The organism is Pantoea phosphatilytica (assembly GCF_051025615.1).
Lineage (GTDB): Bacteria > Pseudomonadota > Gammaproteobacteria > Enterobacterales > Enterobacteriaceae > Pantoea.
This window is the reverse complement of the sequence record NZ_JBPFDF010000001.1, coordinates 672,414-1,133,786: the sequence shown is the minus strand read 5'-3', so window position 1 is coordinate 1,133,786 and position 461,373 is coordinate 672,414. Positions and strand designations below refer to the sequence as shown.

Below are 461,373 nucleotides of genomic sequence, written 5' to 3'. Positions count from 1 at the left end.
CGGTCAGGTGGAAGGGGGCTTTGTGCAGGGGCTGGGCTGGCTCACCTGCGAAGAGCTGGTGTGGAATGATAAAGGGCAGCTGCTGACCGATGGTCCGGCGAGCTACAAAATTCCGGCCATCAGCGATGTGCCGGCCGATCTGCGGGTCACGCTGGTAGAGAATCGCAAAAATCCAAAGGAGACGGTGTTTCACTCCAAGGCCGTCGGGGAGCCGCCCTTTATGCTGGGTATCGCGGCCTGGTGCGCCCTGCAGGATGCGGTAGCCAGCGTCGCGGACTACCGGCAGCACCCGCTGCTGGATGCGCCCGCCACGCCCGAACGGATCTTCCGGGGCGTGCAGCGCCTGACAGGAGCCACTGATGATCTACCATGACTGGATCGGCGTGCTGCACCAGCTGCGGGAGAAGCGTCAGAGCTGCGTCCTGATCACCGTGCTCAGTGAACAGGGGTCGGTGCCGCGTGACAGCGGCAGCAAGATGATTGTTTCACAGCAGGAGACGTGGCTGACTATCGGCGGCGGGCATCTGGAGTTTCAGTGCATCGCCCAGGCCAGGGCGATGCTGGAGAGCGGTACCCGCGCCCCGCACACGGAAGCCTTCAGCCTGGGCGCGCGGCTCGGCCAGTGCTGCGGCGGCAGGACTACGCTGCTGTTTGAGCCGCTGCTGCAGGCGCAGCCGGAGATCTGGCTGTTCGGGGCCGGACATGTCGGTCAGGCGCTGGTGAATCTGCTGTCAACGTTACCCTGTCACATAAACTGGGTCGACAGTCGCGCGGCGCAGTTCTGCCATGTGCCGCCCGGCGTCGTGACACATCAGCCGGAGGATCCGCTCGACTGCGTGGCGCAGGCCCCGGCAGGCAGCTACTTCATCATCATGACGCACCATCATCCGCTCGACTTTGCCCTGTGCGAGGCGGTGCTCCGGCGCGGTGATTTTCGCTATGCCGGGGTGATCGGCTCAGCAACCAAGAATCAGCGTTTCCGCTACCGGCTGGCGGGCAAGGGAGTGGAGAGCGACACGCTGGCCCGCCTGCGCTGTCCGATTGGCCTGCCGGATGTGAAAGGCAAGCTGCCCGCCGAGATTGCGGTGGCGATTGCCGGTGAGATCATCAGCGTTTATCAGCAGACGATCGGCTGAGTTGTCGCGCTGGCGGCAACCTGTCAGGATAAGCCTTTGCGATGCCCATCAGGAGCGAACCATGAACGCCCGTCAGAATCCCTTCTTTAGCGTCAGCACACTGCCTTACCAGGCGCCTCCTTTTGATCAGATCGAGGAGCAGGATTTCCTGCCCGCACTGCAGGCAGGTATTGAGGCGAAGCGTCAGGAAATCGCCGCAATCGCCGGGAACAGCGAGGCGCCCACCTTTCTCAACACCCTCGAGGCGCTGGAGAAGAGCGGACAGCTGCTGAACCGGGTTAACCTGGTCTTCAGCGCCATGACGTCTGCACATACCAGCCCTTATCTGCAGCAGGTCGATGAGGAGATTGCGCCGCAGCTCACCGCGCTGAACGATGAGATCATGCTTAACCGGCCGCTGTTCTCACGACTTGATGCGGTCTATCTGGATCGCGCAACGCTGGATAGCGAATCGAAACGGCTGGTCGAGGTGATCTGGCAGCGCTTCCAGCTGGCGGGGGCCAACCTGCCGGAGGCGCAGAAACAGCAGCTTAAGGCGCTGAATCAGGAGGCGGCGCGCCTCAGCACCCGCTTTACCAACCGGCTGCTGGCGGCCACCAAAGCGTGCGGGCTGGTGGTCAGCGATCGGCAGCAGCTGGCGGGACTGTCCGCCGCCGATCTCGCGGTGGCTCAGGCGGAAGCGCGGGCGCGCGGCCTGGAGGATCGCTGGCTGCTGGTGCTGCAGAACACCACACAGCAACCGGCGCTGCAGAGCCTCACCGACCGTGCCACCCGTGAGGCGCTCTTTACGGCTGGCGTCACGCGTACCGAAAAAGGGGATGAAAACGACACCCGCGAGCTTATTCTGCGGCTGGCGCAGGTCAGGGCGGAGCAGGCCAGGCTGCTGGGCTTTGCCAGCTACGCGGCGTGGAAGCTGCAGGATCAGATGGCGAAAACGCCCGATGCGGCGCTGGCCTTTATGCGCAACATCGTGCCTGCCGCCCGCGCCCGCGCCGGACGGGAAGCGGCGGCGATTCAGCAGATCATCGACGAGCAGCAGGGCGGTTTTACCCTGGAAGCCTGGGACTGGCGCTTCTATGCCGAACAGGTGCGGCGCGCCCGCTACGACCTGGATGAGAGTCAGATCAAACCCTACTTCGAACTCAACTCGGTGCTGCATAACGGCGTCTTCCGGGCGGCCACGCAGCTCTACGGCATCCGGTTTGCGCAGCGTCAGGATCTGCCGGTTTACCATCCCGACGTTCAGGTCTATGAGATTTTCGACGCGGATGACACCCCGCTGGCGCTCTTCTATACCGACTTCTTTAAGCGCGACAGCAAAGGCGGCGGAGCCTGGATGAGTAACTTCGTTAACCAGTCAACGCTGCTGGAGAGCCGGCCGGTGATCTACAACGTCTGCAACTACACCCGGCCGCCAGCCGGTGAGCCTGCGCTGCTGAGCTGGGACGACGTCATTACCCTGTTCCATGAGTTTGGTCATACGCTGCACGGGTTGTTCGCCAGCCAGCGCTATCCAAGCCTCTCCGGCACGGAAACCCCGCGCGACTTTGTTGAGTTTCCATCGCAGATCAACGAGCACTGGGCCAGCGAGCCGGAGGTGTTCCGGCACTACGCCCGCCACTATCAGACGCAGGAGCCGATGCCTGCCGCGCTATATGAGAAGATGGTGCAGGCCGCACAGTTCAACAAAGGCTATGAGATGAGCGAACTGCTGGCGGCTGCGCTGCTCGATCTGCACTGGCACAGTCTGAAGGCCGACGCCGCGCCGCACAGCGTCGGCGATTTTGAGCAGCAGGCGCTGGAGAGCGATAATCTGGCGCTGACGGCGGTGCCGCCGCGCTATCGCTCCAGCTATTTCCAGCACATCTGGGGCGGCGGCTATGCGGCGGGCTACTACGCCTATATCTGGACGCAGATGCTTGCCGACGATGGCTATCAGTGGTTTTCAGAGCGGGGCGGACTGACGCGGGAAAACGGCGATCTTTTCCGGCAGAAGATTCTGTCCCGGGGCAACAGCAGCGATCTGAAAACGCTCTATGAGAGCTGGCGGGGCGCAGCGCCAGAGCTGGCGCCGATGCTGAAAAATCGCGGTCTCACGGACGACTGACACCGGCAGCGGGCCGTCATGCAGACGGCCCGCGCTTTACCGCTAGCCCAGCGGGCCGCCTTCGATGGTTTCGCACATACCGGCCAGCACGCGCTCGCCGGTTTCGTTTTTCAGGGAGTCATACCACGCCGCCGTGACGGCCGGGTCGCGCGCATGGGTCACGTCGCAGCGTTTACGCGCTTTCAGCACCAGATCTCTGACCCGCTCAACCCGCCGGGTCTGATAGCGCAGCAGCGCATCCTCAATGCCCAGCGAATGGGACGCCAGAGCAGAGGCCAGCACCACCGCATCCTCCATCGCCGCGCAGCCGCCCTGACCAATATCGGGCGTGGTACTGTGGGCGGCGTCGCCCAGCAGGGCGATGCGACCCTTAACGAACCGGCTGAACGGCTCGATATCGTGGATCTCTACCCGGTTGGTGGTTTCAGGATTGATGGCCGCAATCAGCCGCTGCACCGGCGCCGCCCAGCCCCGGAAGTAGCCGGTTAAATCCGCTTTTACCGTGGATCGATCCTGTGGCAACCCTTTTGGCAGCGGCACATCAAAGAAGAAGTAGAAGCGATTGCCGCTGATCGGCATCAGTGACACCCGCTTGCCATCGCCGACAAAGGTGGTCCACTGGTCGGCGGGCGCGATCCCTTCATCGATGGTAACGAGGCCGTTCCAGTTAACGTAACCGGCATAGCGCCGCTCCAGCTTCTGCTCCAGCACATAGTCGCGGATCACCGAGTGGGTACCGTCTGCGGCAATCAGAAAATCACCGTGGGCCTGGCTGTTGTCCGAGAAGGTGGCGATAACCCCCTGTTCGGTCTGCCTGACCTGGATCACCCGCTTGCCAAACTGCACCCGATCGCGGCCGAAGGTGTCGATCAGCATCGCCTGCAGTTCGGCCCGCGCAACCGGGCAGGGATATTCGCCGACCTGCTGCACCAGCGGCGCCATGCTGAAGCGGGTCAGGGCGGCTCCGCTGGTGCCGTCGTGATAGGCCATATAAGCCATATTCCCGCCCAGCTTACGCAGCGCAGCTTTCATGCCCAGCGCGTTCAGGCATTTCACGCCGTTGGGCCAGATCGAAATTGCCGCGCCAACCGGCTTCATCTCCCTGACGGCTTCAAAGACGTCGACCTCAAATCCGGCTTTTTCCAGCGCGATGGCGCTGCTCATGCCGCCGATCCCGCCACCAATCACGATTGCTTTCATAATGCTCTCCTGTCTGCTTGCCTTACATCCTGCAACTTTTGTACCAGGCAGGCGTGCGCCGCAGAAAAGAGCAGCGGCGGCAGTAAAATCAAGGCATTAAGGCCCGAGCAGGCCAGCGATTCCGCCGCGACTGGCGATGCCGTTGCACTACCATGTTGCAGCGTGACGTTTCATCAGGGTGCAGACCCGGCGATGCTGTATCGATCGTTTCATCGCCCGATCTGGCGCGGGGCGCGATCAGCCCATCTCATCCGCCGGGCAGGTGCGTTTCTGGCGGTGTCCTGAAGTCAGTTAAGAAATAATTAACGATAAGGCGGGCAGGAAGCGCTAAATAGCCCGAAAAATAATTAAACAATTAATTAACAATCGGCCCGGTTAATCGCGGTCAGGCCAGGTGTTTATTCTCCCGTAAAGGCTGGTAAACCAACCGGATAGTGCCATAAATAGCGTTTGTTTATTCACAATCAGAAACAACTGTGATGATTTTGTTGCCAGATTAAAGCATAAGGAAAATCGTACAAACCGCGCCACAACAGGCTTTTAGGATATTGCCTGGACGCGGATTCTGGCGTGGCATGATATAGATCACGCCAATGACAAGGACTCCGGAAGGCAATCATGAAAATTGGAATCACAAATAACCAGTATCCCGAGCAGCGCAATATTTTAGTTAATCCGGATAATGAATATATCAATCTGAAGAAAAGCAATCTGTTCTATTTTATTAATCCGTTACGCACCCGATTGCTTAAAAAAAATAAAATCTTTGTTTTCCAGCCGGTGCCGTTTTCCGGGGCTTCGCGGGTGGACATCCTGCATCTGTTTAATGAAGTCGCGATTACCCGCCAGAAGTGGGTGGCAAGCTTTGAAACCGAGCTGCCGCGCGTGTTACCGGTGGCGGGCGTCGCCAAGCAGGATAACCCGGAGTTGCAGCGCCTGATCCCGCACCTGTTGAAAGATAACTGTCTGGGGCTGATTGCGATCTCCGATGCCACGCTGAATATTCAGATGAAGCTGTTCAGACCTGATATTGCGCAGCAGATCCGCCGGAAAACCCTGGTGCTGCATCCGCCACAAAAGCTGTTTGTGCAGCAGAAGGCACCACGCCAGCCCGGCATACTCAGGCTGACGTTCGCCGGTAATGAGTTCTACCGTAAAGGCGGCGCGGAAGTGGTGCTGGCCATCAGTGAACTGCTTGAAGAGCGCCGCATGGAAGAGTCGCAGCTGGATGTGCAGCTGATTGGCGAGCTGTCCAAGCGCCACAACGTGGCGCATCGCCAGTTCCAGGATGATGAGGCGTTCTGTCGCGGCATTGAGAACCGGATTAAACGCTATCGTTGCTTTACCCACCACGCCCGGATGGAGAATGGCGCACTGATGCAGCTGTTCCGCCAGAGTGATGCCGGACTCCTGCCGACCTGGCAGGAGACTTATGGCTTCTCGGTACTGGAGATGCAGGCCAACGGCTGCCCGGTGATCACCAGTAACGTGCGGGCGCTGCCGGAGATCAATCCCGCCAGCGCGGGCTGGGTGCTGACCAGTCCACTGAACGCTGACCGCGAATACAGCATTACCTCGCCGGATGAGAAAGCCGCACTGCGCCGCTCGCTGGTGGAGGGCCTCAAGTCGACGCTGCTGGCCATTATTGAGCGTCCTGAAATATTGCAGGAGAAGGGCGAGGCGGCCATTCAGCGTATCCGGGAGCAGCATGACACCCAGCGTTACATTGCCCGACTCAACGAAATCTACAGCCGTGGCGTGATGAATGCCACTCAACACCCTCCTGTTGTCTCAATTTAGTGAGATTTCCCTGACGGGACGCGCCAGACTGGTCATACTCAGGGAAGCGTCCCACAGGAGAACTCTTATGAAACTGCTCGTCACTCTGCTGCTGTCCGGTTTACTGGGCAGCAGCGCCTTCGCTCAGCCCGCTCCGCTTTTTCCAGCCCGCGCCCCCGTGGTTAAGCTGACGCCCGCTGCGGCCCGTTGCGATCTCTCTGCCTGCCAGTCCAACTGCTACGTTGAACAGTCTCACTGCAATACCCGTGACAACGGATCCTGCAGCACCGAGGCGCAGATGTGTGTGCAGGCCTGTGCCAGTCAATGTAAGTAATCTCTTTCAGTAAAGAACGTCTGGTTGCCGATGAAAAAGTCTGTGTTGTACGTTGTGTTGCTCGCTCTTTCTGCCCGCTGTGTTGCCGCCGATCTCTCCTCACAGCAGGTCACTTCTCTGGTCAAAGCCACGATCGAACCGCTGATGGCGCAGCAGTCGATCCCCGGCATGTCGGTGGCGGTGCTCTGCAAAGGCCGGTCGCAGTTCGTGAACTTCGGTGTGGCCGATCTCGACTCGCGCCGCCGGGTCACGGAAAACACCCTGTTTGAACTCGGTTCCGTCAGTAAAACCTTTACCGGCACGCTGGCCGGGGTGCAGATCCGCAACGGCGACATCCGCCTCAGCGATCCGGTGCATAAGTACTGGCCGCAGCTGACCGGTGCGCAGTGGCGGCCGGTGCGGATGCTCCATCTGGCCACCTACACGGCGGGCGGCCTGCCGCTGCAGCTGCCGGATCAGGTGACCGATCAGGCGTCGCTGCTGCGCTTCTATCAGGACTGGCAGCCCGGGGCCGCGCCAGGCACGCTGCGTCAGTACTCTAACGCCAGCATCGGCCTGTTTGGCGCGCTGATGGTGAAGGGGGACTATGAGCAGGCGATGGAACGGAATGTGTTTCAGCCCCTGCGCCTGACGCGCACCTATATCACTGTGCCGCCCTCCATGATGCTTAACTACGCCTGGGGCTATAAAGAGGGTCAGCCGGTGCGGGTGTCGCCAGGGATGCTGGATGCTGAAGCTTACGGCATTAAATCGACCGCGCGTGACATGCTCACGTTTATGCAGGCGAACATCGATCCTAATCGCCTTTCCGCTGGCAATGCGGTGTTGCGGAATGCCATACGCACCGCGCAGTCGCGCTATTTCAGCGTCGGGAAGCTCTATCAGGGGCTGGGCTGGGAGATGTACGACTGGCCGGTTTCTGCCGACACCCTGATCGGCGATAGCGATAACAGTGTGGCGCTGAAAGCCCGTCCGGCGACGCAACTGACGCCCGTCGGGCCGTCGCAGCCCGCCAGCTGGGTACATAAAACCGGCGCGACCAACGGATTCGGGGCCTACATTGCGTTTATTCCCGCCGCGAACTGCGGCATCGTGATGCTGGCGAATAAAAACTATCCGAACCCGCTGCGCGTCCGGGCGGCCTGGCAGATCCTGCAGGCCCTGCAGCAGGAGAGAACGGAGTAACCGGGCCCGCAGCAGGGCCCGGTTACTCAGGGCGGCGCTTCGGCTTCCGACAGCGCCTGCGCCGCGCAGATCAGGGCCAGATGGCTCAGCCCCTGCGGCATATTGCCGCGCCAGCTCTGGGTGCGCACATCATACATCTCATTGAAAATATCGACGTTGCCGTGACCCTCCAGCGTCGTCAGGATCTCCTGCATCGCCTGGTTTGCCTGCGCCGTTTCGCCCAGCTTTGCCCAGGCCTCCACCAGCCAGAAAGCGCAGGCGAGAAAGGTACTCTCTTCCTCCCGGACGCCGCTGTAGCGGTAGAGCATGGCGCTGCCATCGCCCAGTTCCCTGCGGATAGCGTGACAGGTGGCGAGCATCCGCTGCCGGTTCACCGCGTTGCCATAGTGGTGAACCAGCGCCAGCGAGGCGTCGAGCCGATCCTCGCTGCCCGCATAAAAGAGATAAGCCTGCTGCTGTTCAGACCAGCAGTGGGACTCAATCCAGTCGCGGATACGGTCGCGCTCCCGCTGCCAGCGCCCCAGCCAGGTCGGTTCAATATGCTGGCTCTCGGCCAGGGCCACCGCACGATCCAGCGCCATCCAGCAGGCCATTTTCGAATGGGTGTAGTGCTGCAGTTCAGGCAGCTCCCAGATCCCGCAATCTTTCTGCCGCCAGTGGTCGGCACAGCAGTTCGCCAGCTCGCCCAGCATGCGTGAGGTGGTGATATCCAGCACATGTCCCGCCTCAATAAAGTGCTGCGCAGTGACCAGCATGTCGCCATACATGCTGAGCTGCAGCTGATCGCGCGCGTTATTGCCGACCCGGACTGGCCGGGAATGGCGATAGCCCGCAAGCAGAGGATAACGCTCGGCGGGCACCTCATCGCCGTTCAGGGCATAACAGGCGCGCAGCCTGACGCCGTGGCGCATGATGGTCTGAGAGAGCCAGGAGAACGCCGCCTTACAATCCTCCAGCGCGCCGATATAGACGAAGGCTTTGATAATCAGGCAGGCGTCGCGCACCCAGGCGTAGCGGTAATCGTAATTTTTTTCGCCGCCAATCCCCTCCGGCAGTGAGGTGGTCGCCGCCGCCGCCAGCGCGCCGGTCGGCGAGTACCAGAGAAACTTCAGCGACAGGGCAGAGCGTTTTACCAGTGCCGGATAGTGTCCGTTGTAGCTCAGGTTCTCCACCCAGCTGCGCCAGCCGGTGTGGCTGATTTCGATGCGCTGGTCGATCGCCTCCAGCGGCGGCACCGCCAGTGGCTCGCTCTCGGTCACCAGCAGCGCACAGAGGGAACGGGAACCCGGCGTGGTGCGCAGTGTGGCGCAGATCTCTTCGTCGCAAAGATGGGTGATGCAGATATCGTCACTGGCACGGAACATCGTCATGATGTCGGCGATGTGAAACACCTTGCCTTTCTCATTTTCGGCCACCCACGGCGAACGGGTTTCAGCCGCGGTGCCAAAGCGCAGGGTAATGGCTAACGCCACTTCACCGCTGACGCCTTCGATACGGCGGGCCAGTTCGCACCAGGGCAGCCGACCCGCCAGCGTACTGTTAATCGATTCAGTCAGCAGCACCGTACCGCTTCCGGTCTCGAAGCGGGTCTCCAGCACGTTACTGTTGTCCCGGTAGCGACGTGACACCTGATAAGGCGCGGCCGGCACGATCTGAAAGTAGCCGCCCAGTCCGGCATCCAGCAGGCGGTCAAACAGCGGTTTCGCGTCGAGATTGGGCGCACACCACCAGTCGATTGAACCATCCGGCGCGATCAGCGCGACCGAACGGCCTTCGCCGATGGCGGCATAGTCGCCCAGCCCCGCAAAGCCATCCTCTCTGACGGGCGAATGAAAGATCGGGTTCTCCATGCGCGTTTTCCTCTGTTCTCGATAGCGGGGGATAGGCGGGATAAAAGCCGGACAAAAAAAGGGCCGCACCAGGCGGCCACTTTGGGGATTACAGGGTGCCGGTGCCGCCATCGGAGCACCAGACCTGACCGGAGGAGTAACTGCTCTCGGTCGACGCCAGGGTCACATAGAGTGGGGCGATCTCAACCGGCTGGCCCGGACGGCCCAGCGGCGCATCGGCACCAAACTGTTTAACTTTCTCCATCGGCTGACCACCGCTGGACTGCAGCGGGGTCCAGTATGGGCCAGGCGCGACCGCATTGACGCGGATACCGTCACCGCCCAGCTGCTTAGCCAGCGATTTGGTAAAGGCCACAATGCACGCTTTTGTCTGTGCATAGTCGAGCAGAATATCGCTGGGTTTAAATGCCTGCACGGACGAAGTATTAATGATGGACGCGCCGCGAGGCAGATATTCCAGTGCCGCTTTAGTGATCCAGAACATAGCATAAACGTTAGTTTTAAACGTCGCGTCGAAATCTTCTGTACTCAACGTCCGGATGGACTCATTAAATTGCTGACGACCGGCGTTATTTACCAGAATATCCAGACCGCCTAATTTATCCGCAGCCTCTTTAACCAGCTGCTGACAGAATTCTTCAGAGCGAATGTCGCCGGGAATAGCGAAAACGTTACGGCCTTCCGCTTCGATTAATTTCACCACTTCATCGGCATCCGGCTGTTCTTCCGGCAGATAGTTAATGACCACATCTGCGCCTTCACGGGCATAGGCAATCGCCACGGCGCGGCCGATACCGGAGTCACCACCGGTGATCAATGCCTTGCGGCCAGCCAGACGGCCTGTCCCGCGATAGCTGGTTTCACCGTGGTCCGGAACCGGGATCATTTTGCTGGCCAGGCCTGGCGCCTGCTGCGGCTGATCCTCAAAAGGAGGTTTTGGGAAGTCATTCACATCGAGCGTATTATTCGTTGGTGTTGTCATTGTTTGCTCCTTGAACAGAGTGATCTGAGACAGTAAGCCTGGCACAAATGTGATATTTGTCACATCTGACTGCTGATTCATTGAGCAGATAAAACCAGAATGAATTAATAATGCAGATAAAGCGTAGACAGGAAATCGCAATTGTGGGTTGCCGTGGTCCACTATTTTTCAATGCAGGCCACTATTATTTAAAGCGAAGCGTAAAACCGGCGGGAAATTATTTCAGCGCGGTAACGTGCCGGTGAAAAATAAAAAGAAGGGCGCCTATGCGCCCCGGACAGAACCGCGCCAGACAACATCGACCGGATATATTCTTCGCTCCTGATGCTGTTCGCTTTTCGGTATCAGTGCGTCCGGCTGTGCTTCCGTTTCCACCAGCCAGCGGATGGCGTCACGGGCAAACTGCTCGACCGGCTGCGCAAAAGTGGTGAGGTTGTAGGAGGCCCAGCCCGACTGGGGAATATTGTCGTGTCCGATGATGCAGAGGTCCTGCGGGATACGCAGCGCGAAGCGGTGCCGCGCCTCATCCATAAACCCGCAGGCGAGCAGGTCGGTGGCGCAGTAAACCGCGTCCGGGCGCACGTTGCGCGTCAGCAGACGCTGCGCCAGAATCTGTCCGCTCTCATAGGAGGTCGAGCCGAACCGCTCCACATGAACGGTTACGTCTGCGCGCTGCGCGGCCGCCAGGAAATCCGCTTCACGTTTCTGCAGGCTCGGGGTGCCCGCCAGCGAATTAACAAAGGCGATGCGGCTGCACCCGGCGCGCACAAAGGCATTGACGGCCATCTCTGCGGCCGGGCGGGAGTCGAGATTGATGTTCAGCGTGCCGGGCAGGGACTCATCGCGGTTGATCAGCACCAGATGCTGGCCGTGCTTATAGCAGAGGCGGGTGATGGCGCTGTCCGGCATCCCGGAGAGAATGACAGAGGCGTCGGCGCGAAAATTAATCGCCTGCTGCAACGCCGCCGAAACCCGCGCATCTGAACGGTCGGTGTTGATCAGCATCGCCACCTTTCCCGCCTCCTGCAGATACTGCGTCATCCAGCGCACCAGGCTGGCACGATAGGGGGTATCTACTTCGGAGGCGATTAAGCAGACAATGCCGCTGCGATGACTGACCAGGCCGCGCGCCAGATGATTAACGTGATAACCCAGCTCTTCTGCCGCCTTCATCACCCGCTGACGGGTGGTTTCCGACACGCTGGCGCCCGGTGTAAAGGTGCGTGACACCGCGGATCGGGAGACACCCGCCCGCTCCGCCACATCCTGGGCGCTGACGACCGTCTTCAGCTGCTGCATCTTCTTCTCCTTATCCCGTGAGGGCCCGCAGTGAGTCTGCCTGAAATTGCAAAGCTGTGCAAAAGATAACGATGCGCTGAATGTTTCAAATTTGTGACAGAAGCTGACAATTGCGGGATAACTGAATTGACAGCCAGGCAGGGAGGCCGTACTAATTGCACACATGTGCAAAGGGTGGCGACTCTGCGTCATCCGGCCCCTCAGGAGAACATCATGCGTTATTCCTCTCTGCTTGCTGCTGTTATTGTCAGTTGCCCGGCCGTGCCCTTTGCCGCTGCGGCAGCGGGCAATCTGAATATGATCTGTTCTGCGGATGTGGTGGTATGCGAACAGATGACGACGCTGTTCAGCCAGTCTCATCCCGATATCAGAGTCAGCATGGTGCGACTCTCCGCCGGTGAGGCTTATGCCCGTATCCGCAGCGAAGCGCGGAATCCCCGCACCGATATCTGGTGGGCCGGTACCGGCGACCCGCATATGCAGGCCGCAGAAGAGGGCCTGACGCAGGCTTACCACTCGCCACTGCTCGACCAGCAGCAGCCCTGGTCGCAGAAGGTGGCAGAGATCTCCGGCTATCGCACCGTCGGCGTCTATGCCGGCGCGCTGGGCTGGGGCTACAACACGAAACTGCTGGCGGAGAAAAAGCAGAAGGTACCGGCCTGCTGGGCGGACCTGCTCGATCCCGCTTTCAAAGGCGAAATTCAGATCGCCAATCCGAACTCCTCCGGCACGGCTTACAACACCCTGGCAACGCTGGTTCAGATTATGGGCGAAGACCAGGCCTTTGACTTTCTGAAGAAGCTGAATGCCAACATCTCCCAGTACACCAAGTCCGGCTCGGCACCTGTCAAAGCCGCCGCGCGCGGCGAAACCACCATCGGCATCGTTTTTATGCACGATGCCGTCGCCATGCAGGTGGATGGCTTCCCGATTAAGCCCGTTGCCCCCTGCGAGGGCACCGGCTATGAGATTGGCTCGATGTCGATCATCAAAGGGGCCCGCAACCTGACCAACGCCAGAAGCTGGTATGACTGGGCATTGAGTGCTGAGGCGCAGTCGCACATGAAAGAGGCGAAATCGTTCCAGCTGCCCTCCAACCGCCAGGCGGCGATCTCTGAATACGCGCCGCGCTTCGAGAACATCAAGCTGATCGATTATGACTTCAAAACCTACGGTGACGCGGCAAAACGCAAGGCGCTGCTGGGTCGCTGGGATAAAGAGATCGGTGCCCGCGCGCAGTAACGGTGGTGTGCGCCTGGCTGCCTGAGCCGGGCCTGTACCAGACCGCGGTGGCGCAAGCCTGATGTCCGCTTCCTGAACGAGGTGATTTATGAATGCGCACAATCGTCGCTTAACCGGTGTGCTGCTGGCGGGAGTCGTCGCGCTGACGCTGCTGCCCTGGTACAGTCTGGAGCAGGGCTTTTTCAGCGTTGACGGGATCTTCAGCCTGTGGCGCGATGAGAACAGCACCCCTGCGCTGGGCCAGCTTGCGTTACGCCCCTGGCTCAGCGTCGTCGTGGCGCTCTGGCTGCTCGCGGCGGCCTGCCGCTTTCTGCCCTTCGGCCGAACCCGCAGTACGCTGCTTCTGTTGTTCAGCCTCACGGGCATCCTGTTTCTGGTGCTGGAAGGGCATGCCATCGGCTTCAGCGGCTGGAACTGGCTCTGGCTGGATCAGCTTGCGGGGCCGCTGGCGCAGGGGCAACAGGCGATGGGGGCAGGCGCACTGCTGCTGCTGACCCTGTTTCTGCTGATCTTCGCCTTTGCACTGGCCGAGCGCGGCGTGCTGAAAGGCGATGCCTTTGTGGTGGCGTCGATTGTACTGCTGGTGGCGCTGGTCACCACCTTTGTGATCTATCCGGTTCTGAGTCTGTTTGTCGCCTCAGTGCAGGATGTTGATGGCAGCTTTAAGCCTGACGGACTGCTGGCGAATCTGCAGGATCCGGCCATCTGGAGCCTTGGCTGCTTCACCGGCGGCAGTTGCGGCACCGCCTGGCGTACGCTGGGACTGGCCCTGATGACGGCCAGCGGATCCACTCTGCTGGGGCTGGCATTTGCGCTGGCGGCTACCCGCACGCCGCTGCCGTGCAAAAAGGCGCTGCGGATGCTGACCATTCTGCCGATTATCACGCCGCCGTTTGTCATCGGGCTGGCGCTGATCCTGCTGTTTGGCCGCTCCGGCGTGGTGACGGAATCGCTGGCGACGCTGTTCGGCATCGAGCCGGGCCGCTGGCTCTATGGCATGACCGGCATCTGGATCGCCCAGGTGCTCTCTTTTACGCCCGTTGCGTTTCTGGTGCTGATTGGTGTGGTGGAGGGGATCTCGCCTTCGCTGGAAGAGGCGTCACAGACTCTGCGCGCCAGCCGCTGGCGTACCTTCTCCCGCATCTCGCTGCCGCTGATGGCACCCGGTCTGGCCAACGCCTTTCTCATCAGTTTTATCGAAAGCATGGCCGATTTTGGTAACCCGATGGTGCTGGGCGGCAGTCACGGCGTACTCTCGACAGAGATCTTCTTTTCGGTGGTCGGCGCTCAGAACGATCCCAGCCGCGCCGCGGTGCTGGCGATGATCCTGCTGACTTTCACGCTGTTCGCCTTCCTGGTACAGCGCGTCTGGCTTTCCGGCAAGAGTTTTGCCACCGTGACCGGGAAAGGTGACGGCGGCCGTCACGCCCGGCTGCCACGTCCGGTGCGCTACGGCGTCTACGGCATGGTGATCCCCTGGGGCCTCTTCACGCTGGTGATCTACGGCATGATTATGGTCGGCGGCTTTGTGCAGTCCTGGGGGCTGAATAATGCGCTGACGCTGGATCACTATATCCGGGCCTTCAGCGTCACTATTGAGCAGGGCACGCTGGTCTGGCGCGGCGTCGCCTGGAATTCATTCTGGACCACGCTGGAGATTGCGCTGATCGCCGCGCCGCTGACGGCTATCGTGGGCCTGCTGACCGCCTGGCTGATTGTACGGCAGAAGTTTGCCGGTCGTCAGACCTTTGAATTTATGCTGATGCTGAGCTTTGCCATTCCCGGCACGGTAATTGGCGTGAGTTATGTGATGGCCTATAACCTGCCGCCGCTGGAGATCACCGGCACGGCGACTATCCTGATCGCCTGCTTTGTCTTCCGCAACATGCCGGTGGGTGTCCGTGGCGGCATCGCAGCCATGAGCCAGCTCGATAAAAGCCTGGATGAAGCCTCCCTGACGCTGGGCGCAGACAGTTTCCGCACGCTGCGCAAAGTGGTGCTGCCGCTGCTGAAACCGGCCATCAGTGCGGCGCTGGTTTATGCCTTTGTGCGGGCCATCACCTCGATCAGCGCGGTGATCTTCCTGGTCAGCGCGCAGTACAACATGGCGACCTCTTATATCGTCGGCCTGGTGGAGAACGGAGAGTATGGCGTGGCGATTGCCTACTCCTCTGTCCTGATCGTGGTAATGCTTCTGATCATCGGCCTCTTCCAGCTTCTGGTGGGCGAACGCCGCCTGCGCCGCGCAACCCGACCGGCGGTCATCACTGCCGCACCCTCTGCATCCACCCTGACTCAGGAGAGAGCCGTATGACGACCATTCAAGCTGGTTCGGTGGTTTTTGAGCATGTGACCAAACATTTTGACGGCTTCACGGCGCTGCCGGATCTGTCGCTCAGCGTGGAGCCGGGTACGCTGGTGACGCTGCTCGGCCCCTCCGGCTGCGGCAAAACCACCACGCTACGGCTGCTGGCCGGGCTGGAACATCCCACCTCGGGCCGGATCCTGATAGGCGGCAAAGATGTCACCCATCTGCCCGCCAACCAGCGTGACGTGGCGATGGTCTTCCAGTCCTATGCGCTGTTTCCGCACATGAACGCCCTCGACAATATTCTCTATGGCCTGCTGTCGTCGGGCATGAACAAACGTGAAGCGCAGGAAAGGGCGCACGAAGGGCTGAAGCTGGTGGGACTCGACAGCCAGGGGCAGCGGCTGCCGTCGGAACTCTCCGGTGGACAGCAGCAGCGTATTGCGGTAGCGCGTGCGCTGGTGCTGGAGCCGCAGGTGCTGCTGCTCGATGAGCCGCTGTCGAACCTGGATGAGCGTCTGCGCCGTCGGGTGCGCACCGATATTCGCGATTTGCAGCAGCGGATCGGCTTTACCGCCGTCTATGTCACCCACGATCAGGAGGAGGCGCTGGCCGTCTCCGATAAGATTATTGTCATGAAAGAGGGGGATATTGCTCAGCAGGGCGCGCCGGAGACGCTTTATCACGCACCTGACTCGGTCTTTATCGCTGACTTTATGGGGGAGGCCAACATTCTGCCCTGTGAAGTGGTGCAGGCCGATACAGAGGAGGCACTGATTCGCCTCGGCACTCAGCAATTTCGGGTACAGAGCTCCTCTGCCCGGACCGGGCTTGCGCAGCTGGCCGTGCGACCGCAGTTTATCACGCTGTCGGAGGCGGGCCACGGCGCATTGCAGGGGGATGTGATCCACAGCACCTGGCTGGGCGACCACATCGAATATGAGGTGGCGACCGAGCTGGGCGCACTGTTCATTATCGATCCGCTGATGGCGCAGCGTCTGCCGCTCGCGGCCCGGGTCGGTATCCACTTCAAGCCTCAGGGCCTTGCCCTGATTGCCCGTTAATCTGATGAAATCCGGGAGTTCGTATGCAAACGCACGAAATCATGACGCGACTGGCCCTGGCTGAAGCCGTGGCGCGCGAAGGGGGCGCGACTGCCTTATCCTGGTTTCACCGCCGGGAGACGCTGGTGGTGGAGACCAAATATGATCTGCAGGATGTTGTCTCAATTGCTGACCGTGACGTGGAGCAGCTGATCGCCAGCCGCATCCGTGACGCCTTTCCCGACGATGGCTTTCTGGGTGAAGAGTCGGGCCTGCAGCCGGGACAATCTGACTATACCTGGGTGGTTGACCCGATCGATGGCACCAGCCCGTTTCTCAACGGGATGCCGAGCTGGTGTGTGTCGGTTGCAGTGCTGCGCGGCGATGAACCGGTTATCGGCGTGATCTTCGCGCCCACCTATCAGGAGTGCTATGTGGCGGCGCTGGGGCAGGGAGCAACCCTTAACGGACGCCCGCTGGCCGTCGATCCCTCACGGACGCTGCAGAATCATGTCACCGGGTTTGGTGCCAACAGCCATGTGACGCCGCAGCAGGTGGGCGAAATAGTGGCGGCGCTGCTGACGGCGGGCGGTAACTTTATCCGTATCGGATCGGGTGCGCTGATGCTCGCCTGGGTGGCTGCAGGCCGCGTAGTCGGTTATTACGAACCTTACATGCACGCCTGGGATTGTCTGGCGGGGTACTGCCTGGTAAAAGAGGCGGGCGGCTGGGTTCATCCGTTTAACACTGAGGGTGACCGCCTCACCCGAGGGGCGCAGGTGCTGGCCGTAGCACCGGGTGCCGAGGCCGATCTGCGCCATATTGCGGGCCTCTGACCTACGGTGACGCTGTCACGCTGGCGTTCTGCCCGTCAGCGTGATCCAGCGTTTTTATCAGGTAATGGCGCTGCATCCCCTCATGCGGAAAGTCGGGCAGTGACATCTGTAACGCATAACCCTGTTTCTGATAGAACGGCAGGGCCTGAAAACTGAAGGTATCGACCAGCGCAAACCGTGACCCCATTCTGACCGCTTCCTGTTCTGCCGCATTTATCAGCGCGCTGCCTGTGCCGTGACGCCGCTGCGTTTCGTCTACCCAGAGATAATCGATACAGAGCCAGTTGCCTTTCCGTGACGCTATGAGGCCTCCGCGCAGCGTTCCCTGCGGATCATGGCAGGCAACCGACAGCGGCCCCCAGTTATCTCGCTGGATAAACGTCTGGTTATACGCGCCCAGACCGATCAGCAGGGCTTCCCGGTCGTCATCGTTCATCTCGTGGGTAAGGGTCAATGTCTGCATCCTGCTCCTCTTTAATCCGTTAGTAAATCCCGGAATATCCGCTATAAGGGATAAATCGCCCGTTATCCCCGGAAGGGTATAAAATTGTATTTATCCTCTTGTGGGGATAAAGTGTCATTTATACCCTGTCAGGGATAAGACGACTGCGCTATGCTTGTCGTCTGCTTTCCGGAGGAGCGCCCAATGATATACAGCCCGCTTCAGCTGGCAAACCGGCTGAAACTGATCCGCCAGCGCAATGGCTGGACCCAGAGTGAACTGGCAAAAAAGGTCGGCCTGAAACAGGCCACCATTTCCCACTTTGAAAATGCGCCTGACAACACCTCACTGGCCACGCTGTTTAAACTGTTGCAGTCGCTGGAACTGAGTCTGGATGTGCAGGAAAAAGCGGCGGCGGCAACGCCACAGATTGATGATGAGGATGCGTGGTAATGCAGAGGCTGATAGCGTGGATGAACGGCGAGCGGGTGGGTGTACTGACCCGACAGCGCAACGGCGCGCATGAGTTTCAGTATGATACCGGCTGGCTGAGTAATCCGCTCTCCAGGCCGCTGTCACTCTCGCTGCCACTGCAGGTCCGGGCGATCACTTCCCCTGCGGTCATCAATTTTTTCGATAACCTGCTGCCGGACAGTCCGCTGATTCGCGACAGAATCGTAGCGCGTTATCAGATAAAATCGCGTCAGCCGTTCGATCTGCTGCAGGAGATCGGCCGCGACAGCGTTGGCGCAACCATGCTGCTGCCGCCCGATATGCCGCTGCCCGCGCTGCACGCCCGCTACGAAGTGCTGGATGAAACCCGCCTCGAAAGCGTCCTGTCGGCCTATCAGTCAGATATCCCGCTGGGGATGCTGCGGGAAGAGACCGATTTCCGTATCTCGGTGGCGGGTGCGCAGGAAAAGACCGCGCTGCTGCTGACCGATGAGGGCTGGAGCATTCCAGCCGGCGCCACGCCTACCTCCCACATTATCAAGCTGCCGATTGGGGAGATTAAACAGCCTGCCGCCACGCTCGATATGCGCGAAAGCGTAGAGAATGAGTATCTCTGTCTGGCACTGGCCCGCGCACTCGGTATCGATGTGCCGCAGGCCACAATAATCCAGGCCGGCAGGATGCGCGCCCTGGCCGTCGAACGTTTCGATCGCCGCTGGTCACGCGATAAAACCCGTCTGATTCGCCTGCCGCAGGAGGATTTCTGTCAGGCGCTGGGGCTGCCATCCTCGACCAAATATGAGTCGGACGGCGGGCCGGGGATTACGGAGATCATGCAGATACTGATGGGGTCGAGTAACGCTATTGAGGATCGCTACCGGTTTATGCAGTTTCAGGTGTTTCAGTGGCTGACAGGCGCAACCGATGGCCACGCCAAGAACTTCTCCCTGTTTATTGAGCGCGGCGGCAGCTACCGCCTGACCCCCTTCTATGATCTCATCTCCGCCTATCCGGTAATGGGTGGCACGGGTCTGAACAGGCGCGCCCTGAAACTGGCGATGGGGCTGCGCGCCAGCCGGGGCCGGAAAACGGAGATCGACAAAATCTTCCCGCGTCATTTTATCAATACGGCCAGAAGCGTCAGTTTCGATACGGACAGTCTGCAGCAGATTTTTGATTTCTTTGTCCGGGCCTTTCCTCAGGCCGTTGTGGCGGTGCGCGATACACTGCCGTCCGGTTTCCCGCAGCATATCGCCGACGCCATTTTCAGCCACTCCCTGATTATGCTGGAGCGGCTGCGGCATCAGGCGTAGTCTCAGGCATCACCGGCAATATGGGCCCATTCTGAAAGCACTGTCCGGGTGCCCGTGGCTCAGCCGCTGTCGTCTATGCTTAGCAGACAGGGTCAACAAGGGAGTCAGCTATGAAATGTCCGGGATGTGAAGGAGAGGCGTTCGTTTACGCCACGCGTGATGTCAGCCTGAATACGGGCAATCCGGCAGATGTGGTACCGGATGTGAAGGGCGATCACTGCATCCGCTGCGGGGCGGTGATTATGACCGCCGGGACAGCCGGGCAGTATCCCGAAAAGGCTGAAGCACTGGAGAATGGTGGCATTCCCGTCAGATAACAGCGTAAGCCCGCCGATTGCGGGCTTTTTTACGATCCCGTCCGCCAGCTCAGGTTTTGTGTCACTATTTCAGAAAAAAAAAGCCTGCACGAGGCAGGCAAAATCGTATCGCAGGTAAGTCATCTTTTGTGCACACCCACGCAGTTGCAGTGTGCGGGTGGCAGCATACGCGACCAACCTTAAGATTAGCCTGGGAACAGACGCACACACAGAATCTGAAGGGGAAAGAAGGGGGATTGTTTGCCGTTCGCAGGCCGTTCAGGAAGCTGTTCACCGCAGGATAAAAAGGCGTTATTAGGCTGGTAATAATTTGTAAAATTTAACTGAGAGTAAAACGCTGGCGCTTCTGTCAGGATACGCGCCTCAGAAAGCTCCTGGCTGCCCTCATTCGATGAAATGGTTTACCAAAAACGCGGTTTTGTTTGCCTGCAAAACCTCCCTTGCCGCGTTTATCGCACTCTCTGTCGCACTGATCCTGAACTTTGAAAAACCGGCCTGGGCGCTGACGACCGTCTTTGTCACCTCGCAGCTTTATGCCGCCTCGACCATCTCAAAATCGCTGTTTCGGCTGCTGGGCACGCTGCTGGGCGGCACCTTTATTCTGCTGATCTATCCCGAAACGGTGCAGTCACCGGTGCTGTTCAGCCTGTGCGTCTCACTGTGGGTGACGGTTTGCCTCTGGCTCTCGCTGCATGACCGCACACCGAAGAGCTATATCTTTATGCTGGCGGGTTACAGCGCGGCGATTATGGGCTTTCCCGATGTTGATACGCCGTCAGCGATTATTAATACGGTGATTTCACGGATCGAAGAGATCACGCTGGGGATCCTCTGCAGTACGCTGATTCACCGGCTGCTGTTCCCGGTTTCCATGCACCATCTGCTGGGGCAGAGCGTCAATCACTGGTTCCTGAACGCCCGCAGACTGTGTGACGAACTGATTAGCGGGATGGCGAAGAACAAATCGCTGGAGCGGGAAGATATCCTGATTCAGATGGCTGGCTATCCGCTTAACGTCGAAACGCTGCTGACGCACTGCGTCTATGAGGGCGAGGCCGCCCGAAACGTCATTCGTCTGGTCAGCGTGCAGTATCAGCATCTGACCTATCTGCTGCCAACCCTGACCGCCATTGAGTCACGGCTGGGCGTACTGGCTGAACTGAACATCCGCTTTCCGCCGTGCGTCACCGATGTCTTTCAGCAGTTTCTGTTGTGGCTGCATCATGACCGGGTTAACGATATTAACGGACTGCGGGAAGCGATTGCGGCCACTCAGGAGACGCTGGAGCAGGCCTGGCGGGCAGGGGAGCTGGCAACCGAAGAGAGTCTGCTGCTGATAGGGCTGCTGGAACGGATGGCAAACTTTGTGCGTATTGCCGATGCCTATGAGAACGTCAGCGCGCGCGCCGGGGATCTCTACAGTCACGGCGACGGATCCGCGATCCGCAATATCCGGGAGCACCGGCATATCGACAAAGGGCTGCTGCGATTGTCGGCGCTGACCGCTTTTCTCGCGACCTTTCTCTCCAGCCTGTTCTGGATTGGCAGTGGCTGGGCGGATGGCGCGAATGCGCCGCTAATGGCGGCGATTATCAGCTCCTTTTTCGCGGGCGTCGATTCTCCGGTAACGCCGATGAAGCTGTTCGTCAAAGGGGTGATGATTGCGCTGGTGGTCAGTCTGTTTTATATCGCGTTTCTGATCCCGCAGGCCAACACGCTGCAGGCGCTGATGATCTGTCTGCTGCCGGGTCTGATGCTGCTGAGTCTGCTTATCGCCAATCCGGCGACCAATCTGATCGGGCTGAGTGTCGCGATTCAGATCCCGGGCTTTATCGGGCTGAGCCATCACTACGTGCCGAACCTGATCGTGACGCTCAACGCGGCCATCTCTTCAATGACAGGGATTCTGTTTGCGGTCGTGCTGACGGCGTTGATCCGCAATAAACGGCCGTCATGGATTGCCCGACGCGCGGTGCAGCGGGGGCTGCGTGATTTGCTGGGCTTTACCAAACTGGTGGAGCGCAATTCCGCGACGCTGCTTTCCCGGCAGCAATTTATTGCGCGGATGCTCGACAGGGTAAACATCATTCTGCCGCGAAAACGGCTCGATCCGGTGCCCGATATCGTGGTGGGAGGGTATCTGATTACCGAAACCTGGCTGGGCGCAAACTGTTATGACTATTATGCGCGTTACCGTGAGGTTCTGGAGAGGCACGGTATTGAAAGTGGACAGATGTTTCATGAGCTGGCGCTCTATCTGAAGCGCAAAATGAAGTCGCTACAGCTCGCGCCGCATCAGGATCTGCTGGAGGAGCTGGACCTGCTGCTGCTTCGGCTGGAGCGCATCGCCCGGCAAGAGAGTGAGGCCGTTGCACCGCTGATCCATCTGTTTAATATCCGGGTGTCACTGTTTCCGCATCAGCGCTGGCCGGAGTAAGGGCTGGTGGGCATATAGCAAAGGCTGGTAGTATAAAGAATAGACTATTTTAGTTACATCATACATTAAATCTTATTTGATAAACCTGTCTGACATCGTGCCTGCCTGATCGGGTTTGGCAGCGAAAAGGGTGGCCAAAAGTGAAAAGCTGGAGATGCATTATAGCTGCTTAAAAATCAGTAGCTTGCGCTATTTATAACGTCCTGAACCGATGAGGCGCTACCCGCCATAAAACCCGAAGGGCGCGCGCGCTTTGTTACGGAAACATCGATCAGGCGCTCGCCGGCGGCTGGAGCTGATAAACCCAGGCGGTCAGCTGCTGGTTTTTCTCCGTCTGCACGCGAACTTTTACGCGATCATAGCCATCTTCGAAGGCGTCCAGCATCGGCCAGTGGGCTTCCAGCTGGTCGGAGATAAAGAGGTAACCCGGCACGTCCGGGCCGTTTTCGTCCAGGATGATGCCGGGAAAGTCAGCCGCCGCGCCCCAGCCACGCGGGTAATAAGTGCCATTCACCGAACCGGCCAGCCATTCGCCGCCAATCTTTTCCAGGATATGGGCGTTCTCGCGGCCCGGACAGAGCGTGCCATAGACAAATAAGCGCTTCATTTTCTCTCATCAAGCAAACCGTCAGAGCCAGCAACTTTAGCGTGCCTGAAATCGGATGTCATGCAGCGGCCATAATTTTCCGGTGTGGTCAGATAACGGGGCCAGAAAATGGCGCGTTCTGATAAATTCCGGGGCCAGCGGGCCACACAACAGCCTCAGAATTCACGTAGCGTTGCCATTTTTCGGATGTACGCGGCAACATCCAGAGCAGGATCCGGCTTTGTCGCGGTCGGGCAGCGCGCGGAACCGAAACTGGCGGACATAGAATCCGCAGCAGCAACGAGACGGATAAGGCGTGCTAGCAGGTCAGCGCCTCAGACTCAGCGTGGTAAAACCTGTGGGGCTGCATGACAGCGGATATCGGCAAAGACGCATAAGTGGGAAGACGTCAGCGCATTTTGTTGCTTCGTCCACGGAAAATACGGAAACCGAAATTGTGCGTGCAGCCGCGGAGAAGCGGAGGCCGTTACACAATGTGCGCCGTTGAAAGCGCCAGTCAGTGAATCAGTACTGCAGCAGCGAAGGCCGTTACAGAATGCGCGTAGTGAATCAGTGCGTGCGGCACAGCAGACGTGGCTGATGGCAAATATGTCAGAGCCGTGGCGGCGGACTGGCAGAGTGCGTAAAACAGAAAGTCAGAGGCTCAACAGATGAACCGGGATAAACTGAGAAGCCATCATCGAAAATGGGCCGGAGCGAGGATCGGATCGACAGTCAGGGTCAAAAGGCCGTTTTCATCGAAATTCAGGATTTCAGCGATGCCCAGACATCATAAGCATTAAAAGCGCATAATGTATATTATGTTAAATAAGGTATGCGGTACGCCATCGGCTAACGGGATTCTCCTGCTCTGCTGTTCCCTGCCGTGTCGTTCGCTCGCTTTCATCCTTTGAGCCGATAACGGCGTCGGCAGCCCTGACACTGAATTCACCCTCTCTTTAATCCGTTGCTGGCAATTAACGAACGCTGCCCGACCAATACATAAAAATCCCCGCGACAAACACCTGCGGGGATTTCAACTCAGACTTTTGCTGCGCGTCTTTTCCGTAACCAGAACGCGATCAGAATCAGCGCAACCACCGCTGCACCCATGCCGATACGCGCCAGGAGTTTCAGCGGCGACGTGTCACCGCCAGCGCGCAGCGCGCTGACTCTCTCCGGCGTGATTTGCACCTGACTGTGACCCATATCCTGCATCACGTAGTTGGTCACGGCCGCGATTTGCTCGTCGTCCAGTGAACCGGCAAACCCGATCATGCCCTGACCTTTTTCCGGCCAGACGCCATCCAGAATGGCCATCGCCACGTTATCCGCCACAGGCTTATTCAGCACGGGATGATTCTGCAGTGCCGGCAGCCCGTTCTGTCCCTGGCCCGATAAGTTATGGCAGGACGCGCAGTTATCCCGATAGATCTGTTCACCCTGGCTGATCGTCGCCAGCGTCGGCGGCAGATCGTCACCGGTGACCGGCCGCAATCCCGTGACGTCCGGGGTTTTCGGGATGACAGCGTCGGCGGGCAGCAGATATGTGGCGATCGCCTGACGATCCTCATCCGTCATGCGCGAGAAGCTTTTGTCGATCGCTTCCCGCATCGGGCCGCCTGCCGTGGCGCCGTTGGCCGCATGACCGGTCAACAGATACTCAGCCAGCATCTGCTGCGTCCAGTGTGGGTTCGCCTGCAGGGCCGGTGCCGTAATATCCGGCGCGTACCAGGTGCCGAGCGACGCTCCCTTCAGCAACTTATGCTGCTGTTCCGCCATCAGCAGATTGCGCGGCGTATGACAGGTGCTGCAGTGCGCCAGCCCCTGAACCAGATAGGCACCGCGGTTCCAGGCCGCACTCTGCGTGGGATCGGGCTGATAAACCTTATCACCGGCGAACAGCAGATCCCAGGCCGCCATACTGATGCGCAGATTAAACGGGAATGGCAGCGCCGTCTGCGGCGGCCGCTCATCCACCGGTTTTACGCCCTGCATAAAGTAGGCGTAGAGCGCCAGGATATCCTCATCGTTAAGCCTGGCGTAGGCGGTGTAAGGCATCGCGGGATAGAGACGGCTGCCGTCGGCCCGAATCCCTTTCCGCAGCGCCGCCGCGAACTCTGCTTCCGTATAATGACCAATACCGGCCTGTTTCGACGGCGTGATATTGGTGCTGAAGATGGTGCCGAGCGGGCTGACAATGGCGTGACCGCCGCTGAAAGGCGCTTTGCCCTCCTCTGTATGGCAGGCGCCGCAGTCGCCCGCTATCGCCAGATACTCACCGCGCCGGATCAACTCACTCTGATCGGCCGACTGCGCCTGGGCCGGGGCGACCAGTAAGGTGCCTGCGGTCAGTAAAGCGTGCCAGAACTTAACCATGTTGCGTCTCCTGCAGGATTTTGTCTGCCGTGCGCAGCGCCAGTGCCATCGCCGTCAGCGTGACATTGCAGGTGCCGACCGTCGGCATCACGCCGGTGCCGACCATAAACAGATTCTGATGGTCGTGCGCCCGCCCCCATTCATCGGTCACGCTGGTCGCCGGGTCCCGGCCCATCGAGAGCGTGCCGGTAATATGCTGACGGTTGGAGAATTTGCCGCTCTTGCTGTGCCGGATATTGGTCGCACCCAGCCGTTTCGCGATGGCGTCGTAACACTCCCGCGTTCTGGCCGTGCCTCTGACCACGTAATCATCGATATTCCAGTAAAGCGACGGCGTCGGCAGACCCAGCGCATCTTTATTGCCGCTCAGGGTGACGCGGTTATCGGGATCGGGTAACTGCTCCAGCGCATTTTTAATGCTGAGACGCCGGGCGGCGCGGAAGCGGATTTCATCCTGCAGTTTTTTACCGAAGTAGCCCTCTGCCAGTACCTCCTTAGTTACCGCAGCGACCTGCGACGCGTTAGAGATATCGATGCGGAACGGCGAGTGCTCGCGCCGGAAATCGCCATCGCGGAACTGGCCTATCGAGCACGGGCTGACCGGCCCACGGCCCGGCCAGATCTCCTCATCCACATCGAAAGTGACGCTTATCGCCGGGTGATCGCAGAGGTTGCGGCCCACGTTGTCACGGGCGTTGGCGATACCCTGCGGGAATGTGTCGCTGGCGGACATCAGCAGCAGCTTCGGGGTTTCGATCGCGTTGGCGGCCAGCACAAAGGTCTCTGCCGTCACCCGATGGCTGACTTTGTTCCAGTCGTAATAGCGGGCAGCCGTGATCCGCCCCTGCGCATCATGCTCCAGCTGATAAACCACGGCTTCGGTGATGACCTGCACCCCGCTGTTTTCAGCCTGCTGAGCCGCAAGTCCGCCGTGATACTGGGCGTCGATCGGACAAACCGGCATACAATTATTGTTGCCGCAGCAGGCGGGACGGCCGTCGAAGCTTCGGCTGTTTCGCCCGGTGCAGTCATCCAGCACCGTAAATTCGGGGGCCAGACGCGCCGTCACCCGCTGCTGCAGCCAGGAAGCCGGAACGCGCTCCATCGGAAACGGCTTGCTGCGGGGCGAACCGTTGTCCGGTGAGCCGCCCACACCCGCGATCGCCTCGGCCTGGTAGTAGTACTCTTCCAGATCCTGATAGCCGATCGGCCAGTCTTTGCCGACGCCATACAGGCTGTGCTGACGGAAATCGTTGGGCACGAAGCGCCAGAGCTGCGCCGCCCAGTGCCAGCTTGTGCCACCAAAGATGCGGATATATTGCGCGGCAAACGGATGCGGGCCCGCCTGATGCAGATAATCATTGGGCACTGGCGTGTAACGTGGCTGCGGGGCCAGCGGTGAAAACGGATACGGCGACATAAAGTCCGACTTGAACGCGGAGGCGCGAAACCGTTCAACCAGCTCGTCGCGGCCGACTCTGGGGCCGGACTCCAGTAACAGTACGCGCTTACCGGCTTTAGCCAGTCGCGTGGCCAGCAGCGAACCGTTGACGCCCGCGCCAATCACGACCACGTCGGGAGAAGTTTGTTTATTCATGGATGGCAGAACTCTCTTCGTCAGGGCTGTTTCGCCCAGCTTCCTACAGGACCGTATGCAAAACCGGGCGGTACAACTTTGTCACTGACCAGCTGGCTGGAAAGCGTGTTCACATAGGTGACATACAGGGCAGCCTTGCCCTTGCCGACAACGCCGGTGTACCAGCCGCTGAGAATGGCCTTCGCCAGCGATTCGCTGGCGGCATCTTCAGGTGCAAACGTCAGGCGATCCTGCTGCAGCAGGCCGGGCTGATTCTGCAGCAGCGCGTTCAGCGTCATGAGATCGCGGGCAATGTCATTGTAAGTCTGGGTCAGCGCCAGCATCAGCGCATGTGCCAGGGCCGGGCTGAGATCGTTCTGCTGGGTCAGCAGTCGGGAGACATGGATGAAATCATCCAGTCCGGTTAGCGGTGCCTGGGGCTGGGCCGCACTGAGCCGTGGCAGTGGCAGCAGATGACCGGAGGCCGTTGCGACAGCGACCAGCCCGATCATCTTCAGCGCGCGACGGCGGGAATAGTGATTCATAGTGTTGTCCAGTCAATCGTCGCTCGCGCTTCTGCGAGCAACAAAGTCAATCGAATGCGCCTGCGGCTGCCAGCAATAAAAGAACAAGCCCTGTCGGTTATATAAAGCCGCGACAGAGAGACAATGCTGGCTGATTATTTAATTGCGCACCGTTATTGAATTAAAACGATCTTCACTCTGCGCGCGGCGAGTATATTAAATCGTTCTTAAACAGCAGCTATACCGTCCCGCAGCGTTGCCAACCCCCTCTTCTTTCCCCCGTCAGCCGGGGGTCGGGACGTTTGTTCAGCGCCGTACGGTGTTATTCCGGGTATCAGGAGATTATTGGTCCGCTTTACTGCGTGGCGTAAAAACAGAGGCTGAAACAAGTGGAAAAATGGAATGGTTATTCACCGGAAATAGCACGAAAACGTTATTAACGTCAGTTCTGACGAAAGATGGCTTTATTTCATTGCGAGTCAATCAGTCATGCATTCGGACGGCCGGTGGGGATTAAATGAGGATGCCGGAAGGCAGCGACTCTTCCTTCCGGCCGGGTTCACTGACAGCGATGCCGCCGCCCCGCGATGAGGGTTAGCGGGCCTGACCCTGCGCCTTATTCAGCGCATCCTGCAGCATCGATTCCGTCGCGCCGCCCGGAAAGACCGTGACATTTTCTGCGGTTGCGCCCGAGACAGGCATCACGACGATGCCCGGCGTGCCCTGAAAACCGAGATTTTTTGCCAGCTCATCCGTACCGGACAACGTCTCCAGCATCGCCTGACTTCTGGCTTTGATTTTCGCCGCCCCGGCGACGGATGCCGCTCTGGCAATGTCCTTCTGCGTCAGTGCGCCCTCGATATGGCCGGTAGTAAAAAGCGCATCATGGTATTTCAGATAGGCATCGGCCCCCTTCTGTTGCCAGATAGTCAGGCCCGTTTCGGCTGCCTGAAAAGAGGGTTTCCAGCGGTAGCCAAAGATGGGCCACTCTTTGAAAATAAACCGGATCTGTGGATGACTTTTCATCAGCGACTGAATAATCGGTGCCTGACGGGCGCAGACGCTGCACTGATAATCAAAAAATTCAATTACCGCAACGCTGGCGTCTGCGGGGCCGATGGCCGGGATAGTCTGGTCGTTCAGCAGCGCGTTCTGATGCCGGATGGCGGCAGCGGTCATCGCCTTTATCTGATTGTCGTACTGCATTTTTTGCAGCTTCTGATCTATTTCGATTAGCAGTTGCGGATGCTGAAGCAGATAAGCTTTTGCCACCTCGCCAATACGCGCTTCCTGCGCAGGCGTAAAGGGTGCTGCGGTAACCGATGGCGTCGGGGCGCTGGCTGAGGGAGTATCAGCGTCAGCGGTGGCCGGCGGCGTTTCGGGTTTTTCTGTGGCAGAGGACGCCACCGCCGCCGGCGCAGCCGAGTCTGACGCCCTGCTCTCCGTTTGTGACGGGAGAGCCGCAGCGTCCGCGGCTTTCTGCGGTGCGGAGCCGGATGATTGGGTAGCAGCAATACCGGATGCCTCTGCGTTCTGCACAGCAGGCGCCACGCCGTTGCCGGAAGGCGGCGCGGCCGTTACCGATGTGGAGATAACCGGCGTCGTCTCCGGAGATGGCGAAGAGGATTGTGCCGCCGGAGCGGCGGAGACGACAGGCACATCAGCCGGGTGTGATGCCGTCTGACGCTGCGCCCCGCTATCCGGCGATGAAATCGCGGCAGGGCCGCTCTGCGTAACGGTCTGTGCCGCTGGATCGCCCGCCTGCTCTGCTGCCACAGCGCCGGTCGCGCCAGCCAGTAACATCATGGTCAGCGCCAGTTTATTCATTCTCATGCTTGTCGTCCTGAAGAGTGAGTTGTTTGCGTGACAGGGCCAGCCGCGCCTGCCCGTCTGCCTGCCTTAACGATCTGGCAGCCTCAGCAGGAAAAGAGCCGCTGCGCTGGCGTAGCCGTGCGGGTTGACTATATTCATCAGTCCGGTTCGTAACTTGTTGACGTAAATCATATAAATCAGTGTTAACATCTGGCCGCCCCGCTTTTTCTGGCACTATTGAGCGGCGGTTTATTTCATTGAATAGCCTTTACCGCACTATGCCGGATTAAGCGTAAAGGAAGGCTTTATGTATGATGTAACTAAAATGCCTGTCGCCTTCATTTCTCAGAAATTTCACATTTCCCGCCAATAAATGTCGCTTTGCCGTCAGCGATCATACCCTTTCCTCACAGTCACCCAACGAGTCAATAAAGGAAACATTGATGAAAACGTCATATGCTCTGATTGCTACACTACTGATGACCTCTGCTGCATCAGCTATCGCAGCGCAGCCTGCCACCGCTAAAAATCCCCTGAGCGTCCACGTTCTGAACCTGCAGACCGGCCAGCCTACGGCGGGAATCGAGGTCGAGCTGGATCAAAAGCAGCAGGATAACTGGGTGAAACTGGCTTCAGGCGTCACGGATAATAACGGTCGCATCAGCGCCCTCTTCCCGCAGGAAAAAATGGCCGCCGCAGGCAGCTACCGGGTCGTATTCAAAACCGGTGACTTCTACAAAAAGAGCAACCAGAAAACCTTCTTCCCGGAAATCCCGGTTGAGTTCAACATGGACGCCAGCGGTGAGCACTACCACATTCCGTTACTGCTGAGCCCCTTTGGTTACTCCACCTACCGCGGTAACTGATCCCGGAAAATCCGGCACTCCGGTGCCGGACTCACCCTCTCCTGCGACCTTCGCCGGAAAACAGGCCACCAGCCAGTCGATAAATACCCTCAGCCGCTGAGTGACATGCCGGTTTTGCGGATAGACCAGATGAAACGGATAGCCCGCCGGACGCCACGCCTGCAGGATCTCCACCATCCGGCCCTGCTGCAGAAACGGCATCAGGCAGTAACTGAACGTCTGAATAATCCCCAGCCCGGCCAGTCCGGCCGCCAGATGGCCATTACTCTCATTTACCCCGATGCGATGCGGCGTGACGATCTCCGTTTTTTCCCCCTGCAGTTCAAACCGAAACGGAAATGGCCTGCCGGTCTGTGGCGAAAGATAGCTCACCAGCCGGTGTCCGTTACGCAGCTCATCAGGATAAGCCGGGACGCCGTTCGCTTTCAGATAGGCAGGCGTTGCGCAGGTGACAAGCGTAGCCTGTCCAATCAGACGGGCAATCAGTGATGAATCGGCCAGAGGACCGCCCCGGATCACGCAGTCAACGTTTTCCCTAATCATATCCACCGGCCGGTCAGATACACCGAGGTCCAGAGTAATATCAGGATATCGGGCAAAGAAATCGGGCAGCAGCGGGATCAGCACATCTCTGGCCGTCGATCCTCCGACATCGATGCGCAGATGCCCTCGCGGCTTCTGACGAAGGGCATTAAAACAGGCATCGATATCTTCCAGGTCATGCAGAATGCGCGGGGCTTTTTCGTAATATTCATGCCCTTCTGCCGTCACGGTGACGCGCCGGGTGGTGCGCTGCAGCAGCCGTACTGAGAGATGCGCTTCCAGCTCCTGCACCAGCTTACTCAGGGTCGCTTTAGGCATGTTCAGGGAATCCGCTGCACGGGTGAAACTGCCGCTCTCCACGACCCGCGAAAAAGCTTTAATTGCCAGTAACTGATCCATTCTTTCCCCTTTATTATCCATCCCCGTGAATAGTCATTTTCATTTTAGCGGATTTATCTGCTAATCCGGCTCCCATAGAGTGGCAATCAGACCGGCAGCGGCGCTGACCGGGAAACGTTACCTTATGAGCAGGAGAAAACCGATGAGCACATTACTCGCAGGAAAAGTGGCATTAGTGACAGGCGGCACCAGCGGAATCGGACTGGCAACAGCCAGCGAGCTGGCACAACAGGGCGCACAGGTATTTATTACCGGCCGCCGTCAGAGGGAGCTGGATAACGCCGTCATCCACCTGGGCAAAAACGTCACGGGAATTCGGGCCGATGCCGCTCAACTGCACGATCTTGATGAAGTGTATTCGCGTATCGCGGCACAGGCGGGACATCTGGATATTCTGTTTGCCAATGCCGGGGGCGGTGACATGCTGCCGATGGGAGCGATTACCGAAGCGCATTTTGACCGTATCTTTGATACTAACGTGCGCGGAGTGCTGTTTACGGTTCAGAAAGCACTGCCGCTGCTGGTTGAAGGCGCCTCGGTGATCCTGACCGGATCTACTGCCGGCGTTCAGGGTACCGCCGCCTTTAGCGTCTACAGCGCCAGTAAAGCGGCAGTGCGTAATTTTGCCCGTTCATGGGCGCTGGATCTGAAAGATCGCGGTATCCGGGTCAACGTTGTCAGCCCTGGCCCCATTCGCACGCCGGGTCTGGGCGAACTGGTGAATGAAGAGCAGCGACAGGGATTGTTTGATGCGCTGTCAGCCCGGATCCCGCTTGGCCGCCTGGGGGAAGCGCAGGAGGTCGCTAAAACCGTGGCGTTCCTTGCGTCCGATGCCGCCAGCTTTATTAATGCGACAGAGCTCTTTGTCGACGGCGGCATGGCGCAGATCTGACTGGCCTTTTTTGCTGCCCGTCGCCTCTGGCGGGCAGGTTCCGCCGTTTTCTGACGCAACCGCAGAAAGCGCACCGTCATAAAATGTCACGTTGCATTCCCCCCGACTCTGCCAATCCCCCGCTATAGTTATTGCCTGTCACGTCAGTCATAACACCATGGAGATAACATGAGCCAACTTTTTTCCACTGTCTCGCTGGGCGAACTTACGCTGGATAACCGCATCGTCATTGCGCCGATGTGCCAGTACTCCGCCGAAGCGGGTAATGCGACCGCCTGGCACCGGATCCATCTTGGCCAGCTCTCCTTTTCCGGCGCGGGCCTGATGATCATCGAAGCCACGGCCGTCGAGGACATTGGCCGCATCTCTCCCGGCGATCTCGGTCTGTGGAATGATGACAACGAAGCCGCGCTGAAGACGGTGCTGGAAGATGTGCGTCGCTACTCCTCAATTCCGATCGGTATTCAGCTGGGTCATGCGGGACGCAAAGCGTCCTGTGCGGTGCCGTGGGAAGGCGGTAAGCAGATTGCCCCGGATGCGGGCGGCTGGCAGACTATCGCGCCTTCGGCGCTGAGCTACAGCGCAGATGAGATCAAACCGGTTGCCATGAGCCGTGACGACCTGGCGCGGGTTACCCAGGCATTTGTTGATACCGCCCTGCGCGCCGTGCGTCTGGGCTTCCAGCTCATCGAGGTTCACGCCGCGCATGGCTATCTGCTGCATCAGTTCCTGTCGCCGCTGTCGAATCAGCGCAGTGATGAGTATGGCGGCTCGCTGGAGAACCGTATGCGCTTCCCGCTGGAAATCTTCAAAGCCGTACGTGACGCCGTTCCCGCTTCGGTGCCGGTGGGCGTGCGGATTTCTGCCACAGACTGGGTCGAGGGTGGCTGGGAGATTAACCAGTCGATCGCCTTCTCGCGTGAACTGGAAGCCCTGCAGTGCGCCTATATCCATGTCTCCAGCGGCGGCCTGTCGGAAGATCAGAAAATTGATGTCGGCCCGAATTATCAGGTGCCGTTTGCCCGGGATATTCGTGAGCAGGTGTCGGTTCCGGTGATCGCGGTGGGCCTGATCACCGAGCCACAGCAGGCTGAAGATGTGCTGCAACAGGGCGAAGCGGACCTGGTCGCCCTGGCGCGCGGTATTCTCTACGATCCGCGCTGGCCGTGGCACGCCGCCGCCGCGCTGGATGGCAAAGTTCAGGTGCCGCCGCAGTATCTGCGTTCTGAACCGCACGATGTAAAAGGCATTCTGACGCAGGATCAGTAAGCCAGGACGGGCGGGCCGCCTGCATAGCGGTCTGCCCGGTAAAGCGAACTTATAAAATGCCTTTCAGACGCAGATGCTGCAGCAGCATAATGGTTTTGGCATCCACAATCTCCCCCTGATCGATCGCCTGTAACGCCTGGTCGAAATCCAGCTCCAGTACTTCGATATCTTCGCCCTCCTCCTCGATACCGCCGCCCTCGCCGCTGCGCTGCCTGTCATCATATTCAGCAATAAAGAAGTAGAGCTTTTCGGTGACGGAACCGGGGCTCATAAAGGCCTCAAACACTTTCTCTACCCGGGTGACGCGAAAACCGGTCTCCTCTTCCGCCTCAGCCACGATACGGGCCTCTGGTGAGGCGTTATCCAGCAGGCCGGCAGCCGCTTCAATCAGGAAACCGTTATGCCCGTTCAGAAAGACGGGAAAACGGAACTGGCGGGTCACGACCACGCGGCGGGTCTCACGGTTGTAAAGCAGGATCACTGCACCATTACCGCGATCGTAGGCTTCGCGGCTCTGCTCCTGCCAGCGACCATCGCGGCGCAGCAGCGAGAAGGTATATTTCTTCAGGGTATACCAGTTATCGGACAGTAACTGCTCATGGATAAGGCGCACACGGGACGCGTTCGGCTGCATGGTATTCTCCGGGATAAGTAGACAGCCTTCACGCTATCATGCAGAATCGTGCAAACTCAAGAAAAAACATGCAGGCCCGTTTTATGCTCTCCAGCCAACGTAAACAGACCATTCTCGCCCTGCTCGCGCAGGAAAAACAGGTGCAGTCGCGCGATCTCAGTCAGCGATTCGGCCTTTCCGAGGACACCATCCGCCGCGATCTGCGTGAACTGGCAGCCGAAGGATTGCTGCAGCGGGTTCACGGCGGCGCACTGCCGGTCTCTGCCGCACTGGGCACCTTAGAAACACGCAAAAGCGTGCAGACCGCCTCGAAGCGGGTTATCGCGCAGAAGGCGGTGACGCTGATTCAGCCCGGGCAGATTGTGCTGATCGATGGCGGCACCACCAGCGCAGAACTGGTGCAGCAGTTGCCCGATACGCTGAGCTTTACGGCCGTCACCCACAGCCCCAGCGTGGCGCTGGCGTTAGCTGAACATCCACAGGTGGAGATCATCCTGCTGGGCGGCCAGCTCTACCGCCACTCTGTTGTCACCGTGGGCGCCGCGATGCTGGAGTCACTCAGCCGCATCAACGCCGATCTCTTTTTTATGGGCGTGACCGGGGTACATCCGGCGGCGGGCCTGACGACAGGTAATTTCGAGGAGGCAACGGTCAAGCGGGCCCTGGCAGGCCGCGCTGCAGAGACCGTAGTGCTGGCATCGGCGGAGAAGCTTAACGCCGCCTCCGCGTTTGCCATTGGCGATCTGTCGCTGGCGAGTATGCTGGTTACTGAGACCGCGCCGGATGAGGCGCTGGATCGGGCATTGCATCAGCAGGGGGTGACGATCATCTGAGATCGTAGCAGGCCTGCAGCGCCAGAAACGGTGCGGTGAGCGGACGCTGCGCAGCAGGAAACTGCTGTGCGACCGGCGTCATTGAGCTTTGTGCCAGTGCTACCGCAACGGCCCCCTGCTGATAAGCCTGCTCCGCCGCCGCGGCAAGCAGGGAGAAATAGCGGGTGATCTCCCCTGCCTTAAACGCGGTCCAGGCATCCTCCACCAGCACAACGTCGACCTGGCCGCCGGGCTGACAGAAGAGCGTCCGTGTCGCCGCCAGGGTGGATTCGGCAGCGCAGAGCGCCACCGTGCGTCCTGCATGACGCTGCAGCGCGCTGGCCAGCATAGCGTCCGTGCGCATGACGCGATCCTGCGGGCAGAAATCCTCAGCGACCGGGCCCAGCGTTGAACAGGTAATCAGGATCGCATCAAACGACGGCAGCAGCGAGGCGATCAGCTGTGCGAGCCGGCGGCGCAACGGTGTCGTCATCCCGCCGGTGCGCTCCGCCTCCGCCAGCAGTTCAGGCATCACCAGATGACTGAGCGGCGTCGCGTTCTGCGCCAGGGTCGTTGCGGCGGCATCAAATATCGCGATATTACTGGCCGCTGTATGCAGGCAGAGAATGTTCAAAGTCTGCTCCGGTTTATCAGAGAGGTTGAGGGGGCCAGGCTGCGTGCTGGATCACGACACGATAACCGTCCTGGTCACTGAATGTCACGCCCTGCCGATCCCAGTAAGGATTAAACGCAGGCACCCGCCGGAAGCCAGCCTCATCCATGCGGGCACAACGATCGCGCCACGCCGCGTGACAGGGAAGGTAGAGCACCAGCAGATCGTCCTCTGTAGGCGCAGGCAGAAGCGGATGGCCCGGACAATGGGTAAATTCCAGATGCCAGCCCAGCCCGTCCGCCCCCAGCATAACACCGCTGAATCCCTGATGGCCGGTAAACCCGCCGATGTTCTGCAGTCCCAGCCCGTGACACCAGACATGGCTGCTGAGCGCCAGATCCGTCACCGGCCGGGCGATACGCAGATGCTGAATCGTCATGCTAACCCTCTTCGCTAAAAGAGAAATTTTTATCACACGCCGTTCCGCGCCCTGTGTCACCGGGTGCGGTAACGGCCGCCGCGCCGGCGCGCTTTTTTGCAAGCGGATGTGACTGTCATTCACCCGGCTATCAACATCGTGATCCCGCCGCAGCCGGGCTGCCGCTGCGTTCTGTACGCCCTGCCCGCACATCGGCTCCGGCAGTTTACCGCTCGTCACGCTAAACGCATTCCCGCCAGGGTCATCTACACTTTGCGGTATTCAAACGGCGATGCTCCTTGCATCGCCCGGCTACAGAAGGAAGAGACGATGACTGAACAAGCAACGCAGAATCACGCCTGGTTACTCGCTTCACGCCCTCAGGGTGAACCGACCAAAGAGAATTTCCGCTATGTGGCGCAGCCTGTGCCGGAAATCAAAGAGGGTGAAGTGCTGCTGAAGACCATTTACCTGTCACTGGACCCCTATATGCGTGGCCGGATGGATGAGGGTAAATCCTACGCTGCGCCCGCCGAGCTGGATCAGCCAATGGTCGGCGGCACCGTCTGTCAGGTCGCGGCCTCTAAGCACAGCGACTTTAAGATCGGAGACTGGGTGCTGTCACAGAGCGGCTGGCAGGAGTATGCCGTCTCCGATGGCAAAGAGATCGCGAAGCTGGGCAACGATCTGCCCCACCCCTCCTGGGCGCTGGGTATTCTGGGAATGCCAGGCTTTACCGCCTATATGGGCCTGATGGATATCGGTCAGCCTCAGGCCGGTGAAACCCTGGTCGTGGCCGCCGCAACCGGCCCGGTCGGTGCTACGGTCGGTCAGCTGGGTAAACAGAAAGGTTGTCGCGTCGTCGGTGTGGCGGGCGGTGAAGAGAAATGCCGTTATGCGGTCGATACGCTGGGCTTTGATGCCTGTATTGACCACCACAGCGCCGATTTCGAAGAGCAGCTGAAAAATGCCTGCCCGGATGGTATCGATATCTACTTCGAAAACGTGGGCGGCAAAGTGTTTGACGCGGTGTTCCCGCTGCTTAACACCGCTGCGCGTGTACCGGTCTGCGGGCTGGTCTCCGCTTACAGCCAGCGTGAGCTGCCGGAAGGCCCGGACAGAACGTCACTGATCATGGCGGGTATTCTGAAGCGTCGTATCCGTATGCAGGGCTTTATCATCTTCCAGGATTACGGCGACCGCTATCCTGAGTTCCTGAAGGCGATGACGCCGCTGGTGGAGAGCAAAAAAATCCACTATCGCGAGCACATGATCGAAGGCTTAGAGAATGCGCCGCAGGCGTTTATCGATATGCTGAATGGCAAAAACTTCGGTAAAACCGTGGTGAATGTCGGCGCCTGATAAGAGGAGCGTGCCGCGTCGGTGACGTGGCACGCTCGCGCCTTTACTGCAGCGGCCGGGAGACGTGATCGGCAGCCGCACGATTCGCGTCACTGACCGCCTCCGCCAGCGTTGCGCCACGGCTCAGGCGCTGGCACAACACTCCGACAAAACAGTCCCCCGCGCCGTGAGTACTGACCAGCGTGACCTTCTCTGCCGCCAGCGTCCGCGTCTCTCCTGATTCACTGTACGCCACCCCATGTTCGCCGGCGGTGACCACCACGCGGGCAAACCGGCTGGCCAGCGCGTCCGCCGCCGCATACGCCGACGTCAGATCCTGTACGCTAACCCCGCACATGTCGCGCGCCTCAATGGCGTTCACCACCAGCAGATCGATGCAGGCTGCAAAGTCCGCCGACAGTGCACGAGCGGGCGCGGCATTCACGCAGACGATAATCCCCCGCTGCCGGGCGGCCCTGGCGGCGCAGAGATTGACCGCCTCCGGCACCTCATTCTGCAGCACCAGCAGCGAAACGTCCTGCCAGAAGTCGGGCTGCGCAAAGGTGGTCAGCGGGATCTGCTGATTGGCATTGGAAACCACTACCGCGCCGTAATCCCCTTCGGCGTCGGTAATGGCGACGCTCATCCCGGAGGGCGATGCGGGGATGACGCTGACCGCCGTGATCTCCACGCCCGCCTGCTGCAGATGATCCCGCAGGAACTGCCCCTGCGCGTCATCACCCACGGCACCGGCGAAACGGACCGAAGCCCCCGCGTGCGCGGCAGCGACCGCCTGATTACCGCCCTTGCCGCCAGACTTATAGCGACAGGCGCTGCCCATCACCGTTTCGCCTTTTTCAGGGCGATGAGGCGCATCCAGCATAATGTCGTAATGAAGACTGCCGGTGACTGCAATTTTGCTCATAGTTAGAATTCCCGCAGATCCTGAACCGCATGCTGGGTTTTCATCAGGTTCTTCTCCGCCCGCTTCAGATCTTTCTTGGCGATAGCGACAAACAGCGCATCCAGAATATTCAGCTGGGCGATGCGTGACGCGGCGTTTTCACCCAGCAGATGCGATCCCTGAGAGGTTGAATTGAGGACCACATGGGCGTTCTGCGCGATCGGGGATTCGGCGTAGTTGGTAATGGCGATGACTTTCGCACCATTCTTTCCCGCCAGCCTGACCGGATCGTTCACCGCACGTGTGGCGCCCGAATGACTGATGGCGATAACCACATCGTCGTCAGATAACACGGCGGCGGACATCAGCATGATATGGGCGTCGTCATAGACGGTCGTTTTGATGCCGATCTTCAGCATCTTGTGCGACAGATCCCGCGCCACAGCGGCAGAACCGCCCACGGCGTAGAGATCGATATGACGCGCTTTAAAGATGATGTCTGCCGCACGATTGAATTCAGAGACATCCAGAATCGATAAGGTCTCTTCGATCGCCTGGATTGAGGTTCTGAACACTTTGGTCAGCAACTGCTCCGACGAATCATCCGGCTCAATTTCCGCATGCAGTCCCGCCACCTCAGACTGGTTGTAGTAAATCAGACCACTTCTGAAATGCCTGAAGCCGGTGAAGTTAAGCTTTTTGGTTATCTTCACAATCATCGCTTCAGAGACATTATTCTCCTGCGCAATCTCCTTTAACGAAGACTGCTCGGTAATGTCGGTGCGGGCCATGATCGCCTCAGCGACCCGCCGTTCTAACGGCGTCAGCTGGGGCAAACGCATGCGAATCTGAGCGCCAATGGCTCGCGGATCTTGCTTCATTACTTGCCTCGGGTCGCCCGGTCAATCAACATCGCTATGATAATAATAAGGCCGGTAGCGAGCAATTGGTAAAAGGCCTGAATATTCAGTAAGGTCAGACCGTTACGTAATACGCCCAGGATGACCACACCGATCAGCGTGCCGAAGATGCTGCCCTTGCCGCCCATCAGCGAGGCCCCGCCGATGGCCGCCGCCGCGATAGCGTCCAGCTCCCAGAGGTTACCGATGGTCGGCTCCGCCGCGCCGAGACGACCGATCAGGATCAGCGACGCGAGCGATGCCAGCAGACCGGACAGCACATAGACGGTAACCTTGGTCCGCTTCACCGGCACCCCGGCAACCCGCGCCGCCTCTTCGTTGCCGCCGATGGCCAGAATATACTCCCCCAGCGGGGTCTTATTCATCACCGTCCAGAGCAGCAGTGCAATCACTGCCACAATCACAATCGGTGTCGGGATCCCCAGGAGGTCGCTGTTAATCAGGCTGCGAAACGTCAGCGGGATCCCGAAGATGGGATTGCCGCCGGTGTAAATCAGCGCAATGGCCCGGAACAGCGAGAGGCCGCCCAGCGTCACGATAAACGGCTGCAGTCCGGCATAGGCAATCAGCGTGCCGCTGAAGAGTCCGCACAGCGCGCCGACCCCCAGCGTCGCGAGGATCGCCAGCGGCACCGGCACGCCCGACGCCATCAGCGTTGCGCCCAGCACCGCCGAGAGCGCCGCCGCCGGACCGACCGAGAGGTCAATCCCGCCTGAGATGATGACCATCGTCATCCCCAGCGCAATCAGGGCGTTAATGGAGGACTGCTGCAGGATGTTCAGCAGATTGGGCACGGTAAAAAAGACCGGCGACAGAAACGAAAATGTCACCATGATAATAAACAGGCCAATCAGGGTGCCCGCATCGCGCAGATTAAACTTAAGCCGCAGTGCAGGTCGGGTGCCTGGCCCGGTGGAGGTCTGGGTCGTCATAATTATCACCTTAATAAGTGTCAGGACAGCGGTCAGGCGCCTGGATCGATATCTTTAATGGCATAACGGGCGATGTTCTCTTCGGTGATCGCGCTGCCGGTTAACTCTTTGGTTATCCGTCCCTCGCGCATCACCAGCACCCGATCCGAGATGCGGATGATCTCCGTCATCTCCGACGACACCACCACAATCGCTTTGCCCGCCTGGGCCAGTTTTTCAATCAGATGATAGATCTCCGACTTGGCCCCGATGTCGATGCCACGCGTCGGCTCATCAAACAGGAACACCTCCGCATCCGCGGCTACCCAGCGGCCGATGATCACCTTCTGCTGGTTGCCGCCGCTCAGCGTGCCGATGGGCTTTTCGATGTCGAGCGGCCGCAGGCGCAAATCGCCCATCACCCGCAGCGCCTCGCGGCCCAGCCGGGACTGACTGATGAGACCCGCCGCCGTGAAGCGATGCATCGACGGCAGCGCCATGTTCATCTTCACCGCCCGCTCTTTGATGATGCCCTCTTTTTTACGATCTTCGGGCACCAGGCCGATGCCGGCCTGAATCGCGGCGCGCACGCTGTGATTCCTGACCGCCCTGCCGTTAACGCTCACGGTGCCGCGGGTTCGTCTGTCGATACCGGCGATCAGTTTCAGCAGTTCGGTGCGGCCCGCGCCGACCAGTCCGGCCACGCCCAGCACCTCGCCCGCCCGCACGCTGAAGCTGGCGGAAACCACCTCGCTGCCGCGCGTCAGATCCTCGACCCGCAGCACTTCGCGGTCGCTGACGAACGCCTGATGGTCGAGCTTGTCGATCTTCCGTCCGACCATTCTGGCGACGATGCTCTCCTCATCCTCATCGCTGATGTTGACCACGCCGACCTGCCTGCCGTCACGCATAATGGTGGCGCGGTCGCAGACCCGGAAAATCTCATTCATCTTGTGCGACACGTAGATCAGCGAAACCCCGGTCGCTTTGAGATCGCCGATCAGTTCCGCCAGGCGATCAAACTCGCGCGGCGTCAGGCTGGAGGTCGGTTCGTCCATGGCGATGATGCGGGCGTTATCCAGCAGCGCCCGGGCAATCTCCACGATCTGCTGCTGCGACACCTTGAGGTTTCTGATTGGCGTGTCGGGATCGATGGTCGGATCCAGCGTCTTCAGAATCAGGGTGGCGCGCGCCAGCTGCGCTTTTTTATCGACCCACATCCCCCCGGCGCGGGTCAGCGGTCGGCCCAGAAACATGTTCTGCGCCACAGAAAGCTCAGGCACATGCTGCAGCTCCTGGTGGATCATCGCGATCCCGGCCTGCCGTGCGCTGAGCGGCGAGCGGATCTGAACCGGACTGCCGTTGACGCTGATCTCACCGCTGTCCGCACCGCGCACGCCGGAGAGAATATTCAGCAGGGTGGATTTCCCCGCGCCGTTTTCCCCAATCAGCGCATGCACCTCACCGGGCCGCACCGAGAAATCGACATCCTGCAGCGCGGCGGCGTTACCGTAACTTTTGCTGATGCCGCGCATCGTTAAGCGAAACTCTTCCATACCCGCTCCCGCTGACTTACTGCTGCGCCAGCAACTGACGCAGCCGGTTGTTGTCTTTGGTGGAGAACGCATCGACGTTCTCTTTGGTGATCAGCGCCTGCGGTGTGGATACCACGCGCGACAGCTTCTGACCGTTGATCAGACGGATCATCACGTCCATCGCCACTTCGCCGGTCAGCACCGGGAAACTGTCCACCGTGCCGGTGAGTTCACCGCGCTTGATGGAGGCGTAGGCATCGGAGATGCCGTCAGTGCCGAAGATGGCAACCTGTGACGCTTTGTTCTGTGCGCGCACCGCTTCCACCACGCCCAGCGCCATGGTGTCGTTGTTGGCGTAGAAGCCGATCAGGTCGGGATGCTGCTGAAGAATGGTCGAGGCGGCGTTAAAGGCCTGCTCGCGGCTCCAGTTGGCTGGCACGCTGGCAACAATCGTGAACTTACCGGCCGTCGCCAGCGTCTCTTTGAAGCCACGGGTACGCTGTCCGGCGGCATAAACGCCCGGCTGCCCCTCAATTACCGCCACCTTGCCACCCTGCGGATGGTGCTGGATAAACCACTTCGCCACCCGCACGCCGTTATCTTTCTGAACGTTACCCACGTAGTAACGCGCATTCGGCATCACCGCATCATTCACGTTCACCACCGGGATCTTTTTGCTGCTGGCACTCTCCAGCGCAGGCTCCAGGTTGATGTCGGTCTGAGGCGACACCAGCAGGCCGTTGAAGCCCTGCGAGATCAGCGTTTCGGCAATCGACAGCTGGCCAAGCTGGTCATCTTCATTGGCCGCCGCCTGATAGGCCACGGTGAAGCCATACTTCTTCGCGACGTTCTGGTAGCCCTCGCCGAGCGAACGCCAGTATTCATTGGTCAGGGTCTTGGAGACGCCGCCAATCTTCAGCGATTTATCGACTTTCGGCAGTGCGCCATATTTGCTGTCGAGCTGGGTCCAGTCGGTGCGATCCGGTTCGGTGTCGGACTGCAGCGGTGCCAGCTCGGCCGCATAGACGGTGCTGCAGAGCAGTGAGGAGGCGATAACAGCGAGCAGGAGTTTTTTCATTTTTATATTCTCAGCATGTTGGGTAGGGTTTTTTATGTTATCGGCTGGATCAGCCGTTATCGCGCCAGCAGAATGTCATTGACGATCTGCTGGGAGGCGACCGCATCCTGGCGCTCAATGGCCGCCAGTAATGCCGTGTTGCCGTGCAGCTGATCGCACAGCCGCAGCAGCCGGGTCACGGTCGCGATGTTGCTTTCTGCTTCCCGGATGGGGTCCAGCCCGCTGGCGTCCGGGAAGGTGTCGAAGTAGTAGGCCCCACGATAGCCGTCACGCTGCATCTGCCAGAGAAACTCCAGCGTGGCGCGCGGGTTGACGGAGCCGACCATCAGGCCGTCGTCGCGCTTGCCCCAGCCATCGTTCAGGTCCAGCCCCAGCAGCCGTGAACGCCGTGCCACCATCGCGGCGGCATAGGCCGGCACCTCGTTGGCAAACAGTACGTGCGCAAAGTCGAGCGTGATCCCCAGGTTGGGGCAGCCCGCCTCTTCCACCGCCAGCAGGCAGGTGGTGGCGTTAGGGAAGATGCTATAGGCGCGCGGCTCGTTGGGTTTGTATTCGATGCTGACATCGACATCCGGCGCATACTCCGCCACTTCCCGCACGGCGCTGACCGCATCCTCCCAGATCTTCTTATAGTCCGCCTGGAAGCAGTAGTCGAAACCATCCTGCCCCATCCACAGCGTCATCAGCCGTGAACCGAACTCCCGACCCGCATCGATGCCGCGTTTGGTCAGCTCGATCGCCTCGCGACGCACTTTTGCATCCGGATGGGTAAAGGCACCGATTTTGAACTGCGGGGCGTCCCAGCGCATCTGCATGCCGTTGACGGCCAGGCCTGCATCCTCAATCGCCTGACGCAGCGTGGGAATATCGCTGGTGAGGTGCTGCGGAAAATTGAGATCGAGATGCGTTAAACCCTTTACCTTACCGGCACGGGCCACCATCTGCAGGACAGAGGGCTTGCCCTGCTGATCGGGCCAGTAGAGGTGCGCGCCCGAGGCGAATGAGTTGAGACGGGTTGCAAATTTCAGTTCCGACATAGGGGTCAATCCTTCAGAGAGCGTATTGTGAAGTACTTTTCATATTCACGATTAATTGTGAAGTTATGTATTAATCTACGCCTCGCGACTGAATGCGCAAGCCTGCCGCGCGGAGCAAATCACCAAACTGCGAGAGCTGTCACGAAATAGTTTCAGGGCGTGATTAAGCCAGCCGCGCGGCAGACTGGAGAGATCGGTTGTGAATACAGCAGGTTGCGGCAGAAAAGCGGAGGGAAGAGAGGCTGGCGGCGATGACGAAAAAAGCTGAGCGCCGGGCGGCGCTCAGCGGATCAGGATTATTTCAGCCGGAAAGCGACCACGCTGTCGCCTGCCGTGGTGCCCAGTGAGCCGTGACCGCCTGCGGCAATCACCACATACTGTTTGCCATCTTTACCCATAAAGGTGGAGGGCGTGGCCTGAGCACCGGCGCTCAGCTCGGTCTGCCACAGCAGTTCGCCGGTGGTGCTGTCGTAAGCACGGAAATAGTTGTCTGCCGTGGCCCCGTGGAACACCAGATCACCGGCCGTCAGCAGCGGGCCGCCGTGCGCGACCATTCCCATCGGGAAGCCGAGCGGGAAACGGCCAGGCAGGAAGCTGGTCTTCAGGTTGCGGGTCGTCCCCACGCGGCGCAGCCATCTGGTTTTGCCGGTCGTCAGATCCACACCGACCATCCGGCCCCACGGTGGCGCGATGCAGGGGATCCCCAGGCCCGACGCCATCTGCTGGATGTGGATCGCATACTCACCGTGGAAGTTTTCGTTCCAGTACGGCGTGCCATCTTTGGTGAAGGTGCGCTGGGTTTCGGTTTCCGGGGTGCGTTTGATCAGGTTGTACTTGTAAGCCAGGCGCACCGGCGCGGCAATCAGCATCTGACGCTGCGGATCGACCGCCACCGAACCCCAGTTAAAGACACCGATATTGCCCGGGAAGATCAGCGAGCCGGCTTCCGTTGGCGGCGTCCACGGGTTACCGTCATAGCGCAGTTTGCGGAAGGTGGTGCGACAGGCCATCTGATCAAATGGCGTGATGCCCCACATGGATTTCTCCGTCAGCGGCGCCGGAATAAAGTTCAGGCTGGAGACCGGCTGGGTCGGCGCATACTGCTCGCCTTTGATGCCATCCACGGAAACCTTGACCTGCTCTACCGGGTAGACCGGCTGCCCGGTCAGGCGGTTCAGCACAAAGAGGTTGCCGGTTTTAGTCGGCAGGATCACCACCGGTTGCGGCGTGCCCTGGTAGCTGATATCCACCAGCGACGGCTGTGACGGGTTGTCACGGTCCCAGAGGTCGTGGTTCGAACTCTGATAACGCCACCTGAATGCACCGGTTTTCAGATCCAGCGCCACCAGCGCATCACGGAATTTTTCGGTATTGCTGGCAGGGTCACGATCAAAACCCAGCTCATCCGGCGACGCATTCCCAAAGGGCACATAAACCAGACCATTCTTCAGGTCGGCGCTCAGGGTTGCCCAGGCCACCGGGGTATCCTGTGGATAGGTCGCGCCCTGGGCGATCGGGGCGCTATTTTCCGGGTTAGCCGGATCAAAGTTCCAGACCAGACGCCCGCTGACGGCATCATAGGCGCGGATGACGCCCGACGGGCTGCCGCTGTGGAAGCCGTTATCCATCACCGAGCCGCCGACGATCACCAGATTACCGGCCACCAGCGGCGCGGCGGTCTGCATCAGCGCGTGCGGGCGCAACTCGCCCATGCCAGCGCGCAGGTTGACCACACCCTTGTCACCGAAGTCCGCACAGGGTTTACCGGTGTCTGCATCCAGCGCCAGCAGGCGGGCATCGGTGGTGGCGTTGAAGATACGCCTGCGGCAGAGCGCCGGCGCGGCATCTGACTGTGTCTGCGCCTCTCCGGCGTCGTAGTAGCTCACGCCACGGCAGGTCTGGTGCTGCTGCAGATAGGAGCGGTTTTTATCCGGCGCGGTTTTCCACTTCACCGCCCCGGTTTCCGGGTCAAGCGCGTGGACTTCGTTGTGCGGCGTACAGAAGTAGAGCATGCCGTTGGCTTTCAGCGGCGTCGCTTCGAAGGTGTATTCGGTGGCATCGTCATCCTGGCGCAGATCGCCGGTGTGGTAGGTCCAGGCCACCTCAAGATCTTTTACGTTATCACGGGTGATCTGCTTCAGCGCCGAGAAGCGCTGCCCGTCGGTGGTTCCGCCATAGGCGCGCCACTCGTCAGCAGCGCCGCCGGTGGCGGCACTCTGGCGCGGCGTGGTAATAGTGCCCTGCTGCGGCAGCGGATCGTAAAAGCAAAGGCCGATAACCAGCAGCACCATCAGCCCGACCGTTCCGCCAAGCAGAGGATGAAAGCGTCGCTGCCCCTGATAGAGCGGACGCACCACCCACGGCAGAGCCAGCCAGAGACCCAGCAGACCAAACAGATCGCCACGCGGGATCCACTGCCATTTATCGAAGCCCACTTCCCGGATAATCCAGAACAGGGTTATCCACATCAGCAGCGCATAGAGCGTCAGCGCACTGCGTCTGTTCAGCAGCAGCAGAATCGCGCTGAGCAGGACCCCCACGCCCATGGCGGCGTAAAACGCGCTGCCGCCGGCTGACAGCAGTTCTCCCCCCATGTATATCAGGGCAATAGCAAATATCACCATGATTACACTGGTTAATTTATTTATCATGATCCTTCCTCGGGTCATTCACGCTAAGCACAAAATTAATTTGCATACAAAATTTCAACGAGATCTTAACTTATGTATCAAATATGTAAAAACATGCCGAAGTGTAAATGGTTAGAAATATTTATTATAAATCCGCCCCTCTGGCGGGTTGCGGCGGGGTTTTTTCACGCCTGAAGGGCTTAAATCGCGATATTCATCACAATAAATTAACCATAGGCGGCGCATAACCGCATCTTTTGTTCATCGGCGATGAAATATCAGACAAGCTGCGCTTCAGTAACCCGCGCTTAAGTCCGCGCGCAGAGCGGGAATAAGTGTCAAATAATCGTAATGGTTTGTTTATTCTGTCGGGCTGAAACTCTTATTGCTGAAAGCGGCAAAAGAAAAAAGACGCTGGTATTGACGACGAAACTCTCAGGCCCGGTGCGGTGTCAATCCTTTTTCCCTTATTAAAAATGGCAGTTGACTTTGCGCTTTCTGAATTTATTTAACGTTATTTCCCGCAGGGAATAGATTAATAACGCGTGAGCTTCATCCACTGAAAACGATTTAAGATATTCCGCAGCGGGACGCGGCATTTATCTGTGTTATCGTCCATTCCTATTTTAATTATTTATCCGGCCGTCAGGCGGGATTTTCTCTGGCAGCAATACACCAGGCAGGTAAACTATGTCCGCACTTCATGCGATATATCGCAAGTTCCGCTTTCCGTTTAAGTTCATTCATGCCGCTATTCGCTATCCTGCGGCGCAGTCCCGTGTTAAACGTTATTCCGTGATGTCGATTGAGGAAACTATCGATCGGTTATTACGCGATCCCACGTTATCGCTGGCCCGATATGGCGACGGCGAACTGGAAATGACACGCTATAAAAATATCGGTTTCCAGCCCTTTAATCCGGAACTGTCAGAGCGGCTGAAAGCGGTGCTGCAGCAGGGTGCCACGGCCAGCCCGAACTGCCTGATCTGTCTGCCGGATGCCTTCCGCACTACCCGTAATATGCGCAATGGTTCGGCCCTGTTCTGGTTCTTTCATAAATCTTTTTACTTTACTCATTATGAGTCTCTGCTGAATAAACAGTACCACTATGGAAATACGTCTGTTACGCGCCCTTATCACGATTATAAAGGCAAAGAACTTTCCGGCAGAATATTTGACAAGTTTAAACTGCTTTACCGCAACCGGCGGGTATTAATTGTAGAAGGGAGTGGAACCCGACTCGGATTAGGCAACGATTTACTGGACGGTGCCAGCGAGGTGAAAAGAATTACGACGCTGAACCGTAATGCCTTTTCCGTTTATGACGCGCTGTTTCATGCTGTACTTACTCATGCCGTTAATTTCGATCTGGTCCTGATTTCATTAGGGCCGACCGCCACGGTGCTGGCGCATGATTTAAGTCAGCACGGGATACGCTGTATTGATAGCGGCCACGTCGATATTGAATATGAGTGGATGCTGGCCAGTGCCACCCACAAAATAAAGGTGGAAGGCAAAAACGTTAATGAAGCGGGCGTCCTGTTAGGCGAACAGAGCTGCGTGGCGGATGTCACCTATCAGCAGCAGATCCTGCAGCATGTGGACGATGCCTCTGCGTCCTCCGTGCCAGCGCCTGAGGTGTCAGCGGAGGTGGCGATCGTTCCCCTGCCGCATCCTGGCCGCACCCAGCATCACGCCGCCTGAGGATCACCACCAGCAGGCAGAGCCTGCACCGCATTGATGCGCAGGCAAATAATTAGCGGGATCAGCGCCCGCCGTGACGCGCGAGCCAGGCGGCCCGCCACCCCGCCAGCCGGGCCTCTTCTGGCAACAGCACCGTTCCGGCACTGAATTTGCTTTAACTCTCCTGACCCCTTTTATCAGGAGATGTGAAATGAAACCGAGCCGTTACCGTTACACCCTGTTTTCACTGCTGTTCCTGATCGCGCTGATCAACTACATCGATCGCGGCGCCCTCTCCTTTGCTGCTAATGCGATTGCGGCAGAGTATCACTTCAGTAAAGTCCAGCTCGGCGCCGTGCTGGGCTATTTCGGCTTTGGTTATCTGCTGGGTTCGCTGTGCGGCGGCTTTCTTGCCGACCGCATCGGCACCAAAAAGGTCTGGCTGCTGGCGGGCGTGCTCTGGTCGCTGCTGGAGATCGCCACCGCCTGGGCCGGTGAGCTGGGCATGGCGCTGTTTGGCGGATCGGCCATTATGGGCTTTGCGGCGCTGCGCATCCTGTTTGGTTTTGCCGAAGGTCCCGCCTATGCGCTGATGAACAAGACCATTGCGCACTGGGCACCGGACAACGAGCGCGGGTTCGCGCTGGGGATCGGCCTGCTCTCAACTCAGGTTGGCGCACTGCTGACCGCCCCGATCGCGGTGGGTCTGCTGCTGCTGACCCACGACTGGCGCATGATGTTTATCCTGCTGGGGATCTTCTCCCTGCTGGCGATGCTGCTGTTTGCCCGCACCTTCAGCGACAGCCCGGACCGGAGCCGCTTCACCAACGCCGCCGAGCGCGCGCTGATCCGGGACGGTCAGCGTCGCAGCGCGGGCGACAGCGTGCCTCTGCCCTGGTGGCGCTTCTTTACCAGCCGGACGCTGGTCTGCAACGCGCTGGGCTATTTCTCCTTCCTCTACATCACCTTCACGCTGGTGACCTGGATGCCGAAGTACCTGCAGGATAATTTCCATTACGACCTGCACTCGCTATGGTACGTGGCGATGATCCCCTGGAGCGGCGCCTGCATCACGGTGCTGCTGGGCGGCCGTATCGCCGATACCCTGCTGGCCCGGTTCCGTAATCTGCGACTGGCGCGCAATCTGTTCGCTGCCGTCACGCTGTGTGGCACCGCCTGCTGCTTTATGGCCATTCCCTGGATGGGATCTGCCGCCGGGATCATCGCCCTGATGACGCTGGGTAATGCGCTGAATGCGCTGGTAAACAATGTCTACTGGTCGGTGGTGATCGATGTGACCCCTAAAGCCTCAGTTGGCACCTACAGCGGCATGACGCTGGCGATTGCCAACCTGGCCGCGATCATCTCGCCAATGCTCTGCGGCTGGCTGGCGGAATATCACGGCTATAACGCCATGTTTACGGTGACGGCGCTCATCGCGTTTGGCAGCATGCTGGCGATGACGCTGCTGCAGCCGGAAAAGCCATTGGTGGCCGAAACGCAGCCCGCCACGGCGGAGGTGACGACCGCCTGAACGCGTCTGCTGAGCGTTATCGTGAGAAACCTGAGCCGCCCACCGGGCGGCTTTTTGCGCTACAGGGCGCGGCTGTTCTGTTCGGGTCTGCCCCGGCGATCCCAGCGGCTGGCAACGAACCATAACAGCGCCGTCACCAGCCAGCCCACGATCCATGAGACATCGTTTCCGGCAAAAATCCAGGTCAGCGAGCCATGATGCAGCGGATTATCGATAAAGGGTAACTGCACCATCACCCCCAGAACGTAGACGGCGATGCCCGCGACGTTCCAGCGGCCATAGCGGCCGTCGGGATCGGCCAGCGCCGGAACGTCCACCCGGCCGCGGGTGATCAGATAGAAATCGGTCAGGCTGATGGCGCTCCACGGCACAAAAAAGGCCAGCAGGAACAGCAGGAAGTGGGTAAAGGATTTCAGGAAGGCCGGTTCACTGAGCAGGGCTATCAGGCAGGCCACGGAGACCATGAGGATGACAAACAGAATGCGCCCGCCCTGGCTCAGCGTCGTCTGCCGGCGAAAGCCGGAGACGATGGTGGTCAGGGACATAAAACTTCCGTAGGCGTTGAGCGTGGTAAAGGTAATCTTCCCGAAGCAGATGGCAAAGTAGATCACCATCGCCATGCCTGCGGTACTGCCCAGACCAACGATGTAACCCACCTCATTACCGGCGAAGGCACTTCCGGCCAGCGCGGCGGCAATCACCCCCAGCGTCATCGAGGCCTGGGTGCCGAGTACGGTTCCGGCAAACACCGAACCGAACAGTTTCTTCGCGGAGACGTCTGCAGGCAGATAGCGCGAGTAGTCGGAAACATAGGGGCAAAAGGCGATCTGCCAGGATGACGAGAGCGACACCGCCAGCAGGAAATTTGCCGGGGTAAAGTGGCGATTCTGCCAGACGGCCGCCAGGTCGTGCGTGGCAAAGAGCGTGATAAAGAGATACGCGAAGGCCAGCACGCCAATCACGCTCGCCAGCTTGCCCAGCTGATGGATCACGCGATATCCCATCACCGCAATCACCACGATCAGGGCGCTGAACACGATCATCCCGGTGGCATTGCTGACAGAGATCAGTTTCGCCAGCGCCTGTCCGGCCAGTACCGTGCCGCTGGCGGAGAATCCCACATACATGATGCAGACCAGCACCAGGGGGATGACCGCACCGTAAACGCCGAACTGCATGCGGCTGGTTATCATCTGGGGTAAGCCCAGGCGCGGGCCCTGCAGCGCATGCAAAGACATGATCGCGGCGCCGATCATCTGCCCCACCAGTAAGCCGACAAGCGACCAGACAACATCGCCGCCCAGTACGACAGCCAGCGCCCCGGTAACAATGGCGGTGATTTGCAGGTTGCCACCAAACCAGAGCGTGAACTGGCTGAAGGGATGCCCATGACGTTCGCGCAGCGGAATGTAATCGATGGAGCGGGTTTCTGACAGGCGCGGTTGTGCCGCGTCCGGATACGCTGTAGCAGATGATTTGACCGACATAGATCCCTCGCTGATGCAGTGAGTCAGAGAAAACGAACAGGGCCGGATGACCGGTTGAGATGACATGTCTATACAATCAGGGAGAGTGTCACGCGCGGCAGGAAGTTACAAGACAGGCGGTCATTGGAAAATGTGATGACACCGACAGACCGGCACGCACGATCGGCAATGCGGGCGGCCGGGTCTTTTCCGCAGGGTAAAGGGCGGCGTCAGAACGCCAGGGGTTATCCCTTCGCCACCACCCGCTGACGATGGCAGTCGGCGGGTTCGAGCTTCTGACCCTGCGCCGAGTAAACCTCCAGACGCGGCAGCGGCCTGCCTTCCGCATTATCCAGCAGCACCGAGTGGGTCTCGCCCTGCTCAAACAGATAGCGCTCACCCCACTGCCGCATCGCCACCACCACCGGAAAGAGCGCACGGCCTCTTTCGGTCAGGAGATACTCGCGGTAGGCGCTGCCATCGGAAGCGGGCGCAATTTCCAGCACGCCGATCCCGACCAGCTGCTTCAGTCGCGACGCCAGAATATTTTTCGCCAGTCCCAGGTTGCGCTGGAAATCACCAAACCGGCGGACGTCATCAAAGGCTTCACGCACGATCATCATGCACCAGCGCTCACCTATCGACTCCAGGGTGCGGGCAACCGGACACTCGCTGGTTCTCAGGGATTCCTGCTTCGCCATCTCTTCTCTCACTTTCTCCGTTAACCGTGCCAGCTTAGCCCCTCCGAAAAGAAGTTGCAAAAAAAAACCATCCCGGTTAATGATATGGCCAATCCAGTTTCAAATAAAAACCCGAAGGCCAGACGATGATCTCAACGACCTCCAGGCGCGGGGATGCCGGACCACCGGCCCCCGCAACGCCGGTGCTTTCACCCCGGATGATTTTTCTCTTCTCGCTTACTGCGGCGCTGGCGGTCGCCAACGTGTACTCGGCGCAGCCGTTGCTGGCGTCCATCGCCGTCAGCCTGCGGATCCCGTCCGGCATCGCTGGCGCGGTGGTGACGGCCACGCAGATCGGTTATGCCCTGGGGTTGCTCCTTCTGGTGCCGCTGGGTGACTGCGTGAACCGCAAAAAACTGGTGGTTGCCCAGCTGCTGCTTTCCGCGCTGGCGCTGACCGCAGCGGCCTGCGCCTCCGGCCTGTTCACGCTGCTCGCAGCGATGCTGCTGGTGGGGTTAATGGCGGTGGTCACGCAACTGATGGTCGCCTGGGCCGCGATGCTGGCGTCACCGGCGCAGCGTGGCCAGGTGGTCGGCAGCGTCACCAGCGGGATCGTCATCGGGATCCTGCTGGCGCGGTTTGTTTCGGGGGCAATCGCGGATCTGGCAGGCTGGCGCGCGGTCTACTTTACGGCCGCCTGTCTGTTACTGCTGATCGCCGGGGTCCTGGCGAAGGTGCTGCCCGCCTCCGCCGGTCAGGCGCAGCGACCGGCCTGGCCGCAGCGCCTGCTGTCGGTTCTCCTGCTTTTTCGCACAGAACCCCGCCTGCGCAGCCGGGGGATCCTCGCTCTGCTGATCTTTGCCGCCTTCAGCATGCTCTGGTCTTCCATGGCGCTGCCGCTGACAACGATGGCGCTGTCGCAGACTCAGATCGGCCTGTTTGGCCTGGCAGGGCTGGCCGGTGCGCTGGCGGCCGCCAGCGCGGGCGCCTGGGCTGACCAGGGACGGGGCCAGCGCGCCACCGGCTTTGCACTGGCGCTGCTGACCTTCGCCTGGCTGCCCGTTGCCGCGCTGCCGCATTCGCTGCTGCTGATGGTGGTCGGGGTGATCCTGCTCGACTTCGCGATCCAGACGGTTCATGTCATCAACCAGAGCCTGATCGTGGCGGCCCGGCCGGATGCGGCGAGCCGGCTGGTCGGTGCCTACATGTGCTTTTACTCCCTCGGCAGTGCGCTGGGTGCCTTTGCCGCCACCCAGCTGTATGCACACTGCGGATGGTATGGTGTCTGCGCTGGCGGGGCCGCCGTCAGTGCTGCCGCCTTTCTCTACTGGTCAGGAACCCGTCACGCATGAAACTCTCTCATCTGCTGCTCGCCGTGCTCATCACGGCCATCTGGGGCGTGAACTTCTCGGTGATTAAGCTGGGGCTGCACGCGGTCGATCCCTTTCTGCTGGCTGGGATCCGCTTCACGCTCTGCGCTCTGCCCGCGATACTCTTTATCAAAAAACCGGACGTGCCGTGGCGCTACCTGATCGGCTATGGGCTGGTGTTCGGGATCGGCCTCTGGGGGCTGGTGAACCTGGGGATTCAGGCCGGGCTGTCGGCGGGCATCGCTTCACTGCTGTTGCAGTTCAGTGCCTTCTTTACCCTGCTGCTCGGCAGCCTGGTTTTTCGCGAGCGACTGAGCCGCTATCAGATCGCCGGTGGGCTCATCGCCTGCGCCGGACTGCTGTCGATATTTTTCATCACCGATGGCTCGGTGACGATCTCCGGCGTGCTGCTGGTGCTGGCGGGAGCGATAGCCTGGAGCGCGGCCAACATCATCAGCAAGAGAGCCGGCACCCGGCAGGTGTTTGCGTTTCTGGTCTGGTCATCCGCCTTTGCGCCCCTGCCACTCTTTCTGCTGGATGGAGTGGTCAACGGCATGGCGGGCTATCGGGCGCTGTACAGCCACGCCGACAGCCTCGCCCTGCTCTCTATTCTGTTCCAGGCCTATCCCAATACCCTGCTGGGCTACTGGGTGTGGAACGGCTTGCTGAAGCGCTACCCGGTCTCCACGGTTGCGCCCCTGTCGCTGCTGGTGCCCGTTTTTGGCATTCTGGGTTCGGTGGCGATCTTTGGCGAAACGCTTTCCACGCAGAAAATCGCTGCACTGTTGCTGATCGTGACCGGACTGGCCGTGGGGCTCTATGGGCCGCGACTGGCGCGCCGCATCGGCCTGCGCGTCTGATGACGCCTCAGGGGCTATACCGCGTGCCGCTGGCAGAACGCCTCAATGTCGCCGTGCTGAAAGTCGGCCAGGTTTGCCATCAGCTTCTCCAGCGGCCAGTTCCACCAGGCGATACGCTGCAGACGGGCGGCAATGGCGGGCGAAAACCGCATCCGCAGCGGCCGGGCCGGGACGCCGCCCACCACGCTGTAGGGCGCGACGTCGCGGGTCACCACCGCGCCTGCGGCCAGCACCGCCCCATCACCGACGGTGACGCCAGGCAGCACGATCACGCCATGCCCGATCCAGACGTCATGACCGATGATCACCCGATCGGCCCGGCGGGCCGCAAAGAAGGGCCGATCGCGGCGGGCGTCGGGATGGTAATACTCCGGGCAGTAGGTGAAGCGATGCTGAGAGGCGCGATCCATCGGATGGTTCGGCGCGCCAAGGCGCACCTGGTTGGCGATAGCGCAGAAGCGCCCTACCTGGGTGTCGGCCAGGCAGCAGTGCTCGCCGACATAGGAGAAGTCGCCCAGCTCGCTGTATTCCAGCAGGCTGTGCGCCAGGATTTCACACTGCTGACCCACGGTGGTTTCCCGCATCCGCACACTCTCGTCGATCCTGGTGTGGGCTAAGGGGGCAGGCATAACGGCAACAATGGACATAGCATTCCCAATCCGGATAAGCACATCCCCTGCGACGTGCTTTTGCCGCACCACCTTATCCGCTTCTGATGACAGAGAATTGACAAAGAAAAAAGGCGGAGTGGTTAGCTCCGCCTTGTTTCAAGTTCCGGTTAACCTGCCTGACCGGTCAGTTGCATAAGGGCAACGATGATCTGCAAGATGACCCGGATCAGATCCAGAATCAGCTTAGTCAGTTCCATCACTTTCCTTCTCCTTTTTCAGGAGCGCGCTTTTCGGCAACCAGGGCTTTGACTCTACCCGCCGGGCGCCTGAGCACATCTTGTGGAGAGGGCTGAGCGGCACTCATGGTTAAAGCCACAGGCCAGCACCACCTGATGCCTGCCGGGATTTTAAAAAACCTGCCCCTGGGAGCGGCCAGTCGACCACGAGGCGATACCCAACGCCCAACACCTGTATAAACATACAGCATTATGGCGAAACTTGAAATCCTTAGCCGCACATTTTACAATCTCTTTTGTGGAGAGTGCTGAGCACCTCGTCTGCAGCGCGGTTACCAGCCGGGCTGGCGGACAAAAAAATAAAGGATTTGGCAACGCGCCAAATCCTTTTTTTATGCCTGCTTTTCAGCTCTCCGGGCAGAGGCTAGTTGGCGGCGCTGATACGCCACACGGTATTGCCCGCATCGTCTGCGATCAGGACCCCGCCCTGTTTATCGCTGGCCAGGCCGACCGGCAGGCCCCGCACCTGTTTTTCGTCATCCGTCAGGAAGCCAGAGACCACCGTCTGCGGCTCACCCACCGGCTTACCGTTTTCAAATTTCACCCAGATAACCTTGTAGCCATTCAGCGGCGTACGGTTCCAGCTGCCATGCTCGCTGATAAACGCGCCGCCTTTGTACTGCGGCATGTTATCCGCCCCATAGAACAGCAGACCCAGCGGCGCAACGTGCGAACTCAGCGCATAGTCAGGCTTGATCGCTTTTTCCACCAGATCGGGACGCTGCGGTTCCGCGCGGGTATCGACATGCTGACCAAAGTAGCTGTAGGGCCAGCCGTAGAAGCCTTTCTCCTCTACCGAGGTCATATAGTCGGGCACCAGGTCGGAGCCGATCTCATCGCGCTCGTTGACCACCGCCCAGAGCTTACCGCTCTGCGGTTCCCACTGTAAGCCGGTAGGATTGCGCAACCCGCTGGCGTAGATCCGGCTGGCGCCGCTGGCCGCGTCTACTTCCAGCACCGCAGCACGGCGATACTCTGCGCCGATGCCGTTCTCGGTCACGTTACTGTTGGAACCGACCCCGACATAGAGCTTGCTGCCATCGGGGCTGGCTAGCAGCGCCTTGGTCCAGTGGTGGTTAATGGGCCCGCCCGGCAGTTCCGTCACCTCTTCCGGCGCGGTGCGGATCTCTGTGTCGCCTTCGCGATAGGGGAATTTCACCAGGCTGTCAGCATTCGCCACATAGAGCGTGTTGCCAATCAGCTGCATCCCGAACGGCGAGTGGAGATTCTCAATAAAGCGATGCTGTTCCCATTTGCCGTCCACGTTGCGCAGCAGCGTGATGCGGTTACCGCCCGCGCCGCCCTTGCCGGAGGCTTTCTGCACGATCCCCATGATCAGCTGTTTCGGCCGGGTAGTCGGCTTGGGCGGGCCATTCGATTCCGCCACCAGCACATCATTATTTGGCAGCACGTAAACCTGACGCGGATGCTGCAGATTCTCTGCGATCTTCTCGATTTTCAGCCCCTGCGCCACTTTCGGCATTTCGCCCGCTTTCCAGGGTGTGCCTTCCGGCACCTGCATCGGCGGCATAAAGAAATTGCGCGCCTGCGGCAGTTCGGGATTGGCACCCGTCTGTTTCTGTGGATCGACCTGCGCGCCCTGATCGCAGCCTGCCAGCAGGGCCGTCACAGACAGCGCCAGCAGCGTTTTATGCGTTCTTTTCATGATGGCTCCTCCTTAAGCGCTACGGTGGCGTAACGCAAGTTGCACATTCGCCAGCAGCAGCAGCGCCACCACCAGCGTCGAAAGCGTAACGCCCAGCGGAATGACCGCGGCCGCATCACGGCTATGAATAAACGCATTGACGATGGCGATGACAATCGCGACCAGCCAGAGCCAGAAATGGCCCTTTTCTGCGCTGTCGCTGCCGCGAAACAGATAGACCAGGGCGATGATGCGCGGCACGATAGCCAGTATCAGCCCCAGCGCAATCAGCCAGCCTGCGGCATCGGTCCAGAACAGCACAAAGGTCTGCATGTAGAGAATATCGAACAGCCAGGCCGCGACAAAAAAGCCCAGCGGCACCGGCTCCAGCAGAGCGTAAAGCGTCACGGCAAACGCCGATCTTCCCAGGGTATTGCGCATGTTTCTCTCCATTTTTTACGTGAATGCGGACCAGGTCAGACGTCGCGCTGCTGACAGCAACCGACCCCGCGCCTTTAAAAGATTAGTAAATCTGAAGAGAAACAGAGGGTTTATTCAGGAGGAATTGCAAAACAGGCGGATGACGTCCCTGTCATCCCGCGCTGTCAGGACTTGTCGGCGGGCAGCGTGACCCAGTATCCTGGCTGATAAGGCAGCGGCAGGAACTTCTCGTGGAACTCACGGAAGGTGGCATCCGGATCGAGATCGGCAAACAGATCGGGATGGAGCCACTTCGCCAGCGCCTGGATCGCGACAAACTGATAAGGGCTGTCGTAGAACTGGTGCCAGATGGCATGGACATGGCCGTTATGCGCCACCGGCAGGGTTTTGAACGCATCGCGCGTCATCAGTGCTTTAAGACGCGCCGTGGCTTCGGTGACATTCGCCCCCGGGCCGACGCCGACCCATTTGCCCACGGTATTGTAGTTCTTCCAGTTCGCACCGGTCACGACCACCACATCCGGCTGGCTGGCGATGATCTGCTCCGGGTTCAGGGTGCCGAAGGTGCCTGGGATCACGCCTTTCGCAATGTTACGCCCGCCTGCTATCTCCACCATCTGCCCGAAGTTCTCACTGCCAAAGGACATGCAGCACTCATCGCTGTAGCCGCCCGCACGATCAATCATCACTTTCGGGCGATAGCCGGTGAAGTTTTTCAGTCGTGAAGTGACCCGCTCGATCTGCTGCTGGCGGAAGGTGATGATCTCCTGGGCACGCGCTGGCTTATTCACCAGTTCGCCCATAATGCGGATGCTTTTCTCTGCGTTCACAAACGGGGCTTCGCGGAAGTCGATGAATACCACCGGCACGCCTACGGCCTGCAGTTTTTCAATCAGCTTGCCCTCATCCGTGGCGGCCTTTGACTCCAGGTTCATCAGCACCAGATCGGGCTTCAGGGTTAACGCCTGCTCAACGTTGAAGGTGCCATCTTTTGCGCCGCCAAAGGTCGGTAATTTTTTAATTTGCGGATAGCGTTTTTCATAGGCCTGATAACCATCCCAGTCCGCTTTCGGCAGGTCGTCACGCCAGCCGATCACCCGGCTGAACGGCGCGTCTGTATCAAATGCAGCCAGCAGATAGATTTGACGGCCCTCACCCAGAATGATGCGTTTTGCTTCCTGTGGCACGTCAACCTGACGGCCTGCGACGTCAGTGATTACTTTGGCCGAAGCCGTCCCTGCCAGCGCGAGCATCCCCAACGCTAAAAACCATTTTTTCATCGTCAAACCCACATAAATGATAATGAGAATTATTAATGTAAAGCGGCGTTACTATTACCTAAAATGGCAGTCAGGGGAAGTCATTCGGTGAAATGTTTTTCACGGCTCCGGCGGGAAGCAGACGGGCGGGTTATAGCCGGTAAAGAGGTGATGACAGGCGGAAAGAGAGTAAAAGGCCGGTCGCACCGGCCTCCGCTCGGGGCCGTCGTCAGTGCGTCAGCTGACGCACAAAGGCGATGATCTCCTGATTTTTCCCCTGCTCAGACAGGCACTGCTGAAAACGCGGGCCGCTGACGGCGGTTCGCACCAGCTCAGGATCGAGGGCGCGCAGGGTGTCGAGATAGTTCTCTTTCAGCATGGCGGCTTTGACCTGGTTCAGCAGACCGGCATTACGCACCTGCGGCTCTTTGCGCTCTGGCGGATAGCCGTGTCCTTTTTCCCCAGTGAAGGCTTTTTCAAAAATAAAGCGCAGGTTAAGTTCTGCGCCCCAGCCAAAGCCTTTGGCGAAAGGCAGAGAGAGCGCGTTACCGTTGTTGATTTGCGCAAACAGGTACGCATCCGCCGGATCGATGCAGTAGCCGCACACCACGCCCGGATGAAGGTTCAGCGACATCAGCGCACCCTGTCCGGTCCCGCACCCTGCGACCACAAAATCCACGGCCTGACTGTTCAGCAGCACGCTGGCCTGAATGCCAAGATGAATATAGGTGAGCGCGTGATCCTGCTCGTCGCTCATCCCGACGTTGAAGACCTGATGGCCCAGCGGCTGTGCGACGCCTTCCAGCTCTTTCAGCACAATGGCATTTTTAGCGGCCTGGCTGTTTTCCATCATTAATGCGATTTTCATGACCTGCCCTCATAAATTAATTGAAACACTGTTTCATTTTAATGAAAAGTGAGTAAAGTGCATGGACTAATTGGGCTGCGGGCTGTGAGTGCCATCACAAATTGGCGACCGCACGTCGGGTCATCAACGGAGGTTAACCATGTTTATCTTTCATAACGCGCAGCCAGTCGAGGACCTCGGCCAGGGGGTAACGCGCCGGATACTGGCGCACGGCGGCAGCCTGATGGCGGTCGAAGTCACCTTTGAAACCGGGGCGATCGGACCGCTGCATCATCATCCTCATGAGCAGCTGACTTACGTACTGCGCGGTCGCTTCGCCTTCACTATTGATGGCGAAACGCGTGAAGTCGGCGCCGGAGACACGCTCTATAAGGCGCCGGATGTGGTGCATGGCTGTGTCTGTCTGGAAGCGGGCGTGCTGCTGGATACCTTCACACCGCAGCGGGAAGCGTTCCTGTCCGCAAAATAGGAGGGGCGGCTCATCGGGCCGCCGTTTTCCTCTCCCGCCAGCATCTGCTTTTTCCCGCCGCCTCGTCTGACCGGACTGCAAAAAATTTTATGAATGGCGCCTCCACGGTAACTGAATGATAAGCAGGGATTTACCTCCAGCCCGCGCTGCGCTTCGCGTCAGCCCGAAAATCAGTCCGGCACATTTCTGTACAAATCCGGGATCGTTGTATAAGTTTAATAGCAACACCAGTACGTTTTTTAACCCAGAAAAGGATAAAAATATGCCAATGCAGAACACCCTTACCTTGCCGGCGAATCACATCGTCCCGGTGAAAAATGAGTTCGGCTCCTCCTTCGCGGCGTCTGAGCAGGAGAAACTGAATTTTCTGATCGAAGAGTTACTGGAAGCGGGTAAGGAAAAAAGCTGCATGGAGCTGCTGCGCTATCTGGCCTCTGCGGACAGCGCCGAAGAAGAAGCCTGCTGCCGGGAACTGCTGACGATGCTGATGGCAAAAAAATGAGTGCTTTCTCTCTTTGGCAGCAGTGTACCGCCCCGATGTCTTTATGGATTCTCGCTCTTCACGTCTGAACCCTCTGCTGTTCAGACGTGTCACTCTCCTTATCCTGCCTGTGAAGTAACCCCGGCTCTGAAACCACGCGTTTTCGGTTATCCTGACTTTGTGCGCCGGAGAGCGGTAGCAGCGGATCGATCCGCCGATCAGCTTCCCTTCTGTGCGTAACACGCTTATGAATTCTGTCACATTTCCGCAAACTCACATCAGCACGGTTCACAAACATGAGGCAGACGGCCTCTGTTTCAACCTGCTGAATCCTAAACCTTTTCGGTAGTACCGCCCGGCAATCATGCGTCAGGCTCATCAATCTATGCGCTTTTTGCACTTATTTAGCTGCGGACGCTGATCCACTCTTCTGCAACAGGCGCGGCTAAAAGCGTCATACCTTACTGGAGTTACTGATGCAGACGACCTCACCCATGACCCACCGCGCCAGGATTGGCGCTATTTTCCGTGTAACCTCGGGCAATTTTCTCGAACAGTTCGATTTCTTCCTGTTCGGTTTCTATGCCACCTATATCGCACATACCTTCTTCCCGGCCAGCAGTGAGTTCGCGTCACTGATGATGACCTTTGCCGTGTTCGGGGCGGGCTTCCTGATGCGGCCGATTGGCGCCGTGGTGCTGGGGGCCTATATCGATAAAGTCGGCCGTCGCAAGGGGCTGATTGTCACGCTCTCTATTATGGCGGCGGGCACCTTTATGATCGTGCTGATCCCCTCTTACCAGAGCATCGGCCTGTGGGCTCCGCTGCTGGTGCTGATCGGCCGTTTACTGCAGGGCTTCTCTGCCGGTGCAGAGCTGGGCGGCGTATCCGTCTATCTGGCCGAGATCGCCACGCCCGGCCGGAAGGGCTTTTACACCAGCTGGCAGTCGGGCAGTCAGCAGGTCGCGATCATGGTGGCAGCGGCGATGGGCTTTATCCTCAACGCCGTGCTGGCAGAAAGTGCCATCCGCGAATGGGGCTGGCGTATTCCGTTCCTGTTTGGCTGCCTGATCGTGCCCTTTATTTTTGTACTGCGTCGCAAGCTGGAAGAGACCCAGGAGTTTAACAATCGCCGCAGCCATCCTGAGGTGCGTCAGGTCTTCCGCATCCTGCTGAACAACTGGCAGGTGGTAATTGCCGGGATGCTGATGGTGGCGATGACCACCACCGCGTTCTATCTGATTACGGTGTACGCCCCTACCTTTGGTAAGAAGGTGCTGCTGCTCAGTGCCTCTGACAGCCTGCTGGTCACGCTGCTGGTGGCAATCTCGAACTTTATCTGGCTGCCGATTGGTGGTGCACTCTCCGACCGTTTTGGCCGTAAACCGGTTCTGGTCGCTATGACCCTGCTGGCGATGGCGACCAGCTATCCGGCGCTGAGCCTGCTGGCGGCAGCACCGGGCTTCTCGATGATGCTGGGCGTGCTGCTGTGGCTGTCGATGATCTACGGTCTCTACAACGGCGCGATGATCCCGGCGCTGACCGAAATCATGCCGGCGGAAGTGCGTGTTGCCGGATTCTCGCTGGCCTACAGTCTGGCAACGGCACTGTTTGGCGGCTTTACGCCGGTAATGTCGACCGGACTGATTGAGCTGACCGGCGACAAAGCCTCGCCGGGCTACTGGATGAGCTTCGCGGCTGTCTGTGCGCTGGGGGCCACACTCTATCTCTATCGTCGTACCCGCAGTGTCGTATCACCTGCCCATGAAACGGTTAGCTAAGGAATGAAGATGAAACTGAAAAAAATCGCGTTGTACGCCGCCCTGCTGTCCAGCGTGACAGGCAGTGCCACGGCGCAGGCCAGAGAGCTGACGGTGATGATCTCCGGCGGGTTTAAAGCGGCGTGGGATACCCTGTCGCCCCGCTTTGCCAGGCAGGAAGGGATCACCATCAATACGGTGGCCGGGCCGTCGATGGGCAGGACGCCACAGGCGATCCCGGCGCGACTGGCGCGCGGTGAACCGGCCGATGTGGTGATCATGGTCGGCGATGCGCTGGGCGAGCTGCAAAAGCAGGGAAAGACGCTGCCAGGCTCACGGGTTGAACTCGCCGACTCCCGCATCGGTGCCGTCATTAAAAAGGGCGCGACGCCGGTGAAGATCGGCACGGAAAGCGAGCTGCGCACGACCCTGCTGAACGCGCAGTCTATCGCCTATTCCGACAGCGCCAGCGGCAGGTATGTCAGCAGCCAGCTGTTTACGCGGCTGGGAATTGAGGATCAGGTCAAGGCGAAGGCGGTGAAGGTGGAGCGTATTCCGGTAGCCTCGGAGGTCGCCGCCGGGAAATATGCCATCGGCTTCCAGCAGGTGAGCGAGCTGCTGCCGGTCCAGGGCGTCACCTTTATTGGTGAATTGCCGGACAAGGTGCAGTACACCACCCGTTTCGCCGGTGCCGTGGTGCGCCAGTCCGCCCAGCCGGACGAGGCAGCGAAGCTGTTACACTGGCTCGCCTCACCCGACGCACAGCAGGCGGTTCATGACAGCGGCCTGCACAGCGTGAAAGCGGCCGCCCCGGTTAAAGCCGCTGATACTGTTCAATAATCAGGTTTTCCAGCTCGCTGGCGATATGGGACAGCGTCCGGCCATTTTTACGCAACAGACCCACGGTGCGTTTCACCTGGGGGTCGGTTAGCGGCACGGCCATCAGCAGGGCGTGATCGTATTCCGGCATCGACATGGCGGGGACAGCAGCAATGCCCAGCCCCGCCTCAACCATCCCCAGCATGGTCGTGACGTGCCGGGTTTCACAGACACAGGGCTTCTCTGGCATGATCGCCTGCAACGCCTGATCCAGCAGGTTGCGGTTGCCGGAGGTTTTATCCAGCCCGATCCACTCAGACTGATAGAACTCCCGCCAGCTCAGACTCTTTTTATTTGCGATCGGATGATCGCGGCGACAGGCAGCCACATAGGGGTCATCCATCAGCGGCTGAAAGTGAACATCCGGCTGCGAGCGGCCGGAAAAACTGATGCCGAAGTCAGCCTGCCCGCCGATCACCGCGTCGTAGACATTGGCTGCGCTGCTGTCGATCAGTTTGACCCGCACTCTGGGATAGCGCGTCTGAAACAGCCGGATGATGCTGGGCATGAAGTAGTAGGCGGCGGACGGCACGCAGGCTACGGTGATCAGGCCCGTACGGGCTAAACTCACCTCACTGAGATCGGCCATCACCTCTTCAAAATCGGCCAGCAGCTTGTCCGACCGCTGCGCAAACGCATGCCCTTTCAGCGTCAGCGTGACGCGACGGGTCGTTCGTTCAAACAGTTTGATGCCCAGCGCGGTTTCCAGCTTATCTATCCGGCGGCTCAGGGCCGACTGGGAAAGGCAGATCGACTCCGCCGCCAGGCGAAAATTGCCAAACTCCACCAGCGCGCGAAACGCGTAGAGGTCGTTGAGATCGAAATTAACCGGCATACCCCTTCTGTCCTTAGTCTGTCAGCCCGGTTTCTGCCCTGTCACTGCGATGCCATGACGCGCCGGAATTAAGCAATAACGTTAAGGATATCATTGATTTCAGCTCAGCTCATGGCCGCCTGTCACAGATCAGTGCGGCGACGAAACCTCATGCAGAAATCGCTCAGGATAATCGGGTGTGATGGCGTGCTGGCTGCTGTAGCGGCCGAACAGTTTATAGCGGTTCAGGGCAATGCGGTCATAGGCAAAATTGCTGATGGCATCCGGAAAGTGCCGCAGCACCGCCAGAGCACGCCAGGGTGCCGGCAGATGCTGCATAATACGAAACACCGCCTGCGCCCGCAGCCAGTGCTGATTATCGGCAATATAGACAATGGTGCTGACGTTTTCTTCCGGCAGTCCGGCCCAGCGCAGCAGCGCCTTGCCCTGCTCGCTCTGCACCGAGGCAAAACGAACCTGCCGCGCCAGATGGTGGCGCAGCAGGAACTGAACCCAGCCATTGCAGAGCTTACAGACGCCGTCATAAAGCACGACGCTTTCACCGGTTTGCAGACAGGGGGGTGACGACATCCTGCAACGCCTCACTTTTCAGATGATGAGCTGAAGTGTAGCGGGTTCTGCTGAGTTGCTGCTGTAACCACTGGAAAACGGCCGCATGATCCTGCGCGCAGGCGTTGACCTCACAGAGCGGCCCCAGCGCCATGGGCCGCGCCCGTTGCGCCAGCTGGTGCAGCTCCGGCAGATACTCCGCCCCCGGATGACCGGGCTGCCGCTGCGAGAGCCGCGCCTGATAGCGCGCCACCGCCACGTCTGGATCGATCTTCAGCCACAGCTCCAGCACCTCGCCGACACCCGCCTGTTTCAGTCCCTGCTCCAGCAGCGCACGCGGCTGGAAGCCAAACCAGGCGTCGATGAGCCAGACAGGCGTAGCCGGTGACTGCCCGACAATGTTCCAGATCGCCTGATAGGCAGCGCAGCCCAGCTGCCGGTTACGCTGGCGGTCCACCGGCGCAAAGCAGGCCATAAAGGGCTCCTTCAGGCTGTCGAGCGTCAGCACCGGCCAGCCAAAGTGGTGCGACAGCGCGTGCGTCAGGGTGCTTTTGCCAGACGCCGGAATGCCGTTCACCAGCACCACACGTTTAGGGGGAGTTTTCAGCGTCATAGGATGTCGATGACCTCCGCGACGCTCGCGGCCTGACGGAGTCTGACCAGCGTCTGCTCATCCTCCAGCAGCGACACAATCGCCCGGATCCCCTCTTCGATATGGGCATTACTGTCGCGGGCGCCAAACATGATCACAATGTCCGCCTTGTCGCTGCCCTCAAACGAGATCGGCTCATTCAGCAGGATCATGCTGAAACAGTCGCGGATGACCCCGGCTTCCGGTCGCGCATGGGGGATCGCGATCCCCTCTTCAAAAACATAATAGGCGCCATGCGTCAGCGTATTGGCGATCACGGCGTCAGGATAGGAGGCCGACAGATATCCCCCTCTCACCAGCGGGGCCGCGGCCAGCGCGATAACCTGACGCCAGTCCGTGGCGTCAATCCCGATCTGGATGGCATTGGCCTCTTGCAATAACTGCTTAATCGTCATCACCACTCCTTAAACCGACTGGCGAACCACGTTGCGCAGTTCATCGATTTTCACAAACAGCCCATCAATTTCATTGCGGTAGCGGCGGCTTCTGGCAAATAAACTCAATGCCCGGTTATATTCCAGCATCAACGCCTTCTGCGTTTCGCCGTGCCGTGGATTCCTCGCCAGCTGCTCTTCCAGTTGCGTGATTTTCTCGCGACTGATCTCTGCCAGATGATCCTGCTGCTGCTCGTCAGCGGTGTCCGGTGCCGCTGACTTTTTTAAAAATCCGAACATAGGCTCTCCTGTCCCCGGCTCTGTCGGGGTCACTCAGCGTAAAGGGATGATAAAAATAACCGGACTCAGGCGGCTCTGCGCTTACCGGAATAACTGCATCTTCTCGACCAGCACATCGGTGACGGCATCGTTGGCGGGAACCAGGAAATTCCGCACGCTGTCATTGACCTTGCCTTTCTCAAAGGTCGATTTGCAGCGCGCCACCCACTGAACGTTCATCTCGGTGCCGACGTTCACCTTCTCGATCCCGCTGCTGACGGCCAGCCGCATATCTTCGTCACTGACCCCGGTGCCGCCGTGCAGCACCAGCGGGGTGTGGGTTGCTGCGGTGATATCCGCCAGCCGCTGGTGCTGAATGTGGGCTTTACCGGTATAAAGCCCATGCACGGTGCCGATAGAGATCGCCAGCATATCGACGCCGGTCTCTTCGACGAAGCGGCGCGCATCGTCCACCGGCGTAAAAGCGATAGCGTCCATTTCCACGCACAGACCATCTTCCGAGCCACCAATCGCCCCCAGTTCGGCTTCCACCGAGACATTGTGCGGGCGCGCCATATCGATCACCCGGCGGGTATTGGCAATATTCTCCTCAATCGGCAGATGTGACCCGTCATACATCACGGAGCTGAATCCGGCATCGATTGCCGTCTGAATCGCCGCTAAATCGGAACAGTGGTCGAGATGCAGACAGGCTGGCACATTCATACTTTCCGACAGCGATTTAATGGCATCCACCAGCAGCTTATGGCCGAGATATTTCGCGGTGCCGGTGGAGATCTGGATCATTAACGGGCTGTTGGTTTTCTCTGCTGCTTTAAAATAGGCGGGCAGCATCTCAAGACAGTGAAGGTTAAACGAACCGACGGCTTTGAAGTCACGCTGTTTAGCCAGCTTCAACAGCTCGGCGAAATTATAAAGTTTCATGGATTTTTTCCTCCTGAGGGTGGGTGGATTTACCGTTAACGAACCAGGCGATGGCGGTAACAAAGGCGATAAACAGCGCCACGAACAGCCAGTTATTCTGGAAGGCGTGGCCGAGCACCAGACCGGTACTGATAACGTCGGAGTCACTGAAGGTCACACCGGTGAAGCCGTAGCTCTCCAGCATTGGCACCAGAATGGCGGGCAGAATGGTGATAAAGAGGCCGTGTACAAAGCCGCCGATCATCGCGCCGCGACGGCCGCCCATGGCATTGCCGAAGACGCCAGCGGTGCCACCGGCAAAGAAGTTAGTCAGCAGTCCAGGCAGGATCATCGCCAGGCCGAACATCGGGAAAACCAGCATGCCGACGATGGAGCCGAGCGTGGTGGCGAGAAAGCCCACAATCACCGCGTTTGGCGCATAGGGAAACATCACCGGGCAATCCAGCGCCGGTTTTGCGTCCGGCACCACACGCATTGCGATGCCGCGGAAAGCGGGAACCAGTTCGTTCAGCAGCAGACGCACCCCGCTGTAGAGCACGAATACCCCGGCCACAAACTGAATCGACTGCATAAAGGCGTACATCAGGTAGTTCATGCCGTTGCTGTACTGTGCAATGAACGCCGGACCGGCCGCCACGGCGGGGATCAGGTACATCGGCACCATCACCAGCGCCATCGACAGATAGGTATCCTGCAGGAACTTAAAGTTATCGGGCAGCTTCAGATCTTCAGTGGAGCGCGATCCTTTGCCGACGACTTTTGCCACCGCCGCCGTGACCAGATAGCCGATGGTGCAGAAGTGCCCCAGCGCCACATCGTCCGAGTCGGTGATACGGCGCACTACCGGCTGCGCCAGCGCAGGCATGACAACGGCCATGATCCCACCGAAGAGCCCGCCGGTCAGGATCAGCGGCAGACCTGTAAGTCCGGCTTTGTAGCCGATGACGGCTCCAATCGTCGCCATCCAGAGCAGCGCCTGCCCGGTGAGGAAGATGTACTTAAAGGGTGTCAGCCGCGCGATAACGATATTCACGATGAAAATCACCAGCAGCGTCAGCGCCACCTCCGATCCCAGCTCACGGTTGGCCAGCCCGGCGATGGCGGCAACATCGGTGATGTAGCCGCGCATACCAAAGCCGTGAGTAAATATCGTATTCAGGAAGGTCAGCGTACCAACGATAATATTGATACCCGCCATCATAATTAAGAAGCCGAGCAGGGTTTTAAAGGTGCCTTCCATCACCTTGCCGGCCGATTTTTTTTGCAGCAGCAGCCCGATCAACGCAATAAAGGCGATCAGAATGGAGGCCTGCCCCAGCAGATCTTTTACCAGGAAGTCGATTACACTATTCATGAGCCGCGACCTTGAGATTATGTTCTTTTAAAAACGCCAGTATCTTCTGCTCAATTTCCGCTTTATCGGTGAGCCGGTTAAGAATAATGACCCGTTTAATCTGTTCCGGACTGGCGTCGGCATTTAATACATCGGCAAAGGCTTTCTGTGTCAGAATCATGTCTGATTTAAACGCATTTGCTTCTGAAATAGTGGTGTGATCGATATCCGCCTCGATTTCCAGCTTTTTTAATACGGCCTTCGCGCTCATTTCAATCGCGAAACTGGAACCTAATCCACAACCACAGACACATAATATTTTCAGCATGGTCTTTTTCCTCACAATATATTGAGTTGTTTAGCGAGTTTGTATTGGTGCCCGTCAATATCGACCAGGCGTTTCTGCATGCTTTTTAAATCAATCGGAATGGGTTTATTGCTGCCATTAATAATGACCGCTTTATTCCGCATTCCTGACTGAATACATCGCACCACTTCACTGGCCATAATGGTGCCCTGATAGATCTCTTCGCAGGTGGGGTCGCCATTACGCAGTCCGTAGCCCAGGATCGTTTTGCGGATGCGCACGCCAGTCAGTGGCTCCAGCTGTTTGATCAGGGTGTCAATTGCGCCCTGGAAACCGGGCGAATATTCCCGGGTGTAACCTTCCGAACAGAGGATAATGACGCTGTTCTGCTGCGCCAGCCGCTGTGTGATACGCTGCGCCAGCTGAGGCACGGGGATCTGACACTCCGGGATCAGCGCAATATCGGCGTTCGATTTAATGGCAGACTGCAGCGTTAACTCCCCGCAATAACCGCCGAGTAATTCCAGCATAAAGACCCGGCCCGGTAAGGCGCGTCCGGTATTACGGAGTTTCGCGACCTCTTTTAAAACCTGTTCGCAGGCGGTGGAGAAACCCAGGGTGTAATCACTGCCAAAAACATCGTTGTCGATGGTCATGCCGACGCCAAAACAATTTACGCCCCACTCCGACAGCGTATGCAGAAATTGCAGCGAGCCGTCGCCACCCGCCATCACTAATACATCGATCCGGGCGCTTTTTAACTGGCGCGCAATAGCGTCATATTCGCTGCGTACCAGTTTTTTCTGGGTGCGGCCTGACTGCATCACAGGAATTGAGGCGATGGAAAAATCGAGCAGATCGCGTTCGCTGATATCACGGTGGTTATTTGCCAGCAGCCCGGGAATGCCGCCGTCAAATATCACCATCTCTGCCTGCGCCAGATGCGCTAACCGGAAAACAAAATTATTTATACCGGTTACATCGCCGCCGCTGATCACCATTCCAATTCGCATTTTCCCGCTCCTCACTGGCCTCATCTGCTGAAGGTCATTCTTCCGGGAAGCGGGTCGGCTATTTGCAGGTGAGATCACAGTTACGTGCGGTATTTTCCGGGCAGGCGGGTTGACAGCGGCAATACCAGGCCGTTATTTGTGAGCGGAATCACATAACCCGATCGGACAGAGAGGTTTTCAAAATGATGTAAATCAGGGAGTTAACGCAAAGCGCCTGCGCAGTAATGCGGGCCGTGGCGAGCCGATAAACGGGAGAGGATGTGATGTTGCAAAATTGTGATTTTCGCCTCATTTTTCCCGGTTCGGCGGCCGGACAGGGTGTAAAAAAAGCGGAACGTAAGGTGACTGGGGGTTGCGGGGTCGTCTGAGGATGAGGATTTAAAACCGGGGCACCACGGTTAACCGCAGCGCCCCGACTGATTACTTCGCGTAGGCTTCGGTAGAGAGCGTCAGCGTCACGTCGTCGCTGACCGCAGGCACATATTTGTCCAGCTTGAAGTCTGAACGCCTGATGGTGCCGGTGGCGTCAAAACCAATCGCCTGCTTTTTCACCATCGGATGCTCGCCCTGCTTGTTCAGCGTAGCGTGCAGGGTAACCGGCTTCGTGATCCCTTTCAGGGTCAGGTTACCTTCAACGTCAAACTTGTTGTCACCCTTCGCCACCACTTTGGTGCTGTGGAAGGTCGCGGTCGGGTATTTCGCGGTGTCGAAATACTCAGCGCCTTTAAACTCTTTGGTCAGCGCCGCAACGTGGCTGTCGATTTTGCTGACCGGCAGGGTCACATCAACGCGTGAGGCTTCCGGATGATCTTTGTCAAACACCAGCGTACCGGTTGCATCCGGGATATCCGCAGTAGGATTTGAGAAGCCAAAATGGTTCCAGGCCACCACTACCGACGTATGCTCGGGGTTCAGCTGATAGTGCATCGCCTCAGCCTGGGACAACGGGGCATAGAGCGCGGCAACGGCTGACAGGGGCAGTGCAATACGTTTAACGTTCTTCACAATAAATTCCTTATGCGGACAAAAGTTAACTGAGTGTGGTTCACTCTGGCACGAATAGACAGTGAAGAGATTTGTCGTTAATTTTCAAATAAATTCAGCAACTCTGCCCCGCCGCTACGCGACCGGGCCGCCGGTGAAGAGAACGCGCCAGCGACGGCGGTCCTGAATCAGCGTGCGATGCAGCTGCTGCAGATCCGCCTGGCTCAGCGCCTCAATCTGCGCCGCGTCCGGCTCCGCCAGACCGTTTTCATGCCGCAGCCGCGCCAGCGGCTGATCCGCCTGCTCGCTCAGCAGCCGCGTTTTGATCGCATCCAGATCTGCATCCGCCAGGGTTTCCGTCAGGGAACGCAGAAACGTGCGGCAGTAGCGCAGCAGCGACAGCGGGCTGTAATCGGGCGACTGCAGCGCAAACATCACGCCATCCTGATCGGCACAGCGAAGATAACGGCTGCTGACCACGTAACCCACAGGCTGCTCAACCCGATAACGCTGGAAAAAACGCGGCTCGTAAATCAGCGCCAGCGCACGCAGCGCCGTCAGCTGCTCCGCCCGGTGCAGCGGGATAAACAGCAGCAGCGCATTGTCTGTGCTGCTGTGCGGCAGATGGGTCATGCCGGTGCGGGAGGTCATGCGCGTCGGGGGCGAGGCGGGATTGACGGGCAGCGACAGCGCGCTCAGTCGCCGGGCAATCCGCGAGTGCAGCGCCGCGCCGCCGCCTTTCAGCGCCGCCCGCCAGCATGGCGGGTTCATGTTCGCCGCTAACTGGCCGGGCAACTGCCGCAGCAGCGCACGGATGGCGATCGTTTCGGGTGCAGGAGGCTGACCGTGCGCGGCGGGCTGTGTCATTACCGTGACGATCTGGCTCAGTACCCGGTCAGCGGCCTCTTCATCCGGCGGCAGCTGAAGCGTCAGTTGCCAGACGCCCTCCACCTCCTGCCAGCTGCCGTGCCCGCCCTGATGACGCAGCATGGCAAACAGTGGACGCAGCCGCCGCGCCAGATCGTCACCTGCCTCGGGGGAAAATGTTGACCAGAACTCGGGCCGCAGGATCAGGGTCGCCGCTGCCTCATCAGGCTGATGATGAGGCAGCGCCACCGCCTGCTCAGGCAGCCGTCCGGTGGCAACGGCGCCGTCGAGCGGATAGAAAAAGAACGCTGCCGAAGGCAGCGTTTCAGGCGCTGAGGGCTCCCAGGGACTCAGCGCCAGGCTGAAGCCCTGGGTGAGCTGACTGCCTTCCACTGCCTCTGGCGTGCAGCGCAGCAGCGTGCCCGGCGCGGTGGTGAGTCTCTCCGCCAGCGACAGCAGTGCAGGCAGGTTTTCGTCCGGCGCAAAGCCGAGCGCGCGCTGGCGCAGCTGCTCCACAGGTGACAGTGTCACGAACTGACTCTGCGCCAGCTGATGATAGTGCTGATGCTGCTGTTGGTTCGTCTGGCTAAGCGCCGCCAGATAGCTGTCGATCAGGCCATTGACCGCTTCCGGGTGAGCGGTGTCGATGCCCAGCGCCAGCCAGATCGCGCTGTCTGCCTGATAGAGAATTTTCAGCTCCAGCGTCTCCGCCAGCTCCTGTTTACGCAGGGTAGCCAGCAGCGAACCAGGCGCCTCATCCAGCAGAAACGCGCGCCACAACGTGACACCGTCACTGTTTTCCAAAAGCCAGCTGCGCCACAGCGCGGCCGGTGTGCCACCAAGCTGCCAGTGGGTTCCTTCTGACAGTTGCGGCACGGGGATGTCGCGCCGGGATGAGCCAGGCGGCAGCGCCGCGACAAACTCACGCGCCAGCGCCTCCAGTGCATCCAGCGGCTGAGGGCCCTGCAGCCAGAGACGCATATTCCCGGCGACATAGTAACGCTGATGGAACTGACGCAGCGCCCGCTGGAGCGCGGGCAGCTCATCGCCAAAGTGGACGCGGCTGCCAACATGGAACTGCCGGAACGCCGGGGGAGAGTCGGCAGCATGAAGCAGCGCGGCCTCGATACGGGATGGCTGATGCTGCTGCAGCAGCTGATACTCCGCCTCGATCACCGCCACTTCCTGGCCGATCGCCCGGTTATCAAGCAGTGGATGGGCGATCATATCCTGCAGACGAGCCAGCCCGTCCGCCAGCTGCGACGGTGCGACCTCAAAAAAGAAGGCGCTGTGGCGCGCCAGGGTAGTGGCGTTAACCCGCCCGCCCTGCGCCTGGATCCACGGCATCAGCCGCCCCTCATCAGGCCAGCCGGTGCTGCCGGTAAACAGCAGATGCTCCAGCAGATGCGCCAGGCCCGGCCAGCGCGTCGGCTCGTCGTGACTGCCTGCGCCCACCTGAATCAGCGCCGCGGCCTGGCGGGCATCGGCCTGCTGAACCAGCTCAACGTTCAGCCCCTCGATCACCAGACCGCGCGTCTTCATCAGAGATTCCGGGTTTTATAAATCAGCTGTGAGTTGGTGCGGTTACGGAACTGCAGCTGACCAATTTTAATGTCGCTGCAATCCGCTTCGCGGCGGGCTTCCAGGATTTTACCGTGATGCGGCGATTTGCTGCAGACCGGATCGGTGTTGTCGGCATCCCCCGTCAGCAGGAACGCCTGACAGCGGCAGCCGCCAAAATCCTTCTCTTTCTCGTCACAGGAGCGGCACGGCTCCGGCATCCAGTCAAAACCACGATAGCGATTAAAACCAAAGGAGTTGTACCAGATATCCTCCAGGCTCTGAGTCAGCACCGAAGGAAACTCGACGGGCAGCTGACGCGCACTGTGGCACGGCAGCGCAGTGCCCTCCGGCGTGACGCTGAGAAAAATCGATCCCCAGCCGCCCATGCAGGGTTTTGGCCGCTCTTCATAGTAGTCAGGCGTCACGAACAGCAGATTCGTCAGGTTGCCGCTGCCGCTCATCTGCTCACGATAGCGGCCGACCACCGCTTCTGCGCGGGCGATCTGCTCACGCGTTGGCAGCAGCCCTTCGCGGTTGAGCTGCGCCCAGCCGTAGAACTGACAGGTCGCCAGCTCCACATCATCCGCTTCCAGCTCGATGCAGAGATCAATGATTTTGTCGATCTGATCGATGTTGTGGCGATGCAGCACGAAGTTAAGCACCATCGGATAGCCGTGCGCCTTGACCGCTTTCGCCATCTCCAGCTTCTGCTGAAACGCTTTTTTCGATCCAGCCAGCGCCGCATTCAGGGTTTCATCGCTCGCCTGGAAACTGATCTGAATATGATCCAGACCCGCTTCACTGAACGCCTCCAGCTTGTTCGCGGTCAGGCCGATACCGGAGGTGATCAGGTTAGTGTAGAAGCCAAGGTCGCGTGCCGCTTTAATCAGTTCGGGCAGATCTTTGCGGGTCAGCGGCTCGCCGCCGGAAAAACCGAGCTGCACGCTGCCCATCGCGCGCGCCTGACGGAAGACCTCAATCCACTGCTCCGTAGTCAGCTCCTTCTCCTGCTGCGCGAAGTCGAGCGGATTGGAGCAGTAAGGGCACTGCAGCGGACAGCGATAGGTCAGCTCGGCCAGCAGCCAGAGCGGCGGATTCACGCCAGATTTATGCGGGGTCACGGAACTGTATCCACTTCTGTTCATAAGCTGACTGCAGGAATTCGGTGACATCCGGCCCGACGCCGCCCGCTTCCGGGAAGCGGCTGTCCAGCGTGGCGATAATCGCGGCAACGTCCTGCTTACCATCCACCAGTTCAAGAATGGCGGCGGCGGTTTCATTCAGTTTTGCCATCCCTTCGGGATAGAGCACCACATGCGTATCCTGCGCGGCTTCCCACTGCAGGCGATAGCCGCGACGGAACGCGACAATAGAGTTTTCGTTCATCTGTTATACCAGTCGGGTGGTGTGCCACGCCGCCTTGTCGGTGACGGTGTGATAAGGCGGACGCTTCAGCTCGTAGGCCATCGTCATCGCGTCCAGCATGCTCCATAGAATATCGAGCTTAAACTGCAGAATTTCCAGCATACGATTCTGCGTCTCCGCCGTGGTAAAGGTTTCCAGCGCCAGCGCCAGTCCATGTTCCACGTCGCGGTTCGCCTGACCTAAGCGGCTGCGGAAGTAGAAATAGCCCTCTTCTTTGATCCACGGATAGTGCTGCGGCCAGCTGTCGAGCCGTGACTGGTGGATCTGCGGCGCGAAGAGTTCCGTCAGCGAGCTGCAGGCCGCCTCATGCCAGCTGGCGCGGCGGGCAAAGTTAAGGTAAGCATCCACCGCAAAGCGCACGCCCGGCAGCACATGCTGCTCTGACAGTAACGCTTCGCGGGTGAGACCCACCGCCTCGCCCAGCCGCAGCCAGGCCTCAATGCCGCCCTCTTCGCCGTTGCTGCCGTCGTGGTCGAGGATGCGCTGCACCCATTTACGCCGGGTGGCCGGATCGGGGCAGTTGGCCATGATCGCGGCATCTTTCAGCGGAATGGTGGTCTGGTAGTAAAAGCGGTTCGCCACCCAGCCCTGGATCTGTTCGCGCGTGGCCTGACCGGTATGCATCGCGATGTGATAGGGATGATGAATATGGTAGTAAGCGCCTTTGTCGCGCAGCGCCTGTTCAAAAGCCTGCGGGGAGAGCGTTTGCGTGATCTGCATGATTTAGCCCTGAAGGTGAATCGCCATTCCGTCCCAGCTCACCTCTATTCCCTGCGCCGTCAGGAACTGACGCTGCGGTGACTGCTCGTTGAGGATCGGATTGGTGTTGTTAATGTGGATCAGAATCTTACGTTTTGCCGGCAGCGACGCCAGCAGCGCCATCAGTCCCTGCTCTTCCGCCAGCGCCAGGTGGCCCATCGCCTTTCCGGTGTTGTGACCCACACCGGTGGTCAGCAGCTCATCATCCTGCCAGACGGTGCCATCAATCAGCAGGCAGTCCGCTTTCTGCAGCCACGGCAGGATCACTTCATCAGGCTCGCCCAGACCCGGCGCATAGAGCAGCGTCTGGCCATTCGCCTGGTTTTCGATAAACAGCGCCACGTTGTGGCCTGGCAGCGGCCGGTCGCGATAGGGCGAGTAAGGCGGCGCATTGCTGATGATGGGGATCGCGGTGAAACGCAGATTGCTACACACATCCACGCTGAACGGCGTCAGTGGCGCGACAGGCCGGTGCTGCAGACCACCGTTCCAGTGAGAGAGCATCGGGAAAATCGGGAAGCCGCTGCTGAGGTCGGCATGCACTTCCGGTGTACACCACACCTGATGCGGGCAGCCTTCGCGCAGGCTCAGCAGTCCGGTGGTATGGTCGATCTGACTGTCGGTCAGGATAATCCCGCCGATCGCCGTGCCGCGCAGCACGCCCTGGCGTGTCAGCTCTGGCGTATGCAGGATCTGCTGGCTGATATCGGGCGAGGCGTTGCACAACACCCAGTCCGTGCCGTTATCGCTGAGGATGATTGACGACTGTGTGCGCGGGCGGGCCTGAATCGTGCCGTTACGCACACCGTGGCAGTTGGCGCAGTTGCAGTTCCACTGCGGGAACCCGCCACCCGCGGCTGAACCGAGGATTTTGATAAACATAGAGGAAAACCAGAAGTTGAAAAAAAATGCCCGCTCAGAGGGCGGGCAGAACGATTAACGGTTGGAGATGTAGAGAGTCACTTCCAGACCGAGACGCATATCAACGAAAGTTGGTTTTTTCCACATGAGTTATTTCCTCTTTATTAACAGTATAGTAGCTGCCTGAAATCAGCGTTACCGGCGTTAAATGAGACCGCCATCACAAATTCCAGGCAGATGGTGCGCCAATGGCGCGTCAGGATCAAGCCCGGAACGTAAGGAAATTGTTATCACAGCCCGGTCAGTCGTAAAACCCGCTGCCAGTTTCCCCATGCCAGTTTCTCTGTCAGTGTCTGATCATAGCCCGCTTCCTGGAAAGCGGCGAGCAATCGCGGCATTCCGCTGATATCGCCCAGCGCAGCCGGGGGGGTAATGCCGTCAAAATCAGAGCCAAAGGCGACATGGTCGCTGCCCATTATCGTCAACAGGTGATCATAATGCTTAACAATTTCTGTTAATGGCGTGTCAGCGTCGCGTTTGCCATCGGCGCGCAGAAACGCATTGCCAAAATTGATGCCAACCAGACCGCCGCTGTCGCGGATCGCCCGCAGCTGATCGTCGGTCAGGTTGCGCGGCTGCGGACAGAGGGCATGCGCGTTAGAGTGGCTGGCAACCAGCGGTCCGCGGAAGAGCCGGGCAGTATCGGTGAACGCCTGCAGGTTCATGTGCGACACATCGATCATCATCTTCAGCTGGCCTGCCTGCTGAATCAGCCGTTCACCGGCGGCGGTCAGGCCCGGGCCGGTATCAGGTGAGCCGGGAAAGGTTCCGCTGACGCCCTGACCAAAGCGGTTAGGCAGATTCCAGAACGGCCCGATGCTGCGCACGCCCGCCTGCCAGAAGGCTTGCAGCTGTTCGCCCTCCTCATCCAGCGCATCCGCCCCCTCGATGTGGGCCACCATTGCCAGCACGCCAGCGGCGCGACAGGCGGCGATCTCATCCACGCTGCGGCAGAGGCGTGCCCGGCCGCCCGACTCATCAGCCAGCTGCTGCAGGATCTGCAACTGCTGCCACATAATGGTCAGCGGTTCATAAGGCTCACCGGCGCGGGCGGGCGCGGTCTGCGCAATGTACGCCTGCGGCGGCACAAAAATCGCAAACAGCCCGCCGCCCAGGCCACCCTGCCGGATACGCGGAAAATCGAGATGCCCCCGCTCAATCCCCTGATAAAACGCACGCGCGGGCGCATCGCGATGATGCAGCCAGAGGTTGAGCAGCAGATCGTTGTGACCGTCAAAAATCAGCATAAAAGTCCACCCGGATAAACAGCCGACCATGCTAACCCTGCCCGGCGGATTCATCAAACGTCCCCGCACGCCGCGTGTTGTTCTGTATGCTTCTGTGCGCATTGAGGTCGCCCGATACTGGATCTGCGAATAATTCTGGTGATGTTTAAACCCGCACGAGAGAGAGTTGTCCTGCACGGCTCTATTCATAAAGCAGGTATTGAGATGAAGGAATTAAAGTCCGAAGGTAATTTATTTCCGGACCTGAAACTGATCTCAGTCCGTACCATAGAACTTTATATTTGCCTTTGCGTAACGATGTAAAATTATTTATCTTTGTTTCAGGTTCTGGCTTATCAGAATCCATCCTTTTGGCACTAAAACTGATGGAGCACGGAAGCATGTCGCGTAACTTAGCCCCAGGATATTGTATAGTGCAAACAGCGGGTAGTCTGGAATATCAGGCAAGAGAACTCTTCAGGGATGTCCGTTCCCCAGCCGCCAGTCTCTTTATGAAACTCAATGCGGACACTCCTTATCTGAAACCCGGGCAAATTCTGATTGTTGCTGACACGGAGACGCCAGCCCCTCTGACAATAAAGATACTGACGACACTCCGACAGGCAAAAAACAAGACCAATGCGGCTTTTACAGGCATCAACAGCGATGACGCCAGTTTCATGCAAAAACATTATGGAACGATTGCTGCGTTGACGGGTGCAGGGGACAAGATTTTCAGCACTGCAGGTGATGCCGGTGAAAAGTATTTTAATGCTATTGAGCAGACACTAAAAAAATTGAAGTCAGCTATCAGAATCAATTTCGTACCCAGGGTACGTTGATCGGCCAGCAGTTCTTTGTGGAGCGCAAAGAGCTGTTACATCAGTTAAAATAATTAGTTAACAAACCGCTATTAAAATCCCTCAGTCGGAATATCGTCAAATTCCAGAATTATGAGAACATGAAACGGGCGTTAAACCTCTCGAGCCGTTCGATTGTTCATGAGTGGTCCACTGCGGGGATAAGCGGTATTCCGGGCTATTCCTATTATGTCGGTAATGCGGCCAGGGCGGCTCGATTCCTGAAGGCTCGAGGATATATCGGTATTGGATTTGCTTTTGCCGGAACAAGTAACGATGTCGTTAATGCCTGTTTAAAAGGACGTGAAAATGAGTGTGGTAAAATTGCGGTAAGAGACTACACAAAGTTTGCTGTTGGTACGGGTAGTGCGATGTTTATCGGAGCATGGGGCGGTTCTGCCGGTCTATTGGGCTGTGCAGCAATAGGCATAGCCACCGCAGGTGCAGGAGGCGTAGCGTGTGCAGCTGTAGGCTCCATGGTCGGCGGTTATATCGGTAGTACAGCCGGCGAAAAAACGGTGAATTATTTACTGGGGTTTACAGGTGACTGAATTTTACATTTCAAGAATGGGTTTAATCTTTGCCCTTTCAGGTAGTGCAATAATTTTGATTTCTTTCTTTTTTTTATGCTTATCACAAAAAAGAATATGAAAAACTAATTTCACTGTTTCTGGAGCGATATCAATTCCCCCCGCCCTATTCTTTTTATCACATGGTTGGTTTTTTTGGTGTCTACCAGGTATGCAGATTTTTTATTAATTTAAACAAAAAAAAGCAAATTCGCTTTTTTAGCTATCCTAATCCTGCTTATTCTTTTTTCAGTGATAACAACCTGACAGTAAGCAACTGGATGATAATTTTCTCACGTTTGTGGATGTCCGCTGGCCTTTGCTACCTTATAACGGCATTAACTGTTTTAATTTTGAGCATTATACGGTGACATCTGAAAGGCTCGCGATCCCATAATAAGCCCACAAAGTGGGCGTATTACTTGAACGATACTCACAATCTCCAGCCCCCGATCTGACATCCAGGTGCTGGCCTGAGCACCTCCCCGGCCATATGAGCTTTCGTAAAAATACCTGTTAAACGCGTGACAGGAGCGAAAACTTTACGATAATGCCAGGGTTCGCTGGCACCGTGCGGATAATCGTGCGCCAGCGGCACCAGCGGACGCGACTGAAACGCAATGGGTTGCTGGCTCATTGCGCCCCAAGGTAGCGGTAGATCACCGCCAGATCCTCTTCACCGTGTCCGGCCTCCACCGCCTGCTCCCAGAGCCGGGCAATGTTGTCCAGCGCCGGCAGCGGGGTCTCTGCCGCATCCAGCGCCAGCCGCGCATCCTTCAGCGCCCAGACCAGATGCATCTGCGGCGTGTAGTCGTCGCTGGCAATCATGCCGAGCTTCATTTTCGCATAAGGCGCCGCCAGCGGTCCGCCCTCCAGCACCTGCCAGAGATCGTCGGTGGAGAAGCCAAACTGATCCGCCAGCCGGGTACTCTCTGCCAGACTCTGCATCAGGCCAATCAGCCAGCTGTTGATCACCAGCTTCATCCGGGTGCTTTTACCCGCTTCGCCCAGCCACTTCGTGCCTTTACTGATGGCGGCGAACACCGTTTCTGCCGCCTGCGCCCGGCTCTGATCACCGCTGGCCAGCACCAGGATCTGCGCGTTCTCCGCAGGCGCTTTGGTGCCGGAAACCGGGGCGTCGATGAGCAGCAGGTCCGGGCGCTGTTCGGCGAAAAAGGCGATCAGCGCGTCGGTTTTTTCAACCCCTATGGTACCCATCTGGCACAGGGTTGCCCCCTGTTTAAAGGCCGCTTTCGCCTGATGCAGCACCTGCTCTGTGGTGTCGCCGTCGGCAAGCATGGCGATCACCACATCCGCATCACGCACCGCCTCTTCCGGCGAATCAGCCAGCGTTAAACCAGCCTCCAGCAGATCCTCGCCGCGTGCGCGGGTGCGGTTCCAGCCGTTAACGCGAAAGCCTTTTTTCAGCAGGTTGGCAGCAAATGCGTGCCCCATTGCGCCTAATCCCAGAACCGCGACTTCAGGTTGTTTCATGCTGACTCCCGTAAGTTGTCTCTCTGCATCCGGGCAAATCGGACGCGTGATTACTGCAAACGATGGATTCCAGCCTGGCGGTAAACGGTAAAAAAATCCAGCCCGAAACGGTATACCCCGGCGCATCAAACCCTTACCATACGCGGCGATTGTTCCGGCTGGTTCATTACCGCTCTCTTTTTCAGGCCATTCATAATGAAAATAATTTCTCTGCGACGGGCAACGCTGCTGATGCTGCCCGCACTCTTACCGCTGTCGCTGCAGGCGGCGGATGACAACAATACCCTGGTCGTCACGGCTGCCCCGCCGGAAAACGGGCTTAACGAACTCGACACCCCGGCGGCCCTGAGCGTGGTCAGCGGCGAGGATATGCGTCAGGCTGCACCACGCGTCAACCTGTCGGAAAACCTCAGCGGTGTGCCGGGCCTGCAGATACAGAACCGGCAGAACTATGCGCAGGATCTGCAACTGTCGATGCGCGGCTTTGGCTCGCGTTCAACCTATGGCGTGCGCGGTTTACGCATCTACGTTGATGGCATCCCGGCCACCATGCCGGATGGTCAGGCGCAGACCTCCAATATCGACATCGGCTCAATCGATCACGTTGAAGTCCTGCGCGGCCCCTTCTCTGCGCTCTATGGCAACGCCTCAGGCGGCGTCATCAACGTGACGACTCAGCAGGGTCAGCAGCCCCCCACACTCGAATACAGCAGCTGGTACGGCAGCTATGGCAGCTGGCGCAACAGCATCAAAGCCAGCGGCGCGACGGGCGATGGCAGCCACGCCGGCGATGTGAACTACACTGTGTCGGCTTCACGCTTTACCACGCACGGCTATCGGGACCACAGCGCGGCGCAGAAGAACCTCGGCAATGCCCGGCTCGGCGTGCGGATCGATGATGTCAGCACCCTGACGCTACTGTTTAACAGCGTTCACATCGACGCGCAGGATCCGGGCGGATTAACCGAGGCGCAGTGGCGGGACAACCCGCGCCAGGTGGTCAGTAACGTTTCGCTCTACAACACCCGCAAGACGGTGGATCAGACCCAGGGCGGCCTGCGTTATCAGCGCCAGATGAGTGAGAACGACGACCTCAGCGTGATGCTCTACGCGGGGATGCGGGAAACCACGCAGTTCCAGTCGATTCCCGCCGCGGTTCAGCGCAATCCTGCGCATCCCGGAGGCGTGATCGCCCTGACCCGTCACTATCAGGGTGTCGATAGCCGCTGGACCCATCGCGATACGCTGCTGTCGATTCCGGTGGCACTGACCGCAGGGCTCGATTACGAAACCATGAGCGAACGGCGTAAAGGCTATGAAAACTTTACCGTCAGCAACGGAGTGACGCAGTTGGGCGAACAGGGCAACCTGCGCCGCAACGAGCGCAACCTGATGTGGACGCTGGACCCCTATCTCCAGACCGGCTGGCAGCTGACGGACAAACTATCGCTGGATGCCGGCGTGCGTTTCAGTACCGTGAACTTTGACTCCAATGACTTCTATATCCGGCCCGGAAACGGCGACGACAGCGGCGAGGCGCGCTACCACAAGTGGCTGCCCGCTGCGGCGCTAAAGTACGCCTTTGATCCCAGCTGGAATGCGTGGATCTCCGCCGGACGCGGCTTTGAGACCCCGACCATCAACGAGCTCTCTTACCGCTCAGACAACGCCACAGGCCTGAATCTGGGTCTGAAACCCGCCACCAGCGACACGCTGGAAATGGGCAGCAAGAAACGTATCGGCAACGGGCTGATCAGTGCGGCGCTGTTCCAGACCGACACCCGCGATGAGATTGTGTCGGATGCCAGCAGCGGCGGACGGACGACCTATAAGAATGCCGGTCAGACCCGCCGTCGCGGCCTGGAGCTAAGCCTGGATCAGCAGTTTGCCTGGGACTGGCGACTGAAGATGGCCTACACCCTGCTGGATGCGCGTTATCGCAGCAACGCCTGCGGCAGCGAGAGCTGTGACGGCAACCGGATCCCCGGCATCGCCCGCAACATGGTTTACGCCGGACTGGGTTATCTGCCGGAAACGGGTTTTTACGCGGGCAGCGAGGTGCGTTATCTGAGCCAGATTGCCGCGGAAGATCAGAACCGGGTCAATACCCCCTCCTATACCGTTGCCGCACTGAACAGTGGTTACAAATGGCAGGTTGAGAACTGGACGCTGGATCTGTATGGACGGGTCGATAACCTGTTTGACCGGCACTATGCAGGTTCTGTGATTGTGAATGAAAGTAATGGTCGCTACTTCGAATCCGCGCCTGGCCGCAATTACAGCCTGGGTGCGACATTAGGTTACGCGTTCCGTTAATAAATGAGCGGGTTAATCTTAACCCGCCTCATTTAATTTCTGATAGTACCGCTCAGGCCCGAAGACTATTTACTCTAAACATCATTCCCGGAATACCCCCTGTTTTAACGTCGCAACGCATTCAATTAACTACCCCTTCAAATTCACTCTCTTTTTGGAATAAAAAGAGAGCAAGGCCGCGCTTAAAGTCGCAGGCGCTGGCTTTTTTCCTGATAAATTATCGTCAATTTAAACCCCCGGTTCAGGCTTAACAAAACAAACCTGAACAGCATCATTACTGACGAAAAATATAAACAGGGAAGAATAAAAATGAAAAAACCAGCCTTAATAAAAAGATATCATTTAACGCCACTGGCTCTCGTTACAGGTTTAATTATCAGCGGGTCGACAATGGGAGAAAATATTGGCAGCCAGTATGGCACTGATATCAGGATGAATGACGGTGATACGCTGACGGGCGATGAACGCTATTCCGGCGGTTTGTATGGAATAATTAACCCCTATCCGGACACTGGCGTTATCGAACTGGGAAAAAATTCAGTAATAAATGTCACAGATGAAGAAAATTATGCGCGCGGCATCATGATCTGGGGAAGAAAAAGCGTGCTGAACGCAGATGGTCTCACCCTGAATGTGCTGGGTAATAAGGCGAGCGGTCTGGCTCTCACGGGCAGCAGCGTGACGGCTGATCTGGGCAGCGGGAGCCAAATCACTGTGACCGGGATTGAGTCTGAATATCCGGCAGCCTACGGAATCAGCCTGCGAGAGGGTTCTTCACTTCAGGCAAACGCGCTTTCGGTGACTACCCACGGAGGAAACGGAGCAGCCCTCTCGATTTCCAACCCCGGAACCCATGCTGATTTGGGCAGTAACAGCATCCTCTCTACCTACGGCGATCGCAGCGGTGGTATTAATATCGATTCATTAAACGGCACACCCTCTGACAATCCCACCTGGCTCAGGGCTAATAAACTGACGGTTACCACCCGGGGCGATTTCTCGTACGGCCTCGAACTTCAGGCGAAAACAGACGTCGACTTAGGTTCAGGGACGCAGATTACTACGTCTGGCGAGAGCTCAACCGGCATCTGGAGTTTTGGTAATCTCACCGCAGATAATCTGACGCTCACCACATCGGGAAAGGAGGCTATCGCTCTGGAAGTCCGGGGGGATGGCGTCACCAATATTGGCGCTGACAGCCACGTCAGTTCTGCACTTGCCGGAGGCGTTGTTGCCAGTGGCACTCATGCCGTCATTAACTTTAAGGGGACAGCGGATAAACGGAATACTATTTCGTCGGGTGGTTCATATGCCGCTTCAGCCCAGACTGTCTCTTCTTTTGTGAATCTGGATGAGACCGATATCTCCGCAAAAAATGTGGGACTCTGGTCCCTGCTCGGTGGCCACATTACGGGCAATAATCTTTCTATCAGCAGCCAATCAACCATAGGGGCTGTATTTGCACAGGCCGATGGCACCGTCGACCTGACCGGTAATCTGACGATTAAAATGCCTTCAGCCAGTTCGTTTGCTCTGACGACGAAATACAATCCGGGCTATGCACCCGGCCATATAAATGTTAACGCCCGAACAGAGATGACTGGCTCTGTTAATTCGAATGGCGGCCAGATTGACCTCTATTTACAGCCAGGTTCTCTCTGGGAAGGCGCGGCGTTTAGCGACAATATTAACGGGGGTTATTTAAATGCAACCCTGGATAACAGTGTCTGGTATGTCAGTGACAATTCAAATCTGGACGCTTTAACACTGAACAACAGCAACGTTGATTTTACGCGGGCGGCCTCTTCCCCGGGCTATACAACGTTGAGCGTGGCCGATTTGCAGGGTAGTGGTCATTTTAACATGCGCGTTAATCTGGTTGGTGAGGGTGCGGGAGTCAATAATAACGGCGACAAACTGATCGTGACGAAAAGTAGCGCCGGTGACTATACCCTCTCTTTTCTGAATCAGGGTTCGCTGGCCACCACCGGTGATGAACAGTTAACTGTTGTCGAGACAGCCGACGGTGTCGCGAATTTTTCTTCCGATTCTGATGTCGAGTTAGGCGGCTATCTTTATTCCGTGCGTAAATCGGGGACAGACTGGGTTCTCGCATCTTCCGGCTCAGCGCCTGTGCCTGCGCCAGAACCAGCCCCAGAGCCTGCGCCGGAACCTGCCCCAGAGCCTGCACCAGCACCTCAGCCTGCGCCAGAGCCTGCGCCAGAACCAGCGCCTCAGCCTGCGCCTGAAATAAATAAACCGGACAAAACCCTGACAACTACCGCCGACGCGGGGGGTAACTTCCTGCATATCGGCTATCTGCTGAATTATGTCGAAACACAGACACTGCTTCAGCGTCTGGGGGATATTCGCCAGAACAATGCCCACGGTAATGTCTGGTTGCGCGGCACAGGCGGGAAGCTGGACGCCTTCTCTGGCGGAAGACTCAGCGGTTTTGCCATAAGTTATAACGGGTTTCAGTTTGGGGTCGATAAAAACCTGACCGAAGATGAAAACCTGCGGGTCGGTGCGTTTATGGGCGTCACCCATGCTTCACCACACTATCGGGGTGGTGAGGGTACAACCCGATCTGAAAGCGTTGGGGGATATCTCACCTGGGCAACCGATGAGGGTTTCTACATCGATCAGGTTGTGAAAATCAATCGCCTGAGCAATCAGTTTAATGTCAAAGACAGCCAGCAGAATCGTGTTTCCGCCCAGGCAAAATCCACCGGTATCAGCGCGTCTGTCGAAGCCGGGAAACGCTTTACCTTCTCCCCGGATCGTCAGGGTTTCTATCTGGAACCTCAGGCACAGGTTACGGCAGGTCGTCAGAAAGGCGCCCAGACACGGGCAAACAATGGTCTGGTTATCGCTTACAAAGATACTCACTCCGTGATGGGACGCGTCAGTGTACTGGCTGGATTCAGCCAGCAGCACCAGGGGGTTAATTACAATCTGTATGCCAAAACCGGTATGGTGCGCGAGTTCTCCGGCAGCATGAACTACACCCTGAATGGCTCCAAAGAGAAGAGTGATTTTGGCGGCAACGGATGGAACAACGGATTAGGCATCAGTGCCAGCCTGCACAATACCCATAACTTTTATCTGGAGGCCGACCTGACAACCGGCCAGCGGTTCAATCAGCGTCAGATCAATGCCGGTTATCGTTTCAGCTTCTGAAACCGGTGACTGAAGTCAGCTCTGTCTGTCCTGCCATGATGAATGGCAGGACAGTTTTTTTGCAGCGCAGATCGCGCAGACGTTAAGCCGTTTGCAGGCGCGCCACAATCTCTTCACTGCTGCCGGTTTCACCCAGGCGCGGGAAGATCAGGCTGATGCTGTTGTGGTGGGTATCGGCGTTGAGATCGGTCATCGCATCGGTGGCAAGCGTGACGTTGTAACCTAATTCATAGGCCTGACGGGCAGTAGACTCTACGCCTATGCTGGTCGCAATTCCGCAAATCACTACCTGCGTGACGCCCCGCGCCTGCAGCTCATCATGCAACGACGTGCCGTGAAACGCACCCCAGGTTCTCTTCGTCACGGTCAGATCGGCCTGCTGAGGCGTCATTGCCGGAACCAGTGTAGCCCAGTCGGCTGGCAGTTCGCCGCTGTGGCCTCCCTGCTCAGTGCGACCTGGTGCCGCACCGGCCACGTTCACAAGCACCACCGGCAACTGATGCGCGCGGAAGGCCTCTGCCAGTGCGGCACAACGTTCGATTACCGGCTCGGGTGCATGCACCAGCGGCAGCGCCACGATGCCATGTTGCAGGTCGATAACAATCAGTGCAGTTTTTGCATCAAGTGTGGTTACAGCCATCTTGGATCCTCAGGGTTAATCGTCAGCGAGTCGTTGCAGCAGAGGGAGAATGTCGATCAGTTGCTGCTGTTCTGGCGGACTCAGCCGGGCCTCCAGCCTCCGCACCAGCCAGTCTTCACGCATCGCCCGGCTCGACGTAATGACCGCAAGGCTTGCAGGCGTAGGAAAATAACAGGTCTTGCGGCCATCATGGGGATCGGGCTCGCCTGTCACCAGGCCCGCCGCCAGTAAACCGGCTACGGTCGCGCCCATTGACTGGGTCCGCACGCCCTCAGCCGCCGCCAGTTGCGTCACTGTCATGGCTCCGTCGCGCACCAGATGGCCCAGCACCGCCACCTGTGACCAGGTCAGCTCACCGGGCGGTGCCGACTCGCGCAGGCGGCGCGCCAGCTTACCTGTCAGCATACGCAGCGTGGCAGCAGAATCCGTCAGATCGCTCATTGTCCCTCTCTGTTAATCAGCAAAAGTATAGAGATACGAAGGTAAACTGTGTAGTTTGCGCCCGTATCAATTTGTAACGTCGGGGCGGTAGGGATAGTGAATCAGGCTGTGAAAGCGCAGCGGCGTACTGAGCGGATTGCGGTAGCTGTGCGGCACATCGGCTCCGAAGCGGAACGCTTCACCTGCGAGCAGACGTCGCCAGACCTCCCCAACCGCCAGCAGCAGTTCGCCCTCAATGACCACCACCTGCTCCACGCAGCCCGCTTCATGGGGCGACGAGTGGCTCTGCGCACCCGCAGCCAACTCCACCGCCAGCAGTTCAAACCGGAGCTGTGGATCGTAGGGCAGCAAGGGCCGCACAGCCATCCCGGCGTCAGGCTGACTGAACCCTGGCGCGGTGCCAGAGGCCGTCACCCGGGAGTCGATAAAAAACGAAAAAGGAACGTTAAATCCGGTGGCGATCTTCCAGAGCGTGGCAATGGTAGGACTCGACTCACCGCGCTCAATCTGCCCCAGCATCGCCTTACTGACGCCGGTCCGCTCCGCCGTGAGCGTCAGACTCCAGCCGTTGGCCTGACGCAACTGCCTGAGCGCCTCGCTCAGGTGTTGCTGAAAATCCGCCATTCTGACTCCTGTTTGCCAGCGTTGTAAAAGAGAGGCTGGCAGTGTAACACTTGTGCGTTATAGCGCACCATGCCATCATGTGCGTTATAGCGTACAACCTGCTGAGAGGGCATGTATGAGAACGGATCAGGCCCCTTTTACCCTGCCGATGCTGGTTTCCGGCTTTGTTGCGGTGCTGGTCGGCTACAGCAGTAGCGGCGCAATTATCTACCAGATGTTTCAGGCGGCAGGGGCTACACCCGCGCAGATCGGCGGCTGGCTGTCAGTGCTTGGACTCGCGCAGGGGATCGTCTCTCTGGGTCTGTCGCTGCGCTACCGCATGCCGGTGCTCGCTGCCTGGTCAACGCCAGGAGCCGCACTGCTGGCGACCAGTTTTCACGGCGTTACGCTGAATGAGGCGGTCGGGGTCTTTGTCTTCGCCAACCTGCTAATCGTCTTCTGCGGCGTAACCGGCCTCTTTGCCCGTCTGATGAACCATATCCCCGCCTCGCTGGCGGCGGCAATGCTGGCAGGTATCCTGCTGCGCTTCGGGCTGCAGACCTTTGCCGACCTACAGAGCAACTTCCTCTTATGCGGCAGCATGTGCCTGGCCTGGCTGCTGGCCCGCCGCTGGCTGGCCCGCTACGCCATCCTGGTGACGCTGCTGGCAGGCATTGTGGTCGCCCTGGCGCAACAGGCCATCCACTTTCCGCCGCACGCGGTCAGGCTGGCGCTGCCGGAGCCGATCATGCCGCACTTTACGCTCCCCCTGCTGCTGGGCACGGCTCTGCCCTATTTTCTGGTGACGATGGCGTCGCAGAATGCCCCCGGCATTGCGACCCTGCAGGCGTACGGCTATCGTCCGCCTGTCTCTGCCCTGATGACCCGGACCGGGCTCACTGCGCTGCTGCTGTCGCCATTTGGCGGGTTTTCAGTCTGTGTCGCTGCGATCACCGCCGCCATCTGCATGAGCGAGGAAGTGGACCCCGACCCACAGAAACGCTGGCGGGCGGCAGCACTGGCCGGAGCGTTTTATCTGCTGGCCGGGGCGTCAGGCGCGCTGATCGCCGTGCTGTTCAGCGCCCTGCCTGCGGTGCTGATCGAGGCACTCGCCGGTCTGGCTCTGCTGGCTACCCTGGGCGGCAGCCTGCAGCGGGCGCTGGAACAGCCAGCCGAGCGCGACAGCGCGCTGATCACCTTTCTGATCACCGCGTCGGGCGTGTCGCTGCTGGGCATCGGACCCGCTTTCTGGGGGCTGACGGGAGGTGCTCTCGCTCACCTGCTGCTGGTGCGCAAAACGGGCTGAAGATCGCATTGTGACTGAAATTTCGATTATTTTTACGCCAGCCCGTGAAAAAAACAGTGGATTTAGCCCCTTTTCTGCCGTTTGATTTGTCATTGCCCGGCGTAAAATCAATTTAATCGTCGATAACACGCGATTTTCTGCCTCAGACAACGACCGATAAGGGCCCAACAGGTGGCAAAAACTTTTCTGCGCAGCGGTAAACTGGATGCTGTTCTGGCGCTAGGTGAAAACGGCCAGCCGGTCTACGCCTCAGCACTGCAAATTCGTGAAACGCTGCGTCTGCGCCGTCAGAGCGCACTGGCAGATTGCCTGGCGATCCCGCAGGCCAATGAACGGGGCGACCGCCTCGACTGGTACGCCCCTTTCAGCGGCCGGGTGAAATCCTGGCTGGGCGCGAGCGATCATGAACGTCGGGCAGCCCTGCAACAGCTCACCGCCTGCCAGCAGGATATGCAGGATCTCAGCACGCGCGCGCGCGCGGCAGAGAACCCCTCCATGCGGCTGTTTGGTGCGCTGCTGAGCAAAACCCTGCAGTTTCCCGATCAGCAATATGTCTATCTGGTGGATGGCAAACCGGTTATCACCTTCTGGGGCTTTGTCGATGCCCAGGCACGCAGCCGCGATGATGCGCTGGCCTGCCTGCGCGACACGCTGGAGGAAAATCTGCCGGTCGCGCTGGTTGAGCCGCTGCCTGAGCAGCCTGCCGCGCCCGTGGTCGCTGAACCCGTCCTGATAGCGGAACCGGCACCTGAAGAAGTGGCGGAACCGCAGCCGGTGGTGCTGACCCCTGAACCGGTGCAGAACGTACCCGCTCCGGCCCGCCGCCGTTTCCGTATCTGGTATCTGCTGCCACCGGTGGCGATTGCGGCCGCCGTCACGGTAGCGGTGCTGCTGCATCGTCCCGCGTCCGAAACGCCGGCTGACAGTGCGACAGTCAGTGCGAAACCCACGGCGACTCCGGCTTCTGCGTCAGCACCGGCTTCTGCGCCAGCACCGGTCGCCTCCACGCCCGCTGTCGCCCCGCCTGCCGTGATGGCCGCTGCGGAAAAACTTCCCGAAACGCTGCCGCAGAAACCGGCCAGCGTCACAGCGGCTGAAGCCGCACCGGCCGCCTCATCTGCTACCCTTGCCAGTGTGGTCACGCCTGCGGTTCCGGCCCGGCCTGATGATCTGGTCGTCACACCGGATGCGGTGCGCGAAGGTCAGGTGCAGGTCATTGATGGACGCTGGCGCGTCACGATCGACCAGATGCCGACGCCAACCGGTAAACCGCCAGTGATGCGTTTCCAGTTTAAAAATGGCAAAGGCAGCGTGCAGGTCACCCAGGGCAACACCAGCTGCAAAGCGGATGTCAGCGCGGCCATGACCAGCGCCGGCAATCTGGTGATCGAAAGCCGCTACACGGCGAAGTGCCAGAACAGTTCGCGCTACCGTATGCCGCTGCTGGTCTGCCACGCGAGTATCGGTGCCGCAGTGTGTGAAGCGCAGTATGCAGAAGACCGGATCTTCCCGATGACGATTAAGCGTGAGAGTAAATAACGATGCTGGCTCCCCTGATCGATGACAAACAAAAAATTACGCTGATTGAAAACAGCGGCGTACAGTTTCTGGATTTCGGCCTGCAACTCTCCGCCACCCCGGCGCGCCGTCAGTTTGTGCGCCAGACAGCCAATGGCCCGCTGCTGCGCCTGCATGTTGACGGCAACAGCGGTAAGTTCCTGCTTTACCCGGAGGATGGTGGTGCAGCAGAAGTGGTGCGCCCGGAGTCCGATATCGCGCTGGCCGACTCGCTCACTCTCCTGTCCGCCTGCTGGCTGCCGCTGCCCATGCTGCGCTGTGCCAGCGGACGCCGTTTCATCGGCGGCCCTGAAAACTGGGCGCGGATGCGTCTGGTCGCCCTGCCCACGCCTGATGCGGCAGGCAACACCCATCGCGTCAGCCTGGCGTTCGACACCCGCTGTGTCGCGGAGCAGGATGGCGGTGAACAGCTCGGTCTGACTTCCGCCGACGCGCAGAATGGCGTGACCTTTGCGCTCGCCTGGCACAACTACGAACTGGGTGACTTTCTCGATCTCACCTGGGTTGACGGCTGGCTGCGGGAAACCTTTACCGATCGCGTCTCCGACCGCCGTGAACAGGCAATCAATCAGGCGCTTCGCGAGTTTGAATATCAGGCACACTATCTGAACCTGCTGGAGTTGCTGGGCGAGCAGCTCGACCTCAGCGAAATCTACATTCAGGCCGCCACGCTGCAGACCCCGGCCGTCAACGTCGACATCATTCTCGATGTCGGTAACTCCCATACCTGCGGCATCCTGGTAGAAGATCATCCCGAAGAGAGCAACGGGCTGAAGCAGACCTATGAACTGCAACTGCGCGATCTCTCCCAGCCGCATCAGGTTTACAACGAGCTGTTCGACAGCCGTCTGGAGTTTGCTGAAGCCCGCTTTGGCAAGGCGAACTTCTCGCTGGAGAGCGGGCGCGAGCAGGCCTTTATGTGGCCCTCTCTGACCCGCGTCGGACGTGAAGCAAGCCGTCTGGCGCTGCAGCGCGTGGGCCTGGAAGGCAGCACCGGCCTCTCCAGCCCGCGCCGCTATCTCTGGGATGAGGCGCGCTATCAGCCAGGCTGGCGCTTTAATACGCCGGGCGAACAGAGTGAGCCGCTGGCCTATGCCGCACCTTTTACTACTCTGCTCAACGACGAAGGCCAGCCGCTTTCGACGCTGTCGCCGGACGAGCGCCTGCCGGTCTTTTCACCCCACTACAGCCGCAGCTCACTGATGACTTTTATGCTGTGCGAACTGCTGGCGCAGGCGCTGATGCAGATGAACAGTGCTGCTCAGCGTCAGCGGATGCCGCAGAGCCACGCGCCGCGTCAGCTGCGCCATGTCATCCTGACGCTGCCTTCGGCGATGCCGAAACCGGAGCGCGAAATCTTCCGCCGCAGAATGCAGGAGGCGCTGGCGCTGGTCTGGAAAGCCGAAGGCTGGCTGACCGAAGAGGACGAGCTGGCCCCGGCACTGCCGCGTCAGAGCCCGAAACCGCTGCCGGATGTACAGATGGAGTGGGATGAGGCAACCTGCGGCCAGATGGTCTGGCTGTTTAACGAAACCCAGGTCAATTTTGCCGGTCGCGCCGAAGACTTTTTCAGCAGCATGGCACGCCCGGATCGCCCGCGCGAGGCGGACGAACTGCCAGGCAAAAGCCTGCGCATCGCTTCGATCGATATCGGCGGCGGCACCACCGATCTGGCAATTACCCAGTATCGTCTGGATGATGGTCAGGGCAACAACGTAAAAATCACGCCGCGACTGCTGTTCCGTGAAGGATTTAAGGTAGCGGGCGACGATATCCTGCTGGATGTGATTCAGCTGTGGATCCTCCCGGCGCTGCAGCAGCATCTGCAGAAAGCGGGCCTGACCCTGACCGATCCGCTGATGAACAAACTTTTTGGTCACGACAGCCGTATGGATGGTCAGGCTACGCTGCGCCAGCAGGTGACGTTACAGCTCTTTATTCCGCTGGCGCAGGCTGTGCTGGAGCGCTACGAGAACTGGGACCCGCTGGAGAGCCACGCCGAAATCAACGCGCTGTTTGGCGAGCTGGTCGGACAGGCGCCGGGCGACGCGGTCCTCGCCTTTGTCAACGGCGAGATCCAGCGCGAGCTGGGCGGTCACAGCCGCTTCGACCTGCTGCAGGTGCCGCTGGTAGTCAGCCTGTCGCAGCTGCACGGCGAATTTATGCAGCACCGCATGGCGATCATTCCGGCCCTGCGCTCAATGTGTGAAGTGGTTTCACTCTATCAGTGTGACGTGCTGCTGCTGACCGGGCGGCCGTCGCGCTTCCCCGGCATTCAGGCGCTGGTGCGTCATCTGCAGCCGCTGCCTGGCAGCCGTATTCTGTCACTGGAGGGCTATCACACCAGCGACTGGTATCCGTTTAACAAACATGGCCGCATCGATAACCCGAAATCGACCGCAGCGGTGGGCGCGATGCTCTGCCTGCTGGCGCTGGATCTGCGCCTCAGCAGCTTCTGGTTCCGCGCGGGCGACTTTGAGCCCTATTCGACGATCCGCTACCTGGGCATGCTCGACGAAAACCAGGCGCTGAGCGATGAGAATCTCTGCTACAGCGAAATTGACCTCGACGATCCGGGCTATGCGCTGGATAAAAAAAGCAGTTTCCGTATCCGCGGCAACGTCTGCCTGGGCTTCCGCCAGCTCGATAACGACCGCTGGCCCGCTTCGCCGCTCTACAGCCTGACGCTGAACGACGCCGCCCTGGCGCGTAAAGTGGCCGGGGAGAGCGTGCTGCGTATCCGTCTGGCGGTGAAAGCTGGCCCTGGCGCGACCGGCCCGGAAAACCTGGTGCTGAGCGATGCGCGTCTGGATGATGGCACCCGCGTGCCGCTGGAGCAGTTAAGTCTGAAGCTGAATACCCTGTCGGCCACCGGCAATGCCAATGCGCAATACTGGATTGACAGCGGGAGCGTATGTAAACGATGAAAGCCCTGAAACCCCGCCAGCCGCAGACGCTGGCAAAACGCCTTAACCTGCTGCAGGATGCCCTGAATCAGAGCCTGACCTGGATTGAAGAGAGCCGTGAGCAGTCGCCGCGTCTGGCGCTGGAAGCGGAAACCCTGACGCTGCAACTGCGTCAGGCGCGTGTGCAGACCCAGGCGCTGGCGCAGCAGGTGGCCCGTCCGGTAACGCTGGCGCTGTTTGGTCAGTCGCAGGCCGGGAAAGCCTGGCTGCTGAATGAGATGGTGGCTGATGCTCAGGGCCAGCTGATGACCCGTATGGGCGACAAGCAGCTGAGCTGGTTTCAGCATATCAATCCCGGCAACCTGGATTTTGCGACCGCGACCCGCTTCAGCCATCAGCGCGAGCCGCTATCCGGCGAGTGGCCGGTTGAACTGGCGCTGCTGAATGAGGCGGAGATCGTTCGGCTGATGGTCGCCTGTGCCGGTGAGAACGCGCCCGACACCGCGCAGATTGACAGCACGCTGCAGCGCCTGCAGCGCCATCGTCTGGCGACGCCGCTGGCGGGTCTGGAGGGCGATGCGCTGGTGACGCTCTGGTCATGGTGCCGTCGCCGTCCGCACTACGATGCCCGCCTTGACCGCCACTTCTGGCCGCAGGCGGTTGAACTGGCGCCCTGGCTGAGCGTGGACGATCGCGTCCAGCTCTTTTCGCTGCTCTGGCCTGCACAACCGGCCCTGAGCGAGATGCTGCGCAGCCTGCTGCATCTGCGTCATCAGCTGCGCAACAGCAGCCGTCTGCTCGCGCCTCTCAGCCTGCTCACCGATGCCTCACTGCTGCCGGCTGAGCAGCTGATCGTGCCTGCCAGTGAGCAGGATCCGCAGCAGCTGGTGGAAGTCTGCCCGCTGAACGGCAACCGCATCGGCAAGGCGCAGAATGTGCCGCTGGGCCTGCTGGCTCTGCTGACGCTGGAAGTGCTGGCACCGCTCTGCTCCACGCCGCGCACCGCGCTCTACGATGATGCCGACATGCTGGATCTGCCCGCGCCCGGCCAGCCCGCGGACGCGACCGTGCTGGACGACCGGCAGCGCCTGCGTCAGCAGGATCCGCTGCGGGCGCAGCTGCTGGAGCAGAAACGCGCGCTGCTGCCCGGCTTCTACGCCACCCGTCAGGCGATCGATCTGCTGCTGGTCTGCACCGCGGCCAGCCAGCGTCAGGATGCCAGCCTGGTGAGCGAGTCGCTGCGTGAATGGCAGCGTCAGCAGCCCGCGCAGGAGTCCGCCGGGAAACCGCGCCTGATCTGGGCCATCACCCCTTTCGATGCCCGTCATCAGCAGGTTAACGTGGATGAAGCCGTGCAGCGTCAGATGGGACAGCCCGGTCAGCACTGGGGATCGATGCTGGCGCTGGATCGCGCGGGTGTTGACCGCATGGCGAGCTGGTTACTGGATGAGATGCAGCCGGAAGCCCGCCGTGAGATGCTGCTGGCACAGCTGGCACAGATCCAGCATACCGTGGTTGAGCGCCGCTTACTGCCGTGGACCGAAGCGGAAGCCACGCCGGAACAGGCAGCCCGCAAACAGAATATCGCCGACACGCTGCTGAAGTGTCTGCAGCATCGTACCGGCCTGCATGGTGAGCTGCTGGAACGTCTGCAGCCGCCCCGCGAGGCACTGCGCCAGCTGTGGCTGAATCAGTCGGCCCTGCCTGGCAGCAAACCGGCCAATCTGCAGGCGCCGGAGAATCAGTTCGGAATCGGGTTTGAATTTGACCTGTTCAGCGAAAGCCCGGCCGAAGCACCGGCTCAGCCGCGTCAGAGTCTGCCGGGCGCGCAGCAGTTTCCGCGCCAGGTGATGCTGCTGTGGCTCGATCATCTGCGTCAGCTGCCGGAGAACCGCAGCCTGCTGGCGTTGCTGAATGTGGATAAAGCGACGATGGAGTGGCTGGTTGAGGAGCTGATCACGGCCGGATTCCGCACCGATATCGCGCAAAAACTGCAGCAGGCGCTGCATGAGCCTGACACGCAGAGCGTCAGTCATGAATCCCGTGCCGACCGTCAGGTGACGCGGGCGATGACGGTGCTGGGGGATTTCGTCGCCTGGCTCGGCTTTTTACAGCGCCCTGAAACTGAACGGCCCGCCAGCCGGGTGAATCGTGGTCAGGTGATCTTCTCACGTCCGCCTGCGCCCAGCGTCAGCTTCGGAGCCGGTCAGCGTCTGACCCGCCTCCCAGCCGCCCCGGCCAACCACACCGCCTACTACATTTACGACTGGCTGGTCGGGCTGAATCAGGTGATCATCGAGAACAACGGCTACACCGGCGGCGGCGACCTGCCGCGCACGGCGCGTGACGCGCTGGTTGCCCTGCTTAAGCCGCTGCGCGCCTAGTCGATAATCAGGCGCAGTTCGCCCTCCAGCGACTGCGCCGCCTCCTCCAGCAGCGCCAGCACCGGCGCTAAATCGGGCTGCTGCGCGTCAGCGTGCTGAAGCCGCAGCGTGGCAGGCAGCGCCATTCCGCCGGTCAGCCAGTCCCACAGCGCATCCAGATTATGACCAAAGGTCTCCGGGCAGCCGCTCTGCTCAGCAAACTGCTGATAAAAGGCGGCGCGTGTGGTGAGCTGACGCAGGTCGAAGGTCAGGCTGAGCATAATCAGGGTACCTGTCTGAAACTGCGGTAGTGGTCGGTCGAGAGAAACACCAGGCCATCGGAGGAGTAGACCAGCCGATCGGCATCGCGATGACCACAGCGATAGTTCACATCTGCCTCATACCACTGACGTCCGGCCCGCGTGGGCAGCCGTTTTTCACGGTTCGCAAAACGATCGCCGCCGATGGCTTTGCCGGGCAACACGTCACACAGGTTGCCTTTCTCCGGCTTCCAGCCACGCTTACGCGCGTCGTTTTTCGTCAGGTAGTAGTCCGGTAAATGCTGATGCTGCAGTACCCAGCGCGCGACCGTGCGGGCATCGGTCAGGGTAGCGATATCGGGCTGAGCGGGTGCTGAAACACGATTCAGCCAGGGTTTGAGGCCGTAGAAACAGACCGCGAGGACAAGGAAAAGTCCAATCCAGAGTTTTTTTGACATAATGGCATCCGTGACGACAGGATGCAGATGATACCAGTTTTACACGCAGAGAAAAGCGCGGGCCAGACAGGCTGGCCCTGGCGAGGTTATGCGGCGTGCGAGTCCCCGCTGTGTCGACGCCATGCACCGGGTGCGACACCATACTGACGTTTAAAGCTGCGATTAAAGGATTGCTGGGAGTCGAAGCCCAGGGAGATCGCTACGTTCAGGATCGGTTCGTCGGTGCTGGTCAGGCGGTCGGCTGATTTCTTCAGCTTTTTCACGCGGATGTACTCACCCAGTGGATAGCCCGTGTGCTCTTTGAACATGCGCTGCAGGTGCCACTTGGAGTAACCGGCGCGCTCTGAAACGGTATCCAGATCCAGACGTGCTTCGATGTTGTTATCAATCCAGTCGATTAAATCGTGAATAAAGGCGTCACTCATCATTCCAGTCTCTCCTGTTCGCCGTGGCGAAAAGTATTAGTATCAGTTGCAGTTACACTTAAGGGTGGCTGACTATGCCATTTAATGCAAGTTTTATTAGTACATTAAATGCCGCACTTTTTATGGGGATTTAACGCACACTGCTCAGGCTTTCATCGCCCCGCCGCGAACCGCACATAAAGTGTATCTCTTATTCTTGCAGTTGCCAGTCACGCCAGCCTACACTCACCGCGATTAATTGCAATATTAAAAGTTGCAAATATTGACCAGCTGGTCACCTGTTACCATTTATCGCGGAATGACAATAATGATTACGAACCGGGTTCGTCAGGGCTTGACCCTCTTTGGGATGATACTGCTCATCACGCAGCTCAGCGGCTGCGACAGGGGGGTTGCGCAAAACGCCCCGCCACCCCCGCCTGAAGTCAGCGCCGCACCGGTGCTGATTAAGCCGGTCAGCCAGTGGGACAACTTCAATGGCCGGGTGGAGGCAGTGCAGAGCGTGCAGCTGCGTCCGCGCGTTTCCGGCTACATTGAGTCGGTCAACTATCGCGAAGGCGATGAGGTTCGCAAAGGTCAGGTGCTGTTTACCATCGACGACCGGAGCTACCGCGCGGCGCTGGAGCAGGCCAAAGCGGAACTGGCCCGGGCGCGCAGCCAGGCAAATCTGGCCCGCAGCGAATCGGGTCGCAGCGAGAAGCTGATCGGCACCCAGGCGATCTCCCGCGAAGCCTGGGAACAGCGGCGCGCGGCGGCCAGTCAGGCGCAGGCGGATGTGCTGGCCGCCGAGGCGGCGGTCGATATGGCCCAGCTGAACCTGGACTTTACCCGCGTTACCGCCCCTATCGATGGCCGCGCCAGCCGCGCGATGATCACCCCCGGTAACCTGGTAACCGCAGGCGACAGCGCCAGTGTCCTGACCACGCTGGTGTCGCAGCAGCAGATGTATGTCTATTTCGATGTCGATGAGAACACCTTCCTGCACTATCAGGCGATGGCGCGTCAGGGCCAGCAGCGCCAGGCCCTGCCGGTTGAGATCGCGCTGGCCAGCGATCAGGGCTTCCCGCATCAGGGGAAAGTCGATTTCCTGGATAACCAGCTGACCGCCAGCACCGGCACTATCCGGATGCGCGCCCTGCTCGACAACCCGCAGCGTCAGTTTACGCCTGGCCTGTTTGCCCGTGTACGACTGCCCGGCAGCGCGCAGTTCGACGCGATGCTGGTTGATGACAAGGCGATCCTGACCGATCAGGATCGCAGGTATGTCTACGTGGTGGATGGCGAAGGCAAAGCGCAGCGGCGCGATATTCAGCCCGGCGCAATGGTGGAGGGTCTGCGCATCGTGAAATCGGGTCTGCAAGCCGGAGACCGGGTTATTGTCGCCGGTCTGCAGAAAGTTTTCATGCCGGGCATGCCCGTTACCGCTCAGCAGGTCGCCATGCGCGCGACAGCCGCTCACTAATCCGAGGCCGCTATGGACTTTTCCCGCTTTTTTATCGATCGGCCCATTTTTGCCGCGGTGCTGTCGATTCTGATCTTCGTCACCGGGATGATCGCCATCCCGCTGCTGCCGATCAGTGAGTATCCCGACGTTGTCCCGCCCAGCGTGCAGGTGCGTGCCGAGTACCCCGGCGCGAACCCGAAAGTGATCGCAGATTCTGTGGCGACGCCACTGGAAGAGGCAATCAACGGCGTCGAAAACATGATGTATATGAAGTCTGTCGCCGGTTCGGATGGCGTGCTGGTCACCACGGTGACTTTCCGTCCGGGCACCGATCCCGATCAGGCCCAGGTGCAGGTGCAGAACCGTGTTGCGCAGGCGGAAGCCCGCCTGCCGGAGGATGTGCGCCGGCTGGGGATCACGACCCAGAAGATGTCCCCGACGCTGACGCTGGTCGTTCACCTCTTCTCACCGGACAATACCTACGATTCGCTCTACCTGCGTAACTACGCCACGCTCAAGGTCAAAGATGAGCTGGCGCGCCTGCCGGGTGTGGGCCAGATCCAGATTTTCGGCGCGGGTGAGTATGCAATGCGCGTCTGGCTCGATCCCAATAAAGTGGCGGCGCGCGGCCTGACCGCCTCTGACGTGATTACCGCGATGCAGGAGCAGAACGTGCAGGTGTCTGCCGGTCAGCTGGGTGCGGAACCGCTGAAGAAACAGAGTGATTTTCTGCTGTCGATCAACACTCAGGGACGGCTGGAGAACGAGCAGCAGTTTGGCGACATCATCCTGAAAACCTCTGACGATGGTTCGCTGGTGCGACTGCGCGATGTGGCGCGCATTGAGATGGGTTCGGGCAGTTACGCCCTGCGCTCTCAGCTCAACAACAAAGATGCGGTCGGCATTGGTATCTTCCAGGCGCCCGGCGCGAATGCCATCGATCTCTCCAATGCGGTGCGCGCCAAAATGGATGAGCTGGCGACCCGCTTCCCCAGCGATGTGAAATGGGCCGCACCTTACGATCCGACGGTGTTTGTGCGCGACTCCATCAAGGCCGTGGTGCAGACCCTGCTGGAAGCGGTGATCCTGGTGGTGCTGGTCGTGATTCTTTTCCTGCAGACCTGGCGTGCCTCCATCATTCCGCTGCTGGCGGTGCCGGTGTCGGTGGTCGGGACCTTCAGCGTGCTCTATCTGCTCGGTTTCTCACTTAATACCCTGAGCCTGTTCGGGCTGGTGCTGGCCATCGGGATCGTGGTGGATGACGCCATTGTGGTGGTGGAGAACGTCGAACGTAACATTGAGATGGGGCTGTCACCGCGTGCCGCTGCGCATCAGGCAATGCGCGAAGTTTCCGGCCCCATCATCGCCATTGCGCTGGTGCTCTGCGCGGTGTTTGTGCCGATGGCGTTTCTGTCGGGCGTCACCGGGCAGTTCTATAAACAGTTCGCCACCACCATCGCGATCTCCACCGTGATTTCTGCGATTAACTCGCTGACGCTCTCGCCTGCGCTGGCGGCGATGCTGCTGAAAGGCCATGACGCGCCGAAAGATCGCCTGACGCGGATTATCGATGCGCTGTTCGGCTGGCTGTTCCGGCCGTTTAACCGCTTTTTCCAGCGCAGTGCGCATGGGTATGAATCGCTGGTTGGCCGCACGCTGCGTCGTCGCGGCGCGGTGTTCGCCGTCTATCTGCTGCTGCTGGCCGGGGCCGGGTTTATGTTCCATACCGTGCCGGGCGGCTTTATTCCGACGCAGGATAAGCTCTATCTGATTGGCGGCGTGAAGATGCCGGAAGGCTCCTCGCTGGCGCGCACCGATGAGGTGATTCGCAAGATGAGCGAAATCGGTATGCAGACCGACGGCGTCGCCTATGCGGTCGCCTTCCCCGGTCTGAATGCGCTGCAGTTTACCAATACGCCAAACAGCGGCACGGTCTTCTTTGGTCTGAAGCCCTTCAACGAGCGTAAACATACGGCGGCCGAGATTAACGCGGAGATCAATGCAAAGATTGCGCAAATCCAGCAGGGCTTTGGCTTCTCCATTATGCCACCGCCCATTCTGGGGCTGGGTCAGGGCTCGGGCTATTCGCTCTATGTGCAGGATCGGGCCGGTCTGGGCTATGGCGCATTGCAGACGGCGATCAATACGCTGTCGGGCAGTATCATGCAGACGCCGGGGATGCACTTCCCTATCTCCTCTTATCAGGCCAACGTTCCGCAGCTGGATGTTCAGGTCGATCGGGATAAAGCCAAAGCGCAGGGCGTGTCGCTGACCGCGCTGTTCAGCACGCTGCAGACCTATCTCGGCTCCTCATACGTAAATGACTTTAACCGCTTTGGCCGCACCTGGCGGGTGATGGCGCAGGCGGATGGGGAGTTCCGCGACAGCGTTGAGGATATCGCTAACCTGCGAACCCGCAATGACCGCGGCGAGATGGTGCCGATTGGCAGCATGGTCAACATCACCACCACCTACGGCCCCGATCCGGTGATCCGCTACAACGGCTACCCGGCGGCGGACCTGATCGGTGATGCCGACCCGCGCATCCTCTCCTCCGCGCAGGCGATGAGCCAGCTGGAAGCGATGTCCGGTCAGCTCCTGCCCAACGGCATGAACATCGAGTGGACCGACCTGAGTTATCAGCAGTCAACCCAGGGCAACACGGCGCTGATCGTCTTCCCGATGGCAGTGCTGCTGGCCTTCCTGGTGCTGGCTGCGCTCTATGAGAGCTGGACGCTGCCGCTGGCGGTGATCCTGATTGTGCCGATGACGCTGCTCTCTGCGCTGTTTGGCGTCTGGCTGACCGGCGGGGACAACAACGTCTTCGTGCAGGTCGGACTGGTGGTGCTGATGGGGCTGGCGTGTAAGAACGCGATTCTGATCGTCGAGTTCGCGCGGGAGCTGGAGATGCAGGGCAAAGGGATTGTGGACGCGGCGCTGGAAGCGTGTCGCCTGCGTCTGCGGCCCATCGTGATGACCTCCATCGCCTTTATCGCCGGCACGGTGCCGCTGATTCTGGGTGAAGGTGCGGGCGCCGAAGTACGTGGCGTGACCGGCATTACGGTCTTCTCCGGGATGCTCGGCGTGACGCTCTTCGGCCTGTTCCTGACGCCGGTGTTCTATGTCGCGCTGCGCAAGCTGGTGACGCGCCGGTCACGACAGGCGGAGTCAGCTGCGGCGTAAGCCGTCAGTGTTTAAAAAAGGCGATCGCAGGATCGCCCTTTTTTTGTCTGAGACACGCCTGACCGCCCTCCCGCGTGAAAGCGGTTCATCAGATGAGAATCTCAACCCGGGCTTTACGGCCCAGCTGCGCCAGCGCCAGTTCAACTTTTTCAACTTTTGACGAGTGCTCTACGTCAAGCAGTCGATCAACCTGTGGTCCATTTACACCCAGCTGGCGTGCCAGATCTGCCTTGCGGGTACCGGTTTCAATCATAGCGTTATACAGTGCCGCTTTCATCGCTACCAGGACAGGCACAGAAACGATGTACTCCCCCTGCTGCGCATCACTCGCTAACGGGATGGGACGACGGGCATCCATTTCCAGAGAGATAGCGGCTACCAGTCCATCTGCTGCCTCGGCCAGCGCTTCCTCAACGGTGTCGCCAACTGAATGCAGTAAGGGTAAATCGCGACATGACACCTCCCAGCTATCGGTTTTCAGGTCATGCGTTAATCTGACGGCATAGTTAAACATAGGGTGACCTCACTGATCAGGCTTACAGGCCCGGATCTTTTAGAATTTTCTTGCGCGTCCCTTCCGGCATTTCTTTCGCGCCATGATCCGGAAAGACAGACTGCCTGTCGCCTGAGAAGACTTTGAAATGGCTGCTTCCACTGCGGTGCTTAACCAGAATAGCGCCTTGCTGAATGAGCCAGCGCCTGAATTCACTGTACTTCATCGCGTTACCTCGCTCTGTCTAAAGCAAGATTAACACTAGTGATGCTTAAGGCAACATATATGTTTCATTTTATTGAGAGCAGGAGAGCAAGCAGGAAGGGTCCAAAGGCAGCGTGCAGCATGAATCCACGCCCATAAAAAAAGCCGCTCATCAGCGGCTTTTTTTGCAGAGCTCTTCACTCTCTTCGGGTTCAGGCTCCGGCACGGCGGTGCAGTTGCTGGTGTCGCGCTTTTTCAGCTCGTTCAGCGCGTCGGCCACGGTGCGTTTTGCCAGCACGTCCAGCGATGCCTGCTCGGCTTCGTCGGCGATCGATTTGAAGTACCAGCAGAGGTTGGCGCTGACCAGACAGCGTGGCGCCACATCGGGGCGCGCAGCCCAGATCTTTTTATCTTCAATCACCGAGACATAGATATCCCGCAGGGTTATTTCCGCTGCAGGCCGTCCCAGATGAATGGAACCGGTGCGGCCCAGCGTCGAGACGATGATGCCGTCACGGGTCAGCGGGACCATGAGTTTTCGTATGAAACTGGGATTCGCTTCCAGCCCGTAGGCCAGAATCGCGCTGGTAGAGCGTTTACCCATCTGCTCCGCCATCGCTACGCTCAGAACCATTTGCAAAGCTGTCGGGAAGCGGTAATCAAGCATTTCTTTATCCTGAGTTGCGGTGCATCTTATTGTTTTATTGCCGCATAAGTGAACAATCAATGAGCAATAAATATAACAAACACAGTTGCTTTTTTGAAGCAAACCCACGCTGACAAGGCACGTATTCACCAAAGGCAGAAGCCCGACCGCACAAGGTGCTTAGCCTGCTCACGCCCCCTTTTAATGCCTGGCGGGCGCGCAAAACGCTTAAACGGCCGGGACCGGGGCCACCGGTAATCGCCTCTTCAGCGCCATCACCAGCATCACGTTAATGATTGCTAAAGCGCAAAGCAACCATAGCGTGGCGGATGCGCCCATCTTTTCAAAGACATATCCGCCGATCAGCGGCGTCAGCGCCTGCCCCATCAGCGCCGGGCGGGCCATTTTACCCATCACGATGGCATAGGACTCTGGTTTGACCATCACCAGCGGTAACGTTCCGCGCACGATGGCGCGCAGGCCATTCCCGGCGCCGTAGAGTAACATGCTCAGCAGCGCCATCTGGGGCATCACCGCCAGCAACAGCAGCCCCAGCGCCACCAGTCCGACAGAAAAGAAGGTGGTGCGGATGGGATGGCTGCGTTTAAAGGCGATATCAACGAGACGGGACGCGACCTGGCACGGACCAAGCACCGCGCTGATCGCCAGCGCCGACGTCAGCGTATGGCCGCTCGCCTGCAGCAAGGTGATGAGCTGCACGGAGATCGCGGTCATGATCACCGAAGCCAGCGTGAAAATGGCGCACAGCAGCCAGAAGAGCACCGGCGCAAGCTCAGCCGAGGCGGGCGCAGTGTTGCGCCGTTTTACCGGCCGCTGAGCGTGGCTCGCCGGTAAGGCAAACAAAGTTGCAGGCAGGACGCAGACGACCATCATGCCTGCGATGATCAGCGATGCGCCCCGCCAGCCAAATCCGTGAATGAGCAAGGCCGTTCCCGGCCAGACCAGCGTGGTGCAGAAACCCGATATCAGCGTGATCCCCGTGATGGCGGACCGCGCCTGCGCGCCGTAGCAGGTGCCGAGCGTGGCAAACAGCGCGTCATAGAGGCCCATCGCCATCCCGACCCCAATCACGACCCAGGCAAACAGAAACTGCGGCAGCGCATGACTGCAGGCCATGATGACCAGCCCCACCGCCATCACTATCCCGCTCAGCGCCAGCATCATACGGCCTCCGGTGCAGGCGATAATCCTGCCTGCAAGCGGCGATAACAGCCCCGACACCAGAATCCCGGTGGAGAGCGCGCCATAAATCCACTGCTGTGACCAGCCGGTCTCCTCCGCGATTGGCGACGCCATCACCGCCATCAGATAGAAGGATCCGCCCCAGGAGAGGATCTGTATCCAGCCCAGGGTGATGATGGCGGCGACGCCGGGTTTGTTCGTCAGATTCACAGGCAATCTCATGGTTAGCAGGCGAACCGTTTTATAACATGTTCTGCGGTAAGCCAGAATGCGCGATCGCCTTTAACTGCCTCGCCAGGCAGGCCGCACGTTTTACTGATCAGCCCTACAGTATGTTGTAACTATAAAGGGCTTGCATCGCCGGCAGCCTTCTGCCACATTGTGGACGTTGTAACTATGGAGGTTAACATGACCCGCTACGACTTAGTGGCTGATATGCATCAGTGTGTCAACGACCTGGAACTGGCGCTGGGCGAACTGCGCCAGCAGATTGAAGCGCAGCCGCTGCTCATCGCCCGCGTGTTCAGCCTGCCGCCGGTGGTGAAAGGCCGTGAACATGAGGCAATTACCCGGATTGCCGTCGAACAGCATCTCGGCGAGCGCGCGCTGACGATGGCGCTGGACCACTACTGCCGCCTGTTTATGCAGCATCAGTCTGAACAGCTGAGCACCAAGGCCGCCGTACGCTTGCCGGGCGCCCTCTGCATCGAGTGCGACGCGGCGCAGGAAGCGGAGATCGGTGCGCTGGTAACGGTCATTAATCAGCTGAAAGCGCGGCTGGAGCAGCTGATTACGGTGGAGTCGGGCCTGCCGAGTGAAGCGCGCTTTGAGTTCGTCCACCAGCATCTGCGCGGGTTAATCACGCTGAACGCCTACCGCACCATCACCCTGCTCAGCGCACCGGACAGCCTGCGCTTCGGCTGGGCGAATAAACACATTATCAAGAATCTTAAACGCGAAGAGGTGATCGCCCAGCTGGAAAAAAGCCTGAAAGCGGGACGCGCTCAGGCCCCCTGGTCACGCGAACAGTGGGCAGAAAAAGTGCAGGAGGAGCTGGCCAGCGTGCGCGCCCTGCCCGACTCGGCACGGCTCAAAATCAAACGTCCGGTGAAAGTCCAGCCGGTAGCGCGCGTCTGGCGTGCCGATGAGCAAAAACAGACGCAGCTGGCGTGCCCGTCACCCATTCTGGTGATCTGCCGCGACCGCAGTCAGGTGCCGGTGCTCGGCGAGTTGCTAAATTATGATGCGGATAACATCACCCATCGTCACAAGCCCGCCGCTGAACCGCTGAATCTGCTGATCCCCAGACTGCATCTGTGGGTGGACTGCCCGATATAATGCAGAGGCCAGACTCCGCTGGCCTCTGACGTCGCTTACGACTTCATGCTGCCGACCATCTCTTCCGGCCGGACCCAGGCATCAAACTCCTCTTCGGTCAGGTAGCCCAGCTTCAGCGCCGAGCCTTTCAGCGTCAGCCCCTCTTTGTGCGCCTTTTTGGCAATTTCTGCGGCTTTGTCATAGCCAATATGGGTATTCAGCGCCGTCACCAGCATCAGCGACTCATTCAGCAGCTGATCGATACGCTCGCGCACCGGCTCAATGCCGACCGCGCAGTGATGGTTGAAGCTGTCCATGCCATCTGCCAGCAGGCGCACCGACTGCAGGAAGTTATGGATGATCATCGGACGGAAGACGTTAAGCTCGAAGTTACCGGACGCGCCGCCCATGTTGATCGCCACATCATTTCCCATTACCTGACAGCAGAGCATGGTCATCGCTTCACACTGGGTCGGGTTCACTTTGCCTGGCATGATCGAGCTGCCGGGTTCATTTTCCGGGATGGCGATTTCGCCGATGCCGCAACGCGGGCCGGACGAGAGCCAGCGCACATCGTTAGCGATCTTCATCAGCGAGGCGGCCAGCCCTTTCAGTGCGCCATGCGCATGGACCAGCGCATCGCAGGTCGCCAGTGCCTCGAACTTGTTCGGTGCCGTGACGAACGGCTGTTTTGTCAGATCGGCCAGCGCCGCCGCTACCCGCACCGCATATTCCGGATGGGTGTTCAGGCCGGTGCCAACGGCGGTGCCGCCCAGCGCCAGCTCCGCTACGTGCGGAATGCTCTGCTCGATATGCTTCAGGTTATGCTCCAGCATCGCCACCCAGCCGGAGATCTCCTGCCCCAGCGTCAGCGGCGTGGCATCCTGCAGATGGGTACGGCCAATCTTGACGATATCTTTAAAGGCGTCGGACTTCTGGCTCAGGGTCTGTTTCAGCACCTGAATCTGCGGGATCAGCTGTTCGCGCAGGGCGATGACGGCAGCCACATGCATGGCGGTCGGGAAGACGTCGTTGGAGCTCTGGCTCTTGTTCACATCGTCGTTGGGATGAACCAGCCGCGACATGCCGCGCTCGCCGCCCAGCAGTTCACTGGCGCGGTTAGCCAGCACTTCATTCATATTCATGTTGGTCTGCGTACCGGAACCGGTCTGCCAGACCGCCAGCGGAAATTCATCCGCATGCTGGTCAGCCAGCACCTCATCCGCCGCGCGGACAATCGCATCGGCACGCTCAGCGGGCAGCAGGCCCAGATCGCGGTTGACGCTGGCCGCCGCCCGTTTGGTCAGCGCCAGGGCATGCACCAGCGCGGTCGGCATTTTTTCGGTTGAGATGCGGAAGTGCTCCAGTGAGCGCTGCGTCTGCGCGCCCCACAGTTTGTCTGCCGGTACGTTGATGGGGCCCATTGAATCTTTCTCAATGCGGTTGGCTGCCATGAATACATCTCCTTCACCTTATATTTAAAAGAATGTGCACCTGGTCTGGCGATCGTCCAGGGTACACCGGATCGCAATACACAATAATTTAACATTATCAGAGCTTAGCGCCGTTTGGGACCGGGTCGCTATTTTTAACGACAGTTTCTGCTTTAATAACGACCATAATTTTCGTGACCCGGGAGTTCGTGATGCACAAAATGAACAACTCGCTGCAAAATTATGCCTGGGGCAGCCAGACGGCGTTAACCCGGCTCTATGGCATTGCCAACCCGCAGGGCCTGCCGATGGCGGAACTCTGGATGGGGGCGCACCCGAAAAGCCCTTCTACCGTCTCTGATCGGGGTCGTCAGCGGTCGCTGCGTGAGGTCATCGCGGCCGATCCTGTCGCCATGCTGGGTGAAAGCGTTGCCCGGCGTTTTGGTGAACTGCCCTTTCTCTTCAAAGTCCTCTCTGCCGATCGGCCTCTCTCCATTCAGGTTCATCCCAGCAAACCCGCAGCCGAGGCCGGCTTTGCCCGTGAAAATGCGGCAGGGATCCCCCCCGGCGCCCCGGAGCGCAACTATAAGGATGATAACCATAAGCCGGAGCTGCTCTACGCGCTGACCCCTTTTCAGGCGATGAACGGTTTCCGGACGCTGACGGAGATGGTGTCGCTACTGGAGCCGGTCGCAGGTGCGCATCCGCAGATTGCCCATTTTCTGCAACACCCCGATCTTAAGACGCTGGCCGTGCTCTTCCCTGCTCTGCTCTCGCTGGAGGGTGAGGCGAAATCGCGGGCACTGGGCGTCCTGAAATCGGTGCTGAGTGTGCAGCAGAGTGAGCCGTGGCGGACTATCCGCGCCATCGCGGCAGACTATCCGGACGACTGTGGCCTTTTTTCACCGCTATTACTGAATGTGAGGACGCTGCAACCGGGCGAGGCGATGTTCCTCCGGGCGGAAACGCCGCATGCCTATCTGAAAGGCGTGGCGCTGGAGGTGATGGCCAACTCCGATAACGTGCTGCGGGCCGGGTTAACCCCGAAATATATTGATGTCGATGAGCTGATGGCGAACCTGACGTTCGCAGAGAAACCCGCCAGCGAGTTACTGATTGCACCGACGCAACAGAGCCACGCTCTGCGCTATCCGGTTCCGGTAGAGGATTTTGCCTTTGCCATTCACACGCTCAGCGCCGCACCCCAATCGCTGGCGCAGCAGAGCGCCGCCGTGCTGTTCTGCATTGAGGGGCAGGCGATGATTATCAGAGGTCATGAGCAGCTGTCGCTGAAGCCCGGTGAGTCCTGCTTTATTCCCGCCTGTGAATCGCCGGTGTCGGTGGCCGGAACGGGCCGTCTGGCACGGGTCTTTAACGACTTAGGGTGAACCGGCTGACGAAGGGCCGGTTAACTGCTATTATTTCAACCTATTAGCGTTTCAGCGCCTGCGGGCGTTTTTCTTCGGTCGTCAGGGCAAACCTGCGGCGTAAGCGGACTCAAGGATAAGGACGAATCAGCAATGAAAAAGACCAATGTTGCCGTAGGTGTCATCATCGCACTGGGTGTAATCTGGACTGGCGCGGCATGGTTCACGGGCAAACAGATTGAAAGCCACAGGGATCAGCTGGTCCAGAATGCCAACGCGCAGCTCAATGCTTATGCCCCCAACAGCCGACTGAAGATCAGCTATCAGGATTACCAGCGCGGCGTGTTCAGCAGTAAAGTGAATCTGGTGATTCAGGCCAGCTCACAGACGGAAGATAATCCGCTGCTCAAGCCTGGCCAGAGCCTCATTCTGAATGAAACCATCGACCACGGCCCCTTCCCGTTTGCTCAGCTGAAGCATTTCAATCTTATCCCGAGCATGGCCTCGGTCCATACCGAACTGGCCAACACCGATGCGGTGAAGAAGCTGTTTGAGCTGACCGGAAATAAATCCCTGATCAACGCGGATACCCGCATTGGTTACAGCGGTGCGACCGATACGGCGCTGCGCATCCTGCCCATCGATTATCAGAACGCACAAAGCGGCGAACGCCTGGCGACCAATGGCGGGACCTTCAACGTCAGCGCGGACAACAAAGGCGACAAAGTGTCGCTCGACAGCGATGTCGATAGCCTGGCGCTGACCAGTAAAAATGAGATGGGCCAGCCGGTGCTGTTCACCCTTAACGGTCTGAAGCTGAGCGGTAAGACCCATCTCAGCCCGGAAGGCGTGCGGATTGGCGATCAGTCGGTGAATATTGAGAAGGTCAATGCCAGCATCAATGGTCAGGACGCCCTGACGCTGCACAACATGAAAGGCACCTCCTCGTTCGATAACAGCGCGGGTAAGATTGGCGGCAATATCGACTATCAGGTGGAAAGCGTTCAGCTGCAGAAGCAGGACTTTGGCCAGGCGGCGCTGAAGATGAAACTGTCTCAGTTTGACGCCCAGGCGGTAAAAGCCTTCTCCGATCGCTACAACGCGCAGATGCAGGCGCTGCAGAATCAGCCAGGCCTGGCAGACGACCCGATCCGCTATCAGGCGGGCGTGCATGAGATCCTGATGAACAACCTGCCGATGCTGCTGAAAGGTTCGCCCTCACTCAGCATTGCGCCGCTGAGCTGGAAGAACGATAAAGGGGAAAGCACCTTTAACCTGACCGCTAACTTCAACGATCCTTCACTGGTGACCGGCGAAGCGCAGAGCCTGAGCGCCATGGTGGATCGGGTTCTGAAGTCGCTGGACAGCAAGCTGACAATCAATATGCCGATGGCGACCGAAACCATGCATAAAGTGGGTCTGGCCGAGGGCTATCAGGCGGACGACGCACAGAAACTGGCCGACCAGCAGGTGAAAGGTCTGGCGGCGATGGGTCAGATGTTCCGCCTGACGCAGCAGCAGGATAACAACATCGTCACCAACCTGCAGTACGCCAATGGTCAGGTCAATATGAATGGCGACAAGATGACGCTGGAGCAGTTTTTGTCCCGCTACATGCTGGGTATGCCGACCAGCGAAGGAATGCCGCAGTAACAGGTTTTATCGCATCAGGGCGGCCTTCGGGCCGCCTTTTTTATCGCCGGAACGGCCGGATCGGGTATTTCATCCGGGTTATGGGTAATTATGCAGCATCCGGCGACGCCGTTTGCGCAAATAACTGGCGCTGTTGCGCATGATATTTTTATAATGCTCTGCACTTCACTGACAACTGAGCGAGTGCACCATGATCGATTCTGAAATTCCCCTGACTGATATTCATCGCCACCTTGATGGCAACATCCGTGCACAGACCATCCTTGAATTAGGCCGCCAGTTTAACCTTGACCTGCCCGCTTCCACGCTGGAAACGCTGCGTCCGCACGTTCAGGTGGGCCAGAACGAACCTGACCTCGTGAGCTTTCTGCAGAAGCTCGACTGGGGCGTAAAAGTGCTGGGCGATCTTGATGCCTGCCGCCGCATCGCGCGTGAGAATGTCGAAGATGCCGCCCGCGCTGGCATTCACTACGCTGAACTCCGTTTTTCCCCCGGTTATATGGCGATGACCCACAATCTGCCGATCGCCGGTGTGGTGGAAGCGGTGATCGACGGTGTGCGTGCCGGTCGTCAGCAGCACGATATCGACGTGCGCCTGATCGGGATCATGAGCCGTACCTTCGGTGAAGAGGCCTGCCTCAACGAGCTGGAGGGATTACTGGCGCATCGCGATCACATTACCGCAGTCGATCTGGCGGGTGACGAGCTGGGCTTCCCCGGCAGTGAATTCCTGAGCCACTTCACGCGGGCGCGCGACGCGGGCTTCCGCGTGACCGTGCATGCGGGCGAAGCCGCCGGCCCGGAGAGCATCTGGCAGGCGATTCGTGAACTGGGTGCGGAACGTATCGGTCACGGCGTCAAAGCGATTGAGGATCGGGCGCTGATGGACTTCCTGGCGGAGCATCGCATTGGCATCGAATCCTGCCTGACCTCCAACATCCAGACCAGCACCGTGCCGTCGCTGGCGCAGCATCCGCTGAAGAGCTTCCTTGAGCACGGCATTCTGGCAACCATCAACACCGACGATCCGGCGGTTCAGGGCATTGAGCTGGCCCATGAGTATCATCACGCCGCGCCAGCGGCGGGCCTGAGCGCCGCGCAGATCCGGCAGGCGCAGGAAAATGGCCTGACCATCGCCTTCCTCAGCGAAGCAGAGAAAGCGGCGATTCGCGCCCGCGTCCGGTAATCCCCGCGCGCAAAAAAAACGGGCCGGATAGCCGGCCCGTTCTGCTTTCTGTCTTTTCCCGACGATCAGACGCGCTTCAGCGACATCGTCTGGCGCTTCCCGGCGGATTGCAGACCCAGTTCGATCAGCTCCATCACCTGAATCGCCTCTTCCGCCGTAACCGGGTTGTTGCCCCGTCCGGCGATCGCCTCCCGCACCGCCGCGTAGTAAGCCGGATAGTTACCTGGCTGCGTCAGCTGCGTGGTTTCTTTCAGGTCATCGCCCTCAACCAGCGTCAGGATGCCATCGCGCATGTCGTAGCCCCAGTCCGCCTGCGGCGGGAAGTCACCCGACTTCAGGCGATCTTCCTGCGGGTCCAGCCCATATTTGATGTAGCTGCCGCGCGTGCCGTGCACCGTATAGCGGGCAGACTCCGCCGCCACCAGCATACTGGCATGCAGCACCACACGGCGCTGTGGATAGGTCAGCGTGGCGTGGAAATAGTCCGTAGTCTGCGCGCCCGGCCGCATCTCGGCCAGATCGACATTGATGGCAACCGGCGGGCCAAACAGCTGCAGCGCCTGGTCCAGCAGATGCGGCCCCAGGTCATACCAGATGCCACTGCCCGCGCCCTTCATCTCACGCCAGCGATTGCGGACCTCCGGACGGAAGCGGTCAAAGTGCGACTCAAAATAGCGCACCTCGCCCAGCGTACCCGCCTCCAGCAGCGATTTCAGGGTCAGGAAGTCGCTGTCCCAGCGGCGGTTATGAAACACGGAAAGCAGCAGCCCATTCGCTTTTGCCAGCGCATCCAGCTCGCGAGCCTGTGACAACGTCACGGTGAACGGCTTATCGACAACCACATGCTTCCCGGCATTCAGTGCCGCTTTAGCCAGCGGGAAGTGCGTATCATTGGGGGTAGGAATCACAATCAGCTGCAGCGTCGGGTCATCCAGCAGCGCCTGGGGATCGGCCACCACCTGAACGCCAGGCCAGTCGGCGTGGACTTTGCTGGCGTCGCTACTGGAAATCGCGGCCAGCTCCACGTCCGGCGTTCCCGCAATCAGCGGGGCATGAAACGTTTTACTGGCAAAACCGTAGCCGATCAGACCAACACGTAATTTATCGCTCATTTTGCTTCCTCTCAGAGCCAGGCCCATCTGGTGAAATGATGACAGCCAGTCCGGGCACAGGCAGTGCACGCCCTGCACCGACAGATGTCCGTGACGAGGAAGCGTACTGCGCGGTTTCGGACTGGCGTCGGGACCTACCAGAGGGATCAGGTATTTAGTCGCTATTGATTTAAGACGATCAACCCGGTGCGGACAAGGAGGAATTTCCCGAAAAAACTAAGAGATAGCACTCCGCGCTAAAGGCCAGGCGGTCTGCGCCGCGAGGCTGTCATGGGCATCCTGATTACGGCGGCGGAAGTCACTGGGGCTGACGCCGACCCGCTTACGGAACACCCGTGAAAAGTAGAGCTGGTCGTCGTAGCCCACTTCACGTCCGACCGAAGCAATCGGTTCCTGGGTGGTCTGCAGCAGCAGTTTGGCACGGATCACCCGCTGATCTTCCCGCCAGCGCAGCAGGTTAACCCCCATCTGCTCGCGGAAGAGGTGCGCCAGCCGTGACGGTGACAGACAGACGTGGCGCGCCACCTCCTCGATTCTGACCTCGCTGGCGAGATGATTGGTGACATACTGACAGGCTTCGATGACGCGGGGATCGCGGATCAGCTGATGACTGCGCGGATCTTCCTCAACGGCGCGCAGCAGCAGCCGTTCCAGCAGGTTCATCGCCAGCTCTTCCGCGAAGCGGCGGCCCGAGTTATGGGTCTGTTCGATACTGGCAAACAGGCGATCAAATTCGCCGCGCAGCGACTCCGGCAGCAGCAGGCGTCCGACGCCCTCCTGCTCATCCTGCCAGCGCAGCCAGTCCTGCCAGTAGGCACGCGGACGGAAATAGACCCAGCGGTGAAACCACTGCGGGCTGTCCGGCGCGCGGCCATAGTAATGGGCGGTTTTTGGCTGGAACAGCAGCAGTTCACCCGGTTCACAGTCGAATGCCCGCTCACCGTCGAATACCCGCCCCTTACCTTTAATGGTGAGATTCAGAATGTAACCTTTCATGCCGTGCGGGCGATCGATAAAGAAATCGAGCGGACCATCGGCGGTAATCGGGGTCAGCCCCGCCACCAGCCAGGCATTAAATGAATAGCCCGGCAACAAGGGGTTTTGCTGTTCGGCCGGTAATTCACGGTGATACATAGCACCCTCACTCAGTCTGTTATTGTCCGGATAGCCCGCAGAGACGGCTGCATCTGCGGGCCAACGACTCGCGCAATCAGGCTTTTTTCTGTTTGTAACGGTCAAATATCACCGCAGCTAACAGTATCAGACCGCGCACCACATACTGTGAGAATGGCGAGATATTCAATAAATTCATCGCATTCTCAACTGTACCCAGGATCAGTACCCCGGCCACAACATAGGAGATTTTGCCGATCCCCCCCTTCAGCGACACGCCGCCCAGCACGCAGGCTGAGATCACCACCAGCTCATAACCGATGGAGGTCATCGGCTGGCCGCTGGTCATGCGTGACGCCAGGATGATGCCCGCCGCCGCCGACACCAGACCGGAGAGAATGAAGATGATGATGCGGGTACGCACCACCGGCACGCCCGCCAGCCGCGCCGCCTCTTCATTGCCGCCGATCGCCAGCGTATTGCGGCCAAAGGTGGTTTTGTTGAGCAGGAAACCGAAGATCAGCATCGTCGCCAGGGTCAGCCAGATCGGCGCCGGTACGCCCAGCCAGTTAGCGAAGCCCAGCGCAAAAAAGCGCTCATCTTCGATGCCGACCGCTTTACCGTCGGAGAAGATATAAGCCAGACCGCGTACGATCTGCATGGTCGCCAGCGTGGTGATCAGGGCGTTGATCTTCAGCCGGGCAATCACGAAGCCGTTGATAAAGCCCGTGATCATCCCCAGCACCAGACCGGCCGCGACGCCGATCCACAGGCTTTCGGTCATGTTGATCACCACGGCGGTGACCACGCCCGCGCAGGCGATGACCGAGGCAACCGACAGGTCAAAATCCCCGGACGCCAGGCAGAAGAGCATGCCGCAGGCGACCATGCCGGACATCGACATCGCCAGCCCCAGGCCTTTCATATTGATAAAGGAGCCGAAGTTCGGCACAAAGATCGCACAGACAATAAACAGCAGCGCAAAAACGACCAGCATGCCGAAGTTGTCCCAGATGCGACCTAACTGCAGTCCGCCGCGTGATGCAGGCTGCGGCGTATTTGAGGTCGTGGATGAAGCCATGATGCTCTCCTGTCAGGCCACGGCGGCCGCTTGAGTGGTTTTAGGCATCGCCAGGCTCAGCGTCTGCTGCTCCGTGGCGTCGTCGTGCAGCAGTTCACCGGCGATGGCGCCTTCGCGCATCACCACGATGCGATCGGCCAAGCCCATCACCTCCGGTAAATCGCTGGAGGCGAACAGCACCGCGATGCCCCGGTTCGCCAGCTGATAAATCAGGTTATAGATCTCATGTTTGGCACCGACATCGATGCCGCGCGTCGGCTCATCCAGCAGGATCACCTTCATCTCCTCCGACAGCCAGCGTCCCAGAATCGCTTTCTGCTGATTACCGCCGGAGAGGTTCATGATCAGCTGATCGGCGCTGGGCGTCTTGATGTTCAGCGAACGGATGTGGCTGTCGGCGTTTTTGTTTTCCCAGCCGTTTTTGATCAGGCAGCCTGCGGTCAGGTTGTGACGCCGGGCGCTGATATTGATGTTATCGCGCACCGAATGCACCGGAATGATCCCCTCGGCTTTGCGATCTTCCGGGCAGAGCATAATGCCCGCACGAATGGCATCGATCGGCTCGCGCAGCGGCAGCGGCTTGCCATCCAGGATCACCTGACCGCCACGCAGACGGGTGCCGCCAAACAGCCCTTTCAGCAGTTCACTGCGTCCGGCACCCACCAGACCAAACAGCCCGACGATTTCACCGGCATGGACCTTCAGCGAAATCGGCGTACGGACGCCCTTCGCTTCGACCTTATCCAGCTCCAGCCGCACCGCGCCTTTCGCCCGCGGCGTGTAGCCATAAATATCACCGAGATTACGGCCGACCATCGCCTGCACCAGATCGTCGTGATGGGTGTTCGCCATATCGGTGAAGGTGCGCACATAGCGGCCATCCTTGAAGACGGTGATGGCATCGCTGAGGGCAAAGATCTCTTCCATACGATGTGAAACGTAGAGCACCACCCGGCCCTCCTCACGGAGCTGGCGGATGACGCGAAACAGGTTGTCGATCTCACGCGCCGACAGGGAGCTGGTCGGCTCATCGAAAGCGATGATGCGCGCGTTACGCGCCAGCGCCTTGGCAATCTCCACCATCTGCCACTGTCCCAGCGACAGATATTTCAGCGGCATATCGGGGTCGATATCCATACCGAGGTTTTTCAGTTGCAGTCCCGCCTCATAACGCATCAGCTTACGGTTCACCAGCCCGTGTTTATGGGGGATCTGACCGAGGTAGATATTCTCCGCCACGCTCATCTCCGGCACCAGATGCAGCTCCTGGTAGATAATGGCCACGCCCGCGTCCAGCGCATCTGTGGTGCGCTGAAAGCTCATGGGCTGCCCTTTAATACGAATCTCACCGCCGCTCGGCTGATAACTGCCGCTGAGTATTTTTAACAGCGTCGATTTGCCCGCACCGTTTTCGCCCATCAGCGCATGGACCTCACCGCCGCGGCAGTCGAAAGAGATATCCTGCAGCGCTTTCACGCCAGGAAAGGTTTTACTGATGCCATGAAACGACAGAAATGCTGAATCAGTGTTCATGTGGATCCTCACTCTTCCGCGCCGCCAGCCGGTTGGGGCTGGCGACGCGAAATCGGCTACGCAGGATGCCAGGCGACAATGCGCCTGACAGGCTCAGGGTTACATCAGTCCTTTTTTCGCCAGTTCAGTTTTGAAGTTGTCACGGGTGATTAGCACCACATCGGTAACTTCGGTGAATTTCGCCGGTTCTTCACCCTTGCTGACCCAGTTGTAGAGCATCTGGCTGCTTTTATAGCCGTGAATATCCGGGCTGGGCAGCAGCGAACCGTAGAAGCCGGTCGCTTTGTCTTTCGACAGTTCGCTGACCGCATCCACGCCGTTGATGCCGATGCCGATGACGTCAGCCGCCTTAAAGCCCTGACCTTCTGTGGCGCGCACGCCACCCAGCACGGTGTTGTCGTTCATGCCGACAATCAGCCAGTGTTTGATTTCAGGATGCTGAACCAGCAGGGAGTTACCGGCGTCAAACGCGCCAGGGATATCGTTGGATTTGGTCGGCACCTGATAGATCTGTCCGGCCGGGAAACCGGCTGCCTTCAGCGCGTCCATAGAGCCGCCGGTACGACGACGGGCGGTATCGAGCTCGTTGGCCGTAATCGCCATCACGCCGGTGGTTTTCACATCCCAGCCGCGCTTCTGCATCTCTTTATAGAGTTCCTGACCCTGACGCTCACCAATTTTGGTCGCCGCCATCATCACCAGCGGCACGGTGTCCATCGGTTTGCCTTTGGCCGTCACGAACTGATCGTCAACCGCGATGACCTTCAGGCCGTAGCCGCGCGCTTTCGCCATAATGGCCGAGCCGAGTTTCGGATCGGGCGTACAGATCACAAAACCTTTTGCACCGTTGGCCGCAAGGCTGTCGATGGCATTCAGGGTCTTTTCCCCATCCGGCACGGCAATTTTGATGACGTCAAAGCCAAGATCTTTGCCCGCCTTATCGGCGAATTTCCATTCCGTCTGGAACCAGGGTTCTTCTGGTTGCTTGACTAAAAAACCCAGCTTCATGGTCTCGGCGATAGCGGATTGTGACATAACCGCTGCCAGGCCGATGGCCGCGAATGCTTTAGTGAATTTATGCATGATGCTCTCCGGTACCAGGTTATTTTTCGCTGCTAATAACGAATTGGTGTAAACGCTACCAGTTAGTTTTGTTTTGTGGGTACAGCCATAAATCAGTGCGTTAGGCTGCTATGTGCAGTCAGCCTGTGCAGACGCTGGGCTAGTTTTAGCGGGATTAGCGAAGAAAAATGTAGAGCGGTATCACATCTTAAAATCACGACAAAATGATCCATATATTCAGCAAATTTAACCGGACCTTAACTTTTGCAATGGATCACAAAATCACTGCCGATGACAGAAAAGTGCATATTGTCAGCCAGCCAGGACTAACTGTTCCAGCGCGCCGAACCCAGGATACAGGAGTTAACTCATCACAGGAGATTCCAATGCGTGCTGGAGCCATCACCCTTGGGCTGGATTTTGGTAGTGATTCGGTGCGTGCGCTGGCCGTGGATTGTCACAGCGGCAAAGAGCTGCAAAGCGCGGTGTCCAACTATCCGCGCTGGCAACAGGGCTTATACAGCGATCCACACACCAACCGTTTTCGTCACCATCCGCAGGATTATATTGATGCTATGGAGCAGGCACTGCTCGGCGTGCTGAATGCGCTGAGTGACGAGCAGCGCCGCGCCGTGGTCGGTATTGGCGTGGACAGTACCGGCTCTACCCCTGCGCCGATTGACCGCGAGGGGCATGTGCTGGCGCTCCGTCCGGAGTTCGCCGACAACCCTAATGCGATGTTCGTCCTGTGGAAAGATCACACCGCCATAGAAGAAGCCGAAGAGATCAATCAGCTCTGTCACAGCGGCCGCTTCCAGGATTACAGCCGCTACATCGGCGGTATCTACTCCTCCGAATGGTTCTGGGCCAAGATTCTGCACGTCTCGCGTGAAGATGCCGCCGTGCGTGAGGCGGCGGTCTCCTGGGTCGAGCTGTGCGACTGGGTGCCCGCCCTGCTGAGCGGCACGACGGCACCGGATAAACTGCGCCGCGGCCGCTGTGCAGCCGGACATAAAGCACTGTGGCACGGCGACTGGAACGGTCTGCCCGATGCCGACTTCCTCAATGCGCTCGATCCGCTGTTAACGCAGCAGCTCGACGCCCCGCTCTTTACTGACACCTGGACGGCCGATCTGCCGGTCGGCACGCTCAGCGCGGAATGGGCTCAGCGGCTGGGCCTGACGCAGACCGTCACGATCTCCGGTGGCGCGTTTGACTGCCATATGGGAGCCGTGGGTGGCGGCGCGAAGCCCTATACGCTGGTGAAAGTCATCGGCACCTCAACCTGCGACATCCTGATTGCTGACGCAGAGCAGGTTGGCGATCGCGATATCAAAGGCATCTGTGGCCAGGTCGATGGCAGCGTCATGCCCGGTGCTATCGGGCTGGAGGCGGGTCAGTCTGCGTTTGGCGATATCTACGCCTGGTTCAGCCGTTTACTGGGCTGGCCGCTGCAGCTGGCGGCGCAGCAGCATCCCGCGCTTAAGCCGCAGCTGGCGGAGATGCAGAAGAGCCTGATCAAAGATCTGACCGAGGCCTGGGCAGCAAATCCGCAGCTCGATCATCTGCCGGTGGTGCTCGACTGGTTCAACGGTCGCCGCACGCCGAATGCCAACCAGCGACTGAAAGGGGTCATCACGGATCTCAATCTGGGCACCGATGCACCGGCGCTGTTTGGCGGACTGGTCGCAGCCACCGCCTTTGGTGCGCGCGCCATCATGGAGTGCTTTGAACAGCAGCAGATCCCGGTGGAGAGCATCCTGACGCTGGGCGGCATCGCCCGCAAATCGCCTGCCATCATGCAGGCCTGTTGCGACGTGATGAACCGGCCGCTGGATATCGTCGCCTCAGACGAATGCTGTGCGCTGGGTGCGGCGATCTTTGCCGCCGTTGCCGCAGGTGTATATGCCAGCGTCCCGGACGCGCAGCAGGTTATGGCCAGCCCGATCGCCGTCACCCTGCAGCCCGACCCGGCGCGCGTCGCCCGCTATCAACAACTTTATCAACGCTATCAACAATGGTGCGTGACGGCTGAACCGCAATACGCCGCCCGCCCCGCTTCCGCTACGAGCCTATCCCGGCAGGCGTAATTGTTGCAGGCAATCTGCTCCCGGACAGCGCGTAACAGGCAGGCGTTCAGGTTGCTGAAGCAGCCTGTGTGCGCACTGCCCGGGTTCAGACAGACAAATTAAACAGCCTACCGGGGTAGGCGCAAAGTAAAGGAGTGATTTATGGAACAGTTAAATAGCTACAGCGTGTGGTTCGTCATCGGCACACAGCACCTCTACGGCGCGGAAACCTTACGCCAGGTTGAACAAAATGCCCGTCAGGTCGTTGAAGGTCTTAATCAGACCGGCTTACCACTGCGCCTGGAGCTGAAACCGCTGGTGAAATCACCGGATGAAGCGCTGGCCCTGTGCCGCGACGCCAGTTTCGACCAGCAGTGCGTCGGTATTATTACCTGGCTGCACACCTTCTCGCCGGCCAAAATGTGGATCGGTGGCCTGAGCGTACTCAATAAGCCGCTATTGCAGTTCCATACCCAGTTCAATTCGGAGATCCCGTGGGACAGCATGGACATGGACTTTATGAACCTGAACCAGACGGCGCACGGCGGCCGCGAGTTCGGCTTCATTGGCGCGCGTATGGGCCTGCAACACAGCGTGATCACAGGTCACTGGCAGGACAGCGCCAGTCAGCAGCGTCTGGGGAACTGGATGCGTGCAGCTCTGGCGAAACAGGAGAGCCAGCAGCTGAAAGTGGCCCGTTTTGGCGACAACATGCGTGAAGTGGCCGTCACCGAAGGCGATAAAGTAGCCGCACAGATCCAGTTTGGTTATGCGGTGAATGGCTGGGGCGTCGGCGATCTGGTTGAGGTCATCAACGGCGTCAGCGATGGCGACGTCAATGCGCTGATCGACGAATATGAGAGCCTCTATCGCTTTACCGATGTCGCTGCGTCGGGCGGTGAAAAGCGTCAGAACGTGCTGGATGCGGCGCGTATTGAACTCGGTCTGACTCGTTTTCTGGAAGCGGAAGGCTGCCACGCCTTTACCACCAACTTCCAGACGCTGCACGGCATGACGCAGCTGCCTGGACTGGCGGTTCAGCGCCTGATGGCGAAGGGGTACGGGTTTGCCGGCGAAGGTGACTGGAAAACCGCTGCCCTGCTGCGCATTTTCAAAGTTATGGCTGGCGATCGTAAAGGCGGTACCTCCTTCATGGAGGATTACACCTATCACTTCTCACCTGGCAACGATCTGGTGCTCGGTTCGCACATGCTGGAAGTCTGCCCGTCGATTGCCATCGAAGAGAAGCCCTTAATTGATGTCCAGTTCCTCGGCATCGGCAATAAAGCCGATCCGGCGCGCATGATTTTCTCGACCCCGGCTGGCCGGGCAATCAACGCCAGCGTGATCGACATGGGCGATCGTTTCCGTCTGCTGGTAAACGTGGTCGATGCGATCGAACAGCCGAAACCGCTGCCGAAGCTGCCGGTTGCGCGTGCGCTGTGGAAAGCCCAGCCGTCACTGGCGACCGCCTCCGAAGCGTGGATTCTGGGCGGTGGCGCGCACCATACGGTGTTCAGCCAGGCGCTGACGCTGGAGGATATGTATCTGTATGGTGAGATGAACGACATCGAAGTGCTGGTAATTGATGAGCACACCCGGTTGCCAGCCTTTAAAAATGCGCTGCGCTGGAATGAGGCCTACTACCGTCTGAAACGTTAATCAGGGCTTTCTGGCGCCTTTCGTCTCTGCGATAAGCGAAATGCAGGGGCTTAAAGGCGCCCTATATTAAATCTCCGTGTTATGCGGTGCGGAACGGCGGCGTGCCGTAATGTCGCCGTTGATCCCCTCCTCAGGCTCACCCCCTCACGTTCAGTAACGCCATCTCAGCCCTTAAAGCAGCACTAAAGCACGAACGGGAAGGAGACGCGTGCCTGAAGAGCAAAACGTCCGCGCCAGGGATAGCGCGGCCGATCCGCAGGGATGCGGGGATTCTTTGCGTTCAGGCTCGCCTTTCCTGACCTGGCGCCCCAGCCATCAGCGATGCGTTGTTTTCTGACACCCCGCATACAGACTCAGTAACGCCATCTCAGCCCTTAAAGCAGCACCAGAGCCCGAACGGGAAGGAAACGCGTGCCTGAAGAGCAAAGCGTCCGCGCCAGGGATGGCGTGGCCGATCCGCAGGGATGCGGGGATCCTTTGCGGTCAGGCACGCCTTTCCTGACCTGGCACCTCAGCCATCAGCCATCAGCCATGATTTTTTTTGCCACCCTAAGCTCCTCCCGGAAATGAACAGCGCGCCGAAACAAGGAATAGGCTATATCTGGCGCAAAAAAAGGCGGCTCCTGAGAGCCGCCTCTTATCCTGACATTGAATAATCAGGAAGTGAGTCGCTTAACCGGCGCGTTCTGCTGACGATCCCAAATCACCGTCAGTAACCGCTGCAGGGCGATAAACGCAAACAGCAGAATCCCGATAGCGATCTTGGTCCACCAGGAGCTCAGCGTGCCGTCGAAATTGATCCAGGTCTGAATCAGCCCCTGAATCAGCACACCAAACAGCGTCCCCAGCACCGTCCCGACCCCGCCCGACAGCAGCGTACCGCCGATCACCACCGAGGCAATCGCATCCAGCTCCACACCCAGCCCGGCCAGCGCATAACCTGCCGAGGTATAGATCGAAAAGACAATTCCGGCCAGCGTCGCCAGCGTGGTAGAGAGCATATAGATCTTAATGGTGGTGGCGCGGGTCGACACCCCCATCAGCTGCGCCGAGGTCAGATTGCCGCCGATGGCGTAAACCCGGTTACCAAAACGGGTACGGTGCGCCAGAATAATCCCGCCCACGACCACCACCAGCATAATCACCGCCAGCAGGCTGAGGCGACCACCGCCCGGCACTTTCCACGCCAGCCCGGAAAGCATTGTATAGAACGGATGATCGATGGGAATCGAGTTTTCCGACACCAGATAGCTGCAGCCGCGCAGGAAAAACATCCCCGCCAGCGTAATAATAAAGGCCGGGATCTTCAGTGCATCAATCAGCCAGCCCATCATGGCCCCGAACAGCGCCCCCATCGACAGAATCAGCGCAAACGCCAGCAGCGGATCGAGATGGAAATCGCCAATCGCCCGCGCCAGGAACACGCCGGTAAACGCGATCACTGCACCAACCGACAAATCGATCCCGCCGGACAAAATCACAAAGGTCATGCCAACAGCGATAATGCCGAGGAAAGCATTGTCAGTCAGAATATTGCAGATCACCCGCGTAGAGGCGAAGCCCGGGAACTGGCTCAGACAGAACAGATAACCCGCCACAAACACCAGTAGCGTAATCATCAGCGGAAGATGACGTTTAATCATGTCGGACGTCTCCGTTTCAGCATCGCAATAAACCGCGGTGACTGCAGTAACAGCACGCACATCACCACCACCGCTTTCACCACCTGATTCAGCTCCGGCGGGAAGCCGGAGAGCAAAATCCCGGTATTCATCGACTGGATAATCAGTGCTCCAATCAGCGACAGCACCAGATTAAAACGACCGCCCATCAGCGACGCACCGCCAATCACCACGGCCAGAATCGCATCCAGCTCCAGCCACAGACCGGCGTTATTGGCGTCCGCACCGCGAATATCCGCCGCAACGATCAGACCAGCAACGGCAGCACAGACGCCGCTGATCGCATAGGTAGACATCACCACCAGCCAGCCGGTCACACCCGCATTGCGGGCCGCACGCAGGTTAATCCCCACCGCTTCGATAAACAGCCCCAGCGCAGTCTTGCGCGTCAGCAGCCAGACCGCCAGCGCCACCACCAGCGTAATCCAGACCGGCACCGGCAACATCCACAGCGAGCCATTACCAAACCAGCCGAGACTGTCGCTGTCGAAGGTCACAATCTGTCCCTGCGTGATCAGCTGCGCGATACCCCGCCCGGCCACCATCAGAATCAGCGTGGCCACAAACGGCTGGATCCGCAGCAGCGCCACCAGCACCCCATTCCACAACCCACAGAGCAGGCCGGTGCCCAGCGTGGCGAGGATAATAAAAGGCACGCCGTGACCCGCCACGGTCAGCGTGGCAGCGGTGGCACCTGCGATGGCCATCACCGCACCTACGGAGAGATCGATACCGCCCGTGGCGATCACCAGCGTCATCCCAATCGCCAGCAGCGCCACCGGTGCCGCACGGTTAAGAATATCGATCGGGCTTCCGAACAGACGCCCATCCTGCAGATGCACGGCAAAAAAGTTACTGGCGACCAGACTGTCTATCAACAGCACCAGCAGCAGCGCAGCAATCTGTGGCATCCCGGATGGGAACTTCAGCTTACGACGTGGCGTTTTTTCAGATGACATAGGCGACTCAAGCATGTTGTACCCCTCCGTCCGCGATAGCATTGACGATCGACGCCACCGAAAGCTGCTCCAGTGGAATCTCTGCCACCTGCTTCAGATCGCGCATGATCAACACCCGATCGGCATAACCCACCAGCTCTTCGAGTTCAGAGGAGATCACCAGCAGCGCCAGACCATCAGCGCACAGGGATTCAATCAGACGAATAATCTCGGCGTGCGCGCCCACATCAATGCCGCGCGTAGGTTCGTCGAGGATCAGAAACTGCGGTTTTGTGACCAGCCAGCGCGACAGCAACACCTTCTGCTGATTGCCGCCCGATAACAGCTCCACCGGCTGCTCAGCGTGCGGTGTACGAATGCCCAGACTCTTGATAAAACGGTCGGCAATCGCCTGCTGCTCGCGCCGCTTAATCGGCCGTAACCAGCCACGCTGCGCCTGCAGTGCGAGAATGATATTTTCCCGAACCGACGCCGCGCCAATAATCCCGTCAGTCTTGCGATCTTCCGGACAAAAGCCCATTCCCAGCTGCGAGGCTTTCGCCGGGTTGGTGATGCGCTGCACTTTGCCCTTGATCTTCGCGGTTCCGCGATCGGCCCGACGAATACCAAACAGCACCTCAGCGGTTTCGGTACGGCCCGACCCCAGCAGTCCCGCCAGACCCACAACTTCGCCGGGACGCACCGCCAGATTAAACGGCTCGATGGTACCTTTCCGGCCATAATCTTCAAACGACACCACCGGCTGATTGCTGCGCAGGGTGCTGCCCTGCCGCTGCAGCGCCGTCTCCAGCAGTTCACGCCCCAGCATCAGCTTAATCAGCTCGATCTGCGGCAGCGTGGCGGTGTCGTGGGTGGCGATATACTGCCCGTTACGAAGCACGGTAATCCGATCGGTAATCCTGTACACCTGGTCAAGAAAGTGGGTCACAAAAATCAGGCTCATCCCGCGGGCTTTTAACTGCGCCATCAGGGTAAACAGCATCTCTACTTCGCTGGCATCGAGGCTGGCGGTCGGCTCATCAAGAATCAACACCTGCGCCGACAGATCCACCGCACGGCAGATGGCAATAATCTGCTGCATTGCCACCGAGTAGTGGCCCAGCGGACGGGTCACATCGAGGGAAAAGCCATAATTCCGCATCAGGGCATCGGCATCCCGCACCATTCTGCGCCGGTCAATCAGGCCAAAGCGACGCGGCTCACGGCCAATGTAAAGGTTATCCGCCACCGACATGTTCGGCAGCATATTCACTTCCTGATAGACGGTGCCGATGCCCATCTCCTGCGCCTGCGCCGTATTATGCGGTGTGATTGGCTTACCGTTCAGGGTAATGGTGCCGGCATCGCGGCTGTAAACGCCGGTCAGCACTTTAATCAGGGTGGATTTGCCGGCACCGTTTTCACCCAGCAGCGCCATAATCTCCCCTTTGCGAATATCAAAGGAGACATTATTCAGGGCCTTAACGCCGGGAAAACCTTTGCTGATGCCGTGGATGGATAACAGCGGTGTTTCACTTTGCGTGGTCATTCTGCTCACTCCGCCTTACGTCAGGAAAAACCGCCCCATAGGGCGGTCTGCGGCTGGTCTGAGGCTGCGGGTGAATCAGTAACCCATGCCTTTTTTGGTTTCCAGCTCCTTCTGCGCGTCAGCAGGCAGGAACAGCTTCGATTCGGTCTTGATCACTTTAGGCGGCAGCGTGCCATCCTTCTTAAACTTCTCCAGCGCATCAAATGCCGGACCTGCCATATTCGGCGTCAGCTCCACGTTGGCGTTAGCCTCACCGGCCAGCATCGCTTTATAGATATCCGGCACCCCATCAATTGAGCCGGTCAGAATATCCTTGCCTGGTTTCAGGCCCGCTTCTTTAATCGCCTGAATGGCACCGATCGCCATATCATCGTTGTGCGCGTAAACCATACAGATGTTTTTGCCGTTGTTCTCGGCCTTGATAAAGCTCTCCATCACCTCTTTACCCTTACTGCGGGTAAAGTCACCCGACTGCGAACGGATCACTTTGATATTCGGGTGGTTGCTGATGGCTTCCGCAAAGCCCTTCTTACGATCGATGGCTACGCTGGCACCCACGGTGCCCTGCAGTTCCACCACGTTACACTGCTTGTCGCCCACCGTTTTGACCAGCCAGTCGCCGATCAGCTTGCCTTCCAGGACGTTGTCCGCCGTGACCACCGCCTGGTAGAGCGATTTGTCTTTCACTACAATCGCGCGGTCCAGCAGGTAGACCGGGATTTTGGCATCTTTAGCTTCTTCCAGAACTGGTTCCCAGCCGGTCTGCACCACCGGAGCGATAAAAATGGCATCCACGCCCTGGGCGATAAAGGAGCGGACAGCCTTGATCTGGTTCTCCTGTTTCTGCTGACCATCGGCGATTTTCAGGGTAATGCCCCGTTTTTTGGCTTCGCTTTTCGCGACGTTGGTTTCCGCCGAGCGCCAGCCAGATTCAGAACCCACCTGCGAGAAGCCCACCGTCATATCTGCAGCGAGCACCGGGCCGGTTAACGCAGCGCTGACCAGCGTGGTCAGAAGTAAACGTTTCCACATAGTTTTTTATCCTCTGAAAGGCGATTGCTGTTTAGGGTAGAGAGCCTGCTTAGACTGGACTAAAAAAGGGTGCATAATGGCGACATACTTCACAAAACAGAGCAATTTAAAGGAGTTACGTGCAGATGGGCGGCTTCGCCGAGGAGATAGCTATGGATAAAACGGCTGAATATCGCCAGCATGGCCGTTAAATAATTGTAATAAACAGAGGCGCTTATGCTTCCACCCTCTGGAAACGATTACAGAGAGGCGTACAAAATGAGTTACGCCGCGGGTCGTTAACAAAAAATGGGTTTTGTGACTGGCCGCACACTCCCCGTCAGACCCGCCTCTGGCGCGAAACGTTTCTCTGACGACAGCGATTGTCAGACCCTTTGTTCCGGCCTTAAAAAGTAAAAAAGCGGGCGCTGATTTACGGAAGAGTGTGAAATAATCAAAAAGAGTATTTTACATCACATTTTATCGCTTCGTTTATCTGATATGCTTCCCGATCATTTTTTACAGCCTCAGGTTCAGACAACGGCTCAACGCCCTCCAGCCAGATAAAACCGCCGGATAGCGCCGTTTGCTGACGAATAAAGTGCTTTTATCTGATTTTCACCTTTTTCACGCCTGCGATCTGGACAGCTTAAGCCTGCCCCCTATACTGAGCGCTCCTTTGTTACTTCTATCTGTTATGGCAATGATGACTGCGCACGATTACCTGCTTAAATTTCGCAAAGTAAATAATTCAGACAGTCTGGAAAAACTTTTTGATCACCTGAACTACTCCCTGACGAATGATATGGACATCATTAATATGTACCGGGCTGCGGATCATCGACGCGCTGAACTTGCCTCAGGCGGACGGTTGTACGATCTGGGCTGTGTCCCAAAAACGGTGTGGCGCTACGTGGTGTGATTACTGGCTGATTTTTCGCTGTTTTACCCTCTGTTCCTGTCCGGATGGGCGCGCCTCTCTGAACATGTTATTCTGCTGCGCTTCGACTCTCCGAGACAGGAATAACTACGATGACTGAACAGGTTGCTGCGCCGCGTATTGGTGGCTTGCTTCTGCTGCCGCTGGCCTGGCTGATAATGACCCTGTTAACCACCGTTCTGGTGCTGGCGATGTATCTGACCCCCCTGTTTAACCCGGAATGGCGTGTGGCGCTCTTTTCCCACGGCAGCACGCTGCTCTCTTACTGGGCCATTTCTCTGCTCACCGCCGTCGCCGTCTGGGCGTACAGCCTCTGGATCAGCTGGCTGTTCTTCAAACGCTCGCGTCGTCTGCCGCGCCACTATCTGCTCTGGCTGCTGATTACCGTCCTGCTGGCGCTGAAAACCTTTGCCTTTACGCCGGTGGCCGATGGCCGCGCCCTCCAGACATTGCTGCTGTCACTGCTCGCCGCGGCGGTGTTTGCGCCCTATTTCAGGCGTTCTGTAAGGGTAAAAGCGACCTTTATTGCGCCCTAACGCCGTGAGTTATGTCAGGAATTTAATTCTGAGTGCGGTCTGCCGCTCTGCGGAGGGCGCGGGTGTTGAGATACGCCGCGCTATCCACGATAATAAGCCGCTTTCTGGCTCCCAGGCGAAAAAATGACCGATTATCTGCTTCTCTTTATAGGCACCGTGCTGGTGAATAACTTCGTATTAGTGAAGTTTCTCGGCCTGTGTCCTTTTATGGGCGTTTCCAAAAAACTGGAAACGGCGATTGGCATGGGCCTCGCCACGACATTTGTGATTACGCTGGCCTCCATCTGTGCCTGGCTGGTCAATCATCTGATCCTGCTGCCACTGGACCTGGTCTATCTGCGCACCATGGCCTATATCCTGGTCATCGCCGTCGTCGTGCAGTTTACTGAGATGGTGGTGCGTAAAACCAGCCCGTCGCTCTATCGCCTGCTGGGTATCTTTCTGCCGCTGATCACCACCAACTGTGCGGTGCTGGGCGTGCCCCTGCTGAGCGTTAACCTGAACCACACGTTCCTCCAGGCGGCCCTCTATGGTTTTAGTGCCTCCATTGGCTTTTCGCTGGTGATGGTGCTGTTCGCCGGTATGCGCGAGCGTCTGGTACTGGCTAATGTGCCCGCGCCGTTTAGAGGCAACTCCATCGCCCTGATTACTGCTGGTCTGATGGCGCTGGCGTTTATGGGCTTCAGCGGGCTGGTGAAATTCTGATGACCGCGATCTGGATTGCTGTTGCCGTATTAAGTGCGCTGAGCCTGGTGTTCGGTGCCCTGCTGGGTTACGCCTCACGCCGCTTCGAGGTGGAAGAAGATCCTATCGTCGAGCAGATTGATGCCATTCTGCCGCAAAGCCAGTGCGGCCAGTGCGGCTATCCGGGCTGCCGCCCCTATGCGGATGCCGTAGGCAACAACGGTGAGGCGATCAATAAATGCGCGCCAGGCGGAGAGCAGACCATGCTCAAGCTGGCTGCGCTGCTCAACGTTGAGCCGCAGCCGATTGACGGCGATGAGGCAGCGAAAGAGCCGGTACGCACCGTGGCCTTTATCGACGAAGCCAACTGTATCGGCTGCACCAAATGTATTCAGGCCTGCCCGGTGGATGCGATTGTCGGCGCTACCCGCGCCATGCACACCGTGCTGAGCGACGTCTGCACTGGCTGCGATCTCTGCGTTGCCCCCTGCCCGACCGACTGTATTGAAATGCGTCCGGTTGCCACCACGCCAGCCAACTGGAAGTGGGATTTGAATACCATTCCTGTACGGGTGATCCCGGTAGAAACTCATGCTTAATCTGTTTAACTTCCTGAAAAAAGAGAAGGTCTGGGATTTTGAGGGCGGCATTCATCCGCCCGAAATGAAAACCCAGTCTAACGGAACGCCGCTCAGCGAACTGCCTCTGCCGCACCGTTTTATTATTCCACTTAAACAGCATATCGGACACGAAGGCGAGATCTGTGTGGCTCCCGGCGACAGGGTGCTGCGCGGCCAGCCGCTGACCTTTGGCACGGGCCGTATGCTGCCCGTCCATGCGCCCACGTCCGGCGTCATTGAGGCGATCGGTCAGCATATGACCGCTCATCCCTCCGGTCTGTCAGAACTCTGCGTTTTCCTGACGCCCGATGGCGAGGATCGCTGGATGCCGCTCGATCCCCTGCCTGATTACCGGCAGCATCCGCGCGCCGACATCGTGCAGCGTATTCACGATGCGGGCGTGGCGGGCCTGGGCGGTGCGGGCTTCCCGACTGCCACTAAGCTGAAAGGCGGCCTGCGCGGCGTTAACACACTGATTATCAACGCAGCGGAGTGCGAACCCTATATCACCGCTGACGATCGCCTGATGCAGGATTACGCGGCTGAGGTGCTGGAGGGCAGCCGCATTCTTGCCTGGGTCCTGCAGGCTGAGCGGGTGTTAATCGGCATTGAGGATAATAAACCGGAAGCGATCGCCGCGCTGAAGCAGGCGCTGGGCAGCGATCGCGACCTGCAGATTCGGGTCATTCCGACCAAATATCCCTCCGGTGGTGCCAAACAGCTGACCCGCATCCTGACCGGCAAAGAAGTGCCGCACGGCGGGCGCTCGACCGATATCGGCGTGCTGATGCAGAACGTCGGCACGGCCTGGGCCGTCAAGCGCGCGATCGTCAACGGCGAACCCATCACCGAACGCGTGGTGACGCTGACCGGCGAGGCGATCGCCCAGCCGCGGAACGTCTGGAGCCGACTGGGCACACCGATCAGTCATCTGCTGCACCATGTCGGTTTTACCCCGGCACCCCGTCAGATGGTGATCATGGGCGGCCCGCTGATGGGCTTTACCCTGCCGTCGCTGGATGTGCCGGTGGTGAAGATCACCAACTGTATCCTTGCCCCATCCGCCACGGAGATGGGGAACAACGACGAAGAGCAGTCCTGCATCCGCTGTTCGGCCTGTGCGGACGCCTGCCCGGCCAAACTGCTGCCACAGCAGCTCTACTGGTACAGCCAGGGCGGCGATCACGATAAAGCCCGTGCGCACCATATCGATGACTGCATCGAATGTGGTGCCTGCGCCTATGTCTGCCCGAGTAACATTCCGCTGGTACAGTATTACCGTCAGGAAAAGGCCGAACTGCGCGCCATCGACCTGGAAGCGAAACGTACGCTGGAAGCGAAAGCACGCTTTGAAGCCCGTCAGGCACGACTGGAGCGCGAAAAACAGGCGCGCGAAGCGCGTCATGAAGAGGCGAAACAGCGGGTTGCCCGTGCCGACAACGGTGAACTGGCTGCTGCAAAAGCGCGGGTGAAAGCCCGTCAGGTGACCGAGCCGGATGAAGCCACGCTGGAAGCGCAGCGCGAGGCTCGTCATGCCCAGGCGCGTCTGCGTCAGGCAGAGGCGCAGGCTGAAACCCAGCCGGTGACCCGTCAGTCGGTCGATCCGCGTAAGGCCGCCGTTGAAGCCGCTATTGCCCGCGCAAAAGCGAAAAAAACGGCAGAGAAGCCGGCAGAAGCCGTGCCGGATGCGGCGACAGCACCGGATACCGCTGCCGATCCGCGTAAAGCCGCCGTCGAAGCCGCCATCGCCCGCGCGAAAGCGAAGAAGGCTGCGCAGGCGGAAGGCGCTGAGGCTACACCAGCCGCTGACAGCACTGCTGCACCGGAAGCCGCTGCCGATCCGCGTAAGGCCGCCGTCGAAGCCGCTATCGCCCGCGCCAGAGCGAAGAAGGCTGCGCAGGCGGAAGGCACTGAGGCGGCTCCGGCCGCTGACAGCACTGCTGCACCGGATGACGCTGCCGATCCGCGTAAGGCCGCCGTCGAAGCCGCCATCGCCCGTGCGAAAGCGAAGAAGGCTGCGCAGGCCGAGGGCGCTGAGGCTACACCAGCCGCTCACAGCACTGCTGCACCGGATGACGCTGCCGATCCGCGTAAGGCCGCCGTCGAAGCCGCTATCGCCCGCGCCAGAGCGAAGAAAGCCGCTCAGGCCGAGGGCGCTGATGCCGCACCAGCCGTTGACAGCACTTCCGCACCGGATGCCGCTCCCGACCCGCGTAAGGCCGCCATTGAAGCCGCTATCGCCCGTGCCAAAGCGAAAAAGGCTGCGCAGGCGGAAAGTGACGCGGATGCCGCCTCACGCGATGCCGCAGCCCTGGCGACCGCCGCGCATTTTGCGGTGGAAAACGCAGAACAGGCTCAGGAGCAGGCCAACAACGCGAATGCTGAACCGGAACAGGCACCTGAACTGAATCAACCCGACGATGCGCGTAAAGCTGCAATTGCTGCCGCCATCGCCCGTGCCAAAGCGCGTAAAGCGCAGTCGTCTACGACGCTTGAGGATTAAATGGCTTTTCGTATCGCAAGTTCTCCCTATACCCATAACCGCCGCAGCACCGGCAATATCATGCTGCTGGTGGTATTGGCTGCGGTGCCGGGTTTCGCTGCACAGTGTTATTTCTTTGGCTACGGCACCTTTATCCAGGTCATCCTGGCAACGCTGACCGCCTGGCTGACAGAAGCGGCCATTCTGCGACTGCGCAAAGCACCCGTTGCCTCTGCGCTGGCGGACAATTCGGCCCTGCTGACGGCCGTCCTGATCGGGATCAGCCTGCCGCCGCTGGCCCCCTGGTGGCTGGTCGTCGTCGGTACCCTGTTTGCGGTAGTGATTGCGAAACAGCTCTATGGCGGACTCGGCCAGAACCCGTTTAATCCGGCGATGGTCGGCTATGTGGTGCTGTTGATCTCCTTCCCGGTGCAGATGACCAGCTGGCTCCCGCCTGACTCACTGCAGGCCATCCGGCCCAGCCTGATGGATACGCTGAGCATGGTGTTCCACGGCCACACGCTGGCGGGTGACACCATGCAGCAGCTGCAGCTGGGCGTCGATGGCGTCAGCCAGGCCACCCCGCTTGATACCTTTAAAACCGGCCTGCGCGCCGGACACAGCGCCGGGCATCTGCTGGCGCAGCCGATCTACAGCGGTGTGCTGGCAGGTCTGGGCTGGCAGTGGGTCAACGTGGGCTATCTGGCTGGCGGCCTGTTCCTGCTGTGGAAAAAGGCGATTCGCTGGCATATTCCTGTGGCTATGCTGCTGTCGCTGGCCTGCTGTGCCGTGCTGGGCTGGCTCTTCTCTCCCGGCTCGCTCAACAGCCCGCTGATTCACCTTTTCTCAGGCGCAACCATGCTGGGGGCGTTCTTCATCGCCACCGATCCGGTGACCGCCTCGACCACGAATCGCGGGCGTCTGCTCTATGGCGCGCTGATTGGCCTGCTGGTCTGGCTGATCCGCAGCTTTGGTGGCTATCCCGATGGCGTCGCCTTTGCCGTGCTGCTGGCAAACATCTGCGTGCCGCTGATTGACTACTACACCCAGCCGCGCGTTTACGGCCATCAGAAGGATTAAGCGATGCTGGAGACGATCCGTAAAAATGGGGTAACGCTGGCGGTTTTCGCGGCGATCACCACTGCCGCCACCGCCGTGGTGAACACGGTGACGAAACCGACCGTGGAACATCAGACTCTGCTGCAGCAAAAAAACCTGCTGGATCAGGTCGTGCCCACCGATATGTATGATAACAACATTCAGCAGGATTGTTACGTTGTCACGGATAGTGCACTGGGTAACGGCGCCCCGCACCATCTTTTCGTGGCGCGTAAAGGCAACCAGCCGGTCGCAGCGGCGCTGGAGACGACCGCACCCGACGGCTATTCGGGTGCGATACAGATGCTGGTCGGCGCCGATTTTCAGGGTAAAGTGCTGGGCGTGCGGGTCATCGAGCACCATGAAACACCGGGCCTGGGTGACAAGATCGAATTGCGCATCTCCGACTGGATCAACAGTTTCAACGGAAAAGTGGTTCAGGGCCCGGCAGACAAGGCTTTTGCCGTTAAAAAAGATGGTGGCGAATTTGACCAGTTTACCGGTGCTACTATTACCCCACGCGCGGTGGTCAATGCGACGAAACGCACCGCGCTGTTGATGAAAACCCTCCCGGAGAGACTCTCTTCGTTACCGGCCTGTGGAGATGCAAATGAGTGAAGCAAAAAGTCTGCTGGTGGGCGGATTGTGGAAAAATAACTCTGCGCTGGTGCAGTTACTGGGCCTCTGCCCGCTGCTGGCGGTCACCGCCACTGCCACCAACGCATTGGGTTTAGGCCTGGCGACCACGCTGGTGCTGACCCTGACCAACAGTTTTATCTCCGCTTCCCGGCGCTGGGTGCCCTCGGAAATCCGTATCCCGATCTACGTGATGATCATCGCCTCGGTGGTGAGCTGCGTACAGATGCTGATCAACGCTTACGCCTACGGTCTCTATCAGTCGCTGGGGATCTTTATCCCGCTGATCGTCACCAACTGTATCGTGGTGGGCCGCGCGGAAGCCGTCGCCTCGAAAAGCTCGATTCCGCTGGCGGCGCTGGATGGCTTCGCCATCGGAATGGGCGCGACCTGCGCCATGGTGGTGCTTGGCTCGCTGCGTGAGATTATCGGCAGCGGCACCCTGTTTAACGGGGCCGATCAGCTGCTTGGCCCGTGGGCGAAATCGCTGCGTATTGAAGTGGTGCATTTCGATTCGCCGATGCTGCTGGCCATGCTGCCGCCGGGGGCTTTTATCGGACTCGGCATGATGCTGGCGGGTAAATACCTGATCGATCAGAAGATGAAACAGCGTGCCGCCCTGCGTGCTCAGACGACTGACAGCACTGCGCCACAGAACGCCGTCGGGAAAGCCGTGTGAATCAGACCAAACGCACTGAGATCCTTCGCCGGCTGCAGCAGAACAACCCGCATCCGACCACCGAGCTCTCTTTCAGCTCACCTTTTGAGTTGCTGATCGCGGTGCTGCTTTCGGCGCAGGCAACCGATGTCAGCGTCAACAAGGCCACCGCGAAACTCTATCCGGTGGCGAATACCCCCGCCGCGATGCTGGCGCTGGGCGTGGAGGGCGTTAAGTCCTATATCAAAACCATCGGCCTGTTTAACAGCAAAGCGGAGAATGTCATCAAAACCTGCCGCATCCTGCTTGAGCAGCACAACGGTGAGGTGCCGGAAGATCGCGCCGCGCTGGAGGCCCTGCCGGGCGTGGGCCGCAAGACCGCTAACGTGGTGCTCAATACCGCCTTTGGCTGGCCGACGATTGCCGTCGATACCCATATCTTCCGGGTCAGTAACCGGACGAAGTTTGCGCCGGGCAGAAATGTCGAAGAGGTGGAGCAGAAACTGCTGAAGGTGGTGCCTGCGGCTTACAAGGTCGACTGTCACCACTGGCTGATCCTGCACGGTCGCTATACCTGTGTGGCGCGTAAGCCCCGCTGTGGCTCATGCCTGATTGAAGATCTCTGCGAGTATCCTGAGAAAACCGAGTAACTGCACCGCTTCCTGACCCGCTTCGGCGGGTTTTTGCTTTTCTGCCCCGCCTCTGCCCCTGCCGGTTCGCCCCGGTGTCACCCCAGTCTGAAAGACAACACAGTTTATCGGGTTGTTACATGCGTGTTGATGATGGAAAATCGCCGCCCCTGATCATAAGAAAAAGTTATGCCACAGTGAGTAATGTCATGAATACACGCCCCTCTGCCGGGAAGCACGCACTGCGCCTGTTTCTGGCGCGACTCTGGCCGCATCCGCTGGCGGTGAGTAAAAAGCATATCGTTATCGCCGGACTGGGCGCCGGTACAGGACTCATGCTCACCAGCCTGCTGAGCCACTGGATGCTGGGCGAACTGAACCTGTGGTTTGTCGCGCCGGTTGGCGCTTCGGCCGTGCTGCTGTTTGGTGTACCGGCCAGCCCGCTGGCGCAGCCGTGGGCAATCGTCGGCGGTAACAGCCTCTCTGCGCTGACAGGCGTTGTCGTCTGTCAGCTCATTCCCGATCCCGCCATCGCCTGCGGCGTCGCGGCCTGCGTCGCCATACTTCTGATGTTTCAGCTTCGCTGTCTGCATCCGCCCGGTGGCGCGGTGGCACTGACCGCCATCCTGGGCGGCCCCTCGGTGCAGCAACTGGGCTATCACTTTGTGCTGACGCCTGTTCTGCTCAACTCCCTGATCCTGGCGCTGCTGGCGCTGCTGTTTAACAATCTGGCAGGCCGTCGCTATCCGCATCCGCTGGCGCCCGAAGAGGTGAAGCCAGAGCCGGTCGCGATGCCGGTTCCGCTGACGCGAGACGATCTGCATCAGGCGCTGCAGGGCGGTGAACTGCTGGATATTGATGAAGATGATTTGCAGGCGCTGCTGCTGCGTGCGGAAGAGATTGCCCAGCGCCGTCAGTTCGGCTGAAGAAGCGGCTGACAGGCTGTCAGCCGTTCTGTGACGCATCGCCATCATGTGACGGTGTCACTTAATACGATACCCCGCCCTTAGTGCTGCGCCAGCGCGGCCTGCATCCAGGCCACCACCAGCGGTGAAAGTTTTTGCTGCAGCGCCGCCCGTTCCGACTGGAACAGCGTTGCCACAAAATAGGGATGATCCAGCAACTCCACGCCGCGGACGTCACCCGCTTCATCCCAGGCCGTTGTTCGCAGCGTTTTCTCGCCCAGCGCCGCGCTGAACGCCGGGTTAACGCCAAAGTTGCAGTGATAGCCCTCATTGCTCTCCAGCGCGCCGTAGGCAGTGGCGATACGTGAGCCCGGCTCGAATCTGACCGCACCGCGCTGCTCCATCAGCGAACAGCTCAACGGCGCGATGACGCTGCGTCCGCCGGTGTCGGTTTCGGCATGGCTGGCATCCTGCCAGCCCAGAACATTACGGGCATATTCGATCACCGCATACTGAAACCCGCCACAGGAGCCCAGGAAAGGCTTACCGCTCTCCCGCGCCCAGCGGATAGCATCATAGACGCCGCTGTCATTGTGCCAGGGACTGCCCGGCACCACCCAGAGCGCGTCGCACGCTGTCAGGTCGGTCTCATCGAGTCGTTCGGTGGCGACCCAGGTGGTTTCAGCGTTGATATTCAGGCTGCGGGCAGCAAGTTCGATTGCAGGGGGGATGGCCTGATGAGCAACCGCGCTGGCGCGGTAGTCTCCCACCAGAAAGAGACGCAGGAATGACATGGGCAGATCCTTTTCAGGGAAAGCAGAAGGTTACAGGAATGTTAATCTTTTGTCATTAATTGCCTGTTTCTCGCCTGTGCGCTGGCAAAGCGGCGGAGGGTTCTGCAGCGTCGGCTGCCCGCAGATTCGGTTGCTGTCCGGACAATTTACCGTCTGCGCGTCAATTACGCGGTTTTCTGCCCAACCGGCGTGACGCAATCGGTTTCTTGTTTTGCGTGCTGAATTAAATCCTCAGAGTGTGGGATCGATCGCGCATCGTGCATTTTTTCCGCAACCCGGGCCGCATAACGGTTACTGTTTATTCAAATCGCGGGAAAAAAGGGCTGCGACTGACCGTCTGTGCTGGCGATTCTCGTTCCTGTGAACGATTCATCCACAAATCATTCTGTTAGCAGTTAATATCAATTTCATCCAGCACCGCGCCAGGATTCAGTCAGATCGCACTGACCTGCCCCTGCTCATCAAAATTAAAATCTAATCAACAGCTTATTCCACGGTTTTTAACGCTACATTATCAGCTCAGCGTGGTTGTCAGAAAATTCTTGCCCTGTCGCCCGTAATCAGCCAAATTAGTCGCCCCTTTTCCCTTCTAATAACAATCCTGCGCGTGGAAAACTCACATGACGCGGACTTAATTGCTGTCCCGAAACAGGGTATGAAAAAACTGAGGTACATGTGTCAACTGCAAACAAACACACTGATGAGGCTGTCAGTCTCAATGCGTTTAAACAGCCAAAGGCGTTTTACTTAATCTTCTCGATTGAGTTATGGGAACGTTTTGGCTTCTATGGCCTGCAGGCCATCATGGCGGTTTACCTGGTGAAGCAGCTGGGATTGTCTGAATCAGACTCAATCACCCTCTTCTCTTCATTCAGTGCGCTGGTCTATGGGCTGGTCGCCATCGGCGGCTGGTTGGGCGATAAGGTGCTGGGCACCAAGCGCGTGATCGTGCTGGGTGTGCTGGTTCTGGCGCTGGGGTATGCGCTGGTGGCCTTCTCCGGCCATAACGTCAGCATTGTCTACATAGGTATGGCGACGATCGCCGTAGGCAGCGGTCTGTTCAAGGCGAACCCCTCTTCGCTGCTCTCCACCTGCTACGAAAAAGATGACCCGCGTATCGACGGTGCCTTCACCATGTTCTATATGTCGATCAACATCGGTTCGCTCTTCTCGATGATGCTGACACCGTGGCTGGCGGCAAAATATGGCTACAGCGTCGCCTTCTCACTCTGCGTCATCGGCCTGGTCATCACCCTGTTTAACTTCCTGTTCTGCAAGCGCATGGTAAAGGATTATGGCTCTAAGCCAGACTTCGCTCCGCTGCAGGTCGGCAAACTGCTGATGACCCTGGTCGGCGTGGTCGTGCTGATCGCCCTGGCAAACTGGATGCTGCATCATCAGGCTATCGCACGTCTGGTGCTGGCGGTGATTGCGCTGGGCATCCTGCTGATCTTCGCTAAAGAAGCCTTTGCGCTGCAGGGCGCGGCGCGCCGGAAGATGATCGTGGCCTTCCTGCTGATGGTCGAAGCGATCCTGTTCTTCGTGCTCTATATGCAGATGCCAACCTCACTCAACTTCTTTGCTATCCGCAACGTTGAGCACACCATTTTCGGCATTACGTTTGCGCCCGAGCAGTTCCAGGCGCTGAACCCGTTCTGGATCATGCTGGCCAGTCCGCTGCTGGCGGCGCTCTACAATAAGCTGGGCGATAAGCTGCCGATGCCACATAAGTTTGCCCTCGGTATGGTGCTCTGCTCCGGTGCCTTCCTGGTGCTGCCGGTAGGGGCAAAATTTGCCAGCGACGCCGGTATCGTTTCTGTTAACTGGCTGATCCTGAGCTATGCGCTGCAGAGTATCGGTGAGCTGATGATCTCGGGTCTTGGCCTGGCGATGGTGGCGCAGCTGGTTCCCCAGCGTCTGATGGGCTTTATCATGGGCTCCTGGTTCCTGACCACCGCTGGCGCGGCGGTGATTGCCGGTAAAGTGGCTAACCTGATGGCGGTGCCGGAGAACGTGACCGATCCGCTGATCTCCCTGGCGACCTACAGCCGTGTGTTCCAGCAGATTGGTATCGTTACGGCGGTTATCGCCCTGCTGATGCTGATTACAGCACCGCTGCTGAACCGGATGACTCAGGACCCTGACGCGAAAAAATAGCGTACAGCCCTGATCCCCACGTCACGACTCAGCCGGGCTCTGCCCGGCTTTTTTGTGGCCGAACGCCTCCCCGCGCAGATCCCTGATCCTTATCACTGGTAATTCCAGCCTGAGTCTTTACTATGCTGTGATCCCATTGCAACAAGGAGTACATGGTCATGAAACTGTTTTGCAAAGCAGGAGCCTGCTCTCTCTCTCCCCACATTGTTATGCGCGAATGCGGGCTCGACTTCACTCAGGTGAGCGTCGACCTGGCCACCAAACTCACCGAACAGGGCGATGACTTTCGCCAGATCAATCCCAAAGGCCAGGTGCCTGCGCTGCAGTTCAGCGACGGCAGCGTACTGACCGAAGGCGTGGCGATTGTGCAGTATCTGGCGGATCTCAAGCCCGATCGCCATCTGCTGGCGCCGGTCGGCAGCCTGACCCGCTATCACACCGTGGCGTGGCTCAGCTACATCGGCAGCGAGCTGCACAAAAGCTTCGGCCCGCTGTTCCGTCCCGGCTACACCGATGAGGTGAAGGCGCAGACCCGCAGCCAGCTGGAAGCGAAGTTTCGCTATGTGGATGAGTCATTGCGTGACAGACAGTGGCTGATGGGGCTGCATTTCAGCGTGGCGGATGCCTATCTGTTTGTCGTGACGCGCTGGGCAAAGGCGCTGGGTCTGGATTTGTCTGGCCTGACGGCGCTGGAGGCCTGGTTTGAACGCGTGGCGGAACGGCCTGCGGTACAGGCGGCGCTGAAAGCGGAAGGTTTAGCCTGAGAGAACAGGGCCGGTTAACCGGCCCTGATGCATTACAGTTTTTCTGCCGCGAAGTGGTGCACCGGCGAGGCAATGGCATCCTGCGCCGCGACCAGCTGCAGCTCATACTCGCCCATCTGATGGGTTTTCAGCATCACCTCATAAACCGCCGCCGTAACGTGCTCCAGCGCATCCTGCAGTGATTTGCCGTGCAGCAGATTTACCAGCAGCAGGCCGCTGGTGAGATCGCCGACGCCGACCGGCTGACGCACACCGAAATCGACCAGCGGACGGCTGATATGCCAGGCGTCATCCGCCGTCACCAGCAGCATCTCAAAGCGATCGCTGCGGCGACCGGCGCGCGCAAGGTGCTTCACCAGCACGACGCGTGGCCCCTGGGCAATCAGTGCCCGTGCCGCCTCCACCGCCGCGTCAACATCCGTGACGGTGCGTTCGCTCAGCATCTCCAGTTCCAGCAGGTTCGGCGCAATGATGTCGCTGGCAGGCATCGCCATTTTGCAGTGAAACTCTGCCACGCCTGGTGCCACAATGCAGCCTTTCTCAGGATGGCCCATAACCGGATCGCAGAAGTACCAGGCGTTGGGATTCGCTGCCTTCACCTGGCGGACAATCTGCAGAATCTGTTCGCCCTGCTCCGCCGAGCCCAGATAACCGCTCAGCACCGCGTCACAGGTCTTCAGGCGGTCGATGTCAGCAATGCCTTTCACAATGTCGGTCAGATGCGTTGCCGGCATTACCGTGCCGGTCCAGTGGCCATATTGCGTATGGTTGGAAAACTGCACGGTATTCAGCGGCCAGACGTTGGCACCCATGCGGCGCATCGGAAACTCAGCCGCCGCGTTACCGGCATGACCAAAAACAACATGCGACTGAATCGCTAAAATATTTTTCACTTGTTTGCCCTGTCTGCCTTGCCATAAAAAAGGGCCGGAAACCGGCCCTGAAAGCTTACTGCCAGTTAATCAGGCAGTAGTGTTTCTTGCCGCGACGCAGCAGCGTATAGCGGTTGAACAGTTTGTCGCTGTCGCTGAAGCGGTACTCCGCATCAGACTGCTTTTCACCGTTCAGAGAGACGGCATTTGAGCCGATCATGGTACGCGCCTGACCACGGGATGGCACCAGCTCGGCTTTCACCAGCGCCTGCTGCAGATCGTCTTCTGCACTCAGCACGATGGTTGGCATACCATCCTGCGCCAGCTGCTCGAAGTCCGCTTCGGTCATGTCGCTGACGGAGCCGGAGAAGAGGCTGGCCGTGATACGTTTTGCCGCCGACAGGCCCGCTTCGCCATGCACCAGACGCGTTACCTGCTCTGCCAGCACATATTGAGCCCGTGGCGCGGTGCCGCTGTTTTTGTCCTCTTCTTCCAGCGCATTGATCTCTTCAATGCTCATAAAGGTGAAGAATTTCAGGAAGCGATAGACATCCGCATCGGCAGTGTTGATCCAGAACTGATAAAACTTGTACGGACTGGTTTTCTTCGCATCCAGCCAGACTGCGCCGCCTTCGGTTTTACCAAATTTGGTACCGTCAGACTTGGTGATCAGCGGAACGGTCAGGCCGAAGACCTGGTTCTGATGCAGACGACGGGTCAGATCGATACCGGAGGTGATGTTGCCCCACTGGTCAGAGCCGCCGATCTGCAGGGAAACGCCGTGGCGCTCGTTCAGGCAGGCAAAGTCATAACCCTGCAGCAGATTGTAGGAGAACTCGGTAAAGGAGATACCCTGATCGTCACGGTTCAGACGCTGCTTCACCGCTTCTTTATTGATCATCTGGTTAACGGAGAAGTGCTTGCCGATATCACGCAGGAAGGTCAGCACGTTCATGCTGCCAAACCAGTCGTAGTTGTTCGCGGCGATGGCGCTGTTGCTGCCACAATCGAAGTCGAGGAACGGGGCCACCTGCTGGCGGATCTTTTCAACCCATTCACCAACGGTTTCGCTGGTATTAAGTTTACGCTCTGCGGCTTTGAAGCTCGGGTCGCCAATCAGGCCGGTTGCGCCCCCGACCAGTGCCACCGGCTTATGACCGGCATCCTGAAAACGCTTCAGGCAGAGCAGCGGTACCAGATGGCCCAAATGCAAGCTGTCAGCAGTGGGGTCAAAGCCGCAATAGAGCGAAATTGGCCCCTGCGCCAGTTTCTCTGTTAACGCGTCTTCGTCCGTCACCTGGGCGATAAGGCCCCTCTCCTGCAATTGTTGTATCAGGTTACTGCTGGTCATTACTGACTCCAAATTGATCAGACTGCACCTATGCTGGTACACAGCTTTCCGCTGAGTTGCGGAACCAAAAAAATGAGGGCTATAGCATAAAGCGCCGACGCTCTCTGTGCCAGCGCTGATAGGGGAAAACCGTGCAGATTCAGGGTGCCAGACGGTCGATTGTCCAGCCGTCGTGGTCACGCTGATAGATGAAGCGATCGTGAAGGCGATGTTCGCCGCCCTGCCAGAACTCCATCGTATGAAATTTCACCCGGTAGCCGCCCCAGAAGCTCGGCAGCGGCACATCACCCTGCTGGAACTTCTGTTTAAGCTCAAGGAATTTTCCTTCCAGGATCCCGCGCGCCGAAATCCGGCTCGACTGCTTCGACACCCAGGCACCGATCTGACTGTCGCGCGGACGGCTGTGGAAATATTTCAGCACCTCCAGCGGTGACAGTTTTTCCACTTCGCCCAGCACCATGACCTGACGCTCCAGAAAGTGCCAGGGGAAGTGCAGGCAGATGCGCGGGTTCTGTGCCAGCTGCAGCGCTTTGCGGCTGCCGAGGTTGGTGTAAAACACCATGCCCTGGGCATCGAAATGTTTCAGCAGCACAATACGCTGCCAGGGCTGCCCCGTTTCATCCACGGTAGCCACGGTCATGGCAGTAGGATCGGGCAGTTTTGCCTCACAGGCCTGGCCCAGCCACTGTTCAAACAGCGCGAGAGGATTATCCGGCAGATCCTTACGACGCAGTCCGCCGCGGGTATATTCACGCCGCAGATGGGCAATGGTGTGTAGCGTTTCGCTGTCACTCATAATGCTCGCCTATTCAGATAAAAAGTCAGCTGGCGGGTTGCAGCTCACAATCATTGACGACAACTTTATCGTTACGTTCGATAAACGCGCCGTTACCTTTGGACCAGAAAACATAGGTGCCGTCGCTATAGCGGGCGCCGGAAGCCGATACCGTCTGCTTCAGCGTCAGCGGCTGGCCATCCATGATGAAACGGACCTCCTCCTTCGCCTCGTCCAGCGTCACGGTCAGCGGCAGCGTTCCGCAACGATAGTGCAGGGTCTGTGCTGCCGGTGGCTGTTTGTGCATCAGGCTACAGCCCGACAGCAGCAGCACCGCAGCGACAGTTAATCCTTTCAACATAAGCGGGTCTCCTTCACGAGTGAAGCTGGCATTATAAGAAGGATTCAGCGCGAAGTAAGTGAGAATTGACGCCAATCGGGCTGATGGGATCGGCCAGCATGAATTATTCCGCATTTTCAGGTGGTTGTCCGAATGCACAGCCACTATTCTCAGGCTACGCTCTATACATCTTAAGCAAGGGGGAAAGAGAGATGAAATTTGATAACGAAGATGCCTTTAAGCTGGCCGTGGCGTTTATGAACCATAAAGAGAATGCCACTGTCGCCAGCAGCTACTTTAAAACCTTTATCGACACCTACCAGAAATTTGACCGCTGGCTGAGCGCATCCGACCCGGTCAGCGCGATGAAAGCGGAAAAAGCGGCCGCCAGAGCGGGCGAAGACTCTCTGCTCTGATGCGATTGCCCGGGCCGACGCCCGTCGTTTCCGGGCAGCCTGCGGACCGTGCGGAGACGGCCTCTTATCCGGCGGCGACGCCAGCCCGCCGCCGGAACAGGCCTTTGGGGCGATCGGTTTATTTTCCATCTTTGCGCTTTCGTCTATTCCGGCACGCTGCCCTGCCCGCAGCGCCCTTGTTAATCGCATACAGGTTTGCAATAAATGCGGTTTTCTTTTGTTACGCCTGCTAATTTCCACTGCAGACACTATTTTTGTTTAAAAAACCGCCACCGAAGCGTGACGGGATCAGCAAACCCGATAAAGCCGTCTATGCTGTAAATGTCTGGATAGAATTCACGGAGTTGAAAAAAATGAAAATGAAATCCCTGTCAGCTATTGCTTTGCTGGTTCTTTCTTTAGGTACGCTGGCGGGTTGCGCCTCGAATCAATCGATTAAGACCACTGACGGCCGCACGATTGTTACTGATGGAAAACCCCAGATTGATTCAGATACGGGGCTGGTTTCTTATCGCGATGCTCAGACCGGAAAAACCGAGCAAATTAATCGCAATGAGATTAGTAATATGAGTGAACTCGACAACTAATATAAGGTGAATAAGATGAAAAAAGCGCTGATTCTGCCTCTCGCCGCGTTGATCGGTATGACCGTATTAACCGGCTGCACCCGTACCAGTTATGCGATTCAGACCAATGATGGCCGGACCATCATCAGTGATGGCAAGCCTTCTGAGTCTGATGCTGGCCTGCTGGCCTACACCGATGCCAACGGTGTTAAGCAACAGATTAATAAAGCAGATGTTAAAGCCGTTTCTGAAGTTCCCCACAAATAAACACGCTGCTGTCGTCTGACGAACAAAGCCGCCCTCGGGCGGCTTTATTTTTGCCTGCAATTGCGGCGAATCGCGCACAGCGCAGATTTCATCAGGCCGCCCTTTTCATCCGGCGTCTCTGTCGCCTGCTGCGCTTAATTTGACAAAAGTAAAGAATCCCCACTTTTTGCTTATCTGAATTTCAGGCTACCTTCTTTTTTTTAACCAGCATAATTGTTCAGCTTTTGTCAGCCAGCCAATCAGCGTTTGATTTTATGCTGTGCTATTAGCTGTTTATCGTTACGCTTAAAGGTTCCCTTTATTTTTCAGCTATCCAGCTCTCCCTGCGCAATTTTACAGGGCTTTTAGTCCTGCGCTTCGTTAACTAAACTATCCGTATCGCTATTTAATCAGGAGGTAGCAGATGATTTATCACGAAAAACAGGTCGGCCATATTATTCTTGGGGAAGCCACCATTAATCTGGCTTTTGAAGAGCAGGAAATTACTCTGGCGTCGCTGATTCGGCAGCTGGGTGTCATGGCGGAGAACGAACAGAGCGATGAGCGCGTTGCGCAGATTGCCGACGCACGAAACTGGTTAAAAAGTTTTGTTGAAGCCTCTTCGCGTGACCGTGCTGAACTTAACTGGCTGGTCGAAACCGGTCAGGCACCCGCCTTCCTCAAAGATTATCGTTAACGTTTCGCGGGTCAGGCAGCCGTTGATATCCGGGTGCTCGCCCGGCTTCTGACGCGCCTGCGTCACGTTTCGCTTGCCGATTTTGCCGTTTTGCTGACCCGGCAGGCGGATATGAATAAAAATCATCCTGACATCGCTGAAATAACTGTACAGACCAATGTTTTTTGTATAACTTCGCGCCTGACTGAACGTTTTTACATCACCTCTCAGGAAAAAAATTCATGTACCCGAACCAGAGACTGCCGCGGACGGCAGACGATATTGCCCGTTATTTTAATGCGGCAAGCCTGCCTTCACAGCAAGAGACGCTGGGACAGGTGGTGGTTGAAATTCTGCATGCCGGACTGAATGTGAATCGCAAATCGATCTGCACCAAACTTCTGCTTCGGCTTGAAACCGCGTCGACAGAAGAGGAAGAGCGCCATTATCGCACGCTTATCAGCCTGCTGTTCGGGCGTTAAGCGACCGCTTTTCTGCTCTGCCGGCTCCGTTTTTCGTCACCAGCCTCACATCATTTTGCGTGGACTACCTCATGCGGCCTGACGGGTCATCAGCCTGCAGGCGGATCAGGCTGATCGGAAGCATTTCGACCTGTTGTAAGGCACGGATGCGGTGTGGAAGCTGGCGAAGAAGCCCGTTGCGAAAGTGACGGGCCGCAGATCATGGCGCGCTATTCTGCCTGAGCGCAGCATGATTATCCCAGTACTTTCAGTGCCAGTGCCAGTGTCTCCTGCTCATTCGTGACATCACTGACCTTACCTGCCACCCGCATACCAAAGGCGATGCAGAGGATCAGACCGGCTGCCGCTTCCCTGTCCAGTGTGTTATCGATGGAACCATCTTTCTGACCCAGCGCCAGCAGCGTGACCAGGAAGCGCTGGTTACGCTGAACTACATCGTTGATACGCTGTGCCAGTTCCGCATCCAGGGTCTGCAGCGCAATCGCGCTGGAAACGACGAGGCAGCCGCACCGTCCTTCTGTCGCACGAGCGGAGTCCAGATAAAACTGCAAGAGTTCAGTAACTTTTTCCCGCCCGCTGACGCAGGGTGCCAGACGACGATGCAGATCGGCGTTGCGCAGCGCCAGGTAGCGCTCGAACACCAGCAGGAATAGCGAACGTTTATCTTTAAAGGCTTTGTAGATGCTGCCTGCGGAGAGGTTCATCGCCTCACCCAGATCGGTTATCGAGGCCGCGTGATACCCTTTTTGCCGGAAAACGGTCATGGCGTGATCCAGAGCCTGTTCAATATCGAACTCTCTGGGACGTCCTCGCTCTCTGTTTTTATGCGCTGTGGCTGTCGTGATCATCGTTACCGGTCTGAGATCGTGCATTCCTGTCAAAATCGACAGCGATTCTATCTCAGGCATGGGCAACAAGTATAGATGGTCAGCGCGACAGCACGTCATCTGCCGCCGACGCGCCACAGGCCGCACTGCCTGCAAGACCCCTGTCAGCCGGTGCTGAGCGACGCCCGGCACCATCAGAGGCGAAGGCCAGACACTGCTTATTCAGATAATAACGATATCTTTACGCACGCTTTGTCCTCTTGCAGGGCGCGCTGAGCGGCATTGAATTTCATCAGCCAGAAGGTGAACTGCTTAATTAACAGGCTGGCATGATTTTCATCCTCCGCCTGGCATAAAAAAAGCCGGGTTTTTACCGTACTGCTATCGTCAATCGCGTAGATCTCATGGTCATTGTGATGGCGGGACAGGATAATCGTAGTAAAAGAGATAGCGGGCCATTGCTTTATTCTGGCTTCAAATTGCGTGAAATTCATTATATCTGCCTGGTCATGAACCTTAACAACCCGATGAAAAACCACTCATCGGACCAGGAGAAGCATAACCTCTGGCGCTATTCCGCGCGTGATAAAAAAAGCTTTTAGCGGACATGGCTACGTCAGCAACAGAGGAGGCCGGACACGCACCGGCCTAACTGCCGCCACCGGCAAATCCGCTATCCGTGTGGCACAAGGTGACAGCATCTCGTGCTTCCTCGCCAGGCCTTATTGATCCCCCTGCCCGGCAAACCAGCGTTTTCCGCTGCCGGTTTCGTTAATTTTATCCATCAGCTGCATCAGACGATGAGCGATGCATTCCTCAATATCAAAACGCTGCCAGCATGGCTTTGCTGATCGAAACAGGCAGTCAGGTGGCGTGGTTTTAAGCGCGCATTGGCCGGTCCTCAGATCGGCCTGGCAAAAATCAGGCACGATCTGATTCTGAAAATCAGGCGCGTTTTTCCATCTTTGTCCAAAACACCGCGATGCTCAGCAGCAGACAGATAATCCCACCGACGCTGAACAGCAAATCAATAGCCAGATTCAGGCTGGCATGATCCACCACCGCACCTAACAGCACGGGCACCCAGTTAGCGATATAGGCAATGACATAGAACAATGAAATCAGTTTTGCGTGACTGGCTGCAGGAGAGATCATATTTAGCAGGGTCGCACTTCCCACAAAGATGGCGCCATAGGAATATCCAGCCACAAGCAGTCCTGTGCATGCCCATACTAAAGAGTGGGTGCTGATAGCCCAGGTAAAAAACACAATCGAAATGGCCTGAGTAAAACAGCCGGCAGCGAGAGACGTGCGAGCGCTAATCCGGCGGCTCAAAATCTGACTGATACCGGCCACCATTAAGTACACCGCAATCACGTAGCCATAAACGCCCTGACTATGAATGCCGAGCAGATGCTCCGATACCGACGGTCCAATGGACAAAATACTGGCGGCAAACGCCCAACTCATAAACAGAGCGCCCGCACACAGGAAAAAACGTATGCCAGTCGCTTTCAGTCCGGCTTTAAGTGTCGTATCCGCTGAAAGAACAGATGAGGATGGCGCAACCCTGGCTTGATCATGATGATGCGCTGGCCAGCTAAAACGTAATCCGATAAGGGCAATTGCAGCCGTGCTCATAATCAGCAGAAACGGCAACGTCTGGCTGTGGAAATTGGTCTGAATCGCCACGCCGCTAAAAACGGGCCCCAGAGCCAGACCGGTGGTGAAAGAAAGCGTGGCGAGCAGAGCCGCAGCTTTACCGCCATCTTTAGGGCCAAAACGCAAAAGGGCAATATTCGCTGCACCGGTTAATGCCCCGGTTCCTACGCCCGCCAGCAGGCGTGCCATAAACAGACAGGCAAATGAATCGGCGAGTGAAAACAGCAAGGCTCCCGCGAAGACGGCCAGTAGCGCAGGCATCATCAGGCTGCGCAGGTCGGCAACTTTCCCTGCAAGATTTCCTACGCTGAATAACGCAATCAAGACACCGGCCGCATACGCGCCATAAATCATTGTCAGGCTGACGGCGGTTAAACCTAGCTGCTGTTGATAGAGGGGATAAAGCGGCGTTGGTGCACTGCTATTCAATAAAGCAGCAACCAGCGCCAGTGCAAGAAAGAATAAAACGCTCTTTTTGGAAGCAGAATTATTTTTGTCTGTCGGACGACTATCGATAGTTAACACTTCTGACATTTTTATTTCCCGAACTGTAGATAAATCAACTCTGTGCAGCTAATGCTGATTTCACAGAGCAGCAAACACATTCATGATAAAGCCTGCTTGCTCCCCATAGCAGAGGCAAGATTGCATCACAGGCATTCATTTATGCAGCTTGATAATCCGTACTCAATGTGTCGTGTTACCCTGGATACGGTTTATAACGTTACAACTCGCCAATAAGGCCAGGCCATAAACAAAATGATTAATCAGAGCTGCTGTTAATAATTCATAACTCCCGTTTTTCAACCCGCATAACCCCAACCCGACCGAAGGATAGATAACCAGTAGTGTAATCGATGAACATATCAGCCCATAAAGAGCACTTTTCAGGATCGATAGGTGAGTAAAAAACCTCACCTTCAGGAATAGCCAGCAATAAGGAAAAGCCAATGCAACGCCTGCAAAATAATGAAATAAATAGCCTGCCAGCAATCCATATTTGCTGACTGTAACTTCACCAGGATGAGAAAAAACAAAATCCCCTTGCAACCATTGCGATAACAAATTACCAATAAAATTAATATTTAATGGGGGAGTGACATTGATGATGGAGGTAAGCCTGTTTACGACATCCATACTTAGCGTAGACGTTACTCCACTCAAAAGAGTGAAAAAAATAATGGCTTTAAGATTGTTGCATATTTGCATCTTCAATTGGAATTTTACCCCCTGGCGATGGATGTTTCTTTATTGATACAAGGATACCGGACAGTGCTATACATAGCATGCCTCCTGCAGCGATTATTGATATTTTTTCGCCAAAAAAATAATAACCAATAAATGCCGTGAAAATAATTGTACTATAGGAAATAACACTCACCGTGGTTGTTTCTCCAATACTATATGCTCGCGTCATGGCTAATTGCCCAATAGTACCAAATCCACCAACTGCGATGAGAGCAATAAGTTGATTTGCCGTCGGAAAAGTGATACCAGAAACCAGACATACACCGAACCCTATAACCGCACCTGGCAATGAAAACCAGAATACAACTCTCAGGATTGGTTCCCCACATCGGGTCAATTTACTGACATTATAATAGGCAAGAGCAGTAAGCAGTCCCGAAAAAAGCCCAGCCATGATAAAAATATGGCTACTGACAGGAATGTCAGGGTGCAATAAAATCACTACCCCTAAAAAACCAAGTAAAATTGACATCAATATGCGGCGGGATGCATTTCCTTTTTGGATTAATATCATAATTAACCCTTGAAACATGGGGTTGGTATAACTTAATGTCGTGGCCATTGCCACAGGCAGGTGCATAAGAGAATAGAAACCACAATACATTGCTCCATTACCCAATGATGCACGTTTAAAATGCAATAGTGGCTCACCAGGCTTAAAAGAGATGCCTTTAAAAGACATTATTGCAGCCATGATAAGCACACTAATAAAACAGCGAAAGAAAATTATCTCAAAAAAACTCACTTCTGTTGACAGCACCTTGATTTCTGCGTTCATTAATGAAAAGAAAACACAGGCTAGCAGCATCCATAAAATAGCCATAAGCGTACTGCATCTCCAGTTAATCAGGATTTTTATCGTTTGCAATTTGAGTTGTAAGCAGTGTATTTTTTGAACATGCAAAAAAGACCAACATGCCTGCTCCCTCACGGCCAGAAACCCCCTCATGAACTGAGTTCACCGTGTCACTAAAAGTCTCGCCTTCAGAGAAGGTCATTTTTTTTCCTGAGTTCTTCATAGTGAGTGTTACATTCCCATGCGTCATATAGACTGTACTTATACACGCATGGTAGTGCCATGGAAGAACATGTTCAGGAGCAACTTCCACTTTCAAAACGGTGATTTCAGGCGTACCGCCAGGGTAAGCATGATAGACATCACCATTCCATGATCGCTCGGTTTTCAATAGTATGTTTTTTTCAACGCCCTCTTTCGCTATTGCTATATTGATACTGAGTATGGCGGCAAGTGTAATTATTGAACTTCGGAAATTAAACATAATGATTCCCCAACTATTTTATTCCTGCGGTAACGCAGAAACCGCCTGCGCCGCGATTCGTGCTTCATAAGCCGTTACGCTTTGTGAGTAGTAACGATTCGGCGTGCTATGATTACCGACAACAATTTCGATCAGGAAAGGTCCGGGATGTTCCTTCGCTGCGTTTACGGCTGTGCTTAATTCTGCCAGGTGTTTAACGCAAGTGGCTGTAACACCCAGGCTTGTCGCAAAGCCGACCCAGTCATGAGTGGGAAGCCGGGTAAAGTCCGCAGAAATACCGCGTTGATGCAATGTATCAATGTGCATAGCGCCGTGGGCCTGGTTGTTTATCACCACAAACAGCGTTTTAATACCGTAACGTGCAGCCGTCTGAATTTCTATACCGTGCATCAGCATGCAGCCATCACCAGTCACCACCATACAAGGCCGCTCTGGCTGGGCAAGTTTAATACCGATACCCGCGCAGATAGCCCAACCCATGGGGGCAAGCTCGCTGGAAGTATGATAGTCACCAATGCCGGTAGCGGACCAGTAGTGGGCCATAAAGATTCTATGTGCACCTGAATCAACAACAACATTAGTATCTTCAGGCATAAGATTGCGTAAATAGTGGACGACATCACCAGCAAATAAGTGTTTATCCTCTTCGTCCTGTTTGGTAAACAGCGAGGTTTTAGAAACCGTTAATGATAATTTACGAACATCAGATATCCAGCGCGAACGCTTCTGTTTAGCCGCTAACAAAAGCGTGTTTCTCCCTATCCTGCTACTGACAAGGTAATCCAGGGTTTTGCTAAGATTAGAGAATATATGAATATCAGGTTGATAATGTGAGCAGTTTTTTTGGAAATCATCATCAATAAATATTAACGTTTTATTACCGTGCAGTTCAGGGCACCAGTTAAGGCTATCTCGCTGTGTTAAATCACTGCCTAAAACAATTAAAACATCTACAGCAGGATCGTTGATAGTTTTTATCGCGCGTGTATGTCCAGCGAAACCATACAGACCAAGGGCTAAAGGATGTTTTTCAGGAAAAGCCCCTTTACCTGAAAGTGTAGTCGCTACCGGAATGGAAAATTTTTCGGCTACGTTTTTTAGTAAGGTCGCATCATGGCAATTGTTAACACCACTACCTGCCAGTATGGCGACATTAAAGTCGCGGCAAAGATAATCGTGAATAAGCACATCCAACGCGCAAGTATCAATAGCAAATCCATGCCGAATACTTTTTATCTTTACTGAATGATCTTGTTGAGGTTCTTTTTGAATGTTTACGGGTATATTTAAATAGGCGCAACCTTTCCTCTGAACATTAAGCTGGTCGAAGGTTCGTCGCATTTCATGATTAAAAACACAAGGCGTCTTTATTTCAATAGCACTGTTAACTAAAGGTTTCACAACAGATAACTCATCAAGTCCGCCATTACTACCATCCTGAAAGGCGCCCTGTGCTTCGTGATAAGTCGCTACGCCGCCAGTAATATAGAGCACAGGTATTCTGTCAGCCCGAGCCGCTGCCATCGCCGGTAAGAAATTCATTGTACCAGGCCCTGAGATACCTAAACAAACACCAAATCTTCGGCTACCTCGGGCATAACCGTCAGCCATAAACCCGCAGGCAGTTTCATGTGCCCCCATAATCCCGACAATCGATGTTTTTTCCAGCGCCTTAACAATTGGATAAATCAACTTACCAGGCACTAAAAAAATGTGACTAATTTGCTTATTCTGTATTTCAGCAATAAGGACCTCAGCACAATTCAAAGCAACATCTGTTCGGCTATTTTTTCTTTCAACAACTTTATCTGAATTAAACGTCGGGCAGGTAGTGTTAAAAAAATCATCTTCAAATAATTTCATTTTCTAAATCCATTAGAATAAAAATAAAGACAATCAGCATTAATGAGGAAAAAATGTGCGTTATATGGGAGGCTTCACATAACAAAACGCATCGCACCTATATCCAAAAAACGGCCCATCATAGTCACAATTTGAAATTTTTAAAGTTGCATTAATGCTTCACAATAATGCAAAAATACTTATAATTTCATAGTGCTTTTTATGATATGACTTATGATTTCTGATGCTTTTTTGATCAATCTGAAGATGTGCGTTTAGTTATAAATAACATGGAGCAGTAGATGAACTGGGATGATGTTCGTTTTTTCCTCGCATTAGCGAGACAAAAAACGTTGCGGGGTGCCTCAAAATCGTTAAACGTCGATCAGGCAACAGTCGGACGCCGTATCGCAGCGTTCGAAAGCGCGCTCAGTTCCCGGTTATTTATACGTACGCCTCGCGCTTTCACGCTGAGCGAGTTTGGCGAGCAGGTGATGGCAGAAGCCAGTGCGATGGAAAGTGCCATGCAGGCGATGAGCCGCAAAGCCGCCTGCAGCGATAGCATCCCTGCAGGTAACGTGCGCATCGCCAGCACAGACACACTCGCCACCATGTTTGTCATACCTGCCATTCAGCGCCTGCGTGAACAATACCCGGACATCACCGTAACCTTACTGACCGGAATAGGTTTCTCCGATATCTCGTACCGCAGTGCGGATATCGCTATTCGTGGTGCCCGACCTGATTCTGAAGAGTTAATCGTTAAACGACTAGCGACCATTGCTATGGGGCTTTATGCCAGCCAGCGCTATTTTGAGCGGCTCGGAGAACCGCAGCAAGAAAGCGGATTAACGGGTCATCAACTGGTTATGTTTCCGGCTGACATGGTGCCACGTCATCGACAAAACCTGTGTGGCTTTGCAGTAAACAGCCAGCAAGTCGTGCTGGAATGTAATACACAACTGCTGATGCAGTCCGCAATTAAACGCGGGATTGGCATCGGCCTGCTCTCGACATTTTTAGCTGACTGCGATCCGCAATTAATCCCGGTATTTCCCGAAAAACGTGACCCGGTGGATATCTGGCTGGTGCTCCATCCGGATCTACAAAAAGTTGCACGCATCAGGGCCGTGATTACGGCGCTGGAGCAGTGCTTTGCGGAAGAAACCCGGGCAAGAGACATTTAGCAGACCTCGCGGTTTCAGTAGCCGGGAAAATGATCCGGCCTACTTAACCGCAACTACCGGCAAATCCGCTATCCGTGTAGTGTAAGCAGGTGACAGCATCTCACGCTTCATTGCCCAGGCCTTATTGATCCCCTGCCCGGCAAACCAGAGTTTTCCGCTGCCAGTTTTGTTAATTTTATCCATCAGCTGCATCAGCTCCTGGCTGTTGCGGCGTGGCTGATGCTCATCAAACAGATCAAGCTGGGCCACGCCCTGACTGAAAAAATCCCCCAGCACAATGCCCGCCTTGATATAGCGATATCCCTTAATCCAGATGTTATCCAGACACGCTAGTGCAACGTTGATGATGTCGCGGGTGTCCTGCGTCGGGATCAGTAGCTTCTCTATAGACTGATTGCCATAAAAGGGTTCGTCAGTCGCGTGCGGGCTGGTGCGCAGAAATACCCCTATCTGACGACAATACTGGTTCTCGCGACGCAGTTTCTCTGCCGCGCGCTCCGCATAGGCACAGACGGCTTCGCGCATCTGGTCATAATCGGAGATGCGGCTGCCAAACGAACGTGAACACATGATTTGCTGCTTATCCGGTGTCACTGATTCCAGTTCCAGGCAGGATTCGCCACGCAGTTCTCTGACGGTGCGCTCCATCACCACGCTGAACTGTTTGCGAATGGATTCGGTGCTTTGATCGGCCAGATCTTTCGCCGTCATGACGCCCATGGCGTTGAGTCGTTTGCCGATTCGGTGCCCCACGCCCCAGACGTCAGCCACATCGACCAGTGCCAGCAGCTTTTTCTGTCGTTCGGGGTCCGATAAATCGACAATGCCGCCGGTTTTACTCCACTTTTTGGCCGCAAAATTCGCCAGTTTTGCCAGCGTTTTGGTCTGTGCAATGCCGACGCCGACGGTCAGATGGGTCTCTTTGCGGATCCGTTCTTTGACCTGTCGGCCAAAGGTCTCCAGCGCTATGCAGTTCTGCACGCCGGTGAGATCCATAAACGCCTCGTCGATCGAGTAGATTTCTACCGAGGGGGCCATCTCTTCGAGGATGGTCATCACCCGATGGCTCATGTCGGCATAGAGCGCGTAATTTGAGCTGAAGACCTGTACCGCGTGACGCGTCAGCTCTTCGCGCATTTTAAAATAGGGTGCACCCATTTTAATGCCAGCTTTCTTTGCCTCGGCGCTGCGCGCAATCACACAGCCGTCATTGTTCGACAGCACCACCACCGGTTTGCCTTTCAGATCGGGCCGGAAAACGGTTTCGCATGATGCATAGAAGCAGTTCACATCGACCAGCGCGAACATGGTCAGTGCGTCGCTTTAATCACAAAGGTAACAACACCAAACACTTCCAGCACATCTTCGGTCTGAATAGCGATCGGTTTGAATTTAGTATTCATCGGCATCAGTTGCAGGCAGGGATGAAGCTGAAGACGCTTAACGGTAAATTCGCCGTCGACGGCGGCGACCACGATATCGCCATGGGCGGCGGTAAGGGAACTGTCGACCACCAGCATATCGCCATCGTTGATGCCCGCCTCAATCATCGACTCGCCGCTGACGCGGACAAAATAGGTGGCGCTGGGATGCTGGACCATCAGCGCATTCAGGTCGATGCGCTGTTCAACATAATCCTGCGCCGGTGAGGGAAAGCCGCACGGGACACGTTCGATATAGAGCGGCAGCGGCAGGATAGCGAGCATGTCCGCAGGTTTAATGAATTCCACAATGTTACTCCTTTTTCCATGTTACTGTATATAAATACAGTAATAGCTATTTCCCCCTTTAATCAAGTGCTCTGGCCCTTTTTTAAGTAAAACACCTGATGACCCGACACTTTTTTTTAATCGCTGTTTTTTCAGTGCCGGGATAGTAAACAAAATCGGGTTACTTTCAGCGCAGCGGCAACATATTGCTCTGCCTTGCTCACAGTAACGCCTCTTATAAATTACGCCGTGAATTATTCTGACTTAAGGAAAATCTGACATCTGCTTTCCGGTTCAGACAGACGTTTGAATATAGAGGGTGAGAGGGTTATTCTGCCTTTTTTCAGGCATGGAGGAGTTATGGCAGACGACGATCGCATCAGAAAGCTGGAAGAGACCGTTGCACAGCTAACAGTTGAGACCACAGTATTAAAAGCGATACTGGGCCAGCAAATAGCGCTGAATAATCTCAATTACAAAGGGAAATTTGACGATGTGCTGGCGGCGCTGGCGAAGGAATATGCCGAACGCGGACTGGAGGACGGTAATAATCGGGCCATCCATGATGCCCTGAGACAATATATTAAGTATGAGCCGCCAGGCATGGAATAGACGCCCCTCCGGCAGCGTCTGCCTGCCGGATGTTACCGGCGCGGCTGAACGCTGCTCCGGCCCAGCGTAAATACGTCAGGCGCACCTCCCGGATTTACACTCCGCTGTCACTCTCCAGCGCATCCTGAATCGCATCAGCCAGATTCGCTATTTCATTCGCCACAGCCTGCAGATCCCAGGAGGTCTTCGAGCCGGTTGCAGACGTTGAGGCGCTGACGGACTCTTTTGCTACAGAGAGCGCAGCCGCAACAGCGATCGCGCGTTTATGTTGTTCCTGGGTGATACCTGCCGGAGGGAGTGCAAAATAGTCGTGGACCATGATCGTTTCCTTGCAATGGATAAGGGGGTCAACCTTAGCGGTCTGAACCGGAGGTGTGAAGCGAATTATGCTGCGCCGCGTACCGGATGGACAGGAATGCGACAGCCGGACGCGATCCTGCACATTTTCCGCCCTGAAACCTGTACAGGTTTTGCTGCAATCCGCCGTCAGCAAGAGTGTTCAGCATCCCGTTATAACGATTAAAAAACTTCACTATCGTTAACGCAACATTGTCACTCTGACGAAAATTAATTTTAAGTAATTGTATTTTAATAACTAAACCAGGGTTTCTCACGTACGCTTTTAAAGTTGCATTCTGAATACACCACCGACCAGAAAAAATTTTTTCAAATTTTATTGTACAACTTTGCCTTTCTTGTATAACTTTACGTCGTGATGTTAAATCACTTGTAACGAAAGGTGCATTGCACCGCATCTGAAGGTGTTGTGGATTTCCACCTTCAGATGCAATTTTTTTTGCAACGCCGTTTAGCGGATCGCAATCAACCTGTCTCCCCCAATTTTTTATGAGGCCTGACCATGCAAACAACGATGAATACAGAGTCTCAGATTTCAGATTACTTCATGAACTCTGGTACCGCGCTGAGCACCGAACAGCAGGTGATTACTGCCGTCCATGCCGAACTCGCTCGCGCAAAAGCCCACGTCTCCGATAAAGATATCGTGCTGGGCCTGATTCACCACCTGGAGAGCGAACGTGATGTGATGAAGCAGGATATTTACCGTCAGGCGCTTGAACACGTTCTTCAGCGCGCGTCGGTGACCAGCAACAGCTGATAACCTGTGTCTGTTATGAGGGAACGCGAATTAGCATGGATGCATTTCCCGACCGGAATCGGCCCCATTTTTTGGGGCTTTTTTATTTCCGCCCTTTGCAGCGCCTGCCCCCTTCCCGGCACCAATCTGACACCGCACGTATAACCTTATATCGCTCCGCTTAAAGGCTATTTTGCCGATTATTTCACCATTAATCCCGGTTAATTGCTCTCGTTCCGCTTTATTTATCCGTTATCTGTGTCCAGGCTTTTTCTGCATTCACTGCAAACACAGACGAGGAAAATAATCATGTTTCATCATTCATCAAAACTTCAATTTCCGGTTCGTGTGGAAAAGCCCGACCCTGAGTTTGCCATGCTGCTCCAGCAGGCCATCGGTGGCGTCGAGGGTGAGATTCGTGTAGCGATGCAATATTTTTTCCAGGCAATGGGCGCACGGGGTGATGTCCGGATCCGCGATCTGCTGATCTCGACCGCGACGGAAGAGCTGAGCCATATCGAAATGCTGGGCTACGCCGTGGCACTCAACCTTGAAGGCGCCCCGCTCTCTTATCAGGAAGCGTCGGCGAAAGATCCGGTGGTCAACGCCATTCTGGGCGGCATGAATCCGCGCCATATCCTCTCCTCGGGACTGGCGGCGATGCCGGTGAACGCCAACGGCATGCCGTTTGATATGAGCCATATCTACGCCTCCGGCAACGTGGCCGCCGACATGCTGGCGAACGTTACCGCAGAAGCGACGGGCCGCGTGCTGGCGACCCGGCTCTACAATATGACCGAAGATAAGGGCATGAAGGATTTCCTCTCCTTCCTGATCGCCCGTGACACCCTGCACCAGCAGCAGTGGCTGGCCGTCATCGAAGAGATGGGTGGCCTGAACGCCTCGCTGCCGATCCCGAACAGCTTCCCGCAGGAGCATGAGGCGCAGGAGCACGCCTATTATTGCCTGAACACCTCGCTGGATAAGCCGCTGCCGGAAGGCCGCTGGAGCAGCGGCCCGGCTTACGATGGCCGGGGTCACTTCAGCGCGAAACAGCAGCCCGATATTCTGGGCGACGAGCCGCTGCTGGGTAATGCCCGTCCCGGCTCCGGCGCTCAGTCCGAGCAGATTGACGGCATCACCCCGCCGAAACCCTGATCGCTCTCCGGTCCGGGCCTGATGCCCGGACCGGATTACCCTGTCTTTTATGGAGGAAACGTCATGTCATCTACTCAGCGTCCACAGCCCCCTTTCGCAGAGCAGCAGCAGAGCTGGCCTGGCAGCACGGCCGCGATGCAGCCTCAGCCCGACCACGGTGAAGAGAGCTATCAGGGTTCAGGCCGGCTGGCGGGTAAAAAAGCGATTATTACCGGCGGCGACTCCGGCATCGGCCGGGCGGTCGCCATTGCGTTTGCCCGCGAGGGTGCCGATGTGCTGATCTCTTATCTTGATGAGCATGAGGATGCGCAGGATACTGCCCGGCTGGTGGAGGCGGCGGGCCGGAAGGCGCTGCTGGTGCCTGGCGACATTACCGAGGCGTCACACTGCAACGCGCTGGTTGACCAGGCCGTCGAGGCGTTTGGCGAAATCCATATTCTGGTGAACAACGCGGCCTATCAGATGACGCGCGAATCGCTGGATGCAATCAGCGATGATGAGTTCGATCGGACGATGAAGACCAACCTCTATGCGATGTTCTACCTCAGTAAAGCGGCCACGCGGCATATGCCAGCAGGCGGCTCGATCATTAATACCGCCTCAATCAATGCCGACCAGCCGAAACCAAAGCTGCTCGCCTACTCCGCCACCAAAGCCGCGATTGTAAACTTCTCCGGCGGCCTGGCGGCCCTGCTGGCTGAAAAAGGTATCCGGGCCAATGCGGTCGCGCCTGGCCCGATCTGGACGCCGCTGATCCCGTCAACCATGCCGGTTGAACAGGTGAAAAATTTCGGCAGCGAAGTGCCGCTGCAGCGTGCCGGTCAGCCTGCGGAACTGGCACCCACCTATGTGATGCTGGCCAGCGATGAGGCCAGCTACATTTCAGGGGCCACCATCGCCGTGACGGGCGGCGTTGCCATTATTTAACCGGCTGTTCCCCGGCCGATTCCGCCTGCGGATCGGCCACCAGCTGCTGCGCTATTCCCCACTGGTAGAGCGGCTCCCGCGCCAGATTCTTCATTTTCACTTCACACATGATGTCGAAATCCCGGAACGACAGCGCCCACGCATTCAGCGTCGGATTAAAGAAATAGTCGGAGTGCGCCCGCAGTTTGCTTTTGCTCACCCCCAGCTGCTGCTGATCGGGCCAGCCCTGCGCCGGAATAATCCCCTCCTGCGAAATCGAATAGTGCAGCACCGGCCGGACGCCGCGCCAGGAGTCGATGACGCTCGCCACACGCGCATCATCGGGCTGGATAAATTCGCTCTCTTTTACCCAGTGGTGATGGATATCCAGCACTACCGGACAGAGCGGGGCCGCCTGCAGCACATCATCCAGCGAGCAGGAGATTTCATCGTTTTCCACCGTCAGCATCAGCCGCGCTTCCGGGCTGAGCCGGTTAAACGACTGCTTAAAGCCGTCGAAGCCCGCCTTGCCATTCATATGGATGTTAATTTTAAAATCCTGGAAGGTTTTACCGTAGCCCATCAGGCAGGCGCAGAGAGTGTGATACTCCACATCCTCCAGCGCCCGCGTCACCACATCAGGGTTGTCGGAGGCCAGCACGGTATACTGCCCCGGATGGAATGAGAGCCGGATCTGGTGCGCCCGCGCCAGCTCGCCACAGCGGGCAAACTGCGAATAGAGCGCCGGCAGAAATTCAGCAAACAGCGGTGCGGCTTCGGGCACCGTGTAGAGGGGCAGCAGGTCGCTGCCGATACGCATCATCCTGAGTGACGGCGGCAACGTCGCCAGCTGCTCCAGCGTCAGGAAGAGATGATTGAGATTGGTTACGGCGATCTCATACAGCAGCTGGTAGCGTTCGTCGTGCGATAAACTCAGAAAGCGTTTACGGGTGGTCGCGCGAAACGGAAAAAACTGTTTCCCCTCGGGGTTAAGATACTTACATGCAAAGCCTAATTTCATGTCTGCTCCTGATTTATGCTTATCAGAAGTGTAACAGGCCGCTGGCGACCAGCCAGTCGTGAGCCACGGCGTTGAGCGGAATAGCCGCAGGAGGCGTACTTATACAGGGTGAGACGTGCCGGCGCGGCGCGGGCGAAGCGGCTGCCCGCCCCAGTGTGCGGCAATCGCGTCGGGCCGGACCCTCCGGTCTGGAAAGTGTGTGGAAACCTTTCTGACGGCTGACCGGGCCGCAAAGCGTACCCGATCAGGATCGTGAGAAAGCCGCGCCCGGCCACGCTTAACCCGCCGTGTTGCACGGATTGGTCGGGCCGCTGCCCTGCTCAGTGATGCAGCATCTCCTCCACGACCTGCGCATTGGTCATCTGATAAGGGTACCAGGTCGGCCAGTTCTCCATCTCCGTCAGCAGAGCCTGCTGCGACACGTTGCCCATAAAGATATGGAAATGCGCAGACTTGCGCGGGCCGATGGTGTGGTCGCTGAACTGCACATATCTGGGCGCTTTGCTGTCCGCATCCTGGCACTCAAACAGGTAACGCACCCCTTTTTTGCCTGACGTATAGGTCAGAATTTTATGGCCCGCGTAGCGGTAGTGACAGGCGCTGACCTGCTCCCCGACGTGAAACTCCATGACACCGTTTTCGATGCCGATCGTCGTAACGTTAGTGGCGTAGCCTTTGCGGTAATAGGCTTTAATCTCCTCTGCCGTTTTACCGAGCGTCTGCTGCGCTTTCTTCTGCCAGACCGGGTCCAGCTCTCCGCTCTGCAGCAGCGGATAGACCGACTGCCACAGTCCGTCCCAGTCAGAGAGCGGACGATCTTTCACATCGCTGTCAGCAAAAACGCCTTCTGCCGCCTTCTGCTCCATCGCAGAGAGCGGTTTTCCATGCGTATGCGTGCCGTGCGCCAGCGCCTGCTGGCTGATTAACAGCGCCCCGATGACCCCAATCCACTGACCTGTCAGATTTGCCACAACCCCATCCTCACTCATCGTTACAATTGCGCAAAATGTTATGATATAACATTTCCAAACTCAACGAAAAGTTTCCGGCTGTGACGTTAATTTTGTTTAACCATTTCCAGCCCTTTCCGGCCTCTGCGCTGACCTGCTGGCGGACAACGCCGGAACGTCAGCAGACCGGATTATTCGTATGGCGGGCGCGGCCTGACCCGCCGCTAAGCCAGACGGTTCGGGCATCGATAAGCGTAGCGACAGGAGAGGTGCAGAGATAAGCGGCGGTTTCTGTCCGGATAAAAAAGGAACGTGTGCGGCGGTTAAATGGCCGGTTAACCCTCACGATTGTTCAGGTTGTTCTATATTTAGTGTCGTTGAAAGTTAAATAACCGCTGGAGCATGGATTAATGTCGAAAGATACAGAGAAGAAACCCCTGAGCGAACGTGCGCCCACCACCGGTCCCGAATCCTCAGAGCCGGGTCTGGGATCGCTGGCACCCAAAGATGGTTCACATCAGCCACCCGCTGAACCGACACCGCCCGGCAAACAGCCTACCGCACCAGGCAGCCTGAAAGCTCCGCAGACACACAACGCCAAACTCGACCAGCTTGAAGCCAGCCGTAAAAACGGCACCCATCAGGCCCTGACCACCAATCAGGGTACGCGCATCGCCAACGATCAGAACTCCCTGACCGCCGGGTCGCGCGGTCCGACGCTGCTGGAAGACTTTATTCTGCGCGAGAAAATCACGCACTTTGACCACGAGCGTATCCCCGAGCGTATCGTCCACGCCCGCGGATCGGCCGCCCATGGCTATTTCCAGCCTTACCGCTCACTGAAAGATCTGACCAAAGCGCAGTTCCTCAGCGACCCGGAGCAGATTACCCCCGTGTTTGTCCGTTTCTCCACGGTTCAGGGCGGTGCCGGTTCCGCGGATACCGTGCGTGATATTCGCGGTTTTGCCGCCAAGTTCTACACCGAAGAGGGCGTTTTCGATCTGGTCGGCAACAACACGCCGGTCTTCTTTATTCAGGATGCGCATAAATTCCCTGACTTCGTGCATGCCGTTAAGCCGGAACCGCACAACGAGATCCCACAGGGCCAGAGCGCCCATGACACCTTCTGGGACTACGTCTCTCTGCAGCCGGAAACCATGCACAACGTGATCTGGGCGATGTCTGACCGTGGCATCCCGCGCAGCTACCGCACCATGGAAGGCTTTGGTATTCACACCTTCCGTCTGATCAACGCCGAAGGCAAAGCTACCTTTGTCCGCTTCCACTGGAAGCCGGTGGCCGGTAAAGCCTCGCTGCTGTGGGATGAGTCGCAGAAACTCACCGGTCGCGATCCCGATTTCCACCGTCGCGACCTCTGGGAAGCGATCGAAGCCGGTGATTTCCCGGAATATGAGCTGGGCCTGCAGCTGATCCCGGAAGAGGATGAGTTCAAATATGACTTCGATATTCTCGATGCTACCAAGCTGATCCCGGAAGCGCTGGTGCCGGTAGAGATCGTTGGCAGGATGGTGCTTAACCGCAACCCGGACAACTTCTTTGCGGAAACCGAGCAGGTGGCGTTCCATCCGGGCCATATCGTGCCCGGTCTGGACTTCTCCAACGATCCGCTGCTGCAGGGTCGTCTCTTCTCTTACACCGACACGCAGATCAGCCGCCTGGGCGGGCCGAACTTCCATGAGATCCCGATCAACCGTCCAACCTGCCCTTACCACAACTTCCAGCGTCAGGGGATGCATCGTCAGGATATCGATACCAATCCGGCGAACTACGAGCCGAACTCCATCAACGATAACTGGCCGCGTGAAACCCCACCGGCGGCGAAAGGCGGCGGCTTCGAGAGCTATCAGGAGCGTGTGGAAGGCCATAAGGTGCGTGAGCGCAGCCCGTCGTTCGGTGAATACTACGCCCAGCCGCGCCTGTTCTGGAACAGCCAGACGGCGTTCGAGCAGCAGCACATCATCGGGGCCTACTCGTTTGAGTTAAGTAAAGTGGGCCGAGCCTATATTCGCGAGCGTGTCGTGGACCATCTGGCGCGCATCGACCTGAAACTGGCGCAGGGCGTGGCGGATAACCTGGGTATCGCGCTGACCGACGAGCAGCGCAACATTCAGCCGCCTGCGGCGGTGAACGGCCTGACTCAGGATGAGAGCCTGAGTCTCTACGCCGTGCCGGGCGGAGAGATCAAAGGCCGCCAGGTGGCGCTGCTGCTCAGCGACGGCGTGAAAGCCGCAGATGTGCTGGCCATCCTGCAGGCGCTGAAGGCGGAAGGCGTCCACGCTAAGCTGCTGGCGCCGCACATGGGTCAGGTGCGGGCCGATGATGGGTCAGTGCTGCCGGTGGATGCAACCTTCGCCGGTCTGCCGTCACTGACCTTTGATGCCGCGATCGTGCCGGATGGCAATATCGACGCCCTGCTGTTAAGCGGCGATGCCCGTTACTTCCTGCTGGAAGCCTACAAGCATCTCAAGGTGATCGGCCTGGTGGGCGACGCACGCCGCTTTAAAGCGCAGTTCGGCCTCAACGATGGCGATCAGGAAGAGGGGATCGTGGAAGGTGATTCGGCAGAGCGCGCGCTGATGTCTGCGTTTACGCAGGCGATGAAGGCGCACCGCGTCTGGTCACGCAGCCAGAAGGCGCAGTCGGTTCCGGCCTGACAGATTGCGTTAAAGAAAAACCGCCCTCCGGGGCGGTTTTTTTATGCCATCGCGGGATCTCCGCCGTTGTCAGAAGCTCTGCCAGTTATCATTGTCCGTCACGGCGACAGGCTGACGGGCTGGCACGACCAGCGCCTTCGCCACCGGCGCGGCGGAGAACGCTGCCCGCAGGCTGCTGGTTTTAAAGACTGAGACCGTTTTGCGCAGCGTGCTGGCCTGATCCTCCAGCGAGGCGGCGGCCGTGGCGGACTCTTCCACCAGCGCGGCATTCTGCTGCGTTACCCCATCCATTTCCGAGACCGCAATGCAGACCTGCTCAATGCCGCGGGTCTGCTCTGTGGAGGACGCCGCGATCTCTTCGATCAGCTGCGTTACCCGGCTGACCGACTTCACGATGCTCTCCATCGCCACGCCCGCCTGAGAAGCATGACCGGCGCCGGTTTTGATGCGCTCGGCGGAGCGCTCGATCAGCCCACGGATCTCCTGCGCCGCACTGGCGCTGCGTCCGGCCAGCGAGCGGACTTCCCCCGCCACTACCGCAAATCCCCGGCCCTGCTCACCGGCGCGCGCGGCTTCCACGGCGGCGTTCAGCGCCAGAATATTGGTCTGGAAGGCAATGCTGTCGATAATGGCGGTAATCCCGGCGATCTGGCTGGAACTTTCGCTAATCTGATCCATGTTTGCGATAACCCGGGCAACGGTTTCGCCCCCCTTCTGCGCCGTGGCTGACGCCTCTTTGGATACCGTGGTGGCCTGCTGCGCATTGTCCGCGTTGAGTTTCACCGTAGACGTGAGCTGCTCCATGCTTGCGGCGGTCTGTTCCAGCGCGGCCGCCTGCTGCTCGGTACGGGAGGAGAGATCGGTGCTGCCGGCTGAAATTTCCGCCGCGCCGGTAAAGATAGAGCGGGTCGCCTCATCGACTGAAGTGATGGTCACCACCAGTGCGTCACGCATCTGCTGCAGCTCCTGCGTCAGCAGCCCCATTTCGTTACGGCCTTCCGGCTGGATCGTCGCAGTGAGATCGCCCGCAGAGATGGCGCGCATATGGCCGGTCAGCCTGGCCAGCGGGCCAATCAGCAGTTTCTGCAGTCCGATCCAGACCGCCACGCCGATCACCGCGGTGATGAGGCCGATAGTCAGCAGCGCCCAGAGCGCATCCGTCAGGCTGCGCTGGTTATGCAGAGAGGTATCTTTCATCAGCTGGATGTTCACCGCCCGCCAGGCTTCATAGGCGCTGTCGAGCTGATCCTGCGCCGCCTGCGCCTCGAGGTTACCGTAGGCCGGATAGTTGCCCTGCTTCAGGAAGGTAACAGAGGCCAGCATGGTGTCACGCATCTGCCTATAGGCGGTTTCAACCTGCGCCGACTGCGCCTCACCCTGCCCGGCTCTGCGCGGCATCGCCTGCCACGCGCTGAAATCCGCATTGGCCCTTTCCGCTGACTGTTGTGCCTGCTCCAGCAGCGCCGCCATCGCCGCCAGCGATTTAGGGTCCTGCTGATTTTTCAGGAAACGGATCGCCACGCGGTTGATGGTGACGCGGGTTTTGATCAGGGTTTTAACCGCATCGCTCAGATGCTGCTGCTGCAGCGTCAGCTGTTCGGCCGCCACAAAGTTTTTATCGGCCTTCGCGACGCCGTTATAAAACAGAAAACCGGTCAGGGTGAGTAACGTAATAAAAATGGCCAGTACGGCCAGAATGCCGTGTGTAATTTTAAGATTTTTTAGCATGTCGGGAGGCTCATGTCAGAGGAGATAAGATCGTTATCGGCCAGTGCGCCATTTATCTGAGCATCGGCGTGCAGACGATGCCGCACGCATCGCCAGCGACAGAAAAAAGCGCGGCGGCAGAACCTGAGCGCATTCGGCGCTTAACAACCGCCCCCCCGCTGTGGTTGAATTCGCCCCTCCTCTTTTTCGTACGTGGTTATCATGCATTACATTCAGAGTCTGACGAATTTTATCGAGGGAAACCGGGTGCTGTCGATCAGCTTCAGCCTGCTGCTGCTGGTGATGGCGGGCATGATCACGCACCTGATCTGCAAATTCTTCATCGTCAAAGTGATCAGGAAGGTCTTTTTCAGCAGTCATAAAAAGGGCGTGCCGCTGGATAAAGACATCCGCCTCTCTCAGAAACTGTCAAACTTTGTGCCGGTGATTGTGGTCTACAATTTTCTGCAGTTTATGCCGGGCCTGCCTGAAAATCTGAAAGTGGCCATTCAGACCATCTGCGGCATCCTGTTCTTTATCTATCTCTCGATCTTCTTTAATGAAGTGCTGGAGATCGTTAACAACTCCTATTCGCGCAAGTCCAAACGCAAAAATCACTCGATCAAAGGCTATATCCAGATTGGTAAAATCCTGGTGCACATCATTGCCGCGATCATGATTCTGGCGATCATGTCCAACAAGTCACCGGCGATTATTATCTCCTCGCTGGGTGCGGTGGCCGCCGTGCTGATGCTGATCTTTCAGCATACGCTGCTGTCGCTGGTGGCCAATATTCAGCTCTCCTCCAACGACGTGCTGCAGCTGGGCGACTGGATCGAGATGCCGGACAGAAACATCAGCGGCGAGGTGATCGATATTGCGTTGCACACCATCACTATCCGCAACTGGGACAACACCCTGTCGCGCATTCCGACCAAAAATTTCCTGACCGAGACCTACACCAACTGGCAGGCGATGTTCTCTTCAGGCGCACGCCGCATCATGCGCAGCTTCTGGCTCGATCAGAAGTCGATTACCTTTGTGAATCAGGAGATGCTGCAGGCGATGAGTCAGATCCGTCTGGCCGGTGAAGCGATAACGGAGCTGCTGGATGGACGCGATATCAGCGCCGTCGGCGACCGCTGGTTTATCGAAAACAACATCACTAACCTGATGGTGTTCCGTAAATTCCTGACCGCCTGGCTGGCGCAGCGTGATGATATTCAGAAAGAGATGTATATCGTGGTACGGCCGCTGAAGCCGTCGCCGGAGGGGTTGCCGGTGGAGGTCTACTGCTTTACCTCGTCAATTTACTGGGCTGACTATGAGAATACCCAGGCTGCGATTTTTGAGTACATCACGGCGATGACCCGTTTCTTTTCGCTGCAGATCTATCAGCATCCGGCAGGCTCCGATTTTGCCCGACTGGCGCAGCCGCGCGCCGACAGCCGGGAGACGCAGCAAAACGGCGGATGCTAGCCGGTGATGCCGGTGGCATAAGACGCCACCGGGCAGCGCCACAGCCGGGCCGGTTAACTTTTGCTCAGCGCATAATTCAGTACCCTGTCATTTTTCATCTGGACGGTCAGCGTCTGCCCCTCGGTGGTATTCAGGGTGCGCGCCTCGCTGTAGGTCCACTTCAGCAGCCGCTGCCCGTCGGTGTAAGGCGTTTCACTGTCTGGCTGACCAAACAGCGCGATCAGCTGCGCCCGGCTGGTCTGACCGGCATGAATATGCTGCAGATTACCGCTGTCCAGCCGGTGTCCGACCCGGTTAGAACAGGCGGAGAGCAGCAGCAGCGCAGCGAACAGAACGCATTTCCTCACGTCATTTCCTTTTCAATGTTCAGCGGCGCCGATCCTGCGATGTGACTGGCGCCATCAGGTTTAAGCGTAGAGCGAATCCGCCCCATCCGGCAGGATTTTCTGCGCCTGCCGATGCGCCTCTGCGGCCGGTGGCGGTTATTTCACTGCAATTAACACAAATTCATGCCGCGCCACGCACCGCCGCCCTGCGACTGCAACATCTTAGTCTATGATTACTGTCTGTATACCCTGTGAAAACGGTCTCATCGCTGGCTTCCTGCGGTATCACGCTGAATACCAGTCCAGCTTCCTGGCTGAAGAGACGCGCCAGCCCATCTGGCATTCTGGTCTCGCTGATAGCTTTACGGTTTTTTAACGCTTGTGTCATCAACACCCTTTTCGTGCGATGGCTGCCATCGCGCATTTCCAGGCTAAATGAGGCAACTGAATGGAATCCAAATCTTTTTTTAAAAGCTGGGGCGCAGAACGGGTTGCCAGCGACGAGGTGCGTTTCCGCCTCTGGGCAACCGGTCAGCCGCGCGTCACGCTGCGGCTTTCAGGTCAGGATATTGAGATGACACCAGAGGGTGATGGCTGGTTTGAAACCCGGGTCGCCGGAGTCGCCGCCAATACCGAATATGATTTTGTGCTGGCAGATGGCACCGCCGTGCCCGATCCCGCCGCCCGTGCGCAGAAAGACAGCGTCAACGGCCCGTCGCTGGTGATCGACCCGGCAGCCTATCGCTGGCAGAACAGTCAGTGGCAGGGACGGCCGTGGGAGGAGTCGGTGGTGTATGAACTGCACATCGGCACCTTTACCGCCGAGGGAACGTTCCGGGCGGCCATCGATAAACTGCCGATGCTGGCCGACACCGGCATCACCATGATCGAAGTGCTGCCGGTGTCGCAGTTTGGCGGTAACCGCGGCTGGGGCTACGATGGCGTACTGCTCTATGCGCCACATGCCGCCTATGGCACGCCCGACGATTTCAAAGCCTTTATCGATGCCGCGCATGGTTATGGGCTGTCGGTGGTGCTGGATATTGTCCTGAACCACTTCGGGCCGGAGGGCAACTATCTGCCGCTGCTCTCGCCCGACTTCTTCCACAAGGAGCGCCAGACGCCCTGGGGTGCCGGGATCGCCTACGACGTCGATGCGGTGCGCCGCTACATCGTGGAAGCCCCGCTCTACTGGCTTCAGGAGTACCACCTCGATGGCCTGCGTTTCGATGCGATTGATCAGATCGACGATCCCAGCGAAAAGCATGTGCTGGTGGAAATTGCCGAGCGCATCCGTGCCGACATTACCGACCGTCCTGTCCATCTCACCACCGAAGATTGCCGCAACGTGACCTTCCTGCATCCGCGCGATGAAAACGGCCATGCGCCGCTGTTCACGGGCGAATGGAACGATGACTTCCATAATGCTGTGCACGTACTGGCTACCGGGGAAGATCACGCCTACTACCAGGATTTCGCCGACAGGCCCGAACAGCGGGTGGCGCGCGCGCTGGCCGAAGGGTTTGTCTATCAGGGCGAAGTGTCGCAGCAGTCGGGCGAACCGCGCGGCGTGAAGAGCAGCAGCCAGCCGCCGGTGGCCTTCGTCGACTTCATTCAGAACCATGACCAGACCGGGAACCGCGCGCAGGGCGATCGTCTGATCACGCTGGCCGGTGCAGAGCGCACCCAGGTCCTGCTGGCGACGCTGCTGGTGTCGCCCCATATTCCACTGCTGTTTATGGGTGAAGAGTATGGCGAAACCCGGCCATTCCTCTTCTTTACCGATTTCCACGGCGATCTGGCGAAAGCGGTGCGGGAAGGTCGCGCCAGGGAGTTTGAGGGCCATGCGGGTCACGGCGAGAGCGTGCCGGATCCCAACGATGTCACCACCTTTGAGCACTCAAAACTGAACTGGGCGCATACCGACACGCCGGAAGGTCAGCAGTGGCTGACGCTGACGCGTCAGCTGCTGGCTCTGCGTCAGCAACACATCGTGCCGCTGCTGCGCGACGCGGGCGGCGATGCCGGTCAGGTGGTGAGCACGGCAGAGGGCTTCCTGGCGGTGCGCTGGGACTTCCCGCAAGGCACGCTGTCCCTGGCGCTGAACGTCGGCAGCCACGCGCAGCCGATCCCGGATCTGCCGGGCGAAACCCTGTTTGCCTGGCCACAGGCCGATACCGAACTGACCCCCAACGCTATCGTAGTGCGTCTGGCTAAGAGAGAAGCAGAATGAATATCCCAACCGCAACCTACCGCATTCAGTTTCGTAACGGCATGACGTTTGACCGCGCGGCGGCGCTGGTACCCTACCTGAAAATGCTGGGGATCAGCCATCTCTATGCCTCGCCGATCTTCAGTGCGACCGCAGAGTCAACTCACGGCTATGACGTGACCGACGTTAATCAGATCGAGCCGTCGATCGGCGGCCGTGAAGGTTTTGATCGCATGGCCGCCGCCCTGAAGGCCGCCGGGCTGGGGCTGATCCTGGATATTGTGCCTAACCATATGGCCGCTTCGCTGGAGAATCCCTGGTGGCGCGATGTGATCGAGCATGGCGAACAGAGCCGTTACGCGCACTATTTCGATATCGACTGGTCACGCCGCCTGACGCTGCCGTTCCTCGGCGACACCTTTGAGGCGGAGCTGGAAAAGGGTGACATCCGCGTGCAGCGCGATCCGCAGACGGGAAAACCGGCGCTGGCCTACTTCGACAATTTCTATCCGCTGGCACCGCACACCTGGCAGGATCGTGAGGAGGCAGTGCTGGCCCTGGACGCCGCCGGCATCGCGGAACTGCATGACCATCAGCCGTGGCGGCTGATGTCATGGCGTGATGCCCCCAGCGACCTCTCCTACCGCCGCTTCTTTGAAGTGACCGGCCTGGTCGGCGTGCGCGTGGAAGATCCCGCCGTCTTTGATGCCGCCCACCAGCTGATCCTCGAACTGGTTCACAGCGGCGCGGTGCAGGGATTGCGTGTGGACCATGTGGATGGTCTGGCCGATCCGCACGGTTATCTGGAGCAGTTACGCCAGGCGGCAGGCCCCGACTGCTATCTCACCGTAGAGAAGATCCTGGGCGACGATGAGCAGCTGCCTGATGCGTGGCCGGTGTCCGGCACCACCGGCTATGAGTTTATGGCCGCCCTCGCCAACCTGCTGGTCGACAGTGAACGACTGAGCGGACTGCGCAAGGCGTATCAGGCAGTGATCGGTAAAACCGTGGATATGAAAGCGGAGCTGCGCGCGGCCAAGCTGCTGATGGCGAACCGCAATTTTGCCGGGGAGTTTAACCGCCTGCTGCAGCTGGCCCTGAAGATTGCCGAAGCCAGCGGTACGCCCCAGCCGGAAGCGCCCCTGAAAAACGCCCTGCGCGAACTGCTGGTGGCGTTCCCGGTCTACCGCACCTACGGCACGCCGGAGGGGCTGACGCCTGCCGACACTGCGCTGCTGGAGCAGGTGGTCAGTCAGGTCAAAGCCAGCGCGCATGCGCCCGACAGCCAGGCGCTCGACTTCCTCACCGCGATTCTGCGGGCGGAAACCGCCCCTTCAACCCGCGATGATGCCAGTGAGTTTCGTACCCGCTTCCAGCAGCTGACCGGACCGCTGATGGCAAAGTCGGTGGAAGATACCCTCTTCTTCCGTCAGCACATGGCGCTGGCGCTGAATGAGGTCGGCGCTGAGCCGCTGGCGCGTCACTTCTCGCTGGATCAGTTTCATGCCGAAATGCAGAAGCGACGCGACCATCAGCCCGACGCGCTGTCCGGCACCTCAACCCATGACACCAAGCGTGGTGAGGATGCCCGTGCGCGACTCTATACCCTGACCGAAGCCCCACAGCGCTGGGCCGACTGTGTGAGCCGCTGGCGCGCGATGAACGAGGACAAGGTCGTGCGCCTGAAAGATGGCCCGGCGCCCGAACCCGCCGTGCAGTGGATGCTGTATGAGGCGCTGGCCGGAGTCTGGCCGACTGACCTGCAGCCGCAGGATGCGGACGGTCTGGCGGCGCTGGAAGCACGCTTTGTCGTCTATGTGGAGAAAGCGCTGCGTGAAGCCAAACTGCGCACCGACTGGGCTGACAACAACGACGCCTACGAAGAAGCGGTGCTGGAGTATGCACGCCACCTGCTCGCGCCAGCCAACAGCGCCTTCCTGGAGGACTTCTGTGCATCGCTGCAGCCCTTTATGCGGGCCGGACTGGTCAACAGCCTGACGCAGACGGTGGTGAAACTCACCGCGCCGGGCGTGCCCGATATCTATCAGGGCAGCGAGGCGCTGGACTTCAGTCTGGTCGATCCCGACAACCGTCGCGAACCCGATTTCGAGGCGCTGGCGGCGATGCTGGCGTCACCTCAGCACGATGACAGCGAAGCACACTGGCTGCGCGGTCAGGTGAATCAGCAGGCGATCGTCAGACTGCTGACGCTGCGTCAGGAGCAGCCGGAGCTGTTCCGCCGTGGCGACTATCTGCCGCTCTCCGCAGAGGGCGCGCAGCAGGATAAGGTGCTCGCCTTTGCCCGCACCAGCCAGCAACAGGCGGTGATCGTCATCGTCTCGCGCCGGGTCTTTGACCTGCTGCCGGACAATCTCGATCAGCCGCCGGCCGGACGCTGGGCCGGGACGCATATCGCCCTGCCTGCCGCCCTGAGCCAGCGTACCTATCGGGACCGGCTGACCGGCAAAACCCTCGCCGTCGCGGAGCAGTTACCGCTTTCGGCGCTGGCGTCGCAGTGGTGCGCCGTGCTGGTGGCGGAGTAAATCCGGCCTCTGTTCCTTTATTACGCGTCACTCTGTTCACTGAATAACGAGGCATCAATGTCAAACAGTCAGCGTTTTGAAATTACGGCGGGTTACAGCCATTTGCTGGGGGCCAACTTTGACGGTCAGGGCGTGAACTTCGCCCTGTTCAGCGCCCACGCCGAGCGGGTTGAACTCTGTCTGTACGATCCCAGCGGCACGACGGAAATTGCCCGTCTGACGTTGCCGGAATATACCCATGAAGTCTGGCACGGCTATGTGCCGGGTCTGAAGCCCGGTGCGCTTTATGGCTACCGGGTTTACGGCCCTTACGATCCGGAAAATGGTCATCGCTTTAACCCTAACAAACTCCTGCTCGACCCTTATGCCCGCGAACTGGCGGGCGACATTGCGTGGAACGAGGCGCACTTCGCCTACGATCTCTACCATGACGATAAAGATCTGACGTTCGACAGCCGCGACAGCGCGCCGTTTACACCTAAGTGCCGGGTTATCGACCCGAATGCGTTCGACTGGCAGGACAATAACCGTCCAGGCGTGCCCTGGCCGAAAACGGTGATTTATGAAACCCACGTCAAGGGCTTTACCCAGCTCAATCCTGCGCTGCCACCCGAACTGCGCGGCACCTTTGACGGCATGGGCCACAAAGCGAGCGTCGATTACATCAAAAGCTTAGGGATCACCTCGGTCGAACTGCTGCCGGTGCACTGGTTCCCGGACGATCAGCACCTGCTGGATAAGGGGCTGAAGAACTTCTGGGGCTACAACACGCTGGGCTTCTTTGCGCCTGCCACCCGCTATTTCGGACCGCGCGGCATTCAGGGCTTCCGCGACATGGTGCGCGCCTTCCACGACGCCGGGATCGAGGTGATCCTCGACGTGGTCTACAACCACACCGCCGAGGGAAATGAGCTGGGCCCGACGCTGTCGTTTAAGGGCATCGATAACTTCTCCTATTACCGTACGATGCCCGATCAGCACCGTTACTACATCAACGACACCGGCACCGGCAACACCGTTAACACGTCGCATCCGCGCGTGCTGCAGATGGTGCTCGATTCGCTGCGCTACTGGTCTGAGTCGATGCATATCGACGGTTTCCGTTTCGACCTCGGCACTATTCTTGGCCGCGAGCCGGATGGTTTTGACCCGCGCGGCGGCTTTTTCGATGCCGTGATGCAGGACCCGATCCTGTCGCAGAAGAAGCTGATTGGCGAACCCTGGGATATCGGACCGGGCGGTTATCAGGTGGGCAGCTTCCCGCCCGGCTGGGCAGAGTGGAACGATCAGTATCGCGACACCGTGCGTGACTACTGGAAAGGCAACAACGTCTCAACAGACTTTGCGGCCCGCCTGCTCGGCTCCGGCGATCTCTACGACCAGCACGGCCGTCGCCCCTGGGCAAGCGTCAACTTCATCACCGCGCACGACGGCTTTACCCTCAACGACCTGGTCTCCTACAACGACAAGCACAACGCGGAGAATGGTGAAGATAACAACGACGGGCACAACGACAACCGCTCGTATAACTACGGTGCCGAAGGCCCAACCGACGACGAAGCCATCAACGCGGTGCGCGAACGTCAGAAGCGCAACTTCCTTGCCACGCTGATCTTCTCTCACGGCACGCCGATGCTGCTGGCAGGCGATGAGTTTGGCCGCAGCCAGATGGGTAACAACAACGGCTACTGCCAGGACAGCGAGATCTCCTGGGTGCACTGGGAGAACCTGCCGGAGTCCGCCGAGGCGCTGCGCGAGTTTACCCGCCAGATCCTGCGGTTACGTGCGGAGCAGCCGCTACTGCGGCGTGAAAACTGGCGCGACGGCATGGAGATCAAATGGTTCAACGCCGGGGGCGGGTTCCAGCAGAGCGAGCAGTGGGATGAGGGCTCCACGCTGGGCGTCTATATCGGGCGGCCGGACCTGCAGACTGAAGAGGGTATCTGGCATGACGTCCTGATGCTGCTCAATCCGTTTGAAGGCAATGTGCCCTTCCGCATCCCGCAGTTTGGCGAAGGCGGCTGGGTGCTGGAGCTGACCACCAGCGACGTGGCGAAACGGGGTCTGGTGATCACTAAAGAGAAGGATTTCGAACTGGAAGGCCGCAGTTTTGCCCTGTTCAGACGCCCGTAAAGGCTGAATCGGGTTAAAAACCGCGCATCAGGCGCAGCCTGTTCTGCGCTGCGCTTGAATTTCTGGCGATCGTTGCCAGGCTTAACCGGTTGTTAATCGTGAAAATTGATGCTGATAAGGAGGCATAATGTCCAGATTTACGCAGAAAGTTGTGGTTGTGACAGGTGCCGGATCCGGCATTGGTGAGGCCAGCGCGAAGCGTTTCGCTGAAGAGGGAGCCTCCGTGGTGCTGGTGGGCCGCACCGCGCAGAAACTGGAAGAGACGCTGGCGGGAATGACGGCGGGCGATCATCTGGTGGCGGCCTGCGATGTCTCAGACGCGGAGCAGGTTAAACAGCTGTCAGAAAAGGTGCTGGAGAAGTATGGCCGTGTTGATGTGCTGGTCAACAACGCCGGGGTGATCGTGCAGGGCCGCGTGCATGAAGTCGGACTCGACGCGTGGAAAACCCTGATGAAAACCGACCTGGATGGCGTGTTCTACGGCGTGCACTACTTCATGCCTGCCCTGCTGAAGAGCAAAGGCAACGTGGTTAACATCTCCTCCGTGTCAGGCCTGGGCGGCGACTGGGGCATGAGCATCTACAATGCGGCGAAAGGGGCGATTACCAACTTCACCCGCGCACTGGCGATGGACTACGGCGCGGATGGTGTGCGCGTCAACGCGATCTGCCCCGGCTTTACCTTCACCGATCTGACCGAAGAGGCCAAAAACGATCAGGCGCTGCTGGAGCGTTTCTACGATCGCATCCCGCTGCGGCGTGCGGGTGAAGCGGACGATATCGCCCGTGCCATTCTGTTTATTGCCAGCGAGGAAGCCAGTTATATCACCGGCGTCAATCTTCCGGTCGATGGCGGCCTGACCGCCTCAAATGGCCAGCCTAAACAGGCATAGTTTTTCAGGCAGCGTTTGTACGCTGCCTTTTTTATTCTGAACCACCCGCCTGCTTATTTCTTCTGTTCCCGCCTTGCCGCCGACAGATTATTCCGACCAACTAATGACGGGGAGTATGACGGGTAGGCGTTGCCGCGCGCGCCGGTTTAATTGTCGTGCTGCTGCTGGTCGGACAAATAAAAGTGCTCAGGCAGGCATTACATAATATGGCATTCGCGTGGTGTATTTTCGCCACCGTCAGCGCCTGCTGCCGGGTATAAAGCGAACCAATAAAAACACGCCTGTCGTTCTTAGACAGATTAACGCAACCTTCTTTGTGTAAAATCCATCCACCCATGGGACGCGGGCACAGATAATAATAGCTGGCTTTGAGCATGGCAGTTCATCCTGATAGTTGCTGTATGTGTCGTAAAAAACAGACCAAAATTGGTAAGAGTTTTTTTTGTAATCTGAAGCATTATTAAACTAACTGAGAATTATCCTTAAAACCACTTTATTAGATACCCGAAACCGACTTTGAGAATATGCCCTTTTCCGCCCCCGTTATCGCTTCAGACAATCAACGCCCTGCATTTCTGCGATTCACTTCACCACCCCGATTTCATTTACCCCGCTAATCGATCAATTAACAGACCGAAATTTGTTTTTCCCATCAAAAACAATACGATAAAAAAATAATCGACGATGCACTTCTGCGATCACGCTCACATTTCATTAGCGAGCATGGCGGGAAAAAGCGCATCCGCAGGGGTATTTATGAGGATTGATAAACTGAAGCTGAAAATCGCAAAACTGGTCTGCCTGGCCCTGCTCAGCGCAGCACGAAAGCGGGTTACGTCAGCGGCTTATTAAATCAGGCGGGCGCAATTCGACGCGGCTGGCTTGAAAAGCAAACCGTTCGGTTCGCTTTCCGGCAATGAAAAAGGAGGAGACAGCCTGCAGGCCGCCGGGCGGCTCGCCTGTCCCCACGGCCTGCACGTCACCCGTAGCGATCCACTCTGGCGTGCAGCGAACGTCTCAACGCGAACGCTTACCCTTACTTCAACGCTCACGAAGCCCCGAGCCGAATATGCCGCGCAGAACGGCGGGCTGGCATCACAGACGCTGCCCTTGTGCACCAGTCTGCTGTTTGAGGGTACGATTATCACGATGCTGATCATCGTGCCTGCTGCTGACAGGGGCGCACGCGTCAGGGCTGAAGAGCCGGCGACGGGTGTTGGCCTGTTTCTGTTCAGGCTGGCAGTCTCGGGTAGCGGAGTCGCGACTGTTCGATCAGCGCCCGGTTGTGGCGGTAATTGTTCCGGCCCCGGAGAGCGGTGCGCCGGAGAAATAACCCGGTGGAAATACAGAGCTTAGTGCTGCGCAGCGGGGCGATGGATCAAGACAGATTCAGTTCGCCTGGCCGCATCAGATATAACTGTCCGACGATGGAAGAGATGTAATGCAGGTGCGGTCTCTGTCCCGCTGAATAGAGAGAGGACGTGAATCAGATCGCACGGATATTTTTAACCCGCGGATTCACTTTCTGCTGAAGGAGATCTTCATCGGGGCCCAGATAATAAGGCACCGCACACTGCCGGCCATCTTTGGTAAATATGATCTGATTATCATGCAGGAATAACGCCGTGAAATGACCGAGCACAACGCCATTTAATTCAAAGCAATGATTTCTGGCCGCACGCAGCCCCTGCTGACTATTCAGAAAATCAACGAATCGCAACACGCTGCGCCTCCTTATAATATATTCGCCTTACCGGAACCGCAGAGATAATAGCCGCAACCCGGACCGGAATCATCCGGCGGGCGCGGTTTTCAGAATAGGCTTATCGCGGATTCATTCATGCTGTTTATTCCGCCCGACGGTGTCCCGTCGCCGTTCAGACCGCCTGCCGGGGATCGTGGCTGTCATAAAAAGGCCCCGGCCTGTCATATTTGTATTGCGTCCTCCGCCCGCCCGCTATAACGTTGCTTTTCAACCCTGTGCAGCGTGTCGGAACCCCATACAAACGTGGAAATTTTTGATGCAGAGCCTCGTCACATCGCAGCGATTCAGCAGATCTATGCCTGGCATGTTCTGAACGGTACCGGCTCTTTTGAGACCGTCCCGCCCGACGTCACCGAAATCGGTGAGCGGATGCAAAGGATTCAGCAGGCGGGCCTGCCCTGGTTTATCGCCGTCAGCCACGGCCTGGTATGCGGCTTCTGCTATCTGGCACCCTACCGTCCCCGCCACGCCTACCGGCATACGCTGGAAGACTCGATCTATATCGATCCCGGCTTTCAGCAGCGCGGCGTCGGTTCAGGCCTGCTGAAGCACGCTATCCGGTGGGCTGAGCAGGCCGGATATCGCCAGCTGATTGCCAATGTCGGTGACAGCACGAATCACGGTTCGATCGCCCTGCACCGTGCCGCCGGCTTTGAGACCACCGGCATCCTGCGCGCGGTGGGGTTCAAACAGGGACGCTGGCTGGATACCGTTTTTATGCAGCGGGCGCTGGGATTAGGTGATTCCGCGCTGCCAACAGGCAGCGAAACATCGCTGTAACAGAAAAGGCGCACCGGACCTCGTTCTCCGCAGGAGAACCTTCTGGTAAGGTGTGTTAACAAAAAATAAAAAATCCCGGAAACCGTTATGTTGTCGACAATCATCTATCGCAGCCACATTACCGACCATGTGCCGCTTGATACCCTGGCTGATCTGGCGCGTAAAGCGAACAAAATCAATCGCTCATCAAGCGTCACGGGTATCTTACTGTTCAATGGCACGCATTTCTTCCAGCTGCTGGAAGGCCCGGAAGCAGCAGTCAAAGCGGTTTACAGCCGGATTTGCCGGGATCCGCGCCACCATAATCTGGTTGAGCTGCTGCGCGATTACGCGCCGTCGCGCCGCTTTGGTCACGTCGGCATGGAGCTGTTCGATCTGCGGCAGCATGACAAAGCGCGGGTGCTGGAAGCGGTTCTGGAAAAATGTACCAGTAAGTTTCAGATGATCTATACCGATCGGGCGCTGCAGTTCCTGCGTACCTTTGTCGAGGCACGGGAAAAAGAGAACTATTTTGAGATCCCCGCCGCCAGCAACTGGCAATTTATTCGTGATGAGTCAGAGCAGCGTGCAGGTGACGTGTCGCTGGTGGCCGCGGATGAGATCACTTTCGCGTTCCAGCCCATCGTGGATCCCCTCGCCTGCGAAATTGTTTCGCTGGAGGCGCTGCTGCGCGGTCCCCGGGGGGAATCCCCGCTCGACTATTTTGCCCGGCTGCCCCGCGAGGAGCTCTATCAGATCGATCTGAGGTCGAAAAAGAACGCCTTCGCCCAGGCGAAACAGCTGGGGATTGAGGGAATGACCCTGTCGATCAACCTGCTGCCGATGACGCTGGTCACCGTGCCCGACGCCGTCCCCTATTTACTGAATGAGATTGCGGCGCACGGCCTGGTGCCGGAGCAGGTCATGGTGGAGTTCACCGAAAACGAAATTATCTCCCAGCCTGAAGCCTTTGAAGCCGCTATCAGGCAGCTGAAGGCCGCCGGTATCAGCCTGGCGCTGGATGATTTTGGTGCCGGTTTTGCCGGGCTGTCGCTGCTGACCCGCATCCAGCCAGACAAGATCAAGATCGACCGCGCCATTATCTCGGATGTGCATAAAAGCGGTCCCAAGCAGGCGATCATTCACGCCATTCTGAAATGCTGCGCCTCACTGGAAATCGGCGTTATCGCCGAAGGCATTGAGCAGCCGGAAGAGTGGATGTGGCTGGAGGCAGCCGGCGTGACGCAGTTCCAGGGATTTCTGTTCTCAAAACCTGAACTGAACGGCATCGGCGCCGTGGCCTGGCCGGAGCTGAACTAACCCCCTGCGATTTGGATGAATTTGTCCTCACCCGCCTTGCTGGATCATCCGGCCGCTGCTAAATAATTAACAGCGCCGGAAGATCATTTTTCTGTCATCTTCTCGCGGCAGAGTCAGTTATTACCCCATCAGTGATTAAATGTTTAGCAGTCAGATGTTCAGTGTTTAGGCCAGCGCAACGCGCCATGCGTGCGACGTGACTCCAGGGACAGCATTTGAGGAACTGAATGAAGCAGATTATCCGTGGTGATAAAGAACCCGCCCATATCCTGGCAGCGACCCGTGCGCTTGAAGCGCACTACTCCCGCTACGGGGAAGGAAACAAGTACCATCCCATTATCTACTCCATTGCCTACCGCAGCCGCTTCTATCAGGTTGAGGTGATCACCCGCCGGGAAACCATGGTTGCCACGGTTATTACCGGCGTGCGCAAACTTTCGCACCTCTCTGGTGCCGCCTGACGGATCTTACCTGCCGGGGGCGGACAGCCCCCTTTCTCCACCTATCGCCGGTAGAGTGAATTAGCCGGATAGATGGCCCCAATCACGCTTTTCTCCCGTGCGCCGGTCACGGCGGGCAGATTGCCCGGCAACCCGGAAAGCGTGCGGAAGGCCAGCCAGGCAAACGCCAGCGCCTCCATGTCATCACCACTCACGCCCGCGCTGTCGGTGGTCGTCACCTCGGTTCCCGGAAGATGCGCCGCCAGTCGCGCCATCAGCAGCGGGTTGCGGCTGCCGCCACCACATACCAGCAGACGATCGCAGCCATCATGGAGTAAAACCTGATGGGTAATGGTGATGGCTGTCAGTTCCACCAGCGTGGCCTGCACATCCTGCGGCGCCAGCCCCGGGAAGTAGCGCAGATGCTGTTCCAGCCAGCCCAGATTAAAGTGTTCACGGCCGGTGCTCTTCGGCGGTGGCAGCGCGAACCAGGGCTCCCGCAACAGCGCCTCAAGCAGGGCCGGGATCACCGTCCCGCTGCGGGCCCACTGCGCATCCCGGTCATAGGGCAGCGCCTGATTTCGCCAGATCCAGGCGTCGAGCAGCATATTGCCGGGGCCGGTATCAAAACCGCGCACCGGCTGCCCCGGGATCAGCAGCGAGAGATTAGCGATGCCGCCAATATTCAGCACCATGCGGCGTTCGGTGGCATCCATCAGCAGCGCCTGATGGAAAACGGGCACCAGCGGCGCGCCCTGCCCGCCCAGCGCCATGTCGCGACGGCGGAAGTCGCCTACGACCGTAACGCCGGTCGCCGCGACAATCTGATTCGCATCCCCAATCTGCAGCGTGTTGGGGGCCTCGCTCTGAGGTTCATGCCAGACGGTCTGACCGTGGCAGCCAATCGCCGTGATATCGCTGGCTTCCAGCGACTCGCGCTTCATCAGTGTCACCACCGCCTCAGCAAACAGCTGACCGAGGCGGGTATCGAGCTGGCCGAGCTGCGACAGCGTCAGAGACTGCCCCTGGCAGATCGCCAGAATCGCCTGACGCAGCGCGGGGGGCATCGGATGGCAGTAGCTCGCCTGTTGCGCCACCATATTCTCGTCGATGGCGGCCAGCACCACATCCACTCCATCCAGGCTGGTGCCTGACATTACCCCGATATAGCGTCCTGATTTCATAGCCATTCCTTACTCCCGGCGCGATGTGCAATTCGTCTGCGGCTAGCCTGACAAATAATGATCGCTAATTCTATGATTAATTTATTTTAATCCAAACGTGCTAACCGATAACGCAACGCCATCTTTTTTCATTCCCGATTGAATTATTGTTGTTCCTGCATAGTCTATGCTTCGTCCAACCGCGTTTTGTTCGGACAGGGATTAATTTGCCAGGTTTGTGTCTTATACTGAGAGCAGGATACAGCGATAAACGTGGCGCCCTCTCGACTAAAGGAGTTTCAAATGATTAAGCGTGTAATTGTGGTCGCTCTGACCGGTATGATGCTGGCAGGTTGTAGCAATACCAGTACGCTGTCGGGTGATACCTACAGTGCCAGCGAAGCCAAGCAGGTGCAGAGCGTTTCATACGGTACGTTAGTCTCTGTTCGTCCGGTGAAGATTCAGGGCGGCAGTGACAGCAACGTTATTGGTGCTATCGGCGGTGCCGTGCTGGGTGGCTTCCTGGGCAACACCATTGGTGGTGGTGCCGGTCGCAGCCTGGCGACAGCCGGTGGTGCGGTGCTGGGTGGCGTAGCCGGTCAGGGCGTTCAGGGCGCAATCAATAAAACTGATGGCGTCGAGCTGGAAATCCGTAAGGATGATGGCAACACCATCATGGTTGTGCAGAAACAGGATGCGTCCCGTTACTCCGTGGGTCAGCGTGTTGTGATGGCGTCTAACGGAAGCCAGGTGACCGTTTCACCTCGCTAACAGCGTCAGACAAAAAACCGACGCCCGGGCGTCGGTTTTTTTATTTCTCTTTATGCTGAAGTTCGAGAATGTTTTTCTCCAGCCGGGCGATCAGCGTCACCATCTGTCCGATCTCCTCCTGACTGATCCCGGAAAGAATGTCGTCGCGCGTCGCATCAATGACGCTCTCAACCTGTTCAATAATCGGTTCCGCCTGCTGCGTCAGCTTAATACGCTTGGCACGACGATCGTTGGCGCAGGTCGAACGGGTGATTAACCCCTTCTCCTCCAGCTGATCCAGCGTACGCACCAGAGACGGCTGTTCAATCCCGATCGCCTTGGCTAACTGGATCTGTGACTGCTCAGGCGGCAGTTGATGAATATTGTGCAACGTCACCCAGTGAGTCTGAGTCAGCTCAAGCGGTTTCAGCCGCTGATCAATCAACGCGCGCCAGATGCGCACCAAACGAGATAAATCCGTTCCGAGTGGCGTATCCATTTCATCTCCTTATAATTAGCTTGCTAGCTATCAAGCCAGATTTTACACTATTCTGCGAGTTTACAGGACAAATTACAAATCCCGGACCTGACCCCGAAAACGCAGCTGCGCCCGGAGTCTGCCGTCTGGGTTAACGAAGGATGTTATTACGTGCTCACTCCTGCGCTTTCAGGGGCGAAACCGCTGACCGATCTGGTCGTGGGTGCCTCACTCTTTTTCCCGCCGATGTTCAAAGCGGTGATCCTCGGCTTCTTTTTCTGGCTGCTGATCCACCCGCTGGTACGTGGCTGGATCTACTCCGGCGATGTCTGGCATCCCACCCTGTTTGATCTCTCCCTGTTTGTGCTGTGCGTCACCGCCGCACTCTGGCTCATCGGTCATGGATAATTGAGATGAAATTTAATGCGGTAAAGTATTTCTCCACGCTGATCGTCTTTGCGCTGGCGCTGCTGGCTGGCGGCTGGCTGTGGAACTACTACATGCAGTCGCCCTGGACTCGCGACGGCAAAGTCCGGGCGGAGCTGGTGGATATCACGCCTGAGGTTTCGGGCCGCATCACCCAGCTTCGCGTCAGGGACAATCAGTTTGTGCATCGCGGCGATCCCCTGCTGACGCTGGATCCGGTGCCGTGGCAGATTGCGCTCGACAATGCCGCCGCCCAGCTCAGCAAAGCGCAGGCCGACCTGGCCAAAGCGCAGCATGAATTTAACCGCCGCAGCGGCCTGCCGCGCAATGTCATTTCCACCGAAGATCTTGATGCGGCACGCCTGAGCGCCGGAGCCGCGGCCGCCAGTGCCAAAGCGGCACAGGCAGAATGGGAACGGGCGCGCTGGAATCTGCAGCAGACGACGCTGACCGCCCCGGTGGATGGCTGGGTTACTAACCTGACGCTGCGACCGGGCAACTATGCCACGGCGGGCACGCCGCTGTTCGCTCTGGTGGATGGACACTCCTGGTATGTGATGGGCTATTTTGAAGAGACCAAACTGCGCCATATTCAGGCCGGTGCGGCTGCACAGGTGGTGCTCTACAGCAACGGGATGCAGCTGCAGGGCAAAGTCGACAGCATTGGCCGCGCCATCTATGACCAGAGTATCGGAACCGACAGCGGGCTGGTGCCCGATATCAAGCCCAACGTGCCCTGGGTCCGGCTGGCGCAGCGCGTGCCGGTGCGCATTCGCCTCAACCCGTTACCCGCCAGCGCCGACCTGGTCGCAGGCACCAGCTGTACGATCACGATTCAGCCATGAATATTCAGTGGCTGGCCTGGGATCAGCTGCCGTGGATTAAGGCCAGCGGCGGACAGTGGCGCTATGCGTTGCGCAACGCTATCGCCATGTGTCTGGCGCTCAGCATCGCCTATGGACTGGATCTTGACGAACCCTACTGGGCGATGACCTCTGCCGCCGTCATCAGTTTTCCCACTGTCGGCGGTGCGATAAGCAAAAGTCTCGGCCGCATCGTCGGCAGCCTGCTGGGGGCCAGCGCCGCGCTGCTGATCGCCGGGCACACCCTGAATGAGCCCTGGCTGTTTACTTTTGCCATTGCCGGCTGGCTGGCGCTCTGCACCGGGATCGCCAGTCACTATCAGAATAATGTCGCCTACGCCTTTTCGCTGGCGGGCTATACCGCAGCCATTATTGCGTTCAGCAGCGTCAATATTACGGATATCACCACGCTCTGGACCATCGCTCAGGCCCGCGTCTGCGAGGTCATCTCCGGCATTCTGTGTGCCGGGCTGATGATGATGGTGCTGCCAAGCACCTCGGATGGAGAGACGCTGATTACGTCACTGAAGCAGATGCACGACCGCCTGCTGGAGCACGCCGTGCTGCTGCTGCAGCCCACGGCCAGCGACACTATCCGTATCGCGCATGAAAACGTAATCAGCCAGATCCTGACCATGAATCTGCTGCGGATCCAGGCGTTCTGGAGTCACTATCGCTTTCGCCGCCAGAACAACGTGCTGAACTATGTGCTGCATCAGCAGCTGCGGCTGACCAGCGTGCTGTCCAGCCTGCGCCGCATGTTGCTGAACTGGCCGGATGCGCCAGAGACGCTGTTCACGGCGCTGCAGCAACTGCTGGCGGAGCTGGCGAAACCGGCGTGCGACAAGTACCGGCTGGCGCAGATCCTGCGCAGCGTGACGCCCGCAGCGGATGGCGACTACCGGCAGCGCGCCTTCTGCCAGCGGCTGCGCTACTTCTGCTGGATGTACCTTAACGTGCTGCGCTGGATACGCCTGCTGGAACGCGCCGATGCGGACACCCGCTTTCAGCCGCCGCCGGTGCCGGCGCTGGCCCGCGACAGTGACAGCGCCGAAGCGGGCTGGAGCGCCCTGCGCACCTTCTCCGTCATCGTGCTCGGCTGCGCGTTCTGGATTAACACGCAATGGTCTTCCGGCGCCGCTGCGCTGACCTTAACGGCCATCGCCTGCGTGCTCTACGCCTCATCACCCTCACCCGGCGGCAGCGTCACCCTGCTGCTGAAGACCCTGCTCTGGCTGTTTGCCTTTAGTTTTGTGATGAAGTTTGGCCTGATGGTGCAGATCAGTCAGCTGTGGCCCTTTCTGCTGCTGCTCTTTCCGCTGCTGGTAACGCTGCAGCTCTTTAAACTGCAGCAGAAACAGCGAGCCGGGATGTGGGGACAATTTATCGTCTTTATGGGCTCGTTTATCGCGGTGACCAATCCACCAGACTGGGATTATCAGGCATTCTTCAACGACAACATCGCCAAGGTCTGCGGCGTGCTGCTGGCCTGGCTGGCGTTTCAGATCCTGCGGCCCAGCTCCGACGCACGGCGCAGCCGTCGCCATATCCGCGCACTGCGGCTGGCGTTTCTCGATCAGCTGCGACAGCGTCCCCGTCTCAGCGAGAGCCGCTTTGAGTCGCAGATCTATCACCGTATCAGTCAGCTCAGCCACAGCCGGGATGAACAGGCGCGTGTCTGGCTTCTGCGCTGGGGCGTGGTGCTGCTGAACTGTTCGCACATTGTCTGGCAGCTGCGGGAGTGGCGCGCCGGTTCGGCGACGTTGATGGCGTTTCGTGAGGAGAGTCTGCGTCATCTGCAGCAGATTATGAGCAGTCGGGGCGTACAGCATAGCTCGCTGGATCGGACGCTGGCGGAACTGGAGGCAACCATCGCTACTTTACTGGCGCTGGAAAGCAACGATGCCAGCGAACTGGCGGGTATTATCTGGCGTTTACGCTGTTCGCTGGCGCAGCTTAAACAGGCGGTGCCTGCCTGATCACTGGCAATATTGCTGCTGCTGGCGGTTAAAGTCCTCCTGCAGCTGTTGCAATGTTTTGTGGCCTTCGAAGCGGGTTTTATCCATCTCGGTCATCGGCTCGATCACCAGCGCCTTCTCATCCGGTGAGAAGATAAACCGGCGCGTCAGTTCACTGCCGGTAAAACTCTGACCGCGGATCCCGCCACAGACCATCGTCATGGTGTGACGATAGATGGTGGTTTCGGTGAAATTGGTTTCGGTGGCGCTGCGAAAGACCTGGTCGCACCCCTGTTTCTCCAGCTGACGCACCATGTTGCGGCTCAGCCATTCACGCCCTCTGGCGATTTTTTCGCAGTTGACACGCATCGGGCTGGTGTCGATGGTGCGCTGAAGCTCGCGACCGGTTTCAGTCACCAGTTGCGTATCATTGGGTTTATCGCATCCCACCAGCAGCAGACACAGCAGTAATGCGCCCTTGACTCTCATTTTTCCCGCTCCTTCCCCGTCACGCTTTCGTACCTGAATCAATATCATAGGGGGGAAATGGCGGGGATGGTACAACAATTACTAAACAGGGGGTGAAAAGCGAGCGGCTGGCGTCGGCCGCCCGCTAAAGTCAGATGACGCCGCAGGCATAGCGCGCCCCGCCACCGCCCAGCGGTTTGGGCTGATCGGCGTGATTATCCCCGCCAGCATGCACCATCAGCGCCTTGCCCTTGATTTCCTGCAGCGACTTCAGGCGTGGAGCCAGCACCGGATAGGTTGCCTTGCCAGCGTCGTCCACATAGATCGCAGGCAAGTCGCCCAGGTGTCCTTCACCATAGGGCCCCAGATGTTTGCCCGTGTTAGCCGGATCGAGGTGCCCCCCTGCGGCACCGGCAGCAACAACCTTGCCTTCCGATTCGCCCGGTTCACAGCTCCCTTTCGCATGCACATGGAAGCCGTGAATGCCCGGTTTCAGCCCCTGCAGTTCAGGCGTGAACTGCAGGCCATACTGCGTCTCGTCGATCCTGACAGTGCCCAGCGACTGACCAACCCCTTCGGCGGTAACCTGATGGATACTGACCTCTTCGCTGGCAGCCTGAGCCGAGCCGCAGGCGATCAAAGCACATAGCGCAACTGCTTTCAGTTTCATGGTAACTCCGTTTGCAGACCAGGGTGTGCGATAAGTCTGGCCGCTGTTGCGCTGTTTTGCCGGAAATTGACGCAGCTTTACGCTTCAGGGCACATCATAGCCCAGGGCGGCCTTACGAATGCGGAACCACTGCTGACGCGTCAGGGTCAGATCAAGCGAACGCGCGACCTCACTCACCCGCGCCGCTTTACCTGAGCCAATAATCGGCAGCGGTCGCGAAGGCAGCATCACTATCCAGGCGTAGACCACCTGCTCCAGGCTGGTTGCGCCGGTTTCCTGCCGGACCGCTTCCAGCTCATCACGCAACGGCTGGAAATGGGGATCGTTAAACAGGCGGCCGCCGCCCAGACAGGACCAGGCCATCGGCCGGATGCGCAGCTGCTGACACTGATCCAGCGATCCATCCAGCAGGACGCTTTGCTGCACCGGGGAGATCTCCAGCTGATTAGTGACCAGCGAAAACGGCAGGCGGGATTGCAGCAGGGAGAACTGGGCAGGCGTGAAATTGGAGACGCCAAAGTGCAGCACCTTGCCGCTTTGATGCAGGGCCATAAAGGCGTCAGCAACCTCGTCCGCCTCCATCAGTGGATCGGGCCGATGGATCAGCAACAGGTCAAGCCGATCGGTATGGAAATGGCGCAGCGAGTTTTCCGCGCTCTGCAGGATATGCGCTTTATCGGTAATGTAGTGACCGATCCGGTTTTCGGGTCGGGCGCGGGTGGCGATACCGCATTTGGTCACAATCTGCAGCCGATCGCGCAGGCCGGGCGCCAGCTTCAGCGCCTCACCGAATGCGGCTTCACACTGGTAATCGCCGTAGATGTCGGCATGGTCGACGGTGGTGATCCCCAGGTTCAGATGGTGCTCAATAAACGCGACCCGCTCCTGAGGCGACATGCCCCACTCCATCAGACGCCAGTACCCCATAACCAGCGGTGAAAATTCGGGGCCCTGTAAGGCGATGGCCTGCGGTTGTAACATGACATTCTCCCTGTTGCGCATTGGCTGAAATTAGCGTTCCAGAGAGTATAACGGAAAGCCGAGCGGGGATAGTCGTCAGAACAACTCTGGCTGCTGAGGATCGGGTGGCTCTTCGCCTTTCTGCTGCCGTTGCATGCGCAGACGACGCTGCTGGCACAGGCGAATGACCTCACGCTTTTGCGCATCACTGAAGCGCAGCCAGTTGAACCGCTCATCGCGGCTGCGTAAACATCCCAGACAGTAGCCGCGTGCATCCGTCTGGCAGATACCGCGACAGGGGCTGGGAACCGGGAAAAACTCAAGCTGCTCGGCCACCACGCCTCCGGTTTCACAGAATAAACAGTCAATAAAAGCGTAGCCTGGTCAGGCAGAAAGTCCGCCCCGCGCGGCCAGAATTATCCTGATCCTGGCCGGTCAGGTGAACACTCTGTGCGGAATGCACCCTGAGACGTTGCATTAGACCGACTGGTCTACTAACCTCACTGCCATGAATAAGATGCTACAGCGTAATGCAACCCGCGAACACCTGCTTCAGACAGGTGAACAGCTCTGTCTGCAACGCGGCTTTACCGGAATGGGCCTGAGCGAACTGCTGACCCAGGCGGCGGTGCCGAAAGGCTCCTTCTACTACTATTTCCGTTCTAAAGAGGCGTTTGGCGTGGCACTGCTGGAGCGCTACTTTGCGCGTTACCTGCAGGATGTGACGCTTCAGCTCAATCAGACCGAGGGCACGCCGACGGAGCGTCTGCTTAATCACTTCCGTGCCGCCGTTGAACTGTTTGTGCAACAGGGGCATATCGTGGGCTGTCTGGGCGTCAAAGTCTCAGCCGAAGTGTGCGACCTCTCTGAACCGATGCGCGCGGCCCTGCAACAGGGGGCGGCGAAGATCACGGCCCTGTATGCCCGGACGCTGACTGCCGCAGCCGAGCAGGAGTCTCTTCACCTTCCGCAGCCTCCGGCGCAGATGGCGGAATTGCTGTCGCTGTTGTGGCTCGGCGCCAGCCTGCAGAGCAAAATTTCCCGCGAGGCGCAGCCACTGCGTCTGGCATTGAGCACCCTCGAACAGTGGCTCGAACGCCGCTGATTTTTAAAAAACGTGTTTGTAGACGACTGGTCTACTAATCAGGAGCTATTATGGCGAGTACCCAGCTGTTTCGTCCGCTGAAAGTCGGCGCAATTACCGTCCCGAACCGCGTATTTATGGCACCGCTGACCCGCCTGCGCAGCATCGAACCCGGCGACATCCCGACACCGATGATGGCGGAATATTACCGTCAGCGCGCCAGCGCCGGTCTGATCATCACCGAAGCGACCCAGATCTCCTTCCAGGCGAAAGGTTATGCCGGTGCGCCTGGCCTGCACACCCAGCCGCAGATCGCGGCGTGGAAAGAGATCAACGACGGCGTGCACCAGGCGGGCGGTCACACGGCCGTACAGTTATGGCACACCGGCCGTATCTCGCATAACAGTGTGCAGCCGGAAGGCAAAGCCCCTGTTGCGCCTTCGGCCCTGCCTGCAGGCACCCGTACCTCTCTGCGTGCGGAAGATGGCAGCGTCTATCGCGAAGAGACCTCTCTGCCGCGCGAACTGACGGTGCCGGAAATTCAGCAGATCGTAGCCGATTTTGGTCAGGCTGCGGCTAACGCGCGTGAAGCGGACTTTGACCTGCTTGAGCTGCACTCGGCGCACGGCTACCTGATCCACCAGTTCCTGGCCCCCGATTCAAACCAGCGCACCGATGAGTATGGCGGCAGCATCGAAAAACGCGGTCGCTTTGCGCTGGAAGTCGTTGATGCGGTGATCGCCAACTGGTCTGCCGACCGCATCGGCATCCGCGTCTCGCCTGTCGGCAGTTTCCAGAATCTGGACAACGGCCCGGACGAAGAAGAGGCGGCGCTGTGGTACATCGGTGAGCTGGCGAAACGCAACATCGCTTATCTGCACCTCTCTGAGCCAGACTGGGCGGGCGGAAAGCCTTACACCGAGGCTTTCCGTCAGAAAGTGCGCGATCTCTTCCCGGGTGCCATCATCGGTGCCGGTGCCTACACCGTAGAAAAAGCGGACGACCTGATTTCACGCGGTCTGATCGATGCGGTCGCCTTTGGGCGTGATTACATCGCAAACCCGGATCTGGTGGAACGTCTGCAGCAGGATGCCCCACTTAACCCACAGCGCCCGGAAAGCTTCTACGGCGGTGGCGCTGAAGGGTATATCGATTACCCGACGCTGTAAGCGGGTCAGGCTGCTGTCCGGGACGATGACGGCAGCCATTATTCACAGGCGATTTTCATCGCTATACTTAGCGCTGGGTCATCCGGCGATGGCGTTTCTATTTCAAAGAGGATGTTATGCGTTTACTTCATACCATGCTGCGCGTTGGCGATCTGCAACGTTCAATCGATTTCTACACCCGTGTACTGGGCATGCGCGTGCTGCGTCAGAGCGAAAATACCGAATATAAATACACCCTGGCGTTTGTGGGTTACACCGACGAAAGCGAAGGTGCCGTGATCGAACTGACCTATAACTGGGGCGTGGACAAATATGATCTGGGCAATGCCTATGGTCACATCGCACTGGGCGTGGATGACGCGGCAGCAGCCTGCGAACGTATCCGCAAAGATGGCGGTAACGTCACGCGTGAAGCCGGTCCGGTTAAAGGCGGCTCCACCATTATCGCCTTTGTCGAAGATCCCGATGGTTACAAAATCGAGCTGATCGAAAACAAAGATGCCGGTAAAGGTCTCGGCAACTAAACCTGCCTGTCAGCCTGCCCGTCCGGGCGGGCTGAATCCCCTTCCCTGCGCTTCATCTGCTGCACCCGGCCCCGTTTTTTGCCATAATGCGCGCTGCCCTTTTTCTGCAGCGAGATCCTGATGTCTGAATCGAATTCCCCTAATGCACTCAATCAACGTTTCCGTGGCTTCTACCCGGTGGTGATCGACGTCGAAACCGCGGGTTTCAATGCGCAGACCGATGCGTTACTGGAAATTGCCGCTATCACGCTGAAAATGGATGAAGAGGGGTGGATTGAGATTGATCAGACGCTGCATTTCAACGTCGAACCCTTTGCCGGATCGCTGCTGCATCCTGAGGCCCTGGCCTTTACCGGTATTGACCCCAGCAATCCCCTGCGGGGCGCGGTCAGCGAGTATGAAGCGCTGCACGCGATCTTCAAAATGGTCCGCAAAGGCATTAAGGACAGCGGCTGTAACCGCGCCATTATGGTGGCGCACAACGCCACATTTGACCTGAACTTTATGTCCGCCGCAGCTGAACGCGCCAGCCTGAAGCGCAATCCATTTCATCCGTTCGCCACCTTTGACACCGCAGCCCTGAGTGGACTGGTGCTGGGTCAGACCGTGCTGGCGAAAGCTTGTATTGCGGCGGGGATGGAGTTTGACAGTACGCAGGCGCACTCCGCGCTCTATGACACTCAGCAGACGGCGACTCTGTTCTGCGAGCTGGTTAACCGCTGGAAACGCCTGGGTGGCTGGCCTCTGCCCTTTGCCGGTGAGGCTGCTGACGCCGGAGAATCTGCGTAATCCTGCACAATGAAAAAGGCCGACGTGATGTCGGCCTTTTCTTTATTCTGCTTCTTTAAATTTTTCTGCGGTCTCTTTGATCAGCGACTGCAGTTCACCGCGCTGCAGCATCTCAACAATGATGTCGCATCCGCCGACCAGTTCGCCATCCACCCAGAGCTGCGGGAAGGTTGGCCAGTTAGCGTATTTCGGCAGCTCGGCACGAATGTCCGGGTTCTGCAGAATATCCACGTAAGCAAAACGCTCACCACAGGCTGACAGCGCCTGCACCGCCTGCGCAGAGAAACCGCAGCTTGGCAGTTTCGGGGAACCTTTCATGTACAGCAGGATCGGATTTTCTGCGATCTGGCGCTGAATTTTTTCTACAGTACTCATAATTGCCTTCCTTAATTCGCGACTTCGTGTTTGTTTATTGTAGCGACTTCACAGCGTGACTGAAAACGAGATTTTGCCTGCTGCCCGCCTGAATAGCCATCATGGTTAAGTTATGCCGCAATGCGTTACGTTTCCTGATGATTAACAGCGGGTAACAGATTAATAATTCGTAATAAATTTGCTGATATAAGATGCTGAAAATGTTCATTTTCAGCGCAATTTCAGCGGTTACAAAGATTAATAATAAAAGACCTTACAGTTTTTAAAAGAACTGGACTAGAATGGCCTGGGCGCTGATCCTCGATCAGATTAATCTCAACTTTGTCACGGTGCGTAGTGGCCATGACAACTTAACTAACTTACGGACTATGCGTTTAATCATTACGCTTTTCATGCTGGCCTTTGCGCAACTGTTTTTCAACACCGCCGCCGCGTCGCCTCACACGCCGGTGAACGTCAGTTCGCATAAAGCAGAGAAAAAGAGTGCGCGCGACGATGAGCGTCGTAAGCGCCGCCCGGTCAAAACGGTCACGAAAAAACCGCGTGTCACGCCTGTTCAGAAACTCAAAACTAAAAAACAGAAAAAAGCTGAACTCACCGCGACACAGACACCCGCTAAGAAGACCTCGCTTAAAACCGCCCGCATCAGCAAGAATCACGAAAAGAAACGCTATGGTCATCAGCGTGGGCTGAAAACCGCCGACGCGGATACCCGCGAAACCGGCACCATTAAAATGAGCAAATCTCACCGCCAGCGTTACCAGAAGGCGCGTGAAACGGCGATGACCAAGCTGATGGGTCAGCTGGGAAAACCCTATCAGTGGGGCGGAACGTCTCCGCACACCGGTTTCGACTGCAGCGGTCTGGTCTGGTACGCCTATAAGGATCTGGTGAAGTTTAAGATCCCGCGTACCGCCAATGAGATGTACCACCTGCGTGACGCCGCGCCGATCAAGCGTGAGTCGCTGGAGAAAGGCGATCTGGTCTTCTTCCGCATCAATGGCCGCGGCACCGCCGATCATGTCGGAGTTTACCTGGGTGACGGCAAGTTTATTCAATCGCCCCGCACCGGCAAAGATATCCAGATCAGCGCATTAGGGGAAGATTACTGGCAGCGCCACTACATCGGCGCCCGCCGGGTGATGACGCCGAAAACGATCCGCTGAACAGCAGCAGAGTCAGAAAAAAAGCCGGGAAAATCCCGGCTTTTTTTATCAGTGCAGAATGGCGGTAAAACTAAAGGCCACAATCATCAGCAGACAGCCAACGGTGGTCATTAATGCCAGTTTGAGGTCGGTACTCACGGCTTGCTCCTTAGTCACACAGTTCACAGGGTTATTTCATTTTCCCACACGACCCGGTAAAAATCTCGTGTTATCCGTCCAGCCTTGTTAGAATCCCGCCTTTGTTGCGCAACGCGCGCAACGCTGATTCCGTTTGCACCTTTTTTCAGGCGTGATTTCCGTCGCCCGCGGTCAGATTACCGGCCAGCAACGCTGCATTTTTGCGAAAAAAACCCTGAGCAGACGCAAACGTTTAACACTACGCTTATCAGAGAGTTAGATAAGCACCGGAGTCTGATTTACATGGCAACAATAAAAGATGTGGCAAAACGCGCTGGCGTCTCCACGACCACCGTTTCGCACGTCATTAATAAAACCCGCTTTGTCGCTGAAGAGACGCGCGAAGCGGTCTGGCAGGCGATCAAGGAACTGCACTACTCACCGAGCGCCGTGGCACGCAGCCTGAAAGTGAACCACACCCGCACGCTGGGGCTGCTGGCCACCTCCAGCGAAGCGCCCTACTTCGCTGAAATTATCGAAGCCGTCGAGAATCACTGCTTCGATAAGGGCTATACGCTGATCCTGGGGAATGCCCACAACGATCTGCAAAAGCAGCGCGCCTATCTCAGCATGATGGCGCAGAAGCGCGTGGATGGCCTGCTGGTGATGTGCTCCGAATACCCGGACGACCTGCTGCAGATGCTTGAAGAGAATCGCAACATCCCGATGGTGGTGATGGACTGGGGCGAATCCCGCGCCGACTTCACTGACACAGTGCTGGACAACGCCTTCCAGGGCGGTTATCTGGCCGGCCGCTATCTGATTGAGCGCGGGCACCGTGATATTGGCGCCATTCCCGGCCAGATGGAGCGCAATACCGGGGGTGGCCGTCATGCCGGTTTCCTGAAGGCGCTGGAAGAGGCAAATATCCAGCCGCGCGCCGAGTGGATCGTTCAGGGCGACTTCGAGCCGGAGTCTGGCTATCAGGCCATGCAGCAGATTCTGTCGCAGAAGCAGCGCCCTACGGCGGTATTCTGTGGCGGTGACATCATGGCAATGGGGGCGATTTGCGCCGCCGACGAGATGGGATTACGCGTTCCTCAGGATATTTCGGTGATCGGGTATGACAATGTGCGCAACGCGCGCTATTTCGCGCCAGCCCTGACTACCGTCCATCAGCCGAAAGCCCAGCTGGGCGAAAAGGCGCTGGATATGCTGCTGGACCGCATTACCAGCAAGCGTGAAGTGTCGCAGACCATCGAGGTTCACCCGACGCTGATCGAACGTCGTTCCGTCGCCGATGGCCCGTTCCGCGACTACCGGCGTTAATCCTCGCTTAACCACTCCTGATTAAGCGTCTGCGCATCACCCAGATAGCTGAGCAACCAGCCTGTCGCCGGTGATGCACGATCTTCTGCCCAGCTGACGCAGCACGGACTGTCCGGAAACGGAACCGGCAGCGTCAGCTCGGCCAGATCGCCACTGTCGAGCAGCGGTCTGGCCAGATGGCCGGGCACCATCGCCACACACAATCCCGCCTGCACACACTCCAGCCCGGTCTGCCACTCCGGCACCACCAGCCTGCGCTGATTGTCCAGCGTCCACGTCATCCGGCGCGGCAGCGCCCGCGAGGTATCTTCCAGCACCAGCGACGGCCAGCTGCGCAGCGTGTCATCATCTATCTGGCTCGCCTGCGTCAGGGGATGATCGGGCGCGACCACGCAGCGCCAGTTCAGGGTGCCCATATCGCGAAAGGCAAAACGCCCGCCTACCGGAATCGCCTGAGTGGCGCCAATCGCGATCTCCACCCGCCCATCGGCCAGCGCATCCCAGACGCCATTGAACACTTCATAACTGATGCTCAGCTCCATATCCGGGAAGTGGCGATAGAAATCTTTGACCAGCTGTCGGGTACGCTGCGGTTTAGCGATGCGATCGACGGCGATGCTCAGCTGACCACGCCAGCCATTCGCCAGCTGCTGACACTGTCGGCGGGTAGCGAGCATTTTTTTGATAACGCTGCGCCCTTCCCGCACAAAATGTTCGCCTGCCGGGGTCAGCACCACTTCCCGATGCTGACGTTCGAACAGCGGGACCGCCAGCCAGGTCTCAAGCTGACGCACGGTGTAGCTGATGGCAGAGGGCACCCGATGTAGCTCCTGTGCTGCTGCGCTGAAGCTGCCGCCGCGGGCCACCGCGTCAACCACCTCTAATGCATATTCCGACCACATAATCTGCCTTCAAAATTTTTAACAGCAATCGGCAAATATTAGCGTTTCACAGCGGCAAACGCACCTTTTACACTCTGCCGCGTTCATTCTGCAAAAATGAGAATCAGATGTTATCGAATAAAGGATTTATGCCCTATCTTGCCCTGCTGAGTATGCTGGGCTTTCTGGCTACGGATATGTACCTGCCCGCCTTCGGTGCGATGCAGCAGAGCTTTAACACCTCGCCCGGCCTGATCAGCGCCAGTATGAGTCTCTTTCTGGCGGGCTTCGCCTGTGGCCAGCTCTTCTGGGGGCCGCTGTCGGACCGGATTGGCCGCAAGCCGGTACTGCTGGCCGGTCTGACGCTGTTTGCCGTCGGCTGCGCCGGGATGCTGTGGGTCAGCGACATTTCCCTGATGCTGACACTGCGATTTGTTCAGGCAATTGGCGTCTGTGCCGCTGCCGTAAGCTGGCAGGCGCTGGTGGTGGACCGCTATCCTGCCGCACGCGCCAGCAAAGTTTTCGCCACCATCATGCCGCTGGTCGCCCTCTCACCGGCGCTGGCTCCGTTGCTGGGCGCCTGGCTGATCGGTCACTTCCACTGGCGTTCAATTTTCCTGGTGCTGACGCTGATTGCGGTGGCGCTCATCCTCGTGACCCTGCGTCTGCCCGCCGTGCGCAAGGCGGCGGCGGAGAAAGGATCGCAGCCCGGCTTCTTTACGTTGCTGAAATCACGTATCTACAGCGGCAATGTGCTGATCTACTCTGCCTGCTCTGCCAGCTTTTTCGCGTGGCTGACCGGTTCCCCCTTTATCCTGGCGGATCTGGGCCTTTCACCCGCCGATATCGGTCTGAGCTATGTGCCGCAGACGCTCGCCTTCCTGATTGGCGGATTTGGCTGTCGTGCCCTGCTTAACCGTTTTAATGGCGCACAGATCCTGCCCGCGCTGCTGGGGATTTACAGCCTGAGCATTCTGGCGCTGTTCGCCGTGGCGCTTTCAGGCAGCAGCACCCTGGCCGGTCTGATGGTGCCATTCTGCGGCATGGCGCTGGCAAATGGCGCGATCTATCCGATTGTGGTCGCCAGCGCGCTGATGCCGTTCCCGCACGCGACCGGGAAAGCGGCCGCGCTACAGAATACGCTGCAGCTGGGACTCTGCTTCGTCGCCAGCCTGGCCGTGTCGGCCGGATTAACCCAGCCTCTGTTTACCACCACCCTGATCATGACGGTAACGATTCTGCTCGCGCTAATCGGTTACATCATGCAGCGTGCCGCAAGCGCACAAACGGTTGTTGCCTCCTCTCAGCCTGCCTGCCAGGATAATCAGTAACGCACAGGCTTTTTAGTTAGCCTGCTGACAATAAGCCATTGAACATTGACCCGCGTGAGAATATACTCATCCGGGTCAAATAATCTTCGACAAATCAAAAAGATAATAACGTAGTAACTTGATTGGCAGCCTGTTGCCGGGACGGTATCTGCACGCGTTATTCTTACCTTTTCCGCCCTGTCACAGGCTACTCCAGTCCTCTGTACCACACAGATAATCGGTGTGCGGAGTCATCCGTTGCGTTTCTCAATGCCTGACAAATTGGCTACTCTTTGTGCAGGCTCAGACTGGACAGGTGGTGGAAAAGCTATGAGTTCATCTTATGCAGAAGCAGTAAGCCCGGAAGAGAATCCCTGGTATCGCATCATTCACGAGCTGCTGGAAAAAGCGGATATCGAAATTAATGGTTCACGCCCCTGGGATATCCAGGTCACGCATCCCGGATTCTTTAAGCGTGTCCTGCAGGAGGGGTCACTCGGGCTCGGTGAGAGCTATATGGATGGCTGGTGGGGGTGCGATCGGCTGGATATGTTCTTCCATCGCGTGCTTAAACACAGGCTGGATCAGCAGCTTCCGCACCACTTCAAAGACACGCTGCGCATTGCCGCCGCACGTTTAACCAATCTGCAGTCTAAAAAACGGGCCTGGATTGTCGGTAAAGAGCATTACGACCTGGGTAACGATCTCTTCTCCCTGATGCTCGACCCCTATATGCAATACTCCTGCGGCTACTGGAAAGAGGCCACAACGCTGGCGGCCGCTCAGGAGGCCAAGCTGGATATGATCTGCCGTAAGCTGGCGCTGAAACCGGGGATGTCGCTGCTGGATATCGGCTGTGGCTGGGGCGGGCTGGCGGCGTTTGCCGCACGGCACTATGGCGTCAGCGTGCAGGGCGTGACCATCTCCGCCGAACAGCAGAAGCTGGCGCAGCAGCGCTGTAATGGCTTAGACGTCACGATTCTGTTGCAGGATTATCGCGATCTCAACGCGCAGTTTGACCGCATCGTGTCGGTGGGGATGTTCGAGCATGTCGGCCCGAAAAACTACGCCACCTACTTTGATGTGGTCGATCGCAATCTGAAACCGGACGGGCTTTTTCTGCTGCACACCATCGGCGCGATCAAAACAGATATGCGCGTCGATCCCTGGATCGACAAATATATTTTCCCCAACGGCTGCCTGCCTTCGGTGCGTCACGTTGCTGAGGCCAGCGAACCCCATTTCATTCTGGAAGACTGGCACAACTTCGGGGCCGATTATGATAGAACCCTGATGGCCTGGCATGAGCGTTTTTTGCAGGCCTGGCCGGAGCTGGCCGACAGCTACGGTGAACGGTTTAAACGGATGTTCACCTACTATCTTAACGCCTGTGCCGGTGCCTTCCGGGCGCGTGATATTCAGCTGTGGCAGATCGTCTTCAGTCGCGGCGTGGAGGGGGGATTGCGGGTCGCGCGGTAGTCAACGCGGCTGACGCTTACCGCAGCCGCAGGCAGCAGGATCACAAGAGGAAACGGGCCCGGCGATGGCCTTACCTCAGGGATGAGGGGCGTCATCGCGCGGGCCAGTATCTGCTGCTGTGGGTCTGATCGCCTCACCCGCTCTTGAGGCGCTGACGCGCCTTCGATCAGCTCTCGTCGGCAGGCTGGCCGGTCAGCACTTTCATCGCCGCTTCGGCATCGCGCTGGGCTAAGACGCGCTCAACGGTCTCCACTATCGCCTGGGTGTGCGGATCGATCTCAATATTCACCCGCTGACCAAAGGTTTTCGCGCCCAGCGTGGTGCGTTCCAGCGTTTCCGGGATCAGATAAACACAGAATCTGGTTCTGGTGACGTCGCCGACCGTCAGGCTGATGCCATCAATGCCGACAAACCCTTTGTGCAGGATATATTTCATCTGCAGCGGATCCTGGATTTTAAACCAGACTTCGCGGTTATGTTCTGACTGAATAATCTTGCAGATTTCAGCCGTGGTCATAATATGACCCGACATCAGATGGCCGCCGATTTCATCACCGAACTTCGCGGCACGCTCAATGTTGACCACGTCGCCCTGACGCAGATCGCCAAGGTTAGTGACCCGCAGCGTCTCTTTAATCAGATCGAAACTGACAAGGTCGCCATCGATGGCCGTCACGGTCAGGCAACAGCCGTTATGCGCCACGGAGGCGCCCAGCGCCAGCCCCGGCAGGAGTTCTTCCGGCAGGCGGACAGTATGGGTACGAAACAGCTCTTTCTCTTCAATGGACACAATTTCAGCGGTGCCCTGTACAATACCGGTAAACATAGTCTTTGCCTCTGCGAAGTTTGGGCCAGTTTATCACAGCTCAGCTCCGCTGTTAGATTTCAGCCCGTGTGCACCCGCCCTCACCGGGGAGAAAACGCATCCTGTGACAAAGATTGGCGAATACGGTTGCGCCAGTTACACTTACTCGCGCAATTCTCCGGGCATCTCTGCCCTTTTTACTTTATTTAACTCGTCAGGTGTAAACGTGCAGAAGTATTTAACAGAAGCGCGTCAATTGCTGGCCCTTGCGATTCCTGTCATCCTGGCTCAGGTGGCTCAGACCGCGATGGGCTTTGTGGATACCATTATGGCCGGCGCAGTCAGCGCCACGGATATGGCCGCCGTTGCTGTCGGCACCTCTGTCTGGCTCCCGGCCATCCTGTTTGGTCATGGTCTTCTGCTTGCATTGACGCCCACCGTTGCGCAACTCAACGGCTCAGGCCGCCGCGAACGCATCGCTGAACAGATCCGCCAGGGTTACTGGCTGGCCTTTTTCGTCTCCCTGCTGACGATGCTGCTGCTGTGGCACGCCGGATATCTGATCCGGGCGATGCATGATATCGATCCGCAGCTGGCGCTGAAGGCCGAAGGCTATCTGCATGCCCTGCTGTTCGGTGCGCCGGGTTACCTCTTCTTTCAGGTGCTGCGTAATCAGTGCGAAGGGCTGTCGAAAACCAAGCCCGGTATGGTGCTGGGTTTCCTGGGGCTGATGTTCAACATCCCGCTGAACTATATCTTTATCTATGGCCATTTCGGGATGCCTGCGCTGGGTGGCGTCGGCTGCGGTGTCGCAACCGCCTCGGTCTACTGGGTGATGTTTATCTGTATGCGATTCTGGATGCGCCGGATGGGCAGTATGCGCGACATTCGTATGGCGAGCCGCTGGTCGCCGCCGTCCCGGGTGATCCTGAGCCGCCTGGTCGCGCTGGGATTGCCGGTGGCGCTGGCGCTCTTTTTCGAAGTCACGCTGTTTGCGGTCGTCGCCCTGCTGGTTTCACCGCTGGGCATCGTGAACGTGGCGGGCCACCAGATTGCACTGAACTTCAGTTCGCTGATGTTTGTCCTGCCGCTGTCGCTGGGTGTCGCGACCACCATTCGCGTGGGCTATCGTCTGGGCCAGGGCTCCACCGAGCAGGCGCGGGTGGCGGCCTGGACCGCGCAGGGCGTGGGGATCAGCATGGCGGCGCTGACGGCCCTGTTTACCGTGACGTTCCGCCATCAGATTGCCCTGCTCTACAACGACAATCCGGAAGTGGTGACGCTGGCCGCTCAGCTGATGCTGCTGGCAGCCATTTATCAGTTCTCCGATTCGATACAGGTGATCGGCAGCGGCATCCTGCGCGGTTATAAAGATACGCGGTCGATCTTCTTTATTACCTTTATCGCTTACTGGCTGCTGGGGCTGCCCGCGGGCTACCTGCTGGCGCTGACCGACTGGCTGGTGCCGCGCATGGGACCTGCGGGCTTCTGGTGCGGCTTTATTATCGGTCTGACCTCGGCTGCGGTGATGATGCTCTGGCGCATCAGACGGTTACAGCAGTCGCCTGCCGAGGTTATCCTTGCGCGTGCGGCGCGATAATCGTCAGAATGCGGGCCAGCACTGGCCCGCAATGCCCAAAAAACCGACGGTTAGCACAGTTGCTGCGCAGTCGTGGCGAAAATGCGATTTTCCCCTTGCCAGCCTTACACGCTGCCGTTAATATTCGTCCCCGCTGTCGCCCTGACAGCATGTTGCGCTCTTAGCTCAGTTGGTTAGAGCACCACCTTGACATGGTGGGGGTCGATGGTTCGAGTCCATTAGAGCGCACCAAGTGCGTCCGTAGCTCAGTTGGTTAGAGCACCACCTTGACATGGTGGGGGTCGGTGGTTCGAGTCCACTCGGACGCACCAATATTCAGAATGCGCTCTTAGCTCAGTTGGTTAGAGCACCACCTTGACATGGTGGGGGTCGATGGTTCGAGTCCATTAGAGCGCACCACTTTCAGACATTCCTCAGCTTGCGCAACGTCCCTTTTATTGATCTGCATCGTTTACCTCCTCTGCTTTTTGATTGGTTTTCGCATACTTAGCGTCTATACTGTCCCGCGTTGCTTACTTGAAAGGTTTCAGCGATCACGTGCTTACTGCGATAACTCAAATGATTTGCGCAACAACAGCGTGGTGGTTACCAACCGTAACCGCACAACTTCCCTGCACGCCTGGCCTTCGTCACCTATTCTTACTCAGTACTGCCCATTTCAGTCTCAATCAGAATTTTCACTTCGATGCGCTGCCATCGGATTCCGCCCTTATTCATCCATCACAACTTACAGATAATCCGTCATGAAAAAGACTAAAATCGTTTGTACAATCGGCCCGAAAACCGAATCCGAAGAGATGCTGACTCAGCTGCTTGAAGCTGGCATGAACGTTATGCGTCTTAACTTCTCTCACGGTGACTATGCTGAGCATGGCCAGCGCATTTCAAATATGCGTGCCGTGATGCAGAAAACCGGCCGTCAGGCCGCGATTCTGCTGGATACCAAAGGTCCTGAAATCCGCACCATGAAACTGGAAGGCGGCAACGATGCGTCTCTGAAAGCGGGTCAGACCTTCACCTTTACCACCGACCAGAGCGTGATTGGTAACAACGAGCGCGTTGCTGTCACCTACCCGGGCTTCACCGCTGACCTGAAAATCGGTAACACCGTGCTGGTCGACGATGGCCTGATCGGCATGGAAGTGACCGAAGTCACCGAGAATACCGTGGTCTGTAAAGTCCTGAACAATGGCGATCTGGGCGAAAACAAAGGCGTCAACCTGCCAGGCGTCTCTATCCAGCTGCCTGCGCTGGCAGAAAAAGATAAGCGCGACCTGATTTTCGGTTGCGAGCAGGGCGTGGACTTCGTCGCCGCCTCCTTTATCCGTAAACGTTCAGACGTACTGGAAATCCGCGAACACCTGAAACAGCACGGTGGCGAGCACATCCAGATCATCTCTAAAATCGAAAACCAGGAAGGCCTGAACAACTTCGACGAAATCCTCGAAGCCTCAGACGGCATCATGGTTGCGCGTGGCGACCTGGGTGTTGAGATCCCGGTTGAAGAAGTCATCTTCGCGCAGAAGATGATGATTAAAAAATGTAATAAAGCCCGCAAAGTGGTCATCACGGCCACTCAGATGCTGGACTCCATGATCAAAAACCCGCGCCCTACCCGTGCAGAAGCCGGTGACGTAGCCAACGCCATCCTCGACGGAACCGATGCGGTTATGCTGTCAGGCGAGAGCGCCAAAGGCCGTTATCCGCTGGAGTCGGTCACCATCATGGCGACCATCTGTGAACGTACCGACCGCGTGATGAAGTCCCGCATCGACAGTGAGAACGACACCCGCAAACTGCGTATTACCGAAGCCGTCTGCCGTGGTGCCGTGGAAACCGCTGAAAAACTGGAAGCGCCGCTGATTGTGGTCGCAACCGAAGGTGGCAAGTCTGCGAAGGCTGTACGTAAATATTTCCCGAACGCCACCATCCTGGCGCTGACCACTAACCAGACTACGGCGCGTCAGCTGATCCTGAGCAAAGGGATCGAAACCCGCCTGGTGACTGAAATCGCCTCTACCGATGATTTCTATCGTCTGGGTAAAGAAGCGGCGCTGGAAAGCGGCTACGGTCAGAAAGGTGACGTCGTGGTACTGGTTTCAGGTGCATTAGTACCAAGCGGAACTACCAACACCGCCTCAGTACACGTCCTGTAAATCCTGACTTAGTTTTTATTTTGAAGCGCCTTAAACGGGCGCTTTTTTTATTTCTTCTTAAACCAGATGCCGGAAAATTCCAATAGAAAATAACTATTCAAATACTCTTAATATTAAGGTTAACCCGATTAAATCTCTCTGTTTTCGCTAAATTTTTTTATCATGTTCTGGGATTCGCTGCTTCTTTGAGCGAACGATCAAATTTAAGCATGTTCTCATCAAAAATTTATTCTCAACCTAAAAAACTTTGTGTAATACTTGTAACGCTACATGGAGATTAACTCAATCTAGAGGGTATAAATAATGAATCGTACTAAACTGGTACTGGGCGCGGTAGTTCTGGCTTCAACTATGCTGGCTGGTTGCTCAAGCAACGCTAAAATCGACCAGCTGTCTTCAGACGTTCAGACTCTGAACGCTAAAGTTGACCAGCTGAGCAACGACGTGAACGCAGTGCGTTCAGACGTTCAGGCTGCTAAAGACGACGCAGCTCGCGCTAACCAGCGTCTGGACAACCAGGCTCACTCTTACCGTAAGTAAGAGTTCTGGTTTAAAAATGGCGCCTTTATGGCGCCATTTTTTTTGCCCTGAATGTCGTGCCCTCGCGGGCACGCCTCGTGTCAGGGCTGAGCTGTTTTCGCGTCTGTCTCTGAAACCGGCTTCTCCGCCTCTTGTGCGGCATCCTGCAGGCTCGCAGGCGGCACGGTATCACTCTCTACCGGCTCACCGCTGCTGACCAGCACCGGCATTCCTGAGCGTCTTGCCAGACTGGCTTTAATCAGCGCGCTGTCACTCTTATCGCTTTTCATAAACCGCTTCATGTCAGCACTGAGCGCAAGTGGCATGGTCTGCGGATCGTCTTTGTCATTGCGTGAGAGTGGCTGATGCACTTCCACGTAGCGTTTGCCATCCGGCTCTACCGCATACTTCACCGGCTGATTGATGATCTGTACTCGGGTTCCTTTCGGCACGGCATTAAACAGCGCCTCAATATCCTCTGAACGCAGGCGGATGCAGCCTGAGCTGACGCGCATCCCGATACCAAACTTCGCATTGGTGCCGTGGATCAGATACTGCCCGGTGCCACGCGCCAGACGCATCGCAAACTGCCCCATCGGGTTATCCGGGCCGGCCGGGACGACGCCAGGCAGGGTAATGCCCTCTTTCGCGTAACGCTTGCGGATATTAGCCGTAGGCGTCCAGGTCGGGTTGGGGATCTTCTGACTGATCTGTGTCACCATCACGGGTGTAGCCGCACCCAGCTGACCAATCCCGATCGGATAGACGATGACCTTGTCTTCGCCTTTGGGGTAGTAGTAGAGACGCAGCTCGGCCAGATTCACCACGATGCCCTCACGCGGCGTATCCGGCAGGATCATCTGGAGCGGCACCGTCAACTGCGTGCCCGCTCTGGGCAACCAGGGATCGGTGCCCGGATTGGCCTCCAGCATCCCCAGCAGGCCGACCTGATAGCGTGCGGCAATGGCTTCCAGGGGTTGTTTGTCATCGGGAACCTGGGTCAGGACGTTTTCGCCAATCAGGCGACTGTCAGGCGGCGGCAGCGGATATTCCGTGGCAAAGGCGGGTGCAGAGAGCCCAAAACAGGTCAGCAGCAATGCACCGGCTAAACGTAAAGCAGGTTTCATGCAATGTTCTCGTCAGATAAAAAAACAGACGCCGGATGGCGTCTGTGGAGTGTAACTTAGCTAAGGTTCTGAGCGGTATGGCGAATAGACCGAATCATCGCCTCCAGCCCCTGCGACCGGGTGGGCGTCAGGTGCTGCATCAGCGCCAGTTCGCCAAACCAGTGGCGGACATCCAGCGCCAGAATCTCGGCGGGCGGCAGGTTCTGATAGAGACTGAAAACGATAGCAATCAGTCCCTTAACGATAGCGGCATCGCTGTCGCCTTCAAACGCGATGGAACCATCCGCCTGCGGCGTCATGCGGATCCACACCTGACTCTGACAGCCTGAAATCACATTCTCCGGCTGGTGTAAGGTTTCAGACGATTCCGGGAGCTTCGAGCCCAGCTCAATGATGTAGAGATACTTCTCTTCCCAGTTGGCGCAACGATTAAAGTTACGAACCAGTTTCTCTTTGTCAGGCAAATTCGCCATCGGTTACTCCGTTAAAACTGTTCAGCCGCCCAGCAGACGATGAATGCGCGTCAGACCGGCAGCCAGACGATCCACTTCTTCTTCACTGTTGTAGAAGGTGAAGGAGGCACGACACATGGCTGGCACGTTGTAATGCTGCATCAGCGGCATCGCGCAGTGGTGTCCGGTGCGGATGGCGATGCCATACTGGTCCAGAAAACTGCCGACATCATAGGCGTGATGTTTGCCAAGGTTAAAGGCGATGACGCCTGCGCGTGACTGAGGACCGTAGATCTGAATATCCGGGACCGTGCCCAGCTTATCCAGCGCATAGTTCATCAATGCGGTTTCACGCTGATGGATCGTATCCAGTCCCAGTGCCTGCACATAGGCCATCGCCGCGCCAAAGCCGATAATGCCGCCGGTGTTGGGCGTGCCCGCTTCAAAACGCCACGGTGCGCTGTTCCAGCTGGTGCCGGTTGGCAGCATGACGCGATCGATCATCGAGCCGCCCCCTTCCCACGGTGGCATCTCATCCAGCAGCGCCTTGCGGCCGTAAAGAATGCCGACCCCATTCGGGCCATAGAGCTTGTGGCTGGAGAAGACGTAGAAGTCGCAGCCGATATCCTGCACATCCACCCGGTCGTGCATCACCGCCTGTGCGCCATCCACCAGCGTGACCACGCCAGCGGCTTTTGCCTGCGCGACGATCGCTTTGACCGGGTTAACGGTGCCCAGCACGTTAGAAACATGCGTCACGGCCAGTAACCGGGTGCGGCTGTCGATCAGCCCCGCCAGCTGCTCCAGCGCCAGTTCACCGTTGTTGTTCAGCGGCAGGACACGCACCTCGGCACCGTTGCGCGCCGCCAGCATCTGCCACGGCACGATGTTGGCGTGATGCTCCATCTCAGTGATGATCAGGTTATCGCCCGCCTGGAGGTTGCTGCTGCCCCAGGTGTTCGCCACCAGATTGATACCTTCGGTGGTGCCCTTGACGAAAACAATCTCTTCCTGCGAGGCGGCATTGATAAAACGGGCAGCCTGATCGCGCACGTTCTCCATGTCGCTGGTCGCCTGCTGGCTCAGCGTATGGATACCACGATGCACGGCCGCGTAGCCGTGCTGATAGAAATGACTCTCGGCGTTTATCACGGCGAGTGGACGCTGTGCGCTGGCCGCACTGTCAAGATAGGCCAGCGGATGACCGTTGACCTCACGCTTCAGGATAGGAAAATCAGCCCTGATGCGTTCGAGATCGAAGTTCATCATACGTCGCCTCCGGGAAAACGTTGCGCGATACGCTGCAGCACGGCCTGACGGATCACCTCATCTTCCAGGGTTTCGGTCAGCTCCGCGGCAAACGCGTGGATAATCATGGTCTGCGCCGCATCCTGCTCAATTCCGCGTGAACGCAGGTAGAACATCTGCTCGTCGTCAATACGACCGATGGTGGCACCGTGACTGCACTTCACGTCATCCGCGTAGATTTCCAGCTGCGGTTTGGTGTCCACTTCAGAAAGCTTGCCCAGCAACAGGTTGTTGTTGGTCATCTGTCCGTCGGTCTTCAGCGCATGCTGTGCCACTTTGATATGGCCGTTGAACACCGCACGCCCTTTGTCGCGCACGATGGTTTTGTGCATCTGACGGCTGACACAGTGGCCTTTGTTGTGCTCCAGGTAGGTACGGGTATCCGCCACTTCCTGTTTCACCGGCAGCACCAGGCTATTGATAGCCAGCGTGCTGTTTTCGCCGTTCAGTTGTGTGCTGCTGTTGTGACGTGACAGACCGGCACCCAGCAGGAAGCTGGTGCTGCTGACCTGACCGTCGTTGCCAATCACCAGATCGTTGTGCGCGAAGTGATAGCTGCTGCTGCCTTCGAAGGCCAGCTTGGTGTGCGTCAGCTTCGCATTGTCGCCCACCGCAAAGGTGAAGCGTGCCCCGGTGAAGTGAGCATGTTCACCCAGCGACACATAGTGCTCGATCACTTCCGCTTCGGCGCTCTCTTCCAGCTGCAGATGATGGCGATAGTGCACCGTGTTCATGCTGTCCGGCTTGCCGCTGGTGATATGCAGCAGGTAGAGCGGACGTGCCGCGGATTTGCCGCGCGCCAGGCGCAGGGTCGTGACCTCTTCCGCCAGGCTCTCGGTCAGATGCAGGAACACTTCAGGCTGAACCGCAGCAGGCAGCGGATGGCGCGCCGCCGCAGCACTGTGCTGGATCTCAAACAGTTCGCTGTCGCGGCTGCTGAAGTCGGGCTGGAACTGGCCATCCACGAAGACCAGTCGGATCGCGTCCAGCGGCAACGCCAGCGCGTCAACCTGTTCCGCGCTCAGGGTCTGCGGCGCATCAGGCAGTACAAACTGCTGAGACAGCAGCGTATCCAGCGGCGTGTATTTCCAGTTTTCATGCTTGCGGGTCGGCAGACCCACGCGCATCAGTTGCTGCCAGTGCTGCTGAGCCTGCAGAGAGCGTTTGTCGCCGCGCGACTCAAACAGGTGATGCCACTGTTGCAGCGCAGAATCACTCTTCGTCGGTAAGCCAGCCATAACCTTGCTCCTCCAGCTGTTTCACCAGCGAGAAGTCGCCAGATTTCACGATTTTGCCCTGATACAGAACATGAACGAAGTCTGGCTTGATGTAGTCCAGAATACGCTGGTAGTGGGTCACGATGATGAAGGCACGCTTCTCGTCACGCAGGCTGTTGACGCCGTTGGCAACGATTTTCAGCGCATCGATATCCAGACCGGAGTCAGTTTCATCCAGGATGCAGAGATCCGGCTCCAGCGCCGCCATCTGCAGAATGTCGTTACGCTTCTTCTCACCGCCGGAGAAGCCGACGTTGACGGAGCGGGTCAGCAGATCTTCCGGCATCTTCAGCAGCTGAATTTTCTCTTCGATGAAGTCCTGGAAATCAAAGCGATCCAGCTCATCCTGCTGACGATATTTACGCACCGCATTGACGGAGGTCTGCAGGAAGAACTGATTGCTGACGCCCGGAATTTCGACCGGATACTGGAAGGCCATAAAGACCCCTTCACCGGCACGCTCTTCAGGTGCCAGCTCCAGCAGATCTTTGCCCTTGAACGTCACGGAGCCGCCAGTGATTTCATAATCTTCACGGCCGGCCAGCGTCGCGGAGAGCGTACTCTTACCTGAACCGTTCGGACCCATGATGGCATGGACTTCGCCCGGTTTAATTTCGAGATTCAGGCCACGCAGAATGGCTTTATCTTCAACACTGACCTGTAAATCTTTAATGCTTAACATACTTATTCCTTCACATTGCTTCCGGCAAGGCGTGTGACGGCATCAGCCCACACTGTGCTCAAGGCTGATAGCTAACAATTTCTGGGCTTCCACGGCAAATTCCAGTGGCAGTTCCGAGAAGACGTCTTTACAGAAGCCGTTCACGATCATCGAGATCGCATCTTCTTCACTGATACCGCGTTGCAGACAGTAGAACATCTGATCTTCGCCGATACGGGATGTCGTGGCTTCGTGCTCAAGCTGGGCGGTATTATTGCGGGTCTCCACATACGGGAAGGTATGGGCGCCGCAATCGGGACCGATCAGCATCGAGTCACACTGCGTAAAGTTACGGGCGTTGGTGGCGCTCGGCATGATTTTTACCAGACCACGATAGGTGTTCTGGCTTTTACCCGCCGAGATCCCTTTGGAGATGATGGTCGAACGGGTATTTTTCCCGATGTGGATCATCTTGGTGCCGGTATCAGCCTGCTGACGACCGCTGGTCAGCGCCACGGAGTAGAATTCGCCAACCGAATGATCGCCGCGCAGAATACAGCTCGGGTATTTCCAGGTGATGGCGGAGCCGGTTTCAGACTGCGTCCAGGACATCTTGCTGTGGTCACCTTCACACAGCGCGCGCTTGGTCACGAAGTTAAGGATACCGCCCTCGCCTTCGCCGCCCGGGAACCAGTTCTGAACGGTCGAATATTTCACTTCGGCATTTTTGTGGATGATCACTTCCACCACGGCGGCGTGCAGCTGATAGGAGTCACGCACCGGGGCTGAACAGCCTTCGATGTAGCTGACGTAGCTGTCTTCATCGGCGATCAGGATGGTACGCTCGAACTGACCGGTTTTCGCCGCGTTGATGCGGAAATAGGTCGACAGCTCCATCGGGCAACGCACCCCTTTCGGGATGTAGACGAAGGTGCCGTCAGAGGCCACCGCCGAGTTCAGCGCCGCGAAGAAGTTATCGTTGGCCGGGACGACCGTGCCGAGATACTGCTTCACCAGCTCAGGATGCTCCTGAATCGCCTCGCCAAATGAACAGAAGATGATCCCCTGCTCCGCCAGCTTGCCGCGATAGGTGGTGGCGACCGAAACGGAGTCGAAGATGGCGTCAACAGCCACTTCTCGCCCTTCACGAACCGGGACACCCAGCTGGTTAAAGGCGTTTTCCACTTCCTGCGTCAGATAGTCGCTGGCGGGCGCACTGCCGGAGGCCTGGGTGACACCCGGCTCGGAGGCGCAGGTGTCATCACAGTTGCCGCAGGAAGGCGCGGAGTAGTAACTGTAATCCTGGTAGTCGAGTTTTTCGTAGTGCGCTTTCAGCCAGTGTGGCTCTTCCATTTCCAGCCAGGCATGAAACGCCTTAAGACGAAACTCCAGCATCCACTCTGGCTCGTTACGCTTGGCCGAGATCGCCCGCACCACATCTTCATTGATGCCGTTGGCAAATTCTTCGGTCTGCAGTTGGGTGAAGAAGCCCTCTTTGTAGTTGAGCTTGCCTTCCCAGATTTGTACATCGTCAGATGCTTCGCTGTGTCGTGACATATTTCACTTACTCGACGCCAAAGCTCTCACCGCACCCGCAGGCGTGCTGAGCTTTAGGGTTATTGAATTTAAAAATCTGATTCAGGCCTTCGCGAACGTAGTCCAGCTCGGTGCCATCAACGAATGGCATCGCCTGAAGCGGCACAAACAGCGTTGCGCCGTGGTATGAGAACTGCAGATCGTCTTCGACGGGTTCTTTCACTAAATCCATCACGTAGCCAAAGCCGGCACAGCCGGATTGTTTTACGCTCAGCCGCAGACCCTTGACATCAGGGTCCTGAGCCGCCAGATTGAGAATTTGTTGCGCTGCGGTTTCAGTCAGCGTCAGCCCTTTCCAGACAAAGTCGTCGGGTGAGAAAGAGTCTGTATTAACGGATGCCATGTTGATACCTCTTGAGTCAGGACCTTTTCAGGCTATCCCCCTATGGTAGTGATCTGACCAATCACTTCAACCTCTTGTTTTGCAGGGATAATCATCTTGTGCTGTTTTATTCGCCTGAATATTAAGCATAGCTGCTTCCGCCCACCCTGTGGCAGGAGAATCAGCCGCAATAAGCCAGTGCTAACCTGTTAATAAATCACTCTTTTTAAAAAAAACACTTTTGCAAAAAATCCTTATTGATAGGTTACGCCTTTCTGCGATGTAAATAGATTGTTATTCCCGATTATACCGACAGGCAGGATAAATCGATAAATTTTTCTCGGTGCCAATTGCAATCGTGGCCCGGATGAATATGATAATTATTATCATTAACATTCAGGGCGACATCACTATGCTTTCTGTCTCCGCCTGGCTGCACCATCAGATCGAGGAATATCACTTCTCGCTGCGGGATATCTCCGTCGACTTTTATATGGCGCAGGCAAAGCTTGATCGGGCCGACTGCTCAATCCATCAGCTGCGTCAGTTTAACGATGCCTGTCAGGATATGGCAGAACTCTGCCAGTTGAACGGTGACGATCAGAGCTACCTGCACACGCTGGGTAAACTGCATCATCGTCTGGTTCAGGAGATAGGAAACCCGGGGCGCGATCGCCTGTTTCGCCTTCAGGCCTGGCAACTGGCGCGACTCTCCCTGACCCGCCTCTGCCATCAGCTGGCGCTCACCGGCGAGTGGCACAAAGCGACCGAGCTTCAGAGTGACTTTGTCCGTCACGCAGGCGGAACATTCTAATCCAGCCACTGCGTGACGTCGCGCACAATTTTTTTACATCAGCGCCAACAGGGCCTGAAGCGGATGGCGCATGCCGTTGCCTTCCACGCGGCTGACCTGACTGCGGCAGGAGTAACCGGTGGCCAGACAGCGCTGGCGGGGCAGGCGCTGAAGCTGCGGATGCCACGAAAGCGCATAGATGCCCAGCGAGTTTTCCAGGTTCTCTGTTTCGTGACCGTAGGTGCCGGCCATACCGCAGCAACCCACGTTGATATTTTCCAGCTTCGCGCCAAAGCGGGCGAAGATGGCCTGCCACTGATCGGGCGTCGACGGCAATGCAGTGACCTCGGTACAGTGGGCAAACAGATACCAGGGCTCGCCGCTGGTCGTCTGCACCTCGCGGTCGGCCAGCGCACGCTGCAGCCATTCATGCACCAGCAGCACCGTAAAATCGCCGCGCGCCTCACCCAGCGTCTGGCGATACTCATCGCGATAGCAGAGCACGGTGGCCGGATCGACGCCAACCATCGGCAGCCCCAGTTTAGCCACCCGGTTAAGAAAATCGGCGGTGCGGGTCGCGGTGCGGGCAAACCGTTGCAGGAAGCCCTTCACATGTTGCGCCTTGCCGTTGGGTGAAAACGGCAGCAGGACCGGACGGTAGCCGAGCTTTTCAATCAGCCGGACAAAATCGTTCACCAGCTGCGCCTCATAGAAGCTGGTGAAGGGATCCTGCACCACCAGCACATAACCGGCCCGTTCGCCCGCTGGCATCGCCTCCAGCTGCTCCAGCGTCATGTTCATGGCGGGATGGCCACTCAGCTGCTGCTTCAGGTTCGGCGCAGAGAGCAGCGGCAGATCGACCATGCCGATATGCGTCTTACTCAACTCTTTGAGCCACGGCTGGCGCAGGAAGAAGTTAAACACCCCCGGCGCTTTCGCCATCAGGGGCGCATAGCTCTCTACGGCGGCGACCAGGTGATCGCTGGCCGGTCGCAGGTAGCGGGTGTGATAGAGCTGTAAGAAGCGCGAGCGGAACGCAGGCACGTCAATCTTAATCGGGCACTGGGTTGAACAGGCTTTGCAGGCCAGGCAGCCCGACATCGCCTCTTTTACCTCGTGAGAGAAATCATATTCCCCTTTTCTGGCGTGCCAGCTGTTGCGGGTCCGGGCGATGAGTGCGCGCAGGGAGAGCCGACTTTCCGGCAACTGCTTCTCCAGCAGCAGCGGATCGACACCCTGCCCGGCCAGCAGCCGCAGCCACTCGCGCATCAGCGTTGCCCGGCCTTTCGGCGAGTGAATGCGATTGCGGGTAATCTTCATGGAGGGGCACATCGGACTACGGGCATCGAAGTTAAAGCACAAGCCGTTGCCGTTACACTCCATCGCGCCGCGCCACTCATCCCGCACCGTTAACGGGATCTGCCGATCATAGCTTCCGCGCGTCACCGCATCGACCTGCATCATTTCGTCATGGCTCTCAATCGGCGTGCAGATTTTGCCCGGATTGAGGCGATTAAGTGGATCGAAGGCGGCTTTAATGCGCCGCAGCTCGTTAAACAGCGTCTCGCCAAAGAAGGCCGGACTGTACTGGGCCCGGAACCCTTTGCCATGTTCGCCCCAGAGCAGACCGCCGTAACGCGCGGTCAGCGCCACCACCTCATCGGAGATCTGCTTCATCATCATCTCCTGCTGCGGGTCGCACATATCCAGCGCCGGACGCACATGCAGAACCCCGGCATCGACATGGCCGAACATACCATAGCTCAGGCCGTGGCTGTCGAGCAGTGCGCGAAACTCCACGATGTAGTCCGCCAGCTTCTCCGGCGGCACCGCCGTATCCTCTACAAACGGAATCGGCTTCGCCCGGCCTCGGGCGTTCCCCAGCAGACCCACCGCTTTTTTCCGCATGTTATAGATGCGTTCAATGCCCGTCAGATCGTTGCAGAGCTGATAGCCAATCACGCCGCCCTGCTGCTGCGCCATCAACGTATCCAGACGGGTACAGAGCCTGTCGATCTGCTGATCGATCAGCGCAGCGTTATCACCGGCGAACTCCACGATGTTCAGGCCCAGCATCTCTTTATCGGGCACGTCGGCGATCAGTTCGCGTACCGAATGCCAGACGATATCTTCACGCGCCAGGTTCAGCACTTTCGAGTCGACGGTTTCAACCGACAGCGCCTGTGCCTCCACCATGAAAGGGGCATTGCGCAGCGCAGAGTCAAACGAGTCATACTTGATGTTGACCAGTCGCCGCACCTTCGGCAACGGGGTGATATCAAGCCGCGCTTCCGTCACAAACGCCAGGGTTCCCTCTGCCCCACACAGCAGGCGGGTCAGGTCAAAGGTCTGCATATCATCGCTGAAGACGTGACGCAGGTCATAGCCGGTAAGGAACCGATTCAGCCTGGGAAACTTTTCCAGAATCAGCGCGCGCTGTTCGCGGCAGCGCGTCAGAACCTGCTGGTAAATCCGCCCTTCGGGCGTGGCCGTCTGCGCCAGGGTTTCAGCCAGGGCGGTCGCCATCGGCCGGGTATCGAGAATGTCCCCCCCCAGCAGCACGGCGCGCAGACCCAGTACATGATCCGAGGTTTTGCCGTAGACCAGCGATCCCTGACCCGACGCATCAGTGTTGATCATGCCGCCCAGTGTCGCCCGGTTACTGGTCGATAGCTCTGGTGAAAAGAAGAAGCCGAAAGGCTTCAGCCAGGCATTCAGCTGATCTTTGACTACACCGGCCTCGACCCGCACCCAGCCTTCATCGGTGTTGATCTCCAGGATGCGGTTCATGTAACGCGACATGTCCACCACAATGCCCTGATTCAGCGACTGGCCGTTGGTGCCGGTGCCACCGCCACGCGGCGTAAACACCAGGCTGGCAAAACGGGCTTCGCCAGCCACACGGGCCAGCAGCGCCACATCCGCCGTTGAGCGTGGGAACAGGGCTGCATCGGGCAGCAACTGGTAGATACTGTTATCGGTGGAGAGTGAGAGACGATCGGCATAGCTGGTCGCCATGTCGCCGGTGAAACCCTGCTCTTTCAGCGACTCAAGGAACGTCAGCACCAGTTGAACGAGGCCCGGTGCCTGCGAAATCTGTGGGATCATGATTGTCTGACCGAAGGTGTTGTAAACGTTTGCGTTTATGCGTTAGCGATTTCCCGTTTTATCATATTTTTTCTGCCTCTGCCGTTTTTTCAGAAAAGCCAAAAACCTTTTCCGCGATGCTGTTTAATCCCCGGTAAATAGATCATGATAAAAACAGGTATCCGAATGCCTGAAAATGAAGGATTAAGACGAGGTTATGAGTCAATGATGAAAAGCCAGTACCGGGATATGGATTTACCGCAAATACTCTTCACTCTGATGTTTATTCTGCTGCTGATTGTCGCCTGTTTATGGGTGGTACAGCCCTTTATTCTGGGCTTTGCGTGGGCCAGTATGGTGGTGATTGCCACCTGGCCGCTGATGTTAAAATTTCAGCGACTGCTATGGGGCCGCCGCTCCCTGGCGGTCATTGTGATGACGCTGCTGTTACTGCTGCTGTTTATTATTCCTATCGCCCTGCTGGTCAGCAGTCTGATCGACAACAGCGCGCCGGTGATTGCCTGGGTGACGCAGGGGCATACGATGCCGCAGCTGCTGTGGCTTAACGATGTGCCGATGGTCGGTGAGAAGCTCTACGCCAGTTATGACAAGCTGGTGGCGAGCGGTGGTGCGGGCGTGATGGCCAAGATTCAGCCCTATATCGGCCGCACGACCGGCTTCTTTGTCGCACAGGCTGGCCATTTCGGGCGGTTTATGATCCATCTGGGCGTGATGCTGCTGTTCAGTGTGCTGCTCTACTGGCGTGGCGAGCAGGCGGCTCAGGGTATCCGTCACTTTGCTTTCCGCATGGCGGGACGACGCGGTGATGCCGCCGTACTGCTGGCAGCACAGTCCATTCGCGCCGTGGCGCTGGGCGTGGTGGTAACGGCACTGGTGCAGGGCGTGCTGGGAGGGATCGGTCTGGCGCTCTCCGGCATCCCCTACGCTACGCTGCTGACGGTGCTGATGATCCTGTGCTGCCTGGTGCAGATCGGGCCGCTGCTGGTGCTGGTTCCGGCCATCATCTACCTCTACTGGAGCGGTGATACCACCTGGGGAACGGTGCTGCTGGTCTGGAGCTGCGTCGTCGGCACGCTGGATAATGTCCTGCGCCCGATGCTGATCCGGATGGGAGCCGACCTGCCGATGATCCTGATCCTCTCTGGGGTAATTGGTGGACTCTTTGCATTTGGCATGATTGGCCTGTTTATCGGACCGGTCGTCCTGGCGGTCTCCTACCGTCTGGTTTCGGTCTGGGTGCATGAGGCCCCGGCACCGGATAACGACCCGCAGGCGGTGGCGGAAGCCCTGGCCGATCATGAAGGAACCCCGCCCGCCGTGTGATCCGTTGCGCTTACCCGCCATAACATCCCTGCCCGATGTAATGATTAGTGCGGTTAATGATGATTAGCCGCACTGCATCCCGCCTGTCTGATAAAGGATGATTTTCATTAGCGATTTTTAAGAAAAAAGCCATTCCTGAGCTGAAATCGACCATTTCAGGCCAAAAAAGATTATTTTCTGCACTGTTTCTTAAGCCAAATGGCGCAGTAAAGGTGACAAAAGATTATTGGCTTTAAACTAATAAGAGGATTCTTAAAGACTCCAGCCAGCGGTATGAATAACATGCTTCCTATGTTCTGAATCAAACTATTGATTTCCAGACCACCCTATTCCCCCTGAGTAGAGTAAAGAATTGCTGTGTGTAGTCTTTGCCCATCCCCTGTGATGGGCTTTTTTTTGTCTGAAACTGACCCGCCATAAATAAAAAAAGGCCCGCATTGCGGGCCTTTTACGATCGTGCAGCCGGGGTCAGGAGGGGGTCATCTGCGCCAGGCTCACCCAGGTTTCTACCACGGTATCCGGGTTCAGCGACAGGCTATCGATTCCCTCTTTCATCAGCCATGCCGCAAAGTCCTGATGGTCCGACGGTCCCTGCCCGCAGATGCCGACATATTTGCCCTGCTGTTTCGCCGCCCGGATTGCCATAGACAGCAGCGCTTTCACCGCCTCGTTGCGCTCATCAAACAGCGCGGAGACGACGCCGGAGTCGCGATCCAGCCCCAGCGTCAGCTGAGTCATATCGTTAGAACCGATAGAGAAGCCATCAAAGTGCTGCAGGAATTGATCCGCCAGCAGCGCATTCGACGGAATTTCGCACATCATGATGATCTTCAGCCCGTTTTCGCCCCGTTTCAGGCCCTGACGCGCCAGCTCTTCCACCACGGCCTGCGCCTGTTCGACGGTACGCACAAACGGCACCATGATCTCAACGTTGGTCAGGCCCATCTCGTTACGAACACGTTTTACCGCCTCGCACTCCAGTGCGAAGCAGTCGCGGAAGCTGTCCGCGACATAACGTCCTGCGCCACGGAATCCCAGCATCGGGTTCTCCTCTTCCGGCTCGTAGCGTTCGCCGCCCACCAGGTTGGCATATTCATTCGTCTTGAAGTCGGAAAGTCGGACAATTACGCGTTTCGGTGCAAATGCTGCGCCAAGTGTGGCAATTCCCTCGGTCAGACGCGCGATGTAGAACTCCACTGGATTATCAAATCCTTTCATCATTTTGCGGATCTGCTGCTGCAGTTCCGGCGTCTGCTGATCAAACTCCAGCAGGGCTTTAGGATGGACGCCAATCATGCGGTTGATGATAAATTCCAGCCGCGCCAGCCCCACGCCTTCATTAGGCAGACAGGCAAAATCAAAAGCGCGATCGGGGTTGCCGACGTTCATCATGATCTTCAGCGGCAGCTCAGGCAGCGAATCGACCTGCGAACTGGTGACGTCGAAATCGAGCAGCTGATCGTAGACATAGCCGGTGTCCCCTTCGGCGCAGGAGACGGTCACCTGATGTCCCTCTTTCAGCCGATCGGTGGCGTCGCCGCAGCCGACGACTGCCGGAATGCCCAGCTCGCGCGCGATGATTGCCGCATGGCAGGTGCGTCCGCCACGGTTGGTGACGATCGCTGAGGCTTTTTTCATGATCGGCTCCCAGTCCGGGTCGGTCATGTCGGTAACCAGCACATCCCCTTTCTCAATCCGGTTCATTTCGCTGATATCGTGGATCACCTTCACCGTGCCAGCCCCAATACGGTGACCGATGGCTCGCCCTTCCGCCACGACGCTGCCCTGCCCCTGTAACGTGTAACGCTCCATCACCTGACCATTTGAGCGAACGGTTTCCGGCCGCGCCTGCACAATAAATAGCTTGCCCGTGTGGCCATCTTTGGCCCACTCGATGTCCATCGGCCGCTGGTAGTGCTGCTCAATCAGCACCGCCTGTTTCGCCAGCGCCTGGACTTCCTCATCACTCAGGCAGAAGCGGTCGCGTTCAGCCTCCGGCACATCCTCAATCCGCACCTGCTCGCCGTGCGCCTGCGAGTCGGCATAGACCATGCGGACCTTTTTCGAGCCCATATTGCGGCGCACAATCGACGGACGGCTGGCGGCCAGCGTCGGCTTATGCACGTAGAATTCATCCGGGTTCACCGCGCCCTGCACCACCATTTCGCCCAGTCCCAGCGCTGCGGTAATAAAGACCACCTGATCGAAGCCGGACTCGGTATCGATGGTGAACATCACGCCCGACGCAGCGAGATCCGATCGCACCATGCGCTGGATACCGGCCGAGAGCGCCACGCCGCGATGATCATAGCCCTGATGCACGCGGTAAGAGATAGCGCGGTCGTTGAACAGCGAGGCAAAGACATGCTTGACCGCGACCATCACGGCGTCGATGCCCTGCACATTCAGAAAGGTCTCCTGCTGTCCGGCAAAGGAGGCGTCGGGCATATCTTCGGCGGTAGCCGAGGAGCGGACAGCAAAAGAGGCGTCCGCGTCATCTGCCGAAAGCTGCTGATACGCGTCCAGAATGGCGGACTCCAGCGCCGGCAGGAAAGGCGTCTCAACAACCCACTGCCGGATCTGCCGGCCCGCTTTTGCCAGCGCATCCACATCATCAATATCGGTCTCATCCAGCAGCGCATAGATGCGCTGGTTCAGCCCACTCTGATCGAGGAACAGGTTAAACGCGTACGATGTCGTTGCAAAACCATTGGGAACGGAGACACCCAGCGACGACAGATTAGTAATCATTTCACCCAGAGAGGCATTTTTACCTCCCACCCGGTCAACATCATGCATGCCAAGCTGGTTATACCAGAGCACAAGTGGCTGTTCGCCTGTAGTGGACATTGATCTTATCCTTTATCAGTTATCGATGAAGTGAGACAGGGAGTAATCGGTTTTCAGCCTGGCATATCGCCTCACCGATAACGATCTGTTGAATCGTTAAAGCAGAATTTCAGCCGCAGTTTCGGAATTGTAAGCGCTTTATTTTGCTGTTGCGCAAAGCCGCCATTTTTTCCTAAGCAACTGATAAATCTGTAATACGTGTTTTTCAGGCTTCCTTATCCCCCTGTTTTGTTGCGCAACAAAGGCGCGGGCCTTTCCGGCTGATAAAGGACAAAGCACGCGGCGGACGAGTGACTATTCCTTTGCAACAGAGAAAACCTCCGTCCGTAAATTCCGATAAACCTTCCAGAAATTTACATCCGGGATGATTTATTTTCCGGCATAGCTCATGCTGACGGTTCACTCATGTCCAGGGCAGATAGTTATGACAACTGACAGAAGCGTTTTTTATATTTCTGATGGCACCGCCATTACGGCAGAAGTATTGGGTCATGCGGTGCTGTCGCAGTTTCCGGTCAACATCACCAGCCTGACGCTGCCGTTCGTTGAGAATGTTCAGCGGGCGCTGGCGGTGAAAGCCCAGATAAACGCGCTCTATCAGCAGAGCGGCGTCCGGCCGCTGGTGTTTTTCTCGATCGTGACGCCGGAAGTGCGTGACATCATCGTTCAGAGTGAAGGCTTCTGTCAGGACATTGTGCAGGCGCTGGTCGCCCCGCTGCAGCAGGAGCTGGGCTTGTCGCCCGCGCCGGTGGCGCACCGTACCCACGGGCTGGATGCCAGTAATCTGGGGAAATATGATGCCCGTATTGCAGCGATCGACTACGCCCTGGCCCACGACGACGGCATCTCGCTGCGCGGTCTGGAGGATGCCCAGGTGATCCTGGTGGGCGTCTCACGCTGCGGCAAAACGCCCACCAGCCTCTATCTGGCGATGCAGTTCGGCATCCGCGCCGCCAACTACCCTTTTATTGCTGATGATATGGATAACCTGAAGCTGCCGCCCGCCCTGCGCGCCCATCAGAACAAACTCTTCGGGCTGACCATCGATCCGGAACGGCTGGCGGCAATACGTCAGGAGCGGGCAGAAAATACCCGCTACGCCTCGATGCGCCAGTGCCGGCTGGAGGTGGGCGAAGTCGAAGCGCTGTTCCGCACCCACCAGATCCGCTATCTCAACAGCACCAACTACTCGGTGGAGGAGATCGCCACCAAAATTCTCGACATCATGGGTCTGACCCGCCGCATGTATTAGCGCTCTTATGGCGCAGAGGCTGTAACGTGGCGTGGCCGTCTGTTTTGATTTGAATATTCATTATCGGGTTGAATTCGCAGGCTAATGGTTTATTGTGACCCTCATCACTTCCCGGTATTTCACCGCTGCGAAGAACCGTTTTTTGAGATACTCATGAATAAAACCGATGAACTGCGTACTGCACGCATTGATAACCTGATTACGCCTGCCAGCCTGGCAGAGGCACACCCTGTTTCCGCCGCCATTGCTGATAATGTCACGGCGGCCCGCACCCGTATTGCGCGGATCCTGACCGGTGAAGATCCCCGCCTGCTGGTGGTCATCGGCCCCTGCTCGCTGCACGATCCCAAAGCGGCGCTGGAATATGCGGAGCGCCTGAACGTCCTGCGTGACCGCTATGCGGATCGGCTGGAGATAGTGATGCGTGCTTACTTTGAGAAGCCACGCACCGTGGTGGGCTGGAAAGGGCTGATTTCCGATCCGGACCTGGATGGCAGCTTTGATGTGAACCGTGGCATCGGCATCGCCCGCCAGCTGCTGATCGATATCAACACGCTGGGCCTGCCCACCGCCACCGAGTTCCTGGATATGGTGATCGGCCAGTTTATTGCGGATCTGATTAGCTGGGGAGCCATTGGCGCACGTACCACGGAAAGCCAGATCCACCGCGAAATGGCGTCGGCCCTCTCCTGCCCGGTCGGCTTTAAAAATGGTACCGATGGCAACGTCCAGATCGCCGTGGATGCCATCCGCGCCGCGCGCGCCAGTCATATGTTCCTCTCGCCCGATAAGCGGGGCCAGATGACCATCTATCAGACCAGCGGTAATCCCCACGGTCATGTGATCCTGCGCGGCGGCAAACAGCCCAACTATCATGCCAGCGATGTGGCGGCGGCGGCAGAGAGCCTGGCGGCCTTTAACCTGCCACCACAGCTGGTGATCGACTTCAGTCACGGCAACTGCCTGAAGCAGCATCGTCGTCAGATGGATGTCGCGGCCGATGTCGCAGAGCAGATCACATCAGGCTCGCGCGCCGTGGCGGGCGTAATGATTGAAAGCTTCCTGCAGGAGGGCAATCAGAAAGTGGTCAGCGGTCAGCCGCTGGTCTATGGCCAGTCGATTACCGACCCCTGCCTCGGCTGGCAGGAGAGCGAAAGCGTGCTCGAACTGCTCGCCGGGGCCGTTTCTCATCGTCTCTGAAGCAGCATCAGCTGGAGCAGCTCACCGCTAAGGTTTTGCCCCACTCCGGCGGCCGCTGACGATATTCAGTGGCCGTCCGATCGCTGAAGGGGTGCTGCAGCGCCTGGTGCAGCCGTGCCAGCGCGCCCTGCTCACCCCGTTCGGCCTCTTCAATCGCCTGCTGGGCCAGATAGTTGCGCAGGATCACCGCCGGGTTCGCGGCTTTCATGACCGCCTGCCGTTCCGCATCGCTGACCTGCTCGTCCAGCAGGCGGCGGCGATACCCCTCATACCAGCGGTCAAACGCCTCACGATCGATAAACTCATCACGCAGCGGTGAGCGGCTTTCCCCCTGCTGCGTCTCGCTCAGCAGCCGGAACGTCAGCGTGTAGTCGCTGTGCTCCTGGGTCATCAGCGCCAGCAGATCGGTCAGAATCTGATTGTCACTGCTCTGCGGCGTCAGTAAACCGAGCTTCGCCCGCATCCGTTCGCCCCAGACCCGCATCAGTTCAGGTTCATAGGCGCTCAGTGCCGCTCGCAGCTGGTCGGTAGTCAGCAGACCCGATAACGCATGCGCCAGACGGTTAAGATTCCACAGGCCGATCATCGGCTGATTTTCAAAACTGTAGCGGCCCTGATAGTCGCTGTGATTGCAGATGAAGTCGGGCTGATAATCATCCAGAAAACCAAAGGGGCCATAGTCGAGGGTCAGGCCGAGGATAGACATGTTGTCGGTGTTCATGACTCCATGCGCGAAACCGACGCTCTGCCACAACGCGATGAGCCGCGCGGTGCGCAGCACGATGTCGGTAAACCACTGCTGATAGCGATCGGCTTCCTCTGTCAGATGCGGCCAGTGATGGCGAATGGCATAGTCGGCCAGCTGCTGCACTTTCTCCGGCTGCTGACCGTAAAAGAAGTGTTCGAAATGGCCGAAACGCAGATGGCTCGGAGAGATGCGCATCAGCATCGCCCCGCGTTCGGTGGTTTCGCGGTAGACCGGCTCGTCGCCGATCGAGAGCGTGAGTGCGCGGGTGGTCGGAATGCCCAGGTGGTGCAGCGCTTCCGATGCCAGAAACTCGCGCACGCTGGAGCGGATGACCGCCCGGCCGTCGCCCATCCGGGAGTAAGGCGTCAGGCCCGCGCCCTTGAGATGCCAGTCCAGTTTACTGCCATCTTCGAGACGCTGCTCGCCCAGCAGAATGCCGCGCCCGTCGCCAAGCTGCCCTGCCCAGACGCCAAACTGATGACCGCTGTAAACCTGCGCCAGCGGCTGCATGCCCGGCAGCAGATCCGCGCCATGCCAGACGTTGTGGCCCTGGCCCGCGAACAGCGCGCTGTCCAGGCCCATCTCAGCAGCGAGCGGCGCATTGTGATAGAGCAGGCGTCCACCGGCCAGCGGCGTGGGGTTGAGTGCGGTGTAATTCCCGGCAAGCTCACGGAACCAGGTGTTGTCAAAGGTGACCTTGCGTGAGGACATTGTTTCTCCCATGCGATGCTCAGCGTTACTCAGGTTAGTCCCTTAGTGTAACGCCGATAGCGGGGATTAACAGGTTCTGTCAGCCGGGGTGGCGTGAAGAAGGCTGCCGATCGTCGGCGCAGAGCAGCGAATGCAGGGCATCCGATTTGACGACCGGGAAGAGCGCCCCCTGGAAAACGGCGCCGCTCAGCTGGCTGACTTTATCCAGCAGCACCTCGTCGTCAACGCCACAAATAATCAGCTGATCGCAATGGGCGCGGAAATTATCGATAATGCTCTGAATAAACGGCACGAATGAGGCACGTTTGGCCAGCGAATGAATAAATTCCTTATCCAGGCAGATACAGCTGAATAAATTATCGTAGACCGCATTGGAAGGACTCTTGCCCGCACCGAAATGAGAAAGTGCCAAATTAAACTCAGCCGCAAGGCTCGCCAGCAACGCATTATTTTTGCCAAGCCGGAGTTGCGGAAACGCTTCAGTGATATTCAGCAGAATGAAGGGCAGCTGTTTTAATTTGCGCATCACCAGCTCGCTGGCCAGCAGCGTACGGGCCAGGTTTTCATCAATGCGTATAAATGCGGAAACCGAATGCGCTTCGAATACGCCGCGATACTGCTCCAGCAATCCGATCTGACTTTGCAGCAGACGCAGCTGCTGCGACTCATCGAGCTGCGGCAACAGCAGCTCCTGCGGCAGGGTGATGGGTGCACTCTCATGCACAAACTGCGTAACCAGCTCGACAGCGGTCAACCGTCCGTCAACGTCACAGACAGGATAGAACCAGATTTCCGACTGATAGTCGGCCGAGAGATGAATTTTCATTTTAATGCCAGAATATGCGGCGATGGAGATATCGTATAGGAATGGTCAGTTGCAGGCAATAGTGCCAAATCATTGAAGAGATGAACTTCTTTAGCCTTCCATTGCCGTTTGCCGGTTCGCTGTAACGCTTAAGCCAAATAGTAAGGCTAAAAGTGTACTTATTAACGGAATTAACGCCGCCCTTATTATGCTTAATAAAACTCAGGTTCAATAACTGTCATTTAAAATAAAACTTATGACCGCTGTTTTACCTCTATTTAAAATTGGACTTAAGTCTGATTCGGCAGTACTGGTTTATATGCGACGCGCCTGCCAGAACACTTTCCGCCAGTAAACATTGTCCAGTGAGGATCGGGTCACACCCTGACTGGTTGAGGCGTGAATAAACGCATTGTCACTGTCATAGATCCCCACATGCAGGCCATTCTCACCGCGTCCGGTTTTAAAAAAGACCAGATCGCCGGGCAGCAGCTCATCTTTGCTGATGCGCGTGCCGATGTCACTTTGGGCGGAGGTAGTGCGCGGCAGCTGCAGCGCAAACCTGTCGCGGAACGTCAGATAGACAAACCCGGAGCAGTCGACACCCTGGCGGCTCATGCCGCCATAGCGGTATGGCGTGCCGTGCCAGTTCCCGAGCTGATCGTTCAGTTCTGCAATCACGGTTATCGAATCGGAAAGACGGCCATTCACTGGCGGGGCGTGATGAGTGCACCCCGTCAGCAGCAGCACTAAAATCAGCAAACCCAGGCGCATCGCCAAATATCCTTATCAGAAATCGCAACCGGCTTAATGTAGCGGTAAAGCCCGCGGTGTAGCAAGTGTCAGGGCAACACGGTCAGCACGGTTCGCCCTTCCAGCTCAAGTTGCCGGAAAGTGATCTGATAGAGCGGTGTCAGGCGCTGTGGCGTCAGAACCGCTGCCGGTTCGCCCTGCGCAATCAGCTGCCCCCGATCCATCAGCCAGACCCGATCGGCCCGTTGCAGGCTGTGGTTAAGATCGTGGCTGCTGGCCACCACGCTGATGCCCGCCGCGCATAACTCTGCTATCAGATCGTCCACGGCTTTTTGCTGACCGATGTCCAGCGCGGTCATCGGCTCGTCAAGTATCAACAGCCGTCCCTGCGGATTGATCCGGGGATCGATCTGCAGGCAGACCGCCGCCAGCCTGACGCGCTGCCATTCACCACCGGAGAGCCGTGTCAGGGAACGGGAGAGTTTATCCTGCAGCTGAAGCCGTTGCAGCAGCGCGCCGAGCCGGGCATCGGCCTGCGGCCCTGCCTGTTTAAGATGCAGACGTAAATAGTGCCAGACCGGCATCTGGCTCAGCGGAACCTGCTGCTGGGGCAACCAGCCACGAACGCTGGCCAGCGCCGCACCCTGCCACTCCGCCAGCGGCCGGTCATCCAGCACGACCGAACCGGCGGCAGGTTGCAGTCCCGCTAACACACTCAGCAGCGTGCTCTTGCCTGCACCGTTAGGGCCTGCGACGTGCAGCAGCTGGCCCGCGGCGATTTCACCGCTCAGTGACAGCAGCCTTCCAGGAACAGCCGCCTGGTGCAGGCGCAGCAGCATCTACTTCGCCAGAGCCTGCTTAATGGTTTCCAGAATGATCGGATCTTCCGGCGTCATGTCCGGCGCAAAGCGCTGGATGACGCTGCCGTCCCGGCCAATCAGAAACTTTTCGAAGTTCCACAGGATGTCGCCTGGCGCTTTTGGCGCACGCCCTTTGCTTTCCATCCGCTCGTAAAAGCCGCTGCCTTCCGGACGGACCGCCTCTGGCCGCGCGGCAATCAGCTGAGCAAAGAGCGGATGACGCTCCGGGCCGTTGACCTCGGTCTTAGCAAACAGCGGAAAGGTCACACCATAGGTGGTGCTGCAGAACGTTTTGATCTCTTCGCTGCTGCCGGGCTCCTGCTCAAGAAACTGATTGCAGGGAAAGCCGAGCACGCTGAAGCCGTGATCCTGCCAGGCTTTCTGCAGATTCTCCAGCTCTTCATATTGCGGTGTCAGGCCACATTTCGATGCCACATTAACCACCAGCAGCACTTTGCCCTGCCATTGGGCCAGCGTGGTTTTTTCTCCATCGATCGTAACCAGTTCAGTCTGATAAATGTTCATATAAGTTCCTTGGATTCAGTTGTGGATGCAGAGTCGCCAGCCGGAACTAGCGAGAAGATTTCACCAGTAAAAGAATAAACAGCGGAGCGCCCAGCGTGGCGGTAACCACCCCTATCGGCAGCTCCGCCGAGGTCAGCGCCAGCCGCGCCACAATATCGGCGGCCAGCAGCACGCCCGCCCCCGCCAGCGCGGAGGCGGGCAGCAGATAGCGGTGGTCGCTGAGGCCACTCAGACGCAGCAGATGCGGAATAACCAGCCCGACAAAGCCAATGGCCCCTGCCATCGCCACGCTGATCCCCGTCAGCCAGCCCATCGCCAGCACCAGCAGATTACGCCAGCCGAACAGCGAGAGCCCGAGCTGACGGGCGGAGGTTTCCCCCAGGGCCAGCAGATTGAGAGCCGGGCCGGTTGCGCTCAGGGCCAGCATCACCGGCAACAGCGCCAGCATCATCCAGCCATAGCGCCAGTCAACCCCGCTGAATCCCCCCATCATCCAGTACATCAGCTGACGCAGATCGAGACTGGTGCTGAAGTAGACCGCCCAGGTCATGATAGCGCTGCAGATAATCCCCAGCGCCACGCCGGTGAGTAACAGCCGCGTCGTCGAAAGCTGGCGATGCGCAAAATGCAGCAGGATCAGCGTAATGACCAGCGCCCCGGCAATTGCGGCAAGCGCGAGGCTCCACAATGACCCGCTACCCAGCAGCACGCCGAGCACCAGGCCAATACCGGCCCCATTCGAGACGCCCAGCAGGCCAGGCTCGGCCAGCGGGTTGGTAAACAGCGCCTGCATCACCACGCCGCACATCGCCAGCGAGGCGCCAACCAGCACCACCGCCAGGCTGCGGGGCAACCGTAACTCCCAGACAAAGAGCCGGCTACTTTCGGTAAGCCAGTGTGAAGGCACAATCCAGCTGTCTCCTGCGCAGAGGCTGAGACAGAGCAGTGCAGAGAGCATCAGGGCTAGCGCCATCAGCCATTTCTGGCCGCGCCGGTCGGCCTGACGCGCGAGCTGGTCGAGCAGAGACATAAGCGGGATACGCTGAGAAAACAGAGATTTGATTGTAGAGGGATTGCAGAAAAAAGAAAGGTGGGTGCGCCGGAAGGCTGTCAGGATGGCGGGCGCGGCATGATGGCGGATAACCATGAAAAAAGGCCGCTTGCGCGGCCTTTTTGAAACGCTGAAATTCAGTCAGTCTCTTTGGGTGTAGCGTTCTCTACGCGGCTTTTCAGCTTCTGCCCTGGGCGGAACGTTACTACGCGACGCGCAGTAATCGGAATATCTTCACCCGTTTTCGGGTTTCTGCCAGGACGCTGGTTCTTGTCACGCAGGTCGAAATTACCAAACCCAGACAGTTTAACCTGTTCTCCGTTCTCCAAAGCGCGACGTACCTCTTCGAAAAACAGCTCTACTAACTCTTTGGCATCGCGTTTGCTCAGCCCGAGTTTCTCAAACAGGTACTCTGACATCTCAGCTTTTGTAAGCGCCATAGGTTCAATCCCTCAAGGTTGCCTGGAATCGCTCTTTTAATGCCGCAACGCATTTGCCAACGGTCGCGGCAATCTCCTCTTCTTCGAGTGTCCGGCTGGTATCCTGCAAAATCAGGCTGATTGCGAGGCTCTTGTAGCCCTCAGAAACGCCCTTACCGCGGTACACGTCAAACAAGTTTACGCCAACTACCTGATTTACGCCAACTTTCTTACACTCCGCAATGATATCTGCTGCTGGCACGTTTTCGGCCACTACAACCGCAATATCACGACGGTTCGCCGGGAAGCGAGAAATCTCGCGCGCGTCAGGCAGGACGCGGTCTGCGACCTTATTCCAAAGCAGTTCAAAGACTAAGGTGCGGCCGTTGAGATCAAGCTTACGTTCCAGCTCAGGATGAACCACGCCGATAAATCCGATTTTTTCATCGTGCAGATAAATCGCCGCGCTCTGGCCTGGATGCAGGGCCGGATTCACTTCAGCGCGGAAGCTGATTTCATCCAGTTTGCCGGTTAAATCGAGCAGCGACTCTAAATCGCCTTTTAAATCATAGAAGTCAACTGTCTGACGCGCCAGATCCCAGTGCTCTTCCACACGGTTACCGCTGATGACACCAGCCAGCATAAGATCCTGACGGATGCCTAAATCAGCCTGTGTATCCGGCACAAAGCGCAGACCGCTCTCAAACAGACGCACGCGGCTCTGCTGGCGATTCTGGTTATAGACCACCGCGCTGAGCAGGCCGGTCCAGAGCGAGAGGCGCATGGTCGACATATCGCTGGAGATCGGGCTGGGCAGCAGCAGCGCCTCTTCGCCCGGATGCAGCAGCTGCTGAATTTTTGGATCCACGAAGCTATAGGTAATCGCTTCCTGATAGCCTTTATCCACCAGCAGGTTTTTAGCGCGTTTCAGTGACAGGTTCGCTTCGCGATGACGGGTCATTACCAGGCCCGCCTGCACCGGCACATCCGGAATGTTGTTGTAGCCGTAGACACGGGCCACCTCTTCAACCAGATCTTCCTCGATCGCCATGTCGAAACGCCAGCTCGGTGCCACAGCCTGCCACTCGCCCTGGCCCACGGTGACCTCGCAGCCGAGACGCGTCAGGATGTCGGTGACCTGCTCATCGGCGATGACATGACCAATCAGACGATCCAGTTTTTCGCGGCGCAGCGTAATAGTCGCCGGAACCGGGAGTGCGGCCTGGTGAGTCTGATCGATGATCGGACCCGCTTCACCGCCGCAGATCGACAGCAGCAGCGCGGTGGCACGCTCAATTGCCCTATGCTGCAGCGCCGGATCAACGCCACGCTCATAGCGGTGTGACGCATCGGTATGCAGACCGTGACGGCGGGCGCGGCCGGTAATGGAGAGCGGATCGAAGTAAGCGCACTCAAACAGGATGTTACGGGTTTCGCCGTTCACACCGGAATGTTCACCGCCGAAGATACCGGCCATCGCCAGCGCCTGCTGATGATCGGCGATCACCAGCGTATCTGCCTGCAGGCTGGCTTCGGTGCCATCCAGCAGCGTCAGCTTCTCACCCTCTTTCGCCATCCGCACCACGATGCCGCCGTTGATGCGGTCGAGGTCGAAAGCGTGCATCGGCTGACCCAGCTCCAGCAGAACATAGTTGGTGATATCGACGACCGGATCGATCGAGCGAATGCCACAGCGGCGCAGCTTCTCTTTCATCCAGAGTGGCGTGGCCGCCGCGACGTTAATTCCTTTGACAACACGGCCCAGGTAGCGCGGACAGGCGTCTGTCGCCTCGACCTGAATCGGGAAGGTGTCGTTCAGGGTGGCCGCAACCGGCTGCATTTCAGGCACGTTCAGCGGTAAACCATTAAGTACCGCAACGTCACGGGCAATCCCGATCAGACCCAGGCAGTCGGCGCGGTTAGGCGTGACGCTGATCTCGATGGTGTTGTCATCCAGCTGCAGGTATTCACGGATGTCGGTGCCAATCGGCGCATCAGCTGGCAGTTCGATGATGCCATTATGGTCGTCGGAAATACCCAGCTCGGAGAAGGAGCAGAGCATCCCCTCAGAGGGTTCGCCACGCAGTTTGGCCGCTTTGATTTTAAAATCACCCGGCAGCACCGCACCCACGGTCGCCACGGCGACTTTCAGTCCCTGGCGGCAGTTCGGCGCACCACAGACGATGTCCAGCAGGCGATCGCCGCCCACGTTGATTTTGGTGACACGCAGTTTGTCGGCATTCGGGTGCTGACCGCACTCCACCACTTCACCGACCACGACGCCGTGGAACGCACCGGCAACACCCTCTACACCGTCCACTTCCAGACCGGCCATGGTGATTTGTTCAGACAGCGCGGCGCTGTCCAGGGCTGGATTTACCCATTCGCGTAACCAGAGTTCACTGAATTTCATTGGATAACCTGCCCTTACTTAAATTGTTTGAGGAAACGTAAATCATTTTCGAAGAAGGCGCGCAGATCGGTCACGCCATAGCGCAACATGGTCAGACGCTCCATGCCCATTCCAAAGGCGAAGCCGGAATAAACTTCCGGGTCGATACCAACATTGCGCAGTACATTAGGATGGACCATGCCGCAACCCAGCACTTCCAGCCACTTGCCGTTTTTACCCATCACGTCCACCTCAGCGGAGGGTTCGGTAAACGGGAAATAGGAAGGACGGAAACGAATCTGCAAATCTTCTTCAAAGAAGTTATTCAGGAAATCGTGCAGCGTGCCTTTGAGGTTGGTGAAGCTGATATTTTTATCAACAATCAGCCCTTCCATCTGATGGAACATCGGCGTGTGGGTCTGATCGTAGTCGTTACGGTAGACGCGGCCCGGCGCAATGATGCGAATGGGTGGCTGCTGAGCCTGCATAGTACGGATCTGCACGCCAGAGGTCTGCGTGCGCAGCAGTCGGGTAGCATCGAACCAGAAGGTGTCATGATCGGCGCGCGCCGGATGGTGAGCAGGAATGTTCAGCGCATCAAAGTTATGGTAGTCATCTTCGATCTCTGGCCCGGTCATAACAGCAAAACCCAGCTCGCCAAAGAAGGTCTCAATGCGGTCCATGGTGCGGGTCACCGGATGCAGGCCACCGTTCTCAATACGACGCCCTGGCAGGGAAACATCAATGGTCTCCTGCGCCAGACGGGCATTCAGTACGTCGGCTTCGAGTGCCTCTTTGCGGGCATTCAGGCGATCGGTCACCTGCTGTTTGGCTTCGTTGATGACCGCACCCGCTGCAGGACGCTCCTCTGCTGGCAGCTCGCGTAATGTGGTCATCTGCAGTGTCAGATGGCCTTTCTTACCCAGATATTCGACGCGCACCGCGTCAAGGGCGGCGATATCTGTCGCCCCGTCGATGGCCGCCGTGGCGCTGGCCACCAGTTCTGCGAGTTGAGACATAATTTCCTCTTTTTCCAGTCAGGCTGGTCAGTTCTCGTTGGGACCTGCCGGTCCAATATGCTAGCGCCAGAAACAAAAAAGCCTCCACGAGGGAGGCTTTCAGCGCGATTTTTCGTTTCTTCTCTTATGCGCAAAAGCCCCCGGATATCAGGCGCTAAAGTAAAAAAAGAAACGGAAAATAGCAGCATTCATGCTTGCAGTTACCTTGTCATGCTCATACCGGGACACTATTGAAATGCGCAGCGGCGAAAATGTCAATCTTTTGCGTAGGTTACAGGCAATAAAAAAGGGAGCAAGCTCCCTTTTCTATCTGACTTACGCCAGAGCTGATTTCGCTTTTTCGACCAGTGCAGTGAATGCCACTTTGTCGAATACAGCGATGTCGGCCAGGATCTTACGGTCGATCTCAATGGCTGCTTTTTTCAGACCATTGATGAAACGGCTGTAAGACATACCGTTCTGACGTGCCGCTGCGTTGATACGCGCGATCCACAGCTGACGGAACTGACGCTTACGCTGACGACGGTCACGGTAAGCATACTGACCAGCTTTGATAACAGCCTGGAAAGCAACACGGTAAACACGTGAACGTGCACCGTAATAGCCTTTAGCTTGTTTTAAGATTTTTTTGTGACGTGCGCGAGCAACTACACCACGTTTTACACGAGCCATTTAGCTCTCCTGTTTAATATTCTGAATTAATGAAAAAAATTTACTTATGCGTACGGCAGGCAGGCAATAACCAGACCCAGATCGCCTTTTGACACCATGCCTTTAGGGCGCAGGTGACGTTTACGCTTAGTAGATTTCTTCGTCAGAATATGACGCAGGTTTGCGTGTTTACGCTTGAAGCCGCCAGAAGCGGTCTTCTTGAAGCGCTTAGCCGCGCCACGTACAGTTTTAATCTTTGGCATTTTAAAAATATCCACTTCGCATTGTTGATAACATGACCCAGACAGGCGAACACATCACCGCACAGCGCGAACGCTGCACGGCAATGGCTACTTGAAAGCCTACTGTTTCTTCTTAGGAGCGAGCACCATGATCATCTGGCGGCCTTCGATCTTCGAAGGGAAGGATTCGACAATGGCCAAATCCAGATCTTCACACAGGTCTTTACGGACGCGGTTAAGCACTTCCATACCGATCTGCTGGTGCGCCATCTCACGACCGCGGAAGCGGAGCGTGATTTTGGCTTTATCGCCATCTTCCAGAAAGCGAATCAGGTTGCGTAGTTTGACCTGATAGTCGCCATCATCGGTTCCAGGACGGAATTTAATTTCCTTAACCTGAATAACTTTTTGCTTCTTCTTCTGTTCCTTAGAAGATTTGCTTTTTTCATAGAGGAACTTGCCGTAATCCATGATGCGGCAAACCGGCGGTTCGGCATTCGGACTGATCTCGACGAGATCGGCACCCGATTCCTCGGCTTTTTCCAATGCTTCGCGTAATGTGACAATGCCAATCGGCTCGCCATCCATGCCCGTTAAGCGCACTTCTGTTGCGCGGATTTCACTGTTAATTTTGTTCGGACGCGTCGGTAGTACTCGTTTTCCGCCTTTAATACTTTATTCCTCCAATTGGTGAAGATTGCGGCTGCGAATCTCTTGTTGCAGCTTCTCAACAAACAGATCAACATCCAGCGACCCCAGGTCTTTACCACGGCGGGTGCGAACGGCAACTTTGCCAGCTTCCACCTCTTTATCACCGCAGACCAGCATATAAGGGACGCGACGTAATGTGTGCTCGCGGATTTTAAAGCCTATCTTCTCATTTCTCAAGTCTGCCTTCACACGAATGCCAGCATTCTGCAACTTACGTGTCAAAGACTCAACATATTCTGCCTGTCCGTCGGTAATATTCATCACCACGACCTGCAGCGGTGCCAGCCAGGTTGGGAAGAAACCGGCGAACTCTTCGGTCAGAATCCCGATGAAGCGCTCCATCGACCCCAGAATCGCACGGTGAATCATCACTGGCGTCTGACGATCGTTGTTTTCACCCACATAGGTTGCTTCAAGGCGTTTTGGCAGGGAGAAGTCTAGCTGAACTGTGCCGCACTGCCAGGCGCGATCGAGACAATCGTACAACGTGAACTCAATTTTAGGGCCGTAGAACGCGCCCTCACCCGGCTGATACTCAAACTCAATGTTGTTTTCGTTCAGGGCCGCCGCCAGGTCTTCCTCGGCACGATCCCACATCTCGTCAGTGCCGATACGCTTCTCAGGACGGGTAGAAAGTTTCACCACAATCTTTTCAAAGCCGAAGGTGCTGTACATGTCATAAACCATGCGGATACAGCTGTTCACTTCGTCACGCACCTGTTCTTCTGTACAGAAGACGTGTGCATCATCCTGAGTGAAGCCACGAACGCGCATCAGACCGTGCAGCGCACCCGATGGCTCGTTACGGTGACAGCTACCGAACTCCGCCATACGCAGCGGCAGATCGCGGTACGATTTCAGACCCTGATTAAAGATCTGAACGTGACCCGGACAGTTCATCGGTTTAATGCAATATTCACGGTTCTCTGAAGAGGTGGTGAACATCGCCTCTTTGTAGTTTTCCCAGTGGCCGGTTTTTTCCCACAGGACGCGGTCCATCATGAACGGACCTTTTACTTCCTGATACTGGTACTCTTTCAGCTTACTGCGGACAAACACTTCCAGCTCGCGGAAGATGGTCCAGCCGTCGTTGTGCCAGAAGACCATGCCCGGGGCTTCTTCCTGCATATGGTAGAGATCCAGCTGCTTACCAATCTTGCGATGGTCACGCTTCGCCGCCTCTTCCAGACGCTGCAGATAGGCCGCGAGCTGCTTTTTGTCTGCCCATGCGGTGCCATAAATACGCTGCAGCATTTTATTGCTGCTGTCGCCGCGCCAGTAGGCACCGGAGATTTTCTGCAGTTTAAAATGGTGACAGAACCGCATGTTCGGCACGTGCGGACCGCGGCACATGTCGATATATTCTTCGTGATGATAGAGGCCAGGCTTGTCGTCGTGGCTGATGTTTTCATCAAGAATGGTGGTTTTATAGATTTCGCCACGCGCCGCAAAGACATCACGCGCTTCCTGCCAGCTGACTTTTTTCTTCACCACATCGTAGTTGGTCTCAGCCAGCTGATGCATGCGTTTTTCCAGCAGGTCGATATCTTCCTGAGTCAGCGTGCGGTCGATGTCGACATCATAATAGAAGCCGTTATCGATAACCGGGCCAATCGCCATTTTGGTATCGGGCCACAGCTGCTTGATCGCATGCCCTAACAGGTGCGCACAGGAGTGGCGGATGATTTCCAGACCCGCTTCGTCTTTAGCGGTAATGATCGCAACGGCGGCGTCTTCGGTAATGGGATCGACAGCATCAACCAGTTCTCCGTTGACCCGACCCGCGATACAGGCCTTTGCCAGACCGGGACCGATATCCAGTGCAATATCCATCACACTGACAGGGCGGTCAAACACGCGCTGGCTGCCATCAGGAAGCGTAATTACAGGCATTTCATATCCTTATTTGCAGTGGTAAGCCACACGAAAGCCTACATGCAATGTCATGAGAGGTTTGACCTGGCGTAATATCAGACCCACATTGTCGGAATATCGCCAGGCTCACAGTGCAGGCAGATAATAGCAGTTTTCCCCGGCGAGAAAAACCATCCCCTTTTTGCTAAGCCGTGGAGCGAACAAAAAAAAGCGGCCTGACACAATGTCAGGCCGCCGGGGATCCTGCCGCAAAAATGCGCTTACATCGCGTAAGAGAGCATGATTGAGGTTTTGGTATCGGTACGATCTGGCGCAGACTCCGCCGGATTGTTGTTCCAGGTGACGTTGTAGGCCAGCTTCAGCGCGAAGTGGCTGTTGATGGCAACCTGCAGACCGGTTTCGGAGTTAACCGTCGTATCTTCGCCGAAGCTGCTCAGTACGGAGACACCCTGAATAAATTTGGTGGTGTCGGTCAGCTGCCACTGGTAGCTGACTGCGCCGTAGCCCAGCGCTTTGGTCTGATGGCCACCCGCATGGTAATCGTCATAACGCACACCCGGACCGAATTCCGCACGCAGCGAGTGCACCGGGCCGTTCAGGATCTGACGACCGTAACCGGCGGTCAGGACATCGCGTGAGTCATAACCGTTGAAACGGTCGCTCAGCCAGCTCGCCTGACCAAACAGGTAGTCATAGGCGCTGACGTTGTAACGTGAACGACCGCCGATGTTGTAGGTCTCAGAAGAGCGCTCATCGTTGGACGAGGTGTTGGCTGCGTTACCCCACAAGCTGTACGCCATCGATGACTGATACCAGGTCATGTTGGTCTGGGCAGTCAGGGAAGAGCTGGTGGTGTTACCGGTTTGCGCCAGATAGCCCGCTGAAGCAGAACCTTCAAACGGCTTTTTCGCCGTGGAAGGGTCATCCATTGAGGTGAAGACGGCGTTATCGGCCAGTGCCTGATGACAAAAAGCTCCAGCGGAGAGCAAAAGAACAGCAGACAGCTTGTTATAGGCTTTCATTAAATATGATCCGAGCGACTGTTTAAAAAACGGAGAGTCTGAAGCGTTTTGCCAGCCATTCAATGCAATTTACGGTAAGTTTTGTAAAAAATTATTAACTTACAAAAAACGCCGATAATGCCCCTGGCAACCCGTGTTAATTGGGACTCATCTGATTAACGTCGCGCATTATAGTGCCGCCCGACCGAAAAGATAGCCGTTACGGCAGAAGATTTTTCAGCCTGCCTGGCGCACCGCTGACAGACCTTTACGCTGAGCGTCATCTCAGATGCGCGCCCTCGCCGCTGCCGTTCGCCTGTTTTTTCACCATGGTCTACGCTCAGTTCAGTTTCCTTTTCCCGGAGGTGCCTTATGAGCAACAGTGATCTGACCCGCTATATCGTAACCTTTCATTATCAGGAGTCGGGATTGAGTGACATCCTGGAGCTGACCAGCGCAATGACCGCCGCCGGGTTCAGCACCACGCTGATGGATGAAGAGGGCCATCCTCATGAACTGGGCACCAACAGTTATGGCATTGTCACGACCCTGACGGAAGAGGATCTGCGACAGCAGGTTACGGCAGCCGGTGAAAGTGTGCTGGGTCAGAAGCCTGACGTGACCCTGATGACCCTTGAGGCCTATCTGCACGACACCCCGCAGTAATGTTTTGTGACCCGGGCGCAGAATAAGGGGTGCCATCGCGCCGGTTTTGGTGAATATTCAGGCATACCATCGTACTTACGCAGCGAATAAAGAGGACAACCCTATGTGGTCAGCCATTAGTCGTCTGTTAAGCGAGCAGTTAGGCAACGCCGAAATCACGCAACGTCACGCCCTTGCGGGCGGCGATATCCATCCCACCTGGCATATCCGCTACGGTGATCACGACGTCTTTGTCAAAAGTAACAGCCGCGAGATGCTCTCACTCTTTACGTGGGAGGCCGATCAGCTGGCGTTGCTGGCGCGCACCGGCACGGTCCGGGTGCCGCAGGTCTATGGCGTGGGACATCACCGCGAAGAGAGCTTTCTGCTGATGGAGTATATCCGGCCGCAGCCGCTGGATGAGCAGAGTGCCTGGCAGCTGGGTCAGCAGCTGGCGCATCTTCATCAGTGGAGCGAACAGACCCAGTTTGGCCTCGATTTCGACAATAACATTACGACGACGCCGCAGCCCAACAGCTGGCTGCGGCGCTGGTCAGTGTTCTTTGCCGAGCAGCGTATCGGCTGGCAGCTGCAGCTAGCGGCGGAAAAAGGGCTTCACTACGGTGACACCGAACGGATCATCGCCTCGGTTCAGCGGGTGCTGGCGTCACATCATCCGCAGCCGTCGCTGCTGCATGGCGATCTCTGGCCGGCCAACTGCGCGAACAGCGCCAGCGGGCCCTGGCTGTTTGATCCCGCCTGCTACTGGGGCGACCGTGAGTGTGACCTGGCCATGCTGAGCTGGTTTCCCGACCTGCCCCGCCAGATTTACGAGGGCTATCAGGCGGTGTGGCCGCTGCCGGACGGTTTTTCGCAGCGTCTGCCGGTCTACCAGCTCTACTATCTGCTGAACCGGGCCAACGTGTTTGGCGGGCACTGGCCTGACGACGCACAGTTCGCCATTGACCAGTTGCTGGAAGAAGAGGCGTACAGCCTCCGTCAGGCCAAACCGGCCTGACGGCAACCGCAGTCAGATAAAGCCCAGCAGCGACAGCACAAAATATCCGGCTATCGCAATCACCACAGGCAGAACGTAAAGCGGGAAAATCTGCAGGAAGATGGTGTGACGGGGAACGCGCACCTTCTCTTCCAGCTGCTGGCGGCTGCGCCCTTCGCTGCCTTTGGCCTGCTCCAGAATCATCTGGTCCTCAATGCCCTCTTTCACATGACGCGCCTGGCGCCCCATCCGCGCACCGGAGGACTCCAGCGCCAGCCCGACAAAAATCAGGATGTAGATCAGCCAGAAGCCCAGGTTCATCTGTCCGTTAAATTCCGGCACCGGCGAGTTATGCCAGAAGACGTTCAGGAACGGCGTATTGAAGCGCAGCATATCGACGATGACATGCACAAAATCGAGCATCACCGCATCGATGCCCGGTTGCTTCTCACTGTGCTTAAACATAAAGCTTAAAACAGAAATAATGGTCGACAGCAGCGCCACTAAAAACAGCACCCAGCCCGCCACACGCTTGAGGATGGCGATGCGGCCAGCCTGTTGATAGGTCATATTCTCTCCTTTAGCCGGAATCCGGTTTGGCGTAAGTCTACCTGCCAATGGCGAAATTTCCCAAAAAAAGCGTGGCTGACCGGGTAGCGCGTGCGTCACCGGCGAAAGATGCTAAGGTAACGCCGACTTTATAAGGAGATGCCGATGCCCTATCACCGCCCTGTGCTCGCCGCCCTGTTTGATATGGATGGCTTACTGATCGACTCTGAACCGCTGTGGGATCAGGCCGAACTGGATATCTTTTCAACGCTGGATGTCGACCTGTCACGTCGCAGTGAACTGCCCGATACGCTGGGTCTGCGCATCGATCAGACTGTGCGGATGTGGTACGAAACGCTGCCGTGGCAGGGGCCTTCGCAGCAGGAAGTAACGGAACGAATTATTGCGCGCGCCATGACGCTGGTGGCGCAGACCCGGCCGCTGCTGCCGGGCGTGGAGACGGCCCTGCAGCTCTGTCGCGACCAGGGGCTGAAGATCGGCCTGGCCTCCGCCTCACCGCTCAGGATGCTGGAGCAGGTGCTGGAGATGTTTAATCTGCGGCACTATTTTGACGTGCTCTCTTCAGCTGAAGCCCTGCCATACAGCAAGCCGCATCCGCAGGTCTATCTCAACGCCGCTGACCGGCTGGCAATCGATCCGCTCAACTGCGTGACGCTGGAAGATTCGTTTAACGGCATGATCGCGACTAAAGCCGCGCGTATGCGGTCAATCGTGGTGCCCGCCGCGGAACATCGCGACGATCCCCGCTGGGCGCTGGCCGATGTGCGGCTGGCGAGCCTCAGCGAACTGACCCTGCACCATCTGCAGGGATAATCATCTGCCCGCCTGTGCGGGCTTTTTTTTGCCTGCTCTCCTCGCTTCATGATCCACGCCTCAAAAAAAAATAAAACATCGTTTCATTTTTATTGAATTACCTTCTCACTCTTCCTAAGATGCACCTGTTCCCCCTTCGGGGCATCGACACCCTGACCTGCAGAGAGGCCTGAGATGGAGATTCGACAAAGCATTCACAGCGATCACGCCAGACAGCTCGACACCGGGGCGCTGCGGCGTGCGTTCCTGATTGAGAAAATATTTAGCGCGGATGATTACACCCTGACCTACAGCCATATCGACCGCATCATCATTGGTGGCGTAATGCCGGTGAACAGGCCGGTCACGATAGGGGATGAGATGGGAAAACAGCTGGGCGTCAGCTATTTCCTCGAACGCCGCGAGCTGGGCGTGATTAATATCGGCGGGCCGGGTCAGGCAGAGGTTGACGGTAAAATATGGGAGATCGGGCACGAAGAGGCACTCTATATCGGCAAAGGCGCGCGCACTCTGCAGTTCCGCAGCCTGGATCCGGCCCGACCCGCCCGCTTTTATTACAACAGCGCGCCCGCGCACTGCACTTACCCGGACAGAAAGATCACGTTGTCTGAGGCGGCCAGCACCACACTGGGCGCTGCCGCGACCGCTAATCGTCGTACCATCCACAGGTTTATCGTGCCGGATGTCCTGCCCACCTGCCAGCTCACTATGGGTCTTACCAGACTGGAGGAGGGCAGCCTGTGGAACACCATGCCCTGTCACACCCATGAACGCCGTATGGAAGTCTATTTCTATTTCGATCTGCCTGAGGAGAGCGCGGTTTTCCACATGATGGGGGAGCCGCAGCAGACCCGTCATCTGCTGGTGCATAACGAACAGGCGGTGATCTCACCCAGCTGGTCCATCCATGCCGGAGTTGGCACGCAGTGTTACGCCTTCATCTGGGGCATGGTGGGCGAGAATCAGGTCTTTGAGGACATGGACCCCGTCAACATCAGCGCACTGCGCTGAGCAGAGGAGAATCATCTATGGTACTAAACAGCTTTGATTTAGCAGGTAAAGTGGCCATCGTGACCGGCTGTAACACCGGCCTGGGCCAGGGCATGGCGCGGGGGCTGGCGCAGGCTGGCTGCGACATTGTGGGCGTCAACCGCGCGGCGGCGGATGAAACGCAGCGTCAGGTTGAAGCGCTGGGCCGCCGTTTCTGGCCGGTGACGGCCGACCTGGTGCGCAGCGAGGTGGCCACGCAGGTCGTGGAACAGGCTGTCGCCGCCGCAGGCCGGATCGACATTCTGGTGAACAATGCTGGCATTATCCGCCGCGAAGATGCGCTTAATTTCAGCGTACAGGACTGGGATGATGTGATGAACATCAACAGCAAGTCCGTGTTTTTTCTGGCACAGCAGGCCGCACGCCGCTTTATCGCGCAGGGGGGCGGCGGCAAGATTATCAATATCGCATCAATGCTGTCGTTTCAGGGCGGCATCCGCGTGCCCTCCTATACCGCCTCGAAAAGCGCGGTGATGGGGCTGACCCGCCTGATGGCAAACGAATGGGCGAAGCATGGCATCAATGTCAACGCCATCGCACCGGGTTACATGGCGACCGACAACACTGAACAGCTGCGTAACGATGCGGCGCGCAGTGAAGAGATTCTGGGGCGCATTCCGGCGGGCCGCTGGGGCGTGCCTGAAGATATGATGGGCCCGGTGGTGTTTCTGGCCTCCTCCGCCTCGGATTACGTTAACGGCTATACCCTGGCGGTCGATGGCGGCTGGCTGGCGCGTTAATCATTTGCGCGGGCAGTGTTTCATCACTGTCCGCGATGTTAAAAATATTCATGCTTCGTTACAGCGTCACATGTTCTCATTTACTGGACAAATCCCTATACTGGATGCATCGACAGTTTTCTTTGCAACCAGGTTCTATCATGACGGGCGAAGGCCACATCATTTTTGCCATTGCCAGCGCTATTTTCGCAAAGCGTGCTGAGCTGACACCCGTTCTGGCGCAGGCCGACTGGTGGCATCTTGTTCCCTCAGCGCTGCTGACCTGTCTGCTGCCTGACATCGACCACCCTAAATCTCTGCTGGGACAGCGACTGCGCTGGCTCTCGCATCCGATTGCGCGGGCGTTCGGGCACCGGGGCTTTACCCATAGTCTGCTGGCGGTAGCCGCCGGATTGTGGCTTTTTCAGATAAACCTTCCCCAGTCGTCGCCAATACCGCCGGACGTGCTGCAGGGGCTGACGCTGGGCTATCTCAGCCATATCGTGGCCGACATGCTGACGCCCGCCGGGGTGCCGCTGCTGTGGCCCTGCCGCTGGCGCTTCCGCCTGCCGATTCTGCGCAGTCAGAAAGGAAATCAGCTGGAGCGGGCGCTGTGCCTGGGCCTGGTGGGCTATGCACTCTGGTTTCCGGTGGGGATGCCATCTTTTGGTGCAAACGGCTGGCCGACCCAGCTGTTTGATACGCTGCAGAATGGCGTCGGTCGGTTAATCTCCGCGCATCATGCGCAATAAATCAGCGTAAAACACCATTCAGTTATAAACCATACCATTTGGATATAAGGCACCCTCTTCGCCTGCTGTTACCATTCCTGCTGTCTTAATTCGTGATTAACATTATGCGGCCTTCCTGACCCGGAAGGCCGCATTACTCTGGAGTTTCAGTATGGACCTTCCTCTTACGCTTAATATCGTGGCCTTTGTGGTGCTGCTGGTATTGCTCTCCCGCTTCAGCCGTCAGAACTGGAGCCTGTCGAAAAAGGTGCTGACCGGTCTGGTGATCGGCGTGCTGTTCGGCCTGGTGTTACAGCTGATCTACGGCGAAAACAGCGCAGTGGTAAAAGCGTCAATCAGCTGGTTCAACATCGTCGGAAATGGCTATGTTCAGCTACTGCAGATGGTCGTGATGCCACTGGTGTTCGTCTCTATCCTCAGTGCGGTCGCCCGTCTGCATAACGCTTCGTCGCTGGGAAAAATCAGCGTACTGACGATCGGCGTTCTGCTGTTTACCACTGCCATCTCGGCGCTGGTGGGCGTCTTCGTCACCGGCCTGTTTGGGCTGAGCGCGGAAGGTCTGGTTCAGGGTGCGCAGGAAACGGCGCGTCTCAGTGCGATCCAGAGTAACTACGTGGGTAAAGTCGCCGATCTGACGGTGCCACAGCTGGTGCTCTCCTTTATCCCGAAAAATCCGTTCGCGGATCTGACCGGCGCGAATCCAACCTCGATCATCAGCGTCGTTATTTTTGCTGCCTTCCTGGGTGTGGCTGCTCTGCAGTTGCTCAAAGATGATGAGGTTAAAGGCCAGCGTGTGCTGGTGGCTATCGACACCCTGCAGTCGTGGGTTATGAAGCTGGTCCGTTTAGTGATGAAGCTGACCCCTTACGGCGTGCTGGCGCTGATGACCAAAGTGGTCGCCGGTTCTAACCTCCAGGACATTATCAAGCTGGGCAGCTTTGTGCTTGCCTCTTACCTTGGCCTGGCCATCATGTTTGGTGTCCATGCGCTGCTGCTGTCGGTCAACGGTATCAACCCGCTGCGCTTCTTCCGCAAAGTATGGCCGGTGATCACCTTCGCCTTTACCAGTCGCTCCAGTGCGGCCACGATTCCGCTGAGTGTTGAAACCCAGACCCGTCGTCTCGGCGTGCCTGAATCGATTGCCAGCTTCTCGGCCTCATTCGGTGCCACTATCGGTCAGAACGGCTGTGCCGGTCTCTATCCGACCATGCTGGCGGTGATGGTCGCGCCGACGGTGGGCATCAACCCGTTTGACCCGCTGTGGATTGCCACCCTGGTCGGCATGGTCACGCTGAGTTCAGCGGGCGTAGCGGGTGTCGGCGGCGGCGCCACCTTTGCGGCCCTGATTGTACTGCCTGCAATGGGCCTGCCGGTGACGCTGGTGGCACTGCTGATCTCCATCGAGCCGCTGATCGATATGGGCCGCACGGCGCTGAACGTCAATGGCTCCATGACCGCCGGCTCCCTGACCAGCCGCTGGCTGGGTCTGACCGACAAGCGCGTACTGGAAAGCGACGACAACGCGGAACTGGCGCACCGCTGATGGCTTTACACCTGGCGCGCCCGCGCCAGGTTCTCTTCTCTTCTCCATAATCTTCCCCGTTAATGGCGACGCCGTTAAGAAAGCGTTAAGCGTGGTAAAGAGGCGAAAATTTGCCGCTTTATTGCTTGTCTTTGCCCGTGAAAAAGCGAATTCTGCCTCCAGTTTTATGAGGAGAACACCCGATGAAAAAAATTATCGCCTCGCTTCTGACGCTGACGCTGCTTACGCCTGCGCTGGCGCTGGCTCACCCCGGTGACTGGGGCCCGCCGGGCGGCTGGGGACGGCATGGCGGACCCGGCCCGCACTGGGGCGGTCCCGGCCCCCACTGGGGTGGACCGCTGCGCTTCTTACCCGACGCCGCCACGGCGGTGCTGATCGGCGGGCTCACCTACTACCTGCTGAATGGCAGCTATTATCAGCGTCACGGCGATGAATATGTGGTGGTCGAGCCGCCGGAGGAGTCGCGGGTCAGCAATGAGATGCGGGTGCTCGATTTTAATGGCAAACGCTTTTACGTGCAGGCAGGCCACTACTATCAGCGGCAGATCGATGGTGACTATGTTGAGGTGCCGCGTCCGGCCGGATTGTAACGCGTCCCCAACGAAAAACGGCCCGTCATCATGACGGGCCGTTTGCTATTCAGTGAGACGCTTACTGCTGAGCCTGCGGGTCAGTGTCATACTCCGCACAGCTCTGGAAACCGTAGTTCATCACACGGCCGGTATCGTTGTAGCTGACGAAGTAAGTCTGCGCTTTACCGTCACGCTGGCCCAGAACGTAGGTCTGGCAGGTGCCACGCGCGTGAACCATGGTGATTTCAGTCGATGGCGCACCGGCGATCTGACGAACCTGATCGCGGGTCATGCCCTTTTTAACATCCTTTACCACTGGCTTAGTCACGTAGCTTTCCGCACGATCGTAAGTCGTACAACCAGACAGTGCAGCCAGTGTCAGCGCCGCAGCGATACATCCCATCACTTTATTCATCTTGTTGTTCCTCATTGATTGTCCATGTGGAAACAAGCCTGGAACAGAAATGCTGATATATCAAGTTTATGAAGAACAATTCGTGGCACACTGACTGTCAGGATTCCGTAAAGAAGGCTGTGTTACTGTCAGCGCGCACGTATACTTCCCGGCCATCGGGGCAGCCGCCAGCGACCCTTTATGCGCGGCTGCACGCCTCTCTTTCAGCAGGCTGCAACCTGCCTCCGCTTTGCTGGCCTGCCCGATTTCTGTTTACGCCATCGCTGACAACGCTGAGGATAAATGACTCCTGTACACGCAAACCGTCTGACCTATGCCATCACACTTGGTCTGCTGGCCGCACTGGGCCCGCTCTGTATCGACCTCTATCTGCCAGCACTGCCGCAGCTGGCGCAGGATCTCCACACCGAAACCGCGACCGCGCAGCTGAGCCTGACCGCCGGTCTGCTGGGGCTGGGATTCGGCCAGTTACTGTTTGGCCCGATGAGCGATAAGGCGGGCCGTCTGCGTCCGCTGACACTGTCACTGAGCCTGCTGTTTATCGCCTCGCTGGGCTGTGCGCTGGCGCAGGATATCCACCAGCTGCTGCTGGCGCGCCTGTTTCAGGGATTAGCGGGCGCAGGCGGCGCGGTGCTCTCAAGGGCGATTGCCCGCGATATGTACAGCGGCCACGAACTGACGCGCTTCTTCGCGTTGCTGATGCTGGTCAATGGCCTGGCCCCGATCGGTGCGCCGGTGCTCGGCGGCGCGCTGATGACGATCCTGGACTGGCGAGGCATCTTTATGGTGCTGGGCGGCATTGCCATCCTGTTGATCCTGCTGGCGCGCTGGAAACTGCATGAAACGCTGCCTGAGACACGACGCAGTCAGGGATCGATCCTGTCCGCCTACGCGGCACTCGGTCAGGTGGTGACCCACCGCCCCTTTATGGGCTTCTGCCTGACCCAGGGCTTTATGATGTCCGGCATGTTCGCCTATATCGGCGCCTCGCCCTTTGTGCTGCAACAGCTCTATGGTCTCTCGCCGCAGGCATTCAGCTTCTGCTTTGCGGCAAACGGCCTGGGCCTGATCATTGCCTCCCAGACCAGTGCCCGCCTCTGCCCGCTCTGGGGCGAATATCGGGTGCTGAAAGGCGGACTCACGCTGGCCTTTGTGGCCTCCGGCCTGCTGCTGCTGGCCGCGCTGTATCAGGCGCCGCTGCCCCTGCTGCTGGTGGCGCTGTTCTTTTCCATCGCCAGCAACGGGGTGATCGCCACCACCGCTTCCTCCCTGGCGATGCAGAGTCAGGGGCATCGGGCGGGCAGCGCGTCCGCCGTGATCGGCGTAACGATGTTCACGCTGGGGGCGATCACCGTGCCGATCACCGGCATCGGCGGTACCTCGGTCATGAGCATGTGCGCCACCATTTTTGGCTGCTTTATGATGGCGATCCTGATGTTCAGCGTGCTGGCAAAAAAACCGTCACAGCCGCTGAAAACTCACTGATTTCGCAACGATTAGCCAAAATCCGTTGCCGCTTTGGCTTGTTGTTTTCGCCAAGGCACGTTAGCTTTAATAACACGTTCGCATCGAGCCGACAGGCCACTGACCTGAGGAGAAGTTCATGTCACTGCAGCAGGAAATTATTGAAGCACTGGGTGTGAAGCCCACGATCGACGCCAGCCAGGAAGTGCGTGTCAGCGTCGATTTCCTTAAAGCCTATCTGAAACGTCACAGCGGGCTGAAGACGCTGGTGCTGGGGATCAGCGGCGGTCAGGATTCCACCCTGGCGGGCAAGCTGGCGCAGACGGCGATCGCGGAACTGCGCCAGGAGAGCGGCGACAACGACTACACCTTTATTGCAGTGCGTCTGCCCTATGGCGTCCAGGCCGATGAGCAGGATTGCCAGGATGCTCTGGCCTTTATCCAGCCCGACCGTTCGCTGGTGGTCAACATTAAAGAGTCCGTGCTGGCCAGCGAGCGCGCCCTGAAAGAGGCGGGCATCACCCTGTCCGATTTCGTTCGCGGCAATGAAAAAGCGCGTGAGCGGATGAAAGCGCAATACAGCATCGCGGGCATGACCCGGGGTGTGGTGGTCGGCACCGACCACGCCGCCGAGGCGGTCACCGGCTTCTTCACCAAGTATGGCGATGGCGGCACCGACATCAATCCCCTGTTCCGCCTGAACAAGCGTCAGGGCAAGCTGCTGCTGAAACATCTGGGCTGCCCGGAACATCTCTACCTGAAGAAACCCACTGCTGACCTGGAAGATGATCGTCCCGGCCTGCAGGACGAGGTGGCGCTGGGCGTGACCTACGAGATGATCGATGACTACCTGGAAGGTAAAAGCATCGACCCGGAGAATGCCCGGATCATCGAAGGCTGGTATCTGAAAACCGAGCACAAACGTCGCCCGCCGATCACGGTATTCGACGACTTCTGGAAGTAATACGCCGCCTCCTTTGCTCCGGCAAAGGAGGTTCCCTCTACTGATCCTGTTGATGCCCCCATGTCTGCCACCGTTTCGCGCGCGACCCTTGTCGGTCTTGTTGCCATACTGCTCTGGAGTACCACTGTGGGCCTGCTGCGCAGCGTCAGCGAAGCCTTTGGTGCTACCGGCGGCGCGGCACTGATCTACAGCACCACGGCGCTACTGCTCTGTCTGACCCGCGGTCTGCCGCGACCTGGTGCGCTGCCCGCGATCTACCTGTGGCTGGGCGGCGCGCTGTTTGTCGGCTATGAAATCTGTCTGGCGCTGGCGATCGGTCTGGCCAGCGATCGCAGCCAGTCGCTGGAGCTGGGGATGATTAACTATCTCTGGCCCTGCCTGACTATCGTGCTGGCGATCCCCTTTAGTCAGCAGCGTTTCCGACCCTGGCTCTGGCCGGGGCTGCTGCTGTCGCTGCTGGGGATTGTCTGGGTGATGAAAGGCAGCGGCAGCGGCTCGCCCTCTCTGCTGTGGCAGAATATGCAGCGCAATCCTACGGCCTACAGCCTCGCCTTTGTCGCCGCCCTGACGTGGGCGACCTACAACAACCTTACCCGGCGCTTTGCCCGCGGGTCGAACGGCGTCACCCTCTTTTTTGTCCTGACCGCACTGGCGCTGTGGCTGAAGTTTGCCCTCAGCCCCCCACAGCCGATGACCTTTGCCCCAATCCCGCTGCTGGAGGTGGGGTTTGTCGGGCTCTCTACCGCCGTCGCCTATTCCGCCTGGAATCACGGCATCCAGCAGGGAAACCTGACGCTGCTGGCTACCGCCTCCTACTTTACGCCCGTGCTGTCGGCGCTGCTGGGATCGCTGTGGCTTGGCCTGACACCGCCGCTGTCCTTCTGGCAGGGTGTCGCGATGATCACGCTGGGGTCGCTGATCTGCTGGCTGGCGACCCGCGGACGGTAATCAGACCACTGGCGATCATTTCACCAGGCTGTTATGCTGTATGGACAACCAGTAAATGGAGTCCATTTTGGTCAGACGTGCTGCTATGCTTCGCCCCGAACCCGATGCGAATGCAATTTATCAATATCCCGAACACCTGCGTGAATGGCTGGAAGGTCTGCCGAATCGTCCCGGCGTCTACACCTTCCACGGAGAAAGCGAGTCGCTGCCGCTCTATATCGGCAAAAGCGTGAATCTGCGTTCACGGGTCATGTCCCATTTCCGCACCCCTGATGAGGCGAAGATGCTGCGCCAGTCGCGGCGTGTCAGCTGGATCCCGACCGCCGGCGATCTGGGCGCGCTGCTGCTGGAAGCGCAGATGATCAAGACCCAGCAGCCGCTGTTCAATAAGCGATTACGCAAGAACCGGCAGCTCTGCTCGTTGCAGATCACTGACACGAAGCCGCAGGTGGTTTACGCAAAGGATCTCGATTTCAGTCAGTCGCCTAATCTGTTCGGGCTTTACCGCAGCCGCTTTGCTGCCATTGAACGGCTCAAGCAGCTCGCGGATGAGTATCAGCTCTGTCATGGCCTGCTGGGGCTGGAAACACTGAGTGCGGGCCGGGGCTGCTTCCGTTCAGCACTGCGCCGCTGCGCCGGAGCCTGCTGCGGCAAAGAGACGGTCAGCGATCATCAGGATCGGCTGCTTGAAGCGCTGGAAAACGTGCGGGTCTTCTGCTGGCCGTGGCAGGGCGCGGTGGGTCTGGTCGAAGAGGGAAAAGAGATGACCCAGATCCATGTTATCGATCACTGGTTCTATCTCGGCTCCGTTGACAGCATGGAGGAAGCGCGAAAACTGCAGCGGCCCAAAGGCGGTTTTGATCACGACGGCTATAAAATCCTCTGCCGCCCGATTCTCTCAGGTGCCTACCCTATTCTGCCGCTATAAAAAAACCGCCGACGCTGCCCACTCACCTTCAGTGGACAGCGCCGGCGGTCTCAGACCGTTAGCTTAGCAGGGCTTATTCAGCCGGTTCGGCTGACGGTGCCATCTGGCCTTCACGCGGGCCTTTCTCCGTCAGACGCTTTTCAAAGTCAGCGTTGTACTGTTTCTTCTGCTCCGGTGTCAGCACGTTATAGAACTTGTTCTGGGTTTCCAGCATCTTCAGCGCATGCTCTTTCGCATCAGCAGACATCTTCTCTGCCTGCGCCTCTGCTTTGCTCTTATCGAAGCTGTCAGACGCGATAATGCTGTGGGCCGCACGACGCTCGTCCAGTGACGGACGTTTCATCTCTTTACGGCTCTCTTTCAGGATGTCGCGCATCTGAGTCTGCTGCGCTTCGGTCAGTTTCAGCCCTCTGAACATCCGATCCATGCCGTGGTGCATTGGCGGTTTATGCATCGCTTTTTCGCTGCCTGCTGGTGGTGGAGTCAGGTTGTCAGCAGCAGCATGGACGGCGCTGGCTGCACCAAACGCCAGCGAAGAAGCCAGTAAAAGGGAAGTCAGTTTGCGCATAATAGTGTCCTTATATTTCATGATAATGACGACAGCACTCTGTCGCGTCTTCGGAAACAAGCATACGACGCTGAACGTCAACTACTCAGAGCCTGAGTAAAGCCGTGAAAGCATAGAAGACAAAAATCGGGCAATCATGAAGAGAATAAGAAGAAAGGCGTGAGGAATTGAAAAAGAGTATGAATTTCCAGTGAATTTCGCAGAAATCGTGGAGGAGTGTAAGGGTTCTGACAGGAAAGCGGAAGCGGTTCTGCCGCTTTCCTGCCGGTTTTTTCAGGCTGATCCACCCGACCGGGGCGATCCGGCCTCAGAGCGGCAGTGCCTGAGTCTGTTCGCCCTCCTCTATCAGCATAAGCCCGGCGCGCAGTCCGGCAGCCACGCTGGGATTCGGGAACAGCACATACTCCCGCGCCTGCTGCACGTAGTACCGTTTATCGCCATCCTCTGCCAGCAGGGTTCCCTGCGGGAAGGCGGTGAAGTTCAGCGTTTCCGGCGACATGTGCAGCCTGAAATGTTCGCTTAAGCGGGTAATCTGCTGCACCACCCGGTAGTGGCGCGGGCTGGCCGACACGGCAGGCATCGGCTCGCCATAAAGCAGTGCCGCCAGCGCCTGCTCTGCCGCGCGGAACTGACTGAGATCGTTTTCACCGAACGGCAGTGCTTTACCCAGCTCCAGCGTGCAGCTGGCGGCACCAAAATGCTCGCAGCTGAAATGGGTAAAGGTGCCGCCTGGCGCGCGGTGAAACACCAGGGCTTCCAGACCGGCCGCCGCCAGCCAGCTAAGAAATTCGGGCGGCCAGGGCCGTTCGCTGTGCGGCATCACGCCAAACTGCGTGTGCCAGGAGCCGCGAATCGCCGTGTGCATATCAAGATGCCAGCGCGTCTCATCACACGCGCCCTGCTGCCAGAACGTCTCCAGCGTCTGCTCCAGCCGCAGCACGCGCCGCGCCTCATCGCAGTCATCGATCTGCTGCCAGCGCCCGCCAAAGAGCCGGTTAATGTCATAACGCACATAGCGTTTACCGGTGCGCAGCGCAGAGGGATTTCCCAGAATCACCAGCAGGCGTTGCCGCAGTGGCTTTTCGCCCCGCAGCAGCGCATTAACCAGCCTGCTGACGATTTCAACCGGTGCGGTCTCGTTACCATGAATACCGGCGGAGAGCACCAGTGCCTGATTCACCGGTTCGATCGGCTCCAGAATCAGGATGCCGTGATACAACCACTGCCAGCGAAGATGCGCCGTTTCACCCCTGCGCTGATGCGGCGCTTCGCCGGAGAGCGTCTGCTGTAAAAAGTCCTGCATCGTTCCTCCTGTTCACGATGAGCAGGTGGCGGCCGCTGCCGCCACCGCCTTCACTGCTGAAATGCATACACATTTCCTAAGTCTAGCAGCTTCGTCAGCTCATCCAGCGCGTCGCGTCCCTCGCGCAGCAGCTGCGGGTCAATCAGGTCGGCCTGCGTCAGACGATCGCGATAGTGGCGATCCACCCACTCATTCAGCGTGGTGAAAAGCCGATCGTTCATCAGCACCGCCGGATTCACCGCCTGCCGCTCCTCGGGCGTCAGCACGACGCGCAGTCGCAGGCAGGCCGGGCCACCGCCGTTGTACATGCTTTCCCGCAGGTCAAAGACCTTCAGGGCGCTGAGTGGCGTATCCCCTTCGACCTGTTCACACAGGTAGCGCCAGACGCCCTCATGCTGGCGTGACTCTTCCGGCAGCACCAGCATCATGCTGCCGTCGGGATGGGTCAGGAGCTGACTGTTAAACAGATAGGTTTCCACCGCCTCTTTCACCGACACCCGGTTCTCCGGCACCTCCAGCGCCACAAAACCCGGAACACACGCCCGAAGCCGGGCCAGCAGCGCGGGCTGATCCACAAAGGCGTGCTGGTGACAGAAGAGCATCTGCTGGTTACTGACCGCAATCACGTCGTTATGGAAGACGCCCTGATCGATCACCGCCGGATTCTGCTGCGCAAACAGCACGCTGTCGGGTGAAAGCTGATGCAGCCGGGCGACCGCTTCGCTGGCTTCACGGGTCTGCCGGGCCGGATAACGCTGCGGTGCCTTGCCCTCATGGCTGCCGTCGCGTCCGTAGATGAACAGCTGAACGCCGCGCTCACCGTAGTCGCTGCCCAGCCGGTTGTGATTCGCCGCCCCTTCATCGCCAAACAGCGCCACCTGCGGCAACGCATCATGCACGCTGAAATGGCGGTCGTCGCGGAAAATGGACCGCAGCAGAGCAGCCGTTTCCGGCGCTTCTATCGCACGGTGAAACTTGTTGTTGAGGTTCGCTACCGTCAGGTGAACCCGGCCATCGAGACTGTCTGCTGAGGGGGAGACAGTCGCCGCATTGGCGACCCACATTGCGGAGGCGGAACTGGCCACAGAGAGCAGGCCCGGCGCGCTTTTTCCGGCGGCGGCCAGCACCTGCTCATCGCTGCCGCCAAACCCAAGCTGACGCAGCACCGCGATATTGGGCCGCTCGTGCGGCGGGATCACCCCCTGCACAAAGCCCATATCGGCCAGCGCCTTCATCTTCAGCAGCCCCTGCTTTGCGGCCAGACGGGGATTCGACGGCTGCAGCTGATTGCGGGTCGAGGCTTCATTACCAAACGACAGCCCGGCATAGTGATGGGTCAGGCCCACCAGTCCATCGAAATTGGCTTCAGTGGCCTTCATGCAGCGTCTCCTGCAAAGAGAAATCCAGTCCCGGCGACAGCGTGGCGGGCAGCGTCAGATCCGGGGTCTCCAGCGAGGCCATCGGCCAGGCGCAGTAGTCCGCCGCGTACCAGGCGCTGGCACGATGGTTGCCCGACGCACCCACCCCGCCAAACGGCGCGGTACTGGCGGCTCCGGTCAGCGGTTTGTTCCAGTTAACGATCCCGGCGCGCGCCTCCAGCAGCAGCCGTTCAAACTGCGCACGCTCAGGGGAGATCAATCCGCACGACAGCCCGTAACGGGTCTGGTTTGCCAGCGCAATCGCCTCGTCGAAGGTGTCATAGCGCATCACGCCAAGCAGTGGCCCAAAGACCTCTTCATCCGGAATCTCCTGCACACCGGTTAAGTCGATGATGCCCGGCGTCAGAATGGCGCGCTGGCGATCCGGCCAGCGCATCGCCAGCAGCACCTTGCCGCCCGCCGCTACCCGCCGCTGCCACTCCGCCATAATCTTCTCTGCCGCGCCGGTGGAGATGACGCTGCCCATAAACGGCTGCGGCTCGGCGTTCCAGGCGGCCGGTTGCAGCCTTCCTGCGACCTCGACCAGACGTTGCAGGAAGGCGTCGCCTGCCGCACCCCGTTTCACCAGCAGACGGCGCGCGCAGGTGCAGCGCTGCCCGGCGGTAATAAAGGCGGACTGCAGCGTAATGTTGACCGCCGCATCCCGATCGGCCGGATCCTCCACAATCAGGGCGTTGTTGCCGCCCATCTCCAGCGCCAGCATCTTCTCAGGCTGACCGGCAAACTGACGATGCAGCTGATAGCCGGTATGCGCGCTGCCGGTAAACAGCAGGCCGTCGATTTGATCGCAGGTCGCGAGCGCCTGACCGGTTTCACGCCCCCCCTGTAACAGCGCCAGCACGCCCGCAGGCAGGCCCGCGGCCAGCCAGAGTTCAGCGGTTTTTTCGGCCGTCAGCGGCGTAAGTTCGCTGGGTTTAAACACCACGCAGTTACCCGCCAGCAGCGCCGGTACGATATGGCCGTTGGGCAGATGTCCGGGGAAGTTATAGGGACCGAACACTGCCAGCACGCCGTGGGGACGATGCCGCAGCGAGCTTTCACCCTCATGCTGCTCACCGGTGCGGCTATGGTACGCCTTTACTGAAAAGCCGATTTTGTTGATCATCGCACCCACTTCGGTCAGGGCTTCCCAGCGCGGCTTGCCGGTTTCGCGGGCGATGATTTCTGCCATTTCAGTTTTATTCGCTTCCAGCCGGGCCGCAAACTGTTCGATGATGGCCTGCCGCTCTGCCAGGGGCCGTCTGGCCCAGGCCGGAAAAGCGGCGCGTGCCGCATCACAGGCGGCGCTGACCTGGGCGGCCGACGCCGCATGGCCCTGCCACAGCATTTCACCGCTGACCGGATCCGTTTTCGTCATCCGCTCAGCGTCGCCGCTCAGCCACTCTCCCTTAATCAGGTGCGTCATGCTGTTTTCTCCTCTTTGCAGAGCGTGACCACGCGCAGGCTGTCGCCCGGCTGGCAGTGCAGCGCCCGCATCTGTTCATCCGTCAGTGATACGCTGTCGCTGTCGGCTTTTGCCGCGATCAGCGCCACGCGGAACTGATGATAATGTTGATTAGCCACCAGGCAGAGCGGCGCATCCACCGGGTTTTCACCGCGTTCGGCGCGGCGCAGGCGGCTCTTGCGCACGGCGCGGATATGATCGATATCGCACTCCAGCGTCGGGCCACCATCGAAGATATCGACATAGTTGAGGTAGCGGAAACCTTCCGCTTCCAGTACTGCCCGGGCAGGCGCGGTCTGCGGATGCACCTGTCCGATAACCGCCTGGGCGTCCGGTGTCAGGTAGTCGATATAGAGCGGATGCTTCGGCATCAGCTCCGCAATAAAGGCTTTCTGACCGGTGCCGCTCAGGAAGTCTGCCTTGCTGAACTCCATAGAGAAGAAGCGGCTGCCGACGCTCTCCCAGAACGGCGAATGACCCTGCTCATCGCTGACGCCACGCATTTCGGCCACGACCCGATCGGTGAAACGCTCGCGGAAACTGGCCATAAACAGGAAGCGGGACTTCGACAGCAGATGACCGTTTTTACCGTCACGGTAGTCGGGATCAAGGAACAGTGTGCAAAGCTCACTGCTGCCGGTATGATCGTTACTCAGCGACAGCGTGGGCAGCGCCGCGTAAACATTCAGCTCTTTCGAGGCGTGAACCTGAGTGCCGACCCGGAAGTTATACCAGGGATCCTGCAGTCCGACCGCCACCTCAATGGCGCAGATGCCGACGGCGCGGTTATCTTCGCTGTCGGCCAGCACAAAAACGTAGCCCTGCTCTGCACGCGGCAGCGTGCCCTCCCAGGTCTGCAGCGACCGCTCGATACGCGCCTGTAACGTTGCACTGTCGGCGGGCAGCGAGGTCAGCCCGCCCCCCGTTTTACCGGCCAGCGCCATCAGCTGGCTCAGGTCATCGCGTTCAACCGGACGGATGACCATCATGATGCCGATCCCCGCACCAGACGCTCACAGGTTTCCGCAAAGCGTGCCATGCCCAGCTTCACTTCCTGCTCGCTGATATTCAGCGCCGGGGCAAAGCGTACGACGTTGGCACCCGCGATCAGGACCATCACGCCCATTTCTGCGGCGGCAAGGTTGATCGCTTTCGCTTTACCGGCGAACTCATCGCTCAGAACGGCGCCAATCAGCAGGCCAAGGCCGCGCACCTCTTTAAACAGGTTCAGGCGCTGATTGATCTCGTTCAGCGCCGAGACAATCCACTGGTGACGCTGCGTGACGCCCGCCATCACCTCGGGCTGATTGATCAGCTCCATCACTTTTCCGGCCACCGCACCGGCCAGCGGATTGCCGCCGTAGGTCGTGCCGTGTGTGCCGACGCCCATGACGTTCGCCAGATCGTCGCGTGTCAGCATCGCACCAATCGGGAAGCCCCCGCCCAGCGCTTTGGCGCTGGTAAGCACATCCGGCGTGACACCATAGTGCATATAGGCATAGAGCGACCCGGTGCGGCCGACCCCGCTCTGCACCTCATCAAAAATCAGTACAGCCTGATGTCTGTCGCAGAGTTCGCGCAGACCGCGCAGAAACGCCGGATCGGCAGGCAGTACGCCACCCTCACCCTGAATCGGCTCCACGATCACGGCGCAGGTATGGTCATTGATCAGATCGGCTGCCGCAGCCAGATCGTTAAACGGCGCATGCTGGATCTCGGGCGGCAGCGGGGCAAAATCTTTTGAATAGGCAGGCTGACCGCCGGCTGAGACGGTGAACAGGGTGCGGCCATGAAACGCGTTCTTAAACGCCACGATGCCACTCTTATGGGGACCAACCCGGTCGTGCGCCACTTTACGCGCCAGCTTCAGCGCCGCTTCGTTCGCTTCTGCACCGGAGTTGCAGAAGAAGACCCGGTCCGCAAAAGTGGCGTCGATTAGCTGTTTCGCCAGCCGGAGAATGGGTTCGTTGGTGTAACCATTACCGGTATGCCACAGACGCGCCGCCTGCTCCTGCAACGCCTGCTGTAACGCCGGATGCGCATGTCCCAACGCATTGACCGCAATGCCGCCAGCAAAATCGATGTAGTCTTTGCCGTTCTGATCCCAGACGGTAGAGCCCTCTGCGCGAACCGGTATAAAAGTCGCAGGCGCATAAACCGGCATCATCCATTGGTCGAAATCGTGACGTGAAACGTGCAGTGCCATAACCCATTCTCCTGCCTGGCCTTACCGGTCTGGTAAAGCTTTTGTTTTAAAATTGTTAAGGGATGTTGTAATGCTGTCCTACTGTAATTTGCACTTAGCGTGCCAGCCAGAGAATTTGTGCATAAAACAGGAGCGATAACGGAATATCAATGATTTACGCAGCGCCATTATTCACTTAATTTGCATATATAGTGAATAATTATCTTATCGCAGCGCCACGGCCGGTTTTTAAATAGCGGAATTATGCAAATACCGGATGAAATATCGCTTTTGTGATCGCTGATAAACTATCTCTCCAAAAAAACCCATTTTGCGCCCTGTTCTGGCGCGCTCTGCCTCGTAACGGTGCAGCGGCGATCGCACCCGCTGAGCAGACCGATCTCCGTGATCCGGTGAGATTTAACAAAGCATTTTCGCTTATTGCGGCACGCGCTGTTTAATTAAGAGACACTTTACGGCGTTTTTTTAAACAACGGCAGATTATTCCACCCGGATGGATGCGGACTATTTCCAGCGTGATTATTCTGACAGGAAGCGTTATTTAAAAATTGATGAAAAGAAATTAATACGCAGGCTAATGGTTAGAGCTTAAGCCATAAATTTTCATTCCCCTGCCATAAATTAAATTTAATCAGGCTGGTGAATTCAGTGGTTTAAAAACAGACAACCCAGATTAAACTCCATTCCGTAAAATAATTCAAGCAATTGAATTTAAATCACTTTTTATTAGTAAACTAAAAAAACCAGTCAGAAGAAAATATTATTACCTTTGCAGGCTATCGGCTTTATCTTGCCATTATCTGTACAGTGAATATAGACATCACATTTTGTTACGTATATTGCGCTTTGTAATTTTCCGGTTTTATGGCACTTTCGTTGCGCCCCTTTCAGGGGATAATAATAATGAATCAGGACAGGGTAATAATAAAATGATGAAGCGTACTTTACTGGCGGCTGTGATGCCGTTACTGCTCGGTCTCGCCTCCGCCCAGGCGGCAGAGATTTATAACAAGGATGGCAATAAGCTGGATCTGGTTGGCAAGATCAACGTCTCCCATCTCTTTTCTGACGATGTGAAAAATGACGGTGATACCTCTTCCTATTCCCGCCTGGGTTTCAAGGGTGAAACTAAAATCAACGATCAGCTGACCGGCTATGGCTTCTGGCAGTATCAGTACAGCCTCCGCAACTCCGAAGGCAGTGACGCGCAGACCGGCAACCGTACCCGTCTGGGCTATGCGGGCCTGAAGTTTGGCGAAGCGGGTTCACTGGACTACGGTCGCAACTACGGCCTGGTCTATGACGTGCTGAGTTACACCGATATGCTGCCATTCTTCGGCGGCGACTCCGGCTATACCGATGCCTTCCTCTCTGGCCGCTCGACCGGTGTACTGACCTGGCGTAACAGCGACTTCTTTGGTCTGGTTCAGGGCTTAAATCTGGCCGCGCAGTATCAGGGCAAAAACGATCGCAGCAGCAATACGGACGGTGTCCGTCGCTCCAACGGCGATGGCTTCGCCCTCTCCGCCTCTTACGACTTCGATTTCGGCCTGAGTTTTGCCGGCGCGTTCGCCAGCCTGGATCGCACCACCACGCAGAACACGGCCGCACGCGGTGAAGGCGAAAAAGCGCAGCACTGGGCGACCTCGGTGAAATATGATGCGAACCAGGTTTATCTGGCGGCGATGTACGGGGAAACCCTGAACGCCACGCCGATCACCGGCGGCTTCGCGAATAAAGCGCAGAACGTTGAAGCGGTAGCGCAGTATCAGTTCCTGAACGGTTTCCGTCCTTCGGTGGGCTACGTCTCGTCGAAAGGCAAAGAGATCGAGAATATCGGCGATGCTGACATCGTTAAATACACTGCGGTCGGCGCAACCTACTACTTTAACAAGAACATGTCGGTGTATGGTGAATACCGTATCAACCTGCTGAAAGAGAAAAACCCGCTCGGTCTGGCAACCGACGACATCACCGCGCTGGGCCTGATTTACCAGTTCTGATATGAAACGGAGAGCCGGTTCGGATTACCGGGCCGGCCTGATGCAGGTTCAGGCCGCAGGCGGCCTTTCGCCTGGCGACCTGACTAAGCTCACGGCCACCGACTCCTGCATCAGCTCCTCCATATTCGCGGAGGCCAGCAGCGTGGTGGCCTGCCCGGCAGGAACCGGACGACTGAAGAGATAGCCCTGACCGTAATCGCAGCCGCGCTTTCTCAGCCACCGCAGCGTGGCCACATCCTCAATTCCCTCCGCCGTGATCACCACATTCAGCCCCTGACAGAGCATCAGCAGCATCTCAACCACTTTTCGCTGCTCTACCCCATTCACGATGCCCGCGACGAACGACTGGTCAATCTTGATCTTGGTGATGCCCAGCCCCAGCAGTGCGGAAAGATTCGAATAGCCCGTGCCGAAATCATCCAGCACCACCCCGATGCCGTCCTCTTTCAGCAGGCGAATCGCCTGGCGGGCATCGTCGGAGATATCCATGACATTCTGTTCCGTGATCTCCAGTTCCAGCATTACCGGTCCGGCGTGCTGCATGATGCGGGAGAGACAGCCAGTCAGCGCCGGTCTCAGCAGCTGTTCCGGCGTAATATTCAGCGACAGGCAGAGTCCGGCGGGCCATGAACGGGTGGCACTGACTGCATCCTGCAGCAGCGCCACGGTCAGGCTGTCCATCAGCCCCAGCCGCTCGACCACAGGCAGAAACTCAGCGGGAGAAACCGACTGACCCGATGCGGTGATCCAGCGTGCCAGGATCTCAAAACCGGTGATGTTGCCGGTGCGCAGCGACACCAGCGGCTGCAGAAAAGGAACGATGGCGTGACCGCTGACGGCGGCCACCACCTCCTGCTCCATCTTCTCCCGCTGGCGAAAGCGTCGCTCCATGTCCGGTGAGAATTGCGCCAGATGCGACCGCTTATTGCACTTGGCCTCCTGGAGCGCCAGATCGGCCGCCCGGACCACATCGGCCTGAGCTGTGCAGGCTGAGCTGGCAATGCCCACAGAGAGACTGAGGCTGGTGTGCGGACCGGTCCGAATTGCGTTCGCGCGCTGGCACAGCTTTTCGGCAGCCGCCGACGCCTGTTCAGGCGTAAAGTGAGCCGTGACCAGGGCAAACTCATCGCCGCCAATGCGAAACACCTCGCTCTCCGTACTGGCGAAGGCGGTCAACAGGTTAGCCAGCGCGATCAGCGTGGTATCGCCCTGAAGATGACCGTTAAGATCGTTGATAATCTTGAATTCATTGATATCGAGCAGCGTCAGGGTAAAGGGCGTGCCGCTGGCGTCGAGCGCCGCGAGATGGGCACTCAACGATCGGCGGTTCATTACCCCCGTCAGGGCATCGGTGCCGGCCAGCCTGAGCGCGTTTTTTTTCGCATTCAGCGTTTTGCGGATCAGACTGGCGATCAGCAACGCCGGAATGATCATCGCCAGCAGGGCAAACGAGGAAGAGGTCAGGATAAACCGCAGTCGCTCGCTGGTTTCAAAATTCGAGTCATAGCTCAGACCCAGCAGCCTGAAAAGCCAACCCTCAAGCCCGAACTCCCACAGCGTGGAGAGTAAAATGATGGTCGCAATATTCAGCACTGCGAGCCAGAAAAGTTTCAGGCGCATGCGTTCATTCCCGGTGTTGAAAAGTGTCAGAATTCTCTTTTGGTTATCAGTAAAAACCGGGGCGTTTTTTTTATAGATTGTCTGCTCAGTGGCCGACGATGATTACCCCTCCACGCACTCTGCTGTCAGAAATCATGGTTCTTACCCGTCCCGATGCGCAGGCGAGCATCATGCGCCAGCCAGCCGCTTGCAGGTCATCGCATTCATAACGATGAATGTTCTATCGGCAGCGGCGGCCGGATTAACAGGCCCATCTTATTAAATTTGTGCACTGCGACGACTTTTCGGCGCCGGGAACGGCGACGCCTGCCGTCGGACACGCGTAATTTGACAAGGGCAGCGCCGCGTCAGCGGCTGGGTAAAAAGCTGAAATCTGGCGGGCAAACCGAAGCGGCAAGGCGGCCCTGCAGATGGCCCTTGCGGGATCGCCGCCAGTCAGATTGACATCAATTTAGTTTGACTCAATACTGTCTGCAGTTTCAGCCGGGCTTACCGCTAAGGGCTTTCCTTTCCGCCGCGCCAGCGCCTGAAAGCCTGATGTTTCATCTCTGCAAAGAGAGACTGTTACCTTCGACCCGATCCGGAAAATGCACATGACTTCACGACCGAAAATGTCCGTAGTCTGGCCGTTCTGCCCCTGACTCATCTGAGAAATAATATGAATAATGAAACCGCGGGGATCGCTGAGACGTCTTCCGCCAGTGCGGCACCAGAAACCATCGACCAGTTTCTCTGCTTTGCCCTCTATTCCGCCTCACACGCGATGACGAAGCTCTATCAGTCACGGCTGAAGCCGCTGGGACTGACCTATCCGCAATATCTGGTGCTGCTGGTGCTATGGGAAAAAGATTGCCTGACCGTGTCAGAAATTGGCGCCCGCGTCCGGCTTGATTCCGGCACACTCAGTCAGCTTCTGAGACGGCTTGAAAGCGCCGGTATTCTCTGCCGCCAGCGTGACACCGCAAAGGATGAGCGCCGGGTGATCGTCTCGCTGACGGAACAGGGCCATCAGCTCAAAGTCACGGCAGCGGGCGTCCCGGCAGACATGGTCTCTGTGATGGATACTGCCTGCAGCGAATTGAGTGAACTGACGGCCCGGGTCGCTATGCTGCGCGAAAAACTGCTCAGGGCACTGCCATGAGTGTGGCTGATGAGCTGACCGGGCGGAATCGCCCGAGGCGGATCGGTTCAGCGGCTGTTCAGCAAAACCGTTGCCCTGGAGTCTCTTTTGAGCAGCAATAAACCGGTAGATATGGATGATGTTCATGCCGTCGTCGGGCACGCGGTCGCCAGCCTGCTGCAGTCAGGTCAGACGGCAGGCATCCGGGATATCATCGCCTTTCTGAAAAATAAGGAAGCCCACGCCGTCAATGGTCAGAGGGAGCTTTACGCCAGAGCCATTCATATTGTGAAAAGCCTGGTGAACTGACCCCCGCAGACGGGCAGCTTTTCTGCGCCCGCTGAGCTGCCCGGCGGGATGTGCCTCCGGGCTGGTCGCACGCTTCCGCCATTGCTGCCCCTTCTCTGTTCACTCACGTTTGCGCCTCTCCGCACTGCGTCACCCTCTACAGAGCGGCGCCGGCGGGGGCCATCAAATCAAAGCGATCGCTCTGCGGCGACGCATCCATCGGCATCGGTGGCTCGATCTTCAGCGTGATCCAGTTTGAGGTGACCCGCTGCTGCTTACTGTCCTCCAGCGTCACCGACAGGCGATATTCGTTGCTGGCGTCCGGCGACGGATCCCACTGCGGCAGGATCACACTCCAGCCGTGCGGATCGGCGTTATTCGCCGGTGGCGTCAGGCTCAGCGCCTGGGTGTCGCCCTGCCAGCTGACGGCTTTGATGGCGTTGCTGGCGCGCACCTGTAACTTCAGCGGCAGGCTCTCGCCGCTGCTTAACTGCCAGGGCGGCGTCGCCAGGAAGACTGACAGGGTTTTACGCTGGCGGAAGGCGAGCACCGGCGTCGTGTTGCGGGTGACGGTATCGTAGCGGCTGCCACGCAGCGAGTGCGCTTCGGCGACGTTCGCGGCATCGAGCTGACGGCTCAGCGCCACGCCGAACCGGTAGTTAAGTTTCAGCCCCAGCTGGTCCTGGCTTTCACCGGCGCTGCTGGTTTTGTGGGTCGCGGAGAGCGTCACCAGCGGCACCGGCGTGTAAGAGAGGCCGAACGACATGGCGGAAGGATTGTGATAGCGGTTGCCGCTGTTAAACAGATCGACATTATCCCCCAGATATTGCTGATAGCTGACCGACATGCCCAGCTGGCGATAGAAAGGCAGGTAACTCTGGCTGGTAATGTCATAGCCGCGCGCCATGCGCTGCTGCTGTGAACTGCTGAGGTTTTTCCAGCCGGAAAGCGGCTGATAGTAGTTAGCCGAAAGCCGCATCGCGTCGCTCCAGGCCTCCGTTCCCACCGAGGCCCGCTGCAGACCACTGCTGAAGATCCGATCGACAAACCCGTTGTAGCCCAGCAGCCAGTTGCCGGCTTCCCAGCGCTGCCCCAGACCCGCACTGCCCACCAGCCCGTTCTCGGTATCGTGCAGACCCAGCTGGCTGAAGGTCAGCAGGCTGTTCTCATCGGCCAGGGCGCTGAAGAGATCGCCGCCGGTGCCGGTGAAGTTGCCGTCCATGTCCACGTTAAGATCCAGCTGCGCCGTTCCGTAAGGGGAAAGCAGCGACTGCCCTTCGCTCTCGATCCGCCCGGCCACTTCATCGCGCAGATGATTGAACGCCCAGACGCCCGCCTGCTGGCCAAACGTGACATCGCTGTCGCTGTTGTTGCTCGCCTCGCCGATACTTTTGGCAACGGCGGCCAGCTTTTTACTCCACTCTTCATCCTGATCGCTCACGCTGCCCAGCGTCGGCAGCGACGCACTGTAGCGCGCAGGATCATCGAAGGGTGTCTCTGACACCCGCGTTTCAGTCTGTATCGCGCGGACGCTCTGCGTGGCAGTCAGCGACAGCGCAATAAAAGCGTAAACCCCTGTTTTCCGTATCATGTCACCCGGCACATTGATCTGTCTGTAGCTGCGATAAAAAGTCAAAAACATTGACTATTACCTTAACATATTGTGATGGTGATGCAGGACAGCCGCGCCATTTTGTGCATATACCAGAAAAGTCTGGCAAAAAAAAAGCCTGCCCACGGGCAGGCCTGCTGGGGATACAGCGGATCAGGAGAAGATTAACCCGCCATCGACGTTGATTGTCTGGCCGGTGATGTAGCGTGCGTCATCGGAGGCCAGAAATGCGACCAGCCCGGCGACATCCTCCGGCTGACCGGCTCGTTTCAGCGGGATGTTATTAACCCACTCAGCCATCAGCTCCCCTTTGCCATAGGTTTTCTCCCCGCTGCTGAGGATCTCGCCCCAGACGCGATCGTTATAGTCCCACATCTCACTCTCAATGATGCCCGGACAGAAGGCGTTGACCGTGATGTTCCACGGTGCCAGCTCCAGCGCCAGACTCTGGGTAATCCCGATCACACCCATCTTGCTGGCGGCGTAGTGCGGCGTGTAGATAAAGCCCTGCCGCCCCTGGCCGGAGGAGGTGTTGATCAGGCTGCCGCTGCGCTGCTGCACCATATACTTCGCCGCCTCACGGCAGCAGAGCCAGACCCCCGTGGTATTCACTGCCAGGATGCGCTCGAAATCGCTTTTCGGCATCGTGTCAAAGCGATCGATAGTGATCACCCCGGCATTCTGTATCGACACGTCGATCCGGCCAAAGCGCGCAAACGCCTGCTGATAGAGCTGCTGCACGGCGGTTTCATCGGTGACATCGACCTGCAGGGCCAGTATCTCACTGCCATAGTGCTGCTGAAGCTGGTCGGCGGTGCTGAAGACCCGGTCATCATTCGAGACCATCACCAGCTTCGCCCCGTCGCGGGCGAAGCGCGCCGCAATGCCGGCTCCGATGCCCCGGCAGGCGCCGGTGATCACGACGATTTTTTCAGGTTGTTCGTGGCTCATAATCGCTCCTGTTAACTGTGACGGACATCAGTGAGGGAAACCGCCTGCTGCTTTTTTTCATGGCGACGCAACAGCACCACTTTGCTTTGCAGACGCTGCTGGAACTGGTCGATCACCACCGCTGTCACGATCACCAGACCTTTAATCACCATCTGCCAGAAGTCGCTGACACCCATCATCACCATGCCATCCGCCAGGAAGACGATAACGAACGCACCAATGATCGAGCCTGAAACCCGCCCGCGGCCGCCCGCCAGCGCCGTGCCGCCCAGAACGGTGGCACCAATGGCGTCCATCTCAAACATGTTGCCAGTCATCGGGTGCGCGGTCTGAAGCTGAGAGGCGACCACCAGCCCGACCAGGCCTGCACAGAGGCCGGAGAAGGCGTAGACAAAGATCTTCACCTTGATAATCGGCACGCCTGCCAGCCGCGCGGCGGACTCGTTGCCGCCGATGGCATAGATATAGCGTCCCAGCGGGGTTTTGCGCGTCAGATAGAGACCGAGCAGCAGAAAGCCGAGCATCAGCCAGATCGGCAGATAGACGCCCAGGAGAGTACCGGAGCCCAGTACGGCAAAACCGGTGTTGCCCAGCGCCGGCAGTCCGACCAGGTTAGCGTAGGTGCCGCCATCGTTGAACAGCAGGGCCGCGCCACGCGCCACATACATCATGCCCAGCGTACAGATAAAGGGGGCCACGCCCAGTCGGGTGATCACGGTGCCGTTAACCAGCCCCACCAGCACGCCAAAGATCGCCACCACCAGAATCACCTCGGGCACGTTGAGGAACAGCGTGTTGCCGCCCCACAGCGGAATGCCGTTGGTCAGCAGCGCACCCGCGACCATGCCGCAGATCCCGGCGACCGCGCCGACCGAAAGATCGATGCCACCGGTCAGGATCACCAGCGTCATCCCAATCGCCAGCAGGCCGGTGATCGCCACATGCTGCGTCATAATCAGCAGGTTCGAAGGGGTCAGAAAGTTCGGCACCATCACGCTGAAAAAGGCGACCACAATCAGCAACGCAATAAAGGTGCGTGCCTTGAGCAGATACATATAGAGCAGATATTGTTGATTCATGACATTCTCCGGCCAGCGTAGTGCCTGGCCCACCAGGCATAGTGGTTGCAGACAGTCCGGGCAGGCACCGCGCACCGCAACCCGACGTACAGGCAGTACGTGAGGAGGGTGAACACGGCCCTGGCGCAGACTGACAAATAAAATAGCCTCATGAGACAGGCTCTTAATCCTGTGGGGTAGAGGCGGCGATCAGCTGTTCCCGCGTCGCTGCTGCTCGTGGCAGATCGGCCGTAATCCGGCCATCCGCCATGACCAGAATACGGTCCGCCAGCGCCATCACCTCATCCAGCTCGGAGGAGGAGAACATCACTGCCAGCCCCTGCTGCGCCAGATTCCCGATCAGGTGATAGACATCGGTTTTCGCGCCGACGTCGATCCCGCGCGTCGGTTCATCCAGCAGAACCACCTGTGGCCCGGTCATCAGCGCCTTACCCAGCACCACCTTCTGCTGGTTACCGCCGCTCAGCGACGTCACGGGCAGTTCGGGATCGCTGACCTTGATCGCCAGATGACCAATCATTTCGCTGACCCGCTGCTGCTCCCGGCCCGGATGCAGCCGCCCCAGCGCCCGGCGAAACCCGCGCAGGCTGAAGTCGGAAAGCGTCATGTTGGCGGTGATCGACATCAGCTCAATCACCCCTTCGCCCTTGCGATCTTCGGGCACCAGCGCAAGCCCGCTTTTCAGGCGCTGCTGAAAGTTGCGCTTTGCCAGATCGCTGCCCGCCAGCCGGACCTGCCCCGACTGACAGGGCATCAGCCCAATCAGTCCCTTGAACAGCTCGGTGCGTCCGGCCCCCAGCAGGCCATAGATGCCAATCACCTCCCCCTTGCGCAGCGTGAAGGTGACATCGTTGAGTTTGTAGCCCCCGTTCTGGTGCAGCGCGGTCAGGCCCTCGACCTCCAGCACCGTTTCGCCCTGGGGTGCAGGCTGATAGTCGAACTGCTTTTTCTTGTCGCCCACCATCCGGGCGATGATCCACGGCACGCTGGCGTCGCGCACTTCGCGCTCGCTGATAAAGCGGCCGTCGCGAAAAATGGTGATGTGATCGCCAATCTCCATCAGCTCTTCCAGCCGGTGAGAGATGTAGATGATGGTGACGCCGCGCCGTTTCAGCTGGTCGATGACGCTGAACAGCACTTTGACTTCTGACTGACTCAGGGCGCTGGTAGGCTCATCCATGATCAGCACCCGGGTATCCTTCGACAGCGCCCGGGCGATCTCTACCAGCTGCTGATGACCAATACCCAGCTCGCCCAGCTGTGCATAGGGATCGACATCCAGCTGCAGCCGCTCCAGCAGCGACTTCGCCAGCGCGTACTGATACTTTTCATTGATCACGCCGCGCTGAAAGAATTCGTTGGCGATAAAAATGTTGTCCATCACGTTCATGTTGGGAAACAGGTTCAGCTCCTGAAAAATAATGCTGATCCCGTGCTTTTCCGCCTGATGGGTGGAGTTCAGCGACACCACCCTGCCATCCAGCAGGATCTCGCCGGACGAGGGCGTCTCCACCCCGGCCAGCATCTTCATCATGGTGGATTTACCCGCGCCGTTCTCCCCGATCAGGACATTCACTTTGTTGCGGTAGACCCGGTAATTGACCTGATCGAGCGCCGTGACGCCGGGATAGAGACGCGACACATTGCGCGTTTCGATAATCACATCATCAGCGTGCTGCGGTTGAGAACTCTGCATCTGCCGCTCCTTATTGCCGGGTGATCGCGGCCGGCGTGATATCCGGCAGCTGCTGCGGAATGTCCCAGCTGCTGAACACACCCGTGACCTTTACCTTGTCGCCCACTTTGGGCGCGAACTGCTGCATCAGGCCGGAGGCATGCTGATTAATGGCCTTGCCATAGTCGCCAAACAGCACCTGATCGTTGAAATCCTGATAGCTTGCGCCCCGATAAGCATCCCGCAACGCCGTACCGCGAATGATCGGGCCGGTCTGAATAGTGACACTGTCACCTGATTCATCCTTCACGGTCATCTTTCCGCTGCGTGACGTGGTGTTGAGGGCCGTCACGTCACCCTGCACCGAGACGCTGAACACACAGGGATTCTCCGCTTGACTGCGATAGCCATACTGCTGACAGGCGGTGTCAAAATCTTTGGCAGACTTCAGCGACGTCATCAGCGTCGCCAATGGCCGGGCCTCCGCCTGAATCTGCGGCACCAGCTTCTGTTGCCAGAGCTGGTCGATGTCAGCCATTTTCGGATTGGGGGGGTTTTTCAGGTCAGCCAGCTCCTGCTGCGACACAATTTTGCAGCCGCTTAACAGCATGACCACCAGCGACAGCCAGACTCTTCGGGACATCTTCTTCTCCCTGGCGCCCGCTTGCGCAGGCGCGACAGCGGTTAATTACGACTTATAGTTGAAGTCCTGTACGCCTTTGGCGTTTTCCGGGGTAATCAGAATGCCGCGGAACATCACCCGCTGTTTTTCCGGCTTCACGCCCTTCTGGATGAAATTATCGAGATCGGTCACCCCTTCGGCGGCGATGGCCTGCGCCTGCAGCATAACCGTAGCTTTCAGCGTGCCCGCTTTAACCGCATCGCGCTCATCATTGCTGCCATCGATGCCCACTACGATAACGTCATTCCGGCCAGCGGCTTTCAGCGCCGCAATCGCGCCCAGCGCAACCGGGCCATTGCCGCAGATCACCCCTTTGACGTCCGGGTGCGCCTGCAGGATGCTGTCCATGATGCGCTTGCCGTCGATCAGGGTGCCTTTGGCATCCTGACGCGCCACGCTCTGCATGTCCGGGTACTGATCCAGCACCTGGTGGAATGACTTCGAGCGGGTTACACAGTTATTGTCTGCCAGGTTACAGGCGAGTTCGGCGTACTTACCCTTTTCACCCATCTTCTCCACAAAGACGTTAGCCACATCAGAGCCTGCCTGGAAGTTGTTGTGGGTGATCTGCGCCAGCGCCACATCATCTACCGGGATTTCACGGTTGATCAGCACCACCGGAATACCGGCATCTTTCGCCTTTTTAATCGCCGCAACGCTGGCGGTGGAGTCGGCGTTGTCCAGCACGATACCCTGCACTTTCTTACCGATGGCCGCGTCGATCAGTTCACTCTGTTTTTTTACATCTTCGCCGTGCGACAGCACCGTAGTTTTGTAGCCCAGCTCCTGCGCTTTGAGGTTGGCGCCTTTGGCTTCAGAGGCGTAATAAGGGTTATCGAGGGAGTTAACCAGAATCATAATGGTGCCCTTTTCAGCGGCAAACGCCGCCTGAGACAGCAGACAGGCAGTCACGGCACTACACAGCAGGGTACGGTTTTTCATGATGTTCTCTCTTATCGTTATGGCAGGGTATGGGTTCCCGGGTGTTGAGTCGGCCTTACCAGATGGTAAAGCCACCATCGATCATTAAATCCGCGCCGGTGATCATGTCGCTGCCGTTGCTGGCGAAAAACAGTACGGCGGCGGCGATCTCATCGGTGTAGGCAAAGCGACCCAGCGGGATCAGTTTTTTCATCTGCTCCCCCTTCTCGCCGCGCCAGGCTTTCTCGCCCATCGGTGTCAGCACGACGGTAGGCGACAGGGTATTCACGTTGATCCGGTGCGGCGCAAACTCTTTGGCCATCACTTTGGTCATGCCCAGCAGGCCCGCCTTGGCAGAGGTGTAAGCGACGTGGTTATCAATCGCGATAGAGGCCGCCTGCGAGGCGATATTAATGATTTTGCCGCCCGCGCCCGCCCGGATCATCAGCCGCGCCGCCGCCTGCGAACAGAGAAACGGGCCGGTAAGATTGACGGCAATCTGCTTCTGCCACTCGGCAAAATCGGTCTCTACGACCGGCTGCAGCATCACGTAGCCCGCACAGTTCACCAGTATGTCGATGCGTCCATAGTGAGAAATCACCGCCTCGAATGCCGCCTCCACTGACGCGGGATCGGTGACGTCGCAGCAAATAAACTGCACCTGTCCGGCGTCGAATTCCGCCTGCAGGCTGGCGACCTTCTCCGCCTCAAACGGCGGATAGAGCAGTGCGAGACGCGCGCCCTTCTCCAGCAGCATCCCATTCGTCGCCATGGCGATGCCGCCCAGCCCGCCGGTCACGACCGCGACTTTGTCGGCCAGATTCATTGCGGTATCCACGCCGTAGCGCAGGTTTACGTCATATTCACCACTCATCCCACTCTCTCCCTCAGATTTTTGCTGCCGCCAGTGATTCAATCATTTTCGAACAAAAATATATGCTATCGAAAAGAAACGTTGTGTGGGGCAGATCAAATTTCGACCATCTGCTTTCCTGCCCGGCTTATCTGGTTGAAAAGACGTGATCTGGCTTCCAGTAAGCAAATAAAGTCTGCCGCCTGCAATCAGAAAAGCGTGAGAGATTCAATAGCCTGACTGTTTTTTATTTTCGTTCGAAAATGAAAGCCCTCTCCGGCCATCTCGCATTCGCAAAAACGGCGCGTTAAACTCAGCTCCGTAGAGGTTATTTGCCCGACCCGACAGATGATTGGAAAAGGGAGCATTTCGATTGAAAAGCAAAAGTGAGCAGTTCGCTGATATGCAGCAACGCCGCGAGAAAATCCTGGAGATGATCCGTGAAGATGGCACGGTGACGGTCAAGGCGCTGACGGAAACCTTCGGGCTGACCGAAGCGACGTTACGCAGCGACCTGCGTATGCTGCAAAAACAGGGCTTTGTGCAGCGCTACCACGGTGGTGCAACGCTGATGACGGGTAAGCAGAACACCGGCGCGATGCTGCTGGAGCGGCAGACGCATCTGGAAGAGAAAGAGGCGATTGGCCGGCTGGCGGCGCAGCATATCGAAAATGGTGATACGGTGATTTTTGATTCCGGCACCACCACCACGGCGATCACGGATGCCATCAGCCATATCCGCCGCCTCTCTGTGGTCACGACGGCGGTCAATATCGCCCTGAAACTGGGCGGCGAGCCGGGGATCAATATCCTGCTGACCGGCGGCACCTTTAAATTCCCGACGCTTTCCACCTCCGGTGAAAAAGCCGCCAGCTTCTTCGAAAATGTGCTGGCCGAAAAACTCTTTCTGGCCACGGCCTGCATCTCACCGCGCCTGGGGCTGAGCTTTCCGAGTGAAACCGACATCAAGGTTAAACTGGCGATGATCAACTCCGCCAGTACGGTTTATGTGGTCGCGGACTCCAGCAAAATCGACAAGGTTTCCATGTTTGCGATGCCGTGTGACTGGAGCAACATCCACTACCTGATCACCGACAGCGGCATCAGTGCCGCACAGGTAAAAGCGTTTGAAGCACTGGGCGTGAAGGTGCTGGTGGCACCTCTGCCGCTGAAGCGGGCAATGTAGTAACCGGCGATCGGGGCGGAAGCGAAAACTGTACACCCCCAAAGCCGCAACCGGCAAAACTCCTCACCGCCGCCACGCGGGCAGGAAAGGCCCGCCTGAAAAGCACAGCGTGCGAGCCAGGGATGGCGAGCCCGATCCGCAGGGAAGCGGGACTCCTTTGCGATCAGGCGGGTCTTTCCGGCACGACGCACCGCGCTTCCCGCGCTCACCGCTCACTTAACCGCACGCCCCCAAACTCGCAACCGGCAAAACTCCGCACCGTCGCCGAGCGGGCAGGAAAGGCCCGCCTGAAGAGCACAGCGTGCGAGCCAGGGATGGCGAGCCCGATCCGCAGGGAGGCGGGACTCCTTTGCGATCAGGCGGGTCTTTTCTGCACGATGCGCCGCGCTTTCCGCGCACTTAACCGCGCTTCCCGCCCGCGCCTCACCCATCCACCTCACCCCGCCATTAAAACGCCGTTAAAGCAAAAGACGTGCCGTTATCTGGAAAACAGGGGGCCAGAACAGGCGCGTAAATTCTGATTTTTATGAGATTCATAACTCAAATCGATAAAATTTTTCACCAGAAAGTTATTAGAAAATCTTAATAGTTTCCAATTGAATCCATTGCATGTCAGAATGCATAACACTGTTAAGAACAAGTTTGTCCCTGCGATCATTCAGTTCGCTTTAACTATCGCATTCGCTGGCGCTTTTCTTACCCCGAAACCCGCCGCCAAAGTGCCCGCTATCACGCATTCACAACAGGTGCAATGGTTTGAATTCTCAAAAGTCTTAGGTAGACTAATCGCGTTACTATCCTGATGTAATCTGACCTTTTTCTTTTACAGAATTTCGGCACGATGCGGCGCGATAAACAGCGTCTCCTGCATCGGGCCTGGCAATATGCAGATACTTTGATGAGATCACGAGGAACATGGTGAAAAAGAGTCTTGCGTTAACGCTGCTGGCGGTGCTTACCCTGGCAGGCTGTAAGGCCCCGCCGCCGCCCGTTACAGATGATACGCTGGTCACCAGCGAAATTAACGGCGTCAAACTGGTCCATCGACACGCTGTCGCGGCACCGACGGAATTCGAACCGGTCAACCAGACCTGGCGCGCACTCTATGGCGCCTCCGTCATGACCTCGCCTGACTACGGCGGCAAAGTCGTCCGCTATCTCGAAACGGGTAAACCTTTTGAAGTATTAGGTAACGTCGAACACAACTGGCTGGCGATTGCTGACCAGGCCGATGGCCCGTTAATTGGTTATGTTCCGTTAAAAGCGGGCGTGGAAAGTAGCCGCTACGATGCCACCCTGCAGAGCGATCGCCCCCGTCCGCGCAAAGCGAAACAAGTCTGTGTCGCCGTGGGCGGCGCCAGCAAAGCCTGTCGGACGAACGATACCGCGACCTGGATCTTAGACTGATTATGAAATCCGGCGCATATTGCCCGCAGCACTGTCCCGGTCTGCGGGTACAGGGATTTGCCATTGGCTGGAAGATCACGAATTAATGACTGTGGAATCTCCGGCGCGTGAAGCGCCTCCCTCAGGCAATGAGAATCTCTTACTGCAGGCTGCCGCGCCACTGCTGAACGCGGTGGTGCAGATTCGTCAGGCAGCCACGCATGACGACCCTGCAGGGCTGCGCCAGTCGCTGATCGATGAAATCCGCCAGTTTGAACAACGCTGCAAACAGGCCGGGCTGCCGTTTGAAATGATTATCGGCGCACGTTACTGCATCTGTAGCGCGCTGGATGAAGCGGCGGCACAAACCCCCTGGGGCACGCGTGGCGTCTGGTCAGGCAACGGCATGCTGGTCACCTTTCACAACGAAAGCTGGGGCGGCGAAAAATTCTTCCAGCTGCTCTCACGCATTTCACAAAGCCCGCAACAGCACCTCTGGCTGCTGGAGGTAGTGCAGTACTGCCTGCTGCTGGGCTATGAAGGCCGTTATCGCGGCAGTGAAAATGGCCGCATCCAGTGCGAAGGCATCCGCAAACGCCTGAAAATCCTGATTGATGAGACGCGTGCTCAGCGCCAGACGCCGCAACCACCGCTGGTGGAGGTGCATCCGCTGGTCAGCACCCTCGCCCGCCCGATGGTGCCGCTCTGGGCCTGCGCTATGCTGGTCGCGCTAATCGGCTGCCTGATCTACAGCGGCCTCAACTGGCGACTCGGCAACGCTGCCGAACCGCTGCTGCGCACGCTCTATCAGATGCCGCTTCCGCAGATCACTGCAGGTCGCCGTCCCTCTTCTCCGCAGGCACTGCTCGATCTGCGCCAGCGCCTGAACGATGTCATTGCCGCCGGACAGCTCGAAGTCAGCGACGGCGCCTTTGGCAGCAAAGTGATCATCCCGGCGGACAAACTCTTTGCCGAACAGGGCACCGTGATCAACCCGGTTGGCCGCGCGCTGATCGCCCGCGTCTCCGCGGCCATGAAAGATGTGAAAGGCACCATTCTGGTCTCGGTCTTTACCGACGATCATCCGGTGGATAACAGCCGCTTTGCCTCCAGTTACGAATTTTCTTTTGCCCGGGCCCGCGCTATCACCCAGTTACTGCAGCTTCAGCTGGCTGACGGCCATACGGTGCGATCTGAGGGCCGTGGCGACAGCGATCCGCTCCTGCCTAACGACAGCAGTGAAAACCGTACACGTAACCGCCGCGTTGAAATCACCCTGTTTGCCGCGCCTGAAACGCTCAGTAATCATCAAGGAGCACAATAAATGCGCGCTTCTCTCCGTTTGCTGCTCACGCATCGTCTGCTGTGGAGCTTTATTGGCGTCACGGCGCTGAGCTGCCTGGTCTGGATGCTCGGACCCTTCTGGTCATGGGGCGAATCACGCCCGCTGGAATCGGTGCTGCCGCGCCAGCTTACCGTAAGCGTTCTCTACTTTCTCTGGATCCTGTTCCAGCTGATTCCGTCACTCTACCGTGCCTGGTTCAACAGCCGCCTGCTGACGCAGCTCGAAGTAAGCGGCAACGACGATCCGGCAGAACGTCAGATCACAGAAGAACGACTCAATCAGCGCTTCAGCGAAGCGGTGTTACAGCTTAAGCGCACCCAGTTTGGCCGTCGTCACAGCGGCAGCCTGCTGTCGCGCATCAACGCCAGTTATCTCTATCAGCTGCCCTGGTATCTGGTCATGGGTGCGCCGGGTGCCGGCAAGACGACCGCGCTGTTTAACGCCGGGCTCGACTTCCCGCTGACCGACACGCTGGGCAAAACGGCCATCCGCGGCGTCGGCGGCACCCGTAACTGTGACTGGTGGTTTACGGACAGTGCGGTCCTGATCGACACCGCCGGTCGCTATGCGCTGCAGGAGAGCCAGCGCGTGCGCGATGCGGCGGAGTGGCACACCTTCATCAACCTGCTCAAACGTTACCGTACCCGCCAGCCGATTAACGGCGTCATCATGACCATCAGCGTGGCCGACCTGCTGAGTGACTCTGCCGAAGCCCGCTTCGCCCAGGCCAGCGCGCTGCGTGAGCGCATGGCGGAACTGCATCAGCAGACCGGCATTCACTTCCCGGTGTATGTGATGGTAACCAAAACCGATTTGCTTAAAGGCTTCATGAGCTATTTCGGCGCGATTGATAAGGCACGACGTGACGCAATCTGGGGATTCACCTTTAACCGGGAACCGGCTAAGCCACACAAAGATGACTGGCATCGCCATTTTGGTCAGCAGTTCCAGCGGCTGGAACAGCAGCTTCAGGAGCAGCTGGCGGAGCAAATGACGCAGGAACGCGACCTTAACGAGCGTGCTGAGTGCTTTCTCTTTCCGCAGGAGTTCGCCTCGCTGCGTCCGCTGCTGAACGAATACCTGGATATCGTCTTCTCTGATCATCAGGATGCGGTTGCCTGGAGCCCGCGTGGCCTCTTCTTCACCAGTGGCACCCAGGAAGGTCTGCCATTTGATCGGGTCATGGGGGAACTGAGCCGCAAACTGCAACTCCGTCAGGCAGGGGAACACTCGATCGCCGCCTGGGACAGCGTGAACCGCAACAGCCCGATCCCTGGCAACAAAGGCCAGAGCTTCTTTATTCGTGACCTGCTCAGCAATCTGATTTTCAAAGAGAGCGGTCTGGCGGGCAGCAACCGCCGCTGGGAGTACCGTAATCAGCTCTTCCACTGGATAGGCTATGGCGTGCTGGCGGGTGCTCTGTTGATTGCCACGGGTCTCTGGAGCCTCAGCTACTATCAGAACCAGCACTATCTGCAGCAGGTCGCCGCGCGAATACCGGCGATCCGCACACAGAGTCAGCAGGTGATTCATCAGCCTGCTGATAATATTTTTGATCTGCTACCCTTTCTGAATAACCTGGTGAAGCTGCCGCTGTCGGAACGTTTTTCTCTCGATAATCCGCCGCTTACTATGCGGGCCGGCTTATATCGCGGCAGCCAGGTCAGCGATGCCGCATGGGTGCTTTATCAAAATGCGCTTAAGTCTCTGCTGCTGCCCCGTGTCGCTCAGCAGATTACAAACATCCTGCGCAACGATCCGGGTGACGATAATGCCTACAGCCGTAATGCGCTGCGCGCCTATCAGATGCTCTATCAGCCACGCAATTATGATGGCGAGTTTTTGCGGGCCTGGCTGCTGCAGAATTTACAGCGAAGCCTGCCCGATACGGTCAGCGCCCGCGACCTGCAACAGCTCGACTGGCATCTGAGCCAGCTGCTGGATCAGCAGATACAGTCGTCGCCTTATGCGCGGGATAATGCCCTGATGATGCGCAAGCTGGCTGAAAATCTGAACATTGCGGGTCAGAACGGAGCGGTGCTGGCAGTGTCGCCCGCGCATCCGGCGCCGCAGTCAAACCCGCACAACGGGTCATGGTGAGGTGAATATGGCGGTTTACACGGCCCCCGGCTGGTATGGCAAGCTGCCGTCAACCGGTGACTTTCTGCATCGCCGGCTGAGCGAGCAGCAGATCGGCCCGTGGAATCACTGGTTTCAGCAGGGATTGATCCACTGGCATCAGCAGGCCTGGTCCTTCAGCGCGGACTTTCTTCACGCGCCGGTGTGGAACTTTGTTCTGCCGGTGACCGCGACCCGGCCGCAGATACAGATGGGCTGCTTACTGCCCTCCTGTGACCGCGTCGGGCGCGCCTGGCCGCTGCTGGCGCTGCACAGTTTTTCGCTGGCGCAGTGGCATCCTGCCCAGCTGACCATCTCCGGCGACTGGTTTCAGGACCTGGGCGCGACGCTGTTGCAGGCGGTGCAGACGCCACTGAATGGTGAGCAACTGGAACAGCAGATCCAGGCCCTGCCGCCGCTGATGGTGCCCGCGCGGAAGCCGTCCGAGATCATGGATGTGATTGGTTTTCAGGATCTGCCCTGTACGCTGAGCTGGCGTGAAGTGGCTGAACGTTTCGATCCACAGCAGCATATGAGCTACTGGTGGAGTAACCGCAGTGATGGTTTTGCCCATGCGACCCACAAGCATAGCGGCAACCTCACAGCGCAACTGTTTTCGTTACTGTTTAACCCGGCTGCAGGTTCACAGCCGGGGCGTAATGGCCTCTATCCTCCGATGTTCGAGTGAGGCCGGATGCGTTTGCCGTCTAATCTGGGATAACTCATGCAATTTACCATTGTGCAATGCACTACGGATGTTCCGGTCAGAAGCGTCGCGTTTCAGCCCCCTGGCGGCACCATTGGCCGCAGTCAGGACAACGATCTGGTGCTGCCGGATGAAACACGCGCAATTTCGCGGCTGCAGGCGCTGGTTCACCTCTCCCATGATGGCGAGTGCCGCCTGACCAATCAGGGCAGCGTCACGCCGGTGGAACACAACGGCCTGACGCTGGGGCGCGGGATGCAGGTCGTGCTGAAACATGGCGATGCGCTGCGGATAGGCGACTATGCCCTGGAGGTGCGTGATCCCGCCTGCCAGGACACACAGAGCGATCCCCTGGCGCTGTTTGCCGGTGACAGCGCCGAGCCAGCCAATCCCCTGGGCATCCACGAACATCATGAGGTCGAGGCGTCGCTGCTGGTCAGCGAGACGCCACCTTCGCGCCATGAACGCCACACCGACGCCCGGCTGGCGATCGATCCGCAGGCCAGTGAGCCGCGCAGGGCGCTGACGACGCAGCCTGCAGACCAGGACAGACTCATCGCAGCCCTGCTGGATGGAATGGGGCTAAGCAACGGCCACGCCACGCCGGTGGATGAAGAGCAGATGCGCATCACGGGCCGGATGTTAAGCCTCTTCTCGCAGGGCACCGTGGCGCTGCTCTCGTCGCGATCCATCCTCAAGCGCGGCGTCAAAGCGGACATGACGATGATCCTGAACGAGGCAAATAACCCGTTCAAGATCCTGCCCTCCGGCAAAACGGTACTGATGCAGATGTATCAGAGCCAGATGCCTGGCTTTATGCCGCCGGAACAGGCGGTGCGCGATGCGCTGGTCGATTTGCAGGCCCACCAGCTGGGCATGATTGCCGGTATCCGCGCCATTATCGCGGCGATGCTGCAATCCTTTAATCCACAGCGGCTGGAGGAGCAGGCGCGCGCCGATGGCGTGGTGTCAAAACTGCCCTTCTCCACCGTTAAAAAGGCGGCAATGTGGGACTATTTTATCCGTAATTATCAGCGAACCGCTGGCGAGATCGAGGACGATTTCCACACGCTGTTTGGCGAAGCCTTTCTTCATGCCTATGACATGGAGGTCAATCAGTATAAAGACTCTCAGACGCGGGTGGATGAAGCATGAAGATCGTTTTTGCCAGCCGCTGCCAGCAGGGGCTGCGTGATGAGAATCAGGATCGCACAGGCGCCGAGCTGGATGAGCGTAAAGCCTGTTTCGTGGTCTGCGATGGCGTGGCCGGTCTGCCCGGCGGTGAGAGAGCAGCGCAACTGGTGCGTGACACCCTGCTGAGCCAGTTGCAGGCGTGTGAGGCGTTTACGCCGGAACGCACCCGTCAGGCGATTGAATATTGCCGCGTCGCGCTGCATGAGGAACAGGGTAAAAATCCGAAATATTCGCGTATGAGCACCACGCTGGCGGCCCTGTTTATTGACCGCGAAAAACAGCGGGCATGGTGGGCGCATGCCGGTGATAGCCGGGTTTATCACTTCCGGCGTGGCGTGCTGCATGAGGTCACCCGTGACCACAGCCTGGCGCAGCAGCTGAAAGAAGCGGGCTATGAAAATACCGGCATTAACAGTAATTTACTTTATAATGCGCTCGGCGCTGAGCCGCCTCGCTTAGTGAGCTTCTCGCAGGAGATTGCCCTTGAGGATGGTGATGCTTTTCTGGTCTGCACCGATGGTTTCTGGCTGAACCTGACCAGCGGTGAGATGGAGCAGGCGCTGCGCATGGTCAATGCCTGTGAAGAGTGGCTGGCTCTGATGGAACAGGCGGTAAGCCGCAGTGTAAAAAAAGACAATCTCAGCGCCCTGGCGGTCTGGATTGGTGAGCCGGAAGAGGCCACCCTGCTCTATTCACTGGCTGATTCGGCGCGCTTCCTGCCGCCTCGATTTTGATTCCAAGGATCCTTATGAAACTGTGGTTGCCCGGCATCATGACTCTGCTGATTGCCTTTCACGCCCAGGCTGAAAATTATCGTGTCGTCTACTCCCCCAGCCTGGCGCTGGAGGTTTATATCGACAACGTGGTGAGCAAAGCGCCTGATGACTGGTGTAAAGAGACGCTGCCCCTGCGCATCGTCTCCGGCAAAAGCAAGGATTCATCGGTGCTGACCACCTTTTTACCCCGCGTCGGTACCCTGCTGGCGAATCAGTGTGGCTTACTGGATGAACTGCCCTGGCAGATGACCAACAAAGAAGGCGGCGTGCTGGCCAGCGGCAGCGCCAGCAAACTGCAGAACTGGCGGCCTATCGTGATGGCCGATGCCACCGCCAGCGCCAGCGCCACCAACGCCGCGCCGCTCGATCTGTCACGGCCCGCGGACAGCACGCCGCTGCAACATTTTGATCTTCCCAGCGGCTGCCATTTCCGTACTGCCTGGGATGAAAATGCCCGCACCCTGTTTATACCGGACGTCAGTAAGCAGCAGTGCTCACCGGATGGCTGGGCAGAGGGTAAAAGTGAGCTGATGCTGGCAACCCCGGAACAGACGACACCGGTGGCCGTGACCTTCTATCAGGGCTATCCCATCGCCAGCCTGAACATTCCGGACAGCAAGCTGGAGGTCATTGCTGCGAACAACCAGCGCATGATCGTCACGCGCGCAGACGCGGCTGACAGCTGGCTGGTCCTGCCCTTTGATACCCGGCAACATGTGTGGCGCTTCAACGGTGCCCTGTTGATCAAAATGGATAAGAATGCTGCGCAGCAGGATGCTGACGCTGTGAAGTCACGAGTCGATACGTTGCGCAGCCAGTGGGCGCCCTATTTCATGCCACAGCAAAAAGTGAATGTGTTACTTATCGACACCCTGCACGCGGATCTGGCCGATCCCGCTATCGGTGCCTGGCGTAACATCAATTAATTACCGCGCAGCCTGGCGAGCAGGCCGTGTACAGAGAGTTCACTATGTCGGCAAATGATAATCCGAAAACCGTTCCGAATGCCCTGCCTGACGGATACCGTTTTAACGAATTTGAGATCAAAGAAGTGATCGGCGGCGGCGGCTTTGGCATCGTCTATCGTGCCTGGGATCACCAGCTCGAACGCACGATTGCCATCAAAGAGTACATGCCGGTTTCACTGGCGGTCCGTGCCGCCGACTTAACGCTGGAGCTGCGCGGTGAGCGTTTCCAGAAGCTGTTTAATGCCGGACTGAACAGTTTTATACAGGAGGCCCGGCTGCTGGCCCGCTTTAACCATCCCGGCTTGCTGCATGTGCTGCGCTTCTGGGAGCAGAACGGCACCGCCTATATGGGCACGCTCTATTACAGCGGGATGACGCTGAAAGAGTGGCAGCTCACCAGCCCGGCGTCGATCCCGGAAGCCTGGATCCGTCGCCTGCTGCCGCCCCTGCTGGGTGCCATCAGTACTATCCATCAGGCGGGCTATCTGCATCGCGATATCTCGCTCGACAATATCCAGATTCAGGAGAACCAGCTGCCGGTGCTGCTCGATTTCGGCTCGGCGCGCAAAGAAATTGGCAACCTCTCCGATGAAACGGAGATCATGCTCAAACCCGGCTTTGCGCCGATTGAGCAGTACAGCGAAGAGGGGGAGGTCGAACAGGGGCCCTGGACCGACATCTACGCCCTGGGCGCGGTGCTGCATAGCCTGATTACCGGCAACCCTCCGCCGGTGAGCGTGGTGCGCTGCATTGAAGATAACTATCAGCCGCTGACAGAGCGCCAGCCCGAGGGCTACTCCCTGCCGCTGCTGCATGCCATCGACTGTGCGCTGGCGATGAAACCTGGCGATCGCCCGCAGACCATTGATGCCTTTGCCGCCCTCACCGACCTGCCCGTCAGCGATGTCGAGGCGGTGGTAAACAGTTTCCCGGTGCCGGGCGAGCCGCCTGTACTGCCGGCTGAAGAGCCCGCTGAGGTCACGGCACCGGTTGTAATGGCGATGAATCCGGCCTCTGCATCGGCGGAGCCGGTGACGCCGCGCGCGGTGCGCCGGCTGTCACCGGGATTACTGGCGCTGGCCGCCGTCGCGTTGCTGGCGGTGGGCATCACTGTCTGGCTGGCTAACCGCCCTGCCGCCGCACCGGAGCAGGTGAACAGCCGCCCGGCCGCAGCGCAGACGCCGCCAGCCGCCCCCCAGGCGGCGGCCGTGCCAGCGGCGCTGGCCACTGTCTATCTTAAACTTGCCAGCGGCGAGAGCGTGGCGCTGAACGGGCAGCCGGTCGAGGTGAAACCTGGCAGCAGCGGATTCGCGGCGCTGAATCTGGCGGCGGGACAGTACAGGATCGATGTCAGCAATGGCAGTCAGACGCATACCCAGTCCCTGACGATTGATAAGCCCGGCACCTGGCTGATTAATCCGGGTAACTGATTGCGGGATCGAAAAAGGGCGCGACCCTGTCGCGCCCCCCTGCTCAGGCCTGCTTCGGCCAGGCCTGCTGCAGCATCCGCACCTGCTGCGCCAGCCGGCTCAGACTCTCCTCCTGCACACCGCGTCGGCTCAGCTCCTCTTCCAGCGCAAACAGATACTGCGCATTCGTGCCCAGCGGGCCGCTGGCCGCCGCAATCAGGGGCGCAACCGCCTCCGGGCAGGAGTCCGATTCATAAAGTGGATGGCGCGGGTCCATAATAAAGGTCAGCGCCGTCACGCTGCGTCCATCATCAAGTTGCAGCTCACACCACGTTGGCAGATAGCAGCCGGTGATCATTTCGCGTTTCCACAGCAGCATCAGCTCTTCCTGCAGCCGCGCTTCCGGCAGCCGGAACGCCAGGCCCGTGGTGCGTCCGCCCTGCTTCAGCGCCAGCATCCGGCCAGGATGCGCGGCGGTACCGCGACCAGCAATCAGCCGCAGGCAGAACGCCCGATGCCAGCCCTCCAGTGAGCCGGAGGCTACTTCATCCGCTTCGAAAATCGGATTCCACATCAGCGAGCCGTAACCAAAGATCCATACCGGGCTGTGATCGGGACGACAGGCCAGGGTGGCTGCCAGTGAGGCCGCACGCTGCTCGCAACTCCAGAGCAGCGTCTCTTCAATATCCCCGAACGACGTTTTACAATCCGCTTTTAATAGAAATTCCCGGGTAAGCAATGCGACCTCCTCAACTTCAACGGCGTCCTGCGAAAAGCTCCTGTAGCATGATCTCCAAAACGGCACTGCGTTTCGTTCATTAATCGACAGTAATCTATTTCCGCGCGGGGTTTCAAGCGTGATTCCGGTCGCAGGTTAAAAAAAACCAGATAATCCTGATAGCGCAGACGTAAAAAAGGGCCAGATATGCCTGGCCCTTTACGGTTTTGAGGCTAGCGGCCAATTAGGTTTTGCGGTGCCACTTATCATCGTCCCCTTTTTCATACTCTTTTTTCACGGCGGACCAGGCTACCTTGTGGGCCACCTCCTCCCGTGAGTCGTCGCCGCGACGATCCTCCGCCTCTTTGTACTGGTCCCAGGCACTGTTAAAGGCCTGCTGATAGATATCCTGAGCGTGGGCGGGCAGAACGTGCTGAACGCTGTCGGGTAACTCGCTGCGGTTTGAGTAAGGCATATCGGCTCCTGTGTCATGGATTCCTGCTAAGCCTGGCGCAGGCCCGGCAGATTGCAAACCCCGATTTATCGTCACTTAAGCAGAAAAATGCGCTTTAGCCCGGACAACTCACTATCAGAACGGGTTTTCTGCGGGTTTTAATGGCGGATTGTTGAGAAAGTCAAAGTGGTTCTCTGCTGATTATCCTCGCAATAATTGAGATAACATCAGGTTAATCCCCCTTTATGCTGTTATGCTGCTTAAGTAAAAAGTAGTAAATTTCTCCCGTTCGGGGCGGTGAAAAGTTAAACTGCGGACTACCCTGAAACTGATTATATTTTTAACAGCAGCATCCGCTGTGTCCGGATAATCATTAACCAGAGAGGATGGTGAATGCCTTCACATGAAAAAACACGTCACAAGGAGTTCTCGCTGATATTGCCCCTTATCACGCTGGGAATACTCTATTTCTTTGGTGCTGACACCTCATTCCCTGTCGTGGTCGGCATCAACATTGTGGCGCTGATTGCCATTCTGAGCAGCGCATTCAGCGTGGTGCGTCATGCAGACGTTCTGGCGCACCGGCTCGGTGAACCCTATGGCTCCCTGATCCTGAGTCTCTCCGTGGTGATCCTGGAAGTGAGTCTGATCTCGGCGCTGATGGCGACCGGTGACGCTGCGCCCGGACTGATGCGCGACACCCTTTATTCAATCGTGATGATTGTGACCGGCGGGCTGGTAGGCTTCGCGCTGCTGCTGGGCGGTAATAAATTTGCGACGCAGTACGTGAATCTGGCGGGGGTCAAACAGTATCTGATTGCGATCTTCCCGCTGGCGATCTTAGTGCTGGTGTTTCCCAATGCGCTGCCGGGCGGCAACTTCTCTATCACGCAGGCGCTGCTGATTGCCGCCATTTCTGCGGCAATGTATGGCGTCTTCCTGCTGATCCAGACCAAAACCCATCAGAGCCTGTTTGTTTACGAGCATGAAGATGAGAGCGATGACGGCGATCCGCATCATGGCAAGCCTTCCGCACACAGCAGCCTCTGGCACACCGTCTGGCTGATCGTTCATCTGATTGCGGTCATTACCGTGACCAAAATGAATGCCAATACGCTGGAAAACCTGCTGACCGAGATGAATGCCCCGGCGCAGTTCACCGGCTTCCTGGTAGCGCTGCTGATCCTCTCACCAGAGGGACTGGGAGCAATCAAGGCCGTGCTGATGAATCAGGTGCAGCGTGCGATGAACCTCTTCTTCGGCTCGGTGCTGGCGACCATCTCGTTGACCGTTCCGGCGGTGACCATCATCGCGACGCTGACCGGGCAGGAGCTTATCTTCGGGCTGGAGCCGCCGCAGATGGTGATCATGATGGCGTCGCTGATCCTCTGTCAGATCTCTTTCTCCACCGGCCGCACCAATGTGCTGAACGGCGCCGCGCATCTGGCGCTGTTTATCGGTTATCTGATGACCATCATGCTCTAGAGCCAGCCGGCGACAGACGAAAAAAAAGAGCGATTTCTCGCTCTTTTTTTTTACCGCAACGCTTACTTGCTGGTATCGAGTTCTGCGAAGCTCTTGACCAGATCGTCAATCGCTTTCATCTGCACCAGGAACGGCTCCAGCTTATCCAGCGGCAGCGCGGACGGGCCGTCGCACAAGGCGTGGTCCGGGTCCGGATGCGCTTCGATAAACAGGCCAGCGATGCCAACGGCCATACCGGCACGCGCCAGCTCAGCCACCTGCGCGCGACGACCGCCTGATGCCGCGCCAAAGGGATCGCGGGTCTGCAGCGCGTGGGTCACGTCGAAAATCACCGGGCTGTTTTTGGTGACTTTCTTCATCACGTTGAAGCCGAGCATATCGACAACCAGATTGTCGTAACCGAAGTTGCTGCCGCGGTCGCACAGGATCACTTTCTCGTTGCCGCCTTCAGCGAACTTGTCCACGATGTTACCCATCTGGCCAGGGCTGACAAACTGCGGCTTCTTGACGTTGATAACCGCGCCGGTCTTCGCCATCGCTTCCACCAGATCGGTCTGACGCGCCAGGAAGGCAGGCAGCTGGATCACATCCACCACCTCAGAAACCGGCTGCGCCTGCGCAGCTTCATGTACGTCGGTGATAATTTTTACGCCGAAGGTCTGCTTCAGCTCCTGGAAAATCTTCATTCCCGCTTCCAGGCCCGGGCCACGGTAAGAGTGAATTGAGGAGCGGTTCGCCTTGTCAAAAGAGGCTTTGAAAACGTAAGGAATACCGAGTTTACTGGTGACGGTGACGTAATGTTCGCAGATGCGCATTGCCAGGTCGCGCGACTCCAGCACGTTCATTCCGCCAAACAGCACAAATGGCAGATCGTTTGCTACGTTGATCTCGCCAATACTCACGACTTTCTGTGTCATGCCCTTTCCTTTTCTGGGGGTCCGCTTAGTGCAGCGTGACCTGTTTTTGTTCGATTGCGTGAATCTGAACTTTGATCATCTCGCTGACCGGGTCTTCAGGACACTGCTCAACGAAGTAGTTTAAATCATTCAGAGCGATATGTTCGCACTCCAGCTGCGCGTAGATCAAACCGCGATCGCGGATTTCGTAGGGATCGTCAGGATCGATGCGCAGCAGCACCTGACTGACGTTCAGCGCCAGCTCCATCTTCTTCTCTTCCATCAGCGCCGCTTTCAGCGTGTCGAGCATTTTGCGCATTACGGTGACGGTTTTGGCTTCGTCGAGATCGTCGTCATACAGGCGCGCTGTCGGGCTGATGTTGCCCTTGAGCCACACTTCCAGCGTATGCCGGTCGAGCGTTTCACCATTAAACGGATTAATCATCCACTTATCGCCATCGATCCAGTCGGCGCGCAGAATCAACTGCGTCGGGAAGATCACCGGCATCAGCGGCAAATCCAGCTCAGCGGCGATATGCAGCAGAATAACGCCGAGTGAGACCGCCGTGCCCTGACGGGTCTTCAGCACATTGTCGATCCAGAGTGCATCGGAGAGATTGTAGACGCCGCTGGCACCGCCAAATCCCCACTGACGATAAAAGAGCTCCAGCAGCTTTTCGAGCTGCAGGTCGGCATCTTCGGTATGGCTGACGTAGTCACGGGCTTCGGCCACTAATGCCGCAAGTTGTGCTTCCACCGACAGCGCCGGAAAATCGGACCGGATGGCAAGCGTGGCGCCAATCACCGCTTCACACAGCGGTGTCTGGCTGAAATCTAATTGGTCGGTCGAGGTCATGCTATCCCCATAACGGCATTTTGGTCAGCGCCAGCGTAATGATGGTCACCAGGGCGATTAAGGCGATCAGAAAAGCGATCCATCGGGTGCGATCAGTACGTGGACGGCGACTCAATGCCACAAATCCTAAGGCGATGTAGATGATAACCGCTAAAAGCTTCTCCGTCAGCCAGCTTCCTTGCGGTGTGAAGGGATAGAAGTGCGTTATCAGCACCAGCAGGACGCCGGTCACCAGCAGCAGCGTGTCATTGGCGTGCGGCAGAATGCGCACCCAGCGGCGGGTCAGCATCGCCGACCCCTGCCGCAGCCAGTAAAAACGCAGCAGGAACAGCGTCACGGTGATCCACACCGTCGCCAGGTGCAGATTTTTAATCAGAGGATAAAAAGCGGCCATTATCAATCCTTTTCAGAGCGCAGTGACGGAGGGAACTGCCCCAGGGTCACGCGCGGATTGCCGCCGTAATCCTGGAGGGTTTCAACGGCGTGATAGCCGGTCTGTCGCATCAGCGCAGCCACCGCCTCGCCCTGCTGCCAGCCATGTTCCAGCAGCAGCCAGCCGCCCGGCAGCAGCCAGTCGGGCGCCTGTTCAATGAGCGTGCGCAGATCCGCCAGTCCCGCCTCCTCCGCCACCAGCGCGCTGCGCGGTTCAAATCGCACATCGCCCTGCTCCAGATGAACATCGCTGGCGTCAATGTAGGGGGGGTTACTGACAATGAGGGTAAACCGCTGCGGTGGCAGCGCCCGAAACCAGTGGCTGAGCAGGAAGCGGGTATTGCTCAGGCTCAGATGCTGCGCGTTGCTCTCTGCCAGCTCAACCGCGGCCGGGATCCGGTCAACGCCGGTTACCTGACAGTCGGGCCGCTCGCTGGCCAGCGCCAGCGCAATCGCGCCGGTACCGGTGCCCATATCCAGAATCGTCGCCGGGGTTGCGGGCAGATGGCGCAGCGCCTCTTCCACCAGCAGCTCCGTATCGGGACGCGGGATCAGCGTGGCGTCATTGACCCGCAGGGGCAGCGACCAGAACTCGCGCTCACCCACCAGATGCGCTACCGGCTCACCCCGTGCACGACGCGCCAGCAGGCTCTCCAGCTGCGCGAGCTGCGCTTCGCTGAGCACCGTTTCATCAAAGGCGATTAACCAGCTGCGGGACTTACCGGTCACAAAGCCTAACAGGATCTCTGCGTCACGCTTAGGGCTGTCACCACCGCAGAGCGTGGCGACGGCCTGTTTCAGCCAGTGACGAATATCCATCAATCCTGACCAGCCAGCGCCGCCAGCTGATCCGCCTGGTACTCCTGCACGATCGGCTCAATCAGGCTGTCAATCTTACCTTCCATCACTTCATCCAGACGGTAGATGGTCAGGTTGATGCGGTGATCGGTAACGCGGCCCTGCGGGAAGTTATAGGTACGGATACGGTCGGAACGGTCGCCGCTGCCTAACAGGTTGCGGCGGGTGCTGGCTTCGGCAGCCTGACGACGGGCCATCTCTGCGGCGTGAATACGCGAACCCAGCACCGCCAGCGCTTTGGCTTTGTTTTTATGCTGGGAACGTTCATCCTGACACTCCACCACGATGCCGGTTGGCAGGTGGGTAATACGGATCGCGGAATCGGTGGTGTTAACGTGCTGACCGCCCGCACCGGATGAGCGGAAGGTATCGATTTTCAGATCCCCGGCGTTAATCTCGGGCAGTTCCGCTTCCGGGATCTCTGGCATTACAGCGACGGTACAGGCGGAGGTGTGGATACGGCCCTGAGATTCGGTTTCCGGCACGCGCTGCACGCGGTGTCCGCCCGACTCAAACTTCATGCGGCCATAGGCACCGTCACCAGTAATACGGGCAATCACCTCTTTGTAGCCGCCATGCTCGCCTTCATTGGCGCTGACGATTTCCACACGCCAGCGACGCGCTTCCGCATAGCGGCTGTACATACGGAACAGATCGCCGGCAAAAATGGCGGCTTCATCACCACCGGTTCCGGCGCGCACTTCGACAAAACAGGCGCGCTCATCATCGGGATCTTTCGGCAGCAGCAGAACCTGCAATTGTTGCTCGAGCGCGTCGCTCTTCTCGCGCGCTTCCTGTAACTCTTCCTGCGCCATGTCGCGCATTTCCGGGTCATCCAGCATCTGCTGCGCGGTGTCGATATCGTCCTGCACCTGCTGCCAGTCGCGGAAACAACGGCTCACGTCGGTCAGCTGCGCATATTCGCGTGACAGCGCACGGAAACGCTCCTGATCGGCGATCACGCCAGCATCGCCCAGCATCGCTTCCACTTCTTCGTGGCGCTCCTGCAGTGCTTCCAGTTTGGCAACTATAGAGGTTTTCATTTAAATGTGGGATTCCCGTAACAGGTGGCGACAGCGGTGTGCCTAATCGAGACCCAGGCTGTCGCGTAAAATCTGCAGGCGTTCATTATCGCCGTCGCGGGCGGCCTGCTGAAGTGATTTGGTTGGAGCATGGATTAAACGGTTAGTCAGCTTGTGCGCCAGTTCCTGCATGATTTTCTGCGGATCGCCGCCCTGTTGCAGGGCCTGCAGCGCACGGCCTTCCAGCTCAGCACGGATCTCATCCGCCTGAGAACGGTATTCCCGGATGGTATTGACCGCACCCTGCGAGCGCAGCCACGCCATAAATTCACTGCTTTCCTGCACGACGATGTTTTCGGCCTGCACCGCCGCCGCTTTACGCTGCGCCAGGTTCTGCTCGATAATCGCCTGCAGATCGTCCACGCTGTAGAGATAGGCGTTAGGCAGATCGCCCACTTCCGGCTCCACATCGCGCGGTACGGCAATATCGACCAGCAGCATCGGTTTGTTGCGTCGCGCTTTCAGGGCGCGCTCCATCATCCCCTTGCCGATAATCGGTAACGGACTGGAGGTGGAGGAGATAATAATGTCCGCTTCGGCCAGGCGGGCGTCGATCTCTGCCAGCGTGATCACCTCAGCGCCCACTTCTGACGCCAGCGTTTCGGCGCGTTCGCGGGTCCGGTTGGCGATGATCAGGTTTTTGACCTGATGTTCACGCAGATGACGCGCCACCAGCTCAATGGTCTCGCCCGCGCCCACCAGCAATACGTTGACCGATGAGAGTGATTCGAAAATCTGACGCGCCAGGGTACAGGCGGCAAACGCCACCGACACCGCATTGGCCCCGATATCGGTTTCCGTGCGGACGCGCTTGGCGACCGAGAAAGTTTTCTGGAACATGCGTTCCAGTTCGCTGCTCAGCGCCTGACCGCGTGAGGAGTCCGCAAAAGCTTTCTTGACCTGACCCAGGATCTGCGGCTCGCCGAGCACCAGTGAATCGAGTCCGCTGGCAACGCGCATCAGGTGGCTGACAGCCTCGTTATCCTGATGCCAGTAGAGGCTGTTGCGCACATCCTCTTCATTCAGCTGATGATAATTGCACAACCAGCTCACCAGACGCGCCTGTAAATCGGCCTGCTGCTCTACACTCAGGTAGAGCTCGGTCCGGTTACAGGTGGACAGCACCACACCGCTCTGCACCATTGGCTGTGATAACAGGCTGTTTAATGCCTGCTCAAGCGTCTCCGGCCCGAACGAAACACGTTCGCGCAGAGCAATGGGGGCGGTCTTGTGGTTGATTCCGAGAGCGAGCAGCGTCATGGTAGTTTTGGTTGGGATGTCCCAATAATGTCAGGGTTTTGTGATGCGCATTCTACAAGATGCGGCAGATCAAGAAAAGCCATACAAAGGCTATGACTGTAATAAGATTAACCTGATCAACCGCAATTTGCTGCATAACAGCATTGACGGTTAAAACCGGGACGGTTAGCGTTATCCGTTACGAATAATCAATGTGTCCGAGGAGATGACCACTTGATGCTTACTTCACCACGCAATCTGTTGCGCCTTTTGCCCCTTGCCAGCGTTCTGCTGGCGGCCTGTAGCGTCAACAAACCGCAAGGTCCCGGCCCCAGCGTCACCGCGCCACAGTGGCAACAGCATCAGCAGGCGGTCTCAAAGGTCACGCATTATCAGACGCGCGGCGCCTTTGCCTACCTCTCCGACAGGCAGAAGGTCTACGCCCGCTTCAACTGGCAGCAGACCGCGCCCGATCGTTATCGCCTTCTGCTGACTAACCCGCTCGGCAGCACCGAACTGCAGCTGGATGCGCAGGGTTCGGTGGTGCAGATCGTCGACAACAAGGGCAAACGCTACGTCAGTAACGATGCGCAGAAGATGATCTCCCAGCTCACCGGCATGAATATTCCGCTGGCGAACCTGCGCCAGTGGATGATGGGCCTGCCGGGTGACGCCACCGACTACCAGCTTAACGAAAACTATCAGCTGCGCAGCCTGAACTACAGCCGCGACGGTCAGAGCTGGCAGGTTTCCATCGCCGGTTACGACAGCAAGGTCACCCCGCCGCTGCCCTCCAGCCTGGAGCTGAAAGAGGGTGACCAGCGTATCAAACTGCGTATGGACGGCTGGACCGTTCAATGATTACCCACTGGCCCGCTCCGGCAAAACTGAATCTTTTTCTCTATATCACCGGCCGTCGTCCCGACGGCTATCACAACCTGCAGACGCTGTTTCAGTTCCTCGATTATGGCGACCGGTTGCAGATCACCGTTGATGACAGCGATGCCATTACGCTGTTAACGCCGCTGCCGGGCGTCGCGGATGCCGACAACCTGATTGTGCGTGCCGCGCAGCGGCTGAAACAGGCGGCGCAGGCGAAAAACAGCCTGCCTGCACGCGCGGGCGCGCAGGTTGCCATCGAAAAGCAGCTGCCCATGGGTGGCGGCCTGGGCGGCGGCTCTTCGGATGCAGCCACCGTACTGGTCGCGCTGAATCATCTGTGGCAGACCGGTTTTACCCCGGATGAGCTGGCGGCGATCGGCGTGACGCTGGGCGCAGATGTGCCCGTGTTCGTACAGGGCTTCGCGGCCTTTGCGCAGGGCGTGGGCGAAGAGCTGCAGCCCGCCGCGCCGGAAGAGAAATGGTATCTGGTCGCCCACCCCGGCGTTCACATCAGCACGCCGCAGGTGTTTAACGATCCTGAACTGACACGGGATACACCATCGCGCAGTTTATCGGCGCTTTTAGCCTTACCCTTCACCAATGATTGTGAAGCAGTGGTAAGAAAACGTTTTCGTGAGGTTGATGAGCTTGTTTCCTGGCTGCTAGAATACGCGCCGTCACGCCTGACTGGCACAGGCGCTTGTGTGTTTGCTGAATTTGACACCGAGTCTGCTGCCCGCCAGGTGCTGGAGCTTGCCCCGCAGGGGGTGCGCGGATTTGTAGCCCGGGGCGTAAACGTTTCGCCGCTACAGCGCACTCTGCAGGGCGATTAGCGAATGCGTGACAGTGTCACCACGTTCCGGACACTGCACCTTTCGCATCAACACACCCGTGTGAACGCTCATGATTGTATGCGCCGGTTACAATCATGCCGTTCATTCTCTGGACGCAAAGCCTGAGGTTCTTCTCGTGCCTGATATGAAGCTATTTGCTGGTAACGCCACCCCGGAACTAGCACAACGTATTGCCAACCGCCTTTACACCAGTCTGGGAGACGCCGCTGTCGGTCGTTTCAGTGATGGTGAAGTGAGCGTACAGATTAACGAAAATGTACGCGGTGGTGATATTTTCATCATCCAGTCCACCTGTGCTCCCACCAACGATAATCTGATGGAACTGGTTGTGATGGTCGACGCGCTGCGTCGTGCTTCTGCTGGTCGTATTACCGCAGTCATCCCCTACTTTGGTTATGCCCGTCAGGATCGCCGCGTGCGTTCCGCGCGTGTACCTATCACCGCCAAGGTAGTGGCAGACTTCCTTTCCAGCGTCGGAGTTGACCGTGTTCTTACGGTTGACCTGCACGCCGAGCAGATCCAGGGCTTCTTCGACGTCCCGGTTGATAACGTATTTGGCAGCCCTATCCTGCTGGAAGATATGATGCAGATCGGTCTGGAAAACCCGATTGTTGTTTCTCCCGATATTGGTGGCGTAGTACGTGCCCGTGCTATCGCTAAACTGCTGAACGACACCGATATGGCCATCATCGATAAACGTCGCCCTCGCGCGAACGTTTCTCAGGTGATGCATATCATTGGTGACGTTGCTGGCCGCGACTGCGTGCTGGTCGACGACATGATCGACACCGGCGGCACGCTGTGCAAAGCGGCTGAAGCGCTGAAAGAGCGTGGTGCTAAACGCGTATTTGCCTACGCCACGCACCCGATCTTCTCCGGCAACGCCGTTGAAAACCTGCGTAAGTCGGTACTCGACCAGGTGATCGTCTGCGATACCATCCCGCTTTCTGAAGAGATCCGGTCCCTGCCGAACGTCCGCACGCTGACCCTGTCTGGTATGCTGGCCGAAGCAATTCGCCGCATCAGCAACGAAGAGTCTATCTCGGCCATGTTCGAGCATTAATCTTCGTTAAACCGGGCCCCGTGCCCGGTTTTTTTTGCCCGCTCCCGGATTAACGCGCTCCCTTTTCGGATATTCGCGCGATAAATTTCCTTAAAACCGCCGCTTTTTGACGCCTCTCACTCTTTTCATAAAACCCGGTGTTCCCCGCTTCTGCCCTGTAGCATTAAATGGTAATTTGCAGCGCCATTTCTCATCAGAAACCCATCACCATGCGCCTCGATATTTATACTTTGTTTGTCTGCGAGCTCTATGTACTGGGGTTTCTGAGCATTATCATGGTGTTCGCATGGCTGGGTTCGCAGCGCGATCGCGTGCTGGGGTTTACCAGCCTGTCGCTGATCTTCACCCTGCTCTCCGTGTTTCTGAGCAGCCTGCGCAGCAGTGGTCTGCATTTCCTGCCGGTGGCTGTCGGCAACGTTCTGGTGATGCTCGCCTACGGCACATTGCTGAATGCGTTCCGGCACTTCTGCGGTAAACCAGCCGGTCATCACTGGCTGCTGGGTGCCCTGCTCTGGGCGCTTCTCTGCTGTTTCCCGGCGTTCTACGACAGTCTGCCCAGACGGGTGGTGGTACTCTGCATCGCCTGCATCCTTTATACCGCGGCACTGATTCAGCTGATGTGGCAGGCCCGCGAGACCCTGAGAGTCACCTTCTGGCCCGCACAGTTACTGCTGTGGATCCATCTGCTGTTTCATCTGGCGCGTCTGTTTCTGGATAGCGCGATCCCCAGCTCAAAGCCGGGGGCGATTGGCGGTTCAGACTTTTCGGTTTATGTCATCCTGGAGTCCATTCTGTTTGTCATTGGTCTGGCATTTACCATTCTGGCCATGGTCAATGAGCGGATGCAGATAGCGCTGAAACAGACTTCACTGCATGATCCACTTACCAGTGTGTGGAACCGCCGCGCTCTGTTTAATGAAGCGGAGAAGATTGTGATGCGATGCCGGCGACAGAACCGCCCCTACAGCGCCATCCTGTTCGATCTGGATCATTTTAAAAGCATCAATGACCAGTATGGCCATCAGCAGGGGGATAAAGTCTTGATTCATTTCTGCGAGGTTGTCAGAACGCTGTTACCGGCTGAAGGACGCTTTGCCCGTATGGGCGGTGAGGAGTTTGCGGCGATACTGCCGGCGGCGGCAAGAGAAACTGAAATCTGGTGTGAAGCGATTCGCCTGGCGGTCTGTGCATCACGGCCCGACGCTGTCGCCTATTCGGTCAGCATCGGCTTTGCAACGGTTACGCATCCGCAGCAGGGATTTGATGATTTACTGGCACTGGCGGACGCGGCGCTCTATTACGCTAAGGCCAGCGGCCGGAACCGCACCGCGCAGCATCCGCTACCAGTTACTGGTAATTAATGGTGGGAGTTGGGTGACCGACGGCAGCGTTTATCGTAATGACGCAGCCAGTAGTAGCGATCTTCCACTTTTTCACGACCACTGACGCGTGCCCCCACCAGCCACAGCAGTGCGCCAATAAAGATGCTCAGGATGGCACCCTGCGCCAGGATCTGCGGCATGTTCAGGGCAGGCAGCTGGTTCGCAATGGAGACGCCCACGCCCAGAACCATCGTGACTAATCCCAGTACCATCAAACTGTTACCCGCCATACGGCAGTGTTGATGTTTCATGCTGAACCTCCATCCATACAGGTTAAGAACCGCACACAATGTTAAGTGTCATAAGTTTAGGCAATGGCTGACCTGAACGTTGCGTACTGGATCACACATCAGCCATAAAGGATTGCGTGGCCCTGAAGGCAGCCTGTTGATTCAGATAGAAAATGATTAATCACTGCAGTGAACCATTTCACTGCTTCGGCTTTGTCATCTCGGCTGTGGCGCAGTAAACTAACGCCCTTTCGCAATAACAGCAGGATAATCATTGTGAGCAGCATTAAACTGATTGTAGGCCTCGCCAATCCGGGCGCTGAATATGCCGCCACGCGTCACAACGCGGGTGCCTGGTATCTGGATTTACTGGCTGAACGTCACAATCAGTCACTGAAAGAGGAAAGCAAATTCTATGGCTACACCGCCCGCCTGGCGATAGCCGGAGAAGATGTGCGCCTGCTGGTGCCGACCACCTTTATGAACCTGAGCGGCAAGGCGGTCGCGGCCATGGCGACCTTTTATCGTATTGCCCCGGAGGAGATTCTGGTGGCGCACGACGAACTCGATCTCCCCCCTGGTGTGGCAAAGTTCAAGCAGGGCGGCGGCCACGGCGGTCATAACGGCCTGAAAGACATCATCAGCAAACTGGGCAACAACAACAATTTTCACCGCCTGCGCATCGGCATCGGCCATCCTGGCGACCGCAACAAGGTGACCGGATTTGTGCTGGGCAAGCCGCCAGCCAGCGAGCAGAAGCTGATCGATGATGCCATAGATGAAGCGGCGCGCTGCACCGAACTGTGGCTGAAAGAGGATCGCATCAAGGCGATGAACCGGCTGCACGCCTTCAAACCGGCTTAAACGCCCGAATCATCGCGTTTCCGTGTATAATGCGCGAAATTTTCCATTCGTCTCCGACAGTTCGCCCTCTGGCGCACTGTCCATCCAGTCATAAAGGGTATTAAACCATGGGATTCAAATGCGGTATCGTGGGCCTGCCGAACGTCGGTAAATCCACTCTGTTTAACGCGCTGACCAAAGCGGGTATCGAAGCGGCTAACTTCCCCTTCTGCACCATTGAGCCAAACACGGGCGTAGTGCCAATGCCTGACCTGCGTCTCGATCAGCTCGCTGAGATCGTGAAGCCGCAGCGCGTGGTACCAACTACCATGGAATTTGTCGATATCGCCGGTCTGGTGAAAGGCGCGTCGAAAGGCGAAGGCCTGGGCAACCAGTTCCTGACGAACATCCGCGAAACCGAAGCGATTGGCCATGTCGTTCGCTGCTTTGAGAACGACAACATTATCCACGTCGCAGGTAAAGTGAACCCGGCGGAAGATATTGACGTGATCAATACCGAACTGGCGCTCTCCGATCTCGACACCTGTGAACGTGCGATTCAGCGCGTGCAGAAGAAAGCCAAAGGTGGCGATAAAGATGCGAAGGCCGAACTGGCTGCGCTGGAGAAGTGCCTGCCGCACCTCTCTGAAGCGGGCATGCTGCGTTCGCTGGACCTGGATGCGGATGAGAAAGCCGCCATCCGCTACCTGAGCTTCCTGACCCTGAAGCCGACCATGTACATTGCCAACGTCAATGAAGATGGTTTCGAGAACAACCCCTATCTGGATCAGGTTCGCGCTATCGCCGAAGCAGAAGGTTCGGTTGTGGTGCCGGTGTGCGCTGCGGTTGAGTCGGACATCGCTGAGCTGGAAGATGAAGATCGGGACGAGTTTATGGCTGAGCTGGGACTGGAAGAGCCAGGCCTGAACCGCGTGATCCGCGCCGGTTACGCCCTGCTGAACCTGCAGACCTACTTCACCGCAGGCGTGAAAGAAGTTCGTGCATGGACCATCCCGGTCGGCGCGACGGCACCACAGGCTGCCGGTAAAATCCATACCGACTTCGAGAAGGGCTTTATCCGCGCCCAGACCATCGCGTTTGAAGACTTTATCGCCTTTAAAGGCGAACAGGGCGCGAAAGAAGCCGGCAAGATGCGTTCAGAAGGGAAAGAGTACATTGTCAAAGATGGCGATGTGATGAACTTCCTGTTTAACGTCTGAGTTAAACTTGCTGGATTCATAAGGTTTCATTGAATCTTGTCAGGTCAGCGAAAATCGTTTAAATCCACGCAATTGCGTGGATTTTTTTACTTTCAGATTCGAAAGAAAAATTGATGATATGGAGGAAGTGGCGAAACGGCTGTTCCGCTATGACAGAACATGGAAAGATAGGCGTTATTTAATACGACGCTGCCGGACAACGCAGGCGAGGCGCTGTGTCCGGCAGTTAAAAGCAAACATAATGAAATCCTGACCATTGACTGATGTATTTCGCGACCCTGTAGCAGGAGTTAAGATGCTAAAAAGCACGTTACTGCTATCAGCGGTTATAGCATTGCTGAAGCCCCGATAACCGCCATGCCTGCTATAATAATTACGCCATAGGAAAGTACGGTCGAGGCGATTTCGGCTCCCATTGATGTTGCGCTCACTGCTTCAGTAAGCGTTCCCATTTACAATGGAGTAATAAATTTCAATTACTCAAGGATGAAAACCATTTCGCTTCATATTCATCTTGCTCTGCTGGATCTGAAGATAAACCTTTATCCTCATAATCAAAGATATTAACCAAATTCTCTTTGCGAGCTGGAACGCCTAAAGTTGTTTCATAAGCGCTCAACCCTTTAGACATTTGCCTTGTCATTCTGGAGGGAATGACATTTAGCTTAGCACCCTTGCAATAATAAACTATACCTTTTTCTAACTCTCTTATTTTTTTTAAGCATTCAAAAAAATCATCGCCTTCAGCACTCAGCTGCCGCTCATCCTGAATAAAAACTTTCATAATGCACTTAGCATCATTAATCAGATGAACTTCTACTTCATTGACAACGCCACTGATCATACAAAGTAAATTTATCTTTTTTAAATTCAACTTATCCTCCTAAAAAATTTATAAAAGTAAACCCTACAAAGCTGCCATCTTCGTTAACCGGAGTGACTCCGAGAATGTCTTTATTAGAAATAGCGCCAGGAACAGCCATTTCCACCTCATCAGGAAATGGAGTATTTTTACCGAGTGTTTTATTAACATCAATAGCATTTTTTGTTGTCGGATTGCATAAACGAACCCTTTTTGCTCATCTCTTGCAGCAAAATTTTGTGCCACCTCAATATCAGATGATGTACTTATAAAATTGCTTGGTGGTGATCTGTTATCTCTTGCATGCAAAAGAAGATCAGAGCTATCGCCAAGAGGCTTGAATCCTTCACGAAAAATAACATTGGGCGGCCTTTTATCACCCCGATATAGAAAGCCTGTTTCACACTTACTCAACCCCACGGATCCACCCAGCCCAGCGCATTCGGCGCATACTGGTAAAGGTTGATCCCGCCCGCCAGCCCTGGCGGGTCCTGCTGGGTAAACCGTCCGCTGTCCGGGTCAAAATAACGAAACAGATTGTAGTGCAGTCCGGTTGATTCGGCACCTGCGGTGCCTCACCCCCCTGGGGCCATCGCTGAAGCGATGTTCAAATTTGCTGAAGCAAATTAGTCCCGCTCCAGGTACTGGCCCTGCATACGCAGGTTCTGCTGAATGACAGGCATCCGCTGGCTGGACTCGCGCAGCAATTTGCACCACGGGCTGTTAATTCCTTCCCAGGCTTTTTGCCCTTCACTGTCTGTCAGCAGCTCCGGCATCCCGTTGGCGGCATTATGGAACCAGTAAATCTCCGGGCTTTCCACACCATCAATACGCGCCAGCGGCTCATAGCTCTGACTGTCGCTCTAACGTAAGTCAGCGGAGTGCCATCGTGGATTTTCTGCAACAGACGGTAGCCTTCCCAGACAAAGCGCGTCGTTGCGGCGTTCCCGGACGATCTTCCCTATAACAGTTGCTGGCTGGCTTTACTGACGCGACGTCCCAGCGGATCGTAGCGGAAACTCACCTTAGTGCGTGGCTTGTTACGGTCACGCGGCTCACTGAACATATCCGTCAGCTGATGCTCACCATCGTAGCGATATCGCCAGCGGGTCTGGCCGTCATCTTTCTCAGTGGTTCAGCCATGAATATCGTACTGACAGCGGATACCGTTCAGTCCGGTGACGCGGTTGTGTATGCCGCAGGTTAACCTCGCCGGGAAGTAGCTGGCTAAGGCGGAGTTAGAAATGGGAACGGGCGTCTGACTGAAGGTGCTGGACGGCTGTTTGATGTTGATCCGTGATAGCCGTGAAGAGGATCGGCTTCGTCATGAGCAGACAACGCTTGCACAGCAGCAGGAGATGGATCAGACCCGCCAGTAGGCGCTGGCGTTGCTAGCCCAGGTCAGCGGCTAAAATAAAAAGCCAGAAGGATCATTGGGATCGCTTCCGGCTTTTTTAACTATACTTCTCTTTCTAAATAGCTATCGACTGCTTTTTCCATTCTATCCAAAACATCTGTAATTGGATGAAGGTAGTCGTTATACATTTCTGCATAACGACGGGCAAAGCCTCTTAACGGATTATTCTTTATTTCATTATTAATAACTTTCGCTTTCAAACGCTCAAGATCATTAATAAAAGTTCGCAAATGTTCTTTTCGCTCAATTTTCATAACCACTTCAATATTATCAATTATTTTATCTGTTTCAGATAAAAGTGATTTTTTATCCAGGGCTAATATCATTCATAAAACAGAATTTGTGACTAAAGGCACTACCTTACTAAACCGCATCAGTGCCCCATGGCACTGACAATATAGCTTATAATAATTAATCACATACAAATCTAAAAATTACTTTTACCCTTAAAGCAGATTGGCAGATAAAAAATTGCCGGGAAGAGTGCATAAAACTTTCCCGGCTTTGATTGATCAGACTTCAATCTCATAAAGGTTGTTAATAAAATCATAAAAACTTAATGCTATTAAATGCATATTTTCCATTCCCGGAACATCTCCGTCATCAACTTCATTTTCGTGGTCCCAAAAATAAACTTCAGCTTTTTCACCATTAACACCGATTAGAATAAGATTGCCTCCCGGATCTATAGCAATTGGGACGTAGTTTTTAGGAATGCGATTTTTATACTTATTAAAAAAAGTCATGAGGTTTGCATTTTTCGAATCGCTAATTTCCAAAAATTGATCAACACTTGACCCATCATCACCACTAGCAAAGTCAAATCCATCCGGTTGAGGGTATCCACCATTGTGTTTTTTTAAAAAATCCCTATAGCTATCAGGCAGTTTAATGTTTAGCTGCTTTTCCACATTAACTAACTCTTGTTCACTTACCATATCTTTTGAGTCAAGTATTTTTGTCATAAAATCACTTTCCCGTAGCTATGCCGCCAGTATGTTTTACAGCTGCATGTATATCAGTCGGTATTAATTGCATATAACCAGAATCTTGATGATGGTGCCAAGTATAATCATCTGGCCTTGAATTGCCTCTGCTATAACCTGCAGCTTTATCCGCCCGAGCAAAGTCAATACCACGAGTTCTACCAAGTTCAATGCAAACATTTCTTATAGAATATCTGCTAAAGTCAGGAAATCCTGCATGATTAAAGGGGACACTATGTGGGTATTTATTTCTTATTTCAACAGGCAGACTTTCAATAGGATACATCTTTCCCGAAAATTTACTATTTATTGGCATCCGACCATTAACTGACTTAACCATTTTGGAAGCTAAACTACACTTGCTCAACCCCCACGGATCCACCCAGGCGCATACTGGTAAAGGTTGATCCCGCCCGCCAGCCCTGGCGGGTCCTGCTGGGTAAACCGTCCGCTGTCCGGGTCATAATAACGAAACAGATTGTAGTGCAGTCCGGTTGATTCGGCACCTGCGGTGCCTCACCCCCCTGGGGCCATCGCTGAAGCGATGTTCAAATTTGCTGAAGCAAATTAGCCCCGCTCCAGGTACTGGCCCTGCATACGCAGGTTCTGCTGAACGACAGGCATCCGCTGGCTGGACTCACGCAGCAGTTTGCCCCACGGGCTGTTAATCCCTTCCCAGACTTTTTGTCCTTCACTGTCTGTCAGCCGCTCCGGCATTCCGTTGGCGGCATTATGGAACCAGTAAAGCTCCGGGCTTTCCACACCATCAATACGGGCCAGCGGCTCATAGCTCTGGCTGTCGCTGTAGACGTAGGTCAGCGGAATGTCGTCATGGATTTCCTGCAGCAGCCGGTAACCTTCCCACACGAAGCGCGTCGTGACGGCGCTGCCAGCCGCTCTTCCCTGCAGCTGCTGCTGGCTGGTTTTACTGATGCGACGTCCCAGCGGATCGTAGCGGAAACTCACCTTAGTCCGCGGCTTGTTACGGTCACGCGGCTCACTGATGACCTCCGTCAGGCGATGCTCGCCATCGTAACGGTAGCGCAAGCGGGTCTGGCCATCATCTTTCTCAGTCGTACGACCATGAATATCGTACTGCCAGCGGATACCGTTCAGTCCGGTAACGCGGTTATGCATAACATGTGCGTCAGTATTACGCTCAAGCGGGTTGCCTGCGCCATCCCAGCGCCACTGTTCATTGCCCGGCTGCGCACCGTCCTGTGACAACAGCCGGCCGGCGTTATCATAATTCCACAATGTCTGGCTGAACGGATTATCGTCGCGCTCTTCACGGATCAGGTTGTTGCCATAATCGAAGTCGCGCCGGCGGGACCAGACGCGCGGTGCAGGACGCTGCGCGTCACCCCTGAACACGTCACGGCGGCGCAGTCTGCCTAACCGGTCATATTCACTGCGCATGGTCAGGCCGCCCTGCGTGCGGCTCAGTTCCCGGTGCAGCGTGTCACAGGTAAACTCCGTGACCGGCAGGTTGTCCAGCGCGATGCTCAGTAAATGGCCGCAACCGTAACAAAGCTGCTTCAGGTTGCGACCATCGGGCAGCGTCAGGGCAGTACAGTTACAGTTACCCAGCGCGTCATACGCCCACGCCAGTTCGCCCTGCTGGCTCCACTCAGTGTCAGACAGCGGCCAATGCTGCAGCCCTTTACTTAGGTCCTGTCGCCCTCATCAGTGTAGGCAGTGATGAGAAAATAAGATTTCATTTCTTTAAAAAACTGATCAATTGCAATACCTTTTGATATTCTTCTTCATCAAACTCACCATGAGCCAGATACCCACAAAAATTCCTGTACAAAATATCTAAATCAATATTTGAGCAACTTTCATCTTTTAAAAAATCCAATGCTGACTTGTACAATTCCTTTCCTTGTGACTTGTTCCTCCCTTCTACTAAGGCGATAAGTTCAATTAACGTTTCAATGGCTTTTTGTATATTCATATTATTAGAAACTCACTCTATCTGTTCTAATTATTGTGGATTTTGCTAATTCCTTGATGCTTATCAGTCCTTGATAGCCTCCGCCTTCCAGAACTTCCAATCTATTAGTACTTATTTGCGGAGCAGCAGTACCCTCAGTGATCCATGTTCCTTTTTGAGGTTTGAAGGTTGTAACCCGATCTATCCTAACGCCCCATTCTTTTAGGATGGCCAGATCTTTCCTTAATTCTGCCTCCGAAGTATATTTCTTTTTAGTAACGTAATTGAAATCCCTTCCTAATCTATTGGTTTTACCATGATATTTATAAAAGATTTCATCGCCACTAAGCTGTCTATTAGTGATTATACCATCTGTGAAATTTGCTTTATGATGGTCGGGAATTCTTTGACCTTTTTTCTCAAGCGAACATCTACTCAACCCCCACGGATCCACCCACCCCAGCGCATTCGGCGCATACTGGTAAAGGTTGATCCCGCCCGCCAGCCCTATGGGGTCCTGCTGGGTAAACCGTCCGCTGTCCGGGTCATAATAACGAAACAGATTGTAGTGCAGTCCGGTTGATTCGGCACCTGCGGTGCCTCACCCCCCTGGGGCCATCGCTGAAGCGATGTTCAAATTTGCTGAAGCAAATTAGCCCCGCTCCAGGTACTGGCCCTGCATACGCGGGTTCTGCTGAACGACAGGCATCCGCTGGCTGGACTCACGCAGCAGTTTGCCCCACGGGCTGTTAATCCCTTCCCAGGCTTTTTGTCCTTCACTGTCTGTCAGCCGCTCCGGCATTCCGTTGGCGGCATTATGGAACCAGTAAAGCTCCGGGCTTTCCACACCATCAATACGGGCCAGAGGTTCATAGCTCTGGCTGTCGCTGTAAACGTAGGTCAGCGGAGTGCCGTCGTGGATTTCCTGCAGCAGCCGGTAACCTTCCCAGACGAAGCGCGTCGTGACGGAATTGCCCGGGGTTCTTCCCTATAACAGCTGCTGGCTGGTTTTACTGATGCGGCGTCTAAGCGGATCGTAGCGGAAACCCACCTTAGTGCGCGGCTTGTTACGGCCCCGCGATTAGCTGATCATATCCGTCAGCCGATGCTCACCATCGTAGCGATATCGCCAGCGGGTGTGCCCGTCATCTTTCTCAGTGGTGCGGCCATGAATATCGTACTGCCAGCGGATACCGTTCAGTCCGCTGACGCGGTTATGCATAACGTGGGCGACAGTATGGCGATCCAGCGGGTTGCCTGCGCCATCCCAGCGCCACTGTTCATTACCCGGCTGCGCATCGTCCTGAGACAACAGCCGGCCAGCGTTATCGTAGTTTCATAATGTCTGGCTGAACGGATTATCGTCACGCTCTTCACGGATCTGGTTGTTGCCGTAATCGAAGTCGCGCCGGCGGGACCAGACGCGCGGTGCATATAGGATAAGAGACGGACTCTTAGCATACGAACTTAGATCTTAAACAACGAAAGGGGAGAATAATACCGGCCTACCAACTTCACTCTGGTAAAAAATTAAAGCCAACAGATTCCTCGTGAGAATCTTCAGGCTTTAACATTCTTATTTAACATCCCAGCATGTGTTTCAATCTCGCCAAAAATGCTTTACATGCAGATTCTTCATCGGCGTAGCATCTTTCGTCAGTACGCTGACCTCTTTCACTATAGAATATCTTCCAAAGCAACCCTTCAAAGATTAAGCATAAAGATTCATGAGATATATCATCAATTGAATAGCTATCCTCTGGAACATCCATAGATGATAACATATTGATTAATAAATTTTTATCCAAAATTCTTTCCTGTTTTAACTTCTTTAAAATGTACGCAATGAATTAGAGACCACACTGACTCTGGTAAAAAACATTGTGTACCTAAGCCAGTCTCACCAAAACAAGGCGCCATGATGGGCAGCTGAAGTAAAAAGCCGGAAGTATCATTCATACCACTTCCGGCTTTTTTAACTATATTTCCTTATAAGCTTGTTCTGCATCGATAATTATACTTCCCAACTCAAGATCAAAAGGCCATTGATCAACTACAATCCTTGATATACCTATAACTCTTTGGTTTTTTGGAGGAAGATTATCCGATTTAATTATAGTTAATATAATAGAAAAAGTTTCCTTAAATTTGGAAAGTTGAGATACGGAACTTACAGATAACACTTTTATATCTTTAGTGACAATAGCTTTCTCCAGCTCATCAATAGCTTTTTGTATCTTTGCAACTGCCTTGTTTACTTTTGTCATTTTCATAAATCTAATAAGTTATTGAGATCAGTTATGTATTTTTGTATCTGCCCACCGGGCAAACCAACTCCCTGAGATGATGCCCTTCCTTCAAGAATGACAGAACCCGGCTTAACTTTAAACTGAGACACATTAGTCATCTGGTTCCATTCTGTTTTCACTGCAAGGCTTTCTCGGGTAGCAGGGAATGTCTCAAAAATATATCTACCTCTCGCCTTAGCATCGACACCATCATAATATCTTAACCCGTATTCTGAGTCAGTCGCTTTACGAACTCTGATTGAATCTATTTCGAATGACTCCAACGTTTGCTTTCTAAATTTTCTCGGAGTGCCGACTTTTTTTAAATAAGCCGACGCATCCTTTACACCTTTATATGGATCTGACTTGCTGCGGCCCGTACATTTACTCAACCCCCACGGATCCACCCACCCCAGCGCATTCGGCGCATACTGGTAAAGGTTGATCCCGCCCGCCAGCCCTATCGGGTCCTGCTGGGTAAACCGTCCGCTGTCCGGGTCATAATAACGAAACAGATTGTAGTGCAGTCCGGTTAATTCGGCACCTGCGGTGCCTCACCCCTGGGGCCATCGCTGAAGCGATGTTCAAATTTGCTGAAGCAAAATAGTCCCGATCCAGGTACTGGCCCTGCATACGCAGGTTCTGCTGAACGACAGGCATCCGCTGGCTGGACTCACGCAGCAGTTTGCCCCACGGGCTGTTGATCCCTTCCCAGACTTTTTGTCCTTCACTGTCTGTCAGCCGCTCCGGCATTCCGTTGGCCGCATTATGGAACCAGTAAATCTCCGGGCTTTCCACACCATCAATACGGGCCAGCGGCTCATAGCTCTGGTTGTCGCTGTAGACGTAGGTCAGCGGAATGTCGTCATGGATTTCCTGCAGCAGCCGGTAACCTTCCCACACAAAGCGCGTCGTGACGGCGTTCCCCGACGGCCTGCCCTGTAGCAGCTGCTGGCTGGTTTTACTGATGCGACGTCCCAGCGGATCGTAGCGGAAACTCACCTTAGTCCGCGGCTTGTTACGGTCACGCGGCTCACTGATGACCTCTATCAGGCGATGCTCACCATCGTAGCGATATCGCCAGCGGGTCTGGCCGTCATCTTTCTCAGTGGTTCAGCCATGAATATCGTACTGCCAGCGGATACCGTTCAGTCCGGTGACGCGGTTGTGTATGCCGCAGGTTAACCTCGCCGGGAAGTAGCTGGCTAAGTCGGAGTTAGAAATGGGAACGGGCGTCTGACTGAAGGTGCTGGACGGCTGTTTGATGTTGATCCGCGATAGCCGTGAAGAGGATCGGCTTCGTCATGAGCAGACAACGCTTGCACAGCAGCAGGAGATGGAGCAGACCAGCCAGCAAGTACTAGCGATGCTGGCCTGGTCAGCGGCTAAAAATAAAGACGGAAGGACCCTGGATATAGCTTCCAGTTCATTATGATTTTGAAGATAATTTAATATATCAAAATCATGGACCATAAAAATACATTAATGTGTCAAGATCATCCCAATCTTTTTCGGTTAGCATATATTTCTCCATGTTATCGTATTTATGCCTTATCCCTTTCATAGGAATAGAGTGCTCATCTTTCCTAGCCAAATCAATCAAATAATCAATGTCTGACTGTTTTTTCAATGTTCTTTTTAATAGTTCAAACAACATTTTCTCAGCATCTTTTTTTTCGAGGATATACATTTTCTTAATCCGGTAATATTTTAATTGAGTCGAAATTAATAATCTGTCCATTTGCATGCAACTGTACGGCACCGCCGCTTCCGTACTCAGGATAAGCCGAGGCAAACGGTTCTAGTTTTGTAGGGTGAGTATTACCATCCCATTTAGGAACGAAAGCTGTGGGTTTACCATTTTTATACAATTGCAAAGTATCGAAAGTTCCGCGCATCCGTGCATCACTCCAGGCTGGGGCAATCTGAAATCCATCCCTGGCAGCACTGCCAGAAGAATATTTATCAAATCCGAAATATGTAACAGGCGCAGCCTTATTTTCTAAGGTCGAGCGACAAAAGATTTCCCCGTGCCAGCCAGCGTCTTTTTTCCGTAGGAAATTTTGCTGGTCCAGATAAAATACACCGTCACAAACAGGAAAAATAAAAATGTTAACATTTTCATGCTGTTTTCTTTCCTTTCGAAAATCAATGAGAAACCAGCAATTTTTCATAGCTATCCAAAGGTCGTTCAGCGCCCCCGACACCTGATATTAATTATGCACACATGATACAATCCAGCGCATTTATTCATTTTCTTAAGCAAAGTAATTACCTCCACAAAACTCAAAACATCAAATTTTCAATAATAGATGCGGGGGTGGGGAAAATTATGACCACCCGATAAAACCATAACATCAATAAATAGTATTATAAGCTTTATTTATTTACTTTAAAAAATGAAAATCATCATTCCCATTTACCAGTTTGCGCCACAATAGTTTTTCCTCCCTGCACTACTTTCAACATAAGCGGATTAAAACTTACAATGTAATCGACACCGCTATTATTAAAAATCATTCCATCGGCTTTTTTTGATCCAATAGACTGTGTGGTCTTACCTTCAAGAGTAATTTGTTTTCCATCTTTATTCCTGAGACCCAGGTACTTAACTTTATCGCATGCAGTATAAAAACCCCCACAGCCATTCAACAAAGTAACAGTGAAATCAGATGTTGAAAAGACTTTCATATCTGACTTTAAATTTTCCTGACTCACTTCTTTATTGAGTGTGTAGGTTTTAGGGGCATAAAACTCCCCATTACGAGGATCTTCGATCAACTTCCACAACACATTATTACTTTTAATTTCTAAATTTGCCTTGCCTTTTACTCCGCCAAAAGCTGAGTCGAAATAAATTAAAGCATTTCTTCCATTCACCGTACCTTTGACGTTTTCATTTTTATTATCCTCAGAGCAATCAATTCTATTGCTACTTCGGGTAACATAACAATAAGTTCCGGTTACCTTATTGTCATGTTGCTTTAATTTTAACGTCAAAGTCGAGTATAACGACCCGTTATTATTTTTTTCCTGACCGCTCCAGTTACCAGTAAAATTATCAGAAGCAAAAGAAGACAATGAAGAGACTGATAATAAAACCGCCATACTGCATCTAATTTTAGTCATTCTGTTAACCTTTAAAATCCAGACAATCATTAACCCTGTTTATCCAGCCGTTAAGGTTAGGTAAGTTTTTTGGGTCAGATATGGTCAGGTTAGTGTAATATTGCTTTCTGATTTCAGCAATACTATTACTTAGTTTACCTGAATCCTCTACACTATTCATAGCAGAAATTGTATCAGGTCCTATCACTCCATCAATCTTCAAATTCTGTCCATATTGACTATTCAGAAGTTTTTGAATCTGCTTACCTGCACCGCCAGAGGTAATACTCCAGTCATAGGACATCAACGCTAATTTAGGGTCTTTGATATCATTAAAACCGCTTGGATCCCAGTACCTTTTCTTATAAATAACCTCAGCCTGCTCTGGAGTGATTTTTTTCAGATTTTCTAAGGTTGGCTCAACGCCAAGATCCTCTTTTGAATATTTTTTCCACGTTTTCCAGGCAATACCATGATTTGTAGGACCACCCTTATCAGAAGCACGGTTTGCATAACCACCTTCATGCCTTAAAATTATTGGTGAAATAGTGGAAAAGTTATCACCATTTTTGGGCGCAGCCGCCCCTGTCGCCGGGGCCGCCGCAGCCTTTGGCGCAGCAGGTGCCGCCTGCCCTTTCTGCTTCGGCGGGAACAGATTCTCTACCGCCTGACTGATGTTCTGTTTATGACTGGATCCCGGTGCGCTTGTGCCCGGTTTCGCGCCATCCGTGTTCAGATTCAGTTTTCCGCCCGAGGTGGTGATATGGCCATCACCCTGCACGAAAATGCGGATTCGGCGCATACTGATAAAGGTTAACCCCACCAACAAGCCCTATTGGGTCCTGGCTCACAAACCTGCCCGCATCCGGATCATAATAGCGAAAACGTTTATAGTGCAAACCTGTTTCCGCATCGAAATACTGGCCCTGATAGCGCAGCGGCTGATAAATCGGCTCTGCATTCTCCACTGCTGCCTGCTCTGTGCGCCAGATAAAATTGTAAGCGAAAGACCTGAAACGCCTCTACGATATAAGATGAACTGAGATTCGTACTCTATATCGATCTGTGCAGACTCATTTGTAACAGTTGAGAGAAGCTTTCATTAGGTCAGATCTAGACGTGATATCATTAGACGTGTTTCTCCTTCAGCAGGCGGTCGCTGTTACAATTGCCGCAACAGCTGTCATTTCAGTGATTATCTTTATAAAAACTCATCAAATCTCCGAAAGTAAAGAGATCTGGGCTTTATCAAATCTAATCAATTTAAAATCAGTGCTGAAAAAAATCACATCCACGCAAAAATTAAACTCTCATAACATATAAGAATAAAAGAGCGTATCCTTATTTTTATTTTCGAGTGACCAGCCACCCTAACATAAATTATTTTTAAAATCTAACATTAAAAATATTTTAAAAATAATCATCCTCGCTATGCTGATAACACCGCTACAGAATGAAATACTATAAACATTATCCATCGATATATACGCTACACTTTTGGAATATAAAGTCATCAAAAGAGAGAGAGATCTCCCAGCCATTTTTTTTCTGATGCATGTATCTTTTCCCTTCCTTATTCAAAACGTCAAGCTTAGCATAGGATGCCAAATTCCAATTAATAATATTAATATTACTACAACCTGAACCATTCAATTCAATTACAATCACATCATAATCTTCACCCCATACACCCCATTTACTTACATCCATTGCCGGCTTCTGCTTAATATGAATATTTAATGAAAGCCGACCTTGCACATCAAGCATGATCTGTCCAAGGTAAACGTCACTAACTATGCCTTCAGGATAAATTTTATTTAAAAATTCTTTTCTTTTTATAAATTCAAAGAGATTCATAGGTATTCCTCAAAAATTATAATGTCCGTGAGTGCCAGGAATACTACCAGTATTCAAGTTTGTAATTGGTCTCACATTGAAGTGAGGTTCAGCACCATGTAAAGGAGTAGCTTTTTCATGTCCCAAACTATGTTCTTGCAAAACTACAGTTTTGCCATTTTTAGCTTCAAAATGATACTGTCTTACCTGGACTGGCATACCTTTTTTGTCAAGAACTTTTTTACCATAGCCGTCAAGTAAATCTACGCGATCAACTCGCGGTTGGCTATGCATTGGTATTCCTGCATCACGTTTAGCCTGCCTGAATGCATCCCTACGACTAATACCTTCATAAGTTGTTTTCTTATTTGGTGCACATTTAGTTAACCCAAGCGGATCCACCCAACTCAGCGGATTCGGCGCATACTGATAAAGGTTAACCCCACCAGCAAGCCCTATCGGATCCTGACTCACAAACCTGCCCGCATCCGGATCATAATAGCGAAAACAGTTATAGTGCAAACCTGTTTCCGCACCGAAATACTGGCCCTGATAGCGCAGCGGCTGATAAATCGGCTCTGCACCCTCCACTGCTGCCTGCTCTGTGCGCAGCGTATTACCCCAGGCACGATAGACGGCTCGCCAGACTACACTGCCGTCAGCACCAGTCAGCTCGCGTGGCAGACCTGAGACATCATTATGAAACCAGTGGATCTGTGCATCGTGCTCCGTTTCACCCTGCTGCAGACTGATCTGCGCCAGCGGAGCAAAGCTGTCATCCTCGTAAATCCAGATATGCCGACGTGAGCCTCTCTCTTCACTCAGCAGGCGATTACCTTCCCGGATGAAGCGCGTGATACGAAAAGCATCGCGTTTTCAGCTTCGGCGGCCAAACGCATCATAGCCATAGGTGGTCCGCTGTTCAGTTCCGTTGCGGGTACTCACCGATTCGGTCAGCTGATGTTCAGTATTCCAGATAAACTGCTGTTCTGTGATAGACGGCTCGCCACACAGCAGTTAAACACATTGCTGCCCTAAGTCAGTGGCAGGTGGGAACCGGCGTCAGCCTGAAGGTGCTGGACGGCTGTCTGCTGCTGATCCCCGACAACCGCGAGGAGACCCGGCTGAGACACGAGCAGGCGCAGCTTGCACGACAGCGGCGCGAGATGGAGCAGACCCGCCAGCAGGCGCTGGCATTGCTGGCTCAGGTCAGCGGCTAAAAATAAAGCCGGAAGGATCACGGGGATCGCTTCCGGCTATTATCATTGGTTAGGCATCATTTTCAGCATACTGGATCAATCGTAAGCACTGATCTTTTATTGAAGGTTTCTGATCAAAGCTCGATAGCCAGCCTTCTAAAAACTCTTTTGCGAGGAATATTTCTATAAAATACTCTGCATTTATTTTTGCCGCTTGATCCGGCAGGCCACCATCATCTGGTTCAGTTGCGATAACAACCTCAGTCTCAGGTGTCCAGGGTTTCGCATAAATTGTATCGTCGCTATCGAGGTTATCCAGCTGATTTATAACGTCAGTCAAAATCATTTTATTTCCCCCACACGGCGTACCTACCGTAACCATCAGGATGTAATATTTTCCAGAACTCACTACCAGATGTGTGCTGGGAACGAGGAACCAACCGCATTAACCCGTCTTCAAGTTCATGGTGCCATGTCCAGCCTGTCGGAGGTTGTCTTGGTGCCAGCCCAGTAGGCGTACGCTCCAGATTTATTCCTAACCCTTTCATATTTTGTGCAAAGTCTTTATCAGACTCCATCGCTTTCAATAGCGATTCGTTTGCCTCTTGAAAATGTCGGCCACGTGAAAAACCAGGATAGGAAGTTTTAAAAAGTTTCATTTTATAGGCGGTGGAATAAGCCGAAGGTGGTTTACCAGCACTACACTTTGTCAACCCCAGCGGATCAAGCCAGTTCAGCGGATTCGGCGCATACTGATAAAGGTTAACCCCACCAGCAAGCCCTATTGGGTCCTGACTCACAAACCTGCCCGCATCCGGATCATAATAGCGAAAACGGTTATAGTGCAAACCTGTTTCCGCATCGAAATACTGGCCCTGATAGCGCAGCGGCTGATAAATCGGCTCTGCACCTTCCACTGCTGCCTGCTCTGTGCGCAGCGTATTACCTTAGGCACGATAGACGGCTCGCCAGATTAGACTGCCGTCAGCACCCGTCAGCTCGCGTGGCAGACCTGAGACGTCATTATGAAACCAGTGGATCTGTGCATCATGCTCTGTCTCGCCCTGCTGCAGACTGATCTGCGCCAGCGGAGCAAAGCTATCATCCTCGTAAATCCAGACTTGCTGGCGCGAGCCTCTAACCTCGCTAAATATTATATTTATACAAAATAATCAAATTATATCATTCCTATTGAAAGCCAAATCAATCCCATCCTATATCAGTATACGGGCTAATATTTTCTATTGTCAGAAACTCCGATTCACAAAAGATAGAGCCCACCTCACTTTTTATGCTAATTGTAGATTTACCTTGAGAGCTATGAATATCCGGATTGCATATAATGTTAACCTTGGAGCAATTAGCATTAAATTTTTTTACTCCATCAAAACCCAGAACAATATTCATCGCATTATATCCATTACCATCCCATTTCTGTGGGTGTTTTTGAGGGATGCCTTTAATGCTGAACAAGAATCTGATGGATGATGTTTCATGAAAGTAGAATCCATTTAATTGGGCGTCTTTTAATTCAAAAACATCACCAAACATATGAGTTATTTTTTCTTTATGTAAAGCACATTCAAACCACATATCAACTCCTTATGGAAAATTATAATGACCGTGAGTTCCAGGAACACTACCGGTATCTAAAATTTTCCCAGTCACTGGTTCGACTGGCCTTACGTTAAAATGTGGTTCAGCACCATGTAAAGGTGTTGCTTTAGCATGTCCTAAACTATGCTCCTGAATTACCACAGTCGAACCATTCCCGTCTTTGAAATGGTATTGTCGAGTTTCAATAGGGATCCCATTTTTGTCTCTCATATAATCACCATATCCGTCACCTAATTTAGTTCTACTAACTTCGTAAGGCTGCTGATTCTTAGGTATTCCTGCATCACGTTTAGCCTGCCTGAATGCATCCCTACGACTAACACCTTCATAAGTTGTTTTCTTATTTGGTGCACATTTAGTTAACCCAAGCGGATCCACCCAACTCAGCGGATTCGGCGCATACTGATAAAGGTTAACCCCACCAGCAAGCCCTATCGGATCCTGACTCACAAACCTGCCCGCATCCGGATCATAATAGCGAAAACAGTTATAGTGCAAACCTGTTTCCGCATCGAAATACTGGCCCTGATAGCGCAGCGGCTGATAAATCGGCTCTGCACCCTCCACTGCTGCCTGCTCTGTGCGCAGCGTATTACCCCAGGCACGATAGACGGCTCGCCAGACTACACTGCCGTCAGCACCAGTCAGCTCGCGTGGCAGACCTGAGACATCATTATGATACCAGTGGATCTGTGCATCGTGCTCCGTTTCACCCTGCTGCAGACTGATCTGCGCCAGCGGAGCATAGCTTTCATCCTCGTAAATCCAGATATGCTGACGTGAGCCTCTCTCTTCACTCAGCAGGCGATTACCTTCCCGGATGAAGCGCGTGATACGAAAAGCATCGCGTTTCCAGCTTCGGCGGCCAAACGCATCATAGCCATAGGTGGTCCGCTGTTCAGTTCCGTTGCGGGTACTCACCGATTCGGTCAGCTGATGTTCAGTATTCCAGACAAACTGCTGGTCTGTGATAGACAACTCGCCACACAGCAGTTAGAGACATTGCTGCCCTAAGTCAGCAGCTGAAGGTAAAAAGCCGGAAGGTTCGTTAAGAACGCTTCTGGCTATTATTATTCGTAGACTTTATCAGCCATTAAAAATTCTGCAAAAAACTTTCCAATTCGTATCCTTTGGCAACTCTTATCGAAAAACCACTGATTTGCCACTTTTAATTTTAACAGGACACCCTCAACTTTAAGGGCATATTTTTTATAACATTTAATTTGATAACTGTTAACTAATCTTTATTTTCAATCCGAGACTAGCTGTGCATTAGTATGTATGCATTACAGTCATCTAACCTGAGTAAATTATTTTCACTAATGCCTTCATGCTTTTTTTATTATTTGAAAGATATTTACTCAACCCGATCGGGTCAACGAGGAAAGTGGATTCAGAGTGAACTTTTAATGTCAGCACTCCCGGCCAGTCCCAATGGATACTGGCTTGCAAGCTTGTCAGCATCCAGGTCATGATAGTGAAAGTATTATTTTTTCCTAATAAACGCTAAGCTTATCGCCCTGTATCATTTGCGCCTAATACCCACTCAAAATATTACGTGCCAAATTAAAAATGCAACGCTTGTTTTTCTCTGGGTATTATACGCTTATCGAGATTACTGACAACCCTAATCCCACGCAATTAATTAAATACCAGTGTAATCACTAACCTCTAACACCTAAATCAAGATAGCCTTCTGTAGTAATAGCAAAACACCACCTCGCTCTCTCATCGAAAAAATAATGATGCTGAGGGATATTGTTGATTGCATAGATCACAAAAGACGAAAAATTTTCCATGTTAAGTGAAACTGCAAAATCAAGCGAAGAGTCATTAACATAATAAATATTTTTGGCATAAATTATAAGTTTACTCAAACCACTTTTTTCAATAAACTCTTCAACTTCCTTGTCAACTTTTGATGATTTAAAGTCCACTGGCTTTTCAATGTGTAACCCTAATGAATTCCAATCTATTTTTGAACCTTTCCAATTGAATGAACTTGATAGAATGTCCGCAATTGGCTCCCATTCATTAATAATGATTGGCCTAGGATTCAACTTACTCACATCCAATAAAACCTCTTCATCTAGAGTCATTTTGTTCTCCACGGCTTTGACGGCAAATTAAATAACTTTTGTAATCTTTTCACTGATGATTCTGTTGCTTCAAAAAGATAATGTTCACCCTTGTCTTTCCCGCTGAATACATTTATATGAGCACCGCTACGGTCATCATATTCGATTCTAAATCCAGTTTTACCATCAGCAGTTGTCATTCCTATGGGCTTGCCTTTAGTAGCACCAAATTTTCCGGTATTAACTCTCTCAGCCCTGAAGCCCCTCTCTTCGAGCCATTTTAACGCTTTGTTTCTAGCCTGTTCGAAGCTATCTTTGCACTTACTCAAGCCCAGCGTATCGATCCATGTCAGCGGATTCGGCGCATACTGATAAAGGTTAACCCCACCAGCAAGCCCTATTGGGTCCTGACTCACAAACCTGCCCGCATCCGGATCATAATAGCGAAAACGGTTATAGTGCAAACCTGTTTCCGCATCGAAATACTGGCCCTGATAGCGCAGCGGCTGATAAATCGGCTCTGCACCTTCCACTGCTGCCTGCTCTGTGCGCAGCGTATTACCCCAGGCACGATAGACGGCTCGCCAGACTACACTGCCGTCAGCACCAGTCAGCTCGCGTGGCAGACCTGAGACATCATTATGAAACCAGTGGATCTGTGCATCGTGCTCCGTTTCACCCTGCTGCAGACTGATCTGCGCCAGCGGAGCAAAGCTGTCATCCTCGTAAATCCAGATATGCCAACGTGAGCCTCTCTCTTCACTCAGCAGGCGATTACCTTCCCAGACAAAGCGCGTAATACCAAAAGCATCGAGTTTCCAGCTTCGGCGGCCAAACGCATCATAGCCATAGGTGGTTCGCTGTTCAGTTCCGTTGCGGGTACTCACTGATTCGGTCAGCTGATGTTCAGCATCCCAGACAAACTGCTGATCTGTGTGACGGCCACTCTGCTTGCGCGTCACATTACCAAAGCCATCGTAGGTCCAGCGTTTGTCTTCATAAACCCTGAGTCGGTTGTCCTGCAGGGGCTGCGCCTGAGAATCACTCAGCAGATTATGCGCCGGATCAAAGGCAAAACGCTCATCACGCGCCCGCGTCATACGTCCCAGGGCGTCATATTCGTAGCGATGATCGCCCGTGTATTTATCCGTCATCTGCATCAGCTGGCCGTCGCGTCGCCAGACATATTCGCGTGCCACCGCTGATTGTGCCCCGCGGCTGGCGCGCTGGCTTATCAGCCGGCCCATCTCATCGTGCACATATTCGCTGGTGATTGCGCCCTGGGTGCGGCGCACTTCCCGGTGCAGAACGTCACGTTCACTTTCGCTGATGACCCGGTTACCCAGGTTAACCTGAACCCGATGTCCGCTGCCGTAGTACAACTGCTTCAGTTCCTGGCCATCCGGTAAAATGGTGTGCGTCCGGTTACCCAGCTCGTCATAGCTGTGGCGCAGTTCATAACGGTGCCCCCGAACCAGCGTCAGTTCAGTAAGCAACTGTCCGGCATCATCCCATTCGAGTTCAGAGCGTCCGCCGTGGTTGACACCTGCCGTAAGGCGTCCCAGTGCATCGTAACGATAGCGGGTACGTTGCCATGTCGCATCTCCACCGCGCGACACCAGCTTTTCCAGCAATCTGCCTGCAGCATCCCGCTCATAACGTGACTGGATGAGCGGCCCACTTCCATCGCCCTCTTCAATTCGTGTCAGCAGCCAGCCACTGTCATCATATTCATAACGTGTCCTGCAACCATCAAAGCCCTGCTCCTCTATCCTGTTATCGCGGGCATCGTAGCGGAATGTATAGCGCGCGCCATTTTCATTGATCAGTGCGGTCAGACGACGGGCCAGATCGTACTCATAGCCAATGCTGTGACCAGAGGCATCCATCCGCGTTAACGGCAAGCCGTCAGCCGCCAGCGCCCAGCGGGTTACCTGCCCCTGAGGATCCTGCCAGGCAATCAGCCGTTTCCAGCGGTCAAACTCAAAGCTTTCCGTTCCACCATCGGCATGCACAATACGCTGGGGCAGGCCATTCCATCGGTTATAGAACCGGGTATTATTTCCTGCCGCATCCGTCTGCTGCTTCATCCAGCCATATTTGTCATAGTCAAAGGTCGATGTGCGCCCTGAGCAATCGGTATGACTGATAAGAAAGTTGGCCTGGTTCCAGCATAACGTTTGTACGCCTGCCGCAGCATCACGTACCCTGACCAGATTGCCACGGTCATCATGGTTGTATTCTGTAATGCGTCCTATCTCATCCGAAAAACGGATTAAGTTTCCTGCTGTGTCGTAGATAAATTCACGTGTTCCGCCCAGCATGTTGGTCACACGAACCGGCGTGTTCCAGCGTTCGTGATAATCAAAACGTGTAGTCTGACCATCTGGCTCAATGATGGCCGTACAGTTGCCGCGTTCATCATATCGGTAGCGCGTTATCCGGTCGCTCTGGTCGGTGAGTTGTGTCATCTGACCGCGGGTATTACGTCTGATACGAATATGCCCTTCCATCGCATCCTGATAGCCAATCAGTTCCTTATTGTCGTCAAAGTCATAGCGTGTCACGCGTCCCAGTACATCAGTGACCGTTGTAGTCTGACTGCCATATTCAAAACGCCATTCCCCGCCGAGGCTGTCGCGATGTGCCAGTACCTTTCCTTCAGGAGCATAGGTGTCATAGTGATAAAAACACTCCATTTCGCCCGCGCGACGATGCGCCACCATAATGTGGTTACGGTAACGGAATTCACGCAGCACCTCGTTGAGTTCGTTACGCACAGCGACCAAATCACCCTGTGGTGAATAATCGTACTGACAGAGCACTTCAGCATTCAGAGGATCTGAGGGGTGGCAGACACTGACACCGGTGATACGGTAAAAGGGAATACCTGCATCCGACTCAAATCGTGAAAAAGCGATATTGAATCGACGTCCGGCGCTGTCTTCAATCTGCACCGGCAGATGCAGGATGTTGTAACGAATATTAAGGCGGTTGCCGTGACGGTCGCTGATGGCGGATAGCAGCCAGCGGTCAGATTCAGTTTTATGTGTAAAGTGCCAGTGCTGACTTTCATCCGCAGAGGAAATACGGAATTCATCAGCCTGCGGCTGAGAAAGATAGAGTTGCTCATAGCGATGAAGCTGAGGCTGACGGCCCGGTTCGGGCAGAGGGAATTCTATTTCGCGGCCCTGTTCATCGATCAGGATCAGCAGCCCCGCTTTCTTACGGACTTCCTGTGAGAACGGTAACGACCAGCCTTGCCCCAGCCAGCCATTGCCGATTTCATCGGAAAAATAGTAGCGTTGCCAGTTAAGGGGAACCGAGGCTGGAAAAGAAAAATCATTATCTTCAGGACCGAATAACAGTTTGATACCCAGTACAGGGTTAACCGGACTACCAATCGCCATCTCGACCTGCGGCAGAGGCCTTGCCGGAATTTTGCACGGCTCAGTCTTTTTCTGCGCATGTCCTTTGTCACTGCCTCCTTTTCCGCTGCCCGCTTTCTTCGCGCTGATAACTTCATCAGCTTCTTTTTTAGCGGCTTTAGCTTCAGCTTTAGTGGCGGTTGTTTCGGCTTTGACGGCTGCTTTTTCTGCCAGTTCAGCACCTTCTTTTGCAATACCCTTGCCCACTTTCGCGGCTTCTACTGCTTTACCAGCCTTTGCTGCCAGCTTACCGGCTTTAAACGCTGCCCCACCACCGGGTACAAAGTTAGCCGCCGCCGATGCAGCTGAAAGTGCTGCGTTACCATAATCGCCTTCTGCGGTGTAAATTGCCGCGTTCGCGCCGTCAGCCACCGTGCCAACAATTGGAACTGCGCCTAACACGTCCAGACCGGTATGGACCCAGTCGCCATAACTGCTCCACCAGCTTTTCTTTTTCGGCGGGTTGGCACTGCCCGCCGCCACATGGCCTTGTGGCGCAGGCGCATATTGTAATTTACCAATCGTGTTTCCGGTTGCCATTGGAGCTCCGTGCGAAAATATACAGGTTAAAGAAGGATTTTTATGTTAAGCGTGCTTATTCAGATAAGGCATGCGATGCAGTTCAGGTAAAAATTTTCACCAGGTTCCGCTTAAGGATTTATTCATTGCGCCGAGAAAAAAAAGATAAAGTAGCCAGATTTTTTCAAAAGGGTTTTTATATAAAATCAATGAGTGAGATCGTAACATACAGGCATGCAATAATTAAAATTCCAGAGCAATCATCATAATGCCCACATTATTCAGGTGCGAGGATTGATACCAGTACCGCACCATCTCGCTATCATGCCAGAAAGTGAATAAGTCAGGATTTATCACAATGCATCTGACACGTCAGCCAGCACTTCTTAGCGCCTGTTAAATCGCGAGCAGAGCGGTTTAAGCAGGCCGTTATGCAATCTGAACCTGTCACTAATTATAAACATGCCGGATTCATCAGTCTGAATTCATTGCACGCTCAGGCATCCATCTGAAGCTGTTTTTTAATTTGACCCAAATATCTGTTAATTTTTGTGGGTTAATTTTTTTATCTTCCAGCTTATCGATTGCCATCTTATTATCTTTATTGGTATTACTGATGGTTTTATCCAAAAACTGATTAAAAGTTACATTATTAACATCAGTAATATTTGCATCTGCGCCATGATTGAGAAGGTATTCAACCTGATCATATTGTTGACCATACATACCTTGAAAAATTGCCGTTTGACCTAAGCTATCTTTTGCATTGACATCAGTACCAATCTCTACGAGATATTTAAGAGTCGGGAAGGATCTTTCATTGGTTGCATAAAATATTATCGGCGTACTTTCAAACCTCGCATTTTTATCCATCCCGCCTTTAATTAAGGCTTTAAAAAACACAGGGTCTGCGTATCCCGCTGTATTAGTTGCCACAGATCCCATGTCGACAACGTATTGGACAGGATTAGCGCCATGTTTTACTAACGCACTCATTACATTAAGTCTGTTAACATCTTTATTTGAAGCTTCGCTAAGGGCATAATACAGAAGCGTAAGTCCTTTCTCGCCGGGCTTATTGAGATCAGTTTGCGTTGATAATTTTTCCACCTTATCAACGTTGCCATCTTCAATTGCCTGAGCCAGTTATAACTGACTTCCTGAAAAAAATTCTTCCGGATGAATTGCATTCATATTACAAGCCTGAAGAGTTAACAAATAAAATGAAAAAACCATGCGCCTGATAAGGCTCAAGCTGTACCTCTAACGATTAGATGCAGATTCAAAGAACTTATTACAAATAGTGACAGGGACTCTGTTTTTTATGGTCTGACCCTCGTGCTATAGGCCAAACTAGCACGCAAATCGTTTGAAGATTTGCGTGCAACTAACCTATACCACTTAGCCTCTTCCGAAACCCTATCGGTTTGCTTGTGCCAGCGCTTTTATCTCTTTCAGCTTATCAATGGCTTTCACGCTTTCTTTATTGGTATTATTAATCGTCCTATCCACTAATTGATTAAACGTTAATTTATTGATATTAGTAACATTTGCATCGGCACCATGATTAAGGAGATATTCAACCTGATCATATTGCTCACCATACATTCCTTCAAAAATTGCGGTTTGTCCAAGACCATCTTTGGCATTGACGTCAGTACCAATCTCTACAAGATATTTTAAAGTTGGAAAAGCCCGTTCATTGGTTGAATAAAATATTATTGGTGTGCTTTTAAATTTCACATTTTTATCCATCCCTCCTTCAATCAATGCTTTGACGAAAACAGGGTCTGAATATCCCGCTGTATTCGTTGCCACCGATCCCATATCAGAAACGTATTGAACAGGATCAGCACCATGCTTCACTAAAGCACTCATTACATTGAGTCTGTTAACGTCCTTACTTGAAGCTTCACTGAGGGCATAATACAAAAGCGTTAAGCCCTTCTTGCCTGGTTTGTTAAGATCAGTCTGCGTTGATAACTTTTCTACCTCATCAACGTTGCCATCTTCAATTGCCTGCGCCAGTTGTAACTGACTGCCTGAGAAATACTCTTCCGGATGGATCTTTTTCATATCACCACAAGCCTGTAATGTTAAAAACGAAAATAAAAAAGGCAAAAAAATCATCTTTCTTAGAATGTTCAAATTTTTTCTCCTGTAATCGTTGCTATATCGTGGCTCTTTTCTAACTCAAGACAATGTATCACTTGCTCCATGCCGTGCAACGTGACAGGATTGCCCTCTCCGCCGGATAGATTGTGCCTGATACCTACAGAGTCAGGCGCCTTTCCTGCAATATACGCCTTTAACATAGCCAGCCCAGGCCCATACTTCAGTCCAAACTCCAGCAACCTTCCGGTATTAATCTCCTGAACATCAGTCAATATCTCTCCTTTCACTCTGAATGCATCGATATTCTTTGCATCTCCGGAACCCGATGAACCGGAATATCGTGATACAGTATTCTGGCTTAATCCCGCAGCATTAAATGTCCATCCTTTAACATTGCCCGCTTCTGCTGCAGAAGACGCTAATCCACCACCGAGAGAATGACCGACCACATCAACATTATCAACTGTAGGTAAATTCTTACCTATTATAACTGCTTGTTTATAATAGCTAGATTCTTTGTTAACTCCCTGATTGATATTTTCCTTCCAGTCTTCAATCTCCGTTTTTCTTGTGCCGCGAAAAACAACAGATGTTTTCATATCATAACCAAATACAGCCGGATCCGGCGCATAAACTCTGGCTCTGAACCCCGGAGCCCCGTCAGCAATAAGATTTTCAGGTTTCAAATTTATTTTACCTAGTGCCTCTGGATCATTACTTATATCAATCCATCCTTCAGGCATACCGGGGGTTGGTTCAGATGGTTCTCCTCCATCATAAATCACTGAGGCTAAACGAGCTTTTTCAACGGCGGTGTTATCCAGTTCAAGACGATTTGCTGCAGCCTGAACATTCTTATCGCTACTGAACTTTCCCAATTCAATCAGGTGTTTACGGTATTTCCATCGTTCACTTTTGGACATGCCAAGCATGCCTGGCAAGAAACTGCCATTCATGAAAAACATATCCTGAACTCTGATAATTCTGAAACCGCCTATGTTGGTATCAGGACTGTGTTCAATCGGCCAACAATTGCCCTCCACCGTTCCGCTGGTAACACCCTTGTTCGTTCCTGCTGCATCTCCAATCGTTTTGGGCACAAAACTTTGATTGAATACAAAGGCAGGATGCCCATTAAATTTGACAGAATTGATTGTGGATGAAGATGAGCCAAGCGTGGTCTGTACGGGATAGGGGACGGGAGATTGCGATCCCGGCGTAAAACAAAGATCAGGTGCCATACCTACTACTTTGTATGCACCATCTTTACGGGCAGCATAATTTTCAGCCATTCGTTTTCACCTGGTGTAATTTAGCCAACAGACTCGGTGGTAAAGGCACAAACTGGCGTGAAGCAGAGTGACTATTATGGCTTGCGGCAAGCGCCAGCTGTTGCTGGCGTTGTTCCGCTTTGATGAAACGCAGTTCGGTCATGACCGGCTCCATAAGTTCCGAAATTACAGTACGATAGCTACAATGTACTTTTCGCTCATCCAGGTCGATAACCAGCGTATCAAGGACCATATCTTTTGCCACTCCAGCCCCTTTCTCCGTGGTAATAAATACAAAAAGTGATTCCACGGGTACCTGCAAATAAATCTGCTGATTCTCAATCTCACGGGATGAAATAAAATAACGCAGCGTTACAGGTACACTTTTGAGGGGTTCCGGTAAGGGAAATTGCATTAAAGGATGCGCGCCATTCCAGTAAGCAAAGTTAAAATCCTGCGGCAGTAAAGGATGACGATCTTTTCGCCATTTTTCATCGTAACGTCCTGCCAGTTCAATCCTTCCTTGCCAGCCTCGGCCAAAAAAGCCAAAACCCGCAGGTGATGACTGTTGATCAATTTTTTGTACTGGCTGTGTTGGCCACTCGATCTGTGGGGCTGTCAGGCGCTGGGCTTTCAGGTTTTTCAGTACTTCGGGAGGATACCATCCCATCCCAACACTGTTTACCGGAGAGGCAATAATTTTTTCACCCTCTAAAGAGTACAATCCTCCCACTGCGTATTCGTAGCGAAGATCCAGCGATGTTATCGGTTGAGATTCACTTAGCTGCCAGGTGGCAATCATCTTTCGCCATTCACGCGGTCCATTAATTTTAATGAGACGGGTAAAATCCCCCAACTGAACGCCAGCGGTAAAACTTTTTACCGGCTTATCTTCAGGTGCCCAGGCGGTCGCATTAATGACCACATCCATACGTGGTTTATAAGGGGCCAAATCGCTTTCAAATCGGACACTGCTCCGGCCCTGCTCAACGAAATAGCTATCCTGCTCAACCAGCTCACCCTGATCCTCACAGAAAACCAGTTCACCACTTTTTATATCCAGATCATAGCTAAGACGGGCAACGACTGTTGAAAAGCCATGGTCGTGTTGATCTAAGGAATCAAAGAGTAATGCCGGAAAGGCAGTTAAATTGGCAAAATTTTCCATAATCAGTTGATGTCTATCTGTGTGCCATCGATATCAATCACCTTCTCACCAACCAGCTTGATTTTATTCGCGCTGATGGTGATGGTGCCGTTCTGCTCGAGCACAATCATCGATTCGCCACATACTAGGGTGATTTTGTCTTCAGCACTGAACTCTGCATTTGTTCCGGCAGAAAGTGCGATATCCCGCCCGGCATTCAGCGAATATTTCATAGCGACATTGTGCATCTGCATTGCGCCGACATTAGTCATCCAGCCAGCGCCGACATTGAGCACATAGGCTGCGCCGATATTCGTGTTCTGCGCCAGGCCAACATTGAGCATTGACGCCAGAGCAATCGTTTCAGTTTTCGTCTGATCCACTTTCAGTGTCTGATTGCCATTTATCGTTACCGACTGATTCTGCCCAATCCGCACTTTCTCATTCTGATCGACCGTTTCGGTGCGATTGCTATGCACGGTGATGGTTTCATTACCATCCACCGTCTCAGTACGGTTCTGATGAACGGTAATGGTTTCATTCTGATCGACCGTTTCAGTGCGGTTTTTCTTCACCTCGGTGGTTTCATTGCCACCGATGGTTTTGGTCCGGTTGCTGCCAACACTGAGGGTTTCATTGTTTTCCACCTCCGTGTCCATGTTCTTTTCAGCATGCAGCCAGACCTGCTCTTCACCCGCCTTATCCTCAAACCTCAGCGCATTCGCGGTGTCCGCCGTGCCATCCTTTGACCGGCTTAAAAACCCCATCTGCGTCGCCGCCGCCGGCAGCGCCCACGGCGGCATGCTCGCCTCGTTGTACACGCGGCCGATGATCAGCGGACGATCCGGGTCGCCGTTGATGAAGTCCACCACCACTTCATCGTTCACGCGCGGGATCTGCACCCCGCCGAACCCCTGGCCCGCCCAGGCGCTGGAGACGCGCACCCAGCACGAGCTGGTGTCATCGCCCTTCGCCAGACGGTCCCAGTGAAACTTCACCTTCACCCGCCCGTAGCGGTCGGTCCAGATGGACTCGCCTTTCGGCCCCACCACCTTCGCGGTCTGCGGGCCGTGCGTCTTCGGCCACGGCGTTTCCGGCGGCGTGCGCCACGTCACCGATGACGGCAGCACCGTGAAGTCGATGTTGTGACGGCTCGCCCCGCCGTCGCCGCTGGCGTACGGGTTTTCGGCGAAGTCATAGGTGGCCGAGGTCACCAGGTACTCGCCGTTGTCGCTGAAGTGCGGCGCGTTGAGTATCGAGAAGGTAAAGCCCGGCGCGATGCCGGTGGCCGTGCCCGACCCGCTGACGCGGTGGTGCTCCGCCTGCCATACCTGCTGGCGGATGCGCGCGTAGGACTCGCCGTGGCTGTGGTCAACAAAGTGACCCGGCCAGTCGTAGACGTCCACCGACCCCGGCACCGGCGACGCCGGGTTCTGCCGCGCCTGCAGCATCCACGCGTTCGGCTTGCGGAAGTCGTAGTCGTCGGTGCTGTAGATGCCCGGCGTCACGCTCTCCGCCAGCGACCACTGGCTGATGCCCTCTTCCGTCACTACGCCGCCCGACGGGGTGACGTGGTAGGGGATGGTCCCGTAGCCCGGAAACGCCTGATGCTGGTCCGGCGCGTCGCACAGCACCAGCGTATGCCTGTCCGCCTCGTGGCGGAAGAAGTAGTACATCCCCTCCAGCTCCATCAGGCGGCTGATGAAATTCAGGCTGCTCTCCTGATACTGCACGCAGTACTCCCACACCCGGTAGCTGCCCGCCAGGCGCGTCTCGACGTTCACGCCGTACTCCTTCAGCAGCATCTGCACTATCTGCGGCACCGTCTGGCTCTGAAAGATGCGCAGGTTGCGGTCGCGCTGCATCGGCCACAGGTCCGGCTCCACCGTCAGCTCATAGAGCGCGTAACGGGTGCCGCTCAGCTCCTGGCTGCGCACCGCGACACGGGTGATTTTACCGTTGAGGTAGCGCGGGTTCAGCGCACTCAGCAGGCCGCCGGCCGGCAGCGTGAAGGTCACCGGCTGGCCCAGCAGGGCGTGGCGGTCGATGCGCGCATCGGTGGAGAGCAGCTCGGCGGTGAGCACAAACGGACGCGAAAGCGTCTCGGTGCCCCTGAGCGTGTGGAACAGCAGGCCGTCCGCCGGCAGCTGTGCAGTAATGCGTGAGAACATAAGTAATCCCTGACTTTTAACTGTGTGGATCGAGCAACCAGACGCCTTCTTCGCTGATGGTCAGCGTCTGCTGGCGGGTGCCGTTCTGGCCGCTGATGGCGAAGGTGTAGCTACCCGGTGCCAGTTGCAGCGTGGCGAAGCCGTTTACCGCCGGCACCAGCGCCTGTGGCTGACCGTTCACCTGAACACGCTCACCCTGCTGCAGACGGATATAGACCTGCGCGACCGGCGCGGCTGGCGGTGCCGGTTGCGGCTCCGGTGTAGCTGTAGGGGCGGGTTCGGCACGCTGGACCGGCGTGCTGGCGGCCGTCTCTGTGGGTTCGTCCGTCTGGGTTGGCGGCGCGGTAACCGCAGGGCTGGCCGGTGTAGCCGTGGCGGCAGGCGCGTTGTTCTGCGCCGTTTCCGCCGGTGGCGTCGCCTGCTGGCCGCCCGACATCAGCAGCCCCGCACAGAGGCCCACCAGCACACCCGCGGCAACCAGGCCCGGCAGCGCAAACCGGTGTCCCAGCCATGTTTTCAGCGGCGAGTCGGGTTTGCTGACCACCTGCTCTTCGACAGGCACCAGCATGGTGCCCGGCCCGCTGATTCTGGCGCTCAGCAGTGGTTCCGGTTCGCGTTCCGGCAGCGCCATCAGCGCCGCAAAATCATCGATGCTCTGTGGACGATCTTCCGGCTTCAGCGCCAGCGCGCGATCGACGGCGCTCAGCAGCGATGCGGAGTAACCCGCCAGACGGCGCTGCACCAGCGGCTGATAGTTATCTTCGATGCTGCGAACCACGCTCACCGGCGGCGGCGCCCCGGTAATCAGGGTATGCAGCACCGCGCCCAGCGCGTAGATATCGGTCCATGCGCCCTGCTCGCTCTCGTCGTTGTCACTGTACTGTTCAATCGGCGCGTAGCCGGGACGCAGCATGGTTTCACTCTCATCGGACAGATTGCCGATGGTTTTCCGGGCCGATCCGAAATCCAGCAGGATCGGCTCGCCGCTGCTCTGGATCTGGATGTTATCCAGCGAGATATCGCGATGCAGATAACCCGCCTCATGGATGGTTTTGATTGCGCCCAGCAGCGGCGGCAGCAAGCGGCGGATCCAGGCCTCATTGACCGACTGAGGATGACGCTCTCGGAAGCTGGAGAGCGTGGTGCCGCTGTAGAACACGGTGCCCATATAGGCGGTGTCGTTCTGCACCCAGAAACGCAGCACATGCAGCAGGTTCGGGTGATTGAAGCGCGCCAGCAGTCGCGCCTCCTGAATAAAGCTGTTCAGTCCGGCGTGAAAGGTTTTGCTGAAACGCTCACTGCGCAGCACCAGGTTGAGGTCATCGCTGCGCACCGCCAGCGAGGCGGGCATAAACTCTTTAATCGCGATATCGCGTTCCAGCTGGTGATCCCAGGCGCGATAGACGATGCCAAAGCCGCCACCGCCGATGACCTCTTTGATTTCAAATTCATTGAAGCGGTAACCCAGCGGCAGGGCGTTGGGGACATTCAGGGGTTGATCATGTTCCGACATATTCGAAAACTCTCTGATAGCTAACGGCTTTAAACAGCAAACTGGCAGACAAATTCGCCCTGCTCACAGCGCACATCTACGCGGCGATAGCGTTCATCGCGGGCGTGGGCGCTCAGCAGTATCTGGCTCATCTGCGGTAACAGCGTGTTGGTGAGGATGGCGTCAACCATGCGACCGCCCGACTCGACTTCGGTGCAGCGCCGGACGATCTGGCTGACCACAGACTCATCGATCTGCGCCTCAATGCCGTGGTTGTCGGCCAGACGCCGCACGATGCGCGCCAGCTGCAGCCGGACAATCTCCGCCAGCATCGCATCGCTGAGCGGGTAATAGGGCACCACCAGCAGACGGCCCAGCAGCGCAGGCGGGAAGACCTCCAGCAGCGGCTTACGCAGCGCGGTGCTGAGGGCATCGGGATCGGGCATCAGTTCCGGATCGGCGCACATGGCGCTGATCAACTGCGTGCCGACGTTCGAGGTCAGAATGATAATGGTGTTGCGGAAATCAATGTGGCGACCCTCGCCATCCTCCATCCAGCCTTTGTCGAACACCTGGAAGAACAGCTCGTGCACATCGGGATGCGCTTTCTCAATCTCATCCAGCAGCACCACGCTGTAGGGGCGACGGCGCACCGCTTCGGTCAGGACGCCACCTTCCCCGTAGCCGACGTAGCCCGGCGGTGCGCCTTTCAGCGTGGACACGGTGTGTGCTTCCTGGAATTCACTCATGTTGATGGTGATGATGTTCTGCTCGCCGCCGTAGAGCGACTCCGCCAGCGCCAGCGCAGTCTCGGTTTTACCGACGCCGGACGGGCCGCACAGCATAAAGACGCCTGCGGGCTTGTCGGGATTATCGAGGCGCGCGCGCGTGGTGCGCACCCGCTTCGCAATCAGCTCCAGACCGTGGCGCTGTCCGATGACGCGCTGGTTCAGGGTGTCCGCCAGATTCAGCACGGCGTCGATCTCATTCTTCACCATCCGGCCCAGCGGAATGCCGGTCCAGTCTGACACCACGGCAGCCACCACGCCTGCATCGACGGCGGCAAACAGCAACGGGGCCTCGCCCTGCAGCGCTGTGAGCTGCTGCTGCGTGGCGTCGCGCTGTTCGCGCAGCGCCGGGTCATCTTCGGTGACGCAGCGGGCGCGCAGCGCAATCAGTGTCTCAACCAGTTCGCGCTCCTGTAGCCAGCGCCTTTCCAGCGCATCCCGTTCGGCCTCCAGGGTCTGGCGCTCGTCTGCCATCGCCTGCTGGCGGGTCACATCGCCCAGTCCGACCCGGATTTCGCGCGCGACGATCTCCGCTTCAATCTCCAGTGCGGCCAGACGATGCAGGCAATCCTCCAGCGCCGCAGGTTGTGCGCCCTGGCTGACCGCGACACGGGCGCAGGCGGTGTCCAGCAACGCCACTGCTTTGTCGGGCAGCTGGCGCGCCGGAATGTAGCGATGCGACAGTTTTACCGCCGCCGTGACCGCGTCATCCAGCAGCAGCACCTGGTGATGCTTCTCCAGCGCGCTGACGGTGCTGCGCAGCATCAGGATCGCCCTGGCTTCATCCGGCTCCTGCACCTGCACGGTCTGGAAGCGACGGGTCAGCGCCGGATCTTTCTCGATATACTTCTTATATTCCGCCCAGGTGGTCGCGCCGATGGTGCGCAGCTGGCCGCGCGCCAGGGCCGGTTTCAGCAGGTTGGCGGCATCGCCGGTGCCCTGCTGACCGCCCGCGCCCACCAGGGTGTGGATCTCATCGACAAACAGCACAATCGGCGTCGGGCTGGACTGAACCTCATTGATCAGCGCCTGCAGCCGCGCCTCAAACTCCCCTTTCATCCCGGCACCGGCCTGCAGCAGGCCGATATCCAGCAGCCAGAGCTGCACGTCGCGCAGCGGCGCAGGCACATCACCCGCCGCGATACGCAGCGCGAGGCCCTCGACCACCGCGGTTTTACCGACGCCCGCCTCGCCTGTCAGCAGCGGATTGTTCTGGCGGCGGCGCATCAGGATATCCACCATCTGGCGGATCTCGTCATCACGCCCGGCTACCGGGTCGATTTTGCCGTCGCGGGCGCGGGCGGTCAGATCCTGTCCATACTGCGCCAGGGTGCTGCCGCCTGCGGCAGGCGGCACGCCTGCGCTCTCTGCCGGGGCGCTCAGCGCCTGCTGCGCCTCTTTGCTGCTGCTGAGCAGCGCATCAAAGTCCGCCAGCAGGGCATCGGCGTTGACGCGGCTGAACTGGCCGGAGATGCCTTTCAGTACGCTGGCCAGGTTGAAGGTTTTGAGGAGGCCGACCAGCAGATGGCCGCCGCGAATGCGGGTTGCGCCATATTTCAGCGAGGCGTAAACCCACGCCCGCTCGACGGCGCTGTCGATATGCTCGGAGAGGTCGGAAACCGCACTGGCGCCGCGCGGCAGACGATCGAGAGCGGCCACGATATCCTGGGTCAGCGCCTTTTCGTCCAGTGAAAAATGTGTGATGACCTGCTGTAAGTCGCCATCCTGCTGCTGCATCAGCTGATGCAGCCAGTGCACCAGTTCAACATAGGGATTGCCGCGCAGTTTGCAAAAGGCGGTGGCGCTTTCCAGCGAGGTAAATAACAGCGTATCCAGTTTGCCGAACAGTACGGCACGGCTGATTTCTGACATAGGGGGCTCTCTTCAATGAAAGACGCAGGCTGTGTAAGGGCAAAGCGGTTGAGTCAGCGCAGGGCGGCCTCAACCTCAAACATAAAATCTTCACGATCCTGTGGCTGCGGCGTCTGCCCCAGCCAGCTGGTGTAACCGAGTCGCGCGGTGCCGCCCAGCGCCACGCCCTGCACGTCGTCAGCGGCAAGGATCAGGCTGAGATCCCACTGCATTTCGATGCCGAGGTAGTGACGCACCCAGTCGCGCAACTCCTGCGCACCGGGGGCATCCGGCAGAAAGTGGGCATACTGCGCGGCGCTGAGCGGCCCCAGGTGCAGGCGAAAACGATGCTGCACATCGCGCACCGCCACGCCGAGAAACGCCGAGACGCCCAGACGGGGCATGTGGCGGCCTGCGCCCAGCCGGGCCTGATCGCGGCTATCCAGCGTCAGCCAGTGCGGCAGGTTCTGGGTCAGCCTGACCGGCACACCAAAGTAGTGGCGCAGAATACGCACCAGCCCTTCCGCATCATGACCGTGACGGCTGAGATGTCCCACCAGCATCAGACGGGCATGAAGGCTCAGCGAGCTGGCCTGCTGCTGGGCCGGTAATCCTATCCCCGCCAGGCAGGCGAGGTAGTTCAGGAAGCGCCGGTCGTCGGGGCGATCCAGCGACACGGTCGGCTGCGCATCCGCCCAGGCGCGGTAGAAGAGCAGCGTGGCGCGATGATGAAACAGGTCAGCGAACGCCGAGAGGCTGTGATCCTGATGATGCACGATGCGTTCGTGGACATACTCGGTCAGATGGGTCGGCAGCGGGCCATTGGGGCCAAACAGACCAAAACTGTAGATCGACAGGTCGTGACGCCCCGCCTCGTCACGCGGCGCGGCGCTGGCGATGGCGGCGGGCGCAAACGCCAGCGAGGGTGCCTGGCCGATACGCACGGCCTCAAACTTCGGCAGCGGTGCCCGTCCCAGCGGATAGCGCTGTCCGCCCTGCGCATCCAGCCGCCGCAGCAGCTGGAACAGATCGTAGCGCCAGGGCGCGGCCATCAGCTGCTGCCAGAAATCCTCCGGCAGGCGGGTAAACCGTGGCAGTGGAGTGACCTTTTCGTGTCTCATATCAGCGCTTTCCGGCCCATGCGCGGCGGCCAGTAGCCCACCTCGCCGCGCTGCTGGCTGTTCAGCGTAAATTCGGTGAAGCTGTTCAGCGCCACTAAACGGCTGCAGACCCGCTCCAGCACGCTGCCGAGCAGCCACGGGCTGGCACCGGAAAACGCCTGCTCATCGACTTCCAGGCTGATACTGACGCCGCGCGCAAACACCACCGGGCCAGGTTCCGGCACGCGGCGGTTAACCGCGCTGAGCGTACAGTGGCGGATGCCGTCGATCTGACGGGCGACCGGCGCGTCGGCGAGGTTCGCATAGAGGCTCAGCAGCTGGCGCAGCGCCGCCGCGCCCTCACCTTCGCGGCTGTCCATCAGGCTGAGATAGTTCATCTGCAGATGGCTGATCAACCGCCACGCGGAGAGCCCCTCGGCCAGCGCCGGACGCGGGGGCGTCGGCCCTTTGCACAGCTTCAGCTCCCCTACCGGAATCGAGTCCGGCATCACGAAGTTACCCTGATCCTGTTGTAACATCAGCGGCAGATCGCGGCTGGTACACATCACCTCAGCAGAGAGATAACGCACTCCGTCGCGCCACGGCGCATGATGCTCATCCACCAGCGACAGGAAGACTTCTGAACCGATGTAGCCGGTGCGGGTGCCGTAGCGCTGTGCCTGCTCTGAGAGGGTGCGCTGCTCACGGCGCAGCGAGAAGTAAGCGCCATAGTCGCCCTCGTCGCCGCTGAAGGTGCTCCAGAACGGGCGAAAGACCTGCTCTTCACGCTGACCCTCGACGGTAGCGAACAGCCGCTGAACCGAATGCACCTCATAATCCAGTGGCCGGATGTTATCGACCACCAGATGATATTCATGCTGGCTGTCGCTGACTTTCAGGCGCTCGGCGGTTTTGGGAAACAGATTGATGACCGGCGTGCAGTGCAGCGCCAGATGTGAGCTGTCCACCACGCTTTCGAGGGCGCTGTCGGCTTTGTCGAGCAGGATGATGATGTCGAATGCCGTGGCGCTGTCGCAGCGGCGCAGGAACGGTGCCAGCTCGCCCAGGCTGATAAACTGGAAGCGGGCCGGAAATGCAAAGTACTCCTGCAACAGACGGTAGCCGTCGAAGTTGCGCAGATCGTCAGGCAGCAGCGCCTGTTCGGGCGCAAAGCCCTCCTGCTGCAGCGCCTCATCCGTCAGAACCTGACGCTGTGGGCGCTTTTCGACCGACTGCAGCACGATGCCCACCCGGTGCTGCATCAGCAGTTCCAGCAGCTTCAGCGCCTGGATGTCCGGGCCGCTCAGGAACAGCATCAGGTCGTTCACGTTAAGCTGGCTCAGCGCCGAAATCCCGTCGCAGCTGATACGGATGCGCAGCGCGCTGGCCGCGCCCAGGCCGGTGAGTTTCAGTTCGCCAGAAGGGAGATCCCCAGGGACACCGCCGAGCGTGGCTTCGCTGATCCGCAGCGGATGCAGCACCACATCGTGCGCAGTGGTGTAACTGCAGGTGACGCCGGTCTTTTTCAGGTTCTGGCTCTCCATCATGGTGCCGCGCGGCACGCGAAAGCCCTGGGTGATATCCCCTTTGCGGCTGTCCGGCGTCAGCTGCGCAATCGCCATTGACGGCGTGGGCGAGAGATATGAAGGCGCGATCATCTCCAGCAGGCGCTGTGAGAAGCGCGGAAACTCCGCGTCCATCTTCAGCTGCACGCGCGACGTCAGGAAGGCGAAGCCCTCCATCAGGCGTTCGACGTAGGGGTCGGCCACCTCGATCCCGTGCATACCAAGACGCCCCGCAACTTTGGGGTAGCGCGTGGCAAACTCTGCCCCCATCTCGCGCAGGTAGGCCAGTTCGCGGTTGTAGTAGTCAAGCAGATTGCTGTCCATGATTATCCTGCATCCTGTAGTTCGAAGTGGCCGCTCTCCAGATCAACCTGGGTGCGAAACAGAAACGCCAGTGGATAAGGCACGCACCAGAGCTGCCCTTTAATTTCAATCGACAGCACGTTGTGCAGGCTCAGAGAGCCGAGATCGCTGATGCAGCGCACCTGCAGCCCCTGCGGCAGGATCCGTGGTTCGAAGTGCAGAATGGCGTTGGTCATTTTGCGCTGCATATCCTGCCATTCGAGGTCGGAGACGTTCTGCCCGGCCAGGGGTGCCACACCGAAGTTCCAGACGGATCGCTGCACATGGTCAAAGCCGCTGAGATCCTGCTGCGCTTCGTTGTTGATGGTGTTAAACAGCCACTGCAGATCGCGCAGGACGTGACGGCGCAGCGTACTGTGGGTGATCAACATGCTGTTGTCCGCCTCCTGCTCTTTATCCGGCGCGTTGTCGGTCAGGCGATCCAGCAGGGAGGATTGGAGCTTGTCGCGGGCAGTTAACGCATCACGCTTTTTGCGCGCGCGAAAGCCGCCATGCAGCTGCGCATAGCGATCGTTCTGCGCGCCGGAATCATGACTCATCGGCCGATCCGGCATCATCGAACACCGCCTTCTGCAGGTTCAGCAGTGAAAACTCCGCGCTATCGCTGAGCCACATTTTTTGTCCCTGACCGATGAACTGATCGCTCTCTTCGCCCAGCGGCAGCCACTCAGTGGCGCTGGCCCGCAGGAAATGCTCCTCCGTTTCTGCCCGCAGTGGATAGCGTGCCGGGATCTGGCAGACCTGTTCGCTGCCATCAATCAGCGCTATCCGCGTATGCCGCCAGACCAAATCGGTCACGCTGGCGGGTGCCTGAAACTGCATCTCACGGATCGCGGCAAACGGCAGCCAGTAGTAGCGCCCCTGATTAATGACTTCACACACCGGCCCGAAGCGGCTGTCACCATCCATCAGCCAGCTGAAGGCGGTCGGCTGATCCTGCTGCGTGATCGTGCCGGGACTGGCGGCGGCCAGGTCGAACGCCCCGGCCCGCAATGCCTGACCCCGCGCAGCCTCGCCCGCCGCGTCCGCCTGCAGGGCGGCCAGCAGCGTGTTACACCACGCCCAGGCGCTGCCCGGCAGCACCGGCTCCGCTTCACCGCGCAGCACCGCTTCCCGCTGCCGCTCGCCAGCGATCGCCTGCTGCAGCAGATTAACCGTTGGCTGAGCCTGCGGGCTTAACGCCAGCCAGGAGTGCAGTTGCGTCTGCGCGCGCGACCAGTTACCCGCCAGGCAGAGCAGCTGCACAAAGGCGGCCCGCAGATCGGCATCCGCCGGCGTGACCTGAATCTGACGCGTGACCTCAGCGAGCGTCTCGCCGATCGTGGCAGTGGCCAGATGATGTTGCAGAGATTGCATGCAGACTCCTTTGCGTCAGTTAACGGTGCGATAGACCGCGGCGGCGGGATCTTTCAGTTCGGGATGCAGTTTTTCCACCAGCTGCACGCTCAGCGTGGCATCGCCGCTGAGCCACGGTGACCAGACCTTGCGGACTTCCTGCAGACGCGCCTGTAGCTCACTCTGATCGGCCGCTTCGCTGACCGGCATCTGCACCACCACCTGCCGTGTCGCCTGCCAGCCGTTGAAGCGGTTGCTGAACGGCAGAACCAGCCAGCTATCCGGCGACTTCTCGTTGCCCAGCACCATGCGCTCACTATTAACCGTCGTAATATGCAGTTCGGCGGTAGGTAACTGATTGCTCAGTCCCGAAACCGGGAAGCCCTGCAGGAAGGTGACGCCGGTTGCGGCTGACGCACCGTTGCCCTGCTGCGTCAGGCTGCTGTGGCCGCTGAGCCAGCCATCGGCGCCACAGGTCAGCCCCTGCTTCGCCGGGATAAACAGCGCGCTGCCCTGCGCCGGATGTCGCCACCAGGTGCGGAAATGGCAGCCATCCAGCAGGCTGAACTGCAGCCAGGGTGAGGTATCGGCCTGAGCCGCGTTGAGTAAGGGGTCAGCAGCCACAGCGGAAGCTGGCTGTTGCGGCGCGGCCGGCGTCACGACGGTTTTCCACTGCTGAGGGCGGGCGGCACTGCCTGTAGCAATCTCAGCGCCCTGCTCGTCCGTCAGCTGCCAGTGCAGCGTCTGCAGCGGTTTACACTGTGAGGCCATCAGTCCGGCTACCCGGGGCAGAAACGCCTTCAGCACCCCGGCATCTTTTTCACCCAGGGTGACGATGCGTAGATTGACCGTGCTGTTACACCAGCTTGAGAGCTGGTTGTTTTTGACATCATCGATCCAGACATCCAGTTTCTGTGCCGGGGACTGGACGATGCGATAATTTTCAGCATAAACCTGCGTGCTGAGCAGCAACGCAGCCAGAGCCACTAATCCATATTTCATGTTGGCGTTCTCAATCTCGCAGAGGGAAAAACTGCGCTGCTTCAGAGAGCGAGTGCAGTAAAGTGGTGTCCTGAGGCGATCCAATCCAGACGGCCAGCGCACTGAAATTATCCTGCTGCCCCTCATCCGGCTGGTCGTTTTTAATGATCTGCTGCATCAGCGTCAGCCACTCTGCGGGCGTATTCACCATGTGCAGCGACTGCTGCATCTGCTCCAGTGTTACGCCGTGCCAGAAACCATCCGTGCAGAGTAAAAAGGCGTCGCCATCTTCGATGCCGACCACGTCGCTGTAGCTGGCGTCGCGCTGCTCATCGCCCATTCCCAGCGCAAAATAGAGCAGGTTGCTGTTGATGCCGTCGGTGCGATGTCCGGCATCCTTCATCTGCTGCACGAGGCTGTGGTCGGTGGTCACGAGATAGAGATAGCCGCGGCGGAACAGGTAGAGGCGGCTGTCACCGGCATGGGCCCAGCAGGCCAGATGGTAGTCGCGGTCGATAAACAGGCTGACCAGCGTGGTGCCCATGCGGCTATGTTCGCTACTGACCTTTTGCTGCTGCCGGATAGCGTGATTCGCGTGATTGACGTAACGGCGAATCGACTGCGCATCCAGATGCGCATCCCCGTCAAACGCCTGCAGAAGGCTGCTGCGGGCTATCGATGCAGCGATCTCCCCGCCGGGAAAGCCAGCCACGCCATCGCACACCACAAAGCAGGCGGAACGTTTACCGATGACATCACCGATCTGATCCTGATTACTGGCGCGATCGCCCTGATTCGACGTCGAGGCAATAGTGATATTCATGCGTCATCCGTGTGGGTTTGTGAGTCTTTGTATTGATTGACTTCCAGGTCATAGGCGTGCAGAAACGCTTCGCCAAACAGGGTGTGGAAATCGTCTTCGATCTCACCCGCCGTCTCGCCGTAACGCTGAACAAAATGCTCCCACAGCGCCGCTTTACGGCTGCCCGGCAGCCCGATGCGGGACACCGACCCTGCCTGACGCGCCTCCTCCTCCAGCTGCTCCGGGTTAAAGGATTGCAGCATTGAGGCGATAATGGCGCGGATTCCGGCGATCATCCCCAGCTGGTGCGCCTGCAGATCGATCAGCGCATCACGCACTGCCTGACGCGGCGGCATAAAACCTGGCATCCGGCTGCCGAACATCTGCATCAGGACGGTTTTGCCCGACGGCAGCAGTTTGAACGGGTTGTTGGCGTCGTCGAGGATCACCGTCATGTCGGCCTTGACCCCACGCTTCAGGATCGAACGCGATGAGAGCAGCGCGACCGTGCCCTGCGAGAACATGCTGAGCATCTGACCAAACTGCAGCATCTGTTCGCGGTCGAACTGGGGGGTCGGCTGCAGATCGCGCAGGCCCATCCCCTCCAGCAGCGCATCCAGCAGTTCACCCTTGAGGGCGTCGCCACTACTCTGGCTCGGTGCCGATGGCGGCACGGCAGCGGCAGGCTGGTGACCGGATGCGACCGGATCGATACGCAGACGCCCTTTCGGCGTCGGCGCTGGCGTGCGCTGCACCGCCTGCGGCGTGGGTAGCGTTATCCCGCCATAGTCGTTCTGCGGATTGATAGCCTCCGCCGGGACGGCGCGCTCTTCATCGATCGGCGGCAGCGGCTCCGGCGCCTGGGGCTGAGAAGGGTTATCCGCGTCAGATGGCGGATTGTGAGGTTCACTGAAGCTGAATAATGGCGATTCTGCTTCGTTCAGACTGGCAGGCGGCTGCTCTGCTGAACGTGCGGCAGGCCCTTCAGGCCGTGACGCTTGCTGAGGCGCTGCGTGCAGGGTCGCCGGTTTCGCTGCAGGTGGTTCTGGCTGAGCCAGCGGCACCGCGTTGCCCATCATCAGGCCCAGGGGATCGTCGTGATTGCGCGCATCCATGCTGCTTTCACCGTCGAACAGGCTCAACGGGTCCAGTTCAGCGGCGGGTTTGTCGGGCTGCTGCGCTGCGGTTTTCTGCTGAGCCGACAGTGCGCTGGGCGTCCGATCGTCGAAAATGCCCTGCTGCGCAAACAGCGCATCGCCTTCATCAAACAGGCTGCGATTTTTCGGCTGCTGGCCATAGTCCAGCGGCGCGTCGTTCACCAGCTGGGCCAGCGGATCTTCGGGATTACGATCCGGCGAGGCTGGCGCGGTCAGGGGGTTCCCCTCCGGCTTTTCGGGCACCGGTTTGCGTTTAGAGAGATCGTCTGAGATCGAAAACTCTTTTGCCAGGCTGTCCCAGATTTCACTCGGAATCGCGGCCGTGGCGGCTTTTTCCACGGGTGGCTCATCAGCCACCGTTGCGGGCCGGATCGCCTCAGGACGCGGAATTGCCCTTTCCACCTGCGGCTGCGACGCACTGTTCAGGTCGCTGACCAGCAGCTGGTAATCATCAATGCCCAGAATGTCCCCATCCTGCAGCTCAACCTGGCGGCCGCGCTCCAGCGGAATGTCGTTGAGCAGCACGCGGGTTACATTGCCACGGTTGGTCAGGCGGCACTCACCGTTTGCGGTGATGTGCACAATCGCCTGAAGGCGGGAGAGTGTCCGGTCATCATCCGGCAGCACCAGATTGTTATCCACGCCGCGTCCAATCGTACCGCCGGGCGGAAAGAAGTCACAATGAGTCTGCGGCGGCTGTTGGCCGGGTTTGGTCGTTATTATCGTAAAGCGCATAACGGATTCCTGCGGTTAGCGGTTCGGCATCTATACCGCGCACCTCTCGGGGAAAAGTGCGGGGTATAGGGAGCGGGAGCGTTTAATTTTGGGGTTGATTTTATTTCAATTGGTGATGCCGGATACATTACTTAAATTGACAGATTTACTGGTTAATAAATAAAACCGACTGCGACGGGAACCAATTCTTACTTAAAGAAGCGTGCAGCATAATTCCGAACCCGAAAAGACAGCATATCAGAGACGAATAAGAGTGGTTTTTTTTTGAATTTTAAACAGACATTAATCTCTCTGGGTAATCAGTAAGGCAGTTGCTTCAGAATTGCAGTGCGTTCCTTATCGAGACGATCAATACAGGAATTCATGACGCTCACATAAGCATCGCTGCCCTCTTCAGCGGTATAGGCTTCCAGCCTGCACTAACTATCACGGTATTTGAGCCAGTTGCGCTGAGTATCAACAAAGGCGCTTCGGTACTGGCTGGACTCCTGATCATGGCCTTTATAAAGGTGCTCGATTCGGATTTTCGCCGCTTTATACTCTTTATTTAAATTCAGCTCTGACTCTGTTTTATTTTTTTCTGCACATTCGTTAACTTCCTGAGCGTTATTCCCGTTTGAACAATCACTCATCGCATGGATGGAAGAAACATAAGTAGCTTAAACGCATAGCAGTAAACAATAACATTTCATCAGAAACTCACCATTGATGTTAACTTTTATTTTTATATTTTTCGTAAAGCACTTTTGCATCCTGGCTTTGCGAAAGTAATGTGCATTTCATCATATTGAAGCTTCCTTTGACTGAGCCGGTCAGATCCATCTTCAAATACGCATTGATTAATTTATCGCCATCACTGAAGGCTTCAACAGGGAGATTGCTTACCTCTAACCAGGCTGACGCACTTTTGAAGGCATCATCGCTGAAAACTTTGTCAGTGGCAGCTTTACCTGCACAGCGGTTCAGAAGCCAGTTGCTGAAAATCTGCGGTTGCTTAAAGGAGTCTGGCGCCGGAGGCGTTATCGCCAGCACTGCAGGAGATAGCGTCAGAGCCAGTAACATCAGTAATTTTTTCATTTCAGAATCCACAGGGAGGCAACATCAGGAACAAAACTACCATTTTCTGCGCCACCCAGGAAGTGACAGGTATCAGAGCAGATATTGCCGTTCCAGAGTGTCACGTGCCCACGGGCATTGCTCCAGCCACTCCCCTGAAAAACAATAATCCCCTGTTTACCGTTAAATGAACCGGGTTTTGGTGACTTCACTGTCAGGTCTGGCTGACCAAACGCGCTGACTAAAAAGTCCATCATATCGTTGACGCGAAACATATAACGCTTTTTGTCTTTACCCGTTACGGTCGCATAACGACTGTTTGCGGGAACAGGAAGGCCAGTGTAATTAAGAACATAGCTCATTCTGATTGGGCAGGCATTCTCGAAAATTCTGGCGGCGATATTTGCTTCTACTTTTCCACCCAATATTTCTCCAACCTTCTCGACGGAAACATTAACTTCTGAGAAGCGGTTCCAGGCAGCTGAAAATTGAGGTCTTAAATGTGCCATAGCAAAACTCCTTTCAAAGCCTCCCCTGAGGGGAGGCTGCCGAGCAATATTACGCTTCTTTATTGCCTTTGATATCCCAGCCCGCGCTGCTCTCTGCGCCTTTGCCACCGGAAGAACTCTGCTCCCAGTACTGCTGTTTCACTTTAGAAGCCTGGAAGGAGTAAGTCATACCCAGGGTATCGCCGTTGTCGGAACCGTTATAGTTCACAGCGGTCACCAGCACGTCTTCCAGAGTAATACGTGCGTACTCAACCTGAGAACCACCTGCTTTGCAGATAGAGAGTTCGACTTTTGCCAGATGCTTACCGCTGGCGCAGTTCTTCAGCAGCGCCGTGGTGGATTTATCGATCAGCGCGTTAACGTGCAGGTCGTTGAAGTTAACTTTACCGGCACCACCGCCGCCGCCCACAGACATGTTGCCTGGCTGAGAGGCACCCCATGAGAAAGAGGTGATATCAGTCCAGCCGGTGTGGTTTGAATCTTTCGATTCGCCGGTGACTCCGTCAACCTTCATAAACATATCAATAGCCATTATCTTTCACTCTTTATTGGTTGCGATTATTGCTTTCAAAAAAGCAAGGATATGGCAAAAAGAAAAGCATGGGGCTGAATAAAACAGTCCATATTTTACCTTTGCCTTGCTTCTGAAATATCGTCATAAACCATATTTCAGAATTCGTATTGCCGGTCATTAACCGGACAAAATAGATATGCATTTATAGTGCGAAAACATCAATAACCGGATAACACACTGTTTTACGCTTTGTAAGGTGCCCATTTTATGGACAGCACCATGATCAATATTATATAGCCGCCCGGCACATTAAATATTCATGGAAGGAATAGAGATGAAAAAGGTCTTCTCAGTTTTCCTGATAATCCTGTTATCGCTGATCTCTCTTTATGCCATTGTTGATCTTGTAAGCTCAATCTATCTGGTTGCCCGTTATGGAAGCGTTAACGCCTGCTCTTCAGGCTTACTTGCTGGTAAAGCGCTCTTTATTGCTGCCTGCATAGCCATTGTTATTATGCTGAACAGGCTAATACGTAAAAATATTCATTAATCTGTTTACGTTTATCTGCCATCGCCTAAATCTGTGGCCACGCCGTTCCTGAATGAAAAGACAGAACGGCATTTACAAGCTTTCTCATCACAGAAACAACCCAGGCTGAATACAGAAAAACCCGCTTAGCATATTAAAATCAGATCAGGGTGACAGCTCAGCAAATGACAGTGTGCAGAGCTTCACACCTTGCCATCCATTCAGAGACTGCGTGATGCCCGGTCGCCCCGGACACCACGCATCCTGTTCAGCCCTTAAGCATTATCATTTTTCAGTGAAGGCAGTTTGGAGACCAGACGCAGCGAAACGGTCAGCCCTTCCAGCTGGTAGTGCGGACGCAGGAAGAACTTCGCGGCGTAATAGCCCGGGTTATCCTCCTGCTCTTCCACATTCACCTCGGCAGCCGCCAGCGGCTTGCGTGACTTGGTCTCCTGCGAGGAGTTAGCCGGGTCGCCATCGACGTAATTCATCACCCAGTCGTTCAGCCAGCGTTCCATCTCATCGCGCTCGCGGAAGGAGCCGATCTTGTCACGCACGATGCACTTCAGGTAGTGCGCGAAGCGGCAGCAGGCGAACAGGTAAGGCAGGCGCGCGGCCAGACGGGCATTGGCGGTGGCATCGGCGTCGTGATACTCCATCGGCTTCTGCAGTGACTGCGCACCGATAAAGGCGGCGAAGTCGGAGTTCTTACGATGCACCAGCGGCATAAAGCCGTTTTTCGCCAGCTCGGCTTCACGGCGATCGCTGATGGCGATCTCGGTCGGACACTTCATGTCCACGCCACCGTCATCGCTCGGGAAGGTATGACACGGCAGATTTTCGACAGCCCCGCCCGACTCCACGCCGCGGATAGCGGTACACCAGCCATACTCTTTGAATGAGCGGTTAATGTTGGCGGCCATCGCGTACGCCGCATTGCTCCAGGCATAGTTACTGTGATCGGAGCCGTCTGTCTGCTCTTCAAAGTCGAAGCTGTCGACCGGGTTGGTGCGGATCCCGTAGGGCAGACGCGCCAGGAAGCGCGGCATCACCAGGCCCAGATAGCGTGCATCTTCCGACTCACGCAGGCTGCGCCAGGCGGCGTACTCGGTGTTCTGGAAGATCTTGGTCAGATCGCGCGGGTTCGCCAGCTCCTGCCAGGACTCCATCTGCATGACTTCGGGCGCCGTGCCGGTGATGAACGGACAGTGCGCAGCCGACCCAATGCGGGCCATCTCACCCAGCAGCTCGACATCCTGCGGGCTGTGATCGAAGTAGTAGTCGCCGACCAGGCAGCCAAACGGCTCGCCACCGAACTGACCATACTCCTGCTCATAAATCTTCTTGAACAGCGGGCTTTGATCCCAGCTCGCACCTTTGTAGCGCTTCAGGCTGCGGCCCAGTTCCTGCTTGGAGATGCTCATAAAGCGGATTTTCAGCATCTCGTCGGTTTCGGTGTTGTTGACCAGGTAGCTCAGGCCACGCCAGGCGCTCTCCAGCGACTGAAACTCCGGATGATGAATGATCTGATTGACCTGCTGAGAGAGCTTTTCGTCGATCTCGGCAATCAGCGCCTGGATGGTGCGATACGCATCGCTGGACACCGTGACGGTGTTCTCCAGCGCCTGCTGCGCCAGGGTTTTCACCGCGCTTTCGACCGCCGCGCGCGCCTGATCGCTTTTTGGCCGGAACTCTTTGTTCAGCAGCGCGCTGAACTCATCCTGGCTGAAGCTGACCGCGTCCTGCGACTGCGACTGTTGTGAACTCTGCGTCATGCCTGCGGCTCCTTATCGTCAGTGGCGTTATTCTGCTTAGGCAGATGCGTCAGCGCCTGCAGCAGCGTCGGGTCCTGCAGAACCTTGCCAATCAGCTCCTCTGCCCCGTTTTTGCCGTCCATATAGGTCAGCAGGTTTGCCAGCTGGGTGCGTGCTTCCAGCAGCGTGTTCAGCGGCTCGACGTTGCGGGCCACCGCATCCGGCGAAAAGTCATCCATGCTGTCAAACGTGAGATCGATGTTCAGCTTGCCTTCGCCGTTCAGGGTGTTGTCGACCTGGAATGCCGCGCGCGGCTTCAGCGCTTTCATGCGCTCATCGAAGTTGTCGATGTCGATCTCCAGAAACTTACGCTCGTCGATGCCGGGCTGCGGCTCCAGCGGTTTCCCGACCAGGTCCGCCAGCACGCCCATCACAAACGGCAGCTGGATTTTGCGTTCCGCGCCATAAATTTCCACGTCATATTCAATCTGAACGCGGGGTGCGCGATTGCGGGCAATGAACTTTTGCCCACTGGATTTACTTGTTGCCATGGTTTTCTCCATTAATGATGCGCGGATAACGTGTCACAGCAGGCGCGCAGGTCCTGCTGTGTGAGAGGTTGACGTCTTAGTCGCGACGTCCGAAAAGCGTTTCGAGCTGATGTACGCCATCCGGCGCGAGATCGCGAATGATCTCCATAAAATCGCGCTCGATCAGGCGCTGAACGCGGTCGATCATCAGCGGTGCAGGATGACTCGGCTCATGCCGGGTAAAATAGAGCTTCACTTTTTCCAGCATCAGCTGCGCATCGGCGCGGGAGCCGATCTGCACGCTGCGCCAGTCAGCGGCCGCACGCGCCGCCGCCGGTGCGGGCGCGGCAGCGGTCTCTGCGGGCGGTTCCGCCGCGGCTGCGGGCAGTAATGTACTGAGGTCGGTGGCCTGGCAGCGTTCGGCGACCAGGGCAATCTGTCGGCGCAGCAGCGCCAGTTCCGGCACCGCCGCCTCACCCAGCCGTTCGGCCACGGTTTCGCAGATGGTCTGCAGCCGCTCATGGATCTGCAGCACCGCACCGATACCGGGCTGATCCGCGCGCGCCAGTTCGTCGGTCAGACGTGGCAGGCCACCGGGATACTCAGTGACTTCGGTTTTGCTGCCGTCGCACAGGGCGGCGGCATCGCGCAGCGTGATACCGTCAGAGGGATAGCGCAGCAGCCAGCTCTGGCGCACCGCTGCGCTCAGGGCAGATTTGTCGCCCAGCAACGCCAGCGCATTGATGCGGAAGAAAGGATCCGCTTCGCCCGCCTCTTCCAGCCGGGGCCACAGCGGTTCCCAGTAGAGCAGCAGCGCCTGTTCAATCAGCTTCAGGCCCTGGGCATAGCCCGGCAATCCCTTCAGTTCGGTCCAGGCATGGGTCAGCGTCAGCATTACCCGCAAATCTTTGCTGCGGCCCAGCAGGGCTATCGCCAGCTTCTCGACTTTATTCCAGTCTGCCGGTTCTGCCGGAATGATCGTGTCACCAAACTGCTGTTCGGCTTTACCGGCGCTCGCCTGCTCCATCGCCTGAAAATCGGCATCATATTCCAGGTTGTCACCACCGGGATTTTCATCGCCGATCGGCGCCAGCAAAGTTTCTGTATTTATCGTCACGCTCGTCGCCTCAGGATTCAAACATCGGGGGATAAAGGCCGTTCCGGCCGGGTTTTGCCCCACCGGCCGGATCGAACAGCAGGGAAAAGAGCTGAGCAGTGAAGTTGCCGCTGTGAACCTGGGTATAGAGCGGAAAACCGTCGCTCTGATTGGTCCACCAGTAACTGGTGTAGAACTGCGGATCAAAATGCTCGCCCGGCAGCGTCCAGTTCAGGGTCGAAGGGGTATCGCCATGTCCGATAACGTCGAGAATGTCAGACGACTCGCTGGCCTCCTGCGGCGGTTGCGGCTGAGGAATGCTGAGCAGCGCCTGGTCGAGCTGTTCCGGCGATCCGCCCCCCTGCACCACCCGCAGCAGGGTATTCCCCACCTGCTGATACCAGTCGCCGGAGCGGGCCAGCAGCGCGGGCGACCATTCTGCAGGCGTAAAGTAGCGCAGCGCGCAGAGCGGATAGTTGCGCCCGACGCTGTCCCGTGCGGCGATCAGGCAGCCCATCTGGATCAGCTGGCTGCCCAGCATCGGGGGCACCACAAAATTCCAGACCGGCGCGTTGAGAAACGGGCGCGAGGGCGCGTTGTCGCTCTCCTGATTGCTCTGCCAGTGGTGCAGACCCACCTGAAACCAGCTGGACCACTGGCGATAGATCACGTCAGGAAAGCGGCGCTTAACAAAGTCACCCGCGCTGGGCAGTTTGCCGTACCAGCAGGGTGCAGCGTAATGAGTCATGTTCGGGTCCTGTTTCAGGGGCAGCTAAAGCCGGGAAGCTGGAACGGATTACGAATGCTGCCTGGGGTAAACGACAGCGTGACCTGATGGCCATCCACGCTGAACGTGGCGTCGCGTGTCAGCCCTCCGGCGGCGGTAACGCGGGCACGGTCAAAGAAACGATTGAGCGCCCAGGGACCGCTGGTGACCAGCGTGGAGGTGGTGCCGTTGGTGAGGCCAAGCTGCATCCGCACCTGGCTGGTGCCGCCCGGACCGGGCCAGCTGACCATCTGCACCGCCTGCGGCCCGTGGCTGTAACGCAGGATCTGTCCGTCGACATCCAGCGTCAGGTTAAGGATCTCATTGTCCATTCTGACGGTGCGCAGCGTGACGCGGAAGCCAGGCGTGGTGGCACCGTTGGCAAAGAAGGCATCCCGAATCGACTGTGCCTGCTGGAAAGGACGCAGCAGCGCTTCGCCGCCCGGCAGGCTTTTACCGTCGATACCCGGCGTAAAGCGCCACGCGGCATTGGTGGTATCCACTTTGCTGGCCAGGTTGTCACGAAAGAAACTGTCCATCATGCCGCTGCCCGGCGCAAACATCCGGGCCAGATCGTCCGGTGTCACTTCGCTGCGCGCGGAGCGAACCAGCGGATAGCGACCCGCGATCGCCTGGCGGCAGAAACTGCCCACTTCCATGGTGATGCGCTTACGGACGTTATCCATGTCGCGGCGCTGGGCATCGCTGCTGGCCCCCACCGCCATGCTGGAAACCATATTCTGCAGAGAACCCGGCAGGCGACCGGCGCTGGCCTGCAGACGACTGATGGCATCGCTGGCCGGTGGTGGCATCCCGCTGTTTGCAGCATCCTGGACCGCTGTCAGATAGCGATACAGATCATCGATCTGGTGCAGGAAATCATCCACCGCCAGTACCTTGCTGCCCTGCTGCAGCGGCTGGGCCAGCTCAATAACCGGCGCAAAGTGCACGGCCACCGCCTGCTCCGGCGTGGTCTGACTGGTGGCCTGTCCACGCGCGGCAGCGGCGTCGGACGAGCTAAACAGGGCTTCAAGGGTGCGGGTGGCGCTGTTGTCCAGAGGCTTTGCCGCCTGAGCGGTTTTCTCATCCGGCTGCGCCCGGTTCAGCGTCAGCAAGCGGCTGAGGTTGATAACCAGCTGGCGCAGCGGCGAGTGATTGCCGGAGAGCAGACGTGCCGTGTTGATGCGCTGCGAGAGGTCGGCGCTGCTGTTAAGCTGAATATCGCTCAGGAACTGCTCCCACTGGCGGATGTAGTCCTGTACGTAGAGCTGGCGCACGGCCAGATCGGTCTGCTCGCTTTTCTGTGCAGGTGCCGCACCATCCAGCACCCAGAGATCGTCCTTGTAAAGGGCCTGAGTGACCGGCGCTATCTGTTTGTCCACATGCTGCCAGTACCCCTCCGGCGTATAGAGACCCGCCACCCCGTCATTCACCGATTTACCGCTTTTGCGCGAAAAGACCAGCTCGCTCTGCGGCCCGCCCAGCGACGCCAGCGTGACCGTCTGCAGCGTATCGCTGCGCTGCAACAGGCGCTTCAGCCGGCCATAGACGCGCTGTGACAGCGGCATCTGATTGATCAGCGCCTGTTCGCGCTTAATCAGGGCCTCATCCTTCGCATAAGGTGAGGCGTGGATCTGCGTCTCCAGCAGCTGTTGCAGATGCCACGCCAGCTGCTTCACCTGCTGCTGGGTCACGTTCTGCGGCAGCTCACGCGACAGATTGAGCATCAGCCAGGCCTGCAGGAATCTGCCATCGTAGTGCTTAGGCTGATAGAGCATCTGATACGCTTTCAGCGCCTCATAGCTGTAGTCCGCATCGCTGCCGTTATCGGCCCGCAGCCAGCGGGTGATGTTCTGCGCCACCTGCGGCAGCAGGAGCTGCTTCAGGGCTTTCTCATAGAGGGCGCGGGTCGCATCACTGACTTCCGTGCCGCGATACAGCCCCATCCGGCGCGTCAGCGGCGGTGAGTCCAGCGAAAAATCGGCGCTCTCCGGCAGGTGCAGCAGCGTGTTGAGATAAGGCACCAGCGCAAAGAGATCGCCATTAACCTGCTGCCGGAGCTGGTCGCCCAGTTGCTCCACCTGCGGCGTTTTGGCCGCCATCTCCTGCAGATAGGATTTGTTCTTGCTGTAACTGGTGAGCCAGAGCGCACCCGCCACCAGTAACAGCAGCAGCAGGGCAAGATAGCCTGACCACAGCCCCGCGCGATTGCGCAACTCCCACCAGCGGTTACTGCCAGCCAGCCCGGACTCCTGGAAAATGACATCCTCCAGCACCCCTTTCAGGAAGAAGCTCTGCCCTTTGTTTTGTGGAATCGGGGACTCTTTATTGACCTGATCCCAGCTGCCCGATTCGCCCGTCTGCTGACCCGACAGATTCAGCGCGCGGTTCAGCTCGCCCATGACCCGATCAAACGGCAGACCTTCCTGCGTGCCGCTGGCAAAGTAGATCCCGCGCGGTGCAAACTGCGTTTCGAAATCGGAACGGGCAAACAGCGTGTCGAGCGCCTCGGCCAGCAGCGGCCGCAGCGCCGCGAACTCCTGCGGGAAGAGGTAACTTTCGGCGCGGGCCTGGGGATCGCTCTCCATCAGCAGCCGATCGGCCAGTCCGGCATCGAGCCGCTGTTGCAGCAGTGAATACTCCTGCTGGAACTGGCTGTTAAGCTCAAAATCTGCGGCTGACGCCTGCGCCCACGGGAAGGTGAAGCCCCAGATCTGCTCGCGCTGGGCTTTATCCAGCGAGGCGAAGTAGCTGCGAAAGCCTTTGAGCAGGTCAGCCTTGGTAACCAGCACATAGACCGGGAAACGGATGCCGAGACGATCGTGCAACTCCATCAGGCGCTGACGCAGCGCCAGCGCCTGGTTGCGCAACGCTTCGGGTGACTGGCTCAGCAGGTCAGAGACGCTCAGGGTGACGATCACGCCATTGATCGGCTGACGTCCGCGATATTTGCGCAGCAGGTCAAGGAAATGGTGCCATTCGCTGGCATCCCGCTCCTGCTGACTCTCCTGGGTGCTGTAGCGCCCGGCGGTATCCAGCAGCACGGCATCATTAGTGAACCACCAGTCGCAGTTGCGGGTGCCGCCGATGCCGCGCAGCGCCGATTTGCCGAACTTATCCGCCAGCGGAAACTGCAGCCCTGAGTTAACCAGCGCGGTGGTTTTACCGGCACCGGGCGCGCCGATGATCATGTACCACGGCAGCTGATAGAGATACTGCCGACCAAAGCGTTGCGCCCAGAACGGACGGCCTCTGCTGCTGTGACGCTGGAAGTGCGCCTTTTTCAGCATCTCCGTGGCCTCCGAGAAGCGCCCTGCCAGCACCTGCTCTTCGCTGGTCAGCCGCTGACGATCGGCGTCCGGCGCATCACTCTTGCCGGTTTCGAGGCTCGACATCAGCTTGCGGTTGAGCCAGAAGTTATAGAGTCGCGGGATCGCCTGCCCCAGCCCCCACACCAGATAGAGCAGCGCGATACTGATCATGCGGTTCTGCTCCGGCTCCAGCGGGCGCGAATCGACGATCGAGAATACCGGGCCAATCACCCAGATAATAAAGGAGAGCGCAGTAATGCCGACAAAGCCCCACGCCAGGCGGCTGGTCAGCACGGCAAACAGAATATTCAGCATGGATCAGTTCCCTCTTGCCGGGCCGTTGAGTTCAGCCTGCGTTGCATCCGGTGCCACCAGCAGCGTGATTTCCACACGACGGTTGCGTGCGCGATTTTCTGCGCTGGTGTTCGGTACCAGCGGATTGCTTTCGCCGCGCCCTTCCGCCCTGACCCGTGACGGCTGTGCCAGCTGCTGCTGCAGCAGGCTCTGCACCGACCGGGCGCGTGCCAGCGAAAGCTCAAAGTTAGAGGCAAAGCGGGCGCTGCGGATCGGCACGTTGTCGCTGTAACCAATCACCTGAATCTGGCCGCTGACGTTGTTCATCGCCGCCGCGATACGCTGGATCACTCCGGTATAGCGGCCGCGAACCTCGGTAGCGGCGGAGGCAAACAGGCCATCCCCTTTCAGCGTCACCACACTGCGATCCGCTTCGTCGCGCACGGCCACCAGCCCGGCATCAATCTCCGGTTTCAGGAAGGCCCGCAGGTTCAGCGTGGCAGGCGGTGGCGGCGCAGGATTGCCAATCTTCACCTCCGGCAGCACCGTCTGATAGATGCGGGCGAGCACCGGCGAGGTGTAATCGCCCAGGCGCCAGTTCAGGACGATATAGAAGAGGCAGGCTGCCAGCCCCGCTACGGCCGCACAGGCCCAGAGCGGGATCATCGGCCGCCACAGTTTGCGCAGCACGGGCTGATCGGTAGGATGCGGTGACAGCGCCGCCGCATAACTGCCGCGCACGCCTTTGATCATCTGCAGCAGACGCTGCTTAATGGTCTCCAGCTGGGAGCGGCCATTGTCCAGGACGCGGTAGCGCCCTTCGAATCCCAGCAGCAGGCAGAAGTAGATCAGCTCCAGCATCAGGATGTGGCGTCTGGGGTTCTGTGACAGCCTGGCCAGCAGCTGGAAAAACTTCTCGCCACCCCAGGTTTCGTTGTGAAACGTTACCAGCAGACCGTTACTGGTCCAGACGCCACGGCTGCCCCAGGGTGTCAGCGCCGCCGCCTCGTCGAGTGCGGTACAGAGGCAGTAACGTGCGCCGATGATCACTTCATAGCCCACGCCGGACTGCTGGCAGCTCAGCTCGAAGCGACGGATCTGATCGATCAGTTGCTGACGTAGTGCCGCCGGATCCTCATGGGAGAGCGAGTGACGGATCTGGGGAATGGCATTAATCAGAGGGTTGGCCGCCGCGACAAGCACATTCTGGTGGCTGGTATCCGGCGCAAGATCGCTGTGTGACTGGGGTTGTTCCTGCATCATGCTGCGTGCTCGGTTTATTATTCTGACTGACTACGGATGGCCCAGAACTCCATGCTCAGGCCCGGAAACTCACCGGCAAGATGCAGCGCAAAAGCGCCCGAGCGCTCCATCTCTTTCCAGAGTTCGCTGTTCTTATCCAGTTCGAAATAGCTATATCCTGAATGCCAGGGGATCTGCGGCGGGGCGCCTGGCATCGACCGTAGCGCCAGACCCGGCAGTTGCAGCTGTACCAGATCGCGGATTTTGCTGACCGGCGCGACCTTCATCTGCGCAGGGAAATGGGTGATGAGGGTGTCAGCGGGCACGCTGGCTTTCACTGCCAGCACGAAGCCAAACTCATGCACCATGCTGCTTTCCGGCACGGTCGCCACGTTGAGCCCGTGTGAACGCTGGGTCAGCGGCAGCTGGATAGCACTCTCTTCCATCACCTGCGAGAGCCCCTGACGCAGCAGCAGCGACAGACGGCTGAAACAGCTATTCAGATCGTCATGATCGTAAAGCGGCAGCCCTTCAGGCGCACGGGCTGGCGTCCAGGTACTCAGTTCTGCCGCCAGCTGCAGCCAGTGGCTGAAGAGTGTTTCGGGATGCAGCAGCGGCAGATGCTGAAGATGACTGTGCAGGCCCAGCTGCCGGTTAAGCAGCGCCAGCAGCATAAAATCGACCATATCGGCGCTGTTGAAACGGCCGGTGCCCGGCGCGCGCTGACTCAGCTGCTGGCTGCGCTGCTGGATCAGCCCGTGGAGATCGTTGAACATGTTCTGCAGCGGACGGCTGCTGTTCAGGGTCAGCATCGGCGGAATGTAGTCGCTGTCGAGCCGGATATGGTTGTCGCTGCGTTTTTCGATCACCTGCGCCACGCCCATCGCGGTCCACTCGGCGGTCAGATCCTGCTCCAGCATCAGGCGCAGGCGAAGTTTGCCAAACTGCACCGTGGCACTGCCCACCGCCTGCACGTTGTCATCTTCCACCTCCGTTTCCCAGGCCAGGTAGCGCGCCAGCGAATCGTGCGACTCCTGAAACGCCACGGCCTCACGGCCGTTGCGCCGGGCCGGAATCGCCAGCACCACTTTGCTGCGATCAACCGACGCAGGCAGATCGAGCGGGGCCGGGCCATGCTGTGGCTGGCTGAAGGCAAAGAAGGTGCCATCCGGCAGACAGCCGCTGGCGGCACTCAGCGCCAGTTTGCCCTGACGCAGCAGCGCCTCATCAAACTCAAGATCGTAAAAACCCCAGGTGTAGGCGCGCTGCAACTGCCCCCACTCCCGCAGGGTGCTGAGGAGATAATTTTCTGACTGCTGGAAATGGTGAGGACGCAGAAACATCCCCTCCGTCCAGACGACTTTTTCCGCTCTGTTCATCGGCATCACTGTTTTTCCACGCGAAGGCCATTCGTTCCCGCCACAATATGCGCATTCAGCTCGCCATCGTTACGTTTCCAGAACGCCCAGAATGAAGGTGACTCGCCTTCGGGAACCGGCAGCGAGAGTCGCCAGATTTTGCCATCCAGCATCTGGTATTCAGCCATGATGCCGATAAAGCGCGCCTCGGGCAGGCTCCTGATACGCAGCGTTTTGCTGCGCTGGTCTGAGGTCAGGAAGAACTGTTGGGTATTGAGCTGCGCGCCGCCCTGTGCGTCGGCAGACGGGTTTTGCAGGGAGTAGAAATCGGCTGACATGAACCCGGCATCTGAACTCAGCAGCATAACCCGGACTTTCAGTGGCGCACCGCCGTTAAGCTGGTTCTCCGCCCGCACCGTCAGGTTGTAGTAGGTCGCTGGCGGCTGACTGCTGCTACTGCTGCAGGCTGATAGCAGCCACACCAGCAACACGATCAGCCCACTCCGTAGTGACATATTTCTCGTCATGAAGCCCTCCCTGCCCGATGCAATTAGTTAATGATCCAGGTTCCGTTAGTGCTGTTCTGGCAGGCGGTGCTGTCGCCGTTAACCGCAACACAGGTTTTTTTCTTGCTGGTGCGAACGCGACGTTTTGGCTGATCGGCTTTGATGGTCTGGTCATAGAGTTCGCTTTTCACCACCGCGCGGAACGGCACATAGCCTGTCAGCCTGACGGCAGCCTGCGGTGCCGCAGGTTTATCGCCCTCTTTCGCTGGCGGGGTGGCGGTTTCGGGTTGCGCGTCGGCTGCGGTGTCGGCCGCTTCACCCAGCGCCAGCCAGTTGTTCTCCACCTGACCAATCACCGTATAGCTTTCACCGCTTTTCAGGGTCTCCACCACTTTGCCGCCATAACCAGGATGGTTCATGACCGAGGCGGGATAAAGCGCGCGATAGGTTTCATTGACCGGTGTGAACTGCGCGGGCGGTTTGACCGCATAGCGATGGCTGAGTACCACGCCATCCACGGTGCTGGTGACCAGCGTGTCATCCGTCATTTGCGGCGGCGCTTTACAGCCAGCGACAGAGAAAACAAACATCAGCCCTAACGCAATACGAAGCTTCACCATTTTTTTCATGTTGTGTTCCATTCATACCTTGAAGAGAGGCCAGAGGCCGGGAGTCAGTGATGAAAATCGGGAAATATCACGGGTGAAGAAGGCCATTAGTACCAGCCTTAAAGCCACCCCTGAATCAAAATGCCTGGAGGCTGCGGTCAGCAAAAATGCCGACTGATCAAATAATATTAAGTATAAAAAAGCAGCATCGGGGATGAAAACGGCGCGAGAAGGAAATCAGTCGCGCGAAAAATCGATCAGAAATATGATCGTTTTTTTTGTGTCTGATTCAGGAAGGCGGGGGAAACCCAAGTTTTCCTTATACCATACCTGGCTATTTAACGACCGCTTTTAATTAAAACATTAATCGCAAGCGCGTTATTGTTGAGCATATACCTGCATGGAAAATCTCGAATAACTAAATAAATAGCTTTAAATACATGCATTTACAATAGATCCGTTAATCCATAGCTACCGCACGAGCCAGAGAGATCCTGCCCGTGAGTCTGCAATCACATTCATATTGTAAATTTAATCGATAAGTTTACAGAAGATTTACGGAATTTCAACGGCACACGCCGCCCGGTATTTTAATAAGAAAAATTTAATATATAGAGTTAATGCAAATATTATCAGATTTTGAACTGCCTACTAAGACGATTCCTAAAAACTTCCGATATTCTGAAGTGTTTTTATGCAAAAAAAGCGCAGAACCGAAGCGGCCATTAAAAAGTCTCATGTAAAATCTGGTACTCTTCGATGGACTGCTGGCGCAGTGGGCGCAGAGGTGACGTAAGGCTGGGATGGAAAGAACTGCGGATGGCTTTCAGATATTGCCAGACATATCAGAGGGTTATATCAGTACCACTGCAAATAAGAATGTCGGATGCGAAATGAGAGGGCTTTCAGGCTAAAAGAAACCGTAAATCTGTCGGTTTAATTTTTCAACTAACTGATTAATTGTTCTTTATCGGCGCATTTTTGTTGCGTGGTCATCAGATATTTCCTGACTCTTCGCACCTCTTAACGTAAAAAACCACGCCGAAGCGTGGTTCTGTTGTGGCTGCGCGCAGGGGCACCGCCAGATTCCGCCTGTGAATCAGAAGAAGCCCAGCGGTTCGATGCTGTAGCTGATCAGCAGATTCTTGGTCTGCTGATAGTGATCCAGCATCATTTTATGGGTTTCACGCCCGATGCCCGATTTCTTGTAGCCACCAAAGGCAGCATGGGCCGGATAGAGGTGATAGCAGTTGGTCCAGACGCGCCCCGCTTTGATCGCCCTGCCCACCCGGTAGGCGCGGTTAATATCGCGGGTCCAGACGCCGGCACCCAGACCATAAATAGAGTCGTTGGCAATCGCGATCGCTTCCGCTTCATCTTTAAAGGTGGTGATGCCGATGACCGGTCCGAAGATCTCTTCCTGGAACACCCGCATACTGTTGTTGCCTTTCAGCAGCGTCGGCTGAATGTAATAGCCGCTGTTGAGCGCGTCATCCAGCTTCTCGATGCCGCCGCCAGCCAGCACTTCCGCTCCCTCCTGACGCGCCACCTCCAGATAGGAGAGGATTTTGTCAAACTGCTGCTGCGAGGCCTGAGCGCCGACCATGGTGTCGGTATCCAGCGGATCGCCCCGTTTGATGGTTTTTACCCGTTTCATCACGGCCGCCATAAAGGGTTCGTAGATAGACTCCTGCACCAGCGCGCGTGACGGACAGGTACAGACTTCGCCCTGATTCAGGAAGCCCAGCACTACCCCCTCTGCGGCTTTCTCGATGAAGCTCTCTTCCGCCTGCATGATATCTTCAAAGAAGATGTTAGGGGATTTACCGCCCAGTTCGACGGTCGACGGGATCAGGCTTTTGGCCGCCAGTTCCAGAATATGGCCGCCGGTGGCGGTAGAACCGGTAAAGGCAACCTTGGCGATGCCGGGATGTGAAGCCAGCGCCTCACCCGCCTCTTTACCAAAGCCGTGCACCACGTTCAGTACGCCCGGAGGCAGCAGATCTTTAATCAAGTCCACAAAGACGGTAATCGACAGCGGCGTCTGTTCAGCCGGTTTCAGCACCACGCAGTTACCTGCGCCCAGCGCCGGTGCCAGCTTCCAGGCGGCCATTAACAGCGGGAAGTTCCACGGGATAATCTGCGCGACGACGCCCAGCGGCTCATGAAAATGGTAGGCCGCCGTGAACTCATCGATCTCGGCGGCACTGCCCTCCTGTGCCCGCAGACAGCCCGCAAAATAGCGGAAATGATCCACCGCCAGTGGCATATCGGCCGCCAGCGTTTCGCGCACCGGTTTACCGTTGTCCCAGGTTTCATACACCGCCATCGTTTCCAGATGCTGCTCCAGCCGATCGGCAATTTTCAGCAGCAGCAGCGAGCGTTGTTGCGGCGAGGTTTTACCCCAGGCATCAGCGGCCGCTGCAGCCGCGGCCACCGCGTTATCCACATCGGCCGCATCCGAACGCGGGAACTCACCGGCCACCGATCCATTCACCGGTGAAGTATTGGTAAAGTAGTTTCCCTTCACCGGCGCGACAAATTCACCATTAATGAAGTTGCCATAATTCTTTTGTAGCGTAATCAGAGAACCCTGTTCTCCGGGGGCGGCGTAACGCATGGTCATTCTCCTGAAAGGTGACTGATGCAACAATAGTGAAACTTGTTATTAACATGATGCAACATCAAGAGAGTGTCAGGTCTTTCAGGCCGAAACTGTGACCGCTCCGAAGGATTAGGCGTTTCCGGGGTGTCTCAGGAATATTCTGACTTTTCCCTGCAGACGGATGCCGCGAGAAACTTGTGCGGCGTGGCGGGGTCAACGTGAGGATGAACAGATTACGGAGATGAGTATGCTGGCTTCAGCTATGACCCTGATGCGCACCAAGGCCAGTTTCGTGCATCAGTTTATTCGTAACCCGCGCAAGATGGGCAGCATTACGCCCTCATCAGAGACCCTGTGCCGGACGATGACCGCGTCGGTTCAGTGGTCTGAAACATTACGCATCGCCGAACTCGGCGCGGGCGATGGGGTGCTGACGCGACAGATACTGGCGCAGATGGCCCCCGACGCCACCCTGGATGCCTTTGAGATCAGCACCGCCCTGGCGGACAGGCTGAATGCCCTCGACGACTCCCGCATGACTGTGCGCACCTGTTCGGCTGAATATCTGAACGGCGAATATGACGCGATCTTCTCCGGCCTGCCGCTGTTATCCTTACCGCCTGACCTGCGTGAAGCCATTCTGCGGGCGGTATTCAACGCGCTGGGGCCGGACGGCGTCTTTGTGCAGTTCCAGTACACCTCGCTGACCCAGCCGGATCTCTCACGCTACTTCACCTGGGAGCGCCAGAGGGTGCTGAAGAATGTGCCGCCCGCCTGGGTCTATCGCTGTACCCGTCACTACGCGCCCTGAGCCTGTCTGACGACCGGGCACGTCTGTTGCCAGAATGAGACCAGCAGTTCACGCGCCCAGTCTTTGCCCTCAATGTCGCGCCCGGCACACTCTTCGATCGTGTCCGGCGGCAGACAGGCGTTCATAATCGGCCGGGAAAATTCGGGATGAAACTGCACCGATAACGCCTGCGGCGAATAGCGCACGATCTGACAGCCATCGCGCCCAGACGACGCCAGCACCTGCGCGTGAGGCGGCGCGGTGATCACCGACTGACGATGCGACAGCCAGACGCTGAACGAGGCGGGCAGCCTCTGCAGAAGCGGATCGCGCTGCGCCTGTTCCGTGCAGCGAATCGGTAACAGGCCACGCTCCCAGCCCTGAGGATTGTCCGCCACCACACCGCCCAGCGCATAGGCCATCAGCTGATGGCCGTAACAGACGCCCAGCAGCGGCAACCGATGGTCGATCGCTGCCCGTACCCAGGCGGCGCTGCGTTCACTCCAGTCGGCGTGATCGGTCACCATCGCCCAGGAGCCGCTGAGGATCGCGCCGGAAATCTGATCAAAATCGGGCAACGCCTCGCCCAGATGGGGCCGGACAATCAGGTAATCATCAGGCTGCAGATCCAGTGCATCAATGAACCAGCGTGGCTGTTCACCAATCTGCGCGACGACGTTTGCGGGCGGGACTTCAAGCTGAATTAACGCAAGGGGTAAGGCGGATGCAGGGGTCATACCGAATCAGATCCTCTCAGAAGTCGTTTCAAATCAGTCTGCCATCAATGCCATAAAAAGTCTCACCAGGCGGCGGGGCTGTCGCAGAAAATTTCTGCCAGCGATTGGCTGGATTGCCGGAGTTCGTGCCATCATTAGCAGGCTATGCAAAAAACATCGAAAGGATATTATCGTGGCTGTGCGGCATTTTTTTCTGATTCTGATGGTGGTCTCTATCTGGGCCTTTAATAACGTCGCGGTGAAATGGGGTCTGCTGGAGCTGCCGCCGCTGTTTCTGACGTTTATGCGTTTTGTCGTGGTGGCGATAGTGCTGGTGCCCTTCTGTCGCATTACCCGTCAGCAATTGCCCTGGCTGCTGCTGCTGGCCTTCACGTTCGGCTTTATGCACTTCTCGCTGCTGTTCGTCGGCCTGCGCTATACCGATGCCGGCACCGGCGCGATTGTCGTGCAGCTGGGCACGCCGATTGCGATGCTGCTGGCGATGGCGGTGCTCAAAGAGAATCTGAAACTGGTGCAGCTGATGGGCATCATGATTTCGCTGAGCGGCGTGGTGGTGCTCTCCGGCAGCCCCACCATTCCTTCATGGTGGGTGCTCTGCCTGCTGCTGTGCAGCGCCACCGGCTGGGCGGTGAGTAATCTGATCGTGAAAAAGTCACCGCCGATCAAGCCGCTGACCATGACCGGATGGATTGCGTTTCTGGCGATACCGATCGTCGGCGGATCCAGTCTGGTGATGGAGTCCCATCAGCTCTATGCCCTGCAACATGCGGGCTGGCGCGGCTGGTTCGCCATTCTCTACAGCGCCATCGCGTCTTCGATTGTCGCCTATACGCTGTGGTATATGCTGCTGAAGAAGTACAACGTCAACCTGATCATGCCCTATTCGCTGCTGACGCCGGTGCTCTCCGTGCTGATGGGAATTGTGGTACTGGGCGACAGCCTTAACAGCTTCAAGATTATCGGCGCTTCTCTGGTGGTGCTGGGCACCGCTATCGCAGTTCTGAACCTGCGTAATCTGCGGATGCACGCCCGCTTTCCCCGCCTGCGGCGGCGCTGATACCGCCTGCTATGCTTAGATAAAACCGCCGTAAGGAAATTCAGCATGGACTTATCGCTCGCTGGCTCGCTGTGGCAGCAGATGCAGCAGGGATTGCGGGGCCACGACGCTATCAGGCCGCTTCCCGTCTTTACCGATCGCGCCACTTTCTCTTCCGCCCTTGCCGTCAGCGAGCTGGCGGCCACCAGCACCGGACTCGCGACGCAGGCCGTCGCCGACCTGCTCGCTGCCTCCAGCCCTGACATGATCCTGCCGCCCGTCACCGTGAACGTCCGGCTCGCTTCACGCTGGTTTCAGCAGAGCTTCTGTCCACTGAATCGCGCAGCACCCGCCCTGTGGGACCTCTTTGCGGGCGACTATCAGAGCCGGGATGGCTGGATCCGTCTGCACACGAACGCGGCGCATCATCGCCAGGCGATGGAGCGGGTGCTGGGCCGTCATGCCGATCGCCCGGCGCTGGCGCGACAGGTCCGGCAGTGGCAGGCCAGCGAACTGGAGCAGGCGATCATTGACGCAGGCGGCTGCGCGGCTGAGATGCGCAGCGCCGCTGCCTGGCAGCAACATCCGCAGGGCCTGGCGGTGCAGCGTGAACCGCTGTTCAGCTGGCAGAGCACCCTTCCGGCTCCGGCACCTGCGTGGCTGCTGCCCCGCGCCCGACCACTGCTGGGCATCCGCGTTCTGGATCTGACGCGGATAATAGCCGGGCCGGTTGCGACCCGCTTTCTTGCCAGTCTGGGCGCCCGCGTGCTGCGCATCGATCCGCCCGGCTGGCAGGAGCCGACGCTGGATGAGGAGATGAGCTGTGGCAAACGCCGCGCGGTGCTCGATCTGACCCAGCCTGCCGATCGTGCGCAGTTTGTTCGCCTGCTGCGCGAAGCCGACGTGCTGGTTCATGGCTATCGGGCCGATGCACTTGAGCGGCTCGGGTTTGATGCAGAAACGCTGCACTCCCTCTCACCGGGTCTGGTCGATGCGGGTCTTAATGCCTGGGGCTGGCAGGGGCCGTGGCGCAATCGTCGCGGCTTTGACAGTCTGGTCCAGATGGGCTGCGGGATTGCCGAACGGGGAATGCAGTGGCAGCAGAGCGATAAGCCGGTGCCGCTGCCGGTTCAGGCGCTGGATCATGCCACCGGCTATCTGCTGGCGGCGGCGGTGCTGGAGGGATTACGGCGACGTCTGACAGCCGGACACGGCAGCCAGGTACGGCTGTCGCTGGCGCGCACCGCCTGGCTGTTGCAGCAGCATCCCGCGGATCATCTCGCGGGCACCGGCATTGTGCCGCAGGTGAACGATAACCTGCCCTGTTATGAATTAACGCCGTGGGGGTTCGGGGTCAGGCTTAAGGCCGCTGCCCGACTGCCCGGCACGCCGCAGCTCTGTGCTACCGCCGGATCGCCGCCGGGCACCCACCCGGCAGAATGGTAAATCAGGCGTCGTCGCCCGATTCGCGGCTTTCCAGCAGTTCGTTGTACATCGCCTGAATCGCTTCGCGGCTCAGCATCGCCAGCGTACGGTAAAAGGCGGTGCTGGCGTGTGCCTCCACTTTGCCCAGGAACGCGCCGCACCACGGCAGCAGATACTCTTCGAACAGCGCCAGTTGCGCGGCGCTCTCATCCTCTGCGGACTGGTCTTCCAGCCAGGACGCCGCCAGCAGCATCACACCAAAATGGTCAGCAGGCGCATCGCTCAGAGGCATACCGCGCGAGGTTAAGAATGCACGCACTTCCGGCTCGGTTTTGCCTTCAGGCCATTGTGAGGCGTAAGGCGGCACGTTGCAGTCGCTGCCAATAAACAGCGCATTGTAGTCGGCGGCCAGCGCCTGAGGATCGCTGTTCTGCTGCAGACGCGTCAGAAGCTCATCCTGCTCCAGCGGCCACTGCGACTGCAGTTTGCCTTCACGCAACAGCGTGAACAGCGGCACCAGCAATGGATCCTGCGGCTGACGGTTAAACAGTGAGCCGATGATGCGGCAGAGAATGGAAAACTCATTCATGAGTCAGATTTCCTTGAGGCAAAGTAAATTAAAAGTCAGCCAGTTCCGCAATGCGTTTACCGCTACGCATTTCCAGAAAATCGAGCAGGCGACGAGGCGTGACATTTAACACCCGATCCTCCGGAAAATCCACCTCGCGGGCGATGCGCAGGCAGTGGTCGAAATGGCCGGGCGTAAAGGCGGTGTGAGAATCGGAGCCAGAAACCGCCCTCTGCCTGCATCGGCGCCCTTAACAACGGCGAAGGCCGGGAGTCTGAGCACGCGATCCTGTTTCGGACTATCTCTGTCAGAAAATGAGCTGAGCGTCTGAAAAGGCCTCAACGCAAGCCGACAGTTTTGCATGAGAAAATTCAGAACAGAGACTTCAGCATCGACTGATTCTGAGGAGTGACTGGCCAGAGGGGAGGTATGGAACCACCGACCCGTCAGCCCCGTAGATTTATCGGCACCATCAAACAGAAAAGCAGACACCACTTTTTATACTGTCGCTTAACTGAACTAGTAAAACCGAAAATACTTTGCAGACAAATAAATGATGAAAATGATCCATATAAAAGCGAACAGCAGACCATAAGCAGGAAAGAAATTTATAAAGATGATGGCCCCGATCAGGCCGATAGCAGGTGGTATAAGTCCAAAAAAGGATTGGCTCAGCCAGGCATAGAGCCAGCGAAAGATCGTCTTCATTTAACTAATAGCTTATTCAGCAGATTCAGGATCGGCTCGTCATTGGTGGAGCCGGAATTTTTTAAATAGATTATTTTAGACATTCCGCTCCATCGACGCAGAGCGCATTTTGAACGCGTAACAGAGGCCGAAGTCATAATGTGCAGTTCTGTTCGTTGATGGTATTAACGGTATAACAAAAGAAGCAAGCCATCTTCGCTATGGTGAACAATCCAAATCGGAAGGAATTTTCGCTGATGGCGCAATGGAAACAGCACAATTTATGGGGTTTAGCCCAAAACATGGGTTAGCTCTTTATAATACGGCCACCCTGGGAGCGAGTGTATATAGTATCTTCGGCTTAGCAAGAAAACCAGGAGCCTGGAGATTATTTCGTTGGCTGCCGCGTGATTACTACCGTAAAGTTGACACAATGAACAAGCCCAAGCTAACGATGAAAATCGCTGGATATGGTGTCAAAGCGAAAGTCATTTTTGATCTTCTGGCTACTGATAATAGTACTGATTAAGATTTGTCCGCCCTGCAGAACTGCCAGGCTTTATAAGCAAGTACAGGCGGTTGTATAAAAATTGCGACCGCTGCTCCACAAGAAAGACCAATAGCACCAGAGAAAACACTCTGCTCAGATGCGAATATCACAAGAAAAATGAATACAGCGACGCAACTGGATACAACCCATGCAGCAAGAATAAAACGCCTGGCCAGGTCCCTGATGGCATTTTCCAGCGTTCCACCATAGGTTTCAACGTTGTTTTTTATCTTTTTTAAATCCGATGGGATAAAGCCAGAACTCAACAAAGCCTCATCAGTAACATCCATATTGTCCTCTCCGCATTTCTTCACTGGCGATGGCATTCACAATCATACTGATGAACTTTACAGCATTCCAGCCGAAACTGTTTCTGTGATTCTGGAAAACTCCCGTATCCCAAAAAGTCCTTACCATTAAGTTCAGGAAGCCTGAGCGCCTCTCCAGTTGGCCTTAGTTCTGCCTGATAAGTCAGCGATACATATTCCTACCTGAGGTGATCGCCGCAGTAGCTCGCATTATCTTCTTCTGAACAGTTACAAGAGCCGTTTTTCTGTCCTCAAGCAATGCTTTAAGTGATTGAACTTCAGCACTGCCAGACAGAGTTTGAGCGGTATGACCGCAGATATAGCTCTATAGTTTTTTTCGCTGGATCCCAGTGGATGTGGTGAGGTTAAACGGCTTCGTATGGCCAAGGGCAGTTCGCCGCGCTTTTGATGTTAGCGGGCTGACCCTGCATATGTCGTTCGGCCAGTGCGGCAACGTTGCCAAAGGCGCGCTTTGATTCAGTTGATGATTCCGTATTGGCTCGCATAAACAGCAAAACGGACACATCAGATCGGTAGGGTTTTGGTTCACACTCTTCAGGGTAAACTTCTTGCTATTCATCCCGGTGAAGATTGTCAGGCCAGGACATTTCAGACAAACAGATTATTCGTTTGCAGTAGTAGCGTCAGCACGACTGAGGCGGCAGTGGTTCTCAACATACAACCCGCGATCCGAAGAGATCCCCCCTCTTTTGACATCATCGATAAAATCAGCAGGTCCGCTGTTTTTGCCCTTAAACGCTGAAATACTTTCATCACGGGTCTACTGATATTGAGGTTGTTTTCTACTGCGCAACGCCGAGCTGCTTCGGTCTGTCGTTGTGTCGCTGGCTTGACCAGAGAAAATTAGCTTAAAACACCCCCTTTACCCCTCATATCCCCGCAGATTAAAGCGGGGATTCTCATCATGACGAGCGTATTGATGACGTAACCTGTCGCTAAAAGTCAGCCAGTTCAGCAATCCGTCTGCCGCTACGCATTTCCAGAAAATCGAGCAGCCGACGAGGCGTGACATTCAGCACCCGATCCTCCGGAAAATCCACTTCGCGGGCGATGCGCAGGCAATGGTCGAAATGCCCGAGCGTAAAGGCGGTGTGAGAATCGGAGCCAAACGCCAGCCGTCCACCGGCATCGCGTACCGCGGCGGCGATCGCCCGGCAGTTGGGTTCGCTGCCTGGCCGCGAATGGGTAAAGGAGGAGTTATTCAGCTCCAGCGCCACATCGTAACAGGCGGCGGCTTCAGCGATAGCCGGGATATCGACCGGGAACTTCGGGTTGCCCGGATGGCTGATGATATGAACCAGCCCGCTCGCCATCGCCGCGATCATAGCGTCGGTGTGATGCTTTCTGTCGCGCGGTGCATAGACCGGCTCGTGAAAACCGGCGACGATCAAATCCAGCGCATCGAGCATCGGGCCGGAACAGTCGATCTCGCCCTGCTGATTTTTAATATTGGCCTCAATACCCCGCAGGATTGCCACGCCGTCAATCACCCGCGGCCAGATGCGCATATTAATAAAGTGCCAGTAATGCGGTGCGTCGGCCATGTCCGGACCGTGATCGGTAATGGCAAACAGTTTCAGGCCGGTTTGCTTCGCCTGAGCCACATAGTCATGCAACGTGCTGTAAGCATGCGTACTCGCGATGGTGTGCATATGCAGATCTACCGGATACATCCTCTTCTCCTGCTGATTGCCCCTGACAGGGCCGATTGATTAATAGCCACGCTGACGGTCCACTCTGCCTTTTGGCTGCTCACCTGCCTGATCCTGCAGAATTGCGCGGGCGATAAAGTCGATAGCTTCGTCGATCAAGGTTACCGCCGCATTATGGGGCGTGATCGTGACGCGCGGATGGGACCAGAGCGGATGCGCCTCGGGCAAAGGTTCAACCTGAAAGACATCCAGCGCCGCCGCTTTCAGCTGTCCGCTATCGAGCGCGGCCAGCAGGTCGTCTTCCACCACCTGCGCACCACGCGCGATATTGAGGAAGAAGGCGCCATGCGGGAGCTGCTGCAAAAAGGCGTGATCGACCAGGTTCACGGTTTCCGGCGTGCTCGGCAGCAGGTTGATGAGCACCCGCGTCTCGCGCAGGAACGCGGGCAGCGCCTCGCGGCCGGCAAAGCTGGTCACTCCGTCGATCGTTTTAGGTGATCGACTCCAGACGCGCAGCGGGAATCCCCAGGGTTTCAGGCTCTCTGCCACGCTCTGCCCCAGCACGCCCGCACCGAGGATGCCGACGGTGAACGTTTCGCGCGTGTAAGGCGGCAGCGGCTGCCAGCACGCCTGCTGCTGCTGGAGGCGGTAGTCATCAAACCGGCGGAACCAGTTCAGCACGCTGTGAACCGCGTACTCCTGCATCTGTCGCGCCATCCCGGTATCCTCCAGCCGGTAAAGCGGTACGCTGTCGGGCAGCATGTCCGGATGCTGCTGCAGCTGTTTCAGGATCTCGTCCACGCCCGCGCCCAGCGCAAAGACCCCGCGCAGCGTGGCGCGGCCCTGCAGCATCTCAGCGGGCGGGGAACGGACCAGCGCGTAATCGGCTGGCCGATCGTCGCCGGGCTGCCAGGCACGAACCGTTGCCTCAGGCAGGCGCTGCTGTAAACCGTTAATCCAGGCCGCGGCAGACTGCGACGGGTGATACCAGATGATCTCCATCCTGCTCTCCTTTTTTCTTTCAGCGTCCAGGAAAAGCAGCATGAGAGCAAGAAAAAACCGGTGGGGAAAAGCGATTTTTTCCCGGTCAATAATTCCTGTGGCTTCACATTTCCGGCTCGCTTCAGGGTGAAATGGTCAGATAAGGTCTAAAGTTGGTCCTGTGGTCAATGCGTTACGCGCGGCCGCATTTCGGACAAGGAGAAAAACCGATGATAAAAATTGAGGTAAACGCCGCCGAACGGCGTCAGCGTTATGCACCTTTTCTGCTCACGTTGCTGCTGAGCGTACCCGCTTTTACTGCCCAGGCCGATGACAGCAGCCGCATGCTGAATAATCAGCCGCAGCCGCCGGATATCCGCTTAGGCCCGCTGTTCAATGCCGTGCAGCAGGCGAAATTCTATCCGGATCAAAAAACCTTTGCTGATGCGGTGCCGAAGTTCGACCCCTCTTCAATTCTGGCTGACTGGCAGATGCAGAAGAAACAGCGCAATTTCGACCTGAAACATTTTGTCGATGCCAACTTTACGCTGCCCGCCGCGGGCGACAAATATGTGCCGCCAGCCGGACAGAATCTGCGTGAGCACATCGATGGCCTGTGGCCGGTGCTGACTCGCACGGCCAGCAGCGCCGGTCAGTATGATTCGCTGCTGCCGCTGCCCAAACCTTATGTAGTGCCGGGCGGACGCTTCCGCGAAATTTATTACTGGGATAGCTACTTCACCATGCTGGGCCTGGCCGAAAGCGGCCACTGGGATAAGGTGCAGGATATGACGGATAACTTCGCCTCCCTGCTCGACCGCTATGGCCACATCCCCAACGGTAACCGCAGCTATTACCTGAGCCGTTCACAACCGCCGTTCTTCAGCCTGATGGTCGATCTGCTGGCAACCCACGATAACGGCCAGGCCTACACCCGCTACCTGCCGCAGCTGCAGAAAGAGTATGACTACTGGATGGCGGACAGCGACAACGTCGCGGCGGGTGCAGCCAGCAAGCGGGTGATTAAGCTGGCAGACGGCACGCTGCTCAACCGCTACTGGGATGCGCGTGACGTGCCGCGCACCGAGTCCTGGATGGATGACATCGCCACCGCGCAGAAAGCGCCTCAGCGCAATAAGGCGGAACTCTATCGCGAGCTGCGCTCCGGTGCGGCCTCGGGCTGGGATTTCAGTTCACGCTGGTTTACCGACGCGCATAATCTCTCGACCATCCGCACCACGCAGCTGGCGCCGGTCGATCTCAACAGCCTGCTGTTCCATCTGGAGCAGACGCTGTCAAAAGCTTATCAGATGAACAAGCAGACCGATCTTGCGAAGCAGTTCGCAGACCGGGCAGAGAAGCGCCAGGCGGCTATCAACCGCTATCTCTGGGACAGTAAACAGAACTGGTATGCCGATTATGACTGGCAGAAAAAGCAGGTCCATCCGCAGCTGACCGCTGCGACGCTGTTCCCGCTCTATCTGCAGGTCGCCAGCGATAAGCAGGCTGAAAGCACCGCCCGCGCGGTGGAAAAACAGCTGCTGAAGCCGGGCGGTCTGGTGACTACGACCGTCAACAACGGCCAGCAATGGGATGCGCCGAATGGCTGGGCACCGCTGCAGTGGGTCGCCGTCGAGGGTCTGGAACACTACAACCAGCCGAAACTGGCAAAAGAGGTGGGCGTCCGCTTCCTGCAGAACGTTCAGAACACCTATGACCGGGAGCATAAGCTGGTTGAAAAATATGTCGTCGAGGGTAAAAACCTCGGCGGTGGCGGTGGCGGCGAATATCCGCTGCAGGATGGTTTCGGCTGGACCAATGGCGTTACGCTGAAGCTGCTTGATAAATATTGTCCGAAAGAGAAAACCTGTAACAGCGCCCACGATATTCCTCAGGCGTCAGCCTCACAACCTTAATGCTCTCCGGATACCTCTGGCCCTGCCGGAGGTATCCTCTCCCCCCTTTCAGCGAATTTTACTTGAACTTTTTTCATCCGCAGGCAAAATTGCAGCGAATTTTAAAAGGTAATAATTCTCATTATGATAATGAGATTGCCTATCAAGAATATTATCCACCTGCCTGACCGCTTTGCTAAGAAAGGAATTTCGATGAAACTGTCATTGCCGCTGAAAGGTTATGTTCCCCTCTGCACTCTGGCGCTGACCACGCCTGCTCTGAGTTTCGCTGCCGATATGGTAGTGACGGCTCAGCCGCTGGAAGATTCCGCCTCCCCTACCCGGGGTTATCTGGCGACCACCAGCGAGGGCGCGACCAAAAACGACCGTTCGCTGATCACTACGCCGCAGTCCATCTCGGTGGTGACCCGCCAGCAGATGCAGGATCAGGGCGCGCTGACCCTGAATCAGGCGCTGGGTTACAGTTCGGGGGTCTTCACCAATTTCGGCGGTGCCGCCACCCGTTATGACACCATCGCACTGCGCGGTTTCCACGGCGGTGATGTCGATAACACTTTCCTCGACGGTATGCGGCTGATGAGCGACGGCGGCAGTTTTAACGTTCTGCAGGTTGATAACGCCTTCCTGGAGCGCATCGACGTGATCAAAGGCCCCTCTTCTGCACTCTATGGTCAGACTGTGCCGGGCGGGCTGGTCAATATGGTGACCAAACGTCCTCAGTTCAGCGAAGAGGGTCACATCCAGCTGCAGGCCGGCAGTAATGCCACCACCGGCACGATGTTTGACTACACCAACGCCATTAACGACCAGTGGGCCTTCCGCCTGACCGGCATCACGCGCAATGGCGATACCCAGTACGCGCACACCCGCGAAGAGAAATATGCGCTGATGCCGCAACTGATGTGGCAGCCGGATGAGGATACCCACCTGATCCTGAAAGCCTACCTGCAGAAGGATCCCTCTGGTGGCTATCACGGTTCCGTTCCCGGCGACGGCAGCCTCAACGAACACAACGGCTACAAGCTGAACAACGACTTCTATGAAGGCAACAGCGACCTCGACCAGTTCAAACGTCGCGAACAGATCTACAGTTTCGATTTTGGTCACCGCTTCAACGACGTCTGGTCATTCGCCTCGACCGGCAGCTACAGCCACTCGAATGTCGATCTCGATCAGGTCTATCAGATTGGCTGGGATCGCACCAATCCCGATCTGCTGAATCGCTACTACTCCGGCGAACGATCCTCGCTGGCCGCCTGGTCTACCGATAACCGTCTGACAGCGGAGTTCAGCACCGGTGAGCTGGAGCATCGCGTCTCGGTGGGTGGCGAGTACCACCGTTATAAGAATGATATCGTGGCCGCCAGCGGCTCAGCCTCGCAGCTGAATGCCCTGACCGGCGAGCAGGTGGGCGAGATGCCTGACTACCTCTGGACCAGTAAAACCCGTCGCTACTATCAGACCGGGCTCTACCTGCAGGATGAGATGAAGCTGGATCGCTGGCATCTGGATCTCTCCGGCCGTTATGACCGCATCGTCGCAAACAACAGCGGCAGCGCCCGTCGTCAGGATGATCACGTCAGCGGTCGCGCTGCGTTGCTCTACGCCTTCGACAATGGTATTTCGCCTTATGTCAGCTGGAGCCAGTCGATCACCCCGACCGCCCTCACCGATCCCAACAATAATCTGCTGAAGCCGACCACCGCTGAGCAGTATGAAGCCGGGGTGAAATATCAGCCGGTGGGCAGCCGCGATCTCTACAGCGTGGCGGTTTATGATCTGACGCAGAAAGATGTGGCAAACCGGAATGTGCAGACGGCGACCTATTCGCCATCGGGCAAAGTGCATTCACAGGGGATTGAACTGGAAGCGCACAATCAGTTGACGCCGCGCCTCAGCACCGTCGCGAGCTACACGCTGAATCATCTGCGCTACAAAGATTCGGTGGATGGCAACGACGGTCACACGCCTTACGTAACACCCAACAGCATGGCGGCCCTCTGGGGTCACTATCAGTTTGATTACGGCCTGAGTGCGGGCGCGGGCGTGCGCTACATCGGCAAACAGTGGGCGGACAACGAAAATACCACCCGTGTTCCTTCTGTCACGCTGTTCGATGCCTCCGTGAAGGCCGATCTGGGCGTCTGGAACAGCAGCCTGAAAGGTGCCTGGCTGCAGGTGAATGCCAATAACCTGACCGACCGCAACTACGTGGCGGGCTGCTACGGCACGGGCTACTGCTACCGGGGTGCGGAACGCAGCGTGATGGCGACCGTGGGTTACGACTTCTGATGAGCATGTAACAGATAAAAAAAGGGGACGAATCGCTTCGTCCCCTTTTTTATTGAAACTGTACCGGTTAACTGCGTACTTTGCGGTAGATAAACAGCACCACGATGGCACCGATCACAGCCACGACAAAGCTGCCGAAGTTAAACCCGTCAACGCGGCCGAAGCCAAACAGTGTACTGATCCAGCCACCCACTACGGCACCGATGATACCCAGTACGACCGTCAGAATGAAACCGCCACCGTCTTTACCAGGCATAATCCACTTCGCCAGAATACCCGCGATTAAGCCAAAGACGATCCAGGAAATAATACCCATCTGTTGCTCCTTCCTTTTTATGATTAAATCGTGAACGCCTGATTAATCAAGCGGTTTACTGCGATAAGTATAGACAGCTTTTCAGGATATGCCTGTCTCTGCACACCTTTTTTCAGGCTGCCCTGGCTAAAGCTTTTTTTACCTGCGCCGATAACCGTGACGAGGCAGAAAAACAGCGCAGAACAGTGACCCTCTTGTGGAGCAGGATGTGAAAGAAACCGACCAGGAACAATATCTCAAACGTGGCACGCTGGCGGTTCTGGGCGTGATGAAAGATCTGCTTCGGGCGCAGACGCCACTTCTGGTCAGTTTTCCGCGCGGACAGTTCATCAGCCGGATGCTGGCGGCCGATGAAACGCGCCTGGTATTTGATCTCGGCAGTAACAATCTGGATAACGATTACGCTCTTCACAGCGAAGATCTCAGCATCGTCGCCGAAACCTGTGGTGCGAAGGTGGAGTTCAGCCTTGCCGCGCTGCAAAAGGTGGAGTTCGAGGGCCTGCCCGCTTTCAGCGCGCCGCTGCCTGAGCTGCTCTGGCAGATTCAGCGCCGGGAATTTTTCCGCGTTACCGCCCCGCTTGAACCGCAGTTCTGGTGCCATACCGTCTGGCCGGATGGCACAAAAACGCGGCTGCGATTGCAGGATCTGTCGCTGGGCGGCATCGGCGTGCTGGTGGATGAGGCGCTGCCGGAAACGTTGCAAAACGGCGACAGCTTCAGCCAGTTCCGGGTTGAACTGGGCGAGTATGGCCATTTTGAAGTGCCGGTCAGGCTGCTGCACATTGGCGAACGCAGCGTTGTGACCCGCAAAAATGAAACCCGCACCACGCCCCGGCTGAGCTTCCGCTTTGACACGCTGAATCCCGCGCAGGAGCGGCAGCTACAGCAGATTATCTTTGCGCTTGAGCGACTGGCTCGCGATAAATCGACCCGTTTTCAGTAACCGTTTCAGGGATGCGCCCCGCGAACGGCGCGCATCCAGGCTATGCTTCTTGCTCGTTTCTTTTAAACCGGAACCCAGCAAGGAGATTCTCCCCAATGGAAAACTGGCTCGCATCACGTCGTTTTCACTCCCTCTTTTTCAATCAGGACCTCTGGATTAACAGCGCCATTGTGGTGGTGTCGACCCTGGTGATCTACTGGGTACTGCGTACCCTGATTCGCTTTATCTCCAACCGGATTGCTCTCTACAGCGAACATCGTCACGTCCGCGCCACCGCGATTCTGGTGGAGATACTGCGCAGCACCAGCCAGACCCTGCTGCTGATTTTTTCACTGCTCATCGCCCTGAAGTTCGTCGATCTGCCCGCCTCCTGGAGCGTAACCATCTCGCATGGCTGGTTCCTGGCGCTGATCGTGCAGCTTGCGTTATGGATTGACGGCGGCATCCGGCTCTGGCTGAAGAGCCTGCTGCGCGATCCGCTGCATGTGCGTAACCCGGTCACTACAGTGATCCTGGGGATCCTGCTGCGGGTGGTGGTCTGGGTCATGATGCTGCTCGCCATTCTGTCGAATATGGGTATCGACATTACCGCGCTGGTCGCCAGTCTGGGCGTGGGCGGTATCGCGATTGCGCTGGCGATTCAGACCGTGCTGAGCGATGTCTTTGCCTCACTGGCGATAGGCTTTGATAAGCCGTTTGAGCATGGCGACTTTATTGTATTCGGTGACATTGCCGGGTCGATTGAGCATATCGGGCTGAAAACGACCCGACTGCGCAGCCTGAGTGGTGAACAGATCGTCTGCTCAAACACTATCCTTTTGCAGCAGACGATCCACAACTACAAGCGTATGCAGCAGCGCCGCATCGTCTTTAAGTTTGGCATCAGCTACGCGACGCCTTCTGAGCGGGTGCGTGAGATCAGCCCGCTGGTGAAATCGATTATTCAGGGCGTGGACACTACCCGTTTTGACCGCGCCCACTTCCTGGCTTTCGAGGACTCGAAGCTGACCTTTGAAGTGGTCTACTACGTGCTGGATGCCGATTACAACAAATATATGGATATACAGCAGGAGATTAACCTGCAGCTGATGGCAGCCCTGGAAGAACGCGATATTCGCTTCGCCTTCCCGATTCGCCAGGTGGAGTTCAGCGGCGGTAATCTGCCACCGGTGGATCTGGTGGCGGTGGAGAATGATGAGGGCGACGTGCGCAGAATGGCGCGCTAATCCCCCTCTGCTGCACCTCTCTCCGGCGAAGCCGGTCGTCAAGCCGATGCGGCACAGCCTGTGTCCGCATCGGCTGTGCGCCTGCCGTCTCGCTTCACCCGCACGACAGCCGGGAAAAACCACAGGGGTCACTGATACGCCCGCAGGCTGACGGCTGCAGAGGTGTTACCACGGCCCGGCGCGGCGTGAGACTCATGGGGCTGATAACGACAGCGCGCAACGGCGTCGATCCAGCCCTTATACGCCTCCTGCATCGGCTGCGCATACGACTCACGCGGCATAATCACATTGCCGCCCTGCAGCGCCTGCATATCACTGCCCTGCTGCCACCACCCCAGCACTTTACCGGCCAGCAGCGCCGCCCCCAGCGCAGAAACCTCGGCGGTCGGCACCCGCTGCAGCGGCCGCTGCAACACGTCGGCCTGCAGCTGCATCAGCCACTGATTTTCGGTGGCGCTGCCATCCACGCAGAGCGCGGGAAGATGCTGGCCGCTGGCCTGCTCCATAGCGAAAAAGACGTCGGCGATTTGCCAGACGATGGACTCCAGCGCCACCCGCGCCAGCACCGCTGGTGTGGCGGCATCTGTCAGACCGCACACCATACCGCGCGCCTGTAAATCCCACCAGGGCGCGCCCAGCCCGGACAGCGCCGGCACAAAGTAGATGCCCTGATTGTCGTCACAGCGTTGCGCCATCGCGGTCAGTTCACGCGGGTCCTGCACGCCCAGCAGCCTGCCCAGCCAGGCCGCGCCGGAACCGGTATGGGTGATGTTGCCTTCGAAGGCGTAGCGCAGCGTGCCGTCATGCCAGGCTACCGTAGTGCTGAGGCCGTTTTCCGTCAGCAGCGGCGTCGCCATCGACATCATCAGTGAGGATCCGGTGCCGTAAGTGGCCTTGACCACTTCAGCCTCTCCCCGCCGCTGCGCCTGCAGTGCGGCATGGGAGTCGCCGATGCGTGCCAGTATCGGTGTTCCCGGTGCCAGACCCGGAATATCCGTTAACGCTACTGCGCCCTGTTCGCTGGCGGACGCGACAATACGCGGCAGCGCAGCACGCGGCAGATGAAACAGCGCCAGCAGTTCGTCATCCCAGTCGTTCAGGTGCAGGCTGTAGAGCTGGGTGCGTGAGGCGTTGGCGTGATCGGTGACGAAAACCTCGCCTGCGCTGAGTTGCCAGCACAGCCAGCAGTCAACCGTGCCGATGCAGAGTTCACCGGCTGCCGCCCGCGCCGGACCATCTGGGATGGCGGCCAGCATGTCGCCCAGCTTGGCCGCCGGAAACATCGGGTCAACCGCCAGCCCGGTCAGACCCGTGATACGCGGCGCTTTACCGGCCTGACGCAGCTCACGACAGCGTGCCTCAGAGCGCCGATCCTGCCAGCTCACCAGCGGCGTCAGCGGCTGGCCATCGCGCCGCTGCCAGATCAGGACCGATTCGCGCTGATTGCTGATCGCCACCGCGACCACCGGCGCGCCGCCACAGGCCGCCAGGCATTGGGTCATCGCCTCCCTGACCGCCTGCCAGATCGCCAGCGGATCCTGCTCAGCCAGTCCCGGCTGCGGATGTTGCAGGGTTAAACTCTGGCTGCCCCGTGCCACTACGCGCCCCTCGCGATCAACCGCAATCGCTTTGGCGTTGGTGGTGCCTTCGTCTATTGCCAGAATCAGAGGTCCCGCCATAACTATTCTCCTGCGCAGATGCGCGCTGCATGATTCACCACGCTGCTGGCATCAATGCCATGACGGGCGCGGGTAGAGGCGCGATCGCCGGCAATTGCATACTCGCCATCCGCGATGCCCAGCCGTAACAGCCGGATGCCGCAGCCGCCCTCTGCCAGCACTTCGGCCACCAGGCTGCCGACGCCGCCATTGACGTTATGCTCTTCCACGGTGATCACCGCTGGATAGTGATTTAACAGGTTGCGTAACTGTTGGGTATCGCAGGGTCGGATGGATGGAACCGCGATCACACCCGCTGAAATCCCCTGTTCAGCCAGTTGCTCTGCGGCGTGAACCACCTCGTGAACCGTCGAGCCCATTGCCACCAGCGCAATATCGCGACCTTCGCGCAGTTCGTCGATGGCACCCGGCCTGAAGCGGTAGTTTTCATCATGCAGCTGCGGCAGATCTTTCCCATCCAGACGGATATAGACCGGGCCAACGTGATCCAGGGCGTAATCGATAATCTGACGACACTCCAGCGGGCAGGAGGGCGCATAGATTTCAATGTTGCCAAAGCCGCGCATTACCGCGATATCATCAAGGCTGTGGTGAGTACTGGCCAGCGGGCCATAGCTGGCACCGGCATTAAGCCCGAACAGCTTGACGTTGGTGTTGTTGTAGCAGACATCCACTTTCACCTGCTCATTGGCGCGTGAAACCAGAAAAGGCGCGGCGTTACAGGTCACCGCAACCTTACCGCCCAATGCCAGACCCGCCGCGGTGCCGACCAGCGTCTGCTCGGCGATGCCGACGTTAACCAGCCGGTCGGGAAAGGCTTTGATAAAGGGCGCGATTTTAGCGGTTGAGGTGGAGTCCGCCACCACGGGCACCAGATCCACGCCCCGATTTACGGCGTCGATAAATGCGGTAACCATGACGCTGGCTAAATGCTGTGCATTACTCATCTTTCAGTTCCTCCAGTGCCAGTGCAATCTCTTCGCCTTTCGGCACCCGGTGATGCCATTCGGCTTTACTCTGGATAAAGGAGATGCCAAATCCCTTTTCGGTGTGCGCGACGATCACCTGGGGTTTACCGTTCTGCGGCAGGTTTTCAAGGGTACTGACCACATCGGCCATGTTGTTGCCGTTGCACTCCGTTACGTCCAGACCGAAGGCGCGCCATTTTTCCGGCAGCGGGTCGGTATTCATGATGTCGCGGGTGGCCCCGGCCAGCTGCAGCTTGTTTTTGTCGTTGATGATAATCAGGTTGTCGAGGCCGTAATGGGCAGCCACCAGCGCCGCTTCCCAGTTGCTGCCCTCAGCCAGCTCACCGTCGCCGGTGACGACAAAGATGCGACGGGAACTGTTATCTTTTTTTGCCGCAATCGCGATGCCTACCGCCACTGGCAGGCCGTGTCCCAGCGCGCCGGTGTTCAGTTCAACGCCGGGCGTTTTCTGCCGGACGGGATGGCCTGGCAGAGCCGAGTCGGCGTGCTGATAAGTGGCCAGCCAGTCGGCGGGAAAGTAACCGGCTTCAGCCAGTACGCAGTAATAGCCGCCAACCGCATGCCCTTTTGACTGGATGTAGATATCGCGCTGGTCATCATCGGTACGGTCCGCTGCACAGTTCAGGATACGGAAATAGAGTGCGGTGAGGATCTCAACCTGAGAGAGATCGGCACCGGTATGGCCGCCCGCCGGGCTGCCCGCATTCAGCTGGATGATACGGCGGCGGATGGCGCGTGCCCGGCGCTCAAGTTCCGCGACCGGGAGATTGAAAGGATTCATACACTACCTCTGAATTTTAAGTCGGATGTGAATATATATTCAGCATGGTTAAAAAAAATCCGTCGCGAAAAACAGGCCTGGTGACCTTACCTCTTCTCTTCGTCTTCAGGCGGGTCTGCTGCGGAGCCTTCTGCCACCTGCTCCGCTCAGCATGTTGCCGCTGTTGCCTCCTCATTGAATGCTTTCATTTCACTGCCATCGCCTCCTGCGGCATCCCGCAGGATCGGTCATCGTGTCGATTCCGTCATGCCCCTCTGCCAGATGCCGTTACACCCAATAGCGGGTTATCGTCAGCGAAACCTGCTCTGCCGTCAGCATCGTTGCGGTTAAGCAGGCCGTTGCCCCAGCCAGCGCAGTTAAGGCAGCGAAGGGCTGATTTTCTTCGCTTGAATATATATTCATTTATGATTTTATATGCATAATGACTATGCGCCTGCGCAGCGGCGGCGTCCAATGCGCGATCGTCAAAAAGCGAAAACGATCACAAATTAGCCTGCGTTGTGATTTTGATCATCCTGGTTAACAATACCGGGCAGAGTCATAGAGGGAAAAACCGATGGCAAAACAGGACGAACAGCGACTGATGGTAAAAATTGCCACCCTTTACTATGTCGAAGGGTTAAAGCAGTCGGAGATTGCCCAGTCGCTCACCCTTTCGCAGTCGTTTGTCTCACGCACGCTTAATCGCAGCGTGAAAGAGGGGGTGGTCAAGATCAGCGTGATGCCCCCGGCCAATGTCTACCCGGAGCTGGAAAAAGCGATTGAGCAGACCTACAACCTGCCACAGGCGATTGTGGTGGACGTGCCGGATCAGGCCTCTTCCCTGCAGATCAAGCAGGCGATTGGGTCGGCTGCCGCCCACTATCTGGAAACCCGGCTGCGCAACGACGAGCTGATTGGCATCTCCTCGTGGAGCGGCACAATCCGGGCGATGGTGGATGCGCTGCACCCGCTGAACAGCGCCTGCAAAGGGGTGATCCAGCTGCTGGGCGGCGTTGGCGCAAACGGCAACGTCCAGGCGACGATCCTGACGCAGAATCTGGCGGCGCTGCTCAACTGCCCCGCCTGGCTGCTGCCGTCGCAGTCAATCGAGCATTCAGTCAGCGATCGCCAGCGGCTGTCGGCCAATGCAGAGGTGGCTGAGGTGCTGAGTAAGTTTGATCAGGTCGATCTGGCAATTGTCGGCATTGGCGATCTGGAGCCCTCGGCCCTGCTGCGAAATTCAGGCAACTATTATGACGGCGAAATGTTGCAGACGCTGGCGGCGCGCGGCGCGGTGGGCGATATCTGCCTGCACTATTTCGACGCCTGCGGGCAGCCGGTGCTGAAAGATGAAGAGGATCCGGTGATCGGGATGGAGCTGGCGCAGGTGAAACGCTGTCCACAGGTTGTCGGGCTGGCGGGCGGACGGGAAAAAGCCCAGGCCATCCGCGGGGCGCTGCTGGGCGGTTACATCAACGTGCTGATCGTCGATTATCCTACGGCGCGACTGCTGCTCACGCCGCAGGTCTGATTGTGACCGCTCAGATGGTGCGGTACGCCGTCGTGACTTTCCACAGATAGCGCGGTGCCTGCGCCGCCGGATGCTTGTTCTGCACATGCTGATAGAACTCATCGGGGGACATGGCATTGATCATCGCAATCGCCCGATCGCGATCGCGGGAAAAGGTTCGCAGCAGCGCACCGGCCCCATTGGCGTAGGAGACGATGGTGGCGTAGCGCAGCGTCAGGGGATCGCGGATGCCCGACAGCGCAGAGTCCTGCAGGATACGGATATAGGCGGTGCCGATATCGATATTTTTTGCCGGATCGCGCAGCTCGGCATTGGAGGGCTGACCGCGACGGCCCAGCGTGCGATAGACCTCGCGCCCGGCGGTGGAGGCTTTGATCTGCATCAGCCCTACCGCGTTGGAGCGGCTGACAACGCCCGGATTTCCACCTGATTCGACACTGATAATGGCGCTGATCAACTTTTCATCAACGCCATAATGACTGGCGGCATCTTCGGTAAACATGGCCCAGGTTCCGTTAACGCTGGACGGCGGTGCCTGAGTTAACGGCGTATTGCGCTGCTTAAAAATCTGATGCGGTGGCTCGCTGGAACAGCCTGTCAGGAGTAACGCTGAGAGTATAAGGTGTCGGATTTTCAGCAATTTTTCGTCTCTTCGCTGTGGTGGCGAATGCTATCATACCCAGACAGGGCGTGAGCAAAATTACCGTTTATCCTAAATGCAGTAAAATCCGGCGCGTACCGTGACTTCAGCGGCGCTTTTCGTCATCATCGCGATAAATCAGGTGCTAACAGCAGGAAAGTATGATGATTTCACGTTCAATCCGTCTGATCTCCCCCTCCGGTTACTGCCACAATCAGCCTGCGGCGCTGCAGGGCATCGCGCGACTGCGCGCGGCCGGCCATCAGGTTGAGAACGAGCAGGTGATTACCCGCCGCTTTCAGCGCTTTGCCGGTACGGATGCGGAGAGACTGGCAGATATTAACCAGCTTGCCAGCCTCGCTACGCTGCCCGACGTGGTGCTGGCCGTGCGCGGGGGTTATGGCGCCAGCCGGCTGCTGGCCTCGATCGACTACATGGGCCTGCAACGCCGTCTGCTGAATCAGCCGCTGGCGCTGTGCGGTCATAGCGACTTCACCGCAATTCAGCTGGCGCTGCTGGCGCAGGTGGGCCTGATCACCTTCAGCGCCCCGATGCTGGCCGGTAATTTCGGTGCCGCGACCTTATCCGAATTTACCCTTAATCACTTCTGGCAGGCATTGACATCCCCGACATTTGAGGTGAAATGGCAAAGCGAAACGCCGGATGAAGGTGAATGGCAGGGCACGCTGTGGGGCGGCAATCTGGCGATGATCTGCTCCCTGATCGGCACCCCCTGGATGCCACAGTTCGATAATGGCATTCTGGTGATCGAAGATGTGAATGAGCATCCGTTCCGCATCGAACGTATGCTGATCCAGCTGGAGCAGAGCGGCATTCTGGCGCGTCAGCGGGCGATCGTCACCGGCAGTTTTACCAGCACGGCGCTGTCAGACTATGACAATGGCTTTGACTTCAGCACCGTCTGGCAGCGGCTGCGCGACACCACCGGTCTGCCGGTCATCTCCGATCTGGATTTCGGTCATGACACGGATACCGTGACGCTGCCGCTGGGCGCACGCGCAGAGTTAGCTGTCCGTCAGGGGCAGGCGCAGATTCAGGTAACCGGGCACCCCGTGCTGCGGGAATAGCGTACGTTTCAGGAGATCGACATTGAAGCCGTTGTATGACGATTTGTGGATCTCAACCCCGGAGTTTCCGGTGGAAGATGCCGTTAATGACCTGATGATGCACGGTTTTATGCTGCGTCACCCACGCGGCAATCTGCTGATTGGCCGGGTCGAAAACCTGCTCGACCATGAGGTGCTGGCCGATAGCGGCGGCGTGATCCGTCACTATCTGACCCACTGGCACGAGTCGGCACCGGGGACAGCCGTGATCCAGCAGCGCTTCAGCAGCGCGCTTTACTGCCACAGCCGGTCGCTGGGCCCGATCAGCCGTTTTGCAGAGCCGGACGACACCTTCACCCAGCCGGAGACACACTTCGGGGATTTTCATCTGCTGCCGACACCCGGCCATACGCCGGGCAGCGCCAGCTATCTCTATACGTCGCCGCTGGGCATGACCTATCTGTTTGCAGGCGATACGGTGACGCGCTCACATGATCAGTGGATCACCGTACTGGTGCCGGACAGCAATCCGGCTGAACTGAGTCAGACGCTGGAGTTCTACCGCTCGCTGCGCCCTGACGTCGTGCTGATGAGCACCACGCGCGGGCATCTCTCCTGGAAAACGGTCACGCTGCAGAGCTGGCTGGCGGCGATCGATGAAGCCGAGCAGCATCCACTGGATCTGCGCCAGCAGCCGCTGTTCTGATCACAGCTCTTTGGTCAGATAGTGACGCTGATGGTGCAGGATATAGTTTCCCAGCGTGAGCCGCAGGGTGTAGCCGAGCTTTTCATAAAAAGGGCGCGCCTGAAAACTGGCGGTATCCACCTGCGCATAGCGGCATCCCCGCCGCTGCGCCTCCTGCTCCGCCGCCTGCATCAGCTGACTGCCTACCCCCTGACCGCGTAACGTTTCACTGACCCAGAGCATATCAATCCGCAGCCAGCTACCGGTGGTGGAACCGGTCAGCCCGGCCAGCTTCCGGCCCTGCTCGTCCCGGATAAAGACGCCGATCGCGCGGATTTCATCAACGTCGAAGAAGTGGCTGTTATGCGCCTTGAGGCCCAGCCTGACCTCATCCAGATCCTGCGTGGTGACATTATCGGTAATCTCAGGTTGCATAACAGGCTCCCGGTTAAGAATCGGAACGCTGACGGTCGTCGTAACGCTCCAGGCTCAGCGCATCCACATCACGTTTTTCGCTGCGGCTGCAGGGCAGAAGTTTATCGCTGTCGCGATAGACGAAGAAGATCTCCTTACTGCGCTGATTCACAATCAACTGGTCACCATTGCGAAAACGGGTAATCGCGACCGGGTCGCCCGCCTCCAGCTTTGTGCGCTGCTGACCGGCGGCAATCTGGAAATGGTTGTCCGGCCACATCAGCGTGGTTAAGCCATATTCGGCGCGTGAAACGATCATGGTCGCCCGGCCAGGGCAGTTAAGCTGAAATTCGGTTTCGCTCCGGGCGGGGGCGATGTGACAGGCCAGCAGGCCCAGGGCAATGAATGCTGCCTTCATGCTGTGTCTCCGCTGATTTTACTGAGAATTTTTAGCTTAACACATCAGAAAACAAGGGCGAGCGGCGGGGCAGCGATCATTAAGACCAGATAAAGCTGGACTCAGCCTGCGAAAAAGCTGAAAGTTGAGAAAAGGTAAAGTATAGCCAGCCAGCGTAACAGGCTGTCACACAGGCCGGATAAAGATTATTCAGCGGCCACCTCGGCGGCCACTAACATCAGGGCCAGCCCGGCATTCTCGCCATCGTAAGCTTGCATCGCTGCACGAATCTCGGCAGAACATGCCATCACCTGTTGCTTCTTGTCAGCCTCTAACTGATCAATCGCCTGGCGAATAATCATTAGACTTGCTTCTTCTTCTTTCATCATTTATCCCTGGATTTGCCTAAGCGGTGCGCAAAGAAGCTAAGAATACCGTTTATTACCAGGCAAAGTCACCCCTTTACATTCCTGCTGCTTAACGATTAAACAAATCACAAACAGGAAGCACAACGGAAAATGCTATAATTGAGCGATAAGGGGCGCAGGAGAGTGTTATTGCGCCAGCCGACTCCCAGGGATTGAAGCAGGTAGAAAATCATGATGCGACTCAGCATGTTAATCCTCATCGCGATGCTGACTGGATGTTCATCTGGTCCGAAAGGGGTGGAATGTCCGGGTGAGGTTTCCACGATTTATGGTCAGCCGATGGGGCAGACCGACGCGGTGATTTTTGACCTGGTCAACGCCTTTACCGTCAGCCGCGACAGCGTCAGCGTGGAGAGCGGCCCGCTGCAGTCGCTGGATCGATTTAAATATGTTCCCTCTGCCGTTACGCGCGAAGGCTATTATGCTCAGCGTCTGTCTGACAAACAGTTCCGCCTGATCAATCCTTATCAGGACACCCAGATCACCTGGACCTGCCCATAAGGGATGAATCCTGCTGCCAGATCGTTTATTGTCAGGAAACGTCAAGCAGCAGGTCTCCCCGATGGAAAAGCGTCTCGATAACAACGGTTATATTGACTTCCCCTTCCCCGCCACCCGTAATGCGGATGGCTCTGTAAATCCCTGTGGTTTTGATCTGACGCTGGAAACGGGCCGTCTTGAGGAGATCGCGGTGCTGAACCGTTCGGTGAATCTCCGGCGACTGGTTGAGGAGATCAACCTGCAGGAGGGGCTGTTTATGACGCTGGCCTGCGACTGGCAGCAGCAGGCCGATGCGGTCTGCGGCTTTATTGATGTCGCCTTCCGGCCGGATTTGCCGCAACACGGTCACGACGAGGCGTTGCAGCTGGAGGCGGAGTTTAACCGCTACCTGGCCGGACAGGAGAAACAGCATCAGATGCCCGCCGACGCGCTGGTTAACTATGCCCGTTCGGTTCTCGACTGGAGCTGGTCACCACTGCGCCAGCGTCAGCGTGACTATGAGAAGATCACTATCCAGTTCTACTGTCCGCAGGCTGACGATGCCGAATGGTGCTTCGATCATCTGCGTCATTTTCTGGTCAGCGTCTATCCGGCCTGCATCGCAGCACGGCCACGCTGAGTCTCTTTGCTCCTGGAGTTGCTATGCGATCTGCTGCGCTGTCTGCTGTCATCCTCTTCTGCTCACTGCTGTTTGCCACGGCTGCCGAAGCCGATGGCTGCCGGCAAGTCCGCGCCGCTCTGGATATCGGTTCCGGCACCACCAAAATCGCGGTCGCACGCGTCAATGTCTGCCAGCAACGTATCGAAAAAATGCTCTATCAGGATCAGCGCGCTGTCGCCTGGAACGACGCCCTGGCCCATTCGCCTGATCATCAGCTCAGCCCGGCGATCGTGCAGGATGGGGTGACGGCGATCCGCCCGCTTCTGGCCCGCGCACAGCGTTTTCACCCCGATCGGATCAGCGGCGTTGCTACCGCCGTATTCCGTAACGCCACTAACGGAGAAGCCGTCATCGCGCAGCTGCAGCGCCAGACCGGGGCGGCGATCAGCATCATCTCGCAGCAACAGGAAGCAAAGCTCGGTTTCCTCTCCGCTAAAGCGGCGCTGGGCGATCCCGGTATCCGGGATGAGCAGTTACTGGTCTGGGATATTGGCGGCGGCTCGATGCAGATGACTGCATGGCGTCAGGCGGCGGGCCAGCCCGTTGCCGATATCTATCAGGGCAGACTGGCCTCTGTGACGCTGAAAAATTTTATTCTGACGGTGCTGAAGAATACACCGGCTGCCCCGTCGCCCAATCCAATCGGCTCCTGGCGACCCTCGGTGCTGCGCTTTGTAGAGTTTTATGCAGCGAATGATGTCAGTCCGCAGATCAGACAGGATCTGCCGGGCCGGCGGGTGATCGGCATCGGCGGCGTTCATGGCTTCTCCATCCGTAACCAGTTACCGGGAAAACCCCGTCACTATACACTGGCGGCGCTCCGGCAGCTGTCGCAGCAGCAGGTCTGGAAAGGCGACAGTGAACTTTCGGGCGACTACCGGGCCACTGACGTCAGCAATCTGCTGCTGGTTGAAGGTTATATGCAGGCGCTGAAGATCAATGAGGTCACCGTTGTTGAGGCCAGTCTGATTCAGGGGGTTCTGCTGCAGTAACGCTCTGTCGCCCGCCGCGCGACATATCCGGCGGGCGCAGGTGACCTGTTCCGTTCGCCCCCTGCGCCGCTGGCGGTTCCGTTCAGCTATTGCTGCGCGGGCAAGCGGCATTGCGCGCCGTTCCCCACTCGTCAGCCTCGTCCGTCACCGGTCCGATTCCGCCATCATCACTGCCTCACTCTCTCCCCCTTCAGCGCCCCGGTACCGCCTGAATCCGCCGTTCAGACAGAAATGGGTGGCCCGCAAACGCGTCGTTATTCACAGTCAGAAATGATTTTTCAGGCTGATGATCCTCTCAGTCAGAGCAGAACTCACTATCTTTGCTACGCTTTTAAGGTCTCACTCAAAACCAAGGAGCAATAAATGTCAGGAAAAATCGAAGATAAAGTAAAAGAAGCGGCTGGCGCAGTTCAGGAACAATGGGGTGCAGCAACCGGTTCATCTGAGCATCAGGTTAAAGGCGCAGCACGCCGTTACACCAACCAGGCAAGCTATGCAGCACGCGATGCGGCTGAGTGCATCAAGGATCAGGTTCAGTCTAATCCTGCTGCCGGTCTGGCTATCGCGGCTGGCGTTGGCGTGTTCATCGGCTTCCTGCTGGGCCGCAAGTAATACGACCTGACGTCAACGGAACGGGAGCTGCAGCTTCCGTTTTTTTTGGCTTTCACGCCTGCCGGGAAGCGATCTCTGTAAGAGGTGCGTTCCGCGACGGGGGAAAGCGGTTGTGAAGTTCATTCTGTGCTCTTTCTGACAACATCAAGGTGACCTTATGAAAACGATTCCTGCCCTGCTGCTGGTTGCAGCGACCTTCGCCTCGCTTGCAGGCTGCTCGCAGCGAAGTGACGCGATTAAAGCCGACGGCCGTCCGCATGCGCCAAGTGGTCAGTCTTCGCCTGGCGGCACACTGGGTTCCGGCCCTGTCGGCCAGCCACAGTCGTAATTCCCCTGCCCCGGCAGACCTGCCGGGGTCTATCACCGCCATAATATTTCTGTCTGCTGATTAAAATATTCTCACTAATAATTAACCTGCTATTAGTTATGACGAAAATTAAAAAAAGGGTAATTCCCCCTGAAAAGTCAGAATTATCTAAGTTTCTTTCTAAAATGCCTTACTCCCTTTACACGATCCTGTATATATACCAGAAATAAACAACACAAAAATTATGGAAACAATTTAAACGTTCCCTTTAGAAGCTAAAAAAATAGTCTTCCGCAATGAACTTAAATCGCCGTAATAATCTCTAATCACGCACAACCTCTTTTTGTTTACTGTTACGGCACCGCGAAGAGAATTCAGGCGTGAAGAAAAAAAAGATTTATCTGATCGATCGGCTGTTAACGGCCTATACCCGTTTGTCCGGCAGAAAGCCCTCACCGGGTCTTCAGGCCCTGACGCCGCAGACGGTGGTGGTCTACTCCACGACTGCACTGGGCGATTTCCTGATGAATACGCCGGCTATCTGGAGCCTGAAAAATCGTTTCCCCACCAGCAAATTTGTTCTGGTTTCCAGTGAGAAAAATAAGGATCTGGTCAGCCGCTATAACTGGTTCGATAAGATTTATATCTGGGATAATAAAATTGCCAACTACCTGCCGCTGTTTTTCAAATTGCGTCGTCATAAACCCGATCTGTCGGTGATATTACACGCCCATTTTCCTTACGATATTATGAGTTCGGTACTCAGCGGCAGTAAGGCAATCGTGCGCGACCATTACGGCAGCGAGTCGCCGCTGCTGAATAAATATCTCGATCACTATTCCGGCTATTTCGACGACCACACGATTAAACGTAAGCTGAAACTGATTGAGGCGCTGGGCGCAGAGAGCGGGCAGACCCGTATGCATCTGCCCGAACTGGATCTTCCTGCCACCGCCGCGCCGGGTCATCGCCGCATCGGGTTCCAGCTTGGGGCCTCTAAAGATATTCGCCGCTGGCCGCTGGAATCTTTCTGCCAGCTCGCCACCGCACTGCTTGCACGCTGGCCCGATGCAGAGATTATCGTGACCGGAACCGCCGCTGAGCAGCCCCTTGAGCGGACATTTATCGAAGGCCTGCCTCCCCACTGCCGCAGCAACATCACGCCGATGGCGGGAAAAACCAACCTGAGCGGGCTGATTGGCCTGATTCGCACGCTGGATCTGCTGGTCACTGGCGATACCGGGCCTCTGCACATCGCGGTGGCAGCACAGACGCCGACCGTCAGCCTCTTTGCCACCGCCAACCCACGCTACACCGGCCCCTGCCAGGACAGCGATCGTCACATCATTATTCATCGTCCGGATAACATCGCATCGCAGCATCCGATGGCGGCAATCAAACCCGAAGAGGTCGGGCAGGCCGTGGCGAAACTGGTGGGATAATGAGCGAACTCTCTCTGGCCATCATCACGCTGATCGAATATCACAATCGGCCCACCGCCCTGGGGCACTTCCGCAGAGCTGACCGGGCCGGATTCTATCTGCAGCAGCTCCCGCTGAACGAGGTGGAGTTTGCGATTCTGATGAGTGACTTCTTTGTCACCTTTGGCGTCAGTTCAGAACACTATGAAGAAGCGCGTTATTTTCCGGCGCATAAAGCGCGGCGTTTCGCACCGGCTCGCGGGTTCAGAGCCGGTGCCGCAAAAGCCGGCTATCCGCTGACCGTCGCCCTGCTGTGTGAAGCGGCCCGCTCGGGCGTCTGGCCCGCCGCGGACGCCTGAATAATGGTGTGGATGAATGCGTCATAGACCTCACAACTGGTCAGCGCATTAACCTCTCGCGAGGCGGGTTGCAGCACCTGATACGCCACCTGCCACGGATGCCAGCAGGCCGGATCGCTGTCACCAAACAGCGCAACGACCGGTAATCCCAGCGCGGCGCCCACATGCATTGCCCCGCCATCACTGCTGACCAGCCCCTGACACAACGACATTGCCGCAATCAGCTCCGACAGACTGCTGGTCGGCACCGCTTTGACCGGAAGATGGGGACAGCGCGCCATGATGTCGCGCGCCTTCTCATCATCGCCGGGATGACGCGGATTATCGCGGCTGCCGGGTGACCAGAGCAGCATAATCTGGCAGCGATGACGTGCGGCGATTTTCTCCGCCAGCCCGGCAAAGCGGGTGACTTCCCACTGCTGACTCGGCTTACGGGCGCTGATCTGCAACGCATAGATCGGGATGGCGGGATCGATATCATAGGTCTCCCGCAGACGGGCCGCGATGGCCGCATCAGGCCGCAGCGTCAGCCGGCCAGGCGTGGTGGCGTCCGGCTGTAGCGGCCGGCCCAGGCGGAACAGGATTTCACTGATATGAGCAGGCGACGGATCGGGCGGTAACAGATCGGTAATCAGCGGGTGCGGTTGCTGGCCCAGCGCGATCACCCGACCGGGACGCACCATTTTCACCCATTTCAGGCCATGCCGATCCCAGCGACTTTTTGCCAGAATGACCACATCGTAACGCTGCTTTTTCAGGGTTCGTATCAGCGTCAGCCGCTGCAGCAGACAGGCGAGCCGCCCCTGCCCGGCCTCCCGATGATGCAGTTTGGTGTAACAGAAGAGCTGCCGGATATCGGGATTATGCGCTAACACGGGCGCGGCATAATGGTTGGTCAGCACATCAACCTGATACTGACCCGACTGCGCCAGCGCACTGATCAGTGGCGTGGTCAGTAAGGTGTCGCCAATGTTATCCCGACAAATAATTAAAACCCGCATATCTGACATCCTCTGCGCACAGGCTAAGCCTTTCCGGCTGAATAAGGTGAGACTCGCCCGGTTAACGCTCTGGAAACGATAACGTAACGGTAATAGTCAGCAAATTAGTCAGCGCAGTGTCAGATTGGTTCCATAGTTAGTTTTTTGTTAAGTACCGGCGCGGCACCTTACAGTAAGGATTCTCTCCGATAAGAGCCAGGATGGGATTCCGGCTGTGATAGTGCCAGCAAGGGATGTCAGGCGCGGCATAGCCACCGGTGTCGGCAACCGGTGCCTGGCAGAGTGCAGATTGTCAGTCGCTGCTTTTTGTCAGCAGGCTGATAGCCAGCTTCATAACGGGTTCTGAAGGGATGCCGTTAAACATCCTCTCAATGTTTTCTGAAATCGCGTCGCGCGTAAGTGGCTTATCCTCGGCCAGGATCTCCAGCACAGCCTGGCCAAACAGCAGGCGGCAGAGATGAATCGCGTCTTTTGTATATTTCGTATCCATACATCCTCCATAGCGTGAGCATTTACAGTAACGCTATAGCGGCGCAGACAGAGACGCGCGGGCAGCGCCTGCCAGCAACAGCTGAAAGCCTTGACGATAGATGCCAGTGTGTTTGGTCAACCCGCAATAACGATTACATGAGCATGGCTGAGGAACGGACATAAGAAGATTTTGGATCGCCGTCGATGACCTGTCATTGAGCCAGCCTGAAGGGTGGCAGGCCATATCGACCAAAGGAGTGCTCATCACTTTGACCTCTGAACAGCTTCAAAGCTCTGACTTCTCTCCTCAGAACTGTTTGCTGATTGCCAGCGAAGCATCGAACCTGTAGCCGTGGCATAGCGTTTAATGAAGGTAACTGCCGACGCAGCTGCAGTCACTGCAACAGCAGACGCTCTTTCACTTCAATTATGAAAGCCAGCAGAAGTGCTCTGACAGATAGCTGTGGAATTCTGGCAGGCTGGCTGCTCTCCTTATTCTGTCAGCGGTCTGTCACACACGCTATTAATCCGGATGAGAGCCTGACACATCCAGTGATGCTGTCACGCTTACCGCGATCACTTCGGAATAAGTTATATGCTGACGGTAAGCTTCTGTGGCCTATCAGCACGCTGAAAGACTCTTAATTGACTGCTTTACTTAATCATGGCGAGAGTCAACGAGCCCGGCAATCTGGATTGGGTTATCACCAGCATTACGGTGAAAGAGTCCAATGACACCAGGCTACCCGAAGCGGGATTATGCATTTGTTCTCTTTACACACCAGGAAACCTGCTTTTAACGTCCTGCCTCATAATCGGCTAATCAACAGAATCACCCTGTCAGTAGCGCCTGCATTTGCTCACAATCCTTTTCATTACAATAATTCAAAAAGAGTCTATGCAATTTCAGCTACATAATCTGCAGAAAAAAATCAGCCTGTAACATAAAGAATTATCAAGTATTTGCGTCCATATCCAGCCATCTTTCAACTGCATATGCAATACTCAATAGTGGGTAATCTATGAAAGCAAATCATCAGAGTTTAACTATCAGAAATCTGTTTATAGTCATCGTTCGAATGAACTTTGTCGGCAGTTATTCCAGAAACCTCCCCATTTTTCAGTAATGATTTATCGCAAGCATTTTTAGACTCAGTCAGACTAAAGAGACTTTCCGCACGCCAGGTTCAGGAACGCCGTGACTGACAGACGCAAACCCGCACGGTAAACCTGAAGGGCATAAATAGCAAAAAAAATAAATCAGCATAAACTAATCTCTATAAAAAAAATGGAGAGTATTAATAATGGTTGTGACCATGATCAGAAGAACTGCCTTATACTATATCTTCTTGCAACTTACGCTTTTCTCAATAGGCGCAACCTGTATTGATGTTTTCTGGATGAATGACGTAATATCTTCATTTTGCCTGACAAAACTCCTTCAGACATTCATAACTGGAGTTATACTTTTCATCTATAGCTTGAACGCCAGAAAAAAGACGCAAATGCAGAGCTTATATCTTTTATTTTCTTCTTTATTTCTTTGCCTTTTTGTCAAAAGAATAAACCCAATGATTAGCGATAGCGACATCTGGGTGTGGCTGGATACGCTAATAATAATCATCACAGTTCCTTTCCTGGTAAAAAACAGACAGCACCTTGTTCGAAGCCTTCACAATTATATGAAAACTTCATCATGGGGATTAATGCTGGCTGGAATATACACAATATTTGTTTTTTCTAATTTTTCTGGCTTGCCCATGTTGTGGGAATTCGCTCTCGACAATGCACATCAACAGGATGCTGTAAACCTGATGACAGAGATGAGCGCCCTTTTTGGATATAATCTTTTATTTTTCAGCACACTGCATCATTTCTCTTTTTCGGGAATCAATGCCTGATTCTCCAGTCAGATACAGGCCGCTTATTATAAATAATCCTTATGACCTCCTGTTTAGTAAACAGCAGGTTATTTTTTTGCGGGAAATCACACAGGCAGAAATTTCAGACGTTCACCTGCGTTTGAAGTTGAAAAAAAGCAGTCGCTACTATACTTTTATCTGACAAATCCTATCAACCGATAACATTTCACACCAGGATAAACCTATGTACCTTAAGCATAATGAGAATTTTTTTTTAGCTTTGCTGGAATGGATCGATGGCAACCTTGAAAAAAAAATTAGCATTGATGAAATTGCAAGAAAGGCGGGTTACAGTAAATGGTATTTACAACGGAGTTTCACAGAGTATTATGGCGTCTCTCTGGGAGGTTACATTCGTAAAAGAAGGCTTGATGAAGCTGCGATTAAGCTGAGAAATTCTGATATGAGCACGTTGGATATTGCCTTGCTATACAAGTGGGATAGTCAACAAACCTTTACTCGTTCTTTTAAAAATCAGTTTGGTATCCCACCCGTTCAGTGGAAGAAAAGCCATCAACTCAAAAAATAAACTGGCCCTTTTTGATGCCAAGCGATCTGCTCAGGTTGCAAACCGGAGCATAAATAAAGTCTTTTTTCAAATCATCCAGCTCGTTTACACCAATTAATCTCAGAATGATGTCCTCGCTTATTTTTTTTATCGGTGGTGATACAGTGCTCAAGAACTTCTCAGGAAAATAATTATTAGTGCTACTGTCAAGAGCAATCACGGCTAGCTTTTTCCTTAATATATAGCCGATAGTATATAACTGGTAAAGAATTCCATACGCTAAGATATCATTTGTGGCAACAATGCCATCCGGAAAAACGTTTTCTCTCACAAGGACATTAGCCAGATTCCTGCCAACCTGAAACTGATCTAACTCAATATGGTTCAAAGAGCCTTTAATCGATCTCACTATATCGCTTCTTTTAGAACCCCTTGCATCCTGCATAGAGTAGAACCCATGTATTTTTTGACTAAGCTCCTCATTGATATAGTCTTCGGTGACCATAATGATATCTTTGTGATTGCGTTCGATTAAGGTTTTGGTTGCAAGCCTCGCAGCTTCATAATTGTCCATGCTAAAGCGGTCAAAAAACTTATTCTCGCTTAACAGGCGATTAGGATTATAGCTGTCGTAACTAATCACTTTCATACCGCGCTCTGAAGCCTTTATAAAGTGTGTTTTGAAAACATTGCTTTTAACCACAACGAGCATTGTTACGCCAATTTTAAGCATATCATCAATGAATAATGTTTCTCGAACTGACTCCTCATAGCCACTCCCTGATATGACGCTGTAATCAAATTTAGCTGCGGCCTGTTCTAAGCTTTTTATTATTAACGTATATCTTTCACTGGCAGCTGACGGCAGCAGTAGCGCAATGATATTTTTACTCTGTTTGAATTTTTGCTGAGGAATAAGATGAGAGCAACCCATTTCCTCGATTACAGATTTTATTCTGACCCAGGTTTCTGTTCGCATTTTTTCTGGTCGATTATTAATAAAGTTAGATACCGTAGCAGGAGAAACACCTGCAGCCTGAGCGATGATCCTGACACTAGCCATCAGATATCCTATGAGGTATTTTATTTATATTGAAAGCAGTTAAGATTTATAGCTATTTAAAAGAGTACTGCAATGTGTTCTAACAGAAACCTTTAACACTATTAGCTTTTCATCATCAGCCGTATAGTATTGCCCAAATGGCAGAAAAGCGTTTCTCATGAACTGGAATGGCAATGCAAGCCCCAATGTATAGTGTGTCCTCAAGGCTATTTCTTCATAGGTTACAGAAGGATCTGAAAGTAACCTTATTGTCAGAAACACGGCGCTATGGAGTTTACTTTCCAGCACAGAAAATATTTTACGAGATCTGTCCGGAGTGTTTGTAGTTTGGATCTTCGTTATTAAATTAGCAGTCCCAGGACTACTGATTTCAGAAAAAATAGTTTCAACAATTTTTTCCATCAGTGCACAAACTGAATCATGAGCAGACTCTTTATCATTCACCAGAACAGCCTGCTCAATGTCGGCAATGATAGGATCGTATCGGTTCAGACAAAAATCGACTATCTCCTGTGTGCATTCATTGAATATTCCCTCCTTGCTGCCGAAATAATATTGAAGAACGGGCGTCGTAACACCTGCTCTTGACGCTATGATGCGTGTTGTAGCACCATCAAATCCCATCTCGCCAAATACATCGGTCGCAGCGTTAAGAATCTCTTTTCGGGTTTTCTTGCTTCCGGCATATGACCTTTCGGGACGATACCTGACAACCCCACTTTCCTCGCTTGCCATAAAAACCCTTATTATCATTGACTTATGTGCATGAAAGAACGTTATTTGAAAATTCTATCACTTGATATAAATTATATCAAGTGACTGCCAGTGCAGATTTAAATCGCCGCTTTTTTCAAAAATTCCACCGCTCATGCATAAAGGGGGCATAACAGATGTCGATTTTTTTTCGATTTAAAAAATCAGATTTAATGCTGCCTGCATTATTCTTTGTAAGTATAAACAGCGCTTACGCTTCCTATTCCACACCAGTTGTGAGTGTAATCCGTGCTGATGGCGTAGATGATTTATGCCGAAGAACAGACGCAACCAATGTTACTACTCCACTCTATTGCATCGATATCAAAGAGTTAAAGGATACATGCTTTAAATGTCAGCGTGCATCTGATAAAGACCAGATATATAGCGTGCCTTCTCACAGTAACCATACCCGTTTAGTCTGCAAGCGACCTCTGAAGACGATGGCGAGAGTCTGCCTTCACCTGTAGCCAATCATATAAAATGGAAAGCTCCGCTATGTAAAATTTCTTTATCACAAAATATTTAACACAAAAGGAAATAGCAGTCTCTGATGTTTTTTGCTTATAGTGCGATTGCACTAAAACTTAAATAAATAAAGCATTTTTAATACAACTTTAAAAGCTTTGATTAATAGAGACTTTTTCTCACCTGCCCGCTTTTCGCATTTTACGTACTTTTTTTAATTCCGTTGAATGGGTTGAAATTATAAAACCCTTGAACATAATCACTGTCGATCCTTGATCCTGGCATTTCTTTTCCTTTGTCACTAAAGGTGGCCCCTTATCCGGGGGCTTTTTTTTTGCGATGTGTTTTACTCATTGAGGACCTAAACTGACCACACCCGCAATATTTCTGATCTTTGATGCTAAAAATCACAAGACATGTGGCTTATACACTTCATCCAGCCAGGCTCTGGGTTAACGGTTACTTAAGATAACCAGACCTGATTCTGATTAAGGGAGTGACGGTGAATTTACCTGATTCACAGGATGAGACAGTCTGAGATGGATTTTCAGGCCCTTCCGGCATTGCATCCATAATGCTTCACCAAACATCAAAATGGATTGGGATGCTCTTATACGATTTTTTCTTTTTAAGATTACGATAAGAGCTGGTCAACGATATTGTCCCTACCTGTTTGTGTAAGTGCGTTCTCCTCAGCAGTGTCAGAGACAGTCGGCTGCCAGCGTGATTGATTTCTCAGCAGTGCATGACCTGCTCAGGCGCAAGGCTGATCGCGTACTGGTGAAACAAATCAGCTCCTGAAGACACTCTGTGGGACATCATGCTGCTCTATCACCCAGTGCCTGATAGCCTCCTGCTCATGGTGCTTATGAATGAGTCGCAGAACGTTCTTAATGGTGTCCAGTGGCATTACGGCGCGAACTGATTGTTCTGCAGACTCTGCCGATGGGTATACGCAAATTAAAAGACAACGACCTATTCAGGGAGCCAGTCCCAACTCTGCCAGCCCGATCGAGACAGCAAAAATGGCATGATCCGTCACAGCCTGCCCAGGCTCGCTGCGGCTGGCGTATTAATAGAACAGCGCGTGTTATTGGACAGGCAGTCGCGCCAGTTAAGAAAAGAGAGATTTTTGTCTGACGGCTATAGCGTCTGTAAGCGTGGATTCACAGCACCTGTCAGGTCATCAAAAAACAGACGCAGACGAATCCTGTAATGACGACAGGGAAAAAGGTTGATTGCAGGTGACAGGTTAAAACGCTCTTTTTCGGGGAGTTTTGCAAAAGGATTTAACTGAAAGGAGTCCACTCCGATCCCTTTGAAGCAAATCGGAGTGGACTTAGCACACACTATTACATATTTTCGATGATTGCGTCACCAAACTCTGAACATTTCAGCAGTTTAGCGCCATCCATCAGGCGTTCGAAATCGTAAGTCACAGTCTTGTTAGCGATAGCGCCTTCAACACCTTTAACAATCAGGTCAGCCGCTTCGAACCACTCCAGATGACGCAGCATCATCTCTGCGGAGAGGATCACGGAACCTGGGTTCACTTTATCCTGACCGGCATACTTCGGTGCGGTGCCGTGGGTTGCTTCGAACAGCGCACATTCATCACCGATGTTTGCGCCTGGTGCGATACCGATACCGCCAACCTGCGCAGCCAGGGCGTCAGAGATGTAGTCACCGTTCAGGTTCATACAGGCGATAACGTCATATTCAGCCGGACGCAGCAGGATCTGCTGCAGGAACGCATCCGCGATCACATCTTTAACGATGATCTCTTTGCCGGTGTTCGGGTTTTTGAACTTCATCCACGGGCCGCCGTCGATCAGTTCGCCGCCGAACTCTTCTTTCACTAACTGGTATCCCCAGTCTTTGAAAGAGCCTTCGGTGAACTTCATGATGTTGCCTTTATGAACCAGCGTCAGTGAATCACGATCGTTGGTGATGGTGTATTCCACTGCTGCGCGAACCAGACGCTTGGTGCCCTCTTCTGAGCAGGGCTTAACGCCGATACCACACTGCTCAGGGAAGCGGATTTTCTTCACGCCCATCTCTTCGCGCAGGAACTTGATCACTTTGTCCGCTTCAGCAGAGCCCGCTTTCCACTCGATACCCGCATAGATATCTTCGGAGTTCTCACGGAAGATCACCATGTCGGTCTCTTCAGGACGTTTTACCGGGCTTGGCGTGCCTTTGTAGTAACGTACCGGACGCAGGCAGACGTAGAGGTCAAGCTCCTGACGCAGGGCCACGTTCAGTGAACGAATACCGCCGCCGACCGGGGTCGTCAGTGGGCCTTTGATCGCCACGCGATATTCTTTGATTAAATCCAGCGTTTCCTGTGGCAGCCAGACGTCCTGGCCGTAGAGTTCTACTGATTTCTCACCGGTGTAAATCTCCATCCAGGAGATCTTACGCTCGCCGTTGTAGGCTTTCTTCACCGCCGCGTCGACCACTTTCAGCATTACCGGGGAAACGTCAACACCGATACCGTCACCCTCGATGTAAGGAATGATCGGATTGTGTGGCACTGTCAGCTTGCCCTGATTCAGGGTGATTTTTTGACCTTCCGCCGGAACAACTACTTTGCTTTCCATTAACCTCTCCTGGGCGTTTGTTAATGATTTGTAAGATGCGGGTCAATACTACTTGAATATTTACGCCACGCCAATCACCGCAATTTCACGTTATAATGCGCCGAATGTTTCTGACTGCAAAGCCCATGCGAAAAACTTCTCAACGAATTCACCAGGATAAACGATTCAGCCGCCCGACGCGTGATACGCGGCGTGCCCCTGCCCGTCCCGCAGCCCCGCGCCGTGTCATTCTGTTTAACAAACCCTTCGACGTTCTGCCGCAGTTTACCGATGAAGCGGGCCGCCGCACGCTGAAGGATTTTGTCAGCGTCGCAGAGGTCTATGCCGCCGGTCGCCTCGACCGCGACAGCGAAGGATTGATGGTCCTGACCAATGACGGCGCCCTGCAGGCCGCGCTGACCCAGCCCGGTAAACGCACGGGTAAGGTCTATTATGTGCAGGTAGAGGGCGAGCCACAGGAGGCGGATCTGCAGCCGCTGCGGGATGGGGTTAATCTGAAAGATGGCCCGACGCTTCCCGCTGGCATCGAAAAAGTGGCCGAACCGGCGTGGATCTGGCCGCGTCAGCCGCCGATTCGCGAGCGCAAAAGCATCCCGACCCAGTGGCTGAAGGTCACGCTTTATGAGGGCCGGAATCGTCAGGTTCGCCGGATGACCGCCCATATTGGCTTTCCCACGCTACGGTTGATCCGCTATGCCATGGGGAGTTATACGCTCGACGATCTGGCACCGGGCGCGTGGCGTGACATCAGCGACAGCCCGCGCTGAAAACCCTTTTTTTATAACCTCAGGTTAACAAACGCGGAGAAAGGATGTTTAAACCTCATGTTACTGTCGCCTGCCTGGTTCAGGCTGAGGGTGAACTGCTGGTGGTGGAGGAGACGATTAACGGTCGCGCCACCTGGAACCAGCCTGCCGGGCATCTCGAAGCCGATGAAACGGTGCAGGAGGCCGCCGCGCGCGAACTCTATGAAGAGACCGGCATCGCAGCGCAGATGCACTATTTCATCGGGATCCATCAGTGGATCGCCCCGGACAGTACACCTTTTGTGCGTTTTCTGTTTGGTGTCGATCTGGCGGAAAAGGCGCCTGCTCAGCCGCATGACAGTGACATCGATTGCTGCTGGTGGCTGCCGCCAGCGCAGATACTCACTGCCTCTAACCTGCGTTCGCCGCTGGTGGCGGAGAGCGTGCGCCTGTGGCAACAGGGCATCCGTTATCCGTTACATCTGGTCAGCCCGTTCCAGTGGCCGTTTCATGAGGGTGCGCGCCTGCCTTCAGCATGATAGAATGCGCCGCCTGTTTTTTTATCGTAATGCGAGCGTGTCATGTCTGACAACAGCCAGAAAAAAGTGATCGTCGGTATGTCCGGCGGCGTCGATTCTTCCGTTTCCGCCTGGTTACTGCAGCAGCAGGGTTATCAGGTTGAAGGCCTGTTCATGAAGAACTGGGAGGAGGACGATGGCGAGGAGTATTGTACCGCCGCGGACGATCTGGCGGATGCGCAAGCGGTCTGTGACAAGCTCGGGATTAAGCTGCACAAGGTTAACTTTGCGGCGGAATACTGGGATAACGTCTTTGAGCACTTCCTCGAAGAGTATAAGGCGGGTCGCACGCCTAACCCCGATATTCTCTGTAACAAAGAGATCAAATTCAAAGCGTTCCTGGAGTTCGCCGCAGAAGATCTCGGTGCCGATTTCATCGCGACCGGTCACTACGTGCGTCGCAAGGATGTAGCGGGCCAGAGCCAGCTGTTACGCGGGCTGGATGGCAACAAAGATCAGAGCTACTTCCTCTACACGCTGAGCCACCAGCAGATCGCCCAGAGCCTGTTCCCGGTGGGTGAGCTGGAAAAACCGGAAGTGCGCCGCATCGCGGAGCAGCTGGATCTGATCACCGCGAAGAAGAAAGACTCGACCGGCATCTGCTTTATCGGCGAGCGCAAATTCCGCGACTTCCTGGCGCGCTATCTTCCGGCGCAGCCTGGCGAAATTGAAACGACCGACGGCCAGATCGTCGGCGAGCATCAGGGGCTGATGTACCATACGCTGGGACAGCGTAAAGGTCTGGGCATCGGCGGTCTGAAAGAGAGTAAAGATGACCCGTGGTATGTGGTCGATAAGGATGTAGCGCGAAACCGCCTGATTGTCGCCCAGGGTGGCGATCATCCGCGCCTGATGTCGGTTGGTCTGATTGCACAGCAGCTGCACTGGGTCGATCGCAATCCGATCACCGCCCCGCTTCGCTGCACCGTGAAAACCCGCTATCGTCAGACCGATATTCCCTGTGAGATCCTTCCGCAGGGCGATGACCGGATTGAGGTGCGTTTCGACGAGCCGGTTGCCGCCGTTACGCCGGGCCAGTCCGCGGTGTTTTATCTTGGCGACATCTGCCTCGGTGGCGGTATTATCGAACAGCGTCTGCCGCTGGTGACAGAGTAAGCGGGCCTGGCCCGCATTGATGACGCGTAAACAGGAGTAACCGTGGCGAAAAATTATCAGGACATCACGCTGGCGCTGGCGGGCATCTGTCAGTCCGCGCACCTTGTGCAGCAGCTGGCTCAGCAGGGCCACTGCCAGCCGGAGGCGCTGACCGTCTCGCTGCGCAGCGTACTGGATCTCAATCCTGGCTCCACGCTGGCGGTGTTCGGCAACAGTGAAGCTAACCTGCGCCTCGGACTCGAAACCCTGATGGCGATGCTGAACAGCACCAGTCGCCAGGGCGCCGGGGCTGAACTGACCCGTTACACACTGAGCATGATGGTACTGGAGCGCAAGCTCAGCGGCAGCCAGTCCGCCATGAACACGCTGGCGCAGCGTATCAGCCAGCTGGATCGTCAGCTTGCCCACTATGAACTGGAGTCGGATACCATTCTCAGCGCGATGGCGGCCATCTACGTGGATGTGATCAGCCCGCTGGGCCCGCGCATCCAGGTCACCGGCTCTCCGGCGGTTCTGCAGAATACCCAGGTTCAGAGCAAGGTCCGCGCCACCCTGTTAGCCGGTATCCGTGCTGCGGTACTGTGGCAGCAGGTCGGTGGTGGCCGACTGCAACTGATGTTCTCGCGTCAGCGTTTGCTGCGTGAAGCGAAAACCCTCTTATCCCGGCTGCCACTGACTTACTAAGTCGGTGCGGCAAAACACTGCTAAATGATTCAGGAGTTGCACTGATGGAATTATCCTCTCTGACCGCCGTCTCACCTGTCGATGGTCGTTACGGCGATAAAGTCAGCCCGCTGCGTGCGATTTTCAGCGAATTTGGTTTGCTGAAATTCCGCGTTGAGGTTGAAGTTCGCTGGTTACAAAAACTGGCCGCGACCGCAGAGATCAAGGAAGTTCCTGCATTTGACGCTGACGCAAACGCTTTCCTCGATGCGATTGTCGCCGGTTTCTCAGAAGACGATGCCGCGCGTATCAAAACCATTGAGCGCACCACCAACCACGATGTGAAGGCGGTAGAGTATTTCCTGAAAGAGAAAGTCGCCGATTTCCCTGCCCTGCACGCCGTCTCGGAATTCATTCACTTCGCCTGCACCTCCGAAGATATCAACAACCTGTCGCATGCGCTGATGCTGGAAACGGCGCGCCGTGACGTGATCCTGCCTTACTGGCAGCAGCTGATTGGCGCCGTGAAAGGGCTGGCCAGCGAATACCGCGATATTCCGCTGCTCTCCCGTACCCACGGCCAGCCCGCGACCCCTTCCACCATGGGTAAAGAGATGGCGAACGTCGCTTACCGCATGGAGCGTCAGCTGCGTCAGCTGAACCAGGTCGAAGTGCTGGGTAAAATCAACGGCGCGGTCGGCAACTACAACGCCCACATTGCCGCCTATCCTGAAGTGGACTGGCACACGCTGAGCGAAGAATTTGTCACCTCGCTGGGCGTGACCTGGAACCCCTACACCACCCAGATCGAGCCGCACGACTACATCGCCGAGCTGTTCGACTGCATCGCCCGTTTCAACACCATCCTGATCGATTTCGATCGTGATATCTGGGGCTACGTGGCACTGAACCACTTCAAACAGAAAACCATCGCCGGTGAGATTGGCTCCTCGACCATGCCACACAAGGTCAACCCGATCGACTTCGAAAACTCCGAAGGCAACCTGGGCCTGGCGAACGCCGTGCTGCAGCACCTGGCCAGCAAACTGCCGGTTTCCCGCTGGCAGCGTGACCTGACCGACTCCACCGTGCTGCGTAACCTCGGCGTGGGCGTGGGTTATGCACTGATCGCCTATCAGGCCACGCTGAAAGGCATCTCCAAGCTGGAAGTGAACCGCGACCGCCTGCTGGACGAGCTGGATCACAACTGGGAAGTCCTGGCTGAGCCGATCCAGACCGTAATGCGCCGTTACGGCATCGAAAAGCCGTATGAAAAGCTGAAAGAGCTGACGCGCGGCAAGCGCGTGGATGCCGCCGGTATGCAGGCCTTTATCGACAGCCTGGCGCTGCCGGAAGAGGAGAAAGTGCGTCTGAAGCAGATGACGCCGGCAAACTATCTTGGCCGTGCTATCCGGATGGTTGACGATCTGAAATAATGCCCGCCGCAGACCGGTTCTCTCCGGTCTGCGTTAACATCTTGTTTAATACATTTCGCGTATACTTTCTGCAGGTTGACTCAAACAGAGTGTAAGGAATTTCTATGCGTGTTCTGGTTGTTGAAGACAATGCCCTGCTGCGCCATCATCTCGCCGTCCAGTTACGTGACATGGGCCATCAGGTCGATGCCGCCGAAGACGCCAAAGAAGCCGACTATTTTCTGCGGGAACATCTGCCGGATATCGCGCTGGTAGACCTCGGGCTGCCGGATGAAGATGGCATGTCGCTGATTCGCCGCTGGCGCAGTGATGCCGTGCGTCAGCCGATCCTGGTGCTGACCGCCCGTGAAGGCTGGCAGGCAAAAGTCGAGGCGCTGGAAGCCGGTGCGGATGACTATGTGACCAAGCCGTTCCACATTGAAGAAGTGGCCGCACGTCTGCAGGCACTGATGCGCCGCAACAGCGGGCACGCCTCGCAGATCATTGATATGCCGCCCTTCCAGGTGGATCTCTCCCGTCGCGAACTGACGGTTAATGAGGAGCCGGTGAAACTCACCGCCTTTGAGTACACCATTGTCGAGACGCTGATCCGTAATGCAGGAAAAGTTGTCAGCAAAGATTCGCTGATGCTGCAGCTCTATCCGGATGCAGAACTGCGTGAGAGCCACACCATCGACGTGCTGATGGGCCGTCTGCGCAAAAAGATCCTGGCGCTGCACCCGACCGACGTGATCGCCACCGTGCGTGGCCAGGGTTACCGCTTTGATCTCTGACCATGTCCTGGTTTAATCGCTATCGCCCGATTTCGCTGCGGGCCCGCTTTCTGCTGGCCTCCGCAGCTATCGTTCTGTTCCTCTCCCTCTCTTATGGCATGGTCGCGGTCATTGGCTATGTGGTGAGTTTCGACAAAAATACCTATCGTGTGATGCGGGGCGAGAGCAACCTGTTCTTTACGCTGGCGCAATGGCATGACAACAAGCTCACCATCGCTCAGCCGGAACGGATGACGCTTAACTTCCCGACACTGGTGTTTATCTACGATGAGCACGGCAAACTGCTGTGGCAGCAGCGCGACGTGCCGGATATCCGTAAAAAGATCCGCCGGGAGTGGTTGCTGAAGCCTGACTTCTACGAAATTGATACCAGCAACCATACCAGTATGATGGCGATGGGTAATAACCTGAACGCACAGCAGCGGCTTAATGACTGGGATACAGACAGCAACGACACTTTCACGCACTCGGTTGCTGTGAACCGTTACGATGCCACCACCAATCTGCCTGCGCTCACCATCGTCGTGGTGGACTCGATCCCACAGGAGCTCCAGCACTCGGACGTCGTCTGGTCGTGGTTCAGCTATGTGCTGGCGGCGAACCTGATCCTGATAGTGCCGCTGCTGTGGCTGGCGGCGCACTGGAGCCTGCGGCCTATCGGCACCCTGACCCAGCAGGTGCGTGAACTGGAGACCAGCCAGCGCGAAAATCTGGCGGACAATCCGCCGCAGGAGCTGCGCAGCCTGGTGCGTAACCTCAATCTGCTGCTGACGAATGAGCGGCAGCGCTACACCCGTTATCGCACTACCCTGTCTGACCTGACCCACAGCCTGAAAACGCCGCTGGCCGTGTTGCAGAGTACCCTGCGGTCGCTGCGCAACGGGAAAGAGCTGACGGTGGAACAGGCTGAACCGGTGATGCTGGAGCAGATCAGCCGCATCTCGCAGCAGGTGGGATACTATCTGCATCGCGCCAGTATGCAGGCCGACCACAATCCGCTGCAGCGCGACCTGCACTCCGTTTCCGGCCTGCTCGACAGCCTCTGTTCCGCCCTGAACAAAGTCTATCAGCGCAAAGGCGTGGCGATTACGCTCGATATCTCTCCGGAACTGACCTTCGTGGGCGATCAGAACGACTTTATGGAAGTGCTGGGCAACGTGCTCGATAACGCCTGCAAATATTGCCTGGAATTTATCGAAGTCAGCGCGTTTCAGAGTGAAAACGTGCTGCACCTCTACATCGACGATGATGGCCCCGGCATCCCTGAAAGCAAGCGCGATCTGGTGTTTGTCCGTGGCCAGCGGGTGGACACCCTGCGACCCGGCCAGGGATTAGGCCTGGCGGTGGTGCGCGATATTCTCGAACAGTATGAGGGTAACGTCATCGCCTCCAGCAGCGCGCTGGGTGGCGCGCGGATGGAAGTGATCTTTAAGCGCCAGGAAGTCGAACATCGCCGCGAGTAGAAACCGTCCGGGGCTGTTATACTTGCTGGCATTTGCAGCCCTAAGCGGAACCCTTGTATGGACTATCAGCTCGATCTTAACTGGCCCGATTTTATTCAGCGCTACTGGCAGAAACGCCCGGTAGTGCTGAAGCGTGGTTTTAAAAACTTTGTGGATCCTCTTTCCCCGGATGAACTGGCCGGACTGGCGATGGAAAACGAGGTGGACAGCCGCCTGGTCAGCCATCAGGACGGTAAATGGCAGGTCAGCCACGGCCCGTTTGAGAGCTACGATCACCTGGGCGAGAACAACTGGTCGCTGCTGGTTCAGGCGGTTAACCACTGGCATGAGCCTTCGGCGGCGCTGATGCGTCCTTTCCGTTTCCTGCCCGACTGGCGCGTTGACGACCTGATGGTCTCATTTGCCGTGCCTGGCGGCGGTGTCGGCCCCCATTTCGATCAGTATGATGTCTTTATTATTCAGGGGATGGGCCGCCGTCGCTGGCGCGTCGGGGAAAAGGTGCCGCTGAAGCAGCACTGCCCGCACCCGGATCTGCTGCAGGTCGAACCCTTTGACGCCATCATCGATGAGGAGATGGAGCCGGGCGATATTCTCTATATTCCGCCAGGATTCCCGCATGAAGGCTACTCGCTGGAGAACGCGCTGAACTACTCTGTCGGCTTCCGCGCCCCCAGCGGCCGCGAGCTGATCAGCGGATTCGCCGACTATGCGCTGGCCAATGAACTGGGCAGCCTGCGCTTCAGCGATCCGGACGTACCCGCGCGTGACTGCCCGTCGCAGATCCTGCCGCAGGAAATTGAAGGGGTGCGTCAGCTGATGCTGGATGTGGTCAATCAGCCTGAACATTTCGAACGCTGGTTCGGCGAATTTATTTCACAGTCACGCCATGAACTGGATGTCGCGCCGCCGGAACCGCCTTATCAGCCTGACGAGATCTACGATGCGCTGCAGCAGGGTGACGCCCTGAGCCGGTTAGGTGGCCTGCGAGTGCTGACGATTGGCGAGGCGGTCTATGTGAACGGCGAGCAGGTTGAGTGTTCGCGTCCTGAGGTGATGGCGGTTCTGGCCCATCACAGTCGCATCACGCTGGACGATCTGGGTGATGCGCTGGACGATCCGGCTGTGCTGGCGCAGATCGCTGGTCTGGTGAATGCTGGTTACTGGTACTTCGGCGACGAATAAGCCGCGCGGCGCATCCCTGCGCGGCGGCTGAATCAGGCGCTCTGTCACGGTGACAGAGCGCCTTTTTTAATCCTTCTTCTGTGCCGCCAGCTCTGACAGGCGCACAATCACCTCGACCGATTTCGCCATGATATTCAGTGAGGCAAACTCATGTTTACCATGGTAGTTGTAGCCACCGGTAAAGATGTTCGGGCACGGCAGGCCTTTCCATGAAAGTGCCGACCCATCGGTTCCGCCGCGGATCGGCTTCACTACCGGCTCAATGCCGCAGTCGCGCATCGCCTGCAACGCCAGCTCGATGATGTGCGGGAACGGCTCAACCTTTTCACGCATATTACGGTAGCTGTTGGTGATGTCGACCGTCACTGAGCAGTCCGCATGCAGGCTCCTGTTAATCTCCGCAGCAATCTGCAGCAGCGTTGCTTTACGCTGCTCAAAACGTTCAGTCTCAAAATCACGGATGATGTAGAGCATTTCGGCGTGTTCGACCGTGCCCTTAATCTGATGCAGATGATAGAAACCCTGATAGCCGTCGGTGAACTGCGGTTTTTCGCTGGCCGGAACCGCCGCGTGGAACTGGTTAGCCAGATCCAGCGCATTCACCATCACCCCTTTAGCCGAACCAGGATGCACATTGTTGCCGACGATTTTCACGGTGGCCGAGGCGGCGTTGAAGTTTTCATACTCGAACTCGCCCAGATCGCTGCCGTCGATGGTGTAGGCCCAGTCTGCGGCAAAAGCTTCTACGTCAAAGTGCGAGGTGCCGCGGCCAATCTCCTCATCGGGCGTAAAGGCCACGCGGATAGCGCCGTGCGGCCTGTCGCTGGCGGCCAGTTCCGCCATCGCCGTCATGATCTCGGCAATACCCGCTTTATCGTCCGCGCCCAGCAGGGTTTTACCATCGGTGGTGATCAGCGTGTGGCCGATCAGCTTGTGCAGCACCGGGAACATCACCGGCGACAGAATCTCATTGCCGTTACCCAGCGCAATATCGCCGCCGCGATAATTCTCGATGATCTGCGGATTCACATGCTTCGCCGTAAAATCGGGAGAGGTATCCATGTGGGAGATGAAACCGATGACCGGCGTCGGCCAGTCAACGTTGGCGGGCAGCGTGCCCATGACGCAGCAGTGATCGCTTAAGGTGACATCGACAAAGCCCAGCGCCAGCAGCTCCTCCTGCAGCTGACGCGCCAGCGTCCACTGCCCTTCACTGCTGGGCACCTGGCGCGCCTGCGGCTTAGCCTGGGTCTCAACTGCCACATAACTCAAAAAGCGCTCAAGTAACTGTTCCATATCCCATCCTTTAAAAGTGCCGTCCGCTATTATTCACAGACCCGCCGAACGCAATGTTGCGTAAAATCATTCGCAGACAGGTTAGCGCGGTCGGGAACCTTTGGGAAAGCAATAAGCCTGAAAAAAGCGACACACCGGTGAATGTTGCGGCCAATCCCGCACTATTTCCTGTAACGGCCCCCATTAGCGCCGATCGGGCGGCCAAATCATGGCATTACCGCATTTTTCAGGTATCATCCGCCCTCTTTGCTGGCTGGCCGCATGATGCGGCTACGCTGAAACTGTCCGACCTCTAACAGACTGAGACTAAAATGACGCAAACACGCGCACAGCAGGCGCTGGTTACGCTTTCTGGCATCAGTAAAGCTTTCGACGGTAAAACCATCATTGATGATTTTAACCTGACCATTCATCACGGTGAGTTCATCACCCTGCTCGGCCCGTCGGGCTGCGGCAAAACGACGATCCTGCGCCTGATCGCCGGTCTGGAAGATGCCGACCGTGGCCGGATTTTGCTCGACGACCAGGAGATTACCAGCACGCCCGCCGAGCATCGTCACGTCAATACCGTGTTTCAGAGCTATGCGCTGTTTCCGCATATGACGGTGTTTGAGAACGTGGCGTTTGGCCTGCGGATGCAGAAAACGCCGGCAGCGCAGATTAACGAACGGGTTAACGAGGCGCTGGCGATGGTGCAGCTGGAGAGCTTCGCCGATCGGCGTCCGCATCAGCTCTCTGGCGGCCAGCAGCAGCGGGTGGCGATCGCCCGCGCCGTGGTCAACCGGCCCAAAGTGCTGCTGCTGGATGAGTCACTCTCGGCGCTGGACTACAAGCTGCGCCGTCAGATGCAGAATGAGCTGAAGGCGCTGCAGCGTAAGCTCGGCATCACCTTCATCTTTGTCACGCACGATCAGGAAGAGGCGCTGACCATGTCCGACCGTATCGTGGTGATGCGTGACGGCAAGGTAGTACAGGATGGTACGCCACGCGAAGTCTACGAAGAGCCTGAAAATCTGTTTGTCGCCCGCTTCATCGGCGAAATTAATCTGTTTGATGCAGAAGTTATCGCCGCCGATGACGCGCCTGCGGTGCGTGCGCGGGTCGAGGGGCGCGAATGCCAGATCCACTGTCCCTTCCCGGTGAGTGCCGGTGACCGGCTCCATGTGATGCTGCGACCGGAAGATCTGCGGGTCGATGAGATCCATGATGAGCGCCCGGCAGATGGCCTGATTGGCTATGTACGCGAACGAAACTATAAAGGCATGACGCTGGAGTCCGTGGTCGCGCTGGAGAATGGCAAGCTGATTACGGTCAGCGAATTCTTTAATGAAGACGATCCAGACTTCGACCACTCGCTGAATCAGAAGATGGTGGTGAACTGGGTGCCAGGCTGGGAGGTGGTGCTGCCCTATGAAGCTGATGCGTAATGGTTTTCAGAAGTGCGTTATCGCGCTGATTGTCGGCTGGCTGACGCTCTTCGTCTTTATCCCTGATCTGATGATCTTCATCACCAGCTTTCTGACGCGTGATGAAGCCCGTTTTGTCAGCACGACGCCGACGCTCAGCAACTATGGTCGCCTGCTCGATCCGCTCTATGCAGAGGTGCTGCTGCACTCTCTGAATATGGCGCTGATCGCCACACTCGGCTGCCTGCTGCTGGGCTATCCCTTCGCCTGGTGTCTGACGAAACTGCCGCCGCGCCTGCGTCCGCTGATGCTGTTCCTGTTGATTGTGCCGTTCTGGACCAACTCGCTGATCCGTATCTATGGCCTGAAAATCTTTCTCAGCACCCGTGGCTGGCTGAACGATGGCCTGCTGTCGCTGGGGGTGATCGACAAGCCGTTTCGCCTCATCTATACCCCGGAAGCGGTGATCCTCGGTCTGATCTATATCCTGCTGCCGTTTATGGTGCTGCCACTCTACTCCAGCCTGGAGAAGCTGGATAAGCCGCTGCTGGAAGCGGCGCGCGACCTGGGTGCCGGTAAGCTGCAGACCTTTTTCCGGGTGATTCTGCCGCTGACCATGCCCGGCATTATCGCGGGCTGCCTGCTGGTGTTTATCCCGGCGATGGGGCTGTTCTATGTTGCCGACCTGATGGGCGGCGCCAGAAACCTGCTGATTGGCAATATTATCAAGAGCCAGTTCCTGAATATCCGGGACTGGCCACTGGGGGCTGCCACCAGCGTCGTCATGACTTTGATAATGGGGTTGCTGCTGCTGATCTACTGGCGCGTCGCACGACTGCTGAATAACAGGATGGATTTAGGATGATGGCTCGCCTGTTACGCGGCTCTTTCATGGCGCTGATTTACGCCTGGTTCTACATACCGATCATGATTCTGATCGCCAATTCGTTTAACGCGTCCCGGTTTGGTATCAACTGGCAGGGTTTCACGACGACGTGGTACAGCCTGCTGCTGAACAACGACAGCCTGCTTCAGGCGGCGCAGCATTCGTTGATCATGGGCGTGCTCTCTGCCAGCTGCGCCACGCTGATCGGTGCGCTGACCGCCGTGGCGCTCTATCGCTACCGTTTCCGCGGCAAGCCGTTTGTCAGCGGCATGCTGTTTGTGGTGATGATGTCGCCCGACATTGTGATGGCCATCTCCCTGCTGGTGCTGTTTATGCTGCTGGGCATTTCGCTGGGCTTCTGGTCGCTGCTGATCTCCCATATCACTTTCTGCCTGCCGTTTGTGGTGATTACGGTCTACTCGCGACTGAAAGGGTTTGATGTGCGGATGCTGGAGGCGGCCAAAGATCTCGGTGCCAGCGAAACGACCATCCTGCGCAGGATCCTCCTGCCGCTGGCGATGCCCGCTGTCGCGGCGGGCTGGCTGCTGAGCTTCACCCTGTCAATGGATGATGTGGTGGTCTCGTCGTTCGTCTCCGGCCCGACGTTTGAGATCTTACCGCTGAAGATCTACTCCATGGTAAAGGTTGGCGTCTCACCCGAGGTGAATGCGCTGGCCACCATTTTACTGCTGCTGTCGTTGCTGCTGGTTGCGGCCAGCCAGTGGTTACTGCGCGACAGAAATCGATAAGAGGAAAGAGGATGAAAAAGCGATCTCACTGGCTGGCGGCAGGTGCGCTGCTGCTGGGCATGAATGTGGCTCAGGCCGACGACAGCAACACGCTCTACTTCTATAACTGGACGGAGTATGTGCCGCCGGGGCTGCTGGAGCAGTTTACCAAAGAGACCGGGATTAAGGTGATCTACTCCACCTATGAATCCAACGAGAGCATGTACGCCAAGCTGAAAACCTGGAAGGATGGCGCATACGATCTGGTGGTGCCCTCGACCTATTTCGTGGCAAAGATGCGTAATGAAGGGATGCTGCAGAAGATCGATAAAAGCCAGCTCAGTAACTTCAGTAACCTCGATCCCGATCTGCTGAATAAGCCGTTCGATCCCAACAATGACTACTCGATCCCCTATATCTGGGGCGCCACGGCGATCGGCGTGAACACCGATGAGATCGATGCCAGCAAGGTGACCCGCTGGGCCGACCTCTGGAAGCCGGAATATAAGCAGAGCCTGCTGCTGACCGACGATGCGCGCGAGGTGTTCCAGATGGCGCTGCGCAAGCTGGGCTACTCCGGCAATACCCGCGACCCGGCGCAGATCAAAGCGGCGTATCTGGAGCTGAAAAAACTGATGCCCAACGTGCTGGCTTTCAACTCCGATAATCCGGGGAATCCTTATATGGAAGGTGAGGTGAATCTGGGGATGCTCTGGAATGGGTCGGCTTATGTCGCGCGTCAGGCGGGCACGCCGTTAGCGGTGGTCTGGCCTGAAGAGGGCGGCATCTTCTGGATGGATAACCTGGCAATCCCGGCCAATGCGAAAAACAGAGCCGGCGCGCTGAAGCTGATCAACTTCCTGCTGCGCCCGGACGTCGCCGCCAGAGTCGCGGAAACCATCGGTTATCCCACGCCGAACCTGGCCGCCAAAGCCCTGCTGCCACCGGCCGTGGCGAACGATCCTTCGCTCTATCCCCCCGCCGACGTGATTAAAAAGGGTGAATGGCAGGATGACGTGGGAGAGGCCAGCGTTCAGTACGAAACGCTGTTCCAGCAGCTGAAAGCCGGGCGCTAAAGCAGCAGGCTGAGAGGGGGCGCGGAGCAAAAGCGCCGCGTGCCCCAGCTCAGCTCCGCGTTGTGGCGTCTCAGGGGCGGTTTTACGATCCGGCACAGACGCTCTGCGCCGGGTCAGCGTCACTCACCCGCCCCGCTTACCGGAAGCAACCACGCAGCAGTTTGTGAACAAACTCCGGGACGACTTCGCTCGCCAGGCCATAGTGCCGTTCGGCAAACTCGTTGCCGACCTGGCTCGGTTCAAGATTGAGTTCAACCGTATGCGCGCCCTGAAGTTTAGCCTCATGCACGAATCCCGCCGCCGGGTAGACGTGGCCTGAGGTGCCAATCGCAATAAAGTAATCGGCCTGCTCCAGCGCCTGATAAATCTCCTCCATACCCAGCGGCATCTCACCGAACCACACCACATGCGGCCGCAGCGCCGAGGGGAACTGGCAGCAGGTGCAGCGGTCGTCCGGGGTAATATCCCCGGTCCATTCGATCACCTGACCGCTGGAGACGCAGCGCACTTTTAACAGCTCGCCGTGCATGTGCAGCACCCGGCTGTTACCGGCCCGTTCATGCAGGTTGTCGATGTTCTGCGTCACCAGCAGGAAATTGTCGCCTAACACCTGCTCCAGCTCCGCCAGGGCCACATGCGCCGCGTTGGGCTGGATCTCTGGCTGCTGAAGCTGCTGGCGGCGCGCGTTGTAGAAGCGCTGCACCAGCGCCGGATCGCGCTGAAAGCCCTCCGGTGTCGCCACATCTTCAACGTGATGCTCTTCCCACAGGCCGTCAGCGGCGCGGAAGGTGCGGATGCCGGACTCCGCAGAGATGCCCGCGCCGGTCAGCACGACCACATGCGGCAGAGGATGGGCGGCCAGTTCGGCCTGACGGTCGCGCTCAAAAATGCGCTGACGGAAGCGCTGATGCACCTTTCTCCGGGTTTTCTTCAGGCGGGCAAGTCGCAGGCGGCGACGTGGTGTACGCATAAAATCTCCTGGCGTAGCGGCTGCGGCGAGCCGCTATAAACAGTTTCCGGGTAACTTCACCCGATAGTAACGGTTGCTGCGGGCCTGGCCCTACAGCAAAGGTCTTAAAACAGAGACGGCGCGAAATCACTCGCGCCGCCTTTTATTACTGACCGCTTAATACCCGAGCCGGGTCGATGCGGCTGGCGCGCCTCGCCGGATACCAGCTCGCTAACAGACTCAGCAGAATCGCGGTGATCAGTACTGAGAACACATCAATCCAGTGCAGTTCCGACGGCAGGAAATCGATAAAGTAGATATCGCCTGCCAGCAGATGATGGCCGGTCAACGACTCCAGCCCGCGCACCAGCGAGGTCAGATTCAGCGCCACCAGCACGCCCGCGATCACACCGCTGACGCTGCCCAGCAGCCCCGCCAGCAGACCGTACCAGATGAAGATGGCGCGGATCAGCCGGTCTTTCGCGCCGAGCGTGCGCAGCACCGCGATGTCACTGCTCTTATCCTTCACCGCCATGACCAGCGTAGAGACGATGTTAAAGCAGGCCACGCCGATCACCAGCACCATCGCCAGATACATGATGGCGCGGATCATCTGAATATCCCGGTACATGTAGCCGTAGGTGCCAATCCAGCTCTTTATATAGACGTAAGAGCGGGTCGCTTCCCCGGCATCCCGCACCAGCTTAACCGCCTGGAACGGATCGCTCATTTTCAGGGCGATGCCGGAAACGCTGTCACCCATCTCCAGATAGTGCTGCGCGTCCGCCAGCGGTACCAGCGCCAGGCTGTGATCGAGCATACCGCTGAGTTGCAGGATGCCGCTGACCTGCAACCGGATGCGTTTGGGCTGCAGCAGTTTGTTGTCGCCATCGTTGTTGGGGATCATGATGGTGATCCAGTCGCCCTGCTTCACATTCAGCGATTTCGCAATGCCACCGCCAAGGATGATCTGCTGCTTACCCGCGGCAAAAGAGGACCAGGCGTTATCGGCCACGAACTGCGGCAGCGCGCTGAGGCGCGGCTCCTGAGCCGGATCGACGCCCTTCACCTGCAGCGCCTCCAGCCGGGCGCCGCTCTCAATCAGGCCGGTGAAGTTCACATAGGGCGCGGCCGCCGCAATACCGGGCACCTTCTCTATCGGTGCGATCAGGGATTGCCACTGGCGGAACGGCTGGTTGACCGCCTCTATTTCACCGTGCGGCACGACCGCCAGAATACGGTTGTTCAGCTCGCGCTCAAACCCATTCATGGCGCTCAGGCCGATAATCAGCACCGCCACGCCCAGCGCGATACCCACGGTGGAGATGACCGAAATCAGCGACACCATGCCGCCACGGCGGCGCCCGCGGCTGAAGCGCAGGCCCAGCAACAGGGATAACGATGAACCCATTACACCGCTCCTGCCAGAGTGAGCTGGTCGCTTAACTGGCCGTCACGCATCTCCATCTGACGCGTCATCCGTTTTGCCAGCATCAGATCGTGGGTCACCACCAGAAACGCGGTGCCCTGACGGACGTTCAGTTCGCCCAGCAGTTCAAAGATGGCATCGGCGTTGCGTGCATCCAGGTTACCGGTCGGCTCATCCGCCATCACCAGCCGCGGACGGTTCACCAGCGCGCGGGCAATCGCGACACGCTGACGCTCTCCGCCCGACAGTTCAGACGGCCGGTGGGCGGCGCGATGATCCAGCCCGACCGCAGCCAGCATCTCCCGCGCCCGCGCCTGCGCTTCCGCTTTCGCAATTTTGCCAATCAGCAGCGGCATCGCCACGTTCTCCAGCGCGCTGAAGTCCGGCAGCAGATGGTGGAACTGATAGATAAAGCCCAGCTCGCGGTTGCGCAGCTCCGCTTTGGCCGAGGAGGACATGGCATTCAGTGACTGACCATCAAACACCACATCGCCCGAGGTCGGCGCATCCAGGCCGCCGAGCAGATGCAGCAGCGTACTTTTACCGGAGCCGGAGCTGCCGACGATCGCCGTCAGTTCGCCGGGCTGGAGGCTGAAAGCCACATTGCGCAGCACATCGGTCTGCACGCTGCCTTCCTGATAGCGTTTGCACAGGTCGCGGCACTGCAACAAAGGAGAGTTACTCATAACGTAAAGCCTCAGCAGGTTGAACGGCGGCAGCGCGCCACGAAGGATAGAGCGTAGACAACAGCGCAACGATCATCGCGCTGAGGGCGATGGTAATCACCTGCCACAGGTTAATATCCACCGGCAGCGCGGCGCCATCGAGGAACAGGCCAATCACCGGCATCAGGTTGTTGAGCTGGCTGGCCAGCAGCACGCCCAGCAGTGCGCCGAGCAGCGTGCCGATAATCCCGGCGCTGGCGCCCTGCACCATAAAGACAGCGACAATCTGCCGGCGCGTCAGGCCCTGCGTCTGCAGGATCGCCACTTCGCCCTGCTTCTCCATGATCAGCAGACCCAGCGACGTGATGATGTTAAACGCCGCCACCGCGATGATCAGGCTCAGCAGCAGGCCCATCATATTTTTCTCCATGCGCACCGCCTGGAAGAGATCGCCTTTGCGCTCACGCCAGTCTTTCCAGACCAGCCCCGCAGGCAGGCTCTGCTGACTCAGGCTGTCCACCGACAGCGGCTTGTCGAGCCAGAGACGCCAGCCGGTGATGTTTCCGGCCGGATAGCGCATCACGCGTGACGCATCCTGAAGATTGACCAGGATCTGATAACCATCGACTTCGCTGTTCGCCGCGTAGGTGCCCGCCACGGTAAACAGACGCTGGCTCGGCACGCGCCCCATCGGCGTAAACTGGCTGACCGACGGCACCATCAGACGCAGCTGATCGCCCCGTTTTACGCCCAGCTGCGACGCGATCTGTTCGCCGAGGATCACGTTGTACTGTCCGGGCTGCAGCACGCTCTGCCGGGTGTTTACCAGGAATGGCGTCAGCGGATCTTTTTCATCAGAATTAATTCCCAGCATCACGCCCACGGCGACGCTGTGCGGACTTTGCAGCACCACGCTGGCGGTCGTCAGCGGTGCAGTGCGGCTGACGCCTTGCAGATTCAGCGAGGCGGCGGGTTGTTGCTGCGGATTGAGGCTGCCTTTGTCGCTGGTGATCAGCGCCTGAGGCATCAGGCCAAGAATGTTGCCTTCGAGTTCACGCTCAAAACCGTTCATCACTGAGAGGACGGTCACCATCGCCAGCACGCCGAGCGTAATGCCAATCGTTGAGAGCCAGGAGACAAAGCGACCGAAGCGATCCGATGCTCGTCCGCGCATGTAACGCAGACCGATAAATAGCGCGACAGGTTGATACATGGAATTCAGTAAGCCGTTGCCTGAAAATAGGTAGTGGGATGATAAAGGAGCGGCTGGCTTTATGAAACCTCTAACCCTCTGAGTCGGCAGCAAAGTTGCATCAGAATGCGTCACCTTCAACTTCAAAGCAGCGGAATAGCCGATAAAGCCGTCGCTTATTGGCGGATTATTCTCCGCCCCTGCGGGTAGACTACACTCAGTTACAGCGTAAAAGGGTGAGCGATCACCGGGATGGGGAGGGGTACGATCATGTCGACATTTTCCAGAGGCAGCATCGTAAAACATCAGTCCGGCGAGATCAGAGGCGAGGTCATCAACGTCTTTGAGTTGCAGGACGCCCCCGTCGGGTATTACGTAAAGTGGGACGACGGCAATCTCAGCTATCATCCCGAGCAGGAGTTATCCTGGGCCAATATCGACCGGCCACGCATGCATTACACACAGCAATCCATAAAATAATCTGCCTGTTTAACCCCGTCGCTGCCTGGCGACGGTGGTTTTCTCTGTTTCCTTTCCAGTCTGCGTCTATCCTCTTCTTATCCGCTTCGTTACCGCCGACACCCGGTAAGGGCTGAACGCCCGGCTTCAGCGCGGTGCGGCAGGAAAATTGTGCCGCAAAGGTGATCCCCCTGACATAATATGGAATGATTACGTCCTGGAAAAATGGAGCAACCCCGAGATCCCATGTCCGAACAGACTCGTTATACCCTGCCCGTTAAATCCGGCGATCTCCGCCAGCTCGGCCAGCTCACAGGCGCTGCACATGCGGTAGAGTGTGCCAGCATTACCGAACGCCACGCCGGTCCGGTCCTGATGATTACCCCCGATACCCAGACTGCGCTGCGACTGCTGGATGAGATCCGCCAGTTTACCGATCTGCCGGTAGCCTACCTCGCCGACTGGGAAACGCTGCCGTATGACAGTTTTTCTCCGCATCAGGATATTATCTCGGCCCGTCTGTCGACCCTCTACCAGCTGCCCGTGATGCAGCACGGTATGCTGATCATGCCGGTTAATACGCTGATGCAGCGCGTCTGCCCGCACAGTTTCCTGCATGGCCATGCGCTGGTTATGAAGCAGGGGCAGAAACTGTCACGCGATCGGCTGCGCGACCAGCTGGAGCAGGCGGGCTATCGCCATGTGGATCAGGTGATGGAGCACGGGGAATATGCCACCCGCGGCGCCCTGCTCGACCTCTTCCCGATGGGCAGCGATCAGCCCTACCGTATCGACTTCTTTGATGATGAGATCGACAGCCTGCGCCTGTTTGACGTTGACACCCAGCGCACGCTGGAGGCGGTCGCCGAAATCAACCTGCTGCCCGCGCATGAGTTTCCCAGCGACAAAGCGGCCATCGAGCTGTTCCGCAGCCGCTGGCGTGAAATGTTCGATGTGCGCCGCGAATCGGAGCATGTCTATCAGCAGGTCAGTAAAGGCACGCTGCCCGCAGGCATCGAATACTGGCAGCCGCTCTTTTTCGAGCAGCCGTTGCCCAGCCTGTTCAGCTACCTGCCCGACAACACCCTGATTGTGAACTGTGGCGATCTCGAAGGCAGTGCCAGCCGCTTCTGGCAGGATGCCGAAGCGCGCTATGAGAATCGGCGCGTCGACCCGATGCGCCCGCTGCTGGAGCCGGTGACCCTGTGGCTGCGCCCGGATGCGTTAATGGGCGAGCTGAAAGCCTGGCCGCGCATTCAGATGACCAGCGAGGTGCTGCCGGCGAAGGCGGCCAATACCAACCTCGGCTACACCCCGCTGCCGGATCTGGCCATTCAGGCGCAGGCCAAAGCGCCGCTCGATCATCTGCGTCAGTTTATCGAAACCTTCAGCGGCGCCGTCGTCTTCTCGGTAGAGAGCGAAGGCCGCCGTGAGAGCCTGCAGGAGCTGCTGGCACGGATCAAGCTGCGTCCTCAGCCAGTGCATCGCTTTGATGAAAACGGCGACGATCGTTTCACGCTGATGATCGGGGCCAGCGAACGCGGTTTTATTGACACCCAGGGCAACCGGGCGCTGATTTGCGAGAGCGATCTGCTGGGCGAGCGTGTCAGCCGTCGCCGTCAGGATACCCGCCACACCATCAATCCGGACATTCTGATCCGCAACCTGGCGGAACTGCACCCCGGCCAGCCGGTGGTGCACCTGGAGCACGGCGTAGGACGCTACATCGGCCTGACCACGCTGGAGGCGGGCGGCATTGAGGCGGAATACCTGATGCTCTCTTACGCCAATGACGCCAAACTCTATGTGCCGGTTTCCTCGCTGCACCTGATCAGCCGCTATGCGGGCGGGGCTGACGATAACGCGCCCCTGCACAAGCTGGGCAGCGACGCCTGGTCACGCGCACGGCAGAAAGCGGCGGAGAAAGTGCGCGATGTCGCGGCTGAGCTGCTGGATATCTACGCCCAGCGCGCCGCCAAAGCGGGCTTTGCCTTTAAGCACGACCGTGAGCAGTATCAGCTGTTCTGTGAAAGTTTCCCGTTTGAGACGACTCCAGACCAGGCGCAGGCGATCAATGCGGTACTGAGCGATATGTGCCAGCCGCTGGCGATGGACCGTCTGGTATGCGGCGACGTCGGTTTCGGTAAAACCGAAGTGGCGATGCGCGCGGCATTTCTGGCGATCGAAAACCATAAACAGGTGGCCGTGCTGGTGCCAACCACCCTGCTGGCTCAGCAGCATTACGATAACTTCCGCGATCGCTTTGCCAACTGGCCGGTTCGCATTGAGATGCTTTCCCGCTTCCGTACCGCCAAAGAGCAGGCGCAGGTGCTGGAACAGGCCAGCGAGGGCAAGATCGACATCCTGATCGGCACCCATAAGCTGCTGATGAGTGACCTGAAATGGCACGATCTCGGTCTGCTGATTGTCGATGAGGAGCACCGTTTTGGGGTCCGCCATAAAGAGCGGATTAAGGCAATGCGGGCCGATGTGGATATCCTGACGCTCACCGCCACGCCGATTCCGCGTACCCTGAATATGGCGATGAGCGGCATGCGCGATCTCTCCATTATCGCCACGCCGCCTGCCCGTCGTTTGGCGGTGAAAACCTTTGTCCGGGAATATGATGACCTGGTGATCCGTGAGGCGATCCTGCGTGAGGTACTGCGTGGCGGCCAGGTTTACTACCTCTATAACGACGTTGAAAATATTGAGAAAGCGGCGCAGCGCCTGAGCGAGCTGGTGCCGGAAGCGCGGGTGGCGATCGGTCACGGCCAGATGCGTGAGCGTGAGCTGGAGCGGGTGATGAACGATTTCCATCATCAGCGTTTCAACGTGCTGGTCTGTACCACCATTATCGAAACCGGGATCGACATTCCGACCGCCAACACCATCATCATCGAACGCGCCGACCACTTTGGTCTGGCTCAGCTGCACCAGCTGCGCGGGCGCGTCGGGCGTTCGCATCATCAGGCCTATGCCTGGCTGTTAACGCCGCATCCGAAGGCGATGACCGCCGATGCGCATAAACGTCTGGAGGCGATCGCCTCGCTGGAAGATCTGGGGGCCGGGTTTGCGCTGGCGACCCATGACCTGGAGATTCGCGGCGCGGGCGAGCTGCTGGGTGATGAGCAGAGCGGCCAGATGGAGACGCTGGGCTTCACGCTCTATATGGAGCTGCTGGAGAATGCGGTCGAGGCGCTGAAAGCGGGACGCGAGCCGTCGCTGGAAGATCTCACCAGCAATCAGACCGAGGTGGAGCTGCGCATGCCTGCGCTGCTGCCGGAGAGCTTTATCCCCGATGTCAGCACCCGCCTGTCACTCTACAAACGCATCGCCAGCGCGGAGAGTGAAGAGGAGCTGCAGGAGCTGAAGGTCGAGATGATCGACCGCTTCGGCCTGCTGCCGGACGCGGCGCGCAACCTGCTGGATGTGGCAATTATCCGCCTGCAGGCGCAAACCGTGGGGCTGCGTAAGATCGAAGCCAGCGACAAAGGCGGTTATTTCGATTTTGCGCCGCAGAACAAGGTGGATCCGGCCTGGCTGATCGGCCTGCTGCAGAAGGAACCGCAGCAGTGGAAGCTGGATGGCCCGACGCGACTGCGTTTCACCCGTGAACTGTCAGAAAGAAAGCTGCGGATGGAGTGGGTGCAGGGCTTTGTTTCACAACTGGCTGAGCATCAGGTCTGACACCCTGCCCGCCTGGTACTGAGCGCCGGGCGGGCGGAACACCATGAAAAAGGCGCATCCGGAAGATGCGCCTTTTTCATTACGTCGTGCTGTGTGGCCGCGAAGGCGGCAAAGCTTTGCCCAATTACGCCTGGTCGCCGTTAAGAATCAGCTGACCGTTGCGATCCAGTGGAATACGCGTGCCGGGATCGTTCTCCATACGGATTTTGCCCTGCTGGTCGCCTATTTTATAGGTCACGTCATATCCCAGTTTTTTCTCTTGTTTATCATAAACTGTTTTGCAGCGCTGTTCGGTGGTGGTGTAGGTATCCCGATCCTGCAGTCCGGCCTGGACCTGATTACCGGCATAACCGCCCGCTACCGCACCCGCTACCGTCGCCACATCCCTGCCGCGACCGCCACCAAACTGGTGACCCAGCACCCCCCCTGCCACTGCACCTAATACAGAACCGGCAAGACGGTTTTCGTCCTGTACGGCCCGGCGATGCGTCAGGGTGACATTACGGCACTCCTGGCGTGGCTGCCTGATGCTCTCTTTGATAGGCGTTGCAGAAAGTACCTGAGCGTATTGCGGGCCGCGATCAAACACGTTCATGCCTGCCACGGCGGCAACACCCAGCGCTGCTGCCACACCAATACCGATACCCGCTAACATTGATTTATTCACAGGAAGTTCCTCCTGAAAAGTGTTACCGCGCATTCCTGCCGTAAAGCATCCTCGTTGACGGAGGTCTAACCGGCGTGCGCGACGCGCCGTGTTTGTTGGGATGAAGTTTTACAGATGGACCGAAATTGCAACATCAGATAAATGGAAGAAATTGGTCACTTTGCTTTCAGGACCAGTTTTTAGGAGAGTTCTGAGGTGCAGAAAGTTTTTACTGTTATCGATTTAAGCCAGAAATTTAACCAATAAAATCAATATTATAAATCTTTGTTAAGTGCTATAAAGAAGCTGACTGCCTGTTCTGGCAACCGCATTTCCATCGCTACCTGTAACCAGGTTACTGACTATGCCGTAAAAGTGAAGATTCATTCCTGAAGCAACCAGGCTTCAGGAATGAAGGAAGAGGAAACTAATCGAAAATACTCTTTGACGGGCATTCCTTCACGTCGCCCCAGCCCACTACGGCGCCATCCGGGGTGAGATTTTTGATGGACACGCTATCGCCTGCATATTCAGAGCCTCTGACCACAATTTCGTAGTCATGGTTGGCCTGAGGAATAAATTCAGCAGTGGCAGATTTTTGAGTGTTCTGATAGTACCCAGTCTCAGTCCAGTAGTGGAAGACCCGAATCATTTGTCCCGGTTTCAGGGTGAACTCATTGATGAAAGCACCATTATTATCAGATGAGGCTGGCATACCTATTCTTTTATTCCCTGTGAGAGGGATACCCAGAATGGCAAAGCCAGAAGTAATACGGCGTTCCAGTACTTTTTTATAGCAACCTGAATCCTGCTTCTCAAAGAACTGAAGAGCCGTATTACCCTCTGAACCGACACGAATCCGGGCCGCATCCTGTCCTTTATAATCATTCAGAGAAGGTCTGAAACCTGCAGTGCAACTGCTTAATAATAGTGCTATTAATCCGGAAATGATGATTTTTGCCGCCATTGTTTATCTTCCTTGATTAAACTTTAATAAAAATGGGATTATTTTAATGATGTCGAAACCGGGTGCCTGTTGCGTTGCACAGCGTTTATGGGGCGATGCAACCATTAAACAAAATGGCTTACCAAATCATTGTGCAAAGGCTTTATTAATCCTGCGGAAAAAATAAAATAAGGTATCTATATCTGACAACTAACTAAGTCCTGAAATTCGTTAAATATTAACCTTCACAGGCCGCAAAAAAAACAACCCTGACCAGATGATCAGGGTTGCAGATTTTAGCGTTAAATCAGAAACGGTAGCCGATACCAATGTTGAAACCATTGATAGCAACATCTTCGTTATATTTCACGCGAGTACCTTCATAGCCAACACTCACAGAGAGGTTGCTGACTGGATTCACGACAATACCTGCGCCATAGGCAAAAGAGGATTTATTTTCGCTATAATCTTCAGAATACGCTCCGAGATAAGTCACGTTCTCATCCACTTTGGTATGGGCAACACCGATCAATCCATAGAAGCTGACATAGTCATTGATACGATATGCCGGACCAGCCATCAGTGAATAATATTTTACTTTAGTTTTGCCGTCATACCCGCTGACATCGCCATAAAAATCTTCGCGCTCAGAAAAACCTTGATCGCCTTTCAGATAGCTGAACGAACCAATAACGCTGAGAGGAGAGTTCCACTCATAGCGATACTGAACATTGACACCGCGAATGTTTTTGAAGTCATCAACTTTGCTTTGAGCATAGCCGATCGAGACAGTGTGATTATCAGCCAGCGCATTGCTGCCCACGAACATACCGCCACACAGTAATGCCAGCATCGTTAATTTAGAGGTCATATGGTTAATTCCTTTTCATAATTTAACATTATTTCCCTGCGCTTATCGCAGGACTTCGTTCCCTGAATCACCCATACCCGGCGGACTGGTTATCGTTTTATCAATCCGCCTGTACCGGCCAGGAATTTCCTATAGCGCTCCGCGCCTTATGCTCAGACAGGATCGGAGTGCATCTGTTTATACCCAGATGTTTTAAAACAGGCTGACCTGTGGAAATCTGGGATTTAAATCCCACTCGTTCACAATGGCATTTCGCCCATTTAATTTGAGTTAAGTCAGGAATTTCACCACCTGAATAACTAATGTATTTTATTTAGCAATCCATTTTCAGGGCATCATCAGGCCAAAAAATAATCAGAGGTATCAAGACCGCATCGCAACAAAAAAAGAAAAATCACCGAAAATATTATCGCTAATACATCCAGAAAACCACACGGTTTTATACCGTCTATTAACACGGATTCTCAACCTGACCGCAAGACCCCCCTTTATTCAGACTCTGAGTTACAGATCTATTTAAATTGACCTGTATGGAAAATAGCAATTGGCGAGTTACAACTGCACTTATTCAAAAATGCTGACCTGAAACTGACTGCCAATGGAGGCTGTCAATGCTCCCTTCTGCCGGATGTGCTTATGGGCAGTCATGTTACAGCTGCGTCACGTCGCAATCTTTATTACCGATTTTAGTTGAGGCAAGGCGTAATCAGTAAGACAGAATGAAGGCTGGTCAATGCGGAATCATAGTGTGGTATTCAGCCGGGAAAGAATATTCCGTAAGGGGATATGAAGAAGGGATAAGCGAATTGCAGACTGCAAAAAAAGAATCCGTTTTCAGAGACGCCTCGCAGTTTACTACTTCGCTTTCAGCGAGTTTACCCGGCGGAAGGTGTATATTTGAACAGGATAAAACGGAAAAGGAAGAGCGCAACGAGAGATTTTTTAGCGCGGACTGAAGGTGTGTCACCACCAACAGCCCGCTGACCACAACCAACTGATGAGGAGTTGATTATGGCTGACACGCATCATAAGCCAGATACCCGCACACCCACAACCGCCGCCAGCGGATCGCAGCCGCATTATTACAAAGTGGGATACCGGCCTAATAAAGGCCAGCCGAACCCGCTGCCACAGCTCACCATTAAAGGCCGCTGGCTGGAAGCGCTGGGCTTTACGACCGGGCAGAAGATCGAGGTGATCACCGGGCCGGGACAGCTGATCATCCGACTGGCTGGGGTGTAATTGACAGATTAAAAATCCCGGCGCTGTGTGGCCGGGATTTCTTCAATGACTTAATGAGTAAGCTTTTACAAAATCATTATACGTTTCATGAAGATGGTAAAATTTTGCATCGGGATCATCTTTCAATTCTTCATATCTTTTCATTAACTTTTTGAATAATCCCTCAGGTGCAGGGTAAGGATCTGTCTCATTTTTTGCACAGTAAAAATAGAACAGCGCCTTTTCAAGCTCAGGAATGCTTACGTTTTCAGTCTCATTTAAAAGATAATTAAATGCAAACGGCCATTCATCCTCAGATAAAAGTAAATCATTAAGACAAATCGCTTTAAAAAAAGAACTGTCAACATGCTTTGTCTTCAGTGTCTTTTTACACATATCTTCAGCTAATCCAATATCTATTGAAAAAAGAGCATTAAGGTAATCAACCACCTCACTCACTGGATCTTCAAAAGATTCAATGTCGGCACAGCCATTAATTAAATAGCTGTTTATACCTTTTATTAAAGCTTCTTTGTCCTTATTGCTTTTCATTTGAATGCTCCTGTTTTAACAGTAGCCAATCGCTTTGATCCATCAGGTAGAAGTTTCCACGTCGCATATATCCTGACATTTCCACTTTGACCAGAGACTACAATAGATGTTTCTCGATTAGATGTTGTAACACCACTTGCAGAATTCAATAAGCTATCCATAATCATGGCATTGTTCTTTGCATTATCTGGTATCCCAGCATTATTCAAAACTCGATCCATTTCCTGTGATCTTTCAATATTATGAATTTGATCATTGAGTTTGTTAAGTTTCTCTCTCGCACCAGGTGTTTTAGCAAACTCTTTCTGATTGCTAATTTGCAAATCCTTCAATGAGTTATATTCTTTCTTCAATAACACCAAATCACCAGACGCTTTTCCACGCATATACAGTTCAATCTTATCTACAGGTATTTTTGCATCACCCTTCACTGCTGTAACATGATTTTTCCCGTTGGCATCTGGCAGAGAGTGTATTTCAAAACTACTGGCCAGTCGTTGCTTACCTGCCAGAGCTTCAATTTTGCTGGCTGCTGCCGGACCAATGACAGGCGTCATTGAAGCCGTAACAATCTTCATCCCCTCATAAGTCGATACATACTGCTCTGCCGTCGCCTTATCAACACCAAGCTGCGTCATGGCATAGTTCACCATCGCATCCTTCACCTGCTGCTGATTCTGTGCATCAACGCTGGTAATGTTCAGCAGGTTCACTATCTGCCCGTATGCATCCGGGTACATATCGCTGACTTTGTTATTGTAGTTCCCGGTTTCGTACTCTTCCCTGGCCGAATAGGCTTCAAGCCTTGCAGAAGCACACCCGGGGCTGGCAGCCCGGCCATTACCACAGGCATTAATAACCTTCAGGTCACGGCTGATATCTTTCTCACGCAGGTCATTTATCTTATGCTGTGCCTGCTCACGCTCTGCCGGGTCATTGCTCCTGAGTTTTTGCTTCGCTATCTCAAGCTCTGTCTTTTCATTAACGTGCAGCCAGTTATTCTCAACCGCATTTCTCCCCGCCTGCGCGCCCGCCACCGCACTGCCGGCGCTATCGCCGGCAATACCTCCCGCAAGGCCCGCCGCCAGCGTTCCCAGCGCGCTTATCGTCTGACGCTGCTCCTCACTCAGGTCCTCGCGCTTAACGCCCGGATATAGCTGCTGCGCGATGTACTCGCCCATCGCCGCGCCCGAGGCGCCCGCCAGTGCCGCATTACCCGATGCGTATGCCGTCACCGCGCCCACCACCGCGTGCGCCATCAGGTTCGCCTGAACGTTCACCACGTCCCTGCCGTCCGGGCCTTTTGTGGTCGTCAGCTTATGTATCTGTTCCGCCAGGTACGGCGCAGCCGCCCCGCTTACCGCCTGCGCCACGCTACCGCCCGCCAGTCCCTGCACCGCCGCCGTCGCCGCGCTGATGCCCTGCTGCAGCGACGACCCCGTGCCGAACGGCTTCATCGCCGTGTCGTAAGCCTGCTTCGCTATCTCATCTGACGTCGGGTTCAGCTTCCCTTTTCCGGCCAGCTCCTCTTTCGCCGCCTGAAGCGCCGACGGGTCCTGCTGCGCCTTCATCCCCGCTATCTGGCCCTGCGTCCGGGCGATATCCCCCGCCTGCGCGCCGATTTCCCCGATGAGCTGCGCCGCCTTCAGCCGGTTCTGCTCCTTCTCTTTATCAAAGATAACCTCCAGACCCGGGTTCGCGTTCGCCACGTCGCGGCTGAGCTCTGCCACGTCCTGCGTCTGCTTCGCCTTATCCCGGATAACCATCGTGCCGTCGCTCACCGCCGCCTTCGTCACCGACGAGGCGCTCCCGCTGCCGTTCAGCCCCGCCAGCAGGCCGTTCGACATGTTGCCCTCAAACTGGCTGCCGATGCTGCCGCCGGTGCTCATCCCCGCGCTCTGGTGCTCGGTTTTTAGTCCGCGTGGTTCTCAATGTTGCTGAAGCCCAGCGTGCCGGTGTCGAGCCGGTTTTTATCCGCGCTGGCGGTGGAGCTGATGACCGCACCGTTAAGCTGGGTGTGCTCACCGGCCGTCACGTCAAAGCCGCCCTGACCGGCAAAGATGCCCGTCTGTTCGGCCACGCTCTGCCAGTTGCTGTGCATTTTGTCCTGGCTGAGGTTCACGCTCGCCGACCCGGTCATCGAGCCGAAGGTGAAGCTGCCGCCCGCGCTGGCGTTCTGCTGCTTGCTGTCGTAGCGGTCGCTGTCCTGCTCCGAGGTCAGCGTCAGGTTGCAGTCCCCGATATACGTTCAAATTCATGTTAAAACTGAAAAATTACCACCACGGCCTTTATGGAATAATTTTATCTACGTCACCAATCATAACAATTTCGGAAGACTTAAAATCCTCATCACCTAAGAGAATAAATACTACTGAACCTTGTGATAGAATATAATCCATAACTTTCCCAAACGAGTTTTTTTGTATAGCCGAAACAAAACAACCCTCATCAAAACATGAGTCAGCAACAAGAAAATAAAAACTTTTATCCTTGTACGATGTCGTCATAATCATGTCAGATAAATTTTCAAACTCCAACTTAACAAATCCGCACAGCTTTATTTTCTTATCTCTGATTAAAAAGACATTTTTTCTTTCCTTAAGGAAGCTATAATTCTTACAACCATATGGTTTCAAACCCCAAAACCCTTTATGCCGATTTATTTTAGTATCATCTAACCAGGGCGCTAATTCACCATAAAAATAGAGTAATTTTTTTCAGATGAGTAACCCAACCACTTCAGCATGTCACTAAAAATCTGAAAATAGCCATCATTTCTATCACTGGCATTTATTTCAAGACTGGTAGCCTTATAGTCATTAGTTAATTCATTGATATAATCAAAGCAGATAACATCATTACCTTTCTTGATGCTATCTATATCTCTTACCTTGTATTTAATAGTCATAATGGTTACCTAAATCGTCATTAAAATGCGGACCTCTATTTTGGGGGTCATTATCACCAAAAAATGGCCTTTAGCATCATCTCTAATAATTATAGTTTTGATATTTCCATTTTCATCTCGTGTATCAAACTCATGTTTTTTACCTGGCTGTAACTTACCACGGCGATCATAATTAGGAGTTACTCTATCCGGATGTTTTGATACAGGTATACCTGACTGCCTCTTCGCCTCATTAAAAGCACCTGAGCGACCAGCCCCTTCAGGAGAAAGATTTGCAGGCTTGTCCCCTTCAGCCAGATAAGCCAGATCGTCCTTATTCTGCTCAGGAAGCGGCGTAACCGTGGTATTGCCCGCCGTACCCGGCGCACCTCCGGTATATCCGGTATGGCCTGCTCCCTTCTCACCAGACCGATCCAGCGTAACCAGCGACGCTCCTTTCTTTTCATCCTAAGCCGGATTGACCAGCTTACCACCCGTCAGGTCATCATTAACCGGCACGGTTTCCTTTTACTGCCTGCTCCATTTGTATGCTGCTGGCTCTGCGCCGAAACGATTGCCATCAGCACGCTGCTGGGATTTGGCCGGCAGAACGAATCAAGTCCTTCCTTAACTGCTGTAAAAAAATTCCGGCTAAATTCGACCAGTTTTTTTGTTTATTCTGAATCTGATAGGTGGGATTTTCTGGCTTTTCGCTCATCTATTTTAGCGAAGATCCATGATCTAAGAGCCGCTGCTGTTCCTGCAATAACACTTACGACCACAACATGCTCAATATCTGATCGCTCAAAACTTACCTTATCGGTCATTATGAGTTCTACCATTACCTGAGCCAGAGAGAAAAAGATCAAACAGCAAAAAACCATGTATGAAATGCTTAAAATTAGTAAGCCTACTGTCGGCTTATTTTTTCTTCTCATTAACTCTATCCTTAACAGCATTGCTAATAAATTCTCCTCCTGCAGCCCCGATAATATCACCTACTGGAACTGAATGTGGGCCTAATACAGGACTATATTCTTGCCACGTTGCAGAAGCGACCACTGGAGATCCCGGAAGGGATAATTGAGTGGCAGCCGCCTTAAGGTAACAAACTAGTTATAAAGTAAAAATCCCGACTCAGTGTGATACCGGTCAGGATTTTATCAGGATCAATCAGGATCAATCAGGATTGGATGGGGGAGATTTACGGGTTTTATGCTCACCAATTTTATTAAATACAAAAGCAGCGACTGTTATGGTTACTCCTGATATTGTACCAAAAAAAAATGTTCTTTTTATTTGTTCCAGTGGGTAGAAAAAATAATTCTTTGTCAGGTATATAAATAATGCCACCCCTCCGGTTAAGATAAAGTAGACAACACAGCAAAAAATACATGAGTAAATTAATAGTTTAATGTAACTTTTCATTTTTCTCAGCCCCTTGTTTACCCTGGCTATCTACCGGCGTTTTTAATGCTTCTTTAGTAAAACCATTGATAACTTCAGAGCCGCCAGATCCGATCACATCATATATAAAGTCAGGGATATTATTCCCACCAATTACTTTGTCTACTCCAATAGGAGCATATTTTCCAAAAAAGCCACCGGCTGCAGCTCCGACTACTGAGCCACTAACGGCAACCGCATCTGCTCCATCTGTGAATATTGTACCACCTGCGGCTATACCCACGTTCTGCCATACCCCGCGCCCCGGAGCCAATCCCCCCGTTACTGCCGCAGAAGCACTGCCCCAGTAATCCCAGGTTTTTTGCTGGTTTTCAGGCAAGCTCTGGTTCTTGACACTGTTTATATCAAACCACTGATATGTCCCGTTCGCTATTTCTGCGATTACTGCACCACCCACGACCTTACCTATCGACGCCGCCGGGCCTAAATACCACGCACCCGCAATCAACACACCATCTTTATAACCGTTTACGATAACTTTGGTTATATTTGCCCCTTCAGGCATATCACCTTTAACATTTTTACTCATTGCCGCGTTGATCTCTTTCGGTGTCGCTCCTGCACCTTCCATTGACGTCCCAAGCGTTGAGGCTGCACTACCATAACTGTTCAACCCTGACGGTAGATTGAACATGTCGTTGTTCTCAGAAGTATTTTTTCCTGCCTGAGCCCCTGCAACAGCTGAAGCTCCACTGTCTCCGGCAAGCCCGCCCGCCAGCCCACTTGCCAGCGTACTCAGAGTTGATATGGTCTGCTTTTGCGCCTCATCCAGTTTGCTATAGTCATCCGTACCGTACAGCGTTTTCGCTATCACGGAAGTTGCGGCGGAGGCGGTCGCGGCACCTGCCGCTCCGCCCAGCGCTGAGTTACCAGATGCCTGCGCCACTACTGCGCCAACTACAGCATGCGCCATCAGGTTGGCTTGCGGGTTGCCTTCCGTCAGCTTATGTATCTGTTCCGCCAGGTACGGCGCCGCCGCGCCGCTCAAGGCCTGCGCTACGTTTCCGCCCGCCAGCCCCTGTATCGCCGCCGTCGCCGCGCTGATACCCTGCTGTACTGCCCCGCCGGTTCCCATTCCGCTGTCCGGCATCGCCCGGTTGTACAGCGTCTGGTACACCTGACCCGTGATGTCGGCCGTGGTGGGTTCATGACCCGGATTCGCCTTCCGCCACTGCGCTTCGGCGTCCTTCCTCTGGTCCGGCGAGATGTTTTTCATCTTCTCAGTAGCGGCCTTTGTCGCCGCTATCTCACCCTGCGTCCGCGCGATGTCGCCCGCCTGGCTGCCGATTTCCGCCAGCAGCTGCGCCGTCTCCATCCGCCGCTGCTCTTTCTCCTTATCGAAGATTTTATCCAGCCCCGGATTCGCCCCCTCTGCGTCGCGGCTCAGCGCCGACACGTCCTGCGTCTGCTTCGCCTTATCACGGATAACAATCGTGCCGTCGCTCACCGCCGCCTTCGTCACCGACGAGGCGCTCCCGCTGCCGTTCAGCCCCGCCAGCAGGCCGTTCGCCATGTTGCCCCCGAACTGGCTGCCGATGCTGCCGCCGGTGCTCATCCCCGCGCTCTGGTGCTCGGTTTTGTAGTCCGCGTGGTTCTCAATGTTGCTGAAGCCCAGCGTGCCGGTGTCGAGCCGGTTTTTATCCGCGCTGGCGGTGGAGCTGATGACCGCACCGTTAAGCTGGGTGTGCTCACCGGCCGTCACGTCAAAGCCGCCCTGACCGGCAAAGATGCCCGTCTGTTCGGCCACGCTCTGCCAGTTGCTGTGCATTTTGTCCTGGCTGAGGTTCACGCTCGCCGACCCGGTCATCGAGCCGAAGGTGAAGCTGCCGCCCGCACTGGCGTTCTGCTGCTTACTGTCGTAGCGGTCGCTGTCCTGCTCCGAGGTCAGCGTCAGGTTGCGGCCGGTGCCGACCTTCACGCTCTCGCCGCGCAACTGTGCCCCGGTCAGCGTGGTGTCGCGCCCGGCGTTCAGGCTCAGCCCGTTGCCCGCCGTGAGCGTGGTCTCTGTGTGGGTCAGCCCGTTGCCGTTTGCGCGGCCTTTACCCGCGTTGACGCTGGCCGACACGCTGATGCCGTAGCCGCCCGATCCGGCAGTCAGCCCGATGCCGGCGCTGCCGCCCCTGCTGCTGTTGGTGCTGTCGGTGCGCTCGCTGTTCTGCGCAGAAAGCAGGCTGATGTCGTTTTTCGCCGTCAGCCCGAGGTCGCCCACCGCCTGCAGCTGACTGCCCTGCACGAGGATATCGCCCGCGCTGCCCGGCTGCGCGCCGGTGGCGGTGATGTTCAGGTTACCGCCCGCACCCAGCGTACTGCCCTGCGCCTCGCGGCTTTCGGAGCGGGTCTCGCTTTTCGACGACTGGCTGCCGTACGAGAGGCTGATCCCGACCGAGCTGGTGGAGCCTTCGTCATAACCTTTATCACCCGGTTTGAGGCCCGAAGCAGTGTTTCTGGCGTTCGCCGCACCGGTCTGCGCGCCGTCCATCTGGTAAGCCTGCGCGGCCTGCGCCGCCGTCAGCGCCGCTTTGGTTCCCTGCAGCGCCTTCAGCCGGCCATCATCGCTCTCATCGGCGGTGCGGGCGGTCTGCACCGCCGTGTTCAGCGCCGCGCCCACCGTCCCGGACAGCGCCAGCGTCAGGCCGCTCTGTTTCTGCTCGGTCTTCGTCAGCGCGGTGTGGCTGTTTTCGGCTGCGCTGACGGTCACGTCGCTGCCGCTCAGGGAGAGATCCTGACCGGCGATCACGTCGCTGCCGTGCACGGTAAGCTGATTACCGGCGCTGAGGGTGACGCTGCCGTCGCTGCTGCCCACCGTGCTGCCGCGGTTAAGTGCACCGCTGGCGTCGGTGCTGCTCTTCTGCATGGCCTGACCCACGGTGAAACCGATGCCGCCGCTACCCATCAGGCCCGATTTTTTCTCCTCGCGCTGATGCACTTCATTATTCGTTTCTGTGGCGGTCGTGATGCTGAGATCGCGGCCCGCCGTCAGTGCCACATCCTGCGTACCGGCGACGTTGCTGCCGGTCACGCCAATGTCGCGGCCCGCCTGAAGCCGGACGCTGTCGCCGCTCAGGGTGGTGCTAAGCGCCTGACTGCTGTGCAGCTCGTCGTGGGTCTCCAGGCTGCTGCCCGACAGCAGTCCTTTGCTGGTCTGTTTACTGTGTTCGGCGAGATCGGTGCGGCTGTTGCCCGCGCTGAGTACGATATCGCGTCCGGCACGGGCGGTCAGTGCACCGCCCGCCGTGACGTCCGCAGCGGTGGCGCGAATATCCTGTCCGGCACTCAGTTCCAGCGCACCACCGGCGGTGATGCGTGCCCCGGCGTCGCTCTGCTGTGACAGGCGACGGTAGTTGCTGCTGTTCCAGCTGTCGTCTTCACTGTGCTGCGTGCTGAGGGTGCCGAGCGTCAGGTCATTGCCCGCCTGAATCTTCGTGGTGCTCTTCTCTCCGGCGTTGCCGATATCGCTGGCGGCCAGGGTGATATTGTTCAGCGCACTCAGCGTCAGCGCACCGTCACTGCCCTGCACGTAGATACCGGCCGGACGATCGATCCAGCGGTCGGTGCCGTCGCCGCGCAGCGTGGACTGGCTGGTGATGTCGCGCCCCGCCAGCAGCGTAAGCTGACTGTCGCCACGCAGGGTGCCGCCGAGGTTAGTGATATCCTGACGGGCGGTAAGATTAACCGTGTTGCCGCTGATGTAGCCGCTGTTAGTCAGCGACTGCGCCGTCAGCTGCGTCACGTCGCGGCCCTGAATGGTCCCGCTGTTGGTGATGTCGTTGCGGGCGTTCAGCGCCACGCTACCGCCCCCGATCAACGCGCCGTCGCCGGTTAAGTCACCCTGTTTTACCTTCGCATAAACCTGCGGCACCAGCACGGTCTGCTGTGTGCCATCCGGCAGCGTCACGGTCTGGTTCACCAGCCAGACGATGTCGCTGGTGAGCAGTGCCATCTGCGCCGGGGTCAGCGCCACGCCGAGTTCCAGGTTGTAGGCTTTGCCAAAGGCTACCCCATTATTCATCAGCCCGCGATACTGATCTTCATCGCTGCCATATCCGCTGATGTAGCGGCTGCCGGTCAGCTGAATAATCTGATCGCGCACCAGCCGCTGCTCGTAATAACCATCACCCAGCCGCTTCAGAATCAGGCTGCTGTCGGTGGTCAGGGCATTCTGCATGTAGTCGCTGCTGAGCCACTGCTTCTGATTCACAAAGCGCGGATCGGTCTCGACCAGGTAGTGGCTGTCACTGCCGGGTTGCAACTGGTAGAGGCTGTTATCCGGCAGACGGATGTCCGGTGAGACAGCGCGGATCACCGGCGTAATGGTCTGTCCGTCGACCACTGTTGCGGGCAGCGTAAGCGAGAGCTGCTGACCGGCTGGTAACAGCAGCGGCCGGTCTTTGAGGCTGCCGAGTTTGTCCAGCGTCAGTGCGCTGTCATAGCGTAATCCGGCGGGCAGTAAGGTACTGCCGCTATCCGTGGCACTCAGCGCCACGGCGGTAACTGCCTGCTGAAGAGAAGGCGAGCCAATACTGTCGGCCTGCGCAGTAACGCCCTGCTGCTGCCGGTTGCCGGTCTGGTAGCCATTTCCCTGCGGCGCGGCGTTAGCCTGCCAGCTCAGCGTCTGCAGATCGATGGTCTCTGTCACTGGTGCCGGGCGATACGTTTTTTTATCTCTACCTTGTGACGTTTTGGTTCCGCCAAATTTCTTTTTCTTCTTCTTCGCGTACCAGCGTACCGATTTCCCGTCGTCCGTGGTGACGCGCGTTCCTTTCGTCGCCTGATTATTCAGTTCGCCTATCTGCCCGCCCAGCACGGCCCCTGCGACGATCTGGCTGTCGTGGTTGTTGAGACGGTCAGTGCTAAAGGTCATGTTACCGCCCGACAGGATTTTGCCTGGATCGCTCTCCTGGATCTGGGTTTCTTTCACTACTCTTCGGTAGTCATACTCATAAAACTCGCTGCCGCTGGTGCCGTCCGGCATTTTTGCCGTGTGCACGCCATATTTATTTTTTTTGCTGGTGTCCACTTTGGCCCAGTCGAAGCGGTCAGTATGGCCTTTGAGCACCGCGTCATGGTGCTGGCTATCTTCAGTCGTAACGACCTGCGTGGTCAGATGGCGGTTGGTATTGTTGATTTCCACCATGCTGATCGTGGCGTCCTGCCCGGCCTCAATGGTTGCCCCGTCATTGTTGAGCTGCTGCCCCTGTCCGGTAGCCTGATAATTCGCATCCAGCTGGCCGCCAATATGCAGATCGCCATCACTGTAAATCAGCGCATGGTCGCGGTTGTTCAGGGTGCCCGCCGCAATATCCATTCGCTGTCGGGCAGCAATCACCGCCGCTTTGCCCTCTTCACTGAGGTTATTGAGCAGCGAAGCCGCAATGGCAATGTGATCTCCAAAGATGCGACCGGTGCCGCTGTTATTCAGCACGCCCGCCACCAGATGCGTCAGGCCACCATCAATCAGACCGCGATTATTCAGGGTGTCCGCTGCCGTGATGTCGGTCTGTCCGCCGCTGATCTCACCACCTGCCTGATTATTGACGTTCTGTGCAGTCAGGTAGAGCGCCTGCTGGGCCGCGAGGGTGCCGTCGTTGGTGACGTCGCCCCCTGTCGTCAGGCGCAGTGTGCCGTTGGCTTTGACCGCTGAGGTATTATGGAAATCACCCGCCAGGGCGATGCCAAGATCACCCTGCGATAGCACCTGCCCGTCGCCGCTCAGCGCAGCCGCATTGATCTGTACGTCGTGATCGGCGATCAGGGTGCCCTGCTGGTTGTTGATAGTCAGCGTCTGACCCGGCGCATTATTGATGGCCAGTGTCCGACGCTGCTGGGTTTTAGAAGCCACAGACCGGGCTGGCGCACTCTGCTGGATGGTCAGGGTATCAGCGGAGGAGATCAGCCCGCTGACGTTGTCCAGCGCCTGCTTCACGATTAATGCCAGCCGCTGGTTTGCACGTAACGCACCCTGGCTGTTATCCAGGGTATCGGCTTCGAGGGTTAAGCTGCCCGCTTCGATCCCTTTGCCGCTCTGTCGGGTATCGCGGTTGATCAGCGATGGCGTGGTAATCGTCATCTGCTGGCCGCCCTGAATCAGCCCGCTGCGGTTATCGAGTTGCTGGCTCAGCGACAGTAAGCCATCACCGACGCTTTGCACCAGCCCGTCGCTGTTGGTGAGCTGACCTGCCGTCAGTGATAGCGTGCCTGCCGAGAGGAGTTTGCCTGTCTGATTAAGCAGCGCATTTTGTCCCGCATTGAGCGTCAGATCGGTGCCGCCCTGTATCTGCCCCTGCTGGTTATCCAGCGCGCCACTGTCGATGTGAAGGTTACCGCCACTGGCAATCAGTCCGCGCTGGTTGGCCAGCGTCTGGCCGGACGTGTTAAGGGTGATATCCCCCGCCGACTGCAGTTTACCGTCACTGTTGTTCAGTGCCTGACCGCTGAACAACAGGCCGCCATTACCTGCGATTTGTCCCTGACTGTTGTTCAGCTCAGAGGCACCGATCGTGGCCTGGTTTCCGGCGGCAATAAAGCCCGTCTGGTTATCAATCGCACCACTGCGCAGATCCAGACTGTTCAGGGCAACGATGCCGCGCTGGCTGCCACTGTCGCGATTGATCAGGGCGTGGCCCTGGGTGTCCAGCGTCATATCGCTGCCGGCCTGTAACAGGCCGCCCTGGTTCTGCAGCTCGCCACTGGTGAGATTAAGCCGTCCTTTACCGCCCGTCAGCGTGCCGGACTGGTTGTGAATGTCGCCTGCCGCAATCTGTGCCCCTTTGCTGCCGGTGATAAAACCACGCAGGTTATCCAGCGTGCCGCTGTAGAGCTTCAGGATACCCGCACTGAACAGGCCGCCTGCCGCGCCACTGTCACGGTTAATGAGCTCGTTGCCATGGGTATCCAGATTGAGATCGCCACCCGACTCCATCCTGCCTGCACGGTTGTTGAGCAATCCGCTGTCCAGTTGCAGCGTGCCTTTAGCGCCCAGTTGCCCCTGCTGATGATCGAAGGTCTGCTGATGGGTGTCGATGCGGACATTCTGGCCCAGCATTACACCATTACGGCCATCGATCTGGCCGCTCAACAGAAGCAGATCGCCTCCTGCAATCAGCCCACCGCGCTCGCCGCTGTCGCGGTTAAGCAGTTCTCCGCCCTGAGTGTTAACTGATAACGCCTGGCCCGCCTGAAGCAGACCATGCTGATTATCAATGCGGCTGCTTTCAATCGTCAGTCCACGATCGGCATTGATTATTCCATCCGCGTTCTTCAGCACGCCGCTATTCAGTTGTACAGAACCTGCCGAGACCAGCGTGCCGCTGCTGTTGTCGAGATCGCCACTGCTGACCTGAAGATTAGCTCCCGCAACAATGCCCCCCGACATCGCGTTGTTCAGGGCTTTTCCGTGCGTATTCAGCTGCATATCCCCGCCAGACTGCAATCGACCGCCACGATTATCCAGCGCACCGCTGTTCAGCTCCAGCGCACCTCTGGCACTCATCAGGCCAGACCTGAAATCAGCAGCCTGCCCCTGAGTATCGATCAGCAGGTTCTGCCCCTGAATAACACCCCGGTCGCTCAGTATCATTCCGGTGACGAGTTGCAGATCGCCACGCGCAACAATGCCGCCACGATCGCCGCTGTCGCTATTGTTCAGCTGCGCGCCCTGCGTATCCAGAGAAAGCGCCTGACCTGATTGTAATAAGCCTCGCTGATTGTCGAGCCTGCCTGTCTTGAGCGTCATTGCGCCGTCCGACATCAGGATGCCGTCAATGTTAGTCAGCAGGTCACTGCTGATATGGGCAGGCTGCGCAGCGGCGATGACGCCGTTCTGGTTATCAAGGTCGCCACTGTACAGAAGTAACGCGCCACCGCTGATGAGTCCTGCTTTGCCACTGTTGCGGTTATTCAGCACCTGCCCATGTGTATCGAGCGTAAGAGCGTCGCCTGACTGGATCAGCCCGGTTTGATTGTCCGTTTTTCCACTGGAAATACTGAGAGTGGTACGCGCGACCAGATTGCCGCTGACATTGTTCAGTTCGCCCCGCTGCGTATCGATATCTACATCGTGACCGAGCACGGTTCCACGCTGATTATTCAGCGCCTGACTGCGAAGAGTCACCTGCCGGCTCGCTTCGATACGGCCCTGCGTGTTATCAATAGCCTCGCGGGTTTTCAGCGTAGCATCACCGCCAGTTGAGGCAATAAGGCCCTGCTGATTATTCAGATGCCCACCCGTAAGTTGCAGATTGCGGCTGGCCTGTATCGCCCCCTGAGCGTTTGTCAGGGTCTCCTGAACCTGCAGTTGCAGATTGCCACTGCCAGCAGCCAGCAACGTGCCGCTACTGTTATCCAGGCTGCCTGAAGTGAGATGCAGGTTACCGCCGCTCTCAATCCGTCCATCGCGGTTGTCTGCGCCGCCTGAAGCCATGATCGCCATCTCGCCTGTACCACGCTGCGACAGCAGACCCTGATGGTTATCCAGCGTGCCCGCTGTCAGTGTCAGCGCCTCTGCCTGGGTATGTCCCTCTGAAAGATCAATCCTTTCACCGCTGAGTGTTAGCGCACCCGCTGATAACAGATTGCCCTTATTTCCATCGAGGCGAGTCGCATTTAGATTCAGCGCGCCGCTGCCTGCCAGTTGCACCGTGCCGCCCTGATTATCAAGCGATGGCGTTTCAAGCCACAGTGAATCGCCGTTACCTGAAATGAGTCCGCCCCGGTTTTCAATGTGCTGAGCCCGCAGCCGGGTATCGCCCTCATTGCTCAGCGTGCCCTGATTGTTAAACAATGAACCAGTGGAAATAGCCAGGGTTTCACGGTTTTGCTGGCGTAGCAGACCACGATTGTTACTGATGTTTTGCGCTGAAACAGTCAGTCTGCCAGCAGCCAGCTTGCCATCATCATTATTAAGGTTCGTTGCAGACTGAACTTCGAGCGTGCTGCCCGCTATGGTTGCCCCCTGGGTGCTGATGTTTGTCTGGGTAGACGTCAGCACAATAGCATCAGCCGAAGTCTGGCTGCCGGTCATATCGACCTGGGCTCCCCGCGCCTGAATCTGGTTATGCGCCAGATTTTTGCCCTGTGCTGTAAGGTTACCCTGACTGGTCAGCAGTAAATTGCCGGGCTGACTCAATGTGCCATTGCTGTCAACGCCTGCCGCCAGGGTGCTGTCAGCGGTATTCTCAAGCGTGCTGGCAGTAAGCGTTGTGTTACTGCCAGCGCTTACCAGTCCGCTGTTGCGCAGCGTGCCGCCGGAGGTCAGCGTCACATCCTGCTGTGAGACGATATTTCCCTTATTCTGTAGATCGCCAGTGCTGGCTATCTGTAGTGCAGCCTGACTTTGCAAGGTACCACTGTTTTCCAGCCTGCCATCTGCCGTCAGATGCAGTTCACCTGCGCTGGCCCCCAGCTCGCCAGCATTGCGCACACCCACACCTTTCTCGGTACCGGTCAGGGTGATTTTATGGGCATACATACCACCGATTGCCGCGACGTCCAGTGCAAACTCAGGGCGTGTTGCCCCATCATCCGTTTTTACTGTGGTGACGTTGCCTTCAGCCGTAACCTGATTCCTGCCCGAAACCACATTAAGTTCACGGGCATGGACTTTCGCGTTAACCGCCACCGACTGCGCGATGATCTGGGTATAGTCCGCATCGCTGTCATTCAGGCCCTTACCTTCAATATTGATGCGGCCGCCATTCACATCAAACCCCTTGAGCTGACCGTTTTCGATCAGTGCCTGGCCGGTGGTAAGCGTATTGCGGCTGGCGTTAATAAATCCACAGCCGTTACAGGTAATGCCTGAGGGGTTAGCGATAACTACGGCAGCCCGTTTACCCGCCACTTCAATAAACCCGTTCAGCTGGCTGGGATTACGGCTATTCACTTCGTTGAGTATGACCGTCGCTTCCTGCTTTGAAAGCCATGGGTTAGCCGCCACCATGCCGCCAAGTTGAGTGGCGCTGTTCTGATGACTGTTGTTCAGGATTGCGCCACGCGCATCGACGTCGAGCTGACTGTACTGATTGCGTGAGACCCCCTGACTGTTTGGCGTCTGAATGTTGATTTGCGGCAGACCGTTAGCAGTGGCCATGACGGTGGGCTGCTGGCTGCCTGGCGCACTGCTGTCGGCCACAATATTGGCCTGCGCCGGCAGGCTGACCACCCCTGCCGCCAGCCAGAGTACAAAGCTGAGCGGTGAAATCCGTACCTGCGTCTCTGAATGAGAGGTGCGCTGACGGCATCGGGCAACGCGCGAATAGCCGCTGCGGGTGATGTCAGATACCACCACTAACATGCCGCGAACCCGATTGAAAATAAGGCGATAGCAAAGTTTATTCATAATGCGCACAGTCCATTGTCAGCAATATTGATGAAGGATTCAGTAATTCCAGTTCACGCTGAAACCAAAAGTCACAGGATCGGTTTTGAAGCCGTCCGGTTTCGACAGCGGAATTCCCGCAAAAAAGTCGTAACTGACCCCGGCAGGTATGATGCCGCCGCGTAATCCGACAACACCACCCGCCAGATGACGTCCCAGCGGCCCGCCCTGAGAGGCACTGTTGCCTCCCACCTCGCCATAGTCAGCACCCAGATAAAGTTCCTGAGCAGGCAGCGGCGTCTGCCAGGCCAGCGTGTTCTGTACAGTCCAGCCCCGGCTGGCACTGAGGGTGCGTTCCCCATCGAAACCACGCACTGTCCAGCGATTGCCAATCGCGAACTCATCCTGCGGTGTCAGCGGGGTGTTACTCATCTGGCGTCGGTATTGGATGTTGTAACTTAAACGCTGATTTCCCAGCGAAAACGGCGTAGTGAGGCCCGCCTGCCAGGTGAGAATTTTAGATAGCGCGGTAGCGTAGGTGGAGTCGTGATATGACTCCTCCCACGCAGGCAGTGCCCCGAACCAGCGGGTACCACGCTGATAACTGACACCGGCGTCCAGCGTGGCCGGGCCGATATAATGCCGGTGAGACAGACCAAGCCGCCATGCGCTGGTTCGACGCTCCTGGCTGGTAATTTCCGTATCATTGATGAAGTTACGCGACGCTTTAACCAGTACGTCGGCACTGACGCTGGTTTTAGCGGCGGCGTTACGATAGATCACCCGGCTCACCTGCGCATCCAGCGTTCGGCTCTTCCCGGCATAGAGAAAATCGCGGCTGTAACCTGCGACAGTCTGGTGATAGTCGTAATCGCTGGCGGTAAGACCAAATAACCAGTAGCCAAAAGGCACCGAATAATGCCCCGACAGGCTTTTGCTGCTTTTTCTGCCCGCAAATCCCAGGTCGCGGCTGGCGGTCAGATAGAAGAGATCGCTCAGTGAAGTCGGATTATCAAGCGCCAGCATAATTCCGCTCTGATAGCGGCCGGTACTTTCAGTACCCGAGTCATCGAGCCACACGCCGAGGCGCCATAAGCGATGCTGAGTGCGTTCAATCACAATGTCGCTCTCACCCGGATTGAGTCCTGGACGCAGCGCCATACGCGCTTCCACAGTCGGCAGGCGCTGCAGATTTTCCAGCCCCTGCTCGATATCGCGCAAATCCAGGAGATTACCGGCATGGGCTGGCAATGCTGGCCACAGGCTGACGTAACGGGAGGAAGATGATGAAAGCTCTACCTTGCGGATTTTGCCAGGCACGATCAGCAGGTGCAGTACACCCTGACGCAAATCCTGCTGCGGTGCCAGTACGCGCGTCGTTACCCAGCCGTGATTAATCAGCCGGTTTTGCAGCGTGCCCATCAACTGGCTAATCCCTTTTACACCGAGACAGTGGCCATTTGCCTGACTGGCCAGGCGCCGTAGTGGCACCCAGTGCGGCATCGCCTCCAGCCCGGACAGGCTGACCTGCTGGATAACAAAACAGGGTGTTTCCTGCGGAAAATTCAGATGGGAAGGTGAAGGAACCTTCTCCGAAAGACGAATATCAGGTACCTGCGGCATCAGCCGCTGCTGACGCGCTTTCTGTTGCTCCTGCTGATGCTGCAACTGCTCATCACCCGGTGCAGCCTGCACTACCTGCGCATTAATCAGGAGGGCGCAAGGCAGAAATGCCAGCGCTTTAATAAGTCCTTTTGTTTCGAGCTGCATAACCTGTCCATGTAGCAAATGTGTTACAAAATGTATATCTGGTATTTTTTATGCGCACATTATGGCGCTGGAATTGAAAACCTCAAGAAAAAATGTAGAAAAATTTACAATAACCTTACACACCAGTGCGATACAGACACTTCAAATCGGGCCATTTTATCCTAAATAAAGCTGTTTCATGGTGCCCGGTCTCATTTCATCAGGCGGTTTCAACAGGCTGCTGAAATGCAGGGGAAAGGGACAGCCCCATTTAAATAGCAATATATTCATTACCTTAAAAGAAAATGGGTTTTCGAAGGGTTAATCTTATTTCAGAATGCAGATGTTGACTGAATAAGACGTCACTTACTACGCAGTACCTCGCTGTTAATCTCTATTTTTCTATGGATCTGTATTTTGCAGTTTTTCTGAAAGGGCCCTTCTCACCACATTCAGAAATCATCAAATAAAGTTAAGCAATGCAGTCTGTAAAAGCGGAGGCGGTTCCTGAGCGGCTATTGTTGTTAAGCGCCTGTTACGGCCATAAAAAAGCCCCCTCAGCATAGAGGAGGCTCGTTTTTAACCCGGTTCAGCGCGGAAGCTTAGTGCAGCTTAAGCCGCGGGCGGATCACCCGGTTGAGGCTGCCGACCAGCATCATCAGGCCGGTTTTAAAGTAACCGTGCAGCGCGATCTGGTGCATACGATAGAGCGAGATATAGACAAAGCGCGCAATCCGCCCTTCCACCATCATCGAGCCGCGCATCAGGTTACCCATCAGGCTGCCGACCGTGCTGAAGCGCGAGAGCGACACCAGCGAGCCGTGATCTTTATAGACATAGGCTTTCAGCGGCTTACCGGCACGCTGCGCCAGAATATTATCCATCGCGCGTGAGGCCATCTGATGCGCAGACTGGGCGCGAGGCGGCACGAAACCGCCGCCCGGTAGTGCGCAGGAGGCGCAGTCACCAATCGCGTAGATATCATCGTCCAGCGTGGTCTGCAGCGTCTCTTTAACCACCAGCTGATTGATACGGTTGGTTTCCAGTCCGCCAATCTCTTTCATAAAGTCAGGCGCCTTGATCCCGGCGGCCCAGACCATCAGGTCGGCTTCGATAAACTCGCCGCCTTTGGTGTTCAGGCCGTTGTGCTCAGCACTGGTGACCATGGTCTGTGTCAGAACACGCACGCCCAGTTTGGTCAGCTCCTGATGCGCTGCGGCGGAGATGCGCGGTGGCAGAGCAGGCAGGATACGTTCGCCCGCCTCGACCAGCGTCACATTCAGCGCTTCACGCCCCAGGCCTTTGAATCCATAGCTGTGCAGCTGCTTCACCGCATTATGCAGTTCAGCAGAGAGTTCAACGCCGGTCGCGCCGCCACCGACGATGGCGATGTTCACTTTCTCCTGCCTGCCTTCGCTGGCGGAGAATTTCAGGAACAGATTGAGCATCTCATTGTGGAAGCGGCGCGCCTGATGCGGGTTGTCCAGGAAGATGCAGTGATCTTTGACACCCGGGGTGCCGAAATCATTTGAGGTACTGCCCAGCGCCATCACCAGCTGGTCATAGGCGACTTCCCGCTGCGGCACCAGCACTTCGCCCTGCGCGTTCACCACTTCAGCCAGACGGATGACTTTCCGGCTGCGGTCGATGTCGGTGAGGGAACCCAGCTGAAACTCAAACCCGTGATTGCGGGCATGCGCCAGATAGCTCAGTGCATCAATGCCCTCATCCATGGAGCCGGTCGCGACTTCATGCAGCAGCGGCTTCCACAGATGGCTGTGGTTACGGTCGACCAGAATAATCTCGGCCTTTTTTTTGCGCCCCAGTTTATGGCCCAGTTGCGTAGCCATCTCAAGACCGCCGGCTCCCCCTCCGACAATAACAATTTTCTTAACTGACGTAGTCAACAAAGACCCCCTCAAATTGTGAACCAAAAGTTAACCAAAGGTTAAATTAAACCTTAAGAAACATAGGGTTGGCGAAGTTAAAATCGCAATCTGCTGGCAGAATAGCATGGCGGGAAGAGGAGAACATAAGAATATTGATATAGATCAAAACAGGAAAATAAAAGTCAGATAATTACGTAACGAAATCAGGCACCCTGCGGTGCCTGTTCTGTTTAACCTGCTGTTTTGAATGCTTTTATCCGCTGAAGATGGGAAGAGAGGTTTTTAAATTTGTGCCCTTCCGTCTCATCCCAGACGATCTCATAAAAAGGCCGGAGATGATCAGCGCTGCGCTGGCTGTCGAGCACCTCATCCTGACGTGAGAGAAAGGTGAGACAGCGGCCACGGTTGCGTTCGCGGAAATCGCTGACGCATTTAGTGGCGATATCCAGATACTCTTCCGGCCGATCAATCTTCCCTTCCATGTTCTCATGCGGAAAAAGGTTGGGATTAAAAATCGCCTGCCGGATGCCGCACAGGAAGCCGATGCGCTCTGACCAGAAACCGCCAAGCCCGACGCCGCAGATCAGTGGATGATCGTCGCCAGACTGCGTCAGCATCTTATCCGTCTCTTTCAGCAGAAACTGCATATCATGTTTCGGATGGCGGGTGCTGTAACTGAGTAACCTGACGTCAGAGTCAATAAACTGCAGTTGCAGCACTTTTTCGTGATTACCCGGACTGTTGGAATCAAAACCGTGCAGATAGATGATCATGATAATCCTCAAGGTAGTGATAGCGCCGGGCAGTCACTGTTTACCACGACGCCTTATGAGCCAGCCAGCGTTCCTGAAGCGCGCTCAGTTGCTGGGCATTGTTTTTCCAGCGATGCGTTGCCTGCAGTTCATCGCGGGTAAATCTGCCCTGATGATACAACCGCGTGACCCGCTCTGACCCGACCGGGATCAGGTTATCCAGCACACTGATCGCCCCCTGACGCTGATTGCAGACCAGCACCATGTCACATCCCGCATTAAGAGACTGCTGCGCCCGCTCCGCATAACTGCCCATCACGGCGGCCCCCTCCATCGACAGATCGTCGGAGAAAATCACGCCGTCAAAGCGCAGCTCCTCGCGCAGCACGGTTTTGAGCCAGTAGGGCGAACCGCTGGCAGGCAGGGGATCAACGTCGGTATAGATGACGTGGGCAGGCATGATGGCATCCAGGGCCTGCTCCGTAATCAGGCTGCTGAAGATCGCCATATCATGCTCGCGCAGCTTCTTCTCATCGCGTGGATCGCGCGGCGTCTCTTTATGCGAATCGGCGCTGACCGCGCCATGCCCCGGAAAATGTTTGCCGGTGGTTTTCATGCCTGCCTCATGCATTCCCGCAATAAAGCGGCGCGCCACGGCCAGCGCGATCGCCGGATCGGCATGGAAGGATCGATCGCCAATTGCGGCGCTGATATGGCCCACGTCGAGCACCGGCGCGAAGCTGATATCGATATCCATCGCGATCATCTCAGCTGCCATCTGCCAGCCCGCCTGCTGTGCCCGCTCGCCAGCGGTCTCTGCATCGTGCAGCGCCGCAAAAGATTGCATGGCGGGCAGCTGGGTGAAACCGTCGCGGAAACGCTGCACGCGTCCCCCCTCCTGATCCACCGCCACCACCAGCCGGGTGTGCGACGCGGCGCGGATCTGACGCACCAGCTCGGCAAGCTGGGCGGGATCGTGATAGTTGCGGGCAAACAAAATTAACCCGCCGACCAGCGGATGTTGCAGGATCTCGCGATCTTCGCCATCCAGTTCATAGCCGCCGACGTCAAGCATCAGCGGGCCGGGCAAATGTGATTTCATAACCTGAATCCTGTAGCGCAACGCAGGGGCGTCACGCGGTTAAATCTGTTCCCAGCTCTGTCGAGCCAGCTGTTGTAATGTGGCGTCGTCACACTGATCGGCGCGGAGCTGATACCAGCTGGCCATCAGCAGACGCAGCCAGGGCTGCCAGCGTCTGACCTGCTGCGCCAGCGCGGTGAGCGGCAGCTGCATCGCGGCGGCATAGCCAGCCAGCCAGTCGTGCTGATGCTGCGGATCGCAGGCACAGATCGCCGCCAGTTCCAGCGCAACGTCGCCATCGGCGGCATACTCCCAGTCGATCAGCTGCAGTCCCGCCGGGCTCTGTATAACATTCCCGGCGTGCAGATCCATATGCAGCGGTGCCAGCCGCAGCGGCTGCGGTTCCCCCTGCTGTGTCAGGCGTCTGAGCGACCGCAGCCAGCGGTGATTGCGCTGCGGCGTAAGTTGCCAGTAGCGCCATAACAGCGGCAGCAGCAGCAGGCGATAGCCCGTCAGCGGCTGCTGATGCAGCCGTTGCAGCAGCGCCAGAATCTGCGGACGCTGCTGACTGAAACGCGATTCATCCAGCGTCTCGCCAGGACACCAGCTCAGGATAATTCCCTGCCGGTTGCCCGCCACGGGATGCGGCGTGACACCGCTGGCACGCAATTTTCGTAACAGCCGGAATTCGCGCTGCCGCTCCACAAACGGAATAACCGGCTGCGGGGCCGCCCGCGCGATAAAGGTGGCGCGCGGGGTGACAATTTTCTGGCTGTGTCCGGTCAGACCCGCGAGCGGGATAATGGACGCCTTATCAGAGTCGCCGGCGACCTGCTGAATCATCCGCTGCAGCGCGGCATTAATTCTGGGCAATGCCGTTGCCGGACCAGACGATCTCGCCGGTCTGCACCAGCATCAGTTGCATCTGCAGGGTGGGTGCTTTGACATCACCGCTGGCGTTACTGTACAGCACATACTGCGCATTGACGTTGCGCGCCAGACCAATCGCTTTGCTGCGAGAATTAAGGCTGTCATCCGGCGATAAGCCCAGCGCCTGCTTGGCCTGCGCCAGCTGATCGGCGGAAACCAGGGTAAATTTGCCGTTGTTGTTCAGCGCATTCTGGATAGCCGCGGTGGCTTTCTCGCTCTGCAGCGCACCGTTGGTGCTGTTTTTAATCCGATCGACCAGCAGCACGCTGCCCGGCTCGGCGCTGGCGGCCTGCAACATCTTCGCCACCAGCGGCTGAACGCTGGCATCCCAGTTAATGGTGACCAGTTTCGGCGGCTGGGGCACCGGCTGCGGCTGCGGAACGGGCTGCGGTTCAGGTTGCGGAACGGGCTGGACCGGCTCCACAGGCTGGGTCGGTTCAACCGGTGCAGGCTGCTGCTGTTTCACCACACAGCCGGTCAGGATGAGCGCCATCAGAAGCGCTCCGGTACGATTCACACTGCGTATCACGTAGAAGATCCTTAAAGATAGAGATAAAGACGAACCTTGCTGGCTGTCAGGTTACCCAGTTGCGAGGCGGCGACAATGCTTCCCTGCGCCGGAACAGTCACGGTCTGCGCCGGTTCCTGCGGCGTAATTTCCAGTCCTTTATCGTCATACCAGTAGTAACGATAGTGAACAACGACCGGGGCTTCGCGCTGATTATAGAGCACGCTGGTGGCACGTTTCAGTCCATCGTGCTCATCCAGCGCGGGCTCGTCGGTAATGATCCCTGCCGACAGCACAGAGGATTCCATCACCAGTGACTGTGAGGTATTGATCATCGGTTTATCACTGCTGCAGCCCGTCAGGCAGAGCAGGATCGGCAGGCCGGTCAGCCAGGATCGCATAGCACGCTTCCGTTATGGTCAGTTTGAGAGCATCGGGCCCAGCGGTTCGCCACCCACCAGATGCATATGGATGTGATAAACCTCCTGACCCCCATGTTGATTGCAGTTCACAATCAGACGGTAACCATCCTGGTCGATCCCTTCCTGCCGGGCAATTTTCGCTGCGGTGGTGAACATCCGTCCCAGCGCATGTTCATGCGCCGCTTCCACCTCGTTGACCGTCGGAATCAGCACATTCGGCACGATTAAAATATGGGTCGGTGCTTTGGGGGAGATATCGCGGAAGGCAGTGACCAGCTCATCCTGATAAACCACATCAGCGGGGATTTCGCGGCGAATAATTTTACTAAAAATGGTTTCTTCAGCCATGGTGCAATTCCTGTAGCCTGAGTCGTAATCAATGAGTATGCGGGAGAAATTTGTTTTCTTTCAACCTCAGGACCACTTTTCTTGCATTGTTCGCCTGCCTTTGCAGCAGCGACACTTCGCCTCCGCTGACACAGGGTCCACCTGAACAGCTACCCGCCGGAAACCTTTAAAAATGAAACACTGTTTTATAAATTAGATTTTCGCCCCCCTTTTCTTTATCTGATTGCCACTTATTTGCCAGTCGTAGCCAGATTGCGAAGGTTTAGCGCCGCCGTCAGCTCTACTTTTCTAACCAGACCGGGTGAGATGGCCGGCATCACCAGGGATAAATCGCCATACAACCTCAAGGAGCATCCGACATGCGCTCACGTAAAATTGGTCTTGGCCACTATCTGGCCTATGGTTCCGGAGACTTTCTGGGAGCAGGCACCACGGCGCTCACCGCCGCCTGGCTGCTCTATTTCTACACCACTTTTTGTGGCTTAACCCCGATACAGGCCACGCTGATATTTGCGGCAGCGCGCGTGCTGGATGCCGTGGTCAGCCCTTTGATGGGCTTTCTGACCGACAATTTCGGATCGACCTGGCTGGGAAAACGCTTTGGCCGCCGCAGATTCTTCATCCTGCTGGGCATCCCCTGCGTATTCAGCTACAGCCTGATGTGGGTCAGCGACATGAGTTTCTGGTGGTATCTCACCACTTACCTGCTGTTTGATATCGTTTACACCATGATTCTGGTGCCCTATGAAACGCTGGTGCCGGAAATGACCGACGACTTTAAGCAGAAAACCCGTTTCTCCGGTGCCCGCATCGGCCTGGCGCAGCTCTCAGCGATTCTGGCTGCCTTTCTGCCTGGCATTCTGCTGGGAATGCTGGGCAAAGATAACCCTCTCTCCTTTTTCTATGCCAGCCTGGTGTTCTCGGTGATCTGCGCCCTGGTTCTGGCACTGGTCTGGTATTTTACCTGGGAGCGCCATCCCGATGACTTTTCTGCCGAGTCACGCCGGGCAGAGCTGGAAAAGCAGCAGCTGACGCTGACGCAGAACCTCAGACGACTCTATGTTGAACTGGCTTCAACGCTGCGCATCCGCATTTTTCGCCAGCACCTCGGGATGTATCTCGGCGGCTATATCGCCCAGGATGTGTTCAACGCCGTCTTCACCTGGTATGTCGTGTTTGTGCTGATGCAGAGCGCACAGGTGGCCTCCAGCATGATGGGCACCATGGCGGTGCTGCAGTTTATTGCCGTCATGGCGATGATCCCGCTCTGCATCCGTATCGGGCCTGCCCCCGCCTACCGTCTGGTAGCCATTCTGTTCGGCCTGGCGGCGCTCTCTTACGCCGGATTGTGGTATGCCGGCATGAACGACAATCTTTCGCTGCTGTTAGCGATCTCCGCCCTGGCCGGGCTGGGACGCGGCGGCATCAACTATGTGCCGTGGAACACCTATACCTATATCGCCGATGTGGATGAGGTGATCACCGGTCAGCGTCGCGAGGGGATCTTTGCCGGCATCATGACCCTGACCCGCAAAGCCTCTCAGGCCGGTGCCGTCATGCTGGTCGGAATCGTATTGCAACTCTCCGGCTTTGTCTCAGGTCAGGCGACACAGACCCCCACCGTCAGCCACACCATACTGGCGATCCTGAGCCTCGGCACCTTATCCGTGCTGGCCTGCGGCTTTTTGGTGTCACTGCGCTTCAGGCTCAACCTGCAGACCCACACCGTGCTGCGTCAGGAGACGCTGAAGATGCGTGAAGCGAACCGCACCGTGCCGGAAACTCTCGCGCCAGCGGCGCGCGATATCGTGGAGACTCTGGCAGGCATGCCCTATGAAAATCTTTGGGGCAACAACAACATCGGTTTTCTGAATCGTCACAAGCCTGCAGCGGCAAAATACCCGGCCCGCTCTCCGGTCTCCCCTTCTCTGAACCCGACCCTGAACAGGAATAAATCATGACACTCTACCCCGTTAAACAGAGCCTCCTCCTGCGCCAGCCGACCTGGCTGCTGCCGCGCAGCGAACTGGTTCAGCTGATTCAGAAGCTGACGCAAAATCTGATTAATATCACCGACGAAACCGGCGAGTTTCTGCTGCGGCTGGACGATGGCCGGGTGATCGATACCAAAGGCTGGGCGGGCTGGGAATGGACGCACGGTATTGGTCTGTATGGCATGCTGCACTACTATCAGCAGACCGGTGACGCGGAGACGCTGGCGCTCATCGATACATGGTTCGCGCAGCGTCTGGCGGAGGGAACACCGACCAAAAATGTGAATACCGTCTGCCCTTTTCTGACGCTGGCTTATCGTTACGAAGAGACCCGTAACCCGGCCTGGGTGCCGGTGCTGGAGCGCTGGGCAGAATGGGTCATGTATGAGATGCCGCGCACCGAACAGGGCGGCCTGCAGCACATCGTCTACAACAACGAAAACAGCCAGCAGCTCTGGGATGACACGCTGATGATGAGCGTGATGGCGCTGGCTAAAATCGGACAGCTGTTGAAGCGCGATGCGTGGGTCGAGGAAGCAAGCTATCAGTTCCTGCTGCACACGCAGTATCTGATGGATCGCGAAACCGGCCTGTGGTTTCACGGCTGGAACTTCGACGGCCGCCATAATTTCGCCAGGGCGCGCTGGGCGCGCGGCAACAGCTGGGTAACGATCGTGATACCCGACTTCCTGGAGATGATGAACTGGCCTGAGCAGCACGCCACACGCCGTTTTCTGCAGCAGGTGCTGGAGACGCAGGCTGACGCACTCCGCGCCTGCCAGCACCCCAGCGGCTTGTGGCACACCCTGCTCGACGATCCCGACAGTTATCTTGAGGCATCGGCTACCGCCGGGTTTGCATATGGCATTCTGAAAGCCGTCCGCAAACGTTATCTGCCCGCGGCGTATCGCGAGGTGGCCGAAAAGGCGCTGCGCGGCGTGATCGCCCATATTGATGAGGATGGCGAGCTGAAGCAGGTCTCATTTGGTACCGCAATGGGCAGCGACCTGGATTACTACCGCGGAGTTCCCCTGACCTCCATGCCTTACGGTCAGGCGATGGCCCTGCTCTGCCTGACAGAGTATCTGCGCGTCTATCTCTGAATCGCGCCCAAAAAAAAGCCCCGCACAGCGGGGCTTTTTCACAGCGGTGAATCATCACATGCTGCGGATGTAATCATCCATATCTGTTTTCAGGTTATCCGATTTGGTACCGAAGATAGCCTGTACACCGGAACCAGCCACCACCACGCCACGGGCGCCGAGGTTTTTCAGTTCGGTCTGGTCAACTTTACCCACATCGGCAACGCTGACGCGCAGACGTGTGATACAGGCGTCCAGGTTAGTGATGTTCTCTTTACCACCAAACGCAGCCACCAGTTTGCCCGCCATCTCAGAACCGGTCGCAGCAGACTGCTCACTGCTGCTGCTCTCTTCGCGGCCTGGGGTTTTCAGGTCCAGCTTCGCAATCAGAACACGGAAGATGGTGTAGTAAACCAGGCCGTAGATGATACCGATAATCGGGAACAGCCAGATTTTGCTACTGTTACCGCTCAGCACGATAAAGTCGATCAGACCGTGTGAGAAGCTGGTGCCATCACGCATGCCAAGCAGGATACAGATTGGGAATGCCAGACCGGCCAGCAGCGCATGAATCACATACAGGATCGGCGCCACGAACATGAATGAGAATTCAATCGGTTCGGTGATACCGGTCAGGAATGAGGTCAGCGCAGCGGAGATCATGATACCGCCCACTTTGGCACGGTTTTCCGGTTTCGCTGAGTGCCAGATAGCAATCGCCGCAGCCGGCAGACCGTACATTTTGAACAGGAAGCCGCCAGAGAGTTTACCTGCGGTCGGGTCACCCGCCATGTAGCGTGGGATATCGCCGTGGAATACCTGGCCTGCCGCATTGGTGTATTCACCAATCTGCATCTGGAAAGGCACGTTCCAGATGTGATGCAGACCAAATGGCACCAGCGAACGCTCAACGACGCCATAGATACCAAAGGCCACAACCGGGTTCTGGTAGGCTGCCCACTGTGAGAACTCCTGAATCGCCGCACCGACAGGTGGCCAGATGAAGGAGAGCAGCACGCCCAGCACAATCGCTGCCAGACCAGAGATGATCGGCACAAAGCGTTTACCGGCGAAGAAGCCCAGATATTCAGGCAGCTTGATACGGTAGAAGCGGTTGAACATGTAGGCCGCGATGGAACCGGCGATAATCCCGCCGAGAACCCCGGTGTCGGCGAGGTGTTTTGCCTCGATCTCCGCCGCAGAGAGATGCAGCACCAGAGGTGCCACAACCGCCATGGTTTTCACCATGATGCCATAGGCGACAACGGCGGCCAGCGCCGACACGCCGTCATTATTGGTAAAGCCCAGCGCGACACCGATCGCGAAGATCAGCGGCATGTTGGCAAACACCGATCCACCCGCTTCTGCCATTACATGCGAAACCACTGCAGGCAACCAGCTGAAATTGGCTGAACCGACCCCTAATAAAATACCGGCGATCGGCAGAACCGAAACCGGCAGCATCAGCGATTTACCGACCTTTTGAAGGTTGGCAAAAGCATTTTTGAACATAGCGTGAAGCTCCTGAGTATGAGTGCATATTTGCGCAGTGCGCGTGGCAAAGAGGGAGGATTCTTTGCCGGGGTGGCGGTAACCGCCTTTTGATTTATTACGAAGGGTAAAATAAATACCGCCCTGTTACTTTGACGGCTATCACGTTTCAACAATCCCGGCTGCGCACTTTACGAAATTTCTCACTGACCTGCACGATAAACCGGCGATAAAAAGCTGACCCTGTCTTTAAAAACAGGGTCATATGAGCAGATGACAGATTAATTACAGAGGCTGAAATAAAAACCGGGTTCAGGCACCCAGCTGGCTCATCGGAATATGGAACAGTGTAGAGAAGTTCTGCGTGGTGGCGGCGGCCAGGGTTTCCATATCCACCCCTTTCAGCACGGCCAGATATTCGGCCACGTCGCGGGTATAGGCAGGCTGATTCTCTTTACCCCGGTAAGGCACCGGCGCCAGATAAGGCGAATCTGTTTCCACCAGCATCCGATCCAGCGGCACGTAGCGAGCGGCTTCCCGCAACTGTTCGGCATTACGGAAGGTGACAATCCCGGAGAAGGAGATATAAAAGCCCATATCCAGCAGCTTCGCGGCAGTGGGCTGATCCTCGGTAAAGCAGTGTAGCACGCCGCCGCAGCGCTCAACCTGCTCTTCACGCAGAATGGCCAGCGTGTCGTCACGCGCATCACGAGTGTGGACGATGATCGGCTTGTTCAGTGCAATACCGGTACGGATATGTTCCCGGAATGAGCGCTGCTGCTGCTCTCTGGTCTCGGGCTGATAGTGGTAATCCAGCCCGGTTTCACCCAGCGCCACCACACGGGGATCGGCGGAGAGCCGGCGGAACTCCTCAACGTCATAAGCCTCTTCCTGATTCAGCGGATGAACACCGCAGGAGAGCGCAATGTTCTGCCGATCGCCGACCAGCTTTTTCAGGGTATGAAAACCCGGCAGCGTGGTGGCGATGGCCAGCATGAATTTCACATCCCGGGCCGCCGCTTTGGCGATCACATCATCGAGGTCGCGGTGGTTCTTTTCATAATCCAGGCCATCAAGATGGCAATGGGAATCAACAATAAACATAAGTAGTCTCAGACAGGTTTAGCGGATCAGGGTGGGCTTTTCGGTCTCTGCCCAGCAGAGAAGCTGATCCGTCAGCAGGAGTTCACGGTTCACCGACGCGACATGCAGTAGCTGCTCACGACAGCGCATCCAGGCGCGGTTGCTGTTATCGAGTGCGCTGGCCGGGAAGTGGGCGGCCAGCAGCGCCACCACATCCTGGCGGTCGCCGTTGCTCAGCCACTGCGTCGCATTCTGCTGCCACTTCATCGCATCCAGCAGCAGGGAGAGCAGCCAGCCGATGCGGGTAGCCGCATCTTCCGCATTCAGCACCGGCAGCAGTTGCAGGATGTCGTGCTGCAGCGCCGCAGGCAGCGCATCGCACAGCTTCTGCCGGGCCTGCCACGGCCCGGTTTCCAGCAGGTTCAACGCCGCACCGGGCGCACCGGCGCTCAGCCGCAGTGCCGCCAGCAGCATCTGTTCATCGTGCGAAGCGTGCTTTTTCAGCCAGAGCAGGCTCTGGCTTTCATCCGGTGGCGTCAGCGACAGCGTCATACAGCGACTGCGCAGGGTCGCCAGCAGACGCGAAGGATCGCGACTGCTGAGGAAGAACCAGCTGTTGGCTGGCGGCTCTTCCAGCGTTTTCAGCAGGGCGTTGGCGGCCGCCTCCGAGAGCTGCGCGGCATCGGGCAGCCAGACCACTTTCGCGCCACCCTGCTGACCGAAGTGATAAAGCTTTTCCGTCACCTGCCGCACCGCATCGATGCCCAGGGTACTTTTGCCCTTCTCCGCCTCAAGTCGATACCAGTCCGGGTGGGTATTCGCCTGCATCAGCTGGCAGCCGTGACACACGCCGCAACTTTTCAGGCCGTCTGGCTGCTGGCACATCAGCCAGCGACTTATCCCCCAGACCAGCGCCTCATCGCCCATGCCAGACATTGCCTGGATCAGCAGCGCATGATGCGCCCGATCCTCCTGATGCTGGCCAATCACGTGGCGATAAGGCTGGTTCAGCCACGGATACCAGTTCATTACGCCTGCTCCAGCAGCCACTGATCCAGGGCCGACTGAAGTGACGCTGTCACGTCATCCAGCGATTTCGTTGCATCAATGGTCAGAATCGTCGGGTCGTTGTCCGCCAGCGCCAGGTAACGCGCGCGGGTACGCTCAAAGAAGCGCAGCGACTCCTGCTCAATGCGGTCCAGCTCACCACGCGCCCGCGCACGCTGCAGGCCGATTTCCGGGGTGACATCCAGGTAAAGCGTCAGATCAGGGCGGAAGTCGCCCAGCACGGCATCGCGCAGCGTCTGCATCAGATCGCTGTCGAGTCCGCGACCGCCCCCCTGATAGGCCTGAGAGGAGAGATCGTGGCGATCGCCGATCACCCAGGCGCCGCGGGCCAGCGCCGGTTTGATCACGGTCTCCACCAGCTGAACCCGCGCCGCATAGAGCATCAGCAGTTCCGCTTTATCCGTGACCTGCTCGCCCTCAATACCCTGCTTCACCAGCACCCGCAGCTGTTCGGCCAGCGGCGTGCCGCCAGGTTCACGGGTAAAGACCAGATCGGTGATGCCGCGGGCGTGCAGCGTGGCAACGATGGCGTCGCGCGCGGTGGTTTTGCCGGCGCCTTCCAGGCCTTCGATGACGATAAACTTACTGTTCATTTTTTTCCTTTAGCGACTGCCGGTACACCTGCACCGCCTGGTTGTGACTGGCCAGATTGGTAGTAAAGGTATGACCGCCCTTGCCGTCCGCCACGAAGTAGAGATAGTTGGTTTTCTCGGGATGCGCGGCCGCCAGCAGAGAAGCCTTACCCGGCATCGCGATCGGGCCAGGCGGCAGGCCGTTAATCATATAGGTATTGTAATCGCTGGCGGTCTCAAGATCTTTACGGGTGAGTGACCCATTGTAGCGATCGCCCATGCCGTAGATCACGGTCGGGTCGGTCTGCAGGCGCATCCCGGTCCGCAGCCGGTTGATAAAGACGGAAGCGACGCGCGCGCGCTCCTGGCTGACGCCCGTCTCTTTTTCGATGATGGAGGCCATCGTGACCAGATCCTGAGGCGTTTTATAGGGCAGATTATCCGCCCGTCCCTGCCAGATCTCGTCGATGGTTTTTTTCATCCGCTCATGGGCGCGTTCCAGCAGGGCCATGTCCGTGGTGTTCGCCGTATAGAGATAGGTGTCCGGAAAGAAGTTCCCCTCCAGCTGCGCAGGCTCAACTTTGAGGGCGCTGGCCAGGGTGGAAAACTGATCGTCTTTCAGCGTATGACGGATATAGGGCGCTTTACGCAGCTCACTCAGCCACTCTTTGAGCCGCTGCCCCTCCACAAACCGCACCGGAAACTGCGCCTCTTTACCGCTCGCCAGCAGCTGTAACAGCGCGCGTACCGTCATCTTTGGCTCCAGGCGATAGGTTCCCGCCTTGAAGGTGGCCAGTTCCGGCTCCAGACGCAATAGCGCACCAAACCAGATGCTGCGCGGAATGATCTTCTGATCTTCCAGCTGCGCCTCCAGCGCCACCCGGCCCGTACCGGCGGGCAGTGTGTAGATCTTCTCCTGCTGCAGCGTTAACGGGGTCGCCGCAAACTGCTTAATCTGCCAGTAGCTCACTCCCGCCGCGAGCCCTGCTACCGCCAGCAACGTCACGAGAATTTTTTTGCTTCGAGTCATGATGCTTCCATTATCTTTTCACAGCCTGCCTGTAACTGAGTAAACAGCAGGCGCTCAGTAAACTGTACCGCCTCGATCTGTCGGACCGGCAGAACCGGCATCAGCGCATTACAGATGACGACTTCATCCGCAGCCAGCAGCTGCGCCGGTTCGCTTTGTACGACATGGCAAGCCTGGCCCGTGGCCGCAAGTTGCGCCATCAGACTCCGCCGCATAATGCCATCCACCCCCGACGCGGAGAGATCGGGCGTGAAAATCTGACTGCCCTGGCGCCAGAATAAATTGGCCGCACAGCATTCCACCACCCAACCTTCAGTGTCAAGCACCAGCGCCTCGTCGGCGTCCGTCTGGTCAAGATGAGCTCTGATCATCACCTGCTCAAGGCGATTCAGGTGTTTGATACCGGCAAACTGCGCGTTTCGCGCCAGGCGGATTGGGCTGATGCGGAGGGAGGCGCCCCGCTGCTGTAATCCGGCGTAGTGCTGCGGCCAGGGTGCCAGCGAAACGATTCGGGTCGGTTCGCCACAGCCATGACGACTGTAGCCGCGTCCGCCACTGCCCGCGCTGATGATGACCTTCAGCACCGCCTGAGGCTGCTGGTGCGCAGCCGCTCTCATCTCTGTTTCGAGCCGATGCCAGTCAACGCCCTCGATCCATAGCCGCTCGCAGCCCTGTCTGAGCCGCTGCAGATGGCTTTCCAGCAGCACAATGTTGCCCTGCTGCACGGCGGCGGTGGTAAAGCAGCCATCCCCGAACTGCAGCCCCCGGTCAGTGGCAGCCAGCGTCGGTTTTCTGATCCCGTTAATCCACATGGTTCTCTCCTGAGCCCGTTCCACCCTGTCAGCGTCCGCCGCAGGATAAAAAAAGGCCCGCATCGCGGGCCTTGTCAGCTATCTGCAACGATTACACCTTGCGGAAGATCAGGGAACCGTTGGTACCGCCGAAGCCAAAGGAGTTACACAGCGTATACTCCAGGCCAGAAACCTGACGCGCGGTGTGCGGCACGAAATCGAGATCGCAGCCTTCATCCGGATTGTCGAGGTTAATGGTCGGTGGAACCGCCTGGTCGCGCAGTGCCAGAATCGAGTAGATCGCTTCTACCGCGCCCGCTGCGCCGAGCAGATGCCCGGTCATGGATTTGGTTGAGCTCACCATGACTTTACTGGCGGCTGCCCCAAACACCGATTTCACTGCCTGCGCTTCGGCCTTATCACCCGCTGGCGTGGAGGTGCCATGTGCGTTGACATAGCCGATCTGCTCTGGCGTAAGCTGTGCATCACGCAGCGCATTGACCATCGCCGCCGCGGCGCCTGAACCATCTTCGGGAGGTGAAGTCATGTGGTAAGCATCGCTGCTCATGCCAAAACCGACGATTTCCGCGTAGATTTTTGCACCACGTTTTTTCGCATGTTCGTACTCTTCAAGTACCACGATGCCCGCGCCGTCACCCAGCACGAAACCATCACGATCTTTATCCCACGGGCGGCTGGCCGCTTGCGGATTGTCGTTACGGGTTGAGAGAGCACGCGCCGCGCCAAAACCACCTACGCCTAATGGCGTACTGGCTTTCTCTGTGCCACCTGCCAGCATCACGTCAGCATCGTTATAGGCGATGATACGTGCGGCATGACCGATGTTATGCACACCAGAGGTACAGGCTGTCGCGATAGAGATGCTTGGACCTTTCAGGCCATACATAATGGTGAGATGACCCGCCACCATGTTGACGATGGTTGAAGGCACAAAGAACGGACTGATTTTGCGTGGGCCGCCGTTGACCAGTGAAGAGTGGTTCTCTTCAATCAGGCCCAGGCCACCGATGCCGGAACCAATTGCTGCACCCATACGGCTTGCATTTTCCTCGGTCACAACCAGACCGCTATCCTGCATAGCCTGAATACCGGCCACAATGCCGTACTGGATGAATTCATCCATCTTGCGCTGATCTTTGCGCGAGATGAAATCATCACAATTGAAATCTCTTACCAGACCTGCAAAACGCGTTGCATAAGCACTGGTATCAAAATGGTCGATCAGGTTAATGCCGCTCTGACCGGCAAGGAGAGCACTCCAGGTAGACTCTACGGTATTGCCGACAGGAGACAACATGCCAAGACCAGTCACAACTACACGACGCTTAGACACGTTCGTCCTCCAGGGAGGGAAAATAGGGAACTATGTGGGACAAATAAAAAAAATCAGGCGGTCGAGCGACCGCCTGAAGGTATTCATTAGCCTTTATGGCTATTGATGTAGTCGATCGCTGCCTGAACGGTAGTGATTTTCTCAGCTTCTTCGTCTGGAATCTCAGTATCAAACTCTTCTTCCAGAGCCATCACCAGCTCAACGGTATCAAGAGAATCGGCACCCAGGTCTTCTACGAAAGATGCAGAGTTGGTGACTTCTTCCTCTTTCACACCCAGCTGCTCACTGATGATTTTCTTAACGCGTTGTTCGATATCGCTCATACTATTTAATTTCCTATCAAAACTCGCTTACGCGATGGTTTTCGTAGTGTATAAAATGGTGAAAAAGATGCAACAAAATCCCGGCTGGTCGAACCACGATTTTGCGTTATTTTGCGGTTTTAACCGCAAATAAAGCAAATGTTTTCGTGATTTATCAGACCATGTACATTCCGCCATTGACGTGCAGCGTTTCACCAGTGATGTAGGCTGCTTCGTCAGAGGCTAAAAATGCCACAGCATTGGCGATTTCCTGTGCATCGCCTAAGCGACCCGCAGGGACTTCCGCCAAAATACCGGAACGCTGATCTTCGTTCAGTGCCCGCGTCATGTCAGTCTCAATGAAGCCTGGAGCCACGACGTTGACGGTAATGCCACGTGACGCGATTTCGCGCGCCAGTGATTTGCTAAAGCCAATTAAACCCGCTTTTGCTGCCGCGTAGTTTGCCTGGCCCGCATTACCCATGGTGCCGACAACGGAACCAATGGTGATGATACGGCCCACGCGCTTTTTCATCATGGCACGCAGAACCGCCTTAGAAAGGCGGAATACCGATGTGAGGTTGGTATCCAGGATATCCTGCCACTCATCGTCCTTCATGCGCATGAGAAGATTATCACGCGTAATGCCTGCATTATTGACTAAGATATCCACTTCGCCAAATTCCGCGCGAATATTCTCTAAAACGCTGTCGATTGAGCCAGCGTCAGTCACATTCAGTAACAGACCTTTTCCCTTGTCGCCAAGGTAAGCACTGATGGCGTCGGCGCCACTCTGGCTGGTTGCAGTCCCGACTACTTTGGCGCCACGCGCCGCCAGGGTTTCTGCAATCGCACGACCAATGCCGCGACTCGCGCCGGTTACCAGCGCAACTTTACCTTCAAAGCTCATGATTTTCCTCTTATTCCTTACCGAGTGCCGCTGACAGGGAGGCCGTATCGTTTACGGCAGCCGCGGTCAGACTATCGACAATGCGTTTCGTCAGTCCGGTCAGGACTTTGCCTGGGCCTATCTCCAGCAGCTGCGAGACGCCCTGGGCCGCCATCGCTTCCACGCTTTCGGTCCAGCGAACCGGGCTGTAGAGCTGGCGAACCAGCGCATGACGGATTGCCGCCGCGTCAGTTTCGGCCTTCACATCGACGTTATTGATCACCGGCACCGCAGGCGCATTAAACGTGATGTTTTCCAGCGCCACGGCCAGCTTATCCGCAGCCGGCTTCATCAGTGCGCAGTGAGACGGCACGCTGACCGGCAGTGGCAGAGCACGCTTCGCGCCCGCCGCTTTACAGGCCGCACCGGCACGCTCAACGGCTTCTTTGTTACCCGCGATGACCACCTGACCCGGCGAGTTGAAGTTCACCGGTGAAACGACCTGACCCTGCGCGCTCTCTTCACACGCCTGGCGGATCGCCGCGTCATCCAGGCCGATAATCGCCTGCATTGCGCCCGTGCCTTCCGGCACCGCTTCCTGCATCAGCTTGCCGCGCAGTTCAACCAGCTTCACGGCATCGGCGAAGTTAATCACGCCCGCACAGACCAGCGCCGAATATTCGCCGAGGCTGTGACCGGCCATCAGGCGAGGCTGTTCACCGCCCTGCTGCTGCCAGATCCGGTAGATGGCCACGGACGCGGCTAGCAGCGCAGGCTGCGTCTGCCAGGTTTTGTTCAGCTCTTCGGCCGGACCCTGACTGACTAACTGCCACAGGTCATATCCCAGTGCGTCAGAAGCTTCACGGAAGGTCTCTTCCACCAGCGGATAGCTTGCTGCTAATTCAGTCAGCATGCCCACGGTCTGTGAACCCTGACCGGGAAAAACAAATGCAAATTGCGTCATCTTTCGTTCCTGTCAATCAAAAGCGAACCAGCGCAGAACCCCAGGTGAATCCACCACCAAAGGCTTCCAGCAGAATAAGGTGTCCGGGTTTGATGCGGCCATCGCGCACCGCTTCATCCAGTGCGCTTGGCACTGAGGCGGCAGAGGTGTTGCCGTGACGATCCAGCGTGACGACCACTTTATCCATGGTCATGCCAAGTTTTTTCGCCGTGGCGCTGATGATGCGCAGGTTCGCCTGGTGAGGCACCAGCCAGTCGAGCATTTCACGATCGAGGTTATTGGCCTGCAGCGTTTCATCGACGATGTGCGCCAGTTCGGTCACGGCGACCTTGAAGACTTCATTGCCGGCCATGGTGACATAGGCGGGCTGATCCTGATGAGCTCGGTCCTGATAAGGCAGCGTCAGCAGCTGCGCATAGCGGCCATCCGCATGAAGATGAGTAGAGATGATCCCCTGCTCTTCGCTCTGACCCAGCACAACGGCTCCGGCCCCATCGCCAAACAGGATAATCGTGCCGCGATCTTCCGGATCCAGCGCGCGCGCCAGCACGTCAGCGCCGATCACCAGCGCATGCTTAACCGCGCCATTTTTGATGTATTGATCGGCGACGCTCAGAGCATAGGTGAAACCTGCACAGGCGGCCGCAAGGTCAAACGCCGCGCAATCTTTAATCTCCAGCATTTGCTGGATCATGCAGGCGGAACTGGGGAAAGCATGGCTGGATGAGGTTGTGGCGACAATGATCAGCCCAACGTCGTTCGCATCGATCCCTGCCATTTCAAGGGCGCGTTGTGCCGCGCTGAATCCCATGGTGGCGACGGTTTCATCTGGCGCGGCAATGCGACGCTCACGGATGCCGGTACGGGTAACAATCCACTCGTCCGACGTCTCCACCATTTTTTCCAGATCGGCATTGGTGCGAACCTGGCTGGGCAGATAACTGCCCGTACCGATAATTTTGGTATACATCTAGGCTTTGTCACTCCTGGCTAATACAGCATCAAGGCGCGCAGCAATTCGCTCGGGAATGTGCTGCCTCACCGCCTGCTCTGCCTGTTCTATCGCCACGGCGAAGGCGTGTTGATTTGCTGCGCCGTGACTCTTGATCACTGTTCCGCGCAATCCTAACAGACAAGCGCCATTGTACTGGTCAGGGTTGAGTTGCCCGAATCGCTTCGCCAGACGTTTCTGAATCCAGCGTCCCAGCAACGTCAGCCACCATGACCGTTTTTTGCCTTCCCCTGATGACTTCAGCAGAGAAAGAAACATTCTTACCACGCCTTCCATCGTCTTCAGCGTGACATTTCCGACAAAACCGTCACAGACCATGACATCCGTTTTGCCGGTGAGCAACTCGTTACCTTCGAGGTAACCAATATAGTTGATCTGCGGTGATTCCCGCAGCATTACCGCGGCATCGCGGATCGTTTCCAGCCCTTTGGTCTCTTCATGACCAATATTGAGCAAGGCCACGCGGGGCCGTGGGATGCCCAGCACATGCTCAGCCATCACCGACCCCATCACCGCAAACTGCACCAGCATCGCACTGTCTGAGCCCACATTCGCACCCAGATCCAGCACCACGGTTTTACCCTGCTGCTGATGCGGTAAAACGGACATCAGCGCCGGACGTTTAATGCCATCCAGCGGCTTTAATAACAGCGTCGACAGCCCCATCAGCGCACCGGTATTTCCGGCGCTGATGCAGGCCGCTGCACGTCCCTCTTTGACCATCTCCAGAGCGACGCGCATCGAACTGCCGCGACTGTTCCGGATGGCCTGAGCGGGCCGCGCATCACTTGCAATAACCGATTCGGCAGGGATAACCTGCAAACGCCCCGTGAGGGAGGAATCCGCTTTGGCAAGCAATGGCATGAGAGTGTCGGGATGTCCGACCAGAAGAAGGAATAGATCCGAATGAGAGGCCAGTGCCTGCAATGCTGCAGGCACTGTCACGCAGGGACCGAAATCCCCGCCCATGGCATCAATCGCCAGGGTCAAACGTGTCAAGGTATCGCCTTGCTAAGCAAGAAACTTACTTAACGATAACCTTGCGACCGCGGTAGTAACCGTCCGCAGTGATGTGGTGACGCAGATGAGTTTCGCCAGAAACTTTATCTACTGACAGAGCAGCAGTGGTCAGCGCATCGTGCGAACGACGCATACCACGCTTAGAACGGGTGGGTTTATTCTGTTGTACGGCCATGGACCTTACTCCTATTACTTACGCTTTAAACTGGCTAATACGGCAAATGGATTTGGTTTCTCCGCCTCTGCAGGCAGTTTGCCAAAGACCATGTCCGCCTCGGACACTTCACAGTGTTCAGAATCGTGCACCGGAACGACCGGCAGCGCGAGAATCAGTTCATCCTCAACAACCGCCAGCAGATCGATCTCACCAAACTCATTAACATCGACCGGCTCGTACGCTTCCGGCAATGCCTCGGCCTGCTCTTCAGAAGAGACAGGGCTGAAGCAATAACTTACTTTTACGTGATGGGGAAAGGTCTGGTTGCAGCGCTGGCAGCGCAACGTCACATTGACTTCAGCAGTACCCGTCAGTACCGCCAGACGCTGGCTGTCAACCGCAAACGACATGGCACAATCCACATCACTGTCCACACTAACGACCGACTCGGCCACACGCTCCACCTGTACAGATGTGTAGACACCCTGATAATCAAGGCGCTTCTGAGCGGTGCGGACAGGGTCCAGCGTTAGGGGTAATTTTACCTTTTGCATAGGGCGCGCATATTAACTTTGTAATGTCATAGAGTCAAAGAAAAAGGCCGTTAAACAGCATCTTTCAACCACTATTCGCATCCAGTGCGGCGCACAGTTTAAAATGACTGTCACCAATTCGCTATCACTATTGAAAAAAAATGACACCATCAATTCTTTTAGCTTCCACCTCTCCCTTCCGGCAGGCATTGCTGCATAAGCTGGGGCTGCCTTTTATCACGGCCGCGCCAGAGGTGGATGAGTCGCCTCGTCCCGCGGAAAGCGCAGAGGCGCTGGTGACACGACTTGCCGTAGCGAAAGCGCAGGCACTGGCCGGAAGCCATCCCGACCACTGGATCATCGGCTCCGATCAGGTCTGCGTGCTGGAGGGGGCGATCACCGGCAAGCCGCATACCGCAGAGAATGCCCGGGCACAGCTGCGTGCCGCCAGCGGCAAGGCGATTACCTTCTATACCGGGCTGGCCCTTTTTCATCCGGCCAGCGGCAGGCTGCTGCAGTGCTGTGAACCTTTTGTGGTCCATTTCCGCACGCTGACCGACGCGGAAATCGCAGGCTATGTGGAAAAGGAGCAGCCGCTGCAGTGCGCGGGCAGCTTTAAAAGCGAGGGGCTGGGGATTTGTCTGTTTGACCGGCTGGAGGGACGCGATCCCAATACGCTGGTCGGACTGCCGCTGATGGCGCTCAGCGCGATGTTGCAGCAGGCCGGCATCAACCCGTTAACGGCGTGATGCCAGCGCGATTACGCTTTCCGCTGGCGCAGCTTCTGCAGGCACTGCTTCAGGCCCTCATCCAGTGGCGCTTCTACCCGCATCACTTCTCCCGTGCCGGGATGGGTAAAGGTCAGCGCCGCCGCATGCAGGAACAGGCGCGTTAAGCCGGTTGACGCCAGCTGGCTGTCGAACTCGCGTTCGCCATAGCGATCGTCAAAGGCAATCGGATGCCCGGCGTGCAGCGTATGCACACGGATCTGATGCGTGCGCCCCGTCACCGGGCTTGCCTTAACCAGCGTGGCGAAGTCGAACCGCTCTTCCACTTTAAAGCGGGTTTCCGAGGGCTTGCCTTCACTGCTGACGCGCACCACGCGCTCGCCGCTCTGCAGAATGTTTTTCAGCAGCGGCGCCTGCACCACCTTGAGGTGTGACGGCCAGTTACCGCGCACCAGCGCCAGATAATCTTTCTGCATCCCTTTTTCCCGCAGCTGCTCATGCAGGGAACGCAGCGCCGACCGCTTTTTGGCGACCAGCAGAATACCGGAGGTATCCCGGTCCAGGCGATGCACCAGCTCCAGGAAACGCGCGTCAGGCCGTAATGCGCGCAGCCCTTCGATGACGCCGAAGGTCAGCCCGCTGCCGCCGTGGACAGCAGTGCCGGAAGGCTTGTTCATCACCAGCAGTGACTCATCCTCATAGAGGATCGCCTCTGCCAGCGACGCGACCTTCGCCAGTTTAGGGGAAACAGCGTCTTCATCGCGTTCCGCCACCCGAACCGGCGGAATGCGCACCTCGTCGCCCTCCTCCAGTTTGTACTCAGGCTTAATGCGCTTTTTATTCACCCGCACCTCGCCTTTGCGAACGATGCGATAAATCATGCTTTTAGGCACACCCTTAAGCTGGGTGCGCAAAAAGTTATCAATGCGTTGTCCGGCATTTTCAGCCGTGATGGCGACAAACTGTACGCCGGGATTCTCTGTTTTCATGGCGGCGATTCTAAATAGTGTCCCCTGATAGCGCCACCCCTTTTTCTGTGCTTAACTCTGGGGTTGATGTGACGGCAGGCGGCTTCTCTGCTGGCTTTTTCAGCAATGCGCTGCTTTGTCCGACACATTAGCGCGTTAAATGTAAAGAAACTTCACAAGCTGGCTAAAGTCGCCTTGCTATATGAAGGTTAGCAATGGAATAATGCTTGAGTTTCTTACCTGAAGCATTTCAGGGCAGAAAAAGAGCGAAATTGTCATTTTGCCGGATTGAGCAGACACGCAGCAATGGCGTAAGACGTAATGCGAAATCAGGCACTTAGCGGGCTGCGGGTTGCGGCCTGGACAACAGGTTGGGATGCACGGGTTTTCTTTATTCTCTCAGGCATTTCCCCTATCTGGTGCTGTTTTCCCTTATGAAAAACAGGCCACCGACGTTATTTGCGCCCCTCGCGCGGTCGACAGCCGTGAGGCAGACGACACTGCACTAAGTCACGGGGCCATCGGTTGATACTCGTCCAGGGTAACTATGCCCGCAGCTGTAATCACTCATGAAAGAATAACGAGTAAGTCACGATGAAAAGAATGTTAATAAACGCAACTCAGCAGGAGGAGTTGCGCGTTGCACTGGTTGACGGTCAGCGCCTGTACGATCTGGATATCGAAAGTCCCGGACACGAACAGAAAAAAGCCAACATTTACAAAGGTAAAATCACTCGCATTGAACCCAGTCTTGAAGCTGCGTTTGTCGATTACGGCGCAGAGCGTCACGGTTTCCTCCCGTTAAAAGAAATCTCCCGCGAATATTTCCCTGCCAGCTACAACGCACATGGCCGTCCTAATATTAAAGATGTGCTGCGTGAAGGTCAGGAAGTCATTGTTCAGATCGACAAAGAAGAGCGCGGCAACAAAGGCGCTGCGCTGACCACCTTTATCTCGCTGGCAGGCAGCTACCTGGTGCTGATGCCGAATAACCCGCGCGCGGGTGGCATTTCCCGTCGCATCGAAGGCGACGACCGCACCGAACTGAAAGAGGCGCTGTCGGCGCTGGAGCTGCCGGAAGGCATGGGTCTGATTGTCCGTACCGCGGGCGTCGGTAAATCTGCCGAATCGCTGCAGTGGGACTTAAGTTTCCGTCTCAAGCACTGGGACGCGATCAAGAAAGCCGCTGAAAACCGCCCTGCACCTTTCCTGATCCATCAGGAAAGTAACGTGATTGTGCGCGCCTTCCGCGACTATCTGCGTCAGGATATCGGCGAAATCCTCATCGATAACCCGAAAGTGCTGGAGCTGGCGCGTCAGCATATCGCTGCGCTCGGCCGCCCGGACTTCAGCAGCAAAATCAAGCTCTACACCGGTGAGATCCCGCTGTTCAGCCACTATCAGATCGAATCGCAGATCGAATCCGCTTTCCAGCGCGAAGTCCGTCTGCCTTCCGGCGGCTCGATTGTCATCGACAGCACCGAAGCGCTGACCGCCATCGATATCAACTCCGCTCGCGCCACACGCGGCGGCGATATCGAAGAGACCGCGTTCAACACCAACCTGGAAGCGGCCGACGAGATTGCGCGCCAGCTGCGTCTGCGTGACCTGGGCGGCCTGATCGTTATCGACTTTATCGATATGACCCCGGTTCGCCATCAGCGCGCCGTTGAAAACCGTCTGCGTGAGGCCGTCCGTCAGGATCGCGCCCGTATCCAGATAAGTCATATTTCCCGCTTCGGCCTGCTGGAGATGTCCCGTCAGCGTCTGAGCCCGTCATTAGGCGAATCCAGTCATCACGTCTGCCCTCGCTGTAGCGGCACCGGCACCATCCGTGATAACGAGTCACTGGCGCTGTCGATTCTGCGTCTGATTGAAGAAGAAGCGCTGAAAGACAACACCAAAGAAGTGCACGCGATCGTGCCGGTTCAGGTCGCCTCTTACCTGCTGAACGAGAAACGTGAAGCGGTCAACGCCATCGAGAAACGCCAGGGTGGCGTGCGCGCGGTCATCGTACCGGATGACAAGATGCAGACCCCGCACTACTCCGTACTGCGTGTGCGCAAAGGCGAAGAGACGCAGACCCTGAGCTATCACCTGCCGAAGCTGCACGAAGCGGAAATGGCGATGCCATCCGACGAGGAGCACGCTGAGCGTCGTCGTCCTGAGCAGCCGGCTCTGGCCGCCTTCGTCATGCCTGACGCCCCGCCGGCGCCGGTCGAGGTCGCGCCTGAAGCGAAGCAGGCGAAAACGCAGTCTGCTGCCAAAACCACGCCGGAAGTGGCCGCACCGGCTGCCGTCAGCACCGGTTTCTTCGGTCGTCTGATTGGCGGTCTGAAGAAGATGTTTGCGGGCGAAGAAGCGCCAGCTGCCGCACCTGTGGCGACTGAGGTTGCGGAACCGCAGAAGGCGGCTGAAAGTGAGCAGCAGCAGAACAACAGCCGTGGCGAGCGCCGCAGTAACAATAATAACAACCGTCGTAACAACAATCGTCGCGAGCGCACACCGCGCAACGGCGACAACACGCAGTCGCGTGAAGGCCGTGAACCGCGCGAAAGCCGCGAGCCGCGTGAACCGCGTGAAAGCCGCGAGCCGCGCGATGGCAACGACAACCGTCGTAACAAGCGTCAGTCTCAGTCCGCCGAGACCCGTGAAGAGCGTCCGGCGCTGAGCGAAGAAGCGCGTCAGCAGCGTGATGAGCAGCAACAGCAGCGTCGTGAGCAGCGTGCTGAGCGTCAGCGTCGTCGTCAGGAAGAGAAACGTGCCGGTGAAGAGGCCGCCAAAGCGGCGGAGCAGTCCGCCGTCGTGGCTGAGTCTCAGGAGGTCGGCGAGGCACAGGATGACGAGCGCGTGCAGGTTATGCCGCGTCGTAAGCCGCGTCAGCTTAACCAGAAAGTGCGTGTGGATGACAATCGTCAACCTGTGACTGCCTCAGCGGCTGCACAGCCCGCTGAGGCGCGTCAGCCGCAGCAGAGCGACGTTTCTCAGCCTGAGCTGCCAGCACAGCAGAACGATGAGCAGGATGATAACGACAACCGTGACAGCGCCAATATGCCGCGCCGTTCACGCCGTTCGCCGCGTCATCTGCGCGTCAGCGGACAGCGTCGTCGTCGTTACCGTGATGAGCGTTACCCGACGCAGTCAGCGATGCCGCTGGCCGCTGCGGCCGCCTCACCTGAGATGGCATCCGGTAAAGTCTGGGTTCGCTATCCGGTAAGCCAGGCCAGCGATGAGCAGGTTCAGAACGCAGCGCCAGAAACCCCGGCGTACCACCGTGAAGAGCCAGCAGAGGTCGCTGCAGCCCCGGTTGCCGCCGCTGTCGACGCCGTTGCGCAGGATGCACCTGTTCAGCAGGCTGAGCCACAGGCAGAAACGCCAGTGCCGGTTGTGAACACTGACGACACCCGCGCTATCGACGCGCCGGTTGATGAGCAGCCTTCTGTGGTTCCGGCCGCCGAAGAGGCGAAAGCGGAAGCCGTTGCGGCCGAAGCCGTGCCGGCTGAACCTGTCGCTGAAGCCTCACCGGTTGCAAAACCTGCCGCTGAAACCGCAGAGGTGTCTGAACCCGCAGAGGCTGCACCGGCTGAACCCGCAGACGCTGCCGTGCCAGCAAAAGTGGCAGAGCAGACCGCCAGCGATGTCAGCGACGCTATCACCACAGAAGTCGAGGAAGTGCTGAATGCTCCGGTCGCCGCAGAAGCAGAATCTGCCCCTGTCAGCGAGCCGCATGCACCGGTAGCCGCCCGCGATGTCGCCCCGGCTGCGCCGGTTGTCGTGACCGAACAGCCAGCACCCGCTGCGGAGGCGCCAGCGAATGATGGCACCCGCTGGAAGCACTTCGCATCGGCACCGATGACCAAAGCGCCTGCGCCAGCCTGGCAGTCCGAGCCTGCGCGGCACAGTGACTGGGTGCGTGCCCCGTACCAGTTCGACGGTCGTGGTTCTGCGGGCGGTCACAGCGCCACCCATCAGGCCACCGCGCCGGCTACCAAGCCGTAACGCAGACGCCGTTGTAAACACAACCCCGGCCTGATTCGCCGGGGTTTTTTTATGGTTGTGGATCTGCTTAATGCTGCGTGACAGACACCGGTTTCCGGGCCGCATACTGAAGTCTGATGGCGCTGACGGGGCCGCTCGTCAGGTCTGGCTTTCCGCCCGACGGATTCCGGCTGAGGTTCTCCCTGCGACAGCGCCCCTTCACGGGCTGAACGCCAGGCAAAAAAAACCCCACGCGCCTTTACCAGGCGGGTGGGGAAAAGTAAGCGCATCCGGTTAAAGTACGCTCAAATTTTCAGGTCAGATTACGAATTCATCTTAAACAGCGACATCTTCGACATGTCGGTAAAGGTCTTATAGGAGGCCTGCAGCGCGGTCTGCTGCATGGTGTAGCTGGAGGCTGCCTCGGTGTAATCGACGTTAACCAGATCGCTCATCTGCGAGTTATAGATCACGCTGCGGTCATCGCCCTGGGGATTCAGGGTATCGGTGATCTCTGACAGCTGGATACCGATTTCAGAACGCACGGCTAAGACATTGTTCAGCGAATTGCCCAGACCCCGGTTGGTTTTATCCATCGCCGCCTGGAACGTCTGTTTAGTCGCGGCATCCGCATTATCCTGCGGGACTTTCAGCGCAGCGATGGCGCTATCCAGCATCTTAAACAGGTTGGTTTCGCTGGCGCTGCCATCCGGCTCTTTTTTGGCATTGCTTGTAATCGACATAAAGATAGCATCGCCGGTGTGTGCCACCGTCATAGTCCGGCTGGTGTCAACCTTCTGGGTAATCGCCTCGGTGCCACCGGTGTAAGCGACACCCGTGCCCGCCGTATCCGCGAATGGCGCGCTGTCCGTCTTATAGCCAGCAAAGATGTAACGGCCGTTGGCATCTTTACTGTTAGCCTGGTTCAGCAACTGCGCACGGATCCCCTCCAGCTGGGTCGCGATCGATCCCCGGTCATCGTCACTCAGCGTGCCGGTGGAACCGTTAACGATCAGCGTCTGCGCATTCTGGATACTCTCAGTGACACCTTTCAGCGCATTCTCTTCCAGTGACAGACCCTGCTCAGCAAAGGTACGCGCCAGCGCATACTGTTTTCCCTGCTGCTGCGTCTGCGACAACGCGACCGCGCGCGAGGCGGCAATCGGGTCGTCCGAGGGGTTGGTGACGCGGCGACCGCTGGAGAGCTGTTCGCCGACTTTAAGCCAGGAGGCCTGCGAGTCGGTAATCCCGCGCACCTGCTGGTCAAAAATCATATTTGTACTGACTCGCATGTTATCTCCTGCCCTTAGCGAATATTGATCAATGCGTTAAACACGGTGCTGGCCGTCTGCAGCACCTGCGCATTAGCCATGTAATATTGCTGATATCTGGTCAGGTTGGCGTACTCCTCGTCGAGGTTGACACCAGAGACTGACTGCTGGCGCTCGGTCAGCTGGCTGACCACGCTTTTCTGGGTGGTGCTGGTGGTTTCCAGCGAACTGGTTTTGTTACCCACGGTGCTGACGATGCTGGCGTAAGCCTGCGACAGCGTGGCGTTGCCACCGACCAGCTTCACGTCCTGCAGGTTCAGCAGTTTCTGCGCGTTGCGGTTATCGCTCTCTCCGCCGACGGCAGCCGCCGCCGCGACCTGAGATTCGCTGGTAATCGCCACTGACATATCGTTGATCACGTTCTGCACCGGCTTCACCAGGAAACTGTCTTTCGCGGCAGGCGCAGGCGAGGCGCCGACTGTCAGCTTCAGACCGTCGAAGCTCAACGTAGTGTTGCCGCTGGCATCGGTTCCCTTTGTCAGCGTCACGGCCGTGCCGTCTGCCGCGCGGGTGGCGCTCCAGTTTGTGCCGTCATAGCTGACGGTGTAGTTGGACGCTTTCAGCGCGCTGGTGTCGGTCCACTCGGCGGTAACGGACGCGCCAGTGCTGTTTTTGCTGTTACTGACGACCAGCGGGCTGCCAATCTTAAAGAAATCGACGCCCTGATTGCCCTGGCTGTCGAAGCCCTGCTTGTGAACATCATTGAAGCTGGTGGTAAAGGCGGCGGCTAACTGTCCCAGCTGATTCTGAGCCAGATCCAGATCCTGCGACCGGAATGACAGCAGACCGCCCAGCGAACCGGTGGTGATCAGTTTTTCCGGGATCTCAACGTTGCCCGCCTGCTTATCGACATAGCCAAGGGTCGTCCGGGTCGGATCGCTGCTGGAGGTCATCGCCACCAGATCGTTCGATTTATAGCCGTTGACCAGCGTCAGGCCGTTCGCCATCGAGACGGTGTAGTTCCCCTCCTGCTCAGAGACGTTAACGCCCACCATCTTGTTCAGGTCACTGACGAGCTGATCGCGTTTATCCAGCAGATCATTGGGCGTTGCGCCGTTTCCGGTGGTCAGTTTGCCAATCTGCTTGTTGAGATCGGCAATCTGGCTGGTCAGGGTATTCACCTGTTTGACGTCTGAACTGATATCCGCATTGACGCTGTTCTGCATGTTATTCAGATACTGCGCCGTGCTCTGGAACTGGCTGACCAGTCCCTGCGCATTGCTGAGCATCGACTGGCGTGCTGAGGGATCGTTGGCGTTGCTGACCACGTTCTGCAGGTTGGTGAAAAAGCCCTGCAGCGAGGTCGACAGGCTGGTAGTGGAGGTCGACAGCAGGTCGTCAATGTTTGAAATCTGGCTGTGCTGGGTATCCACTGCACTGTAGTTCGCGCTGGCACCGCGCAGTTGCGTGGCGATAAACGCGTCATATTCACGCTGTACCCCGGTCACGTTGACACCGTTACCGTAATAGCTATTGCCCTGCAGCGTGCTGCTGGCCTGCGCTAACAGCGTAGTCTGACGCGAATAGCCCGCCACGGTGTAGTTGCTAATGTTGCTACTGGTGGTGCTCAGGGCGGCCTGCGCGGCACTCAGTCCGCTCATGGCGGAGTTAATTATGCTGGACATCTCGGTTCCTTACGTTCCCCGTCAACCGGGCTGGCAAACATCAAAGTGGGCGCCAGCAGGCGAAAACGCATCTGGCTATAGGCCTGTTATCGGCTTGCTTAAGTGAAACTTGAGGCTCAATGATCAGAACAGATCGCCCACATCCTGGGTGTAGGCTTTAACGACCTTTTCACCCATGCTTTTGAATTGCTGAATCATTCCCACCAGCTTTTGCGCATATTTCGGATCGGTGGCATAGCCTGCCGCCTGCAGTGCCTGCGCACCCTGCTCTGCGCTGGCGGCGTTCGTTACCGCCGCATAGCGCGGGTTTTTGGTCAGCAGTTTGACGTAGTCGGTCAGCGCCTCAAAATAGGAGTTATAGACCCGGAAGCTGGCGCGGACTTTTTTCGCTTCGCCCTGCTCATATTCGGTGGTCATGATATCCGTCGTCTCCCCTTTCCAGTCACCGCTGGCTTTAATCCCGAACACGTTATAGCTCGGTTTGCCGTCGCGGGTCAGGATCTGGCGCTGTCCCCAGCCCGACTCCAGCGCGGCCTGCGCCAGAATCAGGTGATGAGGGATGCCGCTCTGCTGGCTCGCTGCCTGCGCCGGTTGCATCAGCTGGGCGATAAACTCGCGGCTGTCGCCAGGCAGGCCGGTCGGGGACGCGGCGGGCAGACGCGGCATCGCCTTACGCACAATCTGCTCCAGCTGCTGCGCATGCATCGGTATTGCCCCACTGGTACTGAGGATGAAGCTTTTATCCAGCTTCATCGGCACTGTACCGGCGGTTTCATCCGGGGCAGTGGCGGGCTGCATCTGTTTGACGATGGTTTCCGCCAGGCCAAGACCGCGCTTCCCCATCTCCTGGGCAATCTGCTGGTCATACATTGAGGTAAAGAGTTTGGTCTGTTCGTTGCTCATAATCCCGTCCTGCGGCAACGCTTCACGCATACTCTTCAGCATCATCTGTACAAACATCCCTTCGACCTGACGCGCCACCTGCAACGCATGGCCTTTCGGATCGTTGCTGGCCTGGTGTTTCAGTTCATTCAGGGAGCGGCTGTCGTAAGCCGCACTCATTACAGATTGCATATCAGCCATCAGATAATTTCCAGTTTGGCACGCAGACAGCCGGCACTCTGCATCGACTGCAGAATCGACATCAGTTCGATAGGCGATGCACCCAGTGCGTTCAGCGCACGTACCACGTTGTTCAGGCTGGCGCTGGCATTGACACGCTGCAGCGCACCACCGGACTGGCGCAGATCGATCTGGGTCTGCGTGGTCGCCACCGTCTGTCCACCGGCCAGCGGCGTGTCAGGCTGGCTGACGTTCTGCTGCTGATTGACCGTGACCGACAGGTTGCCCTGCGCCACCGCACACTGATTCAGCGTCACTTCGCGGTTCATCACCACCGAGCCGGTGCGTGAGTTGATGATCACTTTCGCATCCTCAACCGGAATCGAGACGTTGATGTTCTGGATATCAGCCAGCAGGCGCACCTGCGCGCCATTGTTCGGCGACACGCGGATCTGAACGGTACGGGCATCCAGCGGCTGCGCCGAGCCATAACCGCCGCGCGCGTTAATCGCATCAGCAATACGCTGCGCCATCGAAAAATCTTCGTTGTTCAGCTGCAGGTTGATGGTGTTCTGCGAGCCAAAGTTGCTCTGCAGTTCACGTTCAACGGTCGCCCCGCCCGTGATACGGCCGCCGTTAAGCTGGTTTACCTGAACGCTGCTGCCGCCTGCGGAGGCGCCCGCACCACCGACCAGGATGTTGCCCTGCGCCAGGGCGTAAACCTGGTTATCGACCCCTTTCAGCGGCGTCATTAACAGCGTGCCGCCGCGCAGGCTCTTGGCGTTACCCAGCGATGAGACCACCACGTCCAGATTCTGACCCTGACGGGCAAACGCAGGCAGTTTTGCCGTCACCATGACTGCGGCCACGTTCTTCAGCTGCATGTTGGTTCCGGCCGGTACGGTGATCCCCAGCTGTGACAGCATGTTGCTCACGGTCTGAGTAGTAAAAGGTGTCTGAGTCGTCTGGTCACCGGTGCCATCGAGGCCCACCACCAGGCCATAGCCCAGCAGCTGGTTATCACGTACGCCCTGTACCGTGGTGAGATCGCGAATCAAATCGGCCCTGGCCAGCAGGCTGACACTCAGGAGCAGCGCCAGCCCGGCGCGTAACAGCGTTAACTTTTTCATTGAAGCCTCTTACATCGGAGAGATGTTCAGGAAGAAGCGCTGCAACCAGCCCATGGTCTGCGCCTCATTGATATAGCCATTACCGACGTACTCAATACGTGCATCGGCGACCGCGGTAGATAACACAGCGTTGCTGGCGCTGATGGTGCGTGGGTTGACCACGCCCGAGAAGCGGATGAACTCTGTGCCCTGATTAATGGCGATCTGTTTTTCACCGACTACGTGCAGGTTGCCGTTCGACAGCACCTGATCCACGGTGACGGTAATAGTGCCGGTAAAGGTGTTGTTAGCGGATGCGCCGCCTTTACCCGCGAAGTCGTTTTTGCCTTCGGCACTGAGGTTGGCTTTTTCGCCACCTGCCCCTACCAGACCAGCCAGTCCGGTTGGAACGGTGCTCAGGCCAAAGCTGTTTTTGCCATCGCGGCTGGCATTCGCCGACGAGCTTTTGCTGGCGCTGACGTTTTCCTGCAGGGTGATGGTCAGGGTATCGCCAATGTTGCGTGGACGGCGATCTTCAAACAGCGGCTGATAGCCGTAGTTAAGCGGCGCAACGCCCTGAAAAATCGATCCGTTAACCACCGGTGGCGCGGACGGCAGCGGCTGCGCCGTGGTTGCGCCCTCGACCAGCGGGGTCCGCGGGACCAGCGCACATCCGTTAAGAGTTAGCAGCAGTGAGGCGACTAACCAATGTCCAGGCTTGAGAATCTGTTGCTTCGCCACGGTGTCACGACCTTATTCATGTCTCTGTTTCAGGCCAGCAGGCGCTGGCCCTGTTCGGGATTAAATCTGGGTTAATTTCGCCAGCATCTGATCAGAGGTGCTGATCGCCTTGCTGTTGATTTCGTAGGCGCGCTGCGTCTGGATCATGGTGACCAGCTCTTCCGCCACGTTAACGTTCGAAGTTTCGGTGTAGCCCTGATAGAGCAGACCGGCACCGTTCTGGCCTGGCGTGCTGTCAGTCGGCGCACCCGATGCCTGGGTCTCCTTGTAGAGGTTTTCACCCACGCTATCGAGACCGGCATCGTTCATAAAGGTGCTCAGGGTTAACTGACCCACCTGCGCGGCCTGCGCCTGACCCTGCTGGGTCACGCTGACCACACCGTCACGGGAAACCGTGATGCTGGTGGCGTTAGCCGGAATGGTAATGCCGGGCTGCACCGGGAAACCGGAGTTGGTCACCAGCTGGCCGTTCTGATCCACCTGAAACGCGCCGTCACGGGTATAAGCAGAGGTGCCATCCGGCATCTGAATCTGAAAATAGCCCTGGCCGTTAATGGCGATATCTTTTGAGTTACTGGTCTGCGACAGGTTGCCCTGGGTGTGCAGACGCTCTGTGGTCACCGGACGCACACCAGTACCAATCTGCAGGCCGGAAGGCAGCGTCGTCTGTTCAGACGACTGCGTGCCCGGCTGACGCATGGTCTGGTACATCAGATCTTCAAACACGGCACGCGAACGTTTAAAACCGTTGGTGCTGACGTTTGCCAGGTTGTTGGCAATGACGTCCATGTTCATCTGCTGCGCATCAAGACCGGTCTTAGCGATCCATAAAGAACGAATCATGTTGTTATCCTCGCGCCTTAGCTCATGTTCAGGAGCTGGTTGGCTTTTTGTTCATTTTCGTCGACGTTGGTGATGACTTTCATCTGCATCTCAAAACGTCGGGCGTTGGCGATCATATCGACCATGGTTTCCACCGGTTTGACGTTGCTGCCTTCCAGCACGCCCGGCATAACCTGCATGGTGGCGTCCGCCTGCAGGGCCGCGCCGCGGGTGGCCTGCGTTGCGGCCGTCGGCCGGAACATGCCATCATCGCTGCGCTGCAACTCCTGGCCGGTCGCCCGCACCAGTTTGAGCTTGCCCAGCTGAACCGTGGCGTTAGGTGAATCACCGGCATTCAGCCCGGTAATGGAGCCATCTGCCGCGATGGTGATCTCCGTGCCCTGTGGGATCACAATCGGGCCGCCATCGCCCATCACAGGATTGCCCTGAACCGTCAGCGTGCCGTTCGGACTGATCTGCATATTGCCGTTGCGGGTATAGGCTTCACTGCCGTCTGCGGTACGTACCGCCAGCCAGCCATCCTGCTGCACCGCCACATCCAGCGGACGCTCGGTGTAATCCATCGCGCCCTGGCTCATGTCTGCACCCGGCGTTGAGGCAGCCACCAGCGTACGGGTTGGCAGAGACCAGCCACTCACCGGCACGGCGCGCAGCGCGTTGAGCTGCGCACGAAAGCCGGGTGTTGAGGCGTTGGCGAGGTTGCTGGCGGTCACCGCCTGCTGATCCAGCGTCTGGCTGGCCGCGCCCATCGCGGTATATATCGCGTGATCCATAAGGCAATCCTGTTAGCGAATTAACGTAAGTTAACCAGCGTGTTGAGAATCTGGTCCTGAGTTTTGATGGTCTGCGCGTTCGCCTGATAGTTACGCTGCGCAACGATCATGTTCACCAGCTCTTTACTCATATCGACGTTTGACGATTCCAGCGCGCCCGCCGTCAGTGAACCAAAGGTGCCGGTGTTCGCCAGGCCAACCGCTGCCTGACCGGAGGCGTTCGAAGCCTGCCAGACGTTGTCGCCCTTCGACTGCAGACCTTCCGGGTTAGAGAAGCTCGCCAGTACGATCTGACCCAGCAGCTGGGTTTTCTGGTTTGAGTAGGTGCCGGTGATGGTGCCGTCGTTATTGATCGCGTAGCTGGTCAGATCGCCTGGCGCATAGCCATCCTGAGTCGGGCTGCCAAAAGTGGTGGCGCCGGTGTTCTGCTGCAGACTGCCCAGCATGCTCATGGTAATGGGCTGGTTTGCGACCGCACCATTGGCGCCGCCCGCGTTCAGCGTCAGGCCGACGGTGCCATCTGTGGTGGTGCTGACAACTGCGCCGCTGGCGTCCAGCTTAGAAACGCTGGTCAGCTTACCGCTGGTGTCAAACGCCATGCGGAAGTCACCCGCCGAGCTGCCGGTTTCGCCATCGATGGTGCGCACGGTCCAGCTGTTGCTGGTGGCATCTTTCGAGAAATACATGTCGAGCGCGTGGTCATTACCCTGCGAGTCGAACACGGTCACGGTGGTTTTCTTGTTGTAGCTGTCCGCGTTCGCCGTCGAGAAGGTGGTGACGGAAGGCGTGGTATCCGTGGAGTTCAGGTTAGCAACCAGACCGGCGGTGGTCGTGGCACGCGCGGACATCTGCTCGGTTGGAATACGCAGCGCCACCGGGTTCGCACCCGCCTGAATGGTGGCCGGTGAACCGCTGGCCGGATAGCCGGTCACGTTCAGGCCCTGGGTGTTGATTAGGTTACGGTTGGCATCCAGCGTGAACTGGCCGTTACGGGAATAGAAGACGCCGCCGCTGCTGTCGGTCATACGGAAGAAGCCGTTACCGCTCAGCGCCACATCCAGCCCGCGGCTGGTGGTGGTGGTCGCACCGTCGTTGAAGTTCTGAATGACCGCCGCGACTTTGGTGCCGAGGCCGACGTTAGAACCGGCAAACATATCGGCGAACGCGATGGTGCTGGATTTAAAGCCCGCTGTCGCGGAGTTGGCGATGTTGTTACCGATGACATCAAGGTTACTTGAAGCAGCACCAAGGCCGCT

At 56.9% G+C, this 461,373-nt stretch carries 416 protein-coding genes, 3 tRNA genes, 1 other RNA gene, 15 pseudogenes and 1 other annotated feature (2 of these 436 running past the window's edge); of the genes and pseudogenes, 172 read left to right on the top strand and 263 right to left on the bottom strand.

Features of this window, described 5'->3' with window-relative positions:
- The 3 genes from xdhB to dcp form a co-directional block, all read left to right on the top strand.
- Window positions 1-373: the 3' end of a xanthine dehydrogenase molybdopterin binding subunit gene (gene xdhB / locus ACR6AS_RS05635; RefSeq protein ID WP_367395495.1), read on the top strand. It extends 1,994 nt beyond the left edge of the window; the window shows 373 of its 2,367 coding nt (coding positions 1,995-2,367); its start codon lies beyond the left edge, outside the window; the stop codon is at window positions 371-373.
- Window positions 360-1,136, top strand: a complete 777-nt coding sequence (gene xdhC, locus ACR6AS_RS05630) for a xanthine dehydrogenase accessory protein XdhC (RefSeq protein WP_293770066.1) — start codon at window positions 360-362, stop codon at window positions 1,134-1,136. Before xdhB ends, xdhC begins: the two co-directional genes overlap by 14 nt.
- A gap of 61 nt (window positions 1,137-1,197) precedes the next feature.
- Window positions 1,198-3,243 (top strand): peptidyl-dipeptidase Dcp, encoded by a 2,046-nt coding sequence (gene dcp, locus ACR6AS_RS05625; protein ID WP_434161417.1) that lies wholly within the window; start codon window positions 1,198-1,200, stop codon window positions 3,241-3,243.
- A 42-nt stretch (window positions 3,244-3,285) separates the two neighbouring features.
- Here dcp and hpxO read toward each other — a convergent pair whose 3' ends face one another.
- Window positions 3,286-4,443, bottom strand: a complete 1,158-nt coding sequence (gene hpxO, locus ACR6AS_RS05620) for an FAD-dependent urate hydroxylase HpxO (protein ID WP_434161414.1) — start codon at window positions 4,441-4,443, stop codon at window positions 3,286-3,288.
- A 618-nt stretch (window positions 4,444-5,061) separates the two neighbouring features.
- Here hpxO and ACR6AS_RS05615 point away from each other — a divergent pair.
- From ACR6AS_RS05615 to ampC, 3 genes are all read left to right on the top strand, one after another.
- Complete coding sequence (locus tag ACR6AS_RS05615; RefSeq protein WP_111140516.1) at window positions 5,062-6,243, top strand: glycosyltransferase; 1,182 nt, start codon at window positions 5,062-5,064, stop codon at window positions 6,241-6,243.
- 67 nt (window positions 6,244-6,310) lie between these two features.
- Window positions 6,311-6,556 (top strand): hypothetical protein, encoded by a 246-nt coding sequence (locus ACR6AS_RS05610; protein WP_434161410.1) that lies wholly within the window; start codon window positions 6,311-6,313, stop codon window positions 6,554-6,556.
- A 30-nt stretch (window positions 6,557-6,586) separates the two neighbouring features.
- Entirely contained in the window at window positions 6,587-7,741 is a 1,155-nt protein-coding gene (gene ampC, locus ACR6AS_RS05605; RefSeq protein WP_434161407.1) for a class C beta-lactamase, read from the top strand.
- Between the two features lie 26 nt (window positions 7,742-7,767).
- Here the strand turns inward: ampC and ACR6AS_RS05600 are convergent, their stop codons facing one another.
- The 3 genes from ACR6AS_RS05600 to ACR6AS_RS05590 form a co-directional block, all read right to left on the bottom strand.
- A complete protein-coding gene (locus ACR6AS_RS05600; RefSeq protein WP_418798071.1) occupies window positions 7,768-9,591 on the bottom strand; it encodes a glycoside hydrolase family 15 protein in 1,824 nt (607 codons plus the stop codon).
- A gap of 88 nt (window positions 9,592-9,679) precedes the next feature.
- Window positions 9,680-10,573 carry an SDR family oxidoreductase gene (locus ACR6AS_RS05595; RefSeq protein WP_111140512.1) on the bottom strand — a complete coding sequence of 298 codons (894 nt, stop codon included), beginning with the start codon at window positions 10,571-10,573 and terminating at the stop codon, window positions 9,680-9,682.
- 264 nt (window positions 10,574-10,837) lie between these two features.
- On the bottom strand, window positions 10,838-11,872 hold the full coding sequence (locus tag ACR6AS_RS05590) for a LacI family DNA-binding transcriptional regulator (RefSeq protein ID WP_111140511.1): 1,035 nt from the start codon (window positions 11,870-11,872) through the stop codon (window positions 10,838-10,840).
- 213 nt (window positions 11,873-12,085) lie between these two features.
- Between ACR6AS_RS05590 and ACR6AS_RS05585 the strand changes: the two genes are divergently transcribed.
- From ACR6AS_RS05585 to ACR6AS_RS05570, 4 genes are all read left to right on the top strand, one after another.
- Complete coding sequence (locus ACR6AS_RS05585; RefSeq protein WP_434161402.1) at window positions 12,086-13,114, top strand: ABC transporter substrate-binding protein; 1,029 nt, start codon at window positions 12,086-12,088, stop codon at window positions 13,112-13,114.
- An 88-nt stretch (window positions 13,115-13,202) separates the two neighbouring features.
- Window positions 13,203-15,428 (top strand): ABC transporter permease, encoded by a 2,226-nt coding sequence (locus ACR6AS_RS05580; protein ID WP_434161399.1) that lies wholly within the window; start codon window positions 13,203-13,205, stop codon window positions 15,426-15,428.
- Window positions 15,425-16,486 (top strand): ABC transporter ATP-binding protein, encoded by a 1,062-nt coding sequence (locus tag ACR6AS_RS05575; RefSeq protein ID WP_434161396.1) that lies wholly within the window; start codon window positions 15,425-15,427, stop codon window positions 16,484-16,486. The genes ACR6AS_RS05580 and ACR6AS_RS05575 overlap by 4 nt, the downstream gene beginning before the upstream one ends.
- A 23-nt stretch (window positions 16,487-16,509) precedes the next feature.
- Entirely contained in the window at window positions 16,510-17,301 is a 792-nt protein-coding gene (locus ACR6AS_RS05570) for an inositol monophosphatase family protein (protein ID WP_111140507.1), read from the top strand.
- 1 nt (window position 17,302) lies between these two features.
- Here ACR6AS_RS05570 and ACR6AS_RS05565 read toward each other — a convergent pair whose 3' ends face one another.
- Window positions 17,303-17,764, bottom strand: coding sequence for a GNAT family N-acetyltransferase (locus tag ACR6AS_RS05565; RefSeq protein ID WP_293770048.1), 462 nt, complete (start codon window positions 17,762-17,764; stop codon window positions 17,303-17,305).
- Window positions 17,765-17,947: 183 nt separating this feature from the next.
- Between ACR6AS_RS05565 and hipB the strand changes: the two genes are divergently transcribed.
- From hipB to ACR6AS_RS05545, 4 genes are all read left to right on the top strand, one after another.
- On the top strand, window positions 17,948-18,196 hold the full coding sequence (hipB, locus tag ACR6AS_RS05560) for a type II toxin-antitoxin system antitoxin HipB (RefSeq protein WP_111140505.1): 249 nt from the start codon (window positions 17,948-17,950) through the stop codon (window positions 18,194-18,196).
- Window positions 18,196-19,509 (top strand): type II toxin-antitoxin system HipA family toxin, encoded by a 1,314-nt coding sequence (locus tag ACR6AS_RS05555; RefSeq protein ID WP_434161391.1) that lies wholly within the window; start codon window positions 18,196-18,198, stop codon window positions 19,507-19,509. Before hipB ends, ACR6AS_RS05555 begins: the two co-directional genes overlap by 1 nt.
- 110 nt (window positions 19,510-19,619) lie before the next feature.
- Window positions 19,620-19,826 carry a type II toxin-antitoxin system MqsA family antitoxin gene (locus ACR6AS_RS05550; protein WP_111140503.1) on the top strand — a complete coding sequence of 69 codons (207 nt, stop codon included), beginning with the start codon at window positions 19,620-19,622 and terminating at the stop codon, window positions 19,824-19,826.
- A gap of 391 nt (window positions 19,827-20,217) precedes the next feature.
- Entirely contained in the window at window positions 20,218-22,263 is a 2,046-nt protein-coding gene (locus ACR6AS_RS05545; RefSeq protein WP_111140502.1) for an FUSC family protein, read from the top strand.
- A gap of 271 nt (window positions 22,264-22,534) precedes the next feature.
- Here the strand turns inward: ACR6AS_RS05545 and ACR6AS_RS05540 are convergent, their stop codons facing one another.
- The 5 genes from ACR6AS_RS05540 to ACR6AS_RS05520 form a co-directional block, all read right to left on the bottom strand.
- Window positions 22,535-22,870, bottom strand: a complete 336-nt coding sequence (locus ACR6AS_RS05540; RefSeq protein WP_111140501.1) for a gamma-glutamylcyclotransferase family protein — start codon at window positions 22,868-22,870, stop codon at window positions 22,535-22,537.
- Window positions 22,871-23,890: 1,020 nt separating this feature from the next.
- Complete coding sequence (locus ACR6AS_RS05535) at window positions 23,891-25,228, bottom strand: cytochrome c (protein ID WP_434161388.1); 1,338 nt, start codon at window positions 25,226-25,228, stop codon at window positions 23,891-23,893.
- Entirely contained in the window at window positions 25,221-26,825 is a 1,605-nt protein-coding gene (locus ACR6AS_RS05530; RefSeq protein ID WP_111140499.1) for a GMC family oxidoreductase, read from the bottom strand. The genes ACR6AS_RS05535 and ACR6AS_RS05530 overlap by 8 nt, the downstream gene beginning before the upstream one ends.
- Window positions 26,826-26,845: 20 nt before the next feature.
- Window positions 26,846-27,349: a sugar dehydrogenase complex small subunit gene (locus tag ACR6AS_RS05525; protein ID WP_111140498.1), complete on the bottom strand. Its 504-nt coding sequence runs from the start codon at window positions 27,347-27,349 to the stop codon at window positions 26,846-26,848.
- A 573-nt stretch (window positions 27,350-27,922) separates the two neighbouring features.
- Window positions 27,923-28,735 (bottom strand): DsbA family protein, encoded by an 813-nt coding sequence (locus ACR6AS_RS05520; RefSeq protein WP_434161987.1) that lies wholly within the window; start codon window positions 28,733-28,735, stop codon window positions 27,923-27,925.
- Window positions 28,736-29,583: 848 nt separating this feature from the next.
- Here ACR6AS_RS05520 and uraH point away from each other — a divergent pair.
- A complete protein-coding gene (gene uraH, locus ACR6AS_RS05515) occupies window positions 29,584-30,006 on the top strand; it encodes a hydroxyisourate hydrolase (RefSeq protein ID WP_111140378.1) in 423 nt (140 codons plus the stop codon).
- Here the strand turns inward: uraH and ACR6AS_RS05510 are convergent.
- Window positions 29,962-30,948 carry a LysR family transcriptional regulator gene (locus tag ACR6AS_RS05510; RefSeq protein ID WP_434161383.1) on the bottom strand — a complete coding sequence of 329 codons (987 nt, stop codon included), beginning with the start codon at window positions 30,946-30,948 and terminating at the stop codon, window positions 29,962-29,964. The genes uraH and ACR6AS_RS05510 overlap by 45 nt on opposite strands.
- 142 nt (window positions 30,949-31,090) lie before the next feature.
- Between ACR6AS_RS05510 and ACR6AS_RS05505 the strand changes: the two genes are divergently transcribed.
- Window positions 31,091-31,840, top strand: coding sequence for an SDR family oxidoreductase (locus ACR6AS_RS05505; RefSeq protein ID WP_434161380.1), 750 nt, complete (start codon window positions 31,091-31,093; stop codon window positions 31,838-31,840).
- Between the two features lie 168 nt (window positions 31,841-32,008).
- Window positions 32,009-33,109 carry an NADH:flavin oxidoreductase/NADH oxidase gene (locus tag ACR6AS_RS05500; protein WP_111140375.1) on the top strand — a complete coding sequence of 367 codons (1,101 nt, stop codon included), beginning with the start codon at window positions 32,009-32,011 and terminating at the stop codon, window positions 33,107-33,109.
- A gap of 49 nt (window positions 33,110-33,158) precedes the next feature.
- Here ACR6AS_RS05500 and ACR6AS_RS05495 read toward each other — a convergent pair whose 3' ends face one another.
- Window positions 33,159-33,743 carry an NUDIX domain-containing protein gene (locus tag ACR6AS_RS05495; RefSeq protein ID WP_111140374.1) on the bottom strand — a complete coding sequence of 195 codons (585 nt, stop codon included), beginning with the start codon at window positions 33,741-33,743 and terminating at the stop codon, window positions 33,159-33,161.
- Window positions 33,744-33,826: 83 nt separating this feature from the next.
- Here ACR6AS_RS05495 and ACR6AS_RS05490 point away from each other — a divergent pair, with 83 nt between their 5' ends.
- Window positions 33,827-34,576 (top strand): DeoR/GlpR family DNA-binding transcription regulator, encoded by a 750-nt coding sequence (locus ACR6AS_RS05490; protein ID WP_434161984.1) that lies wholly within the window; start codon window positions 33,827-33,829, stop codon window positions 34,574-34,576.
- On the opposite strand, the gene ACR6AS_RS05485 is transcribed toward ACR6AS_RS05490, so the two are convergent.
- Together ACR6AS_RS05485 and ACR6AS_RS05480 are read right to left on the bottom strand one after the other, a co-directional pair.
- The gene (locus tag ACR6AS_RS05485; RefSeq protein ID WP_434161981.1) at window positions 34,569-35,087 is read right to left on the bottom strand and encodes a glutamate racemase; all 519 of its coding nucleotides are present in this window, start codon (window positions 35,085-35,087) and stop codon (window positions 34,569-34,571) included. The two genes, ACR6AS_RS05490 and ACR6AS_RS05485, sit on opposite strands and share 8 nt — an antisense overlap.
- Before the next feature lie 118 nt (window positions 35,088-35,205).
- The gene (locus tag ACR6AS_RS05480; protein ID WP_293770026.1) at window positions 35,206-35,607 is read right to left on the bottom strand and encodes a VOC family protein; all 402 of its coding nucleotides are present in this window, start codon (window positions 35,605-35,607) and stop codon (window positions 35,206-35,208) included.
- A gap of 309 nt (window positions 35,608-35,916) precedes the next feature.
- Here ACR6AS_RS05480 and curA point away from each other — a divergent pair, with 309 nt between their 5' ends.
- Entirely contained in the window at window positions 35,917-36,948 is a 1,032-nt protein-coding gene (gene curA, locus ACR6AS_RS05475; RefSeq protein WP_418798097.1) for an NADPH-dependent curcumin/dihydrocurcumin reductase, read from the top strand.
- Between the two features lie 43 nt (window positions 36,949-36,991).
- Here curA and ACR6AS_RS05470 read toward each other — a convergent pair whose 3' ends face one another.
- The 7 genes from ACR6AS_RS05470 to ACR6AS_RS05440 form a co-directional block, all read right to left on the bottom strand.
- Entirely contained in the window at window positions 36,992-37,852 is an 861-nt protein-coding gene (locus ACR6AS_RS05470; protein WP_111140372.1) for a PfkB family carbohydrate kinase, read from the bottom strand.
- 2 nt (window positions 37,853-37,854) lie between these two features.
- On the bottom strand, window positions 37,855-38,712 hold the full coding sequence (locus ACR6AS_RS05465) for a MurR/RpiR family transcriptional regulator (RefSeq protein ID WP_111140371.1): 858 nt from the start codon (window positions 38,710-38,712) through the stop codon (window positions 37,855-37,857).
- Window positions 38,712-39,683, bottom strand: coding sequence for an ABC transporter permease (locus tag ACR6AS_RS05460; protein ID WP_111140370.1), 972 nt, complete (start codon window positions 39,681-39,683; stop codon window positions 38,712-38,714). The genes ACR6AS_RS05465 and ACR6AS_RS05460 overlap by 1 nt, the downstream gene beginning before the upstream one ends.
- 32 nt (window positions 39,684-39,715) lie before the next feature.
- Window positions 39,716-41,218, bottom strand: a complete 1,503-nt coding sequence (locus tag ACR6AS_RS05455; RefSeq protein ID WP_111140369.1) for a sugar ABC transporter ATP-binding protein — start codon at window positions 41,216-41,218, stop codon at window positions 39,716-39,718.
- Window positions 41,219-41,234: 16 nt separating this feature from the next.
- Complete coding sequence (locus ACR6AS_RS05450) at window positions 41,235-42,275, bottom strand: sugar ABC transporter substrate-binding protein (protein ID WP_111140368.1); 1,041 nt, start codon at window positions 42,273-42,275, stop codon at window positions 41,235-41,237.
- Between the two features lie 56 nt (window positions 42,276-42,331).
- The gene (locus ACR6AS_RS05445; RefSeq protein WP_111140367.1) at window positions 42,332-43,312 is read right to left on the bottom strand and encodes a TIM barrel protein; all 981 of its coding nucleotides are present in this window, start codon (window positions 43,310-43,312) and stop codon (window positions 42,332-42,334) included.
- Window positions 43,313-43,608: 296 nt separating this feature from the next.
- Entirely contained in the window at window positions 43,609-45,963 is a 2,355-nt protein-coding gene (locus ACR6AS_RS05440) for a membrane-bound PQQ-dependent dehydrogenase, glucose/quinate/shikimate family (RefSeq protein ID WP_434161370.1), read from the bottom strand.
- A 669-nt stretch (window positions 45,964-46,632) separates the two neighbouring features.
- Between ACR6AS_RS05440 and ACR6AS_RS05435 the strand changes: the two genes are divergently transcribed.
- Together ACR6AS_RS05435 and ACR6AS_RS05430 are read left to right on the top strand one after the other, a co-directional pair.
- Window positions 46,633-47,646 carry a GT-D fold domain-containing glycosyltransferase gene (locus tag ACR6AS_RS05435; RefSeq protein ID WP_293770016.1) on the top strand — a complete coding sequence of 338 codons (1,014 nt, stop codon included), beginning with the start codon at window positions 46,633-46,635 and terminating at the stop codon, window positions 47,644-47,646.
- Window positions 47,647-47,836: 190 nt separating this feature from the next.
- Entirely contained in the window at window positions 47,837-49,159 is a 1,323-nt protein-coding gene (locus tag ACR6AS_RS05430) for an MFS transporter (RefSeq protein ID WP_293770014.1), read from the top strand.
- A 59-nt stretch (window positions 49,160-49,218) separates the two neighbouring features.
- Here ACR6AS_RS05430 and ACR6AS_RS05425 read toward each other — a convergent pair whose 3' ends face one another.
- Entirely contained in the window at window positions 49,219-50,646 is a 1,428-nt protein-coding gene (locus ACR6AS_RS05425) for a purine-cytosine permease family protein (RefSeq protein ID WP_128086826.1), read from the bottom strand.
- Window positions 50,647-50,870: 224 nt separating this feature from the next.
- Complete coding sequence (locus ACR6AS_RS05420; RefSeq protein ID WP_111140362.1) at window positions 50,871-51,326, bottom strand: winged helix-turn-helix transcriptional regulator; 456 nt, start codon at window positions 51,324-51,326, stop codon at window positions 50,871-50,873.
- Window positions 51,327-51,451: 125 nt separating this feature from the next.
- Here ACR6AS_RS05420 and ACR6AS_RS05415 point away from each other — a divergent pair, with 125 nt between their 5' ends.
- Both ACR6AS_RS05415 and ACR6AS_RS05410 read left to right on the top strand, forming a co-directional pair.
- Window positions 51,452-52,657 (top strand): MFS transporter, encoded by a 1,206-nt coding sequence (locus ACR6AS_RS05415; protein WP_293770006.1) that lies wholly within the window; start codon window positions 51,452-51,454, stop codon window positions 52,655-52,657.
- On the top strand, window positions 52,654-53,535 hold the full coding sequence (locus ACR6AS_RS05410) for an EamA family transporter (RefSeq protein WP_111140360.1): 882 nt from the start codon (window positions 52,654-52,656) through the stop codon (window positions 53,533-53,535). The genes ACR6AS_RS05415 and ACR6AS_RS05410 overlap by 4 nt, the downstream gene beginning before the upstream one ends.
- 14 nt (window positions 53,536-53,549) lie before the next feature.
- Here ACR6AS_RS05410 and ACR6AS_RS05405 read toward each other — a convergent pair whose 3' ends face one another.
- From ACR6AS_RS05405 to ACR6AS_RS05385, 5 genes are all read right to left on the bottom strand, one after another.
- Entirely contained in the window at window positions 53,550-54,182 is a 633-nt protein-coding gene (locus tag ACR6AS_RS05405) for a DapH/DapD/GlmU-related protein (protein WP_111140359.1), read from the bottom strand.
- Between the two features lie 624 nt (window positions 54,183-54,806).
- Window positions 54,807-56,108, bottom strand: a complete 1,302-nt coding sequence (locus ACR6AS_RS05400) for a PQQ-dependent sugar dehydrogenase (protein ID WP_111140358.1) — start codon at window positions 56,106-56,108, stop codon at window positions 54,807-54,809.
- Between the two features lie 12 nt (window positions 56,109-56,120).
- On the bottom strand, window positions 56,121-56,528 hold the full coding sequence (locus ACR6AS_RS05395; protein ID WP_111140357.1) for a DUF2231 domain-containing protein: 408 nt from the start codon (window positions 56,526-56,528) through the stop codon (window positions 56,121-56,123).
- 164 nt (window positions 56,529-56,692) lie between these two features.
- Window positions 56,693-57,808 carry an ABC transporter substrate-binding protein gene (locus ACR6AS_RS05390; protein WP_111140356.1) on the bottom strand — a complete coding sequence of 372 codons (1,116 nt, stop codon included), beginning with the start codon at window positions 57,806-57,808 and terminating at the stop codon, window positions 56,693-56,695.
- Between the two features lie 208 nt (window positions 57,809-58,016).
- Entirely contained in the window at window positions 58,017-58,655 is a 639-nt protein-coding gene (locus ACR6AS_RS05385) for an RpiB/LacA/LacB family sugar-phosphate isomerase (protein WP_111140355.1), read from the bottom strand.
- Between the two features lie 139 nt (window positions 58,656-58,794).
- Between ACR6AS_RS05385 and ACR6AS_RS05380 the strand changes: the two genes are divergently transcribed.
- The 4 genes from ACR6AS_RS05380 to ACR6AS_RS05365 all read left to right on the top strand — a co-directional run bounded on the left by ACR6AS_RS05380 (window position 58,795) and on the right by ACR6AS_RS05365 (window position 62,205).
- The gene (locus tag ACR6AS_RS05380) at window positions 58,795-59,124 is read left to right on the top strand and encodes a cupin domain-containing protein (protein ID WP_293770001.1); all 330 of its coding nucleotides are present in this window, start codon (window positions 58,795-58,797) and stop codon (window positions 59,122-59,124) included.
- A 262-nt stretch (window positions 59,125-59,386) separates the two neighbouring features.
- Window positions 59,387-59,626, top strand: coding sequence for a hypothetical protein (locus ACR6AS_RS05375; RefSeq protein WP_111140353.1), 240 nt, complete (start codon window positions 59,387-59,389; stop codon window positions 59,624-59,626).
- Window positions 59,627-60,078: 452 nt separating this feature from the next.
- Complete coding sequence (locus ACR6AS_RS05370) at window positions 60,079-61,386, top strand: MFS transporter (protein ID WP_111140352.1); 1,308 nt, start codon at window positions 60,079-60,081, stop codon at window positions 61,384-61,386.
- Window positions 61,387-61,395: 9 nt separating this feature from the next.
- Window positions 61,396-62,205 carry a substrate-binding domain-containing protein gene (locus ACR6AS_RS05365; protein WP_111140351.1) on the top strand — a complete coding sequence of 270 codons (810 nt, stop codon included), beginning with the start codon at window positions 61,396-61,398 and terminating at the stop codon, window positions 62,203-62,205.
- On the opposite strand, the gene psrA is transcribed toward ACR6AS_RS05365, so the two are convergent.
- From psrA to ACR6AS_RS05280, 17 genes are all read right to left on the bottom strand, one after another.
- Window positions 62,180-63,079 carry an L-proline-binding transcription factor PsrA gene (psrA, locus tag ACR6AS_RS05360; RefSeq protein WP_111140350.1) on the bottom strand — a complete coding sequence of 300 codons (900 nt, stop codon included), beginning with the start codon at window positions 63,077-63,079 and terminating at the stop codon, window positions 62,180-62,182. The two genes, ACR6AS_RS05365 and psrA, sit on opposite strands and share 26 nt — an antisense overlap.
- A 129-nt stretch (window positions 63,080-63,208) precedes the next feature.
- A complete protein-coding gene (locus ACR6AS_RS05355) occupies window positions 63,209-63,649 on the bottom strand; it encodes a thiol-disulfide oxidoreductase DCC family protein (RefSeq protein ID WP_434161361.1) in 441 nt (146 codons plus the stop codon).
- Window positions 63,618-64,241 (bottom strand): P-loop nucleotide/nucleoside kinase family protein, encoded by a 624-nt coding sequence (locus tag ACR6AS_RS05350; protein WP_111140348.1) that lies wholly within the window; start codon window positions 64,239-64,241, stop codon window positions 63,618-63,620. The genes ACR6AS_RS05355 and ACR6AS_RS05350 overlap by 32 nt, the downstream gene beginning before the upstream one ends.
- Entirely contained in the window at window positions 64,238-64,675 is a 438-nt protein-coding gene (locus ACR6AS_RS05345; RefSeq protein WP_111140347.1) for a PTS sugar transporter subunit IIA, read from the bottom strand. The genes ACR6AS_RS05350 and ACR6AS_RS05345 overlap by 4 nt, the downstream gene beginning before the upstream one ends.
- Window positions 64,676-64,684: 9 nt before the next feature.
- Window positions 64,685-64,954 (bottom strand): hypothetical protein, encoded by a 270-nt coding sequence (locus ACR6AS_RS05340; RefSeq protein ID WP_111140346.1) that lies wholly within the window; start codon window positions 64,952-64,954, stop codon window positions 64,685-64,687.
- An 81-nt stretch (window positions 64,955-65,035) separates the two neighbouring features.
- Window positions 65,036-65,878: a class II fructose-bisphosphate aldolase gene (locus ACR6AS_RS05335; protein WP_111140345.1), complete on the bottom strand. Its 843-nt coding sequence runs from the start codon at window positions 65,876-65,878 to the stop codon at window positions 65,036-65,038.
- Entirely contained in the window at window positions 65,865-67,232 is a 1,368-nt protein-coding gene (locus ACR6AS_RS05330) for a PTS sugar transporter subunit IIC (protein ID WP_140917227.1), read from the bottom strand. The genes ACR6AS_RS05335 and ACR6AS_RS05330 overlap by 14 nt, the downstream gene beginning before the upstream one ends.
- On the bottom strand, window positions 67,225-67,539 hold the full coding sequence (locus ACR6AS_RS05325) for a PTS sugar transporter subunit IIB (protein ID WP_111140343.1): 315 nt from the start codon (window positions 67,537-67,539) through the stop codon (window positions 67,225-67,227). The genes ACR6AS_RS05330 and ACR6AS_RS05325 overlap by 8 nt, the downstream gene beginning before the upstream one ends.
- 11 nt (window positions 67,540-67,550) lie before the next feature.
- Window positions 67,551-68,531 (bottom strand): 6-phosphofructokinase, encoded by a 981-nt coding sequence (locus tag ACR6AS_RS05320; RefSeq protein WP_418798123.1) that lies wholly within the window; start codon window positions 68,529-68,531, stop codon window positions 67,551-67,553.
- A 420-nt stretch (window positions 68,532-68,951) separates the two neighbouring features.
- On the bottom strand, window positions 68,952-69,536 hold the full coding sequence (locus ACR6AS_RS05315; protein ID WP_434161356.1) for a YceI family protein: 585 nt from the start codon (window positions 69,534-69,536) through the stop codon (window positions 68,952-68,954).
- Window positions 69,537-69,650: 114 nt separating this feature from the next.
- A complete protein-coding gene (gene pqqF / locus ACR6AS_RS05310) occupies window positions 69,651-71,924 on the bottom strand; it encodes a pyrroloquinoline quinone biosynthesis protein PqqF (RefSeq protein ID WP_434161355.1) in 2,274 nt (757 codons plus the stop codon).
- Window positions 71,924-73,090: a pyrroloquinoline quinone biosynthesis protein PqqE gene (gene pqqE, locus ACR6AS_RS05305; protein WP_293769985.1), complete on the bottom strand. Its 1,167-nt coding sequence runs from the start codon at window positions 73,088-73,090 to the stop codon at window positions 71,924-71,926. The genes pqqF and pqqE overlap by 1 nt, the downstream gene beginning before the upstream one ends.
- The gene (pqqD, locus tag ACR6AS_RS05300; protein ID WP_111140338.1) at window positions 73,053-73,331 is read right to left on the bottom strand and encodes a pyrroloquinoline quinone biosynthesis peptide chaperone PqqD; all 279 of its coding nucleotides are present in this window, start codon (window positions 73,329-73,331) and stop codon (window positions 73,053-73,055) included. The genes pqqE and pqqD overlap by 38 nt, the downstream gene beginning before the upstream one ends.
- A 3-nt stretch (window positions 73,332-73,334) precedes the next feature.
- Window positions 73,335-74,090, bottom strand: coding sequence for a pyrroloquinoline-quinone synthase PqqC (gene pqqC, locus ACR6AS_RS05295; RefSeq protein WP_111140337.1), 756 nt, complete (start codon window positions 74,088-74,090; stop codon window positions 73,335-73,337).
- Between the two features lie 3 nt (window positions 74,091-74,093).
- A complete protein-coding gene (gene pqqB, locus ACR6AS_RS05290) occupies window positions 74,094-75,011 on the bottom strand; it encodes a pyrroloquinoline quinone biosynthesis protein PqqB (protein ID WP_288495278.1) in 918 nt (305 codons plus the stop codon).
- A gap of 54 nt (window positions 75,012-75,065) precedes the next feature.
- Window positions 75,066-75,137, bottom strand: a complete 72-nt coding sequence (gene pqqA, locus ACR6AS_RS05285) for a pyrroloquinoline quinone precursor peptide PqqA (protein ID WP_010245082.1) — start codon at window positions 75,135-75,137, stop codon at window positions 75,066-75,068.
- Window positions 75,138-75,280: 143 nt separating this feature from the next.
- On the bottom strand, window positions 75,281-76,297 hold the full coding sequence (locus ACR6AS_RS05280; RefSeq protein WP_434161352.1) for a dipeptidase: 1,017 nt from the start codon (window positions 76,295-76,297) through the stop codon (window positions 75,281-75,283).
- Window positions 76,298-76,677: 380 nt separating this feature from the next.
- Between ACR6AS_RS05280 and ACR6AS_RS05275 the strand changes: the two are divergent.
- Window positions 76,678-77,687: pseudogene (locus ACR6AS_RS05275) on the top strand (hypothetical protein).
- Between the two features lie 651 nt (window positions 77,688-78,338).
- On the opposite strand, the gene ACR6AS_RS05270 reads toward ACR6AS_RS05275, so the two are convergent.
- The gene (locus ACR6AS_RS05270; RefSeq protein ID WP_255562732.1) at window positions 78,339-79,325 is read right to left on the bottom strand and encodes an NAD(P)-dependent oxidoreductase; all 987 of its coding nucleotides are present in this window, start codon (window positions 79,323-79,325) and stop codon (window positions 78,339-78,341) included.
- Window positions 79,326-79,394: 69 nt separating this feature from the next.
- On the opposite strand from ACR6AS_RS05270, the gene pqqU reads away from it, so the two are divergent.
- Together pqqU and ACR6AS_RS05260 are read left to right on the top strand one after the other, a co-directional pair.
- Window positions 79,395-81,515 (top strand): TonB-dependent receptor PqqU, encoded by a 2,121-nt coding sequence (gene pqqU / locus ACR6AS_RS05265; RefSeq protein ID WP_434161350.1) that lies wholly within the window; start codon window positions 79,395-79,397, stop codon window positions 81,513-81,515.
- 309 nt (window positions 81,516-81,824) lie between these two features.
- Window positions 81,825-84,698, top strand: a complete 2,874-nt coding sequence (locus ACR6AS_RS05260) for an autotransporter outer membrane beta-barrel domain-containing protein (protein WP_434161348.1) — start codon at window positions 81,825-81,827, stop codon at window positions 84,696-84,698.
- 82 nt (window positions 84,699-84,780) lie between these two features.
- Here ACR6AS_RS05260 and ACR6AS_RS05255 read toward each other — a convergent pair whose 3' ends face one another.
- The 3 genes from ACR6AS_RS05255 to ACR6AS_RS05245 all read right to left on the bottom strand — a co-directional run bounded on the left by ACR6AS_RS05255 (window position 84,781) and on the right by ACR6AS_RS05245 (window position 86,403).
- A complete protein-coding gene (locus ACR6AS_RS05255; protein ID WP_111142148.1) occupies window positions 84,781-85,338 on the bottom strand; it encodes an isochorismatase family protein in 558 nt (185 codons plus the stop codon).
- A 15-nt stretch (window positions 85,339-85,353) separates the two neighbouring features.
- Window positions 85,354-85,779, bottom strand: coding sequence for a MarR family winged helix-turn-helix transcriptional regulator (locus tag ACR6AS_RS05250; RefSeq protein ID WP_293769970.1), 426 nt, complete (start codon window positions 85,777-85,779; stop codon window positions 85,354-85,356).
- Between the two features lie 66 nt (window positions 85,780-85,845).
- A complete protein-coding gene (locus ACR6AS_RS05245; RefSeq protein ID WP_111142150.1) occupies window positions 85,846-86,403 on the bottom strand; it encodes a helix-turn-helix domain-containing protein in 558 nt (185 codons plus the stop codon).
- Window positions 86,404-86,518: 115 nt separating this feature from the next.
- On the opposite strand from ACR6AS_RS05245, the gene ACR6AS_RS05240 reads away from it, so the two are divergent.
- From ACR6AS_RS05240 to ACR6AS_RS05225, 4 genes are all read left to right on the top strand, one after another.
- Window positions 86,519-87,688: a benzoate/H(+) symporter BenE family transporter gene (locus ACR6AS_RS05240; protein ID WP_434161346.1), complete on the top strand. Its 1,170-nt coding sequence runs from the start codon at window positions 86,519-86,521 to the stop codon at window positions 87,686-87,688.
- A 171-nt stretch (window positions 87,689-87,859) separates the two neighbouring features.
- The gene (locus ACR6AS_RS05235) at window positions 87,860-89,227 is read left to right on the top strand and encodes an SrfA family protein (RefSeq protein WP_367395473.1); all 1,368 of its coding nucleotides are present in this window, start codon (window positions 87,860-87,862) and stop codon (window positions 89,225-89,227) included.
- A gap of 2 nt (window positions 89,228-89,229) precedes the next feature.
- Entirely contained in the window at window positions 89,230-92,193 is a 2,964-nt protein-coding gene (locus tag ACR6AS_RS05230) for a virulence factor SrfB (RefSeq protein WP_367395472.1), read from the top strand.
- Complete coding sequence (locus ACR6AS_RS05225; protein WP_434161344.1) at window positions 92,190-94,556, top strand: virulence factor SrfC family protein; 2,367 nt, start codon at window positions 92,190-92,192, stop codon at window positions 94,554-94,556. The genes ACR6AS_RS05230 and ACR6AS_RS05225 overlap by 4 nt, the downstream gene beginning before the upstream one ends.
- Here the strand turns inward: ACR6AS_RS05225 and ACR6AS_RS05220 are convergent.
- From ACR6AS_RS05220 to ACR6AS_RS05210, 3 genes are all read right to left on the bottom strand, one after another.
- Window positions 94,553-94,816 (bottom strand): barstar family protein, encoded by a 264-nt coding sequence (locus tag ACR6AS_RS05220; RefSeq protein ID WP_111142027.1) that lies wholly within the window; start codon window positions 94,814-94,816, stop codon window positions 94,553-94,555. The two genes, ACR6AS_RS05225 and ACR6AS_RS05220, sit on opposite strands and share 4 nt — an antisense overlap.
- Before the next feature lie 2 nt (window positions 94,817-94,818).
- On the bottom strand, window positions 94,819-95,253 hold the full coding sequence (locus ACR6AS_RS05215) for a ribonuclease domain-containing protein (protein WP_111142028.1): 435 nt from the start codon (window positions 95,251-95,253) through the stop codon (window positions 94,819-94,821).
- A gap of 86 nt (window positions 95,254-95,339) precedes the next feature.
- On the bottom strand, window positions 95,340-95,681 hold the full coding sequence (locus tag ACR6AS_RS05210; protein WP_009090299.1) for a helix-turn-helix domain-containing protein: 342 nt from the start codon (window positions 95,679-95,681) through the stop codon (window positions 95,340-95,342).
- A 304-nt stretch (window positions 95,682-95,985) separates the two neighbouring features.
- Here ACR6AS_RS05210 and ACR6AS_RS05205 point away from each other — a divergent pair, with 304 nt between their 5' ends.
- Both ACR6AS_RS05205 and oqxB read left to right on the top strand, forming a co-directional pair.
- Window positions 95,986-97,140: an efflux RND transporter periplasmic adaptor subunit gene (locus ACR6AS_RS05205; RefSeq protein ID WP_293769957.1), complete on the top strand. Its 1,155-nt coding sequence runs from the start codon at window positions 95,986-95,988 to the stop codon at window positions 97,138-97,140.
- Window positions 97,141-97,152: 12 nt separating this feature from the next.
- A complete protein-coding gene (gene oqxB / locus ACR6AS_RS05200) occupies window positions 97,153-100,305 on the top strand; it encodes a multidrug efflux RND transporter permease subunit OqxB (protein ID WP_434161341.1) in 3,153 nt (1,050 codons plus the stop codon).
- An 88-nt stretch (window positions 100,306-100,393) separates the two neighbouring features.
- Here the strand turns inward: oqxB and ACR6AS_RS05195 are convergent, their stop codons facing one another.
- The 4 genes from ACR6AS_RS05195 to ACR6AS_RS05180 all read right to left on the bottom strand — a co-directional run bounded on the left by ACR6AS_RS05195 (window position 100,394) and on the right by ACR6AS_RS05180 (window position 103,061).
- Entirely contained in the window at window positions 100,394-100,819 is a 426-nt protein-coding gene (locus tag ACR6AS_RS05195; protein ID WP_111140472.1) for a type II toxin-antitoxin system HicB family antitoxin, read from the bottom strand.
- A 22-nt stretch (window positions 100,820-100,841) separates the two neighbouring features.
- Window positions 100,842-101,024: a type II toxin-antitoxin system HicA family toxin gene (locus ACR6AS_RS05190; RefSeq protein ID WP_111140473.1), complete on the bottom strand. Its 183-nt coding sequence runs from the start codon at window positions 101,022-101,024 to the stop codon at window positions 100,842-100,844.
- A gap of 150 nt (window positions 101,025-101,174) precedes the next feature.
- Window positions 101,175-101,669 carry an RrF2 family transcriptional regulator gene (locus ACR6AS_RS05185; protein WP_111140474.1) on the bottom strand — a complete coding sequence of 165 codons (495 nt, stop codon included), beginning with the start codon at window positions 101,667-101,669 and terminating at the stop codon, window positions 101,175-101,177.
- Between the two features lie 207 nt (window positions 101,670-101,876).
- A complete protein-coding gene (locus tag ACR6AS_RS05180; RefSeq protein WP_293769950.1) occupies window positions 101,877-103,061 on the bottom strand; it encodes an MFS transporter in 1,185 nt (394 codons plus the stop codon).
- A 198-nt stretch (window positions 103,062-103,259) separates the two neighbouring features.
- Between ACR6AS_RS05180 and tus the strand changes: the two genes are divergently transcribed.
- The gene (tus, locus tag ACR6AS_RS05175; RefSeq protein WP_111140476.1) at window positions 103,260-104,189 is read left to right on the top strand and encodes a DNA replication terminus site-binding protein; all 930 of its coding nucleotides are present in this window, start codon (window positions 103,260-103,262) and stop codon (window positions 104,187-104,189) included.
- Between the two features lie 35 nt (window positions 104,190-104,224).
- Here the strand turns inward: tus and fumC are convergent, their stop codons facing one another.
- Window positions 104,225-105,622: a class II fumarate hydratase gene (gene fumC, locus ACR6AS_RS05170; RefSeq protein WP_434161338.1), complete on the bottom strand. Its 1,398-nt coding sequence runs from the start codon at window positions 105,620-105,622 to the stop codon at window positions 104,225-104,227.
- A gap of 191 nt (window positions 105,623-105,813) precedes the next feature.
- Between fumC and manA the strand changes: the two genes are divergently transcribed.
- The 3 genes from manA (at window position 105,814) to add (ending at window position 109,807) form a co-directional block, all read left to right on the top strand.
- Entirely contained in the window at window positions 105,814-106,989 is a 1,176-nt protein-coding gene (manA, locus tag ACR6AS_RS05165) for a mannose-6-phosphate isomerase (protein WP_293769947.1), read from the top strand.
- 132 nt (window positions 106,990-107,121) lie between these two features.
- Window positions 107,122-108,621, top strand: a complete 1,500-nt coding sequence (locus ACR6AS_RS05160) for a YdgA family protein (protein WP_434161336.1) — start codon at window positions 107,122-107,124, stop codon at window positions 108,619-108,621.
- 190 nt (window positions 108,622-108,811) lie between these two features.
- A complete protein-coding gene (gene add, locus ACR6AS_RS05155) occupies window positions 108,812-109,807 on the top strand; it encodes an adenosine deaminase (RefSeq protein WP_111140480.1) in 996 nt (331 codons plus the stop codon).
- A gap of 65 nt (window positions 109,808-109,872) precedes the next feature.
- Here the strand turns inward: add and ACR6AS_RS05150 are convergent, their stop codons facing one another.
- The 5 genes from ACR6AS_RS05150 to ACR6AS_RS05130 all read right to left on the bottom strand — a co-directional run bounded on the left by ACR6AS_RS05150 (window position 109,873) and on the right by ACR6AS_RS05130 (window position 115,729).
- Window positions 109,873-110,919: an oxidoreductase gene (locus tag ACR6AS_RS05150; protein WP_367395468.1), complete on the bottom strand. Its 1,047-nt coding sequence runs from the start codon at window positions 110,917-110,919 to the stop codon at window positions 109,873-109,875.
- A 216-nt stretch (window positions 110,920-111,135) separates the two neighbouring features.
- On the bottom strand, window positions 111,136-112,053 hold the full coding sequence (gene araC / locus ACR6AS_RS05145) for an arabinose operon transcriptional regulator AraC (protein ID WP_111140482.1): 918 nt from the start codon (window positions 112,051-112,053) through the stop codon (window positions 111,136-111,138).
- 76 nt (window positions 112,054-112,129) lie between these two features.
- A complete protein-coding gene (gene araH / locus ACR6AS_RS05140; protein WP_111140483.1) occupies window positions 112,130-113,113 on the bottom strand; it encodes an L-arabinose ABC transporter permease AraH in 984 nt (327 codons plus the stop codon).
- 12 nt (window positions 113,114-113,125) lie between these two features.
- Window positions 113,126-114,646, bottom strand: a complete 1,521-nt coding sequence (gene araG, locus ACR6AS_RS05135) for an L-arabinose ABC transporter ATP-binding protein AraG (RefSeq protein WP_293769940.1) — start codon at window positions 114,644-114,646, stop codon at window positions 113,126-113,128.
- Between the two features lie 99 nt (window positions 114,647-114,745).
- Window positions 114,746-115,729: an arabinose ABC transporter substrate-binding protein gene (locus ACR6AS_RS05130; RefSeq protein WP_111140485.1), complete on the bottom strand. Its 984-nt coding sequence runs from the start codon at window positions 115,727-115,729 to the stop codon at window positions 114,746-114,748.
- A 365-nt stretch (window positions 115,730-116,094) separates the two neighbouring features.
- On the opposite strand from ACR6AS_RS05130, the gene ACR6AS_RS05125 reads away from it, so the two are divergent.
- A complete protein-coding gene (locus tag ACR6AS_RS05125) occupies window positions 116,095-117,798 on the top strand; it encodes a ribulokinase (protein WP_111140486.1) in 1,704 nt (567 codons plus the stop codon).
- Between the two features lie 141 nt (window positions 117,799-117,939).
- The gene (gene araA / locus ACR6AS_RS05120; protein ID WP_434161332.1) at window positions 117,940-119,439 is read left to right on the top strand and encodes an L-arabinose isomerase; all 1,500 of its coding nucleotides are present in this window, start codon (window positions 117,940-117,942) and stop codon (window positions 119,437-119,439) included.
- Window positions 119,440-120,095: 656 nt separating this feature from the next.
- On the opposite strand, the gene yjfF is transcribed toward araA, so the two are convergent.
- The 4 genes from yjfF to ytfQ form a co-directional block, all read right to left on the bottom strand.
- Window positions 120,096-121,082 carry a galactofuranose ABC transporter, permease protein YjfF gene (gene yjfF / locus ACR6AS_RS05115; RefSeq protein WP_293769935.1) on the bottom strand — a complete coding sequence of 329 codons (987 nt, stop codon included), beginning with the start codon at window positions 121,080-121,082 and terminating at the stop codon, window positions 120,096-120,098.
- On the bottom strand, window positions 121,079-122,095 hold the full coding sequence (ytfT, locus tag ACR6AS_RS05110; protein WP_111140489.1) for a galactofuranose ABC transporter, ATP-binding protein YtfT: 1,017 nt from the start codon (window positions 122,093-122,095) through the stop codon (window positions 121,079-121,081). Before ytfT ends, yjfF begins: the two co-directional genes overlap by 4 nt.
- Window positions 122,088-123,608, bottom strand: a complete 1,521-nt coding sequence (locus tag ACR6AS_RS05105) for a sugar ABC transporter ATP-binding protein (protein ID WP_111140490.1) — start codon at window positions 123,606-123,608, stop codon at window positions 122,088-122,090. Before ACR6AS_RS05105 ends, ytfT begins: the two co-directional genes overlap by 8 nt.
- A 75-nt stretch (window positions 123,609-123,683) precedes the next feature.
- Entirely contained in the window at window positions 123,684-124,640 is a 957-nt protein-coding gene (gene ytfQ / locus ACR6AS_RS05100; RefSeq protein ID WP_111140491.1) for a galactofuranose ABC transporter, galactofuranose-binding protein YtfQ, read from the bottom strand.
- Between the two features lie 685 nt (window positions 124,641-125,325).
- Between ytfQ and ydgT the strand changes: the two genes are divergently transcribed.
- The 10 genes from ydgT to ACR6AS_RS05050 all read left to right on the top strand — a co-directional run bounded on the left by ydgT (window position 125,326) and on the right by ACR6AS_RS05050 (window position 133,828).
- Window positions 125,326-125,541, top strand: a complete 216-nt coding sequence (gene ydgT, locus ACR6AS_RS05095) for a transcription modulator YdgT (RefSeq protein ID WP_111140496.1) — start codon at window positions 125,326-125,328, stop codon at window positions 125,539-125,541.
- A 110-nt stretch (window positions 125,542-125,651) separates the two neighbouring features.
- Window positions 125,652-126,095 (top strand): DUF2569 domain-containing protein, encoded by a 444-nt coding sequence (locus tag ACR6AS_RS05090; protein WP_111140492.1) that lies wholly within the window; start codon window positions 125,652-125,654, stop codon window positions 126,093-126,095.
- Window positions 126,096-126,218: 123 nt separating this feature from the next.
- Window positions 126,219-126,800: an electron transport complex subunit RsxA gene (gene rsxA / locus ACR6AS_RS05085; protein ID WP_434161329.1), complete on the top strand. Its 582-nt coding sequence runs from the start codon at window positions 126,219-126,221 to the stop codon at window positions 126,798-126,800.
- Window positions 126,800-127,378: an electron transport complex subunit RsxB gene (gene rsxB, locus ACR6AS_RS05080; RefSeq protein WP_111140494.1), complete on the top strand. Its 579-nt coding sequence runs from the start codon at window positions 126,800-126,802 to the stop codon at window positions 127,376-127,378. Before rsxA ends, rsxB begins: the two co-directional genes overlap by 1 nt.
- The gene (gene rsxC, locus ACR6AS_RS05075; protein ID WP_434161327.1) at window positions 127,371-129,902 is read left to right on the top strand and encodes an electron transport complex subunit RsxC; all 2,532 of its coding nucleotides are present in this window, start codon (window positions 127,371-127,373) and stop codon (window positions 129,900-129,902) included. The genes rsxB and rsxC overlap by 8 nt, the downstream gene beginning before the upstream one ends.
- Window positions 129,903-130,961: an electron transport complex subunit RsxD gene (rsxD, locus tag ACR6AS_RS05070; protein ID WP_111141127.1), complete on the top strand. Its 1,059-nt coding sequence runs from the start codon at window positions 129,903-129,905 to the stop codon at window positions 130,959-130,961.
- Between the two features lie 3 nt (window positions 130,962-130,964).
- Complete coding sequence (gene rsxG, locus ACR6AS_RS05065; RefSeq protein ID WP_111141129.1) at window positions 130,965-131,597, top strand: electron transport complex subunit RsxG; 633 nt, start codon at window positions 130,965-130,967, stop codon at window positions 131,595-131,597.
- Window positions 131,590-132,294, top strand: coding sequence for an electron transport complex subunit E (locus tag ACR6AS_RS05060; protein WP_111141131.1), 705 nt, complete (start codon window positions 131,590-131,592; stop codon window positions 132,292-132,294). Before rsxG ends, ACR6AS_RS05060 begins: the two co-directional genes overlap by 8 nt.
- Complete coding sequence (gene nth, locus ACR6AS_RS05055; RefSeq protein WP_111141133.1) at window positions 132,291-132,923, top strand: endonuclease III; 633 nt, start codon at window positions 132,291-132,293, stop codon at window positions 132,921-132,923. Before ACR6AS_RS05060 ends, nth begins: the two co-directional genes overlap by 4 nt.
- Before the next feature lie 188 nt (window positions 132,924-133,111).
- Window positions 133,112-133,828: an HPP family protein gene (locus ACR6AS_RS05050; RefSeq protein ID WP_111141135.1), complete on the top strand. Its 717-nt coding sequence runs from the start codon at window positions 133,112-133,114 to the stop codon at window positions 133,826-133,828.
- Between the two features lie 80 nt (window positions 133,829-133,908).
- Here the strand turns inward: ACR6AS_RS05050 and ACR6AS_RS05045 are convergent, their stop codons facing one another.
- Complete coding sequence (locus ACR6AS_RS05045; RefSeq protein ID WP_293769920.1) at window positions 133,909-134,601, bottom strand: CTP synthase C-terminal region-related (seleno)protein; 693 nt, start codon at window positions 134,599-134,601, stop codon at window positions 133,909-133,911.
- A gap of 675 nt (window positions 134,602-135,276) precedes the next feature.
- On the opposite strand from ACR6AS_RS05045, the gene dtpA reads away from it, so the two are divergent.
- Complete coding sequence (gene dtpA / locus ACR6AS_RS05040) at window positions 135,277-136,758, top strand: dipeptide/tripeptide permease DtpA (RefSeq protein WP_111141139.1); 1,482 nt, start codon at window positions 135,277-135,279, stop codon at window positions 136,756-136,758.
- A 158-nt stretch (window positions 136,759-136,916) separates the two neighbouring features.
- Entirely contained in the window at window positions 136,917-137,522 is a 606-nt protein-coding gene (gstA, locus tag ACR6AS_RS05035; protein WP_111141141.1) for a glutathione transferase GstA, read from the top strand.
- Window positions 137,523-137,554: 32 nt separating this feature from the next.
- Here gstA and pdxY read toward each other — a convergent pair whose 3' ends face one another.
- The 4 genes from pdxY to ACR6AS_RS05015 all read right to left on the bottom strand — a co-directional run bounded on the left by pdxY (window position 137,555) and on the right by ACR6AS_RS05015 (window position 140,881).
- Window positions 137,555-138,415 carry a pyridoxal kinase PdxY gene (gene pdxY, locus ACR6AS_RS05030; RefSeq protein WP_111141143.1) on the bottom strand — a complete coding sequence of 287 codons (861 nt, stop codon included), beginning with the start codon at window positions 138,413-138,415 and terminating at the stop codon, window positions 137,555-137,557.
- Between the two features lie 55 nt (window positions 138,416-138,470).
- Window positions 138,471-139,745: a tyrosine--tRNA ligase gene (tyrS, locus tag ACR6AS_RS05025; protein ID WP_111141144.1), complete on the bottom strand. Its 1,275-nt coding sequence runs from the start codon at window positions 139,743-139,745 to the stop codon at window positions 138,471-138,473.
- 139 nt (window positions 139,746-139,884) lie between these two features.
- Window positions 139,885-140,541: a pyridoxamine 5'-phosphate oxidase gene (gene pdxH / locus ACR6AS_RS05020; protein WP_111141145.1), complete on the bottom strand. Its 657-nt coding sequence runs from the start codon at window positions 140,539-140,541 to the stop codon at window positions 139,885-139,887.
- Window positions 140,542-140,566: 25 nt separating this feature from the next.
- Complete coding sequence (locus ACR6AS_RS05015) at window positions 140,567-140,881, bottom strand: MliC family protein (protein ID WP_111141146.1); 315 nt, start codon at window positions 140,879-140,881, stop codon at window positions 140,567-140,569.
- A 191-nt stretch (window positions 140,882-141,072) separates the two neighbouring features.
- Between ACR6AS_RS05015 and ACR6AS_RS05010 the strand changes: the two genes are divergently transcribed.
- The 5 genes from ACR6AS_RS05010 to ycgZ all read left to right on the top strand — a co-directional run bounded on the left by ACR6AS_RS05010 (window position 141,073) and on the right by ycgZ (window position 143,246).
- Window positions 141,073-141,276, top strand: coding sequence for a hypothetical protein (locus ACR6AS_RS05010; RefSeq protein ID WP_111141147.1), 204 nt, complete (start codon window positions 141,073-141,075; stop codon window positions 141,274-141,276).
- 353 nt (window positions 141,277-141,629) lie between these two features.
- Window positions 141,630-141,863, top strand: coding sequence for a YgdI/YgdR family lipoprotein (locus tag ACR6AS_RS05005; protein WP_111141161.1), 234 nt, complete (start codon window positions 141,630-141,632; stop codon window positions 141,861-141,863).
- Between the two features lie 15 nt (window positions 141,864-141,878).
- Window positions 141,879-142,109, top strand: coding sequence for a YgdI/YgdR family lipoprotein (locus tag ACR6AS_RS05000; RefSeq protein ID WP_003848985.1), 231 nt, complete (start codon window positions 141,879-141,881; stop codon window positions 142,107-142,109).
- Between the two features lie 403 nt (window positions 142,110-142,512).
- Entirely contained in the window at window positions 142,513-142,785 is a 273-nt protein-coding gene (locus ACR6AS_RS04995; RefSeq protein ID WP_111141148.1) for a hypothetical protein, read from the top strand.
- Between the two features lie 221 nt (window positions 142,786-143,006).
- Entirely contained in the window at window positions 143,007-143,246 is a 240-nt protein-coding gene (gene ycgZ / locus ACR6AS_RS04990; RefSeq protein WP_111141149.1) for a regulatory protein YcgZ, read from the top strand.
- 233 nt (window positions 143,247-143,479) lie between these two features.
- Here ycgZ and ACR6AS_RS04985 read toward each other — a convergent pair whose 3' ends face one another.
- From ACR6AS_RS04985 to ACR6AS_RS04955, 7 genes are all read right to left on the bottom strand, one after another.
- On the bottom strand, window positions 143,480-144,094 hold the full coding sequence (locus ACR6AS_RS04985; protein ID WP_111141150.1) for a TetR/AcrR family transcriptional regulator: 615 nt from the start codon (window positions 144,092-144,094) through the stop codon (window positions 143,480-143,482).
- Between the two features lie 197 nt (window positions 144,095-144,291).
- Complete coding sequence (locus tag ACR6AS_RS04980) at window positions 144,292-144,567, bottom strand: hypothetical protein (RefSeq protein WP_111141151.1); 276 nt, start codon at window positions 144,565-144,567, stop codon at window positions 144,292-144,294.
- 451 nt (window positions 144,568-145,018) lie between these two features.
- Window positions 145,019-146,269 carry an MFS transporter gene (locus ACR6AS_RS04975; protein ID WP_111141153.1) on the bottom strand — a complete coding sequence of 417 codons (1,251 nt, stop codon included), beginning with the start codon at window positions 146,267-146,269 and terminating at the stop codon, window positions 145,019-145,021.
- A gap of 153 nt (window positions 146,270-146,422) precedes the next feature.
- Complete coding sequence (locus tag ACR6AS_RS04970; RefSeq protein ID WP_434161977.1) at window positions 146,423-146,944, bottom strand: DUF2938 family protein; 522 nt, start codon at window positions 146,942-146,944, stop codon at window positions 146,423-146,425.
- Window positions 146,922-147,806, bottom strand: a complete 885-nt coding sequence (locus ACR6AS_RS04965; RefSeq protein WP_111141155.1) for a DMT family transporter — start codon at window positions 147,804-147,806, stop codon at window positions 146,922-146,924. The genes ACR6AS_RS04970 and ACR6AS_RS04965 overlap by 23 nt, the downstream gene beginning before the upstream one ends.
- Before the next feature lie 19 nt (window positions 147,807-147,825).
- On the bottom strand, window positions 147,826-148,263 hold the full coding sequence (locus ACR6AS_RS04960) for a cupin domain-containing protein (RefSeq protein ID WP_111141156.1): 438 nt from the start codon (window positions 148,261-148,263) through the stop codon (window positions 147,826-147,828).
- An 18-nt stretch (window positions 148,264-148,281) separates the two neighbouring features.
- Entirely contained in the window at window positions 148,282-150,126 is a 1,845-nt protein-coding gene (locus ACR6AS_RS04955) for a thiamine pyrophosphate-binding protein (RefSeq protein WP_111141157.1), read from the bottom strand.
- Between the two features lie 281 nt (window positions 150,127-150,407).
- On the opposite strand from ACR6AS_RS04955, the gene ACR6AS_RS04950 reads away from it, so the two are divergent.
- A complete protein-coding gene (locus ACR6AS_RS04950) occupies window positions 150,408-151,292 on the top strand; it encodes a LysR family transcriptional regulator (RefSeq protein WP_111141158.1) in 885 nt (294 codons plus the stop codon).
- Between the two features lie 39 nt (window positions 151,293-151,331).
- Here the strand turns inward: ACR6AS_RS04950 and umuC are convergent, their stop codons facing one another.
- Window positions 151,332-152,600 (bottom strand): translesion error-prone DNA polymerase V subunit UmuC, encoded by a 1,269-nt coding sequence (umuC, locus tag ACR6AS_RS04945; RefSeq protein WP_111141159.1) that lies wholly within the window; start codon window positions 152,598-152,600, stop codon window positions 151,332-151,334.
- 2 nt (window positions 152,601-152,602) lie between these two features.
- Window positions 152,603-153,022 (bottom strand): translesion error-prone DNA polymerase V autoproteolytic subunit, encoded by a 420-nt coding sequence (umuD, locus tag ACR6AS_RS04940; protein ID WP_293769898.1) that lies wholly within the window; start codon window positions 153,020-153,022, stop codon window positions 152,603-152,605.
- A 339-nt stretch (window positions 153,023-153,361) separates the two neighbouring features.
- On the opposite strand from umuD, the gene ACR6AS_RS04935 reads away from it, so the two are divergent.
- On the top strand, window positions 153,362-153,613 hold the full coding sequence (locus tag ACR6AS_RS04935; RefSeq protein ID WP_293769896.1) for a hypothetical protein: 252 nt from the start codon (window positions 153,362-153,364) through the stop codon (window positions 153,611-153,613).
- 94 nt (window positions 153,614-153,707) lie between these two features.
- Here the strand turns inward: ACR6AS_RS04935 and ACR6AS_RS04930 are convergent, their stop codons facing one another.
- Window positions 153,708-153,932: a hypothetical protein gene (locus ACR6AS_RS04930; protein WP_293769894.1), complete on the bottom strand. Its 225-nt coding sequence runs from the start codon at window positions 153,930-153,932 to the stop codon at window positions 153,708-153,710.
- 540 nt (window positions 153,933-154,472) lie between these two features.
- On the opposite strand from ACR6AS_RS04930, the gene ACR6AS_RS04925 reads away from it, so the two are divergent.
- The 3 genes from ACR6AS_RS04925 (at window position 154,473) to ACR6AS_RS04915 (ending at window position 156,794) form a co-directional block, all read left to right on the top strand.
- Window positions 154,473-154,730 carry a biofilm development regulator YmgB/AriR family protein gene (locus ACR6AS_RS04925; protein WP_111142009.1) on the top strand — a complete coding sequence of 86 codons (258 nt, stop codon included), beginning with the start codon at window positions 154,473-154,475 and terminating at the stop codon, window positions 154,728-154,730.
- A 288-nt stretch (window positions 154,731-155,018) separates the two neighbouring features.
- Window positions 155,019-155,867 (top strand): manganese catalase family protein, encoded by an 849-nt coding sequence (locus tag ACR6AS_RS04920; protein WP_111142010.1) that lies wholly within the window; start codon window positions 155,019-155,021, stop codon window positions 155,865-155,867.
- A 63-nt stretch (window positions 155,868-155,930) separates the two neighbouring features.
- Entirely contained in the window at window positions 155,931-156,794 is an 864-nt protein-coding gene (locus ACR6AS_RS04915) for a glucose 1-dehydrogenase (protein ID WP_111142011.1), read from the top strand.
- Here ACR6AS_RS04915 and ACR6AS_RS04910 read toward each other — a convergent pair.
- Window positions 156,787-157,794, bottom strand: a complete 1,008-nt coding sequence (locus tag ACR6AS_RS04910) for an apurinic/apyrimidinic endonuclease family protein (protein WP_293769888.1) — start codon at window positions 157,792-157,794, stop codon at window positions 156,787-156,789. The genes ACR6AS_RS04915 and ACR6AS_RS04910 overlap by 8 nt on opposite strands.
- A 320-nt stretch (window positions 157,795-158,114) precedes the next feature.
- A complete protein-coding gene (gene zinT / locus ACR6AS_RS04905; protein WP_418798185.1) occupies window positions 158,115-158,765 on the bottom strand; it encodes a metal-binding protein ZinT in 651 nt (216 codons plus the stop codon).
- 389 nt (window positions 158,766-159,154) lie between these two features.
- On the opposite strand from zinT, the gene katE reads away from it, so the two are divergent.
- Window positions 159,155-161,419, top strand: coding sequence for a catalase HPII (katE, locus tag ACR6AS_RS04900; protein ID WP_293769885.1), 2,265 nt, complete (start codon window positions 159,155-159,157; stop codon window positions 161,417-161,419).
- Between the two features lie 69 nt (window positions 161,420-161,488).
- On the opposite strand, the gene ACR6AS_RS04895 is transcribed toward katE, so the two are convergent.
- Complete coding sequence (locus tag ACR6AS_RS04895; protein WP_434161314.1) at window positions 161,489-163,147, bottom strand: methyl-accepting chemotaxis protein; 1,659 nt, start codon at window positions 163,145-163,147, stop codon at window positions 161,489-161,491.
- Between the two features lie 201 nt (window positions 163,148-163,348).
- On the opposite strand from ACR6AS_RS04895, the gene ACR6AS_RS04890 reads away from it, so the two are divergent.
- Window positions 163,349-164,605 carry a mechanosensitive ion channel family protein gene (locus ACR6AS_RS04890; protein ID WP_434161313.1) on the top strand — a complete coding sequence of 419 codons (1,257 nt, stop codon included), beginning with the start codon at window positions 163,349-163,351 and terminating at the stop codon, window positions 164,603-164,605.
- Between the two features lie 53 nt (window positions 164,606-164,658).
- Here the strand turns inward: ACR6AS_RS04890 and ACR6AS_RS04885 are convergent, their stop codons facing one another.
- The gene (locus ACR6AS_RS04885; RefSeq protein ID WP_111139043.1) at window positions 164,659-164,952 is read right to left on the bottom strand and encodes a hypothetical protein; all 294 of its coding nucleotides are present in this window, start codon (window positions 164,950-164,952) and stop codon (window positions 164,659-164,661) included.
- A 427-nt stretch (window positions 164,953-165,379) separates the two neighbouring features.
- Between ACR6AS_RS04885 and treZ the strand changes: the two genes are divergently transcribed.
- The 4 genes from treZ to budC all read left to right on the top strand — a co-directional run bounded on the left by treZ (window position 165,380) and on the right by budC (window position 172,711).
- On the top strand, window positions 165,380-167,164 hold the full coding sequence (treZ, locus tag ACR6AS_RS04880) for a malto-oligosyltrehalose trehalohydrolase (protein WP_111139044.1): 1,785 nt from the start codon (window positions 165,380-165,382) through the stop codon (window positions 167,162-167,164).
- Window positions 167,161-169,686 carry a malto-oligosyltrehalose synthase gene (treY, locus tag ACR6AS_RS04875; protein WP_434161311.1) on the top strand — a complete coding sequence of 842 codons (2,526 nt, stop codon included), beginning with the start codon at window positions 167,161-167,163 and terminating at the stop codon, window positions 169,684-169,686. Before treZ ends, treY begins: the two co-directional genes overlap by 4 nt.
- A gap of 57 nt (window positions 169,687-169,743) precedes the next feature.
- Window positions 169,744-171,819, top strand: coding sequence for a glycogen debranching protein GlgX (gene glgX, locus ACR6AS_RS04870; protein ID WP_111139046.1), 2,076 nt, complete (start codon window positions 169,744-169,746; stop codon window positions 171,817-171,819).
- Window positions 171,820-171,946: 127 nt separating this feature from the next.
- A complete protein-coding gene (gene budC, locus ACR6AS_RS04865) occupies window positions 171,947-172,711 on the top strand; it encodes a meso-2,3-butanediol dehydrogenase (protein WP_111139047.1) in 765 nt (254 codons plus the stop codon).
- A gap of 100 nt (window positions 172,712-172,811) precedes the next feature.
- Here budC and ACR6AS_RS04860 read toward each other — a convergent pair whose 3' ends face one another.
- On the bottom strand, window positions 172,812-173,087 hold the full coding sequence (locus ACR6AS_RS04860; RefSeq protein WP_111139048.1) for a hypothetical protein: 276 nt from the start codon (window positions 173,085-173,087) through the stop codon (window positions 172,812-172,814).
- Window positions 173,088-174,719: 1,632 nt separating this feature from the next.
- Between ACR6AS_RS04860 and ACR6AS_RS04855 the strand changes: the two genes are divergently transcribed.
- The 3 genes from ACR6AS_RS04855 (at window position 174,720) to ACR6AS_RS04845 (ending at window position 177,016) form a co-directional block, all read left to right on the top strand.
- Window positions 174,720-175,256: a GNAT family N-acetyltransferase gene (locus ACR6AS_RS04855; protein WP_434161307.1), complete on the top strand. Its 537-nt coding sequence runs from the start codon at window positions 174,720-174,722 to the stop codon at window positions 175,254-175,256.
- Window positions 175,257-175,343: 87 nt separating this feature from the next.
- The gene (locus ACR6AS_RS04850; protein WP_111139051.1) at window positions 175,344-176,555 is read left to right on the top strand and encodes a diguanylate phosphodiesterase; all 1,212 of its coding nucleotides are present in this window, start codon (window positions 175,344-175,346) and stop codon (window positions 176,553-176,555) included.
- Between the two features lie 227 nt (window positions 176,556-176,782).
- The gene (locus ACR6AS_RS04845; protein ID WP_111139052.1) at window positions 176,783-177,016 is read left to right on the top strand and encodes a DUF4060 family protein; all 234 of its coding nucleotides are present in this window, start codon (window positions 176,783-176,785) and stop codon (window positions 177,014-177,016) included.
- 41 nt (window positions 177,017-177,057) lie between these two features.
- On the opposite strand, the gene anmK is transcribed toward ACR6AS_RS04845, so the two are convergent.
- Window positions 177,058-178,179: an anhydro-N-acetylmuramic acid kinase gene (gene anmK / locus ACR6AS_RS04840; RefSeq protein ID WP_434161974.1), complete on the bottom strand. Its 1,122-nt coding sequence runs from the start codon at window positions 178,177-178,179 to the stop codon at window positions 177,058-177,060.
- Window positions 178,180-178,461: 282 nt separating this feature from the next.
- On the opposite strand from anmK, the gene slyB reads away from it, so the two are divergent.
- Window positions 178,462-178,929 carry an outer membrane lipoprotein SlyB gene (gene slyB / locus ACR6AS_RS04835; protein ID WP_111139054.1) on the top strand — a complete coding sequence of 156 codons (468 nt, stop codon included), beginning with the start codon at window positions 178,462-178,464 and terminating at the stop codon, window positions 178,927-178,929.
- A gap of 40 nt (window positions 178,930-178,969) precedes the next feature.
- On the opposite strand, the gene slyA is transcribed toward slyB, so the two are convergent.
- Window positions 178,970-179,407 carry a transcriptional regulator SlyA gene (gene slyA / locus ACR6AS_RS04830; protein ID WP_111139055.1) on the bottom strand — a complete coding sequence of 146 codons (438 nt, stop codon included), beginning with the start codon at window positions 179,405-179,407 and terminating at the stop codon, window positions 178,970-178,972.
- 150 nt (window positions 179,408-179,557) lie between these two features.
- Between slyA and ACR6AS_RS04825 the strand changes: the two genes are divergently transcribed.
- The 3 genes from ACR6AS_RS04825 to ACR6AS_RS04815 are packed head-to-tail and all read left to right on the top strand — an operon-like array spanning window position 179,558 to window position 182,654.
- Window positions 179,558-179,794 (top strand): DUF1656 domain-containing protein, encoded by a 237-nt coding sequence (locus tag ACR6AS_RS04825; protein ID WP_111139056.1) that lies wholly within the window; start codon window positions 179,558-179,560, stop codon window positions 179,792-179,794.
- Between the two features lie 5 nt (window positions 179,795-179,799).
- Entirely contained in the window at window positions 179,800-180,657 is an 858-nt protein-coding gene (locus tag ACR6AS_RS04820) for an efflux RND transporter periplasmic adaptor subunit (RefSeq protein WP_434161304.1), read from the top strand.
- Window positions 180,654-182,654, top strand: a complete 2,001-nt coding sequence (locus ACR6AS_RS04815; RefSeq protein ID WP_111139058.1) for an FUSC family protein — start codon at window positions 180,654-180,656, stop codon at window positions 182,652-182,654. Before ACR6AS_RS04820 ends, ACR6AS_RS04815 begins: the two co-directional genes overlap by 4 nt.
- On the opposite strand, the gene ACR6AS_RS04810 is transcribed toward ACR6AS_RS04815, so the two are convergent.
- The 4 genes from ACR6AS_RS04810 to ACR6AS_RS04795 all read right to left on the bottom strand — a co-directional run bounded on the left by ACR6AS_RS04810 (window position 182,655) and on the right by ACR6AS_RS04795 (window position 185,067).
- A complete protein-coding gene (locus ACR6AS_RS04810; protein ID WP_111139059.1) occupies window positions 182,655-183,122 on the bottom strand; it encodes a hypothetical protein in 468 nt (155 codons plus the stop codon).
- 130 nt (window positions 183,123-183,252) lie between these two features.
- Window positions 183,253-183,771: a superoxide dismutase family protein gene (gene sodC / locus ACR6AS_RS04805; protein WP_111139060.1), complete on the bottom strand. Its 519-nt coding sequence runs from the start codon at window positions 183,769-183,771 to the stop codon at window positions 183,253-183,255.
- 84 nt (window positions 183,772-183,855) lie between these two features.
- Window positions 183,856-184,752 (bottom strand): aldo/keto reductase, encoded by an 897-nt coding sequence (locus ACR6AS_RS04800; protein ID WP_293769863.1) that lies wholly within the window; start codon window positions 184,750-184,752, stop codon window positions 183,856-183,858.
- A gap of 75 nt (window positions 184,753-184,827) precedes the next feature.
- Window positions 184,828-185,067 carry a DUF1289 domain-containing protein gene (locus ACR6AS_RS04795; RefSeq protein ID WP_111139062.1) on the bottom strand — a complete coding sequence of 80 codons (240 nt, stop codon included), beginning with the start codon at window positions 185,065-185,067 and terminating at the stop codon, window positions 184,828-184,830.
- A gap of 172 nt (window positions 185,068-185,239) precedes the next feature.
- Between ACR6AS_RS04795 and ACR6AS_RS04790 the strand changes: the two genes are divergently transcribed.
- From ACR6AS_RS04790 to rnt, 4 genes are all read left to right on the top strand, one after another.
- Entirely contained in the window at window positions 185,240-185,836 is a 597-nt protein-coding gene (locus ACR6AS_RS04790) for a TetR/AcrR family transcriptional regulator (protein WP_111139063.1), read from the top strand.
- Between the two features lie 50 nt (window positions 185,837-185,886).
- Window positions 185,887-186,984, top strand: coding sequence for an alkene reductase (locus tag ACR6AS_RS04785; RefSeq protein ID WP_111139064.1), 1,098 nt, complete (start codon window positions 185,887-185,889; stop codon window positions 186,982-186,984).
- Between the two features lie 116 nt (window positions 186,985-187,100).
- A complete protein-coding gene (gene gloA, locus ACR6AS_RS04780) occupies window positions 187,101-187,508 on the top strand; it encodes a lactoylglutathione lyase (RefSeq protein ID WP_111139065.1) in 408 nt (135 codons plus the stop codon).
- A 120-nt stretch (window positions 187,509-187,628) separates the two neighbouring features.
- Window positions 187,629-188,297, top strand: coding sequence for a ribonuclease T (gene rnt, locus ACR6AS_RS04775; protein ID WP_111139066.1), 669 nt, complete (start codon window positions 187,629-187,631; stop codon window positions 188,295-188,297).
- A 42-nt stretch (window positions 188,298-188,339) separates the two neighbouring features.
- Here the strand turns inward: rnt and ACR6AS_RS04770 are convergent, their stop codons facing one another.
- On the bottom strand, window positions 188,340-188,675 hold the full coding sequence (locus ACR6AS_RS04770) for a Grx4 family monothiol glutaredoxin (protein ID WP_179291196.1): 336 nt from the start codon (window positions 188,673-188,675) through the stop codon (window positions 188,340-188,342).
- Between the two features lie 365 nt (window positions 188,676-189,040).
- On the opposite strand from ACR6AS_RS04770, the gene ACR6AS_RS04765 reads away from it, so the two are divergent.
- Complete coding sequence (locus tag ACR6AS_RS04765) at window positions 189,041-189,838, top strand: C40 family peptidase (RefSeq protein ID WP_434161971.1); 798 nt, start codon at window positions 189,041-189,043, stop codon at window positions 189,836-189,838.
- Between the two features lie 48 nt (window positions 189,839-189,886).
- Here the strand turns inward: ACR6AS_RS04765 and cydH are convergent, their stop codons facing one another.
- A complete protein-coding gene (cydH, locus tag ACR6AS_RS04760) occupies window positions 189,887-189,976 on the bottom strand; it encodes a cytochrome bd-I oxidase subunit CydH (RefSeq protein ID WP_095707274.1) in 90 nt (29 codons plus the stop codon).
- 282 nt (window positions 189,977-190,258) lie between these two features.
- On the opposite strand from cydH, the gene purR reads away from it, so the two are divergent.
- Window positions 190,259-191,284 (top strand): HTH-type transcriptional repressor PurR, encoded by a 1,026-nt coding sequence (gene purR, locus ACR6AS_RS04755; RefSeq protein WP_128086201.1) that lies wholly within the window; start codon window positions 190,259-190,261, stop codon window positions 191,282-191,284.
- Here purR and punR read toward each other — a convergent pair.
- The gene (gene punR, locus ACR6AS_RS04750) at window positions 191,281-192,186 is read right to left on the bottom strand and encodes a DNA-binding transcriptional activator PunR (protein ID WP_111139068.1); all 906 of its coding nucleotides are present in this window, start codon (window positions 192,184-192,186) and stop codon (window positions 191,281-191,283) included. The two genes, purR and punR, sit on opposite strands and share 4 nt — an antisense overlap.
- A gap of 107 nt (window positions 192,187-192,293) precedes the next feature.
- Here punR and punC point away from each other — a divergent pair, with 107 nt between their 5' ends.
- Both punC and cfa read left to right on the top strand, forming a co-directional pair.
- Window positions 192,294-193,496, top strand: a complete 1,203-nt coding sequence (gene punC / locus ACR6AS_RS04745; protein ID WP_111139069.1) for a purine nucleoside transporter PunC — start codon at window positions 192,294-192,296, stop codon at window positions 193,494-193,496.
- A 309-nt stretch (window positions 193,497-193,805) separates the two neighbouring features.
- Window positions 193,806-194,954, top strand: a complete 1,149-nt coding sequence (gene cfa, locus ACR6AS_RS04740) for a cyclopropane fatty acyl phospholipid synthase (protein ID WP_111139070.1) — start codon at window positions 193,806-193,808, stop codon at window positions 194,952-194,954.
- A gap of 166 nt (window positions 194,955-195,120) precedes the next feature.
- On the opposite strand, the gene ACR6AS_RS04735 is transcribed toward cfa, so the two are convergent.
- Window positions 195,121-195,780 (bottom strand): riboflavin synthase subunit alpha, encoded by a 660-nt coding sequence (locus ACR6AS_RS04735; protein ID WP_111139071.1) that lies wholly within the window; start codon window positions 195,778-195,780, stop codon window positions 195,121-195,123.
- Between the two features lie 205 nt (window positions 195,781-195,985).
- Here ACR6AS_RS04735 and ACR6AS_RS04730 point away from each other — a divergent pair, with 205 nt between their 5' ends.
- The 6 genes from ACR6AS_RS04730 (at window position 195,986) to ACR6AS_RS04705 (ending at window position 200,055) form a co-directional block, all read left to right on the top strand.
- The gene (locus tag ACR6AS_RS04730; protein ID WP_111139072.1) at window positions 195,986-197,359 is read left to right on the top strand and encodes an MATE family efflux transporter; all 1,374 of its coding nucleotides are present in this window, start codon (window positions 195,986-195,988) and stop codon (window positions 197,357-197,359) included.
- 154 nt (window positions 197,360-197,513) lie between these two features.
- A tRNA-Val gene (locus ACR6AS_RS04725) sits at window positions 197,514-197,590 on the top strand.
- A 3-nt stretch (window positions 197,591-197,593) separates the two neighbouring features.
- Window positions 197,594-197,670: transfer RNA gene (locus tag ACR6AS_RS04720), tRNA-Val, on the top strand.
- A gap of 11 nt (window positions 197,671-197,681) precedes the next feature.
- A tRNA-Val gene (locus tag ACR6AS_RS04715) sits at window positions 197,682-197,758 on the top strand.
- A 344-nt stretch (window positions 197,759-198,102) separates the two neighbouring features.
- Window positions 198,103-199,515, top strand: a complete 1,413-nt coding sequence (gene pykF, locus ACR6AS_RS04710; protein WP_111139073.1) for a pyruvate kinase PykF — start codon at window positions 198,103-198,105, stop codon at window positions 199,513-199,515.
- Window positions 199,516-199,818: 303 nt separating this feature from the next.
- Complete coding sequence (locus ACR6AS_RS04705) at window positions 199,819-200,055, top strand: major outer membrane lipoprotein (RefSeq protein ID WP_003853216.1); 237 nt, start codon at window positions 199,819-199,821, stop codon at window positions 200,053-200,055.
- 80 nt (window positions 200,056-200,135) lie between these two features.
- Here ACR6AS_RS04705 and ACR6AS_RS04700 read toward each other — a convergent pair whose 3' ends face one another.
- Genes ACR6AS_RS04700 through sufA form a run of 7 tightly spaced genes read right to left on the bottom strand, consistent with a single transcriptional unit; the run spans window position 200,136 to window position 206,798 of the window.
- Entirely contained in the window at window positions 200,136-201,161 is a 1,026-nt protein-coding gene (locus tag ACR6AS_RS04700; RefSeq protein WP_367395445.1) for a L,D-transpeptidase family protein, read from the bottom strand.
- Window positions 201,162-201,217: 56 nt separating this feature from the next.
- Window positions 201,218-201,634: a cysteine desulfuration protein SufE gene (gene sufE / locus ACR6AS_RS04695; RefSeq protein WP_111139075.1), complete on the bottom strand. Its 417-nt coding sequence runs from the start codon at window positions 201,632-201,634 to the stop codon at window positions 201,218-201,220.
- 21 nt (window positions 201,635-201,655) lie between these two features.
- On the bottom strand, window positions 201,656-202,879 hold the full coding sequence (gene sufS, locus ACR6AS_RS04690; RefSeq protein WP_111139109.1) for a cysteine desulfurase SufS: 1,224 nt from the start codon (window positions 202,877-202,879) through the stop codon (window positions 201,656-201,658).
- Complete coding sequence (gene sufD / locus ACR6AS_RS04685; protein ID WP_111139076.1) at window positions 202,879-204,159, bottom strand: Fe-S cluster assembly protein SufD; 1,281 nt, start codon at window positions 204,157-204,159, stop codon at window positions 202,879-202,881. The genes sufS and sufD overlap by 1 nt, the downstream gene beginning before the upstream one ends.
- Window positions 204,134-204,880 carry a Fe-S cluster assembly ATPase SufC gene (sufC, locus tag ACR6AS_RS04680; RefSeq protein WP_111139077.1) on the bottom strand — a complete coding sequence of 249 codons (747 nt, stop codon included), beginning with the start codon at window positions 204,878-204,880 and terminating at the stop codon, window positions 204,134-204,136. The genes sufD and sufC overlap by 26 nt, the downstream gene beginning before the upstream one ends.
- A gap of 42 nt (window positions 204,881-204,922) precedes the next feature.
- A complete protein-coding gene (gene sufB / locus ACR6AS_RS04675; RefSeq protein ID WP_111139078.1) occupies window positions 204,923-206,416 on the bottom strand; it encodes a Fe-S cluster assembly protein SufB in 1,494 nt (497 codons plus the stop codon).
- A gap of 7 nt (window positions 206,417-206,423) precedes the next feature.
- The gene (sufA, locus tag ACR6AS_RS04670; RefSeq protein ID WP_434161293.1) at window positions 206,424-206,798 is read right to left on the bottom strand and encodes a Fe-S cluster assembly scaffold SufA; all 375 of its coding nucleotides are present in this window, start codon (window positions 206,796-206,798) and stop codon (window positions 206,424-206,426) included.
- Window positions 206,799-207,150: 352 nt separating this feature from the next.
- On the opposite strand from sufA, the gene ACR6AS_RS04665 reads away from it, so the two are divergent.
- Complete coding sequence (locus ACR6AS_RS04665; RefSeq protein WP_293769842.1) at window positions 207,151-207,591, top strand: hypothetical protein; 441 nt, start codon at window positions 207,151-207,153, stop codon at window positions 207,589-207,591.
- Between the two features lie 33 nt (window positions 207,592-207,624).
- Here the strand turns inward: ACR6AS_RS04665 and ydiJ are convergent, their stop codons facing one another.
- Window positions 207,625-210,678, bottom strand: coding sequence for a D-2-hydroxyglutarate dehydrogenase YdiJ (gene ydiJ, locus ACR6AS_RS04660; protein ID WP_367395444.1), 3,054 nt, complete (start codon window positions 210,676-210,678; stop codon window positions 207,625-207,627).
- 204 nt (window positions 210,679-210,882) lie between these two features.
- Here ydiJ and ydiK point away from each other — a divergent pair, with 204 nt between their 5' ends.
- Together ydiK and rprA are read left to right on the top strand one after the other, a co-directional pair.
- Entirely contained in the window at window positions 210,883-212,001 is a 1,119-nt protein-coding gene (gene ydiK / locus ACR6AS_RS04655; protein ID WP_418802558.1) for an AI-2E family transporter YdiK, read from the top strand.
- 291 nt (window positions 212,002-212,292) lie between these two features.
- An RNA gene (gene rprA / locus ACR6AS_RS04650) (antisense sRNA RprA) lies at window positions 212,293-212,401 on the top strand.
- A gap of 68 nt (window positions 212,402-212,469) precedes the next feature.
- Here rprA and ppsA read toward each other — a convergent pair.
- Window positions 212,470-214,851: a phosphoenolpyruvate synthase gene (gene ppsA, locus ACR6AS_RS04645; RefSeq protein ID WP_293769838.1), complete on the bottom strand. Its 2,382-nt coding sequence runs from the start codon at window positions 214,849-214,851 to the stop codon at window positions 212,470-212,472.
- A 424-nt stretch (window positions 214,852-215,275) separates the two neighbouring features.
- Here ppsA and ppsR point away from each other — a divergent pair, with 424 nt between their 5' ends.
- Window positions 215,276-216,103, top strand: coding sequence for a posphoenolpyruvate synthetase regulatory kinase/phosphorylase PpsR (gene ppsR, locus ACR6AS_RS04640; protein ID WP_111139082.1), 828 nt, complete (start codon window positions 215,276-215,278; stop codon window positions 216,101-216,103).
- Window positions 216,104-216,256: 153 nt separating this feature from the next.
- Window positions 216,257-217,303 (top strand): 3-deoxy-7-phosphoheptulonate synthase, encoded by a 1,047-nt coding sequence (locus tag ACR6AS_RS04635; RefSeq protein ID WP_111139083.1) that lies wholly within the window; start codon window positions 216,257-216,259, stop codon window positions 217,301-217,303.
- Window positions 217,304-217,310: 7 nt separating this feature from the next.
- Here the strand turns inward: ACR6AS_RS04635 and ACR6AS_RS04630 are convergent, their stop codons facing one another.
- The 15 genes from ACR6AS_RS04630 to ACR6AS_RS04560 form a co-directional block, all read right to left on the bottom strand.
- Entirely contained in the window at window positions 217,311-218,762 is a 1,452-nt protein-coding gene (locus tag ACR6AS_RS04630; RefSeq protein ID WP_434161287.1) for a protein adenylyltransferase SelO, read from the bottom strand.
- Between the two features lie 79 nt (window positions 218,763-218,841).
- On the bottom strand, window positions 218,842-219,588 hold the full coding sequence (locus ACR6AS_RS04625; RefSeq protein WP_111139085.1) for an EAL domain-containing protein: 747 nt from the start codon (window positions 219,586-219,588) through the stop codon (window positions 218,842-218,844).
- Between the two features lie 294 nt (window positions 219,589-219,882).
- Entirely contained in the window at window positions 219,883-220,341 is a 459-nt protein-coding gene (locus ACR6AS_RS04620) for an NlpC/P60 family protein (RefSeq protein ID WP_111139086.1), read from the bottom strand.
- A gap of 68 nt (window positions 220,342-220,409) precedes the next feature.
- A complete protein-coding gene (btuD, locus tag ACR6AS_RS04615) occupies window positions 220,410-221,159 on the bottom strand; it encodes a vitamin B12 ABC transporter ATP-binding protein BtuD (protein ID WP_111139087.1) in 750 nt (249 codons plus the stop codon).
- A complete protein-coding gene (locus ACR6AS_RS04610; protein WP_111139088.1) occupies window positions 221,160-221,705 on the bottom strand; it encodes a glutathione peroxidase in 546 nt (181 codons plus the stop codon).
- A gap of 46 nt (window positions 221,706-221,751) precedes the next feature.
- Window positions 221,752-222,735, bottom strand: coding sequence for a vitamin B12 ABC transporter permease BtuC (gene btuC, locus ACR6AS_RS04605; protein WP_111139112.1), 984 nt, complete (start codon window positions 222,733-222,735; stop codon window positions 221,752-221,754).
- Window positions 222,736-222,893: 158 nt separating this feature from the next.
- Window positions 222,894-223,196 (bottom strand): integration host factor subunit alpha, encoded by a 303-nt coding sequence (ihfA, locus tag ACR6AS_RS04600; protein ID WP_003853259.1) that lies wholly within the window; start codon window positions 223,194-223,196, stop codon window positions 222,894-222,896.
- Between the two features lie 4 nt (window positions 223,197-223,200).
- The gene (gene pheT, locus ACR6AS_RS04595) at window positions 223,201-225,588 is read right to left on the bottom strand and encodes a phenylalanine--tRNA ligase subunit beta (protein WP_434161282.1); all 2,388 of its coding nucleotides are present in this window, start codon (window positions 225,586-225,588) and stop codon (window positions 223,201-223,203) included.
- 14 nt (window positions 225,589-225,602) lie between these two features.
- A complete protein-coding gene (gene pheS, locus ACR6AS_RS04590; RefSeq protein WP_111139090.1) occupies window positions 225,603-226,586 on the bottom strand; it encodes a phenylalanine--tRNA ligase subunit alpha in 984 nt (327 codons plus the stop codon).
- Between the two features lie 71 nt (window positions 226,587-226,657).
- Window positions 226,658-226,783 (bottom strand) — a sequence feature (Phe leader region).
- On the bottom strand, window positions 226,734-226,778 hold the full coding sequence (gene pheM / locus ACR6AS_RS04585; RefSeq protein ID WP_106120997.1) for a pheST operon leader peptide PheM: 45 nt from the start codon (window positions 226,776-226,778) through the stop codon (window positions 226,734-226,736). (Overlaps the previous feature by 45 nt.)
- 118 nt (window positions 226,784-226,901) lie before the next feature.
- Window positions 226,902-227,258, bottom strand: coding sequence for a 50S ribosomal protein L20 (gene rplT, locus ACR6AS_RS04580; protein ID WP_006118956.1), 357 nt, complete (start codon window positions 227,256-227,258; stop codon window positions 226,902-226,904).
- Window positions 227,259-227,302: 44 nt separating this feature from the next.
- A complete protein-coding gene (rpmI, locus tag ACR6AS_RS04575) occupies window positions 227,303-227,500 on the bottom strand; it encodes a 50S ribosomal protein L35 (RefSeq protein ID WP_004157374.1) in 198 nt (65 codons plus the stop codon).
- Window positions 227,501-227,599: 99 nt separating this feature from the next.
- Window positions 227,600-228,151 (bottom strand): translation initiation factor IF-3, encoded by a 552-nt coding sequence (gene infC / locus ACR6AS_RS04570; protein ID WP_111139091.1) that lies wholly within the window; start codon window positions 228,149-228,151, stop codon window positions 227,600-227,602.
- 3 nt (window positions 228,152-228,154) lie between these two features.
- A complete protein-coding gene (gene thrS, locus ACR6AS_RS04565; protein WP_111139092.1) occupies window positions 228,155-230,083 on the bottom strand; it encodes a threonine--tRNA ligase in 1,929 nt (642 codons plus the stop codon).
- A gap of 242 nt (window positions 230,084-230,325) precedes the next feature.
- Complete coding sequence (locus ACR6AS_RS04560; protein WP_111139093.1) at window positions 230,326-231,087, bottom strand: DUF481 domain-containing protein; 762 nt, start codon at window positions 231,085-231,087, stop codon at window positions 230,326-230,328.
- Window positions 231,088-231,438: 351 nt separating this feature from the next.
- On the opposite strand from ACR6AS_RS04560, the gene ghoS reads away from it, so the two are divergent.
- Window positions 231,439-231,732: a type V toxin-antitoxin system endoribonuclease antitoxin GhoS gene (gene ghoS, locus ACR6AS_RS04555; RefSeq protein WP_111139094.1), complete on the top strand. Its 294-nt coding sequence runs from the start codon at window positions 231,439-231,441 to the stop codon at window positions 231,730-231,732.
- A 103-nt stretch (window positions 231,733-231,835) separates the two neighbouring features.
- Complete coding sequence (locus ACR6AS_RS04550) at window positions 231,836-232,729, top strand: fructosamine kinase family protein (protein WP_111139095.1); 894 nt, start codon at window positions 231,836-231,838, stop codon at window positions 232,727-232,729.
- 12 nt (window positions 232,730-232,741) lie between these two features.
- On the opposite strand, the gene ACR6AS_RS04545 is transcribed toward ACR6AS_RS04550, so the two are convergent.
- Window positions 232,742-233,278, bottom strand: coding sequence for a YniB family protein (locus tag ACR6AS_RS04545; protein ID WP_039391793.1), 537 nt, complete (start codon window positions 233,276-233,278; stop codon window positions 232,742-232,744).
- A 144-nt stretch (window positions 233,279-233,422) separates the two neighbouring features.
- On the opposite strand from ACR6AS_RS04545, the gene hxpB reads away from it, so the two are divergent.
- From hxpB to ACR6AS_RS04515, 6 genes are all read left to right on the top strand, one after another.
- Window positions 233,423-234,091 (top strand): hexitol phosphatase HxpB, encoded by a 669-nt coding sequence (gene hxpB, locus ACR6AS_RS04540; RefSeq protein WP_111139096.1) that lies wholly within the window; start codon window positions 233,423-233,425, stop codon window positions 234,089-234,091.
- Window positions 234,092-234,265: 174 nt separating this feature from the next.
- Window positions 234,266-235,102, top strand: a complete 837-nt coding sequence (gene kduI, locus ACR6AS_RS04535) for a 5-dehydro-4-deoxy-D-glucuronate isomerase (RefSeq protein ID WP_111139097.1) — start codon at window positions 234,266-234,268, stop codon at window positions 235,100-235,102.
- A gap of 17 nt (window positions 235,103-235,119) precedes the next feature.
- Complete coding sequence (kduD, locus tag ACR6AS_RS04530) at window positions 235,120-235,881, top strand: 2-dehydro-3-deoxy-D-gluconate 5-dehydrogenase KduD (protein ID WP_111139098.1); 762 nt, start codon at window positions 235,120-235,122, stop codon at window positions 235,879-235,881.
- Between the two features lie 140 nt (window positions 235,882-236,021).
- Entirely contained in the window at window positions 236,022-236,612 is a 591-nt protein-coding gene (locus ACR6AS_RS04525; RefSeq protein WP_111139099.1) for a metal-dependent hydrolase, read from the top strand.
- Between the two features lie 151 nt (window positions 236,613-236,763).
- Window positions 236,764-238,155 carry an L-cystine transporter gene (locus tag ACR6AS_RS04520; RefSeq protein WP_111139100.1) on the top strand — a complete coding sequence of 464 codons (1,392 nt, stop codon included), beginning with the start codon at window positions 236,764-236,766 and terminating at the stop codon, window positions 238,153-238,155.
- A gap of 182 nt (window positions 238,156-238,337) precedes the next feature.
- Window positions 238,338-238,745, top strand: a complete 408-nt coding sequence (locus tag ACR6AS_RS04515) for a DUF6515 family protein (protein ID WP_111139101.1) — start codon at window positions 238,338-238,340, stop codon at window positions 238,743-238,745.
- A 61-nt stretch (window positions 238,746-238,806) separates the two neighbouring features.
- Here ACR6AS_RS04515 and osmE read toward each other — a convergent pair whose 3' ends face one another.
- Window positions 238,807-239,142 carry an osmotically-inducible lipoprotein OsmE gene (osmE, locus tag ACR6AS_RS04510; protein ID WP_111139102.1) on the bottom strand — a complete coding sequence of 112 codons (336 nt, stop codon included), beginning with the start codon at window positions 239,140-239,142 and terminating at the stop codon, window positions 238,807-238,809.
- Window positions 239,143-239,424: 282 nt separating this feature from the next.
- Here osmE and ACR6AS_RS04505 point away from each other — a divergent pair, with 282 nt between their 5' ends.
- From ACR6AS_RS04505 to cho, 4 genes are all read left to right on the top strand, one after another.
- Window positions 239,425-240,627, top strand: a complete 1,203-nt coding sequence (locus ACR6AS_RS04505; protein WP_111139103.1) for a multidrug effflux MFS transporter — start codon at window positions 239,425-239,427, stop codon at window positions 240,625-240,627.
- Window positions 240,628-240,745: 118 nt separating this feature from the next.
- Window positions 240,746-241,570: an NAD(+) synthase gene (nadE, locus tag ACR6AS_RS04500; protein WP_111139104.1), complete on the top strand. Its 825-nt coding sequence runs from the start codon at window positions 240,746-240,748 to the stop codon at window positions 241,568-241,570.
- A gap of 60 nt (window positions 241,571-241,630) precedes the next feature.
- On the top strand, window positions 241,631-242,518 hold the full coding sequence (gene yddG, locus ACR6AS_RS04495) for an aromatic amino acid DMT transporter YddG (RefSeq protein WP_434161275.1): 888 nt from the start codon (window positions 241,631-241,633) through the stop codon (window positions 242,516-242,518).
- A 67-nt stretch (window positions 242,519-242,585) separates the two neighbouring features.
- The gene (cho, locus tag ACR6AS_RS04490) at window positions 242,586-243,446 is read left to right on the top strand and encodes an excinuclease Cho (protein WP_111139106.1); all 861 of its coding nucleotides are present in this window, start codon (window positions 242,586-242,588) and stop codon (window positions 243,444-243,446) included.
- A 73-nt stretch (window positions 243,447-243,519) separates the two neighbouring features.
- Here cho and spy read toward each other — a convergent pair whose 3' ends face one another.
- The 6 genes from spy to ACR6AS_RS04460 all read right to left on the bottom strand — a co-directional run bounded on the left by spy (window position 243,520) and on the right by ACR6AS_RS04460 (window position 250,406).
- A complete protein-coding gene (spy, locus tag ACR6AS_RS04485; RefSeq protein ID WP_293769801.1) occupies window positions 243,520-244,014 on the bottom strand; it encodes an ATP-independent periplasmic protein-refolding chaperone Spy in 495 nt (164 codons plus the stop codon).
- A 307-nt stretch (window positions 244,015-244,321) separates the two neighbouring features.
- Window positions 244,322-245,317 (bottom strand): succinylglutamate desuccinylase, encoded by a 996-nt coding sequence (gene astE / locus ACR6AS_RS04480; RefSeq protein ID WP_293769799.1) that lies wholly within the window; start codon window positions 245,315-245,317, stop codon window positions 244,322-244,324.
- A 50-nt stretch (window positions 245,318-245,367) separates the two neighbouring features.
- On the bottom strand, window positions 245,368-246,696 hold the full coding sequence (gene astB, locus ACR6AS_RS04475; protein WP_111142057.1) for an N-succinylarginine dihydrolase: 1,329 nt from the start codon (window positions 246,694-246,696) through the stop codon (window positions 245,368-245,370).
- Entirely contained in the window at window positions 246,683-248,161 is a 1,479-nt protein-coding gene (astD, locus tag ACR6AS_RS04470; protein ID WP_434161271.1) for a succinylglutamate-semialdehyde dehydrogenase, read from the bottom strand. Before astD ends, astB begins: the two co-directional genes overlap by 14 nt.
- Window positions 248,158-249,189 carry an arginine N-succinyltransferase gene (gene astA, locus ACR6AS_RS04465; protein WP_434161269.1) on the bottom strand — a complete coding sequence of 344 codons (1,032 nt, stop codon included), beginning with the start codon at window positions 249,187-249,189 and terminating at the stop codon, window positions 248,158-248,160. Before astA ends, astD begins: the two co-directional genes overlap by 4 nt.
- Window positions 249,186-250,406: an aspartate aminotransferase family protein gene (locus ACR6AS_RS04460; RefSeq protein ID WP_418802533.1), complete on the bottom strand. Its 1,221-nt coding sequence runs from the start codon at window positions 250,404-250,406 to the stop codon at window positions 249,186-249,188. The genes astA and ACR6AS_RS04460 overlap by 4 nt, the downstream gene beginning before the upstream one ends.
- Window positions 250,407-251,335: 929 nt before the next feature.
- Between ACR6AS_RS04460 and ACR6AS_RS04455 the strand changes: the two genes are divergently transcribed.
- A complete protein-coding gene (locus tag ACR6AS_RS04455) occupies window positions 251,336-252,409 on the top strand; it encodes a porin (protein ID WP_111142053.1) in 1,074 nt (357 codons plus the stop codon).
- Between the two features lie 48 nt (window positions 252,410-252,457).
- Here ACR6AS_RS04455 and ACR6AS_RS04450 read toward each other — a convergent pair whose 3' ends face one another.
- Entirely contained in the window at window positions 252,458-254,029 is a 1,572-nt protein-coding gene (locus ACR6AS_RS04450) for a putative bifunctional diguanylate cyclase/phosphodiesterase (protein ID WP_434161265.1), read from the bottom strand.
- 658 nt (window positions 254,030-254,687) lie between these two features.
- Here ACR6AS_RS04450 and ACR6AS_RS04445 point away from each other — a divergent pair.
- Entirely contained in the window at window positions 254,688-255,170 is a 483-nt protein-coding gene (locus ACR6AS_RS04445) for a MarR family winged helix-turn-helix transcriptional regulator (protein ID WP_434161264.1), read from the top strand.
- A gap of 87 nt (window positions 255,171-255,257) precedes the next feature.
- Window positions 255,258-255,458, top strand: coding sequence for a hypothetical protein (locus ACR6AS_RS04440; protein WP_199560010.1), 201 nt, complete (start codon window positions 255,258-255,260; stop codon window positions 255,456-255,458).
- Between the two features lie 136 nt (window positions 255,459-255,594).
- On the opposite strand, the gene ACR6AS_RS04435 is transcribed toward ACR6AS_RS04440, so the two are convergent.
- The 7 genes from ACR6AS_RS04435 to ACR6AS_RS04405 all read right to left on the bottom strand — a co-directional run bounded on the left by ACR6AS_RS04435 (window position 255,595) and on the right by ACR6AS_RS04405 (window position 263,231).
- Complete coding sequence (locus tag ACR6AS_RS04435) at window positions 255,595-257,028, bottom strand: YchO/YchP family invasin (protein ID WP_293770259.1); 1,434 nt, start codon at window positions 257,026-257,028, stop codon at window positions 255,595-255,597.
- A gap of 174 nt (window positions 257,029-257,202) precedes the next feature.
- Complete coding sequence (locus ACR6AS_RS04430; RefSeq protein WP_111140230.1) at window positions 257,203-258,000, bottom strand: SDR family oxidoreductase; 798 nt, start codon at window positions 257,998-258,000, stop codon at window positions 257,203-257,205.
- A gap of 11 nt (window positions 258,001-258,011) precedes the next feature.
- Entirely contained in the window at window positions 258,012-259,079 is a 1,068-nt protein-coding gene (locus ACR6AS_RS04425; RefSeq protein ID WP_293769780.1) for an ABC transporter permease, read from the bottom strand.
- A gap of 163 nt (window positions 259,080-259,242) precedes the next feature.
- On the bottom strand, window positions 259,243-260,775 hold the full coding sequence (locus ACR6AS_RS04420) for a sugar ABC transporter ATP-binding protein (RefSeq protein ID WP_111140232.1): 1,533 nt from the start codon (window positions 260,773-260,775) through the stop codon (window positions 259,243-259,245).
- Window positions 260,776-260,785: 10 nt separating this feature from the next.
- Window positions 260,786-261,397 carry a DUF2291 family protein gene (locus tag ACR6AS_RS04415; protein ID WP_111140233.1) on the bottom strand — a complete coding sequence of 204 codons (612 nt, stop codon included), beginning with the start codon at window positions 261,395-261,397 and terminating at the stop codon, window positions 260,786-260,788.
- 45 nt (window positions 261,398-261,442) lie between these two features.
- Window positions 261,443-262,378: a D-ribose ABC transporter substrate-binding protein gene (locus ACR6AS_RS04410; protein ID WP_111140234.1), complete on the bottom strand. Its 936-nt coding sequence runs from the start codon at window positions 262,376-262,378 to the stop codon at window positions 261,443-261,445.
- A 55-nt stretch (window positions 262,379-262,433) separates the two neighbouring features.
- A complete protein-coding gene (locus ACR6AS_RS04405) occupies window positions 262,434-263,231 on the bottom strand; it encodes a GolD/DthD family dehydrogenase (RefSeq protein WP_288478464.1) in 798 nt (265 codons plus the stop codon).
- 352 nt (window positions 263,232-263,583) lie between these two features.
- Between ACR6AS_RS04405 and ACR6AS_RS04400 the strand changes: the two genes are divergently transcribed.
- The 9 genes from ACR6AS_RS04400 (at window position 263,584) to ACR6AS_RS04360 (ending at window position 274,319) form a co-directional block, all read left to right on the top strand.
- On the top strand, window positions 263,584-264,396 hold the full coding sequence (locus ACR6AS_RS04400; RefSeq protein ID WP_293769773.1) for a DeoR/GlpR family DNA-binding transcription regulator: 813 nt from the start codon (window positions 263,584-263,586) through the stop codon (window positions 264,394-264,396).
- Window positions 264,397-265,311: 915 nt separating this feature from the next.
- The gene (locus ACR6AS_RS04395) at window positions 265,312-265,803 is read left to right on the top strand and encodes an SH3 domain-containing protein (protein WP_199560011.1); all 492 of its coding nucleotides are present in this window, start codon (window positions 265,312-265,314) and stop codon (window positions 265,801-265,803) included.
- 85 nt (window positions 265,804-265,888) lie between these two features.
- Window positions 265,889-267,106 (top strand): type IVB secretion system protein IcmH/DotU, encoded by a 1,218-nt coding sequence (gene icmH / locus ACR6AS_RS04390; RefSeq protein ID WP_111140238.1) that lies wholly within the window; start codon window positions 265,889-265,891, stop codon window positions 267,104-267,106.
- Window positions 267,107-269,227: a type VI secretion system membrane subunit TssM gene (tssM, locus tag ACR6AS_RS04385; RefSeq protein WP_111140239.1), complete on the top strand. Its 2,121-nt coding sequence runs from the start codon at window positions 267,107-267,109 to the stop codon at window positions 269,225-269,227.
- 7 nt (window positions 269,228-269,234) lie between these two features.
- Window positions 269,235-269,933, top strand: coding sequence for a type VI secretion system-associated protein TagF (tagF, locus tag ACR6AS_RS04380; protein WP_111140240.1), 699 nt, complete (start codon window positions 269,235-269,237; stop codon window positions 269,931-269,933).
- Window positions 269,934-269,969: 36 nt separating this feature from the next.
- Window positions 269,970-271,106 (top strand): type VI secretion system-associated FHA domain protein TagH, encoded by a 1,137-nt coding sequence (tagH, locus tag ACR6AS_RS04375; RefSeq protein WP_111140241.1) that lies wholly within the window; start codon window positions 269,970-269,972, stop codon window positions 271,104-271,106.
- The gene (locus ACR6AS_RS04370; protein ID WP_293769758.1) at window positions 271,103-271,879 is read left to right on the top strand and encodes a PP2C family protein-serine/threonine phosphatase; all 777 of its coding nucleotides are present in this window, start codon (window positions 271,103-271,105) and stop codon (window positions 271,877-271,879) included. Before tagH (ACR6AS_RS04375) ends, ACR6AS_RS04370 begins: the two co-directional genes overlap by 4 nt.
- Before the next feature lie 14 nt (window positions 271,880-271,893).
- Window positions 271,894-272,847, top strand: coding sequence for a hypothetical protein (locus tag ACR6AS_RS04365; RefSeq protein ID WP_293769755.1), 954 nt, complete (start codon window positions 271,894-271,896; stop codon window positions 272,845-272,847).
- Between the two features lie 44 nt (window positions 272,848-272,891).
- Complete coding sequence (locus tag ACR6AS_RS04360; protein ID WP_111140244.1) at window positions 272,892-274,319, top strand: serine/threonine protein kinase; 1,428 nt, start codon at window positions 272,892-272,894, stop codon at window positions 274,317-274,319.
- Window positions 274,320-274,362: 43 nt separating this feature from the next.
- On the opposite strand, the gene ACR6AS_RS04355 is transcribed toward ACR6AS_RS04360, so the two are convergent.
- Together ACR6AS_RS04355 and chaB are read right to left on the bottom strand one after the other, a co-directional pair.
- Window positions 274,363-275,037, bottom strand: coding sequence for a gamma-glutamylcyclotransferase (locus ACR6AS_RS04355; protein WP_199560012.1), 675 nt, complete (start codon window positions 275,035-275,037; stop codon window positions 274,363-274,365).
- 223 nt (window positions 275,038-275,260) lie between these two features.
- Window positions 275,261-275,491, bottom strand: a complete 231-nt coding sequence (gene chaB / locus ACR6AS_RS04350; RefSeq protein ID WP_111140246.1) for a putative cation transport regulator ChaB — start codon at window positions 275,489-275,491, stop codon at window positions 275,261-275,263.
- Window positions 275,492-275,863: 372 nt separating this feature from the next.
- Here chaB and chaA point away from each other — a divergent pair, with 372 nt between their 5' ends.
- The gene (gene chaA / locus ACR6AS_RS04345) at window positions 275,864-276,955 is read left to right on the top strand and encodes a sodium-potassium/proton antiporter ChaA (protein WP_111140247.1); all 1,092 of its coding nucleotides are present in this window, start codon (window positions 275,864-275,866) and stop codon (window positions 276,953-276,955) included.
- 62 nt (window positions 276,956-277,017) lie between these two features.
- Here the strand turns inward: chaA and kdsA are convergent, their stop codons facing one another.
- The 6 genes from kdsA to hemA are packed head-to-tail and all read right to left on the bottom strand — an operon-like array spanning window position 277,018 to window position 282,339.
- The gene (kdsA, locus tag ACR6AS_RS04340) at window positions 277,018-277,872 is read right to left on the bottom strand and encodes a 3-deoxy-8-phosphooctulonate synthase (protein ID WP_111140248.1); all 855 of its coding nucleotides are present in this window, start codon (window positions 277,870-277,872) and stop codon (window positions 277,018-277,020) included.
- 25 nt (window positions 277,873-277,897) lie between these two features.
- Entirely contained in the window at window positions 277,898-278,707 is an 810-nt protein-coding gene (gene sirB1 / locus ACR6AS_RS04335) for an invasion regulator SirB1 (protein ID WP_111140249.1), read from the bottom strand.
- Window position 278,708: 1 nt separating this feature from the next.
- Window positions 278,709-279,101, bottom strand: coding sequence for a SirB2 family protein (locus tag ACR6AS_RS04330; protein WP_111140250.1), 393 nt, complete (start codon window positions 279,099-279,101; stop codon window positions 278,709-278,711).
- Window positions 279,102-279,103: 2 nt separating this feature from the next.
- Window positions 279,104-279,958, bottom strand: a complete 855-nt coding sequence (gene prmC, locus ACR6AS_RS04325; RefSeq protein WP_293769739.1) for a peptide chain release factor N(5)-glutamine methyltransferase — start codon at window positions 279,956-279,958, stop codon at window positions 279,104-279,106.
- The gene (gene prfA, locus ACR6AS_RS04320; RefSeq protein WP_293769736.1) at window positions 279,958-281,040 is read right to left on the bottom strand and encodes a peptide chain release factor 1; all 1,083 of its coding nucleotides are present in this window, start codon (window positions 281,038-281,040) and stop codon (window positions 279,958-279,960) included. Before prfA ends, prmC begins: the two co-directional genes overlap by 1 nt.
- Before the next feature lie 42 nt (window positions 281,041-281,082).
- Window positions 281,083-282,339, bottom strand: a complete 1,257-nt coding sequence (hemA, locus tag ACR6AS_RS04315; RefSeq protein WP_128084708.1) for a glutamyl-tRNA reductase — start codon at window positions 282,337-282,339, stop codon at window positions 281,083-281,085.
- Between the two features lie 216 nt (window positions 282,340-282,555).
- On the opposite strand from hemA, the gene lolB reads away from it, so the two are divergent.
- The 4 genes from lolB (at window position 282,556) to ACR6AS_RS04295 (ending at window position 286,478) form a co-directional block, all read left to right on the top strand.
- The gene (gene lolB / locus ACR6AS_RS04310) at window positions 282,556-283,179 is read left to right on the top strand and encodes a lipoprotein insertase outer membrane protein LolB (protein ID WP_111140254.1); all 624 of its coding nucleotides are present in this window, start codon (window positions 282,556-282,558) and stop codon (window positions 283,177-283,179) included.
- Window positions 283,176-284,033, top strand: a complete 858-nt coding sequence (ispE, locus tag ACR6AS_RS04305; RefSeq protein WP_111140255.1) for a 4-(cytidine 5'-diphospho)-2-C-methyl-D-erythritol kinase — start codon at window positions 283,176-283,178, stop codon at window positions 284,031-284,033. Before lolB ends, ispE begins: the two co-directional genes overlap by 4 nt.
- 136 nt (window positions 284,034-284,169) lie before the next feature.
- Window positions 284,170-285,117, top strand: a complete 948-nt coding sequence (gene prs / locus ACR6AS_RS04300; RefSeq protein WP_111140256.1) for a ribose-phosphate diphosphokinase — start codon at window positions 284,170-284,172, stop codon at window positions 285,115-285,117.
- Between the two features lie 209 nt (window positions 285,118-285,326).
- A complete protein-coding gene (locus ACR6AS_RS04295; RefSeq protein WP_418797352.1) occupies window positions 285,327-286,478 on the top strand; it encodes a GGDEF domain-containing protein in 1,152 nt (383 codons plus the stop codon).
- Here the strand turns inward: ACR6AS_RS04295 and ychH are convergent.
- Window positions 286,475-286,750 carry a stress-induced protein YchH gene (gene ychH / locus ACR6AS_RS04290; RefSeq protein ID WP_111140258.1) on the bottom strand — a complete coding sequence of 92 codons (276 nt, stop codon included), beginning with the start codon at window positions 286,748-286,750 and terminating at the stop codon, window positions 286,475-286,477. The two genes, ACR6AS_RS04295 and ychH, sit on opposite strands and share 4 nt — an antisense overlap.
- 255 nt (window positions 286,751-287,005) lie before the next feature.
- Between ychH and pth the strand changes: the two genes are divergently transcribed.
- On the top strand, window positions 287,006-287,593 hold the full coding sequence (pth, locus tag ACR6AS_RS04285) for an aminoacyl-tRNA hydrolase (RefSeq protein WP_111140259.1): 588 nt from the start codon (window positions 287,006-287,008) through the stop codon (window positions 287,591-287,593).
- Between the two features lie 107 nt (window positions 287,594-287,700).
- Window positions 287,701-288,792, top strand: coding sequence for a redox-regulated ATPase YchF (gene ychF, locus ACR6AS_RS04280; protein WP_111140260.1), 1,092 nt, complete (start codon window positions 287,701-287,703; stop codon window positions 288,790-288,792).
- Window positions 288,793-289,264: 472 nt separating this feature from the next.
- Here the strand turns inward: ychF and ACR6AS_RS04275 are convergent, their stop codons facing one another.
- Both ACR6AS_RS04275 and ACR6AS_RS04270 read right to left on the bottom strand, forming a co-directional pair.
- A complete protein-coding gene (locus ACR6AS_RS04275) occupies window positions 289,265-289,666 on the bottom strand; it encodes a hypothetical protein (protein WP_434161247.1) in 402 nt (133 codons plus the stop codon).
- Window position 289,667: 1 nt separating this feature from the next.
- Window positions 289,668-289,775: a hypothetical protein gene (locus ACR6AS_RS04270; RefSeq protein WP_434161245.1), complete on the bottom strand. Its 108-nt coding sequence runs from the start codon at window positions 289,773-289,775 to the stop codon at window positions 289,668-289,670.
- Here ACR6AS_RS04270 and ACR6AS_RS04265 point away from each other — a divergent pair.
- Window positions 289,741-289,926, top strand: coding sequence for a hypothetical protein (locus tag ACR6AS_RS04265; protein ID WP_434162024.1), 186 nt, complete (start codon window positions 289,741-289,743; stop codon window positions 289,924-289,926). The genes ACR6AS_RS04270 and ACR6AS_RS04265 overlap by 35 nt on opposite strands.
- Here ACR6AS_RS04265 and ACR6AS_RS04260 read toward each other — a convergent pair.
- From ACR6AS_RS04260 to ACR6AS_RS04210, 11 genes and pseudogenes are all read right to left on the bottom strand, one after another.
- Window positions 289,904-290,068, bottom strand: a pseudogene (locus ACR6AS_RS04260) (scabin-related ADP-ribosyltransferase); the annotation flags it as partial. The gene ACR6AS_RS04265 and the pseudogene ACR6AS_RS04260 sit on opposite strands and share 23 nt — an antisense overlap.
- A pseudogene (locus ACR6AS_RS04255) lies at window positions 290,068-290,208 on the bottom strand (RHS repeat-associated core domain-containing protein); the annotation flags it as partial. The pseudogenes ACR6AS_RS04255 and ACR6AS_RS04260, both read right to left, overlap by 1 nt.
- Window positions 290,209-290,285: 77 nt before the next feature.
- Window positions 290,286-290,849: pseudogene (locus ACR6AS_RS04250) on the bottom strand (type IV secretion protein Rhs); the annotation flags it as partial.
- A 263-nt stretch (window positions 290,850-291,112) separates the two neighbouring features.
- Window positions 291,113-291,397 (bottom strand): hypothetical protein, encoded by a 285-nt coding sequence (locus ACR6AS_RS04245; protein ID WP_434161242.1) that lies wholly within the window; start codon window positions 291,395-291,397, stop codon window positions 291,113-291,115.
- 186 nt (window positions 291,398-291,583) lie between these two features.
- Entirely contained in the window at window positions 291,584-292,036 is a 453-nt protein-coding gene (locus tag ACR6AS_RS04240; RefSeq protein ID WP_434161239.1) for an SMI1/KNR4 family protein, read from the bottom strand.
- A 4-nt stretch (window positions 292,037-292,040) separates the two neighbouring features.
- A pseudogene (locus tag ACR6AS_RS04235) lies at window positions 292,041-293,722 on the bottom strand (RHS repeat-associated core domain-containing protein); the annotation flags it as partial.
- Window positions 293,723-293,774: 52 nt separating this feature from the next.
- The gene (locus tag ACR6AS_RS04230; protein ID WP_111142208.1) at window positions 293,775-294,014 is read right to left on the bottom strand and encodes a hypothetical protein; all 240 of its coding nucleotides are present in this window, start codon (window positions 294,012-294,014) and stop codon (window positions 293,775-293,777) included.
- Between the two features lie 4 nt (window positions 294,015-294,018).
- Window positions 294,019-295,425 (bottom strand): annotated as a pseudogene (locus tag ACR6AS_RS04225) (RHS repeat domain-containing protein); the annotation flags it as partial.
- 148 nt (window positions 295,426-295,573) lie between these two features.
- The gene (locus tag ACR6AS_RS04220; RefSeq protein WP_233499020.1) at window positions 295,574-295,801 is read right to left on the bottom strand and encodes a hypothetical protein; all 228 of its coding nucleotides are present in this window, start codon (window positions 295,799-295,801) and stop codon (window positions 295,574-295,576) included.
- Window positions 295,802-295,972: 171 nt separating this feature from the next.
- On the bottom strand, window positions 295,973-296,266 hold the full coding sequence (locus tag ACR6AS_RS04215; protein ID WP_434161237.1) for a hypothetical protein: 294 nt from the start codon (window positions 296,264-296,266) through the stop codon (window positions 295,973-295,975).
- A pseudogene (locus ACR6AS_RS04210) lies at window positions 296,263-297,454 on the bottom strand (RHS repeat domain-containing protein); the annotation flags it as partial. The pseudogene ACR6AS_RS04210 and the gene ACR6AS_RS04215, both read right to left, overlap by 4 nt.
- Window positions 297,455-297,545: 91 nt before the next feature.
- Between ACR6AS_RS04210 and ACR6AS_RS04205 the strand changes: the two are divergent.
- Complete coding sequence (locus ACR6AS_RS04205; protein ID WP_434161235.1) at window positions 297,546-297,716, top strand: hypothetical protein; 171 nt, start codon at window positions 297,546-297,548, stop codon at window positions 297,714-297,716.
- A 27-nt stretch (window positions 297,717-297,743) separates the two neighbouring features.
- On the opposite strand, the gene ACR6AS_RS04200 is transcribed toward ACR6AS_RS04205, so the two are convergent.
- From ACR6AS_RS04200 to ACR6AS_RS04170, 7 genes and pseudogenes are all read right to left on the bottom strand, one after another.
- Window positions 297,744-297,971, bottom strand: coding sequence for a hypothetical protein (locus ACR6AS_RS04200; protein ID WP_434161232.1), 228 nt, complete (start codon window positions 297,969-297,971; stop codon window positions 297,744-297,746).
- A gap of 4 nt (window positions 297,972-297,975) precedes the next feature.
- On the bottom strand, window positions 297,976-298,455 hold the full coding sequence (locus ACR6AS_RS04195; protein WP_434161230.1) for a hypothetical protein: 480 nt from the start codon (window positions 298,453-298,455) through the stop codon (window positions 297,976-297,978).
- Window positions 298,456-298,690: 235 nt separating this feature from the next.
- On the bottom strand, window positions 298,691-299,410 hold the full coding sequence (locus ACR6AS_RS04190; RefSeq protein ID WP_434161227.1) for a hypothetical protein: 720 nt from the start codon (window positions 299,408-299,410) through the stop codon (window positions 298,691-298,693).
- 4 nt (window positions 299,411-299,414) lie between these two features.
- A complete protein-coding gene (locus ACR6AS_RS04185) occupies window positions 299,415-300,212 on the bottom strand; it encodes a glycoside hydrolase family 108 protein (RefSeq protein ID WP_434161966.1) in 798 nt (265 codons plus the stop codon).
- Window positions 300,181-300,339 (bottom strand): annotated as a pseudogene (locus ACR6AS_RS04180) (RHS repeat-associated core domain-containing protein); the annotation flags it as partial. The pseudogene ACR6AS_RS04180 and the gene ACR6AS_RS04185, both read right to left, overlap by 32 nt.
- Window positions 300,340-300,859: 520 nt before the next feature.
- Window positions 300,860-301,246 carry a hypothetical protein gene (locus tag ACR6AS_RS04175; RefSeq protein ID WP_418797349.1) on the bottom strand — a complete coding sequence of 129 codons (387 nt, stop codon included), beginning with the start codon at window positions 301,244-301,246 and terminating at the stop codon, window positions 300,860-300,862.
- A 9-nt stretch (window positions 301,247-301,255) separates the two neighbouring features.
- A pseudogene (locus ACR6AS_RS04170) lies at window positions 301,256-302,218 on the bottom strand (RHS repeat-associated core domain-containing protein); the annotation flags it as partial.
- 56 nt (window positions 302,219-302,274) lie between these two features.
- Here ACR6AS_RS04170 and ACR6AS_RS04165 point away from each other — a divergent pair.
- Window positions 302,275-302,445: pseudogene (locus ACR6AS_RS04165) on the top strand (SymE family type I addiction module toxin); the annotation flags it as partial.
- A gap of 49 nt (window positions 302,446-302,494) precedes the next feature.
- On the opposite strand, the gene ACR6AS_RS04160 reads toward ACR6AS_RS04165, so the two are convergent.
- From ACR6AS_RS04160 to ACR6AS_RS04045, 24 genes and pseudogenes are all read right to left on the bottom strand, one after another.
- Window positions 302,495-302,770, bottom strand: coding sequence for a hypothetical protein (locus ACR6AS_RS04160; protein ID WP_434161224.1), 276 nt, complete (start codon window positions 302,768-302,770; stop codon window positions 302,495-302,497).
- Between the two features lies 1 nt (window position 302,771).
- Window positions 302,772-303,584 (bottom strand): annotated as a pseudogene (locus ACR6AS_RS04155) (RHS repeat-associated core domain-containing protein); the annotation flags it as partial.
- A 43-nt stretch (window positions 303,585-303,627) separates the two neighbouring features.
- The gene (locus tag ACR6AS_RS04150) at window positions 303,628-304,017 is read right to left on the bottom strand and encodes an Imm50 family immunity protein (protein ID WP_434161221.1); all 390 of its coding nucleotides are present in this window, start codon (window positions 304,015-304,017) and stop codon (window positions 303,628-303,630) included.
- A 9-nt stretch (window positions 304,018-304,026) separates the two neighbouring features.
- A pseudogene (locus ACR6AS_RS04145) lies at window positions 304,027-305,010 on the bottom strand (RHS repeat-associated core domain-containing protein); the annotation flags it as partial.
- 695 nt (window positions 305,011-305,705) lie between these two features.
- Window positions 305,706-306,140 carry a type IV secretion protein Rhs gene (locus ACR6AS_RS04140; RefSeq protein ID WP_367395420.1) on the bottom strand — a complete coding sequence of 145 codons (435 nt, stop codon included), beginning with the start codon at window positions 306,138-306,140 and terminating at the stop codon, window positions 305,706-305,708.
- A complete protein-coding gene (locus ACR6AS_RS04135) occupies window positions 306,137-310,087 on the bottom strand; it encodes an RHS repeat-associated core domain-containing protein (protein ID WP_434161217.1) in 3,951 nt (1,316 codons plus the stop codon). The genes ACR6AS_RS04140 and ACR6AS_RS04135 overlap by 4 nt, the downstream gene beginning before the upstream one ends.
- Window positions 310,088-310,540: 453 nt before the next feature.
- On the bottom strand, window positions 310,541-311,176 hold the full coding sequence (locus ACR6AS_RS04130) for an ankyrin repeat domain-containing protein (RefSeq protein WP_434161215.1): 636 nt from the start codon (window positions 311,174-311,176) through the stop codon (window positions 310,541-310,543).
- Between the two features lie 309 nt (window positions 311,177-311,485).
- Window positions 311,486-312,214 carry an ankyrin repeat domain-containing protein gene (locus ACR6AS_RS04125; protein WP_434161213.1) on the bottom strand — a complete coding sequence of 243 codons (729 nt, stop codon included), beginning with the start codon at window positions 312,212-312,214 and terminating at the stop codon, window positions 311,486-311,488.
- On the bottom strand, window positions 312,211-313,473 hold the full coding sequence (locus ACR6AS_RS04120; protein WP_434161210.1) for a Tle-like phospholipase domain-containing protein: 1,263 nt from the start codon (window positions 313,471-313,473) through the stop codon (window positions 312,211-312,213). Before ACR6AS_RS04120 ends, ACR6AS_RS04125 begins: the two co-directional genes overlap by 4 nt.
- Window positions 313,466-314,620, bottom strand: coding sequence for a DUF2169 family type VI secretion system accessory protein (locus ACR6AS_RS04115; protein ID WP_434161208.1), 1,155 nt, complete (start codon window positions 314,618-314,620; stop codon window positions 313,466-313,468). Before ACR6AS_RS04115 ends, ACR6AS_RS04120 begins: the two co-directional genes overlap by 8 nt.
- 2 nt (window positions 314,621-314,622) lie before the next feature.
- Window positions 314,623-316,770, bottom strand: a complete 2,148-nt coding sequence (locus ACR6AS_RS04110; RefSeq protein ID WP_434161206.1) for a type VI secretion system Vgr family protein — start codon at window positions 316,768-316,770, stop codon at window positions 314,623-314,625.
- A gap of 16 nt (window positions 316,771-316,786) precedes the next feature.
- Window positions 316,787-318,283, bottom strand: coding sequence for a serine/threonine protein kinase (locus ACR6AS_RS04105; protein ID WP_434161204.1), 1,497 nt, complete (start codon window positions 318,281-318,283; stop codon window positions 316,787-316,789).
- Between the two features lie 29 nt (window positions 318,284-318,312).
- Window positions 318,313-320,922 (bottom strand): type VI secretion system ATPase TssH, encoded by a 2,610-nt coding sequence (gene tssH / locus ACR6AS_RS04100; RefSeq protein WP_434161202.1) that lies wholly within the window; start codon window positions 320,920-320,922, stop codon window positions 318,313-318,315.
- 53 nt (window positions 320,923-320,975) lie between these two features.
- A complete protein-coding gene (gene tssG, locus ACR6AS_RS04095; RefSeq protein ID WP_111140768.1) occupies window positions 320,976-322,022 on the bottom strand; it encodes a type VI secretion system baseplate subunit TssG in 1,047 nt (348 codons plus the stop codon).
- On the bottom strand, window positions 322,019-323,890 hold the full coding sequence (gene tssF / locus ACR6AS_RS04090; RefSeq protein ID WP_418802504.1) for a type VI secretion system baseplate subunit TssF: 1,872 nt from the start codon (window positions 323,888-323,890) through the stop codon (window positions 322,019-322,021). Before tssF ends, tssG begins: the two co-directional genes overlap by 4 nt.
- Window positions 323,891-323,892: 2 nt before the next feature.
- On the bottom strand, window positions 323,893-324,468 hold the full coding sequence (gene tssE, locus ACR6AS_RS04085; protein ID WP_111140770.1) for a type VI secretion system baseplate subunit TssE: 576 nt from the start codon (window positions 324,466-324,468) through the stop codon (window positions 323,893-323,895).
- A complete protein-coding gene (locus ACR6AS_RS04080) occupies window positions 324,458-325,285 on the bottom strand; it encodes a type VI secretion system accessory protein TagJ (RefSeq protein WP_367395407.1) in 828 nt (275 codons plus the stop codon). The genes tssE and ACR6AS_RS04080 overlap by 11 nt, the downstream gene beginning before the upstream one ends.
- A gap of 15 nt (window positions 325,286-325,300) precedes the next feature.
- Window positions 325,301-326,266 (bottom strand): hypothetical protein, encoded by a 966-nt coding sequence (locus ACR6AS_RS04075; protein WP_367395406.1) that lies wholly within the window; start codon window positions 326,264-326,266, stop codon window positions 325,301-325,303.
- Window positions 326,267-326,276: 10 nt separating this feature from the next.
- Window positions 326,277-327,068 (bottom strand): PP2C family protein-serine/threonine phosphatase, encoded by a 792-nt coding sequence (locus ACR6AS_RS04070; RefSeq protein ID WP_293769681.1) that lies wholly within the window; start codon window positions 327,066-327,068, stop codon window positions 326,277-326,279.
- Entirely contained in the window at window positions 327,065-328,939 is a 1,875-nt protein-coding gene (gene tagH, locus ACR6AS_RS04065; RefSeq protein WP_434161198.1) for a type VI secretion system-associated FHA domain protein TagH, read from the bottom strand. Before tagH (ACR6AS_RS04065) ends, ACR6AS_RS04070 begins: the two co-directional genes overlap by 4 nt.
- Before the next feature lie 419 nt (window positions 328,940-329,358).
- Window positions 329,359-329,571: a lysozyme inhibitor LprI family protein gene (locus ACR6AS_RS04060; protein WP_434161196.1), complete on the bottom strand. Its 213-nt coding sequence runs from the start codon at window positions 329,569-329,571 to the stop codon at window positions 329,359-329,361.
- 79 nt (window positions 329,572-329,650) lie between these two features.
- Window positions 329,651-330,016, bottom strand: a complete 366-nt coding sequence (locus ACR6AS_RS04055) for a T6SS amidase immunity protein Tai4 family protein (RefSeq protein WP_111140775.1) — start codon at window positions 330,014-330,016, stop codon at window positions 329,651-329,653.
- Entirely contained in the window at window positions 330,013-330,504 is a 492-nt protein-coding gene (locus ACR6AS_RS04050; protein WP_111140776.1) for a type VI secretion system amidase effector protein Tae4, read from the bottom strand. Before ACR6AS_RS04050 ends, ACR6AS_RS04055 begins: the two co-directional genes overlap by 4 nt.
- Before the next feature lie 49 nt (window positions 330,505-330,553).
- Complete coding sequence (locus tag ACR6AS_RS04045; protein ID WP_010246100.1) at window positions 330,554-331,036, bottom strand: Hcp family type VI secretion system effector; 483 nt, start codon at window positions 331,034-331,036, stop codon at window positions 330,554-330,556.
- A gap of 316 nt (window positions 331,037-331,352) precedes the next feature.
- Here ACR6AS_RS04045 and ACR6AS_RS04040 point away from each other — a divergent pair, with 316 nt between their 5' ends.
- The gene (locus ACR6AS_RS04040) at window positions 331,353-331,568 is read left to right on the top strand and encodes a hypothetical protein (RefSeq protein ID WP_434161193.1); all 216 of its coding nucleotides are present in this window, start codon (window positions 331,353-331,355) and stop codon (window positions 331,566-331,568) included.
- A gap of 254 nt (window positions 331,569-331,822) precedes the next feature.
- Here ACR6AS_RS04040 and tssC read toward each other — a convergent pair whose 3' ends face one another.
- The 10 genes from tssC to exaC form a co-directional block, all read right to left on the bottom strand.
- The gene (gene tssC, locus ACR6AS_RS04035; RefSeq protein ID WP_111140778.1) at window positions 331,823-333,322 is read right to left on the bottom strand and encodes a type VI secretion system contractile sheath large subunit; all 1,500 of its coding nucleotides are present in this window, start codon (window positions 333,320-333,322) and stop codon (window positions 331,823-331,825) included.
- Window positions 333,319-333,852, bottom strand: a complete 534-nt coding sequence (gene tssB, locus ACR6AS_RS04030) for a type VI secretion system contractile sheath small subunit (RefSeq protein WP_111140779.1) — start codon at window positions 333,850-333,852, stop codon at window positions 333,319-333,321. Before tssB ends, tssC begins: the two co-directional genes overlap by 4 nt.
- Window positions 333,853-333,928: 76 nt before the next feature.
- Window positions 333,929-334,942, bottom strand: coding sequence for a type VI secretion system protein TssA (gene tssA, locus ACR6AS_RS04025; protein ID WP_111140785.1), 1,014 nt, complete (start codon window positions 334,940-334,942; stop codon window positions 333,929-333,931).
- 16 nt (window positions 334,943-334,958) lie between these two features.
- The gene (gene tagF, locus ACR6AS_RS04020; RefSeq protein ID WP_111140780.1) at window positions 334,959-335,675 is read right to left on the bottom strand and encodes a type VI secretion system-associated protein TagF; all 717 of its coding nucleotides are present in this window, start codon (window positions 335,673-335,675) and stop codon (window positions 334,959-334,961) included.
- A gap of 14 nt (window positions 335,676-335,689) precedes the next feature.
- Complete coding sequence (gene tssM / locus ACR6AS_RS04015; RefSeq protein ID WP_434161191.1) at window positions 335,690-339,319, bottom strand: type VI secretion system membrane subunit TssM; 3,630 nt, start codon at window positions 339,317-339,319, stop codon at window positions 335,690-335,692.
- 3 nt (window positions 339,320-339,322) lie between these two features.
- A complete protein-coding gene (locus ACR6AS_RS04010) occupies window positions 339,323-340,561 on the bottom strand; it encodes a DotU family type VI secretion system protein (protein ID WP_111140782.1) in 1,239 nt (412 codons plus the stop codon).
- Between the two features lie 17 nt (window positions 340,562-340,578).
- Entirely contained in the window at window positions 340,579-341,919 is a 1,341-nt protein-coding gene (tssK, locus tag ACR6AS_RS04005) for a type VI secretion system baseplate subunit TssK (RefSeq protein WP_293770250.1), read from the bottom strand.
- 5 nt (window positions 341,920-341,924) lie between these two features.
- On the bottom strand, window positions 341,925-342,425 hold the full coding sequence (gene tssJ / locus ACR6AS_RS04000) for a type VI secretion system lipoprotein TssJ (protein WP_111140783.1): 501 nt from the start codon (window positions 342,423-342,425) through the stop codon (window positions 341,925-341,927).
- Window positions 342,426-342,448: 23 nt separating this feature from the next.
- Window positions 342,449-343,045: an SH3 domain-containing protein gene (locus ACR6AS_RS03995; protein WP_111140784.1), complete on the bottom strand. Its 597-nt coding sequence runs from the start codon at window positions 343,043-343,045 to the stop codon at window positions 342,449-342,451.
- Window positions 343,046-344,111: 1,066 nt separating this feature from the next.
- Window positions 344,112-345,632, bottom strand: a complete 1,521-nt coding sequence (gene exaC / locus ACR6AS_RS03990) for an acetaldehyde dehydrogenase ExaC (RefSeq protein ID WP_293769647.1) — start codon at window positions 345,630-345,632, stop codon at window positions 344,112-344,114.
- Window positions 345,633-345,864: 232 nt separating this feature from the next.
- Here exaC and ACR6AS_RS03985 point away from each other — a divergent pair, with 232 nt between their 5' ends.
- Window positions 345,865-346,428, top strand: a complete 564-nt coding sequence (locus tag ACR6AS_RS03985) for a class I SAM-dependent methyltransferase (protein ID WP_434161188.1) — start codon at window positions 345,865-345,867, stop codon at window positions 346,426-346,428.
- On the opposite strand, the gene ACR6AS_RS03980 is transcribed toward ACR6AS_RS03985, so the two are convergent.
- Window positions 346,416-347,144 carry a glutamine amidotransferase gene (locus tag ACR6AS_RS03980; protein ID WP_367395402.1) on the bottom strand — a complete coding sequence of 243 codons (729 nt, stop codon included), beginning with the start codon at window positions 347,142-347,144 and terminating at the stop codon, window positions 346,416-346,418. The genes ACR6AS_RS03985 and ACR6AS_RS03980 overlap by 13 nt on opposite strands.
- Before the next feature lie 172 nt (window positions 347,145-347,316).
- Between ACR6AS_RS03980 and ACR6AS_RS03975 the strand changes: the two genes are divergently transcribed.
- Together ACR6AS_RS03975 and ACR6AS_RS03970 are read left to right on the top strand one after the other, a co-directional pair.
- Complete coding sequence (locus ACR6AS_RS03975) at window positions 347,317-348,201, top strand: DMT family transporter (protein ID WP_111141716.1); 885 nt, start codon at window positions 347,317-347,319, stop codon at window positions 348,199-348,201.
- A 45-nt stretch (window positions 348,202-348,246) separates the two neighbouring features.
- Window positions 348,247-349,626: a CoA transferase gene (locus ACR6AS_RS03970; protein ID WP_434161185.1), complete on the top strand. Its 1,380-nt coding sequence runs from the start codon at window positions 348,247-348,249 to the stop codon at window positions 349,624-349,626.
- A gap of 1 nt (window position 349,627) precedes the next feature.
- Here ACR6AS_RS03970 and ACR6AS_RS03965 read toward each other — a convergent pair whose 3' ends face one another.
- Window positions 349,628-350,194 (bottom strand): TorD/DmsD family molecular chaperone, encoded by a 567-nt coding sequence (locus ACR6AS_RS03965; protein ID WP_293769632.1) that lies wholly within the window; start codon window positions 350,192-350,194, stop codon window positions 349,628-349,630.
- Between the two features lie 28 nt (window positions 350,195-350,222).
- Window positions 350,223-350,405, bottom strand: a pseudogene (locus ACR6AS_RS03960) (phosphatase); the annotation flags it as partial.
- 197 nt (window positions 350,406-350,602) lie between these two features.
- On the opposite strand from ACR6AS_RS03960, the gene ACR6AS_RS03955 reads away from it, so the two are divergent.
- Window positions 350,603-350,950: a hypothetical protein gene (locus ACR6AS_RS03955; RefSeq protein ID WP_434161183.1), complete on the top strand. Its 348-nt coding sequence runs from the start codon at window positions 350,603-350,605 to the stop codon at window positions 350,948-350,950.
- Between the two features lie 73 nt (window positions 350,951-351,023).
- Window positions 351,024-351,389 (top strand): annotated as a pseudogene (locus ACR6AS_RS03950) (DUF4225 domain-containing protein); the annotation flags it as partial.
- Here the strand turns inward: ACR6AS_RS03950 and ACR6AS_RS03945 are convergent.
- The 3 genes from ACR6AS_RS03945 to ghrA all read right to left on the bottom strand — a co-directional run bounded on the left by ACR6AS_RS03945 (window position 351,386) and on the right by ghrA (window position 354,393).
- Complete coding sequence (locus tag ACR6AS_RS03945; RefSeq protein ID WP_434161182.1) at window positions 351,386-351,700, bottom strand: hypothetical protein; 315 nt, start codon at window positions 351,698-351,700, stop codon at window positions 351,386-351,388. The pseudogene ACR6AS_RS03950 and the gene ACR6AS_RS03945 sit on opposite strands and share 4 nt — an antisense overlap.
- A 974-nt stretch (window positions 351,701-352,674) precedes the next feature.
- Window positions 352,675-353,412 (bottom strand): phosphatase, encoded by a 738-nt coding sequence (locus ACR6AS_RS03940; RefSeq protein ID WP_111141728.1) that lies wholly within the window; start codon window positions 353,410-353,412, stop codon window positions 352,675-352,677.
- A gap of 39 nt (window positions 353,413-353,451) precedes the next feature.
- Window positions 353,452-354,393: a glyoxylate/hydroxypyruvate reductase GhrA gene (ghrA, locus tag ACR6AS_RS03935; RefSeq protein WP_434161180.1), complete on the bottom strand. Its 942-nt coding sequence runs from the start codon at window positions 354,391-354,393 to the stop codon at window positions 353,452-353,454.
- 209 nt (window positions 354,394-354,602) lie between these two features.
- Here ghrA and treA point away from each other — a divergent pair, with 209 nt between their 5' ends.
- Window positions 354,603-356,288 (top strand): alpha,alpha-trehalase TreA, encoded by a 1,686-nt coding sequence (treA, locus tag ACR6AS_RS03930; protein WP_434161178.1) that lies wholly within the window; start codon window positions 354,603-354,605, stop codon window positions 356,286-356,288.
- 192 nt (window positions 356,289-356,480) lie between these two features.
- Window positions 356,481-358,580, top strand: coding sequence for a TonB-dependent siderophore receptor (locus tag ACR6AS_RS03925; RefSeq protein ID WP_434161176.1), 2,100 nt, complete (start codon window positions 356,481-356,483; stop codon window positions 358,578-358,580).
- A 67-nt stretch (window positions 358,581-358,647) separates the two neighbouring features.
- On the opposite strand, the gene ACR6AS_RS03920 is transcribed toward ACR6AS_RS03925, so the two are convergent.
- Window positions 358,648-358,896 carry a GlsB/YeaQ/YmgE family stress response membrane protein gene (locus tag ACR6AS_RS03920; RefSeq protein WP_009090782.1) on the bottom strand — a complete coding sequence of 83 codons (249 nt, stop codon included), beginning with the start codon at window positions 358,894-358,896 and terminating at the stop codon, window positions 358,648-358,650.
- Between the two features lie 208 nt (window positions 358,897-359,104).
- Between ACR6AS_RS03920 and ACR6AS_RS03915 the strand changes: the two genes are divergently transcribed.
- Together ACR6AS_RS03915 and ACR6AS_RS03910 are read left to right on the top strand one after the other, a co-directional pair.
- Entirely contained in the window at window positions 359,105-359,839 is a 735-nt protein-coding gene (locus ACR6AS_RS03915; protein WP_293769599.1) for a flagellar brake protein, read from the top strand.
- 95 nt (window positions 359,840-359,934) lie between these two features.
- On the top strand, window positions 359,935-361,065 hold the full coding sequence (locus ACR6AS_RS03910; RefSeq protein WP_418797322.1) for a mechanosensitive ion channel family protein: 1,131 nt from the start codon (window positions 359,935-359,937) through the stop codon (window positions 361,063-361,065).
- Window positions 361,066-361,193: 128 nt separating this feature from the next.
- Here the strand turns inward: ACR6AS_RS03910 and ACR6AS_RS03905 are convergent, their stop codons facing one another.
- The 3 genes from ACR6AS_RS03905 to ACR6AS_RS03895 are packed head-to-tail and all read right to left on the bottom strand — an operon-like array spanning window position 361,194 to window position 364,514.
- Window positions 361,194-362,744 (bottom strand): FGGY family carbohydrate kinase, encoded by a 1,551-nt coding sequence (locus tag ACR6AS_RS03905; RefSeq protein ID WP_434161174.1) that lies wholly within the window; start codon window positions 362,742-362,744, stop codon window positions 361,194-361,196.
- A 2-nt stretch (window positions 362,745-362,746) separates the two neighbouring features.
- On the bottom strand, window positions 362,747-363,691 hold the full coding sequence (locus tag ACR6AS_RS03900; RefSeq protein ID WP_111138708.1) for a transketolase family protein: 945 nt from the start codon (window positions 363,689-363,691) through the stop codon (window positions 362,747-362,749).
- Window positions 363,684-364,514 carry a transketolase gene (locus ACR6AS_RS03895; RefSeq protein ID WP_111138707.1) on the bottom strand — a complete coding sequence of 277 codons (831 nt, stop codon included), beginning with the start codon at window positions 364,512-364,514 and terminating at the stop codon, window positions 363,684-363,686. Before ACR6AS_RS03895 ends, ACR6AS_RS03900 begins: the two co-directional genes overlap by 8 nt.
- A gap of 556 nt (window positions 364,515-365,070) precedes the next feature.
- Here ACR6AS_RS03895 and ACR6AS_RS03890 point away from each other — a divergent pair.
- On the top strand, window positions 365,071-366,027 hold the full coding sequence (locus ACR6AS_RS03890; RefSeq protein ID WP_111138706.1) for a sugar-binding transcriptional regulator: 957 nt from the start codon (window positions 365,071-365,073) through the stop codon (window positions 366,025-366,027).
- A gap of 10 nt (window positions 366,028-366,037) precedes the next feature.
- Here ACR6AS_RS03890 and emtA read toward each other — a convergent pair whose 3' ends face one another.
- Window positions 366,038-366,667: a membrane-bound lytic murein transglycosylase EmtA gene (emtA, locus tag ACR6AS_RS03885; RefSeq protein WP_434161171.1), complete on the bottom strand. Its 630-nt coding sequence runs from the start codon at window positions 366,665-366,667 to the stop codon at window positions 366,038-366,040.
- A gap of 164 nt (window positions 366,668-366,831) precedes the next feature.
- Between emtA and ldcA the strand changes: the two genes are divergently transcribed.
- Window positions 366,832-367,755, top strand: coding sequence for a muramoyltetrapeptide carboxypeptidase (ldcA, locus tag ACR6AS_RS03880; protein ID WP_434161961.1), 924 nt, complete (start codon window positions 366,832-366,834; stop codon window positions 367,753-367,755).
- Window positions 367,756-367,777: 22 nt separating this feature from the next.
- Window positions 367,778-368,440 (top strand): MBL fold metallo-hydrolase, encoded by a 663-nt coding sequence (locus ACR6AS_RS03875; RefSeq protein WP_293769584.1) that lies wholly within the window; start codon window positions 367,778-367,780, stop codon window positions 368,438-368,440.
- Here ACR6AS_RS03875 and ACR6AS_RS03870 read toward each other — a convergent pair whose 3' ends face one another.
- The 3 genes from ACR6AS_RS03870 to ACR6AS_RS03860 all read right to left on the bottom strand — a co-directional run bounded on the left by ACR6AS_RS03870 (window position 368,441) and on the right by ACR6AS_RS03860 (window position 369,616).
- On the bottom strand, window positions 368,441-368,854 hold the full coding sequence (locus ACR6AS_RS03870) for a GNAT family N-acetyltransferase (RefSeq protein ID WP_367395392.1): 414 nt from the start codon (window positions 368,852-368,854) through the stop codon (window positions 368,441-368,443).
- Between the two features lie 13 nt (window positions 368,855-368,867).
- A complete protein-coding gene (locus tag ACR6AS_RS03865) occupies window positions 368,868-369,251 on the bottom strand; it encodes a hypothetical protein (RefSeq protein ID WP_111138701.1) in 384 nt (127 codons plus the stop codon).
- 185 nt (window positions 369,252-369,436) lie between these two features.
- A complete protein-coding gene (locus ACR6AS_RS03860; protein ID WP_111138700.1) occupies window positions 369,437-369,616 on the bottom strand; it encodes a hypothetical protein in 180 nt (59 codons plus the stop codon).
- Window positions 369,617-369,829: 213 nt separating this feature from the next.
- Here ACR6AS_RS03860 and ACR6AS_RS03855 point away from each other — a divergent pair, with 213 nt between their 5' ends.
- From ACR6AS_RS03855 to ACR6AS_RS03825, 7 genes are all read left to right on the top strand, one after another.
- Window positions 369,830-370,159, top strand: a complete 330-nt coding sequence (locus ACR6AS_RS03855) for a hypothetical protein (RefSeq protein WP_293769578.1) — start codon at window positions 369,830-369,832, stop codon at window positions 370,157-370,159.
- Window positions 370,160-370,220: 61 nt separating this feature from the next.
- The gene (locus ACR6AS_RS03850) at window positions 370,221-370,778 is read left to right on the top strand and encodes a hypothetical protein (RefSeq protein ID WP_111138698.1); all 558 of its coding nucleotides are present in this window, start codon (window positions 370,221-370,223) and stop codon (window positions 370,776-370,778) included.
- Window positions 370,779-370,801: 23 nt separating this feature from the next.
- Window positions 370,802-371,812: a Ppx/GppA phosphatase family protein gene (locus ACR6AS_RS03845; protein WP_111138697.1), complete on the top strand. Its 1,011-nt coding sequence runs from the start codon at window positions 370,802-370,804 to the stop codon at window positions 371,810-371,812.
- A gap of 363 nt (window positions 371,813-372,175) precedes the next feature.
- Complete coding sequence (locus tag ACR6AS_RS03840) at window positions 372,176-372,424, top strand: ElaB/YgaM/YqjD family protein (protein ID WP_111138696.1); 249 nt, start codon at window positions 372,176-372,178, stop codon at window positions 372,422-372,424.
- Window positions 372,425-372,581: 157 nt separating this feature from the next.
- Window positions 372,582-372,752: a hypothetical protein gene (locus ACR6AS_RS03835; protein WP_167498249.1), complete on the top strand. Its 171-nt coding sequence runs from the start codon at window positions 372,582-372,584 to the stop codon at window positions 372,750-372,752.
- A gap of 359 nt (window positions 372,753-373,111) precedes the next feature.
- A complete protein-coding gene (locus ACR6AS_RS03830; RefSeq protein WP_293769569.1) occupies window positions 373,112-374,173 on the top strand; it encodes a glycosyltransferase family 9 protein in 1,062 nt (353 codons plus the stop codon).
- Window positions 374,173-374,511, top strand: coding sequence for a DUF1493 family protein (locus ACR6AS_RS03825; RefSeq protein WP_418797317.1), 339 nt, complete (start codon window positions 374,173-374,175; stop codon window positions 374,509-374,511). The genes ACR6AS_RS03830 and ACR6AS_RS03825 overlap by 1 nt, the downstream gene beginning before the upstream one ends.
- On the opposite strand, the gene ACR6AS_RS03820 is transcribed toward ACR6AS_RS03825, so the two are convergent.
- Both ACR6AS_RS03820 and ACR6AS_RS03815 read right to left on the bottom strand, forming a co-directional pair.
- On the bottom strand, window positions 374,442-375,512 hold the full coding sequence (locus ACR6AS_RS03820; protein ID WP_293769564.1) for a glycosyltransferase family 9 protein: 1,071 nt from the start codon (window positions 375,510-375,512) through the stop codon (window positions 374,442-374,444). The two genes, ACR6AS_RS03825 and ACR6AS_RS03820, sit on opposite strands and share 70 nt — an antisense overlap.
- 292 nt (window positions 375,513-375,804) lie before the next feature.
- Window positions 375,805-376,002, bottom strand: coding sequence for a hypothetical protein (locus ACR6AS_RS03815; RefSeq protein WP_434161167.1), 198 nt, complete (start codon window positions 376,000-376,002; stop codon window positions 375,805-375,807).
- 1,285 nt (window positions 376,003-377,287) lie between these two features.
- Here ACR6AS_RS03815 and ACR6AS_RS03810 point away from each other — a divergent pair.
- Both ACR6AS_RS03810 and ACR6AS_RS03805 read left to right on the top strand, forming a co-directional pair.
- Complete coding sequence (locus tag ACR6AS_RS03810) at window positions 377,288-377,884, top strand: hypothetical protein (RefSeq protein WP_434161166.1); 597 nt, start codon at window positions 377,288-377,290, stop codon at window positions 377,882-377,884.
- A gap of 205 nt (window positions 377,885-378,089) precedes the next feature.
- Window positions 378,090-378,434, top strand: coding sequence for a helix-turn-helix domain-containing protein (locus tag ACR6AS_RS03805; RefSeq protein WP_111138690.1), 345 nt, complete (start codon window positions 378,090-378,092; stop codon window positions 378,432-378,434).
- On the opposite strand, the gene ACR6AS_RS03800 is transcribed toward ACR6AS_RS03805, so the two are convergent.
- The 3 genes from ACR6AS_RS03800 to icd all read right to left on the bottom strand — a co-directional run bounded on the left by ACR6AS_RS03800 (window position 378,424) and on the right by icd (window position 383,300).
- Window positions 378,424-379,476, bottom strand: a complete 1,053-nt coding sequence (locus ACR6AS_RS03800; RefSeq protein ID WP_293769557.1) for a LacI family DNA-binding transcriptional regulator — start codon at window positions 379,474-379,476, stop codon at window positions 378,424-378,426. The two genes, ACR6AS_RS03805 and ACR6AS_RS03800, sit on opposite strands and share 11 nt — an antisense overlap.
- A gap of 39 nt (window positions 379,477-379,515) precedes the next feature.
- Window positions 379,516-380,211 carry a TetR/AcrR family transcriptional regulator gene (locus ACR6AS_RS03795; protein ID WP_367395386.1) on the bottom strand — a complete coding sequence of 232 codons (696 nt, stop codon included), beginning with the start codon at window positions 380,209-380,211 and terminating at the stop codon, window positions 379,516-379,518.
- Between the two features lie 1,838 nt (window positions 380,212-382,049).
- Entirely contained in the window at window positions 382,050-383,300 is a 1,251-nt protein-coding gene (icd, locus tag ACR6AS_RS03790; RefSeq protein WP_111138687.1) for an NADP-dependent isocitrate dehydrogenase, read from the bottom strand.
- A 104-nt stretch (window positions 383,301-383,404) separates the two neighbouring features.
- Between icd and rluE the strand changes: the two genes are divergently transcribed.
- The 8 genes from rluE to ACR6AS_RS03750 all read left to right on the top strand — a co-directional run bounded on the left by rluE (window position 383,405) and on the right by ACR6AS_RS03750 (window position 391,257).
- Window positions 383,405-384,067, top strand: a complete 663-nt coding sequence (gene rluE, locus ACR6AS_RS03785; protein ID WP_434161163.1) for a 23S rRNA pseudouridine(2457) synthase RluE — start codon at window positions 383,405-383,407, stop codon at window positions 384,065-384,067.
- Between the two features lie 44 nt (window positions 384,068-384,111).
- Window positions 384,112-384,585 (top strand): NUDIX domain-containing protein, encoded by a 474-nt coding sequence (locus ACR6AS_RS03780; protein ID WP_111138685.1) that lies wholly within the window; start codon window positions 384,112-384,114, stop codon window positions 384,583-384,585.
- Between the two features lie 42 nt (window positions 384,586-384,627).
- The gene (gene mnmA, locus ACR6AS_RS03775; RefSeq protein WP_111138684.1) at window positions 384,628-385,740 is read left to right on the top strand and encodes a tRNA 2-thiouridine(34) synthase MnmA; all 1,113 of its coding nucleotides are present in this window, start codon (window positions 384,628-384,630) and stop codon (window positions 385,738-385,740) included.
- A 42-nt stretch (window positions 385,741-385,782) separates the two neighbouring features.
- Window positions 385,783-386,424 carry a high frequency lysogenization protein HflD gene (gene hflD, locus ACR6AS_RS03770; protein ID WP_293769549.1) on the top strand — a complete coding sequence of 214 codons (642 nt, stop codon included), beginning with the start codon at window positions 385,783-385,785 and terminating at the stop codon, window positions 386,422-386,424.
- A gap of 44 nt (window positions 386,425-386,468) precedes the next feature.
- Window positions 386,469-387,839 (top strand): adenylosuccinate lyase, encoded by a 1,371-nt coding sequence (gene purB, locus ACR6AS_RS03765; protein ID WP_111138682.1) that lies wholly within the window; start codon window positions 386,469-386,471, stop codon window positions 387,837-387,839.
- 104 nt (window positions 387,840-387,943) lie between these two features.
- Window positions 387,944-388,612: a two-component system response regulator PhoP gene (gene phoP, locus ACR6AS_RS03760; protein WP_111138681.1), complete on the top strand. Its 669-nt coding sequence runs from the start codon at window positions 387,944-387,946 to the stop codon at window positions 388,610-388,612.
- A gap of 2 nt (window positions 388,613-388,614) precedes the next feature.
- Entirely contained in the window at window positions 388,615-390,075 is a 1,461-nt protein-coding gene (gene phoQ / locus ACR6AS_RS03755) for a two-component system sensor histidine kinase PhoQ (protein WP_111138680.1), read from the top strand.
- 57 nt (window positions 390,076-390,132) lie between these two features.
- Window positions 390,133-391,257: a ribosomal protein uL16 3-hydroxylase gene (locus ACR6AS_RS03750; protein WP_111138679.1), complete on the top strand. Its 1,125-nt coding sequence runs from the start codon at window positions 390,133-390,135 to the stop codon at window positions 391,255-391,257.
- Window positions 391,258-391,323: 66 nt separating this feature from the next.
- Here ACR6AS_RS03750 and pepT read toward each other — a convergent pair whose 3' ends face one another.
- Window positions 391,324-392,553 (bottom strand): peptidase T, encoded by a 1,230-nt coding sequence (gene pepT, locus ACR6AS_RS03745; RefSeq protein ID WP_111138678.1) that lies wholly within the window; start codon window positions 392,551-392,553, stop codon window positions 391,324-391,326.
- A gap of 53 nt (window positions 392,554-392,606) precedes the next feature.
- Between pepT and ACR6AS_RS03740 the strand changes: the two genes are divergently transcribed.
- Genes ACR6AS_RS03740 through potD form a run of 5 tightly spaced genes read left to right on the top strand, consistent with a single transcriptional unit; the run spans window position 392,607 to window position 396,649 of the window.
- The gene (locus ACR6AS_RS03740) at window positions 392,607-392,849 is read left to right on the top strand and encodes a hypothetical protein (RefSeq protein WP_146240819.1); all 243 of its coding nucleotides are present in this window, start codon (window positions 392,607-392,609) and stop codon (window positions 392,847-392,849) included.
- Window positions 392,850-392,864: 15 nt separating this feature from the next.
- Window positions 392,865-393,980 (top strand): spermidine/putrescine ABC transporter ATP-binding protein PotA, encoded by a 1,116-nt coding sequence (gene potA, locus ACR6AS_RS03735; RefSeq protein ID WP_111138677.1) that lies wholly within the window; start codon window positions 392,865-392,867, stop codon window positions 393,978-393,980.
- Window positions 393,973-394,824 carry a spermidine/putrescine ABC transporter permease PotB gene (potB, locus tag ACR6AS_RS03730; RefSeq protein ID WP_111138717.1) on the top strand — a complete coding sequence of 284 codons (852 nt, stop codon included), beginning with the start codon at window positions 393,973-393,975 and terminating at the stop codon, window positions 394,822-394,824. Before potA ends, potB begins: the two co-directional genes overlap by 8 nt.
- On the top strand, window positions 394,821-395,594 hold the full coding sequence (gene potC / locus ACR6AS_RS03725; RefSeq protein WP_111138676.1) for a spermidine/putrescine ABC transporter permease PotC: 774 nt from the start codon (window positions 394,821-394,823) through the stop codon (window positions 395,592-395,594). The genes potB and potC overlap by 4 nt, the downstream gene beginning before the upstream one ends.
- Window positions 395,595-395,605: 11 nt before the next feature.
- The gene (gene potD, locus ACR6AS_RS03720) at window positions 395,606-396,649 is read left to right on the top strand and encodes a spermidine/putrescine ABC transporter substrate-binding protein PotD (protein ID WP_111138675.1); all 1,044 of its coding nucleotides are present in this window, start codon (window positions 395,606-395,608) and stop codon (window positions 396,647-396,649) included.
- 136 nt (window positions 396,650-396,785) lie between these two features.
- Here potD and cobB read toward each other — a convergent pair whose 3' ends face one another.
- From cobB to lolC, 4 genes are all read right to left on the bottom strand, one after another.
- Window positions 396,786-397,619, bottom strand: a complete 834-nt coding sequence (cobB, locus tag ACR6AS_RS03715) for a Sir2 family NAD+-dependent deacetylase (protein WP_111138674.1) — start codon at window positions 397,617-397,619, stop codon at window positions 396,786-396,788.
- Window positions 397,620-397,764: 145 nt separating this feature from the next.
- The gene (lolE, locus tag ACR6AS_RS03710) at window positions 397,765-399,009 is read right to left on the bottom strand and encodes a lipoprotein-releasing ABC transporter permease subunit LolE (RefSeq protein ID WP_111138673.1); all 1,245 of its coding nucleotides are present in this window, start codon (window positions 399,007-399,009) and stop codon (window positions 397,765-397,767) included.
- Window positions 399,009-399,713, bottom strand: a complete 705-nt coding sequence (gene lolD, locus ACR6AS_RS03705; protein WP_128085105.1) for a lipoprotein-releasing ABC transporter ATP-binding protein LolD — start codon at window positions 399,711-399,713, stop codon at window positions 399,009-399,011. Before lolD ends, lolE begins: the two co-directional genes overlap by 1 nt.
- Window positions 399,706-400,905, bottom strand: a complete 1,200-nt coding sequence (gene lolC / locus ACR6AS_RS03700; protein WP_434161158.1) for a lipoprotein-releasing ABC transporter permease subunit LolC — start codon at window positions 400,903-400,905, stop codon at window positions 399,706-399,708. The genes lolD and lolC overlap by 8 nt, the downstream gene beginning before the upstream one ends.
- Before the next feature lie 249 nt (window positions 400,906-401,154).
- Between lolC and ACR6AS_RS03695 the strand changes: the two genes are divergently transcribed.
- Both ACR6AS_RS03695 and mfd read left to right on the top strand, forming a co-directional pair.
- Complete coding sequence (locus ACR6AS_RS03695; RefSeq protein WP_111138670.1) at window positions 401,155-401,364, top strand: hypothetical protein; 210 nt, start codon at window positions 401,155-401,157, stop codon at window positions 401,362-401,364.
- Between the two features lie 225 nt (window positions 401,365-401,589).
- Complete coding sequence (gene mfd, locus ACR6AS_RS03690; RefSeq protein ID WP_367396262.1) at window positions 401,590-405,033, top strand: transcription-repair coupling factor; 3,444 nt, start codon at window positions 401,590-401,592, stop codon at window positions 405,031-405,033.
- Window positions 405,034-405,157: 124 nt separating this feature from the next.
- Here the strand turns inward: mfd and ACR6AS_RS03685 are convergent, their stop codons facing one another.
- The 3 genes from ACR6AS_RS03685 to ACR6AS_RS03675 all read right to left on the bottom strand — a co-directional run bounded on the left by ACR6AS_RS03685 (window position 405,158) and on the right by ACR6AS_RS03675 (window position 407,496).
- A complete protein-coding gene (locus tag ACR6AS_RS03685; RefSeq protein WP_111138716.1) occupies window positions 405,158-405,700 on the bottom strand; it encodes a glycine zipper 2TM domain-containing protein in 543 nt (180 codons plus the stop codon).
- 406 nt (window positions 405,701-406,106) lie between these two features.
- A complete protein-coding gene (locus ACR6AS_RS03680) occupies window positions 406,107-406,646 on the bottom strand; it encodes a hypothetical protein (protein ID WP_434161155.1) in 540 nt (179 codons plus the stop codon).
- A gap of 286 nt (window positions 406,647-406,932) precedes the next feature.
- Window positions 406,933-407,496: an Ail/Lom family outer membrane beta-barrel protein gene (locus ACR6AS_RS03675; protein WP_111138667.1), complete on the bottom strand. Its 564-nt coding sequence runs from the start codon at window positions 407,494-407,496 to the stop codon at window positions 406,933-406,935.
- A gap of 1,011 nt (window positions 407,497-408,507) precedes the next feature.
- Between ACR6AS_RS03675 and ACR6AS_RS03670 the strand changes: the two genes are divergently transcribed.
- Window positions 408,508-408,738 carry a SymE family type I addiction module toxin gene (locus ACR6AS_RS03670; protein ID WP_111138666.1) on the top strand — a complete coding sequence of 77 codons (231 nt, stop codon included), beginning with the start codon at window positions 408,508-408,510 and terminating at the stop codon, window positions 408,736-408,738.
- A gap of 42 nt (window positions 408,739-408,780) precedes the next feature.
- Here ACR6AS_RS03670 and ACR6AS_RS03665 read toward each other — a convergent pair whose 3' ends face one another.
- The 14 genes and pseudogenes from ACR6AS_RS03665 to hinT form a co-directional block, all read right to left on the bottom strand.
- Window positions 408,781-409,269, bottom strand: coding sequence for a hypothetical protein (locus ACR6AS_RS03665; RefSeq protein WP_434161153.1), 489 nt, complete (start codon window positions 409,267-409,269; stop codon window positions 408,781-408,783).
- A pseudogene (locus ACR6AS_RS03660) lies at window positions 409,266-411,499 on the bottom strand (VENN motif pre-toxin domain-containing protein); the annotation flags it as partial. The pseudogene ACR6AS_RS03660 and the gene ACR6AS_RS03665, both read right to left, overlap by 4 nt.
- A gap of 58 nt (window positions 411,500-411,557) precedes the next feature.
- Window positions 411,558-411,905 (bottom strand): hypothetical protein, encoded by a 348-nt coding sequence (locus tag ACR6AS_RS03655; RefSeq protein WP_434161151.1) that lies wholly within the window; start codon window positions 411,903-411,905, stop codon window positions 411,558-411,560.
- A 50-nt stretch (window positions 411,906-411,955) separates the two neighbouring features.
- Complete coding sequence (locus ACR6AS_RS03650; protein ID WP_434161149.1) at window positions 411,956-412,177, bottom strand: hypothetical protein; 222 nt, start codon at window positions 412,175-412,177, stop codon at window positions 411,956-411,958.
- Window positions 412,178-412,830: 653 nt separating this feature from the next.
- The gene (locus ACR6AS_RS03645) at window positions 412,831-413,094 is read right to left on the bottom strand and encodes a hypothetical protein (protein ID WP_128086896.1); all 264 of its coding nucleotides are present in this window, start codon (window positions 413,092-413,094) and stop codon (window positions 412,831-412,833) included.
- A 473-nt stretch (window positions 413,095-413,567) separates the two neighbouring features.
- Window positions 413,568-423,959 (bottom strand): hemagglutinin repeat-containing protein, encoded by a 10,392-nt coding sequence (locus ACR6AS_RS03640; protein ID WP_434161147.1) that lies wholly within the window; start codon window positions 423,957-423,959, stop codon window positions 413,568-413,570.
- Window positions 423,960-423,998: 39 nt separating this feature from the next.
- Window positions 423,999-425,708 carry a ShlB/FhaC/HecB family hemolysin secretion/activation protein gene (locus ACR6AS_RS03635; RefSeq protein WP_367396252.1) on the bottom strand — a complete coding sequence of 570 codons (1,710 nt, stop codon included), beginning with the start codon at window positions 425,706-425,708 and terminating at the stop codon, window positions 423,999-424,001.
- A gap of 581 nt (window positions 425,709-426,289) precedes the next feature.
- The gene (locus ACR6AS_RS03630; protein WP_111138662.1) at window positions 426,290-427,594 is read right to left on the bottom strand and encodes an NAD(P)/FAD-dependent oxidoreductase; all 1,305 of its coding nucleotides are present in this window, start codon (window positions 427,592-427,594) and stop codon (window positions 426,290-426,292) included.
- Between the two features lie 212 nt (window positions 427,595-427,806).
- On the bottom strand, window positions 427,807-428,349 hold the full coding sequence (gene ycfP, locus ACR6AS_RS03625) for an alpha/beta hydrolase YcfP (RefSeq protein ID WP_111138661.1): 543 nt from the start codon (window positions 428,347-428,349) through the stop codon (window positions 427,807-427,809).
- Window positions 428,350-428,389: 40 nt separating this feature from the next.
- On the bottom strand, window positions 428,390-429,430 hold the full coding sequence (nagZ, locus tag ACR6AS_RS03620) for a beta-N-acetylhexosaminidase (RefSeq protein WP_434161144.1): 1,041 nt from the start codon (window positions 429,428-429,430) through the stop codon (window positions 428,390-428,392).
- Window positions 429,431-429,469: 39 nt separating this feature from the next.
- Window positions 429,470-430,252, bottom strand: coding sequence for a thiamine kinase (thiK, locus tag ACR6AS_RS03615; protein ID WP_418802795.1), 783 nt, complete (start codon window positions 430,250-430,252; stop codon window positions 429,470-429,472).
- A gap of 16 nt (window positions 430,253-430,268) precedes the next feature.
- Window positions 430,269-430,868: a penicillin-binding protein activator LpoB gene (lpoB, locus tag ACR6AS_RS03610; protein ID WP_111138659.1), complete on the bottom strand. Its 600-nt coding sequence runs from the start codon at window positions 430,866-430,868 to the stop codon at window positions 430,269-430,271.
- A gap of 11 nt (window positions 430,869-430,879) precedes the next feature.
- The gene (locus tag ACR6AS_RS03605; protein WP_111138658.1) at window positions 430,880-431,248 is read right to left on the bottom strand and encodes a YcfL family putative periplasmic lipoprotein; all 369 of its coding nucleotides are present in this window, start codon (window positions 431,246-431,248) and stop codon (window positions 430,880-430,882) included.
- Between the two features lie 18 nt (window positions 431,249-431,266).
- Complete coding sequence (gene hinT, locus ACR6AS_RS03600) at window positions 431,267-431,617, bottom strand: purine nucleoside phosphoramidase (protein WP_111138657.1); 351 nt, start codon at window positions 431,615-431,617, stop codon at window positions 431,267-431,269.
- A 359-nt stretch (window positions 431,618-431,976) separates the two neighbouring features.
- Here hinT and ACR6AS_RS03595 point away from each other — a divergent pair, with 359 nt between their 5' ends.
- On the top strand, window positions 431,977-433,578 hold the full coding sequence (locus ACR6AS_RS03595) for an MFS transporter (protein ID WP_434161141.1): 1,602 nt from the start codon (window positions 431,977-431,979) through the stop codon (window positions 433,576-433,578).
- On the top strand, window positions 433,575-434,714 hold the full coding sequence (gene bglB, locus ACR6AS_RS03590) for a beta-galactosidase BglB (protein WP_111138655.1): 1,140 nt from the start codon (window positions 433,575-433,577) through the stop codon (window positions 434,712-434,714). Before ACR6AS_RS03595 ends, bglB begins: the two co-directional genes overlap by 4 nt.
- Before the next feature lie 54 nt (window positions 434,715-434,768).
- Here the strand turns inward: bglB and ptsG are convergent, their stop codons facing one another.
- From ptsG to yceD, 14 genes are all read right to left on the bottom strand, one after another.
- Complete coding sequence (gene ptsG, locus ACR6AS_RS03585; protein WP_111138654.1) at window positions 434,769-436,205, bottom strand: PTS glucose transporter subunit IIBC; 1,437 nt, start codon at window positions 436,203-436,205, stop codon at window positions 434,769-434,771.
- Between the two features lie 291 nt (window positions 436,206-436,496).
- On the bottom strand, window positions 436,497-437,288 hold the full coding sequence (locus ACR6AS_RS03580; RefSeq protein ID WP_111138653.1) for a metal-dependent hydrolase: 792 nt from the start codon (window positions 437,286-437,288) through the stop codon (window positions 436,497-436,499).
- A gap of 18 nt (window positions 437,289-437,306) precedes the next feature.
- A complete protein-coding gene (gene holB / locus ACR6AS_RS03575; RefSeq protein ID WP_434161138.1) occupies window positions 437,307-438,296 on the bottom strand; it encodes a DNA polymerase III subunit delta' in 990 nt (329 codons plus the stop codon).
- On the bottom strand, window positions 438,296-438,928 hold the full coding sequence (gene tmk, locus ACR6AS_RS03570; RefSeq protein ID WP_434161137.1) for a dTMP kinase: 633 nt from the start codon (window positions 438,926-438,928) through the stop codon (window positions 438,296-438,298). Before tmk ends, holB begins: the two co-directional genes overlap by 1 nt.
- A complete protein-coding gene (mltG, locus tag ACR6AS_RS03565) occupies window positions 438,918-439,937 on the bottom strand; it encodes an endolytic transglycosylase MltG (RefSeq protein WP_418797301.1) in 1,020 nt (339 codons plus the stop codon). Before mltG ends, tmk begins: the two co-directional genes overlap by 11 nt.
- Window positions 439,934-440,749, bottom strand: coding sequence for an aminodeoxychorismate lyase (gene pabC, locus ACR6AS_RS03560; protein ID WP_111138649.1), 816 nt, complete (start codon window positions 440,747-440,749; stop codon window positions 439,934-439,936). Before pabC ends, mltG begins: the two co-directional genes overlap by 4 nt.
- A 91-nt stretch (window positions 440,750-440,840) precedes the next feature.
- Window positions 440,841-442,082 carry a beta-ketoacyl-ACP synthase II gene (gene fabF / locus ACR6AS_RS03555; protein ID WP_434161134.1) on the bottom strand — a complete coding sequence of 414 codons (1,242 nt, stop codon included), beginning with the start codon at window positions 442,080-442,082 and terminating at the stop codon, window positions 440,841-440,843.
- An 86-nt stretch (window positions 442,083-442,168) separates the two neighbouring features.
- Window positions 442,169-442,405 carry an acyl carrier protein gene (gene acpP, locus ACR6AS_RS03550; protein ID WP_003849865.1) on the bottom strand — a complete coding sequence of 79 codons (237 nt, stop codon included), beginning with the start codon at window positions 442,403-442,405 and terminating at the stop codon, window positions 442,169-442,171.
- A 154-nt stretch (window positions 442,406-442,559) separates the two neighbouring features.
- Window positions 442,560-443,294: a 3-oxoacyl-ACP reductase FabG gene (gene fabG, locus ACR6AS_RS03545; RefSeq protein WP_111138647.1), complete on the bottom strand. Its 735-nt coding sequence runs from the start codon at window positions 443,292-443,294 to the stop codon at window positions 442,560-442,562.
- Between the two features lie 10 nt (window positions 443,295-443,304).
- Entirely contained in the window at window positions 443,305-444,237 is a 933-nt protein-coding gene (gene fabD / locus ACR6AS_RS03540; protein ID WP_111138646.1) for an ACP S-malonyltransferase, read from the bottom strand.
- Between the two features lie 16 nt (window positions 444,238-444,253).
- Window positions 444,254-445,207 carry a beta-ketoacyl-ACP synthase III gene (locus tag ACR6AS_RS03535; RefSeq protein ID WP_098050954.1) on the bottom strand — a complete coding sequence of 318 codons (954 nt, stop codon included), beginning with the start codon at window positions 445,205-445,207 and terminating at the stop codon, window positions 444,254-444,256.
- Entirely contained in the window at window positions 445,208-446,248 is a 1,041-nt protein-coding gene (gene plsX / locus ACR6AS_RS03530) for a phosphate acyltransferase PlsX (protein ID WP_367396247.1), read from the bottom strand. It abuts the gene before it with no gap.
- 25 nt (window positions 446,249-446,273) lie between these two features.
- Window positions 446,274-446,444, bottom strand: coding sequence for a 50S ribosomal protein L32 (gene rpmF, locus ACR6AS_RS03525; protein WP_003849870.1), 171 nt, complete (start codon window positions 446,442-446,444; stop codon window positions 446,274-446,276).
- Between the two features lie 14 nt (window positions 446,445-446,458).
- The gene (gene yceD, locus ACR6AS_RS03520; protein WP_111138644.1) at window positions 446,459-446,980 is read right to left on the bottom strand and encodes a 23S rRNA accumulation protein YceD; all 522 of its coding nucleotides are present in this window, start codon (window positions 446,978-446,980) and stop codon (window positions 446,459-446,461) included.
- Window positions 446,981-447,120: 140 nt separating this feature from the next.
- Here yceD and ACR6AS_RS03515 point away from each other — a divergent pair, with 140 nt between their 5' ends.
- Window positions 447,121-447,708, top strand: a complete 588-nt coding sequence (locus ACR6AS_RS03515) for a Maf family protein (protein WP_111138643.1) — start codon at window positions 447,121-447,123, stop codon at window positions 447,706-447,708.
- An 11-nt stretch (window positions 447,709-447,719) separates the two neighbouring features.
- On the opposite strand, the gene rluC is transcribed toward ACR6AS_RS03515, so the two are convergent.
- Window positions 447,720-448,676: a 23S rRNA pseudouridine(955/2504/2580) synthase RluC gene (gene rluC, locus ACR6AS_RS03510; protein WP_111138642.1), complete on the bottom strand. Its 957-nt coding sequence runs from the start codon at window positions 448,674-448,676 to the stop codon at window positions 447,720-447,722.
- A gap of 573 nt (window positions 448,677-449,249) precedes the next feature.
- Here rluC and rne point away from each other — a divergent pair.
- The gene (rne, locus tag ACR6AS_RS03505; RefSeq protein WP_434161130.1) at window positions 449,250-452,654 is read left to right on the top strand and encodes a ribonuclease E; all 3,405 of its coding nucleotides are present in this window, start codon (window positions 449,250-449,252) and stop codon (window positions 452,652-452,654) included.
- Between the two features lie 302 nt (window positions 452,655-452,956).
- Here rne and flgL read toward each other — a convergent pair whose 3' ends face one another.
- From flgL to flgE, 8 genes are all read right to left on the bottom strand, one after another.
- A complete protein-coding gene (flgL, locus tag ACR6AS_RS03500) occupies window positions 452,957-453,925 on the bottom strand; it encodes a flagellar hook-associated protein FlgL (RefSeq protein WP_111138639.1) in 969 nt (322 codons plus the stop codon).
- A 14-nt stretch (window positions 453,926-453,939) separates the two neighbouring features.
- A complete protein-coding gene (flgK, locus tag ACR6AS_RS03495) occupies window positions 453,940-455,589 on the bottom strand; it encodes a flagellar hook-associated protein FlgK (protein ID WP_111138638.1) in 1,650 nt (549 codons plus the stop codon).
- Between the two features lie 123 nt (window positions 455,590-455,712).
- Complete coding sequence (gene flgJ / locus ACR6AS_RS03490; RefSeq protein WP_111138637.1) at window positions 455,713-456,672, bottom strand: flagellar assembly peptidoglycan hydrolase FlgJ; 960 nt, start codon at window positions 456,670-456,672, stop codon at window positions 455,713-455,715.
- On the bottom strand, window positions 456,672-457,781 hold the full coding sequence (locus ACR6AS_RS03485) for a flagellar basal body P-ring protein FlgI (protein ID WP_111138636.1): 1,110 nt from the start codon (window positions 457,779-457,781) through the stop codon (window positions 456,672-456,674). Before ACR6AS_RS03485 ends, flgJ begins: the two co-directional genes overlap by 1 nt.
- 9 nt (window positions 457,782-457,790) lie before the next feature.
- Entirely contained in the window at window positions 457,791-458,501 is a 711-nt protein-coding gene (locus ACR6AS_RS03480) for a flagellar basal body L-ring protein FlgH (RefSeq protein WP_434161127.1), read from the bottom strand.
- Between the two features lie 60 nt (window positions 458,502-458,561).
- The gene (gene flgG, locus ACR6AS_RS03475; protein ID WP_009090877.1) at window positions 458,562-459,344 is read right to left on the bottom strand and encodes a flagellar basal-body rod protein FlgG; all 783 of its coding nucleotides are present in this window, start codon (window positions 459,342-459,344) and stop codon (window positions 458,562-458,564) included.
- A gap of 17 nt (window positions 459,345-459,361) precedes the next feature.
- Window positions 459,362-460,117: a flagellar basal body rod protein FlgF gene (locus tag ACR6AS_RS03470; protein WP_111138634.1), complete on the bottom strand. Its 756-nt coding sequence runs from the start codon at window positions 460,115-460,117 to the stop codon at window positions 459,362-459,364.
- Window positions 460,118-460,137: 20 nt separating this feature from the next.
- Window positions 460,138-461,373: the 3' portion of a flagellar hook protein FlgE gene (flgE, locus tag ACR6AS_RS03465; RefSeq protein ID WP_111138633.1), read on the bottom strand. It continues 21 nt past the right edge of the window; the window shows 1,236 of its 1,257 coding nt (coding positions 22-1,257); its start codon lies beyond the right edge, outside the window; its stop codon occupies window positions 460,138-460,140.

Bases quoted from the DNA above. Each gene is read 5' to 3' on its own strand.
- ACR6AS_RS05225 (WP_434161344.1), top strand. From the start codon at position 92,190: ATGAAAGCCCTGAAACCCCGCCAGCCGCAGACGCTGGCAAAACGCCTT.
- ACR6AS_RS03945 (WP_434161182.1), bottom strand. From the start codon at position 351,700: ATGGATGTTACTGATGAGGCTTTGTTGAGTTCTGGCTTTATCCCATCG.
- ACR6AS_RS05610 (WP_434161410.1), top strand. From the start codon at position 6,311: ATGAAACTGCTCGTCACTCTGCTGCTGTCCGGTTTACTGGGCAGCAGC.
- ACR6AS_RS05355 (WP_434161361.1), bottom strand. From the start codon at position 63,649: ATGTCGTCACCCCCCTGTCTGCAAACCGGTGAAAGCGTCGTGCTTTAT.
- ACR6AS_RS03860 (WP_111138700.1), bottom strand. From the start codon at position 369,616: ATGAAAGAAGAAGAAGCAAGTCTAATGATTATTCGCCAGGCGATTGAT.
- ACR6AS_RS05105 (WP_111140490.1), bottom strand. From the start codon at position 123,608: ATGACCACGCAAAGTGAAACACCGCTGTTATCCATCCACGGCATCAGC.
- ACR6AS_RS03985 (WP_434161188.1), top strand. From the start codon at position 345,865: ATGCTGGCTTCAGCTATGACCCTGATGCGCACCAAGGCCAGTTTCGTG.
- ACR6AS_RS05250 (WP_293769970.1), bottom strand. From the start codon at position 85,779: ATGAGCGATCTGACGGATTCTGCTGCCACGCTGCGTATGCTGACAGGT.
- ACR6AS_RS05455 (WP_111140369.1), bottom strand. From the start codon at position 41,218: ATGGAAGAGTTTCGCTTAACGATGCGCGGCATCAGCAAAAGTTACGGT.
- ihfA (WP_003853259.1), bottom strand. From the start codon at position 223,196: ATGGCGCTTACAAAAGCTGAGATGTCAGAGTACCTGTTTGAGAAACTC.
- ACR6AS_RS04735 (WP_111139071.1), bottom strand. From the start codon at position 195,780: ATGTTTACCGGTATTGTACAGGGCACCGCTGAAATTGTGTCCATTGAA.
- ACR6AS_RS04420 (WP_111140232.1), bottom strand. From the start codon at position 260,775: ATGCAGAGTTCTCAACCGCAGCACGCTGATGATGTGATTATCGAAACG.
- phoP (WP_111138681.1), top strand. From the start codon at position 387,944: ATGCGTGTTCTGGTTGTTGAAGACAATGCCCTGCTGCGCCATCATCTC.
- araG (WP_293769940.1), bottom strand. From the start codon at position 114,646: ATGAACACTGATTCAGCATTTCTGTCGTTTCATGGCATCAGTAAAACC.
- ACR6AS_RS03835 (WP_167498249.1), top strand. From the start codon at position 372,582: ATGAAAACGATTCCTGCCCTGCTGCTGGTTGCAGCGACCTTCGCCTCG.
- ACR6AS_RS04980 (WP_111141151.1), bottom strand. From the start codon at position 144,567: ATGAATTTCACGCAATTTGAAGCCAGAATAAAGCAATGGCCCGCTATC.
- ACR6AS_RS03825 (WP_418797317.1), top strand. From the start codon at position 374,173: ATGAGCGAACTCTCTCTGGCCATCATCACGCTGATCGAATATCACAAT.
- treA (WP_434161178.1), top strand. From the start codon at position 354,603: ATGATAAAAATTGAGGTAAACGCCGCCGAACGGCGTCAGCGTTATGCA.
- ACR6AS_RS05490 (WP_434161984.1), top strand. From the start codon at position 33,827: ATGCTCTCCAGCCAACGTAAACAGACCATTCTCGCCCTGCTCGCGCAG.
- ACR6AS_RS04545 (WP_039391793.1), bottom strand. From the start codon at position 233,278: ATGACCTATCAACAGGCTGGCCGCATCGCCATCCTCAAGCGTGTGGCG.
- ACR6AS_RS05565 (WP_293770048.1), bottom strand. From the start codon at position 17,764: ATGCAGACATTGACCCTTACCCACGAGATGAACGATGACGACCGGGAA.
- pepT (WP_111138678.1), bottom strand. From the start codon at position 392,553: ATGGAACAGTTACTTGAGCGCTTTTTGAGTTATGTGGCAGTTGAGACC.
- ACR6AS_RS03805 (WP_111138690.1), top strand. From the start codon at position 378,090: ATGTACCTTAAGCATAATGAGAATTTTTTTTTAGCTTTGCTGGAATGG.
- tssE (WP_111140770.1), bottom strand. From the start codon at position 324,468: ATGAGTCATGATTCCGGCGCGCAGAACGATCGCTATGCGCAGCTGCAT.
- gloA (WP_111139065.1), top strand. From the start codon at position 187,101: ATGCGTTTACTTCATACCATGCTGCGCGTTGGCGATCTGCAACGTTCA.
- rsxB (WP_111140494.1), top strand. From the start codon at position 126,800: ATGACCGCGATCTGGATTGCTGTTGCCGTATTAAGTGCGCTGAGCCTG.
- ACR6AS_RS04985 (WP_111141150.1), bottom strand. From the start codon at position 144,094: ATGATCACGACAGCCACAGCGCATAAAAACAGAGAGCGAGGACGTCCC.
- lolE (WP_111138673.1), bottom strand. From the start codon at position 399,009: ATGGGTTCATCGTTATCCCTGTTGCTGGGCCTGCGCTTCAGCCGCGGG.
- ydiK (WP_418802558.1), top strand. From the start codon at position 210,883: ATGATGAAAAGCCAGTACCGGGATATGGATTTACCGCAAATACTCTTC.
- ACR6AS_RS05330 (WP_140917227.1), bottom strand. From the start codon at position 67,232: ATGAATAGTGTAATCGACTTCCTGGTAAAAGATCTGCTGGGGCAGGCC.
- tssM (WP_434161191.1), bottom strand. From the start codon at position 339,319: ATGCTGAATATTCTGTTTGCCGTGCTGACCAGCCGCCTGGCGTGGGGC.
- ACR6AS_RS04950 (WP_111141158.1), top strand. From the start codon at position 150,408: ATGAACTGGGATGATGTTCGTTTTTTCCTCGCATTAGCGAGACAAAAA.
- ACR6AS_RS03910 (WP_418797322.1), top strand. From the start codon at position 359,935: ATGGAAAACTGGCTCGCATCACGTCGTTTTCACTCCCTCTTTTTCAAT.
- ACR6AS_RS05615 (WP_111140516.1), top strand. From the start codon at position 5,062: ATGAAAATTGGAATCACAAATAACCAGTATCCCGAGCAGCGCAATATT.
- ACR6AS_RS04845 (WP_111139052.1), top strand. From the start codon at position 176,783: ATGAAGCAGATTATCCGTGGTGATAAAGAACCCGCCCATATCCTGGCA.
- potD (WP_111138675.1), top strand. From the start codon at position 395,606: ATGAAAAAGCGATCTCACTGGCTGGCGGCAGGTGCGCTGCTGCTGGGC.
- ACR6AS_RS04430 (WP_111140230.1), bottom strand. From the start codon at position 258,000: ATGAGCCACGAACAACCTGAAAAAATCGTCGTGATCACCGGCGCCTGC.
- ACR6AS_RS04215 (WP_434161237.1), bottom strand. From the start codon at position 296,266: ATGAAAATGACAAAAGTAAACAAGGCAGTTGCAAAGATACAAAAAGCT.
- ACR6AS_RS04520 (WP_111139100.1), top strand. From the start codon at position 236,764: ATGGACCTTCCTCTTACGCTTAATATCGTGGCCTTTGTGGTGCTGCTG.
- ACR6AS_RS05245 (WP_111142150.1), bottom strand. From the start codon at position 86,403: ATGGCGGATTTTCAGCAACACCTGAGCGAGGCGCTCAGGCAGTTGCGT.
- ACR6AS_RS05545 (WP_111140502.1), top strand. From the start codon at position 20,218: ATGAAATGGTTTACCAAAAACGCGGTTTTGTTTGCCTGCAAAACCTCC.
- ACR6AS_RS05530 (WP_111140499.1), bottom strand. From the start codon at position 26,825: ATGAATAAACAAACTTCTCCCGACGTGGTCGTGATTGGCGCGGGCGTC.
- katE (WP_293769885.1), top strand. From the start codon at position 159,155: ATGTCGAAAGATACAGAGAAGAAACCCCTGAGCGAACGTGCGCCCACC.
- ACR6AS_RS05215 (WP_111142028.1), bottom strand. From the start codon at position 95,253: ATGTCAAAAAAACTCTGGATTGGACTTTTCCTTGTCCTCGCGGTCTGT.
- ytfT (WP_111140489.1), bottom strand. From the start codon at position 122,095: ATGCTTGAGTCGCCTATGTCATCTGAAAAAACGCCACGTCGTAAGCTG.
- ACR6AS_RS03470 (WP_111138634.1), bottom strand. From the start codon at position 460,117: ATGGATCACGCGATATATACCGCGATGGGCGCGGCCAGCCAGACGCTG.
- tssF (WP_418802504.1), bottom strand. From the start codon at position 323,890: ATGGACAGCAATCTGCTTGACTACTACAACCGCGAACTGGCCTACCTG.
- ychF (WP_111140260.1), top strand. From the start codon at position 287,701: ATGGGATTCAAATGCGGTATCGTGGGCCTGCCGAACGTCGGTAAATCC.
- ychH (WP_111140258.1), bottom strand. From the start codon at position 286,750: ATGAAACATCAACACTGCCGTATGGCGGGTAACAGTTTGATGGTACTG.
- gstA (WP_111141141.1), top strand. From the start codon at position 136,917: ATGAAACTGTTTTGCAAAGCAGGAGCCTGCTCTCTCTCTCCCCACATT.
- punR (WP_111139068.1), bottom strand. From the start codon at position 192,186: ATGTGGTCGGAATATGCATTAGAGGTGGTTGACGCGGTGGCCCGCGGC.
- ACR6AS_RS05220 (WP_111142027.1), bottom strand. From the start codon at position 94,816: ATGCTCAGCCTGACCTTCGACCTGCGTCAGCTCACCACACGCGCCGCC.
- ACR6AS_RS04110 (WP_434161206.1), bottom strand. From the start codon at position 316,770: ATGTTCTCACGCATTACTGCACAGCTGCCGGCGGACGGCCTGCTGTTC.
- ACR6AS_RS03940 (WP_111141728.1), bottom strand. From the start codon at position 353,412: ATGTATCCGGTAGATCTGCATATGCACACCATCGCGAGTACGCATGCT.
- ptsG (WP_111138654.1), bottom strand. From the start codon at position 436,205: ATGTTCAAAAATGCTTTTGCCAACCTTCAAAAGGTCGGTAAATCGCTG.
- ACR6AS_RS04970 (WP_434161977.1), bottom strand. From the start codon at position 146,944: ATGCAAATATGCAACAATCTTAAAGCCATTATTTTTTTCACTCTTTTG.
- ACR6AS_RS05510 (WP_434161383.1), bottom strand. From the start codon at position 30,948: ATGGATCAGTTACTGGCAATTAAAGCTTTTTCGCGGGTCGTGGAGAGC.
- ACR6AS_RS03535 (WP_098050954.1), bottom strand. From the start codon at position 445,207: ATGTATACCAAAATTATCGGTACGGGCAGTTATCTGCCCAGCCAGGTT.
- ACR6AS_RS05435 (WP_293770016.1), top strand. From the start codon at position 46,633: ATGTCCGCACTTCATGCGATATATCGCAAGTTCCGCTTTCCGTTTAAG.
- tssK (WP_293770250.1), bottom strand. From the start codon at position 341,919: ATGAACAGAGCGGAAAAAGTCGTCTGGACGGAGGGGATGTTTCTGCGT.
- ACR6AS_RS04860 (WP_111139048.1), bottom strand. From the start codon at position 173,087: ATGCTCAAAGCCAGCTATTATTATCTGTGCCCGCGTCCCATGGGTGGA.
- lolD (WP_128085105.1), bottom strand. From the start codon at position 399,713: ATGAGTAACTCTCCTTTGTTGCAGTGCCGCGACCTGTGCAAACGCTAT.
- ACR6AS_RS05205 (WP_293769957.1), top strand. From the start codon at position 95,986: ATGATTACGAACCGGGTTCGTCAGGGCTTGACCCTCTTTGGGATGATA.
- budC (WP_111139047.1), top strand. From the start codon at position 171,947: ATGTCCAGATTTACGCAGAAAGTTGTGGTTGTGACAGGTGCCGGATCC.
- ACR6AS_RS03820 (WP_293769564.1), bottom strand. From the start codon at position 375,512: ATGCGGGTTTTAATTATTTGTCGGGATAACATTGGCGACACCTTACTG.
- flgL (WP_111138639.1), bottom strand. From the start codon at position 453,925: ATGCGAGTCAGTACAAATATGATTTTTGACCAGCAGGTGCGCGGGATT.
- sufB (WP_111139078.1), bottom strand. From the start codon at position 206,416: ATGTCACGACACAGCGAAGCATCTGACGATGTACAAATCTGGGAAGGC.
- purB (WP_111138682.1), top strand. From the start codon at position 386,469: ATGGAATTATCCTCTCTGACCGCCGTCTCACCTGTCGATGGTCGTTAC.
- cobB (WP_111138674.1), bottom strand. From the start codon at position 397,619: ATGCGTACACCACGTCGCCGCCTGCGACTTGCCCGCCTGAAGAAAACC.
- ACR6AS_RS05325 (WP_111140343.1), bottom strand. From the start codon at position 67,539: ATGCTGAAAATATTATGTGTCTGTGGTTGTGGATTAGGTTCCAGTTTC.
- ACR6AS_RS03995 (WP_111140784.1), bottom strand. From the start codon at position 343,045: ATGGAACACAACATGAAAAAAATGGTGAAGCTTCGTATTGCGTTAGGG.
- ACR6AS_RS04240 (WP_434161239.1), bottom strand. From the start codon at position 292,036: ATGACAAAAATACTTGACTCAAAAGATATGGTAAGTGAACAAGAGTTA.
- ycgZ (WP_111141149.1), top strand. From the start codon at position 143,007: ATGTACCCGAACCAGAGACTGCCGCGGACGGCAGACGATATTGCCCGT.
- ACR6AS_RS04060 (WP_434161196.1), bottom strand. From the start codon at position 329,571: ATGAGTGATTGTTCAAACGGGAATAACGCTCAGGAAGTTAACGAATGT.
- ytfQ (WP_111140491.1), bottom strand. From the start codon at position 124,640: ATGTGGAAACGTTTACTTCTGACCACGCTGGTCAGCGCTGCGTTAACC.
- glgX (WP_111139046.1), top strand. From the start codon at position 169,744: ATGTCAAACAGTCAGCGTTTTGAAATTACGGCGGGTTACAGCCATTTG.
- nagZ (WP_434161144.1), bottom strand. From the start codon at position 429,430: ATGAAATCACATTTGCCCGGCCCGCTGATGCTTGACGTCGGCGGCTAT.
- ACR6AS_RS04040 (WP_434161193.1), top strand. From the start codon at position 331,353: ATGAAAAAGGTCTTCTCAGTTTTCCTGATAATCCTGTTATCGCTGATC.
- tyrS (WP_111141144.1), bottom strand. From the start codon at position 139,745: ATGACCAGCAGTAACCTGATACAACAATTGCAGGAGAGGGGCCTTATC.
- ACR6AS_RS03605 (WP_111138658.1), bottom strand. From the start codon at position 431,248: ATGCGATCCTGGCTGACCGGCCTGCCGATCCTGCTCTGCCTGACGGGC.
- ACR6AS_RS05130 (WP_111140485.1), bottom strand. From the start codon at position 115,729: ATGCATAAATTCACTAAAGCATTCGCGGCCATCGGCCTGGCAGCGGTT.
- ACR6AS_RS04765 (WP_434161971.1), top strand. From the start codon at position 189,041: ATGCGTTTAATCATTACGCTTTTCATGCTGGCCTTTGCGCAACTGTTT.
- ACR6AS_RS05550 (WP_111140503.1), top strand. From the start codon at position 19,620: ATGAAATGTCCGGGATGTGAAGGAGAGGCGTTCGTTTACGCCACGCGT.
- ACR6AS_RS05495 (WP_111140374.1), bottom strand. From the start codon at position 33,743: ATGCAGCCGAACGCGTCCCGTGTGCGCCTTATCCATGAGCAGTTACTG.
- ACR6AS_RS05470 (WP_111140372.1), bottom strand. From the start codon at position 37,852: ATGAGCAAAATTGCAGTCACCGGCAGTCTTCATTACGACATTATGCTG.
- ACR6AS_RS05090 (WP_111140492.1), top strand. From the start codon at position 125,652: ATGACTGAACAGGTTGCTGCGCCGCGTATTGGTGGCTTGCTTCTGCTG.
- ACR6AS_RS05060 (WP_111141131.1), top strand. From the start codon at position 131,590: ATGAGTGAAGCAAAAAGTCTGCTGGTGGGCGGATTGTGGAAAAATAAC.
- dcp (WP_434161417.1), top strand. From the start codon at position 1,198: ATGAACGCCCGTCAGAATCCCTTCTTTAGCGTCAGCACACTGCCTTAC.
- xdhC (WP_293770066.1), top strand. From the start codon at position 360: ATGATCTACCATGACTGGATCGGCGTGCTGCACCAGCTGCGGGAGAAG.
- ispE (WP_111140255.1), top strand. From the start codon at position 283,176: ATGATTACCCACTGGCCCGCTCCGGCAAAACTGAATCTTTTTCTCTAT.
- rsxD (WP_111141127.1), top strand. From the start codon at position 129,903: ATGGCTTTTCGTATCGCAAGTTCTCCCTATACCCATAACCGCCGCAGC.
- ACR6AS_RS05440 (WP_434161370.1), bottom strand. From the start codon at position 45,963: ATGATAAATAAATTAACCAGTGTAATCATGGTGATATTTGCTATTGCC.
- ACR6AS_RS05525 (WP_111140498.1), bottom strand. From the start codon at position 27,349: ATGAATCACTATTCCCGCCGTCGCGCGCTGAAGATGATCGGGCTGGTC.
- fumC (WP_434161338.1), bottom strand. From the start codon at position 105,622: ATGGCAGCCAACCGCATTGAGAAAGATTCAATGGGCCCCATCAACGTA.
- ACR6AS_RS05320 (WP_418798123.1), bottom strand. From the start codon at position 68,531: ATGCGAATTGGAATGGTGATCAGCGGCGGCGATGTAACCGGTATAAAT.
- astE (WP_293769799.1), bottom strand. From the start codon at position 245,317: ATGCAGGACTTTTTACAGCAGACGCTCTCCGGCGAAGCGCCGCATCAG.
- ACR6AS_RS05185 (WP_111140474.1), bottom strand. From the start codon at position 101,669: ATGCTTGATTACCGCTTCCCGACAGCTTTGCAAATGGTTCTGAGCGTA.
- osmE (WP_111139102.1), bottom strand. From the start codon at position 239,142: ATGAATAAAGTGATGGGATGTATCGCTGCGGCGCTGACACTGGCTGCA.
- ACR6AS_RS03955 (WP_434161183.1), top strand. From the start codon at position 350,603: ATGGAACCACCGACCCGTCAGCCCCGTAGATTTATCGGCACCATCAAA.
- sirB1 (WP_111140249.1), bottom strand. From the start codon at position 278,707: ATGACCTCGACCGACCAATTAGATTTCAGCCAGACACCGCTGTGTGAA.
- cfa (WP_111139070.1), top strand. From the start codon at position 193,806: ATGAGTTCATCTTATGCAGAAGCAGTAAGCCCGGAAGAGAATCCCTGG.
- ACR6AS_RS04995 (WP_111141148.1), top strand. From the start codon at position 142,513: ATGATTTATCACGAAAAACAGGTCGGCCATATTATTCTTGGGGAAGCC.
- ACR6AS_RS04705 (WP_003853216.1), top strand. From the start codon at position 199,819: ATGAATCGTACTAAACTGGTACTGGGCGCGGTAGTTCTGGCTTCAACT.
- araC (WP_111140482.1), bottom strand. From the start codon at position 112,053: ATGTATCACCGTGAATTACCGGCCGAACAGCAAAACCCCTTGTTGCCG.
- holB (WP_434161138.1), bottom strand. From the start codon at position 438,296: ATGAACTGGTATCCGTGGCTGAACCAGCCTTATCGCCACGTGATTGGC.
- ACR6AS_RS05445 (WP_111140367.1), bottom strand. From the start codon at position 43,312: ATGTCGGAACTGAAATTTGCAACCCGTCTCAACTCATTCGCCTCGGGC.
- ACR6AS_RS05425 (WP_128086826.1), bottom strand. From the start codon at position 50,646: ATGTCGGTCAAATCATCTGCTACAGCGTATCCGGACGCGGCACAACCG.
- ACR6AS_RS05420 (WP_111140362.1), bottom strand. From the start codon at position 51,326: ATGGCGAAGCAGGAATCCCTGAGAACCAGCGAGTGTCCGGTTGCCCGC.
- exaC (WP_293769647.1), bottom strand. From the start codon at position 345,632: ATGCGTTACGCCGCCCCCGGAGAACAGGGTTCTCTGATTACGCTACAA.
- ACR6AS_RS04190 (WP_434161227.1), bottom strand. From the start codon at position 299,410: ATGACTAAAATTAGATGCAGTATGGCGGTTTTATTATCAGTCTCTTCA.
- ACR6AS_RS05150 (WP_367395468.1), bottom strand. From the start codon at position 110,919: ATGAGCGATAAATTACGTGTTGGTCTGATCGGCTACGGTTTTGCCAGT.
- rnt (WP_111139066.1), top strand. From the start codon at position 187,629: ATGTCTGAATCGAATTCCCCTAATGCACTCAATCAACGTTTCCGTGGC.
- sufS (WP_111139109.1), bottom strand. From the start codon at position 202,879: ATGAACTTCGATCTCGAACGCATCAGGGCTGATTTTCCTATCCTGAAG.
- araH (WP_111140483.1), bottom strand. From the start codon at position 113,113: ATGGCTTCATCCACGACCTCAAATACGCCGCAGCCTGCATCACGCGGC.
- ghrA (WP_434161180.1), bottom strand. From the start codon at position 354,393: ATGGAGATCATCTGGTATCACCCGTCGCAGTCTGCCGCGGCCTGGATT.
- ACR6AS_RS04115 (WP_434161208.1), bottom strand. From the start codon at position 314,620: ATGGAAAATTTTGCCAATTTAACTGCCTTTCCGGCATTACTCTTTGAT.
- ACR6AS_RS04150 (WP_434161221.1), bottom strand. From the start codon at position 304,017: ATGTGGTTTGAATGTGCTTTACATAAAGAAAAAATAACTCATATGTTT.
- mfd (WP_367396262.1), top strand. From the start codon at position 401,590: ATGTCCGAACAGACTCGTTATACCCTGCCCGTTAAATCCGGCGATCTC.
- ACR6AS_RS03845 (WP_111138697.1), top strand. From the start codon at position 370,802: ATGCGATCTGCTGCGCTGTCTGCTGTCATCCTCTTCTGCTCACTGCTG.
- ACR6AS_RS04455 (WP_111142053.1), top strand. From the start codon at position 251,336: ATGATGAAGCGTACTTTACTGGCGGCTGTGATGCCGTTACTGCTCGGT.
- ACR6AS_RS03900 (WP_111138708.1), bottom strand. From the start codon at position 363,691: ATGAGTAATGCACAGCATTTAGCCAGCGTCATGGTTACCGCATTTATC.
- lolC (WP_434161158.1), bottom strand. From the start codon at position 400,905: ATGTATCAACCTGTCGCGCTATTTATCGGTCTGCGTTACATGCGCGGA.
- ACR6AS_RS03800 (WP_293769557.1), bottom strand. From the start codon at position 379,476: ATGGCTAGTGTCAGGATCATCGCTCAGGCTGCAGGTGTTTCTCCTGCT.
- ACR6AS_RS05255 (WP_111142148.1), bottom strand. From the start codon at position 85,338: ATGGCTGTAACCACACTTGATGCAAAAACTGCACTGATTGTTATCGAC.
- ACR6AS_RS04010 (WP_111140782.1), bottom strand. From the start codon at position 340,561: ATGATGCAGGAACAACCCCAGTCACACAGCGATCTTGCGCCGGATACC.
- ACR6AS_RS03895 (WP_111138707.1), bottom strand. From the start codon at position 364,514: ATGAATCCTTTCAATCTCCCGGTCGCGGAACTTGAGCGCCGGGCACGC.
- ACR6AS_RS04045 (WP_010246100.1), bottom strand. From the start codon at position 331,036: ATGGCTATTGATATGTTTATGAAGGTTGACGGAGTCACCGGCGAATCG.
- ACR6AS_RS04370 (WP_293769758.1), top strand. From the start codon at position 271,103: ATGAAGATCGTTTTTGCCAGCCGCTGCCAGCAGGGGCTGCGTGATGAG.
- pqqC (WP_111140337.1), bottom strand. From the start codon at position 74,090: ATGCAGATCACGCAAACGCTCTCCCCGCAGGCTTTTGAACAGGCGCTG.
- rsxG (WP_111141129.1), top strand. From the start codon at position 130,965: ATGCTGGAGACGATCCGTAAAAATGGGGTAACGCTGGCGGTTTTCGCG.
- ACR6AS_RS05385 (WP_111140355.1), bottom strand. From the start codon at position 58,655: ATGAAAATCGCATTAATGATGGAAAACAGCCAGGCCGCTAAAAATGCC.
- spy (WP_293769801.1), bottom strand. From the start codon at position 244,014: ATGCGCAAACTGACTTCCCTTTTACTGGCTTCTTCGCTGGCGTTTGGT.
- fabD (WP_111138646.1), bottom strand. From the start codon at position 444,237: ATGACGCAATTTGCATTTGTTTTTCCCGGTCAGGGTTCACAGACCGTG.
- ACR6AS_RS04195 (WP_434161230.1), bottom strand. From the start codon at position 298,455: ATGAAAAATTGCTGGTTTCTCATTGATTTTCGAAAGGAAAGAAAACAG.
- pykF (WP_111139073.1), top strand. From the start codon at position 198,103: ATGAAAAAGACTAAAATCGTTTGTACAATCGGCCCGAAAACCGAATCC.
- fabG (WP_111138647.1), bottom strand. From the start codon at position 443,294: ATGAGCTTTGAAGGTAAAGTTGCGCTGGTAACCGGCGCGAGTCGCGGC.
- ACR6AS_RS05505 (WP_434161380.1), top strand. From the start codon at position 31,091: ATGAGCACATTACTCGCAGGAAAAGTGGCATTAGTGACAGGCGGCACC.
- ACR6AS_RS03840 (WP_111138696.1), top strand. From the start codon at position 372,176: ATGTCAGGAAAAATCGAAGATAAAGTAAAAGAAGCGGCTGGCGCAGTT.
- ACR6AS_RS04620 (WP_111139086.1), bottom strand. From the start codon at position 220,341: ATGCGCCTGGGTTTGCTGATTTTAGTGCTGCTGCTGACGGGGTGCACT.
- ACR6AS_RS04075 (WP_367395406.1), bottom strand. From the start codon at position 326,266: ATGAAATATGGATTAGTGGCTCTGGCTGCGTTGCTGCTCAGCACGCAG.
- ACR6AS_RS04815 (WP_111139058.1), top strand. From the start codon at position 180,654: ATGAATATTCAGTGGCTGGCCTGGGATCAGCTGCCGTGGATTAAGGCC.
- potC (WP_111138676.1), top strand. From the start codon at position 394,821: ATGATGGCTCGCCTGTTACGCGGCTCTTTCATGGCGCTGATTTACGCC.
- manA (WP_293769947.1), top strand. From the start codon at position 105,814: ATGCACAAAATGAACAACTCGCTGCAAAATTATGCCTGGGGCAGCCAG.
- ACR6AS_RS05400 (WP_111140358.1), bottom strand. From the start codon at position 56,108: ATGAAAAGAACGCATAAAACGCTGCTGGCGCTGTCTGTGACGGCCCTG.
- flgG (WP_009090877.1), bottom strand. From the start codon at position 459,344: ATGATTCGTTCTTTATGGATCGCTAAGACCGGTCTTGATGCGCAGCAG.
- rpmI (WP_004157374.1), bottom strand. From the start codon at position 227,500: ATGCCAAAGATTAAAACTGTACGTGGCGCGGCTAAGCGCTTCAAGAAG.
- ACR6AS_RS05000 (WP_003848985.1), top strand. From the start codon at position 141,879: ATGAAAAAAGCGCTGATTCTGCCTCTCGCCGCGTTGATCGGTATGACC.
- slyA (WP_111139055.1), bottom strand. From the start codon at position 179,407: ATGGATACGCCACTCGGAACGGATTTATCTCGTTTGGTGCGCATCTGG.
- araA (WP_434161332.1), top strand. From the start codon at position 117,940: ATGGAACAGTTAAATAGCTACAGCGTGTGGTTCGTCATCGGCACACAG.
- ACR6AS_RS04925 (WP_111142009.1), top strand. From the start codon at position 154,473: ATGCAAACAACGATGAATACAGAGTCTCAGATTTCAGATTACTTCATG.
- ydgT (WP_111140496.1), top strand. From the start codon at position 125,326: ATGACTGCGCACGATTACCTGCTTAAATTTCGCAAAGTAAATAATTCA.
- bglB (WP_111138655.1), top strand. From the start codon at position 433,575: ATGACACTCTACCCCGTTAAACAGAGCCTCCTCCTGCGCCAGCCGACC.
- flgK (WP_111138638.1), bottom strand. From the start codon at position 455,589: ATGTCCAGCATAATTAACTCCGCCATGAGCGGACTGAGTGCCGCGCAG.
- hpxO (WP_434161414.1), bottom strand. From the start codon at position 4,443: ATGAAAGCAATCGTGATTGGTGGCGGGATCGGCGGCATGAGCAGCGCC.
- punC (WP_111139069.1), top strand. From the start codon at position 192,294: ATGTTATCGAATAAAGGATTTATGCCCTATCTTGCCCTGCTGAGTATG.
- kduD (WP_111139098.1), top strand. From the start codon at position 235,120: ATGGTACTAAACAGCTTTGATTTAGCAGGTAAAGTGGCCATCGTGACC.
- potB (WP_111138717.1), top strand. From the start codon at position 393,973: ATGCGTAATGGTTTTCAGAAGTGCGTTATCGCGCTGATTGTCGGCTGG.
- ACR6AS_RS04175 (WP_418797349.1), bottom strand. From the start codon at position 301,246: ATGAATCTCTTTGAATTTATAAAAAGAAAAGAATTTTTAAATAAAATT.
- ACR6AS_RS04665 (WP_293769842.1), top strand. From the start codon at position 207,151: ATGATAATTATTATCATTAACATTCAGGGCGACATCACTATGCTTTCT.
- ACR6AS_RS04850 (WP_111139051.1), top strand. From the start codon at position 175,344: ATGTTGTCGACAATCATCTATCGCAGCCACATTACCGACCATGTGCCG.
- ACR6AS_RS03795 (WP_367395386.1), bottom strand. From the start codon at position 380,211: ATGGCAAGCGAGGAAAGTGGGGTTGTCAGGTATCGTCCCGAAAGGTCA.
- ACR6AS_RS04965 (WP_111141155.1), bottom strand. From the start codon at position 147,806: ATGGCTATTTTATGGATGCTGCTAGCCTGTGTTTTCTTTTCATTAATG.
- phoQ (WP_111138680.1), top strand. From the start codon at position 388,615: ATGTCCTGGTTTAATCGCTATCGCCCGATTTCGCTGCGGGCCCGCTTT.
- ACR6AS_RS04610 (WP_111139088.1), bottom strand. From the start codon at position 221,705: ATGAACATTTATCAGACTGAACTGGTTACGATCGATGGAGAAAAAACC.
- ACR6AS_RS03740 (WP_146240819.1), top strand. From the start codon at position 392,607: ATGTTGCGTAAAATCATTCGCAGACAGGTTAGCGCGGTCGGGAACCTT.
- sufC (WP_111139077.1), bottom strand. From the start codon at position 204,880: ATGTTAAGCATTAAAGATTTACAGGTCAGTGTTGAAGATAAAGCCATT.
- slyB (WP_111139054.1), top strand. From the start codon at position 178,462: ATGATTAAGCGTGTAATTGTGGTCGCTCTGACCGGTATGATGCTGGCA.
- ACR6AS_RS04160 (WP_434161224.1), bottom strand. From the start codon at position 302,770: ATGATTTTGACTGACGTTATAAATCAGCTGGATAACCTCGATAGCGAC.
- ACR6AS_RS04050 (WP_111140776.1), bottom strand. From the start codon at position 330,504: ATGGCACATTTAAGACCTCAATTTTCAGCTGCCTGGAACCGCTTCTCA.
- ACR6AS_RS03640 (WP_434161147.1), bottom strand. From the start codon at position 423,959: ATGAATAAACTTTGCTATCGCCTTATTTTCAATCGGGTTCGCGGCATG.
- tagF (WP_111140780.1), bottom strand. From the start codon at position 335,675: ATGACTCATTACGCTGCACCCTGCTGGTACGGCAAACTGCCCAGCGCG.
- kduI (WP_111139097.1), top strand. From the start codon at position 234,266: ATGGAGATTCGACAAAGCATTCACAGCGATCACGCCAGACAGCTCGAC.
- ACR6AS_RS04140 (WP_367395420.1), bottom strand. From the start codon at position 306,140: ATGACTCTAGATGAAGAGGTTTTATTGGATGTGAGTAAGTTGAATCCT.
- treY (WP_434161311.1), top strand. From the start codon at position 167,161: ATGAATATCCCAACCGCAACCTACCGCATTCAGTTTCGTAACGGCATG.
- sufD (WP_111139076.1), bottom strand. From the start codon at position 204,159: ATGGCTGGCTTACCGACGAAGAGTGATTCTGCGCTGCAACAGTGGCAT.
- ACR6AS_RS05570 (WP_111140507.1), top strand. From the start codon at position 16,510: ATGCAAACGCACGAAATCATGACGCGACTGGCCCTGGCTGAAGCCGTG.
- ACR6AS_RS05210 (WP_009090299.1), bottom strand. From the start codon at position 95,681: ATGATGAGTGACGCCTTTATTCACGATTTAATCGACTGGATTGATAAC.
- ACR6AS_RS05375 (WP_111140353.1), top strand. From the start codon at position 59,387: ATGCCAATGCAGAACACCCTTACCTTGCCGGCGAATCACATCGTCCCG.
- chaA (WP_111140247.1), top strand. From the start codon at position 275,864: ATGCCTTCACATGAAAAAACACGTCACAAGGAGTTCTCGCTGATATTG.
- ACR6AS_RS04820 (WP_434161304.1), top strand. From the start codon at position 179,800: ATGAAATTTAATGCGGTAAAGTATTTCTCCACGCTGATCGTCTTTGCG.
- ACR6AS_RS04080 (WP_367395407.1), bottom strand. From the start codon at position 325,285: ATGCAATCTCTGCAACATCATCTGGCCACTGCCACGATCGGCGAGACG.
- ACR6AS_RS03890 (WP_111138706.1), top strand. From the start codon at position 365,071: ATGGCAAAACAGGACGAACAGCGACTGATGGTAAAAATTGCCACCCTT.
- ACR6AS_RS05345 (WP_111140347.1), bottom strand. From the start codon at position 64,675: ATGACGATTAAGCAGTTATTGCAAGAGGCCAATGCCATCCAGATCGGG.
- ACR6AS_RS03970 (WP_434161185.1), top strand. From the start codon at position 348,247: ATGGACTTATCGCTCGCTGGCTCGCTGTGGCAGCAGATGCAGCAGGGA.
- ACR6AS_RS05390 (WP_111140356.1), bottom strand. From the start codon at position 57,808: ATGAAAAAATGGTTTTTAGCGTTGGGGATGCTCGCGCTGGCAGGGACG.
- sufE (WP_111139075.1), bottom strand. From the start codon at position 201,634: ATGGCGAATTTGCCTGACAAAGAGAAACTGGTTCGTAACTTTAATCGT.
- tssH (WP_434161202.1), bottom strand. From the start codon at position 320,922: ATGTCAGAAATCAGCCGTGCCGTACTGTTCGGCAAACTGGATACGCTG.
- ACR6AS_RS05010 (WP_111141147.1), top strand. From the start codon at position 141,073: ATGAAATTTGATAACGAAGATGCCTTTAAGCTGGCCGTGGCGTTTATG.
- ACR6AS_RS03810 (WP_434161166.1), top strand. From the start codon at position 377,288: ATGGTTGTGACCATGATCAGAAGAACTGCCTTATACTATATCTTCTTG.
- ACR6AS_RS04560 (WP_111139093.1), bottom strand. From the start codon at position 231,087: ATGAAAGCCTATAACAAGCTGTCTGCTGTTCTTTTGCTCTCCGCTGGA.
- ACR6AS_RS03665 (WP_434161153.1), bottom strand. From the start codon at position 409,269: ATGAAAAGCAATAAGGACAAAGAAGCTTTAATAAAAGGTATAAACAGC.
- ACR6AS_RS04425 (WP_293769780.1), bottom strand. From the start codon at position 259,079: ATGAATCAACAATATCTGCTCTATATGTATCTGCTCAAGGCACGCACC.
- thiK (WP_418802795.1), bottom strand. From the start codon at position 430,252: ATGATTCAGCAGGTCGCCGGCGACTCTGATAAGGCGTCCATTATCCCG.
- ACR6AS_RS04550 (WP_111139095.1), top strand. From the start codon at position 231,836: ATGTGGTCAGCCATTAGTCGTCTGTTAAGCGAGCAGTTAGGCAACGCC.
- ACR6AS_RS04625 (WP_111139085.1), bottom strand. From the start codon at position 219,588: ATGAAAATTCATCTCTCGGCCGACTATCAGTCGGAAATCTGGTTCTAT.
- ACR6AS_RS04935 (WP_293769896.1), top strand. From the start codon at position 153,362: ATGGCAGACGACGATCGCATCAGAAAGCTGGAAGAGACCGTTGCACAG.
- ACR6AS_RS05460 (WP_111140370.1), bottom strand. From the start codon at position 39,683: ATGACGACCCAGACCTCCACCGGGCCAGGCACCCGACCTGCACTGCGG.
- ACR6AS_RS04295 (WP_418797352.1), top strand. From the start codon at position 285,327: ATGCGCCTCGATATTTATACTTTGTTTGTCTGCGAGCTCTATGTACTG.
- curA (WP_418798097.1), top strand. From the start codon at position 35,917: ATGACTGAACAAGCAACGCAGAATCACGCCTGGTTACTCGCTTCACGC.
- ACR6AS_RS04135 (WP_434161217.1), bottom strand. From the start codon at position 310,087: ATGGCAACCGGAAACACGATTGGTAAATTACAATATGCGCCTGCGCCA.
- ACR6AS_RS05500 (WP_111140375.1), top strand. From the start codon at position 32,009: ATGAGCCAACTTTTTTCCACTGTCTCGCTGGGCGAACTTACGCTGGAT.
- flgJ (WP_111138637.1), bottom strand. From the start codon at position 456,672: ATGGCTGATATGCAATCTGTAATGAGTGCGGCTTACGACAGCCGCTCC.
- ACR6AS_RS05160 (WP_434161336.1), top strand. From the start codon at position 107,122: ATGAAAAAGACCAATGTTGCCGTAGGTGTCATCATCGCACTGGGTGTA.
- yddG (WP_434161275.1), top strand. From the start codon at position 241,631: ATGTCTGCCACCGTTTCGCGCGCGACCCTTGTCGGTCTTGTTGCCATA.
- pqqF (WP_434161355.1), bottom strand. From the start codon at position 71,924: ATGAAGACGCGCGGTCTGGTGATCGAGGGGCTGAACGTTGAGCTGGTT.
- ACR6AS_RS04910 (WP_293769888.1), bottom strand. From the start codon at position 157,794: ATGAAATTAGGCTTTGCATGTAAGTATCTTAACCCCGAGGGGAAACAG.
- mnmA (WP_111138684.1), top strand. From the start codon at position 384,628: ATGTCTGACAACAGCCAGAAAAAAGTGATCGTCGGTATGTCCGGCGGC.
- ACR6AS_RS04930 (WP_293769894.1), bottom strand. From the start codon at position 153,932: ATGGTCCACGACTATTTTGCACTCCCTCCGGCAGGTATCACCCAGGAA.
- ACR6AS_RS04915 (WP_111142011.1), top strand. From the start codon at position 155,931: ATGTCATCTACTCAGCGTCCACAGCCCCCTTTCGCAGAGCAGCAGCAG.
- pqqB (WP_288495278.1), bottom strand. From the start codon at position 75,011: ATGTTTATCAAAATCCTCGGTTCAGCCGCGGGTGGCGGGTTCCCGCAG.
- hipB (WP_111140505.1), top strand. From the start codon at position 17,948: ATGATATACAGCCCGCTTCAGCTGGCAAACCGGCTGAAACTGATCCGC.
- ACR6AS_RS05350 (WP_111140348.1), bottom strand. From the start codon at position 64,241: ATGACGCTGAAAACTCCCCCTAAACGTGTGGTGCTGGTGAACGGCATT.
- kdsA (WP_111140248.1), bottom strand. From the start codon at position 277,872: ATGACACAGAAAGTCGTGAGTATTGGCGAGATCAACGTAGCAAACGAT.
- pheS (WP_111139090.1), bottom strand. From the start codon at position 226,586: ATGTCTCAACTCGCAGAACTGGTGGCCAGCGCCACGGCGGCCATCGAC.
- ACR6AS_RS04435 (WP_293770259.1), bottom strand. From the start codon at position 257,028: ATGATACGGAAAACAGGGGTTTACGCTTTTATTGCGCTGTCGCTGACT.
- ACR6AS_RS05365 (WP_111140351.1), top strand. From the start codon at position 61,396: ATGAAACTGAAAAAAATCGCGTTGTACGCCGCCCTGCTGTCCAGCGTG.
- rpmF (WP_003849870.1), bottom strand. From the start codon at position 446,444: ATGGCCGTACAACAGAATAAACCCACCCGTTCTAAGCGTGGTATGCGT.
- ACR6AS_RS03635 (WP_367396252.1), bottom strand. From the start codon at position 425,708: ATGCAGCTCGAAACAAAAGGACTTATTAAAGCGCTGGCATTTCTGCCT.
- ACR6AS_RS03980 (WP_367395402.1), bottom strand. From the start codon at position 347,144: ATGACCCCTGCATCCGCCTTACCCCTTGCGTTAATTCAGCTTGAAGTC.
- sodC (WP_111139060.1), bottom strand. From the start codon at position 183,771: ATGAAACTGAAAGCAGTTGCGCTATGTGCTTTGATCGCCTGCGGCTCG.
- hxpB (WP_111139096.1), top strand. From the start codon at position 233,423: ATGCCCTATCACCGCCCTGTGCTCGCCGCCCTGTTTGATATGGATGGC.
- rluC (WP_111138642.1), bottom strand. From the start codon at position 448,676: ATGAAAACAGAGAATCCCGGCGTACAGTTTGTCGCCATCACGGCTGAA.
- ACR6AS_RS04365 (WP_293769755.1), top strand. From the start codon at position 271,894: ATGAAACTGTGGTTGCCCGGCATCATGACTCTGCTGATTGCCTTTCAC.
- ACR6AS_RS03680 (WP_434161155.1), bottom strand. From the start codon at position 406,646: ATGGCGGCAAAAATCATCATTTCCGGATTAATAGCACTATTATTAAGC.
- thrS (WP_111139092.1), bottom strand. From the start codon at position 230,083: ATGCCTGTAATTACGCTTCCTGATGGCAGCCAGCGCGTGTTTGACCGC.
- ppsA (WP_293769838.1), bottom strand. From the start codon at position 214,851: ATGTCCACTACAGGCGAACAGCCACTTGTGCTCTGGTATAACCAGCTT.
- btuC (WP_111139112.1), bottom strand. From the start codon at position 222,735: ATGTCTCTGCTCGACCAGCTCGCGCGTCAGGCCGACCGGCGCGGCCAG.
- ACR6AS_RS03485 (WP_111138636.1), bottom strand. From the start codon at position 457,781: ATGAAAAAGTTAACGCTGTTACGCGCCGGGCTGGCGCTGCTCCTGAGT.
- ACR6AS_RS04955 (WP_111141157.1), bottom strand. From the start codon at position 150,126: ATGAAATTATTTGAAGATGATTTTTTTAACACTACCTGCCCGACGTTT.
- ampC (WP_434161407.1), top strand. From the start codon at position 6,587: ATGAAAAAGTCTGTGTTGTACGTTGTGTTGCTCGCTCTTTCTGCCCGC.
- ACR6AS_RS05125 (WP_111140486.1), top strand. From the start codon at position 116,095: ATGCGTGCTGGAGCCATCACCCTTGGGCTGGATTTTGGTAGTGATTCG.
- ACR6AS_RS05015 (WP_111141146.1), bottom strand. From the start codon at position 140,881: ATGTTGAAAGGATTAACTGTCGCTGCGGTGCTGCTGCTGTCGGGCTGT.
- mltG (WP_418797301.1), bottom strand. From the start codon at position 439,937: ATGACTCGAAGCAAAAAAATTCTCGTGACGTTGCTGGCGGTAGCAGGG.
- pqqD (WP_111140338.1), bottom strand. From the start codon at position 73,331: ATGAACGAAAACTCTATTGTCGCGTTCCGTCGCGGCTATCGCCTGCAG.
- ACR6AS_RS03650 (WP_434161149.1), bottom strand. From the start codon at position 412,177: ATGACTATTAAATACAAGGTAAGAGATATAGATAGCATCAAGAAAGGT.
- ACR6AS_RS04890 (WP_434161313.1), top strand. From the start codon at position 163,349: ATGCATTACATTCAGAGTCTGACGAATTTTATCGAGGGAAACCGGGTG.
- ACR6AS_RS05580 (WP_434161399.1), top strand. From the start codon at position 13,203: ATGAATGCGCACAATCGTCGCTTAACCGGTGTGCTGCTGGCGGGAGTC.
- psrA (WP_111140350.1), bottom strand. From the start codon at position 63,079: ATGCCGGTTAATTTCGATCTCAACGACCTCTACGCGTTTCGCGCGCTG.
- umuC (WP_111141159.1), bottom strand. From the start codon at position 152,600: ATGTTCGCGCTGGTCGATGTGAACTGCTTCTATGCATCATGCGAAACC.
- ACR6AS_RS05395 (WP_111140357.1), bottom strand. From the start codon at position 56,528: ATGCGCAATACCCTGGGAAGATCGGCGTTTGCCGTGACGCTTTACGCT.
- ACR6AS_RS04200 (WP_434161232.1), bottom strand. From the start codon at position 297,971: ATGTATATCCTCGAAAAAAAAGATGCTGAGAAAATGTTGTTTGAACTA.
- astD (WP_434161271.1), bottom strand. From the start codon at position 248,161: ATGACGCACCTGATTAAGGGAGAGTGGCTGAGCGGCGACGCTGAGCGG.
- pabC (WP_111138649.1), bottom strand. From the start codon at position 440,749: ATGTGGATTAACGGGATCAGAAAACCGACGCTGGCTGCCACTGACCGG.
- ACR6AS_RS03645 (WP_128086896.1), bottom strand. From the start codon at position 413,094: ATGAGAAGAAAAAATAAGCCGACAGTAGGCTTACTAATTTTAAGCATT.
- tssM (WP_111140239.1), top strand. From the start codon at position 267,107: ATGCGCGCTTCTCTCCGTTTGCTGCTCACGCATCGTCTGCTGTGGAGC.
- add (WP_111140480.1), top strand. From the start codon at position 108,812: ATGATCGATTCTGAAATTCCCCTGACTGATATTCATCGCCACCTTGAT.
- ACR6AS_RS05590 (WP_111140511.1), bottom strand. From the start codon at position 11,872: ATGCAGCAGCTGAAGACGGTCGTCAGCGCCCAGGATGTGGCGGAGCGG.
- ACR6AS_RS05535 (WP_434161388.1), bottom strand. From the start codon at position 25,228: ATGGTTAAGTTCTGGCACGCTTTACTGACCGCAGGCACCTTACTGGTC.
- tmk (WP_434161137.1), bottom strand. From the start codon at position 438,928: ATGAACAGTAAGTTTATCGTCATCGAAGGCCTGGAAGGCGCCGGCAAA.
- ACR6AS_RS04505 (WP_111139103.1), top strand. From the start codon at position 239,425: ATGACTCCTGTACACGCAAACCGTCTGACCTATGCCATCACACTTGGT.
- ACR6AS_RS05480 (WP_293770026.1), bottom strand. From the start codon at position 35,607: ATGACGATTCAGCATCTGCGTATCGCCCGGCCGGTGACGGATCTGGCG.
- ACR6AS_RS05190 (WP_111140473.1), bottom strand. From the start codon at position 101,024: ATGAAGTACAGTGAATTCAGGCGCTGGCTCATTCAGCAAGGCGCTATT.
- ACR6AS_RS05600 (WP_418798071.1), bottom strand. From the start codon at position 9,591: ATGGAGAACCCGATCTTTCATTCGCCCGTCAGAGAGGATGGCTTTGCG.
- ACR6AS_RS03595 (WP_434161141.1), top strand. From the start codon at position 431,977: ATGCGCTCACGTAAAATTGGTCTTGGCCACTATCTGGCCTATGGTTCC.
- ACR6AS_RS05045 (WP_293769920.1), bottom strand. From the start codon at position 134,601: ATGTCATTCCTGCGTCTCTTTCTGGTGGGAGACTACCGCGCCAGCGCG.
- rne (WP_434161130.1), top strand. From the start codon at position 449,250: ATGAAAAGAATGTTAATAAACGCAACTCAGCAGGAGGAGTTGCGCGTT.
- ACR6AS_RS05585 (WP_434161402.1), top strand. From the start codon at position 12,086: ATGCGTTATTCCTCTCTGCTTGCTGCTGTTATTGTCAGTTGCCCGGCC.
- ACR6AS_RS04895 (WP_434161314.1), bottom strand. From the start codon at position 163,147: ATGCTAAAAAATCTTAAAATTACACACGGCATTCTGGCCGTACTGGCC.
- tagH (WP_111140241.1), top strand. From the start codon at position 269,970: ATGCAATTTACCATTGTGCAATGCACTACGGATGTTCCGGTCAGAAGC.
- tus (WP_111140476.1), top strand. From the start codon at position 103,260: ATGACCCGCTACGACTTAGTGGCTGATATGCATCAGTGTGTCAACGAC.
- ACR6AS_RS04205 (WP_434161235.1), top strand. From the start codon at position 297,546: ATGTTGATCCGCGATAGCCGTGAAGAGGATCGGCTTCGTCATGAGCAG.
- ACR6AS_RS04460 (WP_418802533.1), bottom strand. From the start codon at position 250,406: ATGGCACTGCACGTTTCACGTCACGATTTCGACCAATGGATGATGCCG.
- tagH (WP_434161198.1), bottom strand. From the start codon at position 328,939: ATGCGCTTTACGATAATAACGACCAAACCCGGCCAACAGCCGCCGCAG.
- prmC (WP_293769739.1), bottom strand. From the start codon at position 279,958: ATGGATATTCGTCACTGGCTGAAACAGGCCGTCGCCACGCTCTGCGGT.
- tssC (WP_111140778.1), bottom strand. From the start codon at position 333,322: ATGACGCAGAGTTCACAACAGTCGCAGTCGCAGGACGCGGTCAGCTTC.
- ACR6AS_RS05450 (WP_111140368.1), bottom strand. From the start codon at position 42,275: ATGAAAAAACTCCTGCTCGCTGTTATCGCCTCCTCACTGCTCTGCAGC.
- ghoS (WP_111139094.1), top strand. From the start codon at position 231,439: ATGAGCAACAGTGATCTGACCCGCTATATCGTAACCTTTCATTATCAG.
- ACR6AS_RS04395 (WP_199560011.1), top strand. From the start codon at position 265,312: ATGGTGAAAAAGAGTCTTGCGTTAACGCTGCTGGCGGTGCTTACCCTG.
- pdxH (WP_111141145.1), bottom strand. From the start codon at position 140,541: ATGAGTGACAGCGAAACGCTACACACCATTGCCCATCTGCGGCGTGAA.
- ACR6AS_RS03920 (WP_009090782.1), bottom strand. From the start codon at position 358,896: ATGGGTATTATTTCCTGGATCGTCTTTGGCTTAATCGCGGGTATTCTG.
- ACR6AS_RS04975 (WP_111141153.1), bottom strand. From the start codon at position 146,269: ATGTCAGAAGTGTTAACTATCGATAGTCGTCCGACAGACAAAAATAAT.
- ACR6AS_RS05410 (WP_111140360.1), top strand. From the start codon at position 52,654: ATGAAACTCTCTCATCTGCTGCTCGCCGTGCTCATCACGGCCATCTGG.
- pqqE (WP_293769985.1), bottom strand. From the start codon at position 73,090: ATGAACAGAAGTGGATACAGTTCCGTGACCCCGCATAAATCTGGCGTG.
- prfA (WP_293769736.1), bottom strand. From the start codon at position 281,040: ATGAAAACCTCTATAGTTGCCAAACTGGAAGCACTGCAGGAGCGCCAC.
- ACR6AS_RS04450 (WP_434161265.1), bottom strand. From the start codon at position 254,029: ATGCGCCTGAAACTTTTCTGGCTCGCAGTGCTGAATATTGCGACCATC.
- ACR6AS_RS05430 (WP_293770014.1), top strand. From the start codon at position 47,837: ATGAAACCGAGCCGTTACCGTTACACCCTGTTTTCACTGCTGTTCCTG.
- icd (WP_111138687.1), bottom strand. From the start codon at position 383,300: ATGGAAAGCAAAGTAGTTGTTCCGGCGGAAGGTCAAAAAATCACCCTG.
- sufA (WP_434161293.1), bottom strand. From the start codon at position 206,798: ATGGCATCCGTTAATACAGACTCTTTCTCACCCGACGACTTTGTCTGG.
- ACR6AS_RS04525 (WP_111139099.1), top strand. From the start codon at position 236,022: ATGACGGGCGAAGGCCACATCATTTTTGCCATTGCCAGCGCTATTTTC.
- ACR6AS_RS04070 (WP_293769681.1), bottom strand. From the start codon at position 327,068: ATGAATATCACTATTGCCTCGACGTCGAATCAGGGCGATCGCGCCAGT.
- tssB (WP_111140779.1), bottom strand. From the start codon at position 333,852: ATGGCAACAAGTAAATCCAGTGGGCAAAAGTTCATTGCCCGCAATCGC.
- ACR6AS_RS04920 (WP_111142010.1), top strand. From the start codon at position 155,019: ATGTTTCATCATTCATCAAAACTTCAATTTCCGGTTCGTGTGGAAAAG.
- ACR6AS_RS04515 (WP_111139101.1), top strand. From the start codon at position 238,338: ATGAAAAAAATTATCGCCTCGCTTCTGACGCTGACGCTGCTTACGCCT.
- ACR6AS_RS04810 (WP_111139059.1), bottom strand. From the start codon at position 183,122: ATGAGAGTCAAGGGCGCATTACTGCTGTGTCTGCTGCTGGTGGGATGC.
- ACR6AS_RS04270 (WP_434161245.1), bottom strand. From the start codon at position 289,775: ATGGCTGTTCCTGGCGCTATTTCTAATAAAGACATTCTCGGAGTCACT.
- ACR6AS_RS04445 (WP_434161264.1), top strand. From the start codon at position 254,688: ATGAATAATGAAACCGCGGGGATCGCTGAGACGTCTTCCGCCAGTGCG.
- ACR6AS_RS04635 (WP_111139083.1), top strand. From the start codon at position 216,257: ATGAATAAAACCGATGAACTGCGTACTGCACGCATTGATAACCTGATT.
- ACR6AS_RS04360 (WP_111140244.1), top strand. From the start codon at position 272,892: ATGTCGGCAAATGATAATCCGAAAACCGTTCCGAATGCCCTGCCTGAC.
- ACR6AS_RS05540 (WP_111140501.1), bottom strand. From the start codon at position 22,870: ATGAAGCGCTTATTTGTCTATGGCACGCTCTGTCCGGGCCGCGAGAAC.
- treZ (WP_111139044.1), top strand. From the start codon at position 165,380: ATGGAATCCAAATCTTTTTTTAAAAGCTGGGGCGCAGAACGGGTTGCC.
- ACR6AS_RS05335 (WP_111140345.1), bottom strand. From the start codon at position 65,878: ATGAAACTTTATAATTTCGCCGAGCTGTTGAAGCTGGCTAAACAGCGT.
- ACR6AS_RS04630 (WP_434161287.1), bottom strand. From the start codon at position 218,762: ATGTCCTCACGCAAGGTCACCTTTGACAACACCTGGTTCCGTGAGCTT.
- rplT (WP_006118956.1), bottom strand. From the start codon at position 227,258: ATGGCTCGTGTAAAACGTGGTGTAGTTGCTCGCGCACGTCACAAAAAA.
- ACR6AS_RS03675 (WP_111138667.1), bottom strand. From the start codon at position 407,496: ATGACCTCTAAATTAACGATGCTGGCATTACTGTGTGGCGGTATGTTC.
- ACR6AS_RS03750 (WP_111138679.1), top strand. From the start codon at position 390,133: ATGGACTATCAGCTCGATCTTAACTGGCCCGATTTTATTCAGCGCTAC.
- ACR6AS_RS04415 (WP_111140233.1), bottom strand. From the start codon at position 261,397: ATGTCCCGAAGAGTCTGGCTGTCGCTGGTGGTCATGCTGTTAAGCGGC.
- astA (WP_434161269.1), bottom strand. From the start codon at position 249,189: ATGATGGTCATCCGTCCGGTTGAACGCGATGACCTGAGCCAGCTGATG.
- anmK (WP_434161974.1), bottom strand. From the start codon at position 178,179: ATGAAATCAGGACGCTATATCGGGGTAATGTCAGGCACCAGCCTGGAT.
- ACR6AS_RS04800 (WP_293769863.1), bottom strand. From the start codon at position 184,752: ATGTTACAACCGCAGGCCATCGCCTTACAGGGCCCCGAATTTTCACCG.
- ACR6AS_RS05195 (WP_111140472.1), bottom strand. From the start codon at position 100,819: ATGTTTAACTATGCCGTCAGATTAACGCATGACCTGAAAACCGATAGC.
- astB (WP_111142057.1), bottom strand. From the start codon at position 246,696: ATGAAGGCCACTGAAGCCAATTTCGATGGACTGGTGGGCCTGACCCAT.
- ycfP (WP_111138661.1), bottom strand. From the start codon at position 428,349: ATGATCATCTATCTGCACGGTTTTGATTCCAACAGTCCGGGTAATCAC.
- ACR6AS_RS03855 (WP_293769578.1), top strand. From the start codon at position 369,830: ATGATGCGACTCAGCATGTTAATCCTCATCGCGATGCTGACTGGATGT.
- ACR6AS_RS05270 (WP_255562732.1), bottom strand. From the start codon at position 79,325: ATGCGCCGGGGTATACCGTTTCGGGCTGGATTTTTTTACCGTTTACCG.
- lolB (WP_111140254.1), top strand. From the start codon at position 282,556: ATGCTTACTTCACCACGCAATCTGTTGCGCCTTTTGCCCCTTGCCAGC.
- ldcA (WP_434161961.1), top strand. From the start codon at position 366,832: ATGATTTCACGTTCAATCCGTCTGATCTCCCCCTCCGGTTACTGCCAC.
- icmH (WP_111140238.1), top strand. From the start codon at position 265,889: ATGACTGTGGAATCTCCGGCGCGTGAAGCGCCTCCCTCAGGCAATGAG.
- ACR6AS_RS05595 (WP_111140512.1), bottom strand. From the start codon at position 10,573: ATGACAACACCAACGAATAATACGCTCGATGTGAATGACTTCCCAAAA.
- tssG (WP_111140768.1), bottom strand. From the start codon at position 322,022: ATGAGACACGAAAAGGTCACTCCACTGCCACGGTTTACCCGCCTGCCG.
- ACR6AS_RS04055 (WP_111140775.1), bottom strand. From the start codon at position 330,016: ATGAAAAAATTACTGATGTTACTGGCTCTGACGCTATCTCCTGCAGTG.
- ACR6AS_RS04785 (WP_111139064.1), top strand. From the start codon at position 185,887: ATGGCGAGTACCCAGCTGTTTCGTCCGCTGAAAGTCGGCGCAATTACC.
- ACR6AS_RS05260 (WP_434161348.1), top strand. From the start codon at position 81,825: ATGAAAAAACCAGCCTTAATAAAAAGATATCATTTAACGCCACTGGCT.
- tssJ (WP_111140783.1), bottom strand. From the start codon at position 342,425: ATGACGAGAAATATGTCACTACGGAGTGGGCTGATCGTGTTGCTGGTG.
- purR (WP_128086201.1), top strand. From the start codon at position 190,259: ATGGCAACAATAAAAGATGTGGCAAAACGCGCTGGCGTCTCCACGACC.
- ACR6AS_RS04265 (WP_434162024.1), top strand. From the start codon at position 289,741: ATGTCTTTATTAGAAATAGCGCCAGGAACAGCCATTTCCACCTCATCA.
- nadE (WP_111139104.1), top strand. From the start codon at position 240,746: ATGTCACTGCAGCAGGAAATTATTGAAGCACTGGGTGTGAAGCCCACG.
- ACR6AS_RS03815 (WP_434161167.1), bottom strand. From the start codon at position 376,002: ATGGATACGAAATATACAAAAGACGCGATTCATCTCTGCCGCCTGCTG.
- tagF (WP_111140240.1), top strand. From the start codon at position 269,235: ATGGCGGTTTACACGGCCCCCGGCTGGTATGGCAAGCTGCCGTCAACC.
- ACR6AS_RS05415 (WP_293770006.1), top strand. From the start codon at position 51,452: ATGATCTCAACGACCTCCAGGCGCGGGGATGCCGGACCACCGGCCCCC.
- ppsR (WP_111139082.1), top strand. From the start codon at position 215,276: ATGACAACTGACAGAAGCGTTTTTTATATTTCTGATGGCACCGCCATT.
- hemA (WP_128084708.1), bottom strand. From the start codon at position 282,339: ATGACGCTGCTCGCTCTCGGAATCAACCACAAGACCGCCCCCATTGCT.
- ACR6AS_RS05005 (WP_111141161.1), top strand. From the start codon at position 141,630: ATGAAAATGAAATCCCTGTCAGCTATTGCTTTGCTGGTTCTTTCTTTA.
- acpP (WP_003849865.1), bottom strand. From the start codon at position 442,405: ATGAGCGATATCGAACAACGCGTTAAGAAAATCATCAGTGAGCAGCTG.
- ACR6AS_RS04230 (WP_111142208.1), bottom strand. From the start codon at position 294,014: ATGAATATACAAAAAGCCATTGAAACGTTAATTGAACTTATCGCCTTA.
- ACR6AS_RS03515 (WP_111138643.1), top strand. From the start codon at position 447,121: ATGACACCATCAATTCTTTTAGCTTCCACCTCTCCCTTCCGGCAGGCA.
- pheT (WP_434161282.1), bottom strand. From the start codon at position 225,588: ATGAAATTCAGTGAACTCTGGTTACGCGAATGGGTAAATCCAGCCCTG.
- ACR6AS_RS05240 (WP_434161346.1), top strand. From the start codon at position 86,519: ATGAGAACGGATCAGGCCCCTTTTACCCTGCCGATGCTGGTTTCCGGC.
- ACR6AS_RS04105 (WP_434161204.1), bottom strand. From the start codon at position 318,283: ATGTCGGAACATGATCAACCCCTGAATGTCCCCAACGCCCTGCCGCTG.
- ACR6AS_RS03905 (WP_434161174.1), bottom strand. From the start codon at position 362,744: ATGGCGGGACCTCTGATTCTGGCAATAGACGAAGGCACCACCAACGCC.
- ACR6AS_RS03780 (WP_111138685.1), top strand. From the start codon at position 384,112: ATGTTTAAACCTCATGTTACTGTCGCCTGCCTGGTTCAGGCTGAGGGT.
- ACR6AS_RS03870 (WP_367395392.1), bottom strand. From the start codon at position 368,854: ATGCAACCTGAGATTACCGATAATGTCACCACGCAGGATCTGGATGAG.
- ACR6AS_RS05405 (WP_111140359.1), bottom strand. From the start codon at position 54,182: ATGTCCATTGTTGCCGTTATGCCTGCCCCCTTAGCCCACACCAGGATC.
- ACR6AS_RS03925 (WP_434161176.1), top strand. From the start codon at position 356,481: ATGAAACTGTCATTGCCGCTGAAAGGTTATGTTCCCCTCTGCACTCTG.
- ACR6AS_RS04700 (WP_367395445.1), bottom strand. From the start codon at position 201,161: ATGAAACCTGCTTTACGTTTAGCCGGTGCATTGCTGCTGACCTGTTTT.
- ACR6AS_RS03865 (WP_111138701.1), bottom strand. From the start codon at position 369,251: ATGAAGGCAGCATTCATTGCCCTGGGCCTGCTGGCCTGTCACATCGCC.
- btuD (WP_111139087.1), bottom strand. From the start codon at position 221,159: ATGCTGCTGCGCCTGCACCAGGCGGCTGTTCCTGGAAGGCTGCTGTCA.
- yceD (WP_111138644.1), bottom strand. From the start codon at position 446,980: ATGCAAAAGGTAAAATTACCCCTAACGCTGGACCCTGTCCGCACCGCT.
- ACR6AS_RS04410 (WP_111140234.1), bottom strand. From the start codon at position 262,378: ATGAAAAACCGTACCCTGCTGTGTAGTGCCGTGACTGCCTGTCTGCTG.
- ACR6AS_RS03965 (WP_293769632.1), bottom strand. From the start codon at position 350,194: ATGAATGAGTTTTCCATTCTCTGCCGCATCATCGGCTCACTGTTTAAC.
- ACR6AS_RS05555 (WP_434161391.1), top strand. From the start codon at position 18,196: ATGCAGAGGCTGATAGCGTGGATGAACGGCGAGCGGGTGGGTGTACTG.
- ACR6AS_RS04245 (WP_434161242.1), bottom strand. From the start codon at position 291,397: ATGATATTAGCCCTGGATAAAAAATCACTTTTATCTGAAACAGATAAA.
- rsxC (WP_434161327.1), top strand. From the start codon at position 127,371: ATGCTTAATCTGTTTAACTTCCTGAAAAAAGAGAAGGTCTGGGATTTT.
- rluE (WP_434161163.1), top strand. From the start codon at position 383,405: ATGTTTCTGACTGCAAAGCCCATGCGAAAAACTTCTCAACGAATTCAC.
- ACR6AS_RS04960 (WP_111141156.1), bottom strand. From the start codon at position 148,263: ATGTTTAATTTCCGAAGTTCAATAATTACACTTGCCGCCATACTCAGT.
- ACR6AS_RS05575 (WP_434161396.1), top strand. From the start codon at position 15,425: ATGACGACCATTCAAGCTGGTTCGGTGGTTTTTGAGCATGTGACCAAA.
- pqqU (WP_434161350.1), top strand. From the start codon at position 79,395: ATGAAAATAATTTCTCTGCGACGGGCAACGCTGCTGATGCTGCCCGCA.
- ACR6AS_RS03695 (WP_111138670.1), top strand. From the start codon at position 401,155: ATGTCGACATTTTCCAGAGGCAGCATCGTAAAACATCAGTCCGGCGAG.
- ACR6AS_RS04790 (WP_111139063.1), top strand. From the start codon at position 185,240: ATGAATAAGATGCTACAGCGTAATGCAACCCGCGAACACCTGCTTCAG.
- ACR6AS_RS03850 (WP_111138698.1), top strand. From the start codon at position 370,221: ATGGAAAAGCGTCTCGATAACAACGGTTATATTGACTTCCCCTTCCCC.
- oqxB (WP_434161341.1), top strand. From the start codon at position 97,153: ATGGACTTTTCCCGCTTTTTTATCGATCGGCCCATTTTTGCCGCGGTG.
- potA (WP_111138677.1), top strand. From the start codon at position 392,865: ATGACGCAAACACGCGCACAGCAGGCGCTGGTTACGCTTTCTGGCATC.
- chaB (WP_111140246.1), bottom strand. From the start codon at position 275,491: ATGCCTTACTCAAACCGCAGCGAGTTACCCGACAGCGTTCAGCACGTT.
- ACR6AS_RS05485 (WP_434161981.1), bottom strand. From the start codon at position 35,087: ATGCCTGAACTGCTGGCGGAGGCGGAGCGCACCGGCGGGATGACGACA.
- ACR6AS_RS04330 (WP_111140250.1), bottom strand. From the start codon at position 279,101: ATGGCCGCTTTTTATCCTCTGATTAAAAATCTGCACCTGGCGACGGTG.
- ACR6AS_RS05340 (WP_111140346.1), bottom strand. From the start codon at position 64,954: ATGTTCGGATTTTTAAAAAAGTCAGCGGCACCGGACACCGCTGACGAG.
- ACR6AS_RS03580 (WP_111138653.1), bottom strand. From the start codon at position 437,288: ATGTTTATTGTTGATTCCCATTGCCATCTTGATGGCCTGGATTATGAA.
- yjfF (WP_293769935.1), bottom strand. From the start codon at position 121,082: ATGATTAAACGTCATCTTCCGCTGATGATTACGCTACTGGTGTTTGTG.
- ACR6AS_RS05280 (WP_434161352.1), bottom strand. From the start codon at position 76,297: ATGCTGATTTTTGACGGTCACAACGATCTGCTGCTCAACCTCTGGCTG.
- ACR6AS_RS04405 (WP_288478464.1), bottom strand. From the start codon at position 263,231: ATGAGTGGTGAATATGACGTAAACCTGCGCTACGGCGTGGATACCGCA.
- ACR6AS_RS05380 (WP_293770001.1), top strand. From the start codon at position 58,795: ATGTTTATCTTTCATAACGCGCAGCCAGTCGAGGACCTCGGCCAGGGG.
- ACR6AS_RS05050 (WP_111141135.1), top strand. From the start codon at position 133,112: ATGAATACACGCCCCTCTGCCGGGAAGCACGCACTGCGCCTGTTTCTG.
- ACR6AS_RS04120 (WP_434161210.1), bottom strand. From the start codon at position 313,473: ATGGCTGAAAATTATGCTGCCCGTAAAGATGGTGCATACAAAGTAGTA.
- rsxA (WP_434161329.1), top strand. From the start codon at position 126,219: ATGACCGATTATCTGCTTCTCTTTATAGGCACCGTGCTGGTGAATAAC.
- hinT (WP_111138657.1), bottom strand. From the start codon at position 431,617: ATGGCTGAAGAAACCATTTTTAGTAAAATTATTCGCCGCGAAATCCCC.
- uraH (WP_111140378.1), top strand. From the start codon at position 29,584: ATGAAAACGTCATATGCTCTGATTGCTACACTACTGATGACCTCTGCT.
- ACR6AS_RS03670 (WP_111138666.1), top strand. From the start codon at position 408,508: ATGGCTGACACGCATCATAAGCCAGATACCCGCACACCCACAACCGCC.
- ACR6AS_RS05230 (WP_367395472.1), top strand. From the start codon at position 89,230: ATGCTGGCTCCCCTGATCGATGACAAACAAAAAATTACGCTGATTGAA.
- ACR6AS_RS05465 (WP_111140371.1), bottom strand. From the start codon at position 38,712: ATGAAGCAAGATCCGCGAGCCATTGGCGCTCAGATTCGCATGCGTTTG.
- ydiJ (WP_367395444.1), bottom strand. From the start codon at position 210,678: ATGATCCCACAGATTTCGCAGGCACCGGGCCTCGTTCAACTGGTGCTG.